430 protein-coding genes, 5 tRNA genes, 1 other RNA gene, 7 pseudogenes and 1 other annotated feature (2 of these 444 only partly in view) are annotated in these 459,763 nt (G+C 55.1%); of the genes and pseudogenes, 266 read left to right on the plus strand and 177 right to left on the minus strand.

What is annotated here, in order from left to right:
- The 3 genes from AC4IBF_RS07825 to AC4IBF_RS07835 all read right to left on the minus strand — a co-directional run.
- Positions 1–236, minus strand: the 5' portion of a protein-coding gene (locus AC4IBF_RS07825) for a substrate-binding domain-containing protein (RefSeq protein WP_248174552.1). Its footprint begins 553 nt before the window's first position; only the first 236 of its 789 coding nucleotides appear in the window; its start codon is at positions 234–236; its stop codon lies beyond the left edge, outside the window.
- Entirely contained in the window at positions 233–1,546 is a 1,314-nt protein-coding gene (locus AC4IBF_RS07830; protein ID WP_127731546.1) for an MFS transporter, read from the minus strand. The genes AC4IBF_RS07825 and AC4IBF_RS07830 overlap by 4 nt, the downstream gene beginning before the upstream one ends.
- 281 nt (positions 1,547–1,827) lie before the next feature.
- Positions 1,828–3,126, minus strand: a complete 1,299-nt coding sequence (locus AC4IBF_RS07835; protein ID WP_491463251.1) for a serine hydrolase domain-containing protein — start codon at positions 3,124–3,126, stop codon at positions 1,828–1,830.
- Between the two features lie 106 nt (positions 3,127–3,232).
- Here AC4IBF_RS07835 and AC4IBF_RS07840 point away from each other — a divergent pair, with 106 nt between their 5' ends.
- Positions 3,233–4,126, plus strand: coding sequence for a LysR family transcriptional regulator (locus tag AC4IBF_RS07840; RefSeq protein WP_136195817.1), 894 nt, complete (start codon positions 3,233–3,235; stop codon positions 4,124–4,126).
- On the opposite strand, the gene fumA is transcribed toward AC4IBF_RS07840, so the two are convergent.
- On the minus strand, positions 4,115–5,764 hold the full coding sequence (fumA, locus tag AC4IBF_RS07845; protein ID WP_491463252.1) for a class I fumarate hydratase FumA: 1,650 nt from the start codon (positions 5,762–5,764) through the stop codon (positions 4,115–4,117). The two genes, AC4IBF_RS07840 and fumA, sit on opposite strands and share 12 nt — an antisense overlap.
- Before the next feature lie 56 nt (positions 5,765–5,820).
- Positions 5,821–7,329 carry an anion permease gene (locus tag AC4IBF_RS07850; RefSeq protein WP_023325580.1) on the minus strand — a complete coding sequence of 503 codons (1,509 nt, stop codon included), beginning with the start codon at positions 7,327–7,329 and terminating at the stop codon, positions 5,821–5,823.
- 609 nt (positions 7,330–7,938) lie between these two features.
- Between AC4IBF_RS07850 and AC4IBF_RS07855 the strand changes: the two genes are divergently transcribed.
- Entirely contained in the window at positions 7,939–10,719 is a 2,781-nt protein-coding gene (locus tag AC4IBF_RS07855) for a flavocytochrome c (protein ID WP_143345278.1), read from the plus strand.
- A 95-nt stretch (positions 10,720–10,814) separates the two neighbouring features.
- Positions 10,815–11,777 carry an FAD:protein FMN transferase gene (locus AC4IBF_RS07860; protein ID WP_136195814.1) on the plus strand — a complete coding sequence of 321 codons (963 nt, stop codon included), beginning with the start codon at positions 10,815–10,817 and terminating at the stop codon, positions 11,775–11,777.
- On the opposite strand, the gene dcuR is transcribed toward AC4IBF_RS07860, so the two are convergent.
- Complete coding sequence (dcuR, locus tag AC4IBF_RS07865) at positions 11,758–12,477, minus strand: two-component system response regulator DcuR (RefSeq protein WP_045908149.1); 720 nt, start codon at positions 12,475–12,477, stop codon at positions 11,758–11,760. The two genes, AC4IBF_RS07860 and dcuR, sit on opposite strands and share 20 nt — an antisense overlap.
- Positions 12,474–14,090 carry a sensor histidine kinase gene (locus AC4IBF_RS07870; RefSeq protein WP_115875739.1) on the minus strand — a complete coding sequence of 539 codons (1,617 nt, stop codon included), beginning with the start codon at positions 14,088–14,090 and terminating at the stop codon, positions 12,474–12,476. Before AC4IBF_RS07870 ends, dcuR begins: the two co-directional genes overlap by 4 nt.
- Before the next feature lie 165 nt (positions 14,091–14,255).
- Between AC4IBF_RS07870 and AC4IBF_RS07875 the strand changes: the two genes are divergently transcribed.
- Complete coding sequence (locus tag AC4IBF_RS07875) at positions 14,256–15,119, plus strand: N-acetylmuramic acid 6-phosphate etherase (RefSeq protein WP_136195812.1); 864 nt, start codon at positions 14,256–14,258, stop codon at positions 15,117–15,119.
- 53 nt (positions 15,120–15,172) lie between these two features.
- Here the strand turns inward: AC4IBF_RS07875 and ompC (AC4IBF_RS07880) are convergent, their stop codons facing one another.
- Positions 15,173–16,279, minus strand: coding sequence for a porin OmpC (gene ompC, locus AC4IBF_RS07880; RefSeq protein WP_136195811.1), 1,107 nt, complete (start codon positions 16,277–16,279; stop codon positions 15,173–15,175).
- A 284-nt stretch (positions 16,280–16,563) separates the two neighbouring features.
- Here ompC (AC4IBF_RS07880) and AC4IBF_RS07885 point away from each other — a divergent pair, with 284 nt between their 5' ends.
- The 3 genes from AC4IBF_RS07885 to AC4IBF_RS07895 all read left to right on the plus strand — a co-directional run bounded on the left by AC4IBF_RS07885 (position 16,564) and on the right by AC4IBF_RS07895 (position 19,214).
- On the plus strand, positions 16,564–17,265 hold the full coding sequence (locus AC4IBF_RS07885) for a phosphohydrolase (protein WP_133294730.1): 702 nt from the start codon (positions 16,564–16,566) through the stop codon (positions 17,263–17,265).
- A 61-nt stretch (positions 17,266–17,326) separates the two neighbouring features.
- On the plus strand, positions 17,327–18,742 hold the full coding sequence (locus tag AC4IBF_RS07890) for a DNA cytosine methyltransferase (RefSeq protein ID WP_136195809.1): 1,416 nt from the start codon (positions 17,327–17,329) through the stop codon (positions 18,740–18,742).
- On the plus strand, positions 18,723–19,214 hold the full coding sequence (locus tag AC4IBF_RS07895) for a very short patch repair endonuclease (RefSeq protein WP_127731524.1): 492 nt from the start codon (positions 18,723–18,725) through the stop codon (positions 19,212–19,214). Before AC4IBF_RS07890 ends, AC4IBF_RS07895 begins: the two co-directional genes overlap by 20 nt.
- Here AC4IBF_RS07895 and yedA read toward each other — a convergent pair.
- Positions 19,186–20,100, minus strand: a complete 915-nt coding sequence (yedA, locus tag AC4IBF_RS07900) for a drug/metabolite exporter YedA (RefSeq protein WP_136195807.1) — start codon at positions 20,098–20,100, stop codon at positions 19,186–19,188. The two genes, AC4IBF_RS07895 and yedA, sit on opposite strands and share 29 nt — an antisense overlap.
- Before the next feature lie 178 nt (positions 20,101–20,278).
- Here yedA and AC4IBF_RS07905 point away from each other — a divergent pair, with 178 nt between their 5' ends.
- The 3 genes from AC4IBF_RS07905 to dgcQ all read left to right on the plus strand — a co-directional run bounded on the left by AC4IBF_RS07905 (position 20,279) and on the right by dgcQ (position 23,225).
- The gene (locus AC4IBF_RS07905; RefSeq protein WP_008500306.1) at positions 20,279–21,190 is read left to right on the plus strand and encodes a DUF808 domain-containing protein; all 912 of its coding nucleotides are present in this window, start codon (positions 20,279–20,281) and stop codon (positions 21,188–21,190) included.
- Between the two features lie 78 nt (positions 21,191–21,268).
- Positions 21,269–21,451: a YodC family protein gene (locus tag AC4IBF_RS07910; RefSeq protein ID WP_008500307.1), complete on the plus strand. Its 183-nt coding sequence runs from the start codon at positions 21,269–21,271 to the stop codon at positions 21,449–21,451.
- Positions 21,452–21,524: 73 nt separating this feature from the next.
- Positions 21,525–23,225: a cellulose biosynthesis regulator diguanylate cyclase DgcQ gene (gene dgcQ / locus AC4IBF_RS07915; protein ID WP_143345277.1), complete on the plus strand. Its 1,701-nt coding sequence runs from the start codon at positions 21,525–21,527 to the stop codon at positions 23,223–23,225.
- Here the strand turns inward: dgcQ and AC4IBF_RS07920 are convergent.
- Both AC4IBF_RS07920 and yodD read right to left on the minus strand, forming a co-directional pair.
- Positions 23,210–24,010 (minus strand): mannosyl-3-phosphoglycerate phosphatase-related protein, encoded by an 801-nt coding sequence (locus tag AC4IBF_RS07920; RefSeq protein WP_133294725.1) that lies wholly within the window; start codon positions 24,008–24,010, stop codon positions 23,210–23,212. The genes dgcQ and AC4IBF_RS07920 overlap by 16 nt on opposite strands.
- 301 nt (positions 24,011–24,311) lie before the next feature.
- The gene (gene yodD / locus AC4IBF_RS07925; RefSeq protein WP_008500310.1) at positions 24,312–24,539 is read right to left on the minus strand and encodes a YodD family peroxide/acid resistance protein; all 228 of its coding nucleotides are present in this window, start codon (positions 24,537–24,539) and stop codon (positions 24,312–24,314) included.
- Positions 24,540–24,675: 136 nt separating this feature from the next.
- Between yodD and dsrB the strand changes: the two genes are divergently transcribed.
- Entirely contained in the window at positions 24,676–24,864 is a 189-nt protein-coding gene (gene dsrB, locus AC4IBF_RS07930) for a protein DsrB (protein WP_008500312.1), read from the plus strand.
- 101 nt (positions 24,865–24,965) lie between these two features.
- On the opposite strand, the gene rcsA is transcribed toward dsrB, so the two are convergent.
- From rcsA to fliF, 14 genes and pseudogenes are all read right to left on the minus strand, one after another.
- Entirely contained in the window at positions 24,966–25,589 is a 624-nt protein-coding gene (gene rcsA, locus AC4IBF_RS07935; RefSeq protein ID WP_008500313.1) for a transcriptional regulator RcsA, read from the minus strand.
- Positions 25,590–25,876: 287 nt separating this feature from the next.
- Positions 25,877–26,669: pseudogene (fliR, locus tag AC4IBF_RS07940) on the minus strand (flagellar biosynthetic protein FliR); the annotation flags it as partial.
- A 7-nt stretch (positions 26,670–26,676) separates the two neighbouring features.
- Entirely contained in the window at positions 26,677–26,946 is a 270-nt protein-coding gene (gene fliQ / locus AC4IBF_RS07945) for a flagellar biosynthesis protein FliQ (RefSeq protein ID WP_008500315.1), read from the minus strand.
- Between the two features lie 9 nt (positions 26,947–26,955).
- Positions 26,956–27,693 carry a flagellar type III secretion system pore protein FliP gene (gene fliP, locus AC4IBF_RS07950; protein WP_023619313.1) on the minus strand — a complete coding sequence of 246 codons (738 nt, stop codon included), beginning with the start codon at positions 27,691–27,693 and terminating at the stop codon, positions 26,956–26,958.
- A complete protein-coding gene (gene fliO, locus AC4IBF_RS07955; RefSeq protein ID WP_032658659.1) occupies positions 27,693–28,067 on the minus strand; it encodes a flagellar biosynthetic protein FliO in 375 nt (124 codons plus the stop codon). The genes fliP and fliO overlap by 1 nt, the downstream gene beginning before the upstream one ends.
- Before the next feature lie 2 nt (positions 28,068–28,069).
- Positions 28,070–28,483, minus strand: a complete 414-nt coding sequence (fliN, locus tag AC4IBF_RS07960; RefSeq protein WP_008500318.1) for a flagellar motor switch protein FliN — start codon at positions 28,481–28,483, stop codon at positions 28,070–28,072.
- Positions 28,480–29,484 (minus strand): flagellar motor switch protein FliM, encoded by a 1,005-nt coding sequence (gene fliM, locus AC4IBF_RS07965; protein WP_008500320.1) that lies wholly within the window; start codon positions 29,482–29,484, stop codon positions 28,480–28,482. Before fliM ends, fliN begins: the two co-directional genes overlap by 4 nt.
- Before the next feature lie 4 nt (positions 29,485–29,488).
- Entirely contained in the window at positions 29,489–29,959 is a 471-nt protein-coding gene (gene fliL, locus AC4IBF_RS07970; protein ID WP_023312306.1) for a flagellar basal body-associated protein FliL, read from the minus strand.
- Positions 29,960–30,065: 106 nt separating this feature from the next.
- Positions 30,066–31,298: a flagellar hook length control protein FliK gene (gene fliK / locus AC4IBF_RS07975; RefSeq protein ID WP_133294724.1), complete on the minus strand. Its 1,233-nt coding sequence runs from the start codon at positions 31,296–31,298 to the stop codon at positions 30,066–30,068.
- Positions 31,295–31,738 carry a flagellar export protein FliJ gene (fliJ, locus tag AC4IBF_RS07980; protein WP_023312304.1) on the minus strand — a complete coding sequence of 148 codons (444 nt, stop codon included), beginning with the start codon at positions 31,736–31,738 and terminating at the stop codon, positions 31,295–31,297. The genes fliK and fliJ overlap by 4 nt, the downstream gene beginning before the upstream one ends.
- 21 nt (positions 31,739–31,759) lie before the next feature.
- Positions 31,760–33,130 carry a flagellar protein export ATPase FliI gene (fliI, locus tag AC4IBF_RS07985; protein ID WP_023336182.1) on the minus strand — a complete coding sequence of 457 codons (1,371 nt, stop codon included), beginning with the start codon at positions 33,128–33,130 and terminating at the stop codon, positions 31,760–31,762.
- Entirely contained in the window at positions 33,130–33,837 is a 708-nt protein-coding gene (gene fliH, locus AC4IBF_RS07990) for a flagellar assembly protein FliH (protein ID WP_111964865.1), read from the minus strand. The genes fliI and fliH overlap by 1 nt, the downstream gene beginning before the upstream one ends.
- The gene (gene fliG / locus AC4IBF_RS07995; protein ID WP_059346984.1) at positions 33,830–34,828 is read right to left on the minus strand and encodes a flagellar motor switch protein FliG; all 999 of its coding nucleotides are present in this window, start codon (positions 34,826–34,828) and stop codon (positions 33,830–33,832) included. Before fliG ends, fliH begins: the two co-directional genes overlap by 8 nt.
- On the minus strand, positions 34,821–36,500 hold the full coding sequence (gene fliF, locus AC4IBF_RS08000) for a flagellar basal-body MS-ring/collar protein FliF (RefSeq protein ID WP_133294723.1): 1,680 nt from the start codon (positions 36,498–36,500) through the stop codon (positions 34,821–34,823). The genes fliG and fliF overlap by 8 nt, the downstream gene beginning before the upstream one ends.
- Before the next feature lie 228 nt (positions 36,501–36,728).
- On the opposite strand from fliF, the gene fliE reads away from it, so the two are divergent.
- Both fliE and yedD read left to right on the plus strand, forming a co-directional pair.
- The gene (fliE, locus tag AC4IBF_RS08005) at positions 36,729–37,043 is read left to right on the plus strand and encodes a flagellar hook-basal body complex protein FliE (RefSeq protein ID WP_008500329.1); all 315 of its coding nucleotides are present in this window, start codon (positions 36,729–36,731) and stop codon (positions 37,041–37,043) included.
- 74 nt (positions 37,044–37,117) lie between these two features.
- Positions 37,118–37,531, plus strand: coding sequence for a lipoprotein YedD (gene yedD, locus AC4IBF_RS08010; RefSeq protein ID WP_115875725.1), 414 nt, complete (start codon positions 37,118–37,120; stop codon positions 37,529–37,531).
- A gap of 102 nt (positions 37,532–37,633) precedes the next feature.
- Here the strand turns inward: yedD and amyA are convergent, their stop codons facing one another.
- From amyA to fliD, 4 genes are read right to left on the minus strand one after another with little or no spacing between them, the layout of a single operon-like run.
- A complete protein-coding gene (amyA, locus tag AC4IBF_RS08015) occupies positions 37,634–39,121 on the minus strand; it encodes an alpha-amylase (protein WP_136195841.1) in 1,488 nt (495 codons plus the stop codon).
- 51 nt (positions 39,122–39,172) lie between these two features.
- Positions 39,173–39,547 (minus strand): flagella biosynthesis regulatory protein FliT, encoded by a 375-nt coding sequence (fliT, locus tag AC4IBF_RS08020; RefSeq protein ID WP_033145899.1) that lies wholly within the window; start codon positions 39,545–39,547, stop codon positions 39,173–39,175.
- Positions 39,548–39,552: 5 nt separating this feature from the next.
- Positions 39,553–39,957, minus strand: coding sequence for a flagellar export chaperone FliS (gene fliS / locus AC4IBF_RS08025; RefSeq protein WP_033145898.1), 405 nt, complete (start codon positions 39,955–39,957; stop codon positions 39,553–39,555).
- Positions 39,958–39,978: 21 nt separating this feature from the next.
- A complete protein-coding gene (gene fliD / locus AC4IBF_RS08030) occupies positions 39,979–41,403 on the minus strand; it encodes a flagellar filament capping protein FliD (protein WP_133294722.1) in 1,425 nt (474 codons plus the stop codon).
- A gap of 401 nt (positions 41,404–41,804) precedes the next feature.
- Between fliD and AC4IBF_RS08035 the strand changes: the two genes are divergently transcribed.
- From AC4IBF_RS08035 to sdiA, 9 genes are all read left to right on the plus strand, one after another.
- Positions 41,805–42,629: a flagellin N-terminal helical domain-containing protein gene (locus AC4IBF_RS08035; RefSeq protein ID WP_088544828.1), complete on the plus strand. Its 825-nt coding sequence runs from the start codon at positions 41,805–41,807 to the stop codon at positions 42,627–42,629.
- Between the two features lie 8 nt (positions 42,630–42,637).
- Positions 42,638–43,897: a flagellin lysine-N-methylase gene (gene fliB / locus AC4IBF_RS08040; RefSeq protein ID WP_491463253.1), complete on the plus strand. Its 1,260-nt coding sequence runs from the start codon at positions 42,638–42,640 to the stop codon at positions 43,895–43,897.
- Positions 43,898–44,026: 129 nt separating this feature from the next.
- Positions 44,027–44,746 carry an RNA polymerase sigma factor FliA gene (locus tag AC4IBF_RS08045; protein WP_014170714.1) on the plus strand — a complete coding sequence of 240 codons (720 nt, stop codon included), beginning with the start codon at positions 44,027–44,029 and terminating at the stop codon, positions 44,744–44,746.
- A 54-nt stretch (positions 44,747–44,800) separates the two neighbouring features.
- Positions 44,801–45,352 carry a flagella biosynthesis regulatory protein FliZ gene (fliZ, locus tag AC4IBF_RS08050; RefSeq protein ID WP_008500339.1) on the plus strand — a complete coding sequence of 184 codons (552 nt, stop codon included), beginning with the start codon at positions 44,801–44,803 and terminating at the stop codon, positions 45,350–45,352.
- Between the two features lie 86 nt (positions 45,353–45,438).
- Positions 45,439–46,239, plus strand: a complete 801-nt coding sequence (gene tcyJ, locus AC4IBF_RS08055; protein WP_111964860.1) for a cystine ABC transporter substrate-binding protein — start codon at positions 45,439–45,441, stop codon at positions 46,237–46,239.
- A 106-nt stretch (positions 46,240–46,345) separates the two neighbouring features.
- Entirely contained in the window at positions 46,346–47,332 is a 987-nt protein-coding gene (gene dcyD, locus AC4IBF_RS08060; RefSeq protein ID WP_133294719.1) for a D-cysteine desulfhydrase, read from the plus strand.
- A gap of 21 nt (positions 47,333–47,353) precedes the next feature.
- Entirely contained in the window at positions 47,354–48,022 is a 669-nt protein-coding gene (tcyL, locus tag AC4IBF_RS08065) for a cystine ABC transporter permease (protein ID WP_028013677.1), read from the plus strand.
- The gene (tcyN, locus tag AC4IBF_RS08070) at positions 48,019–48,771 is read left to right on the plus strand and encodes an L-cystine ABC transporter ATP-binding protein TcyN (RefSeq protein ID WP_008500343.1); all 753 of its coding nucleotides are present in this window, start codon (positions 48,019–48,021) and stop codon (positions 48,769–48,771) included. Before tcyL ends, tcyN begins: the two co-directional genes overlap by 4 nt.
- 221 nt (positions 48,772–48,992) lie before the next feature.
- Complete coding sequence (sdiA, locus tag AC4IBF_RS08075) at positions 48,993–49,715, plus strand: quorum-sensing transcriptional regulator SdiA (protein ID WP_133294718.1); 723 nt, start codon at positions 48,993–48,995, stop codon at positions 49,713–49,715.
- A 66-nt stretch (positions 49,716–49,781) separates the two neighbouring features.
- Here sdiA and AC4IBF_RS08080 read toward each other — a convergent pair whose 3' ends face one another.
- On the minus strand, positions 49,782–50,006 hold the full coding sequence (locus AC4IBF_RS08080; protein WP_008500345.1) for a DUF2594 family protein: 225 nt from the start codon (positions 50,004–50,006) through the stop codon (positions 49,782–49,784).
- A gap of 25 nt (positions 50,007–50,031) precedes the next feature.
- Positions 50,032–50,085 carry a hypothetical protein gene (locus AC4IBF_RS08085; RefSeq protein WP_418885776.1) on the minus strand — a complete coding sequence of 18 codons (54 nt, stop codon included), beginning with the start codon at positions 50,083–50,085 and terminating at the stop codon, positions 50,032–50,034.
- Positions 50,086–50,472: 387 nt separating this feature from the next.
- Between AC4IBF_RS08085 and uvrY the strand changes: the two genes are divergently transcribed.
- The 7 genes from uvrY (at position 50,473) to AC4IBF_RS08120 (ending at position 54,989) form a co-directional block, all read left to right on the plus strand.
- Entirely contained in the window at positions 50,473–51,129 is a 657-nt protein-coding gene (uvrY, locus tag AC4IBF_RS08090; RefSeq protein ID WP_111964857.1) for a UvrY/SirA/GacA family response regulator transcription factor, read from the plus strand.
- Positions 51,126–52,958 carry an excinuclease ABC subunit UvrC gene (gene uvrC, locus AC4IBF_RS08095; RefSeq protein ID WP_133294717.1) on the plus strand — a complete coding sequence of 611 codons (1,833 nt, stop codon included), beginning with the start codon at positions 51,126–51,128 and terminating at the stop codon, positions 52,956–52,958. The genes uvrY and uvrC overlap by 4 nt, the downstream gene beginning before the upstream one ends.
- Positions 52,959–53,014: 56 nt before the next feature.
- On the plus strand, positions 53,015–53,563 hold the full coding sequence (gene pgsA, locus AC4IBF_RS08100) for a CDP-diacylglycerol--glycerol-3-phosphate 3-phosphatidyltransferase (RefSeq protein WP_008500348.1): 549 nt from the start codon (positions 53,015–53,017) through the stop codon (positions 53,561–53,563).
- Between the two features lie 152 nt (positions 53,564–53,715).
- Positions 53,716–53,791 (plus strand) — tRNA-Gly (locus AC4IBF_RS08105).
- A gap of 46 nt (positions 53,792–53,837) precedes the next feature.
- Positions 53,838–53,911: transfer RNA gene (locus AC4IBF_RS08110), tRNA-Cys, on the plus strand.
- An 11-nt stretch (positions 53,912–53,922) separates the two neighbouring features.
- A tRNA-Leu gene (locus tag AC4IBF_RS08115) sits at positions 53,923–54,009 on the plus strand.
- Between the two features lie 302 nt (positions 54,010–54,311).
- The gene (locus tag AC4IBF_RS08120) at positions 54,312–54,989 is read left to right on the plus strand and encodes a DUF2076 domain-containing protein (RefSeq protein ID WP_063618094.1); all 678 of its coding nucleotides are present in this window, start codon (positions 54,312–54,314) and stop codon (positions 54,987–54,989) included.
- 280 nt (positions 54,990–55,269) lie between these two features.
- Here the strand turns inward: AC4IBF_RS08120 and AC4IBF_RS08125 are convergent, their stop codons facing one another.
- From AC4IBF_RS08125 to AC4IBF_RS08145, 5 genes are all read right to left on the minus strand, one after another.
- On the minus strand, positions 55,270–55,986 hold the full coding sequence (locus AC4IBF_RS08125; protein WP_111964853.1) for an ABC transporter ATP-binding protein: 717 nt from the start codon (positions 55,984–55,986) through the stop codon (positions 55,270–55,272).
- Complete coding sequence (locus tag AC4IBF_RS08130; protein WP_136195798.1) at positions 55,983–56,858, minus strand: ATP-binding cassette domain-containing protein; 876 nt, start codon at positions 56,856–56,858, stop codon at positions 55,983–55,985. The genes AC4IBF_RS08125 and AC4IBF_RS08130 overlap by 4 nt, the downstream gene beginning before the upstream one ends.
- A complete protein-coding gene (gene livM / locus AC4IBF_RS08135) occupies positions 56,855–58,129 on the minus strand; it encodes a high-affinity branched-chain amino acid ABC transporter permease LivM (protein WP_149366619.1) in 1,275 nt (424 codons plus the stop codon). The genes AC4IBF_RS08130 and livM overlap by 4 nt, the downstream gene beginning before the upstream one ends.
- Before the next feature lie 11 nt (positions 58,130–58,140).
- Entirely contained in the window at positions 58,141–59,055 is a 915-nt protein-coding gene (locus AC4IBF_RS08140; RefSeq protein ID WP_115875715.1) for an ABC transporter permease subunit, read from the minus strand.
- 99 nt (positions 59,056–59,154) lie between these two features.
- Positions 59,155–60,276 (minus strand): branched-chain amino acid ABC transporter substrate-binding protein, encoded by a 1,122-nt coding sequence (locus tag AC4IBF_RS08145; RefSeq protein WP_023312277.1) that lies wholly within the window; start codon positions 60,274–60,276, stop codon positions 59,155–59,157.
- 425 nt (positions 60,277–60,701) lie between these two features.
- Here AC4IBF_RS08145 and AC4IBF_RS08150 point away from each other — a divergent pair, with 425 nt between their 5' ends.
- The 10 genes from AC4IBF_RS08150 (at position 60,702) to AC4IBF_RS08195 (ending at position 70,885) form a co-directional block, all read left to right on the plus strand.
- The gene (locus AC4IBF_RS08150) at positions 60,702–61,370 is read left to right on the plus strand and encodes a YecA/YgfB family protein (RefSeq protein ID WP_133294712.1); all 669 of its coding nucleotides are present in this window, start codon (positions 60,702–60,704) and stop codon (positions 61,368–61,370) included.
- Positions 61,371–61,747: 377 nt separating this feature from the next.
- A complete protein-coding gene (locus tag AC4IBF_RS08155) occupies positions 61,748–64,258 on the plus strand; it encodes a type VI secretion system Vgr family protein (RefSeq protein ID WP_136195796.1) in 2,511 nt (836 codons plus the stop codon).
- Positions 64,258–66,393 carry a T6SS effector phospholipase Tle3 domain-containing protein gene (locus AC4IBF_RS08160; RefSeq protein ID WP_491463254.1) on the plus strand — a complete coding sequence of 712 codons (2,136 nt, stop codon included), beginning with the start codon at positions 64,258–64,260 and terminating at the stop codon, positions 66,391–66,393. Before AC4IBF_RS08155 ends, AC4IBF_RS08160 begins: the two co-directional genes overlap by 1 nt.
- 9 nt (positions 66,394–66,402) lie before the next feature.
- The gene (locus AC4IBF_RS08165) at positions 66,403–67,098 is read left to right on the plus strand and encodes a T6SS immunity protein Tli3 family protein (RefSeq protein WP_133294709.1); all 696 of its coding nucleotides are present in this window, start codon (positions 66,403–66,405) and stop codon (positions 67,096–67,098) included.
- A 3-nt stretch (positions 67,099–67,101) separates the two neighbouring features.
- Positions 67,102–67,797: a T6SS immunity protein Tli3 family protein gene (locus tag AC4IBF_RS08170; RefSeq protein WP_133294708.1), complete on the plus strand. Its 696-nt coding sequence runs from the start codon at positions 67,102–67,104 to the stop codon at positions 67,795–67,797.
- A 3-nt stretch (positions 67,798–67,800) separates the two neighbouring features.
- Positions 67,801–68,517, plus strand: coding sequence for a T6SS immunity protein Tli3 family protein (locus AC4IBF_RS08175; protein ID WP_143345271.1), 717 nt, complete (start codon positions 67,801–67,803; stop codon positions 68,515–68,517).
- Positions 68,518–68,535: 18 nt separating this feature from the next.
- Positions 68,536–69,240: a YidX family protein gene (locus tag AC4IBF_RS08180; protein ID WP_133294706.1), complete on the plus strand. Its 705-nt coding sequence runs from the start codon at positions 68,536–68,538 to the stop codon at positions 69,238–69,240.
- 13 nt (positions 69,241–69,253) lie between these two features.
- The gene (locus tag AC4IBF_RS08185) at positions 69,254–69,511 is read left to right on the plus strand and encodes a PAAR domain-containing protein (RefSeq protein WP_134866049.1); all 258 of its coding nucleotides are present in this window, start codon (positions 69,254–69,256) and stop codon (positions 69,509–69,511) included.
- Positions 69,511–70,227 (plus strand): hypothetical protein, encoded by a 717-nt coding sequence (locus tag AC4IBF_RS08190; protein WP_491463255.1) that lies wholly within the window; start codon positions 69,511–69,513, stop codon positions 70,225–70,227. The genes AC4IBF_RS08185 and AC4IBF_RS08190 overlap by 1 nt, the downstream gene beginning before the upstream one ends.
- Positions 70,228–70,246: 19 nt before the next feature.
- The gene (locus tag AC4IBF_RS08195) at positions 70,247–70,885 is read left to right on the plus strand and encodes a hypothetical protein (protein ID WP_136195792.1); all 639 of its coding nucleotides are present in this window, start codon (positions 70,247–70,249) and stop codon (positions 70,883–70,885) included.
- Between the two features lie 119 nt (positions 70,886–71,004).
- Here the strand turns inward: AC4IBF_RS08195 and tyrP are convergent, their stop codons facing one another.
- The 3 genes from tyrP to yecR form a co-directional block, all read right to left on the minus strand.
- Positions 71,005–72,216: a tyrosine transporter TyrP gene (tyrP, locus tag AC4IBF_RS08200; protein WP_126330200.1), complete on the minus strand. Its 1,212-nt coding sequence runs from the start codon at positions 72,214–72,216 to the stop codon at positions 71,005–71,007.
- Positions 72,217–72,466: 250 nt separating this feature from the next.
- Positions 72,467–72,964 (minus strand): non-heme ferritin, encoded by a 498-nt coding sequence (ftnA, locus tag AC4IBF_RS08205; RefSeq protein WP_111964846.1) that lies wholly within the window; start codon positions 72,962–72,964, stop codon positions 72,467–72,469.
- Between the two features lie 204 nt (positions 72,965–73,168).
- Positions 73,169–73,507, minus strand: coding sequence for a YecR family lipoprotein (gene yecR / locus AC4IBF_RS08210; protein ID WP_023336145.1), 339 nt, complete (start codon positions 73,505–73,507; stop codon positions 73,169–73,171).
- A 234-nt stretch (positions 73,508–73,741) separates the two neighbouring features.
- On the opposite strand from yecR, the gene azuC reads away from it, so the two are divergent.
- Together azuC and AC4IBF_RS08220 are read left to right on the plus strand one after the other, a co-directional pair.
- A complete protein-coding gene (gene azuC / locus AC4IBF_RS08215; protein ID WP_014884364.1) occupies positions 73,742–73,825 on the plus strand; it encodes a stress response protein AzuC in 84 nt (27 codons plus the stop codon).
- Positions 73,826–73,932: 107 nt separating this feature from the next.
- Entirely contained in the window at positions 73,933–74,184 is a 252-nt protein-coding gene (locus AC4IBF_RS08220; RefSeq protein ID WP_008500405.1) for a DUF2766 family protein, read from the plus strand.
- A gap of 41 nt (positions 74,185–74,225) precedes the next feature.
- On the opposite strand, the gene AC4IBF_RS08225 is transcribed toward AC4IBF_RS08220, so the two are convergent.
- Positions 74,226–75,569 (minus strand): anaerobic C4-dicarboxylate transporter, encoded by a 1,344-nt coding sequence (locus AC4IBF_RS08225; RefSeq protein WP_111964843.1) that lies wholly within the window; start codon positions 75,567–75,569, stop codon positions 74,226–74,228.
- A 591-nt stretch (positions 75,570–76,160) separates the two neighbouring features.
- The gene (locus tag AC4IBF_RS08230; RefSeq protein ID WP_111964842.1) at positions 76,161–76,664 is read right to left on the minus strand and encodes a non-heme ferritin-like protein; all 504 of its coding nucleotides are present in this window, start codon (positions 76,662–76,664) and stop codon (positions 76,161–76,163) included.
- A 786-nt stretch (positions 76,665–77,450) separates the two neighbouring features.
- Here AC4IBF_RS08230 and araF point away from each other — a divergent pair.
- The 5 genes from araF to otsA all read left to right on the plus strand — a co-directional run bounded on the left by araF (position 77,451) and on the right by otsA (position 83,406).
- Complete coding sequence (araF, locus tag AC4IBF_RS08235) at positions 77,451–78,440, plus strand: arabinose ABC transporter substrate-binding protein AraF (protein ID WP_003859687.1); 990 nt, start codon at positions 77,451–77,453, stop codon at positions 78,438–78,440.
- 71 nt (positions 78,441–78,511) lie between these two features.
- Positions 78,512–80,026 carry an L-arabinose ABC transporter ATP-binding protein AraG gene (gene araG / locus AC4IBF_RS08240; RefSeq protein WP_133294704.1) on the plus strand — a complete coding sequence of 505 codons (1,515 nt, stop codon included), beginning with the start codon at positions 78,512–78,514 and terminating at the stop codon, positions 80,024–80,026.
- Between the two features lie 14 nt (positions 80,027–80,040).
- Positions 80,041–81,027: an L-arabinose ABC transporter permease AraH gene (gene araH, locus AC4IBF_RS08245; protein ID WP_023312268.1), complete on the plus strand. Its 987-nt coding sequence runs from the start codon at positions 80,041–80,043 to the stop codon at positions 81,025–81,027.
- Between the two features lie 176 nt (positions 81,028–81,203).
- Positions 81,204–82,007 carry a trehalose-phosphatase gene (gene otsB / locus AC4IBF_RS08250; protein WP_133294703.1) on the plus strand — a complete coding sequence of 268 codons (804 nt, stop codon included), beginning with the start codon at positions 81,204–81,206 and terminating at the stop codon, positions 82,005–82,007.
- A complete protein-coding gene (gene otsA, locus AC4IBF_RS08255; protein ID WP_136195788.1) occupies positions 81,982–83,406 on the plus strand; it encodes an alpha,alpha-trehalose-phosphate synthase in 1,425 nt (474 codons plus the stop codon). Before otsB ends, otsA begins: the two co-directional genes overlap by 26 nt.
- A 15-nt stretch (positions 83,407–83,421) precedes the next feature.
- Here the strand turns inward: otsA and uspC are convergent, their stop codons facing one another.
- Entirely contained in the window at positions 83,422–83,850 is a 429-nt protein-coding gene (gene uspC / locus AC4IBF_RS08260; protein WP_133294702.1) for a universal stress protein UspC, read from the minus strand.
- A gap of 794 nt (positions 83,851–84,644) precedes the next feature.
- On the opposite strand from uspC, the gene flhD reads away from it, so the two are divergent.
- The 6 genes from flhD (at position 84,645) to cheW (ending at position 90,080) form a co-directional block, all read left to right on the plus strand.
- Positions 84,645–84,995 (plus strand): flagellar transcriptional regulator FlhD, encoded by a 351-nt coding sequence (gene flhD, locus AC4IBF_RS08265; protein ID WP_008500415.1) that lies wholly within the window; start codon positions 84,645–84,647, stop codon positions 84,993–84,995.
- Positions 84,996–84,997: 2 nt separating this feature from the next.
- The gene (gene flhC, locus AC4IBF_RS08270; RefSeq protein ID WP_013096051.1) at positions 84,998–85,576 is read left to right on the plus strand and encodes a flagellar transcriptional regulator FlhC; all 579 of its coding nucleotides are present in this window, start codon (positions 84,998–85,000) and stop codon (positions 85,574–85,576) included.
- A 123-nt stretch (positions 85,577–85,699) separates the two neighbouring features.
- Entirely contained in the window at positions 85,700–86,587 is an 888-nt protein-coding gene (gene motA, locus AC4IBF_RS08275; RefSeq protein ID WP_008500417.1) for a flagellar motor stator protein MotA, read from the plus strand.
- The gene (motB, locus tag AC4IBF_RS08280; RefSeq protein ID WP_028018604.1) at positions 86,584–87,513 is read left to right on the plus strand and encodes a flagellar motor protein MotB; all 930 of its coding nucleotides are present in this window, start codon (positions 86,584–86,586) and stop codon (positions 87,511–87,513) included. The genes motA and motB overlap by 4 nt, the downstream gene beginning before the upstream one ends.
- 4 nt (positions 87,514–87,517) lie before the next feature.
- Positions 87,518–89,557: a chemotaxis protein CheA gene (cheA, locus tag AC4IBF_RS08285; protein WP_127731482.1), complete on the plus strand. Its 2,040-nt coding sequence runs from the start codon at positions 87,518–87,520 to the stop codon at positions 89,555–89,557.
- Between the two features lie 19 nt (positions 89,558–89,576).
- The gene (cheW, locus tag AC4IBF_RS08290; protein ID WP_023312262.1) at positions 89,577–90,080 is read left to right on the plus strand and encodes a chemotaxis protein CheW; all 504 of its coding nucleotides are present in this window, start codon (positions 89,577–89,579) and stop codon (positions 90,078–90,080) included.
- 104 nt (positions 90,081–90,184) lie between these two features.
- Here the strand turns inward: cheW and AC4IBF_RS08295 are convergent, their stop codons facing one another.
- Positions 90,185–91,450 carry a dicarboxylate/amino acid:cation symporter gene (locus tag AC4IBF_RS08295; RefSeq protein WP_111964836.1) on the minus strand — a complete coding sequence of 422 codons (1,266 nt, stop codon included), beginning with the start codon at positions 91,448–91,450 and terminating at the stop codon, positions 90,185–90,187.
- Positions 91,451–91,880: 430 nt separating this feature from the next.
- Here AC4IBF_RS08295 and AC4IBF_RS08300 point away from each other — a divergent pair, with 430 nt between their 5' ends.
- The 14 genes from AC4IBF_RS08300 to flhE all read left to right on the plus strand — a co-directional run bounded on the left by AC4IBF_RS08300 (position 91,881) and on the right by flhE (position 107,256).
- Positions 91,881–92,453, plus strand: coding sequence for a Csu type fimbrial protein (locus tag AC4IBF_RS08300; RefSeq protein ID WP_115875706.1), 573 nt, complete (start codon positions 91,881–91,883; stop codon positions 92,451–92,453).
- A gap of 12 nt (positions 92,454–92,465) precedes the next feature.
- Positions 92,466–93,014, plus strand: coding sequence for a Csu type fimbrial protein (locus AC4IBF_RS08305; RefSeq protein ID WP_111964834.1), 549 nt, complete (start codon positions 92,466–92,468; stop codon positions 93,012–93,014).
- 16 nt (positions 93,015–93,030) lie between these two features.
- Positions 93,031–93,786, plus strand: a complete 756-nt coding sequence (locus AC4IBF_RS08310) for a fimbrial biogenesis chaperone (protein ID WP_136195787.1) — start codon at positions 93,031–93,033, stop codon at positions 93,784–93,786.
- Positions 93,762–96,146 carry a fimbria/pilus outer membrane usher protein gene (locus AC4IBF_RS08315; RefSeq protein ID WP_136195786.1) on the plus strand — a complete coding sequence of 795 codons (2,385 nt, stop codon included), beginning with the start codon at positions 93,762–93,764 and terminating at the stop codon, positions 96,144–96,146. The genes AC4IBF_RS08310 and AC4IBF_RS08315 overlap by 25 nt, the downstream gene beginning before the upstream one ends.
- Positions 96,143–97,105 (plus strand): Csu type fimbrial protein, encoded by a 963-nt coding sequence (locus AC4IBF_RS08320; RefSeq protein WP_136195785.1) that lies wholly within the window; start codon positions 96,143–96,145, stop codon positions 97,103–97,105. Before AC4IBF_RS08315 ends, AC4IBF_RS08320 begins: the two co-directional genes overlap by 4 nt.
- Before the next feature lie 84 nt (positions 97,106–97,189).
- The gene (gene tar, locus AC4IBF_RS08325; RefSeq protein ID WP_133294696.1) at positions 97,190–98,857 is read left to right on the plus strand and encodes a methyl-accepting chemotaxis protein II; all 1,668 of its coding nucleotides are present in this window, start codon (positions 97,190–97,192) and stop codon (positions 98,855–98,857) included.
- Positions 98,858–98,901: 44 nt separating this feature from the next.
- Positions 98,902–100,503: a methyl-accepting chemotaxis protein IV gene (gene tap / locus AC4IBF_RS08330; RefSeq protein ID WP_133294695.1), complete on the plus strand. Its 1,602-nt coding sequence runs from the start codon at positions 98,902–98,904 to the stop codon at positions 100,501–100,503.
- Between the two features lie 19 nt (positions 100,504–100,522).
- Entirely contained in the window at positions 100,523–101,389 is an 867-nt protein-coding gene (cheR, locus tag AC4IBF_RS08335) for a protein-glutamate O-methyltransferase CheR (RefSeq protein ID WP_111964829.1), read from the plus strand.
- Positions 101,386–102,435: a protein-glutamate methylesterase/protein-glutamine glutaminase gene (locus tag AC4IBF_RS08340; protein WP_008500430.1), complete on the plus strand. Its 1,050-nt coding sequence runs from the start codon at positions 101,386–101,388 to the stop codon at positions 102,433–102,435. Before cheR ends, AC4IBF_RS08340 begins: the two co-directional genes overlap by 4 nt.
- A gap of 17 nt (positions 102,436–102,452) precedes the next feature.
- Entirely contained in the window at positions 102,453–102,842 is a 390-nt protein-coding gene (gene cheY / locus AC4IBF_RS08345) for a chemotaxis response regulator CheY (protein ID WP_008500431.1), read from the plus strand.
- A gap of 10 nt (positions 102,843–102,852) precedes the next feature.
- Positions 102,853–103,497, plus strand: a complete 645-nt coding sequence (gene cheZ, locus AC4IBF_RS08350) for a protein phosphatase CheZ (RefSeq protein WP_111964828.1) — start codon at positions 102,853–102,855, stop codon at positions 103,495–103,497.
- Positions 103,498–103,644: 147 nt separating this feature from the next.
- Positions 103,645–104,793 (plus strand): flagellar biosynthesis protein FlhB, encoded by a 1,149-nt coding sequence (flhB, locus tag AC4IBF_RS08355; protein ID WP_048992249.1) that lies wholly within the window; start codon positions 103,645–103,647, stop codon positions 104,791–104,793.
- A complete protein-coding gene (gene flhA / locus AC4IBF_RS08360; protein WP_111964827.1) occupies positions 104,786–106,864 on the plus strand; it encodes a flagellar biosynthesis protein FlhA in 2,079 nt (692 codons plus the stop codon). Before flhB ends, flhA begins: the two co-directional genes overlap by 8 nt.
- On the plus strand, positions 106,864–107,256 hold the full coding sequence (flhE, locus tag AC4IBF_RS08365; protein WP_136195783.1) for a flagellar protein FlhE: 393 nt from the start codon (positions 106,864–106,866) through the stop codon (positions 107,254–107,256). Before flhA ends, flhE begins: the two co-directional genes overlap by 1 nt.
- 56 nt (positions 107,257–107,312) lie before the next feature.
- Here the strand turns inward: flhE and argS are convergent, their stop codons facing one another.
- On the minus strand, positions 107,313–109,046 hold the full coding sequence (argS, locus tag AC4IBF_RS08370) for an arginine--tRNA ligase (protein WP_136195782.1): 1,734 nt from the start codon (positions 109,044–109,046) through the stop codon (positions 107,313–107,315).
- A gap of 238 nt (positions 109,047–109,284) precedes the next feature.
- Between argS and AC4IBF_RS08375 the strand changes: the two genes are divergently transcribed.
- Together AC4IBF_RS08375 and cutC are read left to right on the plus strand one after the other, a co-directional pair.
- A complete protein-coding gene (locus AC4IBF_RS08375; protein WP_127731458.1) occupies positions 109,285–109,845 on the plus strand; it encodes a VOC family protein in 561 nt (186 codons plus the stop codon).
- Positions 109,846–109,923: 78 nt separating this feature from the next.
- The gene (gene cutC, locus AC4IBF_RS08380; protein ID WP_111964823.1) at positions 109,924–110,667 is read left to right on the plus strand and encodes a copper homeostasis protein CutC; all 744 of its coding nucleotides are present in this window, start codon (positions 109,924–109,926) and stop codon (positions 110,665–110,667) included.
- Between the two features lie 205 nt (positions 110,668–110,872).
- On the opposite strand, the gene cmoB is transcribed toward cutC, so the two are convergent.
- From cmoB to AC4IBF_RS08405, 5 genes are read right to left on the minus strand one after another with little or no spacing between them, the layout of a single operon-like run.
- On the minus strand, positions 110,873–111,844 hold the full coding sequence (gene cmoB, locus AC4IBF_RS08385; RefSeq protein ID WP_115875692.1) for a tRNA 5-methoxyuridine(34)/uridine 5-oxyacetic acid(34) synthase CmoB: 972 nt from the start codon (positions 111,842–111,844) through the stop codon (positions 110,873–110,875).
- On the minus strand, positions 111,841–112,584 hold the full coding sequence (gene cmoA / locus AC4IBF_RS08390; RefSeq protein ID WP_111964821.1) for a carboxy-S-adenosyl-L-methionine synthase CmoA: 744 nt from the start codon (positions 112,582–112,584) through the stop codon (positions 111,841–111,843). Before cmoA ends, cmoB begins: the two co-directional genes overlap by 4 nt.
- Before the next feature lie 40 nt (positions 112,585–112,624).
- Complete coding sequence (locus AC4IBF_RS08395; RefSeq protein ID WP_021240443.1) at positions 112,625–113,020, minus strand: MAPEG family protein; 396 nt, start codon at positions 113,018–113,020, stop codon at positions 112,625–112,627.
- A 51-nt stretch (positions 113,021–113,071) separates the two neighbouring features.
- Entirely contained in the window at positions 113,072–113,890 is an 819-nt protein-coding gene (locus AC4IBF_RS08400; protein ID WP_136195781.1) for a DUF72 domain-containing protein, read from the minus strand.
- A complete protein-coding gene (locus AC4IBF_RS08405) occupies positions 113,887–114,453 on the minus strand; it encodes a hydrolase (RefSeq protein ID WP_121932053.1) in 567 nt (188 codons plus the stop codon). The genes AC4IBF_RS08400 and AC4IBF_RS08405 overlap by 4 nt, the downstream gene beginning before the upstream one ends.
- Positions 114,454–114,716: 263 nt before the next feature.
- Here AC4IBF_RS08405 and aspS point away from each other — a divergent pair, with 263 nt between their 5' ends.
- The 6 genes from aspS (at position 114,717) to ruvB (ending at position 119,972) form a co-directional block, all read left to right on the plus strand.
- Positions 114,717–116,489, plus strand: coding sequence for an aspartate--tRNA ligase (aspS, locus tag AC4IBF_RS08410; protein ID WP_111964818.1), 1,773 nt, complete (start codon positions 114,717–114,719; stop codon positions 116,487–116,489).
- Between the two features lies 1 nt (position 116,490).
- Positions 116,491–116,934, plus strand: coding sequence for a dihydroneopterin triphosphate diphosphatase (gene nudB, locus AC4IBF_RS08415; protein ID WP_008500446.1), 444 nt, complete (start codon positions 116,491–116,493; stop codon positions 116,932–116,934).
- 27 nt (positions 116,935–116,961) lie between these two features.
- Positions 116,962–117,702: a YebC/PmpR family DNA-binding transcriptional regulator gene (locus AC4IBF_RS08420; RefSeq protein WP_008500447.1), complete on the plus strand. Its 741-nt coding sequence runs from the start codon at positions 116,962–116,964 to the stop codon at positions 117,700–117,702.
- A gap of 34 nt (positions 117,703–117,736) precedes the next feature.
- Positions 117,737–118,258, plus strand: coding sequence for a crossover junction endodeoxyribonuclease RuvC (ruvC, locus tag AC4IBF_RS08425; RefSeq protein ID WP_003859749.1), 522 nt, complete (start codon positions 117,737–117,739; stop codon positions 118,256–118,258).
- 80 nt (positions 118,259–118,338) lie between these two features.
- Positions 118,339–118,953 (plus strand): Holliday junction branch migration protein RuvA, encoded by a 615-nt coding sequence (gene ruvA / locus AC4IBF_RS08430; protein ID WP_023617042.1) that lies wholly within the window; start codon positions 118,339–118,341, stop codon positions 118,951–118,953.
- 8 nt (positions 118,954–118,961) lie between these two features.
- Complete coding sequence (gene ruvB, locus AC4IBF_RS08435; RefSeq protein WP_008500449.1) at positions 118,962–119,972, plus strand: Holliday junction branch migration DNA helicase RuvB; 1,011 nt, start codon at positions 118,962–118,964, stop codon at positions 119,970–119,972.
- A gap of 52 nt (positions 119,973–120,024) precedes the next feature.
- Here the strand turns inward: ruvB and znuB are convergent, their stop codons facing one another.
- Complete coding sequence (gene znuB, locus AC4IBF_RS08440) at positions 120,025–120,810, minus strand: zinc ABC transporter permease subunit ZnuB (RefSeq protein WP_491463256.1); 786 nt, start codon at positions 120,808–120,810, stop codon at positions 120,025–120,027.
- Entirely contained in the window at positions 120,807–121,562 is a 756-nt protein-coding gene (znuC, locus tag AC4IBF_RS08445) for a zinc ABC transporter ATP-binding protein ZnuC (RefSeq protein WP_023312233.1), read from the minus strand. The genes znuB and znuC overlap by 4 nt, the downstream gene beginning before the upstream one ends.
- A gap of 77 nt (positions 121,563–121,639) precedes the next feature.
- Between znuC and znuA the strand changes: the two genes are divergently transcribed.
- The 3 genes from znuA (at position 121,640) to lpxM (ending at position 125,012) form a co-directional block, all read left to right on the plus strand.
- Positions 121,640–122,584 carry a zinc ABC transporter substrate-binding protein ZnuA gene (znuA, locus tag AC4IBF_RS08450; RefSeq protein WP_133295439.1) on the plus strand — a complete coding sequence of 315 codons (945 nt, stop codon included), beginning with the start codon at positions 121,640–121,642 and terminating at the stop codon, positions 122,582–122,584.
- A 15-nt stretch (positions 122,585–122,599) separates the two neighbouring features.
- Entirely contained in the window at positions 122,600–123,919 is a 1,320-nt protein-coding gene (gene mepM / locus AC4IBF_RS08455; protein WP_045326742.1) for a murein DD-endopeptidase MepM, read from the plus strand.
- Between the two features lie 121 nt (positions 123,920–124,040).
- Entirely contained in the window at positions 124,041–125,012 is a 972-nt protein-coding gene (gene lpxM, locus AC4IBF_RS08460) for a lauroyl-Kdo(2)-lipid IV(A) myristoyltransferase (protein ID WP_029741765.1), read from the plus strand.
- Between the two features lie 45 nt (positions 125,013–125,057).
- On the opposite strand, the gene pyk is transcribed toward lpxM, so the two are convergent.
- Positions 125,058–126,500, minus strand: coding sequence for a pyruvate kinase (gene pyk, locus AC4IBF_RS08465; protein ID WP_008500455.1), 1,443 nt, complete (start codon positions 126,498–126,500; stop codon positions 125,058–125,060).
- 140 nt (positions 126,501–126,640) lie between these two features.
- Positions 126,641–127,510 (minus strand): MurR/RpiR family transcriptional regulator, encoded by an 870-nt coding sequence (locus AC4IBF_RS08470; RefSeq protein WP_143345261.1) that lies wholly within the window; start codon positions 127,508–127,510, stop codon positions 126,641–126,643.
- Positions 127,511–127,866: 356 nt separating this feature from the next.
- Here AC4IBF_RS08470 and zwf point away from each other — a divergent pair, with 356 nt between their 5' ends.
- From zwf to kdgA, 3 genes are all read left to right on the plus strand, one after another.
- The gene (gene zwf / locus AC4IBF_RS08475) at positions 127,867–129,342 is read left to right on the plus strand and encodes a glucose-6-phosphate dehydrogenase (protein ID WP_008500457.1); all 1,476 of its coding nucleotides are present in this window, start codon (positions 127,867–127,869) and stop codon (positions 129,340–129,342) included.
- Between the two features lie 233 nt (positions 129,343–129,575).
- Positions 129,576–131,387 carry a phosphogluconate dehydratase gene (gene edd, locus AC4IBF_RS08480; protein ID WP_115875686.1) on the plus strand — a complete coding sequence of 604 codons (1,812 nt, stop codon included), beginning with the start codon at positions 129,576–129,578 and terminating at the stop codon, positions 131,385–131,387.
- A gap of 39 nt (positions 131,388–131,426) precedes the next feature.
- Positions 131,427–132,068 carry a bifunctional 4-hydroxy-2-oxoglutarate aldolase/2-dehydro-3-deoxy-phosphogluconate aldolase gene (kdgA, locus tag AC4IBF_RS08485; RefSeq protein WP_063409039.1) on the plus strand — a complete coding sequence of 214 codons (642 nt, stop codon included), beginning with the start codon at positions 131,427–131,429 and terminating at the stop codon, positions 132,066–132,068.
- A gap of 41 nt (positions 132,069–132,109) precedes the next feature.
- Here kdgA and purT read toward each other — a convergent pair whose 3' ends face one another.
- Positions 132,110–133,288 carry a formate-dependent phosphoribosylglycinamide formyltransferase gene (purT, locus tag AC4IBF_RS08490; protein WP_491463257.1) on the minus strand — a complete coding sequence of 393 codons (1,179 nt, stop codon included), beginning with the start codon at positions 133,286–133,288 and terminating at the stop codon, positions 132,110–132,112.
- A gap of 171 nt (positions 133,289–133,459) precedes the next feature.
- Here purT and AC4IBF_RS08495 point away from each other — a divergent pair, with 171 nt between their 5' ends.
- Together AC4IBF_RS08495 and ptrB are read left to right on the plus strand one after the other, a co-directional pair.
- On the plus strand, positions 133,460–134,107 hold the full coding sequence (locus tag AC4IBF_RS08495) for a tellurite resistance TerB family protein (RefSeq protein ID WP_111964812.1): 648 nt from the start codon (positions 133,460–133,462) through the stop codon (positions 134,105–134,107).
- Between the two features lie 85 nt (positions 134,108–134,192).
- A complete protein-coding gene (gene ptrB / locus AC4IBF_RS08500; RefSeq protein ID WP_248174502.1) occupies positions 134,193–136,253 on the plus strand; it encodes an oligopeptidase B in 2,061 nt (686 codons plus the stop codon).
- Here ptrB and exoX read toward each other — a convergent pair.
- From exoX to AC4IBF_RS08515, 3 genes are all read right to left on the minus strand, one after another.
- Entirely contained in the window at positions 136,250–136,912 is a 663-nt protein-coding gene (gene exoX / locus AC4IBF_RS08505) for an exodeoxyribonuclease X (protein ID WP_491463258.1), read from the minus strand. The genes ptrB and exoX overlap by 4 nt on opposite strands.
- A gap of 24 nt (positions 136,913–136,936) precedes the next feature.
- Positions 136,937–137,587, minus strand: a complete 651-nt coding sequence (locus AC4IBF_RS08510; RefSeq protein ID WP_133294685.1) for a carbon-nitrogen hydrolase family protein — start codon at positions 137,585–137,587, stop codon at positions 136,937–136,939.
- 110 nt (positions 137,588–137,697) lie between these two features.
- Entirely contained in the window at positions 137,698–137,928 is a 231-nt protein-coding gene (locus AC4IBF_RS08515; protein ID WP_008500465.1) for a DNA polymerase III subunit theta, read from the minus strand.
- Positions 137,929–138,065: 137 nt separating this feature from the next.
- On the opposite strand from AC4IBF_RS08515, the gene yobA reads away from it, so the two are divergent.
- From yobA to AC4IBF_RS08530, 3 genes are read left to right on the plus strand one after another with little or no spacing between them, the layout of a single operon-like run.
- Positions 138,066–138,437, plus strand: a complete 372-nt coding sequence (gene yobA / locus AC4IBF_RS08520; protein ID WP_115875680.1) for a CopC domain-containing protein YobA — start codon at positions 138,066–138,068, stop codon at positions 138,435–138,437.
- A 1-nt stretch (position 138,438) separates the two neighbouring features.
- On the plus strand, positions 138,439–139,308 hold the full coding sequence (copD, locus tag AC4IBF_RS08525; protein WP_133294684.1) for a copper homeostasis membrane protein CopD: 870 nt from the start codon (positions 138,439–138,441) through the stop codon (positions 139,306–139,308).
- A gap of 16 nt (positions 139,309–139,324) precedes the next feature.
- Complete coding sequence (locus tag AC4IBF_RS08530) at positions 139,325–139,663, plus strand: YebY family protein (RefSeq protein ID WP_111964807.1); 339 nt, start codon at positions 139,325–139,327, stop codon at positions 139,661–139,663.
- Positions 139,664–140,103: 440 nt separating this feature from the next.
- Here the strand turns inward: AC4IBF_RS08530 and AC4IBF_RS08535 are convergent, their stop codons facing one another.
- Complete coding sequence (locus tag AC4IBF_RS08535) at positions 140,104–141,000, minus strand: glycosyltransferase family 17 protein (RefSeq protein WP_133294683.1); 897 nt, start codon at positions 140,998–141,000, stop codon at positions 140,104–140,106.
- Positions 141,001–141,173: 173 nt separating this feature from the next.
- Complete coding sequence (locus AC4IBF_RS08540; RefSeq protein WP_133294682.1) at positions 141,174–142,115, minus strand: VirK/YbjX family protein; 942 nt, start codon at positions 142,113–142,115, stop codon at positions 141,174–141,176.
- Between the two features lie 166 nt (positions 142,116–142,281).
- On the opposite strand from AC4IBF_RS08540, the gene pphA reads away from it, so the two are divergent.
- A complete protein-coding gene (gene pphA, locus AC4IBF_RS08545; RefSeq protein WP_111964804.1) occupies positions 142,282–142,926 on the plus strand; it encodes a protein-serine/threonine phosphatase in 645 nt (214 codons plus the stop codon).
- Positions 142,927–142,960: 34 nt separating this feature from the next.
- On the opposite strand, the gene AC4IBF_RS08550 is transcribed toward pphA, so the two are convergent.
- The 4 genes from AC4IBF_RS08550 to yebS form a co-directional block, all read right to left on the minus strand.
- Positions 142,961–143,200, minus strand: coding sequence for a YebV family protein (locus tag AC4IBF_RS08550; RefSeq protein WP_008500472.1), 240 nt, complete (start codon positions 143,198–143,200; stop codon positions 142,961–142,963).
- A gap of 107 nt (positions 143,201–143,307) precedes the next feature.
- Positions 143,308–144,705 carry a 16S rRNA (cytosine(1407)-C(5))-methyltransferase RsmF gene (gene rsmF, locus AC4IBF_RS08555; RefSeq protein ID WP_249429551.1) on the minus strand — a complete coding sequence of 466 codons (1,398 nt, stop codon included), beginning with the start codon at positions 144,703–144,705 and terminating at the stop codon, positions 143,308–143,310.
- 122 nt (positions 144,706–144,827) lie between these two features.
- Positions 144,828–147,461, minus strand: a complete 2,634-nt coding sequence (locus AC4IBF_RS08560) for a PqiB family protein (protein ID WP_168708035.1) — start codon at positions 147,459–147,461, stop codon at positions 144,828–144,830.
- Complete coding sequence (gene yebS / locus AC4IBF_RS08565; protein WP_045908227.1) at positions 147,430–148,713, minus strand: membrane integrity lipid transport subunit YebS; 1,284 nt, start codon at positions 148,711–148,713, stop codon at positions 147,430–147,432. Before yebS ends, AC4IBF_RS08560 begins: the two co-directional genes overlap by 32 nt.
- Before the next feature lie 132 nt (positions 148,714–148,845).
- On the opposite strand from yebS, the gene AC4IBF_RS08570 reads away from it, so the two are divergent.
- The 4 genes from AC4IBF_RS08570 to htpX all read left to right on the plus strand — a co-directional run bounded on the left by AC4IBF_RS08570 (position 148,846) and on the right by htpX (position 153,269).
- A complete protein-coding gene (locus tag AC4IBF_RS08570) occupies positions 148,846–149,343 on the plus strand; it encodes a GAF domain-containing protein (protein ID WP_008500476.1) in 498 nt (165 codons plus the stop codon).
- Positions 149,344–149,439: 96 nt separating this feature from the next.
- Positions 149,440–150,126, plus strand: a complete 687-nt coding sequence (proQ, locus tag AC4IBF_RS08575) for an RNA chaperone ProQ (protein ID WP_028018656.1) — start codon at positions 149,440–149,442, stop codon at positions 150,124–150,126.
- Between the two features lie 19 nt (positions 150,127–150,145).
- Positions 150,146–152,194, plus strand: a complete 2,049-nt coding sequence (prc, locus tag AC4IBF_RS08580) for a carboxy terminal-processing peptidase (protein WP_025910096.1) — start codon at positions 150,146–150,148, stop codon at positions 152,192–152,194.
- A 193-nt stretch (positions 152,195–152,387) separates the two neighbouring features.
- Positions 152,388–153,269, plus strand: coding sequence for a protease HtpX (htpX, locus tag AC4IBF_RS08585; RefSeq protein ID WP_014884290.1), 882 nt, complete (start codon positions 152,388–152,390; stop codon positions 153,267–153,269).
- A gap of 50 nt (positions 153,270–153,319) precedes the next feature.
- On the opposite strand, the gene AC4IBF_RS08590 is transcribed toward htpX, so the two are convergent.
- Positions 153,320–154,693, minus strand: coding sequence for an MFS transporter (locus AC4IBF_RS08590; protein ID WP_348942823.1), 1,374 nt, complete (start codon positions 154,691–154,693; stop codon positions 153,320–153,322).
- Positions 154,694–154,872: 179 nt separating this feature from the next.
- Here AC4IBF_RS08590 and kdgR point away from each other — a divergent pair, with 179 nt between their 5' ends.
- The gene (kdgR, locus tag AC4IBF_RS08595; protein WP_136195770.1) at positions 154,873–155,664 is read left to right on the plus strand and encodes a DNA-binding transcriptional regulator KdgR; all 792 of its coding nucleotides are present in this window, start codon (positions 154,873–154,875) and stop codon (positions 155,662–155,664) included.
- A gap of 61 nt (positions 155,665–155,725) precedes the next feature.
- Here the strand turns inward: kdgR and AC4IBF_RS08600 are convergent, their stop codons facing one another.
- Positions 155,726–155,965, minus strand: coding sequence for a YobH family protein (locus tag AC4IBF_RS08600; protein WP_111964799.1), 240 nt, complete (start codon positions 155,963–155,965; stop codon positions 155,726–155,728).
- 161 nt (positions 155,966–156,126) lie between these two features.
- On the opposite strand from AC4IBF_RS08600, the gene mgrB reads away from it, so the two are divergent.
- The 7 genes and pseudogenes from mgrB (at position 156,127) to rlmA (ending at position 161,361) form a co-directional block, all read left to right on the plus strand.
- Complete coding sequence (gene mgrB, locus AC4IBF_RS08605) at positions 156,127–156,270, plus strand: PhoP/PhoQ regulatory lipoprotein MgrB (RefSeq protein WP_013096124.1); 144 nt, start codon at positions 156,127–156,129, stop codon at positions 156,268–156,270.
- A gap of 74 nt (positions 156,271–156,344) precedes the next feature.
- Entirely contained in the window at positions 156,345–156,635 is a 291-nt protein-coding gene (locus AC4IBF_RS08610; RefSeq protein WP_111964798.1) for a YebO family protein, read from the plus strand.
- A 23-nt stretch (positions 156,636–156,658) separates the two neighbouring features.
- Positions 156,659–157,648, plus strand: coding sequence for an MBL fold metallo-hydrolase (locus AC4IBF_RS08615; protein ID WP_136195769.1), 990 nt, complete (start codon positions 156,659–156,661; stop codon positions 157,646–157,648).
- A 526-nt stretch (positions 157,649–158,174) separates the two neighbouring features.
- Positions 158,175–158,319, plus strand: a pseudogene (locus AC4IBF_RS08620) (DUF2627 domain-containing protein).
- Between the two features lie 13 nt (positions 158,320–158,332).
- On the plus strand, positions 158,333–158,542 hold the full coding sequence (gene cspE, locus AC4IBF_RS08625) for a transcription antiterminator/RNA stability regulator CspE (protein WP_001062678.1): 210 nt from the start codon (positions 158,333–158,335) through the stop codon (positions 158,540–158,542).
- A gap of 231 nt (positions 158,543–158,773) precedes the next feature.
- The gene (gene ftsI, locus AC4IBF_RS08630; protein ID WP_136195768.1) at positions 158,774–160,480 is read left to right on the plus strand and encodes a peptidoglycan glycosyltransferase FtsI; all 1,707 of its coding nucleotides are present in this window, start codon (positions 158,774–158,776) and stop codon (positions 160,478–160,480) included.
- A gap of 65 nt (positions 160,481–160,545) precedes the next feature.
- Positions 160,546–161,361: a 23S rRNA (guanine(745)-N(1))-methyltransferase gene (gene rlmA, locus AC4IBF_RS08635; RefSeq protein ID WP_133294675.1), complete on the plus strand. Its 816-nt coding sequence runs from the start codon at positions 160,546–160,548 to the stop codon at positions 161,359–161,361.
- Here the strand turns inward: rlmA and mntP are convergent.
- The 5 genes from mntP to manX form a co-directional block, all read right to left on the minus strand.
- Entirely contained in the window at positions 161,358–161,924 is a 567-nt protein-coding gene (mntP, locus tag AC4IBF_RS08640; protein ID WP_127731419.1) for a manganese efflux pump MntP, read from the minus strand. The genes rlmA and mntP overlap by 4 nt on opposite strands.
- 398 nt (positions 161,925–162,322) lie before the next feature.
- On the minus strand, positions 162,323–162,781 hold the full coding sequence (locus tag AC4IBF_RS08645) for a DUF986 family protein (protein WP_136195767.1): 459 nt from the start codon (positions 162,779–162,781) through the stop codon (positions 162,323–162,325).
- A gap of 55 nt (positions 162,782–162,836) precedes the next feature.
- On the minus strand, positions 162,837–163,688 hold the full coding sequence (locus AC4IBF_RS08650; protein WP_028018668.1) for a PTS mannose transporter subunit IID: 852 nt from the start codon (positions 163,686–163,688) through the stop codon (positions 162,837–162,839).
- Between the two features lie 12 nt (positions 163,689–163,700).
- Positions 163,701–164,501, minus strand: coding sequence for a PTS mannose transporter subunit IIC (gene manY, locus AC4IBF_RS08655; protein ID WP_008500490.1), 801 nt, complete (start codon positions 164,499–164,501; stop codon positions 163,701–163,703).
- 46 nt (positions 164,502–164,547) lie between these two features.
- On the minus strand, positions 164,548–165,513 hold the full coding sequence (gene manX / locus AC4IBF_RS08660; protein ID WP_136195766.1) for a PTS mannose transporter subunit IIAB: 966 nt from the start codon (positions 165,511–165,513) through the stop codon (positions 164,548–164,550).
- A gap of 463 nt (positions 165,514–165,976) precedes the next feature.
- Between manX and yoaE the strand changes: the two genes are divergently transcribed.
- Complete coding sequence (gene yoaE / locus AC4IBF_RS08665; RefSeq protein ID WP_111964792.1) at positions 165,977–167,536, plus strand: CNNM family cation transport protein YoaE; 1,560 nt, start codon at positions 165,977–165,979, stop codon at positions 167,534–167,536.
- 6 nt (positions 167,537–167,542) lie between these two features.
- Here yoaE and AC4IBF_RS08670 read toward each other — a convergent pair whose 3' ends face one another.
- The 4 genes from AC4IBF_RS08670 to pabB form a co-directional block, all read right to left on the minus strand.
- On the minus strand, positions 167,543–169,141 hold the full coding sequence (locus tag AC4IBF_RS08670) for an EAL domain-containing protein (RefSeq protein WP_133294672.1): 1,599 nt from the start codon (positions 169,139–169,141) through the stop codon (positions 167,543–167,545).
- Positions 169,142–169,271: 130 nt separating this feature from the next.
- Positions 169,272–170,636 carry an L-serine ammonia-lyase gene (sdaA, locus tag AC4IBF_RS08675; protein ID WP_023312197.1) on the minus strand — a complete coding sequence of 455 codons (1,365 nt, stop codon included), beginning with the start codon at positions 170,634–170,636 and terminating at the stop codon, positions 169,272–169,274.
- 184 nt (positions 170,637–170,820) lie between these two features.
- Positions 170,821–171,399, minus strand: a complete 579-nt coding sequence (locus tag AC4IBF_RS08680) for a CoA pyrophosphatase (protein ID WP_111964789.1) — start codon at positions 171,397–171,399, stop codon at positions 170,821–170,823.
- A 6-nt stretch (positions 171,400–171,405) separates the two neighbouring features.
- On the minus strand, positions 171,406–172,731 hold the full coding sequence (gene pabB, locus AC4IBF_RS08685) for an aminodeoxychorismate synthase component 1 (protein WP_133294670.1): 1,326 nt from the start codon (positions 172,729–172,731) through the stop codon (positions 171,406–171,408).
- Positions 172,732–172,792: 61 nt separating this feature from the next.
- Between pabB and AC4IBF_RS08690 the strand changes: the two genes are divergently transcribed.
- Entirely contained in the window at positions 172,793–172,975 is a 183-nt protein-coding gene (locus AC4IBF_RS08690; RefSeq protein WP_008500497.1) for a YoaH family protein, read from the plus strand.
- Between the two features lie 6 nt (positions 172,976–172,981).
- Here the strand turns inward: AC4IBF_RS08690 and AC4IBF_RS08695 are convergent, their stop codons facing one another.
- Positions 172,982–173,326, minus strand: coding sequence for a RidA family protein (locus AC4IBF_RS08695; RefSeq protein ID WP_008500498.1), 345 nt, complete (start codon positions 173,324–173,326; stop codon positions 172,982–172,984).
- 133 nt (positions 173,327–173,459) lie between these two features.
- Here AC4IBF_RS08695 and yoaA point away from each other — a divergent pair, with 133 nt between their 5' ends.
- From yoaA to rnd, 5 genes are all read left to right on the plus strand, one after another.
- Positions 173,460–175,370, plus strand: a complete 1,911-nt coding sequence (gene yoaA, locus AC4IBF_RS08700; protein WP_136195765.1) for a DNA repair helicase YoaA — start codon at positions 173,460–173,462, stop codon at positions 175,368–175,370.
- 66 nt (positions 175,371–175,436) lie between these two features.
- A complete protein-coding gene (gene tsaB, locus AC4IBF_RS08705; protein WP_023293934.1) occupies positions 175,437–176,132 on the plus strand; it encodes a tRNA (adenosine(37)-N6)-threonylcarbamoyltransferase complex dimerization subunit type 1 TsaB in 696 nt (231 codons plus the stop codon).
- A gap of 37 nt (positions 176,133–176,169) precedes the next feature.
- A complete protein-coding gene (locus tag AC4IBF_RS08710) occupies positions 176,170–176,751 on the plus strand; it encodes a Slp family lipoprotein (RefSeq protein WP_111964786.1) in 582 nt (193 codons plus the stop codon).
- A gap of 203 nt (positions 176,752–176,954) precedes the next feature.
- Entirely contained in the window at positions 176,955–178,640 is a 1,686-nt protein-coding gene (fadD, locus tag AC4IBF_RS08715; RefSeq protein WP_072253790.1) for a long-chain-fatty-acid--CoA ligase FadD, read from the plus strand.
- 71 nt (positions 178,641–178,711) lie between these two features.
- Positions 178,712–179,839 carry a ribonuclease D gene (rnd, locus tag AC4IBF_RS08720; protein WP_127732801.1) on the plus strand — a complete coding sequence of 376 codons (1,128 nt, stop codon included), beginning with the start codon at positions 178,712–178,714 and terminating at the stop codon, positions 179,837–179,839.
- Positions 179,840–179,913: 74 nt separating this feature from the next.
- Here the strand turns inward: rnd and minE are convergent, their stop codons facing one another.
- From minE to minC, 3 genes are read right to left on the minus strand one after another with little or no spacing between them, the layout of a single operon-like run.
- Complete coding sequence (gene minE / locus AC4IBF_RS08725; RefSeq protein ID WP_008500504.1) at positions 179,914–180,183, minus strand: cell division topological specificity factor MinE; 270 nt, start codon at positions 180,181–180,183, stop codon at positions 179,914–179,916.
- Positions 180,184–180,186: 3 nt separating this feature from the next.
- Entirely contained in the window at positions 180,187–180,999 is an 813-nt protein-coding gene (gene minD, locus AC4IBF_RS08730; RefSeq protein WP_023312187.1) for a septum site-determining protein MinD, read from the minus strand.
- 23 nt (positions 181,000–181,022) lie between these two features.
- Entirely contained in the window at positions 181,023–181,730 is a 708-nt protein-coding gene (gene minC, locus AC4IBF_RS08735) for a septum site-determining protein MinC (protein WP_111964785.1), read from the minus strand.
- A gap of 123 nt (positions 181,731–181,853) precedes the next feature.
- On the opposite strand from minC, the gene AC4IBF_RS08740 reads away from it, so the two are divergent.
- The 3 genes from AC4IBF_RS08740 to ycgN all read left to right on the plus strand — a co-directional run bounded on the left by AC4IBF_RS08740 (position 181,854) and on the right by ycgN (position 183,370).
- Positions 181,854–182,129, plus strand: a complete 276-nt coding sequence (locus AC4IBF_RS08740; protein ID WP_029742143.1) for a YcgL domain-containing protein — start codon at positions 181,854–181,856, stop codon at positions 182,127–182,129.
- Between the two features lie 47 nt (positions 182,130–182,176).
- On the plus strand, positions 182,177–182,836 hold the full coding sequence (locus AC4IBF_RS08745) for a fumarylacetoacetate hydrolase family protein (RefSeq protein WP_024909871.1): 660 nt from the start codon (positions 182,177–182,179) through the stop codon (positions 182,834–182,836).
- Positions 182,837–182,929: 93 nt separating this feature from the next.
- On the plus strand, positions 182,930–183,370 hold the full coding sequence (gene ycgN / locus AC4IBF_RS08750; protein WP_024909872.1) for a cysteine cluster protein YcgN: 441 nt from the start codon (positions 182,930–182,932) through the stop codon (positions 183,368–183,370).
- A gap of 115 nt (positions 183,371–183,485) precedes the next feature.
- Here ycgN and dsbB read toward each other — a convergent pair whose 3' ends face one another.
- Positions 183,486–184,016 carry a disulfide bond formation protein DsbB gene (gene dsbB / locus AC4IBF_RS08755; RefSeq protein ID WP_133294667.1) on the minus strand — a complete coding sequence of 177 codons (531 nt, stop codon included), beginning with the start codon at positions 184,014–184,016 and terminating at the stop codon, positions 183,486–183,488.
- A 143-nt stretch (positions 184,017–184,159) separates the two neighbouring features.
- Positions 184,160–185,698, minus strand: a complete 1,539-nt coding sequence (gene nhaB, locus AC4IBF_RS08760; protein WP_252093126.1) for a Na(+)/H(+) antiporter NhaB — start codon at positions 185,696–185,698, stop codon at positions 184,160–184,162.
- 200 nt (positions 185,699–185,898) lie between these two features.
- Here nhaB and fadR point away from each other — a divergent pair, with 200 nt between their 5' ends.
- Entirely contained in the window at positions 185,899–186,618 is a 720-nt protein-coding gene (gene fadR, locus AC4IBF_RS08765) for a fatty acid metabolism transcriptional regulator FadR (RefSeq protein ID WP_023336056.1), read from the plus strand.
- Positions 186,619–186,662: 44 nt separating this feature from the next.
- On the opposite strand, the gene AC4IBF_RS08770 is transcribed toward fadR, so the two are convergent.
- The gene (locus AC4IBF_RS08770) at positions 186,663–188,195 is read right to left on the minus strand and encodes a SpoVR family protein (RefSeq protein ID WP_023293929.1); all 1,533 of its coding nucleotides are present in this window, start codon (positions 188,193–188,195) and stop codon (positions 186,663–186,665) included.
- A 321-nt stretch (positions 188,196–188,516) separates the two neighbouring features.
- Between AC4IBF_RS08770 and AC4IBF_RS08775 the strand changes: the two genes are divergently transcribed.
- The 3 genes and pseudogenes from AC4IBF_RS08775 to AC4IBF_RS08785 form a co-directional block, all read left to right on the plus strand.
- The gene (locus tag AC4IBF_RS08775; RefSeq protein WP_127731404.1) at positions 188,517–189,815 is read left to right on the plus strand and encodes a D-amino acid dehydrogenase; all 1,299 of its coding nucleotides are present in this window, start codon (positions 188,517–188,519) and stop codon (positions 189,813–189,815) included.
- Between the two features lie 9 nt (positions 189,816–189,824).
- Positions 189,825–190,895, plus strand: coding sequence for a catabolic alanine racemase DadX (dadX, locus tag AC4IBF_RS08780; RefSeq protein WP_127731402.1), 1,071 nt, complete (start codon positions 189,825–189,827; stop codon positions 190,893–190,895).
- Positions 190,856–191,002 (plus strand): annotated as a pseudogene (locus AC4IBF_RS08785) (hypothetical protein); the annotation flags it as partial. The gene dadX and the pseudogene AC4IBF_RS08785, both read left to right, overlap by 40 nt.
- Here AC4IBF_RS08785 and AC4IBF_RS08790 read toward each other — a convergent pair.
- Both AC4IBF_RS08790 and ldcA read right to left on the minus strand, forming a co-directional pair.
- Positions 190,943–192,676, minus strand: a complete 1,734-nt coding sequence (locus AC4IBF_RS08790) for a potassium/proton antiporter (RefSeq protein WP_491463259.1) — start codon at positions 192,674–192,676, stop codon at positions 190,943–190,945. The pseudogene AC4IBF_RS08785 and the gene AC4IBF_RS08790 overlap by 60 nt on opposite strands.
- 97 nt (positions 192,677–192,773) lie before the next feature.
- Positions 192,774–193,688 (minus strand): muramoyltetrapeptide carboxypeptidase, encoded by a 915-nt coding sequence (gene ldcA, locus AC4IBF_RS08795; RefSeq protein ID WP_133294664.1) that lies wholly within the window; start codon positions 193,686–193,688, stop codon positions 192,774–192,776.
- 106 nt (positions 193,689–193,794) lie between these two features.
- Between ldcA and emtA the strand changes: the two genes are divergently transcribed.
- The gene (gene emtA / locus AC4IBF_RS08800) at positions 193,795–194,406 is read left to right on the plus strand and encodes a membrane-bound lytic murein transglycosylase EmtA (RefSeq protein WP_024909815.1); all 612 of its coding nucleotides are present in this window, start codon (positions 193,795–193,797) and stop codon (positions 194,404–194,406) included.
- Between the two features lie 37 nt (positions 194,407–194,443).
- Here the strand turns inward: emtA and ycgR are convergent, their stop codons facing one another.
- Complete coding sequence (gene ycgR, locus AC4IBF_RS08805; protein WP_023312174.1) at positions 194,444–195,175, minus strand: flagellar brake protein YcgR; 732 nt, start codon at positions 195,173–195,175, stop codon at positions 194,444–194,446.
- A 207-nt stretch (positions 195,176–195,382) separates the two neighbouring features.
- Between ycgR and AC4IBF_RS08810 the strand changes: the two genes are divergently transcribed.
- Both AC4IBF_RS08810 and AC4IBF_RS08815 read left to right on the plus strand, forming a co-directional pair.
- Positions 195,383–195,637, plus strand: coding sequence for a GlsB/YeaQ/YmgE family stress response membrane protein (locus AC4IBF_RS08810; RefSeq protein WP_008502662.1), 255 nt, complete (start codon positions 195,383–195,385; stop codon positions 195,635–195,637).
- Positions 195,638–195,749: 112 nt separating this feature from the next.
- Positions 195,750–197,852, plus strand: a complete 2,103-nt coding sequence (locus tag AC4IBF_RS08815; RefSeq protein ID WP_325848371.1) for a TonB-dependent siderophore receptor — start codon at positions 195,750–195,752, stop codon at positions 197,850–197,852.
- Positions 197,853–197,915: 63 nt separating this feature from the next.
- Here AC4IBF_RS08815 and AC4IBF_RS08820 read toward each other — a convergent pair whose 3' ends face one another.
- A complete protein-coding gene (locus tag AC4IBF_RS08820) occupies positions 197,916–199,601 on the minus strand; it encodes an alpha,alpha-trehalase (protein ID WP_491463260.1) in 1,686 nt (561 codons plus the stop codon).
- Between the two features lie 102 nt (positions 199,602–199,703).
- The gene (locus tag AC4IBF_RS08825; RefSeq protein WP_111964777.1) at positions 199,704–200,660 is read right to left on the minus strand and encodes an AraC family transcriptional regulator; all 957 of its coding nucleotides are present in this window, start codon (positions 200,658–200,660) and stop codon (positions 199,704–199,706) included.
- 115 nt (positions 200,661–200,775) lie between these two features.
- Here AC4IBF_RS08825 and AC4IBF_RS08830 point away from each other — a divergent pair, with 115 nt between their 5' ends.
- On the plus strand, positions 200,776–201,963 hold the full coding sequence (locus AC4IBF_RS08830) for an MFS transporter (protein WP_136195759.1): 1,188 nt from the start codon (positions 200,776–200,778) through the stop codon (positions 201,961–201,963).
- A 41-nt stretch (positions 201,964–202,004) separates the two neighbouring features.
- Here the strand turns inward: AC4IBF_RS08830 and gap are convergent, their stop codons facing one another.
- Positions 202,005–203,015 (minus strand): type I glyceraldehyde-3-phosphate dehydrogenase, encoded by a 1,011-nt coding sequence (gap, locus tag AC4IBF_RS08835; RefSeq protein ID WP_491463261.1) that lies wholly within the window; start codon positions 203,013–203,015, stop codon positions 202,005–202,007.
- Positions 203,016–203,093: 78 nt separating this feature from the next.
- Positions 203,094–204,074 (minus strand): GlxA family transcriptional regulator, encoded by a 981-nt coding sequence (locus AC4IBF_RS08840; protein WP_111964774.1) that lies wholly within the window; start codon positions 204,072–204,074, stop codon positions 203,094–203,096.
- Between the two features lie 149 nt (positions 204,075–204,223).
- Here AC4IBF_RS08840 and AC4IBF_RS08845 point away from each other — a divergent pair, with 149 nt between their 5' ends.
- Positions 204,224–205,195: a fatty acid desaturase gene (locus AC4IBF_RS08845; protein WP_288462016.1), complete on the plus strand. Its 972-nt coding sequence runs from the start codon at positions 204,224–204,226 to the stop codon at positions 205,193–205,195.
- Complete coding sequence (locus AC4IBF_RS08850; protein ID WP_325848361.1) at positions 205,188–205,946, plus strand: phosphate/phosphite/phosphonate ABC transporter substrate-binding protein; 759 nt, start codon at positions 205,188–205,190, stop codon at positions 205,944–205,946. Before AC4IBF_RS08845 ends, AC4IBF_RS08850 begins: the two co-directional genes overlap by 8 nt.
- On the opposite strand, the gene AC4IBF_RS08855 is transcribed toward AC4IBF_RS08850, so the two are convergent.
- Together AC4IBF_RS08855 and AC4IBF_RS08860 are read right to left on the minus strand one after the other, a co-directional pair.
- On the minus strand, positions 205,925–206,821 hold the full coding sequence (locus AC4IBF_RS08855) for a LysR family transcriptional regulator (protein WP_302235292.1): 897 nt from the start codon (positions 206,819–206,821) through the stop codon (positions 205,925–205,927). The two genes, AC4IBF_RS08850 and AC4IBF_RS08855, sit on opposite strands and share 22 nt — an antisense overlap.
- Before the next feature lie 22 nt (positions 206,822–206,843).
- Positions 206,844–209,132: an FdhF/YdeP family oxidoreductase gene (locus tag AC4IBF_RS08860; RefSeq protein ID WP_491463262.1), complete on the minus strand. Its 2,289-nt coding sequence runs from the start codon at positions 209,130–209,132 to the stop codon at positions 206,844–206,846.
- Between the two features lie 1,001 nt (positions 209,133–210,133).
- On the opposite strand from AC4IBF_RS08860, the gene AC4IBF_RS08865 reads away from it, so the two are divergent.
- The 40 genes and pseudogenes from AC4IBF_RS08865 to AC4IBF_RS09060 all read left to right on the plus strand — a co-directional run bounded on the left by AC4IBF_RS08865 (position 210,134) and on the right by AC4IBF_RS09060 (position 254,806).
- Entirely contained in the window at positions 210,134–210,628 is a 495-nt protein-coding gene (locus AC4IBF_RS08865; RefSeq protein WP_111964770.1) for an SH3 domain-containing protein, read from the plus strand.
- Positions 210,629–210,651: 23 nt separating this feature from the next.
- Entirely contained in the window at positions 210,652–211,155 is a 504-nt protein-coding gene (tssJ, locus tag AC4IBF_RS08870) for a type VI secretion system lipoprotein TssJ (RefSeq protein WP_063143854.1), read from the plus strand.
- 28 nt (positions 211,156–211,183) lie between these two features.
- Positions 211,184–212,527, plus strand: a complete 1,344-nt coding sequence (gene tssK / locus AC4IBF_RS08875) for a type VI secretion system baseplate subunit TssK (protein WP_111964768.1) — start codon at positions 211,184–211,186, stop codon at positions 212,525–212,527.
- A gap of 17 nt (positions 212,528–212,544) precedes the next feature.
- Complete coding sequence (locus AC4IBF_RS08880; protein WP_115875529.1) at positions 212,545–213,783, plus strand: DotU family type VI secretion system protein; 1,239 nt, start codon at positions 212,545–212,547, stop codon at positions 213,781–213,783.
- 3 nt (positions 213,784–213,786) lie between these two features.
- Entirely contained in the window at positions 213,787–217,407 is a 3,621-nt protein-coding gene (gene tssM / locus AC4IBF_RS08885; protein WP_252093119.1) for a type VI secretion system membrane subunit TssM, read from the plus strand.
- Positions 217,408–217,423: 16 nt separating this feature from the next.
- Positions 217,424–218,140 (plus strand): type VI secretion system-associated protein TagF, encoded by a 717-nt coding sequence (gene tagF, locus AC4IBF_RS08890; RefSeq protein ID WP_029740102.1) that lies wholly within the window; start codon positions 217,424–217,426, stop codon positions 218,138–218,140.
- A gap of 11 nt (positions 218,141–218,151) precedes the next feature.
- On the plus strand, positions 218,152–219,168 hold the full coding sequence (gene tssA, locus AC4IBF_RS08895) for a type VI secretion system protein TssA (protein ID WP_133294652.1): 1,017 nt from the start codon (positions 218,152–218,154) through the stop codon (positions 219,166–219,168).
- Between the two features lie 75 nt (positions 219,169–219,243).
- On the plus strand, positions 219,244–219,768 hold the full coding sequence (tssB, locus tag AC4IBF_RS08900; protein WP_008502644.1) for a type VI secretion system contractile sheath small subunit: 525 nt from the start codon (positions 219,244–219,246) through the stop codon (positions 219,766–219,768).
- A gap of 3 nt (positions 219,769–219,771) precedes the next feature.
- Complete coding sequence (gene tssC, locus AC4IBF_RS08905) at positions 219,772–221,271, plus strand: type VI secretion system contractile sheath large subunit (RefSeq protein ID WP_014884232.1); 1,500 nt, start codon at positions 219,772–219,774, stop codon at positions 221,269–221,271.
- Positions 221,272–221,631: 360 nt separating this feature from the next.
- Entirely contained in the window at positions 221,632–222,114 is a 483-nt protein-coding gene (locus tag AC4IBF_RS08910; RefSeq protein ID WP_008502640.1) for an Hcp family type VI secretion system effector, read from the plus strand.
- A 56-nt stretch (positions 222,115–222,170) separates the two neighbouring features.
- Entirely contained in the window at positions 222,171–222,713 is a 543-nt protein-coding gene (locus tag AC4IBF_RS08915) for a hypothetical protein (RefSeq protein WP_491463263.1), read from the plus strand.
- Positions 222,704–223,111 carry a putative T6SS immunity periplasmic lipoprotein gene (locus AC4IBF_RS08920; protein WP_111964764.1) on the plus strand — a complete coding sequence of 136 codons (408 nt, stop codon included), beginning with the start codon at positions 222,704–222,706 and terminating at the stop codon, positions 223,109–223,111. The genes AC4IBF_RS08915 and AC4IBF_RS08920 overlap by 10 nt, the downstream gene beginning before the upstream one ends.
- Before the next feature lie 81 nt (positions 223,112–223,192).
- Entirely contained in the window at positions 223,193–224,956 is a 1,764-nt protein-coding gene (tagH, locus tag AC4IBF_RS08925; protein ID WP_133294651.1) for a type VI secretion system-associated FHA domain protein TagH, read from the plus strand.
- Complete coding sequence (locus tag AC4IBF_RS08930) at positions 224,953–225,750, plus strand: PP2C family protein-serine/threonine phosphatase (RefSeq protein WP_014884226.1); 798 nt, start codon at positions 224,953–224,955, stop codon at positions 225,748–225,750. Before tagH ends, AC4IBF_RS08930 begins: the two co-directional genes overlap by 4 nt.
- A gap of 16 nt (positions 225,751–225,766) precedes the next feature.
- The gene (locus tag AC4IBF_RS08935; protein ID WP_133294650.1) at positions 225,767–226,765 is read left to right on the plus strand and encodes a hypothetical protein; all 999 of its coding nucleotides are present in this window, start codon (positions 225,767–225,769) and stop codon (positions 226,763–226,765) included.
- A 9-nt stretch (positions 226,766–226,774) separates the two neighbouring features.
- Complete coding sequence (locus AC4IBF_RS08940) at positions 226,775–227,587, plus strand: type VI secretion system accessory protein TagJ (protein WP_136195751.1); 813 nt, start codon at positions 226,775–226,777, stop codon at positions 227,585–227,587.
- Positions 227,580–228,143 (plus strand): type VI secretion system baseplate subunit TssE, encoded by a 564-nt coding sequence (gene tssE / locus AC4IBF_RS08945; RefSeq protein WP_111964760.1) that lies wholly within the window; start codon positions 227,580–227,582, stop codon positions 228,141–228,143. Before AC4IBF_RS08940 ends, tssE begins: the two co-directional genes overlap by 8 nt.
- A gap of 2 nt (positions 228,144–228,145) precedes the next feature.
- Positions 228,146–230,017, plus strand: coding sequence for a type VI secretion system baseplate subunit TssF (gene tssF / locus AC4IBF_RS08950; protein ID WP_325849172.1), 1,872 nt, complete (start codon positions 228,146–228,148; stop codon positions 230,015–230,017).
- The gene (gene tssG, locus AC4IBF_RS08955; protein ID WP_252093116.1) at positions 230,014–231,057 is read left to right on the plus strand and encodes a type VI secretion system baseplate subunit TssG; all 1,044 of its coding nucleotides are present in this window, start codon (positions 230,014–230,016) and stop codon (positions 231,055–231,057) included. The genes tssF and tssG overlap by 4 nt, the downstream gene beginning before the upstream one ends.
- A gap of 38 nt (positions 231,058–231,095) precedes the next feature.
- The gene (gene tssH / locus AC4IBF_RS08960; protein ID WP_133294647.1) at positions 231,096–233,711 is read left to right on the plus strand and encodes a type VI secretion system ATPase TssH; all 2,616 of its coding nucleotides are present in this window, start codon (positions 231,096–231,098) and stop codon (positions 233,709–233,711) included.
- Between the two features lie 24 nt (positions 233,712–233,735).
- Entirely contained in the window at positions 233,736–235,154 is a 1,419-nt protein-coding gene (locus AC4IBF_RS08965) for a serine/threonine protein kinase (RefSeq protein WP_133294646.1), read from the plus strand.
- A gap of 20 nt (positions 235,155–235,174) precedes the next feature.
- Positions 235,175–235,978, plus strand: a complete 804-nt coding sequence (locus AC4IBF_RS08970; RefSeq protein WP_143345239.1) for a DUF8093 domain-containing protein — start codon at positions 235,175–235,177, stop codon at positions 235,976–235,978.
- The gene (locus AC4IBF_RS08975) at positions 235,962–236,414 is read left to right on the plus strand and encodes a hypothetical protein (RefSeq protein ID WP_045404275.1); all 453 of its coding nucleotides are present in this window, start codon (positions 235,962–235,964) and stop codon (positions 236,412–236,414) included. The genes AC4IBF_RS08970 and AC4IBF_RS08975 overlap by 17 nt, the downstream gene beginning before the upstream one ends.
- Positions 236,415–236,485: 71 nt before the next feature.
- On the plus strand, positions 236,486–238,414 hold the full coding sequence (locus AC4IBF_RS08980) for a type VI secretion system Vgr family protein (protein WP_143345238.1): 1,929 nt from the start codon (positions 236,486–236,488) through the stop codon (positions 238,412–238,414).
- An 11-nt stretch (positions 238,415–238,425) separates the two neighbouring features.
- Positions 238,426–239,220 (plus strand): DcrB-related protein, encoded by a 795-nt coding sequence (locus AC4IBF_RS08985; RefSeq protein WP_491463264.1) that lies wholly within the window; start codon positions 238,426–238,428, stop codon positions 239,218–239,220.
- A gap of 2 nt (positions 239,221–239,222) precedes the next feature.
- A pseudogene (locus AC4IBF_RS08990) lies at positions 239,223–240,485 on the plus strand (polymorphic toxin type 46 domain-containing protein).
- The gene (locus tag AC4IBF_RS08995; RefSeq protein ID WP_045404268.1) at positions 240,478–240,825 is read left to right on the plus strand and encodes an immunity protein Tsi6 family protein; all 348 of its coding nucleotides are present in this window, start codon (positions 240,478–240,480) and stop codon (positions 240,823–240,825) included. The pseudogene AC4IBF_RS08990 and the gene AC4IBF_RS08995 overlap by 8 nt, the downstream one beginning before the upstream one ends.
- Before the next feature lie 200 nt (positions 240,826–241,025).
- Positions 241,026–242,096 (plus strand): ADP-ribosylarginine hydrolase Tri1, encoded by a 1,071-nt coding sequence (tri1, locus tag AC4IBF_RS09000; protein WP_133294642.1) that lies wholly within the window; start codon positions 241,026–241,028, stop codon positions 242,094–242,096.
- Positions 242,097–242,176: 80 nt separating this feature from the next.
- Complete coding sequence (locus AC4IBF_RS09005; RefSeq protein WP_133294641.1) at positions 242,177–242,557, plus strand: immunity protein Tsi6 family protein; 381 nt, start codon at positions 242,177–242,179, stop codon at positions 242,555–242,557.
- Positions 242,558–242,594: 37 nt separating this feature from the next.
- Complete coding sequence (tri1, locus tag AC4IBF_RS09010; protein WP_133294640.1) at positions 242,595–243,692, plus strand: ADP-ribosylarginine hydrolase Tri1; 1,098 nt, start codon at positions 242,595–242,597, stop codon at positions 243,690–243,692.
- 16 nt (positions 243,693–243,708) lie between these two features.
- Positions 243,709–244,245 (plus strand): hypothetical protein, encoded by a 537-nt coding sequence (locus tag AC4IBF_RS09015; protein ID WP_133294639.1) that lies wholly within the window; start codon positions 243,709–243,711, stop codon positions 244,243–244,245.
- 63 nt (positions 244,246–244,308) lie between these two features.
- The gene (locus AC4IBF_RS09020; RefSeq protein ID WP_240741463.1) at positions 244,309–244,746 is read left to right on the plus strand and encodes a hypothetical protein; all 438 of its coding nucleotides are present in this window, start codon (positions 244,309–244,311) and stop codon (positions 244,744–244,746) included.
- Positions 244,747–244,805: 59 nt separating this feature from the next.
- Positions 244,806–246,728 (plus strand): type VI secretion system Vgr family protein, encoded by a 1,923-nt coding sequence (locus AC4IBF_RS09025; RefSeq protein WP_491463265.1) that lies wholly within the window; start codon positions 244,806–244,808, stop codon positions 246,726–246,728.
- Positions 246,721–247,218: a hypothetical protein gene (locus AC4IBF_RS09030; protein WP_232057348.1), complete on the plus strand. Its 498-nt coding sequence runs from the start codon at positions 246,721–246,723 to the stop codon at positions 247,216–247,218. Before AC4IBF_RS09025 ends, AC4IBF_RS09030 begins: the two co-directional genes overlap by 8 nt.
- A gap of 75 nt (positions 247,219–247,293) precedes the next feature.
- Entirely contained in the window at positions 247,294–247,809 is a 516-nt protein-coding gene (locus AC4IBF_RS09035; RefSeq protein WP_491463266.1) for a hypothetical protein, read from the plus strand.
- 41 nt (positions 247,810–247,850) lie between these two features.
- A pseudogene (locus AC4IBF_RS09040) lies at positions 247,851–248,750 on the plus strand (Ivy family c-type lysozyme inhibitor).
- A 75-nt stretch (positions 248,751–248,825) separates the two neighbouring features.
- The gene (locus AC4IBF_RS09045; RefSeq protein ID WP_252093100.1) at positions 248,826–249,266 is read left to right on the plus strand and encodes a DcrB-related protein; all 441 of its coding nucleotides are present in this window, start codon (positions 248,826–248,828) and stop codon (positions 249,264–249,266) included.
- Positions 249,267–249,269: 3 nt separating this feature from the next.
- Positions 249,270–253,694, plus strand: a complete 4,425-nt coding sequence (locus AC4IBF_RS09050; RefSeq protein WP_491463267.1) for an RHS repeat-associated core domain-containing protein — start codon at positions 249,270–249,272, stop codon at positions 253,692–253,694.
- An 8-nt stretch (positions 253,695–253,702) separates the two neighbouring features.
- A complete protein-coding gene (locus tag AC4IBF_RS09055; RefSeq protein ID WP_248174446.1) occupies positions 253,703–254,266 on the plus strand; it encodes a hypothetical protein in 564 nt (187 codons plus the stop codon).
- Between the two features lie 96 nt (positions 254,267–254,362).
- Positions 254,363–254,806 (plus strand): hypothetical protein, encoded by a 444-nt coding sequence (locus AC4IBF_RS09060; protein WP_411800867.1) that lies wholly within the window; start codon positions 254,363–254,365, stop codon positions 254,804–254,806.
- A 60-nt stretch (positions 254,807–254,866) separates the two neighbouring features.
- Here AC4IBF_RS09060 and ychF read toward each other — a convergent pair whose 3' ends face one another.
- Positions 254,867–255,961: a redox-regulated ATPase YchF gene (gene ychF, locus AC4IBF_RS09065; protein WP_003856650.1), complete on the minus strand. Its 1,095-nt coding sequence runs from the start codon at positions 255,959–255,961 to the stop codon at positions 254,867–254,869.
- A 126-nt stretch (positions 255,962–256,087) separates the two neighbouring features.
- A complete protein-coding gene (gene pth, locus AC4IBF_RS09070; RefSeq protein WP_133294627.1) occupies positions 256,088–256,672 on the minus strand; it encodes an aminoacyl-tRNA hydrolase in 585 nt (194 codons plus the stop codon).
- A gap of 274 nt (positions 256,673–256,946) precedes the next feature.
- Here pth and ychH point away from each other — a divergent pair, with 274 nt between their 5' ends.
- Both ychH and AC4IBF_RS09080 read left to right on the plus strand, forming a co-directional pair.
- Positions 256,947–257,222, plus strand: a complete 276-nt coding sequence (ychH, locus tag AC4IBF_RS09075; protein ID WP_111965910.1) for a stress-induced protein YchH — start codon at positions 256,947–256,949, stop codon at positions 257,220–257,222.
- Between the two features lie 122 nt (positions 257,223–257,344).
- Positions 257,345–258,403 (plus strand): MerR family transcriptional regulator, encoded by a 1,059-nt coding sequence (locus AC4IBF_RS09080; RefSeq protein ID WP_136194999.1) that lies wholly within the window; start codon positions 257,345–257,347, stop codon positions 258,401–258,403.
- Here AC4IBF_RS09080 and dauA read toward each other — a convergent pair.
- From dauA to lolB, 4 genes are all read right to left on the minus strand, one after another.
- Entirely contained in the window at positions 258,389–260,068 is a 1,680-nt protein-coding gene (gene dauA, locus AC4IBF_RS09085; protein ID WP_252093097.1) for a C4-dicarboxylic acid transporter DauA, read from the minus strand. The genes AC4IBF_RS09080 and dauA overlap by 15 nt on opposite strands.
- A 124-nt stretch (positions 260,069–260,192) precedes the next feature.
- Entirely contained in the window at positions 260,193–261,140 is a 948-nt protein-coding gene (gene prs / locus AC4IBF_RS09090; protein WP_003856663.1) for a ribose-phosphate diphosphokinase, read from the minus strand.
- 125 nt (positions 261,141–261,265) lie between these two features.
- Positions 261,266–262,135, minus strand: a complete 870-nt coding sequence (gene ispE / locus AC4IBF_RS09095; RefSeq protein ID WP_136194997.1) for a 4-(cytidine 5'-diphospho)-2-C-methyl-D-erythritol kinase — start codon at positions 262,133–262,135, stop codon at positions 261,266–261,268.
- Positions 262,132–262,743 carry a lipoprotein insertase outer membrane protein LolB gene (lolB, locus tag AC4IBF_RS09100; RefSeq protein ID WP_047651182.1) on the minus strand — a complete coding sequence of 204 codons (612 nt, stop codon included), beginning with the start codon at positions 262,741–262,743 and terminating at the stop codon, positions 262,132–262,134. The genes ispE and lolB overlap by 4 nt, the downstream gene beginning before the upstream one ends.
- A 201-nt stretch (positions 262,744–262,944) precedes the next feature.
- On the opposite strand from lolB, the gene hemA reads away from it, so the two are divergent.
- From hemA to kdsA, 6 genes are read left to right on the plus strand one after another with little or no spacing between them, the layout of a single operon-like run.
- Positions 262,945–264,201, plus strand: a complete 1,257-nt coding sequence (gene hemA, locus AC4IBF_RS09105; protein WP_024907067.1) for a glutamyl-tRNA reductase — start codon at positions 262,945–262,947, stop codon at positions 264,199–264,201.
- 41 nt (positions 264,202–264,242) lie between these two features.
- Positions 264,243–265,325, plus strand: coding sequence for a peptide chain release factor 1 (gene prfA, locus AC4IBF_RS09110; RefSeq protein WP_252093096.1), 1,083 nt, complete (start codon positions 264,243–264,245; stop codon positions 265,323–265,325).
- The gene (gene prmC / locus AC4IBF_RS09115) at positions 265,325–266,155 is read left to right on the plus strand and encodes a peptide chain release factor N(5)-glutamine methyltransferase (RefSeq protein ID WP_136194995.1); all 831 of its coding nucleotides are present in this window, start codon (positions 265,325–265,327) and stop codon (positions 266,153–266,155) included. Before prfA ends, prmC begins: the two co-directional genes overlap by 1 nt.
- Positions 266,152–266,544 (plus strand): invasion regulator SirB2, encoded by a 393-nt coding sequence (gene sirB2 / locus AC4IBF_RS09120; protein WP_111965916.1) that lies wholly within the window; start codon positions 266,152–266,154, stop codon positions 266,542–266,544. The genes prmC and sirB2 overlap by 4 nt, the downstream gene beginning before the upstream one ends.
- Before the next feature lie 3 nt (positions 266,545–266,547).
- Positions 266,548–267,357, plus strand: coding sequence for an invasion regulator SirB1 (gene sirB1, locus AC4IBF_RS09125; RefSeq protein ID WP_024907069.1), 810 nt, complete (start codon positions 266,548–266,550; stop codon positions 267,355–267,357).
- Positions 267,358–267,393: 36 nt separating this feature from the next.
- Positions 267,394–268,248 carry a 3-deoxy-8-phosphooctulonate synthase gene (gene kdsA / locus AC4IBF_RS09130; RefSeq protein WP_104950756.1) on the plus strand — a complete coding sequence of 285 codons (855 nt, stop codon included), beginning with the start codon at positions 267,394–267,396 and terminating at the stop codon, positions 268,246–268,248.
- A gap of 91 nt (positions 268,249–268,339) precedes the next feature.
- On the opposite strand, the gene chaA is transcribed toward kdsA, so the two are convergent.
- Entirely contained in the window at positions 268,340–269,440 is a 1,101-nt protein-coding gene (gene chaA / locus AC4IBF_RS09135) for a sodium-potassium/proton antiporter ChaA (RefSeq protein WP_039024239.1), read from the minus strand.
- 270 nt (positions 269,441–269,710) lie between these two features.
- On the opposite strand from chaA, the gene chaB reads away from it, so the two are divergent.
- Positions 269,711–269,941 carry a putative cation transport regulator ChaB gene (gene chaB, locus AC4IBF_RS09140; protein ID WP_045908986.1) on the plus strand — a complete coding sequence of 77 codons (231 nt, stop codon included), beginning with the start codon at positions 269,711–269,713 and terminating at the stop codon, positions 269,939–269,941.
- 177 nt (positions 269,942–270,118) lie between these two features.
- Positions 270,119–270,814, plus strand: coding sequence for a gamma-glutamylcyclotransferase (locus tag AC4IBF_RS09145; protein ID WP_061097960.1), 696 nt, complete (start codon positions 270,119–270,121; stop codon positions 270,812–270,814).
- A 30-nt stretch (positions 270,815–270,844) separates the two neighbouring features.
- On the opposite strand, the gene AC4IBF_RS09150 is transcribed toward AC4IBF_RS09145, so the two are convergent.
- The 3 genes from AC4IBF_RS09150 to AC4IBF_RS09160 all read right to left on the minus strand — a co-directional run bounded on the left by AC4IBF_RS09150 (position 270,845) and on the right by AC4IBF_RS09160 (position 273,540).
- Positions 270,845–271,084 carry a DUF1883 domain-containing protein gene (locus AC4IBF_RS09150; protein ID WP_111965917.1) on the minus strand — a complete coding sequence of 80 codons (240 nt, stop codon included), beginning with the start codon at positions 271,082–271,084 and terminating at the stop codon, positions 270,845–270,847.
- A gap of 211 nt (positions 271,085–271,295) precedes the next feature.
- A complete protein-coding gene (locus AC4IBF_RS09155) occupies positions 271,296–273,080 on the minus strand; it encodes a methyl-accepting chemotaxis protein (RefSeq protein WP_133294622.1) in 1,785 nt (594 codons plus the stop codon).
- Positions 273,081–273,186: 106 nt separating this feature from the next.
- On the minus strand, positions 273,187–273,540 hold the full coding sequence (locus tag AC4IBF_RS09160) for a DsrE/DsrF/TusD sulfur relay family protein (protein WP_133294621.1): 354 nt from the start codon (positions 273,538–273,540) through the stop codon (positions 273,187–273,189).
- Between the two features lie 72 nt (positions 273,541–273,612).
- Here AC4IBF_RS09160 and nasR point away from each other — a divergent pair, with 72 nt between their 5' ends.
- The 7 genes from nasR to AC4IBF_RS09195 all read left to right on the plus strand — a co-directional run bounded on the left by nasR (position 273,613) and on the right by AC4IBF_RS09195 (position 285,927).
- A complete protein-coding gene (gene nasR / locus AC4IBF_RS09165; protein WP_133294620.1) occupies positions 273,613–274,797 on the plus strand; it encodes a nitrate regulatory protein NasR in 1,185 nt (394 codons plus the stop codon).
- 227 nt (positions 274,798–275,024) lie between these two features.
- Positions 275,025–276,272, plus strand: a complete 1,248-nt coding sequence (locus tag AC4IBF_RS09170; RefSeq protein WP_252093095.1) for a CmpA/NrtA family ABC transporter substrate-binding protein — start codon at positions 275,025–275,027, stop codon at positions 276,270–276,272.
- A gap of 2 nt (positions 276,273–276,274) precedes the next feature.
- On the plus strand, positions 276,275–277,153 hold the full coding sequence (ntrB, locus tag AC4IBF_RS09175) for a nitrate ABC transporter permease (protein WP_127731329.1): 879 nt from the start codon (positions 276,275–276,277) through the stop codon (positions 277,151–277,153).
- Between the two features lie 9 nt (positions 277,154–277,162).
- On the plus strand, positions 277,163–277,951 hold the full coding sequence (locus tag AC4IBF_RS09180) for an ABC transporter ATP-binding protein (RefSeq protein WP_033145769.1): 789 nt from the start codon (positions 277,163–277,165) through the stop codon (positions 277,949–277,951).
- Between the two features lie 13 nt (positions 277,952–277,964).
- Positions 277,965–281,951 carry a nitrite reductase large subunit NirB gene (gene nirB / locus AC4IBF_RS09185; protein WP_136194990.1) on the plus strand — a complete coding sequence of 1,329 codons (3,987 nt, stop codon included), beginning with the start codon at positions 277,965–277,967 and terminating at the stop codon, positions 281,949–281,951.
- Positions 281,948–284,473: a nitrate reductase gene (locus AC4IBF_RS09190; RefSeq protein ID WP_348942810.1), complete on the plus strand. Its 2,526-nt coding sequence runs from the start codon at positions 281,948–281,950 to the stop codon at positions 284,471–284,473. Before nirB ends, AC4IBF_RS09190 begins: the two co-directional genes overlap by 4 nt.
- Positions 284,474–284,520: 47 nt before the next feature.
- The gene (locus tag AC4IBF_RS09195) at positions 284,521–285,927 is read left to right on the plus strand and encodes a YchO/YchP family invasin (protein ID WP_479974822.1); all 1,407 of its coding nucleotides are present in this window, start codon (positions 284,521–284,523) and stop codon (positions 285,925–285,927) included.
- A 3-nt stretch (positions 285,928–285,930) separates the two neighbouring features.
- On the opposite strand, the gene narL is transcribed toward AC4IBF_RS09195, so the two are convergent.
- Positions 285,931–286,581: a two-component system response regulator NarL gene (gene narL, locus AC4IBF_RS09200; protein WP_008499531.1), complete on the minus strand. Its 651-nt coding sequence runs from the start codon at positions 286,579–286,581 to the stop codon at positions 285,931–285,933.
- Positions 286,574–288,370 carry a nitrate/nitrite two-component system sensor histidine kinase NarX gene (narX, locus tag AC4IBF_RS09205; protein ID WP_111965926.1) on the minus strand — a complete coding sequence of 599 codons (1,797 nt, stop codon included), beginning with the start codon at positions 288,368–288,370 and terminating at the stop codon, positions 286,574–286,576. Before narX ends, narL begins: the two co-directional genes overlap by 8 nt.
- Before the next feature lie 309 nt (positions 288,371–288,679).
- Between narX and AC4IBF_RS09210 the strand changes: the two genes are divergently transcribed.
- From AC4IBF_RS09210 to narI, 5 genes are all read left to right on the plus strand, one after another.
- Positions 288,680–290,077 (plus strand): NarK family nitrate/nitrite MFS transporter, encoded by a 1,398-nt coding sequence (locus AC4IBF_RS09210; RefSeq protein ID WP_048989619.1) that lies wholly within the window; start codon positions 288,680–288,682, stop codon positions 290,075–290,077.
- 381 nt (positions 290,078–290,458) lie between these two features.
- Positions 290,459–294,202: a nitrate reductase subunit alpha gene (locus AC4IBF_RS09215; RefSeq protein ID WP_367896751.1), complete on the plus strand. Its 3,744-nt coding sequence runs from the start codon at positions 290,459–290,461 to the stop codon at positions 294,200–294,202.
- Positions 294,199–295,734, plus strand: coding sequence for a nitrate reductase subunit beta (gene narH, locus AC4IBF_RS09220; protein ID WP_115875464.1), 1,536 nt, complete (start codon positions 294,199–294,201; stop codon positions 295,732–295,734). Before AC4IBF_RS09215 ends, narH begins: the two co-directional genes overlap by 4 nt.
- Positions 295,731–296,441, plus strand: a complete 711-nt coding sequence (gene narJ / locus AC4IBF_RS09225) for a nitrate reductase molybdenum cofactor assembly chaperone (RefSeq protein ID WP_047741766.1) — start codon at positions 295,731–295,733, stop codon at positions 296,439–296,441. Before narH ends, narJ begins: the two co-directional genes overlap by 4 nt.
- Positions 296,441–297,118 (plus strand): respiratory nitrate reductase subunit gamma, encoded by a 678-nt coding sequence (narI, locus tag AC4IBF_RS09230; RefSeq protein ID WP_115875462.1) that lies wholly within the window; start codon positions 296,441–296,443, stop codon positions 297,116–297,118. The genes narJ and narI overlap by 1 nt, the downstream gene beginning before the upstream one ends.
- On the opposite strand, the gene AC4IBF_RS09235 is transcribed toward narI, so the two are convergent.
- A complete protein-coding gene (locus tag AC4IBF_RS09235) occupies positions 297,115–298,011 on the minus strand; it encodes a DMT family transporter (RefSeq protein ID WP_136195016.1) in 897 nt (298 codons plus the stop codon). The two genes, narI and AC4IBF_RS09235, sit on opposite strands and share 4 nt — an antisense overlap.
- 107 nt (positions 298,012–298,118) lie before the next feature.
- Between AC4IBF_RS09235 and AC4IBF_RS09240 the strand changes: the two genes are divergently transcribed.
- On the plus strand, positions 298,119–298,562 hold the full coding sequence (locus tag AC4IBF_RS09240) for an Lrp/AsnC family transcriptional regulator (protein ID WP_115876078.1): 444 nt from the start codon (positions 298,119–298,121) through the stop codon (positions 298,560–298,562).
- 100 nt (positions 298,563–298,662) lie between these two features.
- Here the strand turns inward: AC4IBF_RS09240 and AC4IBF_RS09245 are convergent.
- The 5 genes from AC4IBF_RS09245 to AC4IBF_RS09265 all read right to left on the minus strand — a co-directional run bounded on the left by AC4IBF_RS09245 (position 298,663) and on the right by AC4IBF_RS09265 (position 300,548).
- A non-coding RNA gene (locus AC4IBF_RS09245) (RtT sRNA) lies at positions 298,663–298,793 on the minus strand.
- Positions 298,794–298,837: 44 nt separating this feature from the next.
- A tRNA-Tyr gene (locus AC4IBF_RS09250) sits at positions 298,838–298,922 on the minus strand.
- 35 nt (positions 298,923–298,957) lie between these two features.
- Positions 298,958–299,042, minus strand: a tRNA-Tyr gene (locus tag AC4IBF_RS09255).
- 158 nt (positions 299,043–299,200) lie between these two features.
- Positions 299,201–300,043, minus strand: coding sequence for a formyltetrahydrofolate deformylase (purU, locus tag AC4IBF_RS09260; RefSeq protein ID WP_023312104.1), 843 nt, complete (start codon positions 300,041–300,043; stop codon positions 299,201–299,203).
- Positions 300,044–300,089: 46 nt separating this feature from the next.
- Complete coding sequence (locus AC4IBF_RS09265; protein WP_491463268.1) at positions 300,090–300,548, minus strand: YchJ family protein; 459 nt, start codon at positions 300,546–300,548, stop codon at positions 300,090–300,092.
- A 114-nt stretch (positions 300,549–300,662) separates the two neighbouring features.
- Here AC4IBF_RS09265 and rssA point away from each other — a divergent pair, with 114 nt between their 5' ends.
- The 3 genes from rssA to galU all read left to right on the plus strand — a co-directional run bounded on the left by rssA (position 300,663) and on the right by galU (position 303,779).
- Positions 300,663–301,565, plus strand: coding sequence for a patatin-like phospholipase RssA (gene rssA, locus AC4IBF_RS09270; RefSeq protein WP_133294612.1), 903 nt, complete (start codon positions 300,663–300,665; stop codon positions 301,563–301,565).
- Positions 301,566–301,656: 91 nt separating this feature from the next.
- Positions 301,657–302,670, plus strand: a complete 1,014-nt coding sequence (gene rssB / locus AC4IBF_RS09275; protein ID WP_127731313.1) for a two-component system response regulator RssB — start codon at positions 301,657–301,659, stop codon at positions 302,668–302,670.
- 200 nt (positions 302,671–302,870) lie between these two features.
- A complete protein-coding gene (galU, locus tag AC4IBF_RS09280; protein ID WP_008502780.1) occupies positions 302,871–303,779 on the plus strand; it encodes a UTP--glucose-1-phosphate uridylyltransferase GalU in 909 nt (302 codons plus the stop codon).
- A 202-nt stretch (positions 303,780–303,981) separates the two neighbouring features.
- Here galU and hns read toward each other — a convergent pair whose 3' ends face one another.
- A complete protein-coding gene (gene hns, locus AC4IBF_RS09285) occupies positions 303,982–304,395 on the minus strand; it encodes a histone-like nucleoid-structuring protein H-NS (RefSeq protein WP_008502781.1) in 414 nt (137 codons plus the stop codon).
- Between the two features lie 549 nt (positions 304,396–304,944).
- On the opposite strand from hns, the gene tdk reads away from it, so the two are divergent.
- Positions 304,945–305,559: a thymidine kinase gene (gene tdk / locus AC4IBF_RS09290; protein ID WP_111965933.1), complete on the plus strand. Its 615-nt coding sequence runs from the start codon at positions 304,945–304,947 to the stop codon at positions 305,557–305,559.
- Between the two features lie 68 nt (positions 305,560–305,627).
- Here the strand turns inward: tdk and adhE are convergent, their stop codons facing one another.
- On the minus strand, positions 305,628–308,306 hold the full coding sequence (adhE, locus tag AC4IBF_RS09295) for a bifunctional acetaldehyde-CoA/alcohol dehydrogenase (protein ID WP_059446810.1): 2,679 nt from the start codon (positions 308,304–308,306) through the stop codon (positions 305,628–305,630).
- 478 nt (positions 308,307–308,784) lie between these two features.
- On the opposite strand from adhE, the gene AC4IBF_RS09300 reads away from it, so the two are divergent.
- From AC4IBF_RS09300 to AC4IBF_RS09330, 7 genes are all read left to right on the plus strand, one after another.
- The gene (locus AC4IBF_RS09300; protein WP_008502784.1) at positions 308,785–309,432 is read left to right on the plus strand and encodes a YchE family NAAT transporter; all 648 of its coding nucleotides are present in this window, start codon (positions 308,785–308,787) and stop codon (positions 309,430–309,432) included.
- A gap of 770 nt (positions 309,433–310,202) precedes the next feature.
- Positions 310,203–311,834: an oligopeptide ABC transporter substrate-binding protein OppA gene (gene oppA / locus AC4IBF_RS09305; protein WP_095449162.1), complete on the plus strand. Its 1,632-nt coding sequence runs from the start codon at positions 310,203–310,205 to the stop codon at positions 311,832–311,834.
- 84 nt (positions 311,835–311,918) lie between these two features.
- On the plus strand, positions 311,919–312,839 hold the full coding sequence (oppB, locus tag AC4IBF_RS09310; protein WP_008502786.1) for an oligopeptide ABC transporter permease OppB: 921 nt from the start codon (positions 311,919–311,921) through the stop codon (positions 312,837–312,839).
- 12 nt (positions 312,840–312,851) lie between these two features.
- Complete coding sequence (gene oppC, locus AC4IBF_RS09315) at positions 312,852–313,760, plus strand: oligopeptide ABC transporter permease OppC (protein ID WP_252093091.1); 909 nt, start codon at positions 312,852–312,854, stop codon at positions 313,758–313,760.
- An 11-nt stretch (positions 313,761–313,771) separates the two neighbouring features.
- Complete coding sequence (locus AC4IBF_RS09320) at positions 313,772–314,785, plus strand: ABC transporter ATP-binding protein (RefSeq protein WP_008502788.1); 1,014 nt, start codon at positions 313,772–313,774, stop codon at positions 314,783–314,785.
- Positions 314,782–315,786 (plus strand): murein tripeptide/oligopeptide ABC transporter ATP-binding protein OppF, encoded by a 1,005-nt coding sequence (oppF, locus tag AC4IBF_RS09325; protein WP_045404928.1) that lies wholly within the window; start codon positions 314,782–314,784, stop codon positions 315,784–315,786. Before AC4IBF_RS09320 ends, oppF begins: the two co-directional genes overlap by 4 nt.
- Positions 315,787–315,800: 14 nt before the next feature.
- On the plus strand, positions 315,801–316,670 hold the full coding sequence (locus AC4IBF_RS09330; protein ID WP_172621915.1) for an ion transporter: 870 nt from the start codon (positions 315,801–315,803) through the stop codon (positions 316,668–316,670).
- Between the two features lie 31 nt (positions 316,671–316,701).
- Here the strand turns inward: AC4IBF_RS09330 and AC4IBF_RS09335 are convergent, their stop codons facing one another.
- Positions 316,702–317,031 carry an HI1450 family dsDNA-mimic protein gene (locus AC4IBF_RS09335; RefSeq protein ID WP_006810881.1) on the minus strand — a complete coding sequence of 110 codons (330 nt, stop codon included), beginning with the start codon at positions 317,029–317,031 and terminating at the stop codon, positions 316,702–316,704.
- Between the two features lie 33 nt (positions 317,032–317,064).
- A complete protein-coding gene (gene cls, locus AC4IBF_RS09340; protein WP_008502791.1) occupies positions 317,065–318,525 on the minus strand; it encodes a cardiolipin synthase in 1,461 nt (486 codons plus the stop codon).
- Between the two features lie 144 nt (positions 318,526–318,669).
- On the opposite strand from cls, the gene AC4IBF_RS09345 reads away from it, so the two are divergent.
- The 3 genes from AC4IBF_RS09345 (at position 318,670) to AC4IBF_RS09355 (ending at position 320,637) form a co-directional block, all read left to right on the plus strand.
- Positions 318,670–318,843, plus strand: a complete 174-nt coding sequence (locus tag AC4IBF_RS09345; protein ID WP_086379783.1) for a YciY family protein — start codon at positions 318,670–318,672, stop codon at positions 318,841–318,843.
- A gap of 110 nt (positions 318,844–318,953) precedes the next feature.
- Positions 318,954–319,589, plus strand: a complete 636-nt coding sequence (gene leuE, locus AC4IBF_RS09350) for a leucine efflux protein LeuE (protein ID WP_045404924.1) — start codon at positions 318,954–318,956, stop codon at positions 319,587–319,589.
- Between the two features lie 94 nt (positions 319,590–319,683).
- Positions 319,684–320,637: a bifunctional helix-turn-helix transcriptional regulator/GNAT family N-acetyltransferase gene (locus AC4IBF_RS09355; protein ID WP_136194984.1), complete on the plus strand. Its 954-nt coding sequence runs from the start codon at positions 319,684–319,686 to the stop codon at positions 320,635–320,637.
- 41 nt (positions 320,638–320,678) lie between these two features.
- On the opposite strand, the gene AC4IBF_RS09360 is transcribed toward AC4IBF_RS09355, so the two are convergent.
- On the minus strand, positions 320,679–320,975 hold the full coding sequence (locus AC4IBF_RS09360) for a YciI family protein (protein ID WP_023327637.1): 297 nt from the start codon (positions 320,973–320,975) through the stop codon (positions 320,679–320,681).
- A 220-nt stretch (positions 320,976–321,195) separates the two neighbouring features.
- On the opposite strand from AC4IBF_RS09360, the gene tonB reads away from it, so the two are divergent.
- Positions 321,196–321,918: a TonB system transport protein TonB gene (gene tonB, locus AC4IBF_RS09365; RefSeq protein ID WP_491463269.1), complete on the plus strand. Its 723-nt coding sequence runs from the start codon at positions 321,196–321,198 to the stop codon at positions 321,916–321,918.
- Between the two features lie 38 nt (positions 321,919–321,956).
- On the opposite strand, the gene yciA is transcribed toward tonB, so the two are convergent.
- The 4 genes from yciA to AC4IBF_RS09385 form a co-directional block, all read right to left on the minus strand.
- Complete coding sequence (gene yciA, locus AC4IBF_RS09370) at positions 321,957–322,352, minus strand: acyl-CoA thioester hydrolase YciA (RefSeq protein WP_133294585.1); 396 nt, start codon at positions 322,350–322,352, stop codon at positions 321,957–321,959.
- Between the two features lie 104 nt (positions 322,353–322,456).
- Positions 322,457–322,996: a septation protein A gene (locus tag AC4IBF_RS09375; RefSeq protein WP_025756566.1), complete on the minus strand. Its 540-nt coding sequence runs from the start codon at positions 322,994–322,996 to the stop codon at positions 322,457–322,459.
- A 56-nt stretch (positions 322,997–323,052) separates the two neighbouring features.
- Positions 323,053–323,796 carry a YciC family protein gene (locus AC4IBF_RS09380; protein ID WP_033145752.1) on the minus strand — a complete coding sequence of 248 codons (744 nt, stop codon included), beginning with the start codon at positions 323,794–323,796 and terminating at the stop codon, positions 323,053–323,055.
- A gap of 25 nt (positions 323,797–323,821) precedes the next feature.
- On the minus strand, positions 323,822–324,226 hold the full coding sequence (locus tag AC4IBF_RS09385; protein ID WP_021240310.1) for a YkgJ family cysteine cluster protein: 405 nt from the start codon (positions 324,224–324,226) through the stop codon (positions 323,822–323,824).
- On the opposite strand from AC4IBF_RS09385, the gene AC4IBF_RS09390 reads away from it, so the two are divergent.
- From AC4IBF_RS09390 to AC4IBF_RS09400, 3 genes are all read left to right on the plus strand, one after another.
- Entirely contained in the window at positions 324,119–324,394 is a 276-nt protein-coding gene (locus tag AC4IBF_RS09390; RefSeq protein WP_168707998.1) for a hypothetical protein, read from the plus strand. The two genes, AC4IBF_RS09385 and AC4IBF_RS09390, sit on opposite strands and share 108 nt — an antisense overlap.
- Positions 324,395–324,508: 114 nt before the next feature.
- Positions 324,509–325,141 carry an outer membrane protein OmpW gene (gene ompW / locus AC4IBF_RS09395; RefSeq protein ID WP_133294584.1) on the plus strand — a complete coding sequence of 211 codons (633 nt, stop codon included), beginning with the start codon at positions 324,509–324,511 and terminating at the stop codon, positions 325,139–325,141.
- A 145-nt stretch (positions 325,142–325,286) separates the two neighbouring features.
- Positions 325,287–325,496, plus strand: coding sequence for a hypothetical protein (locus tag AC4IBF_RS09400; protein WP_158285465.1), 210 nt, complete (start codon positions 325,287–325,289; stop codon positions 325,494–325,496).
- A gap of 156 nt (positions 325,497–325,652) precedes the next feature.
- Here the strand turns inward: AC4IBF_RS09400 and yedF are convergent, their stop codons facing one another.
- The 8 genes from yedF to trpL form a co-directional block, all read right to left on the minus strand.
- Complete coding sequence (gene yedF / locus AC4IBF_RS09405) at positions 325,653–325,886, minus strand: sulfurtransferase-like selenium metabolism protein YedF (RefSeq protein WP_003856774.1); 234 nt, start codon at positions 325,884–325,886, stop codon at positions 325,653–325,655.
- The gene (gene yedE / locus AC4IBF_RS09410) at positions 325,883–327,094 is read right to left on the minus strand and encodes a selenium metabolism membrane protein YedE/FdhT (protein ID WP_491463270.1); all 1,212 of its coding nucleotides are present in this window, start codon (positions 327,092–327,094) and stop codon (positions 325,883–325,885) included. Before yedE ends, yedF begins: the two co-directional genes overlap by 4 nt.
- A gap of 181 nt (positions 327,095–327,275) precedes the next feature.
- Positions 327,276–328,085 (minus strand): tryptophan synthase subunit alpha, encoded by an 810-nt coding sequence (gene trpA, locus AC4IBF_RS09415; RefSeq protein ID WP_045334893.1) that lies wholly within the window; start codon positions 328,083–328,085, stop codon positions 327,276–327,278.
- Entirely contained in the window at positions 328,085–329,278 is a 1,194-nt protein-coding gene (trpB, locus tag AC4IBF_RS09420) for a tryptophan synthase subunit beta (protein WP_024907111.1), read from the minus strand. Before trpB ends, trpA begins: the two co-directional genes overlap by 1 nt.
- Before the next feature lie 10 nt (positions 329,279–329,288).
- A complete protein-coding gene (gene trpCF / locus AC4IBF_RS09425) occupies positions 329,289–330,647 on the minus strand; it encodes a bifunctional indole-3-glycerol-phosphate synthase TrpC/phosphoribosylanthranilate isomerase TrpF (RefSeq protein ID WP_143345214.1) in 1,359 nt (452 codons plus the stop codon).
- Between the two features lie 3 nt (positions 330,648–330,650).
- Positions 330,651–332,246, minus strand: a complete 1,596-nt coding sequence (gene trpD, locus AC4IBF_RS09430; protein ID WP_111965943.1) for a bifunctional anthranilate synthase glutamate amidotransferase component TrpG/anthranilate phosphoribosyltransferase TrpD — start codon at positions 332,244–332,246, stop codon at positions 330,651–330,653.
- A complete protein-coding gene (locus AC4IBF_RS09435; RefSeq protein WP_136194979.1) occupies positions 332,246–333,808 on the minus strand; it encodes an anthranilate synthase component 1 in 1,563 nt (520 codons plus the stop codon). Before AC4IBF_RS09435 ends, trpD begins: the two co-directional genes overlap by 1 nt.
- Before the next feature lie 23 nt (positions 333,809–333,831).
- Positions 333,832–333,926 (minus strand) — a sequence feature (Trp leader region).
- Entirely contained in the window at positions 333,903–333,947 is a 45-nt protein-coding gene (gene trpL / locus AC4IBF_RS09440) for a trp operon leader peptide (protein WP_106993556.1), read from the minus strand. Its footprint overlaps the feature before it by 24 nt.
- Before the next feature lie 139 nt (positions 333,948–334,086).
- Between trpL and rnm the strand changes: the two genes are divergently transcribed.
- The 3 genes from rnm to AC4IBF_RS09455 all read left to right on the plus strand — a co-directional run bounded on the left by rnm (position 334,087) and on the right by AC4IBF_RS09455 (position 337,386).
- Positions 334,087–334,968, plus strand: coding sequence for an RNase RNM (gene rnm / locus AC4IBF_RS09445; RefSeq protein WP_039266532.1), 882 nt, complete (start codon positions 334,087–334,089; stop codon positions 334,966–334,968).
- Complete coding sequence (locus tag AC4IBF_RS09450) at positions 334,965–335,585, plus strand: L-threonylcarbamoyladenylate synthase (RefSeq protein ID WP_003856793.1); 621 nt, start codon at positions 334,965–334,967, stop codon at positions 335,583–335,585. Before rnm ends, AC4IBF_RS09450 begins: the two co-directional genes overlap by 4 nt.
- Positions 335,586–335,745: 160 nt before the next feature.
- A complete protein-coding gene (locus AC4IBF_RS09455) occupies positions 335,746–337,386 on the plus strand; it encodes a tyrosine-type recombinase/integrase (protein ID WP_240741434.1) in 1,641 nt (546 codons plus the stop codon).
- A 306-nt stretch (positions 337,387–337,692) separates the two neighbouring features.
- Here AC4IBF_RS09455 and AC4IBF_RS09460 read toward each other — a convergent pair whose 3' ends face one another.
- Positions 337,693–338,826 carry a PAAR domain-containing protein gene (locus AC4IBF_RS09460; RefSeq protein WP_133294578.1) on the minus strand — a complete coding sequence of 378 codons (1,134 nt, stop codon included), beginning with the start codon at positions 338,824–338,826 and terminating at the stop codon, positions 337,693–337,695.
- Positions 338,826–339,299, minus strand: coding sequence for a PAAR domain-containing protein (locus AC4IBF_RS09465; protein WP_133294577.1), 474 nt, complete (start codon positions 339,297–339,299; stop codon positions 338,826–338,828). The genes AC4IBF_RS09460 and AC4IBF_RS09465 overlap by 1 nt, the downstream gene beginning before the upstream one ends.
- Before the next feature lie 372 nt (positions 339,300–339,671).
- On the opposite strand from AC4IBF_RS09465, the gene rluB reads away from it, so the two are divergent.
- The gene (rluB, locus tag AC4IBF_RS09470; RefSeq protein WP_023312076.1) at positions 339,672–340,547 is read left to right on the plus strand and encodes a 23S rRNA pseudouridine(2605) synthase RluB; all 876 of its coding nucleotides are present in this window, start codon (positions 339,672–339,674) and stop codon (positions 340,545–340,547) included.
- A gap of 35 nt (positions 340,548–340,582) precedes the next feature.
- Here the strand turns inward: rluB and cobO are convergent, their stop codons facing one another.
- Positions 340,583–341,173, minus strand: coding sequence for a cob(I)yrinic acid a,c-diamide adenosyltransferase (cobO, locus tag AC4IBF_RS09475; protein WP_045908891.1), 591 nt, complete (start codon positions 341,171–341,173; stop codon positions 340,583–340,585).
- Complete coding sequence (locus AC4IBF_RS09480) at positions 341,170–341,931, minus strand: YciK family oxidoreductase (protein WP_136194978.1); 762 nt, start codon at positions 341,929–341,931, stop codon at positions 341,170–341,172. Before AC4IBF_RS09480 ends, cobO begins: the two co-directional genes overlap by 4 nt.
- 251 nt (positions 341,932–342,182) lie before the next feature.
- Here AC4IBF_RS09480 and sohB point away from each other — a divergent pair, with 251 nt between their 5' ends.
- The gene (gene sohB / locus AC4IBF_RS09485) at positions 342,183–343,229 is read left to right on the plus strand and encodes a protease SohB (protein WP_136194977.1); all 1,047 of its coding nucleotides are present in this window, start codon (positions 342,183–342,185) and stop codon (positions 343,227–343,229) included.
- Between the two features lie 34 nt (positions 343,230–343,263).
- On the opposite strand, the gene AC4IBF_RS09490 is transcribed toward sohB, so the two are convergent.
- Positions 343,264–343,515 (minus strand): YciN family protein, encoded by a 252-nt coding sequence (locus AC4IBF_RS09490; RefSeq protein WP_003856804.1) that lies wholly within the window; start codon positions 343,513–343,515, stop codon positions 343,264–343,266.
- Between the two features lie 399 nt (positions 343,516–343,914).
- On the opposite strand from AC4IBF_RS09490, the gene topA reads away from it, so the two are divergent.
- The 6 genes from topA (at position 343,915) to acnA (ending at position 351,400) form a co-directional block, all read left to right on the plus strand.
- Entirely contained in the window at positions 343,915–346,512 is a 2,598-nt protein-coding gene (gene topA / locus AC4IBF_RS09495; RefSeq protein WP_133294573.1) for a type I DNA topoisomerase, read from the plus strand.
- A 187-nt stretch (positions 346,513–346,699) separates the two neighbouring features.
- Positions 346,700–347,674, plus strand: a complete 975-nt coding sequence (cysB, locus tag AC4IBF_RS09500; protein ID WP_008502814.1) for an HTH-type transcriptional regulator CysB — start codon at positions 346,700–346,702, stop codon at positions 347,672–347,674.
- Positions 347,675–348,012: 338 nt separating this feature from the next.
- On the plus strand, positions 348,013–348,153 hold the full coding sequence (locus tag AC4IBF_RS09505) for a YmiA family putative membrane protein (RefSeq protein ID WP_213327741.1): 141 nt from the start codon (positions 348,013–348,015) through the stop codon (positions 348,151–348,153).
- A gap of 2 nt (positions 348,154–348,155) precedes the next feature.
- On the plus strand, positions 348,156–348,326 hold the full coding sequence (locus tag AC4IBF_RS09510) for a YciX family protein (protein WP_032656727.1): 171 nt from the start codon (positions 348,156–348,158) through the stop codon (positions 348,324–348,326).
- 138 nt (positions 348,327–348,464) lie between these two features.
- Positions 348,465–348,563: a small membrane protein YmiC gene (gene ymiC / locus AC4IBF_RS09515; protein WP_032623144.1), complete on the plus strand. Its 99-nt coding sequence runs from the start codon at positions 348,465–348,467 to the stop codon at positions 348,561–348,563.
- Between the two features lie 161 nt (positions 348,564–348,724).
- The gene (gene acnA, locus AC4IBF_RS09520; RefSeq protein ID WP_348942761.1) at positions 348,725–351,400 is read left to right on the plus strand and encodes an aconitate hydratase AcnA; all 2,676 of its coding nucleotides are present in this window, start codon (positions 348,725–348,727) and stop codon (positions 351,398–351,400) included.
- A 37-nt stretch (positions 351,401–351,437) separates the two neighbouring features.
- Here the strand turns inward: acnA and ribA are convergent, their stop codons facing one another.
- A complete protein-coding gene (ribA, locus tag AC4IBF_RS09525) occupies positions 351,438–352,028 on the minus strand; it encodes a GTP cyclohydrolase II (RefSeq protein WP_008501210.1) in 591 nt (196 codons plus the stop codon).
- Between the two features lie 197 nt (positions 352,029–352,225).
- On the opposite strand from ribA, the gene pgpB reads away from it, so the two are divergent.
- The 5 genes from pgpB to yciH all read left to right on the plus strand — a co-directional run bounded on the left by pgpB (position 352,226) and on the right by yciH (position 355,875).
- Positions 352,226–352,993: a phosphatidylglycerophosphatase B gene (gene pgpB, locus AC4IBF_RS09530; RefSeq protein WP_133294571.1), complete on the plus strand. Its 768-nt coding sequence runs from the start codon at positions 352,226–352,228 to the stop codon at positions 352,991–352,993.
- 148 nt (positions 352,994–353,141) lie between these two features.
- Positions 353,142–353,450 carry a LapA family protein gene (locus tag AC4IBF_RS09535; protein WP_023312067.1) on the plus strand — a complete coding sequence of 103 codons (309 nt, stop codon included), beginning with the start codon at positions 353,142–353,144 and terminating at the stop codon, positions 353,448–353,450.
- A gap of 6 nt (positions 353,451–353,456) precedes the next feature.
- The gene (gene lapB, locus AC4IBF_RS09540) at positions 353,457–354,626 is read left to right on the plus strand and encodes a lipopolysaccharide assembly protein LapB (RefSeq protein ID WP_115875429.1); all 1,170 of its coding nucleotides are present in this window, start codon (positions 353,457–353,459) and stop codon (positions 354,624–354,626) included.
- A 185-nt stretch (positions 354,627–354,811) separates the two neighbouring features.
- The gene (gene pyrF, locus AC4IBF_RS09545) at positions 354,812–355,549 is read left to right on the plus strand and encodes an orotidine-5'-phosphate decarboxylase (RefSeq protein WP_023335943.1); all 738 of its coding nucleotides are present in this window, start codon (positions 354,812–354,814) and stop codon (positions 355,547–355,549) included.
- Positions 355,549–355,875 (plus strand): stress response translation initiation inhibitor YciH, encoded by a 327-nt coding sequence (gene yciH / locus AC4IBF_RS09550; RefSeq protein ID WP_115875427.1) that lies wholly within the window; start codon positions 355,549–355,551, stop codon positions 355,873–355,875. The genes pyrF and yciH overlap by 1 nt, the downstream gene beginning before the upstream one ends.
- Positions 355,876–355,980: 105 nt before the next feature.
- On the opposite strand, the gene osmB is transcribed toward yciH, so the two are convergent.
- From osmB to AC4IBF_RS09565, 3 genes are all read right to left on the minus strand, one after another.
- Complete coding sequence (gene osmB / locus AC4IBF_RS09555) at positions 355,981–356,199, minus strand: osmotically-inducible lipoprotein OsmB (RefSeq protein ID WP_008501216.1); 219 nt, start codon at positions 356,197–356,199, stop codon at positions 355,981–355,983.
- Between the two features lie 263 nt (positions 356,200–356,462).
- Positions 356,463–357,215 (minus strand): DNA-binding transcriptional regulator YciT, encoded by a 753-nt coding sequence (yciT, locus tag AC4IBF_RS09560; protein ID WP_115875425.1) that lies wholly within the window; start codon positions 357,213–357,215, stop codon positions 356,463–356,465.
- A gap of 43 nt (positions 357,216–357,258) precedes the next feature.
- The gene (locus AC4IBF_RS09565; protein WP_111965955.1) at positions 357,259–357,441 is read right to left on the minus strand and encodes a YciZ family protein; all 183 of its coding nucleotides are present in this window, start codon (positions 357,439–357,441) and stop codon (positions 357,259–357,261) included.
- 193 nt (positions 357,442–357,634) lie between these two features.
- Between AC4IBF_RS09565 and AC4IBF_RS09570 the strand changes: the two genes are divergently transcribed.
- Entirely contained in the window at positions 357,635–358,504 is an 870-nt protein-coding gene (locus AC4IBF_RS09570) for a crotonase/enoyl-CoA hydratase family protein (protein ID WP_115875424.1), read from the plus strand.
- Here AC4IBF_RS09570 and pdeR read toward each other — a convergent pair.
- The 7 genes from pdeR to crrC all read right to left on the minus strand — a co-directional run bounded on the left by pdeR (position 358,501) and on the right by crrC (position 369,556).
- The gene (gene pdeR / locus AC4IBF_RS09575) at positions 358,501–360,492 is read right to left on the minus strand and encodes a cyclic di-GMP phosphodiesterase (protein WP_111965957.1); all 1,992 of its coding nucleotides are present in this window, start codon (positions 360,490–360,492) and stop codon (positions 358,501–358,503) included. The two genes, AC4IBF_RS09570 and pdeR, sit on opposite strands and share 4 nt — an antisense overlap.
- A 322-nt stretch (positions 360,493–360,814) precedes the next feature.
- The gene (locus AC4IBF_RS09580) at positions 360,815–362,749 is read right to left on the minus strand and encodes an exoribonuclease II (protein ID WP_143345206.1); all 1,935 of its coding nucleotides are present in this window, start codon (positions 362,747–362,749) and stop codon (positions 360,815–360,817) included.
- 88 nt (positions 362,750–362,837) lie between these two features.
- Entirely contained in the window at positions 362,838–363,824 is a 987-nt protein-coding gene (locus AC4IBF_RS09585; protein ID WP_133294568.1) for a CMD domain-containing protein, read from the minus strand.
- A 151-nt stretch (positions 363,825–363,975) separates the two neighbouring features.
- On the minus strand, positions 363,976–364,764 hold the full coding sequence (gene fabI / locus AC4IBF_RS09590) for an enoyl-ACP reductase FabI (RefSeq protein ID WP_003856831.1): 789 nt from the start codon (positions 364,762–364,764) through the stop codon (positions 363,976–363,978).
- 270 nt (positions 364,765–365,034) lie between these two features.
- Positions 365,035–368,130, minus strand: a complete 3,096-nt coding sequence (locus AC4IBF_RS09595) for a multidrug efflux RND transporter permease subunit (protein ID WP_252093078.1) — start codon at positions 368,128–368,130, stop codon at positions 365,035–365,037.
- Between the two features lie 4 nt (positions 368,131–368,134).
- Positions 368,135–369,046 (minus strand): ABC transporter six-transmembrane domain-containing protein, encoded by a 912-nt coding sequence (locus AC4IBF_RS09600; protein WP_239632638.1) that lies wholly within the window; start codon positions 369,044–369,046, stop codon positions 368,135–368,137.
- A 123-nt stretch (positions 369,047–369,169) separates the two neighbouring features.
- Entirely contained in the window at positions 369,170–369,556 is a 387-nt protein-coding gene (gene crrC / locus AC4IBF_RS09605) for a colistin resistant protein CrrC (RefSeq protein WP_252093077.1), read from the minus strand.
- A 271-nt stretch (positions 369,557–369,827) separates the two neighbouring features.
- Here crrC and AC4IBF_RS09610 point away from each other — a divergent pair, with 271 nt between their 5' ends.
- Positions 369,828–370,532 (plus strand): response regulator, encoded by a 705-nt coding sequence (locus tag AC4IBF_RS09610; protein WP_252093076.1) that lies wholly within the window; start codon positions 369,828–369,830, stop codon positions 370,530–370,532.
- Complete coding sequence (locus AC4IBF_RS09615; RefSeq protein WP_325849238.1) at positions 370,529–371,593, plus strand: ATP-binding protein; 1,065 nt, start codon at positions 370,529–370,531, stop codon at positions 371,591–371,593. The genes AC4IBF_RS09610 and AC4IBF_RS09615 overlap by 4 nt, the downstream gene beginning before the upstream one ends.
- On the opposite strand, the gene AC4IBF_RS09620 is transcribed toward AC4IBF_RS09615, so the two are convergent.
- From AC4IBF_RS09620 to pspF, 7 genes are all read right to left on the minus strand, one after another.
- On the minus strand, positions 371,574–372,515 hold the full coding sequence (locus AC4IBF_RS09620; protein WP_491463271.1) for an ATP-grasp fold amidoligase family protein: 942 nt from the start codon (positions 372,513–372,515) through the stop codon (positions 371,574–371,576). The two genes, AC4IBF_RS09615 and AC4IBF_RS09620, sit on opposite strands and share 20 nt — an antisense overlap.
- A gap of 161 nt (positions 372,516–372,676) precedes the next feature.
- Positions 372,677–373,483 carry a putrescine export ABC transporter ATP-binding protein SapF gene (sapF, locus tag AC4IBF_RS09625; RefSeq protein WP_115875370.1) on the minus strand — a complete coding sequence of 269 codons (807 nt, stop codon included), beginning with the start codon at positions 373,481–373,483 and terminating at the stop codon, positions 372,677–372,679.
- A 1-nt stretch (position 373,484) separates the two neighbouring features.
- On the minus strand, positions 373,485–374,477 hold the full coding sequence (gene sapD / locus AC4IBF_RS09630) for a putrescine export ABC transporter ATP-binding protein SapD (RefSeq protein WP_008501228.1): 993 nt from the start codon (positions 374,475–374,477) through the stop codon (positions 373,485–373,487).
- Positions 374,477–375,367 carry a putrescine export ABC transporter permease SapC gene (sapC, locus tag AC4IBF_RS09635; protein WP_045415694.1) on the minus strand — a complete coding sequence of 297 codons (891 nt, stop codon included), beginning with the start codon at positions 375,365–375,367 and terminating at the stop codon, positions 374,477–374,479. Before sapC ends, sapD begins: the two co-directional genes overlap by 1 nt.
- Positions 375,354–376,319: a putrescine export ABC transporter permease SapB gene (gene sapB / locus AC4IBF_RS09640; RefSeq protein ID WP_069719064.1), complete on the minus strand. Its 966-nt coding sequence runs from the start codon at positions 376,317–376,319 to the stop codon at positions 375,354–375,356. Before sapB ends, sapC begins: the two co-directional genes overlap by 14 nt.
- Positions 376,316–377,956, minus strand: coding sequence for an ABC transporter substrate-binding protein SapA (gene sapA / locus AC4IBF_RS09645; RefSeq protein WP_136194971.1), 1,641 nt, complete (start codon positions 377,954–377,956; stop codon positions 376,316–376,318). Before sapA ends, sapB begins: the two co-directional genes overlap by 4 nt.
- 87 nt (positions 377,957–378,043) lie before the next feature.
- Positions 378,044–379,021, minus strand: a complete 978-nt coding sequence (gene pspF / locus AC4IBF_RS09650) for a phage shock protein operon transcriptional activator (RefSeq protein ID WP_136194970.1) — start codon at positions 379,019–379,021, stop codon at positions 378,044–378,046.
- Positions 379,022–379,187: 166 nt separating this feature from the next.
- On the opposite strand from pspF, the gene pspA reads away from it, so the two are divergent.
- The 15 genes from pspA to AC4IBF_RS09725 all read left to right on the plus strand — a co-directional run bounded on the left by pspA (position 379,188) and on the right by AC4IBF_RS09725 (position 393,623).
- Positions 379,188–379,856: a phage shock protein PspA gene (pspA, locus tag AC4IBF_RS09655; protein WP_029740507.1), complete on the plus strand. Its 669-nt coding sequence runs from the start codon at positions 379,188–379,190 to the stop codon at positions 379,854–379,856.
- Between the two features lie 49 nt (positions 379,857–379,905).
- Entirely contained in the window at positions 379,906–380,130 is a 225-nt protein-coding gene (gene pspB, locus AC4IBF_RS09660) for an envelope stress response membrane protein PspB (protein WP_023312045.1), read from the plus strand.
- Positions 380,130–380,489: an envelope stress response membrane protein PspC gene (pspC, locus tag AC4IBF_RS09665; protein ID WP_252093075.1), complete on the plus strand. Its 360-nt coding sequence runs from the start codon at positions 380,130–380,132 to the stop codon at positions 380,487–380,489. Before pspB ends, pspC begins: the two co-directional genes overlap by 1 nt.
- Before the next feature lie 12 nt (positions 380,490–380,501).
- Positions 380,502–380,726, plus strand: a complete 225-nt coding sequence (pspD, locus tag AC4IBF_RS09670) for a phage shock protein PspD (protein ID WP_023312043.1) — start codon at positions 380,502–380,504, stop codon at positions 380,724–380,726.
- 197 nt (positions 380,727–380,923) lie between these two features.
- On the plus strand, positions 380,924–382,621 hold the full coding sequence (locus AC4IBF_RS09675; protein WP_276533077.1) for a sugar phosphorylase: 1,698 nt from the start codon (positions 380,924–380,926) through the stop codon (positions 382,619–382,621).
- Positions 382,622–382,635: 14 nt separating this feature from the next.
- Complete coding sequence (locus tag AC4IBF_RS09680; protein ID WP_133294559.1) at positions 382,636–383,928, plus strand: ABC transporter substrate-binding protein; 1,293 nt, start codon at positions 382,636–382,638, stop codon at positions 383,926–383,928.
- Between the two features lie 22 nt (positions 383,929–383,950).
- On the plus strand, positions 383,951–384,832 hold the full coding sequence (locus tag AC4IBF_RS09685) for a carbohydrate ABC transporter permease (protein WP_248174390.1): 882 nt from the start codon (positions 383,951–383,953) through the stop codon (positions 384,830–384,832).
- Positions 384,819–385,661, plus strand: coding sequence for a carbohydrate ABC transporter permease (locus AC4IBF_RS09690; protein WP_136194966.1), 843 nt, complete (start codon positions 384,819–384,821; stop codon positions 385,659–385,661). Before AC4IBF_RS09685 ends, AC4IBF_RS09690 begins: the two co-directional genes overlap by 14 nt.
- Positions 385,662–385,689: 28 nt before the next feature.
- On the plus strand, positions 385,690–386,742 hold the full coding sequence (ycjQ, locus tag AC4IBF_RS09695; RefSeq protein WP_115875353.1) for a D-guloside 3-dehydrogenase: 1,053 nt from the start codon (positions 385,690–385,692) through the stop codon (positions 386,740–386,742).
- Positions 386,743–386,759: 17 nt separating this feature from the next.
- Positions 386,760–387,548: a 3-dehydro-D-guloside 4-epimerase gene (gene ycjR, locus AC4IBF_RS09700; protein WP_252093073.1), complete on the plus strand. Its 789-nt coding sequence runs from the start codon at positions 386,760–386,762 to the stop codon at positions 387,546–387,548.
- 11 nt (positions 387,549–387,559) lie between these two features.
- Positions 387,560–388,618, plus strand: coding sequence for a D-glucoside 3-dehydrogenase (gene ycjS, locus AC4IBF_RS09705; protein ID WP_252093072.1), 1,059 nt, complete (start codon positions 387,560–387,562; stop codon positions 388,616–388,618).
- Complete coding sequence (locus AC4IBF_RS09710; protein WP_325849243.1) at positions 388,612–390,891, plus strand: glycoside hydrolase family 65 protein; 2,280 nt, start codon at positions 388,612–388,614, stop codon at positions 390,889–390,891. The genes ycjS and AC4IBF_RS09710 overlap by 7 nt, the downstream gene beginning before the upstream one ends.
- Positions 390,881–391,546, plus strand: coding sequence for a beta-phosphoglucomutase (gene pgmB / locus AC4IBF_RS09715; RefSeq protein WP_252093070.1), 666 nt, complete (start codon positions 390,881–390,883; stop codon positions 391,544–391,546). Before AC4IBF_RS09710 ends, pgmB begins: the two co-directional genes overlap by 11 nt.
- Before the next feature lie 13 nt (positions 391,547–391,559).
- A complete protein-coding gene (locus AC4IBF_RS09720) occupies positions 391,560–392,642 on the plus strand; it encodes an ABC transporter ATP-binding protein (protein ID WP_115875346.1) in 1,083 nt (360 codons plus the stop codon).
- 66 nt (positions 392,643–392,708) lie between these two features.
- On the plus strand, positions 392,709–393,623 hold the full coding sequence (locus tag AC4IBF_RS09725) for an OmpG family monomeric porin (protein WP_252093069.1): 915 nt from the start codon (positions 392,709–392,711) through the stop codon (positions 393,621–393,623).
- Between the two features lie 34 nt (positions 393,624–393,657).
- Here AC4IBF_RS09725 and AC4IBF_RS09730 read toward each other — a convergent pair whose 3' ends face one another.
- The gene (locus AC4IBF_RS09730; protein ID WP_252093068.1) at positions 393,658–394,668 is read right to left on the minus strand and encodes a LacI family DNA-binding transcriptional regulator; all 1,011 of its coding nucleotides are present in this window, start codon (positions 394,666–394,668) and stop codon (positions 393,658–393,660) included.
- A gap of 155 nt (positions 394,669–394,823) precedes the next feature.
- On the opposite strand from AC4IBF_RS09730, the gene AC4IBF_RS09735 reads away from it, so the two are divergent.
- From AC4IBF_RS09735 to tyrR, 3 genes are all read left to right on the plus strand, one after another.
- Complete coding sequence (locus tag AC4IBF_RS09735) at positions 394,824–396,221, plus strand: YcjX family GTP-binding protein (protein ID WP_252093067.1); 1,398 nt, start codon at positions 394,824–394,826, stop codon at positions 396,219–396,221.
- Entirely contained in the window at positions 396,218–397,270 is a 1,053-nt protein-coding gene (locus AC4IBF_RS09740; protein WP_136194958.1) for a YcjF family protein, read from the plus strand. Before AC4IBF_RS09735 ends, AC4IBF_RS09740 begins: the two co-directional genes overlap by 4 nt.
- Before the next feature lie 112 nt (positions 397,271–397,382).
- The gene (tyrR, locus tag AC4IBF_RS09745) at positions 397,383–398,924 is read left to right on the plus strand and encodes a transcriptional regulator TyrR (RefSeq protein ID WP_133294547.1); all 1,542 of its coding nucleotides are present in this window, start codon (positions 397,383–397,385) and stop codon (positions 398,922–398,924) included.
- 37 nt (positions 398,925–398,961) lie between these two features.
- On the opposite strand, the gene AC4IBF_RS09750 is transcribed toward tyrR, so the two are convergent.
- Complete coding sequence (locus AC4IBF_RS09750) at positions 398,962–400,170, minus strand: aldose 1-epimerase family protein (RefSeq protein ID WP_325849247.1); 1,209 nt, start codon at positions 400,168–400,170, stop codon at positions 398,962–398,964.
- Between the two features lie 275 nt (positions 400,171–400,445).
- The gene (tpx, locus tag AC4IBF_RS09755; RefSeq protein WP_023335907.1) at positions 400,446–400,952 is read right to left on the minus strand and encodes a thiol peroxidase; all 507 of its coding nucleotides are present in this window, start codon (positions 400,950–400,952) and stop codon (positions 400,446–400,448) included.
- A gap of 107 nt (positions 400,953–401,059) precedes the next feature.
- On the opposite strand from tpx, the gene ycjG reads away from it, so the two are divergent.
- A complete protein-coding gene (ycjG, locus tag AC4IBF_RS09760; RefSeq protein WP_223537346.1) occupies positions 401,060–402,025 on the plus strand; it encodes an L-Ala-D/L-Glu epimerase in 966 nt (321 codons plus the stop codon).
- Here ycjG and mpaA read toward each other — a convergent pair.
- On the minus strand, positions 402,016–402,729 hold the full coding sequence (gene mpaA, locus AC4IBF_RS09765; protein WP_214575916.1) for a murein tripeptide amidase MpaA: 714 nt from the start codon (positions 402,727–402,729) through the stop codon (positions 402,016–402,018). The two genes, ycjG and mpaA, sit on opposite strands and share 10 nt — an antisense overlap.
- A gap of 185 nt (positions 402,730–402,914) precedes the next feature.
- Between mpaA and AC4IBF_RS09770 the strand changes: the two genes are divergently transcribed.
- The gene (locus AC4IBF_RS09770; protein WP_325848259.1) at positions 402,915–404,531 is read left to right on the plus strand and encodes a peptide ABC transporter substrate-binding protein; all 1,617 of its coding nucleotides are present in this window, start codon (positions 402,915–402,917) and stop codon (positions 404,529–404,531) included.
- A gap of 120 nt (positions 404,532–404,651) precedes the next feature.
- Complete coding sequence (locus AC4IBF_RS09775) at positions 404,652–405,407, plus strand: hypothetical protein (RefSeq protein WP_133294543.1); 756 nt, start codon at positions 404,652–404,654, stop codon at positions 405,405–405,407.
- 98 nt (positions 405,408–405,505) lie between these two features.
- On the opposite strand, the gene AC4IBF_RS09780 is transcribed toward AC4IBF_RS09775, so the two are convergent.
- The 4 genes from AC4IBF_RS09780 to AC4IBF_RS09795 all read right to left on the minus strand — a co-directional run bounded on the left by AC4IBF_RS09780 (position 405,506) and on the right by AC4IBF_RS09795 (position 409,956).
- On the minus strand, positions 405,506–406,069 hold the full coding sequence (locus tag AC4IBF_RS09780) for a DJ-1/PfpI family protein (RefSeq protein WP_127732791.1): 564 nt from the start codon (positions 406,067–406,069) through the stop codon (positions 405,506–405,508).
- A 217-nt stretch (positions 406,070–406,286) separates the two neighbouring features.
- The gene (locus AC4IBF_RS09785; protein WP_115875326.1) at positions 406,287–406,505 is read right to left on the minus strand and encodes an Ecr family regulatory small membrane protein; all 219 of its coding nucleotides are present in this window, start codon (positions 406,503–406,505) and stop codon (positions 406,287–406,289) included.
- Positions 406,502–407,734 carry a sensor domain-containing diguanylate cyclase gene (locus AC4IBF_RS09790; protein ID WP_491463272.1) on the minus strand — a complete coding sequence of 411 codons (1,233 nt, stop codon included), beginning with the start codon at positions 407,732–407,734 and terminating at the stop codon, positions 406,502–406,504. Before AC4IBF_RS09790 ends, AC4IBF_RS09785 begins: the two co-directional genes overlap by 4 nt.
- 92 nt (positions 407,735–407,826) lie before the next feature.
- A complete protein-coding gene (locus tag AC4IBF_RS09795; protein WP_491463273.1) occupies positions 407,827–409,956 on the minus strand; it encodes a putative bifunctional diguanylate cyclase/phosphodiesterase in 2,130 nt (709 codons plus the stop codon).
- 457 nt (positions 409,957–410,413) lie between these two features.
- Between AC4IBF_RS09795 and AC4IBF_RS09800 the strand changes: the two genes are divergently transcribed.
- From AC4IBF_RS09800 to dbpA, 4 genes are all read left to right on the plus strand, one after another.
- Positions 410,414–411,556 (plus strand): methyl-accepting chemotaxis protein, encoded by a 1,143-nt coding sequence (locus AC4IBF_RS09800; RefSeq protein ID WP_115875321.1) that lies wholly within the window; start codon positions 410,414–410,416, stop codon positions 411,554–411,556.
- A 154-nt stretch (positions 411,557–411,710) separates the two neighbouring features.
- On the plus strand, positions 411,711–412,694 hold the full coding sequence (zntB, locus tag AC4IBF_RS09805) for a zinc transporter ZntB (RefSeq protein ID WP_111965070.1): 984 nt from the start codon (positions 411,711–411,713) through the stop codon (positions 412,692–412,694).
- 274 nt (positions 412,695–412,968) lie between these two features.
- Positions 412,969–413,151 carry a proline-rich small protein YnaL gene (ynaL, locus tag AC4IBF_RS09810; RefSeq protein ID WP_115875320.1) on the plus strand — a complete coding sequence of 61 codons (183 nt, stop codon included), beginning with the start codon at positions 412,969–412,971 and terminating at the stop codon, positions 413,149–413,151.
- A gap of 27 nt (positions 413,152–413,178) precedes the next feature.
- The gene (gene dbpA, locus AC4IBF_RS09815; protein WP_136194953.1) at positions 413,179–414,552 is read left to right on the plus strand and encodes an ATP-dependent RNA helicase DbpA; all 1,374 of its coding nucleotides are present in this window, start codon (positions 413,179–413,181) and stop codon (positions 414,550–414,552) included.
- A 42-nt stretch (positions 414,553–414,594) separates the two neighbouring features.
- Here the strand turns inward: dbpA and ttcA are convergent, their stop codons facing one another.
- The 3 genes and pseudogenes from ttcA to AC4IBF_RS09830 all read right to left on the minus strand — a co-directional run bounded on the left by ttcA (position 414,595) and on the right by AC4IBF_RS09830 (position 416,214).
- Positions 414,595–415,530, minus strand: coding sequence for a tRNA 2-thiocytidine(32) synthetase TtcA (gene ttcA / locus AC4IBF_RS09820; RefSeq protein ID WP_127731200.1), 936 nt, complete (start codon positions 415,528–415,530; stop codon positions 414,595–414,597).
- A 35-nt stretch (positions 415,531–415,565) separates the two neighbouring features.
- A pseudogene (locus AC4IBF_RS09825) lies at positions 415,566–415,716 on the minus strand (site-specific integrase); the annotation flags it as partial.
- Positions 415,717–415,803: 87 nt separating this feature from the next.
- The gene (locus AC4IBF_RS09830; protein WP_252093059.1) at positions 415,804–416,214 is read right to left on the minus strand and encodes an ASCH domain-containing protein; all 411 of its coding nucleotides are present in this window, start codon (positions 416,212–416,214) and stop codon (positions 415,804–415,806) included.
- A 680-nt stretch (positions 416,215–416,894) separates the two neighbouring features.
- Between AC4IBF_RS09830 and AC4IBF_RS09835 the strand changes: the two genes are divergently transcribed.
- From AC4IBF_RS09835 to AC4IBF_RS09865, 7 genes and pseudogenes are all read left to right on the plus strand, one after another.
- Positions 416,895–418,418: an EAL domain-containing protein gene (locus AC4IBF_RS09835; protein ID WP_133294539.1), complete on the plus strand. Its 1,524-nt coding sequence runs from the start codon at positions 416,895–416,897 to the stop codon at positions 418,416–418,418.
- Positions 418,419–418,893: 475 nt separating this feature from the next.
- Positions 418,894–419,241 (plus strand): DUF1294 domain-containing protein, encoded by a 348-nt coding sequence (locus tag AC4IBF_RS09840; RefSeq protein WP_127731102.1) that lies wholly within the window; start codon positions 418,894–418,896, stop codon positions 419,239–419,241.
- A 100-nt stretch (positions 419,242–419,341) separates the two neighbouring features.
- The gene (locus tag AC4IBF_RS09845; protein WP_115875309.1) at positions 419,342–419,791 is read left to right on the plus strand and encodes a hypothetical protein; all 450 of its coding nucleotides are present in this window, start codon (positions 419,342–419,344) and stop codon (positions 419,789–419,791) included.
- A 324-nt stretch (positions 419,792–420,115) separates the two neighbouring features.
- Positions 420,116–421,081 (plus strand): annotated as a pseudogene (locus AC4IBF_RS09850) (methyltransferase).
- 90 nt (positions 421,082–421,171) lie between these two features.
- Positions 421,172–421,369, plus strand: a complete 198-nt coding sequence (locus AC4IBF_RS09855; RefSeq protein WP_023312007.1) for a hypothetical protein — start codon at positions 421,172–421,174, stop codon at positions 421,367–421,369.
- 3 nt (positions 421,370–421,372) lie between these two features.
- Positions 421,373–421,795, plus strand: coding sequence for a GFA family protein (locus AC4IBF_RS09860; protein WP_133294537.1), 423 nt, complete (start codon positions 421,373–421,375; stop codon positions 421,793–421,795).
- Between the two features lie 68 nt (positions 421,796–421,863).
- Entirely contained in the window at positions 421,864–421,941 is a 78-nt protein-coding gene (locus tag AC4IBF_RS09865; RefSeq protein ID WP_223239581.1) for a hypothetical protein, read from the plus strand.
- 62 nt (positions 421,942–422,003) lie between these two features.
- Here AC4IBF_RS09865 and AC4IBF_RS09870 read toward each other — a convergent pair whose 3' ends face one another.
- From AC4IBF_RS09870 to nifJ, 3 genes are all read right to left on the minus strand, one after another.
- Positions 422,004–422,186, minus strand: coding sequence for a hypothetical protein (locus AC4IBF_RS09870; RefSeq protein WP_136194949.1), 183 nt, complete (start codon positions 422,184–422,186; stop codon positions 422,004–422,006).
- Between the two features lie 89 nt (positions 422,187–422,275).
- Positions 422,276–423,385, minus strand: a complete 1,110-nt coding sequence (ompC, locus tag AC4IBF_RS09875) for a porin OmpC (RefSeq protein ID WP_252093056.1) — start codon at positions 423,383–423,385, stop codon at positions 422,276–422,278.
- A gap of 387 nt (positions 423,386–423,772) precedes the next feature.
- Positions 423,773–427,297: a pyruvate:ferredoxin (flavodoxin) oxidoreductase gene (gene nifJ / locus AC4IBF_RS09880; protein WP_491463274.1), complete on the minus strand. Its 3,525-nt coding sequence runs from the start codon at positions 427,295–427,297 to the stop codon at positions 423,773–423,775.
- Positions 427,298–427,568: 271 nt separating this feature from the next.
- Here nifJ and AC4IBF_RS09885 point away from each other — a divergent pair, with 271 nt between their 5' ends.
- Positions 427,569–427,835, plus strand: a complete 267-nt coding sequence (locus tag AC4IBF_RS09885) for a putative hemolysin (RefSeq protein WP_115876072.1) — start codon at positions 427,569–427,571, stop codon at positions 427,833–427,835.
- Here AC4IBF_RS09885 and hslJ read toward each other — a convergent pair whose 3' ends face one another.
- The 7 genes from hslJ to AC4IBF_RS09920 all read right to left on the minus strand — a co-directional run bounded on the left by hslJ (position 427,836) and on the right by AC4IBF_RS09920 (position 432,383).
- Positions 427,836–428,273, minus strand: a complete 438-nt coding sequence (hslJ, locus tag AC4IBF_RS09890) for a heat shock protein HslJ (RefSeq protein ID WP_133294534.1) — start codon at positions 428,271–428,273, stop codon at positions 427,836–427,838.
- A 124-nt stretch (positions 428,274–428,397) separates the two neighbouring features.
- Positions 428,398–428,526, minus strand: a complete 129-nt coding sequence (locus tag AC4IBF_RS09895; protein ID WP_008501283.1) for a DUF2474 domain-containing protein — start codon at positions 428,524–428,526, stop codon at positions 428,398–428,400.
- On the minus strand, positions 428,526–429,536 hold the full coding sequence (gene cydB, locus AC4IBF_RS09900) for a cytochrome d ubiquinol oxidase subunit II (RefSeq protein WP_491463275.1): 1,011 nt from the start codon (positions 429,534–429,536) through the stop codon (positions 428,526–428,528). The genes AC4IBF_RS09895 and cydB overlap by 1 nt, the downstream gene beginning before the upstream one ends.
- Positions 429,536–430,936 carry a cytochrome ubiquinol oxidase subunit I gene (locus AC4IBF_RS09905; protein WP_115875297.1) on the minus strand — a complete coding sequence of 467 codons (1,401 nt, stop codon included), beginning with the start codon at positions 430,934–430,936 and terminating at the stop codon, positions 429,536–429,538. The genes cydB and AC4IBF_RS09905 overlap by 1 nt, the downstream gene beginning before the upstream one ends.
- 163 nt (positions 430,937–431,099) lie before the next feature.
- Positions 431,100–431,501, minus strand: a complete 402-nt coding sequence (locus AC4IBF_RS09910) for a hypothetical protein (protein ID WP_133294531.1) — start codon at positions 431,499–431,501, stop codon at positions 431,100–431,102.
- A gap of 109 nt (positions 431,502–431,610) precedes the next feature.
- The gene (locus AC4IBF_RS09915) at positions 431,611–431,895 is read right to left on the minus strand and encodes a polymorphic toxin type 44 domain-containing protein (protein ID WP_491463276.1); all 285 of its coding nucleotides are present in this window, start codon (positions 431,893–431,895) and stop codon (positions 431,611–431,613) included.
- Positions 431,892–432,383, minus strand: a complete 492-nt coding sequence (locus tag AC4IBF_RS09920; RefSeq protein ID WP_491463277.1) for an Hcp family type VI secretion system effector — start codon at positions 432,381–432,383, stop codon at positions 431,892–431,894. The genes AC4IBF_RS09915 and AC4IBF_RS09920 overlap by 4 nt, the downstream gene beginning before the upstream one ends.
- 423 nt (positions 432,384–432,806) lie before the next feature.
- On the opposite strand from AC4IBF_RS09920, the gene ymcF reads away from it, so the two are divergent.
- The 9 genes from ymcF (at position 432,807) to AC4IBF_RS09965 (ending at position 441,325) form a co-directional block, all read left to right on the plus strand.
- A complete protein-coding gene (gene ymcF / locus AC4IBF_RS09925; protein ID WP_028013309.1) occupies positions 432,807–432,995 on the plus strand; it encodes a cold shock small protein YmcF in 189 nt (62 codons plus the stop codon).
- 82 nt (positions 432,996–433,077) lie between these two features.
- A complete protein-coding gene (locus AC4IBF_RS09930) occupies positions 433,078–434,487 on the plus strand; it encodes an aminotransferase-like domain-containing protein (RefSeq protein ID WP_491463278.1) in 1,410 nt (469 codons plus the stop codon).
- Positions 434,488–434,758: 271 nt separating this feature from the next.
- The gene (gene ydcS, locus AC4IBF_RS09935) at positions 434,759–435,904 is read left to right on the plus strand and encodes a putative ABC transporter substrate-binding protein YdcS (protein ID WP_491463279.1); all 1,146 of its coding nucleotides are present in this window, start codon (positions 434,759–434,761) and stop codon (positions 435,902–435,904) included.
- A gap of 17 nt (positions 435,905–435,921) precedes the next feature.
- Positions 435,922–436,935, plus strand: coding sequence for an ABC transporter ATP-binding protein (locus AC4IBF_RS09940; protein ID WP_136194946.1), 1,014 nt, complete (start codon positions 435,922–435,924; stop codon positions 436,933–436,935).
- A 7-nt stretch (positions 436,936–436,942) separates the two neighbouring features.
- Positions 436,943–437,881 carry an ABC transporter permease gene (locus AC4IBF_RS09945; RefSeq protein WP_288461007.1) on the plus strand — a complete coding sequence of 313 codons (939 nt, stop codon included), beginning with the start codon at positions 436,943–436,945 and terminating at the stop codon, positions 437,879–437,881.
- Entirely contained in the window at positions 437,871–438,677 is an 807-nt protein-coding gene (locus tag AC4IBF_RS09950; RefSeq protein WP_029741505.1) for an ABC transporter permease, read from the plus strand. The genes AC4IBF_RS09945 and AC4IBF_RS09950 overlap by 11 nt, the downstream gene beginning before the upstream one ends.
- Positions 438,678–438,701: 24 nt before the next feature.
- Positions 438,702–440,126, plus strand: coding sequence for an aminobutyraldehyde dehydrogenase (patD, locus tag AC4IBF_RS09955; RefSeq protein ID WP_367896729.1), 1,425 nt, complete (start codon positions 438,702–438,704; stop codon positions 440,124–440,126).
- Positions 440,127–440,308: 182 nt separating this feature from the next.
- Complete coding sequence (locus AC4IBF_RS09960; protein ID WP_013096478.1) at positions 440,309–440,482, plus strand: GhoT/OrtT family toxin; 174 nt, start codon at positions 440,309–440,311, stop codon at positions 440,480–440,482.
- A gap of 87 nt (positions 440,483–440,569) precedes the next feature.
- Complete coding sequence (locus tag AC4IBF_RS09965; protein ID WP_325849251.1) at positions 440,570–441,325, plus strand: alpha/beta fold hydrolase; 756 nt, start codon at positions 440,570–440,572, stop codon at positions 441,323–441,325.
- Between the two features lie 71 nt (positions 441,326–441,396).
- On the opposite strand, the gene AC4IBF_RS09970 is transcribed toward AC4IBF_RS09965, so the two are convergent.
- The 3 genes from AC4IBF_RS09970 to AC4IBF_RS09980 are packed head-to-tail and all read right to left on the minus strand — an operon-like array spanning position 441,397 to position 447,903.
- A complete protein-coding gene (locus AC4IBF_RS09970) occupies positions 441,397–443,574 on the minus strand; it encodes a virulence factor SrfC family protein (protein ID WP_491463280.1) in 2,178 nt (725 codons plus the stop codon).
- Entirely contained in the window at positions 443,571–446,552 is a 2,982-nt protein-coding gene (locus AC4IBF_RS09975; protein ID WP_491463281.1) for a virulence factor SrfB, read from the minus strand. Before AC4IBF_RS09975 ends, AC4IBF_RS09970 begins: the two co-directional genes overlap by 4 nt.
- Positions 446,553–446,556: 4 nt before the next feature.
- Positions 446,557–447,903: an SrfA family protein gene (locus tag AC4IBF_RS09980; RefSeq protein ID WP_252093050.1), complete on the minus strand. Its 1,347-nt coding sequence runs from the start codon at positions 447,901–447,903 to the stop codon at positions 446,557–446,559.
- Between the two features lie 283 nt (positions 447,904–448,186).
- Between AC4IBF_RS09980 and AC4IBF_RS09985 the strand changes: the two genes are divergently transcribed.
- Together AC4IBF_RS09985 and AC4IBF_RS09990 are read left to right on the plus strand one after the other, a co-directional pair.
- Entirely contained in the window at positions 448,187–449,785 is a 1,599-nt protein-coding gene (locus tag AC4IBF_RS09985) for an ABC transporter substrate-binding protein (RefSeq protein WP_045908830.1), read from the plus strand.
- A 50-nt stretch (positions 449,786–449,835) separates the two neighbouring features.
- Entirely contained in the window at positions 449,836–450,069 is a 234-nt protein-coding gene (locus AC4IBF_RS09990) for a YdcY family protein (RefSeq protein ID WP_008501298.1), read from the plus strand.
- A gap of 3 nt (positions 450,070–450,072) precedes the next feature.
- Here AC4IBF_RS09990 and AC4IBF_RS09995 read toward each other — a convergent pair whose 3' ends face one another.
- Positions 450,073–450,522, minus strand: a complete 450-nt coding sequence (locus tag AC4IBF_RS09995) for a DMT family transporter (RefSeq protein WP_032656841.1) — start codon at positions 450,520–450,522, stop codon at positions 450,073–450,075.
- Complete coding sequence (locus tag AC4IBF_RS10000) at positions 450,519–451,037, minus strand: GNAT family N-acetyltransferase (protein WP_133294521.1); 519 nt, start codon at positions 451,035–451,037, stop codon at positions 450,519–450,521. The genes AC4IBF_RS09995 and AC4IBF_RS10000 overlap by 4 nt, the downstream gene beginning before the upstream one ends.
- A gap of 148 nt (positions 451,038–451,185) precedes the next feature.
- On the opposite strand from AC4IBF_RS10000, the gene AC4IBF_RS10005 reads away from it, so the two are divergent.
- The 3 genes from AC4IBF_RS10005 to AC4IBF_RS10015 all read left to right on the plus strand — a co-directional run bounded on the left by AC4IBF_RS10005 (position 451,186) and on the right by AC4IBF_RS10015 (position 453,791).
- Positions 451,186–451,761 (plus strand): helix-turn-helix domain-containing protein, encoded by a 576-nt coding sequence (locus tag AC4IBF_RS10005; RefSeq protein WP_008501301.1) that lies wholly within the window; start codon positions 451,186–451,188, stop codon positions 451,759–451,761.
- A 65-nt stretch (positions 451,762–451,826) separates the two neighbouring features.
- The gene (gene curA / locus AC4IBF_RS10010) at positions 451,827–452,867 is read left to right on the plus strand and encodes an NADPH-dependent curcumin/dihydrocurcumin reductase (RefSeq protein WP_133294520.1); all 1,041 of its coding nucleotides are present in this window, start codon (positions 451,827–451,829) and stop codon (positions 452,865–452,867) included.
- Between the two features lie 255 nt (positions 452,868–453,122).
- A complete protein-coding gene (locus AC4IBF_RS10015; protein ID WP_111963665.1) occupies positions 453,123–453,791 on the plus strand; it encodes a GntR family transcriptional regulator in 669 nt (222 codons plus the stop codon).
- A 119-nt stretch (positions 453,792–453,910) separates the two neighbouring features.
- On the opposite strand, the gene pqqU is transcribed toward AC4IBF_RS10015, so the two are convergent.
- Complete coding sequence (pqqU, locus tag AC4IBF_RS10020) at positions 453,911–456,025, minus strand: TonB-dependent receptor PqqU (protein WP_288460978.1); 2,115 nt, start codon at positions 456,023–456,025, stop codon at positions 453,911–453,913.
- A 241-nt stretch (positions 456,026–456,266) separates the two neighbouring features.
- On the opposite strand from pqqU, the gene yncE reads away from it, so the two are divergent.
- Positions 456,267–457,328, plus strand: a complete 1,062-nt coding sequence (gene yncE / locus AC4IBF_RS10025; RefSeq protein WP_288460976.1) for a 7-bladed beta-propeller protein YncE — start codon at positions 456,267–456,269, stop codon at positions 457,326–457,328.
- A gap of 51 nt (positions 457,329–457,379) precedes the next feature.
- On the opposite strand, the gene ansP is transcribed toward yncE, so the two are convergent.
- The gene (gene ansP / locus AC4IBF_RS10030) at positions 457,380–458,876 is read right to left on the minus strand and encodes an L-asparagine permease (protein WP_111963662.1); all 1,497 of its coding nucleotides are present in this window, start codon (positions 458,874–458,876) and stop codon (positions 457,380–457,382) included.
- A gap of 435 nt (positions 458,877–459,311) precedes the next feature.
- Positions 459,312–459,763: the end of a methyl-accepting chemotaxis protein gene (locus tag AC4IBF_RS10035; RefSeq protein WP_133294517.1), read on the minus strand. The gene runs 1,084 nt beyond the window's last position; the window shows 452 of its 1,536 coding nt (coding positions 1,085–1,536); its start codon lies beyond the right edge, outside the window; the stop codon is at positions 459,312–459,314.

Raw genomic sequence — 459,763 nt, forward strand, 5'->3', positions numbered from 1 at the left:
TCGGCCTTCTCGCCGCGCGCCAAGCGGTTTGGGATCGCCTGCGGCGTAGCGCCCATTGAGGGGCCGGGGATGATCACGATTTTATCCCCGGTCTGGCGTTCATATTCCGGAGCCAGTTTTTCAAGGGCGGCTTTGAAGCCACCTGAGATCATGACCTTTACGTCCTGGGCAAAGGCATTGACGCTCAGGAACATCAGCACCAGCGCGCTGGCGGTATAGCGATAAGTGCGTTTCATACTGCCCCCTGTGACTTGACGGTGTTTTGCAGCGATACCGCACGGCGGCGGTAGAGGTAGAGCGTGGCCAGCAGGGCACACACCGCGGCGAAGCTCATCCAGTAGCCAGGCGAAGCTTTGTCACCGGTGTATTCAATCAGCGCGGTGGACATCACCGGGGTAAAGCCGCCAAAGACCGCCGTTGCCAGGCTGTAAGCCAGCGAGAAGCCCGCCACGCGCACTTCGGCAGGCATAATCTCCGTCAGGGCCGGGATCATCGCGCCGTTATAAAGGCCGTAGAGGAAGGAGAGCCACAGCAGCACGCTCAGCATCATGGAGAAGCTGGGGGCGCTCGCCAGCAGCGTCAGGGCCGGGTAGCTGGTCGCCAGCGCCAGCAGGGTCATGGCAATCAGCACCGGCTTGCGGCCGAAACGATCCGACAGGGCACCGCCCACCGGCAGCCAGATGAAGTTAGAAACCGCCACCAGCAGCGTGACCAGCAGGCTGTCCGACGCGCTCAGCATCAGCACCTTTTTACCAAAGGTGGGTGCGTAGACGGTAATCAGATAGAACGCGGTGGTGGTCATCGCCACCATCAGCATGCCCGCGACCACGACCTGCCAGTTGCCAAGCAGCGTTTTAAAGACCTGACGCATCTCCAGATGCTGGCGGCGCGCGCTGAACTCTTCCGTCTCTTCCAGCTTGCGGCGCAGGAAGAAGATAAACGGCACGATTAAACAGCCGAACAGGAACGGGATGCGCCAGCCCCATTCGCGAATGGCGCTCTCCGCCATCAGGGCATTCAGCGCAAAGCCCATCGCCGCGGCGACCATAATGGCGACCTGCTGGCTACCGGACTGCCAGCTGGTGTAAAAACCCTTGCGGCCCGGCGTGGCGATTTCAGCCAGATAGACCGACACGCCTCCAAGCTCCGCGCCGGCGGAAAAGCCCTGCAGCAGACGGCCCGTCAGCACCAGCAGCGGCGCCCACAGACCGATGCTTTGATAAGAGGGGATAAGCACGATCAGGAACGTCCCCGCCGCCATGATGGACAGCGTGACGATCAGCCCCTTTCTGCGCCCCACCTTGTCGATATAGGCGCCAAGCACGATGGCCCCGATGGGACGCATCAAAAAGCCCGCGCCGAAGACCGCGAAGGTCATCATCAGCGACGCAAATTCACTGCTTGCCGGGAAGAACGTGTGGGCGATATAGGTGGCATAGAAGCCGAACAGAAAGAAATCGAATTGCTCAAGAAAGTTGCCGGACGTGACGCGAAGTATGGCGCCCGCCTTCGAACGTACGGTTGCAGGTGAGGTTGAGGAAAACATGGTTATCTCCAGTTTTATTGTTGACGTTTTACGCGTCTGTTTCTGAAAACTGGATCAGGATGAGGAATTAGATAAGCGCAAATGCCGCATCGACTGATGCATTTCTTGCATGAATATAATCCGACGAATAAATACAATTAATGGCAACAATAACTTAACAAGCCGTTGGCTTTTTATTCACCAATATTCTGTAAGTCTCTGATATTGCGATTTTGTGATGTGGCGCAGAGGCGCGTTTCAGAATGAGCCGGGTAACCGCTTCATTACCCGGCGGATGCAATTTAGCGCAGCGCCCTGGCAATCGCGCTAAACATCAGAGAGGCTTCCAGCGGCTGGGCGCTGAAGGACGGTTCCGCCTGCGGCCAGATAGACCACTGGACGATGACCAGATTTTCCTTTGGGTTCACCACGATCATCTGCCCGAAAATGCCCAGCGCCCAGAGCGAACCTTTCAGCGAATCCTGTGCCGTCGGCTCTACGCCCGTGGCGTTGGCGGGCACTTCATTGTTCCACCACTGATAGCCGTACAGCCCCTCGGGATGGGCGTCTGAGACCGAGCCTTTGGCCTTCGTCCAGTCTGACGACTGCCTGATCCAGTTTTCCGGCAGTATGGTCTTACCGTTCGGCAGCGTACCGTTGTTCAGGATAAATTGCCCGAAGCGTCCCCAGTCCTCCAGCGTGGCGTTAAAGCCGTGCGCGCCGACGTCGTGCTGGCCTTTGCTGTAGGCATGCCACACGCCGTCGCTCGCCATGCCGTAAGGCTGCCAGATGCTTTTCTCCAGATAGGCTGCGAGCGTCATGCCGGTGGCCCGCTCCAGCACGTCACCCAGCAGCCAGGCACCGCCCGAAGAGTAAGACCAGTTCTCTCCGGCCGGATGCGCCCTGCGCAGCCCCTTCACCAGCTTGCGCACGCAGTCATAGGTACCCGGCTTCGCCTCGCACTCGGTGAGCTGCGCAAAGTCGGAGTGGGGGTTGGTGTAATCCTCGTTCCAGGCCACGCCGGACGTATGGGTGATCAGCTGTCTGAGCGTCACGCCGTCCCACGCGGTGCCTTTCAGATCGGGTTCATACCGCGTGATCCGATCGTCAAGCGAGTGGATCTTTCCCTCTTTGAGGGCTACGCCCACCAGCGCCGATACCACCGATTTCCCAACCGAGCGCGAGGTCCAGAGCGTCGAGTCGGTATTGCCCTCTCCAAGATACTTCCAGGCGATTTTGCCGTCCTTCAGCACCAGCATGCCGCTGACGTTCTGCCGCTGGAGGTAGTCCTTAAGGCCGTAGCGCCTGCCGTTGACCTGATAGTGTGCGTCCGTGAGCGGCTTGTCCGACATTTCCAGCGGCACGGCGCTACCGTGGCGGAAAACGTCCCCGGCGTAGTTGCGGTAGTCATTGCGAAAGCCCACCACGCGATCGGCCTGACTCCAGGTGAGCATCTTATGGGTGTCAGGCAGGGTGGTGTCGAAGGGGGCAGGGCAAGCGCTGAGGTCGGTGCCTTTACAGGCGGCCACTGCCGCAGGGGAGATCAGGGTGCTGAAGATAAGGCCCGCCAGCAGGGCATGGTTTACTTTTCTGTTTTTCATATCCGTCTCTTACAGGTTAGGAACGGCTTCAGTTTAAAAACCCCGGAGCTATAATAAAAAACGCATAGCGGGGGAAAATCCCCCCAAAAAACAGAGGGAGCGTAGCGTGGCGGGACTGATTTACTCTTTTGCACAGCTCGAGGCATTTACCGCCGTGGCCGAGAACGGGAGCCTGAGTAAAGCCGCGGTGGCGCTGAAGAAGGACCGAACGACGCTTCGCGATCTGGTTGATTTTCTTGAGGATGGGTTGGGCTACGCGCTGTTTATTCGCGACGGCCGCACCCTGCGGCTCACGCCCGAAGGGGAACAGCTTCAGCGCCAGGCGCACCTGCTGATGCGGCAGGTAAAAGCCTTTGAGGCGTTTGCCAGAGAGGTGCCGCACGGTGCCACGCAGGACCTGACGCTGGTCTACGATCCTTTTACGCCCAGAGCCTTTCTGCATGGGGTGATTGCTGAAATGGCGGTACGAAAAATCCGCCTGAGCCTTATCTGTGCCTCGCGGGATGAATCGGAACGGCTGCTGGCGAACAACGACGCGGATCTGGCCATCTGCCAGGCACGCAACCGCAGCGTGGGCAATGATATGGAGTGGCGTGCCCTGGGTGCCATCGATATGGATTTTTATGCCGCCAGCGGGCTGTTTGCTGACCGTTCTTCGCCTCTGTCGCTGCTCGATCTCTCCCTGGTACCTCAGGTCGTCATGCACCCCGCCTCGGACGAGCCGGTGGCGCGCCGCCTGCAGATTTCCGGGCATACCCTCTTTACCAATGAGCCGGAGATGCTGCGCGGTCTGCTGGAGCGCGGCTGCGGCTGGGGATTCTTACCGACGCATTTTCACGCCGGGCAGTGGCAAAACGTAAAAAGGCTGCACACCGAAGTGGGCAGCCAGGGAATTGGTCAGACGATGGTCACCATCTGGAAGCCGGGGAGCGACAAGCGCAGCACAATCGCTGAAACGCTGTCGCTCCTGCCGAACGTATGGAAGCACTCAGCGCTGTGAACAGCCTTTACACTGCTGGTTCTGGATCTGCTGGAAGAAATCGTTGCCTTTGTCATCCACCAGGATAAACGCCGGGAAGTTCTCGACTTCGATTTTCCAGATGGCTTCCATTCCCAGCTCCGGATACGCGACGCACTCCAGGCTCTTAATGCTGTTTTGCGCCAGCACCGCCGCCGGGCCGCCAATGCTGCCCAGGTAGAAGCCGCCGTGCTTATGGCAGGCGTCGGTTACCTGCTGGCTGCGGTTGCCTTTTGCCAGCATGATCATGCTCGCGCCGTGGGACTGCAGCAGGTCCACATATGAATCCATGCGTCCCGCCGTGGTCGGGCCGAGCGAGCCAGACGCGTAGCCTTCCGGCGTTTTGGCCGGGCCCGCGTAGTAGATCGGGTGATCTTTGACGTACTGCGGCAGTTCCTCACCGTTGTCGATTAGCTCTTTCAGCTTCGCGTGGGCGATGTCGCGCGCCACGATGATGGTCCCGTTCAGCGACAGGCGGGTAGAGACCGGGTGTGCGGAAAGCTGCGCCAGGATCTCGTTCATCGGCTTGTTCAGATCGATGCTGACCACGTCGCCTTCACCCTGCTGGCGCAGTGACTCCGGAATGTACTGGCCCGGGTTGTGCTCCAGCTTCTCAATCCAGATCCCGTCGCGGTTAATTTTCGCTTTGATGTTGCGGTCCGCGGAGCAGGAGACGCCCATGCCAATCGGGCAGGACGCGCCGTGGCGCGGCAGGCGGATCACGCGGATGTCGTGGGCGAAGTATTTACCGCCAAACTGCGCGCCGAGGCCGAGGTTCTGTGCTTCCTGCAGCAGCTCTTGTTCGAGCTGAACGTCGCGGAACGCCTGGCCGTGTTCGTTGCCTTCCGTTGGCAGGGCGTCGTAGTAGCGCGTGGAGGCCAGCTTCACGGTTTTCAGCGTGGCTTCCGCCGAGGTTCCGCCGATAACAAAGGCAATGTGGTACGGCGGGCAGGCTGCTGTCCCCAGGGTACGCATCTTCTCAACCAGGTAATTTTTCAGCTTAGCCGGGGTGATCAGCGCTTTGGTTTCCTGGTAGAGATAGGTTTTGTTGGCAGAACCGCCGCCTTTTGCCATGCACAGGAATTTGTATTCGTCGCCGTCCACGCTGTAGAGGTCAATCTGCGCGGGCAGGTTGGTGCCGGTATTCACCTCTTTATACATGTCCAGCGCAGCGTTCTGGGAGTAGCGCAGGTTGTCTTCAATGTAGGTGTTGTAAACCCCCTGGCTCAGCGCCGCTTCGTCACCGCCGCCGGTCCAGACGCGCTGGCCTTTTTTACCCATGACGATCGCCGTGCCGGTATCCTGGCAGGTCGGCAGCACGCCTTTGGCCGCGATCTCAGAGTTACGCAGGAACTGCAGGGCAACGTATTTGTCGTTCTGGCTGGCTTCCGGGTCGTTGAGAATGGCGGCAACCTGCTTCTGATGGGAAGGACGCAGCATAAACGCGGCGTCGTGGAAGGCCTGCTGCGCCAGCAGGGTCAGGGCTTCCGGCTCCACCTTCAGGATTTCCTGGCCTTCGAACTCGGTAACGGAGACGTGCTCTTTGGTCAGCAGGTAGTATTCGGTGTCGTCATGCGAAAGAGGGAAGGGGTTCTGGTAGATAAACGGTTTGTTTGACATAGCGTATTGCTCCACAAAAAATAAAACCGCCGGAGGAGAAGTCCGGCGGTCAGGAATCAGAACATCATGGACATCCACGGATAGCCAATCAGCAGGAGGGCCGCCAGGAAGATGGCACCGAAGATGGTGCCGAGGCGCCAGTAGTCTTTGGTTGGCAGGTAGCCGCTACCGTAGTAGATCGGGCTTGGGCCAGTACCGTACGGGGTGATGATCCCCATCACACCCAGCGAGGTCACCATCAGCAGAACAAACACTTCCATATTCATGCCCGGGATGGTGGAGGCGATGGTCAGCATCGCTGGCAGCAGCGCCGTAGTGTGCGCGGTGGTGCTGGCAAACAGGTAGTGCAGCAGGTAGAACGCCAGCAGCAGGACGATGGTCGCCACGCCCGGAGAGATACCGCTCATCAGCAGACCGCCTTCTTTACCCAGCCAGCTGATAAAGCCGGTAGAGGAGAGACCGTCCGCCAGCGCCACCAGGGTGGCGAACCAGACGAAGGTGTTCCACGCGGCTTTGTTACCGGTGATGTCGTTCCACTCCAGCACGCCGGTCCACAGCATCAGGCCGACGATGAGCAGGGCAGCCATAGCCGGTTCAATCCACGCGGCGGCGAAGATCCACATCAGCAGCGCGCAGCACACGAACACCAGCAGCAGAATTTCATTGCGGGACAGTTTGCCGAGTTTTTCCAGTTCGCGGGTCGCCCACAGCGGCACTTCGTTGTTGACCTTCACTTCAGGCGGGTAGAACCAGTAGGCCAGCAGCGGCATGGTCAGAATCAGCAGAATACCCAGCGGCAGGAAGGCGAGGAACCAGGTGCCCCAGGAGATATCAATCCCAACCGTACTTTTCACCAGCGCCAGGGCCAGCAGGTTTGGCGCGAGGGCGGAGAGGAACATTGAACTTGTGATACAGGCCGCGGTGATCGCCACCCACATCAGGTACGAACCAATCTTACGCGCGCTTGGGTCATTAGGTTTTGAACCGTACAGCGGCGGCAGGTTAGCGATGATCGGGTAGATGGTCCCGCCGCTGCGCGCGGTGTTGGACGGGGTGAACGGCGCCAGCAGCAGGTCAGCAAACGTAATTGCGTAACCGAGCGTCAGGCTGCGACGGCCGAGGTATTTCACCAGAATCAGCGCCAGACGGCGGCCGAAGCGGGTTTTGTCATAGCCTGCGGCGAACATAAAGGCACCGAAAATCAGCCAGACGGTAGAGTTACCAAACCCGCTCACCGCCCACTTAAAGGAGGCGCCTGCCAGCTTGAATTTCGGATCGGCCAGCTGTTCAGGGCTAAACAGCACCCACTGGCTGCACAGGGCAATGGCGACCACGCCGGTCAGACCGATCACCGCACCTGGCAGGGGTTCGAAGATCAAACCGACGATCACGCCGACAAAGATTGCGAAGTAGTGCCACGCGTAAGGAGGCAGTCCTTCCGGTACCGGAACAAACAGCAGCAGTACGGCGACGATGACGGGCAGTGCCATCATCAGCAGACGTTTTGCGTTTCCATTTGATGCCTGGTTCGCCACAGGGGGCGTTACAGCAGTTTTTGTATTCATAGTTTCACGTCTTAAGTTGTCAAAGATTCGGTCGAACTGAAAAACAAAATCACTTTCTTAAGTTTCTTTGCTTTTTTTAGTTATTAAAGGTGCAATTTTGTATTTTCAGTAATAGCAATTTAACGCTTTTGTAGATGCGCTAAATTAAAAATTGATGATGTTTTTATATTGCGCCTTTGGATGCCATAACTATTGATCGCGATCAAAAAAACAGAATTGCAGCGTTATTTTTATGCTTTTATTAATAACCACTCAGGCGTATGTGGGTATTACCTGTTTTATTGGTTTGCTTTATCATTTTCGTAACATTTATGCTTTCTTTGTTTTTTTATATTCTTGTTTTTTATGGTTTTGTATGTGATATGGAAATTGGTTTTACCAATTTTTATTTAACGAATTTTAAATTATTGTGAATGACTAAATTACATTCGCTAACACCAATGTGTTATTTGTGTTATTGCAGGGATTAAATAGTTTATTAACTAACGTAATAACTTTAGAAACTAAAAAAATCATTATATTAATATCATGACATCGGCAAATAACGACGAACAAAAAAATCACTCCGATAACGAATTCTTAATTTTTTAAAAGTTTGGAGTTTCTATTATGAGCACTAACGAACGCATTCTTAGCCCCTTCACATTACCGAATGGCACTGAACTGAAAAACCGTTTGTTAATGGCCCCTATGACCACCTGTACCGGCTATTACGACGGCACCGTTACCAGCGAACTGGTGGAGTACTATCGTGCTCGTTCCGGCAGCATCGGCACCATCATTGTGGAGTGTTGCTTCGTTGACGATCTCGGCCTCGCCTTCCCGGGCGCGATCGGGATTGATAATGACGAGAAAATTGCCGGGCTGGCGAAAATCGCGGAGGCGATTAAATCCAAAGGGTCAAAGGCCCTGCTGCAGATCTACCACGGCGGCCGCATGGTTGACCCGAAACTGATCGGTGGCCGTACGCCGGTTGGCCCAAGCGCTGTTGCCGCGCCGCGTGAGGGCGCAGCAACGCCAGTGGCGCTGACTGGCGAAGAAGTCGAAGGCATGATCGGCAAGTTTGGTGAAGCGGTGCGCCGCGCGATCCAGGCCGGCTTCGACGGCGTGGAAATCCACGGGGCGAACACCTATCTGATTCAGCAGTTCTATTCGCCAAACTCTAACCAGCGTGACGACGAGTGGGGCGGCAGCCGCGATAACCGCGCGAAGTTCCCGCTGGCGGTTCTGGATATCACCCACAAAATGGTGCGCCAGTACGCGGACGACGCCTTTATTATTGGCTATCGCTTCTCCCCTGAAGAGCTTGAAGTGCCGGGCATCCGCTTTGAAGACACCATGTACCTTCTGGAAAAACTGGCGGCGCGCGGCGTGGATTACCTGCACTTCTCCGTCGGCGCGACCCTGCGTCCTTCCATTGTCGACACCCAGGACCCGACGCCGCTTATCGAAAAATACTGCGCGATGCGTTCTGAAACGCTGGCGCAGGTTCCGGTGATGGGCGTGGGCGGCGTAGTGAATGCCGCCGATGCCAATGAAGCGCTTGAACACGGCTACGACCTGATTGCCGTTGGCCGCGCCACCATCGCTTATCCGGACTGGACAGACCGCATCGCGGCCGGCGAAAGCCTTGAGCTGTTTATGGACAGCACCCAGCGCGAGGCGCTGAACATTCCTGAACCGCTGTGGCGCTTCTCGCTGGTGGAAGCGATGATCCGCGACATGAGCATGGGCGAATCAAAATTCAAACCGGGTACCTTTGCTGAGAAAGTGCAGGATGACGCTAACGAACTGGTGATTAACGTCAGCCTGGAAACCGACCGCATTGCGGACATCGAGCTGGCCTCCGGCCCGAGCGAAGACGTTGAGTTCGTCACCAGCTTTGAAGAGATCCGTACCCGCATTCTGGATGCTAATACTCCGCACGTGGATGCCATCACCGGCGCAACCAGCCAGAGTGAAGCGGTGAAGAAAGCGGTCTCTAAAGCGATGCTGAAATCCAGCAAAGCGCTGGCCGCGGAAGAGGGCGTTGACCCGAACGAAACCCGCAGCGTGGACGTGGTGGTTGTCGGCAGCGGCGGCGCCGGGCTGGCGGCGGCGATTCAGGCTCACGACGAAGGCGCGAGCGTGCTGATCGTCGAGAAAATGCCGACCATCGGCGGGAACACCATTAAAGCCTCTGCCGGTATGAACGCTGCCGAAACCCGCTTCCAGCGCGTGAAGGGCATTCAGGACAGCAAAGAGCTGTTCTACCAGGAAAGCCTGAAAGGCGGCGGCAACAAGAACAACCCGGAACTGCTGCGCCGCTTCGTCGAGAACGCGCCGCAGGCGATTGAGTGGCTGGCAACCCGCGGCATCATGCTGAACGACATCACCACCACCGGCGGGATGAGCATTGACCGTACTCACCGTCCAAAAGACGGTTCTGCGGTGGGCGGTTACCTGATTAGCGGCCTGGTGCGTAACGTCAACAAACGCAACATCGAGGTAATGTTGGATACCTCCGTCAGCGACATTATCTTCGAAAACGGTGAAGTCACCGGCGTGCGCCTGACCACCGAAGAGAATGAAACCATCACCGTGGCAGCGAAAAGCGTGATTGTCGCCACAGGCGGCTTCAGCGCCAACAGCCAGATGGTCGTGAAATACCGTCCGGATCTGGAAGGTTTCGTCACCACCAACCACAAAGGGGCGACCGGTGGCGGTATCGCGCTACTTGAGCGCATCGGAGCTGGCACTGTCGATATGGGCGAGATTCAAATTCACCCAACCGTAGAGCAGAAAACCTCGTACCTGATTTCCGAATCCATCCGCGGGGGCGGGGCGATTCTGGTCAATCAGAAAGGGGAACGCTTCTACAACGAAATGTCGACCCGCGATAAAGTCTCGGCGTCAATCATCGCGCTGCCGGAGAAATACGCTTACATCGTCTTTGACGAGCACGTACGCGCCAAAAACAAAGCTGCGGATGAGTACATTGCCAAAGGCTTCGTGACCAGCGCCAGCTCGCCTAAAGCCCTGGCGGAAGCGCTCGGTATGGATCACCACGCTTTCCTGGCGACCCTGGAACGTTACAACGGTTTCGTTGAAAAACAGCACGATGACGACTTTGGTCGTACCACCGCGCTGCGTGCGCCCATCAATGAAGGGCCATTCTACGCCATTCAGATTGCACCGGGCGTGCACCACACCATGGGCGGCGTGACCATCAACACCGAAACCTGCGTGCTGGATAGCAACCACAACGTGCTGCCAGGCGCGTTTGCAGCCGGTGAAGTGGTCGGCGGGATCCACGGTGCTAACCGTATCGGCGGTAACGCGGTGGCAGATATCATTATTTTTGGTACCCTTGCAGGACATCAGGCGGCTCTGCGTTCGAAAAAGATGTAAGGCACCTGCTTCCCAGGCCGGATACGCGCAGCGCTATCCGGCATTTTCCCCGGCGGCGCGGTGCCAGCCGGGGGCTACAGCTGAGGACTCCTGCCATGCCTGATAGCCATCGCGTTTACAGCTACTCCGCCGTCCTGATGGGGTCTCCCATCCTCCTGAAGCTCTTCTCCCATGACGAAGCCCTCGCGTCCCGCGTGTTTCGCCTGATCAAACAGTATGAAGACCTGCTCACCGTCAACCGCGCGCACTCGCAGGTGATGGACATCAACCATGCGGCGGGCCAGCATCCGGTCACCGTCAGTCGGCCGGTGTTTGATCTGATCCGCTGTGCAAAAGCGGCAAGCCTGCTCAAGGACAGCGCCTTTAACCTGGCGATCGGTCCGCTGGTGAAGCGCTGGAAAATTGGCTTTCAGGGGGACAGCGTTCCGCCTGCCGATGAAATCGCCTCGCTGCTGGCGATTACCCGCCCCGAGGATGTCCTCCTTGATGAGGCCAGCAGCAGCGTGTTTCTGACCCGGGCGGGGATGGAGATCGATCTGGGGGCGATTGCCAAAGGCTATATCGCCGACAGGGTGCGGGATTACCTGCATAAAGAGGGCGCGGAACTGGGGCTGATTAACCTCGGCGGAAACATTCAGACCTTAGGCTCCCCGGAAGGGGGCTGGAGCGTTGGGCTGAAAAAACCGTTCGCCGGTGACGCGCTGATCGGCACTATGACCGTAGAGAACCTGTCCGTCGTCACGTCGGGAACTTACGAGCGCTACTTTGAACAAGACGGCAAACGCTATCACCACATTCTCGATCCGCGCACCGGTTACCCGCTCGATAACGAACTGGACAGCGTGACCATCATTTCAAAAGATTCCATCGACGGCGATATCTGGACCACGCTGATGTACGGCATGGGCGTGGAGAAGGGCCGCGCTGCGCTGCGCGCGCGTCCCGACATAGAAGCGATCTTTGTGACCAAAACAAAAGAAGTGGTGTTCTCTTCAGCACACCACTTCCGCTTTACCCTGCTGGATGATACCTACCGCGTTACTGACAGTATTGCTTGAGCAGGCCCGTTTGCTCCGGCTGGAGGCGGTAGCGATACACCGGACGCCCGGTGGCGCCGTAGTGAATGCTGGTGAACAGAATATTGATTTGCGCCAGCCAGATCAGATATTTGCGGCAGGACACGCGGGAAATATTGACCGCGTTTGCCAGATCGTCGGTAGAAAACTCCGTCTCCGGGTGTGCGTCAATCCACTGGCAAATCGTGCGAAGCGTTTGCGGCGTTAACCCTTTCGGCAGCTTTTTGCTGTCCGCCAGTTCCGGTGCCCCGCCGTGGATCAGCCGGTCGACGTCCGCCTGCTCGTAATACTGATGCGACCCCATCAGGCTATGCTTTGCCTTCCAGCCGTTCAGCGCCTCTTCAAAGCGCGGGAACTGGAACGGCTTGATCAAATAATCCACCACGCCGTAGTGAATGGAGGTCTGGATCGTGGCGGCGTCGGCGGCCGAGGTGATCATGATCACGTCGATTGGGCGGCCGGATGCGCGAATGACGGGCAGCAGATCCAGCCCGTTATCCTGCTGCATATAGACATCCAGCAGCACCAGATCGACAGGATGGCTGGGGTCATTAATGATGGCCTCGGCCTGGTTTAGCGTGGAGGCGACGCCACAGCAGGTAAAGCCTTCAACGCGGTTGACGTACAGACGGTTGAGGTCGGCCACCATGGCGTCATCATCGACAATTAACACATTTATCACGCGATTTTCCTCTCGCTATCCCAGGGGATGTGAACAAAAAATTGGGTAAATACGCCGGGCTCAGACTCGACGGAGATATCGCCGCCAAGGTTCTGAATCTGCTGGCGAGCAAGGAACAGCCCAACGCCGCGGTTTTCACCTTTTGTTGAGAAGCCCTTTGTAAAAATAGACTCCAGCTGAGTGGGATCAATGCCGGGGCCATCGTCGCTGACTTCACAGCTGAGCCAGCCGTTCTGATAATGCAGCAGCAGGCCGATCTCGCCCTCCTGCTGTCCTTCCATCGCGTCGAGCGCGTTTTCAATGAGGTTGCCCAGCGCGGTGATCAGCACCGCGACCTGCTCTTCACTTGCGGTATCCGGTATCTGGCTTTCATCCGCCAGCGTCAGGGTGACGCCCGCTTCTTTCGCCCGGTTGATTTTACCCAGCAGGAACCCGGCAACCACCGGGGATTTTACCTTGCTCTGTATCGTACCGATATCCGTCTGGTAATGATGTGCCGTCTGGAGAATGTACTCTTCCAGCTTGTCGTAGCGCTTAATATTCAGCAGGCCGAGTATCACATGCAGTTTATTCATAAACTCGTGGGTGTGGGCGCGCAGGGCATCGACGTAGTTAACCATGCCGTCCAGACGCTGCATCAGCTGGCTGATTTCCGTTTTATCACGAAAGGTGGTGATGGCGCCGATCACCCGATCCTGACTTTTCACGGGGACCATGTTGCACAGCAATAGCCTACCGTTGCAGCTGATCTCCTGATCCTGGCGCGCAACGCCCGTCTTCGAGACGTCACGCAGGCTGGCCAGCAGGGGCGCGCTGGCGTTTTCGGTCTGCTTGCCGGAGGGGAGAAGCAATATTTCTCTGGCGGTCTGGTTGATCATCGTCACGCGCCCGTGAATATCGACGGCCAGAACCCCTTCGCGAAGCGACTGCAGCATTGCCTGACGCTGTTCGAACAGGGCGGAAATTTCGTAAGGTTCGAGCCCGAACAGGATGCGTTTCAGTACCCGCACCAGACCCCAAATTGCCATGGAGCTCATAAAAATACTGAATAAAATGGTCCAGACGGCGTTTAGCCGCCCGCGGGCAATCTGCTCTTCAACCTTATTCAGGGAGATACCGACTACCACCACGCCGATCTGCTCGTGCTGGCCGTCGTAGACGGGCGTAAAAACGCGCAGCGCTTCGGCGAGCGCGCCCCGGTTAACCGATACGTTCTCTTTGCCTTCCAGCGCAGGGGTTAAATCATCGCCGATAAAATGCAGCCCCAGCAGCGCCTCGTTCGGGTGTGAATAGCGGATCCCGCGCATATCGGTGACCACGGTGAACAGCAGATCGTTTCGCTTCGTCACCGCCTGGGCGATAGGCTGAATAATATTCTCCTGCGGTGCCTGCATCAGGCCGCGCTGTATCTCGGGGCTGTCGGCGAGGGTGCGGGCAATGCCGAGCGCAGTGTCTTTAACATCATCGCGGGTCGCCCGAGTGATTTGTACTGAGTAGAGCGCAAAGACCACCAGCAGCACAGAGGCAATAATCGCGCATACCATCAGCGTGACCAGCGTATTGAGTTTCATGGGGCGCTTGCGCGTCGGAAGGAAAGGCTGCAAATCGCTCATCAACACTCCGCGATGATTAAGAAAGGGGGTAATTATCGCCGATGACGCGCTTTTCTTAAAGCCATGTAAAGGCGTGGATTTGGTCCTCTTTTCGTGACCCTCCTCGCAGGTCATCTATATAAAACACTTTATAGTGTATGGGTACTCATAATAAGGAGGCTGTTTATGAGCGTTATGCTTACCGGTTCGGTCAGGGAAAGACGGCACGCCAGCACGATGAATATTGATAGATTGTCCACGCTGGACATGCTGAAAGTCATTCACCAGGATGATGCACTCATTTCTGCTGCTATTACCCCCTGTTTAGATACTATTGCACGCGTGGTAGACAACGCCGCCGCGGCGCTCAGCCACGGCGGTCGCCTGGTCATCGTTGGCGCGGGGCCGTCTGGGCGCGTTGCGCAACAGGTTACCGATGAGTATGCGCCGGGCAAAACCCCGGTGATTGCCGTTACGGCACAAGAAGGGGAAGGGAGCTACGAGCGCGGCGTTGCCGATCTGCAGGCCATTAAGTTTGGTGAACACGATATGATGCTGGCCGTGACCGTCAGCGGAAAAACGCCGTGGGTCTGGGGGGCAATGCGCCATGCATGGTCGCTGGGTTCGCCGGTGGCCATCATTACCGGCGATGCGCAAAGTGAAGCCGCGCATCTGGCGAGCATGGTTATCGCTCCGGATCTGGGTGCCGATGTCGTCGCAGGCTATATCAACACCAAAGCGGGGATTGCGCAGAAAATGATCCTCTCAATGATCGCTACAGGGCTGGCCGTTCGGACCGGACGGGTTTACAGCAACCTGCGCGTGGATCTTGAGGCAAGCAACACCAAATGGGCCGAACGCCAAATCGCCATTGTGATGGAAGCGGGGGGATGCTCCCGGGCGGAGGCTAAAGCCGCGCTGGAGAGCTGTAACCATCACTGTAAAACGGCGGTATTGATGGTGCTCACAGGGCTGGATGCGTGGAAGGCCCATGAACTGCTGGCGCAGAATAACGGGTTTATTCGGGTGGCGCTGCAGGAAGCGCCATAATAAAAATGAAGAAATAAAAAAGGCCGCAATTGCGGCCTTTGGTATTTTGGGGATTAGAACTGATAAACAAGACCGACTGCTACGATGTCATCGGTGCTGATGCCATTCGCGTTGTAGAAATCGTCATCTTCATCCAGCAGGTTGATTTTGTAGTCAACATAGGTGGACATATTTTTGTTGAAATAATAGGTCGCACCCACGTCAGCATATTTCACCAGATCTTTATCACTTCCGTAGAAGGAATTCAGATCCTTACCTTTAGACATCAGGAAAGAGATCGCAGGGCGCAGGCCGAAATCAAACTGATACTGTGCTGTCACTTCAAAGTTCTGAGTTTTATTAGCAACGCCGAAGTCACCGTAAGGCGTCATATTGCGGGTTTCTGCATACATGGTTGCCAGATAGATATCGTTGGCATCGTATTTCAAGCCAACAGTCCAGACGTCAGCCTTGTCACCACCGGCTGTTGTTTTGGTAACCTGGTCGTTGGTACGGTCAGATGAAGCATATGCAGCGGCGGCGTTGAATCCCATACCGAAATCGTAGGAGGTTGAAATACCCCAACCGTCTCCGTTTTCTTTGCGGATATCACGGCCATTGTTGGTACCTTCCTGATCGTTAGAGGCGCTTTCGTTATTGCCTTGATACTGAATAGCGAAATCCAGGCCCTGAGCCAGGCCAAAGAAATCATTATTACGGTAGGTTGCAACACCGTTTGTACGGCCGGTCATAAAGTTATCGGTATAGGTATAGGAATCTCCGCCGAACTCAGGCAGCATATCGGTCCAGCCTTCAACATCGTAAACCACGCCGTAGTTACGACCGTAGTCGAATGAACCGTATTCACCAAATTTCAGACCAGCGAAGCCAAGGCGTGTCCATGACTGATTGCCTGAGTTCTCTGTTTTGTTAGCCTTAATATTATATTCCCACTGGCCATAGCCGCTCAGCAGGTCGTTGATCTGCGTTTCGCCTTTGAAGCCCAGACGAACGTAGCTTACGTCGCCATCTGAACCCGTGTCGTCAGAGAAATAATGCAGACCATCTACTTTACCGTACAGGTCGAGTTTATTGCCATTGCTGTTGTAAACTTCAGCCGCATTTGCTATGCCTGCAATTAATAATGCAGGTGCAATAATTGCCAAAACTTTTCTTTTCATTATATATTCCCTTGAAAGATAATTTATATGAATATATGTAATCACTCTCCGCAATTACAGGGTGGATACTATTCCAGGATGTGTTATTTAGTTCTAAAAACAAATGTAATTAAAACCTTTTAAATATTGCAAAATATTTCATTTGCTCTCTTTATTTTTCCCGTGAATTAGTTGCTTGAATTTATAGGGTGTAATTATTATTAAGTATTTCGAATTTCTATTTTTTAATTGGTTTAATTTGCCTGTGTTATAATTCTTTCTCTTTTAGACGACAGGACATGACGATGGAACTTGCCCGGTGGCAGCAACGATTTGAGCACTGGCTCGAGGAGAATCACAGCACCGACGATACCGCACATGATATTTCGCATTTTCGTCGGGTCTGGATGACGGCGCAAAAAATCATGGTTCACCACATGGTCGAGCCGCTGGTGATTCTGACCGCATGCTATTTTCACGATATTGTCAGCCTGCCGAAAAACCATCCTGAACGCAGCCGGTCGTCACGGCTCGCGGCGCTTAAGACGAGCGACATTCTGCGCCACGACTTCCCGGACTTTCCGCCAGAGCATATTGCCGCCGTCGGGCACGCGATTGAGGCGCACAGCTTCAGCGCCGGGATTGCGCCGCAGATCATGGAGGCCAAAATTGTGCAGGATGCAGACCGGCTGGAAGCGTTAGGCGCTATCGGCCTGGCGCGCGTTTTTGCCGTCTCGGGCGCGCTGGGCGTGTCGCTTTTTGATGCTAACGATCCCTTCGCCGATGCGCGTCCCCTCGACGACCGTGCGTTTGCCCTCGACCATTTTCAGACCAAGCTGCTGCGATTGCCTGATACAATGCAAACGGACATGGGCCGCGAACTGGCACGTCACAATGCCGATTTCCTGATCCAGTTTATGGCGAAACTCAGCGCCGAATTACACGGCGACTGCCTCGGGCTGGATAGCCAGGTGCTGAGCCGTTTCCGTCGCAGTTTGCGCAACTGAACTGTGGTAATCTGTTCCCAGTCTTTATTCTCCGGTTAAAAGAATGCAGGAAAATCGATCAGTGACAGAGCCCGCGCCCGCGCAGGCTGAGAAAACAACGGCAACGGTGCAGGCCTTACTGCGCCAGCTGTTGGATATCTATGATGCTAAAACGCTGGCCAGCCTGCTGGTGGCGCACGGCGAGAGCCACTGGAGCCCGGCGATCCTTAAACGCCTGCTGACCAGCGAGCGAGCAGGGCGTCGCCTGAGTGAAGGCGAGTATCGTTATCTGCAAAATCTGCTTCCGCGTCCTTCTGCCGCGCACCCGAACTATGCCTTCCGCTTTATCGATCTTTTTGCCGGTATCGGCGGCATCCGGCACGGTTTTGAAGCCATCGGCGGACAGTGCGTGTTTACCAGCGAGTGGAACAAACATGCCGTACGAACCTACAAAGCTAACTGGTACTGCGATCCGAACGAGCATCATTTCAACGCGGATATCCGCGATGTGACCCTGAGCCATAAAAGCGGCGTGAGCGATGAACAGGCCGCCGAGCACATTCGTCAGACGATCCCGGCGCATGACGTGCTGCTGGCAGGCTTCCCTTGTCAGCCGTTCTCGCTGGCTGGCGTCTCCAAAAAGAATGCCCTTGGACGGGCCCACGGTTTCGCGTGCGATACGCAGGGAACGCTTTTTTTTGATGTGGCGCGCATTATTGACGCCCGCCGCCCGCCCATCTTTGTGCTGGAAAACGTCAAAAATTTAAAAAGCCACGACGGCGGGAAAACCTTCCGCATTATCATGCAAACCCTGGATGAGCTGGGTTATGACGTGGCCGATTCACAGGACATGGGCGCGGACGATCCTAAAATTATTGATGGGAAACATTTCCTGCCCCAGCATCGCGAACGTATCGTGCTGGTGGGCTTCCGTCGCGATCTCAATCTGAAAGGCGATTTTACCCTGCGGGATATTCCCTCTCTGTATCCCGAGCGGCGTCCCACCGTGGCGGACCTGCTGGAACCGGTCGTCGACGCGAAATTTATCCTGACTCCGGTGCTGTGGAAATACCTCTACCGCTATGCCAAGAAGCACCAGGCGAAAGGCAACGGCTTCGGCTTTGGGATGGTAAACCCTAACGATCCGCACAGCGTCACCCGCACGCTGTCTGCTCGCTACTACAAAGACGGCGCGGAAATCCTGATCGACAGAGGCTGGGACAAAGCGCTGGGTGAAAAAGATTTCGACGATCCGCACAACCAGCGTCACCGTCCGCGACGCTTAACGCCGCGGGAATGCGCCCGGTTGATGGGTTTTGAAACGCCGCAAGGCTACGGTTTCCGCATTCCGGTTTCGGATACCCAGGCGTACCGCCAGTTTGGTAATTCGGTGGTCGTTCCCGCGTTTGCGGCGGTCGCAAAGCTGCTGGCCTCGCGCATCAGGCAGGCGGTGGCGCTCCGCCAGAGTGAGGCCGTCAATGACGGACGTTCACGATAAGGCGACGCGCAGTAAAAACATGCGTGCCATCGGCACGCGTGACACCGCGATTGAAAAGCGCCTGGCCGCGCTGCTGACGCAGGCGGGGTTTGACTTCCGCGTCCAGGATCCCGCCCTGGCGGGGCGTCCCGATTTCGTCATCGACGCCTGGCAGTGCATCATCTTTACTCACGGCTGTTTCTGGCACCATCACGACTGCTACCTGTTTAAAGTCCCCGCGACGCGCACCGATTTCTGGCTGGATAAGATTGCTAAAAACGTCGAGCGCGACGAGCGGGACCTCTCGACGCTTATTGAGCAAGGCTGGCGGGTGCTGATTGTCTGGGAGTGTGCGCTGAGAGGCAGATTAAAGCTGAATGATACCGATCTGACCGAACGGCTTGAAGAGTGGATCTGCGGCGGCGGCCAGACCGCGCAGATCGACACGCAGGGCATTCACCTGCTTACGGTTTCTCCGCCTCGCAAGGCGTGACTACCGGTTTTGCCGGCAGCAAATATTTGCCCAGCGTGACCAGCACGACGGCAAACACAATGATCCCTAATGCAATCCATTCCACTGGCGAGAGCGTTTCTCCCCCCAGACCTGTCCCGAGCAGCACGGCCACGACCGGGTTAACGTAGGCGTAGCTGGTGGCGACAGCCGGAGAGACATTGCGGATCAGGAACATATAGGCGTTAATGGCGATGACAGAGCCGAACAGCGCCAGGTAGCCTACCGCCAGCAAGCCCGACAGCGGCGGCAGGGTTGTCAGCTTTTCTCCCGTAAGCATGGAGGCGAGCAGCAGTACAATCCCGGCGGCAAGCATCTCGATTGCGCCCGCCATCATGCCGGTAGGCAGTTCGATACGCGAACCGTACACGGAACCAAACGCCCAGCTCATCGAGCCAATCAGGATGATGACTGCACCCCACGGATTCCCGCTCAGGTTACCGCCGCTATTCAGCAGAATGATGCCGGCAAGGCCAATCCCAATACCCAGCCACTCCAGCTTGCGGGTGCGGATACCAAAGAGGCGGCTGAAGCACAGGGTAAACAGCGGTACGGTGGCAACGACCACGGCGGCGATCCCGGACGGTACGTTCTGGTGCTCGGCAATCGTCACAAATCCGTTCCCCACAGCCAGCAGCAGCAGGCCGATCAGGGCGGCATTTAGCATCGGACGCAGCGGGGGAAGCTTATGCCCGCGCAGCAGCAGGAAGGCAAGCAGCAGGATGCCCGCCGAGAGAAAACGAATGCCCGCCATCATCAGCGGCGGCCAGCTTTCCACGCCGATGCGAATGACAAAGTAGGTTGACCCCCAGATGATGTACAGCGAAAAGAGTGCCCCGATGAGCGGTAGCAATTGCCGGAAACGCATAATCCCTCACGACGAAATAAAAAGTTCGCTGATAGTAAACGCGAAAACTATCTCGCTGGCGAGCCCTTTAATTGTGTGGCAGATGTGAATTTTTTGTTGACGTAAGGTGCCTGTTTCCGGGTTGGCGCTTTTGCTCCATACTATTCACTTAATTACCAAAAAATGAAGGATTAAGATTTTGGCAGGAAGTAGCTTATTAACATTGCTGGATGATATTGCCACCTTACTGGACGACATTTCAGTGATGGGGAAACTGGCGGCGAAAAAAACCGCAGGCGTGCTGGGCGATGATTTATCGTTGAACGCCCAGCAGGTGAGTGGGGTGAGGGCAAACCGTGAACTGCCGGTGGTGTGGGGCGTGGCGAAAGGCTCTTTCCTGAATAAGGTGATCCTGGTGCCGCTGGCGCTGCTGATCAGCGCCTTTATCCCCTGGGCCATCACGCCGTTGCTGATGATCGGTGGGGCATTTCTCTGCTTCGAGGGTGTGGAGAAGGTGCTCCACTCCTTTAGCGCGCGCAAGCAGAGCGATACGCCGGAGGTACGCCAGCAGCGTCTTGAAGCGCTGGCCGCGCAGGATCCGAAAACCTTCGAGCGTGATAAGGTCAAGGGCGCCATTCGGACCGACTTTATCCTGTCTGCGGAAATCGTCGCGATTACGCTGGGGATTGTCTCTGACGCGCCGCTTCTGAACCAGGTGCTGATCCTCTCCGGCATTGCGATTCTGGTCACCGTGGGCGTGTACGGTCTGGTGGGACTAATCGTCAAGCTGGACGATATTGGCTACTGGCTGGAAGAAAAGTCGAGCGCGGTAGCAAGAGGCATCGGCAAAAGCCTGCTGGTGCTGGCGCCCTGGCTGATGAAGAGTTTGTCGGTGGTGGGCACGCTGGCGATGTTCCTCGTGGGCGGCGGAATTGTGGTTCACGGTATTGCGCCCCTGCACCATGCCATCGAGCATTTCTCCTCCACGCAGGGGGCCGTTATCGCGGCGATTCTGCCCACCCTGCTGAATCTGGTGCTGGGCTTTATCATTGGCGCTATCGTCGTTGCGGCGGTGAAGCTGGTTGAGAAAATTCGCGGCACGTCGCACTAATTGTTACCCGCGGCAGGATGCAAAAAGACCATTCCTCGTCTAAATTGAAACAGTTTCACCCTGATACAGGAGGCAGGTATGGTCTTTTTGGTCAGTGATGAAGTTAAGCCTAAAAAGGGCGGCCCACGTATGATCGTCACCGGGTATTCCAGCGGAATGGTGGAATGCCGGTGGCACGATGGCTATAGCATCAAGCGGGAAGCATTTCGTGAAGATGAGCTTCAGCCGGGTGACGGGCAGCACAAGCGGGACAAGGCTTAATCACATAACGCCCGGCTTTGCCGGGCGTTTTTATCTCAAGTACTGGGTGTTAGGTAGCGATCATGGAGTGTGTGTGCAGCGCGATACCTTTGTTGTAAGACAATCTTTTTTGCAATGGCTGCATAAGCGTAGCAATCCGGGGCGGATTGTTAATCTCTGTTTTATGATCGTTCTGGTATTTTCCACTCTACTTACCTGGCGTGAGGTGGTGGTGCTGGAAGAGGCATACATCTCCAGCCAGCGCAATCATCTGGATACGGTGGCCAGTTCTCTGGACAGGCAGTTACAGAACAGCATCGACAGGCTGCTGTTATTTCGCCAGGGCATGCATGACGCAATCGAGACGCCGCTGGCCTTTGAAGTCTTACAGGATGCGGTGTCACGCTTTAATACCGTCCGCATGCTCCCCACCTGGCAGCTTGCCGTTGATAAAAAACGTACCCTTCCCATTAACGGGGTCTCGGACGCCTTTGTCGAAAAAACCACGCTTCTCAATCGGGACGCTGAACGCATAAGCCATGAAATTTCTGCCGCGCTCGAAGTGGGCTATTTGCTCAGACTGGCGTCGTCGAGAGCGCAAACGGAAGCGCGAGTGATCTACGTCTCCCGCGCCGGATTTTTCCTTTCCACGGATACGCCGGATCGGGCGGGTGATATTACTGCCCGCTATTATAATCTGGTCACGCAGTCCTGGTTTACCCAGCAGTCAGAACGTAACAACCGCGCCCGCGCCGTGCGCTGGTTTATCTCCACGCCTTCATCCTGGACCGGGGATGAACGAACGATCACCGCCAGCGTCCCCATCTATTTCGATCGTTACTGGTACGGCGTCGTGGCGATGGACTTTACATTGAGCACGATGCAGCGTCTGCTGGCCGATGCGACGGAAGATCGAACGGAGGGAGAGTATCAGCTGTACGATACCCGGCTAAATATGATCGCCACCTCAGCCCACGCGGGAAGCCCGGTTAACCATTTTGACGAACGCGAAGCGGCGCAGATTGCCCAGGCGATTGAGCATGATACCGGCGGCGGTATCCGCCTCGGGAGCCGGTTTATTACCTGGGAGCGGCTCGATCACTTCGATGGCGTCGTCCTGCGGATCCACACTCTGCATGAAGGGGTACAGGACGACTTCGGTAGCATCAGTATCGTACTGGCGCTGCTGTGGGCGCTCTTTACCGCCATGCTGTTGATCTCGTGGCTGGTGATCCGCCGGATGGTGAGTAACATGTATACGCTTCAGCACTCCCTCCAGTGGCAGGCCTGGCACGATCCGCTTACGCGACTGAATAATCGCGGCGCGCTGTTCGACCGCGCAAAAATGCTGGCAGAAACCTGTCGCCAGCAGTCGCTGCCGTTCTCGGTGATTCAGATCGATCTCGACCATTTTAAAAACATCAACGACCGCTTCGGCCATCAGGCCGGTGATAAGGTGCTCTCCCACACGGCAGGACTGATTGCCAGCGCGTTACGCAAGAATGATGTGGCAGGGCGTGTGGGCGGGGAAGAGTTTTGCGTCGTCCTGCCGGGGATTGGTCTGGAGGAGGCGAGAGGCGTCGCGGATCGCATTCGTTGCCGAATCAACAGTAAGGAGATTCTGGTGAAGAAGAGCACGACCCTGCGCATCAGCGCGTCGCTGGGGGTCAGCAGCGCGGATGAAGCGGGTAACTACGATTTTGAGCAGCTGCAGTCCGTGGCGGACGTCCGGCTCTATGAGGCCAAGCAGAGCGGGCGTAACCGGGTCATGTGGCGAAATCAGGACAGGAAGTGATCCAGCCCCTCCCGCCAGCCTGCCGGGCCGGGCTGCTGGGTGTGATAAACGCGGGCAGGGTTATCATCCCGTAGCGTGATGCCCTGGCGGTTAATCCCCTTGATGACCACCGCGAAGTCAACGCTGTCGAGCAGCGGCGCATCGTTAGGACCGTCGCCGAGCCCCAGCGTGGTGGGCTCGATCTCGTCCTGCTCGCCATACTGTTCAATCAGCCAGTTCACCGCTACGTCTTTGCCGCAGCGGGCGTCCAGAATATGCCAGAACCGCGCACCCTGCAGGCATTTCAGGCCGATATTCGCCAGTTCCTCTTCAAACTGAACCATTTTCTCGTCGGTATCGCGCCAGATGAGCGTGACGGACGCTTCATGCTTGCGGGCAAGCGACGAACGGTAGCGCGTCAGCCCGGTCCACTCGCTGATAACGTGCTCATCCACATCGTCAAAGGTGGTGAATTTAAAGCCCGTCTGCAGACGAATCTGCTCGATCCGAGGACGAATATCCCGGTGCGTCATCCCTCTGGTCTGGCGCTGAACCTTATCCCAGCGCACGTCAGGCTGAATCACCGCGCCGTTCTCGGCAATAAAAGGCAAGCCTTCAAGCCCAAGATCCTGCTGGATATCCAGCATCTCTGCCGCGGTCTTGCTGCTGCAGAGAATGACCGGAATCTGATTATCCAGCAGTTTGTCCAGCCAGGGCATGGCGGGTTGCCACTCATAGGTATGAATATCCAGCAACGAGCCGTCCAGGTCAGAAAAAATCAGCAAGTTATCCCGCAGTGAAGGCATAGTGGCTCCCGGTAACGGCTGCGTCCTTATCTAAGAAAATTCCTAAAAAATAACCGAATTGTTAACAGGAGAAATGAGAGTATTCCCTGGCAAACCCGCATTCGGCGTATGTTATTGCTCATAGCGAAAAGCATTATGTTAAAAATATTATATTCATCATAAGAATATATGCTTGTCAGACAAATTCGTTGGGGATAGTGTGGCTTGTACATCAGATTTCCTGGTGTAACGAATTTTCAAGTGCTTCTTGCATAAGCAAGTTTTGATCCCGGTCATCCCCATGACCGGGATTTTTTTCGCCCTAACGATTGGCTTCAGACACGCTAAAGTCGTGAATATCGAGCTCGAAGGCCTCCGCCAGCTCACGATAGGTGTGATAATCCCTTCCGTTGACAATGACGCGGTCCGAATTGTCGTCCGACCGGCGGACTTCTGACTCACTGATCTCATTGATGGCGGCCAGCAGGGCATCGACATCCACCTCGACTTCGCGCTTGATGGTGTCGCTGTACTCTTTATCGGTCTTCATTGCGGGACTCCTCTTTCAACCTGCAAACGTGTCCAGGGTTAAGTATAGCCTGTGTATAAAAACGCCATTCACGCCGGACGGCGATGTGTGTTTTTGCGTTTTGTTCTACACTGGCTCAAAACCAGAGGAGGAATGTATGAAGGTCAACGATCGGGTAACCGTTAAAACGGACGGTGGGCCGCGCCGCCCGGGTGTGGTGCTGGCAATTGAAGAGTTTAGTGAAGGGACAATGTACCTGGTATCACTGGAAGACTACCCGCTCGGCATTTGGTTTTTTAACGAACTGGGGCATCCTGACGGTATCTTTGTTGAGAAAGCAGACTAACATGGCGTCGGGGAGCACATCGCGGCCCGACATCCTCTGCAGAAGCAAAAATCTCTGGCCAGGCCAGAGATCAAAGGTAGGGTGCACAGGGTCTTAAGCGACTAACGCATGTTAACGAAAATCCCGTTCGTCACATTATCGGTCAGGCGTACCACATGGTAGATCACTTGCTTATTATGCGTTTTAATTTTCCGTTTAATATTTCCTTTGTGTGACGAAACGGTTTTCGCTTTAATATTCATCTGGTCGGAGATCTGAATAGTTCCTTGTCCCGCCATCCACATTCGCAGCATACTTGATTCAGTCCTGCTTAATGATAGGGTGGGTAAGTTAACCGCTCCTACATTTTTAACTTCTTTATTCAAATAATCACCCAAAATGTCATCCAGCGACTCGGGTTTAATCGATTTAGAACTGATCAATAAATTTTTACGGACCAACAAATACTCATCGAAATGGATATTCGCGATCGCCATAAAAACAATAAACAGGGTTTTTGGATGCTGATTAATGATTTGCTTAATGTGCTGACTGTTGGCTGGATCGTGAATGAAACAGTCCTCATTAATAAACACCACGCCTGGTTTTAGTTCGTCACAAGCGGCTGCGAGTTCGTCAACGGTGTGTGCATCGTTGATGTCTCTCTTTCTTACCCCTCTGCTTGCCAGGTACCCGGTTAACCCTAGCCGGGTGTAGCTGCATAAATCCATAATGATCGTTGACATGGCATACCCTCACTCAATGCGTAACGATAATTCACCATCTGCCTGAGAGCTCAAAACAGCCATACGGGATGGAAAAAAATAATAAACCTGTGAGCATGACAAAGACTTTCAGGCGGACTCACTATCCCGTAAAGTTACGTATAATTTGCCAGGAATCTTCTTAAAGTAAAGTAAATATTAAGTATTGTGAGGTGGTTAGAAACAATTAAACCGCGTCAGATATATCCTGGAAGATGTTTTTCGCATTTTATTTTAGGAATATCCTCAGAAAGACAATAGCAACAGTGAGGGATATTATTTACGTGGCAGCTCGCTGACAATATCCGCTAACAGGTTGAATATCTCGCCGAATAAATGTTCACAGAAGGGAGCGATCAGTGGCATCAGTAATGACATTAATAAAATTCCGACCGTCAGCGTCAGCGGAAAACCAATGACAAACACCGAAAGCTGCGGCGCCATTCGGTTGAGTAAACCTAAAGCCAGGTTGACGGTCAGCAGCAGGGTGATGATAGGTAACGCCAGCATCAGCCCGTTCAGGAAGATCAGCCCCGCCGCTCGGGTGAGCGCCAGGAAAGCGTTGCTGTTCACCGGGTTTTCGCCAATCGGCAGGGTATGGAACGTGTCCACCAGCATGGAGATTAGCCACAGATGGCCGTTGAACGACAGGAACAGCAGCATGGCGAGCAGATCGATAATGCGCGCCAGCACGGGCATGTTGAGATGACTGCCGGGATCGACAAACGTGGCAAAAGATAACCCCATCTGCAGGCCAATCAGTTCCCCCGCGGTACGCACGGCGGCAAAGGCCAGCTGCATGGTAAAGCCGACGGCGACGCCAATCATAACCTGCTGCAAGGCCACCCACACCGCGTTCGCCGAGAAGATCGGAATATCCACGGGGGGCAGAGAGGGCGCGACGATAATGGAGATAATAATCCCCAGTCCCACCTTGACGCGTTTGGGTATCGATTTCTCGCTGAGAATGGGGGCGGTGGAGATCAGCGCCATGATGCGCAGCATCGGCCAGAAGTAGACGCCGAGCCACTGAACCCACTGGTCGCTGGTGAAGTGCAGCATCGTCAGGTCAGCCGATGATATACGGCAGGTTGGTAAACAGGTTGCGCATATAGTCCAGCAACAGGTTCAGCATCCACGGCCCGGCTACGATGATCGCCACGAACACGGCGATGATTTTCGGGATGAATGACAGCGTCATTTCGTTTATCTGGGTGGCGGCCTGCAGAATACTGATAATCAGACCGGTAACCAGCGCGACAAGCAGCAGCGGCGCGGCAACGGCAATCGCGATTTTCATCGCCTCCGTGCCCATCATCATGACCGATTCGGGTGTCATTGCCGTTCCTTAACTGTAGAAACTCTGCGCCAGCGAGCTGACCAGCAGCTGCCAGCCGTCGACCAGTACAAAGAGCATGATCTTAAAGGGCAGGGCAATGGTCGCGGGCGGCACCATCATCATCCCGAGCGCCATCAGGACGCTGGCGATCACCAGATCGATAATCAGGAACGGAATAAAAATGGTAAAGCCAATCTGGAACGCGGTTTTCAGCTCGCTGGTAACATAGGCGGGCAGCAGAATACGCATTGGCACCGCTTCCGGTCCCTGCAGCTCGCCGGTGTTGGACAGGCGGGCGAAAAGGGCCAGGTCGGCTTCGCGCGTCTGGCGCAGCATAAATTCCCGCAGCGGCTGTGCGCCTTTGTCGAGCGCCTCCTGCATGGAGATTTTGTCTTCGCTGAACGGCTGATAGGCGTCGGTATAAATCTTATCGATCACCGGTGACATAATGAAAAAGGTCAAAAACAGCGCCAGCCCGAGCAGAACCTGGTTTGGCGGAGCGGAAGGGGTGCCCAGCGCGTTTCGCAGCAGACCGAAAACGATGATGATGCGGGTGAAGCTGGTCATCATCAGCAGGATGGCCGGAATAAACGTCAGCGAGGTGATGAACACCAGCGTCTGAACGGGAAGTGACCAGCTTTGCCCACCACCCGCGAGAGGGGTTGAGACCAGACCGGGCAGCTGTGCATAGACCGCGGGAGCAAACAGGGCAACGCCCGCAAGCGTCAGGGATAACAAACGGCGCATCAGGATCTCCCGGAACGCTTAAGCAAACTCTTCATGACGGACTGAAAATCCGCAGGGGCCTCTGCGCGCTCGTCCACCACAACAGGAGCGGGCGGCAGCTTGTGTAATACGCTGATGTTTGAGGCCGTTACGCCCAGAACCAGACGCGCATCGTCCACCTCGACGATGACCACGCGTTCGCGTGGACCCAGGGTGGTGCTGGCGCTAACCTTCAGGCCGCGGGCACCGGCGGTTTTACCCGCCAGGCCAAAGCGTTTTGCCAGCCAGGCGGCGATAAGAATAAAGGCAATAATACCGAACAACGCCCCGCTCACCTGGAGCAGAGGTGAGCCGGGAACGGCAGAAGGCTGTGATATTGTTGCCTGGGTTTTCATGCTTAACGGCTCAGACGACGCATACGTTCAGACGGGGTAATGATGTCGGTGATGCGTACGCCGTATTTATCGGCAACCACTACGACTTCACCCTGGGCAATCAGATAGCCGTTGATCAGGATATCCAGCGGCTCACCGGCCAGACCGTCAAGGGCCACCACGGAACCCTGCGTCAGGCGCAGCAGCTCTTTAATGGTCATACGGGTGCGTCCCAGCTCAACGGTCAGCTTAACCGGGATATCCATGATCAGGTCGATGTCCTGCAGCGTGCCGCTGACGTCACCGCCGCCGAGCTGCTGGAATACGGCATCCGCTGCGCTTTTGGCCGGGGTCGCTTTTTGCTCGTTTAACGCGTCAGCCCACAGATCGTCCAGTGCTCCGCTGTTTTCATCGGACGGATTGTTCATGTCACTCATTTGGGCTGTTCCTCATTCAGCGAATTCAAAATCGGGTTGATCAAGTGCTCAACGCGTAACGCATACTGACCGTTAATCGTGCCGTACTGGCTTGTCAGCACGGGGACACCATCCACATGGGCAATAATGCGGTCGGGTTTTTCTATCGGCAAAACATCGCCGGGTTGTAATTTCAGGATCTGAGATAACCGCAGCGGGATATCGGCGAAGCTCGCCACCAGTTCAAGCTGCGAATGCTGGACCTGGCGGACCAGGTTTTCACGCCAGTTCTGGTCTTCGTTGCGGGAGTTCTCCAGCGGCGGGTTAACCAGCAGCTCGCGCAGCGGTTCGATCATGCTGAACGGCAGGCAGATGTTGAACTCGCCGGTCAGGTTACCGATCTCCACGTGGAACGGCGTGTTAACGACGATATCGTTCGGGGAGGTGGTGATATTGGTAAATTTCACCTGCATCTCAGAACGGACGTACTCCACTTCCAGCGGGTTAATCGCTTTCCACGCGTCGCTGTATGATTCCAGCGCCAGCTTCAGCATGCGGTTAATGACGCGCTGTTCGGTGTGGGTGAATTCACGACCTTCTACTTTGGTTGGGAAACGCCCGTCGCCGCCGAACAGGTTATCCACCGCAATGAACACCAGGCTTGGCGAAAACACCACCAGACCGGTGCCGCGCAGCGGCTTCAGATGAATCAGGTTAAGGTTGGTTGGCACCGGCAGGTTGCGGGCAAACTCATGGTACGGCTGAATGCGGATCGCACCGACCGTAATATCCGGGCTACGACGCAGCAGGTTAAACAGCCCCATACGGAACTGACGTGCAAAACGTTCGTTAATGATCTCCAGCGCCTGCAGACGTTCACGTACCACGCGACGCTGGGTATTCGGGTCATAGGGACGAATATCGCTATCGCCGCCAATGCCCGGTTGCGGATCATCACTTTTATCGCTGTCGCCGTTGAGCAGCGCATCGATTTCTGCCTGAGAAAGAATACTGTCGCCCATGTCGTTACCGCAGAATGAATGCTGTATACAGAACGTCAGTGACTTCCTGCTTAGGTTGGCCGTTTACCAGCGGGGTCGCCAGCGTTTGTTTAATAGCGTCGACCAGCTTTTGCTTACCCACATCGGTGGCCAGCGCTGAAGCGTCCTGACGAGAGAACAGCAGCAACAGACGACTACGCACTTCAGGAAGGTAATCGTTCAGACGTGAACGGGTGGCTTCATCTTTCAGGCGCAGCGTAATGCCAACGTAAAGCACACGATCCGCATCACCGAGATTGACGGTGAAGGTATCCAGCGGGAAGAACACTGGAGCCGGCGGAGGAGGTGCTTCAGCTTTGGCCGCAGCGGTGGTCGGTTCCTGCTGCATACGCCAGTAACTATAGCCCGCGGTAGCGCAGGCGGCGAGCGTGATCAACACCAGCAGCGGGATCCAGATGGAACGCTTACTTTTTTTGGTGATAGCGGAGTCAGTCATCTGATACGAGCTTCCTGTTTCGGTACAGCTTAATAAGGTGATTATCCCGTGTCCTGCTGTCGTCAAAGCGTGGAAAAGACGGGGATAATCACGCTACCTCTGGCGTTTAGGCGAAGATGTCTACGGCACTGTTACCGCGCGCTGCGGACTGCAGGGCGGAAGGAACAGGCAGCAACTCATCGCTTTCTTCATTAAAACCGCCGGTGTTGCCGGAACGCGAAGCCTGGTGCTGCTGCTGGGATGAGGACTGCTGCTGCCCGGCGAAGCTCTCGCTGCTGACGCTACTCTGTGCAAGCTGAATGCCGTTTTCCGCCAGTGAGGTCCGCAGTACCGGCAGCGCGGCTTCCAGCGCTGCACGAACATGGCTGTGCGCAGAGACCATCTGCAGCTGGGCCTGGTTGTCATCCAGCTTAAGCGAAATTTGCACCTGACCCAGATCTTCCGGGTGCAGGCGCAGCTCTGCCGTCTGCTGGCCCTGCTTAGTGAACAGGGTGATGTGCTGGCTCAGAGACTGCTGCCACTCGTGGGTTCCCAGAGGCTGGCTTAACACCGGCGCGGTGGCAACGGTAGCGGCCGTCTGGCTGGTCGCATGGCTGGACATAATCGGTGCCAGGGTGGCCGTTGGTGATGATGAGGAGGACGAACTGGCGAGCTCCTGCTTCTCTGCTGCCGCGGCCACGGCCGGTGTAGCAGGCACGTTGCCCGACAGAGCGGGTTCGTTGGTTTTCGCCTGGCTCTGATAAGGCGTAGAACTCTGCGCTTTATCGTGGCTTCCCGCGGACGCGTTCAGGGACGGCTGGCCCACGCCGTTTTGCGAAAGCGTCGCGGAACTCAGCGTTGAGGTGGCGGAAACGCCCTCACTGCCTGCCGCGCGAGAGGCTGTAGTTTGCTGGTGAGGCAGCATCGCCATCAGCGCGCTTAATCCGGCCAGTTCTTCTTCGCTAAGCTCGCTTTTACCGTCATCTTTGCTGTTCGCGGCATTGATCGTCTTCAGCGCGTCGCCCTTAGACAGCGGCACCAGCCCGGAAACCAGCGTATCAAGCGACGTGACGGGCGACGTTTCATCGCCATTCAGCGCCGTCTGGCGCGAGAGCAGGTCGGCAATTTTGGCCTGCAGGGTGGTATCACCTTTTGCGTCCTGGGCCACTTTTGACAGTTTACTGCCGGCGGCTTTCAGGTCAGCCAGGGTCAGCGGCGCATCTTTGCCCTTGCCCGTTGCGTCCGACAGGGCGCCCGCCAGCAGAGAGAGAAAGTCCTGAGCACCGTCGGTGCCTTTCCCTGTTTGCGTGCCGCCTGACAGGTCGCTGTCGCTCATCAGCAGTTGTTGCAGTGTGATCATTCCGGTTTCCTCATTGATGCGCGCTGGGCAAACTCATCCATTTTCTTCTGATCCAGACGGTTTTCCGCCAGGGTCGTTGCCGCGATCTGTCGGTCCTGTAAAGTCTGCCAGGCCTGCAGCCGCTGCTTCTTCTCGCGCCAGAAATTCAGCGCGGTATCGACTTTCTGGGTCCACTGGTTAAGCTGCTGGCGATGCTGATCTATCGCCTTCTCCAGCGTCTGGATAAACTGCTGATAGTTAATCCAGCGCTGGCTTCCAATGCCCTGTGTCATATCGGTATTGAGGTTGGTGCGATATTCATGCTGATAGTCGATTAACATCTTCAACTGTTCTTCAGCCTGCTGGCACCCGCGTCGCATTGCGCCAAGCTGCAATGCGGCATCATCAACTTCTTTCTCAGCCAGATCTTTCAGCGTTGATAACGCGCTGTTTTGCGCCATGACCTTCGCCCTCCACCTGTGTTACACCTGCGGGAAAATCAGCTCCAGTGCCTGAATTGAATCTTCCCAGTCGGCGCGTTCAAAAATGCCTTGTTGCAAAAATGCTTCCAGCTGCGGCCACAGGCTAATCGCCTTGTCGAGCATCGGGTCGCTGCCTTTGGCATACGCCCCCACGCTGACCAGATCGCGGTTGCGCTGGAAGCTGGAAAGCAGTTGTTTGAAGTTACGCACGCGGGCGTAGTGCTTCTCGGTTATCAGCGCCGTCATTGCGCGGCTGATAGAGGCTTCAATATCGATGGCCGGGTAGTGCCCGGCTTCGGCCAGACGACGCGACAGCACAATGTGACCGTCAAGAATTGCGCGCGCGGAGTCGGCAATCGGGTCCTGCTGGTCATCGCCTTCCGTCAGAACCGTGTAGAACGCGGTGATGGAGCCGCCGCCGCTGATGCCGTTCCCCGCGCGTTCCACCAGCGCAGGAAGTTTGGCGAAGACCGAAGGCGGGTAGCCTTTGGTCGCCGGTGGCTCACCGATGGCCAGCGCGATTTCACGCTGCGCCATCGCGTAACGGGTCAGGGAATCCATGATCAGCAGCACGTGCTTGCCGCGGTCACGAAAATCTTCGGCGATGCGGGTGGCGTACGCGGCACCCTGCATACGCAGCAGCGGCGACACGTCCGCCGGCGCGGCAATTACCACCGAGCGGGCACGGCCTTCCGCACCCAGAATGTTTTCAATAAAGTCTTTTACTTCACGACCACGTTCGCCAATCAGCCCCACGACGATCACATCGGCCTGGGTATAGCGCGCCATCATGCCGAGCAGAACGGATTTACCCACGCCAGACCCGGCGAACAGGCCCATACGTTGTCCACGTCCCACGGTGAGCAGGGCGTTAATCGGGCGCACGCCGGTGTCAAGCACATGCTCGATAGGGGTACGCTGCAGGGGGTTGAACGGTTGGGTGATCAGCGCACCGGTTTCGGTGGTGTCCGGGGAGGGCAGGCCGTCGAGCGGTTTACCGCTGCCGTCCAGCACGCGGCCCAGCAGGGCAGGGCCAAGCGGCAGCTGTTTCCCACTTTGCAGCCCATCGCCAGAAATGTTTTTGGCGTAGACGCGCGCGCCGGGCAGAATGCCTTCCACCTCTTCAAGCGGCATCAGGAACAGGCGCTGGCCGTTAAACCCGACCACTTCGCTTTCAACTTCGCGCGTTTCCAGACCGTCCTGACGCTCAATCACGCAGGTCGCGCCCAGCGGCAGCTGCAGGCCGGTGGCTTCGAGAACCAGCCCGGTGGCGCGCGTGAGTCGCCCATAACGACGAACAGATGGCAGTTGCGCCATCTTCGTCTCAAAGTTGTCGAGCGTGGTGAGCCAGCGGGTGAGGCGAGCGGTCATCAGACGACTCCCGGTGCCGCCAGGCGGCACAGTTCCTGCCAGCGGGTAGCAACGCTGGCATCCAGGTCGCCTTCATCGGCAGAGACTTTGCAGCCGCCGTGATGTAACGACGGGTCGCCGCGCAGACGCCAGCCGTGCAGGTTCAGCGTCGCGCCCAGGCTCTCTTCCACGCGCTGCAGATCGTCCGGATGGACGCGCAGCTGAGGTTTCCCGCTGAACAGCGGCTCCTGCTGAAGCAGACCCTGAATTTGTTTGATAAGTGCGGTATTATCCACCACGGGCGTCTGGCCGATCACCTGACGCGCGGCTTCCAGCGCCATCTGCATCAGTCGTGAGGCAATCACGCTGTCCAGCGCGTCAAGAGTGTGCTGGAACTCGCTGACCAGCTGCTGCATGCGGGCATGGATCGGCGCCTGCTGCTGGCGCGCCTGATCGATACCGTGCTCTAACCCTTTCGCCAGACCTTCCTGATATCCCTGCTCGTGGCCTTTCTGCCGGCCTTCGTTCAGACCGGCATTGTAACCCTGCTCGTGCGCCTGCATTTGCAGCTGAGCCAGCATTTGAGCTTGCTGCTCTTCTTCGCTCAGCTCGGGCTGCTCGACGTCCGGGTCAAGCTCCTCGGTCGGTATCACGGCTGGCGTGAACTCGGAGAGGGGAGGAGCCAGATCGTCCGGCGTCCAGCGTTTCCACGGCAGCTCATTAGACATAGGTGTCGTCTCCGCTGCCAATCACCATCTCGCCGGTTTCCGCCAGACGACGAACAATAAGCAGAATGGCTTTCTGTTCGTTTTCCACCTGAGACAGACGAACCGGGCCGCGGTTGGCAAGGTCGTCGCGCAGGATATCGGCCGCGCGCTGAGACATGTTGCGCAGGAACTTCTCGCGCAGCGGCTGCTCGGCGCCTTTGAGGGCGATAAGCAGCGACTCGGAATCCACTTCCTGGAGCAGGCGCTGGATGCTGCGATCGTCCACTTCGACGAGGTTTTCGAACAGGAACATCTCGTCGATGATTTTCTGTGCCAGCTCGCCGTCGAATTCGCGAACCGCCGTAATGACGGCCTCTTCCTGCTGCGTTTTCATCAGGTTGATGATTTCCGCCGCCGTTCTCACGCCGCCCATTTTGCTGCGCTTGAGGTTCTGGCCGTCGAGCAGGTTGTTCAGCACCTCGGTCAGCTCCGCCAGTGCGGCCGGCTGGACGCCGCCGAAGGTGGCGATACGCAGCATCACATCGTGACGCAGACGCTCTTCGAACAGCGCCAGAATATCGGCCGCCTGACCACGTTTGAGGTGGACAAGGATGGTGGCGATAATCTGCGGGTGCTCGTCGCGAATAAGGTCGGCGGCACTCTGCGGTTCCATAAAGTTGAGCGTTTCGATACCGCTTGCGGTATCGCGGGTTTCCAGAATGTCTTCCAGCAGGCTGGAGGCACGCTCTTCGCCCAGCGCCTTGACCAGCACGGAACGGAGGTAGTCGTTGGCGTTGACGTTCAGCGCGGCAAACTGTTCGGCTTCCTGTTCAAACTCTGCCAGCACTTCGGTCAGCTGCTTGTTGGAGATCTGACGCACGTTGGCCATGGCCGCACTGAGAATTTGCACTTCTCGCTGGGAGAGGTGTTTAAACACCTCTGCCGCACGATCTTCGCCAATGGTCATCAGCAGGATGACGCTTTTATCGGTGCCCGTAAGCGTATTACTCATGTTCGTTACCCATCCACTGGCGGATGACCAGCGCCACGACGCGCGGATCGTTATCTGACATTTCGCGAATGCGCTGGCTCATGACCTCAGCGCCCATGCGCTGGTTAGCACGACGCTGCTGCATCTGTTCATCTTTGCTGAGGCGCACTTCAACCGCTTCTTCCGTTTCCTGACGCGCATTCATCTGCTCGCGAGCCGCTTTTTCGGCTTCAGCACGGCGCTGGAGCTGCGGACGAACGCCCTTACGCCACAGCAGCCACGCGACAATCAGCACCAGCAGCCAGCGTCCTGCGGACATCAGCTGATCGATAAACGCCTGCTGTTGCCAGAACGGCAGTTCACCGCCGGTCTCGTCAACCGAGTTGAACGGTGAGTTCACCACGTTGAGGGTATCGCCGCGCTTCTCGGAGTAACCCATCGCTTCGCGGGTCAGGTTTTCAATCTGCTTCATCTGCTCGGCGGTCAACGGCAACGGTTTGCCATCCGCCAGCGTTTTGTAGTTCACCACTACCGCAACGGAAAGACGCTGAATATCGCCCACGTTCAGCTTAGTGTGGCGAATCGTTCTATCCACTTCGTAGTTCGTGGTTTCATTACGGCTGGTGTTTCGTGGGCCGCTGTTATTCGCCGTTGAGGTGGTCTGCTGGTTAGTCTGCTGACCGTTCTGCTGATTAGCCGGCGGCGTAGAGATCGGCGCCGCGTTAGCCGGGGCAGGCTGGTTAGACAGTGCGCCCGGCACGCCGCCCGGGTTTGCACCGCCAATCTGCTCGCTGGTGTTGATCTGGCGCGAACGCATCACCGCCTGAGCCGCATCGCCGTTCGGGCTGTATTGTTCTTCAGTTTGTTCTTTATTCGCGAAGTCGATCTGGGCGGTTACCTGCGCGTGCACGTTGCTGTTGCCCACTACCGGGCCCAGGATCGCTTCGATACGACGCTGGAGACGGCTTTCGACATCGGCGGCATATTTCAGCTGCGCGTCATTCAGATCGCGACCGGCGGTATTGGATTGCGTCAGCAGGTGACCGCTCTGGTCAACCAGCGTCACGTTACCCGGCGGCAGACCGGCCACGGCGCTGGAGACGAGGTGCGTCACCGCGCTGATTTGCCCTTCGTCCAGCGCACGGCCGGGTTCGAGGTTCACGGTCACGGAAGCCGAAGGTGATTTCTGTTCGCGGACAAATAAGGAAGGCTTAGGCATCGCCAGATGCACGCGGGCACTCTTCACCGGGCCTAATGTTTCAATGGTGCGGGCCAGTTCACCTTCCAGCGCGCGCTGGTAGTTCACCTGCTCGCTGAACTGGCTGATACCGAATTTTTCCTGATCCAGCAGCTCAAAGCCCACCGCGCCGCCTTTCGGCAGCCCCTGCTGAGCCAGACGCAGACGCAGTTCGTGCACCTTATCTGCCGGTACCTCAAGCGCACCGCCATTATCGGCAAAGCGATAAGGGATGTTCATCTGGGTAAGCTGGGTGACGATGGCGCCGCCATCCTGATCGGAAAGATTGCTGTAGAGCGTCCGGTAATCAGGGCTTTTCGCCCACAGGACCATCGCTACAAGGATCGCAATTGCGGCAGCGCCTGCCACGATCAACGGGATTTTAGGATTCGCGCGAAGGCGGTTCATCCACTCGAGTGATTTATTCTGCGGCGCTGTCGATGCTGTTGCACTCATTGCGCACCTCTTAAATCCTGGTGGTTTACGTTATTCGTGTAGAGAAACAAAACTGACTCCCGGGTCGGCAAACACGACAAAAGTTCCATATTGATGGCCCTGCCATTATTTGATGATTCGTGATTTTCTATGCGTCAAATAACCTGGTTTTTTCATGCTATTTACCGCCATTATCTTATTGACAAGCTGTTAGTCTTGACCGCGTAAAAAACCATCCAGGGGAGAGTCATGGCTATACAGGGCATTGAAGGGGTAATCAGTCAGCTGCAGGCAACGGCAATGACGGCCCGTAATCAGAATGTGGCAGATCAGCAGCCGAGCATCAGCTTCGCAGGGCAACTGCATGCCGCTCTTGACCGTATCAGTGATACCCAGACCGCTGCGCGCACTCAGGCCGAGAAGTTCACCCTCGGCGAGCCGGGCGTGGCGTTGAATGATGTGATGACCGATTTGCAAAAAGCCTCGGTTTCCCTGCAGATGGGGATCCAGGTGCGTAATAAGCTGGTGTCGGCCTATCAGGAAGTGATGGGGATGCAGGTTTAAGACCTGTCGATCTCCGCTGGCAGCCGCAGCGCTTTAATGCCACAATATTTTTTTCTTCGAATGCAGGAAAGATGATGAAAAAAATAGCAATTGCTGGCGCGCTGCTGGCACTGACCGGGTGCGTTCAGGTCGATAATTATAAAGACGTGATCAAGCATCCTGTCCCGGCGCAGCTGGCGGGATACTGGCAGTCGAAAGGGCCGCAGAGCAACATGGTCAGCCCGAAGGCGATTGCCACGCTGGTGGTGACGGAGGAGGGCGATACGCTGGATTGCCGTCAGTGGCAGCGCGTGATTGCCGTGCCGGGTAAAATCATGCTGCGTTCAGACAGTTATTACAACGTGACGCGTAAGCTGGATATCTATCCGCTGGAGCGCGATGGCTCGACGCTTGAGTACGACGGGCTGGAGCTGCAGAAGGTCGATCGCCCAACGGTTGAGTGTGCCGATTACCTGAGCAAGAATCCGCTGGAGAGTAAGCTGCCCTAAGGGTAAAAGCAAAACGGCAACATCGTTGCCGTTTTTGGTGTTTGCGCCCTCTCCCTGTGGGAGAGGGACGGGGTGAGGGCATCAGGCCGCACGTTTCCCGTTCTACAGCGCTTCCTCTATTACCCACACGCTCACGCTTCCGCCTTTGCATGTAAACGTCCCTTCGCCATCCGCCGCCGTGGTGATGGTTTCTTCGCGATTGCCGAGAAAATCCCGCCACGTTTTGTTGCCGTAGTTTTCTCCAAGACAAATTACTTTTTCACCGTCGTCCCCGTTCGACATCACCACCACGCAGCCGGGATCGTCTTCCGTACCGCTGCGGCTGAAGGCGATGCAGTTTGGATGGTCGAAAAACAGCGTTTGCACGCCGTGGGCAAAACGCTGGCGCGCGAGGATCAGCTCGTGAAGCTGCTCAATGACCGGCATATCAATATGGTACGTTTCACCGTCACCTCCCGCGTCGTCATAGCTGGCGCCGAAGAGATCCGGATAAAAGACGCTGGGCACGCCATTTTCCCGCAGCAGGATCAGCGCGTAGGCCAGCGGCTTAAACCAGGCTTCGACCGGCGCTTCCAGCGCCTGCAGAGGCTGAGTATCGTGGTTCGCGACGAGGGTGACCGCATGAAACGGATCGGCTTCCACCAGGGTACCGGTGAAGATTTGGCTCATGTCGTAATCCCGGCCCTGACGTGACGCCTCGTGGAATTTCATCTGCAGGGGGGCATCAAACAGCATGGTTTTGCCTTCGACCTGGTCAATATAGGCCTGAAGTTTATCCACCTCATGGGACCAGTATTCCGCCACGATAAACAGCGGCTGGTCGGCAACTTCCTGGACGTGCTCAATCCACTCTTTGTAGAACCAGGCGGGAATATGCTTGACGGCGTCCAGACGAAAACCGTCGCAGCGCGTCTGTTCCATGACCCAGCGGGCCCAGTATTTGATCTCCTCGGTCACGGCGTGGTTGCGAAAGTCGATATTTTCGCCCATCAGGTAATCGAAGTTGCCCATCTCATCATCAACCTGATCGTTCCAGCCTTCGCCGGTGTAGTCGTTGACGATTTTAAAGATGCCGTCTTCATCGGGGTTTTCAATGTGGTCGACGCCGCTGAAGCATTTGTAGTCCCAGATAAACTGCGAATACTGCCCGGCGCGGGCAGGGAAGGTGTAGCGGGTCCAGGCTTCACACTCGATGACCTCGTCATCGATTTGCGTGCGGTCCTGCTCGTTCACGCGCTGAACGCGCACGGGCTCTTTTTCATCGGCGCCCATTTTGTGGTTGACCACCACGTCCAGCAGCACGGCAATGTCGTTGCTCTTGAGGGCATCAATGGCCTCCAGCAGCTGTGCTTTGTCGCCGTATTTCGTGGCGATACTGCCTTTCTGGTCAAACTCGCCAAGGTCGAACAGGTCATAGGTGTCATAGCCGACAGAATACCCGCCGGATGCCCCTTTACAGGCGGGCGGCAGCCAGATCATGTTGATGCCGATTTCGTTAAGATTGGGAGCTAACGCCGTGACCTCTCGCCACAATTCACCGCCAGCAGGGTAGTACCAGTGAAAACATTGTAACAGGGTGGGGTTTTTCATCATCCTTGCTCCAGAAGCCATTGGCAGACTTCTGGAGTATGGATGAAGAAATCATAGTTGTGTGTCGCGGGTCAAACTTTCTGGATAAAGAATATTCCCGGACAGCTTTCCATAGGTAGACGTGATGGATTGCTGTTTACCGGTTTGATCAATCAGATTACGCAGTTCGTCCATCCGGACTTTCAGCAGAGCCTTTAGCGCATTCTCATTTTCAAGGATCATTTCCAGCAGCGCACGCGCTTGCTCAACCTGAGCCGGAGGGCATGACATGATGGGTGTTTGCGAAATTTTTTCCACCAGTTGAACGTAATGCATTTCCTGCTCGATAAGCGCATCCCATTGACCAGAATGTGCGAGATTGAGCATAGCAATGCTCTGAGCATGTAACGCCTGCCAGTGGCTAAGCGCTGCGCTGGGATTATTCATCAAAATTATCCTGAAATAGAGGACGCATTGGGGCCGATTTGCTTCCACGCATCCGCAATGTTGTTTAATAAACCCTCGACTTCAACAATTGCGTCTACGTCGTTGCTGACATTCGCCAGTAACAAACGTCGAACCATATATTCGTACAAGGAGGCAAGATTACCGGATAACTCGCTCTCAACCTCCATGTTCAGTCCTGCTTTTAAACCGTTGTCGATGATGTTGATGGCTTTCGTTAACGCTTCGCCTTTCTCACGAATTTGTCCGGCTTCCATGAACAAACGCGCGCGAACAAGGGCGCTATGCGCCCCGTCGAATAACATGACAATCAGCTGGTGTGGACTGGCATTCATGACTGCGCTTTCGACTCCTATCTGCTGATAGGATTGAACACCAGAGGTCTTATACATATCCACTCCTGAAGGCTACGACTACTTTTGTGAGAACTGTTGGGTCAGGTAGTTGGCTGTATTGGTCATTTTGGTGACTAATACGTCCAGACTGGTGAACTGGGTTTTGTAACGCGCCATGGTGGCATCAATAGTGGCTTCCATAGCATCGTAACGCTCACCCAGCGTTTTTAGCGTTTTGTTGATCCCGTCTTTCGCGTTCTGGATCACCCCGGCGCTGCCGGTACTGGTGCTGAGCATGGTGGTCAGCGTGTTGTTCATCTGGGTGGCCATACCGGTTTTCTTTCCGTCACCGACAAAATACTGCTGTACGGCGTTAGGGTTATCGGTCAGCGCTTTTTTCAGCTTATCGGTATCGACTTTCAGGTTACCGACGGTACCGTCAGAACCTTTTACCGGGTCCTGGGTAATTCCCAGCTGGGCCATGATCTGTACCGAGCCGCTCTGCACTTCGGTCAGCAGACCGCGCAGCTGAGACTGGATCCCGCGCACGTTAGCATCACCAACAAGCGCCCCGTTGCTGGCTGACTGGCTGCCGGAGCCAGCATCAACCGGAACATATTTCGTCAGACTGTTAATGGTGGACTGCAGCGAGTTATACGCCGTGACCCAGTCCGTGATTGCTTTCTGGTTAGCATCCGTTGCGCGAGTCACCTCTAATGTTTCATCTGCCTTGCTTTCTGCTTTCAGCGAGAAAGTCACGCCAGGCAGGGCATCGGTAATGGTATTCGACTGGCGCTCGATGGAGATGTTGTTCACTACCACAATCGCGTTCTGCGCATCGGTGTTCACCGTCAGCGCGCCCGTTTTGGTGGCGGAATCGTAGCCAATTGCGCTTTGCAGCTTGGCGTCGCCGGTGACGCTTACCGTCATCGCACCATCCGTACCGGTGGTTTTTGATGACAGCATCAGGCGGTAATCACCGTCTTTCGCTTTAATGACGCTGGCGGTGACGTTGCCGTTCGCTTTATTAATGGCGCTCGCGATCCCGGCCAGAGACGTATCGCCATCCGCCAGGGTGACCTCTAAAGGCGTTTTCGTGCCCGGCTGGGTGATGGTGATTTTACGCGTTGTACCTGTCGTATCGCCCAGCAGATCAGTGTTGTTTGCATAGGAGCCGGTAGTGAGTGCCTGTGCCTTGGCAACCTGGTTGACGTTTACAACAAAGGAACCGACAGATGCGTCAGCCGTTGTCGTGGCGGTAAAGGCCGTATTGGTACTGCTAACGGACGTTGAGTTCCAGGTGGTTGCTTTACCCAGCGCAGCGGTCGCGGTCTGCAGCGATGTCATGGCGCTCTGCAGCTTGCCGTAAGCGCTTAACTGCGCGTTATACGTTGATTGCTGGGAAGTAATCGTCGTCAGCTTGGTTCTTTCTGCTGCATCCAACTGATTATATAAATCCCCGAGTCCTGCAGAACCTATCCCGAGGTTACTGATAGTAGCCATGCATATTTTCCTTAAAATACGAAAGTAGTTCAGGACTCTTATCGGCCTCTCAACGTAAAAGTTTACGATGGTGAGAAAAAAATAATCCAAAGAATAGACGCGTCCTGGCGGGGTAAATGAAAGGATTGCACTTTAGGATCATTATCTGCGCTTTGAAAACACGAATAAGTGTGTGCCTTTTTAGTCATCTCTTTGCGCGTTAAAAAAGCATAAATAATAACGCTCTGTTGGACCTTAATTGATTTTTTAAAAATAAATCTTTTAATAATCAGCTGGTTGTAATTTTTTCAAAATTGATTCTAAAGTCTTTTGGGGACCCGTCGATAACCTTGTTGACGGTGAGAGACGCTGTGAGTGTTAGGCACCGGACCTAAAACCCAATTTTTGAAGGAAAGAAAATTATGGCAGTTATCAATACTAACCTGTTGTCCCTGACCACTCAGAACAACCTGAATAAATCTCAGTCTTCTCTGGGCACTGCTATCGAGCGTCTGTCTTCCGGTCTGCGTATTAACAGCGCGAAAGACGATGCTGCTGGCCAGGCGATTGCAAACCGCATGACCGCTCAGATTAAAGGTATGAACCAGGCTGCGCGTAACGCCAACGACGGTATCTCCATGGCGCAGACTGCTGAAGGCTCTCTGAACGAAATCAACAACAACTTGCAGCGCGTTCGTGAACTGGCTGTTCAGGCAAGCAACGGCACCAACAGCACCTCTGACCTGGCTTCTCTGCAGGATGAAGTTACCGCTCGTCTGGCTGAAATCAACCGTGTTGCGGGCAAAACTGATTTCAACGGCATCAAACTGCTGGACGGTTCTGCTGGTGCAGCTGGCGTGGTTAAAATTCAGGTTGGCGTTAACGATGGCGACACCATCGATCTGGACCTGAGCGGTGCTAAAGCTGACACCACTACCCTGGGCGTGAACGCAATCGACCTGAAAACGATGACCGCTACCGACCTGAGCACCATCGACGCAGCTATCGCTAAAGTTGATAAAGCACGTTCAGGTCTGGGTGCTGTGCAGAACCGCTTCACTTCTGCAATCAACAACCTGAACAACACCTCTAACAACCTGTCTGCTGCTCAGTCCCGTATCCAGGACGCTGACTACGCAACTGAAGTTTCCAACATGTCCCGCGCGCAGATCCTGCAGCAGGCTGGTACTTCTGTTCTGTCTCAGGCAAACCAGGTTCCACAGACCGTTCTGTCTCTGCTGCGTTAATTTTACGCGTGAAACCCCGCTTCGGCGGGGTTTTTTTATCTCTGCTATTTGAGAATCCGCCTGTGAAACAAATCAGTGTCACTCAACCAAAGCTGGTCGCAGATTTTTCATGTGTCGGTGGGGAATGCCGTGAACATTGTTGCCAGGGCTGGACCATCGCGTTTGATAAATCCTCCGTTAATCGCTATCTGAACAGTAAAAATGCCGCGATTCGTCAGACGGCGAAAACGGCGATAAAAGTCACCAAAAAAAACTATGACCACTGGGGGGAAGTGATTTTCCATACGGAAAGTAAAAACTGTCCGTTTATGGATACGGAAAAACTCTGTTCTGTTCATGGCGCCATGGGCGTCCAGGCCTTAAGCCCAACCTGTTCGACATTTCCACGGACAAGCCGGGTCTATAAAACTGAAATCGAAAAATCGCTGAACCTGTCGTGTCCGGAAGTGACCCGACTTCTGTTGAACGATCGGGAGTCTATGTCGTTGATGGAATCTGTCATTGTTCAGCAGGACGTCAATAATGCGCCGATGATTGATTTGAAGGCCAAGGTCATCAATCTCTTCTGCCAGAATATTTTCAGCGTTGAGGGCGTCAGCGTTGAAGAACAGGTTTACGCCGTAGTGAAATTCCTCATGGTGGCGGAAAAGCTCGATAATATCGCAGAGAATATCGGCACGCTCGAAACGGTCTATTTCTCACTGGTTAACGAACTGGTGAGCGGTAAAATCAAAACGGAATTAGGCGGCTTTAATCAGAACTACAGCCTGAAGTTCGCGTTAATTTCGCTCATCCAGAGCTACTTCACGAAGAAAGTAACAGCCCGCGGCGGTGCGGTATTAAACAGTTATTTTACCCAGCTTTATCAACAATTTGAGTCTGCGGGTGACAGCGTGCCGGCAGAGAAGGTCATGGAAAACATCGAGTCCGTCTGGCGCGATGTGGCGGGCAGTTATCTGGCGACCAATGACCATTTATTCAAGAACTTTTTTAAATACAAACTGTGGGAGCAGGGCTTCCCGCAGAACAACGGCCGCAGCATGTTGAATAACCTTTATTTAATCGTTGCGGAGTTCTATTTCCTTAAAACGTTACTTGCCGGTCAGGCACTCGTGGCGGGGAAAATTGAACAAGATAATATCATTGATGTTATTTACAGCTTCCACTCCCTTAGCCAGCATAATCAGGAAGCAGGAAAGCTCTTTCATCAACATATAGATAGCGTCAAACTGGGCGACGATCTTTCATTGTTACAACTGTTAATTTAGGCAGAAAAGTTGCCCCTGTTGTGGGCAACCTCAGAATAACCTCACTTTATCCCCCTTTTTCATCCAATTGAACGCCCTGCAGAATCGGATAATCATGCCGATAACTCAACTAACGCAGGGCTGTTTATCGTGAATTCACTCTATACCGCTGAAGGTGTAATGGATAAACACTCGCTGTGGCAGCGTTATGTCCCGCTGGTGCGTCACGAAGCATTGCGCCTCCAGGTGCGCTTGCCGGCGAGCGTGGAACTCGACGATCTGCTACAGGCGGGCGGTATCGGGTTATTGAATGCAGTTGACCGATACGACGCTCTGCAAGGAACGGCATTTACGACTTACGCAGTTCAGCGTATTCGTGGTGCGATGCTGGACGAGCTGCGCAGCCGCGACTGGGTGCCGCGCAGTGTTCGCCGCAACGCGCGCGAAGTGGCGCATGCGATGGGGCAGCTGGAACAGGAACTGGGACGTAACGCAACGGAAACCGAAGTGGCGGAACGTCTTGGCATTGCTGTTGAAGAGTATCGTCAGATGTTGCTCGATACCAATAATAGCCAACTCTTCTCATATGACGAGTGGCGAGAAGAGCATGGCGATAGCATCGAGCTGGTGACGGACGAGCACCAGCAGGAAAACCCGTTACACCATTTAATGGAAGGGAATTTACGCCAGCGCGTCATGGAGGCTATTGAAGCTCTGCCTGAACGCGAACAGCTGGTATTGACCCTTTATTACCAGGAAGAGCTTAACCTCAAAGAGATTGGCGCTGTTCTGGAGGTGGGAGAGTCGCGGGTGAGCCAGCTGCACAGCCAGGCCATTAAACGCTTACGAACCAAGCTGGGTAAGTTATAGGTGATTGATTCACCTTAAAAATGCCGCACAACGTATTGACAACCAGGAGTTATCATGACGGTGCAGCAATCTAAAAGACGGCCTTTAAGCCGCTACCTGAAAGACTTTAAACACAGCCAGACGCATTGCGCCCACTGTAACAAGTTACTCGATCGTATCACGCTGGTTCGCCGGGGCGAAATCGTCAATAAGATTGCGATTTCGCGTCTCGACACGTTGATGGACGAAGCAGCATGGCTCGAAGAGCAAAAAGAGTGGGTGGCGCTTTGCCGTTTCTGTGGGGATCTCCACTGCAAAGAGCAAAGCGACTTCTTCGATATTATCGGCTTCAAACAGTTCCTGTTTGAACAAACGGAGATGAGCCACGGCACCGTTCGCGAATATGTCGTTCGCCTGCGCCGCCTTGGGCAACATCTGACCGTAAACAATATTTCTCGCGATCTGCTGAAAACCGGTTATCTGGATGAAAATCTTGAGCCGTGGCTGCCTGCGACCAGCACCAACAACTACCGAATTGCGCTGCGCAAGTATGCGCAATACAAGGTACAAATGCCGGGTGCCATAAAGCAGAAAGCCCACGCCGGAACAACTTCTGATATATATTAAAAAAGAATAAGATGTAGCGCAGTCGCCTTTGACGTTGCAGGCGATTTCTCTACACTACGTAAAAATTCCACTATATCGGGGTATTTATGAAATTTGCACTTCTGGGTCGTCAGGCGCTGATGGGTGTTATGGCCGTTGCGCTGGTTGCGGGCATGAGCGTGAAAACGTTCGCCGCAGAAAACCTGCTGAATAAAGTAAAAGAGCGCGGTACGCTGCTGGTCGGGCTGGAAGGAACCTATCCTCCGTTCAGCTTCCAGGGCGATGACGGTAAGCTGACCGGTTTTGAAGTGGAGTTTGCTGAAGAGCTGGCGAAGCACCTCGGCGTGAAAGCGTCCCTGAAACCGACCAAGTGGGACGGTATGCTGGCGTCGCTGGATTCCAAACGTATTGATGTGGTGATCAATCAGGTGACCATTTCTGACGAGCGTAAGAAGAAATATGACTTCTCTACGCCGTACACCGTGTCCGGTATTCAGGCGCTGGTGAAGAAAGGCAACGAAGGCGGGATTAAAACTGCCGCGGACCTGAAAGGGAAGAAAGTCGGTGTCGGTCTGGGTACTAACTATGAAGAGTGGCTGCGCAAGAACGTGCAGGGCGTGGATATCCGCACCTATGATGACGACCCGACGAAATACCAGGATCTGCGCGTGGGCCGTATCGACGCCATTCTGGTTGACCGCCTGGCCGCGCTGGATCTGGTGAAGAAAACCAACAATACCCTGGCGGTAGCGGGTGATGCGTTCTCTCGTCAGGAATCAGGCGTTGCCGTTCGTAAAGGTAACGAAGACCTGGTTAAAGCGATTGATTCAGCGATTGCTGACATGCAAAAAGACGGTAGCCTGAAAGCGCTCTCCGAGAAGTGGTTCGGTGCAGACGTCACGAAATAAGTTTCTGCCGTAAAAAAAGGCGCTTTTAAAAGCGCCTTTTTTATTTCTTTCGCGTCTGCGTGCATAATGAAAAATATCACATTTTGTCAGAGTTACCGGAGAACCCATGTCACTACAGAATTTAACGCGCTTTCCCCGCCTGGAGTTCATCGGCGCGCCGACGCCGCTGGAGTACCTGCCGCGATTTTCTGATTATTTAGGGCGCGATATTTTTATTAAGCGTGATGACGTGACGCCGATGGCGATGGGGGGCAACAAGCTGCGCAAGCTGGAGTTTCTGGCTGCTGACGCCCTGCGCGAAGGCGCGGATACGCTCATTACTGCCGGGGCCATCCAGTCCAACCACGTTCGCCAGACGGCGGCCGTGGCGGCAAAGCTTGGGCTCCACTGCGTGGCATTGCTGGAAAACCCGATTGGCACGCTGGCAGAAAACTATCTCACCAACGGTAACCGTCTGCTGCTGGATCTGTTTAATGTGCAGGTAGAAATGGTGGATGCGTTGACCGATCCGGCCGCCCAGCTCGACGAGCTGGCGACGCGTCTGGAAGCGCAGGGGTTCCGCCCCTACGTTATTCCTGTCGGCGGTTCGAACGCGCTGGGCGCGCTGGGGTATGTGGAAAGTGCGCTGGAAATTGCGCAGCAGTGCGAGGGCGCAGTGAGCCTCTCCTCCGTGGTTGTCGCGTCCGGAAGCGCGGGCACGCATGCCGGGCTGGCGGTGGGGCTCGAACAACTGCTGCCGGACGTCGAGCTTATTGGGGTGACGGTGTCCCGCAGCGTCGCGGATCAAAAGCCAAAAGTGGTTACGCTACAGCAGGCGGTCGCAGAGCAGCTGGAGCTGAAGGCAAAGGCCGATATTCTGCTCTGGGATGACTATTTTGCGCCGGGTTACGGTACGCCTAACGAAGAGGGCATGGAAGCGGTGAAGCTGCTGGCGCGCCTCGAGGGCATACTGCTCGATCCGGTCTATACCGGCAAAGCGATGGCCGGACTGATTGACGGCATTGCGCAGAAACGCTTTAAGGATGAAGGGCCGATTTTATTTGTCCATACCGGCGGGGCGCCTGCTCTGTTTGCCTACCATCCTCATGTCTAAAAATCAGGTCGAAAAATAATAATGCAAGAAAGTATTCAACTGGTTATTGATTCTCTGCCGTTTCTGCTGAAAGGTGCGGTATTTACGTTACAGCTCAGTATCGGCGGGATGTTCTTTGGGCTGGTTCTGGGATTTGTGCTGGCCTTAATGCGCATGTCGCCCATCCTGCCGGTGCGCTGGCTGGCGCGTTTTTATATCTCCGTGTTTCGCGGTACGCCGCTCATCGCCCAGCTCTTTATGATCTACTACGGCTTGCCGCAGTTTGGTATCGAGCTGGATCCGATTCCGGCAGCGATGATTGGTCTGTCTCTCAATACCGCGGCGTACACCTCTGAAACCCTGCGTGCGGCCATCTCCTCCATTGACAAAGGGCAGTGGGAAGCGGCGGCCAGTATCGGGATGACGCCATGGCAGACGCTGCGCCGGGCCATTCTGCCTCAGGCGGCGCGCGTGGCGCTACCGCCGCTCAGCAACAGCTTTATTAGCCTGGTGAAAGATACTTCCCTGGCAGCAACGATTCAGGTTCCGGAACTTTTCCGTCAGGCACAGCTTATTACTTCGCGCACGCTTGAAGTCTTTACCATGTATCTGGCCGCCTCGCTAATTTACTGGGTGATGGCGACGGTACTGTCTGCTCTGCAAAACTACTTCGAAAACCAGCTTAACCGCCAGGAGCGTGATCCAAAATGAGTGCTATCGACGTCAAAAACCTGGTGAAAAAATTCCACGGTCAAACGGTGCTCCACGGGATCGATCTGGAAGTAGAGCAGGGGGAAGTGGTGGCGATTATCGGACCGAGCGGTTCGGGAAAGACGACGCTGCTGCGCAGCATTAACCTGCTTGAACAGCCGGAAGGCGGCACCATCCGGGTAGGCGAGATAACGATTGATACAGGGAAATCAATCAGCCAGCAGAAAGGTTTAATTCGCCGCCTGCGTCAGCATGTCGGTTTCGTTTTCCAGAACTTTAATCTCTTCCCGCACCGAACGGTGCTGGAGAACATTATCGAAGGGCCGGTTATCGTTAAAGGTGAGCCAAAAGAGGAGGCGACGGCGCGCGCGCGCGAACTGCTCGCCAAAGTCGGGCTGGCGGGAAAAGAGACCAGCTATCCGCGCCGTCTGTCGGGCGGCCAACAGCAGCGCGTGGCGATAGCGCGCGCGCTGGCGATGCGTCCTGACGTGATCCTGTTTGATGAACCGACCTCCGCGCTCGATCCTGAACTGGTGGGTGAAGTGCTGAACACCATTCGCCAGCTGGCGCAGGAAAAAAGGACGATGGTGATCGTAACGCATGAAATGAGCTTTGCACGCGATGTTGCTGACAGAGCCATCTTCATGGATCAGGGTCGGATTGTTGAGCAGGGGCCGGCGAAAAGTCTGTTCGCCAATCCTCAACAGCCGCGAACCCGTCAGTTCCTTGAAAAATTCCTCATGCAGTAGCATTTATGCACTAATTTGCTCCAGAAATTTAGGCTGGAGCAAATTATTCTCCCTACGGGCGCCGTCCTTTGATTTTTTATTCCGCCCAGCTCGGATAAACCTTATGAATACTAAAGTTAATTGGGCTATTGCCGATATTTTGCAGTTAGAAAAAAGTTTTATGTGTTAGTTTATATTCACCATAATAATGATTATCTTTTCAGAGGCTTCATTTAGTAAGTATGAAGGATTCAGACTTTTTCAACTGGCGACGGGACTGCTCACTCCGGTTTCAGCAATTGACGAGTACCGATGAGGTATATCAGGAGCTAGAGAGGCAAACTCAGGCGCTGGAATTCGATTATTACGCGCTCTGCGTGCGGCATCCCGTGCCCTTTACGCGCCCTAAAATCTCTTTGCAGACTACTTATCCAAAGCCGTGGATGGCGCAATATCATTCCGCGAACTATTTCGCTATCGATCCGGTTTTAAAAGCGGAAAATTTCATCCAGGGTCATCTACCCTGGACAGACGCATTATTTGCCGAGGCGCAGGAATTATGGCATAGCGCCCAGGACCACGGTTTACGCGCGGGAATAACGCAGTGCCTGATGCTGCCTAACCACGCGCTTGGCTTCCTGTCAGTATCTCGTACGAGTCTTAAGGAAGGGCCATTTGCCCATGAGGAAATAGAACTGCGGTTGCAAATGCTGGTGCAAATGGCTTTAACCTCTCTGACGCGTTTTGAAGATGAGATGGTCATGCCGCCAGAAATGAAATTCAGTAAACGCGAGCGCGAAATTCTGAAATGGACTGCGGAAGGGAAGACGTCAGCGGAAATAGCGATCATTCTCTCTATCTCAGAGAATACCGTTAACTTCCATCAGAAAAATATGCAGAAGAAATTCAATGCGCCTAACAAAACCCAGATTGCGTGTTACGCGGCGGCAACGGGGCTGATCTGACAGGATAATACGTTCTGCGTGACAGACGAGGGAACGGCTGAATGCACTGCATCCAGCCGTTTTTTGTTACTGGCGGTAGGCTTGTTTGATTTGCTTAACGGTGTTAGCAAATACCGCAGATTCAGCCTGGTCTTCCATCTCCGCGATTTGTTTTTCCATTTTAATGATCACACGACCGGCATCAGCCTGGCCCATCGCCTGCAGCATCAACGTTAGCAATGCTTTCAGGCAGTTTACTTCCTGTGCCAGTTCCTGGTTATTCTCCGCAGTGGCAAATTCAGGTGTGCTCATTTATTTTCCTCATTATTAAACGGCGCTAAAGCGCGACGACGAAAGTCAAGGCGGCGGAGTATACCACAAGCTGAAGCAAAAAATGCAGTGGTTGTTTTTTGTACTTTTACGTGGGTGTTTAATTGCGTAAACAGAACGTACCGGTAAACTTAACCGCCGTTAAAGGCTATTAATTGTTTATGCCCGGTTCGCTTGCCGTTAATTATTGTTACAAAAATTTGAGATCTGTTTTTTTGCAGGAAAAGCCTGCAAGTTTTTTGTAACTTTTTGAATACAGATGCTTAAAAAAAGCTGCAAAAGCCCTGACTGCATGGTCTCTCTTTCCACGGACTGTACAGCCTAATTTCCAAAAACGAGAGCAAAATCGAATAGCCGGTTTTTTAACGTTTTAATCTTGTGAGGAAAACCGTTAATATAAACCAAATTATCACTCAGTAGCGTTATCCCTATTCTGGAGACATTTCCTTTGATCAACGTCCTTCTTGTTGATGACCACGAACTGGTGCGCGCAGGGATACGACGCATTCTTGAAGATATTAAAGGTATTAAAGTTGCCGGTGAGGCGTGCTGTGGCGAAGATGCGGTAAAATGGTGCCGCACAAACTCGGCAGATGTGGTACTGATGGATATGAACATGCCCGGTATCGGTGGTCTTGAAGCAACACGCAAAATCGCGCGTACTTTTGTTGATACAAAAGTCATCATGCTGACCGTGCATACCGAAAACCCACTGCCCGCGAAAGTGATGCAGGCGGGCGCCGCGGGCTACCTGAGTAAAGGTGCTGCGCCGCAGGAGGTCGTCAATGCGATCCGTTCCGTGTATGCCGGACAGCGTTACATTGCTTCCGACATCGCACAGCAGATGGCCCTGAGCCAGATCGAGCCCGAGAAAACCGAATCACCGTTTGCCAGTTTGTCCGAGCGTGAATTGCAGATTATGCTGATGATCACTAAAGGTCAGAAGGTGAATGAGATCTCGGAACAGCTGAATCTCAGCCCGAAAACGGTCAACAGCTATCGTTACCGTATGTTCAGTAAACTGAACATTCATGGTGATGTGGAACTGACGCATCTGGCCATCCGGCATGGTTTGTGTAATGCGGAGACGTTGTTAAGTCAGTGAGTGATGTGTTCGATTCAATAACATTTCTGAAAACCGTAACCAGCCAGCCTGGCGTCTATCGCATGTATGACGCTGGCGGTACGGTTATCTACGTGGGGAAGGCAAAAGATCTTAAAAAACGTCTCTCCAGCTATTTTCGCAGCAACCTGGCCTCCCGTAAGACCGAAGCGCTGGTCTCACTCATCCAGAATATTGATGTCACCGTCACGCACACGGAGACAGAAGCGCTGCTGTTAGAGCACAACTATATTAAGCTCTACCAGCCGCGCTATAACGTCCTGTTGCGTGATGATAAATCCTACCCGTTTATTTTTCTGAGCAGCGACACCCATCCGCGCCTCGCCATGCACCGCGGTGCGAAACATGCAAAGGGTGAATATTTCGGGCCGTTCCCTAACGGCTATGCCGTGCGTGAAACGCTGGCGCTGCTGCAAAAAATCTTCCCAATCCGCCAGTGTGAAAACAGCGTTTACCGTAACCGCTCGCGCCCGTGCCTGCAGTACCAAATTGGTCGCTGCTTGGGGCCGTGTGTAGCCGGGCTGGTGAGTGAAGAGGAGTATGCTCAGCAGGTGGAGTATGTGCGCCTGTTCTTAGCAGGAAAAGACGATCAGGTCTTAACGCAGCTTATCGCGCGGATGGAAAAAGCCAGTGCCGCACTCGAGTTCGAAGAGGCCGCACGGATCCGCGACCAAATCCAGGCGGTGCGCAGAGTCACTGAGAAACAGTTTGTCTCGAATACCGGTGACGATCTCGACGTTATCGGCGTAGCCTTTGACGCCGGGATGGCCTGCGTGCACGTGCTGTTTATTCGCCAGGGCAAAGTGCTCGGCAGCCGCAGCTATTTTCCGAAAGTGCCTGGCGGTACCGAACTGGGTGAAGTGGTGGAAACCTTTGTCGGCCAGTTCTATCTGCAGGGGAGCCAGATGCGCACGCTGCCTTCTGAGATCCTGCTCGATTTTAATCTTGACGATAAAACCCTGCTGGGCGAGTCGCTCTCTGAGCTGGCGGGGCGTCGGGTCAATGTACAAACCAAACCGCGCGGCGATCGTGCGCGTTATCTGAAGCTAGCACGCACCAACGCGGCGACGGCGCTCACCACTAAGCTGTCGCAGCAGTCGACGGTGCACCAGCGTTTAACGGCCCTGGCAACGCTGCTGAAGCTGCCGGAAGTGAAACGGATGGAGTGTTTCGACATCAGCCATACGATGGGGGAACAGACGGTGGCGTCCTGCGTGGTGTTCGATGCTAACGGCCCGCTGCGCGCCGAGTATCGTCGCTATAACATCACCGGCATCACGCCGGGCGATGACTATGCGGCGATGAATCAGGTTCTGCGTCGTCGCTATGGTAAAGCCATTGAGGAGAGCAAAATCCCGGATGTGATCCTGATTGACGGTGGGAAAGGACAGCTCGGGCAGGCGAAAGCGGTATTTGAATCGCTTGATGTCAGCTGGGATAAAAAACATCCGCTGCTGCTGGGTGTCGCAAAAGGGGCCGATCGTAAGGCCGGGCTGGAGACACTCTTCTTCGAGCCGGAAGGTGAGGGCTTCAGCCTGCCGCCGGATTCGCCGGCGCTTCACGTCATCCAGCATATTCGCGATGAATCACACGATCATGCCATCAGCGGTCACCGCAAAAAACGGGCGAAGGTGAAAAATACCAGTAGCCTGGAAACGATTGAAGGCGTGGGGCCAAAACGTCGCCAGATGCTGCTGAAATATATGGGCGGATTGCAAGGATTACTCAACGCCAGCATGGAGGAAATTGCAAAAGTGCCGGGTATTTCGCAAGGGCTGGCAGAAAAGATCTACTACTCGTTGAAACATTGAGGGCTCTGTAGCAACATAGAGCTAAATTTTACTGACAACAAATAGTTACCGTCACTATGCAATATAATATCCCTACGTTGCTCACTCTTTTTCGTGTTGTACTCATCCCGTTCTTTGTGCTGGCGTTTTACCTGCCGGTTGTCTGGGCACCCTTTGCGTGCGCATTGATCTTCCTTATCGCAGCGGTAACAGACTGGTTTGATGGCTATCTGGCGCGCCGCTGGAATCAAAGCACCCGTTTCGGCGCCTTCCTCGATCCGGTGGCGGATAAAGTGATGGTCGCGATTGCCATGGTGCTGGTGGCCGAGCACTATCATACCTGGTGGGTGACGCTGCCTGCGGCAACCATGATTGGCCGTGAGATTATTATCTCTGCGCTTCGCGAGTGGATGGCGGAGCTGGGAAAACGCAGCAGCGTGGCGGTCTCGTGGATTGGTAAAGTGAAAACGACGGCGCAGATGGCGGCGCTGGTCTGGATGCTCTGGCGTCCGAACGCCTGGGTTGAGTGGGCGGGAATTGGCCTGCTGTGGGTAGCGGCAGTGCTGACGCTGTGGTCAATGCTGCAATATTTGAACGCTGCCCGAGGGGATTTGCTTGATCAGTGATCGTTTCGCCGTAATTTTCAGCAAACGATCCGGGGATGCAAAAAATAACGTTGACTCATAACGTCATATCAGTAGAATGCAACGCATCGAACGGCGGCACAGTCAGCCGGACGATAATGAAATCAAGTGGTTAGACATTTACTTGATGACATGCGGGAATAGCTCAGTTGGTAGAGCACGACCTTGCCAAGGTCGGGGTCGCGAGTTCGAGTCTCGTTTCCCGCTCCAGATTAAAGACATGCGCAGTAGCGGGTGTCAGTTTGAAAAGTTTTACGGCGCGTTAGCAAAGCGGTTATGTAGCGGATTGCAAATCCGTCTAGTCCGGTTCGACTCCGGAACGCGCCTCCACTTTCTTCCCTGGCCGGATGGTGGAATCGGTAGACACAAGGGATTTAAAATCCCTCGGCGTTCGCGCTGTGTGGGTTCAAGTCCCACTCCGGCTACCATGGGAAACAAAGAATAATCAAAGCAATAAGCAGTGTCGTGAAACCACCGAAAGGTGGTTTTTTTGTGCCCCTGGCTTAGCGCGAAGTGATCATATCTCATCATCATCCCGATCCTGCTGTGCCCAAGGATTTGCTGCCATACCAGAACGTTAAGCCTAACTCCCTAATATCAAGCCCGGGAAGCAGGGCGATTTTCAGCTAACCTGCAACCAATCTTAAACAAACATTTCACTCACCAGACACAGGTTGCCGCCGCTGATAAACTGGTTGGTATCCACCCTGGAGAGCGGAAGGTTATTGTCATGCAATATGAAGAACAGCAGCTTATCAACGGCCTTTTCGAGCGTCTTAAACAGGCCGGACAACAAAACAGCCAACGGGATGCAGATGCAGAGCGTCAGATCGCTGAATTTGTCAGACAGCAGCCTGCGGCCCCCTACTATATGGCGCAGTCGATTTTGATTCAGGAAGCGGCGCTGAAACGCCTGCAGGCCCGGGTTCTGGAGCTTGAAAGCGAATTAGCCGCGCAAAAAAGCAAACCCTCGACGGGCGGCAGCTTCCTCGGCGGCCTGTTTGGTGGCGGGAAAAGTAACCCGCAGCCAGACAACAGCTGGAATGCCCAGCCGCAACAGCCGCCGGCGCAGGATTACTCTCGGGCGCCAGCGTCGGCTACTCGCGGCGGTGGTTTTATGGCTGGCGCGCTCCAGACAGCCGCTGGCGTGGCAGGTGGCATCGCGCTTGCTGAGATGCTTACCAGCATGTTCCATCAGTCGCGGCCGGAAGAGATCGTGAACATCATCGAAGAGCCGACAATGCCCGTCGGTGGTGAACCGTTTGTCGGTAATCAATACGGCGATGTTAATAACGTCTCTGACACCCGTTTCCTCAACCAGAACGATCCGTTCGGCAGTAATAACGACGTCTGGCAGAACGACGATGTAGATGACGACTACAGCAATGACGACGACAGTTTTATTTAACGACGTTATCGTGTGACTACCGAAATGAAGTGAACCCCGAAAGTTGGATATCCTACGATTAGGGGTTTTGCGTTTCCGGGTCAAAAGAATCCTTCGACGCTACCCCTGAAGGCTCATAAATTAGATTCGTTTTACTACTTTCCTTACTAGCAAACCTGTAAGAATTGCCGGAAGCAATCTAAATAAAGAGGCGATATCGACTAAGGTATCCTCCAGTTCTTCTATTCCTTATGTGCCGAAATGGTCCATCACTGTATAAGCGCATTCGGCAGGTATCAAATCACACCCCGCCCAAATACGCCTTCCTCACCTCCTGATTCCCCAGCAGCTCCTCGCCGCTGCCGGTCAACCTGATCTGTCCGTTTACCATCACATACCCGCGGTCAGAGAGCTTCAACGCGTGATGCGCATTCTGCTCCACCAGAAAGATAGTCATGCCGTTACGGGCCAGCTCGCGCAGAGTCTGGAAGATCTGTTTCACCACAATCGGCGCCAGACCGAGGCTCGGTTCATCCAGCAGCAGCAGCTTCGGACGGCTCATCAGCGCCCGGGCGATCGCCAGCATCTGCTGTTCGCCACCGGACATGGTCATCGCGCGCTGCTTGCGCCGCTCTTTCAGGCGAGGGAAAAGGTCAAACATGGTTTGCATATCTTCAGCCGCAAACTGGCTGCCGATGGGGATGGTCCCCATCAGCAGATTCTCTTCAACGGTCATATCCGGAAAAATTCGTCTGCCTTCCGGCGCCTGCGCAATGCCGCCGGACGCGACGTAGTGGGTGGATTTATGGCTGATATCTTCACCGCCGAAAAGGATCTGCCCGCTGCGAATACGCGGCTGGCCAAAGATGGACATCAGCAATGTCGATTTTCCCGCGCCGTTTGCGCCAATCAGCGCCACGGTTTCCCCCTTATTCACCTCGAGGGAGACCTGCTTCAGTGCCTGAATGACGCCGTAAAAGACATCCACTTCGCGAAAAGCCAGCAGCGGTTCGCTCATAGGGAGACCTCGCTTTCATCCGTGCCCAGGTAGGCGGCAATGACCTTTTCATCATGCTGGATCTGCTCGGGTTTCCCCCTGGCAATCACATCGCCGTGGTCGAGCACGATAATGTCGTCCGAAATTTCCATCACCATCCCCATATCATGCTCAATCAGTAATACCGTTATGTCATGATGATCCCGCAGAAAACGAATAATGCTGCTGAGCTTATGCGTTTCAACCGGGTTCAGTCCGGCTGCGGGTTCATCCAGACAGATCATTTCCGGCCCGGTGCACATTGCTCGCGCGATTTCCAGTCGCCGCTGCTGGCCGTAGGACATCTCTCCCGCCAGGCGATTGGCGCACTCCACCAGATCTACCACTTCCAGCCAGTAGAAGGCTCTGTCCAGGGCGTCGCTTTCTGCCTGCCGGTAGGACGGCGTATTCAGGATCCCGGCAAGCAGATTGCGGTTAACGCGCATATGCTGCGCCACCAGCAGGTTTTCCACGACCGACATCTCGCGAAAAAGACGGATATTTTGAAACGTGCGCGCCAGCCCGGCACGGTTGACCAGGTGGGTTCCGCCGAACATTTTGTAGAAAAGACGCTGCCCGAGCTGCGCGGGGTTAATCCAGTCGCCGGGCTGGAATTTTTGCCCGAGGACCTGAATGACGTTGGTCGTTTTATGGCGGGTATTAAACAAAATGTTGCCGCCGGAGGCTCTGTAGAAGCCCGTCAGGCAGTTAAACACGGTGGTTTTTCCCGCCCCGTTTGGCCCAATCAGGGCGGTAATGGAGCCACGCTGCACGTCCAGGTTGACGTCGTTTAGCGCTTTAATCCCGCCGAAGTGCATCATCAGATGTTCAACGCGTAGTATCGTTCCGTTCATGGTGCGACGCCCTTACGCACGGCAAACCCGCTGCGGTTGATGCGGATCAAACCGCGTGGACGCCAGATCATCATCACCACCATCAGCATGCCAAACAGCAGGACGCGGTACTCGGCAAAACTGCGCAGCAGTTCCGGCGTTACCGTGAGCACAAAGGCGGCCAGCACCACGCCAAGCGTAGAGCCCATACCGCCCAGCACCACAATGGCGAGGATCAGTGCCGATTCAAAGAAGGTAAACGAGGTAGGATTCACGAACCCCTGATAGGTGGCGAAGAACACCCCGGCAATGCCCGCGGTCGACGCGCCCAGCGTAAAGGCGGAAAGCTTAACCAGAACATGATTCAGCCCCATTGAGCGGCAGGCAATTTCGTCTTCACGCAGCGCTTCCCACGCCCGACCAATCGGCATTCGCGTCAGGCGGTGCTTAATGTAGAGCACCAGCATCACCACCAGGAACAGCACCGCGTAGATAAAAATAAACTTCATGTTCGGGTTGTAGGTCAGGTGGAAAAATTCGTGGAAGGGCACGCCGCCTTCTTTCGCGCGTCGTCCAAATTCCAGGCCGAAAAAAGTGGGGGGAGGGGCCGACACGCCGTTGGGTCCGCCGGTGAAGGTCAGCCAGTTGTTCAGTATCAGGCGAATAATCTCCCCGAACCCGAGGGTGACGATGGCCAGATAGTCACCGTGCATGCGCAGTACCGGGAAACCGAGCAGGGCGCCTGCGGCGGCGGCCATGATCGCCGCCAGCGGCAGCATGCTCCAGAAGCCTAAGCCGAGATACTGGTACCCCAGCGCCAGACCGTACGCCCCAATCGCGTAGAACGCGACATATCCCAGATCCAGCAGACCGGCCAGACCCACGACGATGTTCAGCCCCAGACCGAGAAGCACGTAGATCAGCCCGAGAATGGCGACGGTCAGCACATATTTAGTGGCAACAAACGGAAAGCAAATCGCAAGAGCAATCACCAGAGGAATAATCCAGCGCATGCGGCTTTTGTATTCCGGTGGACGGACATATACGCCTGCGCTATCGGCTTCGAAGCGTGCCTGGAAACGGGCGCCCGCGGCGGTACCTAAAAAGGCGCTCAACAGAAAACGTCCGAGCATTACGGTGCCAACCATCCAGGCCAGGCGCTGCCCGGCGAAGGTAAAGCTGTACCCGTCCAGCACCACGCCCGCGATGGGACCGAAGATAATCAGCGCAACCAGCCCGGAAAAGATCGCGTCCAGCATGCAGCGTTTAAGTGAAAAGCCGTGTGATGTCATCATTCTCTCCTTCACACCTTGGCCACAACCGGGCGCCCGAGCAGTCCCTGGGGACGGAAAATAAGGATCATGACCAGCAGGCCGAACGAGAAGACGTCTTTATAGTCCGAGTTCACCATGCCCGAGAACTGGGCTTCCGCCACGCCCAGGATAAGGCCACCGAGCATGGCGCCAGGGAGGGAGCCGATGCCGCCGAGTACCGCCGCCGTAAAGGCTTTAATGCCGATCACGAACCCGACGTAGAAATCAAAGGTGCCGTAGTTCATGGTGATCAGTACCCCCGCCAGGCCCGCCATCGCCGCGCCGATAACAAAGACAAGCGAAATAATCCGGTCGGTGTTAATCCCCAGAATGGAGGCCATCTTACGATCCTGCTGGACCGCGCGGCACATTCGCCCCAGCCGGGTACGATTGATTATCCAGGTGAGCACCAGCATGCCGGCAAACGAGGCCAACAGAATAAACACTTTGGTGTAGGTTATCTGCACGAACCCGTCGCCCAGATGCAGGCGAATCACGCCGTCCAGCATGGTCGGCACCCCTTGCTGGCGCGGGCCCTGGCTCAGCTGCGCGTAGTTTTGCAGGATAAGCGACATCCCGATGGCGGAGATCAGCGGCGCCAGGCGCGTGGAGTTACGCAGCGGCTTGTAGGCGATACGCTCGATGGTCCAGCCGTACACCCCGGTGACCACAATCGTGAACACCAGCGTCCCGAGGATCAGCAGCGGGAAGGACTGCAGTCCGAAGAACGAGAGCAGCGCCAGGCCAATGGCGCAGAGATAGGCGGAAATCATATACACTTCGCCGTGGGCGAAATTAATCATGCCGATAATGCCGTACACCATGGTATAGCCGATGGCGATCAGGCCGTAGACGGAACCCAGCGTTAAGCCATTGATTAACTGTTGCAGGAAGAATGTACTCATCTTAGCGCGCTCGTTTTATAGGCCGCGCGAGACGCGCAGCCTGATGTTTATTACGCGCCGACGGGTAGGCCCGCCGACGTTGAGCGTGACTCCGTCCCGTTACTGCACTTCCTTATATTTTCCTTTGTCGTCCCACTGGTAAACAACGTAGTCAGACACTTTCAGATCGCCTTTGCTGTCCCAGGCTTTTTTGCCCATCACCGTGTCGACGGAATTGGCCTTCAGCCACTCGCTGGCTTTGGCAGAGTCCTTGCCGCCGGTGGCCTTGAAGGCCGCGGCAATGGCCTGTACGGAGGCATAGGAGTAAAGGGTGTAACCTTCCGGCTCGAATTTACCGGCGCGGAATTTCTCGATTACCGCTTTACCGTCCGGGATCAGGCGCGGGTCTTTACCGAAGGTCATGTAAATGCCGTTGGTGTACTGCGGGCCGCCCGCCGCGGTCACCATCTCCTCGTTGACGATACAGTCACCGGAGAAGAATTTGGCCTGCACGCCCTGTTCACGCATCTGGCGAACCAGCGGACCGGCTTCCGGGTGACAGCCACCGAAGAATACGACGTCCGGTTTTTGCGCGCCGATCTTGGTGACCAGCGCGTTAAAGTCTTTTTCACCGCGGGATAACCCTTCGTACATCACATCCTGAACCCCGCGTTTCGCCAGCGCCGCTTTGGTGGCGTCAGCCAGACCCTGACCATAGGTGTCTTTGTCGTGAATAATCACCACGCGCTTGGCTTTCAGCTTGTCGATGATGAAGTCGCTGGCAACCTGGCCCTGCTGGTCGTCGCGGCCGCACATGCGGAACATGTCGCTCATACCGCGTTCGGTAATCAGCGGGTTAGTGGAGCCGGGGGTAATCGCAATAATACCTGCGTCGCTATACACCTCGGAGGCGGGCATGGTGGAAGAGGAGCAGAAATGGCCGACCACGGCGTTGACTTTATCCTGGTCAACTAAACGGTTAGCGACGGCCACGGCCTGCTTGGGCTCGCAGGCATCATCCCCCTGAACCAGTTTGATCTTCTCGCCATTAATGCCGCCTGCGGCATTAATGTCTTCAGCGGCCTGCGTTGCGCCGTGCCAGTACTGATCGCCATAGGTGGCATTCGGACCCGTGAACGGCCCGGCCACGCCAATCACAATATCTGCCCGGGCGGAAAACGCCGTCACCAGGCAACCGGCCAACACAAGAGAAAGAGGAGTTCTGATAAATTTCAGCGACATTATTATGTTCCTTAGCAAAGAGGTTTTTGCACCACGGCGTAAACCCGAACGCCCGACGGCGCAGCCAATCCGAAACACGAGCAAGAACAAAATGCACTAAACGAACAAGATACAGACGGCATCCTGCATATTACGGCGAGATTTCCCTGCGCAGAGACGCGCGAAGAACGTTAAGCAAAAACGTTGCCAGAATGGTTAACCCATTGACGGGCATGTGACATGTTTGAGTATAGAGCGCCGCGTTATGCCGCCTTAGGGGAGGAGAAGAAATTACAGCGGAGATCACATATCGTTAACAATAAAGCCCATAAGTTGTGCAAAGGTCACGGTTTGCACGTTTTTGCAGCAATAAAGACCTAAACTTCAGCCCGGAGAGGGGTGAGATATGTGTTAGGATCGTTTCCTTTTTTGCAGGAGTATCAGCGATGACTGAAGGCCCATTGAATGAAAGCGAAATGGCGTGGCTTGAAGAGACGTTAATGTCTTACGGTCATGATGACGCGTCCGTGATTGACGTGTCCGAACTGGACGGCATGCTTACCGCAGTGCTTTCCGGTCCTGTTGTCGTTGAGCCAGATGCCTGGCTGGTGGCGGTGTGGGGGGGCGAGAAGTACATTCCGCGCTGGAAAAACGATCGTGAGATGAACCGTTTTATCGATCTCTGCTTTAAGCACATGAACGATATTGCCGAGCGTCTGAGCGAATACCCGGATCAGTTCGAACCGATGTTTGGCTATAACGATGTGGACGGTGAGAGTTATACCGTGGTGGAAGAGTGGTGCTATGGCTACATGCGCGGTGTGGCTCTGACGGACTGGTCAGCCTTGCCGGAAGCCCTGAAGGCCGATCTTGATGTGATTGCGCTGCACGGGACGGAAGAGAACAGCGACAAGCTGGATGAACTGTCCGAAGAGGAATATATCGCCAGCATCGAGAGCATCCAGCCTGCGGCGCTGCGCCTGTATAATTACTGGGTAAACAACCCGCAGCAGCCGGAAGCGAAGAAGCCGATTGTGAACGGCACGAAGGTCGGGCGTAACGATCCGTGTCCTTGCGGCAGCGGGAAGAAGTTTAAGAGCTGCTGTTTGCACTGAAACATTTTTGTGGCTTTGGTTCGTTCACCTTAAGACCAGTAGAAGGTAATACGTTCTTAACCTGTGAACGATATAAGGGGCCGTCGAGGCCCCTTATATGGCAAGGCGTAGCAGACCGAGAATAAGCTGAATGTCTATTGTTGCTCATCGAATATCTTTGATCTATACACCCCGAAGTGCTTAGTTGTATTCTTGTATTGTCATATATCTTTCTGGTGTTTATCTTTTCATTTAATTCATGAATGTTTATTTTGCGCTTATTTATGCGTTGAATAAATTAAATCCTTTATCCCTTCCTGTGAAATAAGGTTTTAATGTTCGGCCTCCGGGCGTATATTTTGATTAATCTTATCGGTTGTTCAAAAGGATAATTGACGATGGCAGGACAATCAGACACGGTTCAATATCAGGATACACTGAATCGTTATTTACTTTATTTTCCCAGAAATAAAACCGTTTTATCTGATGTTCTCTCGTTTAGCGGGGAAGAAGAACTCAGTAAACCTTACCGTTATACTATTCGCTTTACCAGCTCAACACCGAACATCGCGGTTAAAGACGTCCTTAACCAGATGGCCGAGTTTATTCTGCGTGCCCCGAATCCGAGAGCAGGCTGGCATCATCAGGATCCCTGGCTGCCGGTGCGGCAGATAAATGGCGTAATCACGTCATTTTCCCGTCTGAAGTCGTCCGCCGATGAAACGCTGTATGAATGTGTGCTGGAGCATGAACTGGCCTTGATGGGCCGAAATTACCGTTCGGCCGTGTACATGGACATGACCGTGCCTGAGCTTGTCACGAAGTTAATGAAGGACAGCGGGTATTTTCAGGGTTACAACATCGATTTCGACCAGCTGGGCTTCAGCTATCCGCTGCGGGAAATGGTTATCCAGTGGAAAGAAACCGATCTCCAGTTTATCCGCCGCCTGCTGGCCGAAGTCGGGATCTGGTTTCGCTTTGAAAATCACGACAAGGTACCGGCCGAAACGGTGGTGATTTTTGGCGACGGGGGCCGTCGCTACGTATTCAGCGATAAAAAGCTGCCATACGTTCCTAATTCGGGCATGACCAGTCATGAAGAGTACGTTACCGAGCTTGAAGAGCGCTACCAGCTCATTCCCGAAAACGTGCTGGTCCGCACCTACAACTATCGCGATCCGTTTTCCCCGCAGGCGGATAAAACTCTTACCGACAACGACATTCCTGACGGGATAACCCGCGGCAAACAGTACCACTACGCCGATCATTTTCTGAGTGAAGGCGACTTTTATGGACAGGAGGCGGAAACGGCTACGTTTTACGCGCGCCTGCGCTATGAGCGTCTGCTGAACAATCAGAGCGTGCTGGGGGTGACGACCAGCGATCCGGAACTGCTGCCGGGCGTGATGTTTAACCTGACAGGCGATATTCCTGCCGGGTTTAAGCCTGGATTCGTTGTCACCACGATGACGCTCTCCGGCAGCCGCGCGGAGCACTATCGCGCCGTCCTGAAGGGCATTCCCTATCTGCACGGCTACAGCTACCGTCCGGACTATCTGCCGCGTCCGGTGATAGCCGGAACCGTGCCCGGCCGCGTAGCGGCCATTAATCGCGATCCCACGTATGCCGGAGTCGATGCGCAGGGTCGCTACCGCGTGAAGTTTGATTTTGACCTTGATGAAAAACGTGACGGCTTTGAAAGTGCGCTGATGCGTCTGGGCAGACCGTACGGCGGGGATGTGTTTGGGTTTCACTTCCCGCTGCTGGACGGGACGGAGGTGGCAGTCGCCTTTGAAGGCGGCGACCCGGACAGGCCGTATATCGCGCACGTCATGCATGACGGCAGCCATCCGGATTTGGTCACAAACCGCAACGATACCCGCAACGTGATCCGCACGGCCGCCTCGAACAAAATCCGCCTTGAGGATCGCCGGGGTGAGGAACATATCAAGATTTCCACGGAGCACGGCAAGGGACAGGTCAGCGTCGGCCACCTGGTCGATGCCACGGGGAAAAAACGCGGGCAGGGCGTGGAAGCCCGCACCGATGACTGGATGGCGCTGCGTGCCGCCAAAGGGGTACTCATTACCACAGAGGCCCAGCCCCGCGCGCAGGGCCAACAGCTGGATATGACGGCCGCCATCGCGCAGCTGGAAAAAGCATTGTCGCTGGCGATGACGCTGCAACAAAGCGCCTTAACGGCCGGTGCCGGGAATGTGGATACCGATCAGCAAAACCAGCTGGCCCGGGTGCTGAACCAGCTGACAGGGCCGGGCATTCTGGCGTATGCCGAAAAAGGTGCCGCACACGTCACCCCGCAGAGCCTGCAGCTGTCCGCCGGGAAAGACCTGATCGCGACAGCAGGTCAGGATGCCAGCGTGAACGTGGTGAAAAAATTCTCGCTGACCGTGGGGGAAAAACTCTCGCTGTTCGTCCGCAAGCTCGGCATCCAGATGATTGCCGGTGCCGGGGATATCACGACGCAGGCCCAGCGTGGTGCCATGCACATGCTCTCGCAGAAAGATTTCACGATGGCGAGCACCGCCGGGCAGCTGAACGGCAGTGCCAAACAGGGCATACAGCTGGTCTGTGGCGGCGGCGGGATCCGAGTCAGTCCGAACGGGCTGGTCACCATCTTTTCGCCAACGGGAATCGAACTTAAAGGACCCAACCTGAAGTATGACGGTCCGGAAAGCGCGCAGGTCACGGTCCCGCCGTTCAATAAGGGCGCATTCAAATTCCGCTACCAGCTGCACGCCGGAGATGACCCGGAACAAATTCTCGCAAACAAAAAATTCAGGCTGACCAGCTCGGCCGGAAACGTGGTTGAGGGTGTCACGGACAGCAACGGTCATTCATCGTTACTCGATGCCGATGACCTGGATACCTACAAAATGGAGTTACTGTAATGACGGAAGCGAGGAAAAGCCCGTATGCGCCACGGGTAATATCAGAAGGGGATATTCCTGTACACAGGGATTTGGGGGAAGTTGCTCAGACCTGCCGTGTGGGCGTACCGCGCCCGATGCCGGGGATCGTTATTCTGGTCCACGGCGTGAATGATGTAGGCGAAGCGTACCAGAACCAGGAGAAGGGCATTATCGCGGGCCTGAGTAAACGTCTTGGCCGCACAGACTTTTACACCCATGAATGGGGGGACTACAGAATCACCCGTCCCGGGCGTTCACCGGTTATCCCGTTTTACTGGGGGTATAAGCCTGTTACGCATGACGACTATAAAGCAGATCAGAAGCAGTACCGGGATGAAGTGGGTAAGCTGAAGGACCAGGCTCACCTGCCGTACGATGCCTATCAGGAAGATAATACTGATAAAAAAGCCGATCTGGGTAATGACGGAAAAGGTGCGTTTAAGTACCAGAACGATAACTTTGGTAATGCGCTGGAAGCGAACTTTGCCAAAGGGGGCGGTACCTTCGCGAACGCCACAACCAATATTCCCGACATGCTTGGGCCGGGGGCGGGTGGTGTGGCTCTGGCGGCTGCGGGATTTGCATCACTGCATATGAATGACGGGGATTACACTCACCCTATCTATGAAAACCCCCACCGAATCTATCAGTTTTTTGCTGCCCAGCGCCTCGCTGATTTGATTTTACAAATCCGAACCGAAGAGGCAACTAAACATGATGTTATTAACATCGTGGCGCACAGCCAGGGGACCATCATCACCATGCTGGCAAATATGCTGGTAAAACAGGCAGGACAGAATCCGGTGAACTGCGTCATTCTGAATCATTCCCCTTATTCACTGGAGTCCCGCGTGGCTGAAAATATTCAGCCCGGATACCAACAGACGGATGCCGCCAGACAGAAGACATTCAAAAATTTCTGTAGCCTGATGTATACCCAGTGGAAAGGGGGAGGAAAATTAGACGAGGATGAATTACTGACCCTGGAAGCCTCCTGTACGTTGCGTAAACCTTCAGATAACCCGCTGCGGGGTGATGATCGATATTGTCTGAACAACAACGGCAAAGTGTACAACTACTTCTGCCCGAACGATGGTGTTGTGTCACTTGAGAATGTGCAGGGGTTCGGCTGGGGTGGTATCCCCCAAAAAATAGCCAGTGTTATTCCTAACCTGTTCCAGCGAGTTTTTTATCAGCATGGCGAAGTAGGAAAAGCACCTGACACTAAACCCTTTGCGTTGCCACAACGAAAAGATGGGGATGCAAAATATTCGTTTCTCCCGAATGCCAGCTACCGAGCCCATGACGTAGTGATAAACGGTGAAGAATTGCCAGAGCCCTTTATTTTCAAACTACAGGGTCAGGATAACCATCCTGATAATGACCCTGAAACGAGTGACAAGCCGTATACGTATTATATCGACCCGGATAGCCCAGACGCCTACATATCCTATTCAGCTAAAGCCAGTGCCATTAAGCGCACGGATTCTGCGATGTATATGCTTAACAGTTATCAGCGTATTAGCTGGAAGCCTGGGCATGTTTTAACACCAGATGAGCTGAAGGGGGAAAGCCTTGACCGGGGGCATACCGTTATTCACGGGGAAGTAACTGGTTCAAAAGATTACCCTGTGTTGTCCATTACCTGGCTGAAAACCCGTGAAGAACTTGAAAAAGAATGGAAAAAAGTTGACCCGGTAAGCTACAGCCAGCATTCGTCAATTGTCATGAGCGAGTTTGCACCATCGCACGCGATGGCGTTCGACCTTGCAATTGGTCAGTGTAAGTCGTTTGACTACAAAGCCGGTAAATTCTGGGAAGGGTTGTTACACCGTGCAGACTGGCGTGATCCTCAAAGCGGTAATCAATATGCGAGGGAATATTACAAATCGGGTCGATTGCCAACGGCCTCTACAAAAGATTTTATGAATAAACCCGATGAGGTGCTGCCTGCGGGTGACTTCGGTGTGAAAAATGATTATGCCGGTATCCGGCCGCGATCACGTAACCTGATGGATATTGAGACGGGAACCGCCAGGCCGGAAGATTTCCAGGAAGTAAAATTATTGCAATGGGAAATGCCAAAACCTAAAAGTGACAGCCAGCTGGCTTAAGGATTAGATATGAAAGGATTATGTACAGGCTTGGCGGTCACAGCTATTTTTCTGGCAGCGGCTTGTCAAGCCCAGGAGCCGCCGACGCAGGTGGTTTACCGATTCAGTGACCATCGCTATCTGGAGCTGAAGGGCTGGGACTGCGAAGGTGAACTCTGGTACACCGATACGCAGAGGGCTATACATTCTCAGGTTTATTTTCAGTTTTATCGGATCTTCACGCGTAAATTTATTCATCCTTCAGAAAAATATATGTCTGTACCTATTTGGGGGACAGATGGTTTCAGGGTATCGAAGGACTATGGTCGGACATGGAAACTTGCACAGTTTGTCCCAGGAGAAAATGAACCCAATGGTGATGATAGTGCGCCTTATGAAGATGTTCTCTCTTTCACCGTAGTCAACGATCAGGGTTTTTTGCAGACCAAACACCGGCTGTATATGTCGTCAAAGCCGTTTGATGACCCGCGCATTTTGCCTGGTGGGTCGGGGATTAAATATCGTTTAGACAGCGGTGAAATGGATGAAATTACGCCAGATGCCCCAGGGTGGTCTTGGGGGATGGTTTATTTTACGCAGGAAGGTTTACAAGGAAAGGTTATGCGCCGTGAGGCCAATTATCAGGACCTCCCCGATAAAGTACCGGAAGTAAAAGGCTATACCGGCTGGGACCATATGTGGTGCGATATGGATGCGGGGCGATAAAGCATGAAAGGATTATGCATAGGTCTGACAGCTGCAGCTGTATTTATGGCAGTTGGTTGCCAGGCGAAAGAGCCGCCGACGCAGGTGGTGTACCGGTTCGATGACCATCGTTATCTGGAGCTGAAGGGATGGGACTGCGAGGGTGAACTCTGGTACACGGATACACAGCGGGGTATCCACACGGAGCCAGTCAGCCAGTTTTACCGGATATTTACCAAAAAATATGTGCATCCATCAGAACGTTACATTGCGCTTCCGACCTGGGATGTAAGTGGTTTTCTTGTTTCGAAAGATTACGGTCAGACTTGGCATGATGCACTGTTTTCCCCTGGTGAAAATGATCTTAATGGAATGAATGCCCCACAGCAGGAAGATGTTCTTTCTTTTACCGTCGTCAACGATCAGGGTTTTTTGCAAACGAAACACCGGCTGTATATGTCATCAAAGCCGTTTGATGACCCGCGTATTTTGCCTGGAGGGGCGGGTATTTTTTATAGCCTTGCTAATGGGGAAAAAGACAGTATTACTTCGGAAGCACCAGGATGGGCTTGGGGATTGATTTACTTCACGCGAGAAGGACTTGTTGGAAAAATAATGAGTCATGAAGCCAACTATCAGGATCTTCCTGACAGGGTACCGGAAATAAAGGGTTATACCGGCTGGGACCATATGCGGTGCGATATGGATGCGGGGCGATAAAGCATGAAAGGATTATGCTCAGGTCTGACAGCTGCAGCTGTATTTATAGCAGCGGGTTGCCAGGCGAAAGAGCCGCCGACGCAGGTGGTTTATCGGTTTGACGATCATCGCTATCTGGAGCTGAAAGGCTGGGACTGCGAAGGTGAACTCTGGTACACGGATACGAAGAGAGGTATTCATACCGAACCAGTCAGCCAGTATTACCGATTATTTACCCGCAAATTTATCCATCCGTCAGAACGATATATTGCAATAACAGGCTGGGGCGCTGGTGGGTTTATGGTGTCCAAAGACTACGGACAAACCTGGCATTCTGTAGGTATTGCACCCGGTCACAATGAGCCAAATGGTGATGATGGTCCTCCTTATGAAGACGTTCTTTCTTTCACAGTCGTCAACGATCAGGGTTTTTTACAGACGAAACACCGGCTGTATATGTCGTCAAAACCGTTTGATGACCCGCGTATTCTGCCCGGTGGTCCAGGGATTGAGTATACCGTGGATGATGGTATGGGGAGCAAAGTAAACGGCAAGCTGGAACCTCGATTTCCTGGCCCAGCTTGGGGGCTGGACTACATCACCAAGCAAGGTCTGAAAGAGAATACGGCGCAGTTTAAAACGAACTATCAGGGCCTCCCCGATAAAGTCCCGGAAGTAAAAGGCTACACCGGCTGGGACCATATGCGCTGCGATATAGATGCTGGGCGGAAAAGTTATTAACTTAAAAGGACGTAGGATATGAAATTTATTAAAATATATGACATTAACGTGTTAGCATGTAACATTTTGTTTTTACTGGTGGCTTGCACCAGTTTATCTGGATGTTTGACCTACTCGCTTTCCCAGAAAATTGGTGATGGAAAGGACGTATCAATATCATATAGCAATGATGAAATTATTGGCTTCTCCAAAGGTATTGACAGTAATAAAAAGGAAGGTTGGGTTTTTATTGGTAAAAATTTTGATTATTTACTATCTAGTGGGGGCGATTCAATTGTAAGTCTTCTAAATGATGACTCAATTGATAAAAAAAGCCTTACAGCGCGCGGCGAAGAACAGTTTGTGATTTCACAAAAGGGTAATGCGTTTTCTGGAAGTATCTATATTCTGTATAAAAATGCCCCGTTAATTGATGGCGTCCGTAATTCATTGAAACAGCATGGTTTTATTTGCCATAGCAATAACAATTGTGAGCTAACAGTACGTTTCCTTTCTGGTAGTATTCATAAGAAAAATACCCAACAAGATAATAGCAAAGTATTAATGTTCTATCAGCCAGTCAAAATTGCATTTTACAAGAAAAGTACGTCTACATCCCCAGCTGTCGCTGGTGCGCTCTTATACCCTGTTACTCTTGCTGTGGATATTGTTACATCGCCATTGCAATTAATTAGTTTGCCTCTTGTTGGTATTGCAAGTATGGCATCAATGAAAGCTCACTAAAAGGAATGAAGTGATGAACGGCGTAATTCGACTCAATGACCCGCTGGTAAGCGGCGGGAAAGTGATTAAGGCGTCAGGCGCGCAATTTATGGGCCTGCCTGTGGCTCTGAAAGGCGATGAAGTGACGTGTACGGAGCATAAAGGGACGTTCCCTATTAATGATTGTAACCCAACCTGGACGATGAACGGCCGCGGTGTGGTCGTGGACGGCTGTAAAGCGGCGTGTGGTTGTGCTATCCGGACCACGCTACCTGTTGCGGGGGCTGTGTGATGAACTGGTGGTTGTATCCTGAACAGGACGAATTTAAAGAAGACTACCCCTATCTGGCAGTTTTTATCCTATATGTGATCGTCGTGATTATCGGTATTGCTGTTCGGGCAGTCACCTGGCCGGGTAATAAACATGTTGATCTCGATTTTCTTGCCCAGTCCGTGGTTATTCCGGTTGTTTTTCTGACGGGGTTCGTTCAGATGTGGTCTGTCGTGTATCACGGCATGAGGCACTACATGGAAACGAGGCTGCTGATTGCCGCCCGGCAGGAATACAAGGTTGTCAGCTTTGCCAGGGGGAATATTACCCTTGCTGGCTGGTCCGTACTCACTCCACCAAAGGCAACAAAGGAACTGGCACTGAGAATGCTGAAACTTGAGGGAGAGTTTCCGCTGGCCGCTAAAATGCCGTTGAAAATCGAGCTGGAAGAATCGTTCGATTTCACGAGGGCCGGGCAGGCAGTATCCCGCGTTCTGGAGCCCACGGCAGGGAAACTTTCTCGGTACCAGCAGATTGAAGCGCTGGTGTGGGTTCGGGGCGGGGATGAATCCTGTAGCGATGAACTCCGGCGCGTGCTTGAACGTTCTGCGATCGCGACGAAGAAAATCACTTTTTTACCTGAATGCCCGGACTATACGCAAGTCACGGAATGGATAAATCTGTCGAAAAAGCTACGTCGTTCAACGGCTGCTTATCTGTGTCGATCTGCATTCTGACGAAGAAGCATCTAAACAGATGGAAAATGTTACGGCACTTTTCTTCACGAACGACTACGTCAAAACAGCAGGAGAAAAACCGGTTTATTTTTATCAGCCGATGACGGGTGTCACAGACGTAGAAAGTAAAATGCCCGTTTATCTGAGGACAGAAACCGTCAGCAAGCCTAAGCAACTCTGGTATACCGGGTTATCCCGCACAGAGAAGTATCCGCTGCTGGAAGTGCTGGACGAGAACAAAGCGGTGCCGGACAGGCTGGAGCTTGAGGCTTCGCTCGGTGAGCGCTCTGCCGGTTATCAGTGGCTGATGCTGACGCTGGCCGCTGATGCGATTATGTACGGGCAGGGCGATCAGCTTGTGGCCGCGTCCGCACAGAACCATTTTGCCATGGCCGCGCTATCCTCCCGGTTGACCTGCCAACCCGATTACCCCGAAGAAAAAAGATATACGTTGCCGTGGCAAGCTGGCGGGATTGGCGGTCTGATGTTGTTTTTTGGGCTGATGTTAATCATTGCCAGCGCTGGTGACGACGGTAAAACTCTGTCCGGCTGGTTTATAACGATAATGGCGGTTCTGTTAATAGGTTTATTCCTTGGGATGGGGACATTGTTTACCTTTTATTATGGTGACAAAGCTTATGAGCACATGGGGATGTGATGATGAATGAAGCATTAATTTTAACGACAGCATTCCGGATGGTGATAATCGTAATATAAGGGATTGATTAAAGGGGAATCTCTCCCTAATAAAGCGGAAAGTTTCCCCTTAAACCTTTGTTATCCCACTTCCGGCAGCATCCCGGCTGCAATCAACACCTGCACCAGAATAATCACCACCCCACAGCAAAACACCACGCACAGCAGCGGTTTTCCCCCCGCCACGCGGTAACCCTGCTGCGGATGCTGCTGGCGGCTCTTCCATGCCAGCAGGGAAGGGAGCAGCAGGGCCAGGATAGAGAGCGCCACCCCCGCATAGCCCAGCGCCATCACAAACCCGCGTGGATAAAACAGCGCAAAAGCGAGCGGCGGCAGGAAGGTGATGGCCCCCGTCTGCAACCGTCCGGCCGCGGTATTGCGACGCTGGAACAGGTCGGCCAGGTAATCAAACAGGCCGAGCGCCACGCCCAGGAACGAGGTTGCCAGCGCCAGGTCGGCAAACAGGTGTACCGCAAGCTCCACGTGCGGGGAGGTGACGACTTCGCGCAGCGCCAGCAAAAAACCGTTCAGGCCAGCATGTTGCGCCATCAGCCCAATAAAGGTTGAGGAGTCAATGCTGCCCAGCGTCACCAGCTGCCAGAAAATATAGGCGATCAGCGGAATGGCACTGCCGATAACAAAGACGCGGCGCAGCTTGCGGATATCGCCGTTCATATAGCTGACGATGCTTGGCACGCTGCCGTGGAAGCCAAACGAGGTGAATATGACCGGGATCGCGGAAAGCGCCAGCCCTTTTTCCAGCGGCAGCGTCAGCAGGTTGACCTTATGCACGTGCGGGGCCAGCAGCACCAGCATGATAATCAGGAAGAGAATTTTGGCGCTGAACAGAAAGCGGTTAAACAGATCGACCAGCGATGTCCCCACGCAGACCACGCCGCCGCCGATGAGCGCAAAGAAGATAGCCCCCGTCGCAGGGGTAATGTCAGAGCCAAACCAGTCGTTGACGCTGGAGGCGATGAGTTCCCCGGCGCCGCTGATATAGGCGGCGGTCAGGGCGTACATCAGGAACATCATGCTAAAGCCGGTTATCCACTGGCCGTAGCGTCCCAGATAGCGCGCCGCAAGCGAACCCAGGCCGGTGTCGGCGGGCACGTGCTGGTAAACCTCAAGCAGCAGCAGGGCGGTGTAGCACATCAGCGCCCAAAGCGTGCCCAGCAGCAGCAGGGTCATGCCAAATCCCACGCCCGCGGCCGCCAGGGGCATGGCCAGCATTCCTGCGCCAATTGTCGTTCCGGCGACGATAAAAATACTTCCCAGGGTTCTGTTTTTCACGCTTTCCTCTACAACGCTTCTTAACCGCGACAAATCTGCGGCGCAGAGTAAGGGAAAAGCCGTAACTCGTCAAATCACCGTTACAAGTACTGTAATTAAAAGTTTACGAATTGCGCTGCCGGCAATTCTATGACGTGGGGCGACGCTCAGGCGTAACGTAAACAGGGCGTACAGGGAATAAAATGGGTATTTCGATGCGGGGGAGGGAAGGTAAATTAACGCGGTGCCGGAAACCGGCACCGCGCTGAAATTAATTCTGAGTATCGAGAGTGGAAAGTTCTTTATCAATAAAGTAAAGACCTTCACCGGATTTCCCCACCAGCGATAATTTATCCAGCACGGATTTAAACAGCTTCTCTTCTTCGTGTTGTTCAGCGACGTACCACTGCAGGAAATTAAAGGTTGGATAATCCTGGCTGGTCATCGCAGCATGAACCAATTCGTTAATTTTCTGGGTGATCAGCTGCTCGTGCTCGTAGGTGGCGCGGAACAGTTCATCGAGAGAATTATACTCAGCAAACGGTGAGGCCACGGTGTCAATGCGCGGCAGGCTGCCCGTATCTGTCAGATAATCAAACAGACGCTGCATGTGGGTCATCTCTTCCTGAGCGTGACGACGCAGAAACGCGGCCGCACCTTCGAAGCTGTGGTAGCTGCACCAGGCGCTCATCTGCTGGTAGAGCAGGGATGAAAAAAGCTCAAGATTCATTTGTGCGTTGAGCTTGTCGATCATTTCAGTTTTCAGCATGGTGACGCTCCGGATTATTATTTCTGGTCCACAATGAGCGACACTATAATTTGTTATTTAATTATTTGCAAAACGTAAAATTATTATTTTATTTATTCAAAATACGAATGGGAATAAAACGCATTGGCGATTTTTATAATGTATTAATGAGAATTATTTTTGTTCGTAATGAAATAAACTGCCAGCACACGCTGGCAGCTTCGATTAATACCACGGATTATTTGACTTAGGATTAACGGCGTAACCCATACATTTGTACTGGATAGTCACGCTCTCGTTCAGGCACAGAGAACCGCTTGTCAGGGTACAGGTTTTAATGGGCTGACCATAGGCTGAGGCGGTGGCATACCCCATGCTCTGACACGCTTTTGCCGCCGTGCCGTTATTCACATACTCATCGGAATATGCATTTTGCAGCGCTGCCTGGCCGTAGTCGAGGCGGACGATGCCGTTTGGGGCATCGAGACTACTGACTTCAGCCTGGCGGTTAATACTACACCCCGCGAGCAGCAGGATTGTGCCGGCTACAATGACTCTTTTCATGGTTCGCTCTGAGTGGATGGAAATACGTTATCGTACCCGCAGATGCCCGCTGCAATGCCTGGAATAGCCGGACAATCTGCCCTCACTCTTTGCAACGGGTCCGGGATTAACGCTGTCAGGCCACATGCGGATAAAATTGTGATGCATGTCACAAAAATATTGATTTTTGTGACAGTGGTCATATTATAGGTACATTGACAATAAAGTTGTATAACAAGTTAATGGAGCCTCATCGTGAAACTGCGCAAAATCCTGAAAAGCATGTGGGCCAATTACTGCCGCACGTTCAAAGACGTGCCGCCGGGCGCCATGTTCTGATAAAAAACCTGCTTCGGCAGGTTTTTTTATACCTGCAGGCGTTGAAGGGGAGATGTCAGGGGGCGTGTTTTGCTAATATGGCGGCCTTTAAATAAGGAGAAAGCCCCATGTCACAAAACCTGAGCGCCGATCAGGAACTGGTCTCTGACGTTGTCGCCTGTCAGCTGGTTATCAAACAAATCCTTGATGTTCTGGACGTGATTGCGCCGGTTGAAGTGCGCGAGAAGATGTCTACCCAGCTCAAAAACATCGATTTCGCCAGCCATCCTGCTGCCGCTGATCCGGTAACGCTTCGTGCGATCCAGAAAGCCATCGCGCTGATCGAGCTGCGATTCACGCCGCAGGGTGAATCCCACTAAGCAGGGAAATGGGCGACGGTACGTGTCGCCCTTTGATGCTGTCAGAAGAACGTCTGGACCAGCAGGTAGCTCGCCGCGCACGCGCAGCTCACCCCAATCAGCCCTGGCAAAATGAAGCTGTGGTTGATTATGAATTTCCCGATGCGGGTCGTGCCTGACCGGTCAAAGCCGATGCAGGCCAAATCACTTGGATAGGTTGGCAGCACAAAATAGCCGTATGATGCCGGGAAAAAGGCGATCAGCATTTTCGGGTCGATGCCCAGCATGAGGCCCATAGGCGCAACGGCCGTCAGCGCCGCCGCCTGGCTGTTCACCAGTTTTGACACCAGAAACAGTACAATGGCATACGTCCACGGGTGGCTTTTCACCACGCCTTCCAGCGCCAGCTTTAACTCCTCGAGATGTGCCTGAAAAAAGGTATCGCTCATCCACGCCACGCCGAACACCGAGAAGATCGCGACCATACCGGCTTTGAACACCGCGCCGTTGGAAATGGCCGACGCATTGACCTTGCAGGCCATCAGCATCACCGCGCCCGCAATTAACATCATCATCTGAATGACAAGGTTCATCGACAGCGCCGTCATTTTACCTTTCACTTCAAAGGCAGGGCGCAGTTCAGGGAATGCCCCCAGCAAAACGACCACGGCAATACCGGCAAAGAAAATCCACGTGGACCAGTAGGCCTGTTTAGGAAAACGTTGATTCATTAACGTCTCCGTTCCGCCGTAGATAAATTCTCGCTGCTTAGGATCTTTCAGCTTTTCCTGAAACTCCATGTCGTCTGCCAAATCTTTCCCGCGGCGTAAGCTCCACAGGGCCGCTATGGCCACGCCAAAAAGTGAAGCGGGAACCGAGACGGCAAGTATTTCCAGGATCCCCCACGCGTGGCCGAGCCCATGCTGGGCCGCCAGGATGGAGACCAGCGACACGACGGCAACGGAAACGGGGGAGGCCGTGATCGCCATCTGCGACGCGACCGATGCCACGGCCATAGGGCGCTCCGGGCGGATCCCTTTTTTCAGGGCGATATCCGCAATGATGGGGAACATGGTGTAGACCACATGCCCGGTGCCGCACAGAAAGGTTAGCATCCAGGTGGTGAAAGGGGCGAGCAGGGTGATGTGCTGCGGGTGTTTGCGCAGAAGACGTTCAGCAAACTGCATCATGACGTTGAGACCGCCCGCCGTTTGCAGGGTAGCGGCACAGCCAATCACCGCAAGGATGGTCAGCATAACGTCAACCGGCGGTTTACCCGGCTGCAGACCAAAGACAAAACATAAAATAAAAAGACCAATACCGCTGATTAACCCAAGCCCCATTCCGCCGAAACGCGTACCCGTCAGCAGGCAGAGGAGAATGACAACAAACTCAATGGTGATCATGATGCTCCCTCGTCAATGATTATGTAACTAAATAAATCATCACACGTTGTGTGGTTAATCATTGGGAGCCAGATCTGATTTGTTAAATTTCAGCAAAAGCAGATGGTTGGAGATGGGAAAAGGAATCCTGCCTCAGGTGGGAGGAGGGATCCCCACAAAACAATGCCTGCACGGACGACTCCCTCTCCCTTGAGGGAGAGGGCTGGGGTGAGGGGGAACATACGGCTGTGGTGGTCATTCCGTTCACTTCATGTTCCTTGCTACTCTTTAACGACATGACCGGTGAACGTGCCAGGGCGGCTCAATCGCCGCCGCCCTGGCGACCCGGGCTCCCGGCGGTAAATCGCCGCTTCGCGGTGCCCTCAGCTTATTCCTTCAGGCTATCGGGTCGGGCATGAGCCTGCATCCCTGCAGGCCACACCCTCTCGGCGCATCCCTGCGCCTCGCCCCGGCCTTACGGAAACGCTTCGGCGATTTACAGCCGGACCAGGACATCGCTGTCAGTTATTCACTTGCCTGAAACAAAATTCATCGCTTCAGGTTAATAAATTCTTGGGAAACCCTCAGCCCGGTTGGAGCAGATTAAAAAACTCAGTGGTGCTGCACCGCCACGATGTCGAGCAGATGACGGTCGGTTTGCTCAGGACATAAACCCGCCTGCTGCGCATTATGGATCTCATCCGCCAGCGTCTTCAGCAGAAGGCCATCCTGCTGCTGCTCTTTATCCATATCGCGTAAGAATCTGAGCGTCGTAATGTCCTGCTGCGCTTTGGCTTCATCGGCCAGTTTGCTGAGGGTGCTGCAGCGTTGTTCATACTCTTCAAGCGTTTTCTGAAACAGTTCTTCCAGGCAAGAGTAGTTCTCGTTGATCCCATCAAGAGCTTTAACGACAGGATTTGCCCCTGCGGCTTTCAGGAAGTTAAAGACACGCATCATATGAGTGACGTTACTTTGCGCCTGAGAGCGAAAGAATGTGGCAGATCCCGTGAGGCTATTCTCGGCACACCATGCACTTAAGTGAAGGTGCAGATTCGAGGCGTAGAACTCAAGGTTCATCTGCGCGTTAAGTTTTTGCATCATCGTTTGGGTAGCCATACTCATATCCTTATTGACCGTGGGACGTGATGTCCGTTGCTTAACCTGAGCGCCAGGCAAATATGAAGAAAAGAGCAGAAATACACATTCTGCCGTGACCGAAGTCGACCGAAATACACTTCCTGTGTTCGATATAAATAAGCATACCCTTGTCTTTGGTCTAAGAAAACTCTTAATTAGGCTGTGTTTACCATACATTACAAAGTTTAATATAGTACAGAAATAAAATTAGCTCGCCACGAATGGAGTTTATTTAAGATGCTAATAATTAATGGTTTTTACCGTGAGAGTGCACTGTTACTCTTTCGGAGATATTAAGTTGGAATATTACTCCGTGAAAAACAGAAATACGGTTTAATCGTTTCGAATATATGATGTGTCAATAAAATTGCGCTAAATCAAATTCTGCGGAATAACGTTTTTCAGGTGCATTGTACATTCGTGATGAAAAACATGTTGAACCCGTTTAACGCCAGGTGCCGTTTTGCCCGCTGATGGGCATCAGGGATATCTTGGCTAATCTTATGGATAATTCTGCTTAACCCCCTTCTATTTGTCTGACAAATCCTGTCTTTTTTATGTCATTTTTCGCTGAATTTATGTACGCAATTACTGTAATTCTGCGGTGTGATGGGGCTCTCTTATGGATGATTAATTTCCCGCTAAAACTATCACCAGCAATAACGCTTATGACGAGGTAAGCGCTAATGCCTTGTTTTAAGTCCGATTAAATAAGAAGCACGCACTTATTCCCTACAGAAAAGAATGCTAAAGCTGGAGTTTACCATGCACAAATTTACTAAAGCGCTGGCGGCCATCGGTCTGGCTGCCGTTATGTCACAATCCGCTATCGCTGAGAATTTAAAACTCGGTTTTTTGGTAAAACAGCCCGAAGAGCCCTGGTTCCAGACTGAGTGGAAATTCGCAGATAAAGCCGGGAAAGATTTAGGTTTTGAAGTCATTAAAATCGCCGTGCCTGACGGCGAAAAAACCCTGAACGCCATCGACAGCCTTGCGGCCAGCGGTGCAAAAGGTTTCGTTATCTGTACCCCTGATCCAAAGCTGGGATCGGCGATTGCGGCGAAGGCGCGCGGTTACGACATGAAGGTCATCGCGGTTGACGATCAGTTCGTCAACGCTAAAGGCAAGCCGATGGATACCGTCCCGCTGGTCATGATGGCGGCGACAAAAATCGGCGAACGCCAGGGCCAGGAGCTCTATAAAGAGATGCAAAAGCGCGGCTGGGATGTCAAAGAGACCGCGGTGATGGCTATCACGGCTGACGAGCTGGACACCGCACGTCGTCGTACTACCGGTTCAATGGATGCGCTGAAAGCGGCCGGCTTCCCGGAAAAACAGATCTATAAGGTCCCAACCAAATCCAACGATATCCCAGGCGCTTTCGACGCCGCGAACTCTATGCTCGTCCAGCATCCGGAGGTCAAACACTGGCTGGTGGTCGGTATGAACGACAACACCGTGCTGGGCGGGGTTCGTGCGACGGAAGGCCAGGGCTTCAAAGCGCCTGACGTGATCGGGATTGGCATCAACGGCGTTGACGCCGTCAGCGAACTGTCCAAAGCGCAGGCTACCGGTTTCTACGGTTCTTTGCTGCCAAGCCCGGACGTTCACGGCTACAAATCCAGTGAGATGCTCTACAACTGGGTCACCAAAGGGGCCGAACCGCCGAAATTTACCGAAGTGACCGACGTGGTGCTGATCACCCGCGACAACTTCAAAGAGGAGCTGGCGAAAAAAGGACTGGGCGGTAAGTAATACGCTGTGATTGCGCCCCTCATACATCGTGAGGGGCCAGACGTACACACTACAGGAATCACGGAGACGTTATGCAACAGTCTGATCCGTATCTCTCTTTTCTCGGCATCGGGAAAACCTTCCCCGGTGTGAACGCGCTGACCGATATCAGCTTCGACTGCTATGCCGGCCAGGTTCACGCCCTGATGGGGGAAAACGGCGCGGGTAAATCCACGCTGTTGAAGATCCTCAGCGGCAACTACGCGCCCACGACCGGCACGCTGGCCATTCGCGGCGAAGAGGTGGCGTTTGCCGATACCACGGCGGCGCTCAATGCAGGGGTTGCCATTATCTATCAGGAGCTGCACCTCATCCCTGAGATGACCGTGGCGGAAAATATCTATCTAGGACAGCTCCCGCATAAAGGCGGCGTGGTGAATCGTTCGCTACTTAATTATGAAGCGGGGCTGCAGCTTAAACACCTGGGTCTGGACGTCGATCCCCAGACGCCGCTGAAATATCTCTCCATCGGCCAGTGGCAGATGGTTGAAATTGCCAAGGCGCTGGCGCGTAACGCCAGAATTATTGCCTTCGATGAACCCACTAGTTCGCTCTCTAAGCGTGAAATCGAAAATCTGTTCCGCGTGATCCGCGAATTGCGTCAGGAAGGGCGTACGATCCTGTACGTTTCGCACCGAATGGAAGAGATTTTTGCCCTGAGCGATGCCATCACCGTGTTTAAAGATGGACGCTATGTGCGCACCTTTACCGACATGGCGCAGGTGAACCATGACCAGCTGGTTCAGGCAATGGTCGGACGCGAGCTGGGTGACATCTATCACTGGCAGCCGCGCCAGTACGGTCCGGAACGCCTGCGCCTGGATAGCGTAAAAGCACCGGGCGTCAGAACGCCGATTTCGTTATCGGTTCGCAGCGGCGAAATCGTCGGCCTGTTTGGTCTGGTGGGCGCGGGGCGTAGTGAATTAATGAAAGGCTTGTTCGGCGGCACTCGTATTACCGATGGGCAGGTCTCCATTGACGGCGAGCGGATAGATATTCAGAAACCGGCCCACGCGATCAGGGCGGGCATGATGCTCTGCCCGGAAGACCGTAAAGCAGAGGGGATCATTCCGGTGCATTCGGTACGCGACAACATCAATATTTCCGCTCGCCGCAAGTTTATTCGCGCAGGCTGCCTGATAAACGATAGCTGGGAGTCGAGCAACGCCGACCACCATATTCGCTCGCTGAATATCAAAACGCCGGGTCCGGAACAGCTGATCATGAATCTTTCCGGCGGAAATCAGCAGAAAGCCATTTTAGGCCGCTGGCTGTCAGAGGATATGAAGGTGATTTTGCTGGACGAGCCGACGCGCGGTATCGATGTGGGGGCAAAACACGAGATCTATAACGTGATCTATGAACTGGCAAAACGCGGCGTGGCGGTGCTCTTCGCCTCCAGCGATCTGCCGGAGGTGCTTGGCGTGGCCGACCGCATTGTGGTGATGCGTGAAGGCGAAATTGCCGGTGAATTACTTCATGAACAGGCGAATGAACAACAGGCGTTGAATCTCGCCATGCCTAAAGTCAGCCAGGCTGTCGCCTGAGTAAGGAGTTAATGATGTCCTCTGTTACTACATCCGGGGCGCCGAAATCGAAATCGGCGCTGAGTTTTGGGCGTATCTGGGATCAGTACGGCATGCTTGTGGTCTTTGCCGCGCTGTTCCTCGCCTGCGCGATCTTTGTTCCTAACTTTGCCACCTTCATTAATATGAAGGGGCTGGGGCTGGCTATTTCCATGTCCGGGATGGTGGCCTGCGGTATGCTGTTCTGTCTGGCCTCCGGCGATTTTGACCTGTCGGTGGCGTCGGTGATTGCCTGTGCGGGCGTCACAACGGCCGTGGTGATCAACATGACGGAGAGCCTGTGGATTGGCGTCCTGGCCGGGCTGCTGCTCGGCGTCATCAGCGGTCTGGTGAACGGTTTTGTTATCGCTCGCCTGAAGATTAACGCCCTGATAACCACACTTGCGACAATGCAAATTGTCCGCGGGCTGGCCTATATCATCTCCGACGGTAAAGCCGTGGGGATTGAAGACGAGCGCTTCTTTACCCTGGGTTACGCCAACTGGCTGGGTCTGCCCGCGCCTATCTGGCTGACCGTGGCCTGCCTGATCCTGTTCGGCTTCCTGCTCAACCGAACCACCTTTGGCCGTAACACGCTGGCGATCGGCGGTAATGAAGAGGCGGCACGCCTGGCAGGGGTACCGGTGGTGCGAACCAAGATTATTATCTTTGTGCTCTCAGGGCTGGTTTCTGCCGCCGCGGGGATTATTCTTGCTTCGCGTATGACCAGCGGCCAGCCGATGACCTCTATCGGTTATGAGCTGATCGTCATTTCGGCCTGCGTTTTAGGGGGCGTTTCCCTCAAGGGAGGCATCGGAAAAATCTCATATGTTGTGGCCGGTATCCTGATTTTAGGCACGGTGGAGAACGCCATGAACCTGCTGAATATTTCGCCGTTCTCTCAGTACGTGGTACGTGGCCTGATCCTGCTGGCAGCGGTGATTTTCGACCGTTACAAGCAAAAAGCGAAGCGTACCGTGTAACCCTTTTTTCCGTCTTTTATTGCTCAACTTATAACCATAGTTGACCCCTGAACCGCCCCGCCAGTAAAACTGGCGGGGCGGTTGTCAAATGGCGAGCCACGTCACACTGTCTATACTTACATGGCTATGAAAGAGGTAAAGGCGTTTACCTCTCGTAAACCGTAAGGAGGAAAAGGGTGGCTGACATGTTAACCGCACCGCCTGTACTGCCCGGACATTATGCTTTCTTTTTTGATCTCGACGGCACGCTCGCCGGGATAAAACCGCACCCCGATCAGGTGTCTATTCCGGAGGCGGTGTTACAGGATTTGCATCAGCTCTCGCTCATGAACGAGGGAGCACTGGCATTGATATCAGGGCGCTCAATGGCCGAGCTGGATATGCTCGCCAGTCCTTACCACTTTCCGCTGGCCGGTGTACACGGAGCGGAGCGCCGCGACATCCATGATCACACGCATATCGTTTCACTCCCCGACGCACTCACGCAAACGCTGCATAAGCAGCTCTCTGCAGCGCTGGCCGTACTGCCCGGCACCGAGCTGGAAGCCAAAGGCATGGCCTTTGCCCTGCATTATCGTCAGGCGCCGCAGCACGAAGATGCCGTGCTCGCGCTTGCTCATACGGTTGCGGATGCGCATCCACTGCTGGCGCTGCAGCCGGGCAAATGCGTAGTCGAGTTAAAACCGAAGGGGATTAATAAAGGTTCAGCCATCGCCGCATTTATGGCGGAGGCACCATTTAAGGGCCGGACGCCTGTTTTCTTAGGGGATGACCTGACCGATGAGGCCGGGTTTCGCGTGGTGAATCAGGCCGGAGGTATCGCCGTCAAGGTGGGGCCTGGTGACACCGTTGCCGAATGGCGACTGGCGGATGTCGCCAGCGTCTGGCAGTGGATATCTGACATCGCTAACCAGCAACAACAACAAATAGCGCAAAGCAAAGGGGGAAACCATTATGGGTCGCTTAGTCGTCGTCTCTAACCGAATCGCACCGCCTGATGACAAAAAAGCCAGTGCAGGTGGCCTGGCGGTAGGGGTGTTAGGTGCCTTGAAAGCCGCTGGCGGGCTGTGGTTTGGCTGGAGTGGGGAAATCAGTGAAGAAGAGAAGCCGCTTAAAAAGGTGACGCGCGGAAACATTACGTGGGCTTCATTTGCATTAAAAGAGAAAGACTATGACGAGTATTACTCGCAGTTCTCGAATGCCGTCCTGTGGCCCGCGTTTCACTATCGTCTTGACCTGGTCAAATTTCAGCGTGAATCCTTCGAAGGCTACTCGCGCGTGAATGCACTGCTGGCGGATAAACTGCTGCCATTAATAGAAGAAGACGATATTTTATGGATCCACGATTATCACCTGCTACCCTTCGCGAGAGAGCTGCGAAAGAGGGGGGTGAATAACCGGATTGGCTTCTTCCTGCACATTCCTTTTCCGACGCCGGAAATTTTTACCGCGCTGCCGCCGCATGAAGAGCTGCTGGAGGCGCTGTGTGACTACGATTTGCTTGGCTTCCAGACGGAAAATGACCGCCTGGCATTCCTTGACTCCATCTCAGGGAAAGCCCGTCTGGTGACAAAAGGCGGAAAAACTCACACGGCCTGGGGCAAAACCTTCCACACCGAGGTGTATCCAATAGGAATTGAACCAGACGAGATCGCGGAGCAGGCCTCAGGTCCGCTGCCGCCGAAGCTTGCGCAGCTTAAGAATGAACTTAAGCACGTGAAAAATATCTTCTCGGTTGAGCGCCTTGATTATTCCAAAGGGCTGCCGGAACGCTTCCTGGCGTATGAAACGCTGCTGGATAAATATCCGCAGCACCACGGTAAAATCCGCTATACCCAGATCGCGCCGACGTCGCGCGGTGAGGTTCAGGCCTATCAGGATATTCGCCACCAGCTGGAAACAGAGGCAGGGCGCATAAATGGCCGCTACGGCCAGCTGGGCTGGACGCCGCTCTTTTACCTGAATCAGCACTTTGACCGTAAGATCCTGATGAAGGTTTTCCGCTATGCGGACGTTGGGCTGGTCACGCCGCTGCGCGACGGGATGAACCTTGTGGCGAAAGAGTATGTGGCGGCCCAGGATCCTGCCGACCCGGGGGTTCTGGTGCTTTCCCAGTTTGCCGGGGCTGCAAATGAGCTCACGTCTGCGCTTATTGTTAACCCTTACGACAGGGATGACGTGGCTAACGCGCTGAATCGTGCCCTGACAATGCCGCTCACGGAACGTATTTCCCGCCATGCCGACATGATGGAGACGATCCGGAAGAACGACATTAACCACTGGCAGGCGCGTTTTATTCAGGATCTCCGGGACATCGCTCCGCAAAGCCATGAAGGCGATCTGCAAAAAAAGATCGCGACCTTCCCTAAACTTGCCTGATTTTCCGCTGGGGGGTTAATTCCCCCCAAGCGGCACTAACAGAACATCGACCTGGCTTGATGCGACAATAGATTTCGCCGCGCAGGCTGCGCGCGAAAAAAAGCTGTGGTTATGATTCCCGCAAATCACTAAATCAATATTTTGTTTGTGACACATGTCGAGAATATGGGCGTTAAGCTCCCCGGTCGCAATAATTGTCTCATAAACCGGATATTGTGCCTTTTCCACTAATTCACGCAGAAATTGCTGCGTTTCTTCCTGCAGAACCTCACGAATATCCTCCAGCATGGGGGCAGCCAGCTGATTATACATCTCAGGCTCTGCGGCCAGTGTAATAAGGCTGATGCGGGCATTGTGGGGCCTGGCAATGGAAACGGCTCTGGCGACGAGCTGATGGCTTTCGGGAGAAACTGCTACGGAAACAAGAAGATGGGAGTAACTCATGGCGCACTCCTTAGATGTCTGAAAGACAGCGTTTAACCACCTTTACCGCGAAATCTCCACTTCTGCAAGAGCTGAATGCGACATTAGTGTGAAGCTTATCATAATTATTCATTAATTATTCTTATTAGAAGAATAACTGAAAAATGCGCCTAAATGAAAAAAATTAACAACTTAACGAACATCACACAAATGCATGTTTTCAATGTTTAATCCTTCTTAAGCGTTACAAAGTCATTTCTAATAATTTCAGTGTGAAACAGTGTTTTGAGACTGCCCTCATAACTCTCTGTTTTTTCACGGTAAGAAAAATGTTTTACGCAGAGTCAACTGGCGTGAATGTTTCAGACAGAGGTTCATGACAGAGCAAGCATGTAACGTGCCAGTTCTTTTAAGCCATCTGCATGAGTATTCGTCATTTAAGAATACAAAATAGTTCCAATTGGCTAATAAGTGAGCAAATTACAAGTCATACTGATGGATTTATGGGTCATATTCACTTAAATTGTGTGACGCAGATCACATTTTTTTTAAATTTGAGGGTAGCTGGATTGTATGTGGCAAAACTGACGAGTAGAGTTTGCGTCGAATTAGGAAAAATCTTAGTTATTTGTAAGAAATGATAAATCATGTAAGAGACGCATTCGCGGTTTCTCTCTTACGGTTTCAGTGAATACAAACCTAAATTCAACTATGCATTTAGCCTTTTCTTTTTTATACCGGGTGATTTCCCGGCGACATCACGGGGTGCGGTCTTTCCGCATAAAAATAATAGTTGGTTATTCGGGATGGGAACAATGCATACATCCGAGTTGCTAAAACATATCTATGACATCAATTTGTCGTATTTACTGCTCGCGCAGCGTTTGATTAGTCAGGACAAGGCGTCCGCGATGTTTCGTCTGGGTATTAACGAAGAAATGGCAACCATGCTGGGCGGCTTAACCCTCCCGCAGATGGTTAAACTGGCTGAAACGAATCAACTGGTTTGCCAGTTCCGTTTCGATGATTCACAGACAATAACGCGTCTGACGCAGGAGTCCCGTGTGGACGATCTTCAACAGATCCATACCGGTATTCTTCTCTCCACTCGCTTGCTTAACGAAATCAGCCAGCCTGATGACGTAGCCCGTAAGAAAAGGGCCTAGCAATGAGCGAGAAAAGCATTGTTCAGGAAGCGCGTGACATACAGTTGGCCATGGAGCTGATTACACTGGGTGCTCGTTTACAAATGCTGGAAAGCGAGACTCAGCTGAGCCGTGGTCGTCTCATCAAACTGTACAAAGAGTTACGTGGTAGTCCCCCGCCGAAAGGCATGCTGCCGTTTTCTACCGACTGGTTTATGACGTGGGAGCAGAATATTCACGCTTCCATGTTCTGTAATGCCTGGCAGTATCTTCTCAAAACCGGTTTGTGTAGCGGCGTTGACGCCGTGATCAAAGCATACAAACTTTACCTTGAACAATGCCCACAGCAGGAAGAAGGCCCTCTGCTGGCGCTGACCCGCGCATGGACGCTGGTGCGTTTTGTTGAGAGCGGAATGCTTGAACTGTCGCGCTGCAACTGCTGCGATGGCAATTTTATTACCCATGCTCATCAACCTGCAGGCAGCTTCGCCTGTAGTTTATGTCAGCCTCCATCCCGCGCAGTAAAAAGACGTAAACTTTCCCGGGATGCTGCCGATATTATTCCACAACTGCTGGATGAACAGATCGAACAGGCTGTTTAACCCGAACGTGTGGGAAAGATTCCAGCAGCGGTAAGCAATTACCGCTGCTTTTTTTTACCCCGCAATCGGTCAACGCTGCGAGCTGGACATCCTTGCCATAGTCACTAGCGGAAGGATGATGTCGTGCTTATCTTATTAGGTTACCTGGTAGTTCTCGGTACAGTTTTCGGCGGTTACATGATGACCGGCGGGCACCTTGGAGCACTCTATCAACCGGCTGAACTTATTATCATCGGCGGCGCAGGGGTAGGGGCTTTTATCGTTGGTAACAACGGTAAATCGATTAAGGGCACGCTGAAAGCAATTCCGTTGCTGTTCCGTCGCTCGAAATACACGAAAAGCATGTATATGGATCTGCTGGCACTGCTCTATCGCCTGATGGCGAAGTCGCGTCAGCAGGGCATGTTCTCGCTTGAACGGGATATCGAAAACCCGAAAGAGAGCGAAATTTTTGCCAGCTATCCGCGCATTCTTGCTGACGCCATGATGCTGGATTTCATCGTCGACTATCTGCGACTGATCATCAGCGGCAACATGAATACCTTCGAAATCGAAGCGCTGATGGACGAAGAGATCGAAACCCACGAAAGCGAATCAGAAGTGCCGGCCAATAGCCTGGCGCTGGTCGGCGACTCGCTTCCGGCATTCGGTATCGTTGCAGCGGTGATGGGGGTGGTTCACGCCCTGGCCTCGGCAGACCGTCCGGCAGCCGAGCTCGGTGCGCTGATTGCCCACGCGATGGTGGGAACCTTCCTCGGTATTTTGCTGGCGTACGGCTTCATCTCTCCGCTGGCAAGCGTTCTGCGCCAGAAGAGCGCCGAAACCACCAAAATGATGCAGTGCGTGAAGATTACGCTGCTCTCTAACCTCAACGGTTACGCGCCACCGATCGCGGTTGAGTTTGGCCGTAAAACGCTTTACTCCAGCGAGCGTCCGTCGTTTATCGAGCTTGAAGAACACGTGCGTGCGGTGAAAAACCCAAACCAACAGACGACAACTGAGGACGCATGAAAAACCAGTCCCATCCGATCGTCATCGTAAAAAAACGCAAGCACAAGGGCGGCGGGCATGGCGCACACGGCTCGTGGAAAATTGCGTACGCCGACTTTATGACGGCAATGATGGCGTTCTTTCTGGTGATGTGGCTGATCTCCATCTCCAGCCCAAAAGAACTGATCCAGATTGCCGAATATTTCCGCACGCCGCTGGCAACGGCGGTAGCCGGCGGGCCGCGTATCTCTAACAGCGACAGCCCGATCCCGGGCGGCGGCGATGATTACACCCAGCAGAAGGGTGAGGTGAAAAAAGAGCCGAACATCGACGAGCTGAAAAGAAAGATGGAGCAGGCGCGCCTGAAGAAACTGCGTGGCGATCTCGATCAGCTGATTGAAGCAGATCCGAAACTGCGCGCGCTGCGCCCGCATCTGAAGATCGACCTGGTGCAGGAAGGGCTGCGTATTCAGATTATCGATAGCCAGAACCGCCCCATGTTTAAAACCGGGAGTGCGGAAGTCGAACCGTATATGCGCGACATTCTGCGTGCCATTGCACCGGTGCTGAACGGCATTCCTAACCGAATCAGCCTGTCAGGACACACGGATGATTTCCCGTACGCCAGTGGGGAGAAGGGATACAGCAACTGGGAGCTTTCTGCCGATCGTGCCAACGCCTCGCGTCGCGAGCTGGTGGCAGGTGGGCTTGATGATGGCAAGGTACTGCGCGTAGTCGGCATGGCCGCAACCATGCGCGTTTCCGACCGCGGGCCGGATGATGCCATCAACCGTCGTATCAGTCTTTTAGTGCTGAACCAGCAGGCGGAGCAGGCCATCCTGCATGAAAACGCCGAAAGTCAGAATGAGTCACTGGACGATTTAAAACAGCCTGGGGCCGTTCCTTCGGCTGCCGTTCCAACATCGCCACCAGCCAATCCGAGGTGATAGCGTGAGCATGGATATTAGCGATTTTTACCAGACATTCTTTGATGAAGCCGACGAATTGTTGGCCGATATGGAGCAACACTTGCTCGATTTGGTGCCCGAAGCACCGGACTCCGAGCAGCTCAATGCCATCTTCCGTGCGGCGCACTCGATTAAAGGCGGAGCCGGAACGTTTGGATTTACCATCCTGCAGGAAACGACCCATTTAATGGAAAACCTGCTTGATGAAGCACGACGCGGTGAGATGCAGCTCAATACCGACATTATCAACCTGTTTTTGGAAACCAAAGATATTATGCAGGAACAGCTCGACGCCTATAAAAGTTCGGCAGAGCCTGATGCCGCCAGCTTTGAATATATCTGCAATGCGCTGCGCCAGCTCGCCCTGGAAGCAAAAGGTGAGGTCGCTGCAGCCGTTGTCCCTGCGGCGAAACTGAGCGTTGTCGATGCGGTTGCTGTCGATGAGGCCGCGCCAGCCGCTGCACAGGCGGGAAAACTGCGCGTTGTGCTGTCACGCCTCAAAGAGAATGAAGTTAACCTGCTGGAAGAAGAGCTGGGCAACCTGGCGAAGTTAAGCAACGTGGTAAAAGGCAAAGACAGCCTGGCCGCGACGCTTGATGACGGTATTGGCCAGGACGATATCGTAGCGGTGTTGTGCTTCGTGATTGAAGCTGACCAGATTGCCTTCGAAACCGAAACTGCTGCGGTTGACGCCCCTGCCGCTGCGGAAGAGGTGGCTGTTGTGGCTCAGGCCGCCGCACCGGCTGTGGCACCTGCGGCCCCGGCGCTGAAGGCCGTACCAAAAGAGGCTGCGGCACCCGGTGGACGTGGTGAGAAACCTGCCGCTCGCTCCAGCGAGTCAACCAGTATCCGCGTTGCCGTTGAGAAGGTTGACCAGCTGATTAACCTGGTTGGCGAACTGGTGATCACCCAGTCGATGCTGGCGCAACGTTCTAACGAACTGGATCCGGTCACGCACGGCGACCTGATTACCAGCATGGGTCAGCTGCAGCGTAACGCCCGCGACCTGCAGGAATCGGTCATGTCCATCCGTATGATGCCGATGGAATATGTCTTCAGCCGCTTCCCGCGTCTGGTCCGCGACCTTGCCAGCAAGCTGAACAAACAAATTGAACTGACCCTGATGGGCAGCTCAACCGAACTGGATAAGAGCCTGATCGAGCGCATTATTGACCCGTTAACGCACCTGGTGCGTAACAGCCTCGACCACGGGATCGAACTGCCGGAAAACCGCATTGCCGCCGGTAAATCCCCGGTCGGAAACCTGATCCTCTCTGCGGAACACCAGGGCGGAAACATCTGCATCGAAGTGACCGACGACGGCGCGGGTCTTAACCGCGAGCGCATCCTGGCAAAAGCGATTTCGCAGGGGATGGCGGTCAATGAAAACATGACCGACGAAGAAGTGGGCATGCTGATCTTCGCGCCGGGCTTCTCTACCGCGGAGCAGGTGACCGACGTCTCCGGACGCGGCGTTGGCATGGACGTGGTGAAACGTAACATCCAGGAGATGGGCGGCCACGTTGAGATCCAGTCTAAACAGGGGTCCGGCACCACCATTCGCATCCTGCTGCCGCTGACGCTGGCGATCCTCGACGGGATGTCGGTCAAAGTGGCGGACGAAGTCTTTATCCTGCCGCTGAACGCCGTGATGGAATCCCTGCAGCCGCGTGAAGAAGATCTGCATCCGCTGGCGGGCGGCGAGCGCGTCCTCGAAGTGCGCGGTGAGTACCTGCCGCTGGTGGAACTGTGGAAAGTGTTCGAAGTGGACGGGGCGAAGACCGAGGCCACGCAGGGCATCGTTGTGATCCTGCAAAGCGCGGGCCGCCGCTACGCGCTGCTGGTCGATCAGCTGATTGGTCAGCACCAGGTGGTGGTGAAGAACCTCGAAAGCAACTACCGCAAAGTGCCGGGTATTTCTGCCGCCACCATTCTGGGTGATGGTAGCGTGGCGCTGATCGTCGACGTGTCGGCGCTTCAGGGATTAAATCGTGAACAACGTGTGGCGTACACAGCCGCCTGATTAAGTAGAAGGTAATAACATGACCGGTATGAGTAATGTAACGAAACTGGCGGGCGAGCCATCAGGGCAGGAATTCCTGGTATTCACTTTAGGCGATGAGGAGTACGGCATCGATATCCTTAAAGTGCAGGAAATCCGTGGTTACGACCAGGTTACCCGCATCGCTAACACGCCTGCGTTTATTAAAGGTGTCACCAACCTGCGTGGCGTCATTGTGCCAATCGTGGACCTGCGCGTGAAGTTCAGCCAGGGCGACGTTGACTACGACGACAACACCGTGGTGATCGTTCTGAATCTGGGGCAGCGCGTAGTAGGTATCGTGGTGGATGGCGTATCTGATGTGCTTTCCCTGACCTCTGACCAAATTCGTCCTGCACCGGAGTTTGCGGTCACGCTGTCGACCGAATATCTGACCGGACTGGGCGCGCTCGGCGAGCGTATGCTGATTCTGGTGAACATTGAGAAGCTGCTGAACAGCGATGAGATGGCGCTGCTGGACATCGCCGCGAGTCACGTCGCGTAAGTAAATGCAAAACGGCAACCGAGGTTGCCGTTTTTTGTATTTGCTCCCTCATCCACAGGGTGAGGGCTGGGGTGAAGCCATCAGGCTTCACCCTTTTTTTCACCTTACGCTTCCTGCTTTACCAGCTCAGCTTCAGCGTCCGCTTCCCGCGCACCTTCATTCTGCGACAGCATCGCGGTCGCAATACCATTCCCCAGAACGTTAATTGCGGAACGGCCCATATCCAGGAAGTGGTCGATCCCCATGAGGAGCAGAATACCCGCCACCGGAATATTAAAGCTCGGAATGGTTGCTGCCAGCACCACCAGGGAAGAACGCGGTACGCCTGCAATCCCTTTCGACGCCAGCATCAGAGTCAGCATCAGCACCGTCACTTCAGAGAAGCTGAGGTGAATGTTGTATGCCTGCGCGATAAACATCGAGGCGAATGAGCAGTACACCATCGAACCCACCAGGTTGAAGGAGTAGCCAATCGGCAGAACGAAAGAGGCGATGTTGCGCGAGCAGCCAAAGCGCTCCAGCTGTTCCAGCGTTTTAGGATAGGCGGCTTCAGAGCTGCTGGTGGTAAACGCCACCAGAACAGGGTCTTTCAGCATGCTGACCAGGCGAAACACCTCTTTTTTCAGCACCATGTAACCCACGGCCAGCAGCACCATGCAGGTAAGAAGAATGGCAACATAGTAGCCACCAATAAACGAGGCGTAGTTCAGCAGAATGCCCAGACCCTGCGTGGCAATGACGGAGGAAATCGCCGCGAAAATAGCCAGCGGCGCAACGTACATCACGTAACCTGTTACCTTCAGCATGATATGGGAAACCACATCCAGCGCGGCCACCAGCGGGGCGTTGAATTTCTGTCCCAGCGACGCGCCGCCAATGCCGAAGAACATCGAGAACACCACAATCTGCAGGATCTCATTGTTTGACATCGCCCCTGCGATACTGGTTGGAATGGTGTGCGACAGGAACGCTTTCAGCGTCATGCCTCCAACGGCCAGACCGGTATCTACCGCCTCGGTAGGGATCGTCAGGTTCAGACCGCTCCCCGGATGCTCCAGCGTGACGATAAACAGTCCGACCAGAATAGAGAGCACGGATGAACTGATAAACCACACCATCGCTTTACCGCCGACGCGGCCAATGGTGGAAGTTTCGCCCAGCTTCATAATGCCAACGGTGAGCGTACTAAAGACCAACGGTGCAATGACCATTTTAATCAGACGGAGGAAAATATCGGTCAGAAGGGTAATATTATCCGACCAGGCTTTGATGGCATCCGCAGATGCATACTCATGAATTGCTGCCCCTGAAAGAATACCCGCCAGCATGAATATCACGATGAAGAGTGTGAGTTTGTTTGCACTTGCCACGAAAAAAGACCCTCTATGCGCTTCAGATGTAGCCCGCGTCGATACATATAAATTTTTTATTACGACGCAGGAAATTATTCGGCACATAAATTGACGCAAAGTGTAGGGGGATACAACTCCTTTTTAAGTTTTATTAATTTTGTTGTTAATGTGCAGACGATATATTGTGATCGCCGTCACACTTTAATGGATATATTCTCTTCACATATAATAAAATTGCTGCTTACTTTAATTTAACTCTCTGTTATTTATAGGGAAAATTAGTCAATAAGACATATGGCTTATGCGTTGTATGGCAGGTGGTCGAAGCGATATCCGTAAACTAAATTCTCAATAACCCCCCTCAGAGGAACATTAAGCGGGGCTAACATCTTGAACGACAAAAATAAAACGTGGCAAGGGAACGGAGACGTCTTCTGGAGGGCGGTAAATGAAAAGAAAACTCCTTTTGATCTGCGCAGGCACCTTACTGACTGCGGCAACGGTCCATCAGGCGCTGGCCGTTACCAGCAGCGGCACCATCGGGGCGACGCTGACGCTCACGAATGGTTGTCTGATAAACGGATCGCCCACGCAAAACGGCATTAACTTCGGGACACTGGATTTCGGTACCCATCCCGCAACGTTTTCCACTCTGACCACGCAGCTAACCGGCGCCAGCGGCGGAAACACCTTCACCATTCAATGTACAACCGCCAGCTATACGGTGGCGATCACCGGCAACACCAACTCTACCGCCCCCGGCACCGTTGTCGGCACCCCGGGAACACCTGCGCGCTATCTGGTTAACACCGCCAACGCGGCTCAGGGTGTGGCATACAGCCTGTACAGCGATAGCGGGTTTAACAGCGTGATTGCCAATAACGCCGCGTTGCCGATCGCCTCTACGGCGGGAGGGGTGGACAGTTACACCCTCTACGGACGTATTACCGGCGGCGGTAACAGCGTGACGGTCGTCCCGGGCACCTACACCGACACGATAAACGTCAGCGTCACCTATTAGCCCTGCACCGCCATGAAGGCAACTCTTACTGGTCTGCGCAATCGCGCAGAGGGAATCGTGCAGCCTTTTTTCGCGCTGATCGCCGGATTGCTCATGATGCCCGCAGCGGATGCGGTGACATCCCAGTCCTTTAAGGTCAGCGCGACGATTGTTCCGGGGTGCGCGGTGGCCACCGGTAGCGGAGGGCTTCTCGGTACGCTGGATTTTGGCAGCCATAACGGCGTTGAGAGCGCGCCGGTCAGCACCAGCTTTGTGCCAAACGGGGCGTTGTCTATCGCCTGTACGCCGGGCGTGTCGCTGAGCATGAGCATTAATGGCGGCCAGAATTATTCATCCGTTCGCCGCATGAAGCGGTCCGGTGGAACAGAGCTGGTGCCATACCGGCTCTACAGCAGCAGCTCGCTGGCCGCAAACAGTGAAATTGGCGTCAACCAGGCGATACCGGTGACCTATACCAACAGCAATAACATTGCGCTACCGCTTTTTGGCGTGGCGCTACTGACCGGGTTTAGCCCGGCGGGAACCTATTCCGATCAGCTCACCGTGACCTTGTCATGGTAATAAAGGGAGAGTGTTGATGAAGCCATTTTTCAGACCCGTTTGTCTGGCGGGCGCGTTGGGAATGGCGGTTGCCGGCCAGGCGCAGGCGGCAGCCACCATTCTGCTCTGGCCTATCGACCCGTGGCTTGCTGCGGACGCCAACGCCACTGAACTGTGGATCCAGAACCAGGGAAACAGCGCCACGACGATGCAGGTCCGCATCGTGCGCTGGAAGCAGGAGGACGGACACGAGCGATATACCTCGCAGCAGGACGTGGTCGCCAGCCCGCCCATCGTCACGATTGGCACAGGCAGCAAGCAGCTTATTCGCCTTATCAAACAGGCTGCGGTTCCCGCGGGCGTCGAACAGGCTTACCGGATTATCGTAGATGAAATCCCCCAGCCTGATGCAAAAGCCGAACCCACCATCGGCCTCAAATTGCAGATGCGTTACTCCATCCCTCTGTTCGTGTATGGACAGGGGGTCCGAACCATCAAAGAGGGCGCGCATCACGCGCTGGCGGAAACCCAAAACCTGAGCTGGCGTGTGACGCGCGCGGAGGGGCAGCCTGTGCTGGAGGTCAGAAATCGGGGGGATGTCCATGTCAGGCTGAGCCAGGTGACGCTGGAGCAGGGAGGGCAGAAACGCACGGTAGCGGAAGGACTACTGGGTTACGTCCTCCCGGGCAGCACCCGCAGCTGGCCCATACCCGCTGGCGTTCGTCAGCCAGAGCGGATGAGCGCACAGATTAATGCCAGGGACGCACAATGGCAGTCGACGCCCGTCAACTGAAGCCGGCGATGATGATACTGCTTTGCGTCAGTTCCGCGACCCTGGCCGAGCCCGGCGACGACAGTTTGCCGCCGCCTCCGCAGGCGCAGACGATAAATGATGAAGCGGTTTTCCAGCTTGCCCTCGTGCTGAACCACTACGATACCGGTCTGGTCGTGCCCGTAACGCAGCGTAAAGGCGCTTTCTTTATCTCAAGCGCCGATTTGCTGCGCGCGGGGCTGCCCCCGGCGCATGTTCCTACCGGAGAGGTGAATCTCTCCTCGCTTGCTCAGGTTCGGGTCGAGTATGACAGCGCCGCGCAGCGCCTGCTGCTGACCGTGCCCCGTGACTGGGTGACGGCCCGCGTGACGTCTTTTAGCGGGCAAACGGCGCAGGCCAAACCGCACTTTGGCCGCGGGGCGCTGTTGAATTACGATCTCTACACTAACCACACGGAACATATCGGCGGTCAGGCGTCGCTCTGGCATGAGTTCCGCTACTTCAACGAGAACGGCTCGTTTTCCTCCACCGGTTACGCGCGGGAAAATTTCACCGGTAATGACGGCCAGCAGGAAGGGTATGTCCGCTATGATACGACCCTGCTGTTCACTCACGAAGATGACGCGATGAGCTGGAGCGTCGGGGACGTGATCAGCGATGCCCTGAGCTGGAGCTCCAGCGTGCGGATGGGGGGCGTAAGCGTAGGGCGGGATTTCTCCCTGCGACCTGACCTGGTGACATGGCCGCTGCCCGAGTTCGCAGGGGAAGCCGCGGTTCCCACCTCGGTCGATCTTTTTATCAACGGCTATCGCTCCGGTTCGACCCAGCTTCAGCCCGGCCCCTTCACCCTGACTAATTTACCCTATATCAACGGCGCCGGGGATGCGGTACTCGTCACAACGGATGCGCTGGGACGCCAGGTAAGCACCACGCTCCCGTTTTACGTCACCAGTGACTTACTTAAACAAGGGCTGAGCGACGGCGCAGTGACGCTCGGCAGCCTGCGGCGTAATTACGGTATCAAGAATTTTGACTACGGCTCGGCGGCAGGCAGCGGCTCGTATCGCTACGGGGTGACGGACTGGCTAACGCTGGAAGGGCATGCAGAAGGGGCGCAGGAGCTGGCGCTGGGTGGCGCGGGGACGGTAATAAAACTCGGCCAGTTTGGCGTGGTAAATACCTCTTACTCGCAGAGCCGCATGCGCGGGGATGCGGGCGGGCAAATCAACTGGGGTTACCAGTACAGTACCAGCGAATTTAGCGTCGCCACTCAACACACGCGTCGCAACCGCGGCTTTGGCAATCTGGCCCTCTACGATCAGCCGACGGTATATGACGAAAACGATAAGCCCATCGCCAGCTTCAGCCGTAATACGGACCAGTATTCGCTGACCTTCAATCTGGGGCAGTACGGCAACGTTGGTGCGGCCTGGATCGGCGTGGAGAGTTTTGACAGTCAAAAAACCGAGCTGCTCAATCTCTCCTGGAGCCGCAACCTGTGGGGGGCGAGCAGCATTTACCTGGCCGGCAGCCGGGACCAGCAGCGGGGAGACTGGACGGTCGCGCTGTCGCTGCAGGTGCCGCTGGGGGCACGCGACAGCGCTGCCGTCACCGTTGAAAATACCCCGGATGCCGGCAGTACCCAGCGCATTAACTACAACCACTCTATGCCTTCTGACGGCGGTTTCAGCTGGAACATGGCCTGGGCCAACCAGTCAAGATCCAGCGATTATCAACAGGCTACGCTGGGCTGGCGCAATAACAACATAGAGCTGCAGGGCGGCGGCTATGGCGAAAGGGACACCATGACCTGGTGGGGCGAGGCGATGGGCGCAATTGTGCTGATGGACGGCGAGCTGTTTGCAGCGAATAAGATCAACGATGCATTTGTGGTTATCAGTACCGACGGCCACCCGGATGTGCCCGTCAGCTATGAGAACCAGCCCGTCGGTAAAACCAATAATAACGGCTACCTGCTGATCAGCGGGGTGTCGGCGTATTATCCGGCAAGCTACCGGATTGATACCCTGAATCTGCCGGCGGATACCCGTCTGAAAGAGACCGAACGGCGGATAGCGATCCGCCGCCACAGCGGCTATCTGGTCGATTTCCCGATGGAGCAGGAGCGGGTGGCAAGCGTCATTTTGCATGATGCGCGCGGCCAGGCGCTGCCGGTGGGAAGCCAGGTCCGACGGGTCTCGCGCAGCAATGCGGTGGTGGGGTATGACGGCATCGCATGGCTGGAAAATCTCAGCGATGTGAACCCGCTCGAGGTGACTGCACCTGACGGTAAACGCTGCAAGGCCACCCTAACCGTGGGGGCCAATCCGGAGCACAAGCTAAAAACCTACGGGCCGCTGATTTGTCGGGAGGAGCCATGACGCGCCTGCTGCTGTTGATCCTGCTGCTTTTCTCCGGCGGCGGCTGGGCGGCGTGTACCGTCAGTACGGTTAATGCGTCGTTTGGCAGCGTCACTTCGTTCGCGCTCAGCGGAACCGGGGAAGTTCAAACCACCGGCACGCTGGTGGTGGCCTGCGATGCCGTGTTGAATCTGCTGACCAGCGACTCGGTAACGCTGACCTACACCGCGGCATCGGTTTCGGGCAGCAGCCGGGCCACGATGAAACGCACGGATAATGCGGCCATCACCGACGTGATCCCCACCCGGCTGTGCGGGCTATCGGGGTGCGCGAGCAGCAGCGAGGTACAGATAAGTAAATCGTATACCTGGAGCGGGAATACCCTGCTGGGGTTACTGGGATCAAAGCAGTACAACATTCCGCTTTATTTCCGCACCGTCGCCGGGCAAAACGTGACTGCCGGGCCATATCAGGTGCAGTTAACCTTCAGCGTTAACTACAGCGTCTGCTCCGTGGGCGCGCTCGGCGCTTGCACAATCAATCAGACGGGAACCGCGACAACCACCATCCTGTTAGATATGACCGTCACCAACGACTGCAGCGCCATGACCACGCCGGACGTCAACTTCAACAGCGCGGCGCTGGTGCAAAGTTTCCCTACCGTCTCGCAGGCGATTGCCGTCACCTGTACCAAAGGCAGTACGTATACCATCGGCATTAATAACGGTGCCAACGCGCTGAACAACGTGCGGCGCATGGTGAGCGGCAGTAACGCCATGAGCTACGACATCTATAAGGAAGCCACCGGTAACCGCTGGGGCGGCAGCGGCAGCGAGCGCTGGTCCAGCGCGACGTCGTCGCAGGTAAGTGCCGACGGTTTACTGCGCACCTACAACTACACCGCGAAAGTCCTGACCAGTCAGGCCACGCCTCCTGCCGGAACCTACACCGACACGCTTATTGTCGACGTGGCGTTTTAACCCCGCGCTTTTCCCTTTCGCAAATGTAAAGTTCCTGTGGGCTGTGCCGATAACACCGTTAATAAATCTATGAGAAGGTGTTGTATGTTGAACCGTATCCGCGTTGTCACAATGCTCATGATGGTGCTGGTCATTTTCGCACTTCTTCAGCTCATCTCCGGCGGGCTTTTTTTCTCGTCATTAAAACAGAACCAGGACAGTTTCGCGGCCTCGAACGATCTCCGCCTGCAGCAGAGTGAACTCACGTCGACGTGGGATCTGATGCTGCAAACGCGTATCAACCTGAGCCGCTCGTCCGCGCGCATGATGATGGACCCTAACAATCAGCAGAGCAGCGCGAAAACCGATCTGTTGAAAAATGCCCGTGCCACCCTCGCTGACGCCGCGAAACATTACGACGCCTTCAAAAAGATCGCCCCGCAGCCTGCTATGGAGCAGGTGAGCCAGAACATCGATGAAAAATACAATGCCTACCATACCGGTCTGACAGAGCTCATTCAGTTCCTGGAGAGCGGAAATATGGACGCCTATTTCGCGCAGCCGACGCAGGGGATGCAAAACGCACTCGGCGCGGCGCTGGGGGAATACGCGAAGGCCAGTGGCGATCTCTATCACTCGGCCTTTACGGCAAGTCAGAATGACTACCGCTTTGCGAAATGGCAGATGGCCGTAATGGCGCTGGCGTTGGTCATCGTGCTGGTCGCGGTCTGGTACGGCATTCGCCATATCCTGCTGAATCCTCTTGGGCGCGTCATTGACCACATTCGTGAAATTGCCGGCGGCGATCTGACTAAAACGCTGACCGTTTCGGGGCGCAATGAGATCACCGAGCTGGCAAACAGCGTTGACCATATGCAGCGTTCGTTAATCGAAACCGTCGCCAACGTGCGTAACGGGTCGGAGGCTATCTACACCGGCACCAGCGAAATTGCGATGGGGAATAACGATCTCTCATCCCGTACCGAACAGCAGGCTTCCGCCCTGGAAGAGACGGCCGCCAGCATGGAGCAGCTCACCGCGACCGTGAAGCAGAACGCCGATAACGCCCGCCAGGCGTCTCAGCTGGCAGAAAGCGCCTCCGAGACGGCGCAGCGCGGCGGACGCGTGGTAGATGGCGTAGTGAAAACCATGCACGAAATCGCCGACAGCTCGAAGAAAATCGCCGACATCATCAGCGTCATCGACGGCATTGCTTTCCAGACCAACATTCTGGCGCTGAACGCCGCCGTGGAAGCGGCGCGAGCGGGCGAACAGGGACGCGGTTTTGCCGTGGTGGCCGGGGAAGTGCGCAATCTGGCCAGCCGCAGCGCCAACGCGGCAAAAGAGATCAAGTCGCTGATTGAAGACTCTGTCTCCCGCGTGGATACCGGCTCCGTGCTGGTGGAAAGTGCCGGGGAGACCATGAATGACATCGTGAATGCCGTTACCCGCGTGACGGACATCATGGGGGAAATCGCCTCTGCGTCTGATGAGCAGAGTCGTGGTATCGACCAGGTTGCCCTGGCGGTATCGGAAATGGATCGCGTGACACAGCAAAACGCCGCGCTGGTGCAGGAGTCCGCTGCGGCGGCCGCTGCCCTGGAAGACCAGGCGAGCCGTCTGAAGATGGCCGTCTCGGCGTTTCGTCTCGCTTCACTCGCTGGAAACACGGTCACTCCGCAGGCGACGTACCGCGCGCCAGCCGCTGAACAGGCTGCACTCCGTACGCGTACCGCGACGACCGGACAAGATGAAAACTGGGAAACATTTTGACTGACAATTAAACCGCGGCTGCTTGCCGCTTGATGGGAGCGTGGATGTTAAATCGTATTCGTATCTCGACCACACTGTTTTTGATTCTGATCCTTTGCGGTGTGTTGCAGGTTGGCAGTAACGGGTTGTCTTTTTGGGCGTTTCGCGATGGCTATCAGAATTTGCAGGAAGTTGAGGCGAGTAATCAGCAGCGCTCCGCACTGGCACAAACGCGTGCCGTGCTGTTGCAGGCAAGCACTGCGCTGAACAAGGCGGGAACCTTAACCGCGCTGAGCTATCCGCCGGATGACATTAAAGCGCTGATGGCAACCGCGCGCGACAGCCTGAAACAGGCTGACGCACAGTTTAAAGCCTTTACGGCGCAGGCCGCCGACAGCGAGAAAGAGAAAGCGCTGAAGGCCGCCATGAAGACGAACTTTGAGCAGTGGTACAGCGATCTGGACCACCAGGCGACGTGGCTTGAGAACAACCAGCTGTCGGACTTTATGACCGCACCGGTCCAGGCGTCTCAGGCAGCGTTTGACGGCAGCTTTAACGCCTGGCAGCAGGATATTAACCAGTCTGTACAGCGTGCCGGTGACCAGAGCCGTCAAAGCTATCACATGTCGGGCGTCATCTTCGCCGTGGTGGTGATTCTGGCAGGGTTGCTGACCGGCGGGGCGCTGCTCTGGTCGCGCAGAATGATTGTGCAGCCGCTGGCGATCGTCAGCAGCCATTTCGACAGTATTGCAAAAGGCGACCTGGCGCGTCCGGTGGCGGTGTTCGGCAAGAACGAAATTTCGGCGATCTTTGCCAGCCTGAAGGCGATGCAGGGTTCGCTGCGGGAAACGGTGAGCGACGTGCGGCAGGGCAGTTATGCCATGCACACCGGGATCTCTGAGATTGCGGCGGGTAACAACGATCTGTCGTCCCGCACCGAGCAGCAGGCGGCCTCGCTGGCGCAGACGGCGGCCAGCATGGAGCAGCTGACGGCAACGGTAAGCCAGAACGCCGATAACGCGCGTCAGGCGTCTGACCTGTCAAAACAGGCGGCGATGACGGCGAAGAAAGGCGGTGACCAGGCGTCCCATGTCGCCAGCACCATGCAGGAGATTGCCACCAGCTCGCAGAAAATTGGCGACATCATCAGCGTGATTGACGGTATCGCGTTCCAGACCAACATTCTGGCGCTGAATGCCGCCGTGGAAGCGGCGCGCGCCGGTGAGCAAGGGCGCGGGTTTGCGGTGGTGGCGGGGGAAGTACGTAACCTGGCGAGCCGCAGCGCCAACGCGGCGAAAGAAATCAAGGTCCTGATCGAAGAGTCGGTCTCGCGCGTTCAGCAGGGCTCAACGCTTGTGGATACGGCGGCGAAAACCATGCACGAGATCGTCACCTCCGTGACGCGGGTTAACGACATTATGGGCGAAATTGCCTCGGCGTCGGATGAACAGCGTCGCGGCATTGAGCAGGTTGCCCAGGCGGTCAGCCAGATGGATCAGGTGACGCAACAGAACGCCTCGTTAGTTGAGGAAGCGGCAGCGGCAACCGATCAGCTGGCCAGCCAGGCGGATCGTCTTACCGGACTGGTCGCGGTATTTAATGTGAAAGAGCACGTTGAAGCAGTAACAGAAGTCGGGCGGTCGCAGGCCGTGCCAGTTGTATCCTGAATGTAATTAAGAAGGCGCTATGACATCACCAATGCCCCCTGGGCAAACGTCATTATTGTTGCAGATGACACAGCGCCTCGCGCTGTCCGACGCGCATTTTCGTCGGATATGTCAGTTAATCTACCAGCGTGCGGGGATCGTGCTTGCGGATCATAAGCGGGACATGGTCTACAACCGTCTGGTGCGGCGCTTGCGTACGCTGGGGCTGGATGATTTTGGCCGCTATCTGAGCATGCTCGAGGCGAACCAGAACAGCGCCGAGTGGCAGGCTTTTATTAACTCGTTAACCACCAACCTGACGGCGTTTTTCCGTGAAGCTCACCACTTCCCGGTTCTGGCCGAGCATGCGCGCCGTCGCACCGGGGAGTATCGCGTCTGGAGTGCGGCCGCCTCGACGGGTGAAGAGCCGTACTCGCTGGCGATCACCCTTGCCGATACGCTGGGAATGACGCCGGGACGCTGGAAGGTCTACGCCAGCGATATCGATACTGAAGTGCTGGAGAAGGCGCGTAACGGTGTTTATCGCCAGGATGAACTGAAAACGCTGTCGCCGCAGCAGCTGCAGCGTTATTTCATGCGCGGGACGGGCCCGCATGAAGGCCTGGTGCGCGTACGCCAGGAGCTGGCGAACTGCGTCGAATTCGCGCCCGTTAACCTGCTGGATAAGCAGTACAACGTGCCGGGGCCGTTCGACGCCATTTTTTGCCGTAACGTCATGATCTATTTTGATAAAACGACGCAACAGGACATTCTGCGTCGGTTTGTTCCGTTGCTCAAGCCTGACGGTTTACTGTTTGCCGGGCACTCGGAAAACTTCAGCAACCTCGTGCGTGAGTTTAGCCTGCGTGGGCAAACGGTATATGCGCTGAGTAAGGAAAAAGCATGAGTAAAATCAGGGTGTTGTCTGTCGATGATTCAGCGCTGATGCGTCAGATCATGACTGAAATTATCAATAGCCACAGCGACATGGAGATGGTGGCAACCGCGCCCGATCCGCTGGTAGCGCGGGATTTAATTAAAAAATATAACCCCGATGTGCTAACGCTGGATGTCGAGATGCCGCGCATGGATGGCATCGATTTCCTCGAAAAATTAATGCGGCTGCGGCCTATGCCGGTGGTGATGGTCTCCTCCCTGACCGGGAAAGGATCTGAAATCACCCTGCGCGCGCTGGAGCTGGGGGCTGTGGATTTTGTCACCAAGCCGCAGCTTGGCATTCGCGAAGGGATGCTGGCCTACAGCGAGATGATCGCCGAGAAGATCCGCACCGCTTCGCGTGCGAAGCTTGCCGCCCACACGCCGATGGCCGCGCCGGCGACCCTGAAGGCCGGTCCATTACTCAGCTCGGAAAAACTGCTGGTCATTGGAGCGTCAACCGGAGGAACAGAGGCAATTCGTCATGTACTCCAGCCATTGCCGCTTTCAAGTCCGGGTATTCTGATCACTCAGCATATGCCGCCAGGCTTTACCCGTTCGTTCGCCGAACGCCTGAACAAGCTGTGCCAGATCAGCGTGAAAGAGGCGGAAGACGGCGAGCGCGTGCTCCCGGGGCATGCCTATATCGCGCCGGGCGACAAGCATATGGAGCTGGCGCGCAGCGGCGCTAACTATCAAATCAAAATTCATGACGGACCGCCGGTCAACCGGCACCGTCCGTCGGTGGATGTGCTGTTTCATTCGGTGGCGAAACATGCGGGGCGCAACGCCGTTGGGGTGATCCTGACGGGGATGGGCAACGACGGTGCCGCCGGAATGCTTGCAATGCACCAGGCTGGCGCCTGGACGATTGCGCAGAATGAAGCAAGTTGTGTGGTGTTCGGCATGCCGCGCGAGGCCATCAATATGGGTGGCGTGAGCGAAGTGGTCGATCTTAGCCAGGTAAGCCAGCAGATGCTGGCGAAAATCAGTGCCGGACAGGCAATACGTATTTGACTCAGGAGTATTATTTTATGGCGGATAAAGAGCTTAAGTTTTTGGTTGTGGATGACTTTTCCACCATGCGTCGCATCGTACGCAACCTGCTGAAAGAGCTGGGCTTCAACAACGTTGAAGAAGCAGAAGATGGCGTTGATGCGCTGAACAAACTGCAGGCTGGCGGGTTTGGTTTTGTTATCTCCGACTGGAACATGCCAAACATGGACGGTCTGGAACTGCTGAAAACCATTCGTGCCGATGCGGGAATGGCCTCTATGCCGGTTCTGATGGTCACTGCAGAAGCGAAAAAAGAGAACATCATTGCCGCTGCACAGGCGGGCGCAAGCGGCTATGTGGTGAAGCCATTCACCGCGGCAACCCTGGAAGAGAAGCTCGGTAAGATCTTCGAGAAACTCGGCATGTGAGGTGATGGAAATGTTGCAACCTGCTATGAAACCCGTTGAAGAACACTCGCCGAGCGATATCATCGTCCGCATCGGCAGCCTGACGCGCATGCTGCGTGACAGCCTGCGCGAGCTGGGTCTGGATCAGGCAATTGCCGAAGCGGCGGAAGCGATTCCTGATGCCCGCGATCGTCTGGACTATGTCGTGCAGATGACCGCTCAGGCCGCGGAACGTGCGCTGAACAGCGTTGAAGCATCACAGCCGCACCAGGATGCGATGGAAAAGGGGGCGAAAGCCCTGAGCAAACGCTGGGACGAGTGGTTTGAAAACCCTATCGAGCTGGCTGATGCCCGCGAGCTGGTGACGGATACTCGTCAGTACCTGGGCGATGTGCCGGGCCACACCAGCTTCACCAACGCCCAGCTGCTGGACATCATGATGGCGCAGGATTTCCAGGACCTGACCGGTCAGGTCATCAAGCGCATGATGGATGTTATCCAGGAGATTGAGCGCCAGCTGCTGATGGTTCTGCTGGAGAACATTCCGGAACCAGCAGCCCGTCCAAAACGCGAGAACGAAAGCCTGCTCAATGGTCCGCAGCTCGACGCCACCAAGGCAGGCGTTGTGGCAAGCCAGGATCAGGTAGACGACCTGCTGGACAGCCTCGGCTTCTGATAGTCCTTTCCGCCTCAGGAGGTTACGCCGCCTGAGGCGGTTTGCGACAAAATCACCGAAAAGAGCCCGAATAAACGGGCTTTTCCCGCCATTGGATTTCCGCTGCGCTGGCATGATACCCGTGACGTAATGGGCTGAGCATGCACTGTGGCAGAAGAGAACGACGACAAAACGGAAGCCCCCACACCCCACCGACTAGAAAAGGCGCGTGAGGAAGGGCAAATCCCCCGATCCCGAGAATTGACCTCCCTGCTGATCCTTATCGTAGGCGTGTGCATTATCTGGTGGGGCGGGGAGTCGCTCGCCCGCAAGCTGGCGGGAATGCTGTCAACCGGCTTGCGTTTTGACCACAGCATGGTCAACGATCCGAATCTGATCCTCAGCCAGATTATTCAACTGATTAAAGGGGCCATGGTCGCGCTGTTGCCCCTGATTACCGGGGTCGTGCTGGTCGCGCTGGTCTCGCCGGTGATGCTCGGCGGTCTGGTTTTTAGTGCCAAATCGCTGCAGCCGAAATTTTCCAAACTGAACCCGCTGCCGGGCATTGCGAAAATGTTCTCTGCTCAGACCGGGGCCGAGCTGCTCAAAGCCATTCTCAAATCGGTGCTGATGGGCAGTTCTGCGGGGTTTTACCTCTGGTACCACTGGCCGGAAATGATGCGTCTCATCAGCGAATCGCCTCTCACCGCGATGAGCAACGCGCTGAATCTGGTCGGGCTTTGCGCACTGCTGGTGGTGCTCAGCATTATCCCGATGGTGGGTTTTGACGTGATCTTCCAGCTTTATACCCACTTCAAAAAGCTGCGCATGTCACGTCAGGACATCCGTGACGAATATAAGCAGATGGAAGGTGACCCGCACGTGAAGGGGCGTATCCGCCAGATGCAGCGTGCCGCCGCCCGTCGCCGCATGATGGAAGATGTGCCGAAGGCCGACGTCATCGTCACCAACCCGACGCACTATTCCGTTGCCCTGCGCTATGACGAAAACAAAATGAGCGCGCCGAAAGTGGTGGCGAAAGGGGCAGGGCTGATCGCGCTGCGCATCCGGGAAATCGGCACGGAACACCGCGTGCCGATCCTGGAAGCCCCTCCGCTGGCGCGTGCCCTTTACCGCCATGCGGATATTGGACAACAGATCCCGGGACAACTCTACGCCGCCGTGGCGGAAGTGCTGGCCTGGGTATGGCAGTTGAAGCGCTGGCGTCTGGCCGGCGGTCAACGGCCTGTGAAACCTGAGAACCTTCCGGTGCCTGCCGCGCTGGATTTTATGAACGAGAAGGACACTGATGGCTAATCTGGTGGCAATGTTGCGCCTGCCCGGCAACCTGAAATCGACCCAATGGCAGATCCTGGCCGGGCCGATTCTGATCCTGCTAATTCTGTCGATGATGGTACTGCCGCTTCCGGCGTTCATCCTCGATCTGCTTTTCACTTTCAATATTGCGCTCTCCATTATGGTGCTGCTGGTGGCGATGTTCACCCAGCGTACTCTGGAGTTCGCCGCGTTCCCGACCATTCTGCTGTTTACCACCCTGCTGCGACTGGCGCTGAACGTGGCGTCCACGCGTATCATCCTGATGGAAGGTCACACCGGGGCGGCAGCTGCAGGTAAAGTGGTGGAGGCGTTCGGCCACTTTCTGGTGGGTGGTAATTTCGCTATCGGTATCGTGGTGTTCGTCATCCTCGTGATCATCAACTTTATGGTCATCACCAAAGGTGCAGGGCGTATTGCGGAAGTGGGCGCGCGCTTTGTGCTCGACGGGATGCCGGGCAAGCAGATGGCGATCGACGCCGACCTGAACGCCGGTCTTATCGCCGAAGATGAAGCCAAAAAACGCCGTGCGGAGGTGACGCAGGAGGCGGACTTCTACGGCTCCATGGACGGTGCGAGTAAGTTTGTGCGCGGTGACGCCATCGCGGGCATTCTGATCATGGTGATTAACGTGGTCGGCGGCCTGCTGGTGGGCGTGCTGCAGCATGGGATGGACATGGGCCACGCGGCGGAAAGCTATACGCTGCTGACCATCGGTGACGGTCTGGTCGCGCAGATCCCGGCGCTGGTTATCTCCACTGCGGCGGGTGTGATTGTGACCCGCGTGAGCACCGATCAGGACGTTGGCGAGCAGATGGTGGGCCAGCTGTTCAGCAACCCGCGCGTGATGCTGCTGGCCGCTGCGGTTCTCGGGTTGCTCGGCCTGGTGCCGGGGATGCCAAACCTCGTCTTCCTGCTGTTTACGGCGGGGCTGCTGGGGCTTGCCTGGTGGATGCGTGGCCGTGAAACCAAACCGGCAGCTGAACCTGTTCAGGTCAAAATGCCGGAGAATACCCAGGCCGTCGAAGCGACCTGGAACGACGTTCAGCTGGAAGATTCCCTGGGAATGGAAGTCGGGTATCGCCTGATCCCGATGGTCGATTTCCAGCAGGACGGCGAGCTGCTCGGCCGTATCCGCAGTATCCGTAAAAAATTCGCGCAGGATATGGGCTTCCTGCCGCCGGTGGTACACATCCGCGACAATATGGACCTGCCGCCCGCGCGCTATCGTATCCTGATGAAAGGTGTCGAAATTGGCAGCGGTGATGCCTATCCGGGCCGCTGGCTGGCGATTAACCCCGGCACCGCCGCAGGCACGCTGCCGGGCGAGCAAACTATCGATCCGGCCTTTGGCCTGGCCGCTATCTGGATTGAAAGCGCCCTGAAAGAGCAGGCGCAGATCCAGGGGTATACGGTTGTTGAAGCCAGTACCGTGGTGGCGACCCATCTTAATCACCTGATTGGGCAATTCTCGGCGGAGCTGTTTGGCCGTCAGGAAGCGCAGCAGCTGCTGGACCGCGTCACGCAGGAGATGCCGAAGCTGACGGAAGATCTGGTCCCGGGCGTGCTGACCTTAACCACGCTGCACAAGGTGCTGCAAAACCTGCTCGACGAGAAGGTGCCGATCCGCGATATGCGCACCATTCTGGAAACCCTTGCCGAACACGCGCCGATACAAAGCGATCCGCACGAGCTGACGGCGGTGGTGCGCGTGGCGCTGGGACGCGCCATTACCCAGCAGTGGTTCCCGGGAACCGGGGAAGTGCAGGTGATCGGCCTCGATACGCCGCTTGAGCGTCTGCTGCTGCAGGCTCTGCAGGGCGGAGGCGGTCTGGAGCCGGGCCTGGCGGACCGTCTGCTGGCGCAAACGCAGGAGGCGCTGGCGCGTCAGGAGATGCTCGGCGCGCCGCCGGTGCTGCTGGTGAACCACGCGCTGCGTCCGCTGCTGTCCCGCTTCCTGCGTCGTAGCCTGAACCAGCTGGTCGTGCTGTCGAATCTGGAGCTGTCGGATAACCGTCATATCCGCATGACCGCGACGATTGGAGGAAAATAATGCGTAAATGGCTTTGGATGTTGCTCTTCCCGCTGGCGGCGCAGGCTGCCGGGGGAGGCACCTGGCAGGCGAGCAGCATGGGGGTGATCCTCAGTAACCGCGGTGTTGCTATGTCGTCTAACCCGCTGGCGCCTTCAGAAGAGGTCTCCGGACAGATGGGCCTTGTGGTCTGGAACTACCGGCTGATTGGCCCTACGCCAGCGGGCTTGCGGGTGCGCCTCTGCTCTCAGACGCGCTGTACCGAAATCGACGGCGAAAATGGGACAACGCAGGCGTTCAACGGCGTACCGGCTATTGAACCTTTGCGTTTCATCTGGGAAGTGCCGGGTGGGGGACGTTTGATTCCGGCTCTGAAGGTGCAGAGCAATTCCGTCATCGTGAACTATCGCTGACGGTTGGATTACCAGGACTGCAAAAACAAAACCCGGCGATTGCCGGGTTTTTTGTATTACATGCGTTCTACGGTTTCGATACCCAGGGTATCCAGACCCAGCTTCAGGGTCTTCGCCGTTAGCTGCGCCAGCTTCAGGCGGCTGTTGCGAACCGATTCGTTTTCCGCAGACAGAATAGGGCAGTGCTCGTAGAAGCCGGAGAACAGACCCGCCAGGTCGTACAGGTAAGCACACATTACGTGCGGCGTACCGTCACGCGCGACAACCGTCAGCGTCTCTTCGAACTGCAGCAGACGCGCCGCCAGCTGTGCTTCACGATCTTCAGTGATGGTCACGGTGGCAGTCGCCAGCACGCTTTCGTCGATACTGGCTTTACGGAATACCGAGAGCACGCGGGTGTAGGCGTACTGCATGTATGGCGCCGTGTTACCTTCAAACGCCAGCATGTTATCCCAGTCGAAGATATAGTCGGTGGTACGGTTCTTGGAGAGATCCGCGTATTTCACCGCACCGATACCCACGGCGTTGGCCAGTTTTTCCAGCTCGTCGGCCGGCATGTCCGGGTTCTTCTCGGCCACCAGACGACGGGCGCGTTCCAGCGCTTCGTCCAGCAGGTCTGACAGTTTCACCGTACCGCCCGCGCGGGTTTTGAACGGCTTGCCGTCTTTACCCAGCATCATGCCGAACATGTGGTGTTCCAGCGGAACGCTGTCCGGCACGTAACCGGCTTTACGCACGATGGTCCACGCCTGCATCAGGTGCTGGTGCTGACGGGAGTCTATGTAGTACAGCACGCGGTCGGCATGCAGCGTTTCGTAACGGTATTTCGCGCAGGCAATGTCGGTTGTAGTGTAGAGATAGCCGCCATCCTTTTTCTGGATGATCACGCCCATCGGTTCACCTTCCTTGTTTTTGTACTCATCAAGGAACACAACCGTTGCGCCTTCGCTCTCCACCGCCAGGTTTTTCGCTTTCAGGTCAGCCACAATGCCGGGCAGCATTGGGTTGTACAGGCTTTCACCCATTACGTCATCGCGGGTCAGGGTGACGTTCAGACGGTTATAGGTCAGCTGGTTCTGGGACATGGTGATGTCAACCAGCTTGCGCCACATTTCGAGGAAGTATTGATCGCCGCCCTGCAGTTTAACCACGTAACTACGCGCACGTTCGGCAAAAGCTTCGTCTTCGTCGTAGTGTTTTTTGGCTTCGCGATAGAACCCTTCCAGGTCCGCCAGCGCCATTTCACCCGCGTTTTCCTGCTGCTGTTTTTCCAGGTAAGCGATCAGCATGCCGAACTGGGTGCCCCAGTCGCCCACGTGGTTCGCGCGGATCACCTTGTGACCGAGGAACTCGAGCGTGCGCACTGCGGCATCACCGATGATGGTGGAGCGCAGGTGGCCAACGTGCATCTCTTTCGCCACGTTCGGCGCAGAATAGTCGATCACGACGGTCTGCGCTTCCGGCTGGGACACTCCCAGACGATCGGATTTCAGCGCCGCGTCAACGTGGCTTGCCAGGAAAGCAGGCTCAAGGAAGATGTTGATAAAGCCCGGACCGGCGATTTCGGTTTTGCTGGCAATGCCGGAAAGATCCAGATGCGTCAGTACCTGCTCAGCGAGCTGTCGCGGCGGCATGCCCAGTTTTTTAGCCACTGCCATCACGCCATTAGCCTGATAGTCGCCAAACTGTACTTTTGCTGACTGACGAACCTGCGGTTCGCAATCCGCAGGGGCACCTGCGGCAATCAGTGCCTGACTGACTTTTTCGGAGAGAAGAGCCTGAATATTCACCTGGATACCTTACGTTTTTGATGCGGGCTTACAACCGCCCGCGCCAGTTAAAGAATTTAGGGCGGGAGTATACTGCAAATGCCTTCTGACGTCAGCAGTGCGGGGCTGAAGATTGCTCAGAATCCAGGCAGTGAAGGTGTGCATAATCATGCAGTCGCAAAAAGCCGGTTTCTGAGGTTGGTCAAAACAGGGCAACAGAGTAAATTAGCGGCTTTGCGACATGAAAAGAGAATGACTTATGGCGAACTGGCAATCCATTGACGAACTGCATGATATTTCCGCAGATTTACCGCGCTTCACCCAGGCGTTCACAGAACTTGCCACCCGTCTGGGTCTGGATATTGCGCCGCTTGAGGCCGATCATATCTCTTTGCGCTGTCATCAGAATGCCACCGCCGAGCGCTGGCGTCGCGGGTTCGAACAGTGCGGCGAGTTACTGTCCGAGAATATCATTAATGGCCGCCCCATTTGCCTGTTCAAACTGCATGAGCCGGTGAACGTGGCGCACTGGCAGTTCAGCGTGGTTGAACTGCCGTGGCCGGGCGAGAAACGCTATCCGCACGAAGGCTGGGAACATATCGAGATTGTCCTGCCGGGTGAGCCGGAGACGTTAAACGCGCGCGCGCTGGCCCTGTTAGCGGACGAAGGCTTAAGCCAGCCGGGAATTTTTGTGAAGACCAGTTCTCCCAAAGGCGAGCGCGAGCGGTTACCTAACCCGACGCTGGCCGTTACTGACGGACAGGTTACGGTGAAGTTTCATCCGTGGACCATTGAGCAGATCGTTGCCAGTGAAGCATAAGAGATGTGAGTTCACGCCGGGACCGAAAACGAACGGCGTGTCATGATGTTTCGCTTAGTGGAATTTCAGGAGGATTAAATGGCGCTGCTGGAGATTTGTTGTTACAGCGTGGAGTGTGCCGTGACCGCGCAAAAGCACGGGGCTGACCGCATTGAACTGTGCGCGGCACCCAAGGAGGGCGGGTTGACGCCGTCTTACGGCGTGTTGAAGTCAGCCCGTCAGGCCGTCACTATTCCCGTTCACCCAATTATTCGTCCGCGCGGCGGTGATTTTTGTTACACGGCGGGCGAGTTCAGTGCCATGCTTGATGATATCGCCCTCGTTCGGGACCTGGGGTTTCCAGGGCTGGTGACCGGGCTGCTGGATGAAGACGGCAATATCGATATACCGCGTATGCGTCAGATTATGAGCGCCGCGCAGGGGATGGCCGTCACTTTTCATCGCGCATTTGATATGTGTAAAGATCCGCTTCAGGCCTTTGAAACGCTTGGAGAACTTGGCGTGGCGCGCATCCTGACATCGGGTCAGCAGGCGTCAGCTGAAAAAGGACTGCAATTAATTACGGAACTAAAAGCACATTCTGGTGTTCCAATAATAATGGCGGGTGCGGGAGTCCGCGCCAGCAATCTGGAACGGTTTTTAAACGCCGGGGTAGAAGAGCTGCACAGCTCCGCGGGGAAATGGATACCTTCGCCCATGCGTTATCGCAATACAGGATTGTCAATGTCGACGGATGCTGAAGCGGATGAGTATTCACGCTATGGCGTAGAGGGAGAGTCGGTTGCGGAAATGAAGTCGCTGATTGAGCGCCATCACGTGTAGCAACGTACCGATTTTTACCGCGCATCATGTCGCCCAATATGATGCTTGCTTGTACCAGGCCCCTGCCAATTACACAGGGGCCTTTTTTTCTCCTTCATATTTCAAGCCGCAGCTGCGTTGGCTGCCTCGCTGCAACTTGAACTATTTCGGAGAAAACGTGCTACGAGTAGGCCGGGTAAGGCGCAGCCGCCACCCGACTAAAAGACTACGGCTTAGTCGCTATTAACACCGCACGCATCGGGGCCGGATAGCCTTCGATGGTTTTGCTGTGATCGGTTGGGTCGAGGAATTGCTCCAGCGATTCGGTGATCATCCAGTCGGTGCGGCGCTGCTCTTCGATTGAGGTCACGCTGACATCGGCAATCCGCACATCCACAAACCCGCATTTCTCCAGCCAGTTCTTTAGCGCCAGCGCGGAAGGGATGAAGTAAACGTTGCGCATCTGCGCGTAGCGATCGCCCGGCACCAGAACGGCGTGTTCATCGCCTTCAATAACCAGCGTTTCGAGCACCAGCTCGCCGCCGCTGACCAGCTGATCTTTCAATTGCCACAGATGTTCAAGCGGGGAGCGGCGGTGATAAAGCACGCCCATGGAGAACACGGTATCAAACGCTTTCAGAGCTGGCAGCTGCTCAATGCCCAGCGGCAGCAGGTGCGCGCGCTGATCGTTACCCAGCAGCTTACGTACCGCTTCAAACTGGCACAGGAACAGCTGCATCGGGTCAATACCTACCGCCAGATGCGCGCCCGCGCCAATCATGCGCCACATGTGGTAACCGCTGCCGCAGCCCACGTCCAGAATGGTGCGCCCGGTCAGGTCGGAAAGGTGGGGCAGGACGCGATCCCATTTCCAGTCCGAGCGCCATTCGGTATTGATGTTCACGCCGTAAAGTGAAAACGGCCCTTTGCGCCACGGCATCAGGTTACGCATCAGCGTTTCGATGCGGTTGATCTGACCTGCCGGAAGCGGTTCTTCACTCTCTGCGGTGACGCTGTGCAGAAGGTCCAGACGATGCGGGGTCAGTTCGGGCAGAAACTCCACTGCATTTGACCACTGCTTTAACAGGCCGTGCTGCTGGTCCCGCTGCCAGGCGGCAATCTGCGCGGGCAAGGTTTCCAGCCAGTGGGAGAGCTGGTTTTTGGCAATCAGCTGATAGAAGTTACTGAACTCGATCATGCCGGTTTCCCCGCTTTCAGCGCTACCAGCGAACCAAAGTTAAAGCACTGGAACCACAGTTCGCTGTGCTCAAAACCGGCTTTGCTCAGACGCGCTTTATGGGTTTCTACGGAATCCGTCAGCATCACGTTTTCGAGCATGCTGCGCTTCTGGCTGATCTCCAGCTCGCTGTAGCCGTTCGCCCGTTTGAAATCGTGGTGCATATTGAACAGCAGCTCGCCAACCTCGGCATCTTCGAAGCTGAATTTCTCAGAGAGCACCAGCGCGCCGCCAGGATTCAGCCCCTGATAAATTTTGTCCAGCAGCAGCTGGCGGTCTTCCGGTACCAGGAACTGAAGCGTGAAATTCAGCACCACCATAGACGCGTTATTGATCTCAATCTCGCGGATATCACCTTCCACCACGTCTACCGGAACAGGAGCTTTGTACGCGTCAATATGGCGACGGCAGCGCTCAACCATGGCCGGGGAGTTATCGACGGCAATAATGCGGCAGCCTTCGTGGTGAACGTTACGACGAACCGACAGCGTTGCCGCGCCGAGCGAGCAGCCCAGGTCATAGACCTGCGTGCCGGGTTGAACGAAGCGCTCAGCCAGCATGCCGATCATAGAGATAATATTGGAATAACCGGGAACAGAGCGCTGGATCATATCCGGGAAGACTTCGGCTACCCGTTCATCGAAGGTCCAGTCGCCCAGGCTGGCGATAGGCGCGGAAAAAAGCGTGTCGCGATCTGACATAACGTAAAAATCCGGGAAAAATAAAGTGGCGTATTGTGCGCTAATGGAGGGAGAAAACCAACTCCCACGGCATATACCACAGGTTAGCCAGCACCATCAGCAAAAGTGAACACCAGGTTGCACTCATGCCGGAACGACGCCAGCGGATTAAGCGATGGTGAAAGCCGTAATAATGCATCAGGCGGCCAGCAATAAGCAGCAGGCCACAGATGTGCACCATCCAGGTTTCTGCGCCATTCATCTCCATAAACAGCAGCAGGATTAGGGCTGCGGGGATGTATTCAACCGCGTTGCCATGAATGCGGATAGCGCTTTGTAGCTCTGAAAACCCGCCGTCACCGTAGGAGACGCGGTAGAGCGTTCTGAGGCGCACAACATCAAATGAAAACTTAATCAGCAGTAATGCACCTAACACCGCATACAGCGCGCTGACCATACAAACTCCCTGTTTTTGGCAGATGGCACTTCACTATGATAGGGGGTGATATCAAAAAAGAGAAGATTGTTGTGGGATGGAAGGGGCGCTTCCCACGGACGGCACCGCAGCCTGCAAGGCCTGCCATAGAGCATCGACCAGTTCGGGGGCCTGGGCAATATCCGGCGTGTGCAAAAAGAGATACGGCGTGGTGGTGTGTTCCCACGATGCCAGTTTTTCCAGCCAGGCGGTGAACAGCGCCTGGTTTTGCTGCATGTTATCGCTGCCGATAAACCTGACCATTGGGTTATGTGCGGTCACGATGGCGTGAACCGGTACTTTCGGTTTTTTACGCTGAGCTTCAACGATGGCTTCGCTATGCGGGATAGCGCTGTGCACCGGACGGCTGTCGAGGATCACCCGGTTAACGGAACGCTCAAGCAGGCCGCGATTGAGCGCTTTTTCCGCTTCGCCCTTAGCAAAAAACTCAGGATGCCTGACTTCAACGCCGTAGGTAAACTCCCGGGGCAGGGCGTCCAGAAACGTCCACAGCGCGGGCAGGTCGCGCGGGCCAAAGACGGCCGGAAGCTGCAGCCAGTACTGGCCGATGCGGTTTGCCAGCGGTGACATGCGCGCGAAAAATTCTTCGGTCAAATCGCCGCAGTTGCGCAGCGCGGCCTGGTGAGAAATGGTCGCCGGAAACTTGAAGCAGAAGCGGAAGTCGTCGGTCGTTTGTTCCCGCCAGCGTGCAACAATCTCGGCTTTCGGAAGCGCATACAGGGTGGTGTTACCCTCGACACAGTTGAAGTGCCGGGCATATTCCTCAAGGCCGGTGATGCCAAGGCGCACCCATTTCGGGTGCGACCACTGGGGTAAACCGACATACATCATAGCGCGCTGACAATCTCATCCGTGCTGCGCACGCGGCCGATGCGCGGGAAGATGTGGGTCATGCTGCCCTGATGCTGTTCCGCGGAGGCCGCGCTGCAGGCATCTTCGGCAATCACCAGATTAAACCCCAGCTCCCACGCGTTGCGGGCAGTCGACTCCACGCCGATGTTGGTGGAAATACCGCACAGGATAATGGTGTCAATGCCGCGACGGCGGAGCTGCAGTTCAAGATCGGTGCCGTAGAATGCACCCCACTGACGTTTGGTCACTTCAATATCGCTGTCGCGTTTACCCAGTGAGGCCGGGTACGTCCACCAGTTTTCCGGCAGGGCGCGTGCAGGAGCCTGGGCATCAACGGGCTGTTTTAACGCTTCGGCGTAATCAGCAGACCAGCCGACGCGCACCATGACAACCGGGGCACCGCTGGCACGACAGGTTTCCGCCAGGCGAGCGGCGCGGCTGACTACATCGTCCGCGGTATGCGGGCCGCCGGCGAAGGGCAAAATGCCTTCCTGTAAATCAATCACGACAAGCGCGGTTTTACTGGCATCAAGTGTTAACATCGTTACTCCCGTTAAATGAATCACTTCCGGACACCATACGACGTGATGGCCTGTTCCTGGGCGGATAATTTTGTTAATTTTTGTGAGAATGCGCAATAAGAGTGCAGCAAACGACCGCCAGGCCGTGGTTCGCTCTTATCGTCCGGCGGAATTTCCAGTATAATAGCCGCCTTTTTTCATCCAGTTGTGACATACAGAAAGCTGCGACATAGTAGCCTGCATACCAGGCGACATTTAGCCTGCGGCTAATTAAGGGATATCTCATGCGTACAGAATATTGCGGGCAGCTGCGTCAGTCCCACGTCGGACAGCAGGTCACCCTGTGTGGTTGGGTCAATCGTCGTCGTGATCTTGGTAGCCTTATCTTCATCGATATGCGCGACCGCGAAGGTATCGTTCAGGTGTTCTTCGATCCGGATCGCGCTGATGCGTTGAAGCTGGCCTCTGAGCTGCGTAATGAGTTCTGCATTCAGGTCACCGGCACCGTGCGTGCGCGTGACGAGAAAAACGTTAACGCCGACATGGCGACGGGTGCCATTGAAGTGCTGGCGTCCGATCTGACGATCATTAACCGTGCTGAAGCGCTGCCGCTGGACTCCAACCACGTCAACACTGAAGAAGCGCGTCTGAAATACCGCTACCTGGATCTGCGTCGCCCGGAAATGGCTCAGCGCCTGAAAACCCGTGCGAAAATCACCAGCCTGGTGCGTCGCTTTATGGATGACCACGGTTTCCTTGATATCGAAACCCCGATGCTGACCAAAGCCACGCCGGAAGGCGCGCGCGATTACCTGGTCCCATCCCGCGTTCATAAAGGCAAATTCTACGCGCTGCCGCAGTCTCCACAGCTGTTCAAACAGCTGCTGATGATGTCCGGCTTCGATCGCTACTATCAGATCGTGAAATGCTTCCGCGACGAAGACCTGCGTGCTGACCGCCAGCCTGAATTTACCCAGATCGATGTGGAAACCTCCTTCATGACCGCTGAGCAGGTGCGTGAAGTGATGGAAGCCCTGGTGCGTAGCCTGTGGAACGACGTTAAAGGCGTTGAGCTGGGCGATTTCCCAATCATGACCTTCGCGGAAGCCGAGCGTCGTTATGGCTCTGACAAACCAGACCTGCGTAACCCGATGGAGCTGGTGGACGTTGCAGACCTGGTGAAAGCCGTTGAGTTTGCCGTCTTCTCCGGCCCGGCTAACGATCCGAAAGGTCGCGTGGCGGCCCTGCGCGTACCGGGTGGTGCAGCACTGAGCCGTAAGCAGATCGACGATTACGGCAACTTCATCAAGATCTACGGCGCTAAAGGTCTGGCCTATATTAAAGTGACCGAGCGTGCGAAAGGTCTGGAAGGTATCACCAGCCCGGTCGCGAAATTCCTGAACGCGGACATCGTGGAAGCGATCCTTGAGCGCACCGGCGCGCAGGACGGCGACATGATCTTCTTCGGCGCAGATAACAAGAAAGTTGTTGCGGATGCGATGGGCGCGCTGCGTCTGAAGCTCGGCAAAGACCTGAACCTGACCGACGAGAGCAAATGGGCGCCGCTGTGGGTTATCGACTTCCCAATGTTTGAAGACGACGGTGAAGGCGGCCTGACCGCGATGCACCACCCGTTCACCTCGCCAAAAGAGATGACGGCGGCAGAGCTGAAAGCGGCACCGGAAGAGGCCGTCGCCAACGCCTACGATATGGTCATTAACGGCTACGAAGTGGGCGGCGGTTCCGTGCGTATTCACAGCGGTGAAATGCAGCAGACCGTGTTCGGCATCCTGGGCATCAACGAGCAGGAGCAGCGCGAGAAATTCGGCTTCCTGCTGGACGCGCTGAAATACGGTACGCCTCCGCACGCGGGTCTGGCCTTTGGTCTTGACCGTCTGACCATGCTGCTGACCGGCACCGATAACATCCGTGATGTTATCGCCTTCCCGAAAACCACTGCCGCAGCGTGTCTGATGACCGAAGCGCCAAGCTTTGCCAACCCGGCCGCACTGGCTGAGCTGGGCATTGAGGTGGTGAAGAAGGAAGAGAAAAACTGATATGACATATAAGCTCCCCGTTTCGGTCCTGGTGGTCATTTATGCAGAAGACACGAAGCGGGTGCTGATGTTGCAGCGGCGTGATGACCCTGAATTCTGGCAGTCGGTTACCGGCAGTCTGGAAGAGGGGGAGACCGCGCCGCAGGCCGCCGCGCGTGAAGTAAAGGAAGAGGTCGCCATTGACGTTGCCCGCGAGCAACTGACCCTGAAGGACTGTCAGCGCACGGTGGAGTTCGAAATTTTTAGCCATTTACGTCATCGCTACGCGCCGGGTACCGAGCGCAATACGGAATCGTGGTTCTGTCTCGCGCTCCCCCATGAACGGGAGATCGTGTTTACCGAACACCTGACCTACCGCTGGGTGAATGCGGCGGATGCTGCCGCGCTGACCAAGTCGTGGAGCAACCGGCAGGCGATTGAAGAATTTGTAATTAACGCTGCCTGAAAAGGCGCGCTCTTTGAGGATATTTTTATGGCAGGTCATAGTAAGTGGGCCAACACCAAACACCGCAAAGCGGCACAGGATGCCAAGCGCGGTAAGATCTTTACCAAAATCATTCGCGAGCTGGTGACGGCAGCGCGTCTGGGCGGCGGCGACCCGGCGTCTAACCCGCGTCTGCGCGCGGCGGTTGATAAAGCGCTGTCCAACAACATGACGCGTGACACCCTGAACCGTGCAATCGCACGTGGCGTGGGCGGTGACGAAGACGCGAACATGGAAACCATCATTTATGAAGGTTACGGTCCTGGCGGTACGGCGGTGATGGTTGAGTGCCTGTCCGACAACCGTAACCGTACCGTTGCGGAAGTGCGCCACGCGTTCACCAAAACCGGTGGCAACCTGGGCACTGACGGTTCCGTTGCGTACCTGTTCAGCAAAAAAGGCGTCATCTCTTTCGAGAAAGGCGACGAAGATGCGATCATGGAAGCGGCGCTGGAAGCCGGTGCGGAAGACGTAGTGACCTTCGACGACGGTGCTATCGACGTTTATACCGCATGGGAAGAGATGGGTGCCGTGCGCGACGCGCTGGAAGCGGCAGGCCTGAAAGCGGACAACGCTGAAGTCTCCATGATCCCGTCCACCAAAGCGGACATGGATGCGGAAACCGCACCAAAACTGCTGCGTCTGATCGACATGCTCGAAGACTGTGACGACGTGCAGGAAGTGTACCACAACGGTGAAATCTCTGATGAGGTTGCAGCGACTCTCTGATGAGAGCGTATAAATCCGTTACAGGAGACGCGTGATGTCGATTATTCTCGGGATTGACCCAGGCTCACGCGTCACCGGTTATGGCGTTATCCGTCAGGTGGGACGCCAGTTAACCTACCTGGGCAGCGGCTGTATCCGCACCAAAGTTGACGATCTGCCGTCGCGCCTGAAGCTCATTTATGCGGGCGTATCGGAGATCATCACCCAGTTTCAGCCGGACTATTTCGCCATCGAGCAGGTCTTCATGGCGAAAAACGCCGATTCGGCGCTGAAGCTCGGCCAGGCTCGTGGCGTTGCCATTGTCGCTGCCGTGAACCAGGATTTGCCGGTATTTGAATACGCGGCGCGTCAGGTTAAGCAGACGGTGGTGGGTATTGGTAGCGCGGAGAAAAGTCAGGTGCAGCACATGGTGCGTACCCTGCTGAAGCTCCCTGCGAACCCGCAGGCCGATGCCGCGGATGCGCTGGCGATTGCGATTACCCACTGTCACGTGAGCCAGAACGCGATGCAAATGAGCGAGTCGCGGCTCAATCTGGCGCGAGGCAGGTTACGATAATGACAAATCAGGCTGGATGTTTATCCAGCCTTTTTTTATTATGTCGGCAGTTAATTTCTTCCAGAACGCAGGAGCGTCACGTGATAGGCAGACTCAGAGGCATCATCATTGAAAAACAACCCCCGTTAGTGCTGCTGGAAGTGGGTGGCGTGGGCTATGAAGTCCATATGCCGATGACCTGCTTCTACGAGCTGCCGGACGCGGGCAAAGAGGCGATTGTCTTTACTCAGTTTGTGGTGCGTGAAGATGCTCAGCTGCTGTACGGCTTCAACAACAAGCAGGAACGCACGCTGTTCCGCGAGCTGATTAAAACCAACGGCGTCGGGCCGAAACTGGCGCTGGCGATCTTATCCGGCATGTCTGCACCACAGTTTGTGAATGCTGTTGAGCGCGAAGATCCTGCGGCGCTGATTAAGCTTCCGGGCATCGGTAAGAAAACGGCAGAGCGTCTGATTGTCGAGATGAAAGACCGCTTTAAAGGCCTGCATGGCGATCTCTTCACGCCGGCGGCCGATCTGGTACTGACCTCTCCAGGTGCGCCTGCGACGGATGATGATGCCGAGCAGGAAGCGGTTGCCGCGCTGGTGGCGCTGGGCTATAAACCTCAGGAGGCCAGCCGTATGGTGAGCAAAATTGCCAAACCGGACGCCAGCAGTGAAACCCTGATTCGTGAAGCGCTGCGCGCTGCATTGTGAGGTAAAGGATGATAGAAGCAGACCGCCTGGTTTCGGCAGGCACTGTTCAGGCAGAGGATGTGGTGGATCGCGCGATTCGCCCAAAACTGCTTGATGAGTACATTGGCCAGCCGCAGGTTCGTTCCCAGATGGAGATTTTCATCCAGGCGGCAAAACTGCGCGGCGATGCGCTCGATCACCTGCTGATTTTTGGCCCTCCCGGTTTAGGCAAAACCACGCTGGCGAATATCGTCGCCAATGAGATGGGCGTTAACCTGCGCACCACCTCCGGCCCGGTGCTGGAGAAGGCGGGCGATCTCGCTGCGATGCTGACCAACCTCGAACCACATGACGTGCTGTTTATCGATGAGATCCACCGTCTCTCACCGGTGGTAGAAGAGGTGCTCTATCCGGCGATGGAAGATTACCAGCTGGATATCATGATCGGCGAAGGTCCGGCCGCGCGCTCCATCAAAATCGATCTGCCGCCGTTTACCCTGATTGGCGCAACGACGCGAGCCGGGTCGTTGACCTCTCCACTGCGCGACCGTTTCGGGATCGTGCAGCGTCTGGAATTTTATCAGGTTGCCGATCTCCAGCACATCGTTGGCCGCAGCGCCCGCTATATGGGGCTGGAAATGAGCGAAGAGGGCGCGTTTGAAGTGGCGAAGCGTTCCCGCGGTACGCCGCGTATCGCCAACCGCCTGCTGCGCCGCGTGCGTGACTTTGCAGAGGTAAAGCACAACGGTTCGATTTCCGCCGAGATTGCCGCCCAGGCGCTGGACATGCTGAACGTCGATGCCGAAGGTTTTGATTACATGGACCGCAAGCTGCTGCTGGCGGTGCTGGACAAGTTCTTTGGTGGCCCGGTCGGGCTGGATAACCTGGCGGCGGCTATTGGTGAAGAGCGTGAGACGATTGAAGATGTGCTGGAGCCGTATCTGATTCAGCAGGGCTTCCTGCAGCGCACCCCGCGTGGACGTATGGCGACGGTGCGGGCGTGGAATCATTTCGGTATTACGCCACCGGCAATGCCGTAAGCAGCGATAATTTGTAGCCCCGGTAAGCGAAGCGTCACCGGGGACATACCCACTACTGTGCGGTCTTCTTCATCATACTGAAGATAAACAGCACCGCAGCACTCAGCACCACGGACGGCCCAGCAGGCGTGTCATAGAACGCCGAGAAGGTGAGTCCACCCGTTACCGCAATCATCCCGACGATCACGGCTACGCCGGCCATCTGCTCAGGCGTACGGGCAAAACGACGCGCCGTAGCGGCAGGGATGATCAGCAGCGACGTAATAATCAGCGCGCCGACAAACTTCATCGCTACGCCAATGGTTAACGCCGTCACCAGCATCAGCAGCAGCTTAACGCGCTGCAGCTTCACGCCGTCGACAAACGCCAGGTCCGGGCTGACGGTCATGGCCAGTAAATTCCGCCACTGCCAGAACAGAATAGCGAGCACCACCAGCACGCCAATGGCTATAGCGATGAGATCCTCCGGCGTCACGGCCAGCAGGTCACCGAACAGGTAGGCCATCAGATCCACGCGGATGTTCGACATCAGGCTGACCACCACCAGGCCCAGCGACAGGGCGCTGTGCGCCATGATGCCAAGCAGGGTATCGATGGCGAGGTGAGGGCGTTTTTCCAGCCAGACCAGACCGGCCGCCAGCAGCAGCGTGACCACAATCACCGCGTAGAACGGGTTGACGTTCAGCAGCAGACCAAAAGCCACGCCCAGCAGGGACGCATGCGCCAGGGTATCACCGAAGTAAGACATTCTGCGCCATACCACAAACGAGCCGAGCGGGCCCGCGGCGCAGGCAAGCATAATCCCGGCCAGCCAGCCGGGCAGTAACAGTTCAATCATGAGTGTCCATTTCCCCGACGCAGTACGATTCGTCCCTGTAAATCATGGCGATGATTATGATGATGACGATAAATGCCAAGCTGCTCGGCGCCACGAGGGCCGAACATGGAGATAAACTCCGGATGCATGGAGACGACTTCAGGCGTACCGGAGCAGCAGATATGGTGGTTGAGGCACAGCACTTCGTCGGTTTTTGCCATTACCAGATGGAGATCATGGGAGACCATCAGCACTGCGCAATCGAGCTCGCGACGTAGCTGGTCGATCAAATCATAAAGCGCAACCTGACCATTCACATCCACACCCTGAGTCGGCTCATCCAGTACCAGAAGCTGCGGGCTGCTTAGCAGCGCGCGGGCAAGTAAAACACGCTGAGTTTCACCGCCGGACAGTTTTTGCAGCGGCGCATCGACAAGATGGCCCGCCTGCACGCGTTTCAGTGCCGGGAGAATATCGGCTTTACGCGTGCCGGGGCGCAGACGCAGGAAACGGCTGACCGTCAGCGGCAGCGTGGCGTCGAGATGAAGTTTTTGCGGCACATAGCCAATACGCAATTTTTCCTCACGCTTAATCACGCCTTCATCGGGTGCGACCAAACCCAGCACCACGCGTACCAGGGTGGATTTACCTGCGCCATTGGGGCCGAGAAGCGTCAGAATTTTGCCGGGCTTCAGATCCAGCGACACGTCAGAGAGGACGCGGCGCTGGCCAAATGAGACCGAAATATTTTCAAGAGAAACCAATGTCGTCATGTCATTTTAAGCTTGAAGAAGTCAACGAATGTTATAATATCACACTCCACGCATTCACTACGATGATTAGTCGCATTATGTTACATAAAAATACGCTTCTTTTCGCAGCATTATCTGCTGCCCTTTGGGGGACAACCGCACAAGATGTTAACGCTGCGGTTGTCGCTTCGCTTAAGCCACTTGGATTCATCGCGTCCGCCATTGCAGACGGCGTAACGGAGACCCAGGTTCTGCTCCCTGATGGTGCATCTGAGCATGACTATTCCCTGCGCCCGTCAGATGTAAAACGCTTGCAAAACGCGGACTTAGTCGTCTGGATTGGTCCTGAAATGGAAGCGTTCATGCAGAAGTCAGCAAAACAGGTGGCGGGTGAAAAACAGGTCGCGATTGCCGACCTCCCCGGCGTGAAACCGTTGCTCATGAAAGGGGCGGATGACGACGGCGACGAACATGACCACAATGCTGCAGACGGTGAAAAAGGTGATGGAGATCACCATCACGGCGAGTACAACATGCATCTTTGGTTATCCCCAGAGATAGCGCGGCTTTCAGCGGTTGCAATCCATGACAAATTAGTGGAACTTATGCCGCAAAGTCGAGCCAAACTAGACGCCAACCTGAAGGATTTTGAGGCACAATTAGCCGCAACCGATAAGCAGGTGGGTAATGAGCTCGCACCGTTGAAAGGAAAAGGGTATTTCGTGTTTCATGACGCCTACGGCTATTACGAAAAACACTACGGTTTGACCCCGCTGGGCCACTTCACCGTCAACCCTGAAATTCAGCCTGGTGCGCAGCGTTTACATGAAATCAGAACACAGCTGGTTGAGCAGAAAGCGACATGCGTTTTTGCTGAGCCACAGTTCAGGCCAGCGGTCGTAGAAGCCGTGGCCAGGGGAACATCCGTGCGCATGGGAACCCTTGACCCGCTAGGTACGAATATCCAGTTGAGCAAAGCGAGCTATTCGCAGTTCCTCAGCCAACTGGCGAACCAGTATGCGAGCTGCCTGAAAGGAGAATAACGAGGAAGTGAATACGTGCAACAGATAGCCCGCTCTGTCGCCCTGGCATTTAACAATCTGCCTCGACCCCACCGCGTTATGCTGGGGTCGCTTACAGTACTCACCTTAGCGGTCGCCGTCTGGCGGCCCTATGTGTACCACCCGAGTTCTGCCCCTATCATCAAAACCATTGAGCTTGAAAAGAGCGAAATCCGTTCTTTGCTGCCTGAAGCCAGTGAGCCTATCGACCAGGCGGCTCAGGAAGATGAAGCTATCCCGCAGGATGAACTGGACGATAAAACCGAGAACGAAGCGGGTATCCACGAATATGTAGTGTCTACCGGTGACACGCTGAGCAGCGTGCTGAACCAGTACGGCATCGACATGGGCAATATCAGCCAGCTGGCGGCTGCGGATAAAGATCTTCGTAATCTGAAAATCGGACAGCAGCTCTCCTGGACATTAACGGCGGATGGCGATCTCCAGCGTCTGACCTGGGAAATGTCCCGCCGCGAAACCCGCACCTACGATCGCACTGCAAACGGTTTCAAGATGACCAGCGAAATGCAGAAGGGTGACTGGGTTAACAGCGTTCTGAAAGGCACCGTGGGCGCGAGCTTTGTCTCCAGCGCGCGCGATGCAGGCTTGACCAGCGCTGAAATCAGTTCGGTGATCAAAGCCATGCAGTGGCAGATGGATTTCCGCAAGCTGAAGAAGGGCGATGAGTTCTCCGTCCTGATGTCACGCGAGATGCTGGACGGCAAGCGCGAGCAAAGCCAGCTGCTGGGCGTCCGACTGCGCTCTGAAGGTAAAGATTATTACGCGATTCGTGCCGAAGACGGTAAGTTCTACGATCGCAGCGGTACGGGCCTTGCGAAAGGCTTCCTGCGCTTCCCGACGGCAAAACAGTTTCGCGTTTCCTCTAACTTTAACCCGCGTCGTCTGAACCCGGTAACCGGGCGCGTCGCGCCGCACCGTGGCGTTGACTTTGCCATGCCGCAGGGTACGCCGGTACTGGCGGTAGGGGATGGAGAAGTGGTGGTGGCCAAGCGTAGCGGTGCCGCCGGATATTATGTCGCGGTACGTCATGGTCGTACTTATACGACCCGCTACATGCACCTGCGCAAGCTGCTGGTCAAACCGGGCCAGAAGGTGAAGCGTGGTGACCGTATCGCGATTTCCGGCAATACCGGACGCTCTACCGGCCCGCATCTGCACTATGAAGTGTGGATCAACCAACAGGCCGTGAACCCGCTGACGGCGAAACTGCCGCGCACCGAAGGCCTGACAGGTAAAGATCGTACTGATTATCTGGCGCAGGTGAAAGAGGTGATACCGCAGCTGAGCTTGAACTAAGCCCTCTGTTTTTGTTAAAAAAGCCGGCGCACACTGACGCCGGCTTTTTCTTTTGTGCGGGGACGACTGCCTCGCTACACTATCTGAATAAAATTTTGCTTCATCAGACCCTGGATCCAGCATGGAAACCAAAAAAAACAATATTGAATACATTCCTGAGTTTGAAAAATCCTTTCGCCATCCGCGCAACTGGGGCGCCTGGCTTGGTGTTTACGCCTTTGCGGGGATGGCGTTGCTGCCGGCTTCCGTCCGAGACCCAGTTCTGGGGAAAATTGGCCGTCTGGCCGGGCGTTTAGGCAAGAGCGCTCGCCGCCGCGCGCAGATTAATCTCTACTACTGTTTTCCTGAGAAAAGCGACGCCGAACGTGAGGCAATTATTGATGAGATGTATACCACTGCCCCGCAGGCAATGGCGATGATGGCGGAACTGGCGCTGAAAGGGCCGGATAAAATCGTCGATCGCGTTGACTGGAAAGGGCTGGACATCATCGAGGAGATGCGCCGCAATGACGAGAAAGTCATTTTCCTTGTCCCCCACGGCTGGGGCGTTGATATTCCGGCGATGCTCATGGCGTCTCAGGGCCAGAAAATGGCGGCGATGTTCCATAACCAGGGAAATAAAATCTACGATTTTGTCTGGAACACGGTGCGTCGTCGTTTTGGCGGACGTTTGCATGCGCGTAACGATGGCATTAAGCCCTTCATTCAGTCGGTACGTCAGGGGTACTGGGGCTACTATCTGCCGGATCAGGACCACGGCCCAGAGCACAGCGAGTTTGTCGATTTCTTTGCGACCTATAAAGCGACGCTCCCCGCGATTGGTCGACTGATGAAAGTCTGTCGTGCCCGCGTGATCCCGCTATTCCCGGTCTATGACGGCAAAACGCATCGCCTGAGTATTGAGGTCCGTCCGCCGATGGACGATCTGCTCACCGCGGACGACCACACCATCGCGCGTCGAATGAACGAAGAGGTGGAGATCCTGGTGGGGCCGCATGCCGAACAGTACACGTGGATTTTGAAGCTGCTTAAAACGCGTAAACCGGGTGAAACAGAGCCCTACAAACGCAAAGAGCTTTATCCGAGGAAATAAAAAAAGCCCTCTCCAGACGGAGAGGGCTTTTTAACACAAACGTTATTACTCGACGGTCATAACGCGCGTGGTGTTGGTTGAGCCGATGGTGCTCATCACATCGCCCTGGGTCACGATAACGATATCACCGGACACCAGATAGCCTTTGTCGCGCAGCAGGTTTACGGCATCGTGCGCTGCAGCTACGCCATCATTAGTGCTGTCGAAGTGAACCGGCGTCACGCCGCGGTACAACGCCGTCAGGTTCAGGGTACGTTCGTGACGGGACATGGCGAAAATTGGCAGGCCAGAGCTGATACGAGAGGTCATCAGCGCGGTGCGGCCAGATTCGGTCATGGTGATGATCGCGGTAACGCCCTTCAGGTGGTTTGCCGCGTACATCGCAGACATCGCAATCGCTTCTTCCACGTTGTCGAACTGCACGTCCAGACGATGTTTAGAGACGTTGATGCTTGGGATCTTTTCAGCGCCCAGGCAGACGCGCGCCATGGCGGCCACGGTTTCTGCCGGATACTGGCCCGCAGCGGTTTCCGCAGAGAGCATCACCGCATCCGTACCGTCCAGCACGGCGTTGGCCACGTCCATAACTTCCGCACGGGTTGGCATTGGGTTGGTGATCATCGATTCCATCATCTGAGTGGCGGTGATCACCGCGCGGTTCAGCTGACGTGCGCGACGAATCAGCGCTTTCTGGATACCGACCAGCTCAGGGTCGCCGATTTCCACGCCCAGGTCACCACGCGCAACCATGACAACGTCAGAGGCGAGGATCACATCGTCCATGGCATCCTGATCGCAAACGGCCTCCGCGCGTTCAACTTTAGCGACGATTTTAGCATCGCAGCCTGCATCACGTGCCAGGCGACGCGCATAGTTAAGATCTTCGCCACAGCGCGGGAAGGAGACGGCCAGGTAGTCAACGCCGATCAGCGCGGCAGTTACGATGTCCGCTTTGTCTTTATCGGTAAGCGCTTCTGCTGAGAGGCCGCCACCCAGTTTGTTGATGCCTTTATTGTTGGAGAGCGGGCCGCCAACGGTGACTTCGGTGAACACTTTCATGCCCTGAACTTCCAGCACTTTCAGCTGTACGCGACCGTCGTCGAGCAGCAGGATATCGCCAGGCACCACGTCAGCCGGCAGGCCTTTATAGTCGATACCAACTTTCTCTTTATCGCCTTCGCCTTTGCCCAGGTTGGCATCAAGCAGGAATTTGTCGCCGATATTGAGGAAAACTTTACCCTCTTTAAAGGTCGATACACGGATTTTTGGACCCTGCAAATCGCCGAGGATAGCAACATGACGGCCCAGTTTTGCTGCAATTTCACGCACTTTATCGGCACGTAATTTATGGTCTTCTGGCGTACCGTGAGAGAAGTTCATACGTACCACGTTGGCACCGGCGGCGATAATTTTTTCGAGATTATTATCGCGATCGGTGGCCGGGCCTAAGGTGGTTACGATCTTGGTTCTGCGAAGCCTTCTGGACATGTAATACTCCGTTGACTGAAACAACTTTGGTGTTGCGTGAACATTGAATCGGCCTTCATCTGCTGCAAGGCAGCGGCGAGGGGACCGAATGCCGTAAATCGTTACATCGTCATTATTCGTGACGTATTCGTTATCAACTATCAGGGAACATCGCTCTTTATAAGCAATTCTTTATCAAAACGCGATTCCTTCAGCGCTTCCTTGACCCGCTTCAAGTTATCCCGGAATTTTGCCCCGCGACGTAGGGTAAAACCGGTCGCAAGCACGTCAATCACGGTGAGCTGGGCCAGTCGGGAGACCATCGGCATATAAATGTCTGTGTCTTCCGGCACGTCGAGGGTGATTGCCAGCGTTGCCTCACGCGCCAGCGGCGTGCCGGCTGTAGTGAGGGCAATCACCATGGCATCGTTTTCACGGGCCAGCTGCGCCAGCTCTACCTGACTTTTGGTGCGGCCGGTATGCGAAATCAGTACCACGACGTCATCTTCACTGCAATTCATACAGCTCATGCGTTGCAGCACAATGTCATCGGAATAAATAACCGGAACGTTAAAGCGGAAAAATTTATTCATGGCGTCATGCGCGACGGCCGCCGACGACCCGAGCCCAAAGAACGCAATTCGCTTGGCCTGGGTGAGTAAATCCACCGCGCGATTCACGGAGCTCATGTCCAGAGACTGACGGACGTGGTCAAGCGAAGCCATGGCCGACTCAAAAATTTTCGTGGTATAGGCATCAACGCTGTCGTCTTCATCCACATTACGATTAACATAAGGGGTGCCGTTAGCCAGACTTTGTGCCAGATGCAGTTTAAAATCAGGAAAGCCGCGCGTTTCCAGACTGCGGCAAAAGCGATTGACCGTGGGTTCGCTAACACCCGCTTCCTGTGCCAGAGCGGCGATGCTTGAATGAATCGTCTGAGCGGGGGAGGCCATAATGACCTCGGCCACTTTACGCTCGGATTTGCTAAGGTGTTCCAGTTGAAACTGGATTTTTTCCAGCATGTTCATGTTAACAGGACGCTCATGGGTGTAAACGATTTCATAAATTGATGAAATCGAGATTCGATTTAGCCGATATTACCCTTGTGGCTTCCATTAAGGGTAACAATAGACAAGATAATGTTGTTGTTTTTTTTCATTACTTGATCGGTGTCGGGTTTTGCTATGACCCTGTTGCGCAAAGAAACGACGGTTGTTGCGTCATTAAGCCGTCGAAATCATCCGAAGGGTGAAAAATCGCGGTATCGCGCGCGACGATAAGCGCAAATGGTTTCGGGAATGACGTAAAAGCAGTACAGTGCATTGTAATAAAATTACAACGATACCTGGCAGAAGCACCAGGTGATCCAACTGAGGAGAATGACATGGCGGTAACGCAAACAGCCCAGGCATGTGACCTGGTCATTTTCGGCGCGAAAGGCGATCTTGCACGCCGAAAATTGCTGCCTTCCCTGTATCAACTGGAGAAAGCGGGCCAAATTCATCCGGATACCCGTATCCTGGGTGTAGGGCGCGCCGACTGGGACAAGGACGCTTATACCAAAGTCGTCCGCGAGGCGCTCGAAACTTTCATGAAAGAAAAAATTGATGAAAGTTTGTGGGATACCCTGAGTGGACGCCTCGATTTCTGCAACCTGGACGTGAATGACGTCAGCGCATTCGCCCGCCTGGGCGCGATGCTGGATCAGAAAAACCGTGTCACCATTAACTATTTCGCCATGCCGCCAAGCACCTTCGGCGCCATTTGCAAAGGTCTGGGCGAAGCCAAACTGAACGCCAAACCGGCGCGCGTCGTGATGGAGAAGCCGCTGGGTACGTCGCTGGCAACCTCGCGCGAAATCAACGACCAGGTGGGCGAGTTCTTTGAAGAATGCCAGGTCTACCGTATCGACCACTACCTCGGTAAAGAGACGGTTCTGAACCTGCTGGCGCTGCGTTTCGCTAACTCCCTGTTTGTGAATAACTGGGACAACCGCACTATCGACCACGTGGAAATCACCGTGGCGGAAGAGGTGGGGATTGAAGGCCGCTGGGGTTACTTTGACCAGGCCGGTCAGATGCGCGACATGATCCAGAACCACCTGCTGCAGATTCTGTGCATGATTGCCATGTCTCCTCCGTCTGACCTGACGGCTGACAGCATCCGCGACGCCAAAGTGAAAGTGCTGAAGTCGCTGCGCCGCATCGACCGCTCCAACGTGCGCGAGAAGACCGTTCGCGGCCAGTACACCGCCGGGTTTGCGCAAGGCAAAAAAGTGCCAGGCTACCTGGAAGAAGAGGGCGCGAACAAGTCCAGCAACACCGAGACGTTCGTGGCGATCCGCGTGGATATCGACGACTGGCGCTGGGCGGGTGTTCCGTTCTACCTGCGCACCGGTAAGCGTCTGCCGGCCAAATGTTCCGAAGTGGTTGTCTACTTTAAGAACCCGGAATTGAACCTGTTCAAAGAGTCCTGGCAGGAACTGCCGCAAAATAAACTGACCATTCGTCTGCAGCCGGACGAGGGCGTGGATATCCAGATCCTGAACAAAGTACCGGGCCTGGATCATAAACACAACCTGCAGACCACCAAGCTGGATCTGAGCTATTCCGAAACTTTCAACCAGACGCACCTGGCCGATGCTTACGAGCGTCTGCTGCTGGAAACCATGCGCGGTATTCAGGCGCTGTTCGTGCGCCGTGATGAAGTGGAAGAAGCATGGAAATGGGTCGACTCCATCACCGAAGCCTGGGCTGCCGATCAGGATGCGCCAAAACCGTATCAGGCGGGCACCTGGGGACCTGTCGCGTCGGTGGCGATGATCACCCGCGATGGCCGCTCCTGGAACGAGTTTGAGTAAGATAATCCGCTAGCCCGAAAGTGTTATTTTACCGGTAACATGATCTAACACAGCTAGTGGCACAATTTTCAACTTTTAAGCTCCGCGTGGATTCACCCGCGGAGCTTTTTTTATTACACTGCCGGAAGTGATTTTGCCCCTGAGCTCCGGACAGCAAGCGTTTCAGCGTTGTTAACAACTGCCAGCGACTTTGTAAACTCCCGAGCCCGGACAGATAAATGAGAGGAGCTTTTATGAATCCGACATTGTTACGCGTAACACAGCGCATTATTGAGCGCTCGAAAGAGACCCGTTCGGCCTACCTCGCCCGGATTGAGCAGGCAAAGAGCAACACCGTCCACCGATCTCAGCTGGCCTGCGGTAACCTGGCGCACGGCTTCGCCGCCTGCCAGCCTGACGATAAAGCGTCGCTGAAAAGCATGTTGCGTAACAATATCGCCATCATTACCGCTTATAACGATATGCTCTCCGCGCACCAGCCCTATGAGGTTTACCCGGATATCATCCGTAAAGCGCTGCACAGCGTGAATGCGGTGGGCCAGGTCGCGGGTGGGGTACCCGCCATGTGCGACGGCGTAACGCAGGGTCAGGACGGTATGGAGCTCTCCCTGCTGAGCCGCGAAGTGATTGCCATGTCCGCGGCGGTGGGTCTTTCACACAACATGTTTGATGGCGCGCTCTATCTCGGCGTGTGCGACAAGATTGTCCCGGGTCTGGTGATGGCGGCGCTGTCGTTTGGGCATCTGCCTGCTATCTTCGTGCCGTCCGGTCCAATGGCAAGCGGCCTGCCGAACAAAGAAAAAGTGCGTATCCGCCAGCTGTACGCGGAAGGGAAAGCAGACCGTCAGGCGCTGCTGGAGGCGGAAGCCGCGTCCTATCATGCGCCGGGGACCTGTACGTTCTACGGTACGGCTAACACTAACCAGATGGTGGTGGAGTTTATGGGGATGCAGCTTCCGGGCTCGTCCTTTATCCAGCCGGATGCGCCGCTGCGCAAGGCGCTGACCGAGGCCGCGGCCCGTCAGGTTACGCGTCTGACCGGAAACGGCAACGAATGGATGCCGATGGGTAAAATGGTCGATGAAAAAGTCATCGTCAACGGGATTGTCGCGCTGCTGGCAACCGGGGGGTCAACCAACCACACCATGCACCTGGTGGCTATGGCGCGTGCGGCGGGCATTCTGATTAACTGGGATGACTTCTCCGAGATCTCTTCCGTGGTGCCGCTGATGGCACGCCTGTACCCGAATGGTCCGGCGGATATTAACCACTTCCAGGCCGCGGGCGGCGTACCGCTGCTGATGCGCGAGCTGCTGAAGGGCGGTCTGCTGCATGAAGACGTGAATACCGTGGCTGGCTTTGGCCTGCAGCGCTACACCCAGGAGCCGTGGCTGAACAACGGCGAGCTGGACTGGCGTGATGGGGCGAGCGCGTCTCTTGATGCGCAGGTGATTGCCACTATCGACAAACCTTTCTCTCCTCACGGTGGCACCAAAGTGCTGAGCGGCAACCTCGGTCGCGCGGTGATGAAAACCTCTGCAGTACCGGAAGAGAACCAGATTATCGAAGCGCCGGCGGTGGTGTTTGAAAGCCAGCACGACGTATTACCTGCCTTTGACGCCGGCCTGCTTGATAAAGACTGCGTGGTGGTGGTGCGTCACCAGGGGCCTAAAGCTAACGGGATGCCAGAATTACATAAACTTATGCCACCACTTGGTGTATTATTGGACCGCCGTTTCAAAATTGCGTTAGTAACCGATGGACGCCTCTCTGGGGCATCCGGTAAAGTGCCTTCAGCCATCCACGTGACGCCTGAAGCTTACGACGGCGGTTTACTGGCGAAAGTACGTGACGGTGACACGATCCGCGTGAACGGTCAGACAGGTGAGTTAACCCTGCTGGTCGATGACGCCGAGCTGGCGGCACGTCAGCCCCATATTCCTGACCTAAGCGCATCGCGCGTGGGGACCGGACGCGAAATGTTCAGCGCGCTGCGTGAGAAACTCTCCGGTGCGGAGCAGGGCGCTACCTGTATTACGTTTTAAGACGACTTGATTTTAACGATCTGGCGAGAGAAAACTCTGATGAAAAACTGGAAAACAAGTGCAGAATCAATCCTGACCACTGGCCCTGTCGTGCCGGTTATCGTGGTAAACAAGCTGGAGCACGCTGTACCGATGGCGAAAGCGCTGGTTGCGGGTGGCGTTCGCGTTCTGGAAGTGACCCTGCGCACCGCCTGCGCGATGGATGCCATTCGCGCGATTGCCAAAGAAGTGCCGGACGCCATCATCGGTGCGGGTACCGTGACGAACGCAAAACAGCTGGCTGAAGTGACCGAAGCGGGCGCACAGTTTGCCATCAGCCCGGGTCTGACCGAGTCGCTGCTGAAAGCCGCGACCGAAGGCACTATTCCACTGATCCCGGGTATCAGCACCGTCTCTGAACTGATGCTGGGCATGGACTACGGTCTGAAAGAGTTTAAATTCTTCCCGGCTGAAGCGAACGGCGGCACCAAAGCGCTGCAGGCGATTGCGGGTCCATTCTCTCAGGTACGCTTCTGCCCGACGGGCGGCATCTCTCCTGCCAACTACCGTGACTACCTGGCACTGAAAAGCGTCCTGTGCATCGGTGGCTCATGGCTGGTTCCGGCGGATGCGCTGGAAGCGGGCGACTGGGATCGCATCACAAAACTTGCTCGCGAAGCGGTGGAAGGCGCGAAGCAGTAAGTCTCTCGTCGCATGAAAAACGGGCCTTACGGCCCGTTTTTTTATCCCGTTACCTTAACGCTTGCTGCGGCCGCTTTGGCTCTCGCCACGGCGTCGTCAACGTTATCCCCGGTGGCTAACGCCACGCCAAGACGCCGGGTTCCGTCAATCTCCGGCTTGCCGAACAAACGTACCTGCAACCCGGCACCCACCGCCCCGTCGACATTATCAAACGTGACGTTCTGGCTGGTTAGCTGCGGCAGGATCACCGCCGAGGCGGCCGGGCCGTACTGACGGATACCGCCGACGGGCAGGCCGAGGAAGGCTCGCACGTGCAGGGCGAATTCGGAGAGATCCTGCGAAATCAGCGTCACCATGCCGGTGTCATGCGGGCGAGGGGAAACTTCGCTGAAAACCACCTCGTCGCCGCACACAAACAGCTCCACGCCAAACAGGCCATAGCCGCCCAGCGCCAGGACGGTTTTACGGGCGATCTCCTGAGCACGTTCCAGCGCCAGGGCGCTCAGATGCTGCGGCTGCCAGGATTCGCGATAATCGCCATCTTCCTGGCGGTGGCCTATCGGGTCGCAGAAATGGACGCCGTCAACGGCGCTGACGGTCAGCAGGGTGATCTCGAAATCAAACTTCACGACGCCTTCGACGATGACGCGACCGGCGCCGGCGCGGCCGCCCTGCTGGGCGTACTCCCACGCCTTGTCCAGCGTGCTGCTGTCGCGAATAAAGCTCTGTCCTTTACCGGAGGAGCTCATCACCGGCTTAACGATGCACGGGTAGCCAATCTCGTCTACAGCCTGCAGGAATGCAGCCTTATCGCCAGCAAAACGATAGCTCGACGTGGGCAATCCCAGCTCTTCTGCCGCCAGGCGACGAATGCCTTCGCGGTTCATGGTCAGCTTTGCGGCTTTCGCGCAGGGCACCACGAGCTGGCCTTCCTGCTCAAGCGCGATCAGCGTATCGGTGGCAATGGCTTCAATTTCCGGCACGACAAAATCAGGTTTCTCGCGCGTAATCAGCTCGAGAAGGGCATCGCCATCCAGCATGTTAATCACATAAGAACGATGGGCGACGTGCATGGCTGGCGCGTCGGCGTAACGATCCACGGCAATCACTTCAACGCCTAAACGCTGGCACTCAATGGCGACTTCTTTGCCCAGCTCGCCCGATCCCAACAGCATCACTCGCGTCGCCGCAGGTCGCAGCGCGGTTCCTAAACGAATCATAACAATCCCCCTGAAAAAGTTGCGGGCAGTATAAACGAAAACGTTTGCGTCTGTCTTGTACACGGCCAGGTGAGGGGAGAAGAAATTTGCGCTTCTTTAGCCCGTCCAGACATTTCCTGACGCCTGCTCGCTTACGCTGTGGATCATGTTCACCGTTAAGTGAGGGAAATCATGTCTGGCTGGCTAAATCAATTGCAATCCCTGTTAGGGCAGAAAACATCGTCTGGCGAGCGGGACCTGAGCAAACTGCTGGTACCCGGGGCGCTAGGCGGACTGGCAGGCCTGCTGGTCGCGAATAAATCCTCGCGCAAGCTGCTGGCAAAGTACGGGACAGGCGCACTGCTGGCCGGTGGGGGCGCCATTGCGGGTACCGTCCTATGGAACAAATACAAGGACAGGGTTAGGACCGCGCACAGTGATGAACCACACTACGGCGAGCACACCTCGCCGCTGGATCTGCGTACCGAACGGCTGATCCTGGCGCTGGTCTTTGCCGCGAAAAGTGACGGACATATCGACGATAAGGAACGACTGGCGATCGAGCAGCAGCTGCGTGAAGCCGGCGTTGAAGAGAAGGGCAGAACGCTGGTGGCGCAGGCCATCGAACAGCCTCTGGAGCCGCAGCGTCTGGCACAAAGCGTGAAAAATGAGGAAGAGGCGCTTGAACTCTATTTCCTCAGCTGTGCCGCCATCGATATCGATCACTTTATGGAGCGGAGCTACCTTAACGCCCTGGGCGATGCGTTAAAGATCCCACAAGACGTGCGCGAAGGCATTGAGCGGGATATCCGGGAACAAAAACAGGCGTTACAGGGATAGTTCTCGCCGTTGCGACCCTGTTTCGCTTGCATCATGCGTGGGTTTTGCCAACCTTATAGGGTGTAAAACGAAAAAGAATGATGACATGCCACCGAAAGCCCGACGTATACCTTATGCGATCACCACGCATGGCGATACGCGTATAGACAACTATTACTGGCTACGGGACGATTCGCGCTCCCAGCCAGAGGTGCTCGACTACCTGCACGAGGAAAACGACTATGGCCGCAAGGTCATGTCCAGCCAGCAGACGCTTCAGGACCAGCTGCTGAATGAAATGGTGCAGCGTATTCCGCAGCGCGATATCTCCGCGCCCTGGACCAAAAACGGCTATCGCTATCGCCATATTTACGAGCCCGGAAATGAGTATCCCATCTACCAGCGTCAGTCGGTGTTAAGCGCCGAATGGGACGAGTGGGATATTCTGCTGGATGCCAACCAGCGCGCTGCCCACAGCGAGTTTTATACCCTGGGCGGCATGTCCATTTCGCCTGACAATGCGGTGATGGCGCTTGCGGAGGATTATCTCTCCCGCCGTCAGTACGGCCTGCGGTTTCGCAATCTGGAGAGCGGCAACTGGTATCCGGAAATGCTGGAAAATGTGTCCCCGGATTTTGTCTGGGCGAATGATTCCGAGACGGTTTACTACGTCAAAAAGCACGCCTCGACGCTACTGCCTTATCAGGTATGGCGGCATACCGTGGGAACGGACTCCGCTGACGACGAGCTGGTTTATGAAGAGAAAGACGAAACGTTCTATGTCAGCCTGCATAAAACCTCCTCGCGCCACTATGTGATTATCTTCCTTGCCAGCGCGACGACGTCGGAAGTTCTGCTGCTGGATGCCGAACTGCCTGACGCCCAGCCGCTCTGTTTCCTGCCGCGCCGCAAGGATCACGAGTACAGCCTGGATCACTTCCAGCATAGCTTTTATCTGCGCTCCAATCGTGAGGGCAAAAACTTTGGTCTCTATAAAACCAAAGTGCGCGATGAACGCAAGTGGGAGGTGCTTATCCCCGCGCGTGATCAGGTGATGCTGGAAGGGTTCACCCTGTTTACCGACTGGCTGGTAGTGGAAGAGCGCCAGCGCGGGCTGACCAGTATCCGGCAAATCAACCGCAAAACGCGGGAAGTGGTCGGGATTGCGTTCGACGACCCGGCCTATGTGACGTGGATTGGATTCAATCCCGAACCCGAATCATCGCGGTTGCGCTACGGCTACTCATCCATGACCACACCGGACACCCTGTTTGAGCTGGACATGGATACCGGGCAGCGCCAGGTGATTAAACAGACCGAGGTAAAAGGTTTTGAGTCTGAAAACTACCGCAGCGAGCACCTCTGGGTCACCGCCCGGGATGGCGTTGAGGTCCCCGTCTCGCTCGTCTATCACCAAGCCCATTTTCAGAAAGGCAAAAACCCGATCCTGGTTTACGGCTACGGTTCGTATGGCTCAAGCATGGACGCCGATTTCAGCAGCAGCCGATTAAGCCTGCTCGATCGCGGTTTTGTTTTCGCCATAGCCCATATTCGCGGCGGCGGTGAGCTGGGCCAGCACTGGTATGAAGACGGGAAATTCCTGAAAAAGAAAAACACCTTCAATGATTATCTCGACGTCTGCGATGCGCTGATTGAGCAGGGCTATGGCGATCCGCAACTCTGCTTTGGCATGGGCGGCAGCGCGGGCGGCATGCTGATGGGGGCGGTTATCAACCAGCGTCCCGACCGCTTTAAGGGGATTGTCGCGCAGGTACCGTTTGTCGATGTGGTCACGACCATGCTCGATGAATCAATCCCTCTTACCACCGGGGAGTTTGAAGAGTGGGGAAATCCGCAGGATGAGATGTACTACCGCTATATGAAAGAGTACAGCCCGTACGACAACGTGGAGGCGAAAGCCTACCCGCACATGCTGGTCACCACCGGTTTGCATGATTCTCAGGTGCAGTACTGGGAGCCGGCAAAATGGGTGGCAAAGCTGCGGGAGCTGAAAACCGATGACAATCTGCTGCTGCTGTGTACCGATATGGACTCCGGACACGGCGGGAAATCGGGACGATTTAAATCGTACGAAGGGGTTGCCCTGGAATATGCCTTCCTGATTGGCCTGGCGCAGGACACGCTGCCAGGCCGTGCGGAGGGTTAAGCGTCGCCCAGATAATGTTTCAGCGTTAAGCGCAGTTCCGGACTCATTCTGTCGAGGTTGTTATACAGCCAGCGCAAATAGCCCGGGTCTTTATCCGCTACCTCAGACACCGGCTTCCCGCGATATTTACCAAAGGTAAATGTGGTCAGTAACGCGGGGCGTCCGGTGATCGTCGCCATATCATCCGGTGTCCAGCCTGAGATATTCATAATATCAATCAGTAACGCGGCGGTGATATAGCAGTCATACAGGGCGCGGTGATGGTGAAGCCCCTCAGGGGGACGAACGCTGAGCTTGCGGGACTTGTACAGCGCCATATTGCTGTATTTAATGCCCGGCCAGAGACGACGCGCCAGCTTCATTGTGCAAATCCATTCGCCCGGCATTTCAGGTAGCACCCGGCGGTCAAAGCTGGCGTTATGCGCGACGTACCACGGGCTACCGTAGTAGTGCGGAATGATCTCTTCAATCCAGGGCTTATCCGCCACCATCGATTCTGTAATGCGATGGATAGCCATCGCCTGGGGGCTGATGGGGCGATCGGGACGCACCAGATGGCTCATTGGGTTGACGATTTTACCATCAACCACGTCGACAGAGGCCACTTCCACTATTCCGCCCTGAAGATCGCAAGTTTCGGTATCGATGACGCGCAGCATTGAAAACTCCTGAGCTTAAAACGCCTAGCCTAAAGGAATGATATCGCCTTGCCAACCCTCTCCGCCGAGCGTGCCGGTCACCAGAAGCTCGCCCTTATCCGCGCGGACGATCAGCTGGCCTTTATCATCCCATAGCGCGCTGCCGCCGCAGGCATTCGCCATTAGCACCGCAATAGCATATTTATGCGCGAAGCGCTGCAGGTTACTGATGGACTGCCGCCAGCGATTATCCCCCACCGACTGGCAGCTGGTAACAAGCGTTGCTCTGGGATCGAGATTGGGAGAGTCGGGATGTGCATCAATGATGCTAAGGTGCTTGTCCCCCGGCACCAGGCTGGCTCCGCGCCCTTGCGGATAGCGCAAAATGCGATGGCAAGCAGGCGAAAACAGCACAAGACCTTTCTGTCTCTGCCCATCCTGAACCAGGGGGAGTCCCGCAATAACGGTAATCTGGTAAAAATGTGCCGCGTTAAGCAGCGGCTCCAGCTGCGCGTCATCGGGTGGGGGAGGTAGCGTCGGCGCGCCAGAGCCCGTTAAGGAGAGTTCAGGGAAGACCAGCAGATCGCACCCCTGCCGTGCGGCTTCGGCGATGAAGCGCAGGTGGTGCGTAACATGGTCATTCACACTCTGATGCAGCCCGCCATACTGGGCTGCCGCTATGTTCCAATGTGACATCGTGACTTCCTTATACACTGAGTCGCAGGGATTTAAGAATACACCTAAATTTATCAGGGTTTTCTTATCCTGCCAGATTCCGCGTAAGGAAGTGTAACGACTCGTTAAGCTTATTTAACTTTAGGTTCGTACGGTAAACGGGAGAGGTTAACCGAGGCGAGACGGTGGGCGATTAATCTTTCGCGAAACCAGTCGCGCAGATGGGCGGGTTGTTCCCGTTCAACGACTTCAGCCACGACAGGCATGTTGTAACGCTCTTTGAACGCGACGCCAGCGGCAGCGAGATCGACATTCACTTTATCCATCTCGTCCTGCGGAAGGGCGGCCAGATTGATCTTCATTACCTTCTCCTTTTTCTGCGGCGGCAACGTTACCGCGATTGCACGACGATGACAAGCGGAGGCAGGATGATCCTCGACTCGTTTATTATACAGCGTTATTCTTTAGCATACAGACATAACAAAAAGGAATGATTGCGATGGGTTTCTCCGCCTCCCGCGCGGTATGCGCACTGGTTTTTGTGGCCTCGACAATGATGGCGCCCTCCGCGCTGGCACATGCACATCTTAAACAGCAGAGCCCGGCAGCGGACAGCGTGGTGAGCGCTCCGCAGGCACTTACGCTGAATTTTTCAGAAGGCATCGAACCGGGGTTTAGCGGTGTGGTGGTAACGGATGCGCAAAAGCAGGTCATCAAAACGGGAACCGCCACGCGCGACGAAAAGAACAAGGCGCAACTCACCGTTCCGCTGGAACAAACGCTGACGTCAGGAACGTACCAGGTAGACTGGCATGTCGTCTCCGTAGACGGCCATAAAACCAAAGGCAGCTATCACTTTAGCGTGAAATAGCATGCTGGCGCTGTGTTATATCGGGTTGCGCTTTATCCATTTCGGGGCGCTGATGCTTGTTTTTGGCAACGCGCTTTACAGCGTCTGGTTTGCGCCTTCCTCTCTCCACCGCCTGATGTCCCGGCGATTTCAGCTGCAGCAGAAAGTGGCGGCCTTAATGAGCCTGGCGGCAGCGCTCCTGATGTTTATGCTTCAGGGCGGACTGATGGGTAACGGCTGGGGAGATGTGTTTGCCCCGCAGGTCTGGTACGGCGTAATGAGGACGCAGTTTGGCGGCGTCTGGCTGTGGCAAATCATACTCGCTGCGACCACGGTCGGCGCAGCATGGCTCGCACCGCTGAAAGGTTCGCGGCTGCTGCTGCTTACGATGGGCCAGCTTATTCTGCTGGCTGGGGTAGGGCACGCGGCAATGAACGACGGTCCGATGGGGGCGTTGCAGCGTCTTAATTATGCTTTTCACCTGATCTGCGCCGCAACCTGGCTTGGCGGATTACTGCCTCTGCTGTTCTGCATGCGCCTGGCTAAAGGACGCTGGCAGAATGCCGCCATTTATACCATGATGCGCTTTTCGCGCGTGGGCCATTACGCCGTCACGGGCGTGCTGCTCAGCGGAGCGATCAATGCGCTCATGATACTGGGTGTCCATATTCCCTGGCAGGCTGGTTACGTACAGTTTTTGTTGTTCAAATGTGCGCTGGTGGCGTTGATGGTGGTAATTGCGCTGGCAAATCGGTATTTTCTGGTGCCACGGTTTCGTCCGGAGAGCGGGCGAGCACAACAGATTTTTATCAGGATGACGCAGGCAGAAGTGGTGCTGGGAGCGCTGGTGCTGGCAACGGTCAGTCTGTTCGCCACCTGGGAACCCTTCTGATAAGGTTAAATATCATATGAAAAAGACAGTACTTTCTCTCATCTTGCTGGCCTGTACGGGGAGCGCGCTTGCCGCACCGCAGGTTATCACCGTCAGCCGTTTTGAAGTGGGTAAGGACAAATGGGCTTTCAATCGCGAAGAGGTGATGCTGACCTGCCGTCCGGGCCATGCGCTGTATGCGATCAACCCGAGCACGCTGGTGCAATATCCGCTGAATGATATCGCAGAGCAGCAGGTAGCCAGCGGAAAGAGCAGCGGACAGCCGATTAGCATTATTCAGATCGATGACCCGTCGCATCCGGGACAAAAAATGAGTCTGGCACCGTTTATCGAGCGCGCCGACAAGCTCTGCTAACGTTCGGGTTTCCAATAAAAAACCGCAGATGCTTGCGAAAGCACTGCGGTTTTTCACATTTAATGATGCTCTGGCGCTTTTTTTCCGACCGCTTTAGCTGTGGACTGGAAAACCTGGCGTCGTCATCTATTCTTAAAAGGCAAGGCGACTTAGCCTGCATTAATGCCAACTTTTAGCGCACGGCTCTCTCCCAAGAGCCATTTCCCTGGACCGAATACAGGAATCGTATTCGGTCTCTTTTTATCTGTATGTTTTTTAAAGCATTTTTCGGTGCTGACTCGACATCATCCGAAACTTTCTCGAACTTTCCATATCCTGTCTAAACCATAACATACTCAGGACCGCGTGCGTCCAGGGTTTTTTGGGATCTTTGTTAAAATTTTGTGGCCGAGCGACCGCTGAGCAAACGCCTCCTGACGTTCGAAAGGGCAACCCTTAAGTTAAATAATGAACGCGCTGAATTTGTCTTTGTGTTGGACAATGTACTCAGGGAAGTTTTCAACCGTTAGCTCTTGCCTGATTAACGTCCTGTCCCGCCCCCAGATATCTTCCGCGTTTTTAATGACCTTCATGATGTGTTCCGGGTTGTTAAACTCAGGGAGATCGTATTCAGTATGGGAAATGGTCGACATTTTTTCTGAGATGCGCTCGGGTGTCATCACCCATGAGAAATGCCACCCACCATTTTCAATGATGCGGTTGTTAATCTTGAACCAGTTCCACTTTAGCCAGGACCAGTTTTTAACACTTCGGGTGCGTTTAAGATTCCTGAATGATTCAGGTTCACCGCCAAAGAAGTTAACGAGATTTTTATACTGGGTGGCTCTCGGTAATTTACATTTTCTTGGCGTGTTATCTGTATTAAAAACCTGCAGGTTAAACTGATAATTATAAAAATTCTGATAAATAGTAGTGCAGAGCTTTTTGGGGTTTATCGATGCTACTACCTGAGGTGAAAATATCTCGTCCACATCGGAAACTAAAATCAAATCATCATCGCTGGCATGGGACAAACCCTGCATGATGGCATTCCTCTGCGCGGCTTCATTTGCCCACGCATCCACTACCATTCCCTCTGGCAAACCCGGGATCACCTCTCGGGCCGGATGTGATTCTTCAGCGGCTTTCGTAATCGGTTCTTTATCATGCACAACGTAGATAATTTTATCTTTAAACTGACGGTATTTATTAATGTCAAAATGCAGCTGCCTCTTTTTACCGGTAAAGGTATGCGTTGACTCAACGATAACGAAGCGATCGACAACGTCCGCTAGCGTGTTCAGCCTGATTTCGAGAAGCATATCTTCGTCGTAATATAAGAAGCAGTCATAGATCATTACCGAAGTCCCTCATTTTTGCGCCCACATTGCGCTTTTTCCAACGCATTCGCCGGTATCATTTCGCGCAATGCTAACTGAGCGCACTCGCCCTGCGCAATAGTACACTGCTTTATTATTCATCCTATAAATAGATTGCATCCACTATGCAGTGAGCGAAGACGCCAGCCAGGCTAAAAGTGGGACTTAACGGATACCTCTATTTCATCAAGCAGCTCAAAGCGGCGGCGGTATTCGGCACGTTTTTTACTGGCGATCTCTTCAAGCGATTTACGCTCCATCTGTAGCGGCAGCTGCCAGCAGAAGGCCGAGAGCTTTTTACCGTCCAGCGATGCCCAAAATTCATCGTAGCTGGCATGGAAATGGCGACCTTTGCTCAGGCGATACCGCAACGCGCGGAAAACGTGACCCTCATCGCTGACGGCAAAAATCGCCCGGACGGATGACTGCGCAGCCAGCTGGAAGAGGACTTCCATCAACACCCGTTTGGGGAAAAGACCATGACAGGCGCGGGTGGCCTGTTTAATGACGTCTCGCGATACGCAGCGGCGGGGTCCCTGAAGCCCGCCAATCACCATGACTTGCTGACCATTGCTGCGCGCGACGCTAAAGGTCAGGCTGGCCAGCAGCGTGTCCTCGTTGTCGCGTAGCCACAGCGTGCTTTCGCCTTCGCGCTCGGCTTTCCCCGCAGAGGAAGCATTGACCGTATAGGTTACACCGTCTTTTGCATGGAACTGCGCAACGGCTTGTTCCTGCGGGCTGGTCAGGGCCTGGGCGAGACCGCTCTCTTTCAGGCTGTCAATCCAGTAATAATGGTTAACGATAGCGTCGGCGCGATCGTTAGCCGTCAGGCCGCGCATCAGGTACTGCCGGTGGGTCTTGCTCGGCAATGTAATTTGAGAGGCCAGCAGCCTGTCAAAATCGTCGCGACCCGAAAGGGTTTCCAGCATGCGATGTGTAGAAGACCAGAACACCAGCGAACGTAACAGGAACTTCAGGCGATATTCGCGTTTGCGCCAGATCGGCCCCGGAACGCGTTTGCCGTTCACCAGCTCGGAAATAATATTTGTGCGATGCGGATAGAAAACATCGTTATGCAGGTGCGTATTAGACACGTGAAGACCCCTCTTTTTTTCTGCCCTTATTCTAAAGAGCCAGGAAAAGGGGATTAATAGCGCGAGGATCTTTATTTCTGTTTGGTTTACCGTTTGTTTGATTTCGTGATGACCACGCCTGTCCGTCGACTTTTCTGCGGCAGCTATACTGTTTAAAGGAGGTGCTATGTATCAGCGAATTGAAGGTGGAATGTGGCGTCACGTCTGGGTTGTCAGCGATATACACGGTTGCTACCAGTGGCTTATGGATGAACTTAAACGCCGTCATTTTAATCCGTATGAGGATTTACTTATTTCTGTCGGGGATATGATCGATCGTGGCCCTGATAGCGTTAAATGCCTGCAGTTAATTAATGAAAAATGGTTTCGTGCCGTGCGGGGAAACCATGAGCAAATGGCGCTCGACGGTCTGGATAATAACGATTTTTCTCTCTGGATGATGAATGGCGGAATGTGGTTTTCGCATCTTGAACGCGATCGGCAACAGCTTGCACTGTCGTTGCTTGACGCCTGTCGCGACTTACCGCATATCATCGAGATAACCTGTGCGAACGGTCTTAATGTGATTGCCCATGCTGATTATCCGGCCGCGGAATACCGCTGGCAAAAACCTGTCAGTGACCAGCGCGTCTTATGGAACCGCGATCGGTTGATGGGGTTTATGGTGGGTAAAGGAGAGGGCATCAGCGGCGCGGATCATTTCTGGTTCGGACATACGCCCGTCGACAGAAGGTATGATTTTGACAATCTCCACTACATTGATACGGGTGCCGTATTTGACGGTTACTTTACGCTGGCTCAGCTGCAGTAATAAATAACCCGCCTTCGGGCGGGTTCTCTTTAGGTCAGGCAAGACGCATGACCCAGGCATCGGTTTTACTGTCGTAATGCTCACGGTAAAGGACTGAATGTTCGCCATCAAGTATTGCCGGGACGCTGGTGTCTGCATCCCATGCATCAAGCTGCATGCACAAATCCGGGTCGGATTTGCAGGGAATACTTAACGTTCGATCGCCTTGTGCTTCGCCGCGCAGCTCTGCGTCGTCGATCTCAAAAGCGCCAATACGCACGCTGGTTTTCGTCATAGTGCTCTCCGGGTCGGTTGTCAAAAATCTGGTATGACCAGTGTGGCCACCCATTTTTGATCGTAGACAAAGAGAGCAAAATCGCCAGTAAAAAAATGCGCTTTTTATCAATCCGTGCGATCGTTACCGGTAAACAGCCGACCGTCCCGAACCAGCTCGCGTGGATAGCTGTTTTTCAGCCTTGAGCCGACCTTTTTTGCCAGGCCCAGCGGGTATCCCTGATACGTTACAATCACTTCATCGCCTGATGGCGTGCTCTCCGGATAGACATCGCGACCACGGTACCACTCTTCGGCTTCCTGATGCGTCAGGGCAAAGGTATTGTCGCGTCCGGCAAGGGCGATTACGGCCTCATGCTGCCAGCGATACCCTTTATTATGCACTTCCGCCAGGCGGATCCCGATTCGGGAAAAACGGACCTTTCCGATGAGCGGCTCGATCTGTGCCGGGAACAGCCATATCTCTTTATCACGCATCCAGGGGCGCAGGCTCTCATCCCAGACCAGTCCCGCTTTTTTAGCGGCGGCTTCAAGCTGTGCGGTTTCTCGACCTTTAAGGGGGGAAAACGGGAAGTTACCGACCTTGAATTTAGGTGCGGGCAGGGGAGCCACCACCTGCGTTTTACGCAGACGCGCCACAAAGAACCCTTCGCAGTCGTAAATCTGCGGGAAAACATGGAGGAACCCCTCCGGGGTGACAGCCTCCTGTGCTGAGGCGAACAGATCGTCGAGCGGCAGAAACTCGACCGCATCCGGATATTGCGCTTGCAGCCACAGGCAGACATCTTCGTTCTCATCGCGGTTTAAGGTGCACGTCGAATAAACCAGCGTGCCGCCGGGGCGCAGGGCATGGAATGCGCTGTCGATCAGCTCTCGCTGCGTGGCCGCGATCTCAAGGTTGCTCTCAACTGACCAGTTTTTTAACGCATCGGGATCTTTACGCACCACCCCTTCGCCTGAGCAGGGGGCGTCCAGCAGAATGGCGTCGAAGACTTCCGGCAGGGCGGCGCCAAACACGCGTCCGTCGAAATGCGTCAGGGCAACATTATGAATACCGCAGCGGCTGATGTTGGCATGCAACACCTTCACGCGGCTGGCGGAAAACTCGTTGGCGAGGATCGCCCCTTGATTACCCATACGGGCGGCAATTTGGGTGGTTTTTGAGCCGGGCGCGGCGGCAACATCCATTACGCGCTCTGGCGAATTGCCATCGGCAAACAGGGCGGCAACCGGCAGCATCGAGCTGGCTTCCTGAATATAGAACAGACCGCTCAGATGTTCAGCGGTACTGCCCAGCGGCAGTGAAGCTTCGTCATCGCGTTCTATCCAGAACCCCTCAGCGCACCACGGTACCGGCGTAAGCTGCCAGCCGTACGGAGCGACCAGCGCCAGAAAATCATCGACGCTGATTTTCAGCGTGTTGACGCGAATACTCCGGCGTAACGGACGCTGGCAGGCGGCGATAAAATCGTCTAACGACAGGTGAGAAGGAAGCGCCTCGCGCATCTGCGCCAGGAATTGTTCGGGAAGAAATACGGAGTTTTGAGCCACGGGCACACCACAGGGAAAAATTCAGGTGCGCAGTGTAGCATAAAGGCTCCGGTGCGTTGACACCGGAGCCTGTCAGATTAACGCGGCAGGGCGGTTCCCCATTCGCGCCACTCTTTTGGTTCGCTCTCGAGCAGCAGGAAGTGTTTACCCGGCTGCGCTTTTGGCGCCAGCGGCGTTCCCGGCGGCGTGGCAAACGCGATACCGCCGCGAATGAACTGGTTGAAGGTGCCGGTTTTCACCACGCCTCCCGTCAGGCCAAAGTCCAGCGAATAGCCGGATGCCAGCCAGAATACCGAGTTATTTCGAACCAGGTGCTGGTAACGTTCGCTAATACGTAATGCCACCATCACGCGGTCGGAGAGCGTACCGAGCGTCAGGCCCGTGACCGTACCCACTTCAATACCGCGGAATAGTACCGGAGTGCCGATGTTCAGCGAGCCCGCTTCCGGCACTTCCACCACGATGCTCAGGCCGCCAAGGTAGCGCGAGTCGGTGATCGTGGCTTCCTGCAGCTCGAAATCACGGCGGGCATTGCCCTGGCCTGGCTCAACGTTGATGTACGGCTGCAAAATGGTGTCGAGGTGCTCAACGCCAGCGGCCGAGATCTGCGGCGTGACCACCGAGAAGCGCGAGCCGGTGCGGGCGAAGGTCTGCACATATTCCGGGTAGAGCACGGCAGTGGCCTGCACCTCGTTGCGCGAGGTGATCAGCGTCAGCTTCTGGATCTGCCCGATATCAATGCCCAGATAGCGGATTGGCATGCCTTCCGCAAGCTTGCCGGCATCAAAGGCGTGCAGGGTAATCTGCCCACCCACCGCGCGGGCGGCGGTCTCGGATGGGAAGAGAATACGCTTATCGCCTTTACGCAGATTCGCGCCCGCACCGCTGAGGTTATCGAAGCTAATCGCCCCCCGCAGCGCGCGTGACAGCGGAGAGGCCTGTACGGTTAGCCCGTTACCGTTAAGCTGAACTTTCGCGCCGCCTTCGGCCCAGAAGACGCTGTTTGGCGTCAGCAGCTTGCGGTACTCCGGCTTGATATGCAGTTCGATATCGAACGCGTCCGCACGGGGTCGAACGGTGATCACTTCCCCGACTTCAAACTTGCGATACAGCACCACGGAACCCGCCTGTACGTCCGGCAGCGTCTCGGCGCTTAAGGTCAGCGTGGTGGTAGGAAGATCGCTCAGGCTGTTTTCAACCGCTTTCTCCAGGTTGGCATACAGCGGATAGCTGTCGCGCACGGGGCCTTTATTCCCCGGCAAAATGCGGATACCGCCGTTAACCCATTCGCTGGCGCTGGCGCCGAGGAACTCCACGCCGTCCAGACCCACCTTCACGTCGACGCGACTGTTCACCACGAATTTGCTATCGCCATGCACCAGGTCGCTGTATTGCGGATCGATGGCGACCGAGAAAGTCACGCCATTCGCGGAGAGCTTACGCTCCAGCACCTGACCAACCTGCACGCCGTGTAAAATTAACGGCTGTCCGGCTTCGATACCGTAACTTTCTGGCGCATTCAGCGTGACCGTCACTACGCCCGGCTTTTGCAGCAGGGCTTTATCAGCCGGCGCAATCACGAAGCTATTGCGGGGTTCACCTTCGCCAGGGATGAGCTCAAACGTATTGCCGGTCAACAGCGTGCTGAGGCTGGCATCGTTCAGAGAGAGCTTTGGACTGCGCATTTCGATGCGCGTTTTCTCGCGCAGGAGATCGACCACGCTCGGGTCGACCGTCATTTCGCCGGTGACCGAGCCGCCCGGGTTGAGCGTCATTTTGGTGAGCTGACCAACCTGCAATCCCTGATACATCAGCGGTGTTGAACCCGCTTTTAGCCCTTTAGCATCGGGCAGGGCGAGTTTGACGATCACGCCGCGCTGGCTGTGCGCCAGGTCAGCGTACAATCCAAATGAATCATCAGCGGTGGCAGGGCTTGAGTTTTCCGGGGAGTCAAAGGCAATGGCACCATTAACCAGCGCGGCCAGACTCTCCAGCTTCACTTTCGCACCGCTCAGGCTGAGGTCCGCGTCCACCCCGGACACGTTCCAGAAGCGGCTGCCTTTTTTCACCAGATTGGTGAAGCGACGCTCGATCAGCACGTCAATGGTGACGCCCTGTTTATTTGGGTTGATCGCGTAATCGTACACACGGCCAACCGGGATTTTGCGGAAATAGACCAGTGAGCCACTGTTCAGAGAACCGAGATCCGGCGCCTGCAGATGGATCATTAAATCGCCGTTATTGAGGCGGTACTTCGGCTGTGTATCCAGGGCAACAAAGTGATCCTGCGGCTCTCCTTTACCCGGCATCATGCCAATATAGTTACCGCCCACGAGCGCATCCAGCCCGGACACACCGGCCAGAGAGGCTTTTGGCGTCACCAGCCAGAACTGCGTTTCACTGCGCAGGGCATCCTGCATGTCAGATTTAATACTGACCCGCACCTGAATCTTGTTCAGCCCTTTTCCAAGAGAGATGTCCTGAACCGTACCCACTTCAACCCCCTGGAAGCGAACGGGCGTTCGCCCGGCGACGATGCCGTCGGCGGTCTGGAAATCAATGGTGACGGTGCTACCGCGATCTTCATAGCTCGTCCAGATAAGCCAGCCTGCAATCATCAGGGCGATGACGGGCAGCAACCAGAATGGCGAAATGCGGCGTTTTGTTTTAATTCTCGCTTCAGTCGGCGAAGCGGGGGTTTCCTGACTCATGTGCATCCCAAAGTAAGCGGCTATCCAGCCATTCCACAGCAAGAATAGTCAATATCACCGCAGAGCCGAAATAAAAAGCCGCGGGTCCCATTGTAAAAGCAAGTAACTGGTCGCGATTGATGAGAGACATCATCAGCGAAATTACGAACAAATCTAACATTGACCAGCGGCCAATCCAGGTGACGAATCGCAGAAGCAGAATGCGGGTTCGTAAGCCTTGTTCACACTTTAAGTGAATGCTGATGAGCAGGGTAATCATCACCACCACTTTGGTAAAGGGAACCAGAATACTGGCAATAAAAACGATCGCCGCCACCCCGACATTGCTGTGCGCAAGGGAGATAATCCCGGAGAGGATAGTATCCTCCTGACGTCCGCCATTCACGTAAATGATGGAAATAGGCAGCATATTGGCGGGGATCAGAAACACCAGGGAGGCGATCAGCGCCGCCCAGCATTTTTGCAGGCTGTTGTTTCGACGCAGCCTTAATGGAATGTGGCACCGCGGGCAGCGTCCGCGCGGGTCGGGTAACCCGGTATAGTGGCAACCCAGACAGACGCGCAGATTTTCATCGGGACGGGTGGCGGGGCGCTGCGGGTAAAATCGCTCCCAGAGCTGCTCAACGTTCAGGTGTATCAGCGTCAGAATGCTCAGCAATACCAGACAGATGAAGGCAAAGAGTCCGATGCCGGGCTGCAAAAAGGCATAGTCCTGTACCTTTATTGACGCAACGCCCACGCCGACCAGATAAATATCCAGCATCACCCACTCTTTGAGTTTATCCAGCATCAGCAGCACCGGGCGAAGGTTCATGCCGAGAATATTGCCAAACCAAAGATAGGCAATGGCGGCGACCAGCACCAGCGGCGCACCAACGGTGCAGAACAGCACCATGGCGGCGGTGATGGGATCGCCCTGACGGGTCATCTGCCAGATACCCTGCAGCACGTTGGCGTCAATGCGCACGCCAAGCAGGTAGAGTTTCAGCAGCGGTTCGCTCCAGGCGAAGGGCATCAACAGCAGCATGGTGACGGCCATGGCGGCGAGGCGGGTCAACGACCAGTCGCGACCATCGCGAATTTTAGCGTCGCAGCGAGGACAAAAGGCACTTTGGTGCGATTTCATCTTCGGCAACATAAAAAGCGTATCGCACTGGGGGCAACGCTGATAATGTGCACGAGGCAAAGCTTCGCTTACCGTATGGACAGTTATCTTTCTCGTCGGCGTAATTTTGGTTGTTTTTAAGGCCATCAGCTGCGCACAAATAAGTATTGTTGAAAGTTATAATAACTCATGAACGGATTCATCTTGAGCATGAGCGCATTTAATGCTTATTTTAATAGGCTATGCGGTAAATTTGTAAGACAACTAAGTGATTGAATAATGAACAAAACAGAATTCTACGCGGATCTGAACCGCGATTTTAAGGCATTGATGGCGGGTGAGACCAGCTTCTTAGCCACTCTGGCAAATACTAGCGCATTGCTGTTTGAACGTCTCTCTGACGTAAACTGGGCCGGCTTTTACCTTCTGGAAGGTGAAACGCTGGTGCTCGGTCCTTTCCAGGGCAAACTGGCCTGCGTGCGTATTCCGGTAGGGCGTGGCGTATGCGGCACGGCGGTGGCAGAGAATCAGGTCCAGCGTGTGGAAGATGTCCATGCGTTTGACGGACACATTGCCTGTGATGCTGCCAGTAATTCTGAAATCGTTTTGCCGCTGGTGGTCAAAAATCAGATTATTGGCGTTCTGGATATCGACAGTACGGTCTTCAGTCGCTTTACAACCGAGGACGAACAGGGGCTGCGCGAGCTGGTGGCGAATCTGGAAAACGTACTCGCTGCAACCGATTATCAAAAATTCTTTGCGAGCGTCGCAGGATAATCAACGGATAACGTAGCATTTACTGATAGCGTCATTATAATGACGCCTGTTCATGCCTGCGCTTGTTGGCAACGTCCGTTGTAATCAGGAAATTTCATGGAAAATCAACCTAAGTTGAATAGCAGTAAAGAAGTTATCGCATTTCTGGCCGAGCGTTTCCCGCAGTGCTTCAGCGCGGAAGGTGAAGCTCGTCCCCTGAAAGTCGGTATTTTTCAGGATCTGGTGGCGCGTGTTGAAGGGGAAATGAACCTCAGCAAAACTCAGCTGCGTTCCGCCTTACGTCTTTATACTTCGAGCTGGCGTTACCTGTACGGTATCAAACCAGGCGCTACCCGCGTGGACCTCGACGGCAACCCTTGCGGTGAGCTGGACGAGCAGCACGTTGAGCACGCGCGCAAGCAGCTTGAAGAAGCCAAAGCACGCGTTCAGGCACAACGTGCAGAACAGCAGGCGAAAAAACGCGAAGCCGCCGCGGCAAACGGCCAGGAAGAAGCGCCTCGTCGTGAGCGTAAACCACGCCCTGCGCCGCGCCGTAACGATAATAACGATCGCAAACCGCGTGCAGACAAACCAGCAGCAAAAGCCCCGCGTGCCCCTCGTGAAGAGCCGCGCCATACGCCGGTTTCTGACATTAACGCTCTGAGCGTGGGTCAGGCGCTGAAGGTAAAAGCGGGTAACAATGCTATGGACGCCACCGTACTGGAAATCACCAAAGATGGCGTTCGTGTACAGCTGACTTCTGGTATGTCAATGATTGTACGCGCAGAACACTTGTTGTTCTGAAACGGAGGCCAAGCCTGGCATGAACACTTTTTTTAAGCTCACCGCGCTGGCGGGTCTGTTTGCTATAACAGGTCACGCTTTTGCAGTGGACGATATCACGCGTGTTGATCAAATTCCGGTACTCAAGGAAGAGACGCAGCACGCGACGGTGAGCGAGCGCGTGACCTCACGTTTTACCCGCTCGCACTATCGTCAGTTCGATCTCGATCAGGCCTTTTCGGCCAAAATCTTTGACCGCTATCTGAACTTGCTGGATTACAGCCATAACGTTTTGCTCGCCAGCGATGTCGAGCAGTTCGCTAAGCGCAAATCCGAGGTGGGTGACGAGTTGCGTTCAGGCAAGCTGGATCTGTTCTACGATCTCTATAACCTGTCGCAAAAGCGTCGTTTTGAACGCTATCAGTACGCGCTTAAAGTGCTGGAACGTCCAATGGACTTCACCGGCAACGACACCTTTAATCTGGATCGCAGTAAAGCGCCCTGGCCAAAAGATGAAGCCGAGCTGAATGCGCTTTGGGACGGCAAAGTTAAATACGACGAACTGAGCCTCAAGCTGACCGGCAAAGACGAAAAAGAGATCCGTGACACGCTGACGCGTCGTTATAAATTTGCTATTCGTCGTCTGGCGCAGACCAACAGCGAGGATGTTTTCTCACTCGCGATGACCGCCTTCGCGCACGAAATCGATCCGCACACCAACTACCTCTCTCCGCGCAACACTGAGCAGTTCAATACCGAAATGAGCCTGTCTCTGGAAGGTATCGGCGCGGTACTGCAGATGGACGATGATTACACGGTGATCAATTCAATGGTCGCGGGTGGCCCGGCATCCAAAAGCAAGGCGATTAGCGTAGGCGATCGCATTGTGGGTGTTGGACAAACCGGCCAGAACATGGTCGATGTGATCGGCTGGCGTCTCGATGACGTAGTTGCGCTGATCAAAGGTCCGAAAGGCAGCAAGGTACGTCTGGAAATTCTGCCTGCCGGTAAAGGCACCAAAACCCGTATTGTTACCCTGACCCGCGAGCGTATCCGTCTGGAAGACCGCGCGGTGAAAATGTCGGTGAAAACCGTGGGTAAAGAGAAGGTAGGTGTCCTGGATATTCCTGGCTTCTACGTGGGGCTGACTGACGATGTGAAAGTTCAGCTGCAGAAGCTTGAAAAGCAGAACGTTAGCAGCATCATCATCGACTTGCGTAGTAACGGCGGCGGTGCGCTGACGGAAGCGGTTTCACTCTCTGGCCTGTTCATCCCATCTGGCCCGGTGGTTCAGGTGCGCGATAACAACGGTAAAGTGCGCGAAGATGCCGACAACGACGGTGTGGTCTACTACAAAGGCCCGCTGGTGGTCCTGGTTGACCGCTTCAGCGCTTCCGCGTCTGAGATCTTTGCCGCTGCAATGCAGGACTATGGCCGCGCGCTGATCGTCGGTGAGCCAACCTTCGGGAAAGGCACCGTTCAGCAGTACCGCTCTCTGAATCGTATTTACGATCAGATGCTGCGTCCGGAATGGCCTGCGCTGGGCTCGGTTCAGTACACCATTCAGAAATTCTACCGCGTGAACGGCGGCAGTACGCAGCGTAAGGGCGTCACGCCGGACATCATCATGCCGACTGGCACCCAGGAGACGGAAACCGGCGAGAAGTTTGAAGATAACGCGTTGCCGTGGGACAGCATCAATGCCGCGACTTACGTGAAGGCGGGTGATATGACCCAGTTTGGCCCTGAACTGCTGAAAGCGCATAACGACCGCATCGCGAAGGATCCGGAATTCCAGTACATCATGAAGGATATTGCACGATTCAATGCCCTGAAAGATAAGCGGAATATTGTTTCTCTGAATTACGCACAGCGTGAGAAAGAGAACAACGAAGACGACGCAACTCGCCTGGCGCGTATCAACGATCGCTTCAAGCGCGAAGGTAAGCCTCTTCTCAAGAAACTGGACGATCTGCCAAAAGATTACCAGGAGCCGGATCCGTATCTGGACGAGACGGTGCATATCGCTCTCGACCTGGCGAATCAGGAAAAAGAGAAACCTGCCGTACAGCCCGCTCCGGCAAAATAACCTCCTGACAGGCACAAGAAATTGTGCCTGTTTCTTTTTGTTCTGCATCCTTCCGTCAGTCAGATTTCCAATTGTGTAAAGTTGTGTCTTTCTGGTGACTTACGCCCGTTTGATGCTTGAAAATAGCCGCAATACCCATACGATGTGGGTAATCGCATAGTGCGTTTTGTTAAACTGAGGTAAAAAGAAAATTATGATGCGAATCGCGCTCTTCCTGCTCACCAACCTGGCGGTTATGGTGGTTTTCGGGCTCGTGCTAAGCCTGACAGGAATTCAGTCGAGCAGCGTTCAGGGTCTGTTGATTATGGCGCTGCTGTTTGGTTTTGGTGGCTCGTTCATCTCCCTGCTGATGTCGAAGTGGATGGCACTGAAATCGGTGGGTGGTGAGGTTATTGAACAGCCGCGTAACGATATGGAACAGTGGCTAATGAATACGGTGGCTCAGCAATCCCGTCAGGCAGGGATCGCCATGCCGCAGGTGGCGATTTACCATGCCCCGGACATTAACGCTTTCGCCACGGGCGCCCGTCGTGATGCGTCGCTGGTGGCCGTCAGCACCGGATTGCTGCAGAACATGAGCCGTGACGAAGCCGAAGCGGTTATTGCCCACGAAATCAGCCATATCGCCAACGGTGACATGGTGACCATGACCCTGATTCAGGGCGTGGTAAACACCTTCGTGATCTTCATCTCCCGTATTCTGGCGCAGATCGCGGCAGGCTTTATGGGCGGAAACCGTGACGAAGGTGAAGAGAGCAACGGCAACCCGCTGATCTACTTCGCCGTTTCGATGGTTCTGGAGCTGGTATTCGGTATTCTGGCCAGCATCATCACCATGTGGTTCTCCCGCCACCGTGAATTCCACGCGGATGCCGGCTCGGCGAAGCTGGTTGGTCGTGAGAAGATGATTGCCGCGCTGCAGCGCCTGAAAACCAGCTATGAGCCGCAGGAAGCGAACAGCATGATGGCCTTCTGCATTAACGGTAAGTCCAAATCGCTGAGCGAGCTGTTTATGTCTCACCCGCCGCTGGATAAACGTATTGAAGCGCTGCGCAGTGGGGAATACCTGAAGTAAGGCAAAGAACCCTACTAAGCCGGGCAGGAGAACACTCCGCCCGGCTTTTTTTATGCCTGAACTCTGGGCTGGGTCACACGCAGGCCGCTGACGACCGCCGCGAGCGAGGCAAGGGCTCCCGCGGAGAGAAGCGCAACATGGTTGCCGTTTTGCCCGGCGAGGTTAAACATCAGGGCGACCAGCGCTGCGCCGCTGCTTTGTCCCAGAATGCGCGCGGTTCCCAGCATGCCGCTGGCACCTCCGCTGCGATGGCGCGGCGCGGAGGTGATGATGGTGTGATTGTTAGGGGACTGGAACAGGCCAAACCCTGCGCCGCACAGGATCATGCGCCAGATGATGTCCAGATCGGTTGGCGATGACGGTAGCAGAGCCAGCGCGAAAAGGCCTGTCGCCATCACCGCAAGCCCCAATGCTCCCAGTAAACCGGCATGGACGCGTTCAATGAGGTAACCTGCCAGCGGCGCCATCACCATTGTCGCCAGCGGCCAGGGGGTTAACAGCAGGCCGGTCTCCACTTCTGAACGGCCTACCACGCTCTGCAAAAAGAAGGGCAGAGAAACCAGGGCCAGCATCTGGGCGCAGAAGGAGCAGACGGACGTGCAAATGGAGAGGGAAAAGAGGGGGATACGCAGCAGGTCAACGGGCAGTAAAGGCACAGGGAGAGTGAGCTGGCGGCGAACAAACAAGAAGCCGATCGCCAGCAGGGCGATAAGCTCCACACCGGTAAGCATCAGGGACTGTCCCTGCGCAAAGCCGCTCAGCGCCGTAATCAGCAGGCCAAAGGTCAGGGCATTCATCACCGCACTCGCCACGTCGAAGCGCGGCATGGTGCTTTTGGGACCGTTAGCGGGTAGAAAGCGCAGGGCAAAGAAGATGGCGACAATACCCAGCGGCACGTTAATAGCGAACAGCCATTGCCATGACGCAACGGAAAGGATCGCCGCCGCAATGGTTGGTCCGGCGGCAGAAGAGACGGCGACTATAAAAGAATTTATCCCCATGCCGCGCCCCAGATGGCGTTGCGGATAAATTAAGCGGATCAACGCCGTGTTTACGCTCATGAGCGCCGCGCCGCCAAAACCTTGCGCAATGCGGGCAAGCGTCAGGGTATGCAGTGAATCCGAAAGGGCGCATAGCAAGGACGTGAAGGTGAAAACCACCAGACCGCACTGATACACCCGACGGTAACCGAACATATCGCCCAGGAAAGAGAACGAGAGCAGGGAAACCACGATCGCAATCTGGTAGGCATTAACTATCCATATCGAACTGGCGGGAGAGGCGTGCAGGTCGCTGGCGATGGTTGGCAAGGCAACGTTCGCGATTGCGCCGTCAAGGACGGCCATTGAGATACCGATAATGATGGTGGCTATCGCGCCATACCGCAGGGGTAAAGGCAGGCCATCGGAAAGGGTCTTTTCCATTAAGATTAAAAAAGCTCAGCGTGAAATTATTCTCAGGATAACTATTTTAGCATTGTTACAGCCGCGATATGTCGCAGATTTGTAACGAAGTAAACGCGGATTGATTGCAGGTGACATGACGGGAACTTATAATAAAAACCGGTTCTGATTTTTATAAAACACTCTCTATGAGGTGGTAAATGGCTATTGCGGATTTGGATAAACAGCCAGATTCTGTTTCTTCCGTGCTGAAGGTGTTTGGCATCTTACAGGCGCTGGGAGAAGAGCGTGAAATAGGTATTACAGAGTTGTCGCAGCGCGTGATGATGTCTAAAAGCACCGTATATCGCTTTTTGCAAACCATGAAGTCGCTGGGCTATGTCGCCCAGGAAGGCGAATCTGAAAAATATTCTCTGACGCTGAAGCTGTTTGAACTGGGTGCCCGCGCGCTACAAAATGTTGACCTGATCCGCAGCGCTGATATTCAGATGCGCGAAATCTCTCGTCTGACTAAAGAGACCATCCATCTCGGTGCGCTGGATGAAGACAGTATTGTTTACATCCATAAAATCGACTCCATGTACAATCTGCGCATGTATTCGCGCATTGGTCGTCGCAACCCGCTCTACAGTACCGCAATTGGTAAGGTTCTGCTGGCGTGGCGCGATCGTGAGGAAGTGAAGCAGATCCTCGAAGGCGTTGAATACAAGCAAAGTACCTCACGAACCATTACCAGCACAGACGCACTGTTAACGGTGCTGGATCACGTACGCCAGCAGGGGTATGGCGAAGATAATGAAGAGCAGGAAGAGGGGCTGCGCTGCATAGGCGTTCCGGTGTTTGACCGCTTTGGCGTGGTGATTGCGGGCTTAAGTATCTCCTTCCCAACCTTACGCTTCTCTGAAGAGCGTTTGCATGAGTATGTGGCTATTCTGCACACTGCCGCACGTAAAATTTCTGCACAGATGGGATATCACGAATACCCGTTTTAATCCCTCTTCGTAAAAAACGCCGCATCTGATGCGGCGTTTTTTTGCGTCATAATCAGACTGATTAGCCATTATCAATCACGACGGATGTTTTACGCAGTACAGGGCAGTGGGTTAAGCCAACGATCCCGCTGTCAGTATGCAGATACTGGGCTGTGCTCATTCCTTGTGCTGTTAAATATTTACACTGAATGCCTAACCCGGCTGCGTTTTCGGTGCTCCCCACGAGCACGCCATAGCCCGATAACAGAAGGCCAATCCAGACAAGGGCGAGTACAATAATTGTTCGAACAATAAAGCGCATCATTACCTCTTTTATCGTTGTTATCGTAATGCTAGCGTAATGTGTTTACGTGATGAAACAAGTGCATGATTCTGAAAAAAAGCGTGATAGAGGCACAGTTAGTCCTTGTTTAAGATAAGCGTGATAACCTCGCTACATCAGGTTTTAAGACGGAGTGTGGAGTGAAAAAAATACGCTGGGTGATTCTGGTTATCGTGCTGATAGCGTGCGTGGTGTTATGGACGCAGACGATCAATGTGATGTGCGATCAGGATGTACAGTTTTTTAGCGGCGTTTGCGCAATCAACAAGTTTATTCCGTGGTAAGAGACATTTTTTCTCAACGTGATTTCCTTCCTTCGCGCCAGTGGTAAAATAGACGTTTTTATTGAGGTGGTGAAATGGGTGAGTTACTGAATTCAGGGCTGCTGAATATAGCATCCCTGATGATTTCTTTGGTTGTTCTGCTCGTGGGTCTGGTCATTTGGTTTTTCGTGAACCGAGCCAGCTCCCGGACTAACGAGCAGATCGAACTGCTGGAAGCGCTGCTCGATCAGCAAAAACGTCAGAATGCGCTGCTACGCCGTCTGTGTGAGGCTAACGAACCGGAAGAGAAAGACGCGCCGAAAGACGCGGTCGTCGAAGAAAACAAAGACGAAGATGACTTTATCCGCCTGGTGGCTGAGCGTTAATCTTTTTGTCCTGGGAGGTGGCTGTGGTCTGGAAAAACCCCTGGTATGACCCCTCCCTGAAACATCATACCCCGAACGGTTTTCGTAATACCCTCCCTGTCGGACATCAACCCGGCGACATTGACCGTTGGCGTAAAGCGCGTAAAGAGGCCGGTTTACCGAAACCACCTGCGCTGGGTTATGAAGATTTTATCCAACATTGGTGGCAACCTGTAGAGCTCACGCAACCTCATGGAGATGGGGTATGGTGGCTCGGACACGCGAGCGTGTTGCTGCAGCTGGACGGTAATATTATCCTTACCGATCCGGTATTTTCACGGCGCGCTTCTCCGCTCCCTTTCCTGGGACCACAGCGCAAAACGCCTCCCGTACTGTCTGTCGAGCAACTTCATCAGCTTGATGCGGTCGTCATCTCCCATAATCATTACGATCATCTTGATGACGCGACCATTCGCCGAATTCTCAAGCGCTTTCCCGACGTTAGTGTTTTTGTTCCCCTGGGTCTGGCCGACTGGTTTCGTCGTCGGGGAGCAAAACGCGTAGTTGAGCTTGACTGGTGGCAGAGTTTCACCTGGCAGGGGATGACGCTGACCGCCGTACCGGCACAGCACTGGAGCATGCGCACGCCATGGAACCGCAATCGTTCCTTGTGGTGCGGCTGGGTGATGGAAGGACGGCATCACCGTTTCTGGTTCAGCGGTGATACCGGCTATTCACCTGAGCTGCTGTTGATTCCTGAACGCCTGGGCCAGATAGATGCTGCCGCCTTACCGATTGGTGCCTATGCCCCACGATGGTTCATGGCTGTCCATCATATGGATCCGCAATCTGCGGTGGCATTGTGGCAGCAGCTGGGCTGTCCACTGACGTTTCCCATCCACTGGGGCGTATTTGAACTGGCAGATGAAGCGCTAGATGAACCTGTGCAGGAGTTAACTAACGCGCTCGATAATTTAGCACCAGTTAATCATTCTTTCAGGATACTGAAAATTGGTGAATATTTATCCTTATAAACGAAGCGTTAAATTGTTGCATATATTCTTGATGTAAACGCTCGCAGGAATGTTTTATTTTTATCGAAACGTTTTGCTTGCCTTCTTTTGATGCAGAGTCATAAAAATTTCATTATTTTGGTGCATAACGCTGTTTTATTAACTGGTGCATTTTAATACAGACGGAAGTGGTTTTTTAACAGTGTTTTTTCTCTGAAACAATTTGGTCGCGTTACAATGATTTAAGCATAAGTTTTCACAAATTGTTCTAACTCAATCAAGACGTAAGATTTCTTTTCCCGGTTGCTGGACGGTTCGTAATGATTGAGCTATGTTAAAAAAGTCTTAGATTACAGCGGTTGTGCAAGCAATGCTGGGTCTTTGTTACGCAGCAGGGCTGTCTGTACATGATGCGCATAATTGTGCAAAACCTGACAGGCACTGTTCGAATTTGTGCGGCGGATCGAGACATGTTTAAAAATGGCTTGCCATATTAAACATAGTGTGTGATAACACGTTTTGGGTCAAACGAGGTACAGTTCTGTTTATGTGTGGCATTTTCAGTAAAGAAGTCCTGAGTAAACACGTTGTCGTTGAATACCGCTTCTCTGCCGAACCTTATATTAGTGCCTCATGCAGTAATGTCTCAGTTTTATCTCAGTTAATGCCTGCGGGCTAAGAAAACACTCTAAGGAATTTTGCAAAATGGCAAAGATTAAAGGTCAAGTTAAGTGGTTCAACGAGTCTAAAGGTTTTGGTTTCATTACTCCTGCTGACGGCAGCAAAGACGTGTTCGTACACTTCTCTGCAATCCAGGGTAACGGCTTCAAAACTCTGGCTGAAGGCCAGAACGTTGAGTTCGAAATTCAGGACGGCCAGAAAGGCCCAGCTGCAGTTAACGTAACTGCTATCTGATCGAACCGCTGCTGACTGAAGCGCTTAGCACTTCACTCTCAGACATAAAGCCTCGCATACCGCGGGGCTTTTTTATGTCCCTTATCTTTCAAAATATTACCATTCGCGGTCTTGTTAGTAACTTGTTGCAAAGCTGCGAGGTTAGTAGCACTGTTTTGCCACCCATAACGCATCTTTTCCCGTTAAATCAGGGCGTTGTTTTACAGTCCTGGGGTTCAGGTGAAGAAGAAAATGATTACGACCGCTGGCAATTTCACGCCGGCGCGTTTTGCACTGCTCTGCTTAGCGATTTTTTGTAGTCTGGCTTTTTTGCTGGGCCGTGTTGCCTGGCTGCAAATCATCAAGCCTGACAATCTGGTAAAGCAGGAAGATATGCGATCCCTCCGCCAGCTGACGATTGATGCGCCGCGCGGCATGATAATGGATCGCGCAGGTCGACCCCTGGCGGTGAGCGTGCCTGTCCAGGCCGTTTGGGCCGATCCTAAAACGGTGCTGGCAAAAGGAGGCGTTGGCGTTGATGAACGCTGGCAGGCGTTGGCAAATGCGCTGCATCTCTCCCTGGGCACACTCTCGGCGCGAATTAACGCCAACCCGCAGGGGCGTTTTATTTATCTTGCCCGCCAGGTCGATCCCGCACAGGCAAAGTGGATCGATAAGCTGAATCTGCCCGGCATCAATTTACGCGATGAATCCCGCCGTTTTTATCCTGCAGGCCATGTGGCAGCGAACCTGATTGGCTTCACCAATATTGACGGGCAGGGCATTGAAGGCATGGAAAAAAGCTTTAACGCGCAGCTGACCGGCAAGGCCGGAGTTCGGCAGGTAAGGGAAGATCGCTACGGTCGCGTGGTTGAAAACCTGACGGAAGTGGCACCCTCGCCAGCGCATAACATTCAGTTGAGTATTGACGAGCGGCTGCAGACCATTACTGAAGATGCGCTTGATAATGCCGTGGCCTGGAATAAGGCCGAGTCGGGTGCTTCGGTGCTCATTAATATCCCAACCGGGGAAATACTCGCGATGGCGAGCTATCCGGATTTCAATCCCAATAATCGGGAAGGTGCGACGATAAATGATTTTCGCAACCGCGCGATCAGCGATACGTTCGAGCCCGGTTCGACCGTCAAGCCGCTGGTGCTGATGACGGCCCTGCAGCAGGGTCTGGTTCAGCCCGACAGCGTGATTGACACTCATCCGTATACCCTGGACGGGCATCGTATCCGCGATGTGGGCTATTATCCTGAACTGACGATGACCGGGATCCTGCAAAAATCGAGCGACACCGGCGTGTCCCGACTTTCGCTGGCGATGCCTGTCCAGCACCTTATTGATACCTATCGAAACTTTGGTTTTGGTACGAATACGGGGCTTGGCTTAACGGGGGAGAGCGCGGGGCTGCTGCCCCAGCGTAAATACTGGAGCCAGCTCGACCGGGCGACCTTTGCCTTCGGCTACGGGTTGATGGTAACGCCGCTCCAGCTGGCTCACGTCTACGCCACGATTGGCGGCTTCGGGCTCGAGCGACCTCTTTCGATTACGCGTATCGATCCACCCGTTATCGGGCACCGCGTCATGCCGGAAGAGATTGCGCACGAGGTGGAGCACATGATGGAGAGCGTCGCGCTGCCCGGCGGCGGGGGCGTGAAGGCGGCCGTTCGTGATTACCGGGTGGCGGTGAAAACCGGTACGGCGAAGAAAATTGACGATAGCGGGAAGTACGTCGATAAATACGTCGCCTATACTGCCGGCGTTGCGCCTGCCAGCGATCCGCGATTTGCCCTGGTGGTGGTCATTAACGATCCGCAAAATGGCGCCTACTACGGCGGGGCCGTCTCCGCGCCTGTCTTCAGTGAAATTATGGGTAACGTGCTGCGTCTGGAAAATGTGAAACCTGACGGGCTACCGGCGGGTTCCGATCACCTAATCGTTATGCGTTAACCGGGCGTTTATAACCAGGGCGAATAGCGGTACACTTCGCCCTTTGATTATGCTCCGGAGTCACCATGTCCTTCAGCTGTCCTCTTTGCCACGCGCCCCTGACGCACTCAGATAAAAGTTATACCTGTCCGCAGGGGCATCAGTTTGATATGGCAAAAGAAGGCTATGTGAATCTTTTGCCGGTGCAGCATAAGCGTTCCCGCGATCCAGGCGACAGTGCAGAGATGATGCAGGCGCGTCGCGCGTTTCTTGATGCCGGGCACTATCTGCCGCTGCGGGAGGCCGTCGCGCATATGGTGAATGACATACTGCCTGCTTCAGCCACCGCCGTGCTGGATATCGGCTGTGGGGAAGGGTACTACACCGCACGATTTGCAGAGGTTGCCCGTGATAAGGGTCTAAACACATTCGGTCTGGACGTGTCGAAAGTGGCCATTCGTGCGGCGGCAAAGCGTTACGCGGAAGTGATGTTCTGCGTGGCATCCAGCCACCGACTGCCGTTTGATGATGCCAGCATGGATGCTGTTATCCGCATTTACGCGCCCTGCAAAGCGGAAGAACTGGCTCGCGTGGTGAAACCGGGCGGATGGGTTATCACCGTGACGCCGGGCCCGCGCCATCTGATGGAGCTGAAAGGTCTGATCTACGACGAAGTACGTCTGCATGCCCCTCATTCTGAACAGCTGGCCGGTTTTAGCCTGAAGCAGGAGCAAACCGTGGCGTATGATATGTCGCTCACAGGGGAAGAGGCCACCGCGTTGCTGCAGATGACGCCGTTCGCATGGCGGGCAAAACCGGAAGTATGGGGAACGTTAGCTGCACACACAATATTTCACTGCCAGACGGATTTCAGCATCCACGTCTGGCAGCGCGAAGATTAACCGGCGAAGTGTGCCCAGAGGATCTGGGCACCAATGCCAATGAGCACAATCCCGCCCAGGATCTCTGCGCGTTTACCCAACAACGGGCCGATAAACCGTCCGACCATCATGCCCAGCGTGGACATAATCAGGGTTGCACAGCCAATGGCCAGCGCGGTGGCGATAATATTGACCTGCAGGAATGCCAGACCGACACCGACGGCCATCGCATCAAGGCTGGTGGCAATTGCCGTGGTGACCAGTAGCCAGAATCCGTGGCGCTGCTGCGGCTCCTCGTCATCTTCATCACCGCCGCGAAAACCTTCAATGACCATTCGGCCTCCGAGGAACACCAGCAGGACGAAGGCAATCCAGTGGTTCCACTCCAGCACGAACTGGCTGGCGAGCATGCCAAGTCCCCAGCCGATAAGCGGGGTCAGCGTTTCGATCGCACCAAAAATCAGGCCGGTACGCAGGGCTTCTGAGAATTTAGGTTTGTGAAGCGTGGCGCCTTTTCCGATGGATGCAGCAAATGCGTCCATGGACATGCCAAAAGCGAGGAGGATCGTAGCGGAGATATTCATAACAGCGTCCAGACCGGGGATATCCATATGACACATCACTGCCCCCAGTAAACAGCAGTTGATGTATCTATGGTCTCGCCTGATCCCAATGCACATAAGATGTGCAGTAAGCGATCCGTACGCGCCACGTTTTTCAACGAGTATGTTGACACGTACATTTCCTGTAAACAGGAAATCGGCTACTCCCCAACGACGGGCGCAACCTTAACATATTTTGAGAATATAAAACAACAATGAGGAGGCATTATTTAAAACGTTTGTTGATAACGATTTTCATTTGTCTTTAAGCGTGAAGATATCGTTAACAAATAGAGATCAAATTAACGAATGGGATATAGCAACGGCTATATTTCTTGCACAAGACAAACGCAGAATATAGCCGTTGCTATATATCTAAGCTATTGAGTTTTCAGGAGTAAATTGTATATCTTTTCCAGATCGTCAATATTCTTCACCCGAATAAGCAGGCGGCGTTGTTCTAATTGCATCACCAGCACGCCGTCTTCCGACAAATTCATCTCTTTAATACGGTTATATTCTATCCATACATTGGCGAAGAAAAATCCGCGTGATTTAAAAATGATTTTCGGCGTACGGATCCAGAACAGATAAACAGCCATTAATGCCAGCGCACATAATAACCATGTGGTTAATATTGCACCATGGCTGGTGAAGTTATTGTAAATAAGAATAACGATGAGACCCGCGAAGATAAACGCATCCACGCGCCCGCGTCGCAGAAGGGGAAGGGAGAGCAGCGTCTCGCCGTGACGGCGCGGCATGATGAACTCGTCATAGATCGCGTAAGCCAGAAGGGCAGCAATAAATAGAACCAGTACGATGTCCGTGACAGTCATTCATCCTCCAGATAAAAAAAACCGGGGGCAAGCCCCCGGCCAATAGCGTTGAAACTTAGAGACCCAGCAGGCCGACAGCGTAGCCCGCGATACCGATGATGAAGAAGCCAACGATAATCCACAGCGGGTTCACTTTCTTACGCAGCAGCCACATGCAGGCGAAGGTTAACAGCAGCGGCACCAGGCCCGGCATCAGCTGATCCAGAATCGTCTGCACGGTGGTGACGCGGGTCTGACCATCCTGACCGGTGATGGTCGATACCACCAGCGGGATGTTCACGTGCGTCCACTTGTTAACCAGTGCTCCCATGACAAACAGGCCCAGGATTGACGCCCCCTCAGTCAGTTTCTGCAGGAAGCCGCCGCCCATGTCCTTAACGATGTCCACCCCTTTACGGTAGCCGTAGGCCACACCGTAGTAACGGGTCAGCAGACGCACGGCGTTAAACAGGATGAAGAACAGCAGTGGGCCAAGCAGGCTGCCGCTCATCGCGATACCTGCCCCCAGCGCTGCGAAGACCGGACGCACGGTACCCCAGAAGATAGGGTCACCGACACCGGCCAGCGGACCCATCAGGCCGACTTTAATACCGTTGATGGCACCATCGTCGATCTCTGCGCCGTTTGCACGCTGTTCTTCCATCGCCAGCGTTACGCCCAGAACCGGAGCCGCAACGTAAGGATGAGTGTTAAAGAATTCCAGGTGACGCTTGATCGCCTGACGGCGCGCTTCGTTGTTTTCCGGATACAGGCGTTTGATCGCCGGAACCATGGAGAAGCAGAAGCCGAGCGCCTGCATACGTTCGAAGTTCCATGAACCCTGAAACAGGTTAGAACGGATGAACACGCCACGAATATCACCCGGAGTGAGTTTTTTCTCGGTGGTAGTTTTTGTCATATCAACCATTTCGCTCACCTGTTAGTCCAGTTCGTTATCGAGATCGTTGTTACCAGCAGCCTGCGCTGGGGCACCCGCGACGCGGTTATATTTCGGGCTGAGCTGGATGTAGAGAATCGCCATTACCGCACCAATAACACCCAGTGCAACCAGGTTGAAGTTGGTGAAGGCAGCGGTCACGAAGCCGAGGTAGAAGAACGGCATCAGGTAGCCTGCCCGCATCATGTTGATGACCATCGCATAACCGACGACCACGATCATACCGCCCGCGATATTCAGACCGCCGGTGACCACTTCAGGAATGGCGTTCAGCATGCTCTGCACTTCGCTGGTACCGACAGAGATCGCCACGATAACCGCCGGGATCGCGATACGCATCGCCTGCAGGAACAGGGATGAAACGTGGATCCACGACAGTGCCGTGAGGTTGCCGTTTTCGGCCGCCTTATCCGCCGCGTGCTGGAAGGCAACGGTGATAGTACGAACGATGATAGTCAGCACCTGGCCTGCGGCTGCCAGCGGGATCGCCAGGGCGATACCTGCACCGATACTCTGGTGACCGGCAATAACCAGAACGGTAGAAATGATAGAGGCCAGCGCGGCATCGGGCGCAACTGCCGCGCCGATGTTCATCCAGCCCAGGGCGATCATTTCCAGGGTACCACCGATGATGATACCGGTTTTCATGTCACCCAGAACGGCCCCAATCAGCGTACAGGCTACCAGAGGGCGGTGGAACTGAAATTCATCAAGTACGGATTCCATACCCGCAATACATGCGACGACGAACACCAGCACAATCTGAAGAGTGGTAATCTCCATTGCACTTCTCCTATTACATAAACTTTATATGAGAACCGGCGGGGGCTTATTTCCCAACTTTGCCGATCAAATCCATCATTTTCAGTTTTTGATCCGTGGAAACCTTACGGGCTTCCAGTTCAATACCGCGCGCATTCAGCTTGTTGAATGCCTCGATATCTTTCGCATCGACTGAAATGGCGTTGTTGACCTGCGTTTTGCCCTGACGGAATGCCATACCACCAATGTTCACGGAGGTGATTTTCACGCCGCCTTCAACAATGCGCTCAACGTCTGTCGGGTTAGTGAACAGGAGCATCACGCGTTCGCCCGCGTATTTCGGGTTGTTGTAAACGCGAATCATCTTGGCGACATCCACGACGTGCGCGGTAACGCCAGGAGGAGCAACCTGAGTCAGAAGGGTTTTACGTACGGTATCGGCGGCCACTTCGTCGCTGACCACGATGATGCGTCGAACGTTGGTCTCTTTGGTCCAGCGCGTGGCAACCTGACCGTGGATTAAGCGGTCATCAATACGCGCAAGGCCGATCACCATGTAATCGTTCGGGCCCATTGGTTTTGCCGGTGCAGCTGCTTTTGGTGCCGCAGCAGGCGCAGGGGCAGGTTTTTCAACCGGCTGTGCTTTCAGGGCTTTTACCCCTTCGCGACCGGTTTCAACGGCCAGCGCAACCAGCTCATCGAAGGACGGATTGTCGTCTCGCGCCATGAGGGTTTCCACCAGCATGGGAATATTGACCCCGGCGACAACTTCATAGTGCTCTTTATCGACGACAATGCGGCTGGCGGCATTGAACGGGCTGCCGCCCCATGTATCAACGAGAAACAGCACGCCTTTGCTGGTATCCAGCTTCGCGAGCTGAGCGTTGTACTTCTCTATCAGCGTCTCGGCGTTTTCACCGGGAACGAAATCGATCCAGCCGACGTTTTCCTGCTCGCCCAACAGCATCTCTGCCGTTTTGAGTAGCTGCTCAGCAGCCCAACCATGTGTGCCTATGACAATAGCAATGGTCACTTGCTACCTCCTTTTATTATCATTAATACGCCTGCCAGGCAGCCGTACTGAGAATCGTATTGGCGAACCGAATCGATTCAGATAAGGGTTAGAGTTCAAAAAAACTAAGACTTCCGCGAATTATTTTAGATAGTGAAAAAATAATTTATGTGATGAAGATCCGTAATTTAGCCTCGCGTTAGAGATTTATCCGTAGAGTAAAGCCGCTGTGTTACAGAACTTTGCAAAGGAACGTAAATCTTTGCTAAAAACACATTGTCTCTGATATGTTTAGCCTCCGTTTAATTGTTCAGGAGTATAGGGCTACAGCCCACTATATGGACCGTCACCGACGTCAGTCATCTGCCAGGCCATTTCGCGCCTTATTCACCGGCGATCCTCGCCACGTATCGACTCTGTCTACCTCTGTTTTGCCCACGTTGAGTGGGGCACCGTTTCGTCATTCCTTTAGCAGGAGCTTGTCATGGAATTCTTAATGGACCCGTCAATCTGGGTGGGATTGCTCACGCTGGTAGTGCTCGAGATTGTTCTCGGCATTGATAACCTGGTGTTTATCGCCATCCTTGCGGACAAACTGCCGCCAAAACAGCGTGATAAAGCGCGTCTGATTGGTCTCTCGCTGGCGCTGGTCATGCGACTGGGACTGCTCTCCGTCATCTCCTGGATGGTCACGTTGACCAAACCGCTGTTCTCCGTCATGGATTACACCTTCTCAGGGCGTGATTTAATCATGCTGATCGGGGGGATATTCCTGCTTTTCAAAGCGACGACGGAGCTACACGAGCGGCTGGAAAACCGTCAGCACGATGATGGGCACGGTAAAGGTTATGCCAGCTTCTGGGTGGTAGTGCTGCAGATTGTGGTGCTTGATGCCGTCTTCTCGCTGGATGCGGTGATCACGGCGGTCGGCATGGTGAATCATCTGCCGGTAATGATGGCGGCTGTCGTCATTGCGATGGCGGTCATGCTGCTGGCCTCAAAGCCTCTGACGCGCTTCGTCAACCAGCATCCGACGGTGGTCGTGCTGTGTCTGAGCTTCCTGCTGATGATCGGTCTGAGCCTGGTGGCGGAAGGTTTTGGCTTCCATATTCCAAAAGGCTACCTGTACGCCGCGATTGGCTTCTCGATCCTGATCGAGCTGTTCAACCAGATTGCGCGTCGTAACTTTATTAAGCAGCAGTCAAATCAGCCGCTGCGCGCCCGTACCGCAGATGCCATTCTGCGCCTGATGGGCGGTCGCCGTCAGGTGAACGTTCAGTCTGATTCCGAAAACCACAACCCGGTTCCGGTGCCTGAAGGGGCGTTTGTAGAACAGGAACGCTACATGATTAACGGCGTGCTCTCTCTGGCCTCCCGCTCGCTGCGCGGCATCATGACGCCGCGCGGTGAAATCAGCTGGGTCGATGCTAACCTGAGCGTGGATGAAATTCGCCAGCAGCTGCTCTCTTCACCGCACAGCCTGTTCCCGGTTTGTCGCGGCGAGCTGGATGAGATCATCGGCGTCGTGCGGGCGAAAGAGATGCTGGTGGCCCTGGAAGAGGGCGTCAACGTGGAAGCCGTTGCTGCCGCATCGCCTGCGATTGTCGTACCGGAAACGCTGGATCCGATCAACCTTCTCGGGGTGCTGCGCCGCGCTCGCGGTAGCTTTGTTATCGTCACCAACGAGTTTGGCGTGGTGCAGGGGCTGGTCACGCCGCTGGACGTGCTGGAAGCGATTGCCGGTGAATTCCCGGATGAAGACGAAACGCCAGAGATCGTTGCCGACGGTGAAGGCTGGCTGGTTAAAGGTACCACCGACCTGCACGCGCTCTCGCATACGCTGGGGCTGGAAAACGTCATCAACGATGAAGAAGACATCGCGACCGTTGCCGGTCTGGTTATCGCGGTTAACGGGCAAATCCCGCGCGTCGGAGATGTGATCGAGCTTTCGCCGCTGCACATTACGATCGTTGAAGCCAACGACTATCGCGTTGATATGGTGCGTATTGTTAAAGAACAATCTGCCCACGACGAAGATGAGTAAGCCGGCTTAGCGCAGCGGCATTAAGGGCACGATGTGCCCGTTATGATGCGCTGGCGGGGACGCGCTTCCCGCCAGCCACTTAGGAAAATCCCGTAGCGGCATCGGCCGCGCATAGAAAAAGCCCTGCAGAACAGGCACGCCATGGCGGCGCAAATAGCGCGCCTGCTCCTCTGTCTCGACCCCTTCAGCAACCAGTTCAATATTCAGCCGCTGGCCCAGCGCAATAATCATATCCGTCACCGTTGAATTCACGGCGTCTGTACCAATGGCGGTGGTGAAGGACTGGTCAATTTTCAGCACGTCCGGGTGCAGCTTTTCAAGCCAGGAGAGAGAGCTGTTGCCGGTGCCAAAATCGTCGATAGCGAGCTTCACCCCTTTGCGATGCAGTTCGCGCACGATGCGATAATCCGCATCCAGCAGCGCATCCCGTTCCGTTAGCTCAATCACCAGCTGCTGGCGCGGACTGGCGCTGAACCATAGACGGTTCAGGTCCTGTATCAACACCGCGTTACGGAAATGGCTGGCAGCGACGTTAAGGCCGATGTGAAAACCGGCGCTGGCGGGAAAGTAGCCTATCTGGCGCACCGTTTCGGCGATCACATAGCGGGTCAGGGGGACAATCAGGTTATGTTCTTCTGCCAGAGGAATAAACACTTCCGGAGAGATCCATCCCTGACGCGGATTATTCCAGCGCAGCAGGATCTCCACGCCAGTGCACGCCTGGGTACGGGCATTCACCAGCGGCTGGCAGAAAAGCTCAAATTCCCGGCCCGCAATCCCCATATCGATCTCCCACGTGAAGCTCATCCGGTTTGCCGTTGCCAGCCAGGCGAGATAGCCCAGCAGCAGGCTCAGCATAAGCCCGAGAGGCAGCTGGGCTGGCAGGCTTTTTAAGGCTAACTCTCCAGGGCCTGGCCCGCTGACCGTAATGGTGAAAGGATTTCGGGTTGATGATTGCTGGAAAAGCGAGCCTTCCTTATCAAACGTCAGGCTGTCGCTGACGCGTTGTCCATAGCGCAGAAAGCGATCGCCTACGGTCAGCGCCACGTCATTGATGAGCGGGCGCTGGGGCTCCAGAATCATTTTGGCGATCAGATCGATATTAATGATCTCGATGACGCCTGCTTCACCGTCCTGAGAAACAGGATACCACTGGATCAATATCGGGCTACCCTTAAGCAGCCACTGGTCGCTCGATAAAATCAGCTTCGCTGTGCTGGCGGGTAATTCTTTCAGGAAGTCGCGAACGGGCACATTGCGGCTGCCGAAAATACTCGAGCAGTACAGAATACCGTCTTTAATCAGGGCGATGGAGCGTACCGTCTGCAAAATGGCTGCCTGCTTTCGCAGCGCGAGGTGCGCCTGCGGGCAGGGCTGCCCCACCAGGGGCTGCAGCACGCTGCGGCGGTTCTCTAAAGAAAGCAGGACGTTATCAAGGGCGCGAACGGTGTGGCTGGTAAAATCGAGGATCCGCTGTTGGTTAACATTGCGCTGCGAAATAAAGCGAATGCCTAACGTCAGGATGAGCGTGAGGAGCGCAACCGTGACACAGACGATAACGCGTTTTCGGCGATAGTTTTTAATGATCGTTTGTGCAGTTTGCATGAACGGTCGCCTGATAAGCCACCAGCCACAAAAGCCGGACGCAACAGTGAAAGTGTAGTGGGGAAAGCAGAAGGAGACGAGAAAGAAGAGGGAAATTCGCCCATCCGTTGCAGATGGGCGAAAAGCAGTATTAGTCGCACTGCACCTTAATGGCCAGGCCACCACGGGACGTCTCGCGGTATTTCGCGTTCATGTCTTTACCGGTTTCGTACATGGTTTCAATCACCTTATCCAGCGATACGCGAGGTTCGCTGGTACGGCGCATCGCCATACGTGAGGCGTTGATGGCTTTCACCGAGGCAATCGCGTTACGCTCGATGCACGGCACCTGCACCTGGCCCGCGACCGGATCGCAGGTCAGACCGAGGTTATGCTCCATACCGATTTCAGCCGCCACGCAGACCTGCTCAGGGCTTGCGCCCAGCAGCTCTGCCAGGCCCGCCGCCGCCATGGAGCAGGCAACGCCAACTTCACCCTGACATCCTACTTCAGCACCGGAGATGGATGCATTCATTTTGTACAGCGCACCGATGGCACCTGCCGCCAGGAAATAGCGGATGTAGATATCAGGCGTCACGGGCTCAATAAAGTGATCGTAATACGCCAGCACTGCCGGAACGATACCGCACGCGCCGTTAGTTGGCGCCGTCACGACGCGTCCACCGGCGGCGTTTTCTTCGTTAACCGCCAGGGCAAACATGTTTACCCAGTCGACCACGTTCATCGGGTCGTTGGAAAACTTGTCCGTGGTCACCAGCATACGGCGCAGGGCGGAGGCACGACGCGGCACGCGCAGTGGACCCGGCAGAACGCCTTCGGTGTTCATCCCGCGATCGATACAGGCGCGCATGGTTTGCCAGACGTTGGCAAAATAGTCTTCAATCTCTTTCTTGCTGTGCAGGGCCAGTTCGTTCTGCATCACCATGCCGGACAGTGAAAGACCGGTCTCTTTGCAGTAGCCCAGCATCTCGGTAGCCGATTTGAACGGGTACGGTACGCTGACGTCGCCGACGCTATCTTTGCCAAAATGCTCTTCATCCACGATGAAGCCACCGCCGATGGAGTAGTACGTTTTGCTGTAAATCTCTTTTTCACCGCTGTAAGCGTGAATGGTCATGCCGTTTTCATGCAGCGGCAGGTTGTCGCTACGGAAACGCATGCCGTCATCCTGCGGGAAATCGACTTCCTGCTGGCCGTTTGCCAGCAGCAGGCGGCCGCGTGTTTCCACGTCGCGGATGAATGCCGGGATGGCATCAATATCAACGGTATCCGGCATATTGCCTGCCAGACCCATAATAATGGCGATATCGGTGTGGTGGCCTTTACCCGTTAATGACAGCGAGCCGTAAACATCCACGGCGACACGGGTAACGCTTTCCAGTAATCCTTTTTCGACCAGATCATCGACGAACTGTTTACCGGCCTTCATCGGGCCAACAGTATGGGAAGACGAAGGGCCAATTCCCACTTTGAACATGTCGAATATACTAATCACTTTCACACTCCTGACAGGGTTACCGGGGTTCCAGTAACGATGTTATAACTGCGCATAGTGTAAGAGGGAACACCGACCTCGGCTTAACTATTCACATGAATTAAACTAATGGTTGACGATGGGTTTTGCTAATAGCGCGACGCGGATCGCAAACCTGCGAAAAAGGATGGAATGTAAAGTATAGTCAAGGCTTCAGGCCGATTTGCAACGCCAGTTCACGAATAATGCCCGCCGTCATGCCCCAGACAAAATAATGCTGATACCAGGACAACCAGACCCGATGGTCATGCCCTCGTCGATGAATATCCAGCGGATGATAACGGCTTAGCCGGAGCGCCTCTTCAAGCGGCATTTCAAACACTGCAGAGACTTCATCGACGCTGGCGTGATACTGTAGGTCCGGCGGGATAATACCTACCACCGGCGTGACCTGAAAACCGGTGACGCTATCTACGGGCGGCAGCACGCCAATGACCTCCACCGTCTCAGGCGGAATGGCAACTTCTTCCTGCGCTTCACGCAGCGCGGCGGCAATCAGCGAGGCGTCGGAGCTGTCTACTGCGCCACCCGGAAAGGCGACCTGACCCGCGTGCTTGCGTAAATGGGGAGAACGCTGGGTGAGCAGCAGGCCCGGCTGCGCGCGACGCACGACCGGGATCAGCACGGCCGCCTGACGCTGATTCAGCGCCTCGCGGTTGACCTGTGGTCTTAGTAGCTGAAATCGAGATAAAAAATCATCCAGCGTCAGGTTCTCTTTTTCCACCCGTGATTACTCCAGTTGTTTCAGGATACGGTTAACTTTATCAAAGGTTTCCTGATATTCCGCGTCGACCTGGCTGTCGGCAACAATACCGCCCCCGGCCGAACAGTAAAGGTTTCCGTCGCAGGCCGTCAGCGTGCGAATGGTAATGCTGGTATCCATGGTGCCGCACAGGCTGATATAGCCGATGCTGCCGCACCAGGCGTTGCGGCGGTGCGGCTCCAGCTCATCAATGATCTCCATCGCCCGCACCTTTGGCGCGCCGGTGATGGAGCCGCCCGGAAACGCGGCGCGGAGCAGATCGCAGGCGGTGCGAGAGGCGGGCAGACGCGCGGTTATGGTGCTGACCAGATGATGCACTGCCGGGAAAGGCTCGACGACAAACAGTTCCGGCACGCGCACGCTGCCCGGTTCGGCGACACGGCCGATGTCGTTACGCATCAGGTCCACAATCATCAGGTTCTCGGCGCGGTCTTTCGGCGAGGCGGCAAGTTTTTCCGCCTGCTGGCGATCGGCGTCGGGATCGGCAAGACGCGGCAAGGTGCCTTTAATAGGACGGGTTTGAATCGTGCCCTCGGCCAGATGAATAAATCGCTCGGGTGACAGACTGAGTATTGCACCCTGTTCCAGACGCACAAACGCGCTAAACGGCGCCTTGTTGCTGGCATTAAGACGGGTAAACGCCTGCCACTCGTCTCCCTGATACGTCGCCTGGAAACGCTGGGCGAGGTTAACCTGATAGCAGTCACCGCTTTGCAGGTACGCCTGAACGCGAGCGAATTTTTCGGCATACTCCGCTGCACTCATATTTGAGCGCCAGCCGGAGGTCAATGTGAACGTCTGTGCCGGTGCAGGCTGCTGCGATTCAAGCCACGCCAGACGCGCCTTCACGTCATGATGGCTCAGCAGGGAAACCGTTTTTTTCTGGTGATCGACAATTAACGCCCAGTCGTACAGCCCCACGGCCATGTCGGGCAGGGAAATATCAGCCTGCGCATGCTCGGGCAGCGCTTCGAAACGGCGACCCAGATCGTAGCCAAACAGGCCCAGCGCGCCTCCCTGAAAAGGGAAGTCCGGGTTCGGCGCGGCTGATAAGCCCAGCGCGTTAATGGCTTGCTGAAGCTGCGCCAGCGGATCGCCAGTTAAGGACAGGTCATCGGTTGTCAGCGTCTTTAGCGGATCGGCCACCAGAATGTCGAAGCGGCTGTAGGGGTGGTCCGCATGACCGGAGTGCAGCAGCATCGCAAACGGAAGATGGCTCAGGCGGGCAAACCAGTATTCAGCGGCGTCTGTTCGCCAGGGCAGGGTAATAACAGTGGGGAAGCGCATGTTCATGTGTGGCATACTACCGGGCAGCGTGAAATAATTAGCGCGAATAATTTAGCAGGAGTTGACGATGTTTGCAGGTTTACCTTCTCTGAGCCATGAACAGCAGCAGAAAGCGGTTGAGCGAATTCAGGAACTGATGTCCCAGGGGATGAGCAGCGGACAGGCGATTTCCCAGGTGGCGGAAGAACTGCGCGCCACGCATACCGGCGAGCGGATCGTGGCGCGTTTCGAGGATGAAGATGAAGAGTAATCGTGCTTAAACCGCCGCGATAATCTTAATCTCTACCTTGTATTCCGGCTTCATCAGCGTGGCCTGTACGGTGCAGCGTACAGGCGCGTGACCCGCCACAACCCACGCATCCCAGGCTTTGTTCATTGCCGCGAAATCATCTTTGTTTGCCAGGAAAATCGTCGCATCCAGAATGCGGGATTTGTCGCTGCCCTGTTTTTCCAGCACCGCATCAATCTGCGCCAGAGTGTTAGCCGTTTGCTCGAACGCATCCGCATCCAGGTTAGCCGGTACGCCGGTGTAGTAGAGCGTCTGGTTATGGATAACCACATCAGACCAGCGGGCTTCGGCATCAATGCGCACAATTGTCATAAACGTTTCCTCGTTATTTTTCGTCGTCAGGCGGCAAGACTGCCATATTGTTCTCGTGTCGTCACTATTTGGGGTGGCACAGGAGAGGATGGGCTGACATAATCCCTGTGCAAAAATACAGTGAGAGAGCACCGTGGCAGACGATTTTTCCCCTGAAGGTCAATTAGCGCAGGCTATTCCCGGCTTCAAACCCCGTGAACCTCAGCGCCAGATGGCGCATGCCGTTGCACGCGCCATTGATAAGACTCAGCCGCTGGTGGTCGAAGCCGGAACCGGCACGGGTAAAACGTATGCTTACCTTGCTCCGGCGCTGCGGGCCAAAAAAAAGGTGATCATTTCCACCGGATCGAAGGCGCTGCAGGATCAGCTCTACAGCCGCGATTTGCCCACGGTGGCCAAGGCGCTGAAATACAAAGGCCGTTTAGCCCTGCTGAAGGGACGCTCTAATTATCTCTGCCTGGAACGTCTTGAGCAGCAGGCGCTGGCGGGCGGCGACCTGCCGGTGCAAACCCTGAGCGACGTCATTATTCTTCGCGCCTGGGCGAACCAGACGGAAGAGGGCGATATCAGCACCTGCGCGAGCGTGCCGGAAGATTCCCCGGCCTGGCCGCTGGTGACCAGCACTAACGACAACTGTCTCGGCAGCGACTGTCCGCTGTATAAAGACTGCTTCGTGGTGAAAGCGCGCAAAACGGCGATGGATGCGGATGTGGTGGTAGTGAACCACCATCTGTTCCTCGCGGATATGGTCGTCAAGGATAGCGGTTTCGGCGAGCTGATTCCGGAGGCGGACGTGATGATCTTCGACGAGGCCCACCAGCTTCCGGATATCGCCAGCCAGTACTTTGGTCAGTCGCTTTCCAGCCGCCAGCTGCAGGATCTGGCGAAAGATTTCACCATTGCCTACCGGACCGAACTCAAAGATACCCAGCAGCTGCAGAAGTGCGCCGACCGTCTGGCGCAGAGCGCGCAGGATTTCCGTTTACAGCTCGGCGAGCCGGGCTATCGCGGCAACCTGCGCGAGCTGCTGGCGGACAAAGACATCCAGCGCGCGCTGCTGCTGCTCGATGATGCCCTTGAACTCTGCTACGACGTGGCGAAACTGTCGCTTGGACGTTCCGCCCTGCTGGACGCGGCCTTCGAGCGCGCCACGCTGTATCGCGGGCGGCTCAAACGGCTTAAAGAGATCAATCAGCCGGGGTACAGCTACTGGTATGAATGCACTTCGCGGCATTTCACACTGGCGCTCACGCCGCTGACGGTGGCGGATAAATTTAAAGAGGTGATGGCGCAAAAGCCGGGAAGCTGGATCTTCACCTCGGCAACCCTGTCGGTGAATGACGATCTGCATCACTTCACCGAGCGTCTCGGCATTGAGCAGGCGGAATCCTTGCTCCTGCCCAGCCCGTTCGATTACGAAAAGCAGGCGCTGCTCTGTGTTCCCCGTAATCTGCCGCTGCCGAACCAGCCGGGTGCGGCGCGCCATCTGGCCGCGATGTTAAAACCGATGATCGAGGCCAACAACGGCCGCTGTTTTATGCTCTGCACCTCTCACGCTATGATGCGCGACCTCGCCGAGCAGTTCCGCGCCAACATGACGCTGCCGGTGCTGCTGCAGGGCGAAACCAGCAAAGGTCAGCTGCTCCAGCAGTTTGTCAGCGCCGGAAATGCCCTGCTGGTAGCCACCAGCAGCTTCTGGGAAGGGGTGGACGTGCGCGGCGATACGCTCTCGCTCGTGATCATTGATAAGCTTCCGTTTACCTCCCCGGACGATCCGCTGCTCAAGGCGAGGATGGAAGACTGCCGCCTGCGCGGCGGCGATCCGTTTGATGAGGTTCAGCTCCCGGATGCGGTCATTACCCTTAAGCAAGGGGTAGGGCGCCTAATCCGTGACGTCACCGATCGGGGCGTGCTGGTCATTTGCGATAACCGGCTGGTGATGCGTCCTTACGGGGCAACCTTCCTTGCAAGCCTGCCGCCCGCGCCGCGGACGCGGGACATAAAACGCGCGGTGCGTTTCCTGGCAAATCCAACGGCGGAGTAATTTACCCCGGAGTGTGCTAAGATGCGCGCCATTTTGTGACTGACCCTTGCGAGAGCGCGACGACTGATGCGAATTCTGGCTATTGATACCGCGACAGAGGCTTGCTCTGTCGCTCTGTTGAACGACGGTGCTGTTTCTGCCCATTTCGAAGAGTGCCCCCGGGAACACACCCAACGCATTCTGCCCCTGGTAAAAGCCATTTTAACCCAGGGCAACACCTCTTTAACCGACCTCGACGCGCTGGCCTTTGGCCGTGGCCCCGGAAGCTTTACGGGCGTACGTATCGGGATTGGCATTGCGCAGGGGCTGGCGCTGGGCGCCGAACTGCCGATGATCGGCGTCTCTACCCTCGCCACCATGGCGCAGGGAGCATGGCGCATGACCGGGGCAACGCGCGTGCTGGCCGCGATTGATGCCCGCATGGGCGAAGTTTACTGGGCCGAATACACCCGCGACGAGCAGGGCGTGTGGCACGGTGAAGAGACGGAAGCCGTGCTTAAGCCGGAAGCGGTCACTGAACGACTGAAGCAGCTGTCAGGCGAGTGGGCAACCGTCGGCACCGGCTGGCCAGCGTGGCCTGAGATGGCGAACGACACCGGGTTGACGCTGGTGGACGGCAACATGCTTCTGCCGGCTGCGGAAGATATGCTTCCGATTGCCAGCCAGCTGCTCGCAGCAGGCAAAACCGTGGCCGTTGAACACGCGGAGCCGGTTTATTTGCGAAACACCGTTGCGTGGAAGAAACTTCCGGGCCGCGAGTGAATCTCAGTAACAGGAACTGAGAAAAAGGAGTCGCATCATGGCGGTCCAGACTAAAGTAGTACGCCTTATTATGGCAGGCGCAGTTGCCATAGCACTGAGCGGATGCGTTTCCGTTCCTGATGCGATTAAGGGCACCAGCCCGACGCCACAGCAGGATCTGGTTCGGGTGATGAATGCCCCTGAGCTGTACGTCGGCCAGGAAGCGCGCTTTGGCGGTAAGGTGATAGACGTACAAAACCAGCAGGGGAAAACCCGCCTGGAGATCGCAACCGTTCCGCTGGACAGCGGCGCGCGGCCTGTACTGGGCGAGGCCTCTCGCGGGCGTATCTACGCGGACGTGAGTGGTTTCCTCGATCCGGTCGATTTTCGCGGACAGCTAGTGACCGTTGTCGGGCCGATTACCGGCGCCGTACAGGGCAAAATCGGCAGCACGCCGTATAAATTTATGACCATGCAGGTCAACGGATATAAGCGCTGGCGGTTAGCACAGCAGGTGATCATGCCGCCTCAGCCGATCGATCCGTGGATGTGGGGTCCGCATCCTTATCGTTACGGCTACCCGGGCTGGGGCTGGTATAACCCGGGACCTGCACAGGTACAGACGATCGTTACTGAGTAACTTACTGTTATTGTTAGAAAAGAGACAGCGGCTCAGCCGCTGTCTCTGTTTTTTTACGGATAAAACGAAAAAAAAGAGTGACGCGCTTCGCAACCTTAAATCTGAACAATTAATAAACTGGTACGCTGAGTTAATATAATGTTAACAAACTGTTTATTATCGGGGTTGTGATGACGACGAACACTCATTTCAGAGGTGATGCATTGAAGAAGGTTTGGCTTAACCGTTATCCCGCAGATGTTCCTGCTGAGATCAATCCTGACCGTTATCAATCCCTGGTGGAATTATTTGAACACTCGGTAAGGCGCTACGCGGACCAGCCCGCATTCGTGAATATGGGCGAGGTGATGACGTTCCGTAAGCTGGAGGAGCGCAGCCGGGCGTTTGCGGCGTATCTTCAGGAAGGGCTGGGGCTGCAAAAAGGGGACCGCGTCGCGCTGATGATGCCAAACCTGCTGCAATACCCGGTGGCGCTGTTCGGTATCCTGCGTGCCGGGATGATTGTCGTCAACGTCAACCCGCTGTACACCCCGCGCGAGCTGGAGCATCAGCTTAACGACAGCGGCGCGGTCGCGATTGTCATTGTGTCCAACTTTGCCCATACGCTGGAAAAAGTGGTCGACAAAACCCAGGTGAAACACGTCATCCTGACGCGCATGGGGGACCAGCTCTCTACCGCCAAAGGCACGCTGGTTAACTTTGTCGTCAAATACGTCAAGCGTCTGGTGCCAAAATATCACCTGCCGGACGCTATCTCCTTCCGCAGGGCGCTGCATGCGGGCTATCGGATGCAGTACGTCAAGCCGGAAGTGGTCTCAGAAGATCTCGCCTTCCTGCAGTATACCGGCGGTACCACCGGCGTGGCGAAAGGCGCTATGTTGACCCACCGCAACATGCTGGCGAACCTTGAGCAGGTCAACGCAACCTACGGGCCGCTGCTGCATCCCGGCAAAGAGCTGGTCATTACGGCGCTGCCGCTGTACCACATTTTCGCACTGACCATGAACTGCCTGCTGTTTATTGAGCTCGGCGGTCAAAACGTGCTGATCACCAACCCGCGCGATATCCCGGGACTGGTGAAAGAGCTGGCAAAATACCCGTTCACCGCCATGACCGGGGTAAATACCCTTTTCAACGCGCTGCTTAATAACAAAGAGTTCCAGCAGCTGGACTTCTCCACGCTGCACCTCTCTGCGGGCGGCGGCATGCCGGTCCAGCAGGCGGTTGCCGAGCGCTGGGTGAAGCTCACCGGTCAGTATCTGCTGGAGGGCTATGGCCTGACGGAATGCGCGCCGCTGGTCAGCGTTAACCCGCATGATATCGACTATCACAGCGGAAGCATTGGTCTGCCCGTTCCTTCCACTGAAGCGAAACTGGTCGATGATAACGATAATGAAGTTGCGCCGGGTGAGCCGGGTGAGCTGTGCGTCAAAGGTCCGCAGGTGATGCTGGGCTACTGGCAGCGTCCCGACGCGACCGACGAAATCATCAAAGACGGCTGGCTGCATACCGGTGACATCGCGGTGATGGATGAGGAAGGCTTCCTGCGTATTGTCGATCGCAAGAAAGATATGATTCTGGTCTCCGGCTTCAACGTCTATCCGAATGAGATCGAAGACGTGGTTATGCAGCACAGCGGCGTACTCGAAGTGGCAGCAGTAGGGGTGCCTTCCGGCAGCAGCGGTGAAGCGGTGAAGATATTTGTGGTCAAGAAAGATCCTTCTCTCACCGAGGAAGCGCTGATAACGTTTTGTCGTCGTCAGCTGACGGGCTATAAAGTGCCGAAGCTGGTGGAATTCCGCGACGAGTTGCCGAAATCCAACGTCGGGAAGATATTACGACGAGAATTACGTGACGAAGCCCGTGCCAAAGTAGACAATAAGGCCTGAGCTTCACGCTAATCGCCCAGACGCCGGTTAAGCCGGCGTTTTTTATGGGCGCAAACAAAAGAGAATCCGTTTTGAATTACCAGATGATCACGACTAACGACGAGCTGGCTTCGCTGTGCGAAGTGACGCGCGACTTTCCTGCCATTGCCCTGGATACCGAGTTTGTCCGTACCCGAACCTATTATCCGCAGCTGGGTTTGATTCAGATGTACGACGGTAAACACGTGTCGCTGATCGACCCTCTCGGCATTACCGACTGGACGCCGATGCGTGACCTGCTGCTCGATACCGCCGTGACGAAATACCTGCACGCGGGCAGTGAAGATCTGGAAGTCTTTCTGAACACCTTTGGCATCATGCCTCAGCCGCTGATTGATACGCAGATCCTCGCGGCGTTCAGCGGTCGTCCGCTGTCGTGGGGTTTTGCCGCCATGGTGGAGGAGTATACGGGCCTGACGCTGGATAAGAGTGAATCCCGCACCGACTGGCTGGCGCGTCCGCTAACCGCACGCCAGCTGGAATATGCGGCGGCAGACGTGTTTTACCTGCTGCCGATCGCCGGACAGCTGATGAAAGAGGCGGAAGCCTCCGGATGGCTCGCTGCTGCGCTGGACGAGTGCCGAATGACCCAGCAGCGCCGTCAGGAAGTGGTGGATCCGAAAGAGGCATGGCGCGATATCAGCAACGCCTGGCAGCTGCGAACGCGTCAGCTGGCATGCCTGCAGCTGCTGGCAGACTGGCGCTTGCGTAAAGCACGCGAGCGCGACCTGGCCGTTAACTTCGTCGTCCGTGAAGAGCATCTCTGGGCGGTGGCGCGCTATATGCCGGGCAGCCTCGGCGAGCTTGACAGCATTGGGCTTTCGGGCAGCGAGATCCGTTTCCACGGTAAAACCCTGCTGGCGCTGGTCGCAAAAGCGCAGGAGCTGCCGGAAGATGCGCTGCCGGAACCGCTGCTGAACCTGATGGACATGCCGGGCTATCGCAAGGCTTTCAAGGACATCAAAGCGCTGGTGCAGGCAGTTGCAACCGAAAGCAAACTGAGCGCGGAACTGCTCGCCTCACGTCGTCAGATTAACCAGCTGCTGAACTGGCACTGGAAGCTGAAGCCGCAGAATGGCGTGCCGGAAATGATGGCGGGATGGCGCGGGGAATTGATGGCCGATCGCCTGAATACGCTGCTGGAAGGCTATCCGCGATAAAAAATATGCCGGGTGATAAACCCGGCATATTCCCCCGGTGGCGCTGCGCTTACCGGGGCTATGAAATCACAAACCTACGGACGCGACTCTTCCGCTTCCGGGAGCGTCACGTTCAGCTCCAGAATCGAAATATCCCCGTCTTTTTGTTCCAGCTGCACCGTCACCATCTCCGGGTCAATCTGCACGTACTTACAGATCACTTCCAGGATGTCCTTGCGCAGCTGCGGCAGGTAGTGAGGCTCGGCGTCGCTACGACGACGCTCCGCAACGATAATTTGCAGACGTTCTTTTGCGATGTTGGCGGTGTTCTTTTTCCGCGAGAGAAAAAAGTCCAGTAATGCCATAACTTATCCTCCGAACAGGCGTTTGAGGAAACCTTTCTTCTCTTCTTCAATGAAGCGGAAAGGACGTTCTTCTCCCAGCAGACGGTCAACGGTATCGGCGTAAGCTTTACCTGCATCTGCCATTGTATCAAGGATCACTGGCTCGCCCTGGTTAGAGGCGCGTAACACGGACTGATCTTCCGGGATAACGCCGACCAGCTTAATGCGCAGGATCTCAAGCACGTCTTCCATGCTCAGCATGTCACCTTTGTTCACGCGGCCCGGATTGTAGCGGGTGAGCAGCAGGTGTTCTTTAATCGGGTCTTCGCCATTTTCCGCACGACGGGATTTAGAGGCGAGGATCCCCAGAATGCGGTCTGAGTCACGCACGGATGAAACTTCAGGGTTGGTGGTGATGATCGCTTCATCAGCGAAGTAGAGCGCCATCAGGGCACCGGTTTCGATGCCGGCAGGGGAGTCGCAGACAATGAAGTCGAAATCCATTTTTTTCAGATCGTCGAGCACCTTTTCCACCCCTTCACGGGTCAGGGCGTCTTTGTCACGCGTCTGAGATGCCGGGAGAATGTAGAGGTTCTCGGTGCGCTTGTCTTTAATCATCGCCTGGTTCAGCGTGGCATCGCCCTGAATGACGTTCACGAAGTCATACACGACGCGACGCTCACATCCCATGATGAGGTCGAGGTTACGCAGACCGATATCGAAGTCGATAACGATGGTTTTCTTTCCCTTCTGGGCCAAACCAGTAGCGATGGCCGCGCTGGAGGTGGTCTTGCCAACGCCTCCTTTACCCGAAGTAACAACAATAATGCGTGCCATAGAAATTCCTTGTTAAAAAGGGATCAATTCAACGGTTGAACGGTCAACGCGTCGTCTGCCAGAAGCAGGCGAGCCGCTTTGCCATAAAATTCGGCTGGGATCTTGTCGCTCAGCCAATATTCACCTGCGATGGACACCAGTTCCGCCGTCAGGTGAGTACAAAATATTTGCGCATCTCGATCGCCACTTGCACCTGCGAGCGCACGTCCACGCATCATACCGTATACGTGAATATTGCCATCTGCAATCAGCTCAGCGCCAGCACTGACGTGGCTTGTAACAATCAGATCACAGTTTGGTGCATAAATGCGCTGACCGGAACGAACCGGCACATCAATCATTCGCGTTTTTGTGACGGTAGTAACGTTTTGCACCGCAGGAGGGGGTGTTTCGACGGCAACGGGGGCCGCACGCGAGGCTTTTTCTTTGCCCTCATTCAGAAGGGGCAGCCCCGCACGCTCAATTTCCGCTTTCAGCTCAGAATCTTTGCAGCCGCTGATGCCCACGATACGCAGTCCGGTGGAGGAGACGGCCTGCTGGAGAAGTTTCCAGTTTACCGGCGCCTCAAGACCGCTGACGTTGATCACAACAGGGGCGTGCTTCAGAAAGGCGGGAGCCTGGGCGATTTTGTCTTCTAACGCCTGACGAATAACCTCGGGTTTTGCATCATGCAAATGTACCACTGATAAGGTGAAGCTACTGCCTTTAAGCTCGATGGGCGTGTTTGACATCCTGGCCTTACTCAATTTGCTATTAACCGCAACCACTCGCTGCGATATTCCGAAGAGTATCAGGCATGTTATAGTCAGGAGTATATTGAGGCAAGCAACCACCCATTAATTCAGAGTAAAAACATGTTTTGTGTGATCTACAGAAGTACAAGCCGTGACCAGACCTATCTTTATGTCGAAAAGAAAGACGATTTTTCACGCGTGCCTGAAGAATTAATGAAGAACTTTGGCCGACCACAGCTGGCTATGCTGCTGCCGCTTGATGGTCGTAAGAAACTGATTAATGCCGATCTGGATAAAGTGAAAACGGCCTTAGCCGAGCAGGGCTATTATTTACAGCTTCCACCGCCACCCGAGAATTTATTAAAACAGCATCTTGAGGCGAACGGTAAAAAATAGCCTCAACTGTTTTTGCGCACAACACATCAACCGTTTAGGGGTCGACCATGTATCAACATCATAACTGGCAAGGTGCATTACTGGATTATCCCGTCAGCAAAGTGGTTTGCGTAGGCAGCAACTATGCAAAACATATTCAGGAGATGGGCAGCGCGACGCCAGAAGAGCCGGTTCTGTTTATTAAGCCTGAAACGGCGCTTTGCGATATCCGCCAGCCGCTGGCGCTGCCGCAGGGGCTCGGCTCGGTGCATCACGAAGTGGAACTTGCCGTGCTGATTGGTGCAACGCTTCGCCAGGCCTCAGAAGAACATGTTCAGAAAGCGATTGCCGGATACGGCGTGGCGCTGGACCTGACCCTGCGTGACGTGCAGGGAAAAATGAAGAAAGCAGGGCAGCCGTGGGAAAAAGCCAAAGGGTTTGATAATTCCTGCCCGATCTCGGCGTTTGTGCCGGTGAGCGAATTTACCGGCGATCCGCAGGATACCCCACTCAGCCTGAAGGTTAACGGCGAGATCCGCCAGCAGGGCACCACGGCAGACATGATCCATAAGATTGTGCCGCTGATCGCCTACATGAGCCGCTTCTTTACCCTGAAACCGGGTGATGTGATCCTGACCGGCACGCCGGAAGGCGTTGGCCCGCTCGTGAGCGGTGACGAGCTGGAGGTCGGTTTTAACGGTCTGTCGCTGAAAACCCGCGTGCTGTAATCCCATCTTGCCGCCTGAAGAGGGCGGCAAAACTTGCAACAACGTGCCAGACTCGTTATAAGGTGCGCTTTCTTTTGACGTGTGGACATCCTGATGAACGACATCCCTTTCTGGCAAAGCAAAACTCTCGACGACATGACTGACGCGGAATGGGAATCATTGTGCGACGGCTGCGGGCAGTGCTGCCTGCACAAGCTGATGGATGAAGATACGGATGAAATCTACTTCACCAACGTTGCCTGCAAGCAGCTAAACATTAAAACCTGCCAGTGCCGCAACTATGAGCGCCGGTTTGAATTTGAGCCGGACTGCATAAAGTTAACCCGGGATAATCTGCCGACGTTTGAATGGCTGCCGCATACCTGCGCGTATCGCCTGCTGGCGGAAGGGAAAGGTCTGCCTGACTGGCATCCGTTGTTAACCGGTTCAAAAGCGGCGATGCACGGCGAGCGTATCTCTGTGCGCCACATTGCGGTGAAAGAGTCCGAGGTGCGGGACTGGGAAGATCACATCATGAATCACCCGACCCGTTGAGATTAAAAAACCCGCCGAAGCGGGTTTTTTATTATGCGCGGTTGTGTCGGGTGGCGCTGCGCTTACCCGACCTACAAAACCGTAGGCCCGCGCAAGCGAAGTGCCGCCGGGCAACTTAGCGCCCAAAGAGATCGCGTTTCTTCGGTTTGAACGGCTGAGCGATCAGCACCAGCAGCGCCACGATGAAGTAGGCGGCAAAAATGCCTACCAGCCACTGCGGCATCTCCAGCATCAGGAATTCCCACTGACGAACGGAGCAGTCACCGGATGCGACAAACACCTGCGGCAGCCATTTATCCAGCGGCAGCCAGCTCGGGAAGCGGGCGGCAAAATCGCAGGTCATAAACGGTGACGGATGCAGCTGCATCATGGTGTGCTGCCAGGAGAGTTCAATCCCTTTCCAGGCGCTGTAGAGCCAGATCGCAATAGCGGCATAGCGAAGCGGCGATTTCGGCGCAATTGCGCCCACCAGGCCCGCCCCCATAATGCCGAACAGCGCGCAGCGTTCGTAAATACAAAGCACGCAAGGTTTCAGTCCCATTACGTGCTGGAACCACAGCGCGACCATTTCCAGCGCAAAGGCGGTCAGGGCCATTAACAACCACGCTCCGCGACCGCGGGAGCACTGGTTTAAAAATCTCAACATAATCATTTCCCTGGAACATGCTTAGAAAGCGCAGTGTAAACGAATTCGTTTTTCACGCCACCTGTACCTGGCGAAATAAAACGTAATTGGATGTTTATCGTGCGAAAAGGCAAACGGGCAGCGAACTGCCCGAGATGCATAGTTTACTGCGCCGCAAGTATACCCGCTTGTATCAACCATTGCGTACAGGGAATGAGGGTAATTTTGACGCAAAGCAATCCCACGATCGTGAGCACCAGCGTGTAGGGCAGCGCCATCCACACCATCCGGCCATAAGAAAGACGTATGAGCGGCGCGAGAGCGGAGGTCAGCAGGAACAGGAAGGCGGCCTGGCCGTTTGGCGTCGCCACCGACGGAAGGTTGGTGCCGGTATTGATCGCCACGGCCAGTAGCTCAAACTGTCTGGCGCTGATAACGCCTTGCTCCATAGCGGCTTTGGCCTCGTTGATGTAGACCGTCCCGACAAAGACGTTATCTGAGATTGACGAGAGCAGGCCGTTAAACAGGTAAAACAGCGACAGCTGAGCATCCGGTGACGCCTGTAATACAAAGGCAATAATCGGCGCGAAGAGATGCTGGTCGATAATCACCGCCACGACCGCAAAGAACACCGCCAGCAGGGCGGTAAACGGCAGGGCTTCGGTAAACGCTTTACCGATGGCATGTTCGTCCGTCACGCCGGTAAAGGTGGTGGCGAGAATAATGACTGACAGGCCTATCAGCCCCACTTCGGCAAGATGAAGCGCCAGCGCGGCGATAAGCCAGACGCCGATGATCCCCTGAGCAATCAGGCGCAGCGTCTCCTGGCGGGTCCGCTGGCGTCGGCTCTGCAGATCGAATTTATGCAGTTCCTGACGTACCGGCTCCGGGAGTTGGGCCCCATAGCCAAAGAGGCGAAATTTTTCCACCAGCAGACAGGTCGCCAGGCCGCAGATAAGCACCGGTACGCTGACCGGGGCCATTCTCAGGAAGAAATCACCGAAGTGCCAGCCCGCCGCTTTGGCAATGATCAGGTTTTGCGGCTCGCCCACCATGGTCATTACGCCGCCCAGCGCGGTACCGACCCCAGCGTGCATCATCAGGCTGCGCAGAAACGCGCGGAACTGTTCCAGCACGTCACGGTTATGCGCATCGACGTGACTGTCATCCTGCAAATCTTCACCCGGACGAGAGGAGGCCACGCGGTGATAAATACCGTAAAACCCAACCGCGACGCTTATCACCACCGCGACGACCGTCAGCGCGTCCAGGAAGGCCGACAGGAAGGCGGCGGCAAGGCAAAACGCCAGCGAGAGGAACATTTTTGACGGAATGCTGAGCAGCAGGCGCGTGAAGATAAACAGCAGGAGCTGTTTCATGAAGTAGATGCCCGCCACCATAAACATCAGCAGCAGAAGCACTTCGAGATTTGACGCCAGCTCTGCTTTGACATGTTCGGCGCTGGTCATGCCGATGACGACGGCTTCAAACGCCAGCAATCCGCCCGGCAGCAGGGGATAACATTTTAGCGCCATGGCCAGGGTGAAGATAAACTCTGCCACCAGCAGCCAGCCGGCGATAAAGGGATTCACACTAAAAATGATGGGATTAACGACCAGGAAAACCAGCAGTATCAGCTTATACCAGTCAGGAGACTGACCTAAAAAATTGCGCCACAGCGCGCGCCCAAAAGAAATTTCCACAACAGACGTCCTTCCCGTCAAGTAAGACAAAACATCAGTATACGCAAAAAATGCGGCCTGGAGGCGGATGAGGCGGCATTGTAAATTTCACAAAAATGAAACGGCGATCCCTCTTTTCTCTCTTTGCCGCGCTACCTGCCACTGGCTGCCTCTGGTATGATGAGTCCAATTTGCTAAAGCTGTGTAATGGAAATCTCACTATGGTCATTAAGGCGCAGAGCCCGGCGGGTTTCGCGGAAGAGTACATCATTGAAAGCATCTGGAATAATCGTTTCCCTGCGGGGTCCATTCTTCCGGCTGAACGCGAACTCTCTGAACTGATTGGCGTCACTCGCACCACGCTGCGTGAAGTGCTTCAGCGGCTGGCGCGCGATGGCTGGTTGACGATCCAGCATGGTAAGCCTACGAAAGTAAACAACTTCTGGGAAACATCCGGGTTAAACATTCTTGAAACGCTGGCGCGTCTCGACCATGAAAGCGTGCCGCAGCTCATTGATAATCTGCTCTCCGTTCGCACCAACATCGCGACGATCTTTATTCGTACAGCTTTCCGTCAGCATCCGGAAGACGCCCTTGCGGTGCTGGCCAGCGCGAACGAGGTGGAAGATCATGCCGATGCCTTTGCCACCCTCGATTACAACGTGTTTCGCGGCCTGGCGTTTGCCTCCGGCAACCCGGTTTACGGCCTGATCCTCAACGGTATGAAAGGGCTCTATACCCGCATTGGCCGCCACTACTTTGCCAATCCGGAAGCCCGCAGCCTGGCGCTGGGCTTCTACCATAAGCTGAGCAAGCTCTGTACCGAAGGCCTGCACGATCAGGTTTATGAGACGGTGCGCCGCTACGGTCACGATTCCGGTGAAATCTGGCACCGTATGCAGAAAACGCTGCCGGGTGATTTAGCGATTCAGACCCGCTAAAAGAAAAACCTCTCGTATGAGAGGTTTTTTTTCGTCGGGTGGCGCTACAGCGTATTCAACCGCGCCGGGCAACGTTCCAGCAGCTCGACGCTGCCGTCTTCATTCTGTTGCTCCAGCTGCACGTCAAATCCCCACAGGCGATGCACATGCTTCAGCACCTCTTTACGCCCTTTATCCAGCGGCGCGCGATTGTGCGGGATATAGCGCAACGTCAGGGAGCGGTCACCGCGCAAATCGACGTTCCATACCTGAATATTCGGTTCAAGGTTGCTCAGGTTGTACTGGGAGGAAAGGCGAGAGCGGATCTCACGGTATCCCTCTTCGTTATGGATTGCTGAAATCTCCAGATAGTTGTTGCGGTCATCGTCCAGCACGGTGAAGAAGCGGAAGTCACGCATGATCTTCGGCGACATAAACTGGCTGATGAAGCTCTCATCCTTAAAGTCGCGCATCGCAAAGTGCAGCGTTTCCAGCCAGTCTGACCCGGCGATATCCGGGAACCAGTACTTGTCTTCTTCCGTCGGCGACTGGCAGATACGCTTAATGTCCTGGAACATGGCAAAGCCAAGGGCATACGGGTTAATGCCGCTGTACCACGGGCTGTTGTAGGGCGGCTGGAACACCACGTTAGTATGGCTGTGGAGGAACTCCATCATGAACCGCTCGGTGACTTTCCCCTCGTCGTACAGATGGTTGAGGATAGTGTAGTGCCAGAAGGTCGCCCAGCCTTCGTTCATCACCTGCGTCTGCTTTTGCGGGTAAAAATACTGGCTCACCTTGCGCACGATACGCAGGATCTCACGCTGCCACGGCTCTAGCAGCGGGGCGTTCTTCTCCATAAAATAGAGCAGGTTTTCCTGCGGCTCGGACGGATAACGACGCGCTTCGGCGATCGTTTTTTCCTCCTCACGCTTCGGCAGGGTGCGCCACAGCATGTTCACCTGGCTTTGCAGATACTCTTCGCGGCTTTTCTGCCGGGCTTTCTCCTCCTGCAGGGAGATTTTCTGCGGACGTTTGTAGCGGTCCACGCCGTAGTTCATCAGCGCGTGGCAGGAGTCGAGCAGTTTTTCCACTTCGTCCACGCCGTAGCGCTCTTCGCAGTCGGTAATGTATTTACGGGCGAAGATCAGGTAATCGACGATGGAGCTGGCATCCGTCCAGCTGCGGAACAGATAGTTATTCTTGAAAAAGGAGTTGTGCCCGTAGCAGGCGTGCGCCATCACCAGCGCCTGCATGGTGATGGTGTTCTCTTCCATTAAATAGGCGATACACGGATTGGAGTTGATGACGATCTCATACGCCAGACCCTGCTGCCCGTGCTTATACAGCCGCTCCGTTTCAATGAATTTCTTACCAAAAGACCAGTGCGGATAGTTAATCGGCATCCCGACGCTGGAGTAGGCGTCCATCATTTGTTCGGACGTAATGACTTCAATCTGATGGGGATAGGTATCCAGGCGGTACAGTTTTGCGACCCGGTCGATCTCGGCGAGGTAAACATCCAGCAGCTCGAAGGTCCAGTCGGGTCCATCGCTCAGACGTGTGTTGTCCTTGTTCAGGGAATCAATAGTAGCCATTAGCGCGCCCTCGTTGTGGGTGCTCTCTCTGTCTGGAGAGCCTCCTTTCAAGCATAGATCAACGTGTTAAAAAGCGTGCTGGGGCAGAAATTTTTTCTTTGCGATTTCGCGTTTTTGATACGGCAAAAAAACGGTGTCCATCAGCATTTTATGCTGGTTAAAAATAACGCGCAGCAGGAGATCCCAAATTAGCACTATCCCCTGATGCTGGGGGATGTGTGAGGTAAGTCACCATAAAAAAGTCGTATGTTGAATAATATTTTCAACTAGGTTATCAATCTGTAATTAGAAGATTGTTCTTTTACACATAATGGAGTGGCTATGCGTGTTGTCATACTGGGAAGTGGTGTCGTTGGGGTAACCAGCGCCTGGTATTTAAGTCAGGCGGGACATGACGTCACCGTTATCGATCGTGAGTCCGGTCCTGCGCTTGAAACCAGCGCGGCGAACGCCGGGCAAATCTCTCCGGGGTATGCGGCACCGTGGGCAGCGCCGGGCGTTCCGCTGAAGGCGATTAAATGGATGTTCCAGCGCCACGCGCCGCTGGCCATCAGCCTTGACGGCACGCAGTTCCAGCTCAAGTGGATGTGGCAGATGCTGCGCAACTGTGACACCCGCCACTACATGGAGAACAAAGGGCGCATGGTGCGCCTGGCGGAATACAGCCGCGACTGCCTGAAAGCGCTGCGCGCGTCGACGGGTATTGAGTATGAAGGCCGCCAGGGCGGGACGCTGCAGCTGTTCCGCACCGAGCAGCAGTACGAAAATGCCACCCGCGATATCGCCGTGCTGGAAGATGCCGGTGTACCTTACCAGCTGCTGGAAGCCAGCCAGCTAGGCCAGGTTGAACCGGCGCTGGCGGAAGTTGCGCATAAGCTGACGGGCGGCCTGCGCCTGCCGAATGACGAAACCGGCGACTGCCAGCTCTTTACGCAGCGTCTGGCGCAAATGTGCGAACAGGCGGGGGTGAAATTCCGCTTTAACACCTCTGTCGACAAGCTGCTGTCGGAAGGGGAAAAAATTTACGGCGTGAAGTGCGGCGAGGAGGTGATCAAAGCCGATGCCTACGTGATGGCGTTTGGTTCGTACTCCACCGCCATGCTGAAAGGTATTCTCGATATTCCGGTCTACCCGCTGAAGGGCTACTCGCTGACCATTCCGGTAAAAGAAGAGAGCGGCGCTCCGGTGTCGACCATTCTGGATGAAACCTACAAAATCGCCATTACCCGCTTCGATAACCGCATCCGCGTAGGCGGCATGGCGGAGATCGTCGGCTTCAACACCGAGCTGCTGAAACCGCGTCGGGAAACGCTGGAGATGGTCGTGGGCGATCTCTTCCCGCGAGGAGGTTTTGTTGAGCAGGCGACGTTCTGGACCGGCCTGCGTCCGATGACCCCGGACGGCACGCCGATCGTGGGGCGCACGCCGTTCAAAAACCTGTGGACCAATACCGGACACGGCACGCTTGGCTGGACGATGGCCTGCGGATCGGGCCAGCTGCTGAGCGACCTGATTTCCGGGCGCACGCCGGCCATTCCGTTTGACGATTTAAGCGCCGCGCGCTATCAATCGGGGTTTACGCCGTCGCGTCCACAGCACCTGCACGGCGCGCATAGCTAAGGAGTTGTCATGTCCCGTCCTGTTCTGGCCCAGCTGAACCTGCAGGCCCTGAAGGATAATCTGCAAATTGTTCGCCGGGCGGCGCCTGGTTCGCGCGTCTGGTCTGTGGTGAAAGCGAATGCCTACGGCCACGGTATTGACCGTATCTGGAGCGCCCTGAGCGCCACCGATGGCTTTGCGCTCCTGAATCTGGAAGAGGCCATTCTGCTGCGCGAGCGCGGCTGGAAAGGGCCGATACTGCTTCTGGAGGGCTTCTTCCACGCGGACGATCTGCCGCTGCTGGATAAATATCGGCTGACCACCAGCGTTCACAGCAACTGGCAGATTAAGGCGATTCAGGATGCGAAACTCCACGCGCCGCTGGATATTTACCTCAAGGTGAACAGCGGCATGAACCGCCTGGGCTTCCAGCCTGAGCGCGTGCATACGGTCTGGCAGCAGCTGCGCGCCATGAAAAACGTGGGCGAAATGACGCTGATGGCCCATTTTGCCGACGCGGAAAAACCGGACGGCATTGCCGATGCCATGGTCCGCATTGAGCAGGCGGCAGAAGGGCTGGACTGCCCGCGCTCGCTGTCAAATTCGGCGGCCACGCTCTGGCATCCTGAGGCGCACTACAACTGGGTGCGTCCGGGGATCGTTCTTTACGGTGCGTCACCCTCGGGCCAGTGGCAGGACATCGCCAACAGCGGCCTGAAGCCGGTGATGACCCTGCGCAGCGAAATCATTGGCGTGCAAACCCTGAAGGCCGGCGACACGGTGGGCTACGGCAGCCGCTACCGGGCAAAGGGCGAACAGCGGATTGGCATCGTGGCGGGCGGCTATGCCGACGGCTACCCGCGCATCGCGCCGACCGGCACGCCTGTCTGGGTCGATGGGGTTCGCACGGGAACGGTGGGCACCATATCAATGGATATGCTGGCCGTTGACCTGACGCCATGCCCGCAGGCGGGCATCGGTTCACCGGTCGAGCTGTGGGGTAACGAAATCAAGATTGATGACGTTGCTGCCGCTGCGGGCACGGTGGGGTATGAACTGATGTGTGCCCTGGCTCCGCGAGTGCCGGTTGTGACGGTGTAACGAGTATTAGTGCCGGGTGGCGCAAGCGCCACCCGGCAAAAAAACCGCTACTCCGCTTCATCTTCCATCGGCCTGACGCCGACTTTCCTGACCGCGTTATCTTCTTTCTCCGCAACCGTCCAAATCATCCCGGCGAACTCCACCTGGTCGCCGACAACAGGGGCCGCCCCCAGCAGTTGCTGAATGATTTCCCCCAGCGTTTGCTGCTTGTCGCGGTACTCCAGCCCTTCATCCAGGCCGTAAATCAGCGCCACATCGGCAAATTTAGCGCTGGCTTCCAGAATAAAATCGCCGAAGAAACGCTGATCCAGCGCCACCGGAGGCGACTGGCTAAACAGTTTGCCCAGCGCGGGCAGGTCGCGCTCGCGGCCAATCACGCAGAGAATATCCCCTTCGCGCAGGCGGGTGCTGCCTGTAGGGTGCAGCAGGACATTATCGCGGAACAGGGCGGCAATGCGCGTTTCAGTCGGCATGTGCAAATCGCGCAGCGAGGCCCCCACGCACCATTTGTCAGCGCTCAGCTGATAGACAAACTGTTCCCAAGGATTCTCTGGGTGAATATCGAGCCCCACGCGAGAGACCGGCCAGCCCACGGGAGGCACCACGACTTTGGCTTTCTTCGCCGCCCACCCGAGGGACGTTCCCTGGAACAGCAGCGAAATCAGCACCACGAAGAACGCCACGTTAAAGAACAGCCGGGCGTTATCCAGACCGGCCATCATCGGAAAGACCGCAAGAATAATCGGTACCGCGCCGCGCAGGCCCACCCAGCTGATAAAGACCCGCTCGCGCAGGTTGAAGCCGCGAAACGGCAGCAGTCCTGCAAATACCGACAGCGGACGGGCGAAGAAGATCATCCACGCGGACAGCAGCAGCGCCGGAACGGCGATCGGCAGCAGGTCCGAAGGCGTAACCAGCAGGCCCAGCACCAGGAACATGCCAATTTGTGCCAGCCAGGCCAGGCCGTCGAAGTTCTGCAAAATGGCATGACGGTTACGGATCGGTCGGTTGCCCATCAGGAAACCGCAGAGATAGACGGCGAGAATGCCGCTGCCGTCCAGCGCGGTGGTAACGGCAAAAATAAGAATGCCGCCGCTCAGCGCCAGCAGGGGGTAAAGCCCCGCGGGCAGGGAGATGCGGTTGATCATTTGCTGTAAGAGGTATCCCCCCGCCAGGCCAATAACAATCCCCAGCCCGAACTGCTGCAGGATATGCCAGACGAACATCCAGCTCAGGCCCGTCTCGTGCTGCCGAATCATCTCAATCAGCGTGATGGTGAGAAACACCGCCATCGGATCGTTACTGCCGGATTCAATTTCAAGCGTGGAGCCGACGCGTTCGTTAAGCCCTTTTCCGCCGAGCAGGGAAAACACCGCTGCCGCATCGGTTGAGCCAACAATCGCGCCAATCAGCAAACCTTCCATGATGTTGAGATGGAAAAGCCATGCGGCCATCATTCCGGTGAGGCCTGAGGTAATCAACACGCCAACCGTCGCGAGCGACAGCGCGGGCCCTAAGGCCACGCGGAAGGAGCTTGCCTGGGTGCGCATCCCGCCGTCCAGCAGGATCACCGCCAGCGCGAGGTTACTCACCATGTAGGCGAAAGGGTAGTTATCGAATGGGATACCACCAATACCATCAATGCCGGCCAGCATGCCGATGGCGAGGAAAATGACAAGAATAGGTATGCCGAGACGCGATGAAAATGAACTTAATAAAATACTGCTGGTTACAAGGACCGAACCCAGAATGAAAAGGCTGATTATCGCTGCGGCATCCAATGTTCTCTTACTCCCACCTCAATGTTAACGCTGTTACTAAAACCCTAACATATTAACGACGGCAACAGCGTTTTATTAAGGGGGTATAACGGCTTTTTTATGCCTTTATGACAGGATGGCCGCTGATGGTCAGCCGACTGCCTGAATCATTGTGGATCAGGGAGGCGTGCGCACCCAGCGCCAGGGTCACGGTTTGCTGCTCATGACCAAAATCCAGACCGGTGATGACCGGAACATCCAGCCGCGAGCGAATGAACTCAACCATGGTTTCCAGGGAGTAACCCGCGTCATAGTCATTCGGGGCAGAGCCGCTGAAGCTGCCCAGCACAATTGCGGACTGGCGCTCAAGAATACCGGCATGATAGAGCTGCAACAGCATGCGCTCGACGCGGAACGGATGTTCGTTGATATCTTCCAGCACCAGAATGCCGTCCTCGATTTGCGGCATCCACGGCGTGCCGATAAGCGAGACCAGCATCGCCAGGTTACCGCCCCAGAGCTGACCTTCACATTCCCAGTGCGGTCCATTGCCTTGCCACTCCACGCTGTAGGTGGAATTGCGCAGCGCGCGCCAGAAGTGTTCCACGGTAAACGCATCCAGCTCCGGTGCGCCGAAGTTACCGGCCAGCATTGGGCCGCTGAAGGTGATAATGTCATGCAGCGCCAGCAGCCCAAGCTGGATGACGGTGAAATCGCTGTGGCCGCAGATCAGCAGCGGATCCTGCTGCTGACGCTGTGCCAGCCCCTGCCAGTCAATGCTCTCCAGTAACCGGCTCGCACCATATCCGCCGCGCACCGCCAGCACAATCCGGTTTTCGCCCGTCAGGCTCACCAGACTATTGATATCATTCAGCCGCTGCGCTTCGGTACCGGCAAAACGCTGCTGGCGGCGGGGGATAATTGTCTGATTTTCTACCTGGTGGCCCGACTCCAGTAAACGCTGAACGCCCCGCTGCGCCGCGTCCTGGTTAATGCAGTAGCCCGACGGCGCGATGAGATGAAACTGAGACATGGCAAATCCTTGCTGAATGAGAAACTAATTGTCTATATCATGCCGCTTATTCGCCGCCTGCTTCAAGAGCGGCGCACCGCAATGACCGGCTATAAGGATAGATGACGTGAAATTGAGATGGTTTGCTTTTTTGATTGTGTTGCTCGCTGGCTGTAGTTCAAAACATGATTATCAAAACCCGCCCTGGAACCCGGAAGTGCCGGTGAAGCGGGCCATGCAGTGGATGCCGATCAGTGAGCAAGCCGGGAAGGCCTGGGGCGTCAGTCCGCGCCTCATCACGGCGATCATCGCGGTGGAGTCAGGCGGTAATCCCACCCTCGTCAGCAAATCCAACGCGGTGGGCCTGATGCAGCTTAAAGCGTCAACGGCGGGGAAAGAAGTTTACCGCTATATGGGCTGGAGCGGCCAGCCGTCGACTAGCGAGCTGAAGAACCCGGAACGCAACATTTCAATGGGCACGGCCTATCTGAGCATCATGGAGCATGGCGTGCTGAAGGGCATTAAGGATCCGGAGGTGATGCAGTACGCGCTGGTGGTGTCTTACGTTAACGGTGCCGGCGCGTTGCTCAGAACCTTCTCTTCTGACCGCAAAGAGGCGATTGAAGAGATTAACGGCATGGACAAAGACGAATTCTTTGAACACGTGGCGAAAAATCATCCGGCACCACAGGCGCCTCGTTATATCTGGAAAGTACAGAAAGCGATGGATGCCATGTAATGCCGCAGACGGGCGGCGGTCACGCTGCCCGATTTCTTCACAGGACTTTATTTGCGCGTTCCCGCGCCTCCCGCTCCAGGGAATAGATAATACGCTGAAGCTCACGCTCTGCGCCTGGCCCGACGTTCAGGAAGCGGAAGCTCAGACGCGGCGTGGTGATGGTTTCGTTTTTGCTGTCCACGACGGTGCGGTCGCTGATGGCAATCAGCTGCGCATCGAAATAGAAGCGACCCCAGCCACCCATATCCAGTTCAATTTGCGTAAACCGCATGCCCTCTACCAGCCCGTCGGGTTTCGGCGTATCCATCAGTGCGCCCATGCCGCCAAGCGACAGATCGAAGAGGCGAAAGCGGATCTCTTTTTTGTCCGGCATTTTGGCCTTACAAAAATAGGCGGGATGGAGCGGGGCGCTGATGCGGAAATATTCACGACGTTGAACAAACCAGAGATTGGTCGGAAGGGGGGTCACAAAAGCCGGAAGTCCCTGGTATTCGCTGAGTTCCAGTCGCGACAGGACAAACTCCACTTTGGCCCCCTGCGTTTCGGCCATCACCGCGATGTTCTCCGCTTTCAGCGCCGCGCGGTTTTCGTACTCCTGACTGCCTAGATCAATCACCAGCCGATCCTGCGAGGCGTCAAGGATCTTGCTGATGAACTGATTATTCGACCAGCTGATGCGCAGCGGCACTTCACCTTTTTGCAGGTCGCGTAATACCCCTAATACAGCCAGCGGATTTTGCTTGAGGAACTGCTCACTGTAATGACTCACGCCGGATGGCTCCTTGATTGATGACAGACTGTCTTAGCGTTATCGGCAATCTGCAATGAAACTTAATACAAACCGGTGAGTTTTTTTGCCTGTTTAACCAAAGATAAGTCGGTGAGATGAAAATGGTTTTCCGGCGATGACCTATACTTAAGTTAGCTGTGCAGAAGGTTTTCTGCGCATGCGTTAAACCTGCAAGAGGGCATCGCTATGGGTATCATCGCCTGGATTATCTTTGGTCTTATTGCTGGCGCTATCGCTAAACTGATCATGCCGGGAAACGATGGCGGCGGTTTTATTTTGACCTGTGTACTCGGGGTCGTTGGTGCGGTTGTGGGCGGCTGGCTGGCGACGATGTTTGGTTTTGGAGGCAACATAAGTGGTTTCGACCTGCACAGTTTTCTGGTCGCTGTCGTGGGTGCCATTGTGGTGCTGGGCATATTCAGGTTACTGCGACGAGCATAAATTCACATAAACGGCTCTCTGAGGAGGGCCGTTTTTTTGCCTGCGTATTGATTTGTTAATCTAAATGATAATAATTGTCGTTCCGTATTGCATCTAACAACAAGACGACATTATGAATACCTCACGTTTTACGCTATGCGCCCTGGCAGGCGCCGTCACGCTCGCACTGCATGTTCCGGCATTCGCCGAAGAATCCACTATCGTCGTCACCGGCTCAGAGCAGGGCAGCGCGCTGCCGGCCTGGACGAACAGCGCCACGAAATCGGCCGTTGCCGAAAGTAAAACGCCGCAGGTCATCACGACCGTCTCTGCGCCGGAAATTGAAAAGCGTCATGCTAATTCCGTGAATGAAATCCTGCGCTATGCTCCGGGCGTTTCAACCGAGGTGCGGGGGAATACGTCGTACATGAGCGAATATAAAATTCGTGGCTTTACCGTCGACCAGGAGTTCTACAACGGGCTGCAGCTGCCCTATAACGTTACCGGCAATACCAAAGCGCGAATCGATCCGCTGTTGATTGACAGCGTTGATATCCTGAAAGGCCCCTCATCGGTACTTTACGGCGGCGGTTCACCGGGCGGGCTGGTGAATATTCAAAGCAAAAAACCGCAGCGTGAAGCCCGAACCGAAATCGGCGTTAACACCGGAAACCGTAATCTGAAAGAGGGCTATCTCGATTCAACCGGGCAGGTTGCCGACAGCAACTGGAACTACCGTCTGCTGGGCAAAGCCACGGAAAACGACGATCAGCCGCACTCCACCCGGTATGAAAACTACCTGGTTGCCCCGTCCGTTGCCTGGCAACCCGACAGCAAAACCCGCCTTACCCTGGACGCGCTGGCGCAAAACACCCCGAGCCTGACGCCGTCTAACCCGCTGCCGCTCGCCTACCTGCGCTCGAAATACGCGGGCAAGCGCGACTACGCCGGTGATGAGTGGAGCGGGTTTAAGCAGCGTCAGTGGATGCTGGGCTACAGCTTTGAACATGAATTTGACAGCGGCTGGGGCTTTAATCAGAAGGCGCGCTATTTTGATGTCGATACCCATCAGCGCAGCGTGTATGCAACGGGGACGGGAAGCGAGGTCTATCAGCTCAACCGCTTTGCCTACACCACGGATGAAGATCTGCAGAGCTTCAACATTGACAACCAGGTGACCAAAACCGTTGCGCTGGGCGAGTGGAAACACCACCTGCTGGCCGGGTTTGACTACCAGAAGCTGAACTCCCACTTCCACTACCGCTACGCGTCGGCCACGCCGGGTATCGATATGCGGCATCCTGACTATTCGCAAATCCAGGAAAGCGCGCTGGGGCTCTATACCGCCCAGAAAAACCGCCTCAGCTATCAGCAAAACGGTTACTACCTGCAGGATCAGGTAGAGTTTGGCGGTCTCAACCTGCTGGGCAGCCTGCGCTACGATGATTACCGCTCCGTCACCACCAACTACCTGCAAAACGGTGATAAGGCCTGGGTGTCGCAGGATCGCGTCACCAAACGCCTGGGCGCGCTTTACGCCTTCGATAGCGGGATTTCGCCGTTTATCAGCTATTCCGAAGGTTTTGCGCCGGTGTCGCCGCAGGGCACGCTCGTGGCGAAAGACGTTAAGCCAACCACCAGCAGGCAGGTGGAAGGCGGGGTAAAATATCTGCTGGCCGACTACGCTACCACCTTTACCGCCTCGGTGTTTAACATCCGTCAGAAAAATGTCGTCACCTCCGATCCGGGCTTCCTGAACTATCGTCAGACCGGGGAAGTGGAATCTAAAGGGGCAGAGCTCTCCGCCATTAGCCGTCCGACGGACAACCTGACGCTGATTGCCAACTATGCGTACACCCACGCGATCAACAGGGAAGATGACAAGTACAAAGGTAAACGTCCGACGCAGGTCCCGGAGAATGCCTTTAACCTCTGGGGGGATTACACCTTTGAGAGCACCGCGCTGAAAGGGCTGATGCTGGGCGCAGGCGCACGCTACACCGGGCCAATGGAGATCTCTCCGGCTAACGATACGGGTAAGCTGGGCGGCACCACCCAGTACGATCTGGCGGCTTCATATCGGATGGGCGAGATCCTGCCTTCCCTGGCAGGGCTGACGCTTAAGGCCAGCGCGCAGAACATCACCAACAAAGAGACGCTGACCTGCTACGATGCGACCAACTGCTGGATTGGGCGTGACAGGACGTATCAGCTAGGGGCGAGTTACAGCTTCTAGGTAACTCCCTGTGAGTTCAAAATGTAGGCCGGGTAAGGCGTAGCCGCACCCGGCATTACTCCCTTACTGCGCCGTCGCTTTTACCGGCGCAGCCTCATCATTCGCCGCAGGCCGATTCTCCGGCACGCTGTCGCAAGGTTTCTCTTTCGGGCAGACCCGATCCAGCATTTTCAGCGTCACGCCGTTGCTCCAGCCGAAGCCGTCCTGCAGCGGATACTCGCCGCCGCCGCCGCCCGTACCGGTGGTCGACACGTCATACTTCTCAACCAGTTTCTTTTCCCGGTCATAAGTATGCTGAACGTTCTTCAGGAAGCGCCAGGTCACGTCCATCGAGACCTTCTCTTGCCCGTAATTCTGCAGCCCTTCCGCAGCCACCCATTGCAGGGGGGCCCAGCCGTTTGGCGCATCCCACTGCTGGCCGCTGTTTACGGTGGTGGTCGCTATCCCGCCCGGTTTCAACAGGCGCGACGAGGTTGCCGCGGCGACTTTATCGGCACGATCCTGCGCCGCCGCCTTCACGTAAAGCGGGAACAGGGCTGCGGCGGTGAGCTGATTGCGTACCTTCTTGCTCTTCAGATCGTAATCCGCGTACCAGCCCTCTTTATCATTCCACAGGTGGCTCTCGATGGATTTCTGACGCGCCGTAGCCAGCGCTTCGTATTTACTTGCGCTGGCGGCGTCACCGCTCTCCTGGCTTGCCCGCGCCAGCAGTTTTTCCATCTTAAACATCAGGGCGTTGAGATCCACGGGAACAATGCTGGTGGTCCGGATGGTGCCGAGCTTTTGCGGGTCGTCCATCCAGCGGGAGCTAAAGTCCCAGCCCGAGGCCGCGGCGGAACGTAAATCACGATAGATCTCGGTCGCGGGTCGGTTAGGGTTACTTTTGGCAGTATTCACATCGTCAAGCCAGGACTCCGGACGCGGGGTATCGCGGTCGTCCCAGTAGCGGTTGAGGACAGCGCCGTCGTCCAGCTTCACCACGCGCTTGTTGGCCTGGCCCGGCTGAAGGGCATTAACGCCGTCCATCCAGTAGGCATACTCTTTTTCCATCTGCGGACGATACTTCTTCAGCGCATCGCTGTCGTGCGTTGCCAGCAGTTCCACCATCAGCGAGAAGAACGGCGGTTGGGATCGGCTCAGGTAATAGCTGCGGTTGCCGTTGGGAATGTGGCCGAAGGTGTCAATCTCATAGGCAAAGTTATCCACCATGTCGCTGATTTTGTCCCAATGATCGCTCTCTGCCAGGCCCAGCATGGTGAAATAGCTGTCCCAGTAGTAAACCTCGCGGAAACGTCCGCCGGGCACAACGTAAGGTTTCGGTAACGGCAGAAGGGAATCCCATTTGTTGCTGGCTTTACCGGTGGTGCGCGTCAGCACGGGCCAGAGATCGTCAATGTGCTCACGTAAACTTTGTCCAGCAGGCGGAACATATTTTTCCCCTTCCGCAGGGAGCGTAAAGTTCATCTCGACAAAGTGGCGTAAGTCAAAGCTGGACTGCGTGTGCTGCATCCGGTAGTCCGCCAGAATCATCAGCGGGTCGCTTTTGGGGACGGCATCAGCAAAGGTTTTCTGATCGGGAAACAGTTTGGCGCTCTGCACATCGTTAAACAGAGGGCCCAGCAAAATATCGGGTGAGGTTGTCTGGGCTGCGGGGCTATCGTCGGCATATCCCAGTGTCGTTACGCCGAGCAGCGCGCCGCCTAACGCAAGGGGCAAAAACGCGGGGCGTAGTGTACGAGGTCTTATCATCAGTTCGTCTCCTGTCTTCACTAAACAGCGTGACCGCTGTTGTCAATCACCTGAAAACCTTAGACGAATATTGCCCGCTTCGCGTTAAATATTGCCGGTCTTTCAGACCTCTTCCGCGGTCTGGCTGGCTTCCCGCAGCGTGCCCGGCGCATGTCCAATAATGCGCTTGAATGCCCGGCTGAAGGCCGCCAGGGAGCCGTATCCCAGCCGCAGCGCGACGGTTTCAATGGGTTGATTTTCATGCCGAATGTACTGAATCGCCAGCCGCATTCTCAGCTCGCTGAGATATTTTGCCGGAGTGGTTCCCGTCGCGGCCAGAAACCGTTCGGCGAACACGGAGCGGGACGTGCCCGCTTCTTTTGCCAGATCCGCGACGCTCCAGTTCAGGCCTGGCTGCTGGTGCATGGCGTAAATGGCCCGGCTCAGGCGCGGGTCGCGCAGAACCTGCACCCAGCCGGTGGCTTTACCGCAGCCGCCTTCAACCCAGCCGCGCACGATTAATGCCGCCACCACGTCGGCAAGGCGCGCAAGGATCCCGGCATACCCGGCCTGACGCGCCGCGGATTCCCGCTCCATCGCCGCCAGCAGCGGATGAATTTCCGGCCAGGTGGACATCAGCCGGCTGACCATCATCACTTCCGGCATCGCTTTGATCAGCGGCTGCATCCCGCCCAGCTCAAAATCCATGCACCCGCTAAAGATGAGGGTATTCTCGCTTTCCGGGCAGGGCTCGCAGGTGATAGCACACACCGAGCTGCAGATAGGCTCGCTCGGGAAGGCGTTGATGGGCGTAATGGTGGCCTGCTCGTCAGAGAGCAGGGCGTGGGAATTCCCGCCGGGAATAAAGAGGGCGTCGCCACCGCTCAGTTCGAACGTTGCACCGCTCTCCATGCGCAGCAGGGCGCTACCGTGGCTCACAAAATGAAACTGTGCCCGGCCGGGCGCCTGATGAAAAGCGACGCCAAACGGCGCGCTGGCCTGGATCCGCCGGTATTTCACGCCTGACAGACGCATGCCGCGTAAAAGTTCGCTGATCAGATCGGGTGACTGTACGGTCATGGCACAACTCCGGACGAATAATCAATAAGTGGAGATTATATGTCATAGATCGTCCAGGGTGAACCTTCTATTCTTTTGCGACAGTAGTCACATTTTTATAACGGGAGATCAACAGATGAGTTCATGTGTCGCGGCGAGCGAGGCGGTAGCGCCTGCAAAACCCGCCTGGCGGGCCGTCTATTCACTGGGGCTGGGAGTATTTGGTTTGATTACGGCAGAATTTCTGCCGGCGAGTTTGTTAACGCCCATGGCCGCGAGCCTGGGCGTGACCGAGGGAATGGCCGGACAGGCCGTCACCGCCACCGCGCTGGTGGCGCTGGTCACCGGGTTGCTGATTACGCCTGCCACCAAAAGTATTGACCGCCGCTGGGTGCTGATGTTTTTCTCGGTGCTGCAAATTATCTCCAGCCTGCTGGTGGCCTTTGCGCCCAACCTGCACGTCCTGCTGATGGGGCGTCTGCTGCTGGGGGTAGCCATTGGGGGATTCTGGGCGATGTCGACGGCGACTACGATGCGTCTGGTTCCGGCAGATAAAGTGCCGAAAGCGCTGGCGGTGATCTTCTCCAGCGTATCAATTGCCACGGTGGTCGCGGCGCCGCTCGGCAGCTATCTGGGCAGCCTGATCGGCTGGCGCAACGTCTTTATACTCTGCATTCTGCCGAGCATGCTGGCGCTGCTGTGGCAGCTCTGGGTGCTGCCGTCCATGAAGCCGGAGAGCAGCGGCAGCCTGAGTACGCTGTTCCGCGTGCTGCGTCGTCCGGGAATGATCGGCGGCATGCTGGCGACCATTCTGATCTTCAGCGGCCATTTCGCCTTCTTTACCTACCTGCGTCCGTTCCTGGAGACGGTGGGGCAGGCGAGCGTGGAGGCCATTTCGCTGATCCTGCTGGGCTTTGGTATCGCCAACTTTGTGGGCACTTCTGTTGCAGGGCATCTGCTGGCACGCAATCTGCGCCTGACGCTGGCGCTGGTACCGTTTGCGATGGGCGTTCTCGCGCTCATGATGGTCGCCTTTGGTCATCTGGCGATGCTGGACGGGCTGCTGGTCGCGCTGTGGGGCTTTGCATTTGGTCTGGTTCCGGTGGGCTGGTCAACCTGGCTTGCCACTACCGTTCCGGATGAAGCCGAAAGTGCAGGAGGGCTGCTGGTGGCCTCAATTCAACTGGCAATCAGTGCCGGTGCGGCCGGGGGCGGGGCGGTCTTTGACCTCAACGGTGCCAGCGGCGTGTTCGCGGGAAGCGGTTTCCTGTTAGTAACGGCGATGGTGATTGTGTTTATGGGCGTGAAAGTGAAAGCGGATTGAATTATTTGCCGGGTGGGCGCATGCGCCACCCGGCATCAGGCTTACAGCCCTTTCTTATCCATCAGCACCGCCAGATCCACCAGGCGGTTAGAGAAGCCCCACTCGTTGTCATACCACGCCAGGATCTTTACCATGTTCCCGCCAATCACAAGCGTTGAAAGCCCGTCGATAATTGAGGAGCGTGGGTCGCCCTGGTAGTCGCTGGAAACTAGCGGTTCATCGCTATAGCCCAGAATGCCTTTAAGAGGCCCGCTGGCGGCCGCGTTGCGGAACGCGTCATTCACCTCTTCGGCGGTTACGTGACGGCTCAGCGTTACCGTTAAATCCACAATCGACACCACCGGCACCGGCACGCGCAGGGAGTACCCGGTCAGTTTGCCGTCAAGGGAAGGGATCACTTTCCCCAGCGCTTTCGCCGCACCGCTTGAATAAGGCACAATCGACAGCGCCGCCGCGCGTGCGCCGCGCAGATCTTTTTCCGGCTGATCGTGCAGCGCCTGGCTGTTGGTGTAGGCGTGCGTCGTGTTCATCAGGCCATGCTCAATCCCGAACTGCTGGTGCAGCACCTGAGCGGCCGGCGCCAGACCGTTCGTGGTGCAGCTCCCGTTGCTTACCACCGCGTGTTTGGCGGGATCGTACTGCTCATGGTTGACGCCCATCACAATCGTCAGATCATCGTTTTTCGCGGGAGCGGAAATGATCACGCGCTTAGCGCCGCCGTGGGTGATATGCACCGCCGCTTTCTCTCGCTCGGTAAAGAAGCCGGTGGCCTCAATCACCACGTCTACTCCAGCTTCACGCCACGGGATATTCGCCGGATCGCGTTCGCTAAATACGGCGATCCGCTGGCCGTCTACCTGCAGCGCGCCGTCACCCGCTTCAACGGGCGCGGGCAGCGTGCCCAGAAGGGAATCATGCTTCAGCAGATGGGCGAGGGTTTTGCTGTCCGTCAGATCGTTAATGGCCACAATCTGCAGAGCCGGGTTGCCCAGCGCCGCGCGCAGGAAATTACGTCCGATACGGCCGAAACCGTTAATACCGACCTTAACCATGGTGCACTCCTTATCTCTGTTGTCTGGAGTCACTGTAGGCGTCGGGCCGGTTGGCGTAAACGACAAAAAAGGATCAGATTACGCCATCTTGCGGCAGTGGAAGCGCTGGCGGTACTCGCCGGGCGTGAGGTGAAGCTGTTTCTCAAAGATGCGGCGCAAGTTAATGCTGGTGCCAAACCCGCTTTGCTCGGCAACGCGCTCAAGGGAGTCATGGGTCTGCTCAAGCAGCTGACGGGCCGCGGCCAGGCGCGCTTCGGTCACATAGCGGGCGGGAGAGACTCCCGCGTCGCGGGTAAACACGCGGGTGAAATTACGCGGGCTCATTGCCGCTTTCTCGGCCAGATTTTCCACGCACAGATCGGCGGTGAGGTTCTGCAGGATCCAGGTTTGCAGTTCGCTTATCGGACCGGATGTGCCGGGCTGCTGAAGGCTGTAGCGGCTGAACTGCAGCTGCCCGCCGGGACGGCGCAGGTACATCACCATATCCTGCGCGACGTCGCGGGCGAGGGTAAATCCGTAATCGTCCTCTACAAGCGCCAGGGTCAGATCGAACCCGGAACTGACGCCGCCGGAGGTCCAGATGGGGCCGTCCTGAATGTACAGCGGGCCGCCTTCGACCCGGATTGACGGGTACTGTGTCTGCATTGTCTCCAGCAGCCGCCAGTGGGTGGTCGCGCGGCGACCGTCCAGCAGGCCGGTCTGGGCCAGCAGCATCGCGCCGCCGCAGATAGAGGCTACCCGCCGGGCGTGCGGCGCAGCGAGGTGCAGCCAGTCAACCACCGCCGTGCTCTCCTGCTCGTTCATGCCGCGCCCGGTGATGATAATGGTATCCAGCGGTTCACGCGGATCCAGCTCCGGCAGGCGATAGTCCGCCAGCAAATTCAGGCCGGACTGGCCGTGGATCACCTGGTGAGGCTGCGTGGTGGCGATGATAATCCGGTAGCGGGGCTGCGCAAGCCCTTCCGGATGCAGCCGGTTGGCCTGCATCAGAATGTCGGCGATACCGGCGGCTTCAAACAGCATGCCGCCGTCGGGAACAATAATCAGGATCTTTTTCATGTCCTGAAAAGTACCTTTATTGCAGAATAAGTCAAGGAGCGCATGACCCCCACGTTTCTGGCAAAGCAAAGCGATTAATGTTCTTTGTTATTTCAGGCGTTTTCCCCGATCGTCAGAGAATTATCTCTGGCGAAACGGCGTCTGAAGGAATGAGTCAACGAAGCTCCCTCTATTTACATCCGCAACAACGCGAACAAATCCGCCACCACGCATCGGGTTTTTTATGGCGAAGCGAGCTGCCCACGTGGCTGCTGATTATCACTATTTATGCAGGCTGGTTTACCACGCTGGCGTTCTGGCAAACGCTGGGCCTGCTGCCCGCCACGCTGCTGCTCATCGGGTTTACCGCCTGGTACATGTCGCTGCAGCATGAGCTGATCCACGGGCATCCCACCCGTTTTGCCTGGCTGAACCAGCTGTTTGGCACGCTCCCGCTGGCGGTCTGGTATCCGTACGGCCTGTACCGGGACTCCCATCTCGCCCATCATCGGCACCATAGCCTGACCCATCCGGTGGATGATCCGGAGTCGTACTATTTTACCGACGAGAGCTGGGCGCGCTTTTCTCCCTGGCAGAAACGGCTTATCAGGGCCCGGAATACCTTTGCCGGACGGCTGATGCTGGCACCGCTGCTGGATATCCTTCAGACGCTGGGCAGCGCCGCGGCGGCATTTCGTCACCTTCACCTGCGCGCAATGACGATGTGGCTGGTGCACGCTTTGCTGCTGGTGGTGCTCTTCGCCTGGATGACGCACGTCGGTTTTTCTCCCTTCTGGTTCGTGCTGGCAGTCAGCTATCCGGCGCTGGCGCTGACCAAGGTCCGATCGTTTTTCGAACATCGCGCGGCGGACGATCCGCTGGCGCGCTCCGTCATTAACGAGGCCGGGCTATTCTGGCGGGTACTGTTTTTGAATCTCAACTACCATTCAGTACATCACGATCTGCCGGGCGTACCCTGGTACGGGCTGAAGGCGATCTACCAGCAAAACCGGGAGGCGTACCGGCAGCGAAACCACGGTTTTCTCGTCAGAGGCTATGGTGAATGGCTGCGTCAGTTCTGGGGCAGGCCCGTTGACGTCACCGTTCACCCAGGAAAACAACAGGGGGAAGGGTATGAGTAACCTGCTGGCGTTTCCCATGTATGCTGTGGATCGCGCCGACACCCTTGCGCTCTGGCTGGCGGTAAAAGGACTGCTGGCTGCGCGCGGTGTGTCCGTCGATCGCGATCCCGGCTGGCCGGAGTCCGATCTGCTGACCCACTGGCGACAGCCTGCGCTTGTCCTCAGCCAGACCTGCGGTTATCCGCTGGTTACCCAGCTTCCGGACGTGCAGGTGGTCGGCTGTTTTCACTACGTGGCACCTGGCTGCGAAGGGATCCAGTACCGCAGCTTTCTGGTGGTGCGCGAGGAGGATCGCCATCTCACGCTGGCGGATTTTCGCGGATGTCGTGCGGTCTGTAATTCTCCGGATTCGCAGTCCGGCTACAATGCGCTGCGAAAAATAGTCGCTCCCCTGGTGAGCAACAGTCCATTTTTCGCGCAAACGTCCTTCAGCGGCAGCCATCGCCAGTCGCTGATCGATGTCAAACGCGGGGCAGGGGATATCGCGGCCATCGACTGCGTGACATGGGCGTTACTGCAGCGTCACGAGCCGGAAAGACTGACGGGGCTGGCGGTGATTGACCATACCCCTCTGACGCCGGGGCTGCCGCTCATTACCTCGCCCCACGCCTCGCCTGAGACCCTGAACGCCCTTCGCGATGCGCTCCGCGCGCTGGTGAGTTTGCCGGAATATCGGGCCGTGCGCGGCGCGGTGCTGATTGACGGTTTTAGCGTGGTGACGCGCCAGGCCTACGCCTCATTGTTGGCGTGATAAATCTCCTGCGCGTCGGTAAAACAGCGCAGCGCCAGCGAGGAGACGGGCTTCTGCCTGCGCATAATCAGGCCGACAGGGGCCTCAATATTCGCGTCGGCGATGGGGACAATCCTGAAATTACTGTTCAGATCTTCCAGACCGTTATTCAGCGGCATCACGGCGCAGCATACGCCGCTTTGCACCGCCTGGATGATCTGAAACGTGGAGTCGCTCTCGAAAACGGACGCCGGTTCGATGCCTGCAGACTTAAAGCTGGCCTCCATATGCGCCCGGTAATGCATCCCTTTAGTCAGAAACCCCAGCGGAAAATCTGTCAGATCGCGCCAGGTCAACGTCTCCTGGCCGAGCTGGAAATGGCGGACGTCGTGCAGCAGGCCCATCTTGGTTTTGGGTAGCTGGATAATATCGAACAGGCTGGTGTCGAAGCTGTTGAGGTAGCAAATTCCCAGCTCAAGCTGATTGCGGCTGACGCCGTCGGCAATCTGTGCGGAGGACATGGAATAGAGGCTGTAGGTCAGCTCCGGATATTTTTGGGTCAGCAGGCGAATAAAGATCATCGGATCCACGCTCGCCAGCGGCACCATCCCGAGACGTAGTTCGCCCACCACCTGGCCTTTGCACAGCGCCGCTTCCGCCTGCAGCCCGTCGTGCGCGGCCAGCAGCGCGCGTGCCCACGCGAGTATGCGTTCACCCTCCGGCGTAAACCCTTCAAAGCGCTGTCCTCGAACAATCAGCACCAGCCCCAGCTCCTCTTCCAGGCTGCGGATGCGCATGGAGAGGGTCGGCTGGGTGATGTTGCACTGCGAGGCCGCCTTGCCAAAATGGCGGGTCTCGTCGAGCGCGATTAAATATTTTAACTGTTTAATATCCATCTTTTTCTCTGCGCGAACTACCTTACAGCATGCGGATCTCTTTAGAGCGCAGGGTGATGCGAACCGGAACGGATTTATACGACGGCGTACCGCTGTCCTTATCCAGATAATCCAGCGGTACCAGCACGTTGGCCTCCGGATAATAGGCGCCGACGGTCCCCGGCGCGATGTTGTACGCCACCACGGTAATGTCTTTCAGACGCTGAACGCTGCCGGGGAGGGCGGTTTCGATATCCACGCGGTCGCCATGTTCCAGCCCTGACTGCGCCATGTCGTCCTCGTTCATGAACAACACGTCGCGGCGGCCAAATACGCCACGGTAGCGGTCGTCAAGGGCGTAAATGGTGGTGTTGTACTGGTCGTGGCTGCGCAGCGTGATTAGCCGCATAACATGCTCACCTTCGCCGCTGGCGTTTTCGTGAACACCGTCGAACACCGAGAACATCGCTTTTCCCGTCGCCGTTGGCCAGATGCGTTGCGTGGGCGGCAGCGGCATACGGAAGCCACCGGGAACGCGGATCCGCGCATTGTAGTTCTCAAAGCCCGGGATGGTCTGCTCGATCAGATCGCGGATGCGGTCGTAATCCTCAATCAGCATCAGCCAGTCCACGCGGGTTTCCGGCAGTGTGGCTTTCGCCATGCCGGCGACGATAGCCGGTTCCGAACGGAGTAACGGTGAGGCGGGTTTCAGCTTGCCGGATGAGGCATGGACCATCGACATCGAGTCTTCGACGGTAATGGACTGACGACCGGTAGCCTGAACATCCAGCTCGGTACGGCCAAGACACGGGAAAATAAAGGTCTCTTTGCCCACCAGCAGATGGGTACGGTTCAGCTTGGTGCCGACGTGCACGCTCAAGTCCAGGTTACCCATCGCCGGAAAACCACGTTCGTGATCGGGCATCGCCACCGCAAAATTACCCCCGAGGCAGATGAGCGCCTTCGCGCGGCCGTCGATCATCGCCTGCGTGGCCTGCACCGCATCGTGTCCATGGTGAGACGGCGGCTCAAAGCCGAAAACGTCCTTCAGACGGTTCAGGAAGGCCGGCGTGGGTTTCTCGCTAATCCCGACGGTACGGTTCCCCTGAACGTTTGAATGACCGCGCAGGGGGCATATTCCCGCACCGGGCTTGCCGATATTCCCCCGTAGCAGCAGCAGATCAGCGATCAGGCGGACGTTGGCCGTGCCTTTATTGTGCTGGGTAATGCCCATCCCGTAGGTGATGATGGTGGCATTCGATTTCGCATAGGCCTCGGCTACCGTTTTGAGGGCCGCCTGACTGAGACCTGACTCCCGCTCGATCTCGTCCCAGCGGGTCTGTGCGATATCGGCGGTGAAATCTTCAATGCCCTGGGTATGTTCGGCGATAAACGCGCGATCGAGCACGTCGCCGCGTTCGGCCTCCATTTCAAGCAGGTGTTTAGCTATGCCTTTCAGCGCGGCGGCGTCGCCCCCGGCCTTTACCTGGAAGTAGGTTGAGGCAATATCCGTAGAGCCGTAAGTTGCCATTTCAATCACGCTTTGCGGATCGGCGAAACGTTCGAGGGCGCGCTCGCGCAGCGGGTTAAAGACGATAATCGGCACGTTGCGGCGGGCCAGCTCATGGAGGGTGCCCATCATTCGCGGATGGTTCGTGCCGGGGTTGTGACCGATGGAGATAACCAGCTCGGTCTTGTCGAAATCATCCAGCGAGACGGTGCCTTTCCCGATGCCAATCGAACGCGGCAAACCGACGCTGGTGGCCTCGTGACACATATTAGAGCAGTCGGGGAAATTGTTGGTGCCGTATTCGCGAGCGAACAGCTGGAACAGATACGCCGCTTCGTTAGAGGCCCGTCCGGAGGTATAGAACTCAACCTGGTCCGGTTCAAGCCCGCGCAGCACTTCGCCGATGCGTTCAAACGCCTCGTCCCAGGCGACGGGCCGGAAGGTATCGGTTGCCCGGTCATAGCGCAGGGGATGCGTGAGTCGACCGTAACCTTCCAGCTCAAAGTCCGATTTTGCCAGCAGCGAGGAGACGCTGTTTTCGGCCAGAAACGCGGGGGTAACGCGTTTGCTGGTGGCTTCCCAGGTCACCGCTTTGGCGCCGTTCTCGCAGAACTGGAAGGTCGATTTGTGTTCTTTATCCGGCCACGCGCAGCCCGGGCAGTCAAAGCCGTCAGGCTGGTTGGTGCGCAGCAGCGTCGCGGGGGCATCAAGGGTATCCATTTGGGTACGTACTGCAATGGCCGTCGCTTTCAATGCGCCCCAGCCGCCGGCAGGACCGTCATAGTGTCTGATACCCGGCACCGAGCGTCTTTTCTTGTTCATACCCACTCCTGATTTGTTCGGTCACACAACGTCTGAACCCCTAAAAGCGCTGCAAAGAACGATAGGCGAAAGCAATGACGACCGGATGGCGACGCGCGTACGGTACGAAAAGATGCTTTAACTTAAATTCTTTTTATTACAGTTGTTTATAGGGTCTGGTGTTGAAATATTTAAAGAAATTATAACGATTTTTTATCATTTTAATAATAAATCTTATCTATCGCATGGTAAGCAAGATAGATGGGGCGAGCAGGAGAGGATGTAGCACCAATAAAGTTTCGAATGAAGCCTTTGAGCGGTGACAATAAAAAACATTCACAGCTGGCGGGCTATCGCGAGCATTTTCGGCTGCTATAAGGTCAGGAAGGTTAACTCAGGCTTAATGATTAATGGATAAAATTTAGGCCTGACGGGATAATTGCCATAACGAGAAATATAAAGTTATTTTTAGGCGTGAAATTAACGCCCTGCAACATAAGTGAAATAGTCACATTCAAGTCTTAGAGTCCGATCGATATTAAAGATACTCTGTTAGTGCAACAAATAATTCATCGTTGATATATTCTGCTGACCTCATCAATACGCAAATTCTACTAATTATGGTAGTGGCGATAATAGCAGTATTGCGTTAATGAAAGTATTTCTCTTTTGTGTTTTTGGTATATAAAACATTAAGTTGCAGTGTATTTTGGTAGGGAAATAAGAGAGTTTGGGCTATGTCGGGTGTTTTCATAGGATTAATCCTATAATTTTCCGACTGCTTCATTTAGCAACAGTTACGCAACGGTAAATATTGAATTGAGGCAAAGCTCATGTAAACTTGCTTACCGTTTGTCAAAATATGTCAGGAAGACGCTGGGCCTTATTCTGAAGGGCTCGTGCGGTAGCTATGCCCTTAAAATAGTAACGCCCCGAAAATATCCTGGCTATTTTAACAATAGCACTTAAGTCAAACTTCACCCCCTTATCTTCATCATCGAAATATCGCTACGGAAAAGCATATGAAAATGCGCGTACTGTTTTCACTTCTGTTTGTAATGGCGGTGGCGGGCTGTAAAGCGCCGCAGAAACCTGTGATCAACGACGATACTATCGAGACCAGTCAGGTCAACGGCGTCACCTTAACCCACCGTCACGCTGTTACCCCGCCGGCGGAGTTCACGCCGGTCAACGAGCCGTATCGTGCTATGTATCCGGCCTCTCTGATGAGCCGCCCTGACTTCGGCGGTAAAGTTATCCGCACTCTTGATACCGGAAAAACGTACGTGGTGCTGGGTCAGGTTGAACACTACTGGATGGCGCTTGCCGATGAAGGTAACGAGCAGCTGATTGGTTACGTCCCGATGCGCGCCGTGATCAAGGCCGACCTGTACGACGCCGCCGTGCGTAAACAGGCTATTCGTCCGAAGACGCGTAAAAAAGCGACCTGTGTCGATGTCGATGGCAACAGCAAAGCCTGCAAAGACAGCGCTAACGGTACCTGGATCCTGAACTAAACGGCTTTAATGAGCGCATTTTTATGAATAATAAAAATTTTCATAAGCTGTGGTTATTCTTTTACGCGGTGGTTTTCGCCCTGGTCAGTGGTTGTACGTCGTCTTCACACAGCGACCCCTCCCGCTACAATCTGCAGTTTCAGGCTCATCCACAAATCAATGAATCTGCGCCGCTTAAGGTCCGGGTGCTGTTGCTGAAATCCGATGCGGATTTCATGTCAAGCGACTTTTACTCCCTGCAGAACAACGCGTCAGCCACGCTTGGCGCGAATCTGCTGAACAGCGACGTGTTTTTCCTGATGCCGGGACAGCTGTCCAAAACCCTCAGCGGGCAAAGCTCTCCGGAGGCCCGCTACATCGGCGTGATGGCGGAGTATCAGGTGCTGGATGGCAAAAAATGGCGCGTTTCACTTCCTCTGCCCGTGCCTGGCGAAAATCATATCTACCAGTTCTGGAAATGGTCCGCAGATGAACTCCAGGCCAACGTTTTTCTCGACGTGAACGGCATTCGGGTCATCAGCCAGTAACGCGCTTCAAAACAGGAAATACATCATCATGACGAAAGCAGAAAAGGTTGTCTGGACCGAAGGCATGTTCCTGCGTCCACACCATTTTCAGCGGACTGAAAGCTATCTGCTCAACCATGTTCGTGAATGGGGCGCGCTGCAGCGATCGTATCTCTGGGGCTTTCTTGACGTTGAACTGGATGAAGCGATGCTTCGTCAGGGATGCATAGCCCTGAGCTACTGCAGTGGGTTGCTGCCGGACGGCACCTTTTTCCAGGTCCGTAACGGGCGCAACGGCCCTGTACCGCTGAAAATTCCTGACAATCTCACTAACGAAAAGGTGGTGCTCGCGCTGCCGGTTCGTCGTGGCGAGAGAGAAGAGGTGATCTTTAGCGAAGAGGCAGCCTCGCTGGCGCGCTTTATCGCTTTCGAGCAAGAGGTGGAAGACGACAACGCCATGTCGGTGGGAGATGCCACCGTTCAGTTTGGCCGCCTGCGTCTGACCCTGATGCTGGAAAAAGACCTCACGGCAGAATGGACCGCCATCGGCGTGGCGTTTGTGACGGAGAAACGTAACGACAACCACGTGCGGCTCGACAACAGCTACATCCCGCCGATGCTCAATGCCAACAACAGCCCGCAGATCTACAGCATGATCAACGATCTGCACGGCTTGCTGGTACAGCGCAGCCAGCAAATTGGCGGTCGTTTGCGCCAGCCCGGTCGCTTTAATACCTCTGAACTGATTGAGTTCACGCTGCTGTCGCTGGTTAACCGTCATCTGGGCGAGGTGTCTCATTTAAAAACCCTCCCGCTGCTGCATCCGGAAACGCTCTGGCGCAGCTGGCTGCCGTTTGCGACCGAACTTGCCACCTGGACGTCGCAGCGGACCGCCGAAAGCGTGCTGCCGATTTACGATCATGACGATCTGGCAAACTGCTTCAGCAAGCTGATGCTGATGCTGCGTCAGGGGCTGTCGCTGGTGATGGAAGACCACGCGATTCAGATCCCGCTTAACGAGCGCTCTCACGGCCTCAACATCGCCACGGTGCCTGAAACCAGCATGGTGCGTGAGTTCGGCTTCGTGCTGGCGGTAAAAGCCAACGTGCCGGGCGAACACCTGCAAACCCATTTCCCGGCGCAGATGAAGGTCGCACCGGTGTCGAAAATCCGCGATCTGGTTCAGCTTCAGCTGCCGGGTATTATGCTGCGGGCCATGCCGGTCGCGCCGCCGCAGATCCCGTGGCATGCCGGCTACAGCTACTTCGAGCTCGAGAAGGGCAGCGAGCTGTGGCACGAGATGGATAAGTCCGGCGCATTCGCCCTGCACCTTGCAGGGGAGTTCCCGGGGCTGGATATGGAGTTTTGGGCCATCCGTAGCCCGACAGAATAATAAAGCGAGCGCTTAATATGCAGGAACGACAGGACACCGGCAGCGATGCCGCGTTTACCGGGGCCAGTAGCAACAATCAGCTGGTGGCGGCCGCCAATCCGCTGCTCAATGCGATTCCGCAGATCCGTCATTCGGTCTCCCATGACGATCAGGTGGCGTTACGCCAGCGCCTGATCGATGAAATTCGCCGTTTTGAAGTCCGCTGCCAGCAGGCAGGGCTCCCCTACGAAGTGATCGTCGGGGCACGTTACTGCCTGTGTACGGCGCTCGACGAGGCCGCCGCGCTCACCCCCTGGGGCAGCAGCGGCGTCTGGTCCAGCAACGGTCTGCTGGTGACGTTCCATAACGAAACCTGGGGCGGCGAGAAGTTCTTCCAGCTGCTGGCGCGCCTGTCGCAGAACCCGCGCGAGCACATTCTGCTGCTGGAGATGATCAACTACTGCCTGCTGCTGGGCTTCGAGGGACGCTATCGGGTTCTGGATAACGGCCGCACCCAGCTTGAGACCATCAAGCAGCGGCTGTGGCAGATGATCCGCGGCGTGCGCGGCAGCTATCCGCCGCCGCTTTCTCCCCATCCGGAAGATCGTCCCGTGCTGCGTAAGCTCTGGCGGCCGATGGTTCCTCTGTGGGCCTGCGTGGCGCTGGCCGGGTTTATCGCCTGTCTCTTCTATATCGTGCTTAACTGGCGTCTTGGCGACAGCACCAACCCGGTGCTGGCGAAGATTTACCAGTCCCAGCTGCCGGAAACCACTATTCAGCAACCGGCCCGTCAGCTACCGGCGGTGCTTAACCTTCGCGGCTTCCTGAAACCGGAGATCGAGGCTGGCCTCGTCGCGGTGAAAGACGAAGCGGATCGCAGCGTCGTTATCCTGAAAGGCGACGGGCTGTTTGCCTCTGCCTCGACCGTCGTGCGCGACCGCTATGAACCGGTCATCAGCCGCATTGCGCAGGCGATGAATAACGTCAGCGGCAAAATTCTGGTGGTGGGCTACAGCGACAACGTGCCGATCCGCAGCGCGCGCTTTGCCTCCAACTATGAACTCTCTCTGGAACGCGCCCGCTCGGTACAAAAAATGCTGCAGGGAAGCCTCTCTCAGCCTGGCCGCGTGAAAGCGGAAGGGCGGGGCGAGATTAACCCGGTGGCGCCAAACACGACGCCTGAAAACCGCGCCCGAAACCGCCGTGTGGAAATTACTCTGCTGGTGTCGCCTGAAAACACTCAGGCCGAGCTGAACGGATTGCCGCAAGGAAACTAAGGAATGCTGACTACACTTCTTTCCATTTTGACCAACCGCATTCTGTGGAGCTTCCTCGGCGTAACGGCGCTGGCGGCGGTGATCTGGATGATTGGCCCTCTGCTGTCCATCGTGGACACCCGACCGCTCGAATCCGAACAGAACCGCATCATCAGTATCGCCGTGGTCTACCTGCTGTGGGCGCAGGGCCATATTCTGCCGCGCCTTTATAATGCCTGGCTGAACCGCAAGCTGATGGACAAGCTCAAGGAGAACACCGCCAGCCAGGAAGCGGCGGATCCGCAGAAGCGACTGAACAGCGAGGAGCAGATCCTCGCCAGCCGCTTTGATGAAGCCGCGCAGATGCTTAAAAAAGCGCACTTCAGCAAAGCGGGCCAGGGCGCCCAGTGGACGCAGCGCTTCAGCACGCAATATCTCTATCAGCTGCCGTGGTACGTCATTATCGGCGCGCCGGGATCCGGTAAAACCACGGCGCTGGTCAACTCCGGGCTGCAGTTCCCGCTGGCCGACCGCTTCGGTAAGACCGCGCTGCGGGGTATTGGCGGCACGCGTAACTGCGACTGGTGGTTCACCAACGAGGCCGTGCTGCTGGACACCGCGGGTCGTTATACCACCCAGGAGAGCGAGCAGGCGCAGGATGCCGGTGAGTGGCTGCAGTTCATGGGGTTACTGCGCAAGTACCGTCGCCGCCAGCCGATTAACGGCGTCATCGTCACGATCAGCATTTCGGACCTGCTGACCCAGTCTGCCGAGGCGTCCCGCCAGCAGGCGGTGAACCTGCGCCAGCGCCTGTCCGAGCTGCATGAACAGCTGGGTATCCGCTTCCCGGTCTACGTGTTGGTGACCAAGGCCGACCTGCTTAAAGGCTTCCGCGCCTGGTTTGCCGACTACGATAAAGCGCAGCGCGACCAGATCTGGGGCTTTACGCTGCCGTGGGAGCAAACCAAACACGCCGATTACGACCTGATGGGCAACTTCCAGCAGGAGTTTTCTCTGCTGCAGCAGCGCCTCGATGCCGGGCTGCCGGAAACCATGCTGAAAGAGCATGACGCGAAAACCCGCGCAGAAGCGTATCTCTTCCCGCAGGAGTTCGCCGCGCTGCGTCCGCTGCTGGCGGACTACCTGAGCACCGTCTTCGCCCGCTCCAACTTCGAAACCGAGTTCTCTCCGCGCGGGATCTACTTCGCCAGCGGGACGCAGGAAGGCATGCCGTTCGACCGCGTGATGGGCGAACTGAACCGCGCGCTGTCGCTGCCGGAAGGGGGAGAGGCGGATAACTGGGATTCAGTCAGCAAAGAAGCGCCAATCCCGGGCGCAAAAGGCCAGAGTTTCTTCATTAAGAACCTGCTGCAAAACGTCATCTTCCAGGAAGCCGGGATCGCAGGCGAAAACCGCTGGTGGGAGCTGCGCAACCGGGCGGTGATATGGTCCGGCTACGCGGCGCTGCTGGCCCTGCTGGTGATCCTGGGCGGTCTGTGGCTGACCAGCTATGCCAAAAACAAGGCCTACCTGGAAGAGGTGGATGCGAAGGTGCCGCTGCTGGACCAGCAGAGCAAAGCCTTACAGAACCAGACCCAGCGTGACCTGTTCGATCTGCTGCCGCTGCTGAACGGTCTGGTTGACCTGCCGAAAAGCGACGCGTTTGATGTCAACGATCCGCCGGTATCCCGCCGTATGGGACTCTATCGCGGGGATGACGTCAGCGACGCCTCGCAGTCGCTGTATCAGAAAGCGCTGGATCAGATGCTGCTCCCTGCCGTTGCCATGCACATCACCACCTGGCTTCGTAACGACAACGGCAGCGATGTGGAATACAGCTATGAAGCGCTGAAAGCCTATCAGATGCTCTATCAGCCAAAGCACTACGACGGTAAATTCCTGCATTCGTGGGTGATGCTCAACCTGCAGCGGAATCTGCCGCAGAACGTCACGAAGGCGCAGCTGCAGCAGCTTGAATGGCACCTGACGCAGCTGCTGGAGCCGAAAATTCAGGCCTCGCCGTACGCGCAGGACGAATCGCTGGTTGCCCGCGAAAGGGCGATGATCGGCCAGCAGCCGCTCTCCACGCGGGTGTACGGTCGTCTCAAGCGCCTGCTGGAGCATGATGAAAACCTGAAGCCGGTTTCCCTTTCCGACCTGGGCGGGCCGCAGAGCGAGCTGGTATTTTCCCGCAAAAGCGGCAAGCCGGTCAGCGAAGGCGTACCGGGGCTCTATACGCCGGACGGCTACTGGAAAAGCTTTAACGGCCAGATTGACAGCGTAACCACCGCTCTGCACGAGGACGACGCCTGGGTGCTGGGGGCCGCGACGGCGCAGGAGGATAAACAGCAGATCGACAACGCCGTGCGCCAGCTCTACATGCGCGACTTTATCGCAAACTGGGATCGCTTCCTCGCCGACATTCAGCTGAACAACAGCGCCGATCTTTCCCAGCGCATCAACACCGCGCGCCTGCTCTCCGGCGCCAATTCGCCGCTGCGCCGTCTGGTGCAGAACCTGAGCCAGGTCCTGACGCTCTCCCGCGATACGCCAGCGCCGGAAGATGCGGGTAAAGCGCAGGCGCAAAGCAACCGCGCCACCCGCACGCTGGAAGCGCTGTTCAGTAATAATGACAATGCGCCGACGCAGGCCGCCGCGGTTACCCAGGCGCCGGAGCAGCTGGTGACCGACCACTACGCGCCGATGATTGAGCTGGCCCAGCCGCTGGAGAAGGGCGGGAAGACCATCGTGTTTGACGATTTTCTCAAGCAGGTGGATGAGCTGTATCGCTACCTGACCGCCGTTCAGGATGCGGCCAACAGCGGCATGCCGGCGCCGGGCGGGGAGGCGATCAGCCGCCTGCAGGCCAGCGCCGGTCGTCTGCCGGGCGGGCTGCAAACCATGTTCAGCAACATGGCTGTGGGCGCCAGCAGCGATACCCAGCGTCGTGACCTGGAAAACGTACGGAAGCGGATTAACGTTGAAGTGGGCGGTTTTTGCCGCCAGGCAATTGCCGGTCGCTACCCGCTGGTGCGCAGCGCCAGCACCGAGGTCACCCCTGACGATCTCGCGCGCATGTTTGCACCGGGGACCGGGCTGATGGATACCTTCTTTCGCGATAACCTGACCAGCAAAGTGGACACCACCCAGGCAAACTGGCGCTTTATGCCGGGCATCGACGGTAAAACGCTGCCGGGCAGTGAAGGGCTCCTGAGACCGTTCCAGCAGGCCCAGTCGATTCGCGACGCCTTCTTTGCTAACGGCGCAACCACGCCGTCCTTTAAGGTGACGGTTCGCACCGTGCGAATGGATAACTCCATTCTGAACCTGACGCTGGACGTTGACGGCCAGCTGCTGCGCTACAGCCACGGCCCGCAGGCCGTGCAGATCATGAACTGGCCGGGGCCGGGCGGCACCAACCAGGTGCGCATGCAGCTGGGGCTGACGAACGGCAGCACGGCGACGCTGGTGACCAACGGTTCCTGGGCGCTGAACCGCTTCTTTGATAAAGCGAGCACCAGCCCGGGGGCGGGTAGCCTGAGCCGTCAGGCCACCTTCAACGTCGACGGACATCAGGTCACGCTGGAGTTTGCGCCAAACAGCATTCGTAACCCGTTCCAGCTTCCCCGTTTCTCATGCCCATAACCGCAAGGACAGCCGTATGACGAATACCCCTGCGATGAACCGCTACAGCTGGTATGGCAAGTTACCCAGCGCCGGAGATTTTTTGCAGCGTCGCTTTCCTGACACTTTACAGCGCCAGTGGTCACACTGGTTCCAGGTCGGCCTGCTGGCCTGGCAGCAGGAAGAGCAGCGCAGCGGCGAGCGCCAGTTTCAGAAAGCGCCAGTCTGGAATTTTGTGGTACCGCCCATGCTGGGCAGCCAGATGATCCAGATGGGCTGTCTGCTGCCCGGCCGCGACAGCGTTGGCCGACAGTATCCTGTTTGCCTTCAGCTGAGCTTCGCGCCGTCCGAATGGTCGACCAGCCTGCTCAGCCAGGCCGAAAGCTGGTATCAGCAGATTGGGCGCCTGGGGCTGCACGCGGTGCGCAACAGTTTTTCCGCCTCGCAGCTCGACGAAATGCTGATGACCATTCCGGCGCCGCAGCCGGTCGAGCCGCAAAAGCGTTCCGACATACTTGATGTGATTGGCTATGACGAGGACGGCCAGAGCACGCTGGGCTGGCCTCAGGCGGCTGAATGTTTTGATCCTCTGCGTCAGACCAGCTACTGGTGGACCAACCGCTGCGACGGCTACCCGCTGTACACCCACGTGCACAGCGGTAACTTTACCGGGCAGCTTTTCACCCTGCTGTTCGACCCGGCAGGGGGCGCTCGTCCGGGCCGTCACGGTCTCTATCCGCCTATGTTTGAATAAGCAGGGATCTCATGAATATCGAAGAATTTCTCGCGCCAATAAGTCCCGAAAAACCCTGTGGCGAAAACCTGGAGTACGACGCCGACTTCCAGAGCATGAATCAGGCAAGTCTTGGGAAAGCGGAACAGCAGTTTGGCGACACCATTATTCCGGCAGAACCAGCTGACTGGAACACGGTGGAAAAATACGCCACCAGCCTGCTGACCCGCACCAAGGATCTTCGCGTCCTGCTGGCGTTAACCCATGCCTGGACCCGCCGTCGCGGGCTTGCGGGCTACGCGGACGGATTACTGCTGGTGCAGGAGGCGATCGCCCGTTACTGGGAGACGCTCTATCCGCTGCTGGAAGAGTATGGCGAAACCGACCCGTTCTACCGCATTAACGCCCTGGCAGGGCTGAGCGATAAGTCCGACCTCACCATCGCCGTGCGTAACGCCTCGCTGCTGCGTTCAAACGGCGATGAAATTTCGCTCCGGGATGCTCAGGCCCTGCTGGACGGCAGTAAAACCGAATGCCCGGACTATCCCGGCGGGCGTCCGCGGCTGATTGACGAGCTGGCCCGCGGCGACCAGCCGGGGACCGCAGCGGTTATCGTCATCAACGAACGGCTGCTGGCCATTCGCGAGCTGCTCACCGGGCATCTCGGTGAAAGCGGCGTGCCCGAGATGGAGCAGCTGCTTAAAACCGTCGGACTGGTAGCAAGCGCGTGTCAGGTAACCGACATCAGCAAGCTGCTGCCGAACCGTGAGGCGCATGCAGAACCACAGGCAGAGCAGCCGTCGTCGGCAGCGCAGCCCGCTCAGCCGGTCACCGACTGGCGCAGCGTGCAGGTCACCAGCCGCGCCGACGCGCAGCTGATGCTGGAAAAAGCAAAACAGTATTTTGCGCAGTACGAACCGAGCCACCCCGCACCGCTGATGATTGAACGGGTGCAGCGGCTGTCAGAACTCAACTTTATGGACATTATTCGCGACCTGGCGCCAGACGGCGTTAACCAACTTGAAAACATCTTTGGGCGCCGCGAATAACGCGTCCAGGCATTATGACGACAGGCATGGAGCCTGCCGTTTCACCTTCACCGCGCATCTTTGATGGAGAACATCATGGCAATGAGTAACAGTGGGCAGAAATTCATCGCACGTAACCGTGCCCCCCGCGTGCAGATCGAGTACGACGTAGAGATCTACGGTGCAGAACGTAAGATTCAGCTGCCGTTTGTGATGGGCGTCATGGCCGATCTGGTCGGCAAACCGGTTGAAAACCTGCCGGCCGTCGACGAGCGTAAATTCCTCGAAATCGACATCGACAACTTTGACGAACGCATGAAGGCGCTTAAGCCGCGCGTGGCGTTCCAGGTGGATAACACCCTGACCGGCGAAGGTAAGCTCAACGTAGATCTTACCTTCGACAGCATGGACGACTTCCTGCCGGATGCGGTGGCCCGCAAGGTTGAGCCGCTGAACAAGCTGCTGGAAGCGCGTACCCAGCTTTCCAACCTGCTGACCTATATGGACGGTAAAAACGGTGCGGAAGAGCTGATCGCAAAAATTCTGCAGGATCCGACGCTGCTCAAATCCCTGAGCCAGTTGCCGAAAAATGACGAAAGCGCGAAAGGTAGCGAGGAATAATCGATGAGCAACCAGACTCAACAACACGAGCAGCAGGCGGGTCAGGCGTTCAGCCAGGATGAATTCAGCGCGCTGCTGAACAAAGAGTTCCGCCCGAAAACCGACCAGGCGCGTTCCGCTGTAGAAAGCGCGGTCAAAACCCTGGCGCAGCAGGCGCTGGAAAATACCGTCACCTTCTCGAACGATACCTACCGTACCATTCAGAACCTGATTGCCGGTATCGACGAGCAGCTTTCGCAGCAGGTAAACCAGATCATTCACCACGAAGAGTTTCAGAAGCTGGAGAGCGCCTGGCGCGGTCTGAGCTACCTGGTGAACAACACTGAAACTGACGAGATGCTGAAGATCCGCTTTATGAGCATCTCCAAGCAGGAGCTGGGCCGCACCCTGAAGCGCTTCAAGGGCGTGGGCTGGGACCAGAGCCCGATCTTCAAAAAAATCTACGAGCAGGAGTACGGTCAGTTCGGCGGCGAGCCGTTTGGCTGCATCGTCGGCGACTATTACTTCGACCACAGCCCGCAGGACGTTGAGCTGCTGGGGGAAATGGCGCGCATCGGCTCTGCGGCGCACTGTCCGTTTATCACCGGTACCGCACCGGGCGTGATGCAGATGGAGTCCTGGCAGGAGCTGGCTAACCCGCGCGACCTGACCAAGATCTTCCAGAACACCGAATACGCCGCCTGGCGTTCGCTGCGTGAATCCGAAGATGCCCGCTATCTGGGTCTGGTGATGCCGCGCTTCCTGTCGCGCCTGCCGTACGGCATTCGCACCAACCCGGTCGACAGCTTTGACTTTGAAGAGCAGACCGACGGCGCGAACCACAACAGCTACTCGTGGGCGAACGCCGCGTATGCGATGGCCGCCAACATCAACCGCTCCTTCAAAGAGTACGGCTGGTGCACCTCGATTCGCGGCGTGGAGTCCGGCGGGGCGGTGGAAAACCTGCCGTGCCACACCTTCCCGAGCGATGACGGCGGTGTGGACATGAAGTGCCCGACCGAGATCGCCATCAGCGATCGTCGTGAAGCTGAGCTTGCGAAAAACGGCTTTATGCCGCTGGTTCACCGCAAAAACTCCGACTTTGCTGCCTTCATCGGCGCGCAGTCCCTGCAGAAACCGGCCGAGTACCACGACCCGGATGCCACCGCCAACGCGCGTCTGGCCTCTCGTCTGCCGTACCTGTTCGCCTGCTGCCGCTTTGCCCACTACCTGAAGTGCATCGTGCGCGACAAAATCGGCTCCTTCCGCGAGCGCGAAGAGATGGAGCGCTGGCTGAACGACTGGGTGATGAACTACGTCGACGGTGACCCGGCTAACTCCTCCCAGGAGACCAAGTCCCGTAAACCGCTGGCGGCTGCGGAAGTGCAGGTGCAGGAGATTGAGGACAACCCGGGATACTACGCCGCGAAGTTCTTCCTGCGCCCACACTACCAGCTGGAAGGTCTGACCGTTTCTCTGCGTCTGGTATCTAAACTGCCGTCGCTGAAGACGAAAGACGCGTAAGAGCAACATGCGTTTTGTGAGTTTCTCCCGGCGGCGCCACGCTTGCACGGGCCTACGATGAAACGTGCAACCCATTGATATTTTTTCTCAATGTAGGCCGGGTAAGCACAGCGCCACCCGGCAAGAAAGACGGCTAAGTTGTTAATGCCGTCCTTAACAAGTTCCAGAATAACGCACGGTAATAATGACTTCACATTCGTTCCGTTATTGCGGGGGAATGTAAGACTGTCAAATGACACGGGTCATTTGATATGAGGCAGAGGTAAAATATGGACGGTTTTATTCAGCCCCATGCTTTCCTGTTTGCCATATAAGTGCTTTTTCGAAAGCAATATTGTTCATCCACGAAGAGTAGATATTATGGCTATTGATATGTTTCTGAAGGTCGAGGGTGTTACGGGCGAATCTAAAGATTCTAACCACACCGGCTGGACTGATATTACCTCCTTCTCCTGGGGTGCTTCCCAGCCAGGTAATATGAGCGTTGGCGGTGGCGGCGGTGCTGGTAAAGTTAACTTTAACGACCTGCACGTTAACGCGCTGATCGACAAATCCACCACCGCTATCCTGAAACACTGCGCCAGCGGTAAACACCTGACCAAAGTTGAGCTGTCCGTCTGTAAAGCCGGCGGCCAGCAGGTGGAATACTCCCGCATCACGCTGGAAGATGTGCTGGTCACCTCTGTTCAGTACACCGGTGCAGACAACGGCGATACCGTTGGTGTGACCTATGCGTTCCAGGCTGCGAAAGTGAAACAGCAGTACTGGGAGCAGACCACGTCTGGTGGTAAGGGTGCTGAAAGCAGCGCTGGCTGGAACATCAAAGAAAACAAAGAAGCGTAATTGCGTATGTGGCCGGGGAGTTTCCCCGGTCATTATCAACCGGGAAGGAAGATAGCATGGCAAGTTTGCAGGAAGGAGGCGCCCGTCCTCTCACCATTGGCGAAATAGCGCTGGCGCGCTCGGTTTTTGGTGACGCAATAAAGTATTCAGAAGTAAAAGTCCATAATAAAAGCTATTTGCCGTTTAATATGCAGTCGACAGATGTCGCGATGACCCCCAATGGTGAGCTCTATTTTCGCGAGCCGCATTATCGGGATGACTTTTCAATAGAGGTTCCGCGATATAAACACTGGTTTATTCACGAAATGGTGCATGTATTGCAGCATCAGATTGGAATGAATGTTCGAACCCGAGGCGCATTCAGTTGGGCAGCAAGTTATAATTATTCTCTGCCCCCCGATAAAAAACTATCGGACTTTGGTATGGAGCAGCAGGCTTCTATCATTTCGGATTTTTATTATTTGATAAATTACGGCCTGGATGATTTCCGAAACATTGCTGGGTTTGAGGGAATAATCGGCCCCGACCTGAAGGATAAATACCTGCAGGTATTATCGTTGTTTATTCAAAATCCTAAAGACCGGCGGGTATGGTTATGAAACAGTTACTCAGTGTTGTAGCAATCGCATTAACGGTGAGTGCATGTGTATCTCATCCTGCACAATATCAGTCGCTTTCGGTTACGCTAAAGAACAACGAACCCTGCTTTGCTATTCCCGCTAACTCCGGGTTAGACGCGCCTGTCACCAGCCATTCGCCCACCATAATGAAACGCGCGGGAAATGAGTGGAAAGCGGTATCGCCGCCGTCAACGTTTAGCCCTGAAGTGACGTTAACGACCCAACAGTGTCACCAGTGGCAGGGGATTGCGTGGCAAGCCGGAGAATATGATGTTGCTCTGAAAGTGTCAGGGAAAAACGATTCTGTTCGCTATGCTGCCCGCTTCACCTTACAGGAAGGTCCTTCAGGCCAGTTTAAGCTTACGCAGACTGAATAGAATGTGTTAACCCCAAACGCCGCCGTTCTCGCCCCGAGAGCGGCAGCGTTTGAGCGCTAATCATACCAGCAGGAATACGCCATGCGATTCACGATTATTTCTACAAAACCCGGTCATCAGCCGCCGCAAAGCAGCTGTGATTTTTACGCCCCGGGCGGCACCATTGGGCGCGGTACGGATAACAATCTGGTGTTGCCGGACAATGACCGCACCATCTCTCGTCTGCAGGCCATTGTTCACGTTGACGCCCAGGGCGAATGCCGCGTGACCAACCGTGGCAGCGTCACCCGCGTGGTATTAAATGACATTCCGCTGGAGCGAGGGCGTCAGGTTGAGCTGCAGGATGGCGACATTCTCGGTATTGATGACTACCGTATCGAAGTCACCGAACTGATCCACGATACGCAGCCAGTGAGCCGTATGGCCGCCAGCATGCATCAGCAGGCGCGTCCGGCAGCCGCGTCCGCGCCCGCTCCGCAACCGAAGCCGGCGAGCACCGCACCGCGCGGGAAGGCCGAGCCGACCGCCGTGCCAACGGAAATCTGGGATAGCCTGATGCAGGAGTTCTCCATCTCCGACAGCATCTCCAGCAACCGTACAAAACCGCAGCCAGCTGCATCGCACGATCCATTCTCCCAGCCAGCGGCCCCGGAGCGTAACGCTGAAGATCCGCTGGCGATGTTCAACGACAGCGATCCAAGGCTTGAGCGTAAGAACGTTGACCCGGACACGCTGTTCAGCGACGAAGCGTTGTTCAAAAAAGAGAGTATTTTTGACGACGTCACCCCGTCAACGCTGGTGCCGCCGGGCGAGACGAGCCCCGTTAAGCCAGAAGACGAGGCGACGGATGAGCTCGATCCGCTGGCCCTGTTTGGCGGCAAGGCCAGCGCGCCAGCCGCGCGTAATGACGACCCGCTCGGGCTGATGGGCGGCGCGCCGTTAACCCATCCGGATGACATAGTCGACGAAAAGCCTGCGCCAGTGCCGGAGCCTGAGCAGGAAGAGGACGTGCTGGCCGATTCTCCGCTGTTCGCCCCTGAGCCGCAGGAAGAACCGCGCGCTGAAGAAGAGCCCGCGCGACCGGATTACGCAGGCTTCACCATGCCTACGCCGCAGGCCGTTGCGCGCAGCAGCGCCCAGGCCCCTAAGGGCCGTCTTCGCATCGACCCGGTCAATAACGCCGCCGCCCCAGCCGCCACGGCAAACAGCGGTGAGAAGGGCGAAGTGCTGCAGGGCGAGCTTCTGGAGGCGCTGCTGGAAGGCATGGGGCTGAGCGAAATGCAGCCCGTTCCGCAGTTTGACCGTGAAAATATGCGTCAGCTGGGACAGATCCTCGGTATGTTCTCTCAGGGGACCGTGGCGCTGCTCTCCTCGCGCTCCATCCTCAAGCGCGGCGTAAAAGCCGATATGACCATGGTGCTGGACGATGCCAACAACCCGTTCAAGCTGTTGCCGACCGGCAAAACCGTGCTGATCCAGATGTTCGGCACCCCGATGCCGGGCTTTATGCCGCCGACCAAATCCGTGCGCGACGCGCTGATCGATCTGCAGGCGCACCAGCTGGGTATGATCTCCGGCATCCGCGCCATCATTGCCGCGATGCTGCAGTCCTTTAACCCGGAGCAGCTGGAAGAGCAGGCGAAGCAGAACGGCATGACCTCACGTCTGGCGCTGCCGGGCAGCCGCAAAGCCGCCCTGTGGGACTATTTTGTTCGCAGCTATGGCGAGACGGCGGGCGAGATTGAGGATGACTTCCACACCCTGTTCGGCGAGGCCTTCCTTCATGCGTACGACATGGAGGTGAATCAGTACAAAGACTCACAGAGCGGATCGGAAGACAAATGAATATCGCAACGGCTTCTCTCTCCCGCCAGGGGACGCGCGCCAGCAACCAGGATCAGACGGGAGAAACCATAGGGGAACGTTCAGCCTGCTTTGTCGTCTGCGACGGCATCGCGGGCCTGCCGGGCGGTGAGGTAGCTGCAGAGCTGGCACGCAACAGCATTATCTCCCGCTTCGATGGCGACAAACATCTTAATGCGCAGCACATCCGCGACTACGTGCAGACGGCGAACCGCACCATCCTCAGCGAGCAGCAGGCCGTTCAGGACTATCGCCGGATGGGCACGACGCTGGTCAGTCTGTTCATTGACCGTGATTACGGCCTGGCCTACTGGGCGCATGCCGGAGACAGCCGCCTGTACCTGTTCCGCCGGGGATGGCTGTGGCATGTGACCACCGACCACAGCCTGGTGCAGCAGATGAAAGATGCCGGACACCAGACCGACAACCTGAACAGCAACCTGCTCTATCTGGCGCTCGGGATTGAAAACGGCGGGCCGGAAGCGAGCTACAGCGATGTGGTGCAGGTTGAAGACGGCGATGCATTCTTACTCTGCACCGACGGGTTCTGGCACGGCGTCAGCGAAGAGCAAATGAAGCAGTCGCTGCACATGGTGAATACGCCGCAGGAGTGGCTCACCTTAATGAACCAAATCATTCAAAAGAATGGCGAGCAGGAGGGGAATGCTCAGGATAACTATACTGCCCTGGCGGTATGGATGGGCAACCCTCAGGACACCACTTTGCTGCACACCCTCTCTGACGCAGCACAATTTCTTCCCTGCGGAACTGATTAGACACACAAGGAACGATATGAAACTTTGGCTATCGGGTTTGGCACTTCTGGCGGTCACCTCCACCGCGCAGGCTGAAAATTTCCGCATCGTGCAGTCTCCTGCGCAGAAGCTGGATATCTGGATCGACAACATCAAAGACAACACGCCGCAGAGCTGGTGTAAGCCTGAGGTGGCGCTGCGCATTGTGGCGAACGGCAAGAAAGACGTCTCCGTGCTGGAGAACTTTGTACCGCGTCTTGGCTCACTGCTGGAACACCAGTGCAGCAAAGTGAATAAACTCAGCTGGACGCTCAACGATCCGGCAGGTACCACGCTGGCGCAGGGCACCGCAGGCAAAGCGCAGGACTGGGCGCTGGTGGTGAAACAGGAGCAGGCCACGCCTGCCGCAACCGTCACCGCTGCCACAGCCAGCGGCACGTTAATGCCGCCAGATCAAAATGTGGCTTCCCGCACCGTTGCCGCCGACCGTACGCCGTGGCAGGAGTTTACGCTTCAGGACGGCTGCCACCTGCGCACCTTCTGGGAAGGGGGCGCCTCTGCTCCGGCGCTCTTTATTCCGGATTCTGACACCACCCGCTGCGGCAACGGCAGTTGGCTGAGCGGACACACCGTAGTTTCGCAGTCCCGCAACGGCGGACAGAAAGAGATGGCGGTGACGTACATCCACGGTTTCCCGGTGACCGGCCTAAATCAAAGCGCCGACCCGGAAAACGCGCTGATCACCTCCGTCAACAAAGAGCGCATGGTATTCAGCACCCCAAACAGCGACCAGAGCTGGATGATCCTGCCTTACGATAACAGCCTGAACAGCTGGAAGAGCAACGGCACCGTAGCGGTGGAGATTTCCCGTGAAATCGCCAGCGATGACGCAAAACTGCAGGCGCGTATCGCGGCGGTGAAAAAAACGTGGAGCGCCTGGGTCGCACCGGGTACTCCGCTGAATATCGTTCTGATTGACACCCTGCGTCCTCAGCTGCGCGATCCGGCCGTCGGCGCATGGCGCGCGGCGAATTAAGGAATGGCTATGAATACGCTTTATCAACACCTGGCGGGCGAGTCGCTCAACGATGCGCTGGCGCGTCTGGAAGCTGAAATCAAAGCCCGTCCGGCGGATGCCGACCTTCGCGCTGCGTTTGTGCAGTTTTTAACCCTCAGCGGCAACTGGACGCGGGCTCTTACCCAGCTGAAAAGCTGGCTGGCGCTGAAGCCTCAGGCGAAACCTACCGTCACGCTGCTGGAGCAGTCCATTCAGGGCGAGCAGCAGCGCGCGCAGGTGATGGCGGGACAGGCGCGTCCGGCCATGCCTGAAACCCAGTGGCCGTGGCTGACTACTCTTGCCGCGGCGCTGAGCGAGGACGGCGAGCGCGCGCATGCGCTGCGTCTTGAAGCCCTTGAACAGGCGCAGGCCACTGCGGGTCACATCACCCTCGAAAACGAGGAGACGCAGGCTTTTGACTGGCTGATGGACGGCGATGCCCGTCTCGGCCCGGTCTGCGAAACCATAGTGAACGGCCGCTATTTCTGGCTGCCGTTTAACGCTATCGCGGAGATCCGTTTCCAGGCGCCTGCCAGCGTCACCGATCTGGTCTGGCGTCACGCGCTTGTGCGCCTGACCGACGGTACGGAGCAGGTGTGTCAGATCCCGGCGCGTTATCCTTTTGCTGCCGATGCCGCTGATGCGGTCAAATTAGGCCGCACCACCGAATGGCAGGCGCTCGACGAAGACGGTACCCTTTACGAAGGCAGGGGCCAGAAAGCCTGGCTGAGCGAGCAAAGCGAAAGCCCGCTGCTGTCCTTGAGCCTCGTGACGTTTGCGACGGATGGAGCCGATGAGTAATCCCGCTGGCGAAGGCGATCTGCTGCGCAGCGGCTGGCAAGCCCGCAGCAAGCAGGAGAAGGTGGGGGCGCGCGACAAAATGCAGCCCTCGCTGCTCGATCGCCTTACCGATGACGACCCGGAAAAAAAGCGCGAGTCGGCCAACAGCAATCTGATCACCCACGCCGCCCTGCGCCGCAACGTCCTGCGCGATCTGCAGTGGCTGTTTAACACCATCAACCACGATGCCTCCGGCGATTTGAGCGCCTTGCCGCACGTGAACCGCTCGGTGGTCAACTTCGGCGTCGCGCCGCTGGCCGGGAAAAGAATGTCGGACATCGAATGGCACGATATTCAGCGCAAGCTCACCGAGGCCATCATTAATTTTGAGCCGCGCATTTTGCCGCAGGGGCTGCAGGTTCGCTGCGTGTCGGATACCTCCTCGCTGGATCTGCACAACGTGCTCTCCATCGAGATCAAAGGGCGTTTATGGTGCGTGCCGTACCCGCTGGAGTTTCTGTTTCGTACCGATGTCGATCTGGAAAACGGCCATTTTGAACTGAAGGATGCGGGGTAATCATGGAAAGTAAACTGCTCGAATATTACAACCGCGAGCTGGCCTATCTGCGCGAAATGGGGGCCGAGTTTGCCGAACGCTACCCTAAAGTCGCCGGACGGCTGGGCATGCGCGGCATCGAAGTGGCGGACCCGTATACCGAACGTCTGATGGAGGGCTTCGCCTTCCTGACTTCCCGCGTGCAGATGAAAATGGACGCGGAGTTTCCGCGCTTCTCCCAGCGTCTGCTGGAGATGATCGCGCCTAACTATCTCGCGCCCACGCCGTCGATGGCGATTGCGGAGATTGAGCCCGACAGCAGCCGGGGCGACCTGAGCAAAGGCTTTATTGTCCCGCGTGGCACCATGATGGACAGCCTGGCGCTGAAAAAAACCGGCGTGACCTGCAGCTATACCACGGCGCACGAGGTCAACCTGCTGCCGCTGAAAATCGATAAGGTTGAACTGGGCGGCGTCCCCGCCGATCTGCCGCTGGCGCAGCTGGGACTGAGCCAGCGGGGGATCGGCAGCGCCCTGCGGATCCGCATTGCCTGCGACGGCCCGCAAAACCTCGGGCACCTGGATTTCGACCGCCTGGAATTTTTCCTCGGCGGTCCGGACATTGAAGCGCTGAAGCTGCTGGAGCTGGTGATGGAGCACCACGCCGGGATCGTCTGTCAGACGGTCAGTCCGCAGCCGCAGCGACAGCTGCTGGCGTCAGATGCGCTGCGCCAGGAGGGCTTTGAGCCTGACCAGGCGCTGCTGCCGGACGATCTGCGCAACTTTGACGGCTATCGCCTGCTGCAGGAGTACTTTGCGTTTCCGGCCCGCTTCCGCTTCATCAGCCTGAGCGGTCTGAGCACGCTGATCCAGCGCTGTGAAGGCGAAAAAGCCTTCGACATCTTCATTCTGCTGGATAAGTCAGATGAACAGCTGGAGCGCGTGGTCGATGCCAGCCATCTGGCGCTGCACTGTACGCCGGTCATCAACCTGTTTCCCAAGGTCGCGGCGCGTCAGAAGCTGAATGACTGCCAGCATGAATACCATCTGGTGGTCGATAACATTCGTCCGCTGGATTATGAAATTTACACGGTCAAAAAAATTTATGGCAGCGCGGACGGCCAGCGCGATGACCAGACGTTTCGTCCATTCTGGAGCACCTGGAGCGGCGATGCGGGCAACTACGGGGCCTATTTTTCGCTGCGACGCGAGCAGCGCGTGCTGTCCGAGCACGCCCTGCGCTACGGCACCCGTACCGGCTATATCGGCTCGGAGGTGTTTGTTTCACTGGTGGATGAACAGCATGCCCCCTGGCAGGAGAACCTGCGCTATATCTCTGCCGAGGTGCTCTGCACCAGCCGCGACCTGCCGCTGATGCTGCAGCAGGAACTCGGGCAGTTCATTGTGGCGGACTCCATGCCGGTGAAATCCCTCACCCTGCGTAAAGGGCCGACGCCGCCGCGTCCGGCGCTGGCGGAAGGGTTCAGCACCTGGCGGCTTATCAGCCAGCTGCAGATGAACTACCTCAGCCTGATGGACAGCGAAAACGAAGAGGGGGCGGCCGCGCTGCGCCAGCTGTTAGGGCTTTATGCCAACCTGGCCGAAACGCCCGTTGCGCGTCAGGTGGAGGGGGTGCGCCACTGCGTGCTGGAGCCGGTTCACCGCCGCGTGCCTGAACCCGGCCCGGTCGTGTTCGCCCGCGGGATCGGCATTACCCTGACGGTGGATGAGCGAGCCTTTTCCGGGGCCAGCCCGTGGCTCTTCGGTAGCGTGATGGAGCGCCTCTTTGCCCGCCTGGTGTCTATCAACAGCTTTACGGAGTTCACCCTGAAAAGTCAGCAGCGCGGCGAGATTGGCTACTGGGCGCCGCGCATGGGTAAAAGGGCGCTGATATGAGTGACGCTGCCACTGCACCGCTGCGCGTGCATCGCCTGACCAGGCTGCCGGACGCGTTCTGGCACGGCGTCCGTGAGACGCCCTGGCGCTACGATCTGTTTCAGCTGTTAAGGCGCATTGATGCCCAGGGCGGCGAGCGCTACCCGCTGGGACGCGCGCCGCTGCCGAAATTTGAACCGCTGCGCATCGGCCAGCAGCCGTCGATGAGCTTTGCGCCGTCGACGCTGGCCCACGTACGTCAGCGGGAAGAGAGCGGGCTGCACGAGGTGTCTATCCTCAGCTTCGGCCTGTTTGGCCCGAACGGCCCGCTCCCGGTCCATATGACCGAGTACGCCCGCGAGCGTATTTATCATCATCAGGACACCAGCCTCAGCGCGTTTGCCGATCTGTTCCATCACCGTCTTGCGCTGCTGTTTTACCGCGCCTGGGCGGATGCGCAGCCTACCGTCTCCCTGGATCGTGCTGATAACAAGCGCTTTGAGGGCTATCTGGCGTCGCTGATTGGCATGGGCCAGCCGGGGCAGATGAACAAAGGCAGCCTGAGCTCGCACGCGCGCTTTACCCACGCCGGGCACCTGACCCGCCACGGGCGGGATCCCGAGGGGCTGGAGAAGATCCTGCGCGGCTATTTTAAGGCGCCGGTCAAACTGGTTAGCAACGTGCCGCAGTGGATGCCCCTCTCCACGCGCGAGCAGGCGCAGCTGGGAGCAGGACGCCGCATGCCGCGCATGGGTGAATCGGCCTTTCTCGGCGTCGCCGTCCGCGACGTGCAGCATAAGTTTCGCATCGAGATTGGCCCGCTGAGCGCGGAGGAGTACAACCGCTTTCTGCCGGGTGAAGCGTGGGTCACCGAGCTGCGCGACTGGGTGCGTCAGTACGCTGGGGTAGAATTTGAATGGGAAACGCGGGTGATCCTGCGCGAAGACGCGGTGCAGGGCACCACGCTCGGCAGTCATGGGCGATTAGGCTATAACACCTGGCTGGGCATTCAGCCGCAGCCTGTCCCGCGCGGCGATCTGGTGTATCGCGCAGAGCGGTAATCCTTCCGTATACCGAATCATTGTTAATGGAAACTAACATGTCAGAAATTAGCCGTGCCGTGCTTTTCGGCAAACTGGATACGCTGTTATTTACCTCTCTGGAAAGCGCCACTGCGTTCTGCAAGCTGCGCGGCAACCCGTACGTGGAGCTGGTGCACTGGCTGCATCAGCTGATGCAGCAGCAGGATGGCGATCTGCAGCAGGTCATCCGCCACTTTGCCCTCGACGAACAGCAGCTGACGCGCGATATCGTGGCCGCGCTGGATGTCCTTCCGCGTGGCGCCAGTTCAGTTTCCGATCTCTCCGAACATATCGACAGCGCCGTGGAGCGCGCCTGGGTCTTCGGCTCGCTGAAGTTTGGCGTCAGCCGCATTCGCGGCGGCCATTTGCTGATCGGCATGCTGAAAACCTGGAACCTGGCCAACGTGCTGAAAAGCATTTCGGCGCAATTTACCCGCCTTAACGTCGAGGTGCTGATTGAGCAGTTCGATACCATCTGCGCCAACAGCAAAGAGACGCAGCAGGCCGCTGCCGCCGTCGACGCACCGGCGGGTGCGGTACCGGCTGCACAGGGGACGCTGGCCCAGTATGGCCAGGACCTGACCGCCCGCGCCCGGGAAGGGAAGATTGACCCGGTTGTCGGGCGCGACGAGGAGATCCGCCAGATGGTGGATATCCTGATGCGTCGCCGTCAGAACAACCCGCTGCTGACCGGGGAAGCAGGGGTCGGCAAAACCGCCGTTGTTGAAGGGCTGGCGCTGCGCATCGCCGACGGCGACGTCCCGGAGCCGCTGCAAAATATTCAGCTGTGGCTGCTGGATATCGGCATGCTGCAGGCGGGCGCAGGCATGAAAGGCGAGTTTGAAGCCCGTCTGCAGGCGCTCATTAACGAAGTCCAGTCCAGCGCCACGCCGATTATTCTGTTTATCGATGAGATACACACCCTGATTGGCGCAGGCGGCCAGCAGGGGACCGGCGATGCGGCGAACCTGCTGAAGCCAGCCCTGGCTCGCGGCCAGCTGCGCACCATCGGCGCAACTACTTGGGCAGAATATAAAAAGTACATTGAGAAAGATCCGGCGCTGACCCGTCGTTTCCAGACGGTGCAGGTGCACGAGCCGGATGAAGCGAAAGCTATTCTGATGCTGCGCAGCACCGTGTCGCCGCTGGAGACGCACCATCAGGTCCTGCTGCTCGACGAGGCGGTCAGCGCGGCGGTGAAGCTGTCGCATCGTTACATCCCGGCGCGTCAGCTGCCGGACAAAGCCGTTGCGCTGCTCGACACCGCCTGCGCCCGCGTCGCGGTCAGCCAGAGCGCGCCACCTGGGCAGCTCGAAGACTGCCTGCGCCACCTTGCCGCGCTGGACGTGGAAATTGAGATTGCTGAACGCGAAGCGCGCGTGGGGGCCGGCGACGCCGAGCGCGTGACGACGTTACGCGCAGAACGCGACGCGTATGAAACAAAACGCGAAGCCCTGGCCCTGCGCTGGGAAGAAGAACGCAGCCTGGTGCAGGAAATTATTCGCCTGCGCGCGGCGCTGTTCGCGGCGGGTGATGAAGATAGCGCCGATCTGCGCAGCCAGCTGGCGGAGCAGCAGCAGGCGCTGAACGCCCTTCAGGGCGATGAACCGCTGCTGTTTGCGGCTGTAGATGAAAACGTGGTCGCCGCGGTGGTCTCCGACTGGACCGGGATCCCGCTGGGCCGGATGGTGAAAAACGAGATCGACGCGGTGCTTAACCTGGCAGACACGCTCAACCAGCGCGTTATCGGCCAGCGTCACGGTCTGGATCTCATTGCCCGCCGCGTGAAAACCTCGCGGGCGAAGCTGGACGATCCCAACAAGCCGGTGGGCGTTTTTATGCTCTGCGGACCGTCCGGGGTCGGTAAAACTGAAACCGCGCTTGCGCTCGCCGAATCCCTTTACGGCGGCGAGCAGAACGTCATCACCATCAACATGAGTGAGTTTCAGGAAGCGCACACCGTTTCCACCTTAAAAGGTGCGCCTCCGGGGTACGTAGGGTATGGTGAAGGCGGCGTGTTAACCGAGGCCGTGCGCCGCCGTCCTTACAGCGTGGTGCTGCTGGACGAAATTGAAAAAGCGCACCCGGACGTCCACGAGATCTTTTTCCAGGTGTTTGATAAAGGCTGGATGGAAGACGGCGAGGGACGCCACATCGATTTCCGCAATACCATTATTATTCTGACGTCCAACGTCGGCACCGAGCTGATTAGCGCCATGTGCGCCGATCCGGACCTGATGCCGGAGCCTGAGGCGTTAAGCGGCGCGCTGCGCCAGCCGCTGCTGGAGGTCTTCCCTCCGGCGCTGCTGGGCCGCCTGCTGGTAGTGCCTTACTACCCGCTCAGCGACGAGATGCTGGGGCAGATTGTTCGCCTGCAGCTCAAGCGCATTCAGCGTCGTCTGGAAGAGAATCACAGCATAATTTCTGAGTTTGACGACAGCGTGGTGGAACAGATCGTTCAGCGCTGTACCGAGGTGGAGTCCGGGGGACGCATGGTGGACGCTATTCTGACCAACACTCTGCTGCCTCAGATGAGCCAGATCTTACTTACCGCCAGCCGCAGCGACGAGCAGTACCGACGTCTGCACGTCACCTGCGAGCAGGGCGAGTTTCACTGTCAGTTTGCCGCGTAATAATCATCAAGAGAACTGTAAAAGATGACGGATAATGATAACAATCGGACTGTCCCAAACGCGCTCCCGGTCGGGTACCGCTTCAACGAGTTTGAAATCAAAGAGGTGATCGGCGGCGGGGGTTTTGGCATCGTCTATCGCGCGTGGGATCACCAGCTCGAACGCACTATCGCTATCAAAGAATTTATGCCTTCCTCGCTCGCCGTGCGCGGCGACGACATGACCCTGGTGCTGCGCAGCGAGCGCTTTGGCAAAGCGTTTTCCGCAGGCCTGAACAGCTTCATTCAGGAAGCCCGTCTGCTGGCGCGCTTTAACCACCCGAACCTGCTGCACGTCCTGCGCTTCTGGGTGCAAAACGACACGGCCTACATGGGGACGCTGTTTTACAGCGGCACCACGCTTTCGCGCCTGCGCGAACAAAAGCCGGAGCTGATTAACGAAGCCTGGATCCGCCGCACGCTGCCGATGCTGTTTGGCGCGATCAAGACTATCCACAACGAAGGCTACCTGCACCGCGACATCTCTCTGGATAACATTCAGATCCAGGATAACGGCCTGCCGGTGCTGCTTGATTTCGGCTCCGCGCGCCGCACCATCGGTAATCTCTCCGACGAAACGGAAACCATGCTGCGCCCGGGCTTTGCCCCGATTGAGCAGTACACCGACGACAACGAAAGCGAGCAGGGCCCGTGGACGGACATTTACGCCCTCGGCGCGGTGCTGCGTACGCTGATTGTGGGTTCTCCGCCGCCGGTCAGCGTGGTGCGCTCTATTCAGGATACCTGCAAACCGCTGGTGGAAATCATGCCGCAGGGCTATTCCATTCCGCTGCTGCAGGCCATTGACCGTGCGCTGGCGCTGCACATGGAGGATCGTCCGCAGTCAATCGACGAGTTCGCCGCGCTGATAGAGATGCCGGTCGCCGGGATCAACGACGTGCTGACGGCGAAAAAGCCCGGCACGATGCTGGTTCCGGTTGAAGACGAGAAACCGGCTTCGCTGCTCGACTGGCGCCGCTACAAGATCCCGGGCATGGTTGCCGCAGGCGTGCTGGTAGGGGTTATCGCCGGGGCGATGCTGTTCAGCGGCGGTAACGATGCCCCTGAGCAGGCTGCACAGACACCGGGCGAGACGCGTCCAACCGAAACCGTCGCAAACGCGCCAGACGTGAAGCCGGAAACGGCGAAGGTGAGCGAGCAGGCGACGGCACAGCAGACGCCACCGCCTGTCGAGAGCCCGATTGCGTTGGTCTATATCCGCATCCTTGATGGCGAAACGCTGAAAGTGAACGGCGAGCAAAAAGCGCTCCGTCCAGCGACCAACGGTTATGCGTCGCTCAAGCTGCCGGCCGGTGAGGTGAAGATTGAACTGCAGGGCAACGGAAGAACGCGTGGCCAGACGCTGGATATCACCAGGCCGGGCACCTGGCTGGTGAATCCGTAGAAATATAAACAGGAGAAACTATGGAAGTGTACGATCTTCGAAGCCAGAGGCTTCATCCAAAGGAATTCGAAAAGATTGTCTCTCCTGTTTATGCGCGGAGCGACGTAGGACGTGAATTTGTTGTGGTGCGCGGTGCTTTAAATCCATTTCACAGCATTGATGGTTTAACGTTGCGACGTCGCTTCGAATTTAATCCTAATGCCGTGTTTGATCCTCTCTACGCACAAAATCTTAGTAAAATTGAACGGTTAATTGACTCAGGAGAAGTAGTTTTAACAGACCACCGTCAACGGACAAAAGCCATATATCCCTTTTCCATCTCTGAGTCAGGAGAGTTGTTTTGTGTAGATGAGAAGATGTACAGCTCAGCTTTCGTGAGTTACATCCTCGAACGTTACCGAAACAATGTCGCTCTATTTGGAAAACCAGCCCCAACGCGTGATTCATTTATTCCATCGACCGCTTACTACGGACCGGGTTACTGGAAAACTGTGGAAGATGATTATCATGGCACAAAAAATGTTGTGATCATGGCGATTAATCGCCTGACGAGCATGGGGGACGAGGGACGGGTGTTTGGATCGGACGGTAAAGATTACATGAATACGTCGCGCGATAAAATCCAGCGCTGGACAGCACTACCCGCAGACCTGGACGGAGTATCACGCGCGTTGATATCTGAAAAATCTGTAATTAGACGATTCGGAGAACAACGATCCATTTATCAGAAATACCTTGAGAGCGATGATGCCTGGGCAGTAAGTGGTAAATCATGGCAATGGATACCTGGAGTCAGAGAAGAGGATTATGAATTTAAAAAGTAAATTATGGTATTTCTGGGGATGTATGGATGTACTGGCTATCTTGCTTTACGCTATAAATTCACTTCGCCAGGACAGGATCCCCTTCATTTCAGATATCATCGCGTTCACAGGGAACTCAGATGTCATTTCAGGAGGCGGTTACAGCTTTATCGTAACCCTCTTTTTTATATTTGATTTGCTTTTGTTGCTTTCTCTTTTTGCTTCGGCCTGGATGTTTTTTAAGAGAAAAAATGTTGCGATTAAGTTTGCCCTTATTCAGGAAGTCTTTCGTCTCATTTCATTCAGATGTTCGGTTTCTCTTTTCCCACTTCTGATAAGTGTGTTTGGTATTTCAAATGTGTGGGTGAATTTAGGGTTGTTTGTTATATCGGAGTTTCTGAAGATATATTCTCTCATTTACGTAATGGGCAAAAGAGAAAAAACTCATTCACTTTGATATATAAATGACGCTCATGCATAGATGCGAACCTCTTTTCTGAATCGCATAAGCTAGATGGAATAAAGATTATGCTCAACCGAATTACCGTTCAGCTCCCGGTGGAGGGGCTTCTGTTCTGGAAACTGACGGGCCGCGAGGCGATGTCCGAGTCGTTCGCGCTGACGCTGACCGTGCTCGGCACGGACGCGCGCATCGACCGCAGCAAGCTGCTGGGCCAGCCGGTCACGGTGACCATCCCGACGCAGAACCTGCTGACGTCCCGCTATGTTAACGGCAAAATTACCCGCGTGGCGGTCAGCGCCGTTGAGCTGACGGGCACCCGCTATGCGGTGTACCAGCTGACGGTGGAGCCGGACCTGTGGCCGATGAAGCGCGACCGTAACCTGCGTATTTTCCAGGGCCAGACGGTGCCGCAGATTGTGAAAACCCTGCTGGGTGAGCATCAGGTCAACGTTGAGGATAAACTCACCGGCAGCTACCGGGTGTGGGACTACTGCGTGCAGTATCAGGAGTCGAGCCTGGACTTCATCAGCCGCCTGATGGAGCTGGAGGGGATTGCCTATCACTTCCGCCATGAGGCGGACAAACACACCCTGGTGCTGACCGATGCCGCCACGCAGCATCAGCCGTTCAGCGGCTATGAGGTTATTCCTTACCACCAGACGCCGTCAGGCGGCAGTACGGATGAAGAGGGCATCAGCCAGTGGGCGCTGGAGGACAGCGTGACGCCGGGGATTTACAGCCTCGACGACTATGACTTCCGCAAGCCGAACGCGTGGCTGTTCCAGGCCCAGCAGAACCCGGCATCGCCGAAGCCGGGCAGCATCGACGTGTACGACTGGCCGGGGCGCTTTGTGGACAAAGGGCACGGGGAGTTCTATGCCCGCATTCGTCAGGAGCGCTGGCAGGTGGAGCATCAGCAGATTCAGGCCACCGCCACGGCGGCGGGGATTGCGCCAGGGCACACCTTCACGTTAACCAACGCGCCGTTCTTCAGCGACAACGGTGAGTATCTGGTCACGGCGGCGGGTTACCACCTCGAAGAGAACCGCTACGCCAGCGGCGAGGGTGAAACTATTCACCGCACCGATTTCACGGTGATCCCGTCGGCGGTGGTGTACCGTCCGGCGCAGACCACGGCGTGGCCGCGCACCTACGGCCCGCAGACCGCAAAAGTGGTGGGGCCGAACGGCGAGAGCATCTGGACGGACAAATACGGCCGCGTAAAGGTGAAGTTCCACTGGGACCGCCTGGCGAAGGGCGATGACACCAGCTCCTGCTGGGTGCGCGTGTCGAGCGCGTGGGCGGGCCAGGGCTACGGCGGGGTGCAGATCCCGCGCGTCGGCGATGAGGTGGTGGTGGACTTTATCAACGGCGACCCGGACCGGCCGATTATTACCGGTCGCGTGTACAACGACGCGAGCATGCCGCCGTGGGCGCTGCCTGCCGCTGCGACGCAGATGGGCTTTATGAGCCGCACGAAAGACGGTTCCGTGGACAACGCCAACGCCCTGCGCTTTGAGGACAAGGCGGGCGCAGAGCAGGTGTGGATCCAGGCCGAGCGGAATCTGGATATTAACGTCAAAAACGACGAGTCGCATTCTACTGAAAAAAATCGCACTCAGTTTGTTGGCGAAGATGAAACCTTACGGGTAGCGAAAAATCAGAAATCAGGGATTAAAGGCGATGTGATATGCCTGACGGGTAACAGTCGAAACGATAAAGTGGTTAACAATTTTATCCTTTCCGCAGGTAATACACTGAGACTTGAATGTGGTGAAAGTGCTATCGAGCTATCAAAAGACGGCAGCGTTAATATCATTGGGAATAATTTTAACTTTACTGCAAAAGAGAATGCGCAAATTAATACGCTTTCCGGCGAATTACATTTGAACCCTGATGATGGACAAAATGTCATCGATCCGCCTGGCGCATCCCTTCAGGGTGAAATCCAGCAGGAAGTGGATAGTTTTTTTGTTATTAATGGCAATAAATAAGAGTAACCCGAATGGCTGAATATATTCTTCAGGAAGCATCCCTTGCCTTACCCGATGTTTTTAAAGACAGAACCATGAATTTATTTACCCTGAGTGATAACGGAGCCAGCGAGTTTACTTTTGTTGTTTCTCGTGCGAGTGCTAAAAACGAAGATAAAGTCCATGATGCGGCAACCCGTTTGGTACGTGAACTGGAAATTACGGTGCCCGACTTTCGTCTCGAATCCTCGCAGATGACCTCTGTTGATGGTCTCCCGGCGGTTGAGCTTTTTTATCAATTCAAAAATGATAATGCGATCATTTTCCAGAGGCAGACCGTTATTTTGCTCGGTGACCATCCTGGCGGCCAAAAGATGGTGTGTTATATCGGTACTTGCCCGGGCGAGTTTAGCGATTATTATCATAATCAATATCAGGAAATTATCCGCAGTATTAAGTTCCACAAACCGGCTCAGACTGAAACTAGAGAAATGCTCGCTGCCGACAGCCAGGGGCCATTTTTTGCGCTTGATAGTGAGAGTAAGGAATTGAGTGTCTTTGAAAACATTCAGGAACTGTATGGACATCTTTCGCTTCAGCGGGCGAAAGAGGGGCAATATTTGCTTTTTGAAAAACAGGGTAAACCACTCAGTATTGCACCCGTTCCGGACAGCCAACCCCTTCGTTACGCGCTCTGGACGACTTTCGCAGACAAATCACATCACCTACTTTCACAGCTTTCCGTATGCCGCCAGGTCTCTGGTTCTGACCAACTTAATACACCCGATCGGATACGTGGGTATCTGATGGCACAGCGAGCCGAATAGTTATGTCCGAATGTCTGGCCGCTCGCGTAGATGATGAGATTGCTCATACAGCCTCAAAAGGCTGGATGATCGCAGGATTGGTTGGTGGGGCAATTCTGGGCGCAGCTGCCGTTGTCGTCACAGGAGGGACCGCGTTGGTTGCTGTTTCTGCCGTTGCGGCTGGGGCATGTGCTGCGGGTGGGTTGGGTGAGCTCCTCGGCAGTATGTCATGGGCTCCACGCCATACCACCGGTACGCTAAAAGAAGGTTCACCCAATGTCTTTATCAACAGCTGAAAGGCTATCCGCGCTCATCTGTCAGCCGGAGAGTGTGATGAGCACAGCGGTAGCCTGCAACGGGTTGCGGAAGGTTCGATAAAAGTTTACATCAATAACTTTCCCGCCTCTCGCACAGGCGATAAGTTGACTTGCAGCGCCGAGATTAGTCAGGGATCGCGTAATGTTATTATCGGTGGAAGCAAGGTTCAGACCGATGAAATAAGTCCTGAAATCCCGGAATGGGTTAACTGGACGATGCTCGCCGTTGGTGCCGGAGCCATGGCGGTGCTGGCCAGTCCGGCAATCGCACTTCTGAGTACCCTCGGTGCGATGGGCGGTGGCACTGTGGGTAGCTACGCGGGTGGAATGCTGTTTGGCGAAGGCAGCGACGGTCAGAAATGGGGGATGCTGATTGGCTCTGTTATCGGCGGCGGGGCTGGCATGAAGGGAGGGGCAAGGTTTGATGCGTGGCGGGCTGGTAAGCCTGTTCTCGAACCGGTTAAGCCAAATATTTCGGCCCGAAGAGCTGAACTTAATGAAAAATTTGGACGCACGGGCGATCTCAATAGAGATATTACAGCCAGAGGAAATAAAGAGCTGGCAAGAAACTGGCTCGAATCTAAGGGCTTCACTCCGCAACAGATTCGTGACTTTGATAATGGCATTGACTATACAAATAGAGTGAGTGTTGAAACAATAAACAGAAATAAAACACTCTATCAAAACCAAGTGCCAGGAGGACGACAGGGAAACTGGTATGCTCTTCGAGAAGATGTTGAGCCAACAGAGTTGGGTATCAATCCAAAAGGTACTATTTATGGCACTGATCAAGTTGTTGATAAAGTAGCAAAACCGTATGTTTCACAACAAAAAGTTGAAATGTTACGTAGTACTTCTTTGCCCGCACTTGATACTTGGTCAGTGAAAGATGTACCCTATCAGACAAAAGGTGGGGCAATACAGATGCTTTCAAGCGAAAAGGATATATTTAAGGTGGCTCATGAATAAAGAAAATTACACCGCGCTAGATTATATAAATGATGCTATTGATGCAATTAATAATCGATTAGAACAAAATCCTACATTTTCTTTATATGTTATGGCGAAAAATCAGTTGGATTATATTAAATCTATTCTAACTGGTGCTGAAAAAGATAAAAGTAAATTACACACATTGAATCTTGGAGTGCTTGCGTCTAAAGAGTTTGATACTACCGATGCCGAACTTGCTCAGCATTTGTCCAATGCTAATTATATAGCCTCGCAGATGGGGCAAGGATTGAAGGTTATTCTTCCCCATGAGCAAGACGTAGAGTACCTGAAAAGGCAAAAAAGATATCGTAAGTGATAGGCAGTTTTTTTTATTTTTAAATGTGATTGTCCGGTATCGTTAACACTTTTTTGCTGTAACTATCATATACACTTGATTGCTATCTCCATTTTTTAATGTAATTAAGTCTTCTGTTTCACGGAAAAAAAGAGAGAATGATAGATTATAATCTGTCATGCGCAGTTTCCCTGGTTTAATCCTTTTATAAAGAATGCATAATGGAAGATCTTCACAGTGAAGACTCGGTAATCAATCGTTATGCCGATCGTTATCGTAGCTACATGCCAATTAATATCCGTAATGGAAGAAGAAACACTAGTCTTGATGCGTCGAATTCATCTCACTCATGGGATGCAACATTACCTTTAACCATAACTGAAGATGTTTCACGTGATAAGGCACTTGGATCGCTGGTCGGTTTGGCAGCCGGGGACGCCGTCGGCACCACTCTTGAGTTTAAGAAAAGAGACAGTGAACATGTAGAGGATATGATTGGTGGCGGGCCTTTTCAATTAAAACCTGGTGAATGGACAGATGATACGTCCATGGCATTATGTCTGGCAGAGACTTATCTTTCAGAAAAAAGAATGCATACCGATGTGCTTAGAAAATATCTCTTGAAATGGTATCTTAACGGAGATAATAGCAGTAATGGTCGGTGCTTCGATATCGGGAATACGACGCGATTCGCGCTTGAACAGTATATGCGTGTCGGACCTTCCTGGTATGGCAATACAGAGAAACACACTGCTGGTAATGCTGGGGTTATTCGTCAAGCCCCGGTATCTATCTTTCGTCGAAAATCGCTGCGTGCGATTTACTTCGAATCCCAGGCTCAGAGTAGAGCAACGCATGGCGCGGTAGAATCAATTAACGCATGCCAATTTCTCGGATTGGTATTGCACTATTTAATTAACGGTTATCAAAAAGAAGAAGCTTTTTCGCCTCATATTTTCCCACTGTGCGCGCGTGTAATGATCATAAACGCGGGTGAGTATAAGCAAAAAACTCGCGATCAGATTCGTTCAAGTGGTTATGTTATCGATACGCTTGAGGCCGCGATGTGGTCCGTATGGAATACTGACAACTTCCGGGATGCGATTCTGCTGGCTGCCAATCTTGCCGATGATGCTGACAGCGTTGCGGCGACGGCGGGACAAATAGCGGGAGCATTATATGGTTATTCCGGTATCCCGCAGGGGTGGAAAGATAAACTCGTGCAACACGAACGTATCGCCACAATGGCAGGTGAGTTATTCGATAGAGCACCTGAGGATAATTTTTTATAGTTAGAATTAATAGGGGGAAGCGAGGTGATAAAACAACTCGCACTAAGGTGTCGTATTTCAATTTAACTGAATCTACTGCAATGAATGAAATGACAACCTTTGGTTATGTTGATAAAGCATTAACTTTAGCACAAAAGAGATATGCAGACGTCACGAATCGTAATTCTCACGCCCCGATTTTACAAATGTACGACTCTATTGTACAACAATTAATATTTTTACGGGACTTAATCGAAGGCAAGGAAAAGGATAAAGCAAAGTTATGGAAAATGACTTTCGGTATGTTTGCAGCGAAGGAGTTTGATAATTCTGATGAGTTGTTTTTCGAAAGGTTGTCGGATGCCTGGTTTATTGTGGATCAAATACGTCGAGGGTTAAAGGTTAGACTACCGCACGAGGTTGACGCCAATTACACAATAAAACAACAAAACCTAAAGATGAAATATCCTGATGAGTTTTAGGTTACGATATTGAATGTAACTATATTTTAGGTGATGGATGATAGATTTACATACCAATTTGCATGCCCTGATAAAATATGTGGATAAATATCGCGAATACTTACCGATTAGCAATCCTTCCGTCCAGCGGAGGCTGCAGTATATTTATGATAATAAACCCTTAGAATCATCCTCGAATAGTGATGTACAAAAACAATGGGACTTAACGCCATCATGTAACATCTCACTAGCGGAATCGCGAGACCGTGCTGTCGGTGCGCTTATAGGTCTTGCTGTTGGAGATGCTGTAGGTACGACGCTCGAATTTTTACCTCGTGACAAAGCACATGTCAAAGATATGATAGGTGGTGGGCCATTTCGACTCCGCGCAGGTGAATGGACGGATGATACATCCATGGCATTATGTCTTGCGGAAACGCTTCTTGAGAAAGGTGATGCTGATACTATATGCTTCAGGAATAAACTTCTGGAATGGTATCAGCATGGTTATAATAGTTCAAATGGCGTCTGTTTTGATATAGGAAATACAACTCGGTTTGCTTTAGAGCAATATTTAACTGTTGGTCCCGGGTGGAACGGTAATACAGCACCAGAAACTGCAGGTAATGCTTCCATCATCAGGCAAGCACCTGTCTCTATTTTTTTTAGAAAGTCATTAAGTAAAGCGTTTTATGAGGCTAAAAAACAAAGTATAGCAACGCATGGAGCCGCGGAAGCAATAAATAGCACACAGTATTTAAGTTATTTGCTCGTGCATATGATTAACGGTAGCAATAAAGATTTTGTTTTTTCTCCGCACGTCATGCCGCTACAGCCACGTGTAATGATTATCAACGCGGGTGAATATAAGCAAAAAACTCGCGATCAGATTCGTTCAAGTGGTTATGTAATCGATACGCTTGAGGCCGCGATGTGGTCCGTATGGAATACTGATAATTTCCGGGATGCGATTCTGCTGGCTGCCAATCTTGCCGATGACGCTGACAGCGTTGCGGCCACGGCGGGACAAATAGCTGGGGCATTATATGGGTGCTCCGGTATTCCGAAGGAGTGGAAAAACAAACTCGTTCAATACGAACGGATTGCTACAATGGCAGGTGAATTGTTCGATAGAGCTCCTGAATACATCGCTTAGAAATTGTTCATCATCTATGGCACGGAAGGATATCCGTGTCATAAATCTGAAGAAAAGTAGTGGCTGTTTTTTACTCTGGCAAAAAGCATGGATAAAAGATGAAATAATGAAATGGACTGGCTTTATAATTTTTATACTCATCGCCTTAGTCTATATCTGGAACGGGAAAGATCTTTACACCCTAAAAGAGTGGCGAGACTTTCGAATTAAATTCATTTCAGTGTTGGTTGGTGCGCTTGCATTGACACTCATTTTAATTGGCGTATCAAAATTAACCCCGTTACTGGACAGAGAAAGCGCGCGGGCGATAGCATTAATATTACCGGCATCCCTGGTGGCAATGTTACTGTCGAAATTTTTTGTTGTGATGTTGAATGCTATTTTCGAGAGTATTATGCGATTTCATAAACGGTATAATACCAAAGAAATGTATTTAAAACTATCGTCTCTGTCTGCCCGGTATGGGGCCAAATTACACCTGGTAGCAAAATGTCTCGCCTCGTTAGGCTGTATCTTGATGCTCTATGGCATCTGGTTTGGCAGTACAGGCTGATATAAAGAGGTTAGTTAGATGCCAGCAATGCCAGGATATGAAAATAAGTAAATGCGGGATATTATGATGCATTTGTTTTTCTTTTTTATTTTTATGATTTGGACGCTAGCACTTATCTGGAATGGAAAGGATTTGTTCAACAAAAAACAATGGTTCCTTGCTGGTGTGATGTTCGTTCTGGTGCTAGCGGTTACGGTTGTTATTGGCTTTACATTGAAATGGCTCGCGCTGTCAATGTCATTATTCTCCGTCGCAACGGCGAAACACTATTCGATTATCTTTTCCATGTCTTTCCTGTGCGTATGGGGACTAAAAGTTACCGTTGTGCTGCTCTGTACGATCTTTTCCGGGATTACAGGAGGGCACAAAAAATACAATGCTGAAAATTATGAAGCAATATCGTCTATAACACGCGTTGTTGCGCCTTGCTTACTTATCGTTGCTAAAAGCGTAGTTTCCCTGGGTAGCGTCCTTATGTTTTCAGGTTTATGGCTTAAATAAGCACGATTTAAAAAATATCTCAATGAACACCGAGATTAGTCCATAGTGGAATAAAGATTATGCTCAACCGAATTACCGTTCAGCTCCCGGTGGAGGGGCTTCTGTTCTGGAAACTGACGGGCCGCGAGGCGATGTCCGAGTCGTTCGCGCTGACGCTGACCGTGCTCGGCACGGACGCGCGCATCGACCGCAGCAAGCTGCTGGGCCAGCCGGTCACGGTGGCTATCCCGACGCAGAACCTGCTGACGTCCCGCTATGTTAACGGCAAAATTACCCGCGTGGCGGTCAGCGCCGTTGAGCTGACGGGCACCCGCTATGCGGTGTACCAGCTGACGGTGGAGCCGGACCTGTGGCCGATGAAGCGCGACCGTAACCTGCGTATTTTCCAGGGCCAGACGGTGCCGCAGATTGTGAAAACCCTGCTGGGTGAGCATCAGGTTAACGTTGAGGATAAACTCACCGGCAGCTACCGGGTGTGGGACTACTGCGTGCAGTATCAGGAGTCGAGCCTGGACTTCATCAGCCGCCTGATGGAGCTGGAGGGGATTGCCTATCACTTCCGCCATGAGGCGGACAAACACACCCTGGTGCTGACCGATGCCGCCACGCAGCATCAGCCGTTCAGCGGCTATGAGGTTATTCCTTACCACCAGACGCCGTCAGGCGGCAGTACGGATGAAGAGGGCATCAGCCAGTGGGCGCTGGAGGACAGCGTGACGCCGGGGATTTACAGCCTCGACGACTATGACTTCCGCAAGCCGAACGCGTGGCTGTTCCAGGCCCAGCAGAACCCGGCATCGCCGAAGCCGGGCAGCATCGACGTGTACGACTGGCCGGGGCGCTTTGTGGACAAAGGGCACGGGGAGTTCTATGCCCGCATTCGTCAGGAGCGCTGGCAGGTGGAGCATCAGCAGATTCAGGCCACCGCCACGGCGGCGGGGATTGCGCCAGGGCACACCTTCACGTTAACCAACGCGCCGTTCTTCAGCGACAACGGTGAGTATCTGGTCACGGCGGCGGGCTATCACTTTGAAGAGAACCGTTACGCCAGCGGCGAGGGGGAGACCATTCACCGCACCGATTTCACGGTGATCCCGTCGGCGGTGGTGTACCGTCCGGCGCAGACCACGGCGTGGCCGCGCACCTACGGCCCGCAGACCGCAAAAGTGGTGGGGCCGAACGGCGAGAGCATCTGGACGGACAAATACGGCCGCGTAAAGGTGAAGTTCCACTGGGACCGCCTGGCGAAGGGCGATGACACCAGCTCCTGCTGGGTGCGCGTGTCGAGCGCGTGGGCGGGCCAGGGCTACGGCGGGGTGCAGATCCCGCGCGTCGGCGATGAGGTGGTGGTGGACTTTATCAACGGCGACCCGGACCGGCCGATTATTACCGGTCGCGTGTACAACGACGCGAGCATGCCGCCGTGGGCGCTGCCTGCCGCGGCGACGCAGATGGGTTTTATGAGCCGCACGAAAGACGGTTCCGTGGACAACGCCAACGCCCTGCGCTTTGAGGATAAAGCGGGTGCAGAGCAGGTGTGGATCCAGGCCGAGCGTAACATGGACACCAGCGTTAAAAATGATGAAACGCACAGCGTCGGCGGCGAGCGCAGCCATTACGTGAAGAAAAATGAACTGCATCGCGTGGAAGCGAATCAGACTCAGGCCGTGAAAGGTGGCACCGAGATCCTGACGGGGAAAGGCAAGCTGGATGCGGCGGTGGAGCAGTACGTCATTGCTTCCGGGACGAAGCTGCGGCTGGTCTCCGGTGAGAGTGCCATTGAGCTGAATGCTAACGGCAAGATTAACCTGATCGGTAAAGAATTTAACTTCTTCGTGGAAGGGGATGGGTATATCACCACTGGCGGTAAGCTGCATCTGAATACCTCTGGTACAAAACCGGGCACCACGGCACCGGGATCGGGGCATAAAGGGGATATTGATGCGGCGGTGCAGGCGAAATTTACGGCCAAAGATGAGTAAAGCAGGTGCGGTGCTTATCGCGTTACTAACGACGGGAATGGCTGGAGGTGATGCACAGAAAAAGGATCTTTGGATGTTTATTTCCGGGATGAGTGCATCGCTTAAGACGTTATCCGTTACAACCCTTAGTAACGCGCCGTTATCGTTTAAGATGACCAGGCAAAATGAATATATCAATTTCTACAATGCCGACGATATCAAACTCGCTGATGGAACGAACATAACCGCAATTGGGTTACGTTTAAGCAAACAAAACGACGGCATGGCGCCTTTACTGAATTTTTCACCTTCCTCAGGTCAATGCATAACGCTTGATACCGTTAAAAAGCGCTATCCGCAGCTGAGGTTAACTGATTATCCGCGCGGCCGTTCGGAGAACGAAGTGACCAGCTATACAGCCCGAAAAGATATGAATGGACAAAAAGTGAGCTTCAGCTTCACCGTGAAAAATCCTCACTGTCTGGGTTCAGTCGTCATTAGCGCCGACTAAGAAATACTGCACTCATGTCCTGACGGTTTCTTCAGGGGGATAATGGCCATACACATTTAATAAATGACGATTAACGTGAAAAAACATACGCCAATATTTCTTTGTTCGGTCCTGATGTTTAGCTGTCCTGGCAGCAATGTGGTTTTCGCTCAAGGTAAGCCATCCATTCTGACTAAACAGGATTTTTCAGTACAGATCAAAGACCTGCCTGTCGCCTTGGGCGACAGATGGACGCCTGATATTGCCCGTAAAATTGGCGTGCCGGTGGAAGGTAGTTTTACCGGTGAGGTTCCTTTTGATGGAGTCCAATATAAATTCTTTCAGCATCAAAACGCTGGAGTAGAGATATTCACTTCCAATCTCTGGTGGGATAAAGCTGAACGAAGCGTTGATGATTATATCGTGTCGCAGATTACGCTTACTGCCGAAGAATTCGCAACGCCGCGTGGTGTCCATGTGGGTTCAACGAGAAAGGAACTGAACAGCGCATACGGTACCGGTCAGGTCGACAATGATGCGGGGGAGCAGTGGATTACCTACGAATTGGATAAAGAATTGCTCTCTTTTGAGATAAAGGCGGCAACGTTATAAAAATAACGATGAATTACAAAAATGATTCTCAAGAATAATTTATGACCAAAAAATATCTGGCAGTCGTATTGTTCACGGCTTTATTGACAGGCGTCGTTGAAACGTCATCGGCACTTGAATTATCGCAATATAATAAGCTCGATACGGTAGGTCGCATCCTTAACGACAGTGAAGTGACAGACAATCTCAGGACGCTGCTGGGAAATCACTACCAAACCTTTATTGATAACTTTGACGTCTTCGGCGAACCGCATACCACCACAGGTGGAGGATTGTTTGTTGAAGGCTGGCTAAAAGATCTTTATCTGGAGAACGCGTCAGCGCTGGTTATCAATCCTGACGGCAAAATCTTTGCGGCCTGGGTGGTTTCGGAGTCGGACGTAATCCATTACCAATCCTCTGATAATAGCCCGGGTATTAATGTTGATATCCAGCAATGGGCCGCCAGGTTCAATACGATGCAGTTTGCAACGAACAGCCAGTCGAGACCTGCGTTTGACGGGGTTTGGGCAGGCGGCGCAGGCGGACGGGCTGTTCTGGAAATAAAGGGGAGTGAAATGGAATGGCGTCTGGTAACGCCTCCTCAAAAAGGAAATGATTATGCTCCACAGCGCTAGCGCTATACGTTACGTAAAGCCGCTTCGGTTCATCACGCTGAAACCCGAAAACTGGATACCGAAAAGTTCGCTATTTCGCTGAAAAACAGGTGCGGTCATTTTGAGAGCGAATGTGACGAGATGCTCTATCTCGGCGTGCGAAAAAGCGATAACAGTACGATCTCCTTAAAGGGAAAAACGTTGCACGATTCCGCAGGTAAAATAATCGGTTCAACGTACAAGAATGGCGAGATCGTTTATACCGTGACGTATGAGCCCGCGAAATTGGTTGTCAGCAAAGGCAGCCAGGTTTTAGTCGAACAGTCAGGTCAATGGCGTAAATAATAAAACAGCCAGCCAAAGGGCCAGCATGGATTGGCCTTTTTGTTTCTCACAATATTAATCATCCCGAGTTCACTTATGAAATACACCCTCCAGGAAGGTTCGTTTTCCCTTTTTCCTGCTGCCTGGCAGGATAACAGCATGAACATTATTCGCGATGACGAAAGCGGGCTGTCCGTGGTGGTCAGCCGTGGCGTGATCCCCAATGGCAGCGACTATGAACAAGAGTTCCACCGCCAGTGGGATGTACTGCGACCTCAGATGGGTGAGATCGCCCAGAGCGAATTTAGGAACGTAAAGGCCGGGCCTGACGGCAACATTAACGGGCTGGAAGTTGAGACCACGTTTGACCGTAACGGGCAGCGCCTGTGGCAAAAACAGCTGGCCGTGCAGACGCCGGGCAAACCGGTATTGATGATTTTTACCCTCTCGGCACTCAGAGCCTTTACCGAAGAGGACGAGGTGCGCTGGAGCGCGCTTAAGCAGAGTCTGACGCTAAACGACAACCGGAATGTGTAAGGCATGAGCGATAACAACGCGGCCCGTAAGGGCGACGAGATTATTCACTCCAGCATTTTTGCTGACATCACCAGCATTGTGGCGGAAGGTGCCGCCTATGCGGTGATCGGCGCGGCGGTAGGCGCAGCAGCAACCGTAGCGGCGCCATTGCTGGGGGCCGGGGCAGCAGCTGCAGGCGTGGCAGCAATTGGATCCAGCTGTCTGTTAAGCGGCATCATTGGCGGCGTGCTGGCGAACGTCGCGGGGATCACCGACGATATCAGCAACGCCGCTGAGGGGTTAGGTAATGCGCTTTTCCCGCCGTCGCCTGCGGGTAAAATCACGACCGGTTCCAGTAACGTTCTCACCAACGCAATCCCCGCCGCACGCGCGGCAGGCACGCTGACGCCCGCAGATACTCCTTCACCTGAGCCGCAGTCGCCGGGCAGCTTTGCCGATTACGCGGGCATGCTGCTTTCCGCCGCCGGACAGTTTGGCAGCGAAATGTGGCAGCCGAGTGTCGCCTCTGCCGCTGCCGGAACCTCGCCGCTGGAAGAAGACAAGGTGGCGTGCGAAAAGCACTCCGGGCCGCAGTATCTGGCGGAAGGCTCTAAAAGCGTCTTCATCAACGGGCAGCCCGCGGTGCGTGCGAAAGATCGCACCACCTGCGAAGGTACCGTGTCCGACGATGTTTCCCCGAACGTAATCATCGGCGGGGATACGCTCACGGTTCGCGATATCAAAAGCGGTAAAACGCCGGGTCTGGCGCTGGGGATGATTGCGCTCTCCCTGCTGCGCGGGCGTCCGGGCAAGATCCTGAAAAACATGCCCTGCGCGCTGGCCGCGGCCGGCGGCGGGATGCTGGCCGATATGGCGGTCAACGCCGTGTTTGGCTCCTCGCACCCGGTCCACGCCGCCACCGGCGTGAAGGTGCTGAACGACGACGATGAGCTCGACTTCTCGCTGCCGGGGCGCTTCCCGCTTCGCTGGCAGCGCAGCTACAACAGCCTGACTACCCGCGAAGGGCTGTTCGGCCTGGGCTGGGCAACGACCTTTGACAGCTATCTCTCGCTGGAAGATAACAATGCGACCTGGTTCGATGAAACCGGGCGCGAGCTGAGCTTCGAGCTGCCGCCGGTCGACCGGGCATTTTACAGCATCAGCGAAGGCATTATTATCCGCCGCAACGAGAGCGGCGACGTGGCGATTGCCGACGATGACGGCGCGGTGTGGCGTCTGTATAAACCAACCCGGGCGAACCCCTCCATCCTGCGTCTGGCCTCCCTCAGCGACGAATACGGCAACGCGCTGCTGACGGAGTGGGACGAGCACGGCAGGCTGACTGGTATTCATGACGAGCCGCGGGCAATCGACGTCACCCTGCGCTATGAAGATGAACGTTTCCCGCAGCGCGTGACCGCAGCCAGCCATTTCGACGGCAACCAGACCTGGCCGCTGATGCAGTGGGGCTACGACGCGCGCGGCCAGCTGGCGAGCGCGACGGATGCCTCAGGCGTGGTGACGCGTGAATACCGCTACAACGACCACGGCCTGATGGTCTGGCACCGGATGCCGGGCGGTCTGGAGAGCGAATACCGGTGGCAAAAATTCGACCACTGGCGCGTGGTGGAAAACCGTACCAGCACCGGCGACGGGTGCCGCTTTAGCTACGATTTAGCCGCCGGGCTGACGACCGTCGAGCACTACGACGGTCAGACGCGCCGCCACTACTGGAACGCGCAGAATCTTATTGTCCGCTACGTTGACGAGCGCGGTGAAAACTGGCGCTACGAGTGGGACGAAAACGAGCTTCTCACGCGTCGCATCGATCCGCTCGGCAACGCCGTTACCTTCGTCTACGACGAGATGGGCAACCGGGTGCAGGAGACCGATGCCGACGGCAATACCCGCACCACCACCTGGCTGGAGCACCGCGCGCTTCCTGCGGCCATTATTGAAGCCGACGGCAGCGCCACCCGGTTCTGGTACGACGAACATCACGGGCTCAAGCGCGTGGTAGACCCGATGGGGCAGACGACGCAGCTGCGCCGGGACGAGTTTGGCCAGGTCGTGGAAGAGGTCGATGCCGCTGGGAACAGCCGTTACCAGGAGTACAACGAGGCCGGGCAGATCGTACGTTCGACCGACTGTTCCGGGCGTATTACCCGCTATCGCTATCACCCGCTGGGCTGGCTGGAGGCTGAGACTGGCGCCGACGGGGAAGAGACGCGCTACCGCTACGACGCCGCAGGGCGTCCGGTGCAGCTCGATCGCCCGGAAGGCTGGACTGAATCGCTCAAATGGAACGAACGTGGCCTGCCGGTGAAGCACGCGGGCGCCGACGGGAAAGAGAGCGAGTTCAGATACGACGAGGCGGGGCGCTTAACCGCCACCCGTAATACGCAGGGGGAAGAGGTGCGCCGCCGCTGGGACAGCCGCGGGCGTCTGATTGCCCTGGAAAACGAGAACGGCGAAGCGTATCAGTTTCGCTGGGGGCCAGATTCGCTGCTGCTGGAAGAGGTGGGGCTCGATGGCGTGGCCTCGCAGTATCGCTACGACGCATGCGGGCGCACGATAGCGCGCACCTTTGCCGCCGGTCATCCGGAGGCCATCACCCACGTCTTCGCCTGGAGCGCGAGCGGCCAGCTGGTCGCCCGCACCACGCCGGAGGGGCAGACCCGCTACCATTACACGCCGTCCGGGCTATTAAGCCGGATTGGGCTGCATCCTGCACTTGCAGCCGACGCGTGGACCACCGAGGCAGAGCAGGAGCTTGCCTTTGAGTATGACGCGCTCGGTCGCGTGACGCGCGAAGCGGGCGAGCACGGCGAGCTGGCGTGGGAGTATGACACGCTGGGCAACCGCACCTCCGTCACGCTGCCCGATGGTCGCGAGCTCAAGCAGTTTTACTACGGCAGCGGGCATCTGCTCAGCATTGCTCTCGATAAGCTGTCGGTCTCCGACTTTACCCGCGACGAACTCCACCGGGAGACCGGCCGCACCCAGGGGCTGCTGACCACCCGCAGCGAATACGATCGTCTTGGCCGACTGCATCGCCGGGACGTCTTTACCGGCAATGCCCAGCGTCCGTCGCCGCGCCGCTGGTCCCGCCGCTGGGACTACGACTATCGCAATAACCTGGTGCGGGAAGAGCGGGACGATAACCCGTTCAACTGGTACCGCTGGCAGTACGACAGCGCCGGGCGCCTGCTCGTTCAGGACGGCACGCTGCCCGGCCAGGAGCAGTGGCGCTGGGATGCTGCCGGTAACCCGCTGGAAGGATCTGCTGAGAAGGTCACGCACAACCGCCTGACTCAGCTGAACGGCATTCGCTGGCGGTATGATATCCACGGCCGCACCGTGGAGAAGGATAACGGCCAGACGCGCTGGCACTACCGCTACGACGGCGAACATCGCCTGACGGAAGTCATCAGCCAGCCGCGGGATCGCAACAAACCGCAGACGCAGGTCAGCTTCCGCTACGATCCGCTCGGGCGACGCATCAGTAAAACGCGACGCCAGATGCTGGGCGGACAGCCAACCGGCAAGCCGGTCACCACCCGGTTTGTCTGGGAAGGGTTCCGTCTGCTGCAGGAGGTGCACGGGGATGTGCCGCTGACCTACGTCTACAGCGATCAGGACAGCTACGATCCGCTGGCGCGTATTGATGGCGTTAATGCTCCGGAGATCTTCTGGTTCCACTGCCAGCCGAACGGCACGCCGGAGCGGATGACGGATATCGAAGGGCAGGTGCGCTGGGAAGGGGTGAACAGCGCCTGGGGCAAGCTGCTGCGGGAAAGCGAGTCGCAGGTATCAGGATATTCTCAGAACCTGCGCATGCAGGGGCAATACCTGGACCGTGAGACAGGGCTGCACTACAATCTGTTCCGGTATTACGACCCGGACTGCGGGCGGTTTACGCAGCAGGACCCGATAGGGCTGGCGGGGGGGATAAACCTTTACCAGTATGCGCCCAATGCGCTGGGGTGGGTGGATCCGTGGGGGTTAACTCCTGAAGATCTGATTCGCTACCGCCCACACGATTCTCTTTCTGCTCAAAACGGAGCTAGAAGCTCTGCTATCTCTAGGGCATGGGTACAAGAAAAAGCCTTATTGCAGGATGGTGGGGCTGGCACCAGGAATTGGACAGCGCAAGAGAGAGATTTAATATTGAAGACTCCGAACAAGAGTCTTACCTCCGTGATGTCACGGGCAGGCTATACTGGGCATCATATCAACTCGGTAGAAGGCAATGGTACACTTGGTTCTAAATGGCAAGGTGATCCGAGGAATATTGTTTTCTTGAAAAATCATAACCATCCCGACAAGTTCAATGAGCATGTCCATGGTGATCAAGGACATAGAGGGAATACTAAAAACTCGACGCGCGGACGCTTAATTGATAGAGAAAGAACACTAAAATCCAGACAACGATGTAAGCAATTATAGGGGGAAAGATGAACATAAAAAATGCAGTCCAAGACTTTGTTAGCAAATTCAAAATGAATGATTTAAATATGGGAGAGATAGACTATACAGACGATGAAAATGAAACTTCTTTTCCAGTGAATTTAAATGGCGAAATTCGTTTTTTTTATAGCCATTTGATTTTAAATGACCACCCAACATTTGATGGTACTTTCTTTATACAGATTGTTGAGCCCCAAGAGCTTAATGAAATGTTATCAGGCTGGCGAGTTCAAAATGACCCGACCTGGCGCGATGAATATATAATCTTTGCTGAAAGAAATGGAGATGTTCTTTTTTGTGATACCCAAAATATTACATCTCCTGTATATGGTAGTATTCAAAAAAGAAATTTCATTATTTCCAATTCGTTAGCCGACTTTTTGGATGCTTTTTGTTCTGCCATTGAGATAGAACAAAGTAAATATGATGGTGATGCTACAGATGATGATTTTAATTTCAGAGAGGACTTTCTGGAAGATATCGATTTAATGCTAAAAAGCAAGCTTAAGGATGTTGAGGCAAAAGCTTTTAAATATTTCTTTTTTGGTTAGTTAACAATAAAAACTTACTCTTTTAGAGACCTCCATGCTTCTGAAGGCATTTATTGCTTATATCCCTTTTATATAGGCAAGGAGGTCTCTTTTCGAATGATAATGAATAAATATATGAAAAATGTATGCTATAAATTCGATGAAAAAAGAGTTACATCTCTTGTAGAAAAAGGAAACGAGTTTCACGACAACCAAAAATACGCCGAAGCTTTAGAGCAATACCAAAAAGCCTGGCAAGCTCTTCCTGAGCCAAAGTTTGAATCGGAATTTGCTAACTGGATCGCTGCGTGCATGTACAGCGCTTACTTTGATCTTGAGGATTACGATGAGGCGAAGAAATGGGGAGAGACGACTTTGCGCACACGTGGATCGGATATAGACACCGCACCATCAATCGACCTCGGCATGGTCTGTTACGAGTTGAATCAATTCGATGAAGCGTATAAATATTTCAACGATGCTTATAACTACGGCAAAGAGCGTGCGTTTCAGGATAGACCTAAAAAATACCTTGAGTTCTATCTGCACAAGAAGGCGTAAAATCGGTAATTTATGAAAAAAAATCCACGCCAAAGCGTGGATTTTTTCATTCAAAACCAATCAAACGTTAAACAGGAAGTTCATCACATCGCCATCTTTAACGATGTAATCTTTCCCTTCCGCACGCATCTTGCCTGCTTCTTTCGCGCCTTGCTCACCCTTGTAGGTAATAAAGTCTTCAAACGCGATAGTCTGCGCACGAATAAAGCCTTTCTCGAAGTCGGTGTGGATCTTACCGGCCGCCTGAGGCGCGGTCGCACCTACAGGGATCGTCCACGCACGCACTTCTTTCACGCCAGCGGTGAAGTAGGTCTGTAGATTCAGCAGCTCATAGCCTGCGCGAATTACGCGGTTCAGGCCCGGCTCTTCCAGACCCAGCTCGGCCATGAACTCTTCACGGTCGGCATCGTCCAGCTCGGCGATGTCGGATTCAACGGCAGCGCACACGGCAACAACCACAGAACCTTCCGCCGCGGCGATTTCACGCACTTTGTCGAGGTAAGGGTTGTTCTCGAAACCGTCTTCGTTAACGTTGGCGATGTACATGGTTGGCTTCAGGGTCAGGAAGCTCAGGTATTTGATCGCCGCTTTGTCTTCGTCAGTCAGGTTTTTCAGCGCGCGCAGCATGCCGGCGTTTTCCAGCTGTGGCAGACATTTTTCCAGCGCAGCCAGTTCCGCTTTCGCGTCCTTGTCGCCGCCTTTGGCTTTCTTCTGCACGCGGTGAATCGCGCGTTCGCAGGTGTCGAGGTCAGAGAGCGCCAGCTCGGTGTTGATAACGTCGATGTCGTCAGCCGGATCCACTTTGTTGTTTACGTGGATGATGTTGTCGTTCTCGAAGCAGCGCACAACGTGGCCGATCGCTTCGGTTTCACGAATATTGGTCAGGAACTGGTTGCCCAGGCCTTCACCTTTGGATGCGCCTTTTACCAGGCCCGCGATGTCCACGAATTCCATGGTGGTTGGCAGAATGCGCTGCGGCTTCACGATTTCCGCGAGCTGGTCCAGACGCGGGTCCGGCATTGGCACAACGCCGGTGTTAGGTTCGATGGTACAGAACGGGAAGTTCGCCGCTTCGATACCCGCTTTGGTAAGCGCGTTAAACAGGGTGGATTTGCCCACGTTTGGCAGACCGACGATACCGCATTTGAATCCCATTTCTAAATCACCTTAATATCTTGATAATCAATCCGTTAACGATAACCGATTGATGAAAAGTAAATAACTACGCCTATTATACACGTAACCCGCATGACGCGCGGTAAAAAAGCCGTATCGGGCGGATTATTGCGCTTTAAAAGCGTGCAGGCGGTTTGTCGCTTTGGTTAAGCCATCTTGCAGCCAGATTTCAGTGCAGCGCGCCGCTTCGTCTACCGCCTCGTCAATCAGTTTCTGTTCGGAAACCGGGGGCTTACCGAGCACGAAACCGACAACTTTGTTTTTATCGCCCGGATGGCCGATTCCCACGCGCAAACGGTGGAAATTCGGGTTATTGCCCAGCTTGCTGATGATGTCTTTAAGACCGTTGTGGCCGCCGTGGCCGCCGCCAAGCTTGAATTTCGCCACGCCAGGGGGGAGATCCAGCTCATCGTGGGCGACCAGAATTTCATCCGGATTGATGCGATAAAACGTTGCCATCGCCGCCACGGCTTTACCGCTCAGGTTCATAAACGTGGTGGGTACCAGCAGGCGAACGTCCGCGCCTGCAAGGTTGATACGTGAGGTATACCCGAAGAATTTAGGTTCTTCACGCAGGGGCGCACGTGACCGCTCGGCCAGCAAATCGACGTACCATGCACCGGCATTATGGCGGGTAGCCGCATATTCTGCGCCCGGGTTGGCGAGGCCGACAATCAGTTTAATCGTCACGATTCAATTCCTAATGGGTTCCAGATCTGGCGCGTAGTTTACTGTCTGGCGCGCCGCTTGACAAAATTCTGCGATCTTCTCGGCGAAATACGAATAATTTCTGATTTGAACAATTAGAATTTCAAGCTGTTCAAAGTCTTATTTGTAAACTTTTGTTTGGGAGTTATCTGTAATTGTGATCATTCACGCAACTCATAAAAGGGGCGTTGTCTATACTTTACACACAAGGATTAGGGGCTTTTCCCATGACAACCCAAAGTTCCGGAGGTGACACATGAAACGCAAAAACGCTTCGTTACTCGGTAACGTGCTGATGGGGTTGGGGCTGTTCGTGATGGTAGGCGGCGTGGGTTATTCCATTTTGAACCAGTTGCCGCAGCTTGATCTCCCGCAATACTTCGCCCATGGCGCGATACTGAGCATCTTCCTCGGTGCGGTATTGTGGCTCGCCGGGGCACGCATGAGCGGACATGAGGAAGTGTGCGATAAATACTGGTGGGTGCGCCACTACGACAAACGCTGTCGTCGCGACCAGCATAAGCACAGCTAGTGCTGCGATAAAGAACACCGAAACGGCTCCCGAGGGAGTCGTTTTTTTTTTGCATCAGGGGTTGACCCTCACGTAACGTAAGGCTCCAGAGTGGCGCCACTGGCAAAGAAAAAGGAGCAGTTATGTTGATTCAGGTGGGTGAGCTGGCGAAACGTGCCGGGATCACCGTGCGGACATTGCACCACTATGAGCAAACAGGGTTGTTGCTGCCTTCTGCCAGAAGCGCGGCAGGTTACCGGCTTTACAACCTGGCGGATGTCCAGCGTCTGCACATGATCCAGGCGCTGGCAAAAGCGGGGCTGGAACTTGCTGAAATCAGGGATTTCCTGGAGCAGGAGTCGCTGTCGTTAACCGAGTTACTCGATGCGCAAATCACGCTGCTGGATAAACAGCTGCGCAGCATACATACGCTGCGCGACCGGCTGGTGGAGCTGCGAGCCGGGCTTCTCGACGATGCGACGCCTGATCTGGAATCCTGGCTACAGACTCTGGAGTTAATGAATATGTACGATCGCTGGTTTAGCAAAGAAGAGTTACAGCAGCTGCCGTTTGCGGTGCAGAAGGATGCGCTGGCGGCTATCTGGTCAGGGCTGGTTGCAGAGGCCAACACGCTGCTGGAACACGGTATACCCGCTACGGACGCGCGGGCGATGGATCTGGCGACGCGCTGGATGGAACGCCTGGAGCAGGACACGGCGGGCAAGCCGGAGTTTCTCACCCGGCTGAACGAGATGCACAGCGTTGAACCGCAGATGCAGGCGCAGACCGGCATCACGCCGGAGATGACCGATTACATTACGCGGGCGTTTGCCGAGTCGAAGCTGATTATCTGGGAGAAATATCTTTCTGCCGAGGAGATGGCCTTTACCCGGAAGCACTATTTTGACCGTATGATGGAGTGGCCGCCGCTGGTGGCGAAACTGCATCAGGCGCAGCGGGAAAATATCGATCCTGCCTCGGAGGAGGCGCAAAAGCTGGCTGAAAACTGGCTGGCATTGTTCCAGTCCTACGCGGGCACCAGCCCGGAAACTCAGCAAAAGTTTCGCGCCGCCATGCAGCAGGAGCCGCACCTGATGAAAGGAACCTGGATGACGCCTACCGTGCTTGCATGGCTCCAGCAGGCGATCGGAGTGATGATGCAGAGACGTTTCTCTGCATCAGATAACTCACATATCCGCTAGCGCGGCTTCACGGTTAGGATAGAAGGAGAGTCGGCCAGGGATAGGCTGGACACCCGCACGCGCCATGGTGCGCAGGGGCTGGAACTCCAGATTACTCACCCGCAGCTCGCAGCCTTCCGGCAGACGTGTCACAAAGCGCTGGAAGGCATCCAGACCGCCGGCATCCAGCACCGGTACGGCATCCCATTTCAGCACCACAACCCGTTTGCCCGCGATGCGGGACTCAAGATCGCTGAACAGACCTTCCGCCGCGGCGAAGAACAGCGGGCCAATCACGCGCAGCACCAGCACATCGTCAGGCACCTCGACGTTAACCGTGGAAAGGCGCGTCATCTGCGCGATACGGCGCATAAACAGCAGAGAAGCCAGCACGATCCCGACGCTGATGGCGATAACCATATCGAACAGCACGGTCAGCGACATGCAGATCAGCATCACGATTATGTCGTCTTTCGGCGCGCGACGCAGAAGGTTCACCACCTTATGCGCCTCACTCATGTTCCAGGCCACCATCAGCAGCAGGGCGGCCATGGCGGAAAGCGGTAGCCAGGAGAGCAGCGGGGCGAGGATCAGCAGGGCAAGGATCACCAGCACGGAGTGGATAACCGCCGAAACAGGTGACGTTGCACCCGCGCGCACGTTGGCCGCAGAGCGGGCGATGGCTGCCGTTGCGGTAATACCGCCAAAGAACGGCGCGACGAGGTTCCCCAAACCCTGACCGACCAGTTCGCTGTTAGCTTTGTGCTTGGTGCCGGTCATGCCGTCCAGAACGACGGCGCAGAGCAGGGATTCAATCGCTCCCAGCATCGCCATCGAGAACGCAGCGGGAAGCAGGGCGCGCAGGGAATCCCAGCTTAGGGTAAAGCTGGAGCCGGGCATGTCCCACGGCAGCACCAGCTGCGGTAGCAGTTGCGGAATGCCGCTACCCTGTGAACCGTCCGCCAGAACATAGTGGAACTGCGAGCCGATAGTCGCGACGTGACCACCGAACATATTGACGATGGCCATCACCGCGCAGCCCAGCAGCAGCGCGGGCAGGTGACCCGGCAGACGGATCCCCAGACGAGGCCAGACGATCAGCGTGCCCAGCGTCACAATCCCGATGGCGGCGTCGCCCAGGTTAGCAGTCGGCAGCGCCATAAACAGCGCCCCCACTTTTTGCAGGTAGTGCTCCGGTACGTGGGGCATCTGCAGGCCGAGGAAATCCTTAATCTGCATGGTTCCGATGGTGATACCAATCCCCGAGGTAAACCCCAGCGTCACGGAAAGGGGAATGTACTCTATCAGGCGACCAAAGCGAGCCAGGCCAAACAGAATCAAAAAGACGCCGGACATCAGGGTGGCGACCAGCAGGCCTGCCAGACCAAACTGCTGCGAAACCGGGTAGAGGATCACCACAAAGGCGGCAGTCGGGCCGGATACGCTGAAGCGCGAGCCGCCCGTCAGGGCAATGACGATCCCGGCAACGGCCGAGGTGTACAGACCGTACTGCGGCGCAACGCCGCTGCCAATTGCCAGCGCCATCGCCAGCGGGATGGCGATAATGCCGACGGTGATCCCGGCAATCAGGTCACGGACAAAGCGTGACGAGGTGTACTTCTCTTTCCAGCAGGCGTCGATGAGGGCGCGAAAGGGCAGAACATGTGAGGAGGCTACGTTTTTCACAATTATCTATCATCCGTATGCGCATCATCTGTCATATGAATGGCAGGTGAAGGAGGCATTAATCATACAAATAAAACCCGGAGACAAAAAAACCCGCCGCAGCGGGTTTTTAGGCCGTGTTCGATTAGTGTTCGAACATTGCAGAGATGGATTCTTCGTTGCTGATACGACGAATCGCTTCGGCCAGCATCCCGGACAGGGTCAGGGTACGCACGTTTGGCAGTGCCTTGATCTCGTCGCTCAGTGGGATGGTATCGCATACTACAACTTCGTCAATGACGGAGTTGCGCAGGTTGTTTACCGCATTACCGGAGAAGATCGGGTGAGTCGCGTACGCGAACACGCGCTTGGCACCACGCTCTTTCAGCGCTTCAGCTGCTTTACACAGCGTACCGCCGGTATCGATCATGTCGTCGACCAGCACGCAGTCGCGGCCAGCCACGTCACCGATGATGTGCATCACCTGAGAAACGTTAGCGCGCGGACGACGTTTGTCGATGATCGCCATGTCGGTATCATTCAGCAGCTTAGCGATAGCACGGGCACGTACCACGCCGCCGATGTCCGGAGAAACCACGATTGGGTTATCCAGGTTCAGCTGCAGCATGTCTTCCAGCAGGATTGGGCTGCCGAATACGTTATCAACCGGGACGTCGAAGAAGCCCTGGATCTGCTCAGCGTGCAGGTCAACGGTCAGTACGCGGTCAACGCCGACGCTTGACAGGAAGTCAGCGACAACTTTAGCGGTAATTGGCACACGCGCGGAACGGACGCGACGGTCCTGACGTGCATAGCCGAAGTAAGGGATTACAGCAGTGATACGGCCTGCGGAAGCGCGACGCAGAGCGTCGACCATAACAACCAGTTCCATCAGGTTGTCGTTCGTTGGAGCACAGGTGGACTGGATGATGAAAATATCACCACCGCGTACATTTTCGTTAATTTGTACGCTGACTTCGCCGTCGCTAAAGCGACCTACGGCGGCGTCGCCGAGGGAAGTGTACAGGCGGTTGGCAATACGTTGTGCTAGTTCCGGGGTGGCGTTACCAGCAAAAAGCTTCATATCAGGCACGAGAAGAACCTCAGGCATGCGTCCAGTGGTGGATAGCGTTCGCCGTAAACTGTGCGGGCCAGGCAAAGGCTATCCAGGCGGTGTATTAAAGAGCGCGATGCAACGTCTGGAACAGGGTGACGTTGTCACCGAAACTCAGTCTGCGCCAGAATGGCCTGCTGTAGGGGGGAGGTGTTCATCCCACGTGCTACAAAACCATGCAGCCAAACCGGCGCTTGCTCAAGCACCTGACGAGCGGCGGATTCGGTGTCAAATTCAGCAAAGACACAGGCTCCTGTACCAGTCAGGCGCGACGGCGCGTATTCTAACAGCCAGGAAAGCACCGCATCAACCTCGCGAAAACGTTTTCTTGCGATATCCTCGCAATCGTTGCTGAATTCACAATTTAATAACGTTTCTATTGACCGAACCGGGGTATTCCTTTTCAGGTCAGGATCTTTAAAGATGACCGGGGTCGGAATGCTTACGCCAGGATGGGCAACCAGGTACCATTTTTCCGGCGGTTCTACAGGGGAGAGGATTTCCCCCACGCCCTCGGCAAAGGCCGCATGACCGCGCACAAACACCGGGACATCAGCCCCCAGCGTCAAGCCCTGTGCTGCCAGTTCATCCTTCGACAGCCCGCAGCCCCAGAGATGGTTCAGCGCAACCAGCACGGTGGCGGCGTTGGATGAGCCACCGCCCAGACCGCCGCCCATCGGCAGACGTTTCTCGATACGAATATCCGCGCCGCTTCCCGCAGGCAGGCGACCCGATTCCGCTGCGGCTTTCATCAGCAGACGCGCTGCGCGCACAATCAGGTTGTCCTCATGCGCTACGCCCTCGACCGGGGTCAGGAGGCAAATCTGCCCGTCCTGGCGCTGTTCAATGGAGATCGTGTCGCCATAGTCAATAAACTGAAACAGCGTCTGCAGCGTGTGATAGCCATCAGCGCGCTGGCCGGTAATGTATAAAAACAGGTTTAGCTTTGCCGGAGAGGGCCATTGGGTCATCATTTAACGATCCAGTTGTCCATTTTCAGCTTAATGCGCTGGCTTCCCTGAGTCAGTTCCATATTCGATGGCAGCGACGGTTTACTCTTACTGTCATAGGCGCTGTACACCACTTTCCAGGTTTTGCCGTTCTGGGTGTAGTTCACCTGGCTCAGACGGTACTGGTCGTCCAGGGTGTAGTCGGTGGCGTCACCCGGCAGGCCCAGGATCCACTGGCGCAGGCTGTTGAGCGGGATAGGCATCCCGGTCAGCTTGCCAATCATCTCTTCGGCATCGGTCGCGGTATAGTGCTGGCCTTTGTTATCGGTGATCTGCGCTTCGCCAGGTTTGGCGATAAGCTCCAGCTCGGTGCTGCCCAGCGGGTTCAGCAGCAGCAGGCGGTAGTTGTCCTGCCCCGTCTGCTGCCAGAAGAAGCGGGCATAAACCTTTTGTTCGTCAGAGAGATAAGCGAAAGCGCCGCGGGTCTGGTACTGGTTCAAATTACGGACGTCCTGCTGGTGCTGACGCCACTGCGGTGAATCAGGGCTTTTGCCCGGGCCTTTTGGTTGGGTGACGGTACAGGCGGTCAGAACCAGTGCTGCCAGCGGCAGCAGGCGAATCAGTCGGGTCATAATGAGGACAAATCCTTGAGATACGTTGCAGTTATGACTGTTAATGCTAGCGTCGAAGGGGGCTACCGTCTACGTTCAAATTATCTCAAAGCGCTGTGTAACCTATTACTCCGAAAGGGGGCTGTCTCTTTTATTGATCTCGCGCATCCTGTATGATGCGTTCTGCTAACCTTATTAACGCTGGTACTACTCCCGCTCAACATGACCCTATTAGCACTCGGTATCAACCACAAAACAGCCCCGGTTTCGCTGCGAGAACGCGTAACGTTTTCGCCGGATACGCTTGACCTGGCGCTGGACAGCCTGCTTGCACAGCCGATGGTGCAGGGTGGCGTGGTGCTCTCGACGTGCAACCGTACCGAGCTCTATTTAAGCGTGGAAGAGCAGGACAACCTGCACGAAGCGCTGATCCGCTGGCTATGCGACTACCACAATCTCAACGAAGACGAGCTGCGTAACAGCCTGTACTGGCATCAGGACAACGATGCCGTCAGCCATCTGATGCGCGTGGCCAGCGGTCTGGATTCGCTGGTGCTGGGCGAGCCGCAAATTCTCGGTCAGGTGAAAAAAGCGTTTGCCGATTCACAAAAAGGGCATCTGAAGGCCAGCGAGCTGGAGCGCATGTTCCAGAAGTCGTTCTCCGTGGCGAAGCGTGTGCGAACCGAAACCGACATTGGTGCCAGTGCGGTTTCCGTTGCTTTCGCGGCCTGCACCCTTGCGCGCCAAATCTTTGAATCCCTTTCTACCGTCACCGTGATGCTGGTGGGCGCGGGCGAAACCATCGAACTTGTGGCGCGCCATCTGCGCGAGCATAAAGTGAAAAAGATGATCATCGCTAACCGCACCCGCGAACGCGCGCAGGTGCTGGCGGATGAAGTGGGGGCAGAGGTGGTTGCCCTGAGCGACATCGATGAACGCCTGAAAGAGGCGGACATTATCATCAGCTCTACCGCCAGCCCGCTGCCGATTATCGGAAAAGGGATGGTGGAGCGTGCGCTGAAGTCCCGTCGTAATCAGCCGATGCTGCTGGTGGATATCGCCGTCCCGCGCGATGTTGAGCCGGAAGTGGGCAAGCTGCCTAACGCCTACCTCTACAGCGTGGATGACCTGCAAAGCATCATTTCGCACAACCTTGCCCAGCGTAAAGCGGCGGCGGTTCAGGCGGAAACCATCGTTGAGCAGGAAACCAGTGAGTTTATGGCCTGGCTGCGCGCGCAAAGCGTCAGCGAGACCATCCGCGAGTATCGCGGACAGGCGGAGCAGGTGCGTGACGACCTGACTGCCAAAGCGTTAGCGGCCCTTGAACAGGGCGGTGACGCGCACGCAATTATGCAGGATCTGGCGTGGAAACTGACCAACCGCCTTATCCATGCTCCAACCAAATCTCTTCAGCAGGCCGCCCGTGACGGGGATGATGAACGCCTGACTATTCTGCGCAACAGCCTCGGGCTGGAATAGCGCCTTATACCCATTTTCTAAGACAAGGTGCACTTACGCCTATGAAGCCTTCTATCGTCGCTAAACTGGAAGCTCTGCACGAGCGCCATGAAGAAGTACAGGCGCTGCTCGGGGATGCCGGGACCATTGCGGACCAGGAACGTTTTCGCGCGCTTTCACGTGAATACGCGCAGTTAAGTGATGTTTCTAAATGCTTTACCGACTGGCGACAGGTTCAGGAAGATATCGAAACCGCGCAGATGATGCTCGACGATCCTGAAATGCGCGAGATGGCGCAGGAAGAGCTGCAGGATGCGAAAGCGCGTTCTGAAGAGATGGAGCAGCAGCTTCAGGTACTTCTCCTGCCGAAAGATCCGGACGATGAGCGTAACGCCTTTGTGGAAGTTCGCGCCGGTACCGGCGGTGACGAAGCGGCGCTGTTTGCCGGGGATCTGTTCCGCATGTACAGCCGCTACGCCGAGTCGCGTCGCTGGCGCGTGGAGATCATGAGCGCCAACGAAGGCGAACACGGTGGCTATAAAGAGGTTATCGCCAAGATCAGCGGCGACGGCGTGTATGGACGTCTCAAGTTTGAATCCGGCGGTCACCGCGTGCAGCGCGTACCGGCCACCGAATCTCAGGGCCGCATTCACACCTCTGCCTGTACGGTGGCGGTGATGCCGGAGCTGCCGGAAGCGGAACTGCCGGACATCAATCCGGCGGACCTGCGTATTGATACTTTCCGCTCCTCTGGCGCGGGCGGTCAGCACGTTAACACCACCGATTCCGCCATTCGTATTACCCACCTGCCAACCGGTATAGTTGTCGAATGTCAGGACGAGCGTTCCCAGCATAAAAACAAAGCCAAAGCGTTGTCGGTGCTGGGCTCGCGTATCCACGCGGCCGAAATGGCGAAACGCCAGCAGGCGGAAGCATCCACGCGTCGTAACCTGCTGGGCAGCGGCGATCGCAGCGACCGAAACCGCACCTACAACTTCCCGCAGGGGCGCGTAACCGACCACCGCATCAACCTGACGCTGTACCGTCTGGACGAGGTGATGGAAGGCAAGCTGGACATGCTTATTGAGCCTATCGTGCAGGAATACCAGGCCGACCAGCTGGCGGCACTGTCCGAGCAGGAATAATGGATTTTCAGCGCTGGTTACGTGAGGCTGCCGGTGAGCTTTCCGAAAGTGAAAGCCCTAAACGCGATGCCGAAATTTTGCTTGAGCATGTGACGGGTAAAGCCCGCACGTACCTGCTGGCCTTCGGCGAAACTGAACTGACCGCGGAACAGGAAGCACAGCTCGCCGCGCTGCTTGCCCGCCGTAAAACCGGCGAGCCGGTGGCGCACCTTGTCGGCGAGCGCGAGTTCTGGTCGTTACCGCTGTACGTTTCGGCGGCAACGCTGATCCCGCGTCCGGACACCGAGTGTCTGGTTGAACAGGCGCTGGCGCGTTTATCTGCGGAGGCCTGCAGCATTCTCGATCTCGGTACCGGTACCGGGGCCATCGCGCTGGCGCTCGCCAGCGAGCGGCCGGACTGCACCGTTACGGCGGTGGACGTGATGCCTGATGCGGTCACGCTGGCGCAGCGTAACGTGGAACGAATCGGGCTCAGTAACGTGACGGTGCTGCAAAGCAGCTGGTTTGCCGCGCTTGAGAATCGTTCATTTGCGATGATTGTCAGCAATCCTCCCTACATCGACGAACATGATCCGCACCTTGCGCAGGGAGATGTTCGCTTTGAACCGCTCACGGCACTGGTTGCTGCCAACGCGGGATTAGCCGATCTTGATCACATTGTGACAACGTCACGAAAACATTTACTTCCCGGTGGCTGGCTGCTCGTGGAGCATGGCTGGACGCAGGGGGAAGCCGTGCGAGCGCTGTTTATGCAAGCAGGCTACGCCGCTGTTGAAACCTGCCGCGACTACGGCGGCAACGAGCGCCTGACGCTGGGGCAGTGGTTATGAGCCTGTTTACCGTACTTATTACCGTCCACTTGATTTCCGTTGCGCTGACCATCACCTTTTTCATCGTCCGTTACTGGTGGCGCTACAGCAACAATCCGCTGATGGATGCCCGCTGGGTGCGTATCGCGCCACACTGTATCGACACGGTGTTGCTCCTTTCCGGTGCCGGGCTTATGTGGAAGACCGGCTATCTGCCATTTACTGATAAAGGCGCATGGCTGACTGAAAAGCTGTTTGGCGTTATCATCTACATCGTTTTGGGTTTTATCGCGCTTGGGCGTCGTCGTCCGCGCAGCCAGCAGGTCGGGTTTATCGCCTTTCTGCTGGGTCTGGTGGTGCTGTACATCATCATTAAACTCGCCACCACAAGAATACCGTTACTGGGGTAAGTCATGAGGTCCTTAGCCGATTTCGAATTTAATAAAGTGCCGCTTTGCGATGGCATGATCCTGATTTCAGAGATGATTCGCGACGATTTTACGTCGCAGTTTGTCTACGATGAGCTGGAGAATCTGGTCAGCCTGGCGCGTGAAGAGATTAATCAGGCTCGCCCGCAAGACTGGCAATTAGAGAAGCTGCTGGAGCTTTTCTACGGCGAATGGGGTTTCTGCGACACGCGGGGCGTGTATCGCCTGTCTGACGCATTATGGCTGGACCAGGTCTTAAAAAATCGTCAGGGCAGCGCCGTGGCGCTGGGCTCTATTTTGCTATGGGTCGCGCACCGTCTGGATATTCCGCTGGTCCCGGTCATTTTCCCGACGCAGATGATCCTGCGTGCTGAGTGGCTGGACGGCGAAATGTGGCTCATTAATCCTTTCAACGGCGACACGCTGGATGAACATACGCTGGACGTATGGCTGAAAGGCAATATTAGCCCGGTGGCTGAACTCTTCAACGAAGATCTCGACGAGGCGGATAACGCAGAGGTCATTCGTAAGCTGCTGGACACGCTAAAGTCCGCGTTAATGGAAGAGCGTCAGATGGAGCTGGCGTTGCGCGCCAGTGAAGTACTGCTGCAGTTCAACCCGGAAGATCCGTACGAAATCCGCGACAGAGGGCTGATTTATGCCCAGCTCGACTGCGAGCACGTGGCGCTGAACGATCTGAGCTATTTCGTCGAGCAGTGCCCGGAAGACCCCATTAGCGAAATGATTCGTGCGCAGATCAACGCGATCTCGCACAAACAAATTACACTGCATTAATCTTAATTCCGATTCATACCTGAATAAGGCGATCCTATGAAACAAAAAGTGGTTAGCATTGGTGATATCAAGGTAGCAAACGATCTGCCGTTCGTACTGTTTGGCGGCATGAACGTGCTGGAATCCCGCGATCTCGCCATGCGTATCTGCGAACACTACGTTACCGTGACCCAGAAGCTGGGCATCCCGTACGTGTTTAAAGCCTCTTTTGACAAAGCCAACCGCTCCTCCATCAACTCTTACCGTGGCCCGGGCCTGGAAGAGGGTATGAAAATTTTCCAGGAGCTGAAGCAGACCTTTGGCGTGAAAGTGATCACCGACGTGCATGAAGCCTCCCAGGCGCAGCCGGTGGCAGACGTGGTGGACGTGATTCAGCTCCCGGCATTCCTGGCTCGCCAGACCGACCTGGTGGCCGCGATGGCGAAAACCGGTGCCGTGATCAACGTGAAAAAACCACAGTTCGTCAGCCCGGGCCAGATGGGTAACATCGTCGATAAGTTTATCGAAGGTGGTAACGATCAGGTCATCCTGTGCGACCGTGGTGCAAACTTCGGTTACGACAACCTGGTCGTGGATATGCTGGGCTTCAGCGTAATGAAGAACGTCTCTAACCAGTCTCCGGTGATTTTCGACGTGACCCATGCTCTGCAGTGCCGCGACCCGTTTGGCGCCGCGTCCGGCGGCCGCCGTGCTCAGGTGACCGAACTTGCGCGCGCCGGTATGGCAACCGGTCTGGCTGGCCTGTTCATTGAAGCGCACCCGGATCCGGATAACGCAAAATGCGACGGTCCATCCGCGCTGCCGCTGGATAAGCTTGAGCCGTTCCTGAAACAGATCAAAGCGATTGACGATCTGGTGAAGAGCTTCGACGAGCTGGATACCAGCAAATAATAAAAAAACCCGCTTCGGCGGGTTTTTTTATGCCTCCCTCTCCGCCAGGGAGAGGGTTGGGGTGGGGGCATCAGCCCGCACCGGCCCATTCTTACGCAAATATCGTCATCAGATACGCAACAAACAACGCCATATGCGCCGCTCCGTTCAGCACGTTGGTGCGCCCGGTGGAGAACGAAATCTGGCACAGCAGCAATGATGCTACCATCACGATCATCTCCGGCGCACCCAGCGCAAACTGCAGCTCGTTACCGGTCATAAAGGCAATCAGCGTCACCACCGGTACGGTGAGTGAAATCGTCGCCAGCACGGAGCCGAAGAACAGGTTCATTGCGCGCTGCACCTGATTATTCAACACCGCTTTCAGCGCGCCCAGCCCTTCAGGGGACAGGATCAGCAGCGCCACCAGGAAGCCGGTAAACGCCACCGGCGCGTTCAGCTCGGTTAACAGCGTCTCCAGCGGGTTAGCGTTCATCTTTGTAACGGCAATCACCGCAATCAGATGCACGATCAGCCAAACCGTATGCCACGCGCTGCTGTGGGCCGACGGCTTACCGTGGTGCGGATCATCGTCGTCGCCGTCGTCTTCATGCTCATACACAAACAGGCTCTGGTGCGTTTTGGTCTGAATCAACAGGAACACGCCGTACATGGCGGCGGAAATCAGCGCGACCAGCAGCGCCTGACCGGTGGAGAAGTTTGCACCCGGCAGCGCCATCGGGAAGACCAGCACGATAATGGCAAGCGGGAAGAGGGCAATCAGATACTGTTTGATGCCAAACAGGTTCATATACTGGGTCGCGAATTTACGCCCACCCAACAGCAGAGAGAAGCCCACCAGACCACCCGTCACAATCATAATGATCGAGTAAAGCGTATCGCGCATCAGCGTCGGCGCGGCATCGCCGGTCGCCATGAGCGCGGAAATCAGGCTAACTTCGAGAATAACAACGGAAAGGCTGAGAATTAAAGAACCATACGGCTCGCCCAGACGGTGGGCCAGGACGTCCGCATGGCGAACGACGCTAAATGCGCTGGTTAAGATGCCGACCAGGGCAAGAATATTGATACCAACCACCACTGGCAGTGACTGACTGCTTCCCCAGAAGAGCAGCACAGCCAGTGCCAGAACCGGGAAAATGAGTGACGTCTCCTTGTGGCGGGTCTTTACCGCCTCGTGTGTTGCTGTCATGTGCTTCTCCATCAATGCAGGTGCTTGTAATTATAGATAGATTTTTGAGGGCATTAAATTAACAGATCTCTGTTAAATACCCTTAATTTTTTACTTAATTTTACCCTTTTTCATAAATTTAACGCCTGACTCCTGTAATTGACAGCTTTCACATAATATTTATTAAACAACAACTAATTACATGTAATGTTAATCCATAAATTAAGGCCGGGTGGCACGCTGGCATATCGTCGTCCACACTTATCTCTTTAAGTAAAAGAGAGGTGAGTGATGCCATATAAAACGAAACGCGAATTACCCGATAACGTGCAAAACGTGCTGCCCGCTCACGCGCAGGATATCTATAAAGAGGCGTTTAACAGTGCCTGGGATCAATACAAAGACAAGGAAGATCGCCGGGATGATGCCAGCCGTGAAGAGACGGCCCACAAAGTCGCCTGGGCCGCCGTAAAACATGAATATGAAAAAGGAGACGACGATAAATGGCATAAAAAGAAATAGCCGTGAAATAATTCGCTACCTTCATTTTGACTTTTCAGGCGGTTGAACTGCCGTTGTATTGCAACTGGTCCGCTAATTGCTTATCGTTATTCAACTGCTGGCAAAATGACCAGCACCTAAGGCCGGGAAGGCGAATTACAGATGTCGCAAGGAAGCATGCAGTGGCGGAGGTGGAAAGTGTTAACGCGTGATTTCTTAATGAAGGCAGATTGTAAGACGGCATTTGGTGCTATTGAGGAATCGCTTCTCTGGTCAGCTGAACAACGTGCGGCGTCGCTCGCTGCCACGCTTGCCTGCCGCCCGGATGATGGCCCGGTATGGATTTTTGGCTACGGTTCCCTGATGTGGAACCCGGCGCTCGAATTTGTCGAATCGGCAACGGGAACGCTGCCTGGCTGGCACCGCGCATTTTGCCTGCGTCTGACGGCCGGACGCGGCAGCGCGTGCCAGCCCGGGCGCATGCTTGCACTGAAAGAGGGCGGGCGCACCACTGGCGTGGCGTATCGCCTGCCGGATGCCACGCTGGAAGAGGAGCTTACGCTGCTCTGGAAGCGCGAGATGATCACCGGCTGCTACATGCCAAGCTGGTGCAAGCTGGAACTGGACGACGGACGCACCGTCAATGCGCTGGTGTTTATCATGGACCCGCGCCATCCGCTGTATGAAGCGGATACCCGCACGCAGGTGATTGCTCCGTTAATAGCCGCTGCCAGCGGACCGCTGGGTACCAACGCGCAGTATCTCTTCTCCCTCGATCAGGAGTTGACCCGCCTCGGCATGCAGGACGATTGTCTGAATGAGCTGGTGGTGAAGGTGAAGGCGTTGCTGGAAGGGAACCCGCTCAACGGCACGCTGCGACCGGGTTTTGCCTGATATTACGCCCGGCTTGCCGGGCGTTTAATATTATGCTGCCACGTAGCTGATGGAATGCTCCAGAGACTGACTGTGGCTGTCAATCAGCACATCCCATGTGCCGGTGTAGGGCACTGTAAGCCAGGCCTTATCATCCTGTACGGTGAGAATATCCGCCTGGGACTGTTTTTGTGCTTTCGAACTCATCAGATGAATACGACAGCGTTCTGAGCAACGCACCACCACCGTATCCCCGCCAAACAGCTTCAAACTTGTTTTTACCAGTGCCATTTTTTACCCCGTAGTCTTAAACAACGCTCTCCCTGCAGCCATATCCGAGCGTGATGTTGTTCACAATTCACTCATGGCATAACACCAAAGGGGAGGGGGTGGGATGCTGATTTTGATCAAAAAATGGCATAACGATTAAACAAAAATGACAAAATTCCTCAAAATTTCAGCTGGCGCGCGTTTTACCCGCTAAACGCGCGCCGCCAGAAAATTAAATGCGGAAATGACCGGCTGTTTCAGCAAGGTCGCCCGCCTGGCTCTGCAGGGCACCCGCAGCGGCGGCGGATTCCACGACCAGCTCGGCGTTCTGCTGAACCATTCTGTCGAGATGGGTCACCGCGTGGTTGATCTCATGAATCCCTTTCATCTGCTCGCTGGTGGCGATGGAAATTTCGCGCATAATGCCGGAGACGCTGCCGATGCTGGAGCGGATCTCGTCCATGCTTTCCCCGGCCAGGTGCACGTAGCGGGAGCCGGTGGCCACGCTGTCGGTGGTGGAATCGATCAGCGATTTGATCTCTTTCGCCGCCTGGGCGCTGCGGCTCGCCAGGTTACGCACTTCGCCCGCCACCACGGCAAACCCGCGTCCCTGCTCACCCGCACGCGCCGCCTCGACGGAGGCGTTCAGCGCCAGAATGTTGGTCTGGAAAGCAATGCCGTCAATCACGCTGGTGATATCGCCAATTTTAGCCGACGCGACTTCGATGGACTGCATGGTGCTGATCGCCTGGGATACCACCTCGCCGCCGCGCGCAGCGGCCGCTGAGGCTTTGCTCGCCTGGTCATTCGCTTCTGCCGCCGATTCGTTCGACTGGGTCACGGAGGCGGTGATCTGCTCCACGGCGCTGGCCGTCTCGCGCAGGCTGGATGCGGCCTGCTCGGTACGTCCGGAAAGATCCTGGTTACCCGCCGCAATCTCCTGAGCGGCGTTTTTCACCGACTCGCTGGCATCACGGAGCTGCACCATCACCACCGACAGCTTATCGCTGAAGGCGTTAAAGGCCTGCGCAATCTGCGCAACCTCGTCCTCGCCGTTGTCCGGCAGGCGCTGGGACAGATCGTTAGTCCCGTTAGCAATGTTGTGCATCGCGTCGCGAATGTCTGACAAACGCTTGAGCAGGCGGGCAATCAGGAAATGCACAATGGCCGCGCTCAGCAGTGCCAGGATCACCAGCGAAATCGCCGAGGCTTTAAGCAGGGAACGCATGCCGGAGGTGGCATCACCGTTGTCGAGCGCGACGACTAACAGCCAGTTTGTACCCGGCACGGCTGTCGCCACGAAGGTTTTTTCAGCGTCGTTCAGCGTTCCGTCGACGAGGTTACCGCTTTTCAGTGCAGCAAAATCAATGCCTTTGATCGTCTCAGCGAATGGTTTAAGCGTGAGCGCCGGATCGTTAGCGGCAATCACGCTGCCGTCACTGTTCAGAAGCAACCCGCTGCTGGCCGGTGTTGGATGGATCCCGCGCACGTTAGCCACCACGCTGTCCATCGCCACATCGCCCGCCACCACCGCTTTCAGCGTACCATTCTCTTTTACCGGCACGGCGAAGGTTACCACCAGTTTGCCGGTCCCCGCGTCAACGTAGGGCGCGGTGACGACCGGACCGTCCGTGCTGACCACCTGCTGATACCACGGGCGGATAGTCGGGTCATAGTCTGCCGGGACACCCGCCGGTTCAGAGAATTTCGCCGTTTTGCTGGCGTAGCCAACATAAACGTTGGTGAAGCCACCCGCCTGCGCAAGCTGTTTAAACACCGGAACCGGATCGTCACTCAGCGCAACGGTCTGCGCTGAGGCGATCACCGCCATCTTGCTTTTTACCCAGTCGGCAATCGCCATGTTATGGCTGGCGCTGGTGCTGGTCAGAATATCGCGCTGGGACTGCTGGTTATCCTGGCGCGTGACCTGGAAGTTAATAACGGTATTAAGGAGAAGTGCGACGACCAGACAGCCTGCCGTCGTCGCGATGATGCGTGCACGAATCGATCTGAACATAAGTGAAATACCTGCTGTGTTGTTTCCATGCCTATCGGCATCCCCGCAGGTAAACTTGATGCTGAAACCGCGTCCATAAGAAAATAATATTTTTACGGGTTTATTATTAAAAAGTTAATACTTTATCCGCGGACAGCGTCCAGTCGGCCAGCTCAACCAGCGTACCAATCTCTACGCCATCAATCAGCGGCAGACCGGTAATACCGCGGCCATCGGTACAGGTCTTGCACAGCTTCACCGGCACGTTTTGCGCGGTCAGGATCTCCAGCATCTGCTGAATGTTATAGCCCTCGGCCGGTTTTTGTCCCTTCAGCCCCGCGGTGACCGCGTCCGACATTAAAAAGAGTCGTAACGCGAGGTCACTCTCTTTTTCACGCAGCGCAATCGCCAGGCGCAGGCTATTAAAAAGGGATTCGCTGCCGTAGGCCGCACCGTTGGCGACGATCACAATCTTTTGCATGTTGACTCCTGTTCTTATAAAGGCACGAATATTGCTTAGCTTTCCCGAGTTTCGCTGTTCCGGAGAGAAAGCATGACATTAATGGCTGGCATTTCGCCAGGCGCTGCCGAATGGCTCGAGCGCGCAAAGATGATGCGCCGGGAGCAGCTCAGCAAGCTGGCACAGCTTGGCGAGCTTGTGCACGGCATTAGCCAACTGGTGCACATGTTACAGTGCGAGCGTGGGGCGTCCAACGTCTGGCTCTGCTCACAGGGTAAGCTTTACGCCCCCGAATGCAAAGCCAGCCGGGCGCTGGTGGATGAAAACCTCGCTGCACTTTATGTGATTCTTGAAAAACAGTCGCCGATCCCGGGAAGTACGGTCTGTGAACGCATCGGCGGCGCGCTCCTGAGCCTGGATATGCTTCCCGCGCTGCGCGAAGGAGTTATTCAGCAAACGGTAACGGCACCGCAGGCGATGGAACACTACTCCCGCATGCTTCGCCATCTGCTCAGTATCGTACCGCAGCTTAATGACAGCATTGACGATCCGCAAATAGCCGGGCGTTTTGTCGCCCTGTATAGCCTGATGCAGGGGAAAGAGCTGGCGGGACAGGAGCGGGCGCTGGGGGCGATTGGCTTCACGCAGGGTTTTTTCGATGATGTGACTCGCCAGAGGCTGGTTGACCGCATCGACGGGCAGCAGGCCTGCTTTGAAATCTTTCTCTCGCACAGCCACGCTGAGGTACAGGCCACCTTTGCCTTAAACTGCCAGCCCGATCGTGAAACGGAACAGCTACGAAGGGTGGCCTGCACCCGCCAGCCCGCCGCCGATAACGGCCATACCGCACTGGCCTGGTTTGCGCTGCAAACCGCGCGCCTTGAGCATCTGCGCGCGCTGGAGGAGACGCTCATCGCCGATCTGATGACGGCGGTGGACGAGCGTATTTACCGTAACGATGAGTACGTGCCTCCCGCCGATGAGCAGGACGATCCGCTGATACAGTACCCGGAAAAACCGTTGCTCACCCTGGTACGCCAGCAGGCGCGTGAGATAGAACAGCTCTCGCGCCAGCTTGCGTCGCTGCGCGATACGCTTGAAGAGCGCAAAGTCATAGATAAAGCGAAAAGCGTTTTGATGACCCACCAGAATATGAGTGAGGAACAGGCCTGGACGGCGCTGCGCAAAATGGCGATGGATAAGAACCAAAGGATGGTGGATATCGCCCGCGCGCTGCTCATGGTGAAGAATTTGTGGCAGGTAATACCAAAGGAGTAGCTGCACGGTTAGCGGGCATTTTGTGCCTGATTGAGGTGCGTAAACCTGAGGGTAAAGCGGGATACACCGCGAAAACCGCGTGTTAAAACCTGGCATTCGCTTTGCATGATCAGATTAACCATTTTTGACGATGCGCCAACGGCGGTGCATTCGTCTTCGGGATAAAGGCGTCCACTGGTGCTTCGGCATCGTGGGCGCTTTTTTTTGGTTTTTATTCAGGAGTGGTCATGGCGGATTTGTCGAGACGGCGTTTTTTGCAGGCCAGCATGCTGGCGAGTGGCGCAATGCTGTTACCGGGTATCATGCAGGCCGCATGGGCGGCAGGCTCGGATAAACCGGAGCAGGAAACAGTGCGCATCGGGTTTATCCCGCTGACAGACTGCGCGCCCGTGGTTATCGCGGCGCTGAAAGGCTTTGATAAAAAATACGGCATTACCATCGTGCCCACCAAAGAGGCGAGCTGGGCGGCGGTGCGCGACAAGCTGGTGGCGGGCGAGCTTGATGCCGCGCACATTCTCTACGGCCTGCTGTACGGCCTGGAGCTGGGCATTGCCGGTAAGCCGCAGCAGATGGCAAACCTGATGACGCTTAATCAGAACGGCCAGGCGATTACGCTTTCCAGCGATCTGGCGGAGAAGGGCGTTCGAGACCTTGACGGGCTGAAAAAGCTAATTGGTCAGCAGGCGCCCGGCACCTACACCTTCGCGCACACCTTCCCGACCGGGACGCACGCCATGTGGCTCTACTACTGGCTGGCCAGCGCGGGCATTAACCCCTTTGACGACGTGCGCACGGTGGTGGTGCCGCCGCCGCAGATGGTGATGAACATGCGCATTGGCAACATGGTCGGCTTTTGCGTCGGCGAGCCGTGGAACGCGCGGGCGATTAACGACCGCATCGGCTTTACCGCCGCGACGTCACAGTCTGTCTGGGCCGACCATCCGGAAAAAATCCTCGGCACGCGTCGCGACTGGGTGGAGAAAAACCCGCACACCGCGCGGGCGCTGGTCAGCGCGGTCCTGGAGGCCGCACGCTGGATCGAAGCCTCCCCGGAAAACAAGCGCGAGACCGCGCGGATCCTCTCCCACCGGGCGTGGCTCAACTGCAAGGAACAGTTTCTCACCGGGCGAATGCTCGGCGAGTACGACAACGGCCTGGGCCAGCGCTGGCAGGACGCGCACCCGATCCGTTTCTTCAACGAGGGGGCCGTCAGCTACCCATATCTCTCCGACGGTATGTGGTTCTTAACCCAGTTCCGCCGCTGGGGCTTGCTCAAATCCGCGCCGGACTACGCGGCTATTGCACAGCGCATTAACCAGACCGCTGTCTGGCAGGATGCCGCCACGGCGGTGGGGGGCATCACCACACCGACTTCACCATTACGCAGCAGCACATTGATGGACGGCACCGTCTGGAACGGTACCGACCCGGAAGGATACGCCAGCCGTTTCGCCATTCATCGTAAAGGGGCCTGATTATGCAGCATCTGCAAAAGACGAAATCACCAGATACGCCAGAGAGTGGGGAGGTGATTGTCCTCCCTCCGGTGCAGGTTCGCCGCCGTACGCCGACGTTTGCGCGTCGGATTAACGCGATCATTCAACGCATCATTCCGGCATTAATCGGTCTGGGACTGCTGGTCGTGCTGTGGCAGCTGGCGGCGATTAACAGCAAAGGTTTCCCGACGCCGCTCAGCACGCTTGATTCCGCCATTACTCTGTTTGCCGATCCGTTTTATCGCGACGGGCCTAACGATATGGGCATCGGCTGGAACGTGCTCGCTTCATTACAGCGCGTGGCGGTGGGCTTTGGCCTGGCCGCGTTCGCCGGGATCCCGCTCGGCTTCCTGATTGGCCGCTTCACCTTTTTTTCGCGCATGTTCGGCCCGCTGATCGCGCTGTTACGCCCGGTTAGCCCGCTGGCCTGGCTGCCCATCGGCCTGCTGCTGTTCCAGAAAGCGGAGCCCGCGTCGAGCTGGACCATTTTTATCTGCTCTATCTGGCCGATGGTGATCAACACCGCCGAAGGCGTGCGCCGCATTCCGCAGGACTACCTCAACGTTGCCCGGGTGCTGCAGCTTTCCGAGTGGACCATCCTGCGCCGCATTCTCTTCCCGGCGGTGCTGCCCGCGGTGCTGACCGGGGTGCGCCTCTCCATCGGCATCGCCTGGCTGGTGATTGTCGCCGCCGAGATGCTGACCGGAGGGCTGGGGATCGGCTTCTGGATCTGGAACGAGTGGAACAACCTCAACGTCGAAAACATTCTCATCGCCATCGTCATCATTGGCGTGGTCGGGCTGCTGCTGGAGCAGGGGCTGATGCTGATCGCCCGGCGCTTTAGCTGGCAGGAAAAATAAGGAGCGAACATGAAACCATTAATTCAGGTCCAGGCCGTGAGCCAGCGTTTTTCCACCGCCAGCGGCGAGTTTCTGGCGCTGCAGAACGTCTCTTTTGATATCCACGAGGGCGAAACCGTGAGCCTGATTGGGCACTCTGGCTGCGGCAAATCGACGCTGCTGAACCTCATCGCCGGTATTACCCTGCCGACCGAAGGTGGGCTGATTTGTGACAACCGCGAAATCGCCGGGCCGGGGCCGGAGCGCGCGGTGGTGTTCCAGAACCACTCGCTGCTGCCGTGGCTCACCTGCTTCGACAACGTGGCCCTGGCGGTAGATCACGTGTTTCGCCACAGCATGAGCAAGGCTGAGCGCCGGGAGTGGATTGAACACAATCTCGACCGCGTGCAGATGGGGCACGCTCTGCACAAGCGTCCGGGGGAGATCTCCGGCGGCATGAAGCAGCGCGTCGGTATTGCCCGCGCGCTGGCGATGAAGCCGAAAGTGCTGCTGATGGATGAACCCTTCGGCGCGCTCGATGCGCTGACGCGCGCTCATCTGCAGGACTCGGTAATGCAGATCCAGCAGGCGCTGAACACCACCATCGTGCTCATTACCCACGACGTGGACGAGGCGGTGCTGCTCTCCGATCGCGTGCTGATGATGACCAACGGCCCGGCGGCGACCGTCGGGGAGATCCTGCGCGTCGATCTGCCGCGCCCGCGCAACCGGGTGCAGCTGGCGGACGACAGCCGCTATCACCACATGCGCCAGCAGATCCTTCATTTCCTCTATGAAAAGCAGCCAAAAGCGGCGTAGCGAGGGGGCTTTGATGCGACTGGTCATTATCGGAAATGGCATGGCGGCTACGCGGCTGATTGCCTCGCTCACCGGGCGTGCTGCAGGTCGTTTCGCTATCACCGTCATCGGTGACGAGCCGGAACATGCCTATAACCGCATCCAGCTTTCGCCGGTGCTGGGCGGTGAAAAGCAGGCTGCAGACATCTGTCTTCAGGATGACGACTGGTACCAGGCGCGCGGCGTGACGTTGCTGCGGGGCGAAAAGGCGATCGCCGTAAACGTGGACACGCGGGAAGTGCAAACCGCCGCCCGCACGCTGGACTGGGATGCGCTGGTGTTTGCCACCGGATCAACGCCCTTTATTCCGCCAATCCCCGGCTGCGATGCGCCGCATGTGTTCACGTTCCGTACCCTGGCAGATACCCGGGCCATTCAGGCGATCGTCGGTCCTGCGGTGGTGCTGGGCGGCGGCGTGCTCGGGGTTGAGGCGGCAGCAGCGCTGGCGCGTTCAGGTGACGAGGTCACGCTTGTTCATCGCGGTCCGTGGCTGATGGAGCAGCAGCTGGATCGGCAGGCGGGAATGCTGCTGGAAGAGGCGCTGGCGGCGCGGGGCGTGCGCTGTGAGCTCGTCTCTGGCATCGCAGCGGTGAACGGAGATAGCGTGACGCTGCTTAACGGACGCAGTATCGCCGCCGCGCGCGTGGTGCTAGCGACCGGCGTGCAGCCCAGCGTCGCGCTGGCGCAGGCCAGCGGCATTCGCTGCGCGCGCGGCATCGTGGTGGATCACCAGATGCAAACCTCCGAGCCGGACGTCTACGCCATTGGCGAGTGCTGCGAAATTGACGGCCAGACGTTTGGCCTGGTCGCCCCCTGTCTGGCGCAGGCGGATATCCTTGCCGCGCGGCTGGCGGGGGACGTCACCGCGCCGTTTGTCCTGACTGACAACGGCGTACGCCTCAAGGTGACCGGCGTGGAGCTGTTCAGCCTCGGTCGCGCGGCAGAGCGGGAGGGCGACGTGGTCTGGAGCGCATGGGATCCGCTGACCCGTCACTATCGCCGTTTACTGATCAATCAGAGGGCGCTGGCTGGCGTACTGCTGATGGGCGACTGCCGCAGCGCGGCAACATTTACCGATTTACTGGCAACGGCTGCGCCCGCCCACGCGGACTGGCTGTTCGATCGTTTCACTACGCAACCGCAGGTTGCAGGACACAATGCTATGACAAAACCTACTCTGGTGGTGGTTGGGCACGGTATGGTCGGCCATCATTTCCTCGAAGACTGCGTTAACCGCAATCTGCATCAGCAGTATCAGATCGTTGTCTTTGGCGAGGAGCGCTATGCCGCCTATGACCGCGTGCATCTGTCGGAATATTTTGGCGGCCGCAGCGCGGCGTCGCTTTCGCTGGTGGAGGGGGATTTCTTTGCCGACAACGGCATTGAGCTTCGCCTGTCGCAGCAGGTCGTCGCTATCGATCGCGACGCGCGCGTGGTGCGTACCGCCAGCGGGCACGAAACCCACTGGGACAAGCTGGTACTGGCGACCGGATCATACCCGTTCGTGCCGCCCGTGCCGGGCAACGATTTGCCGGGCTGTTTTGTCTACCGCACCCTTGACGACCTGGACAACATTGCGGCGCACGCGGCGGGCTCGCGCCGCGGCGTGGTGATTGGCGGCGGCCTGCTCGGGCTGGAGGCGGCGAATGCCCTGAAGCAGCTCGGGCTGGAAACCCACGTGGTGGAATTTGCGCCTAACCTGATGGCGGTCCAGCTCGACAACGACGGCGCGATGATGCTGCGCAAGAAAATTGAGGCGCTGGGCGTCGGCGTTCACACCAGTAAAGCGACAACGGAGATCGCCACGGCGGACGGCGGGCTGGTGCTGCGCTTTGCCGATGGCGAACAGCTTGAAACGGACATGGTGGTCTTTTCTGCCGGCATTCGTCCCCAGGACGCGCTGGCGCGCAGCAGCGGGCTGGCTATCGGCGAACGCGGCGGGATTTGCATTGACGACGGTTGCCAGACCTCCGATCCGGACGTGCTGGCCATCGGCGAATGCGCGCTGTGGGAAGGGAAAATCTTCGGTCTGGTCGCGCCCGGCTATCAGATGGCGCGGGTGGCCGCCGCCGCGCTGGCGGGTGAGGATAAAACCTTCGCCGGCGCGGATATGAGCACTAAGCTCAAGCTGCTCGGCGTGGACGTCGCCTCGTTCGGCGACGCTCACGGGCGCACGCCGGGGGCGCTGAGCTATCAGTGGACGCACGGTCCGCAGCAAATCTACAAGAAAATCGTGGTCAGCCACGACGGCAAAACGCTGCTCGGTGGCGTGCTGGTGGGTGACGCCAGCGAATACGCCACGCTGGTGCAGATGATGCTTAACGGGATAGCCCTGCCAAAAGAGCCGGAAACGCTGATTTTACCCGCGTCGTCAGGCAGCGCGCCGAAAGCGCTCGGCGTGGCGGCGCTGCCGGAAAGCGCGCAAATCTGTTCATGTCATAACGTCAGCAAGGGCGATATCTGCCGGGCGGTGAGCGCGGGCGCGACGGATATCGGCGCCGTTAAGCAGTGCACCAAAGCGGCGACCGGCTGCGGGGGATGTAGCGCGCTGGTGAAGCAGGTGATGGAGTTCCAGCTGGCTGAGCAGGGCGTGGAGGTGAAAAAGGACATCTGCGAGCACTTCCCGTACTCGCGCCAGGAGATTTACCACCTCGTGCGCGTCAACCATATTCGCACCTTTGACCAGCTTATCAGCCGCTACGGACAGGGACACGGGTGCGAAATTTGTAAGCCGCTGGTGGGGTCAGTGCTTGCCTCGTGCTGGAACGAGTATCTGCTGAAACCGGCACACCTGCCGCTGCAGGACACCAATGACCGCTACTTCGCCAATATCCAGAAAGACGGTACCTACTCTATCGTGCCGCGCATGCCGGCGGGGGAAGTGACCGCGGACGGGCTGATCGCCATCGGGCAGATTGCGAAACGCTACAGCCTGTACAGCAAAATTACCGGCGGGCAGCGTATCGACCTTTTCGGCGCCACTCTTGAACAGCTGCCTATGATCTGGCAGGCGCTGGTCGAGGCCGGGTTTGAAACCGGGCACGCTTACGGGAAATCCCTGCGCACGGTGAAATCCTGCGTCGGTTCAACCTGGTGCCGCTACGGGGTGCAGGACTCCACCGGCCTCGCGGTCAGGCTTGAGCACCGCTACAAGGGGCTGCGCGCGCCGCACAAAATCAAAATGGCGGTCTCCGGCTGCACCCGCGAGTGCGCGGAGGCGCAGAGCAAAGACGTTGGGGTGATTGCCACCGATAAAGGCTGGAACCTCTATCTCTGCGGCAACGGCGGGATGAAGCCGCGCCATGCGGATCTCTTCGCCAGCGATCTGGATGACGAAACGTTAATCCGCACCGTCGACCGCTTCCTGATGTTCTACATCCGCACGGCGGAACGCCTGCAGCGCACCAGCACCTGGATGGATAACCTGGAAGGCGGTCTCGACTACCTGCGGGAGGTGATCCTCAACGACAGCCTGGGTATCGCCCACGAGCTGGAGCAGGAGATGGCCCGGGTGGTGGAAACCTATCAGTGCGAATGGCAAACAACGCTTAACGATCCCAACCGGCTGGCGCTGTTCCGCACGACGGTGAACGACACCGCGCCGGATGAAAGCAAGCGCTGGCAGGAAATTTGCGGCATCGACGATATCCCCGAGCAGGCGGGCATCGGCGCGCGGCTTGGACGTAAGCCGATTGCGCTCTTCCGTTTTGGCAAAACCGTTTACGCCCTCGACGATCGGGAACCGGGCGGTAATGCTAACGTGCTTTCACGCGGCATTCTTGGCGATGCAGCGGGCGAGCCGGTGGTGATTTCACCGCTGTATAAGCAGCGCATTCGCCTGCGCGACGGCTGTCAGGTAGAGAACGGCGAACCCGCGGTGCGCGCCTGGCCGGTGAAAATTGAAAACGGCAAGGTATGGGTTGGCAGCGACGCCCTGGTAATGCGTGCGGAGGCTTCATGACGGAAACCCGGACAACGTGCCCCTACTGCGGGGTCGGCTGTGGCGTAGTTGCCAGCGTGGAAGGTGAAGCGGTCAGCGTTCGGGGAGATGAAACCCATCCTGCGAACCTGGGACGTCTGTGCGTGAAAGGATCGGCCCTGGGGGAAACGACGGGGTTACAGGGGCGATTGCTGCGCCCCGCTGTTGACGGACTTGAGGTGGACTGGGCGCAGGCGCTGAACGCGGCGGGGGAGCGTCTGCGGGAGATTATCGACACATGGGGACCGCAGGCGGTGGCGTTTTACGCCTCCGGACAATTGCTTACCGAGGACTACTACGCCGCCAACAAGCTGATGAAAGGATTTATCGGTGCGGCAAACATCGATACTAACTCCCGGCTCTGTATGTCCTCGGCGGTGGTGGGCTACAAGCGCGCCTTTGGCGAAGACGTGGTGCCGTGCAGCTATGAGGATGTGGAAAACAGCGATCTGGTGGTGCTGGTGGGTTCAAACGCGGCCTGGACGCATCCGGTGCTGTATCAGCGGCTGGTGCAAGCAAAGTACAGCAATCCGCAGATGAAGGTGGTGGTAATCGATCCCCGCAGAACCGCCACCTGTGATATTGCTGACCTGCATCTGGCGCTCGCCCCCGGCAGCGACGCCGGGCTGTTTGTCGGTCTGCTTAATGTGATTCAGGGAACGGATGAGTGGCCCGTTGAGCGCGTGGCGGCGTTTTGCGATCTTCCGTCAGAAGACATTGGTACCTTTTACGACTGGTTTATCACCGCGCCTCGCGCAATTACGCTCTACACCATGGGTATCAACCAGTCCGCCAGCGGCAGCGACAAGTGTAACGCTATTATTAACGTTCATCTTGCCAGCGGGAAGTTCAACCGTCCGGGCTGCGGCCCGTTTTCGCTGACCGGACAGCCAAACGCGATGGGCGGAAGGGAGGTGGGCGGACTGGCGAACCAGCTGGCGGCACACATGAACTTTGAGCCGGACGATCTTTCGCGGGTGGCGCGTTTCTGGGGAACGGAACGGCTGGCGCAGACGCCGGGGCTGATGGCGGTGGAGCTGTTTGACGCCATTGCCCGCGGTGAGGTGAAGGCGGTGTGGATTATGGGCACCAACCCCGCCGTGTCGCTGCCGGACAGCCACGCGGTGTGTCAGGCGCTGGCGGGTTGCCCGCTGGTGATGGTCTCTGAGGTGATGAACGATACCGACACCAGCCGGCTCGCCCATATCCGTTTTCCGGCTTTGAGCTGGGGAGAAAAGGACGGGACGGTGACCAATTCCGAGCGGCGCATTTCGCGCCAGCGCGCGTTTCTGCCTGCGCCGGGCGAGGCGAAGCCGGACTGGTGGATCGTCGCGCAGGTAGCGAAGCGGCTGGGCTACGGCGAGGCCTTTGCCTGGCAACATCCGCACGAGATTTTTTGCGAACATGCGGCGCTGACGGCCTTTGAAAATGACGGCGCGCGGGCATTGAATCTTCATGACCTGGCTGCGCTAACCCGTGAGGAGTGGGATCAGCTTGAGCCTTATCAGTGGCCGACGGGGGATTTCCCGCGCCGAAACATTGTTCCCGTTAACCCTCTGTCGCACAGTGCGACTGTCAGCGCGTTGTACCCGCTGATTCTTAACTCGGGGCGCATCCGCGATCAGTGGCATACCATGACCCGAACGGGATACGTAGCCAGACTGATGCAGCATATCGCCGAACCGTTTGTTGAGGTTTGCCCCGCAGACGCCGTTCGGCTTTCCCTGTGCGACGGCCAGCTGGCGCGAATTAGCTCGCCGCGCGGCGTGATGGTCGTCAGAGTACGAATCAATGACGGGATACGGGAAGGCGAGGCGTTTGCCCCGATGCACTGGAACGCTGAGTTTGCCCGCCAGGGAAAGGTGAATGCGCTGGTGGAAGGGCGCTGCGATCCGGTTTCGGGCCAGCCGGAGAGTAAACAAACCGCGGTCAGAATTCTGCCGTGGCAGCCTGCCTGGCAGGGGGAACTCTATGCCAGGGAATGGCCGGAAATGCCTTCTTCGGTTTACTGGTGGCGCAAAGCCTCACGTCTGACGGTGGCGTGCGATAAACCTTTGCTGTCGTGGGTAATGGAATACGCCGGCGTCCGGGGCTGGCAGCTGCAGGTTGCCCAAACCGGCGAACGCAGCAGCGTGCTGGCCTGGCATGAAGGCCAGCTGATGCTGGGCTTCTGGGAGGGCACTGCGTTACCGGCGCTGGCGCATACGGTGATTGAGGCCGCTTTTCAATCCCCACCCGTGCTGGCCTCAGAACGCCACGCCCTGTTGAACGGACAGAGCGTCGGGAAGGAAGCGGATCCGGGACGCATCATCTGCAGCTGTTTCAGCGTCGGGGAGAATGCGATACGGGAGGCGATCGTCGGAGGGTGTGATTCCGTCAACGCGCTGGGGGCGAAGCTGCGCTGTGGTACGAACTGTGGTTCCTGCGTGCCGGAGCTGAAAGGGCTGTTTCAGGATAATCCTGAAATGTCCGTCAGGACTGCATTTCAGGGCTTATCGCGTTAACATAATAAGAGTTTATTCATAAACACAGGTTCTTATTGACGACGTTGATGGCTGTATCGTCCCGCATTCGTTTGCTGTTTTTACTCCCCCTTCTTACGGTCGGAGCCGTTCACGGTGCGCCGAATTCCTTTATCCAGCAGGCACAAAATCCCTTTGATAATGACGGGGATAATCTGCCCGACCTCGGCATGGCGGCGCCAACCGGCGAGGGGGAGAAGCATCTGGCCGAAATGGCGAAAGCCTTTGGTGAAGCCAGCATGACCGACAATGGACTGACGACCGGCGAGCAGGCGCGTCAGTTCGCGTTTGGCCAGGTGCGCGACGCGGTAAGCGGCGAAGTGAACCAGCAGATTGAATCCTGGCTTTCGCCTTGGGGGAACGCCAGCGTGAACTTGCTGGTGGATAACGACGGCAAATTTAACGGCAGCAGCGGGAACTGGTTTATCCCGTGGAACGATAACAACCGTTATCTGAGCTGGAGCCAGCTTGGCCTGACCCAGCAGACGGATGGCCTGGTGAGTAACGCTGGAATCGGCCAGCGCTGGGTCGCCGGGAAATGGCTGCTGGGTTACAACACCTTTTACGATAACCTGCTGGATGAAAACCTGCAGCGTGCAGGGCTGGGCGCGGAAGTGTGGGGGGAAAATCTGCGCCTGTCAGCCAACTATTATCAGCCCTTTGCCGGCTGGCGCGATCGCTCTGACCTCCAGGAGCAGCGCATGGCGCGCGGCTATGACGTCACCGCTAAAGCCTGGCTGCCGTGGTTCCATCACCTGAACACCAGCATCAGCTTCGAGCAATATTTTGGCGATAACGTCGATCTCTTCAACAGCGGAACCGGCTACCACAATCCGGTAGCGGTGAATCTGGGGCTTAACTACACCCCCGTCCCGCTGGTCACGTTGACTGCCGGGCACAAGCAGGGCGAAAGCGGCGAGAGCCAGAATAACCTCGGGCTGAAGCTCAACTATCGCTTTGGCGTGCCGCTGGTGAAACAGCTTTCCGCCGGTGAAGTCGCCGCCACGCGATCCCTGCGCGGAAGCCGCTACGACTCGCCGGAGCGCAATAGCCTGCCGGTGATGGAGTTCCGTCAGCGCAAAACGCTGTCCGTGTGGCTGGCAACGCCTCCGTGGGATCTGAAAGGGGGCGAGACCGTCATGCTGAAGCTCCAGGTCCGCAGCACGCACGGCATTCGTCAGATCCACTGGCAGGGGGATACGCAGGCATTGAGCCTGACGTCACCGGCGAAAAGCAACAGCACAGACGGCTGGAGCGTGATTATGCCTGCCTGGGATGACAGCGAAGGGGCGACAAACCGCTGGCACCTGTCGGCGGTGGTGGAAGATGAGAAAGGCCAGCGCGTCTCGTCCAATGAGATCGCGCTTGCGGTGGTGCAGCCGCTGGTCGCATTGCCTGACGACGATCCGCGCTGGAAGCTGCTGCCGGATGAGTAGCCCTTAAAAAATGCGTTCCTGATGCACCCACACCGCGGCTTCGACGCGGGATTTAAGCTTCATTTTCTTCAGCATATGCTTCACGTGCACTTTGACCGTACTTTCCGTGATGTCCAGGCGGCGGGCGATCATTTTGTTCGGCAGCCCCTGGGCAATGAGCTTGAGAATGTCGCGCTCGCGCGGCGTTAGCTGGCTGACGTCGCGGTCAGAGGTGGCGCGGTTGGCGCGCAGGCTGGCGGCCAGCACCGGCGTTAAGGCTTCGCTGAGAACCATCTCGCCCGCCGCAGCCTGCTGCAGCGCCTTAAGCAAGTCTTCCGGCTCCATGTCTTTGAGCAGATAACCATCCGCCCCGCGCTTCAGCGCCGTGACCACATCCTCTTCATGGTTCGAGACGCTAAAGACGACGATGCGCCCGGAAAGCGATTTTTCCCGCAGCTTGTCGAGGGTCTCCAGACCGTTCATGCCGGGCATATTCAGATCGAGCAGGATCAGATCGGGATCGAGGGATTCGGCAAGCTCAATGCCCTGTTCGCCGTTGCTGGCTTCGCCAACCACGGTGATATCGGGTGCCATGCTGACCAGCTGTTTTACGCCAGTACGCAGCATCGGATGGTCGTCGATCAACAGGATGGATGCCGGTTCCTGATTAGTCATGGGTTTCTCCTTGAGCAGTTGTAAGCGGTTTCTCGGGAATAAAGGTGACGACAACTTCCGTGCCGCCCGTCTCTCTCCGGCGAACCTGGCAATCACCGCGCAGGCTTTGGGCGCGGTCTCGCATAATAATTAAACCATAGTGGTTAGTGCGTTCGGCATTTTCCGGCACGCCGCGGCCGTTGTCGTGAACCGTAAGCTTCACCTGGTTGTTGTGCTGGCTGACGGTGACCGTTACCGCCGTCGCGCCGGAGTGCTTGAGCACGTTGCTCAGCGCTTCACGGGCGATCTGCAGTAAATGTATGGCCTGATGGGAGGGGACAAACCGCGGCGGCAGCTGGTAGTCAAGCTTCACCGGGAACCCCAGCCGGGCGCTAAATTCGTGACAGCTGGCCTCCAGCGCCGGGCGCAGGCCCGGCTCGGTCAGCTGCAGGCGGAAGGTGGTCAGCAGCTCGCGAAGCTGCACCCAGGAGGTGTTCAGCTCGTTGCGGATCTGGCTAAGCAGCTGCTTATTGCTTTCCGGCATCTCTGCATCCTGCATCTGCAGGCAGCTCACCTGCATTTTCATACAGGAGAGCGACTGGGCGATCGAGTCGTGAAGCTCGCGGGCGATGGTCGCGCGCTCTTCCATGACGATCAGCTGCTGCTGCTTTTCCTGATGCCTGTCGAGCGCCAGCGTGGCCGTTAGCTGTTCGACCAGCGTATCAACCAGCTGCTGCTGGTCGTGGCTCAGATGACGCCCGGCTGGCAGCGTTGCCAGTAGAATACCGTACTGGGTGTGGCTGTCGGTCAGGCGCCACTTCAGGGTGGTGCCGCCGGACGTCAGCGGCGGCAGGCCGCGAGGGCAAAGATGGCAGCCTTTGTCATCGCACGACATATCCGACTGGCAGGTAAATTCCTGATGGTTATCTTCGTCTTCCACGTCGTAGACGCGCAGCTCAAGGTCGTGCAGCAGGGTCAGATTTTGCAGGCCGTTCAGCACCGGAGAGAGGCGCTCGCATAGCGGCACCTGCATGTGCAGACGGCGGTTGGCTTGCCACAGGAAGGAGAGGATCTCGTTTTTCTGCTCCAGTCCCGCCGTTTTTTCCTGAACGCGCTGTTCCAGTACCGCGTAGCTCTCGGAGAGCTCTGCCGACATGGTGTTGAGCGCCTGGCCAAGCATGGCCATCTCGTTGCGCCCGCTGATGTGCGTGCGCTGGGTAAAATCGCGTGCGGTCACCGCGCGGGCCATCGCCAGCAGCTGTTTCCACGGGTTCAGCAGCCGCGCGCGGAGCCAGACGATGGTGAAGATCAGCAGCAGCCCCATAAACAGCGCCATTGCGCGGTGCACCATCACCACCCGGTCGATGCGTAATTCGGTCGTCTGGTCAAAAGCGGAGACCAGCGCATCAATACGTGAGACGAACCCCGCAACGTCCTGCGCAACGGTTTCCGTGCTGCGAGCCTGTTTCAGCCCGGGCTGCAGCTGGGTGTGCCAGTAACCCTGAAGGGCGTTAAGCTGGGACTGCTGACCGGCGCGGATGGCGGCGTTTTCCAGCTCGGGGCTGAAGACCGTGCGCTCCATTTCATCAATCAGAGGCCGATCGTCCTGCGTCAGGGGGACCGACGCCAGCAGGCGATAACTCTGCATGCGTAGCGAGCCTGCCTCGTTGATGGCATGCGCATTACCCTGTACTCCCTGTACCAGCCAGCCGGAGATCGCCATGCCGGTCACGCCGATGGCGGTGGACAGCAAAACAATCAGGGCTAGCTGATTCACGAGCGTCAGCGGAGATAAACATCTTTTTAACATAGAGGTGGCGTGCTCCTGACGTGGCCTGCTTGCAGGAATGGCGCTATTCTGGTGCATACCCTGGAGTATACCCATACCAATAAAGGATTACCCCTAAATTGCCAACGGAGTAGGGGGAAGGAGGTGGGAGTAGCCAGGAACCGTCAGTGCCGTGAAAAACCACGTCTTTTTTACCGAATTAGCCTACTCACTAAGGGTGAGACCTTATTTTGCGCCGCAAATCCTCCCACTTTTCCTTTGATTTATATCAACTTACCGCCGCCCTAAAACCCTAATGTTTGCAGCATCATTCGAGAATCAGAGGTGTCTATGAGTCACTCATCCGCTCCCGAAAGGGAAAATGGTGCCGTTATTACAGACTGGCGTCCAGAGGATCCGGCGTTCTGGCAACAGCGCGGCCATCGTGTAGCAAGCCGGAATCTTTGGATTTCCGTGCCGTGTTTGTTATTGGCGTTTTGCGTATGGATGTTGTTTAGCGCGGTGGCGGTAAACCTGCCGAAAGTGGGTTTTACGTTTACGACCGATCAGCTGTTTATGCTGACCGCGCTGCCGTCGCTGTCAGGCGCGCTGCTGCGTGTGCCTTACGCGTTTATGGTGCCGGTCTTTGGCGGCCGTCGCTGGACGGCATTCAGTACGGGCATCATGATCGTCCCCTGCGTCTGGCTCGGCTTCGCGGTGCAGGATACCTCTACGCCGTTCAGCGTGTTCGTGATTATCTCCCTGCTGTGCGGTTTTGCGGGTGCGAACTTCGCCTCCAGCATGGCAAACATCAGCTTCTTCTTCCCGAAAGCGAAGCAGGGCGGCGCGCTGGGTATTAACGGCGGTCTGGGCAATATGGGCGTGAGCGTGATGCAGCTGATTGCCCCGCTGGCGATCTCTGTTTCTATTTTTGCGGCCTTTGGCGGCGGTGGCGTTGAGCAGGCGGATGGTTCTTCCCTCTATCTGCAGAACGCCGCCTGGATCTGGGTACCTTTCCTGGTGGTCTTCACCCTCGCAGCCTGGTTCTTTATGAACGACCTGTCCGCGTCGAAGGCGTCGCTGAGCGAACAGCTGCCGGTGCTGAAGCGTGGACACCTCTGGGTGATGGCGCTGCTGTATCTGGCCACCTTCGGTTCGTTTATCGGCTTCTCGGCGGGCTTCGCAATGCTATCGAAAACGCAGTTCCCGGAGATTCAGATCCTGCACTTTGCCTTCTTCGGGCCGTTTATTGGTGCCCTTGCACGTTCGCTGGGCGGCATGGTCTCTGACCGCCTGGGCGGTACCCGCGTGACGCTGGTTAACTTCGTGGTGATGGCGGTCTTCTGCGCGCTGCTGTTCCTCACGCTGCCGGCCGACGGGCAGGGCGGTAACTTCATCGCCTTCTTCGGTGTGTTTATGGTGCTGTTCCTGACGGCTGGGCTGGGGAGTGCGTCCACCTTCCAGATGATCTCCGTGATCTTCCGTAAGCTGACGATGGATCGCGTGAAGGCGCAGGGCGGGAGCGAAGAGCAGGCAATGCGCGAAGCGGCGACGGATACGGCTGCGGCGCTGGGCTTTATCTCAGCCATCGGCGCGATTGGCGGCTTCTTTATCCCGAAAGCGTTCGGTATCTCTTTGGATCTGACCGGCTCTCCGGCTGGCGCCATGAAAGTTTTCCTCGTCTTCTATATCGCCTGCGTTGTGATTACGTGGCTGGTATATGGCCGAAATACCAAGAAAAATAAGTAAGTGTGATTATCCGTTTACGCGGCCTTCGGGCCGCGTTTTTTTTTGCCTGAATAATAGTTACAACATACTTACGGCTTTTACGGCGGACGCCTGCGGTGACACTGCGATCGCCATCGCTTTGCAGGTGGGTCTACCCCTTAATACCTGAGATGTTAAATTTCGACTGGCTTTTTGTACGATGAAATAAAATTAACCTTGTATTTCATATTGATATGGATTTTTTGAAGATACCGCTTTGGTGGTATTCGGTGTAACCCCTCGCCTGAGAGTCCCTCCTCGTCTTGATCGTTATCAATTCTCCCCCTCTTTCAGGGCGTTACCTTCGCTGCAAATCAGCAATGTCGATTTAGAGAGCCACAGGCTCCATACAGGAGATACCCGATGAGCAAATTTTTGGACCGGTTTCGCTACTTCAAACAGAAGGGTGAAACTTTTGCCGATGGGCACGGCCAGGTTCTGGATACCAACCGGGACTGGGAAGACGGTTACCGTCAGCGCTGGCAGCATGACAAAGTCGTCCGTTCGACCCACGGCGTGAACTGTACTGGCTCATGCAGCTGGAAGATTTTCGTTAAAAATGGTCTGGTGACCTGGGAAATGCAGCAGACCGACTATCCGCGCACCCGCCCGGATATGCCAAACCATGAACCGCGCGGCTGCCCGCGTGGCGCCAGCTACTCCTGGTATCTCTACAGCGCTAACCGTCTGAAATATCCGCTGATGCGCAAGCGTCTGATGAAAATGTGGCGTGAAGCGAAAGCGCAGCACAGCGATCCGGTTGATGCCTGGGCCTCCATCATTGAAGACGCGGATAAAGCGAAAAGCTTCAAGCAGGCTCGCGGCCGCGGCGGCTTTGTGCGTTCCTCATGGAAAGAAGTGAACGAGCTGATTGCCGCCTCCAACGTCTACACCGTGAAAACCTACGGTCCTGACCGCGTGGCGGGCTTCTCGCCAATCCCGGCGATGTCGATGGTCTCTTACGCTTCCGGCGCGCGCTATCTGTCACTTATCGGCGGTACCTGCCTGAGCTTCTACGACTGGTACTGCGACCTGCCGCCAGCGTCTCCGCAGACCTGGGGCGAACAGACCGACGTGCCGGAGTCCGCCGACTGGTACAACTCCAGCTACATCATCGCCTGGGGCTCTAACGTGCCGCAGACGCGTACGCCGGATGCGCACTTCTTTACCGAAGTCCGTTACAAAGGCACTAAAACCGTGGCGGTAACCCCTGACTACGCGGAAATCGCCAAGCTCTGCGATCTGTGGCTGGCACCGAAACAGGGTACCGATGCCGCGATGGCGATGGCGATGGGCCACGTCATGCTGCGCGAATTCCATCTTGATAAGCCAAGCCAGTACTTCACCGACTACGTCCGCCGCTACACCGACATGCCAATGCTGGTCATGCTGGAAGAGCGTGACGGCTACTATGCCGCAGGGCGTACGCTGCGTGCTGCCGATCTGGTGGACGCGCTGGGTCAGGAAAATAACCCAGAGTGGAAAACCGTTGCCTATAACAGCAACGGCGAGCTGGTGGCGCCAAACGGCTCTATCGGCTTCCGCTGGGGCGAGAAGGGCAAGTGGAACCTTGAGCAACGTAACGGCACCACCGGCGAAGAGACTGAGCTGCGCCTCAGCATGCTGGGTAGCCAGGACGAGATCGCCGAGGTCGGGTTCCCGTACTTCGGCGGCGAAGGTTCCGAGCACTTCAACAAGGTTGAACTGAAAAACGTACTGATGCACAAGCTGCCGGTGAAACGCCTGCAGCTTGCCGACGGCTCTACCGCGCTGGTCACCACCGTCTATGACCTGACCATGGCGAACTACGGTCTGGAGCGCGGCCTGGGCGATGAAAACTGCGCAACCGGCTATGACGACGTGAAGGCCTACACCCCGGCCTGGGCGGAACAGATCACCGGAGTTCCTCGCGCGCACATTACCCGTATCGCACGCGAGTTCGCAGAAAACGCGGACAAAACGCACGGCCGTTCGATGATCATCGTCGGTGCCGGTCTGAACCACTGGTATCACCTCGATATGAACTACCGTGGCCTGATCAACATGCTGATCTTCTGCGGCTGCGTCGGTCAGAGCGGCGGCGGCTGGGCGCACTACGTTGGCCAGGAGAAACTGCGTCCGCAGACTGGCTGGCAGCCGCTGGCGTTTGCCCTCGACTGGCAGCGTCCTGCACGCCACATGAACAGCACCTCTTACTTCTATAACCACTCCAGCCAGTGGCGCTACGAGACGGTCACCGCGCAGGAACTGCTCTCGCCGATGGCGGATAAATCCCGCTACAGCGGCCACCTTATTGACTTCAACGTGCGTGCTGAACGCATGGGCTGGCTGCCGTCGGCACCGCAGCTGGGCACTAACCCGCTGCGCATTGCGGAAGCGGCGAAGCAGGCGGGTATGTCACCGGTGGATTACACCGTGCAATCGCTGAAGGATGGCTCAATCCGCTTCGCGGCGGAACAGCCGGAGAACGGTAAAAACCACCCGCGCAACCTGTTCATCTGGCGCTCCAACCTGCTGGGCTCGTCCGGTAAAGGCCACGAGTACATGCTGAAGTACCTGCTCGGTACTGAAAACGGTATCCAGGGGAAAGATCTCGGCAAGCAGGGCGGCGTGAAGCCGGAAGAGGTGGAGTGGAAAGACAACGGTCTCGACGGCAAGCTGGATCTGGTGGTGACCCTCGACTTCCGTCTGTCCAGCACCTGCCTGTACTCCGACATCGTGCTGCCAACCGCGACCTGGTACGAAAAAGACGACATGAATACCTCGGATATGCATCCGTTTATTCATCCGCTGTCTGCCGCCGTTGACCCGGCGTGGGAATCGAAAAGCGACTGGGAGATCTACAAAGACATCGCGAAGAAATTCTCCGAAGTCTGCGTAGGTCACCTGGGCAAAGAGACCGACGTGGTGACGCTGCCAATCCAGCACGACTCTGCCGCCGAACTGGCGCAGCCGCTGGACGTGAAGGACTGGAAAAAAGGCGAATGCGACCTGATCCCGGGCGTGACCGCGCCGCACATTATTCCGGTTGAACGTGACTACCCGGCAACGTACGAGCGCTTTACCTCTATCGGCCCACTGATGGAGAAAATCGGTAACGGCGGGAAAGGGATCGCCTGGAACACCCAGAGCGAAATGGACCTGCTGCGCAAGCTCAACTACACCAAAGCGGACGGCCCGGCGAAAGGCCAGCCAATGCTCAATACGGCAATTGATGCGGCGGAGATGATCCTGACCCTGGCACCGGAAACCAACGGCCACGTTGCCGTGAAGGCCTGGGCGGCACTGAGCGAGTTCACCGGTCGCGACCATACGCACCTGGCGACGAATAAAGAGGAAGAGAAAATCCGCTTCCGCGATATTCAGGCCCAGCCGCGCAAGATTATCTCCAGCCCGACCTGGTCAGGCCTGGAAGATGAGCACGTGTCCTATAACGCGGGTTATACCAACGTTCACGAGCTGATCCCATGGCGCACCCTGTCAGGCCGTCAGTCGCTGTATCAGGATCACCAGTGGATGCGCGACTTCGGTGAAAGCCTGCTGGTTTACCGCCCGCCAATCGACACCCGCTCCGTGAAAGCGGTGATGGGCGCGAAATCGAACGGTAACCCTGAGAAGGCGCTGAACTTCCTGACGCCGCATCAGAAGTGGGGTATCCACTCCACCTACAGCGACAACCTGCTGATGCTGACCCTGTCGCGCGGCGGTCCGATTGTCTGGATGAGCGAAACGGACGCCAAAGACCTGGGTATTGAAGATAACGACTGGATCGAAGTGTTCAACAGCAACGGTGCCCTGACGGCGCGTGCGGTGGTGAGCCAGCGCGTACCGGCCGGGATGACCATGATGTACCACGCGCAGGAACGTATCGTTAACCTGCCGGGGTCAGAAATTACCGAGCAGCGCGGCGGGATCCACAACTCCGTGACCCGCATTACGCCTAAGCCGACCCACATGATCGGTGGTTATGCACAGCTGGCCTACGGCTTTAACTACTACGGCACCGTAGGATCGAACCGCGATGAGTTCGTGGTGGTACGTAAGATGAAGAACATTAACTGGTTAGACGGCGAAGGTAATGACCAGGTACAGGAGAGCGTAAAATGAAAATTCGTTCACAAGTCGGCATGGTGCTGAATCTGGATAAATGCATCGGCTGCCATACCTGCTCGGTCACCTGTAAAAACGTCTGGACCAGCCGCGAAGGTATGGAATACGCCTGGTTCAACAACGTGGAAAGTAAACCGGGCACCGGCTTCCCGACCGACTGGGAAAACCAGGAGAAGTGGAAGGGCGGCTGGATCCGTAAAATCAACGGCAAGCTGCAGCCGCGCATGGGCAACCGCGCTTGGCTTCTGGGAAAAATCTTCGCCAACCCGCACCTGCCGGGCATCGACGATTACTACGAGCCGTTTGATTACGACTACCAGAACCTGCACAACGCGCCGGAAAGCAAACACCAGCCGATTGCCCGTCCTCGCTCGCTGATCACCGGTCAGCGCATGGACAAGATCACCAGCGGTCCAAACTGGGAAGAGATTCTGGGCGGCGAGTTCGAGAAACGCGCCAAAGACCAGAACTTCGAGAATATGCAGAAGGCGATGTACGGCCAGTTCGAAAACACCTTCATGATGTATCTGCCGCGCCTGTGCGAGCACTGCCTCAACCCGGCGTGCGTGGCGACCTGCCCGAGCGGCGCGATCTACAAGCGTGAAGAAGACGGTATCGTGCTGATCGACCAGGACAAGTGTCGCGGCTGGCGTATGTGCATCACCGGCTGCCCGTACAAAAAGATCTACTTCAACTGGAAGAGCGGCAAGTCAGAGAAGTGCATCTTCTGCTACCCGCGTATTGAAGCCGGGATGCCAACCGTCTGTTCCGAAAGCTGCGTAGGCCGTATTCGCTACCTCGGCGTGCTGCTGTACGACGCGGACGCGATTGAAAACGCCGCGAGCACCGAGAACGAGAAAGATCTGTATCAGCGTCAGCTGGACGTGTTCCTCGATCCGAACGATCCGAAGGTCATTGAGCAGGCCCTGAAGGACGGCATTCCGCAGAGCGTGATTGACGCGGCGCAGCAGTCTCCGGTGTACAAAATGGCGATGGACTGGAAGCTGGCCCTGCCGCTGCATCCGGAATACCGCACCTTGCCGATGGTCTGGTACGTGCCGCCGCTGTCGCCGATTCAGTCTGCGGCTGACGCGGGCGAACTGGGCAGTAACGGCATTCTGCCGGACGTGGAAAGCCTGCGTATCCCGGTTCAGTACCTGGCCAACCTGCTGACCGCCGGTGATACCCAGCCGGTACTGCTGGCGCTGAAGCGTATGCTGGCAATGCGCCACTTCAAGCGTGCCGAAACCGTGGATGGCGTAACCGATACCCGCGCGCTGGAAGAGGTCGGCCTGACCGAAGCGCAGGCGCAGGAGATGTACCGCTATCTGGCGATTGCCAACTACGAAGACCGTTTCGTGGTGCCGAGCAGCCACCGAGAGCTGGCCCGCGAAGCCTTCCCGGAAAAAAATGGCTGTGGCTTTACATTTGGCGACGGTTGCCACGGGTCAGACAGTAAATTCAACCTGTTCAACAGCCGCCGCATCGACGCCATGGATGTGACCAGTAAAACGGAGCCGCACTCATGATTGAACTTGTCATTGTTTCGCGTCTGCTCGAGTACCCGGATGCTGCGCTTGCGCAGCATCAGCAGGAGCTCTTTGACGCGCTCGCGTCATCTGAAAACCTGGATAAAGACGATGCCCAGCGGCTTGGCGTTTTCCTCCGCGATCTGCTGGCGCGCGACCTTCTGGATGCCCAGGCGGACTACAGCCAGCTGTTTGATCGGGGGCGCGCAACCTCGTTGCTGCTGTTTGAACACGTTCACGGTGAATCCCGCGACCGCGGTCAGGCGATGGTGGACCTGATGGCCCAGTACGAACAGCACGGCCTGCAGCTCGACAGCCGCGAGCTGCCGGACCATCTGCCGCTCTATCTGGAGTATCTGGCGCAGCTGCCGAAAGAGGAGGCGCTGGGTGGTCTGCAGGACATCGCGCCGATCCTGGCGCTGCTCGGCGCGCGCCTTCAGCAGCGCGAGAGCCGCTATGCGGTGCTGTTCGATCTGCTGGTGAAGCTGGCCAACGCCTCGGTCGACAGTGAAAAAGTGGCGGAGAAAATCGCGGATGAAGCACGGGACGATACTCCACAAGCGCTGGATGCGGTCTGGGAAGAAGAGCAGGTGAAATTCTTTGCTGACCAGAACTGCGGCGAGTCTGAAATCTCCGCCCACCAGCGTCGCTTTGCCGGCGCGGTTGCCCCGCAATATTTGAATATCTCTAACGGAGGACGGCACTAATGCACTTCCTGAATATGTTCTTCTTTGACATTTACCCGTATATCGCGGGCACCGTGTTCCTGGTGGGAAGCTGGCTGCGCTACGACTACGGCCAGTACACCTGGCGTGCGGCCTCCAGCCAGATGCTGGATCGTAAAGGGATGCATGTGGGCTCTAACCTGTTCCACATCGGTATTCTGGGCATTTTTGCCGGTCACTTCCTGGGGATGCTGACGCCGCACTGGATGTATGAAGCATGGCTACCGATTGAGGTGAAGCAGAAGATGGCGATGATCGCCGGCGGTGCCTGCGGGGTGATGACCTTAGTCGGTGGCCTGCTGCTGCTGAAACGTCGCCTGTTCAGCCCGCGCGTCCGTGCGACCACGACCGCCGCGGATATTCTGATCCTCTCCCTGCTGATGGTGCAGTGTGCGCTGGGCCTGCTGACCATTCCGTTCTCGGCACAGCATATGGACGGCAGCGAAATGATGAAGCTGGTCGGCTGGGCGCAGTCCGTGGTGACCTTCCACGGCGGAGCGTCTGAGCACCTGGACGGCGTGGCGTTTATCTTCCGCGTTCACCTGGTGCTGGGAATGACGCTGTTTGTGCTGTTCCCGTTCTCCCGCCTGGTCCACATCTGGAGCGCGCCGGTAGAGTACCTGACGCGCAAATACCAGATTGTGCGCGCCCGTCGCTAATTCGCCGTTTTGATGCCAACCCCGCACTCGCGGGGTTTTTTTTCGCCCCAGCCCAGGTTGTTGCCCGCTGCAGCAAAAAGGATCAGCGCGCCGCCCGCCAGCTGCGTCAGGTTCAGCGAGTGTCCGAACACCAGATTATCGACAACGATCGCCACCACCGGATAGATAAACGACAGGGAGCCGGTAATGGGCGTAGGCAGCTTCTGGATCGCGCTGTAGAGCAACTGGTACATAATGCCGGTATGGACGATGCCCAGCGTCAGCAGGGTAGGCCAGGGAAAATCACCTGAAAATGACGGCATGCTGGCAAACGGCAAAAGCATCACGACGCCCGTCAGCACCTGGATAAAGGCAATATGCTGCGGCGCGATTGTTTTCAGCTTGCGCGCAATGATTGCCGTCAGCGCGTAGAAGAAGGCCGCGGCCATTGCCAGGCCGATTCCGGCGAGCCATTCACTGCCATGCGCGCCGGTCAGCTCGCTGGAGAGCAAGATCACCACGCCGCCAAAGGCGAGGAACAACCAGCCCCATTTCACCAGGCTGACGCGCTCGCCTAAAAACATCCCCATCAGGACCAGCATAAACGGCTGGGTGTTATAGACCACGGTCGAAAGACCAATCGAGATCCGTTCATAGGCCGCGAAGAGCAGCAGCCAGTTCACCACGAGCGCTACGCCGCCGAGCATAGCCAGCATCAGCGAGGTGCGGGTGAGGGGGCTAAAGGGCTTTTGACTCACCCGGATAAAAATAAAAAGCGCCATTGCCCCGATAAGACAGCGCCAGAACACCACTTCCGTCACCGGCAGGCCGCTGAGCAAAACAAACGCACCGATAGAGCCGGAAATTAACATCGCCAGGCTCATTTGCCAGACGCCTTTATGTAAATCACGCATCATCCACCTCCTGAGTAATGACGTTATTGTCGAAAATCGCTGTCGGGTTTTACAGGGATGAGATAAGGTGAAATGCAGTAATGGCTTTTTAAAATTAGGTGAAAGCGATGGATTACCTTCTTGATGATATCGACCGACAAATTTTAGCCTGCCTGGTTGAGGATGCGCGCATGTCGTTGAAGGTGCTCAGCGGCCGCATCGGTCTGACGTCTCCCAGCACGGCAGAACGTCTTAAAAGGCTGGAAGAGCGCGGTGTGATTGAGGGTTATGGTGCACGGGTGAACCTGGCGGCGCTGGGGTATACGCTGCAGGCGCTGGTACGGGTTCGCCCCTTACCGGGTCTGTTGCATAAGGTGGATAAGTACATTCAGGCGATGCCGGAGTGTATTGAGAGCGACAAGGTGACCGGGGAAGATTGTTTTGTGATTAGGCTGGTGGTGAGGTCAATCGAACAGCTTGATGCGCTGCTGGATGGGCTGGCGGAACATGCCCAGTGTAATACGTCGATTGTGAAAAGTTCACCGGTCAGGCGTCGTTTGCCGCCGATGTAGCCCTTTTTCGCCGGGTGGCGGCTGCGCCTTACCCGGCCTACAGAGGCGGATTCGGTTGAGTGTTTGGTTTTAATATGACTTGGGATGTTGCTGGAAGTGATGGTGGTGGGGGAAGGATTACTCGGCGCGTTGCGCCTCGCCCTTCGGGTCGTTGCCTGCGGCAACGCTTTCTCGCTGCGCTCGAATCGAACCTTAGTCGAAGCTTCTCATCCTTCCCCTTGCGGAAATACATGATGCACGGTGCGAGCAGAATGTTAAGTGTCGTTTGAAAGTGATGGTGGTGGGGGAAGGATTCGAACCTTCGAAGTCGATGACGGCAGATTTACAGTCTGCTCCCTTTGGCCGCTCGGGAACCCCACCAGGGGTAATTCAAATTTTGAGGTCGTGCTGAGAGATGGTGGTGGGGGAAGGATTCGAACCTTCGAAGTCGATGACGGCAGATTTACAGTCTGCTCCCTTTGGCCGCTCGGGAACCCCACCACGGGGTAATGCTTTTTTACTGGCCTGCTTCCTGCTGGAAGCGGGGCGCATCATATCAAATGAGACGCCCCTGTAAAGCATTCCTTTAGGGAAATGAAGCTGTTTGCCTGCTTTTTATCCGTAAAGGCGCAAAGCTAATCAATTCATTTTCCGAAAGATTAAAGAATGATGGTTCTGTTGCCGTAAACGAAGACACGCTGGGCCAGCACCTGATACAGCGCGCGGCTTAACACATTCTTCTCAACGTCACGCCCTGCACGCATCATGTCCTCAGCGGTGTAAGTGTGATCCACATGAATCACGTCCTGCATGATGATGGGACCTTCGTCCAGGTTGTCATTCACGTAGTGGGCTGTCGCGCCAATAATCTTAACGCCACGCTCGTACGCCTGGTGGTATGGACGCGCACCAATAAAGGCCGGCAGGAACGAGTGGTGAATGTTGATGATCTTGTTCGGGAAACGCGCCACGAAAGATGGCGTTAACACGCGCATGTATTTCGCCAGCACCACATAGTCCGGGTTATGCGCTTCAATGGCCTGGGCCATCAAATCGTCGTGTTCTTCACGCGTATGGCCTTCGTGGCTGACCAGCTCGAACGGAATATCAAAGCGTTCGACCAGCGTGCGCAGCGTCTCGTGGTTGCCAATAACGGCAGCAATTTCGACGTCCAGACCGCCGTAGTTTGCTTTCATCAGCAGGTCGCCAAGACAGTGTGCTTCTTTGGTCACCAGGATCACGATGCGGCGTCGACCGGCTGGAGTCAGTTCGCGCACGGAACCCTCCGGAAGCGCGCTGTCCAGATCGGCCAGCAGAGTGGTGTCGTTGAAAATACCTTCCAGTTCGGTACGCATAAAGAAGCGGCCGGTACGGTGGTCAACGAACTCGTTGTTCTGCACGATATTCAGTTCATGTTTATAGCAAATGTTGGTAATTCGTGCGATCAGCCCTTTTTGATCGGGACAGATGGTGCGCAGAACTTTACGTTGTAATGATTGCATCGCCGGGAAATCCTGTTTGTATTTGCGAAGTCTGGGTTGTCAGGCATTACTGCCCGCAACACTTTTTGAATTTTTTACCTGAACCACACGGGCAGGGATCGTTACGACCAAACTGTGGGCGCGTTCCGTCAATATAATACCACTGCCCGCTTTCCTTTAAGAACCGGGAACGTTCGATAATGGCCCCCGGTTTATTATTCTCGTTAAAACGGGCTACAAAGCTGACGTAACCTTCATCAACATGACTGCCAGTTGAGGATTCATAGACGGTGAGGCCGAGCCACTGCGTGTTCGCGAAGCCGGCTTCGATGTCCTTTCTGAATTCGGCAGCGTGGCAGGAGGGATGCCAGGTTTTAATCAGGTAGTCTGCGTCTTTGATCACAAAAGCGGTGTAACGTGAACGCATGAGGTGTGACGGGCCTGGTGCAACCTGATCGCCAGACAGATATCGCTGGCAACATAGGCTATACTCCAGAGCGCTACCACAAGGGCAGAGTTGAGACACGATTCTCTTCCTGGAACAAAAAATAAAGGCGTAAAACGCTTCGGGTAGCACTATGTTAACTGAGCTGTTGCGTTGACGCTATGTCAGGAATCCAGGGGAAGTAAAACAGGGCTAATGAGAAAGGTTAAAATTGGACTGGCGCTGGGCTCAGGTGCAGCCCGGGGATGGTCACACATCGGCGTGATTAATGCCTTAAACAAGATGGGCATTGACGTAGATATTGTCGCAGGATGTTCAATCGGATCGCTTGTCGGATCCGCTTACGCGTGCGGAAAGCTTACGGAACTCGAGACTTGGGTGCGTTCCTTCAGCTACTGGGACGTGCTGCGTCTGATGGACCTCTCCTGGCAGCGTGGTGGACTGTTGCGCGGCGAACGCGTTTTTAACCAGTTCCGCCAGGTTATGCCTCTTGAAGACTTCACTGATTGTCAGATGCCTTTCGGCGCCGTCGCGACGAACCTCAGTACAGGACGCGAACTTTGGCTAACCGAAGGGGATATCCATCTTGCCGTGCGCGCCTCCTGCAGTATGCCGGGGCTCATGGCGCCTGTCCCACACAACGGTTACTGGCTTGTCGATGGCGGCGTCGTTAACCCGGTTCCCATCTCTCTGACCCGTGCAATGGGGGCGGATATCGTAATTGCCGTCGATCTGCAGCACGATGCCCACCTGATGCAACAGGATCTCATGCCGGTCAATCTGCAGAGAGAAGATGCTGAGGGCGAGAAACTTGCCTGGCACGAGCGCCTGCGCGGCAGAATCGGGCGTATGGCCGCGCGACGCTCGGTTACCGCGCCGACGGCGATAGAAATCATGACCACGTCAATACAGGTACTCGAGAATCGCCTTAAACGTAACCGTATGGCAGGCGACCCTCCGGATATCCTTATTCAGCCGTACTGTCCGCAAATCTCTACTCTTGATTTCCATCGGGCTGAGGCCGCCATCGCAGCGGGCTCGTTAGCCGTCGAAAAGAAAATAGACGAATTGTTGCCTTTTGTGCAGACCGCACGTTAAGCACCTTTTTTTGACTACTTCAGCAAAATCTGACAGGCGATAGTGCCGATCGCATGCCACTATTTAGTTACTGTCAGCCAGGGGAGGAACCATGACGCAGCCATTGGCCGGAAAACACATTTTGATTGTTGAAGACGAGCCCGTTTTCCGATCGCTACTGGATTCGTGGTTATCCTCGCTGGGCGCAATGACGTCACTGGCAGAAGATGGCATCGACGCCCTGGAAAAAATGATCGGCATTACGCCCGATTTGATGATTTGCGACATAGCGATGCCGCGCATGAATGGACTGAAGCTGGTTGAACATCTGCGTAACGAAGGTAACCAGACGCCGATTCTGGTGATCTCGGCCACAGAGAATATGGCGGATATTGCCAAAGCATTACGTCTTGGCGTCCAGGATATTCTGCTTAAACCGGTCAAGGATCTGAACCGGCTGCGTGAAACGGTCCTGGCGTGCCTTTATCCCAATATGTTTAATTCCCGGGTAGAGGAAGAGGAACGTCTTTTCCAGGACTGGGATGCCCTGGTGAGTAATCCGCCTGCTGCGGCGAAACTATTGCAAGAGCTCCAGCCGCCTGTACAGCAAACTATTTCACACTGTCGCGTAAATTATCGCCAGCTGGTGGCGGCTGACCAGCCCGGACTGGTGCTGGATATCGCACCTTTATCTGATACCGACCTTGCGTTTTATTCTCTGGATGTCACCCGGGCAGGGGATAACGGTGTATTAGCCGCGTTACTTCTTCGCGCGCTATTTAATGGTTTGTTGCAGGAACAGTTATCGCATCAGGGACAACGGCTACCGGAGTTAGGCAGTTTACTCAAACAAGTAAACCAGCTTTTTCGTCAGGCCAATTTACCCGGACAGTTCCCGCTGCTGGTCGGCTATTACCACAGCGGTTTAAAAAATCTGATCCTCGTCTCAGCAGGTCTCAACGCTTCACTGAATACCGGTGAACATCATATTCAGGTGAGTAACGGCGTGCCGCTTGGGACATTGGGAACGGCTTATCTTAATCAAATTAGCCACCGCTGTTCCTCCTGGCAGTGCCAAATTTGGGGCGCCGGGGGACGGCTACGCTTAATGTTGTCCACGGAATAAGCAATTGGATCTTAATTTTAAGATTGCTTTACCTGTGTTTTACGGGGAGTGCTACTATCGCTGCCCAGATTCATGCGTATTTGTCCTAATTGATCGGCAACGCGTTCTTTTCAGACCCGGACTGCGGGGCGAGGCTGATATACTCAACGCGTTATTTATTGCATAAAAGTTCAAAACTTGAACAGCTCAGGAGAATTTGAATGGCTGCCCTAAATTCGAAAGTCAGAAAGGCCGTTATCCCGGTAGCGGGATTGGGGACCAGGATGTTACCAGCAACTAAGGCGATTCCTAAAGAGATGCTGCCTCTGGTTGATAAGCCATTAATCCAGTATGTCGTTAATGAATGTATCGCAGCCGGCATCACTGAAATTGTGCTGGTTACGCATTCATCTAAAAACTCTATCGAAAACCATTTCGATACAAGCTTTGAACTTGAAGCCATGCTGGAAAAGCGTGTTAAGCGTCAGCTCTTAGAAGAAGTTCAATCTATTTGCCCTCCACACGTCACCATTATGCAGGTTCGTCAGGGCCTGGCTAAAGGTCTGGGCCACGCTGTTATGTGCGCGCATCCTGTTGTAGGTGATGAGCCTGTAGCGGTAATTCTGCCTGACGTAATTCTGGACGAATACGAATCCGATCTTTCTCAGGATAACCTGGCCGAAATGATCAAACGTTTCGACGAAACCGGCAGTAGCCAGATTATGGTTGAGCCTGTTGAAGACGTAACGGCATACGGTGTGGTTGACTGCAAAGGCGTTAACCTTGAGCCGGGCGAAAGTGTGCCAATGGTTGGTGTCGTAGAGAAGCCTAAAGCCGACGTAGCGCCTTCAAACCTTGCCGTTGTAGGTCGCTATGTCCTGAGTGCTGAAATCTGGCCTCTGCTGGCTAAAACGCCTCCAGGCGCGGGTGATGAGATCCAGCTGACGGATGCCATCGATATGCTGATCGAGAAAGAGACCGTTGAGGCCTACCATATGAAAGGTAAGAGCCATGACTGCGGTAATAAGCTCGGTTATATGCAGGCATTTGTTGAATATGGTATCCGCCACAATACCCTTGGTGAAGAATTTAAAACCTGGCTCAAAGAGAGCGTAGGTATTAAGAAATAAGCCACGGTTGTAAATGTTCGAAACCGGTGAGGCATTGCCCACCGGTTTTTTTATGCCCATAACACTCCCAAAAACCTGTCTGAAAGTACAGTCGATGAAATTGCTAAATAATGCTTTATGACAGAGTGTAAGAGGATGTATGCGACAAATTTAGGTTAAAAAAAATCCCGCAATATGCGGGATTTTTCTGAATATGGCTCGATTAATCCTTGATCAGGAAGTCGTCCAGCTGTTTACCCTGCTCATCCATCGCTTTCTTGATTACAGCAGGAGTACGACCCTGGCCAGTCCAGGTTTTAGTTTCGCCGTTCTCGTCAACGTAGCTATATTTAGCAGGACGTGCCGCACGCTTGGCTTTAGTACCGGTTTTAGCGGCAGCCATGCTGTTCAGCAATTCATTTGGATCGATACCATCAGCAATCAGCATTTCACGATATTGCTGCAGTTTACGAGTACGCTCTTCGATTTCAGCCGCAGCAGCGCTTTCTTCTTCACGACGTTCATTAACTACAACTTCTAATTTTTCCAGCATTTCTTCAAGCGTTTCGAGGGTGCATTCTCTTGCCTGCGCACGAAGAGTACGGATGTTGTTCAGAATTTTAAGTGCTTCGCTCATTGTAGTAATCTCAAACTTATAATGGGGGGTGGTTTGTTGACCTAATAATAGAGCCATAAATTCAGTTGTGCAATAGCCAGGAATGTAAGGAATTCAAAAAATACTAAATAAAGGCGCTATTATTAATTACGCTAACTTAAATTTCATCACCCGGCAGTCTCGGTTGTTATCACCGGAAGCTGCTTAACCCGGTCGATTGTGTCTTTTTTTTGTGACATTTCCCGCAGGAATTATAGTTGCGGCGGAGAAATATCAGCCTTTTGTATTAGTTCCCCTCCGTGATGTTAAGACTGAAATAGTTAATAAATAGTGAATTTTAATGAACGGGGATTCCACTATAAAAAGCAGTGTTATGTTTTGCTGAACATATAACATATTGGCCGAGGAGAGGGCGTTTACTACATGTTTTAACGGGTTATTTTCATGAAAAGAAGGTTGTAAACTCCGCGCTGAAACGCTTCCCCTGTGTGCTACATCGCTGATGACCAGACAAAATATGGTACAATGACTCATCGGGAATATTACACATTGATTAGGGTTTTACGGCCAATGGCACAACTTTATTTCTACTATTCGGCAATGAATGCCGGGAAATCCACCGCGTTGCTGCAATCCTCGTACAATTACCAGGAGCGCGGGATGCGTACCGTTGTTTATACGGCTGAAATTGACGATCGCTTTGGCGCAGGTAAGGTGAGCTCAAGAATAGGACTCTCGTCGCCTGCGAGGCTTTTTAACCCGAAAACCGATCTGTTTGAAGACATTCATGCAGAACATGCTGCGCAGCCGATTCACTGTGTCTTGGTCGATGAGAGCCAGTTTCTGACGCGTGAACAGGTATATGCCCTGTCAGAAGTGGTCGATGAGCTTGATATCCCCGTTCTTTGTTACGGTCTGCGCACGGATTTTCGCGGTGAGCTCTTTGCCGGGAGTCAGTATTTGCTTGCTTGGTCGGATAAACTTGTTGAATTGAAAACAATCTGCTTCTGCGGTCGCAAAGCCAGTATGGTGCTTCGTCTTGACCAGGCCGGTAAACCTTATGCAGATGGTGAGCAGGTGGTGATAGGCGGTAATGAACGCTATGTTTCGGTCTGCCGTAAGCATTATAAAGAAGCGTTGTCTGTAGGCTCGCTGACGGCGATTCAGCACGACAACAGAAAATAATGTCAGTCTTGTTATTCAGACATAAAAAAACCCGCCAATAAGGCGGGTTTTTCATCTGCTGCTGTCAATTAAGCGCTTTTCTTCGCTTTCTTGTCAGCTTTGATGACAGGAACTTCTGTTTTCACAGCGGCAACATCACCTTCTTTGAACTCACGACCATAGTAGGTATCCAGCAGAATCTGTTTCAGCTCGGAGATCAGTGGGTAGCGCGGGTTAGCACCAGTACACTGGTCATCGAAGGCATCTTCAGACAGCTTATCTACATGAGCGAGGAAGTCAGCTTCCTGAACGCCTGCTTCACGGATAGATTTAGGAATACCCAGCTCAGCTTTCAGGCTTTCCAGCCATGCCAGCAGTTTCTCAATCTTCGCAGCAGTACGGTCGCCCGGTGCGCTCAGACCAAGGTGGTCAGCGATTTCAGCATAGCGACGACGTGCTTGTGGACGGTCGTACTGGCTGAAAGCAGTCTGTTTAGTTGGGTTGTCGTTAGCGTTATAACGGATAACGTTGCTGATCAACAGGGCGTTCGCCAGACCGTGAGGAATGTGGAACTGTGAGCCCAGTTTGTGCGCCATTGAGTGGCAAACACCCAGGAAGGCGTTGGCAAACGCGATACCTGCGATGGTTGCTGCACTGTGAACGCGTTCACGTGCTACCGGGTTTTTAGACCCTTCATTGTAGGACGCTGGCAGGTTTTCTTTCAGCAGTTTCAGAGCCTGCAGAGCCTGACCGTCAGAGAACTCAGATGCCAGTACAGAAACGTAGGCTTCCAGGGCGTGAGTTACCGCATCCAGACCACCGAACGCACACAGTGACTTAGGCATTTCCATGACCAGGTTTGCATCAACGATAGCCATGTCTGGGGTCAGCGCGTAGTCAGCCAGCGGGTATTTCTGACCTGTCGCATCGTCTGTTACTACCGCAAATGGTGTAACTTCTGAACCGGTACCGGAAGTAGTGGTTACCGCGATCATTTTGGCTTTTACGCCCATTTTCGGGAACTTGTAGATACGTTTACGGATATCCATAAAGCGCAGCGCCAGTTCTTCGAAGTGGGTTTCAGGGTGCTCGTACATGACCCACATGATTTTCGCGGCATCCATTGGGGAACCACCGCCCAGTGCGATAATCACATCTGGTTTGAAGGAGTTAGCCAGCTCAGCACCTTTACGTACAACGCTCAGGGTAGGGTCAGCTTCAACTTCAAAGAACACTTCAGTTTCAACGCCAGCCGCTTTCAGCACAGAGGTGATCTGGTCAGCGTAGCCGTTGTTGAACAGGAAACGGTCAGTCACGATGAGCGCACGTTTGTGGCCATCAGTAATCACTTCATCCAGCGCGATTGGCAGTGAGCCACGGCGGAAGTAGATAGATTTCGGAAGTTTGTGCCACAACATGTTTTCAGCTCGCTTAGCAACGGTTTTCTTGTTGATCAGGTGTTTTGGACCAACGTTTTCAGAGATGGAGTTACCACCCCAGGAACCACAACCCAGAGTCAGGGAAGGTGCGAGTTTGAAGTTGTAAAGGTCACCGATACCACCCTGGGAAGCAGGGGTGTTGATCAGGATACGCGCAGTTTTCATCATCTGACCGAAGTGAGCGACGCGTTCTGGCTGGTTATCCTGGTCGGTGTACAGGCAAGACGTGTGACCGATACCGCCCATGGCAACCAGCTTCTCAGCTTTCTCTACCGCGTCTTCGAAATCTTTCGCACGGTACATGGCAAGCGTAGGAGACAGTTTTTCGTGTGCAAACGGCTCGCTCTCGTCGACAACTTTCACTTCACCGATCAGGATTTTGGTTGTAGCCGGGACGGTAAAGCCTGCAAGTTCAGCGATTTTGTACGCTGGCTGACCCACGATAGCGGCGTTCAGCGCGCCATTTTTCAGGATAATGTCCTGAACTGCTTTCAGCTCTTTGCCCTGCAGCAGGTAGCCGCCGTGGCTGGCGAAACGTTCACGAACGGCGTCGTAAACAGAGTCTACGACAACAACAGACTGTTCAGATGCACAGATAACGCCGTTATCGAAGGTTTTAGACATCAGTACAGACGCAACGGCACGTTTGATGTCAGCGGTTTCGTCGATAACAACAGGTGTGTTACCGGCGCCAACACCGATCGCTGGTTTACCGGAGCTGTATGCGGCTTTAACCATGCCAGGACCACCGGTCGCCAGGATCAGGTTAATGTCCGGGTGATGCATCAGCGCATTGGAGAGCTCAACGGAAGGTTGGTCGATCCAGCCAATCAGATCTTTTGGTGCACCAGCAGCGATCGCCGCCTGAAGGACGATATCCGCAGCTTTGTTAGTCGCATCTTTCGCACGTGGATGTGGAGAGAAGATGATTGCGTTACGGGTCTTCAGGCTAATCAGTGATTTGAAGATAGCAGTAGACGTTGGGTTAGTGGTCGGAACGATACCGCAGATGATGCCGATAGGTTCAGCGATGGTGATGGTACCGAAGGTGTCGTCTTCGGACAGCACGCCACAGGTTTTCTCATCTTTATAGGCGTTGTAGATATACTCGGAAGCGAAGTGGTTTTTAATCACTTTATCTTCCACGATACCCATGCCGGATTCGGCAACGGCCATTTTAGCGAGAGGGATTCGAGCATCTGCAGCAGCCAGTGCGGCCGCGCGGAAGATTTTATCAACCTGTTCTTGGGTGAAATTGGCATATTCACGCTGGGCTTTTTTAACGCGCTCGACGAGGGCGTTCAGTTCAGCGATATTAGTAACAGCCATAATGCTCTCCTGATAATGTTTAAACTCTTTTAGTAAACCAGCGCTCGATACGTCACACAGTATAGACAGAGCCGATACGACTTGCGTAACACAAAGTAAAACAAAGAGTTACTTTCTGCGTCAGCACACTAATTTACTAAAAGAGCCTTACCTTAGCATCATCCCTTTTTGTCAGGTGACCTCCCTGGGGGTGTAACCAAGATTACTCACTTCTGAGTACTGAAATCATGATCTGTGTCAATTTTTCCCCAAGCTGATACCTTTCAGCAGGGTTATTTCTTTGAGATTTTTCCAGTGTTAAATAATTAAGTAAGTATTGGAAGCAGCACTATCATTGATTATACATCTGTTTAACATCCTGAAATGATAACGTTTTGGTACAGATTTCAAGTGAAGTATGCTGATAAAAAGGGTATCTTCAGCGCGATTTCTCACGACAAATTGTCAGTCCCGGGCATGTGTATAAGCGGAGCAAAACGTGATCCAAACGCTCTTTGATTTTCCAACGTATTTTAAATTTTTTATTGGTTTGTTTGCCCTGGTCAACCCGGTGGGGATCATTCCAGTCTTCATTAGTATGACGAGTTACCAGACGGCGGCGGCCAGGAACAAGACCAACCTTACCGCTAACCTGTCGGTCGCTATCATATTGTTGACCTCCCTTTTTCTCGGAGACACGATTCTTCAGCTGTTCGGGATTTCAATTGATTCTTTCCGCATTGCGGGTGGGATCCTGGTCGTGACCATCGCTATGTCCATGATCAGCGGTAAGCTGGGCGAGGATAAACAGAACAAGCAGGAGAAGTCAGAAACCGCCATCCGCGAAAGTATTGGCGTGGTGCCACTGGCCTTACCGCTCATGGCTGGCCCTGGCGCCATCAGTTCAACCATTGTCTGGGGCACGCGTTACCATAGCCTGATGCACCTGATTGGTTTTTCCGTCGCCATTGCTATTTTTGCGCTCTGCTGTTGGGGAGTGTTCCGCATGGCACCCTGGCTTGTACGCCTGTTGGGGCAGACGGGAATTAACGTCATAACGCGTATCATGGGCCTGCTGTTGATGGCGTTAGGGATTGAATTTATCGTGACGGGAATTAAAAGCATTTTCCCCGGTTTGCTGCACTGATATTTCGTATGAAAGAACGGAGCAACGGCTCCGTTTTTTTACGTCATTATCAGTAAATCCTATAACTAAAGTTGAAATGCTCACATATCATAATAAATTCTACTAATAATGTTCATTACTTGTATTTCAATAAGTTATTAATCCCCTTAAAACCCGCCTGCACAGAAAATCTTCGATCGCTCTGTTATTTTACTCACATGATACTCTGGGGCTTGCTGAGAGATAACCGAAATGATATTAGTAATTTCAACATTCCCCTAGATGAATGTGCTAAATAATAACCAGTTGTTAAATTTTTGTACAAAATCACTCGATGATAGCGCAGCGACGCGCTTGTAGAGATAATTTTCTCTATCCTATTGAATATCATGTTTTTTTAGTGATGTTCGATATCCGGCAAGGCTGCCCTCAACGATACGGTACTCACCGTAAAAGAGAATTGCTTAACAAATTTGCAAAATGTATTGGCGCGCGTTTACGCCATTTGATACTTTCCGGCCTAATATTTTGCAGCATAAAACAAGCAGATGAGAATTATTTTCATATGGTTCTCTTCTCAGATATCCATCGCAGGTCTCAAACAGGGGAGGCCTGTTAAGAATCGACGCAAGACGGCCATACGAGCGGTCAGTAATAAAAAAGTCGGTGATAGCAAGCAGTAAAAGAAGAACCTGACAGCAGCAAAAAAAACTCCTGCGCTGTACAGGCCCCAACAGGGGATTACACAGCTGGCGAAGGCCAGTCATTATAATGAGTGGAGTACCAACACAATGTCCATCATCACAAAAAAAAATCTGGTAGCGGCGGGGATTTTAACTGCGCTAATCGCGGGCAACGCTGCAATGGCTGCGGACGTTCCTGCAGGTGTTCAACTGGCTGAGAAACAGACGCTGGTGCGTAACAACGGTGCGGAAGTTCAGTCTCTTGATCCGCACAAAATTGAAGGTGTTCCTGAGTCTAACGTTAACCGCGACCTGTTCGAAGGCCTGCTGGTAACAGACGTAGACGGCCACCCGGCGCCGGGTGTAGCAGAAAAATGGGAAAACAAAGATTTCAAAGTCTGGACCTTCCATCTGCGTAAAGATGCGAAATGGTCCGACGGTACACCGGTCACAGCCGAAGATTTCGTTTATAGCTGGCAGCGTCTGGCGAATCCAACCACCGCCTCTCCGTATGCGAGCTACCTGCAATATGGCCACATTGCCAATATTGATGACATCATCGCGGGCAAAAAACCTGTTACCGACCTGGGCGTAAAAGCGATCGATGCCAATACCTTTGAAGTGACGTTGAGCGAACCTGTTCCGTACTTCTATAAGCTGCTGGTTCACCCGTCCGTCTCTCCGGTACCAAAATCCGCCGTGGAAAAATTTGGTGAAAAATGGACCCAGCCTGCCAATATCGTGACCAACGGTGCCTATAAGCTGAAAGACTGGGTGGTCAACGAGCGTATGGTGCTTGAGCGTAACCCGCAATACTGGGACAACGCTAAAACCGTTATTAATCAGGTGACCTACCTGCCAATTTCGTCCGAAGTGACTGACGTTAACCGCTACCGCAGCGGTGAAATCGACATGACCTATAACAACATGCCGATTGAGCTGTTCCAGAAACTGAAGAAAGAGATCCCTAAAGAAGTTCACGTCGATCCGTACCTGTGCACCTATTACTATGAAATCAACAACCAGAAAGCACCGTTTACCGACGTACGTGTTCGTACCGCGCTGAAGCTGGCACTGGATCGCGATATCATCGTCAACAAAGTGAAAAACCAGGGCGATCTGCCGGCGTACAGCTATACCCCTCCATACACCGATGGCGCAAAACTGACCGAGCCAGAGTGGTTCAAACAGACTCAGGAACAGCGTAACGCGGAAGCGAAGAAACTGCTGGCCGAAGCGGGCTACACCGCAGATAAGCCGCTAACCTTCAGCCTCTTGTACAACACCTCCGATCTGCACAAAAAACTGGCTATCGCCGTCGCCTCGATCTGGAAAAAGAACCTGGGCGCGAACGTGAAGCTGGAGAACCAGGAGTGGAAGACCTTCCTCGACAGCCGTCATCAGGGCACCTTTGACGTGGCGCGTGCTGGCTGGTGTGCGGACTATAACGAACCGACCTCCTTCCTGAACACCATGCTGAGTGACAGCTCAAACAACACCGCGCACTATAAGAGCCCGGCGTTTGACAAGCTGATCGCCGACACGCTGAAAACCACTGACGAAGCACAGCGTACTGAACTGTACTCTAAAGCCGAGCAGCAGCTGGATAAAGATTCCGCGATCGTTCCGGTTTACTACTACGTTAACGCCCGTCTGGTGAAACCCTGGGTAGGTGGATATACCGGTAAAGACCCGATGGATAATATCTACGTTAAAAACTTGTATATTATCAAGCATTAATGGCAATGAGTGGGGCGGGCATGCTCGCCCCACGGTGTCTAACCAACGTCACATAATATAGGCACACGCCAGAAGGTACGGGCAATGTTGAAATTTATCCTACGTCGCTGTCTTGAAGCGATTCCAACGCTATTTATTCTCATCACGATTTCCTTCTTCATGATGCGTCTTGCGCCGGGCAGTCCATTTACCGGTGAGCGTACGCTGCCGCCTGAAGTCATGGCGAATATCGAAGCGAAATACCACTTGAACGATCCTATCTCCACCCAGTACTTCAATTACCTGAAGCAGCTGGCCCACGGTGATTTTGGACCGTCATTTAAATATAAAGACTATTCCGTTAACGACCTGGTGGCCTCCAGCTTCCCGGTTTCGGCGAAATTGGGTGCTGCGGCATTCATTCTGGCGATCGTTTTCGGGGTCACCGCAGGCGTTATCGCCGCGCTCAGACAAAATACCAAATGGGATTATGCCGTAATGGGGGTGGCGATGACCGGGGTAGTCATACCCAGCTTCGTTGTTGCGCCATTACTGGTGATGATATTTGCCATTACGCTGAAGTGGCTGCCTGGCGGCGGCTGGAACGGCGGGGCATTGAAGTTCATGATATTGCCGATGGTGGCATTATCTCTGGCGTACATCGCCAGTATCGCGCGTATCACCCGTGGTTCAATGATCGAAGTGCTGCACTCGAACTTCATTCGTACCGCGCGTGCTAAAGGGCTGCCGATGCGTCGGATTATCTTCCGCCACGCGCTTAAGCCGGCACTGTTGCCCGTGCTCTCCTACATGGGACCGGCATTCGTCGGGATCATTACCGGCTCGATGGTTATCGAAACAATTTACGGCCTGCCGGGCATCGGCCAGCTGTTTGTTAACGGCGCGCTTAACCGCGACTATTCGCTGGTACTGAGCCTGACTATTCTCGTCGGTGCGCTGACCATTCTCTTTAACGCTATCGTTGATGTCCTGTACGCCGTCATCGACCCGAAAATCCGTTACTAACTGGAGCACGCCATGATGTTGAGTAAGAAAAACAGCGAGGCGCTGGAAAACTTCAGTGAAAAACTGGAAGTGGAAGGTCGTAGCCTCTGGCAGGACGCGCGCCGTCGCTTTATGCACAACCGCGCGGCGGTTGCGAGTCTGGTGGTTCTGGTGATCATCGCGCTGTTTGTGATCCTGGCGCCGATGCTGTCGCAATTTACCTATTTCGACACCGACTGGGGCATGATGTCCAGCGCGCCGGATATGGAATCAGGCCACTATTTTGGCACGGATTCATCCGGACGCGATCTGCTGGTGCGTGTCGCTATCGGTGGCCGTATCTCTCTGATGGTCGGTATTGCTGCCGCTCTGGTGGCGGTGATCGTGGGGACGCTCTATGGCTCTCTGTCCGGCTACCTTGGCGGCAAAGTGGACTCGGTGATGATGCGTCTGCTTGAAATCCTTAACTCCTTCCCGTTTATGTTCTTCGTCATCCTGCTGGTGACCTTCTTTGGTCAGAATATCCTGCTGATCTTCGTGGCCATCGGGATGGTGTCATGGCTGGATATGGCGCGTATTGTTCGCGGCCAGACGCTGAGCCTCAAACGCAAAGAGTTTATCGAAGCCGCGCAGGTCGGCGGTGTCTCTACCGGCAATATCGTGGTTCGCCATATCGTTCCTAACGTGCTGGGCGTGGTGGTGGTCTATGCCTCGCTGCTGGTGCCAAGCATGATCCTGTTTGAATCTTTCCTGAGCTTCCTGGGTCTCGGTACACAAGAGCCGCTGAGCAGCTGGGGCGCGCTGCTGAGCGATGGCGCAAACTCAATGGAAGTGTCTCCGTGGCTGCTGCTTTATCCGGCGGGTTTCCTGGTCGTTACCCTGTTTTGTTTTAACTTTATCGGCGATGGCCTGCGTGATGCCCTCGACCCGAAAGACCGTTAAGGAGCGCCGTCATGACAATTATTGAAACGGCAACCGCGCCACAGGCGCAGCAGCGGAGCGACCTTCTGCTGGACGTAAAAGATCTTCGCGTCACCTTTAAGACTCCGGACGGGGATGTCACCGCCGTGAACGATCTCAACTTCAACCTGCGCGCGGGTGAAACGCTCGGCATCGTCGGTGAATCCGGTTCCGGGAAATCTCAGACCGCCTTTGCGTTAATGGGCCTGCTGGCTGCTAACGGCGTGATTGGGGGCTCCGCGAAATTTAACGGTCGTGAAATCCTTAACCTGCCGGAGCAAGAGCTGAACAAGCTGCGCGCCGAACAGATCTCGATGATTTTCCAGGATCCGATGACTTCTCTGAACCCGTACATGCGCGTTGGTGAGCAGCTGATGGAAGTCCTGATGCTGCACAAAGGTCTGGGCAAAGCCGAAGCCTTTGAAGAGTCGGTCAAAATGCTCGATGCGGTGAAAATGCCGGAGGCACGCAAGCGCATGCGCATGTTCCCGCACGAGTTCTCTGGCGGTATGCGTCAGCGCGTGATGATTGCGATGGCGCTGCTCTGCCGGCCTAAGCTGCTGATTGCCGATGAACCTACTACCGCGCTGGACGTTACCGTTCAGGCGCAAATCATGACCCTGTTGAACGAGCTGAAGCGTGAGTTCAACACGGCGATTATCATGATTACCCACGACCTGGGCGTGGTGGCGGGCATCTGTGACAAAGTGCTGGTAATGTACGCCGGGCGAACGATGGAATATGGCAAAGCGCGCGATGTCTTCTATCAGCCAGCTCACCCGTACTCCATTGGCCTGCTGAACGCGGTGCCGCGTCTTGATGCGGAAGGGGAATCCCTGCTCACCATTCCTGGCAACCCGCCAAACCTGCTGCGCCTGCCGAAAGGCTGTCCGTTCCAGCCGCGCTGCCCGCACGCGATGGAAATCTGCAACAGCGCTCCGCCGCTGGAAGAGTTTGCACCAGGCCGTCTGCGCGCCTGCTTTAAGCCGCAGGAGGAACTGGTATGAACGCATTAGATGAAAAACGCAACGTGCTGCTCGAAATTGCTGACCTTAAGGTGCATTTCGACATTAAAGACGGAAAACAGTGGTTCTGGCAGCCGTCGAAGACCCTGAAAGCGGTGGATGGCGTTACGCTGCGCCTGTACGAAGGGGAAACCCTGGGCGTGGTCGGAGAGTCCGGCTGCGGTAAATCGACCTTTGCGCGCGCCATTATCGGTCTGGTAAAAGCGACCGACGGCAAAGTGGCCTGGCTGGGTAAAGATCTGCTGGGCATGAAACCCGACGAGTGGCGCGAGGTGCGCAGCGATATCCAGATGATTTTCCAGGATCCGCTGGCGTCGTTAAACCCGCGTATGACCATCGGCGAGATTATTGCCGAGCCGCTGCGGACCTATCATCCGAAGATGTCTCGTCAGGAAGTGCGCGATCGCGTTAAGGCGATGATGATGAAAGTCGGCCTGTTGCCTAACCTCATCAACCGCTACCCGCACGAATTCTCCGGCGGCCAGTGCCAGCGTATTGGTATCGCCCGTGCGCTGATCCTCGAGCCGAAGCTGATTATCTGCGACGAGCCGGTTTCCGCGCTGGACGTGTCCATTCAGGCACAGGTGGTTAACCTGCTGCAGAAGCTGCAGCGTGAAATGGGGCTGTCGCTGATCTTCATCGCGCATGACCTGGCCGTAGTGAAACACATTTCAGACCGCGTGCTGGTGATGTATCTGGGTCACGCCGTGGAGCTGGGTACCTATGACGAGGTGTACCACAATCCGCTGCACCCTTACACCAAAGCGCTGATGTCCGCTGTGCCAATCCCCGATCCGGATCTGGAAAAGAATAAGACCATCCAGCTGCTGGAAGGTGAATTGCCCTCACCGATTAACCCGCCGTCGGGCTGCGTCTTCCGCACGCGCTGCCCAATGGCCGGGCCGGAATGCGCGAAAACGCGTCCGGTTCTGGAAGGCAGTTTCCGACATGCGGTTTCCTGCCTGAAAGTAGACCCGTTATAATCGCAAGGGCTGACATGATGTCAGCCCTTATTTTTTGCGAGGTAATCGTGTCGCGTTTATTCACGTCAGCCCGTCGGCGGCTTTATCATTTTTTATTCGATCCTGAAACGGTATCCGGACGACGCTTCGAAGGTCTTTGCGGTTTATTTGCGCTTCTCAGCGTGGTCGTCATCTTTATTGAATCGGGTGCCGGGACGCAATATCACCTGACGTTTGACGAATGGCACATCTTTGTCTGGCTTGAGCTGGCGATTACCCTGGTTTTTACCGCTGAATATCTCCTCCGGGTAATAGCCTGGCCCAACCCGGCCCGATATGTTTTCAGCTTCTGGGGATTTATTGATTTAGCCACCATTCTGCCGCTCTACGTCATGTGGCTGTGGCCGGAAATCAGCCTGAGCTATGTCTTTGCCTGGCGAGCGATGCGCGTTATTCGCGTATTACGTATTCTGAAATTACTGCGTTTTATGCCCTCATTACGCGTGTTCTGGAGTGCAATCGTCAGCGCACGGCATCAGCTCATTCTGTTCTACTCGTTTATCGCCATCGTCATGATTGTTTTTGGCGCGCTGATGTATTTAATAGAAGGACCCAAATATGGCTTTACGACGCTCAATGCCTCCGTCTACTGGGCGATTGTGACCGTCACGACCGTGGGTTATGGTGATATTACTCCCCACACGCCGCTGGGCCGCATTGTGGCGTCAGTGCTGATTTTGATTGGCTATTCGGTGATTGCCATTCCGACTGGACTTATTACCACACACATGAGCAGCGCGTTTCAGAGCCGCAAGCAGCAGCGCAAGTGTCCTCATTGCCAGCAGGGTGAACATGAACACGACGCGCGGTTTTGTCATCGCTGTGGCAATAAATTGCCGGAGTAAATAAAAAAGGCTGCAATCGCAGCCTTTTTTATTATTCGCGCCAGAGTATATGGCACAGCTTATGGTCTTTCTCTCGACACAGCAGGACGCGAGCGAAAATATCGTTAATTTCACCACCGTCTTCATCTGCCAGCCCAATTACCACTTCGGCAAAAAAGTCAGGGTTCAGGTCGAAATCCACATGCTCAGCCCAGTCTTCTGAAGGGTCAAACAGCTCGGCACCGCCGCGCTCTTCGAACTGCAGATTAAAAAGGATCACGTCTGCGGGATCGAGGTTATCAACCGCCAGTTCGAGAAAAATGTCATAGGCCTGCTCGAGCGTTTCGTCTTCGGTCAGGCGATTGTTCAGATCCATTTCCATGATGACTACCTGTTTAACATCGTTGGGCACGTTTTACAGCAACGGACTAAAGAAGTAAAACAGTCGTTCGGCAATTCTCTGCCACAGCGGACGTTTTACCCACAGTCTGGCATCCAGCAGACGCGAGCGGGAGATATAATCATCCTGCACCGCCGCGAGATCGCCGCCAAAGCCGGCATCATCAATGACCAGCGTGATTTCAAAGTTGAGCCACAGGCTGCGCATATCCAGGTTGACCGTGCCCACCAGGCTCAGCTCACCGTCGACGAGCACGCTCTTGGTGTGGAGCAATCCGCCTTCAAACTGGTAAATTTTCACCCCGGCGGCCAGCAGTTCGCTAAAGAATGCCCGGCTGGCCCAGCCCACCAGGAGAGAGTCATTTTTGCGCGGCAAAATGATGCTCACATCGACACCGCGCTGCGCGGCTGTACAGATGGCGTGCAGGAGGTCGTCGCTGGGGACAAAGTAGGGCGTCGTCATGATCAGATATTCACGCGCCGAGTAGGTTGCCGTCAGCAGCGCCTGATGGATCAAGTCCTCCGGGAAGCCCGGCCCGGAAGCAATGGTATGAATGGTATGACCGCTGGCCTCCTCAAACGGCATAATATTGCCGTCCGGCGGCGGCGGCAGGATACGCTTGCCGGTTTCAATCTCCCAGTCGCAGGAATAAACGATGCCCATCGAGGTGGCAATCGGCCCCTCCATTCGCGCCATCAAATCAACCCATTGACCTACTCCTGAGTCCTGTTTGAAGAAGCGCGGGTCGACCATGTTCATGCTGCCGGTGTAGGCAATATAGTTATCGATCATGATCATTTTGCGATGCTGGCGGAGATCCATCCGGCGCAGAAACACGCGCAGGAGATTCACCTTCAGCGCTTCAACCACTTCGATCCCGGCATTACGCATCATGCCCGCCCAGGGGCTACGGAAAAATGCCACGCTACCCGCGGAGTCAAGCATCAGGCGGCAATGAATGCCGCGCCGCGCGGCGGCCATCAGCGACTCAGCGACCTGGTCAGCCATCCCGCCGGGCTGCCAGATATAAAAAACCATCTCGATATTATGACGAGCCAGCTGAATATCGCGGATTAACGCCTGCATGACGTCGTCAGACGAGGTCAGCAGCTGCAGTTGATTGCCCTTAACGCCGCCAATCCCCTGGCGGCGCTCGCACAGCTTAAACAGTGAGGAGGCGACGCTGCTGTTCTCCTCGGCAAAAATATGTTTGCAGGCTTTAAGATCGTTCAGCCACTTCGCGGTGGAGGGCCACATGGCACGGGCGCGCTCGGCACGGCGTTTACCAAGATGAAGCTCACCAAAAGAGAGATAGGCAATAATTCCCACCAGCGGGAGGATGTAAATGATCAGAAGCCAGGCCATGGCAGAGGGTACGGCTCTGCGCTTCATCAGGATGCGTAATGTCACACCCGCGATTAACAGCCAGTATCCCAGAATGACCAGCCAACTCACCACGGTGTAGAAGGTTGTCATAGGTAAAAAAATCCTTTTGAAAGCGTATTGTTATGAGTGTACGCATCAGGATTCATCTGGCAAATAAAAACGCCAGGTAAAAGCGCTGGTTTGCTGCCGGGTTGGGTTTATAATGGCGGCTCAGTTAGTTTAAGAGTTGTAGACATGAAGCGCAGTAGAACAGAAGTAGGGCGCTGGCGCATGTTGCGACAGGTGAGTCGTCGCAAGGCTCGTTGGCTGGAAGCACAATCCCGCCGCAATATGCGTATTCACGCCATCAGAAAATGTGGATTGACGCGGCACCGCAATGCGTTGCTGTTCGCAGTCCAGGATATCTGAGAAACATGAGGGCACCGTAACTGGTGCCCGCTGATTTTATAGCGTCTGATTTTTTGGGGATAGCGTATTTGCAGCGTTGTTCCTGTTGTGTTTAGCAAAAGGAGGGAGAAGTGTTTGCGGAGTTTGGCGTACTGAATTTCTGGACGTATGTTGTTGGCGCATTTTTTATCGTTCTGGTGCCAGGACCGAATACCCTGTTCGTGCTAAAAACCGGGATCGGTCACGGTGTTAAAAAAGGGTATCTCGCCGCTACGGGCGTATTTATTGGCGATGCGGTGCTGATGTTTCTCGCATGGGCGGGCGTCGCGGCATTAATCCAGACCACGCCGGTACTGTTTAATATCGTGCGCTATCTCGGGGCTTTCTATCTGCTCTGGCTGGGGGGCAAAATGCTCTGGTCAGTGGTAAACCGTCAAAAAAACGCGCATGAGAGCGGCCCCGAACCTGCCAGTATGATCATGAAACGTTCCCTGGTGTTAAGCCTGACCAACCCCAAAGCGATTCTGTTCTACGTATCGTTCTTCGTTCAGTTCATTGACGTGAATGCGAAGAGTACCGGCACTTCTTTCCTGATCCTCGCGACTACGCTGGAGTTGATAAGCTTTATGTACATGAGCTTCCTGATCTTCTCCGGCGCGTTTGTCACGCGTTATCTGAAAACAAAAAAGAAACTGGCAAAGCTGGGGAACGGGCTAATAGGGCTGCTGTTTGTCGGGTTTGCGGCGAGATTAGCGTCGCTGCATTGATGATTTGAAAGGCTCCTGCGGGAGCCTTTTTTATTCTGTTTGACAATCCCTCACCATTTAGTTGTATAGTACAACTAAATGGTGAGGACATAACATGCACAGCGAAACCCCGGTAGTCAGTGTTATTCGACGTTCCTCGCGCCTGATGGTGCGAGAGTTAGGTTTTATGGGGTCTACCCTGGCCTCAACGAATTACTCGCCTTCGGCCGTCCATACTCTGGTCGAAATTGCTCTGCGTAAGGAGATGACGGCGAGTCAGCTGGTGCAACTGCTGGGCCTGGAAAAGTCCAGCGTCAGCCGGATGCTGGCTCGCCTGATTGCCGCGGGCGAACTTGAGGAGGTCATTTCTACTGAGGATGCGAGAGCAAAGAGCCTCAGGCTGACCGCGAAAGGTCACGAGACGGTCAGCAAAATTAATGCCTTCAGCAACGAGCGCGTGGTCACAGCAATAAAGGGTCTTGCTCCAGCGCAGCAGCAGACCATTTCTGAGGGGCTCTCCCTTTATGCCAACGCGCTGCTGGCATGCCGTGAGGGGGGTAACGATATGCAGCCCGACGAGTTGAAGATAGTGCAGGGGTACATCCCCGGCATGATTGGCCGTATTGCGGAGATGCATGGCAGTTATTATTCGCGGGAGCATAACTTTGGTCGCTTCTTCGAGGCCAAAGTGGCTTCAGGGCTGGCCGAGTTCAGTGAAAGACTGGAGAAGCCCTGTAACCAGATTTGGCTGGCAGTACTCAACGACAAAATTGTCGGCTCGGTGGCGATCGATGGCGAGGAATTGGCTCCGGGTGAAGCCCATCTTCGCTGGTTTATTCTTGATGATGGCTGTCGGGGACACGGCGTGGGGAAAAAACTGCTGAATGAAGCGATGCGGTTCTGCGACAGGGCCGGTTTTTCTGCTGTGCACCTCTGGACATTCAATAAGCTGACCGCCGCCCGGCGTCTGTACGAGTCGTTTGGGTTTACGCTGGTAAAGGAGTGGGAAGGCGAGCAGTGGGGGAGCCTGATTACAGAACAGCAGTTTACCCGGTACAGTGACGCGTAATCGCCACCATAAAAAAGGCTCCTTTCGGAGCCGCTTCGGTATCAGAACACTTTTTTATACGGTCTCACCGTCACTTTTGCATACACACCCGCTGCAACGTACGGGTCTGCGTCAGCCCAGGCCTGAGCGGCTTCCTGGGATTCAAATTCAGCAATAACCGTGGAGCCGGCAAAACCGGCAGCACCCGGATCGTTGCTGTCGACTGCGGGCATGGGGCCAGCGGTCAGTAATCGGCCTTCATCCTGGAGCAGCTGCAAACGTGCCAGATGCGCAGGGCGCACAGACTGGCGTTTTTCGAGCGAATCAGCAACATCTTCAGAGTAAATTACGTAAAACACGGCGAAGCTCCTTAACCGGTAAAAGTGTCAGTTACGTTATGTGAAAGGGCAAACGACTGCAATGTAAAATAAAAACAATGTTAATACCCTGATCTGACTGCGCCTTTTTTGGCCTCTCAGGCGCTAAAGTTGCCCCAGAACAAAGTGTCTTATTGAATATGATTGCTATTTGCATTTAAAATCATGGTTCGGTTTTTTAACGTTGATGAATATGACTTCGATGACCCTTGATTTAACTCGCCGCTTTCCCTGGCCGACGCTGCTTTCTGTCGTGATTCACGGTGCTGTTGTGGCGGGTTTGCTGTATACCTCGGTTCATCAGGTTATTGAAATGCCCGCGCCCGCGCAGCCGATTTCGGTGACGATGGTCTCGCCAGCGGACCTCGAACCGCCGCAGGTTGCCCCTCCACCACCACAGCCGGTGGCTGAACCTGAGCCAGAACCCGAGCCCGTTCCGGAGCCACCGAAGGAAGCTCCGGTGGTGATCCACAAGCCTGAACCGAAGCCAAAACCTAAGCCGAAGCCAAAGCCGGTGAAGAAGGTGGAGGAGCGTCCGAAACGTGAGGAACGTCCGGTTGAACCGCGTGCGACCCAGCCGGTTGAAAATACAGCGCCTTCACGTCCGGTGATGAACAATACGGCAACGACATCAAAGCCAACGGTGAGTGCGCCAGCGGGCCCGCGTGCCGTAAGCCGCAACCAGCCTCAGTATCCGGCGCGAGCTCAGGCTTTGCGTATTGAAGGCCGCGTGAGGGTGAAATTTGACGTGACTGCGGATGGCCGAGTGGATAACGTGGAAATCTTGTCCGCTCAGCCTTCTAATATGTTTGAGCGCGAAGTGAAATCTGCAATGCGCAGATGGCGTTATGAGCCAGGCAAGCCGGGCAGCGGATTGATTGTGAATATCGTTTTCCGCCTGAACGGCGGGGCGCAGATGGAATAAAAAAAGCCTCCGAAAGGAGGCTTTTTTTTGCCTGTCGATCAGGCCTGCGGAAGTTGACGAGGTTTACCCTCGCTGTCCACTGCGACATAAATAAACAGGGCCTCAGTGGCCTTATAACGCTGCCCAATCGGCTCAGAAGAGACTTTCTTAACCCACACTTCGATGTTAATTGAAATAGAGGTATTGCCGCGTTTGATGCAGCGCGCATAGCAGCAAACCACATCACCTACCGCAACCGGGCGCAGGAAGGTCATGCCGTCCACTCGCACAGTCACCACGCGCCCGTGGGCGATCTCTTTTGCCAGAATTGCGCCGCCCATATCCATCTGCGACATCAGCCAGCCGCCAAAAATATCGCCATTGGCATTGGTGTCAGCGGGCATTGCCAGTGTGCGTAAAACCAGTTCGCCCTGCGGGGCGTTAGTTGTTGTCATTGTTTTAACTCGTAACGGAAGACTTCAGGCGGGATGCTACTATGATTTTACAGCAGAGAGAATAGACCAGAACGCCTGTCGCTGACGTTCTGGTCAGTCATTAATCAGTGCTTGTCGTCCTGCGGCATGTGGCGATAAATGTATACGCCGCTTAACAGCGTGAAGATAAGGGTCAGTGCGGTCAGGCCGAAGACCTTAAAGTTGACCCAAATATTCTGCGGCAGCCAGAAAGCAATATAGATGTTAGCGAGACCGCAGAGAATAAAGAAGACCGCCCACGCGATATTCAGACGGGACCAGACTTCCTGAGGCAGCGTCAGCTCTTTGCCCAGCATGCGTTGGATCAGCGGTTTTTTCATCACCCACTGGCTGATTAATAATGCGCCCGCAAACAGGGCGTAAATCACGGTCACTTTCCACTTGATAAATTCATCGTTATGGAAGAACAGAGTCAGTCCGCCGAATACGGCGACCAAGACGAAGGTGACCAGCGCCATTTTTTCGACTTTACGGTAGCGAACCCAGCTATAGATCAGGACCACAGCCGTTGCAACGATCAGCGCAGTGGTCGCGGCATAAATATCGTACAGCTTATAAAAAGCAAAAAAGACCACGAGCGGTAAAAAATCAAGAAACTGCTTCATTCTGTGATTCCATCTTCTGAGCGGGGCGGGAGGCAGCGATGCCACCCGCCTCAGGATTACTGACGAATTAACATATACAGGCGGAACAGATAGACCAGCAGCACCGCTGAAATCAGATTGCTCAGCGTATTCGCCACTACCGCGCCAACGTTCGGCGTTAATACCGCAAAATTCGGCGCAAACAACAGCAGGAGCGTTTTGGCGAGCAGCCAGCCGATCACGGCAGGCGCCACCAGACGCATATTAGCCCATGCCAGTCGGATGCTGCTGCGCATCGCGGTAAAAATACCCATCTTATCCTGCACGACCATCACAGGCGCAAACGAGAGCACGATAGCCAGCAGTACGCCCGGCACCACGACCAGCATTATCCCCATCTGCACCAGCAGGGTGGTCAAAAAGATCAGGATAAACAGCTTAGGTAAGACCGGCGCGCTGGCACCAATCGCCCGTAAGGCGCTGACCCGGTGACCCGCCGATACCAGCTGAATCATCAGCAAAACGCCGCCCGCCAGAACTGCATTACCAATCAGGCCCGAGAAGGTGGACGCGGCAGAGGCGCGCAGCAGGATTTGCTGCTGTTCCGGCGTCATGTTTTGCACCAGCTCAAACAACCCCACGCTACCCGCAAGATGGTCGCCCTGGCTCAGGCTGGCAATCTGTTCTTCACTCGGTGAAAACGCATGACCCAGCACCACCGTGATAAAGGCGCAAAGCAACGCGATCAGTAAAAAGGTTATGAACTGATTGCGGAAAAAGTTTCCCGTGTCACGGTAGACAGACTTCGCCGTGATAGACATGCACTCTCCTTGAGTATTGCAGGTGTTAATTAGCCGGCAATTGTACACCGGATGCACCTGCTGTGGCAGCATCAAGGCTTGTATGGAAAAGCATATCTTTGTAAAGCGGCGGTAATCCCACGCGTGCGCGTGCGCGATTGCAGGCTTCGTTGACCTGGCCATCTTCCCCCGACATGGCAAATTCCCGGCACGGGCTGGGGCGATCCTCATAGATGGAACATCGGGTAGAGACCCCAGGCTCACCCTGTAGCGCCACACAGCGAGCCTGCTTTTGGTTCGTGCCGCTCATGCAGCGCAGAAAGGGGGTTAACGGCTCGGTGAGATGAACCGGAACGGTACCGCCGCCATCGCTGGCTTCGGCCCAGTAGAAAGAGACTCGAAAATACGCACAACAGGCTCCGCACGTCATGCACGGGTTGATATCACTCATGGCACACCTGCAAAAGAAGAACGCATCAAATCAATTTGTGAGAGCGATAAATTATCCAGCCGCCAGAGGAAGAGCAAGAGGGGGGAAAGGGAAAATTTTGTAACCGTGAAATGCCAAAAATTGACATGGAAACAACTTATCGCTTTTGAACGCGCCACAAAAAATTAACCCAGATCAATGAATGTTAAGTTACTGGTTTTAATGTGATCTGTGGCAGATCACTTATTACCCTTTTGTGAGTATATTCTCATCCGCGATTAAAACCACAACGATGGAGCGGATATGAAAAAATTAGCGGTGGCAGCCCTTGTATTAAGCAGTCTCTCTGGCGGCGCGTACGCGCATGAAGCAGGCGAATTCTTTATTCGTGCCGGTTCGGCTACGGTTCGCCCAACTGAAGGATCGGATAACGTGCTGGGTATGGGCGGTTTTAACGTCAGTAATAACACCCAGTTAGGGTTAACGTTCACCTATATGGCGACGGAAAACGTTGGTGTTGAGCTTCTTGCTGCAACGCCGTTCCGTCATCGCGTGGGTCTGGGCGCAACCGGTGATATTGCAACGGTTCACCATTTACCGCCAACGCTGATGGCGCAATGGTACTTTGGCGACTCAAGCAACAAGGTGCGCCCTTATATTGGCGCTGGTGTGAACTACACCACCTTCTTTGACGAGAAGTTTAACGATACCGGTAAAGAGGCCGGTCTGACTGACCTTAGCCTGAAAGATTCGTGGGGCATGGCGGGGCAGGTCGGTCTGGATTACCTGATTAACCGCGACTGGTTAATTAACGCCTCCGTCTGGTATATGGATATTGATACGGACGTACGCTTCAAGGCGGGCGGTCAGCAGCAAAGCATCAACACGCGACTGGATCCGTGGGTGTTTATGTTCTCTGCGGGTTATCGTTTCTGATCCCCCGTCAAACTGGCCACAGGGTGGCCAGTTTGCTTTGCTCACTTCAAAACGACGGATAAACCGGCCGCTCATCAAGCTTTACGCAGTGCCTCAGGATCGTTTCCCCATCATATAAATAGCTGAAAGCGTCGCTGGACAGGGAATGGAAGAGAATATCGCCATTGGCAAACGGGATAATTTCGGTATCACCCGCACGTTTATGTCCCGCGCCGGTTTCAAAATGGCCGCGCCACCGTTCCTGGGTATGGTCATAGACGTGCAGAATAACCTCGACAAGTCCTCTTTGCGGACAATCAAGGCGCAGGAAGGTGGAAGAGAAATTCAGGGACAGCGCATGGAAGGGAATCAATAAGGCGAAAACCAGTAAAGCTCGTAAATACATCAAATCGCGAAAACCTCCTTCAAAAGGGAAATGAGATTTTACTTAAGTCAAAAATCGCGTTTTTGCCGTGGATCAAGATGTCTTATAATTCAATACGATAAAGGCCCCTGGTGAGGCCCTTAGCGATCATTTTTGAATCAGATAGCGAATGGTTGGGCCATCCTGCTGGATATCCAGCACCGTATAACCGTGGTTTTTTGCATCCAGCGGTATGTTGTTGATGGACTGCGGGCAGTCGCTCACCACCTCCAGAATTTCCCCTTTCTTTAGCTGCGGTAGCGCTTCAAGCGTAGCCACCGCCGGATATGGACAGGGCTCGCCAACCATATCCAGACGATAATCAGGCACGATCTCTTTCATGCAGCATTCTCCTGCGTTTCTGTTTTAACGCTCGCACGGCGGAAGAAACGTTTCTCCTGTGCGACGACCAGTAAAAAAGCAACCAACAGCAGGGCGTAGGTGACCAGAAGGCCGCCGAGAGGCCCAAAGGTGTTCAGCAGGTTGACCTTGTCCCAACTTGTGGCAAGCGCCGGGGACAAATCGTCCCAGAAGTACGCCAGGACCGTCGAGCCAATCACATTTCCAATACCCACCCACCAGTAGTGCACCTGACCTTCGACGGCACGGTACATCCAGCCGGTTTCACACCCGCCGGCCAGCACGATCCCGAAGCCGAACAGCAGGCCGCCAATGACCGCGTTAGGACCGGCCCACATGATTTTCGGTTCGACGCCCAGTTGAACATAGCTGAAGATGCCGATGGCGCTGACCGCCATCCCGGCGATAATCGCCTTCGCCATCATCGTGCGGCCGGTGATCCACATATCGCGAAACGCGGAGGTGAAGCAGATCTGCGCGCGTTCAATGAGCAGACCAAAACCCACGCCGAACAGCATCGCCAGACCGAGTTTGGGCTGGTTCAGAGCTGTACACAGCGCCCATGCCACCATAGCGAAAAAGACCAGCATTCCGAGACGGAAACGGCGGCGTGCCTGAGAGGGCTTCTGGGTTAACGGAGACGCTGCGCTGACTTTGGTCATTTTCACTGGAATGCGAAACAGCGGCAGCAGGGTAAATTTTGCGCCAAAGTAAGAGCCGATGGCCGTGGCGACGGCAAAGAACCAGGCGTGAAGCGAAAACTGAGGAATCCCCGTAAAGAAAGCGGCCAGGTTACAGCCCATCGCCAGACGGGCGCCAAACCCGGCAATGATACCGCCGACAACTGCCTGAAGAATGCGGATCCGGCTTTTGGGCATACGCAACTTAACGTTGTTTGCCCACAGCGCCGCCGCGAAGCAGCCGCCGAACATGCCGATGATCATCATCCCGTCGATGCGGTTAAGCGGCGTGCCGTCCAGATGGATGAGTTTAAAGTAACCCCACTCTTCGGTATGCACGCCAGCGAGCTGCAGCAATTGACCACCCCAGCGGGTGAACTCGCCGGTCACGGCCCAGAAGGTGCCGGTAATGCCGAAATAGTAGGTAGAGAGAATGCCAGCCGCGATAACAGCCGGAACGGGTGACCAGAACTTAACCAGGTAAGTCTGTTTGAAGGATTGCCATGACATGAATAAGCCTCTGAACTCAGAAGGATTAAAGATAAAAAAGAGTCCAGATCATACGCTTACATAACAGTTTGAAAAGCCATTCACACCGAAAATATCGAAAGGATCAATTTTGACGTAATCCTTTGTTGATGGCGGGGAAGAAAGGGTAACCGTCTGGCAGGGGTGCCAGACGGTGGAGGGGTCAGGCTTTACGCGTCGCCGCCTTCATGGCAGTCACAAACGCTTTCAGCTCGGCCAGCATCTGCTCGGGTTTATCCACGTTCTTCTCGATGATCTTCACAATTGCAGAGCCGGAGATGGCACCCGCAGCCTTCGCGTCAATCGCCGCTGTGACCTGATCCGGAGAAGAGATCCCGAAGCCCTGCAGCGGCGGCGCGGCATGGTACTCGGCCAGCTTTTCCACAAGATGATGCAGCGGCAGGGCGGCTTTATTCTCGGCACCGGTCACGCCTGCGCGGGAGAGCAGGTAGGTGTATCCGCGCCCGTAAGAGGCTATCTGGCGCAGCAGTGTGTCATCCGCGTTCGGCGGGCAGATGAAAATCGGGGCGACGTTGTGACGCATCGCAGCCTGGCGGAACGGCGCGGACTCCTCGACCGGCACGTCGGCGACCAGAACGGAGTCGACGCCTACGCGTGCGCACTCGGCGTAAAACTCATCGATACCGCGGTTGAACACCAGGTTGGCGTACATAAGCAGGCCAATGGGAATGGTCGGATGCTTCTGGCGAATTGCCGCCAGCATCTCAAAGCACTGGGTTGGCGTCACACCAGAGGCAAACGCGCGCAGCGTCGCATTCTGAATGGTTGGGCCATCCGCCAGCGGGTCAGAGAACGGGATCCCCAGCTCCAGCGCGTCGGCACCGGCCTCAATCAGGGTGTCGATAATCTTCAGCGACTGTTCCGGGCCCGGGTCGCCCAGGGTGACGAAGGGAACGAACGCGCCTTCCTGGCGGGATTTCAGTTCTGCAAATACGTTATCGTAGCGTTCCATCAGATTTCCCCTCGTGCTTTCAGAATATCGTGAACGGTGAAGATATCTTTGTCACCGCGTCCGGAAAGGTTTACCACCAGCAGCTGTTCTTTTTCCGGATTGTCTTTCATCATTTTCAGCGCATGGGCCAGAGCGTGTGAAGACTCCAGCGCCGGGATGATCCCTTCGCTGCGGCACAGCGTTTTGAACGCTTCCAGCGCTTCGTCATCGGTAATGGAGACATAGTCCGCGCGACCCGTACTGTTCAGATAGGCGTGCTGCGGCCCGACGGAAGGGAAGTCGAGGCCGGCAGAGATAGAGTAAGACTCTTCAATCTGGCCCTCATCGGTCTGCATCATCGGGGATTTCATGCCGAAGTAGATCCCCACGCGGCCATGCTTCAGCGGCGCGCCGTGTTCACCTGATTCAATGCCGTGACCGGCAGGCTCAACGCCAATCAGACCCACGCTGGTGTCGTCGATAAAGTCTGCGAACATGCCGATGGCGTTTGACCCGCCGCCGACGCAGGCGATCACCGCATCCGGCAGGCGACCCTCTTTTTCAAGGATCTGCGCTTTGGTCTCTTCCCCGATCATGCGCTGGAATTCGCGCACGATGGTCGGGAACGGGTGCGGGCCCGCCGCGGTTCCGAGCATATAGTGCGCGGTTTCATAGCTGCCGGACCAGTCGCGCAGCGCTTCGTTACAGGCATCCTTCAGCGTCGCGGAGCCGCTGTGCACCGGGATCACTTCCGCACCCATCAGGCGCATACGGAAGACGTTCGGAGACTGACGCTCAACGTCTTTCGCCCCCATATAGATGCGGCATTTCAGGCCGAGCAGGGCGCTGGCGAGCGCCGAGGCCACGCCGTGCTGGCCTGCGCCGGTTTCGGCGATGATTTCGGTTTTGCCCATACGCTTCGCAAGCAGCGCCTGGCCCAGCACCTGATTAGTTTTATGCGCGCCGCCGTGCAGCAGGTCTTCACGCTTAAGATACAGCGTGGTTTTCGTGCCTTCCGTCAGGTTGCGGCATTTGGTCAGGGCCGTTGGGCGGCCGGCATAGTTTTTCAGCAGGTCGGTAAATTCAGCCTGAAATGCCGGATCCTTCTGTGCGCTCACAAACGCTTCTTCCAGCTGGCGCAGCGCGGGCATCAGGATTTGCGGGACGTACATCCCGCCGAACTCACCAAAATACGGGTTAAGTAATGTCGTCATCTTCTCTTCCTTAATATGCACGCAGAGTTTTAAAAACCGAGGCCAGCTTGCTGGCATCTTTGATACCCGGTTGGGACTCTACGCCTGAATTGAAATCGAGGCCTGCGCAGCCGGTTTTCGCGGCTTCTACGCAGTTGTCCGGGCTTAATCCGCCCGCCAGCAGGACGTTGTCCAGCTTTTCGCCGTTCAACAGAGACCAGTCAAAACGCTGGCCGCTTCCGCCCTGGCCGTTATCGAGAACGTATTTATCCACGTGGTTCAGGTTACGCGGGGGCAACGTATCGCTAACGCTTTGCGCTTTCCAGATTTGCACCTGCGGCGCCAGCGTGTCGCGCAGGGCATCGACATAGGCCTGATCTTCATCGCCGTGCAGCTGCACCGCGCTCAGGGATAACGCGTCGGCTTTTTCAACCACCTCGGCGATATCCGCATTGCGGAACACGCCAACATAGCTGAGCGGTGCCGCGGCGATGATCTTACGCGCCTGCTCTTCGCTAACCGCGCGAGGAGAGGAATCCACAAAAATCAGCCCGCCATAAATCGCTCCGGCTTCATACGCGGCCTGGGCGTCCTGTTCGCGAGTTAAGCCGCAGACTTTGTTTTCACCCAGCAGCACGCGACGCACTGCCGCATTGAGATCGTCATGTTCCATCATGGCGGAGCCAATCAGGAAACCGTTGGCGAAGTGGCTCAGCTCGCGCACCTGGGCGTAGCTGTTAATGCCGGATTCGCTGATCACCGTGACGCCAGCGCCCAGACGCGGCGCCAGCTGGCGCGTGCGGTTCAGGTCAATAGACAGGTCACGCAGATCGCGGTTGTTAATGCCGACCACTTTGGCTTCCAGCGCAATCGCGCGCTCCAGCTCCTCTTCGTTGCTCACTTCGGTCAGCACGCCCATTTTCAGGCTGTGCGCGACGGCAGAGAGCTGGCGGTACTGCTCGTCGTCAAGCACCGAGAGCATCAGCAGGCAGGCGTCGGCCTGGTAAAAGCGCGCCAGCCAAATCTGATAAGGGTCGATAATAAAGTCTTTGCACAGGATCGGCTGCGGCGCGATGCCGCTGACGATCGGCAGAAAATCGAAGCTGCCCTGAAAATATTTCTCATCCGTCAGCACGGAGATGGCTGAGGCATGATGCTTATAAATACCGGCAATGCGCGCCGGGTCGAAATCGTCACGGATAACGCCTTTGGACGGGGACGCTTTTTTGCACTCAAGAATAAACGCGGTGCGCGCACCCTGCAGGGCGTCATAGAAACGACGGCTGCTAGGGACGACATCGTTCTGAAAACTGGCAAGCGGCTGCTGTTGCTTGCGGGCTTCCACCCAGATGGCCTTATCGGCAACGATTTTCGCTAAAACGGTCTGCATTCTTTACCCTCTTGCCGCAAGTGCGGTAACGCGATCGTAAGCTGCACCGGAGCGCAGTACATCCAGAACTTTTTGAACGTTGGCCTTCAGGTCTTCCTCACCGTGCAAACGCATCAGCATGGCGACGTTGGCGGCAACGGCGGCCTCATGAGCGACCTCTCCCTTACCTTGTAATAAGCGCGTCAGAATGTCACGGTTTTCTTCCGGGGTACCGCCTGCCAGCGCTTCCTGGTGATACGGAGTTAAACCAAAGTCATCGGCTTCGAGCTGGTAGCTCAGGATTTCACCGTCGCGCAGTTCGGCCACCAGCGTCGGCGCATGCAGTGACACTTCGTCCATTCCGCCGCTGTGCACCACGGCGGCACGCTGGTAACCCAGCACGCGCAGCGTCTCGGCAATCGGCAGGACCAGCTCCGGGCTGTAGACACCGATCAGCGCCAGCGGCGGGTGCGCCGGGTTGATCAGCGGGCCGAGCACGTTAAACAGCGTGCGGGTTTTAAGCTGCTGACGAACCGGCATCGCGTGGCGGAAACCGGTGTGATACTTCGGCGCAAACAGGAAGCAGACGCCCAGGTCATCCAGCGCTTCACGGGAACGTTCGGCGTTCATATCGAGATTAATGCCGAATGCGGCGAGCAGATCGGAAGAACCTGACCGGCTGGACACGCTGCGGTTACCGTGCTTCGCGACCTTTAAACCACACGCTGCCGCTACGAAGGCGCTGGCGGTTGAAATATTGATACTGTTGCTGCCATCACCGCCGGTACCGACGATATCGGCAAACTGATAGTCCGGGCGCGGGAACGGGGCGGCATTTTCCAGCAGGGCCGTAGCGGCACCGGCGATCTCCTGCGGGCTTTCGCCGCGGACCTTCATGCTCACCAGCGCGGCCGCCAGCTGTTCCGGCTTCAGCTCACCGCGAACCACGGCGGAGAAGAGCTGGTGGCTCTCCTGCTGGCTCAGGGTCTGCGCCTGGTACAGTTTTTCCAGAATCGGCTGCAGGGTGTTGGTCTGCTCCAGCTTCTGTAACGCCCAGTCGAGCGTCTGTTCCAGCAGGCGAGCACCGTGAGAGGTCAGGATGGATTCCGGATGGAACTGCATCCCGCAGACGCGATCCGCGTCGTGACGCACCGCCATCACCATCCCTTCAAACGAGGCGTTGATCGTCAGCCCGGCGGGAATGTTGCTGCCGACCAGCGAGTGGTAGCGCGCGACCGGGAGCGGATTCGGCAGCCCGGCAAACATTGCCTGGCCGTCATGTTCAATGCTGGACGCTTTACCGTGCAGGATCTCTCCCGCCTGGCCAACGTAGCCGCCGTAGGCTTCAACAATCGCCTGATGGCCGAGGCAGATGCCGATAATCGGCAGCTTGCCGCGCATACGGGTCAGCAGCTCCGGCATACAGCCCGCTTCGCTCGGTGCGCCAGGCCCAGGAGAGAGCATCAGCACCGGGTTTTGCATGGTTGCCAGACGGTCAATCAAAGTCTGGGCCGGCACGTGGTTGCGATAGATAACGACGTTATGGCCATTCGCACGCAGCTGATCTGCCAGGTTGTAGGTAAAGGAATCGATATTATCGAGCAGCAGAATGTCAGCCATTAGAAAATCTCCTGTGCATGGTGTGCGGTAGCAATGGCGCGAAGGACCGCTCGGGCTTTACTGCGCGTTTCGTCAGCTTCAGACTGCGGAACGGAATCAAGAACAATCCCGGCTCCCGCCTGGACGGTGGCAATGCCGTCTTCTACATAGGCGGAGCGGATCACGATGCAGGTATCGAGGTCGCCGTGGGCGGTGAAGTAACCCACCGCGCCGCCGTAGCTGCCGCGACGACGCCCTTCGGCGGCGGCAATCAGCTGCATGGCGCGCACTTTCGGCGCGCCGCTCAGGGTGCCCATATTCATGCAGGCGCGGTAGGCGTGCAGGACGTCGAGGTCGTGGCGCAGCTCACCGACCACGCGGGAAACCAGGTGCATCACGAACGAATAGCGGTCAACTTTGGTCAGGTCCGCCACGTAGCGGCTGCCCGGGGTGCAAATGCGTGCCAGGTCGTTACGCGCCAGGTCAACCAGCATAAGATGCTCGGAGAGCTCTTTGTGGTCGGTACGCATTTCCAGCTCGATGCGGCTGTCGAGATCGCGATCCAGCGAGCCATCGGCGCGTCGTCCGCGCGGACGGGTTCCGGCGATCGGGTAAATTTCAATCTGGCGGCTGGTGGCGTCGTACTTCAGCGAGCTTTCCGGCGAGGCGCCGAACAGCGTGAATTCGTTGTCCTGCATAAAGAACATGTACGGGCTCGGGTTGCTCTTTTTCAGCACGTCGTAGGCTGCCAGCGGAGACGGGCAGGGCAGCGAGAAGCGGCGGGACGGTACAACCTGGAAAATTTCCCCGGCGCGAATCGCTTTTTGCATCTGGCGAACCACGGCGCCGTACTGATCGTCGGTCTGGTTCACATCGCAGGTCATTTTTTCCACTCGCTGCACCGGAAGCGCAGGCGGCGCTTCCGTCATCTGCTGCTGAAGCTGCGCGATGCGATGCTCAAGACGGTTTTTCTCAGCGGTCGAAGGCGTGAACAGGCTGGCCTGAATGCGGGTGTATTGTTTCTGATGGTCGATCACCAGCAGGGTTTCGGCCAGATAGAAACAATAGTCCGGGCAGCGATTGCCCTGCTCGGTTTCCGGTAAATCTTCAAAGCCAGCGACCAGATCGTAGGCAAACAGCCCGCCAAAGAACATCGCTTCACGCTCATCGTGTGGAACGGTGACCAGGTTCTGCAGCAGGCGGAAGGCATCAAAGACGGAAAGGGAGCACAGGCGCGCGTCTTCATCCAGCAGCTGGCTAACCGGCGGGAAATGCAGAATACGCATTTCTGGATGACGTTCGTTTTCAATGCCTGACGGCAGGGCGGCATCCAGCAGCGGCAGCAGCGATGCGCCATTGTCTGACAAAGCCTTAATTGTGACAGTGTCACCTAGAGCGGTAATGCGCAACGCGCTGTCGACCAGCAGCAGGCTCTTGAGATCGTCCTTGCTGTCGATGTCCGCAGATTCCAGCAGCAGCGTTGCCGGGCGTGCCCCGCACACCTGATGAAACAGCGCGGTCGGGTTGTGGCGGTAGGCCGCCTCGCAGGTCAGCAGTTCGAGATGAGGTTTGGCTGTTTGCATTATATTGTTCTCATTTTCTGTTCAAAAAAAAGCCCGCTTGGAAGCGGGCTGGGTATCTGTTTGCATTTCGCAGACGCGTGACACTGCCCGAAGATCAGGAAGTACGCCACCAACCGTGCAGAGTGAAATGCGCTGTCATTTTCAGATACCTTTCTCGTGTGAACTTGCGTACTAGTTAACTAGTTCGATGGCGTGTTGTCAACCCTTGATTTCAGAATTTCACGTTAAGTCGGTATCATGGCGGTTTCGGATGTCTTCAACCTGTTATGGGAAGTGCTTTGAGCGATACCACCTACGCGATTATTTATGATTTACACAGCCATACTCAGGCCTCTGATGGCCTGCTGACACCCGAAGCCCTGGTTCATCGTGCCGTTGAAATGCGCATCGGCACGCTGGCGATAACCGATCACGATACGACGGATGCCATTCCGGCAGCGCGCGCCGAGATTGCCCGCTGCGGGCTGGCACTCAATCTGGTGTCCGGCGTCGAGATTTCGACCGTCTGGGAAAACCATGAGATTCATATCGTTGGCCTGAACATCGATATAGACCATCCGGCACTTATTGAGTTTTTGCAAGAACAAAAAACGCGCCGCAACCAGCGCGCAGAGATGATCGGCGAGCGTCTGGAAAAGGCACATATTCCTGGCGCGCTGGAAGGTGCGCAAAAGCTGGCGAACGGCGGGGCGGTTACGCGCGGTCATTTCGCCCGTTTTCTGGTAGAGGCGGGTAAAGCCACGACGATGGCGGATGTCTTTAAAAAGTATCTGGCGCGCGGGAAAACCGGATACGTTCCGCCACAGTGGTGTACAATAAAACAAGCTATTGATGTGATTCATCATTCTGGCGGTAAGGCCGTGCTGGCCCATCCGGGGCGGTATAATCTTTCTGCTAAATGGCTGAAAAGGCTGCTGGCGCACTTTGCCGAAAACGGTGGTGAGGCGATGGAAGTCGCCCAGTGTCAGCAGGCGCCCAACGAGCGCGCGCAGCTCGCGACCTATGCCCGACAGTACGGCCTGCTTGGGTCACAGGGTTCTGATTTCCATCAGCCCTGCGCCTGGATCGAACTGGGGCGCAAGCTCTGGCTGCCCGCTGGCGTTGAGCCGGTCTGGCAGCTCTGGGAACAGCCGCAGCAATTTGAAGAGAGGGAAGTATGAGTCAGTTTTTCTATATCCATCCGGATAACCCGCAGCCACGCCTGATTAACCAGGCCGTGGAGATCGTCCGCAAAGGCGGCGTGATTGTCTACCCGACCGATTCCGGCTACGCGCTGGGCTGCAAAATTGAAGATAAAGGGGCGATGGAACGCATTTGCCGTATTCGCCAGCTGCCGGACGGCCATAACTTTACCCTGATGTGCCGCGATCTTTCTGAGCTGTCGACCTATGCTTATGTCGATAACGTGGCGTTTCGCCTGATTAAGAACAACACGCCGGGCAACTACACCTTCATCCTGAAAGGGACCAAAGAAGTGCCGCGTCGTCTGCTGCAGGAAAAACGTAAAACCATCGGCATGCGCGTGCCGTCGAACCCGATTGCGCAGGCGCTGCTGGAAACCCTCGGTGAACCAATGCTCTCTACCTCGCTGATGCTGCCAGGCAGCGAGTTTACCGAGTCCGATCCGGAAGAGATCAAAGATCGTCTGGAGAAGGTGGTCGAGCTGATTATTCACGGCGGTTATCTCGGCCAGCAGCCGACCACCGTGGTCGACTTAACCGAAGATGCACCGGAAGTGATTCGAGAAGGCGTGGGTGACGTAAAGCCTTTCTTGTAATGGTATAAGCAGATATACTACGCGGCCATCAAAGCAGGGCTCGGCCCTCTTTTGACCTGATTCGACGCCTGTGAAGGCGCTAAATTTCCATGTTAAATCAAAGCGTTGGCGTTAACCTTATGATATGTAAAACAAAAGGGTCAACGCAATGAGGAACAGAGTGTACAACAGACATCCTCGATTCACGACGAAGCGCGGTAACGTCTACTACATCAACTTTCGACTTCCCGACGGAACATTTTTCCGTCGTAGCCTCGGCACAGATTCATTGCAAGCGGTCGAGGTTACAATGTCACGTCTAAGTGCTTACATCCCCCTTGTTCAAAATTGTTCGCTGTCCGTCGAACAGTTCAAAATGCACATTGACGGTTTCAGAGAGGCCACTCAGCGCGATTTCGATACTTATCTGTTGGATTGGTTGCGGATGGGCGTTGATGAGGCTAAACGAATGCCTGAACTTGGACGGCTCCAGCGCCAGATTGATTCTGATGCTGCGATCTCTCCGACTACCAGTGTGACTGAGGCGAAAGGCCGCGCGGATGTTCATCTGAATAGGGTGTACAGCGGCGATGATTCAACAGCGCGAATGCTACTTGCCACTTTGTTTAAGAAGAAGGTTTCCTTTGACCAAAGTGATGTAGAACAGGCTTACGAGGTGGCGGGGCAGATTGATTTACATCAGGCTATGCTCCAGCAAGCCTACGATGCTTTCTATTCTGGTGATCTTGTTCGATATCGCACTTTGGTCGATGAGATGCAATCTAAGCTAACAGAAGCCGAACGGTTGAAGAATCCAGTAACTAAACAGGTTGTAGTGCCAACTGTTGAGCCTGAAAGTAACGCTACGCCTCTGCTCTCTGTTGCATGGAAAATGTTTACCACTGAGAAAGGAAAGGGCTGGGCGGCGACTGTCGCCAACGAAAACCAGCGTTTCTATGATGTGTTGATGCATGTTATCGGTGATCTTCCTGTCGGAGCGATCACGAAGCAGCACCTACGGCAAACTATTACCGTTATTGAAAATCTTCCTCGTCGAAATAGAAAGCCTTACTGCGAAATGACGCTTATAGAGTGCATTGATTTTGATGTGCCGGAAGAGGATTTGATGAGCAGCGCCAACGTCAAAAAGCATCTCAAGATTTACTCCTCATTCTTCAAAGACTTCCTGAAAGATGAAAAGGACAATTTAGAGAAAGCCCCGACAGAAGGTATCAAATACGAGGTAACGGAAAACAAGGGCGGCTCTTACTCTAAACCTGAGATGCAGCGCCTTGTAAAGCATCTGAACACTTGCGCCGATTGGCGACGTGATTATTTTCTGACTCTGATATATACCGGAGCACGCCGGGGCGAAATCGCTGCTATCCGCAAAGAGCACATTCGAAAAGATGAGGAAACGCGGCGCAGGTATATTTTCATTGACGGCGGCAAAACTGATCAGGCTGTACGGCAGATACCACTAAACGCAGTCTTAGAAAAGTTACTTTTAGCGCGTATTAAATCGCTCAAATCTTCCGATCCTGTTTTCGGTGATTTGCCGACCTATGAACAGATCGGGCTTGAATGGAACAGCATTATGGCTCATTGCAACATACAAAAGTTTAATGAGTTTGGACAGAAGAGGGTGATCCATGCTCTTCGTCACACTTTCATTTCAGAGGCAATGACAAAAGTCTTGCCCGTAATGGTGCAGTTCTGCGTCGGACACTCCAGAACTCAATCGTTAGGTATCACCGCAAGGTACACGCATAGGCCACCGTTGAGAGACTTACTTCAGGTGGTTGATTGCATAAGTTGGTAAAACTACCTCACCAACGGGAAATAAGGCTGGTGGAGTCCAGCCTTTGGCGGTCATCTCACCTTTTTGAAGATAAGTAGGATCAGAGGTACACTGATCACGAAACCATAAATTGCTGCATCAAAAACACCGCTTGTAGCTTGACCAAGTGAATCAACCGCTTGGTAATACTCTTTCAATGGAACAGGATTTGAGACAAGAGTCTGATTTTCAGAGAAAACCGCGAATGCTTGCGAGGCTACAAACAGTCCGAGGAAGTAACCTACGCTGACAATGCAAATCCCTCCCCATCGGAGAATGGTTTTAGTCCTATTCGTCAACGTCATAAGATCCACCTAATACACCGCCAAAAGTACCGCTGGAATACTGTGATAATGAATCGCCTGTAGCCGCTGCTTCGGCTGCAATGTGCTGAACTTTACCCTTTGGCGACTCTTGGTATCGCGGCAAATTATCCTTGTTGGGATACATTTTTTTAAACTCGCCTGTCATTTCAACAACTGTCATTGATGAGAAGTCAGAACTTTTTGACTCAAGATAACGTTGCAATGAGACAGGGATTGTGAAATCTTCTTCGGATTCTATAGGAATCTGCGTCGTAGTAGATGTGTAGTTGTGCTCGAATACCCTTGAACCAGCAAACTTAATCCCTTCGACAGAGTGAGTGGTACAGTTGTTTCCTGTTACATCGTACTCATCAATTGTGCGGCCTCTGCGTTGGGTTGTTTCTTTCATTTCCGATGTGCGAATCGCTGGTTCACCCTTATTCCAAAGATCTTCAAAGAACTGCCTTGTTTTCGTCGGATCAGCATCATCTATTCGAAACGCTCTTGCGCCCATCCGGTACAACTCTGCTCTATAGTAAACCCTCGCATCTTCACCTTGCAGAAAGTTTAAAATTCCATCACCAGTTAAATTCCCTGGGCCCGTTCTGCCGTAGCGACCATAGGTATAGAGATAAATCGAATTGTCTTGATGTACGGAAACGAACGCATGTCCTGCGTCCGTGGTTTCAGTCCAGAGGTAAACGCCGTTCAATAGCGGGTTATTTTCTGGCTTGCAGGTGTCAGCAAAGTTATCAGTTTTAGGATCTGCAATAGGCCCCGGAAGCACAGGCATCGCGACGAGATGAGATAGATCGATGTGCGTTACTGTTGGTTCTCCACCAAGCTCATAATCATCATCCCAGTTTGATGGAACAAATTTCGATTTGCATGGGCAGGAGCTAAAGCTGTGTAGCGTTCCGGCTATCCTTTTACCATGTATGTCGTCTTCAAGCCCGCCGCAAATACGGTAATATCCAGGATGTTTGCCGCAGGTCACTTTATGACCTTCGCAAGCCATGTCTTTATCGAAAAACTGATGATCGGTACATCCTTCAAGGATTTTTCCGCCGCAAACAGTCTTATCACCTCTAAACAGAAAGTAACCTTTGACTCCCATTAGTGCTTACTCTCTGGCATGGTCAGGAATCCTTCCGGGAGTGTGTCACCTTCACGGAATACCAGCCTGCTTCTGGATTGTGGTGTTGAGATTATTTCGTCGCCATTATCAAGCATACTGCCAACGAGTGCAGCGGATGCGCCCTGCATGATTCGGGCCTTGCCAGCACCGGAAATAATAGTGGCCTCGCTGCCATCAGCATATACAACCTTGTCACCAACCCGAGCAACTTGTAGCCCTCCTGTAGTCGCACTGCCTGAAGCGTGGCGAATGACCCCGCCGCGACGGGTCAGACTTCCAACGACTGCAAACCGGAAAATGTGAGCTAACGGGCGGCTTAAATACTGTTCATTTATTTCTTCAAGTTCTTTCCGGGTTTTGTCGTCGCAAAGTGACAAAAGCTCCTCGTCATAGGGTGGCTGTGAAGAGGATTCCCGGAGTTCAGGCATGATCTCGTTGGTGTATTGCTGCATAAGTCCCTCTACTTGTTATGGAAACAATCATCGTGGTCATTTTACAAACAATAACCACATGCGCAACAAGTATTAGACTTAAGTGAAACTGAAATTCGTTACAAGCAGTAAAGAGGGAGTTGATCCTCCTCGAATGTCCTGGTGTATTTGCACTGTTCGGACGGTCTGATCGTGACGGTTACGCCCCTTTTTTTGTTTAAAACTTAATCATAGGCAAAGTTTTAAGTGGTGAACACGCTGTACAACAAAGTAGGTTACAACGTGGTGAACATCGCGTATAATGGCATTCAGTAAAATATGCTAACGCATTGATTTATATAGATTTGTTAGTGCCTGTTCGACGCCTGTGAAGGCGACACCTGAGGAAGCTCAATGAGCGAGAAGTTACAGAAAGTGCTGGCGCGTGCCGGCCACGGTTCACGCCGTGAAATCGAAGCCATTATTGAAGCGGGCCGCGTGAGTGTGGACGGTAAAATCGCCACGCTGGGTGACCGCGTAGAAATCGTACCGGGGCTGAAGATCCGTATCGACGGTCATCTTATCTCCGTGAAAGAGTCCGCTGAGCAGATCTGCCGCGTGCTGGCTTATTATAAGCCGGAAGGCGAGCTGTGTACCCGCAATGACCCGGAAGGTCGCCCGACGGTGTTTGACCGTCTGCCTAAACTGCGTGGCGCTCGCTGGATTGCCGTTGGTCGTCTGGACGTGAATACCTGCGGTCTACTGCTGTTTACCACCGATGGTGAACTGGCAAACCGTCTGATGCATCCAAGCCGTGAAGTGGAACGTGAATACGCGGTGCGCGTGTTCGGCCAGGTTGATGAGAATAAACTGCGCGATCTCTCGCGTGGCGTTCAGCTGGAAGACGGTCCTGCGGCGTTCAAAACCATCAAGTTTACCGGTGGGGAAGGCATTAACCAGTGGTACAACGTGACCCTGACCGAAGGCCGCAACCGCGAAGTGCGTCGTCTCTGGGAAGCGGTAGGCGTGCAGGTTAGCCGCCTGATCCGCGTCCGCTACGGCGACATCCTGCTGCCGAAAGGTTTGCCGCGTGGGGGTTATACCGAACTGGATCTGACCCAAACCAACTACCTGCGCGAGCTGGTCGGCCTGACGCCGGAAACCACCTCTAAAGTGGCGGTGGAGAAAGATCGTCGCCGCATGAAGGCGAACCAGATTCGCCGTGCGGTGAAGCGTCACAGCCAGGTGAGCAGCAGCCGCCGCTCCGGCAGCCGTAATAACAACGGTTAACGTAAAAGCCCGGTGAAGTCACCGGGCTTTTTTCTTTAGTAATCAATCCCAATTTGCGCTTTGATGCCCGCATCAAACGCATGTTTAACCGGACGCAGCTCGCTGACGGTATCTGCCAGCTCCAGAATATCCCGATGACACCCGCGGCCCGTGATGATGACCGTCTGATGGGCGGGACGGTCTTTCAGTGCATTAAGCACGTCTTCCAGCGGCAAATAGTCGTAGGCGACCATATAGGTGATCTCATCCAGCAGAACCATATTGAGTGAAGGATCGGCCAGCATTCTTTTAGCGTGCTCCCAGACGGCCAGACAGGCGGCGGTGTCGGTTTCACGATTCTGGGTGTCCCACGTAAATCCGGTCGCCATCACCTGAAACTCAACCCCGTGGGGCTCAAGCAGATTACGCTCGCCGTTAGGCCACTCACCTTTAATAAACTGGATAACGCCGACCTTCTGCCCGTGGCCGACGGCGCGGGTAGCGGTGCCAAACGCGGCGGTGGTTTTGCCTTTGCCGTTGCCGGTAAAGACGATGACGATCCCTCGCTCGTCCTGTGCTGCCGCGACGCGCGCATCGACCTGTTCTTTCAGACGCTGCTGGCGCTGCTGATGACGTTCTTCACTCATTGCGAAATTCCTGGTTTACGGCCCGGCTGGGCGTCGAAGGTCATCCCGGTTTTGCGGCGGCTGTCGTCGCCCATCAGCCAGAGATAGAGCGGCATAATGTCTGCCGGGGTTTTCAGCTTCTGCGGATCTTCGCTCGGGAACGCGCTGGCGCGCATTTTGGTGCGCGTACCGCCCGGGTTAATGCAGTTTACGCGCAGATGGCGACTTTGATACTCCTCCGCCAGTACCTGCATCATGCCTTCGGTCGCGAATTTGGATACGGCATAGGCTCCCCAGTTTGCACGTCCTTCACGACCAACGCTGGAAGAGGTAAAGACCAGAGACCCTGACTCGGATTTGAGTAATAAAGGAAGCAATGCCTGCGTAAGGAAAAACGTGCCGTTGACGTTGACCTGCATCACCTGCTGCCAGATATCAGGATCCTGTTCATCCATCGGACGCACTTCACCTAACAAGCCGGCGTTATGAAGTACGCCGTCGAGTCTCGGATAGTGAGCGCTAATGCGCAGGGCTAATTCCTGGCACACTGCGGGCGTGCAGGTCAGTAAATCGAGGGTATACCACGGGGCTGGCGTACCAGATACCGACTCAATCTCCTGAGCGACGCTTTTCAGTTTTTCTTCGTTGCGCCCAATCAGAATGACGTTCGCGCCATATTCGGCGTATGTCAGGGCCGCCTCGCGACCAATCCCGTCGCTGGCACCGGTGACAAGAATAATCCGGTTTTGCAGCAGATTTTTTTGCGGTTGATAATGCACGGTGACTCCTCAGGCGACCGGTAACGCAATGGCGCCTTTATGATGACTTTTCGGCTTTATGCCCGAATTCGCCTGATAATTCAATCAGTCTACAGGACGCATTACAGTAAAATTAACAATTTGCAAATATTTAAAGACCAGCCCGGGGATTCCTGAAGGCGGCTCGCAGAGGTAATGTCACGAGCGAGACGCATGGGCAGGGCTGTTGTACACTGCCGTGAAAGATTCGTGGTTAAATCAAGGTGGAACGCGTGGAATTACTTTCTCAATATGGGTTGTTTTTGGCCAAAATCGCGACGGTGGTGGTTGCCATTGCGGTAGTTGCCGTTCTGATTGTCAACCTGACGCAGCGCAAGCGTCAGCGTGGGGAGTTACGCATCACCCGCCTGAGCGAGCAGTATAAAGAGATGCAGGATGATATGTCTCTGGCGCTGCTTGATAGTCATCAACAGAAACTCTGGCTGAAAGCGCAGAAGAAAAAGCATAAACAGGAAGCTAAAGCGGCAAAAGCAAAAGCAAAACTCAATGCGCCGCAGGATAAGGCCACGCCACGGGTCTATGTGCTCGATTTTAAAGGCAGTATGGATGCGCATGAGGTTTCTTCTCTGCGGGAGGAGGTAACTGCCGTTCTGGCCGTGGCGACACCGCAGGATCAGGTTGTCGTGCGCCTTGAAAGCCCGGGCGGGGTGGTTCACGGTTACGGGCTGGCCGCCTCACAGCTGCAGCGCCTGCGTGAAAAACAGATCCCGCTGACCGTGGCCGTGGATAAAGTGGCAGCGAGCGGTGGCTACATGATGGCCTGCGTGGCGGACAAAATTGTTGCCGCGCCGTTCTCAATTATTGGCTCGATCGGCGTGGTTGCGCAGATCCCGAACTTTAACCGCTTCCTGAAAAATAAAGAGATTGATATCGAACTTCACACGGCGGGTCAGTACAAACGCACCCTGACGCTGCTGGGGGAAAACACGGAGGAAGGGCGTCAAAAATTCCGTGAGGATCTCAACGAAACGCATCATCTCTTTAAAGATTTTGTGCACCGTATGCGCCCGACGCTGGACATTGAGCTGGTCGCGACGGGTGAGCACTGGTACGGCGTTCAGGCGCAGGAGAAAGGGCTGGTAGATGAAGTCGGAACCAGCGACGATCTGCTGCTCAACCTGATGGAAGGTAGGGAACTGGTAGGCGTCCGCTTTGCTCAGCGCAAGCGACTGATGGACCGCTTTACCAACAGTGCGGCAGAAAGTGCTGACCGCCTGCTGCTGCGCTGGCTACAGCGCGGACAAAAACCGCTGTTGTAAACAAAAACGCGAGGCACATGCCTCGCGTTTTGCGTTAATCGACCAGGTGATATTTCTCTGAAAGCGTATGCGCCAGATATTTAAACATGTTAAACACGGCGGTGCTTTTCGGGGTCGGCAACCCCTGTTCGTCAAGGAAGTATTCGCCGCTGAAAACCAGCACCCCATTACGCTGTTCTACGCCGGTGGCTTCAATACCCGCCAGCGTATCTTCATGGTCACGGATAAGCTTGTTTGCTTCGATAAGCAGAGAGGCTCGGTCAATAGGTTGGGTCGTATTCTGCATAATCCACTCCTTAAACAGTGACAATAGTCTACGCCGGGGGCGCTTTGGGGGCAAATTTCCCCTGTAATGTGAGGGGATAAGCTGCAGGGGCCTGGCTGGCGGGATTTGCTTTTGCATGCTAATAAAGTTGCGTAACGAATTTTATCAGGTAGAGTGTGCGCTTTCGTCATTCTGGCAACAGAATTGCTTGACATTCAACCGGGAATTCGTCACGAATTACACGAGATGTGAGAAAAATACCCGAGAACTCAATCACCTGGGCGTCTTTTCTTTAACGCCCGGTAAGACAAAGGGGTTGATATCTCCTGACGCAGTCGCAATATCATTGGCTCGTCGTCAGCGGAAGGGAAATCAACGTGCGGCGTATTCCTGGAAGAATTAAATTAGGTAAAGGTGAATATGGGTAAAGCTCTCGTCATCGTTGAGTCCCCGGCAAAAGCCAAAACGATCAATAAGTATCTGGGTAATGACTACGTGGTTAAGTCCAGCGTTGGTCATATCCGCGATTTGCCGACCAGTGGCTCAGCCAGCAAAAAGAGCGCAGACTCTACCTCCACCAAAGGGGCTAAAAAGCCTAAAAAGGATGAACGTAGCGCGCTTGTCAACCGCATGGGTGTTAACCCATGGCATAACTGGGATGCACAATATGAAGTGCTTCCAGGGAAAGAAAAAGTCGTTAACGAGCTGAAGCAGCTTGCTGAAAAAGCAGACCACATCTATCTCGCAACCGACCTTGACCGCGAAGGGGAAGCCATTGCGTGGCACCTGCGGGAAGTGATTGGTGGTGATGACAAACGCTACAGCCGTGTAGTGTTTAACGAAATTACGAAGAATGCGATTCGTCAGGCGTTTGAGAAGCCGGGCGAACTGAATATTGACCGTGTAAACGCCCAGCAGGCACGTCGCTTTATGGACCGCGTTGTGGGCTACATGGTTTCTCCACTGCTGTGGAAGAAGATTGCCCGTGGCCTGTCCGCAGGGCGTGTGCAATCCGTCGCCGTGCGTCTGGTCGTTGAGCGTGAGCGCGAGATTAAAGCCTTCGTCCCGGAAGAGTTCTGGGAAGTTGACGCCAATGTGACCACGCCGGGCGGTGACGCTCTGCCGCTGCAGGTCAGCCATCAGAACGATAAGCCTTTCCGTCCAGAAAACCGCGACCAGACTATGGCCGCCGTGGCGCTGCTTGAAAAGGCACGCTATCAGGTGCTGGAACGTGAAGACAAACCGACCAGCAGTAAGCCTGGTGCGCCGTTTATCACCTCCACCCTGCAACAGGCTGCAAGCACGCGTCTGGGTTATGGCGTGAAGAAGACCATGATGATGGCCCAGCGTCTGTATGAAGCGGGCTACATCACCTACATGCGTACCGACTCGACCAACCTAAGCCAGGACGCGGTCAATATGGTGCGTGGCTACATCAGCGACAACTTCGGTAAGAAATACCTGCCGGAAAGCGCTAACCAGTTTGCCAGCAAAGAGAACTCTCAGGAAGCGCACGAAGCGATTCGTCCTTCTGATGTCTCTGTCCTGGCTGAATCGCTGAAGGATATGGAAGCCGACGCGCAGAAGCTGTATCAGCTGATCTGGCGCCAGTTCGTGGCGTGCCAGATGACGCCAGCGCAGTACGATTCCACCACGCTGACCGTAGGCGCGGGTGAGTTCCGTCTTAAAGCTCGCGGTCGTATCCTGCGTTTTGACGGCTGGACGAAAGTGATGCCTGCGCTGCGTAAAGGCGATGAAGACCGAACGCTGCCGGCGGTGAACAAAGGGGATGAACTCTCGCTGGTTGACCTCGTGCCAGCCCAGCACTTCACCAAGCCGCCTGCGCGCTTCAGTGAAGCGTCCCTGGTGAAAGAGCTGGAAAAACGCGGTATTGGTCGTCCTTCGACCTACGCGTCCATCATCTCGACGATTCAGGACCGTGGCTACGTGCGCGTTGAAAACCGCCGTTTCTATGCGGAAAAAATGGGTGAGATCGTCACCGACCGTCTGGAAGCTAACTTCCGCGAGTTGATGAACTACGATTTCACCGCGCAAATGGAAGACAGCCTCGACCAGGTTGCCAGCCATCAGGCGGAATGGAAAAAGGTACTCGACAGCTTCTTCAGCGACTTCACCGACCAGCTTGAAAAAGCGGAGAAAGATCCTGAAGAGGGCGGCATGCTGCCTAACCAGATGGTTCTGACCAGCATCGACTGTCCAACCTGTGGTCGCAAGATGGGGATCCGTACTGCCACGACGGGCGTATTCCTTGGCTGCTCCGGCTATGCGCTGTCGCCAAAAGAGCGCTGCAAAACCACCATCAACCTGGTGCCAGAGAACGAAGTTCTCAACGTGCTGGAAGGTGACGATGCGGAAACTAACGCGCTGCGTGCCAAACGCCGCTGCAAGAAATGCGGCACGGCAATGGACAGCTACCTGATCGATCCAAAACGTAAGCTGCACGTCTGCGGTAATAACCCAACGTGTGACGGGTATGAGATCGAAGAGGGTGAGTTCCGCATTAAGGGCTATGACGGCCCGATTGTGGAGTGTGAGAAGTGCGGTTCTGAAATGCACCTGAAAATGGGGCGTTTCGGTAAGTACATGGCGTGTACTAACGACGAGTGTAAAAACACGCGCAAAATTCTGCGTAACGGTGAAGTGGCTCCGCCGAAGGAAGATCCGGTTCCGCTGCCAGAGCTGCCGTGCGAGAAATCCGACGCGTACTTCGTGCTGCGCGACGGCGCTGCGGGTGTCTTCCTCGCCGCCAACACCTTCCCGAAATCGCGTGAAACGCGCGCGCCGCTGGTGGAAGAGCTGCATCGCTTCCGCGATCGTCTGCCTGAGAAACTGCGTTATCTGGCCGATGCGCCACAGCAGGATCCGGAAGGCAACAAAACCGTGGTGCGGTTTAGCCGTAAAACCAAGCAGCAGTATGTTGCGGCCGAGAAAGAGGGTAAAGCGACGGGATGGTCAGCTTTCTTTGTCGATGGCAAATGGGTTGAAGGCAAGAAATAATCTTCCCTTACCGTAACTTACCTGTAAAAGGGCCGGATTTCCGGCCCTTTTTTATTGCCTTGTTATTATTTTTTGTTCCGTACTATACAGTCAGGCTATAAATGATATAGTGGTTATAGTTAACCTGTTTCTTATTATTAAATCGTCTTAAGCGATTGACCGCATGCGCTAAATCGGATGGTCTGGCATGAAATTACAGCAGCTTCGTTATATCGTTGAGGTGGTGAATCATAACCTTAACGTCTCTTCTACCGCCGAGGGGTTGTATACCTCGCAACCGGGCATCAGCAAACAAGTTCGTATGCTGGAGGATGAACTAGGTATCCAGATATTTGCCCGCAGCGGTAAGCATCTTACCCAGGTGACGCCTGCGGGGCAGGAAATCATCCGCATTGCGCGGGAAGTCCTCTCTAAAGTCGATGCGATTAAGTCTGTGGCGGGGGAGCATACCTGGCCTGATAAAGGCTCGCTGTATATTGCCACGACGCATACTCAGGCGCGCTATGCGTTACCCGGCGTCATCAAAGGCTTTATAGAGCGTTATCCTCGCGTCTCTTTGCATATGCACCAGGGGTCGCCAACGCAAATCGCTGAAGCCGTTTCCAAGGGGAATGCAGACTTTGCCATCGCCACCGAAGCGCTTCACCTCTATGACGATCTGGTGATGCTCCCGTGCTACCACTGGAACCGTTCTATCGTGGTGACCCCCGATCACCCACTGGCAGGTAAAGGGTCGGTCACTATCGAAGAGCTGGCCCAATATCCCCTGGTAACGTATACGTTTGGCTTTACCGGACGCTCCGAGCTTGATACGGCCTTTAACCGGGCAGGGTTAACGCCGCGAATTGTCTTTACCGCGACGGATGCCGACGTGATTAAGACCTATGTGCGGCTTGGTCTGGGGGTGGGTGTTATTGCCAGCATGGCGGTGGACCCGGTGTCAGACCCTGACCTGGTGCGTCTTGATGCGCACGATGTTTTCAGTCATAGCACCACTAAGATTGGCTTCCGTCGTAGCACCTTCCTGCGCAGCTATATGTATGATTTTATTCAGCGCTTTGCCCCTCATTTAACGCGTGACGTTGTTGATACCGCCGTTGCATTACGCTCAAATGAAGATATTGAAGAGATGTTTAAAGACATCAAACTCCCCGAAAAATAATCACACCCGGTATCTTTCCCTAAGGGAAAGATACCGAAATAACGCCTCAAAGCTAAATTAGAATTATCATCATCTACGTATCCCCTGTCATATAATGTCATTATCCATTTAGTCAGTAAGGTTATAATGTCGTGAATTGGCGACAAAAGTAGAAACTAATTTACGCCTTCGCAAATTTTTCTTTTCAATTATTTATTTCTGGTCAAAAGAATGAATATTTCATACCTTCCGGTGCGTAAATTCACTGGCTTTTCGGCTAAAGTTTCTTTAGGATTTATCTCAACAGATGATTAATTGTACCAATTGTTTGGTCCTAAATGATAAGCGATGTCGATTGTATGAGGTTAGCAATGCCTTCAGGAAGTGAAGAACCGCAAAGGGATCCTGCGCTCAAGCGTAAAGCCTGGCTGGCGGTCTTTCTCGTCTCTACCCTGTTTTGGGTGGTGGTTGCTCTCCTGGCCTGGAAATATTGGGGTTGAATATGGCAGTGACGGTACGTACAGAAACGGTAAAACAGATGTGTCAGCATCGTGACAACGGCCACAGAGGGCGTAAAGCACCTGCGACTGTTGTACCCGCGTCCTGGAAACTGACGCCGCAGCAGCAAGCGTTTATTGATGTGTTCGCAGAAGACGAACCCAAAAAACAATAATTTAGTTTATTGCGTAATGATGCAAATAGTCTGAATATCGACTCTGCACTTTTGTACTCTTTAATAAATACACATCAGCAATATAGCACTGAGGACAAACCTCGGAACTTTTTATAAATAATGCCTGGTGTCCCTATGATGAATAACATGACGTCTCACAAATACTGGTCATGGATCGGCGTTTTTACCGTGTCGATTCTGTTCTGGAGTCAGCTCATCTGGTTGGCCCTCCACTAAATTGTAAAACCTCGCTACGGCGGGGTTTTTTGTTTTCCCGTTCGGGACCAATCCTAAATTTATCAATTTGGGTTGTTATCAAAACGTTACGACATCTTTGTGTTATCTTTAATTACGGCCCTGATGATTGTCGGGGCATCTCTGTGATTAAGGAGGAGCTTATGTCGTTAACCCTACGCGAAGCCAGTAAGGACACATTACAGGCAGAAAATAAAACCTGGCATTACTACAGCCTGCCGCTGGCTGCCAGAACGCTTGGGGACATTTCGCGTTTACCCAAGTCATTGAAAGTTTTACTGGAAAATCTTTTGCGCTGGCAGGACGGTGACTCTGTCACCCTCGATGATATCAAGGCGCTGGCAGGGTGGCTTGAAAATGCCCATGCCGACAGAGAAATCGCCTATCGCCCGGCCAGGGTGCTGATGCAGGACTTTACCGGTGTCCCTGCCGTCGTTGATTTAGCCGCGATGCGCGAGGCCGTTAAGCGTCTCGGCGGAGATACCGCAAAAGTGAATCCGCTTTCCCCTGTTGACCTTGTCATTGACCACTCCGTAACCGTTGACCGCTTTGGCGATGATGACGCCTTTGGCGAGAACGTGCGTCTCGAGATGGAACGTAACCACGAGCGGTATGTATTCCTGAAGTGGGGACAGCAGGCGTTCAGCCGGTTTAGCGTGGTCCCGCCGGGTACCGGTATTTGTCACCAGGTTAACCTTGAATATCTGGGGAAAGCCGTCTGGAGTGAGTTGCAGGATAAAGAGTGGGTCGCCTATCCGGACACGCTGGTGGGCACGGACTCCCATACCACTATGATTAACGGTCTGGGCGTGTTGGGCTGGGGCGTCGGCGGTATCGAAGCAGAAGCGGCCATGCTCGGCCAGCCGGTGTCCATGCTTATTCCTGACGTGGTGGGCTTCAAGCTTACCGGTAAGCTGTCTGAAGGCATTACTGCCACCGATCTGGTGCTCACCGTCACTCAGATGCTGCGTAAGCATGGTGTGGTGGGCAAGTTTGTCGAATTCTACGGTGATGGTCTGGATTCGCTGCCGCTGGCCGACCGTGCCACCATTGCCAATATGGCGCCGGAATACGGTGCAACCTGTGGCTTTTTCCCCATTGATGATGTCACGCTGGAATACATGCGCCTTAGCGGGCGCAGCGAAGAGCAGGTCGCGCTGGTGGAGGCCTATACCAAAGCGCAGGGCATGTGGCGAAACCCGGGTGATGAACCGGTCTTCACCAGTACGCTAGAACTCGATATGGGAAGCGTCGAGGCGAGCCTCGCCGGGCCGAAACGTCCGCAGGATCGGGTTGCGCTGAGTGACGTGCCAAAAGCCTTTGCCGCCAGCAATGCGCTGGAGGTGAACGTGGCGCAGAAAGACCATCGCCCCGTAGACTATGTTCTGAACGGACATCAGTATCAGCTCCCGGATGGCGCGGTAGTTATTGCAGCCATTACCTCTTGCACCAACACTTCGAACCCAAGCGTGTTAATGGCGGCTGGTTTGTTGGCTAAAAAGGCGGTAGAGCTTGGGCTAAAACCTCAGCCATGGGTCAAGGCCTCGCTGGCACCGGGTTCCAAAGTGGTATCGGATTACCTGGCGCAGGCCAAACTGACGCCGTACCTTGACGAACTGGGCTTTAACCTCGTGGGCTACGGCTGTACGACCTGTATTGGTAACTCCGGCCCGCTGCCTGAACCCATTGAAACGGCGATCAAGCAGGGTGACCTGACGGTAGGCGCGGTCCTGTCCGGTAACCGAAACTTTGAAGGGCGTATTCACCCGCTGGTGAAAACCAACTGGCTCGCCTCGCCGCCGCTGGTTGTGGCATATGCCCTGGCAGGGAACATGAATATCAACCTGGCGACCGATCCGATTGGTCACGATCGCAAGAATGACCCTGTCTACCTGAAAGATATTTGGCCATCATCGCGTGAAATCGCGCTGGCCGTTGAGAAGGTTTCTACCGAGATGTTCCGTAAAGAATACGCGGAAGTCTTTGAAGGCACGCCGGAATGGAAAGCCATCAACATTGCAGGTTCGGATACCTATGGCTGGCAGGATGACTCGACCTATATTCGTCTGTCGCCATTCTTTGATGAGATGCTGGCCGAGCCGGCACCGCTTAAGGATATCCACGGCGCGCGCATCCTGGCGATGCTGGGAGATTCCGTCACGACGGACCATATCTCTCCTGCGGGGAGTATCAAAGCCGATAGCCCGGCGGGCCGTTACCTGCAGAGCCGGGGCGTCGAGCGTCGCGATTTTAACTCCTACGGATCGCGTCGCGGCAACCATGAGGTGATGATGCGCGGGACCTTTGCCAACATCCGCATTCGTAACGAAATGGTACCTGGCGTGGAAGGGGGCATGACCCGTCATCTGCCGGGGACGGAAGTCGTGTCGATTTATGATGCGGCGGTCAAATATCAGCAGGAAGGTACGCCGCTGGCGGTGATCGCCGGGAAAGAGTACGGTTCCGGCTCCAGCCGCGACTGGGCGGCGAAAGGTCCGCGTCTGCTTGGCGTTCGCGTGGTCATCGCCGAATCGTTCGAACGTATTCACCGTTCGAATCTGATCGGTATGGGGATCCTGCCGCTTGAGTTCCCGCAGGGCGTGACGCGTAAAACGCTGGGCCTGACCGGGGAAGAGCTGATTGAGATTAGCGGTCTGCAAAGCCTGCAGCCGGGTAAAACGGTGCCGGTGAAGTTAACCCGTGCAGACGGGAAAACCGAGGTGCTGAATTGCCGGTGCCGTATAGATACGGCAACCGAGCTGACCTATTACCAGAACGACGGCATTTTACATTATGTGATTCGTAAGATGCTGGATTGATGATACGAGCCCGGCACGCGTGCCGGGCTTTTTAGCATCACTCTTTCAGCAGATGGCCCATTTTGGCTGCTTTGGTATCAAGGTAGTGGGCGTTTTTCGGGTTACGGCCGACAATCAGCGGTACACGCTCGACGATGTTGATCCCCGCTTCGGTCAGGATCTCCACTTTTTTCGGGTTATTGGTCAGCAGGCGAACTTCGTCCACGCCCAGCAGCTTGAACATATCGGCGCACAAGGTGAAGTCGCGTTCGTCAGCGGCAAAGCCGAGCTGATGGTTTGCTTCAACCGTATCGTAGCCCTGATCCTGAAGCGCGTAGGCGCGAATTTTATTTAGCAGGCCTATATTACGACCTTCCTGACGGTGATAAAGCAGCACGCCGCGGCCTTCTTCTGCAATATGAGACAGGGCGGCTTCCAGCTGGAAACCACAATCACAGCGCAGGCTGAACAGCGCGTCGCCGGTGAGACACTCTGAATGGACGCGGGACAGAACCGGCGTCTGCCCTGAAATGTCGCCATACACCAGCGCGACATGATCCTGTCCGGTTGCCAGTTCTTCAAAACCCACCATCAGGAAATCGCCCCAGGGGGTTGGCAGTTTGGCTTCTGCCACACGTTTAAGCTGCATGTGATTCTCCAGAGTAGGCTGACACGTTTCGTGCGTTTGCCCTGTTTTGCTTTCTGTATCAGTTCATTTTGCCACAAGCTCAGCAGGTTCGCCTAATGGGCACCATGCTATATGAACGTTAAACGCACGATCCGACATATCCACCCAAAGGATTAATTTCAGTTATGATTGTGACGCTTAGCGAAAAAGGAGAAGACATGCTTTCAATCGCCAGACGTACGGCAGCAGGTGCGGCCATTTTACTGATTATGCCTCTGACCGTATGGCTTTCAGGCTGGATGTGGCAGCCCGGGCATAATGCCATGTGGCTGAAAACCTTATACTGGATAACGGAAACGGTCACCCAGCCATGGGGAATAATTACCCACGTACTCCTGTGCGCCTGGTTTCTGTGGTGCCTGCGCTTTCGCCTGCGTGCGGCACTGATGCTCTTTGCTATCCTCGGTGGCGCTATCATTGTCGGTCAGGGGGTGAAGTCCTGGGTGAAAGATCGCGTTCAGGAGCCGCGTCCTTTTGTCGTCTGGCTGGAAAAAACCCATCATGTTCCGGTGGATGAGTTCTACAATTTAAAGCGTAAAGATCGTGGCGCGCTGGTAAAAGAACAGCTTGCGGAACAGCAGGATATCCCGAAATTCTTGCGTAAACACTGGCAGAAAGAGACGGGGTTCGCGTTTCCTTCGGGTCACACCATGTTTGCGGCCAGCTGGGCGTTGCTGGGGGTTGGGCTGCTTTGGCCTAGGCGTCGAACGATTACGATCGCGATTTTACTGGTCTGGGCGACGGGGGTTATGGGAAGCCGCTTGCTGCTGGGGATGCACTGGCCGCGCGACCTGGTCGTCGCCACGCTCATCTCATGGTTGCTGATCGTGCTGGCGACCTGGCTCACTGAACGATTCTGCGGCCCGCTAACGCCACCGCCAGAAGAGAAAGCAGAAATAGCCGAAAGGGACCAAACCGACGCCTGACGGTTGATATTCCGTATTTTGCCCATAGATCCATGACCTGCGCGTCACTTTTTCCGTTTCGCGCTCGTCGCTAAAATGGTAGTTTATAAGGCTGATTGCGGTGAATTGAACACACTTTATTCGCTTGAACCACATAACGGGAAGTAATGTGAAATATTTACTCATTTTCTTACTGGTATTGGCGATTTTTGTCATTTCAGTCACGTTGGGTGCACAAAACGATCAGCAGGTGACGTTTAACTATCTGCTGGCTCAGGGTGAGTATCGCGTCTCGAGCCTGCTGGCGGTCTTATTTGCTGCCGGCTTTGCCATTGGCTGGCTGGTTTGCGGTCTGTTCTGGCTGAAAGTCCGTGTTTCGCTTGCGCGCGCTGAACGTAAAATTAAGCGACTTGAAAATAACATTGCCCCTGCGTCTGACATCCCGGAAAGCTCTGGCGTGCCGGTCGTGAAGGAATAATCGACTATGCTGGAGTTGTTGTTTCTGCTTTTGCCTGTAGCCGCAGCCTATGGCTGGTATATGGGCCGCAGAAGTGCGCAACAAACAAAACAGGATGAGGCCAATCGGCTCTCCCGCGACTACGTTGCGGGGGTAAACTTCCTCCTGAGCAATCAGCAGGACAAAGCGGTAGACCTGTTCCTCGATATGCTGAAAGAGGATACCGGGACGGTTGAAGCGCATCTCACCCTTGGAAACCTGTTCCGCTCGCGCGGCGAGGTTGACCGCGCCATTCGTATTCACCAGACGCTGATGGAAAGCGCCTCTCTGACCTACGATCAACGTCTACTTGCAGTGCAACAGCTGGGGCGGGATTACATGGCCGCGGGGTTGTACGATCGTGCTGAAGATATGTTCTCCCAGCTGGTGGATGAAACAGAGTTCCGCATCGGCGCGCTGCAGCAGCTCCTGCAGATTTATCAGGCCACCAGCGACTGGCAGAAAGCCATTGATACGGCTGAACGTCTGGTGAAGCTGGGGAAAGATAAGCAGCGCGTTGAGATAGCCCATTTCTACTGTGAGCTTGCGCTTCAGCAGATGGGCAATGACGACATGGACAAAGCCATGGCGTTACTGAAGAAAGGTGCCGCCGCGGACCGCAACAGCGCGCGAATCTCCATCATGATGGGGCGCGTCTTTATGGCGAATGGCGACTACGCCAAAGCCGTTGAAAGCCTGCTGCGGGTGATCGACCAGGACAAAGAGCTGGTCAGTGAAACGCTGGAAATGCTGCAAACCTGCTATCAGCAGCTGGATAAGCAGGAAGAGTGGGTAGCATTCCTGCGTCGCTGCGTGGAAGAGAACACCGGCGCCACCGCTGAACTGATGCTCTCAGACGTCGTTGAGAAGTATGAGGGAAGCGACACCGCGCAGGTTTACATTACGCGTCAGCTGCAGCGTCATCCGACCATGCGGGTCTTCCATAAGCTGATGGATTACCACCTTAACGACGCGGAAGAAGGGCGCGCCAAAGAGAGCCTGATGGTGCTGCGCGACATGGTTGGCGAGCAGGTGCGCAGCAAGCCACGCTATCGTTGTCAGAAGTGTGGTTTTACCGCGTATACGCTCTACTGGCACTGTCCTTCCTGCCGCGCCTGGTCCACTATCAAGCCAATCCGTGGCCTGGACGGGCAGTAATTTTTTAAAAGCCTTTATTTTAGTTACAACATACTGGTGGCTTTTAACGCTTTCTCAACACCGTGCGGTTTGCTGGCCTGTCAGGGAAATAAATGGATTCTGTCAATTTGCGACGACGGCAGGTAGAATGCTGGCCGTTTATCTGTTCCGCGCCGCTGCGCGCCCATAGACGAAAAGGGCTGGTCATGACGTCTGTTACATCCTCCACTTCCCGAGTAATTACGGATTCTCCTGTTGTTGTTGCGCTTGATTACAATAAGCGTGACGCTGCACTGGCGTTTGTCGACGGCATTGACCCTCGCGACTGCCGTCTGAAAGTTGGCAAAGAGATGTTCACGCTGTTTGGACCGCAAATCGTTCGCGATCTGCAGCAGCGCGGCTTTGACGTTTTCCTCGATCTGAAATTCCATGATATCCCGAATACCACGGCGCACGCCGTTGCCGCAGCCGCAGAGTTGGGCGTATGGATGGTTAATGTCCACGCGTCGGGTGGGGCAAGAATGATGACCGCTGCCCGTGAGGCGCTCCTGCCGTTCGGTAAAGATGCACCGTTGCTGATTGCGGTCACCGTGCTGACCAGTATGGACGAAAATGATTTACGCGACCTGGGTGTGACGTTGTCACCCGCGGAGCATGCCGAACGTCTCGCGCGTCTGACTCAGCATTGCGGCCTGGATGGCGTCGTCTGCTCCGCGCAGGAAGCGGTACGTTTCAAATCAGCGCTGGGCAAGGATTTTAAACTCGTCACGCCGGGTATCCGTCCTGCAGGCAGCGACGTGGGCGATCAGCGCCGCATTATGACGCCTGAGCAGGCGCTGGCTGCAGGCGTTGACTACATGGTCATTGGGCGTCCGGTGACGCAGTCTGCAAACCCGGCTGAGACGCTTAAGGCTATTAACGCATCGCTGAAGAAGGGGGCGTAATGACCGATTCCAACAGCCGCCTGGTCTATTCAACCGATAGCGGGCGTATTGACGAACCGAAAGCGAAAGTGGAACGTCCAAAGGGGGACGGCATTGTTCGGATCCAGCGCCAGACCAGTGGACGAAAAGGAAAAGGGGTTTGTCTTATCTCCGGCATTGACCTTGATGATGCTGAACTGACAGCGCTGGCAGCCGAACTGAAAAAGAAATGTGGCTGCGGCGGTGCCGTGAAAGACGGCATTATTGAAATCCAGGGTGATAAACGTGATTTAATTAAATCTCTGCTGGAAGCCAAAGGTATGAAAGTCAAACTGGCAGGCGGCTAAAATAAATGAGCCACGGCAAATGCCGTGGCTCGTGTTATATACGTGCGTATGTCAGACCTGAAATGCGTTTAAATATCGCATTACCGGGGAAGGCTTGGATAATTATTATTTGCCAACCTGGTGACCGATAATACCACCGACAGCAGCGCCACCTAATGTACCCAGCGTACTACCATCCGTTAATACTGCACCACCGAGAGCACCGGCACCGGCACCAATAGCGGTGTTACGGTCGCGTTTAGACCAGTTAGAGCACGCGCTCAGGGACATTGCTACAGTGATTGCCAGAACAGCGGCGGCTAATTTTTTGCTGGTTAAGGTCATAATACTTTCTCCTGAATTATCGATTCACGGAAAGATGTACGCATTAAGTATAGACGAACCGAATACTTAATTCTTTTTCCCGTGAAAGCTGGTCGCGCAGGCGTTACTTCATCACGCAGGTGATAGTCACTTCCTGTTATATCGCTAACAGTAATTTTACGACTTTAATGCAGGTTAAACAGGTAAAAACTCTTAAAGCAGGGTTAAGAATCATCTCAGAGAAAGAAAGGCGTATGCGCCCGAAGTTCGGGCGCGGAGGGGAGTCAGGCGCTGGTTTTAATAATATTGACGATCAGACCACTGTCTTCCAGTTTATTACGGTGCGCGTCGCTCAACCGCTCGTCGGTAATCACACGGCTAAAGCGTGAAACGGGGCCCATCGTGTAAGGGTGAACGGCGCCAAATTTAGAGCTGTCTGTGAGCACAATGGCTTCACACTCTTTTTCCAGCACGGCATTCACCACGTCGGAGCGCATCATATCCCGGCCGGTAAAACCTGTCTCCGGCTGCCAGCCGTCAATCCCAATAAAGGCCTTGCTGAAATGAACCTGCTGGACGTACTGACGGGTCAGCGGGCCTACCATGCTTTCGCTTTTTTTTTGGTAAATTCCGCCGAGCAGTATCACCTCGCAGCGCGTCTCTTTGAGCAAATGCGCGATATAGCTGCTGACGGTGATGATGGTCACGTCTTTTTGATCGGCAAGCGTGCGCGCCAGAAGGGCATTACTGCTGCCGTTTTCAATAAAGACGGTCTCGCCGTTGTTCACCAGGGACGCGGCAAATTCAGCCAGTTCACGTTTGAGCGCGTAGTTGTTCATCATGCGCGTCTCAACGTCATCACTGTCCAGAGGGACAGCATATCCGTGCGCGCGACGCAGGTAGCTCTGTTTTTCCAGCAGATTAAGATCCTGACGGATGGTGACTTCAGAAACGCCAGTGGTTTTAGCGAGATCGACTACGCTTACGCGTCCCTGATCGATGACCATCTGCAAAATGAGTTGTTGTCGGGAATTCATAGCATCCATTTAATAAAGCAAAACGAGGTCGGAGACGGTGGGGTTAAACTTCCCACGGCGCTTTTGGCTGTCCGTTTTCAGGCGTATTGTCAGCGCCATTCTGAGCGAGAAGTTCAGACTTCAGGATCTCGAGATTACGGATAGCAGAGTGATAATCGCCTGCCACCAGGATATCCAGCACGGTATCAATTCGTTGTGCTACAGCTTGTGCGTCAATAGTCGACATAATCTCACTCCAGGCGCGAAAAGTTAATATTTTCAATGATGCAGAAATTAGGGTCAAAAGAGAAGGGAAAAAATGCAATAACTAAATTACATAAACGTAAGTGATAAATTTATTCCCCCTCATGTAGCAGGCTTAATGAGTGGATTAGTCTAAAACTGCGCGCAACGCGCTTTTTTATAAGAGGAATTAGACTATGACAGTTATCAATCAGCCTACCTGTACACTGTTTACCGACACTGAACGGTTCACGCAGCTGTCGGGTTATTACGAGGCGGAGCGTCACACCGTCTGGATGATGCTGCGGGCTCAGCCGCGACCTTGCTTTAACCATGCGTTAATTGAGGAGATCATGAACTTTTCATGGCTGGTTCGCCAGTCTGGCTTTGCGGTTGATTTTTGGGTAACCGGATCGCTGGTTCCGGAGATGTACAATGTGGGCGGTGACTTACAGTTCTTCGTCGAGTGCATTCAGAACGGACGTCGGGAAGCGTTGCGGGCGTACGCGCGCGCCTGCGTTGATTGCGTCCATGCGGCCTCACGAGGGTTTGATACGGGAGCCATCACTCTGGCAATGGTCGAGGGCAGTGCGTTAGGAGGTGGTTTTGAGGCCGCTCTGGCGCACCATTTCGTCCTGGCTCAGCGCGATGCCCGTTTAGGTTTCCCGGAGATAGCCTTCAACCTGTTTCCGGGTATGGGAGGATATTCCCTGGTTGCACGCCGTTCAGGCATGAAGCTGGCGGAGGAACTCATCTACAAAGGGGAATCCCATACGGCTGAATGGTACGAGCAGCACGGGCTGGTGGAAGTCCTGTTTGAACCCGGACAAAGCTATGTCTCCACCCGAACCTTCATCGATACGCTCCGGCCAAAACTGAACGGCGTAAGGGCGATGCTGCGCGCCCGTACCCGCGTTCTGCAATTGCCCCGCAGTGAACTGATGGACATCACGGAAGACTGGGTGGATGCTGCTTTCTGCCTGGAGCCGAAAGATATCGCCTACATGGAGCGCCTGGTCACGCTGCAAAACCGCCATCACGCGGCGGGTCTGCGTAAAGCCAGTTAACGTTGATTTCGCGCTTGATATCGTTTTAGCCACCGCTCGAATGCGGCAGCGGGCATCGGCTTAGCAAACAGAAAACCCTGCCGCTCGTTGACGCCGTTCTTGGTCAGAAAGGCGTCTTCTTTTGCATTTTCCACACCTTCGGCAATTACCTGCAGATTTAACGCCTGCGCCACGGCGACAATAGCGCGCACCAGTGACTGGGAAATAGACTGCTTATGAATGTCCCTGACAAAGGATTGATCGAGTTTAATGGCGTCGATAGGGAAGCGGGCGAGCTGCGAAAGAGAAGAGTAGCCGGTGCCAAAATCATCCAGATGAATTTGCGCCCCGAGTCTGCTGAACTGCTGGATCACGGACAGCGCCAGCTCTTCGTTCTCGATAAGACAGCTTTCGGTCAACTCAACGTCGACAGGGCAGTATTCAAAATTCAGATCCTTCAGCGCCTGCTTTAAGTCGCTGAAGATAGTCTGGTCGGCCAGCTGTCGTGCAGAGACGTTCACCGCCACGCGCAGGTTAATTCCCTTATCGCGCCATTTTGCCACCTGGCGAACCACATCAAGCATCACCCAGCGGCCCAGCGGCACAATCAGCCCCGACTCCTCGGCATAAGAGATAAACTCCAGCGGCGGGATCAGGCCGCGTTCTGGTGATTGCCAGCGGACCAGTGCTTCAAGGCTTCTGACTTCCCCACGCCAGGTTATTTTGGGCTGATAGTGGATTAGAAGCTGATCGTTATCCAGTGCTTTACGCAGGTTGGTATCCAGCCAGAGATACTCAAATACGCGCTGGTTCATCTCGGGTGAGAAGACGCAGAACTTGCCCCGGCCGTTCTCTTTGGCGGTGTACATGGCGGTATCGGCGTTACGAATGACGCTTTCCCGGTCGCTACCATGCTGCGGGGCGAGGGCGATACCCAGAGAGCAGCCGGTATAAATCTCAATCAGACCGATTCGGAACGGCTGGCGCAGACGGGTTAAAATGCGCGACGCCATCGCCTCCAGAGAGCCCTGTGAGGTATTGGTGGCCATGACGATAAACTCATCACCGCCCAGTCGCGCCAGCACCTGTTCCTCATCCAGACAGCTCAAAATGGCGAGGGCGACAGCCTGTAACAGCTGATCGCCAAACATATGCCCGTAAGCGTCGTTGACCTTTTTAAAGTTATCCAGATCGAGATACACCACGCCTACCTGCGTGTCGCCGCGGTTGACGATGGCGTCAGAAATCAGATCGTGGATCGCATTGCGGTTTGGCAAGCCGGTGATGGTATCGGTATTGGCCAGCACGCGCAGCCGCTCCTGAGCGCGGCGTTCCTCGGTAATATCTGTCCCGGAACAGATAAGGAAAATTTCATTTTTACCGCTGCCGCTGTGAACGAATTTGTTTCTGAACAGAAACAGCCGCTGCCCTTTACGCGTTTTGATCCAGCGTTCGACTTCGTAGGAGCTGCCGTTGCGAAAAAAACCGGTAATATTGCGCTTTGAAGCGGCCGCTTCGCTGCGGCTCATAAACAGCTTAAACACGTTCTGGCCAATCACTTCTTGCTCTTTCAGGCCGGTATACTCTTCGCTAAGCCGGTTAAAACGCTGGATATTGCCGTGCCGATCGAGAATAACAATGACGGAGTTGGCCTCAGAGACAACCTGTTCCGCAAAAGAGAGCCCTTGAGCCAGATCGCGCGCCACGGAGGGCGTATCGTTCCAGGCGGAAGCGGTTCCGGCCCACTCGTTACGGGTAATTTTGCGGCCCACAAGATGCACCGGGACATCTTCTCCGTACAGGGAGAGCGACATGGAAATGCTGGAGGTAATAACGGTTAAATGACGGATGAGATCGGCCTGTTCATCGTCCAGCGCCACGACCTGAGTGACATCGGCATTTTCGCTGGTGGAAAGGTGCAGAGCGTTGCTGTCAGCTGATAAGCGCCACCACGGGCTGTGAGTCCCCATGTAGCGAAACAGCAAATTCTGCTCCAGATCGTCCATCATGTTTTCTCCCGCAGCTGTTCATTAGCGCACAAATTATTCATTTGTTGTCGACTTTTCCGTTGAGAAACAGCGGCAAAACCGAAGTGAACCTGTTGTTTTTCCCTGCTTTCTTATAATAAAACGAGTCAGGTTAAAAAGGATACTGAGCGTATAAAAATTCATGCAACCGAATATAACAACACTCTTTTACTGTAGATAATTATGGCGGTTTTAGGCGAAGGGATACTGAAAATAGTAAGGAAAAATAATGATTTTGTGGCGAGGATTAAAATAAAAATTGTCGGCCCTTCCGAAACGAAAAGACCGACAATGTAAGCGGTTATCAGGCGACAGGACGCGCGATAATACTGCGGGTTTCCATGCGAACTTCGGCGATATTAACGTCAATCACGTCGGTGACTTTGTAAACTGTTTCACCTTTAATTTGCACGGTACCGTTTTCCTGACTACAGACCATTTCGTCGCGAACCGCATGCAGGAATGGCGCAGGAATAAACGCGACAGCGCCGTTATCGACCAGACGGACGCGCATACCCCCGCGGCTGATATCGATGATCTCTGCGGCAAAATGGGTATCCGTACCTGCTTTATCCTGCAGGAAGCGTGCGTACAGCCAGTCCCCGACGTCACGTTCCGCCATGCGGTTCAGACGGCGACGATCGGCCATCTGCTGCGTGGTGTCCTCCTCAGGACGGGCAATGGTTTCACCTTTGATAATCGCTTTCAGCAGACGGTGGTTAACCATATCGCCATACTTACGGATCGGCGATGTCCAGGTGGCGTAAGCTTCAAGGCCAAGACCAAAGTGCGGCCCAGGCTCGGTGCTGATTTCAGCGAAGGACTGGAAGCGACGAATGCGGCTGTCCAGGAAACCTGACGGCTGCGCGTCCAGTTCGCGGCGAAGCTTGCAGAAGCCCGGCAGCGTGAGCACTTCTTCCGGATCAACGTGCACATCGTGATTCTTCAGCAGGGCCGCCAGCGCTTCGGTATTCGCCGGGTCAAACCCGGTGTGAACGTTGTAAATGCCAAAGCCCAGTTTGTCGCGCAGCACGCGTGCGGCACAGATGTTGGCGGAAATCATCGCCTCTTCAACGATGCGGTTTGCAATGCGTCGCGGTTCGGCCACGATGTCCAGCACTTCGCCTTTCTCGCCCAGAACAAAGCGATAATCCGGGCGGTCTTTGAACACCAGCGCGTGAGTTTTACGCCACTCGCCGCGGTTCAGGCAGATGCGATGCAGGAGACGGATCTGCGCGGCAATGGCGTCGGAATCAGGTTTCCAGCTACCGGTATTTTCCAGCCAGTCGGAGACGTTATCGTAGGCCAGCTTGGCTTTCGACTCGATAGTGGCGGCGAAGAACTCGATATCGTCTTCAATCGCGCCATCTGCGGCGATAGTCATGCGGCAGGCAAGGACCGGGCGCACTTCATTTGGACGCAGCGAGCAGAGATCGTCTGACAATTCGCGCGGCAGCATCGGAATATTGAAGCCCGGCAGGTAGTTGGTGAACGCACGGATTTTCGCCGCGTCATCCAGCTTGCTGCCCTCGGCAATCCATGCGGTGGGATCGGCAATGGCAACGGTCAGATGCAGTTTGCCGTCGGCGCTCTCTTCAGCGTACAGCGCGTCATCCATATCTTCTGTGCTCGCGCTGTCGATGGTGACAAACTCCAGCGCGGTGAGATCGCGACGGGTCAGACCCTCATCCTGCATCTCGGTCGCTACGCCGTTCGGCGCTTCTTTTTCAAGATTATGGCGTGCCAGCGTGACCCACCATGGCACGAAATGGTCGGCGCCAAAGGTGATGAACTGGGTCAGTTCAGCATAAAAACCGCGATCGCCTTTCAGAGGATGACGGCGCATTTCTGCTACGGCCCAGTCACCTTCTTTAAAATCATGCTCAACGCCACGGGCGGCGCGGCAGGGAATAGCATCTTTCAGCAGGGGATGATCCGGCACGATAGAAAGACGATCGTCTTTTCTCTGTACCTTACCCACAAAACGGGTCAGGAACGGTTCGATCAGTTCTTCCGGCTCGGCAGACTCGCGGTCCTTCTCGGTATGAATGACGGCCATGACGCGATCGCCATGCATCACTTTCTTCATCTGCGGAGGCGGAATGAAGTAGCTTTTCTGCGCGTCAACCTCAAGGAAGCCAAAGCCCTTTTCCGTGGCTTTTACGACCCCTTCTGCACGCGGCGTCTGGGAATGCAGTTGCTGTTTAAGCTGCGCTAGCAGCGGGTTGTCCTGAAACATAATGTTCTATTTTCGTAGCCATTGAGCGGCTGACAGTTTTACGCGATTCTCACTGTCTCAGCAAGCGGTCTTTGGGTAATGAGTGTGGTTATTCCTCTTTACCAAACGCGACTTTCAGACGATTAAGCCAGCCATCAAACGCACTCCGGGTAAGCAGCGTGATGGCTTGTTCGCCCGTGAGCCCTTGATCCGTGATCGGGGTAAACTGCGCGGCGCTGAAGCGGTCCGGAGAGCGTGTCAGCAGTTCGAGCGCCGCTGAAAGTTCGGTGGAAGTCAGTGGGATCTCTTCGCGAGTGTTTAACAGGATTTCGCCGGTCAGATCGAGCAGCGTCGGCTCATGACAAAGAACCGGCGTCAACGCCTCAAGCGCGGGTTCAGCCTGCCAGCGGGACAAGGACTCAAGCTGATGCGCATTCGCATAGCGCAGCTCAACGACAGGTAAAAGCGGCGTCCACGCATCGTGGCTAGCGGGGAGCGTGTGCGGCTGAATATGATGTCCCGGCAACCAGCGAACAGGATGTCCCAGCAGGGCCTGAAAAATTGCGACCACGCGCGCCTGAAAACCGATAAAGCCGATAATCTGGTTAATTACCACGATGTCGTACGTGGACAGGCCCACCTCGTCAAGCTGGTTGCGGGCTTTATCATCGATCACATCAGGAGAGCTGGAAAGCTGGCGGGCATACTGCGTAATTTGCGCCAGACGTCGGTTGCTTTCGCGCGAGGAGTCCGGGCCGGGAAGCGGAGCGAGGAGGGCGGCATAGTGGTTACAGAGCCGCTGAACGCCGCAGGCCTGTGCGACCGTTAGCGCGGTACTGAGCCGATCGTAGGCGCTGAGCGTATGCAGGCGGTTCACGGGAATCGAGAGCGGAAACAGCTGGTGGCATAAGGCTCTGGCAGGAGCAAGCCAGCCAGAACAGGCGGCGACAATCTCATCAGGCAAGGCTAAATCGAGCAAAAAACGATCGTCGACGTTAGCGGCTTCGGGCACCAGGGGCAGAACATCAGTCTGCGCGTGGTTTGACTGGGTCTCGTGATACCAGTGGCCTTTGCCGGAAAAACGGCGTTGTTCCATGTGCGTTCCTTGATCTCAAAATGGCGATCAATATCCTGGCGTAAGGCAGATAAAGGGAAAAATATTGTTAGGTGATAACAAATAGCAGAACGGAATAACGAAGGGAGGGGAGGGGGGAAACTCTCTTCCCGTGCGGGAAGAGAGTCACAGCTTATTTAATTTCCAGCTCGTTCATTGCAGCGATGTTGAAGCCGCCGTCAACGTGAACCACTTCGCCGGAGATACCCGCGGAAAGGTCAGAGCACAGGAATGCTGCAGAGTTACCCACATCTTCAATGGTAACGGTACGACGAATCGGGGTAACCGCTTCGCAGTGAGCCAGCATTTTACGGAAATCTTTAATACCGGAAGCCGCCAGGGTGCGGATAGGACCTGCAGAGATGGCGTTAACGCGCACGCCTTCAGGACCCATTGCGTTCGCCATGTAGCGTACGTTGGCTTCCAGAGAGGCTTTCGCCAGGCCCATAACGTTGTAGTTAGGGATAGCACGCTCAGCGCCCAGGTAGGACAGAGTCAGCAGGGCTGCGCCCGGGTTCAGCATCGCGCGGCAGGATTTCGCCATCGCAACGAAGCTGTAGGAGCTGATGTCGTGAGCGATTTTAAAGCCATCACGGGTAACTGCGTTTACGTAGTCGCCGTCCAGCTGGTCGCCAGGAGCGAAGCCGATGGAGTGAACGAAACCGTCGAATTTCGGCCATGCTTTTGCCAGTTCAGCAAACATCCCGTCGATGCTTTCGTCTTGTGCAACGTCGCATTCCAGCACGATGCTGGAACCCAGCTGCGCGGCAAACTCTTCAACACGGCCTTTCAGCTTGTCGTTCTGATAGGTGAACGCCAGTTCAGCGCCTTCGCGATGCATTGCCTGTGCGATGCCGTATGCGATGGACAGTTTGCTGGCAACGCCAGTCACCAGAATGCGCTTACCGGAAAGAAAACCCATAGCTTTAATCCTTATATTCATTGCTAATTTTGCCTTGTAATTCATAGTGTTACAGGCAGTATTTCAAAATCATTCGAAATTAGCTCGAAATTATAGCCCACTCACAGCCCCTTGTGTCACGATATTTCTCGCTGTTCTCCGAAGACGCCTGCTCCGAAGAATGCGCCGCGGACTCGCGGGGGCTCAAAATTTCAGCATTCGTCCAGTATACCACCCGGCAACAGCTTCGCCTCATCCAACCAGCGAGGAAGCGCGATCCCGCAAGGGTATTCACGCTTTTCTGATGTTGTCGATGAAACGCACAATAACGATAAAGAAAACCGGTACGAAGAAGATTGCGAGAAGCGTGCCGCTAATCATGCCGCCAAAGACTCCGGTACCGATGGCATGCTGCGTACTGTCGCTCGCACCGCTGGCCAGCATCAACGGAACAACCCCCAGAGTGAAGGCTAACGATGTCATCAGAATGGGGCGCAGGCGCTGGCTGGCGGCATGAACGGTTGCCGCCAGCAGGGGCTGCCCCTGACTATGGAGCTGCCTGGCAAATTCGACAATCAGAATGGCGTTCTTGGCCGACAGGCCGATGAGCGTAATCAGGCCCACCTTGAAGAAAACGTCATTCGTCATGCCGGCGACAGACACCGCTACTACCGCGCCGATAAGACCCAGTGGAACGACCAGCATGACCGCGAATGGGATAGACCAGCTCTCATACAGCGCGGCGAGCACCATAAATACGACCAGTATCGACAGGACGATAAGGCCCGGAAGCTGAGATTCCGATTTTATCTCCTGTAGCGAACTCCCGGCCCACTCGCCAGCCATACCCTGAGGCAGGCTCCTGGATAAGCCTTCCATGACCTTCATTGCGGTGCCGCTGGACTCTCCCGACGCCGCATTGCCGGTAATGCGAATAGCAGAATATCCCTGATAACGCGTCAACTGCTGCGGCGCAACGTTCCAGGAAAGCGTGGCAAATGTAGATACCGGCACCATCTGACCCATCCGGTTTTTTACTGATAATTTCAGTATCTGCTCAGGCTGCATTCGGTAGGGCGCATCGGCCTGAATAATCACCTGTTGAACGCGGCCGCTGTTCGTATAGTCATTGACGTAATTTGAGCCCAGGGTGACGGAGAGCGTCTGGTTGATTTCATCAAATGAAACGCCCATCGCTTCTGCCTTTTCTCTGTCCACCTGTAGCGCAAGGCTTGTACCTTCCGGAAGACCGTCTATATACACGTCACTCAGTTCAGGACGCTGATTGGCCTGCAGGACCAGCGCATCGGCAGCTCGCTTTAAAGCCTCGTAGCCGAGTCCCGCTCTGTCCTGCACGTACCAGGTAAAGCCCGACGAGGTGCCCATATCCGAAATGGCCGGCGGGAGCAGGCTCATCGTGACGGCATCAGAGACGTTCACCATGCTGGCCTGTATATGGTCGGCTTCATCCTGGGCCGTCGAACCCTGCCGATATTTCCAGTCCTTCAGCGTGGTGAAGGCCATAGCCGAATTCGGTCCTGAACCTGAAAATCCAAACCCCAGGATCATAATGTTGCTTTCAATATCCGGCCGGGCCGCAATTTCCCCTTCAAATTTTTTAACCACGTGCAGGGTACGCTGCATGGTGGCATCAGAAGGCAGCTGGATTGAAGACATAAAATAGCCCTGATCTTCGTCCGGCAGAAAGGACGACGGTAAGGAAGACATCCCCAAAAACAGCGCAGCACATAGCGCAACGTACAGGAGCAGCATACGTCCAGTTCGCTTCAGAACGGCACCCAGCCCGGCTTCGTAACAGGCGGTAAGCGAGCGGAAGCGCGCGTTAAACCCGACCGCGAACCGTCCGCCTCCGCTCTTTCCTGCCTTATGCGGCTTGAGTAACGTTGCGCACAGGGCAGGCGTCAGCGTCAGGGCAAGAAACGCGGACAGCAGTATGGAGACCGCCATGGAAATACAAAATTGTCGGTAGATAATCCCGACGGATCCTTCAGCAAACCCCATGGGGATAAAGACGGCGGTCAGCACCAGCGTGATGCCAATAATCGCCGGGGTGATTTCCTGCATGGCTTGCCGCGTGGCGTCACGCGGGGACAGGCTTTTTTCCTCCATCAGCCGTTCGACGTTTTCTACGACCACAATGGCATCATCAACGATAATCCCTATCGCCAGCACCATGCCGAACATCGTCAGAATATTGATGGAGTAGCCGCTCAACAGCATCACGGTGAAGGTGCCAAGAAGGGCGACGGGAGCAACAATCGCCGGGATAAGCGTACAGCGTATCTTGTGCAGAAACAGCAGCATAACCAGGAAGACCAGGACCATCGCTTCCACAAATGTCTGAACAACCTTCATGATAGAAAGTTTCACAAACGGCGCGGTATCGAAGGGGATCGTAAACGCCATTCCTTCGGGTAACACCCGGGAAAGTTCGTCGATGCGAGCCCGTACGCCGGAAGCCGTACTCATTGCGTTGGCGCCAGGCGAGAGCTGGATTGCCGCCGCCGTTGCGGGCACGCCATTTTCGCGGATACCAAAAGCGTAGCTTTGCAGACCAGATTCAATCCGCGCAATGTCGGACAGTTTCAGGCGGGCGCCGGATGCGTCAGATTTCAGGGTGATATTCCTGAACGCCTCTACCGAGGAGAGCTGTCCCTTCACCGTGATGGGATACGTTACCCCTTGTCCTTCAGATGCTGGCTCATCTCCCGTTTTACCGGGCGAAACGAGGGCATTCTGCTGGCCAACAGCGGTAAGCACATCGCTCACCGAAAGGCCGTAGGTGTGGAGCTTCATCGGATCCAACCAGATTCGTAGCGCTTTTTCGCCGCCAAACAGCTGAACTTTCCCTACGCCGGGCACGCGACGAAGCTCGTCACTGACGTTTCGGGCAAAATAGTCGCTTAAGTCGGCTTCCTCAAATTGACCTGTCGTGGACTTAAGCCCCACCATCATCAGAAAACCCGAATTAGCGGCCTCGACGTTAATCCCGTTTTGCCTTACCGCCTGAGGTAGACGAGGCTCGACGATCTTAATCTGATTTTGCAGATCCATCTGCGCCAGCTTGATGTCCGTGCCCGGTTTAAACGTGACGGTAATCGATGCCGAACCGGTTGTGTCACTGGATGATTCAAAGTAGAGCAAATTATCTACGCCAGAGATTTCGCGCTCGATTAACGATACCACCGACGTGTTCATGATATCGGGACTGGCCCCCGGATAACTGACGGAAATAATGATTCCAGGCGGTGCTACCGCCGGATACTGCGCAACCGGTAAACGGGGAATAGACAGGAGTCCTGCCAGAACGATAAAAAGCGCTACTACCCAGGCGAAAACGGGGCGTTCAATAAAAAAATGCGGCATTAAATTAACGTCCGGTTACGTGAATTTCATCATCAGTGGATACGCGCTTGCCGATATCCCTGAGCTGCGAAAATTTCTCAAGAAGCTGCGGCGCGTCATCGAGGCTCGTTGCGAACATCCACATATAGGTCATCACCGAGTAAATATGTCCGGCGGTGATGCCGGTTGAGCGCGTCATCCAGACGATGGTCAGCGTAAAAAGCGCGGCAACAAGCACGCCAACCCACAAATAGCCCCACGCCTCGCGGTCAGATAATGCGATACGTAAACGCGCCAGCGTGGAGTAATGTCGGTGAAGCGTGGCCGTGCCCGCCTTATGGACATAATCCACTTCTTTTTCCAGCCGATTATTCAGGCGCATGAACAGCCATTCATTTTTACGGGCATATTCTGAGACAAATCCGAGCAGGATAAATACAATCGCAAAGCACATGACGCCGGCCCAAAATTCAATAAACAACAACATGATTGCGGCACCAAAAAGTGAGCTCAGCGAGGTAATCAGCAGGGGAAGGTGCATTTCAAAGAAATCCACATATTCGCGCGAGAGCGTTACCCTGGCGGCGATCGCCGAATGGTTAAGCTGGTATTTGCGCTGTGCCAGGACGACGGAAACCGCGAGTCCGGCATAAATGCGTGCAAACGTGCGCGTGTCTACGCTTCGTCTGGCCGCACCGATGAACCACATGCAAAGCACCATCAGGCCATACAGCGCGGCGTTAAGCGTTTCACCGGCGAGGATGGCATTTATCGCGATGCCAGCCAGAACGGGATAAAGTAAAAACGTCACGTTTTCGGCCACCACCAGGAAGAAAGTGACAGCCAGTTTTTTTCGGTGCCGTATCGCGAGTTTTTTAAGCGAGCGCATCATACCGGCAGGTTCAGAAGAACGAAAATTATTATTACGGTTCATCATTATGGGTAAGTCATGTCAGACTTTTCAGTGAGTTATTTTTGTGTGAAAGAGTGAGGTAGAGATTCTACCGCGCGCCTGTTTAGCGGACATGGGCGGTTTATGGAGGACGTGTGGAGCAGCGGCTCAAATCATTCTCATAATGAGGTACAGCGGTGCTCCGCCAAAAAAAATGATCAAATAACACTCGTAGTAAAAGATCAGATCTTCGATATCGGGCATCGCGTTTAACAGTACGGTGAACGTAATAATGAGATAGACAAAAATCATCATCAGCCAGAAGGCGACGACGAGTAGCTCAGTCAACGCGCCGGCTTTATTTTGGATCATCAGAGAGACCACTGAAAATGCGATGCAGCCATAGATAATGGGTGAAGAGAGCAGCGTCGAGGCGACTTTTTCATCCATTCTGTGCACCAGTACCAGCCAGGTATAAAGTAATCCCCACGACAGCAGCAGGAACAGGGAATATATACCCAGTTTTTTAGGAGAGAAATATTTAGAAAGTTCCATGTTCATTATTTCAGCCAACTTCATAAAATCTTGAAGAAACAGTGGTAATTTGCAACGCGCAATGCACAAAGGACTATGCCTCAATAGCGATTATGCGCGGACATTGTCGAGTCTTTATTGACTGAATGTGTAGGCTGTGTGGAGAAATAACCGGGCATTTAAATCAACCTGGAAATTTTCGTGACCACGGCACTTTTTCGCGGAGGCCGTGTCTTATTGTGCTAAAGATATCTGATAGCGTGCTCAAAGGGATTTCACCCACGGAGATAAAATGCACAAAAATACGCTGATCCTTATTGTTGAAGATGAAGACGAAATCGCCGATATACTGATGAGCTACTTAGAGCGTTCGGGAATGAAAACGCTCAGAGCCAGGCAGGGCGAGCAGGCCATAACGCTCAATCGCCTCCATAAACCGGATCTCATATTGCTGGACATTCACCTGCCCGTATGTGACGGCTGGAGCGTACTTACCACGCTTCGTCAGGAAAGCGCTGTCCCCGTCATTATGGTTTCCGCTCTCGATCAGGATGTCGATAAGCTCATGGGGCTGAGGCTGGGCGCGGATGATTACGTGATCAAACCCTTCAACCCTTCTGAAGTCGTCGCCCGGGTTGAGGCGGTGCTGCGCAGGACAAAACCCGCGCTTCAGCAGGCGGGTTCCCAGCCGCTCAGAACGCCATTTATTACGGTCTACCCGGATGACTTCTACGTGGAAGTCACCGTGGGGGCAGAGGTTGTCTCCCCGGTATTAACGACGACTGAATTTAAATTGCTCACATACCTGGTGAGATATCCGCGAAAGGTCTGCTCACGCGAAGAGCTACTCAACGCGTGTCTGCCGGAAGGGGATACGCTCGACAGAACGGTCGACAGCCATATGAGCAAGTTGCGTAAAAAACTGGAACTTGCTGGCCTTTATGGCGTTCCCGAGAGCATACGAGGCCTGGGTTACCGGCTTGGGGAAAAGAAATGAACAAAGAGTCTGTCCTGAGTCGTCAGATCTTAACCTATATGCTGTTGCTGACGTTTACGATAATTGCCATCGCCATACTGGGCTCCTGGTTTTTTTACTCCTTTATTCTGGATCACCTCCCGGGCGGTCCTGCTGCGGGCGATGACGAGCAGATGACGATGTGGGACTGGGTGTGGATTGGGACCGCGACGACGATCAGTCTGATTATCGCACTCTTTTTCACGGTCAAACTTTCATCGCGAATACTCACCCCGCTAAACGCGGTAGCATCCAGCCTGAAAAAGATTTCACAGGGCGATCTTGACGCACGGGCATTCTGCGCCAGCTCCCGGCTGGGTGAGATCAATCACCTGGTGACGGATTTCAATGAAATGGCGGAAAAATTACAGACGCTGGATATACAGAGGAAATCCTGGAATGCTGCGATTGCGCACGAGCTGAGAACCCCGGTCACGATCTTACGTGGACGGCTTCAGGGGCTGGTTGACGGTGTTTTTACCCCGGACCCGGTTCTGTTTAATAACCTTCTCAAACAGACGGAAGGGTTAACCCGTCTGATTGAAGATCTCCGGGTTATCAGTTCGGATGGCGGGGCGGGATACTCGTTATGCCAGTCCAGAACGGATCTTAAAGGGGAAATACAGAATGCGCTCGATACCTTCATGCCCGAGTTCAACCGTAAGGCATTTACCATCAAAACAGAACTGAGGGATCAGCAATGCGTATTCGATCCATTACGCATCAATCAGTGTCTGACCGTTTTGTTTGATAATGCCTTACACTATTCAACCTCGCGCACACTCATCGTGAAAAATGGCGTTTCTGATAAAGGCAATTATATCCTTATTCAGGACGGGGGACCTGGTATTCCAGGGGAGTTTCATGATTTCTTATTTCAGCCCTTTCAGCGCGATAATGGTGCCAGAGAGTTGAACCCGGAAGGCTGTGGTTTGGGCTTGTCGGTGGTAAAAGCCATCATGCTGGCGCATGGTGGCGATGTTACCTATACCTTATCGAAGCAAAACCACTCTTTATTTAAACTCACCTGGCCCGACTCGTGAGTGTGAGCGGCAGGTCAAATGTGCCTGCCGGCGATAAATGCCATATTTTTCCTAGCTTAGCATCCCATTCCTGCGGGGTAATCGTCAGTTTACCGCGTCTCGGGCTTAAGGTTATTTCACTGAAATAGATTTCATCTTTTTTTAGCATAAGGTCAACGCGGCAGTAGTCAATGCCATCCGCCAGCTCCTGGGATGCCAGCAACGCCTCTCGGAACAAGACCGGTTCGCCCGGCGCTAACGGTGTATTCGGATATTCCATCTGGAAGGGTTGTAAGTTCCAGTGCCTGTCGTAAACGTTGATAAAACCCTGGCCGTTATTATCCGTAAAATCCGCTTCAACATAGTGCGCAACGCCATGAAAGCAATGGATCCTCAGCATTTCCGGCGTTGTGTTTTTGTCAGCATCATCGAAGAGATCGACAAACGGCTCGCAGAGTATACTGGGCGTAATATTTTTGTACTGCCATTCGCGCGTGGTGTAGTAGAGATTTTTCTTTAACGCGAGACTCAGTTTTTTACACGCATCCCTGACGTTAAATTGCGCTTTGTTTGAACATATTATTGTGCTGCCGCTGTCATGATTGCACTTAAGGACGAATTTGTCAGGGAGTACTGAAAAATCAATCTGCGACGCCCGGGTATAAACGCCAATTAATGGCACCGTTTTCACGCGCGTTGTTCTGGAGGAAACGTAGGCCCGAACGGCGAGTTTATCGGCAAGCATGGTGTAGAAGTTATTATGGTCATAGACCAGACGATGGCATATTTTTTCACTCAGCGTAGTGGGGGATTTAATGTCGGGGCTTTTCCCGGATATTTTCTTTAGCCTGATAGTATGAAAGTGCAGATCCGACATTAAAAAAGAACGGCATTTTCTGATGAGATACTCGGTATATTTTAGAACATAGGTAGTGGTGTTCATTTCTTCTCCTCCGTAATGTCCCGGTATTCTGGAGAAGAACTGTTGATTGATATTGCATAAAATATGGAGCAGGGATGGAGACGAAAGAGTAAAGGATTAAATAGCGAATGAAGTCTATTTAATCCCTAATTTAGTGGGGCGATTTTTGTTTGCCGTCGCGCTTAGCGGTCCTTTCTCCATGCATCGGCGGTCAATGCTTCACCAAAGTGACCCGCAATCAGTCGTTTCGTCAGCTCATGAAGCGGGGAGGCCATCACATCCGCGGTGCTGCCGCGCTCAACCACTTCACCCTGGTGCATGACCATCACCTGATCGCTGATATGTTTCATCATTCCCAGATGCTGGGTGACGTAGATATACGAGATCCCCTGTTTTTCCTGCAATTCCAGCATCAGGTTAATCAGCTGCGAGCGCATCGACATATCCAGCGAGGCAAGCGCTTCATCCGCAACGATCACTTTTGGCCGCAAAATCAACGCACGCGCCAGACCCAGGCGCTGTTTCTGACCGGGTGCCAGCATGTGCGGGTAGTAGCTTTCGTGGTCCGGTAACAGCCCAACCATACGCAGGGTTTCGAATACGCGCTTACGTCGTGCCTCCGGCTCCAGGTCAGTGTTCAGACGCAGCGGAAAATCGAGGATCTGCGAAATGCGCTGGCGTGGGTTAAGCGAGGTAGACGGATCCTGAAAGATCATGCGGATGCGCTGGCTGCGGAAAGAGTAATCGCCGAAGGTCAGAGGATGATCGTCAATCAACACTTCGCCTGCAGTCGGTTCAACCATGCCGGCGAGCATTTTCGCCAGGGTGGATTTCCCGGAACCGTTCTCGCCGATGATCGCCAGGGTCTGTTTTTCACGCAGCGTAAAGCTCAGCGGCTTCACCGCGTCGACGGTTTGACGATGAAACAGCCCCGTGCGGTAGCGAAAGGTCTTACTCAGGTTGCGCACTTCCAGCAAGGTTTCGACCATTTCACTCTCTCTCCATGTTCAGCGGGAAATGACAGGCGTAAAGATGATTTTTTGCCCCGGTCAGGCGTGGCGTCTCGATACATTTACGCTGTGCATAAGGGCAACGCGGCCCCAGACGACAGCCTATCGGCAAAGATTCCAGCAGTGGAATCGCCCCGGGCAGGGTATTCAGGCGGCTTTTATGCGGCATGGCGCTGCCAAAATCCGGAATGGCGCGGATAAGCGCCTGCGTATACGGGTGGTGCGGCGCGGTGATCAGATCTTCACTCGGCGCGGTTTCGACCGTTTGCCCGCAGTACATCACGTCAATTTTATCCGCCCATTTGCTGAGCATTTGCAGGTCATGGCTGATCAGCAAAATGGTGGTGTTGTTGTTCTGGTTGAGACGCGACAGCAGGCGGAAAATTTGCGCCTGCGTGGTGGGTTCCATCGCGTTCGTTGGTTCATCCGCAATCAGCAGGCGCGGCTGATTGGCCAGCGCGATGGCAATCATCACTTTCTGACATTCGCCGTCGGTCAGCTCGTAAGGGAAGCTGCGCATCGCATCTTTGTGGTCTTTGATCCCGACGCGGTGTAAAAGCTCGATGGCGCGACGCTTGCGCCAGCCAACGCGTTGCCACCAGCGGCCTTTGTAGGTCCAGCCGGGAATGTTCTGCATCAGCTGTTTACCCACGCGTTCGGAAGGGTCGAGACAGGACTGCGGCTCCTGGAAAATCATCGAGACGTTGTGCCCGACCAACTTACGCCGCTCGCGGGGGGAGAGGCGCAGCAGGTCGATATCATCAAACCGCATACGGTCTGCGGTCACGCGCCAGTTGTCTTTCGCCACGCCGCAGATAGCTTTGGCAATCAGGCTTTTTCCTGAGCCGGATTCCCCCACCAGCCCGCGAATTTCACCCTCCGCGAGGGTGATACTGATGCGATCGACGGCTTTAACCCAGCCTTCACCGGTTTTGAATTCAATGGTGAGGTTGCGGATATCAAGAAGCGGCATTATTGCACCCCCGCGTTAATTGCACGGCGAATACCGTCGCCCAGCAGGTTGATCAGCAGCACGCTCACCATGATGGCCGCACCCGGCAGCATAACCGTCCACGGCGCCACGTAAATTAACTCCAGCGCGTCGCCAAGCATCGCCCCCCATTCGGGCGACGGCAGCTGCGCGCCGAGGTCAAGGAAGCCGAGCGCCGCGATGTCCAGGATCGCCATCGACAGGGCGCGGGTGATCTCAGTGACCAGCCCGGCGGCGATGTTGGGCAGTACGGCAAACCACAGAATGTTGAAGGTTGTCGCGCCGTCCAGACGCGCGGCGACGACATACTCTTTTTCCAGCTCGTCATGCACCATGCTGTAAACCGAGCGCACGATGCGGGGCAGGATAGCCAGCCAGACGGCGAACATGGCATGCGACAGGTGCGGACCGGCAAAGGCAACAACAACGATCGCCAGCAGCAGGGACGGAATTGACAGCAGCGTATCCAGAATGTGATTAAGCACCGCCGAACGGAGACCATGCGTGGAGCCCGCAAAAATACCGAGCGCCAGCCCGCAGATCGTTGCCGCGAGCGTCACCACAAATGCGCCGCCGACCGTCGGGGCCGCACCGCTCAGCAGGCGGCTCAACACGTCACGTCCGAGATCGTCCGTTCCCAGGAAGAAAGATACTTCGCCGTAGCGCGACCAGGACGGCGGCAGCAGCTGATAGCCGAGGAACTGCTGGTCAATGCCATACGGCGCAAACCACGAGCCAAAGACGCACAGCAATACCAGACCGGCGCAGCCATAAAGGCCGATCATTGCCGTGGTGTCACCATAGAATTTACGCCACACGGTACGCAGCACGCCGGGCGTGCGCTTTTCACTGTATACGTTATCGTAAGGCATACCATTCCTTATGCTTCAATGGGTTAGCCATGGCACCCAGAATATCGGACAACACGTTAACAATAATGACCAGCGAACCAATCACCATCACACCCGCAGAAATAGCGGCATAATCCTGCTGGCGAATGGCGTTAATCAGCCATCGCCCCAGGCCTGGCCAGCTAAAGACCATCTCGGTGATCATGGCCAGCGTCAGCATGGTGGAAAATTGTAATCCCAGGCGCGGAATAACCGGCGGCAGCGCGTTGTGCAGGACGTTGCGGCGCAGGATGGTCAGGCGCGACAGTCCGCGCGTGGCGGCGGCTTTGACATAGTTCTGGTCAAACACCTCGATGGTGCTCAGGCGCATCAGGCGGATCACTTCGGTTGTTGGCGCAACCGCCAGCGTCAGCACCGGCAATACCATATGGCGCAGGGCGCTGACGATCATCTCGTGGCGCCATACGGAATCGGACAGCCACGCATCGATGATGGCAAAGCCCGTCACTGTTTTAACCGTATACAGCAGGTCAAAACGACCCGAAACCGGCAGCCAGCCCATCGTCAGCGAGAAGAAAAGCGTCAGCAGCAGCGCCAGCCAAAAGACCGGGATGGAGAAGCCGAGCAGGGCGAGGGCGCTGATAAACTTATCCTGCCATTTGTTGCGATAAATCCCGGCCAGCATGCCTACGGGGATCCCGACCATCAGGGCAAAACCGAAGGCCAGAATGCACAGCTCCATCGTGGCCGGGAAAACCTCTTTCAGCTGATCGGAAATAAGCTGCCCGTTAATGCTGGATACGCCGAAATCCCAGTGCAGCAGCCCGTTAAACCAGAACAGCCAGGCATCCCACAGCGACGACCCCTGGAGCGGGGCGTGGGGCGTGAAATAGCTCAGGCTGAAGCCGACAAAGTTCAGGAAAAAGAGCGTCACCAGCAGCAAAAGGAGACGACGCAAGGTAAAAATAATCATGGTTTTTTCACCTCTTGGTCTTTTTCACGCGATACGCCGGCGAACGAGGCGTTGCCGAACGGGCTCAGCACCAGGCCCTTAATATCATAACGATAGGCCTGAAGACGCAGGGAAGAAGCCAGCGGCAGCACCGGCAGTTCCTGGGCCAGGATCTTCTGCGCTTCATCATAGGCGTCGATGCGCGAGGCCAGCTGTTGGGAAGACAGCGCTTTTTGCAGCACGGCGTCAAACTCCCGGTTACACCAGTGGGCGTAGTTGGTCTGCGAGTTTATCGCCGCACAGCTCAGCAGCGGCCGGAAGAAGCTGTCCGGGTCATTACTGTCGGTAGCCCAGCCGGTCAGGGTTAAATCATGATTCATGTCCATCAGGCGCGCCTCCTGGAAACGGCCCTCAACCGGTACGATGATCACTTTGACGCCCACCTGCGCCATATCCGCCTGCAGCAGTTCGGCAGTCTTGAGCGGGCTCGGGTTCCACGCCTGGGAACTGGTTGGCACCCAAAGCTGCAGCGTCAGGTTTTCCGCCCCCAGCGCTTTCAGCTGTTCACGCGCTTTTGCCGGATTGTATTCCGTAATTTTAGCCTCACCGTCGTAGGCCCACGAGGCGCGCGGTAAAATTGAGGCGGCGGTTTCCGCCGTGCCGTAGTAGATCGACTGCATCAGGCGCTGGTTGTTAATCGCCAGCGCCAGAGCGTGTCGAACGGCAGGGTTATTCAACGGCGGCTTATCCGTGTTAAAGGCCAGATAAGCGATATTCATGCCGGGACGTAACGTCAGGCGCAGGCGCGGATCGTCGCGCAAAATCGTGAGCTGGCTGGCCGCGGGCCAGGCAAGCACGTCGCATTCCCCGGTGAGCAGTTTCGACAGACGCCCCGTCCCGCCAGAACCCAAATCGACCACCACCTGCGGCATCAGCGGCGTACCGCGCCAGAAGTGTTCATGGCGTTGCAGACGAATATATTGACCGGCGCGGTATTCGGTCAGCTGGAACGGACCGGTGCCGACCGGCTGGCGATCGAGCAGTTCCTGACGATCTTTTTTCGTCAACTGAGCCGCGTATTCGGCCGACATGACGGATGCATAGTGGGTCGCCAGGTGCCAGAGGAAGGAGGCATCCGGGCGCGTCAGCGTGAATTCAACCGTGCGGTTGTCCAGCTTACGCACGCTTTTCACGGTGTCGGCAAACTGCAGGCTGTCAAAATAGGGGAAGTTGCTGCCGTTAACGTTATGCCACGGGTGGTTGCGGTTGAAGATACGCTGGAAGGTAAAGACCACGTCATCCGCATTCAGCTTGCGCGAGGGGGTAAACCACGGCGTGCGCTGGAACGCGACATCATCGCGCAGGTGAAAACGGTAGGTTGCGCCGTTATCCAGCACTTCCCAGCTTTCCGCAAGCTCGGGCACCAGACGGTAGGTGTACGGGTCGACGTCAAGCAGACGATCGTAAAGCTGCGCGGCAAGGGTATCCACGATCAGGCCGCTGCCCGCTTTTTGCGGGTTGAAGGTATCCACCTGGCCGCTTACGCAATAGACGAAGCCGCTGTCACGAATGTCAGGCTGCGGCGTTTGCCCGGGCGCGGCAAAGGCCAGGCTGCTAAACAGACCAAGTGCAAAAAAGGACGATAAAACCAGACGCATAATTTTTAAGGTTTTTAGGTTCGATCTGCAAAGTGTATCGCACTTACGCCTGCTTCGTAAAAATGTCTATGGTAAGTGCTGATATTGTCAGCGCATTTGATGCTTTTTAAGCAATGCCCTTAACTGATGGTAGGTCAGACCCAGCAGTTCAGCCGCCCGTTTCTGGTTATATTTCGCCGTCTTAAGGCTGTGCTCCAGCAGCTGTTTCTCCTGTTCGTGCTGGAACTGGCGTAAATCGAGAGGCAGAGAGGGGAGATCGCCTGAAGACGCTGGTGCCGGCAGCGGAGTCGCGCTGCGCTGAAAAGGGTCGATAATGATGTTGTCCAGCTCGGTCTCGCTGCTGCCGTGGCGATAGACGGAACGCTCCACGACGTTTTTTAGCTCGCGGATATTTCCCGGCCAGTGGTAAGCCAGCAGCGTCTCCCGAGCATAATCGCTGAAGCCGGGGAAGAGCGGCAGTCCGAGCTCGCGGCACATCTGAATCGCAAACTGGTCTGCCAGCAGCATGATGTCGCTTTTGCGCTCGCGCAGCGGAGGAAGCTGAACGACGTCAAAGGCCAGGCGGTCAAGCAGGTCGGCGCGGAATTTCTCCTCCGCCACCATCTCCGGCAGGTTGGCGTTAGTGGCGCACACCAGGCGCACGTTCACCTGCAGCGGCTGGCTACCGCCGACGCGCTCCAGCTCGCCGTACTCAATCACGCGCAGCAGTTTTTCCTGCACCAGCATGGGCGCGGTTGCCAGTTCATCCAGAAACAGCGTACCGCCGTCGGCGCGCTCAAAGCGTCCTGGATGGCGTTTCTGGGCACCGGTAAACGCACCCGCTTCATGGCCGAAGAGCTCGGTGTCGAGCAGGTTTTCATTCAGCGCCGCGCAGTTCAGGGAAATGAAGGGGCCGTCCCAGCGCCCGGATAAATAGTGCAGACGGTTGGCGATGAGTTCCTTACCCGTACCGCGCTCGCCGATGATTAGCACCGGTTTGTTAAGCGGCGCCAGGCGAGAGACCTGTTCCAGCACTTCGAGAAAGCTATTTGCTTCGCCGAGTAAATTGTCTTTGTATCCAGGCATGATGAAATTAACCACTCCTTAGCGATATTCACCAAGAAAGAGTAAACCTTCATTGCATGAAAATCAATCAGGCTCAGTGAAATCAATAAGATAAAAAGTTGGCATGATGTTTGTATTATCAGTACAGCAGGGCATAGCCCGATAACAGAACTATGAGGATTTGATTATGGGTATTTTTTCTCGTTTTGCCGACATCGTGAACGCCAACATCAACTCACTGCTTGAGAAAGCGGAAGATCCGCAGAAGCTGGTGCGTCTGATGATTCAGGAGATGGAAGACACGCTGGTTGAAGTGCGTTCAACCTCCGCCCGCGCGCTGGCGGAGAAAAAACAGCTTACGCGTCGCATTGAACAGGCTACCGCTCAGCTGAACGAATGGCAGGAAAAAGCGGAACTTGCGCTGCGCAAAGATAAAGAAGATCTGGCCCGTGCGGCGCTGATCGAAAAACAGAAGCTGGCCGATATGGTCGCGACGCTCGAGCATGAAGTGACGCTGGTGGACGACACGCTCACCCGTATGAAGAAAGAGATTGGTGAGCTTGAAAACAAACTGAGCGAAACCCGCGCGCGTCAGCAGGCGCTGACCCTGCGTCACCAGGCGGCAAGCTCCTCCCGCGACGTGCGTCGTCAGCTGGACAGCGGTAAGCTCGATGAAGCGATGGCGCGTTTTGAATCGTTTGAACGTCGTATCGACCACATGGAAGCGGAAGCCGAAAGCCATGGCATCGGCAAGCAGAAGTCGCTGGATCAACAGTTCGCCGACCTGAAGGCTGATGATGAAATCAGCGAGCAGCTGGCGGCACTGAAAGCCAAAATGAAGCAAGACAACCAATAATAATTCCTGCGGCACCTGAGCGTGCCGCATCATAAGACAAGGAGTACACATGAGCGCGCTTTTTCTGGCCATTCCCCTGACAATTTTCGTGCTGTTCGTTTTGCCGATTTGGCTATGGCTGCACTACAGCAACCGTTCTTCTCGGGGCGAACTCTCCCAGAGTGAACAACAGCGTCTGGTACAGCTCTCCGATGAGGCGAACAAAATGCGCGAACGCATTCAGGCGCTGGAAGCCATCCTGGATGCTGAACATCCAAACTGGAGGGACCGTTAATGTCTGGACTGAATCTGAACAAAAAGCTGTGGCGAATTCCACAGCAGGGCATGGTGCGCGGCGTCTGTGCCGGGCTGGCTCATTATCTTGACGTCCCGGTTAAGCTGGTACGCGTGGTGACGGTGCTGTCGATCTTCTTTGGTCTGGCATTTATCACCCTGGTAGCTTATATCGTGCTGTCGTTTGTTCTTGACCCGATGCCGGAAGGAGAGCTGGCTGCGGAGGGAGCCCCGACCAGCAGCGATCTTCTCAATGCCGTTGATGAGCAACTCGCCGCCAGTGAGAAGCGGCTACGGGAAATGGAACGCTATGTCACCTCGGATACGTTTACGCTGAGAAGTCGCTTTCGTCAGCTTTAAGAGAGAGATGAGATGAAACAACACTGGCAACAGGCCGGTCAGAAGGTAAAACCCGGCCTGAAAATCGCAGGTAAACTGGTCCTGCTGACCGCGTTACGGTTCGGCCCGGCAGGTGTGGCAGGTTGGGCAATTAAATCCGTTGCCCGCAAGCCGGTCAGAATGGTGCTGGCCGTGGCGCTCGAACCGCTGTTGCAAAAGGTGGCAAAACGGCTTTCTCGCCGCTACTTATCCCAATAATTCCCGTTGGCGTTAGCCCTTTCCCTGACGGGGGAGGGACTGGCGACGGTTAACCGCATTTCCTCTTTTCCCCGTTCTTTCTTTGCGGCAGCTCACAATATTGCGCTGAGCTGCTTTGCAATCACCTTTTTCTCCTTTCTGGTCCGTTGACAGATATTTTTCATGGGAGTAGATTGCCACTCCGTGGGACCGCTACCATGGAAAATGAAATGGATACAAAAATTAAAGAGATCATTAATTTTGTTTACGGAGAAACGTTTTCTGAAGCCCATCTTAATGTGCTTCTGGAAAATATTGAAAAGGCCGCTTCTGTTATTACGGAAAAACGTAAAACGGGTTGGGATGAAAAAGACGTTGTCCTGATCACCTATGCCGATCAGTTTTCAGCGAAAGGGGAGAAGGCGCTGCCTGTTTTTACACGTTTTTATAACAGGTGGCTTTCTCATTCTTTTTCTCATGTCCATCTCTTGCCTTTTTATCCATGGTCTTCGGACGACGGGTTTTCTGTTATTGATTATCATGAGGTTGCACCGGAAACCGGAACGTGGCGAGACGTTGCCGAATTAAAAAAGTCAGCCAGTTTAATGTTTGATTTCGTCTGTAACCATATGTCAGCCAAAAGTAAATGGTTCGCTAATTACCTGAAGCAAATTCCTGGGTATAGCGATTTCTTTATTTCTGTCGATCCTGAAACAGATTTATCCGCGGTGACGCGTCCGCGTGCTTTACCGCTTCTTACGCCTTTCACGCTGCATGACGGCAGCGTGCGACACCTGTGGACCACCTTCAGCGAGGACCAGGTTGATCTCAACTTCGCCTCCCCGCAGGTACTGATTGCGATGGTGGACGTGCTGCTGCATTACCTAATTGAAGGGGCGCGATACATTCGTCTGGATGCTGTGGGCTTCATGTGGAAAATACCCGGAACAACCTGCATCCATCTTAAGCAAACCCATCAGCTCATCCAGCTTTTCCGCGCCATTACCGAGGCTGTCGCCCCGGGCACGGTGCTTATCACCGAGACGAATGTTCCGCATAAAGATAACGTTGCTTACTTCGGTGACGGTGAAAATGAAGCGCAGATGGTTTATCAATTCTCTTTGCCGCCGCTGGTGCTGCACGCGGTGCATTCTCAGGACGTCCGTACGCTGAGCCAGTGGGCGACGTCGCTGACGTTGCCTTCTACGAAAACGACCTGGTTTAACTTCCTGGCCTCGCATGACGGGATTGGTCTGAATCCGTTACGCGGAATTTTACCCGAGTCGGAAATCCTCTCGCTTGTGGAAAAACTTCAGGCTGAAGGTGCGTTGGTTAACTGGAAAAATAACCCGGATGGCACACGAAGCCCGTATGAAATTAATGTGACCTATCTGGATGCTTTGAGTACGCGAGAAAGTCATGATAGCGAACGCATTGCCCGGTTTATTCTGGCGCATGCCGTCCTCTTAAGCTTCCCCGGCGTGCCTGCTGTTTATATCCAGAGTATTCTCGGCTCCCGTAATGATTATACAGGTGTTAAACGCCTGGGATATAACCGTGCGATAAATCGCGAGAAATATACCGCAGGACAAATTGATAGTGCGCTTGAAGATAAAAGCAGTCTGCGTTATCAGGTCTATTGTGCGTTAAGCCAGTTAATCGCGCTGCGACGTGCGGAAAAAGCATTCCACCCTGACAGTCAGGCTTATTTTAGTGCGTCAGGTGAACATGTTTTAAAAATCGTTCGCGTGGCGGATTGTGGCGAGAAAATAACGGCGCTGTTTAATTTCAGTGATGGCATTCAAACGGTGGGTTCCGATATTCAATCCGGAACGGATTTGATTTCAGGAGAAGTTATTACAGATAAAACGCTGACCCTACATCCATGGCAGGTGTTGTGGATTAAAGAAAACTAAAAAGGACCTTAAAAATGAAAATGCCCAGAATTGTGCTGATTTCAGCACTGGTTTCGTGCGCTTTGTTATCAGGCTGTAAGGATGACAAAAAGTCCGCTGTCACTATTGAGTTTATGCACTCATCAGTCGAGCAGGAGCGTCAGGCGGTTATCACGAAGCTGATCGAAAAGTTCGAGAAAGAGAATCCTGGCATCACGGTAAAACAGGTACCGGTGGAAGAGGATGCCTACAATACCAAGGTGATTACGCTGGCGAGAACCGGCGCGCTGCCTGAAGTGATTGAGGTCAGCCATGACTACGCAAAAGTAATGGACAAGGAACAGCTGCTGGATCGCAAAGCTATCGGCGAAGCCATTAAAGCGGTGGGCGAAAACACTTTCTATGACGGCATCTTGCGTGTTGTTCGTACGGAAGACGGTTCAGCCTGGACGGGCGTGCCGGTCAGCGCCTGGCTTTCCGGCGTCTGGTATCACAAAGATGTGCTGGCCGCGGCGGGCATTCAGGAGCCACATAACTGGGAACAGCTACTGCAAGCCAGCCAGCGCCTTAACGACCCGGCTAAAAAGCATTACGGCATCGCGCTGCCGACAGCTGAAAGCGTGATGACCGAGCAGTCGTTCTCTCAGTTTGCGCTTTCCGGCGGCGCAAACGTGTTTGATGCCAAAGGGAACGTCGATATCGATACCCCGGAAATGGCAAAAGCCCTGGCGTTTTATAAAGCGCTGGCCGCGACCACCATGCCGGGTTCAAACGATGTCATGGAGATCAAAGACGCCTTCATGAACGGTTCAGCGCCTATGGCGGTTTACTCCACCTACATCCTGCCTGCCGTCTACAAGGACGGAAACCCCTCTAACCTGGGCTTCGTTGTCCCGACTGAAAAGTCATCGGCGGTGTACGGCATGATCACCTCCCTGACGATCACCACCGGACAAACTGAAGAGGAGACCGAAGCGGCCGAGAAGTTTGTGACCTGGATGGAACAGGCTCAAAACGCGACGGACTGGGTCATGATGTCGCCTGGCGCGGCACTGCCGGTGAACAAGCTAGTGGTGGGCACCGATGCCTGGAAAAACAACGACGTGATTAAAGCGTTTGGGCAACTGCCTTATGAACTGATTGCGCAGTTCCCGAACGTGCAGGTATTTGGCGCGGTTGGGGATAAAAACTTCACCCGCATGGGCGATGTAACGGGCTCCGGCATTATCAGTTCCATGGTGCATAACGTCACGGTGGGGCAGAAGGACCTTAATACAACGTTAAGCAGCAGCCAGAAGCGACTGACTGATCTTATTTCACAACGATAGGAGCGCTCTGCGGAAGGAAATTATGAAGACGTTGTTTTCTGGTCGTTCAGATATGCCTTTCGCCATGCTGCTGTTGGCCCCCAGCCTGATTTTGCTGGTGGGCCTGGTGGCCTGGCCAATGATTTCCAATATTGAAATCAGTTTCTTACGACTGCCGCTTAACCCGCGCATTAGCGCTGTGTTTGTCGGGCTGGATAATTACATTCGCATCCTCAGCGATGCCGCCTTCTGGCACTCGCTGTGGATGACGTTCTGGTACACCGCGCTAGTCGTGCTCGGCAGTACCGGGCTGGGGCTTGCCGTCGCCATCTTCTTTAACCGGGAGTTTCGTCTGCGGAAAACGGCACGTTCACTGGTGATTTTATCCTACGTCACCCCGTCCATTTCGCTGGTGTTTGCATGGAAATACATGTTCAACAACGGCTACGGCATCGTGAACTATCTGGGCGTTGACCTGCTGCATCTTTATGACCAGACGCCCCTGTGGTTCGACAATCCTGGCAGCAGTTTTGTACTGGTGGTGCTGTTCGCCATCTGGCGTTACTTCCCGTACGCGTTTATCTCATTCCTGGCGATTTTACAGACCATTGATAAATCCCTGTATGAAGCGGCGGAAATGGACGGCGCGAATGCCTGGCAGCGTTTTCGAATCGTTACGCTGCCCGCGATTATGCCGGTGCTGGCAACGGTGGTGACGCTCCGCACTATCTGGATGTTCTACATGTTTGCGGATGTCTACCTGTTGACTACTAAGGTCGATATTTTGGGCGTCTACCTCTACAAAACCGCATTCGCTTTCAATGACCTGGGTAAAGCTGCGGCGATCTCCGTCGTGCTGTTCGTGATCATCTTCGCGGTGATTCTGCTGACCAGAAAAAGGGTAAACCTCAATGGCAACAAATAAACGCGTACTGAGCCGTATTGGTTTTTATCTGGGGCTGGCGGTGTTTCTGGTTATCACGCTGTTCCCGTTCTTCGTGATGCTAATGACGTCGTTTAAGAGTGCGAAAGAGGCAATCTCGCTCCATCCGACCATTCTGCCCCAGGAGTGGACGCTGCAGCATTACATCGACATCTTTAACCCGCTGATCTTCCCGTTTGTGGATTACTTCAAAAACAGCATGGTGGTATCGCTGACCTCCTCGGTGATTGCCGTATTTCTCGGCACGCTGGGCGCTTATGCCTTGTCCAAACTGCGTTTTAAAGGACGCACGACGATCAATGCAAGCTTCTACACCGTCTATATGTTCTCCGGGATCTTGCTGGTGGTGCCGCTGTTCAAAATCATCACTGCCCTCGGGATCTACGACACCGAGCTGGCGCTGATCGTCACCATGGTGACCCAGACATTGCCGACAGCGGTGTTCATGCTGCGCAGCTATTTCGACACCATCCCGGACGAAATCGAAGAAGCCGCGATGATGGACGGCCTCAACCGCCTGCAAATCATCTTTCGCATCACCGTCCCGCTTGCGATCTCAGGGCTCGTATCGGTGTTTGTCTACTGCTTTATGGTGGCGTGGAACGACTACCTGTTTGCGTCAATTTTCCTGTCCAGCTCTGGCAATTTCACCTTGCCGGTCGGGCTGAATACGCTCTTTAGCACGCCAGATTATATCTGGGGTCGCATGATGGCGGCATCGCTGGTGACGGCGCTTCCGGTGGTCATCATGTACGCCCTGTCTGAACGGTTTATTAAAAGTGGTTTGACCGCCGGTGGCGTGAAGGGCTGAGGCGGCCAATATTAACAAGGAGTCAGTCATGAAAAAATTAGTTGCGACAGCGCCACGCGTGGCGGCGCTGGTGGAATATGAAGATCGTCCGGTTGCAGTCCATGAAGTAAAAATTCGCGCCCGTTTTGGCGCGCCGAAACACGGTACAGAAGTGGTGGATTTCCGCGCCGCCAGCCCGTTTATTGATGAAGAATTCAACGCAGAGTGGCAGATGTTCACGCCGCGTGAAGAGGGCGCAGCGCGCGGTATTGAGTTCGGTAAGTTCCAGCTGGGTAACATGGTTGTTGGCGACATTATTGAATGCGGTGCGGACGTGACGGATTACCAGATCGGCGATCTTGTCTGCTGCTACGGCCCGTTGCAGGAAACGGTCATCGTCAACGCGGTGAACAACTATAAGCTGCGTAAAATGCCGCAGGGCGCGTCCTGGAAGAACGCCGTCTGCTACGATCCGGCGCAGTTCGCCATGAGCGGCGTGCGTGATGCCAACGTCCGCGTGGGCGACTTTGTCGTCGTGGTCGGTCTGGGAGCAATCGGGCAGATTGCGATTCAGCTGGCTAAAAAAGCCGGTGCGTCAGTGGTTATCGGCGTTGATCCAATCGAACACCGCTGCGAGATCGCCCGTCGTCACGGCGCGGACCACTGCCTGAACCCAATCGGCACCGATGTCGGCCTGGAAATCAAAAAGCTGACCGGCAAGCAGGGCGCGGACGTGATCATCGAAACCAGTGGTTTTGCCGATGCGCTGCAGTCCGCGCTGCGCGGGCTCGCCTACGGCGGCACCATCTCCTACGTAGCCTTCGCGAAACCGTTCGCTGAAGGCTTTAACCTCGGCCGTGAAGCGCATTTCAATAATGCGAAGATTGTCTTCTCCCGCGCCTGCAGCGAACCAAACCCGGACTATCCGCGCTGGAGCCGCAAGCGTATCGAAGAGACCTGCTGGGAACTGCTGATGAACGGTTATCTCAATTGTGAAGATCTGATCGACCCGGTCGTGACCTTCACCACCAGCGCTGAAAGCTACATGAAATATGTGGACCAGCATCCGGAACTGAGCATCAAAATGGGCGTCACTTTTTAAGCTAAGGAGAGCAAATCATGAAAATCGCAACACAGAACCAGGGCTTTTTCCCGGTCAATATCATGGAGAAATTCGAGTACATCAAAGCGATGGGTTTTGATGGCTACGAAATTGACGGCAAGCTGCTGGTGGAAAACCTCGCCGAGGTGAAAGCGGCCATCAAAGCCACTGGTCTGCCAGTGACGACGGCCTGCGGTGGATACGATGGCTGGATCGGTGACTTTATCGAAGAGCGTCGTCTGAACGGTTTAGCCCAGATTGAACGCATTCTGGAAGCCCTGGCCGAAGTGGGCGGCAAGGGCATTATTGTGCCTGCAGCCTGGGGAATGTTTACCTTCCGTTTGCCGCCAATGACCTCTCCACGCAGCCTTGAAGGCGACCGCAAAGCGGTGAGTGCTTCGCTGCGCTGGCTGGATGAGGTGGCAGCGCGCACCGGAACCACCGTCTATCTGGAGCCGCTGAACCGCTATCAGGATCATATGATTAATACCCTGGCAGACGCGCGTCGATACATCGAAGAGAACGGCCTGAAGCATGTGCAGATCATCGGCGATTTCTATCATATGAACATCGAAGAAGACTCGCTGACGGATGCGCTGCATCGGAACCGCGATCTGCTTGGCCATGTGCACATCGCCGATAATCACCGCTACCAGCCGGGCAGCGGCAGCCTCGATTTTGCCAGCCTGTTCGATCAGCTGCGTGCGGATAACTATCAGGGTTACGTGGTATATGAGTGCCGTGTTCGCGCCGATGATCCGGCTCAGGCATACCGGGATTCGCTCACTTATCTGCGTAAATGCTAAGGATGACGAGCGTGATGAGTGCTTCTACACCTTCGCCTCTGCGCGTCGCCATCATTGGCGCCGGGCAGGTCGCGGATAAAGTGCACGCCTCGTATTACGCCACGCGCAGTGATGTTCAGATGGTGGCTGTCATGGACAGCCACCCTGAACAGGCTCGGGCGTTTGCGGAACGTCATGGTATTCCCTCGGCATGGAAGGATGCGCGAGAAATGCTCGAGGCGGTTAAGCCGGATGCGGTGAGCGTCTGTTCGCCTAACCGGTTTCATTTCGAGCACGTCATGGCAGCGCTGGAAGCAGGCTGCCATGTGATGTGTGAAAAACCGCCTGCTATGACGCCGCAGGAGGCCGATCGGATGCGCCTGGCTGCGCGCAAGGCAGGAAAAGTGCTGGCGTATGATTTTCACCATCGTTTTGCCCTGGATACTCAGCTGCTGCGCGATGCGGTAATGAACGGAACGCTCGGAGAAATTTACTTCACGTCAGCGCAGGCGCTGCGTCGCTGCGGTGTGCCAGGGTGGGGCGTTTTTACCAATAAATCGCTACAGGGCGGTGGTCCGCTGATTGATATCGGCATCCATATGCTTGATGCCGCAATGTATGTTCTGGGGTTCCCGGCGGTAAAACGGGTGACCGCGCATAGCTATCAGAGGCTGGGCAACCGTAAAAGCAGCGGTCAGTTTGGCGCATGGGATCCCACGCAGTTTACCGTGGAAGATGCTCTGTTTGGCACGATTGAATTTTGCAACGGCGGCATTCTGCGTCTGGACACGTCGTTTGCGCTCAATATCCGCGAGCAATCGATCATGAACGTCGCATTCTGTGGAGAAAAGGCGGGTGCCACGCTGTTCCCGGCGCACATCTACAACGACGAAGCTGGTGTTTTACACACTCTTACCCAGCGCGAAGAGGCTGACGACCAACGCCACCTGCGCAGTATGGATGCCTTCGTGCGCCATGTGCAGGGAGAGCCCGTCATGATCGCTGATGCGGAGCAGGGGCTGATTATCCAGCAGCTTGTCGCCGCGCTGTATGAATCAGCAGAAACAGGGGGAAGCGTGACGTTATGCTAAACGTGTCTGTATTAACCGACCCGGGCTTTTGTCCGCACAGTCTGAATAAATACGCCTCCATCATGGCCTGCGGTAATGGCTACATGGGGATCCGCGCTGCGCATGAAGAGGATTACACCCAGCAAACCCGAGGCATGTATCTTGCGGGTCTGTATCATCGTGCTGGTCGCAACGAGACCACTGAGCTGGTCAATTTGCCCGATATCACCGGTATTGAGGTTGAGCTGGACGGGGTAAATTTTACCCTTCTGTCGGGGGACATTCTCGAGTGGCAGCGCGAGCTGGCGTTTGCTAATGGCGAACTTCGTCGCAGCGTCATCTGGCGCTCGCCCGACGGGAAACGCTATCGACTGGAGAGTCGCCGTTTTGTCTCTCTGGATCAGCTGCCGCTGGTGGCCATGCAGCTTGCGATCACCCCGCTTGATGCTGCCTCACAGGTGGTGATGAAAACCGGCATTGATGCGACACAAACCAATACCGGCCGGCAGCATCTGGATGAAATTTCCGTCAGGGTGTTCGACCAGCACTATATGCAGGGCGTGTATGAAACGCAGAACCGGGCGTCGGAAGTTGTTGTTTCGGCGTTTTGTCAGCTCTCTGCGAAGAGCGACAGCTGCTTCACCGCCAAAAATCGTCGGGTCTCTGCGCACTATTGCCTGACGATACCGCAAGGTGACACTGTCACTCTGGATAAGATTGTCTGGGTTGCCCATCGCAGCGATAAAGCCCTTTCGCAGGAGTCGTTCGCGCGAAGGGCGCTGGCGGATCTCAAGGTTTGTGCGGCAAGGGGGTATGCCTCGCTGCTGGAGAGTTCATCCTGCGCATGGGAAGACGTATGGCGTAACGCCCGGGTGGAAGTGGCTTCTGCTGCTCCTGACGATCAGATGGCGCTGGACTATGCCGTCTGGCATCTGACCACCATGACGCCCGCCCATGATGATCGAAGCAGCATTGCCGCTAAGGGATTGACCGGCGAGGGGTATAAAGGACACGTCTTCTGGGATACCGAAATATTCCTGCTGCCTTTCCATCTTTTCACCCGTCCTCAGGTGGCCCGCAATCTTCTGCGCTATCGCTGGCTTAACCTGGCCGGGGCCCGGGAAAAAGCCCGCCGCAACGGCTGGCCGGGCGCACTTTTCCCGTGGGAGAGCGCCTCGAGCGGCAAAGAGGAAACGCCGGAGTTCGCGGCTATCAACATCCGAACCGGCATGCGCCAGAAGGTGGCCTCCGCGCTGGCAGAACACCACATCGTGGCGGACATTGCCTGGGCCGTCGTCGCTTACTGGCAGGCGACACACGATGATGCCTTTATGCGAAATGAAGGCCTGACGCTGCTGATGGAAACTGCTGCGTTCTGGATGGGCCGCGCCACGGAAATCAATGGTCGCCTCGAAATCCATGACGTCATCGGACCTGACGAATATACCGAGCATGTGAATAACAACGCGTATACCAACTATCTGGCCTGGCACAACGTCGCCTGCGCTCGCCGGTTTATGGCGCAGTTTGGGCGTGAAGATGCGCGTTTTACGGAGAATGCCACGCGGTTCCTGACGCGCTTATGGCTGCCGGAGGCCAATTCAGACGGTGTGATCCCGCAGGATGATACCTTCATGGCGAAACCAGCCATTGATCTCAGCCGCTATAAAGCAAAAGCAGGGAAGCAGACCATTCTGCTCGATTACTCCCGCGCGGAAGTAAACGACATGCAGATCCTGAAGCAGGCTGATGTGGTAATGCTTACCTACCTCTTGCCGGAGCGGTTTACCCCACAGCAATGTGCCGCCAATCTGGCTTTCTACGAGCCCCGCACGATCCATGACTCTTCGCTGAGTAAGGCCATACACGGCATTGTGACCGCCCGCTGTGGTGACACCGAAGGTGCATACGCCTTCTGGCGTGATGGCGTCGCCATTGACCTTGGGGACGATCCACACAGCTGCGATGACGGTATTCATGCCGCAGCGACCGGCGCTATCTGGTCCGGCGTCATTCAGGGATTTGCAGGTATGCAGATTGTGGAAGGGGAGCTACACCTTGCGCCCAGCCTGCCTGCCCACTGGCGAAGGCTTGCTTTCCCCCTGCGCTGGCGGAACGCAACGCTGCACTTCACCTATGAAAATGAGGTGTTAACCATTGAAACGACGACACCTGTCACTCTGACGCTGTGGGGCAAGACGCTACGCGTATCGGTGCGCAAGGTATGCGCTTATAAGGATTTTCTTGCACCTGTAAATGGGACCGCTACCACGGAGGGGCGCCATGACGCTTAAGGCTGTTGTATTCGATCTGGACGGTGTTATCACCAATACCGCACACCTCCATTTTCTGGCCTGGCGTGCAGTGGCTGACGAAATCGGCATCACCTTCGACGAAGTGTTTAATGAACAGCTGAAGGGAATTAGCCGCATGGATTCCCTTCAGCGCATCCTGAAGCATGGCGGGAAAGAGGGGATGTTTAGCGATGAGCAGTGCCTCGCGCTGGCGACGAAAAAAAACGCGCTTTATGTCCAGTCTCTGGCGTCGCTGACGGAAGATTCACTGCTTCCGGGTATTCGTGACGTGCTGACGGATATACGTAAAGCGAACGTCAAAACTGGACTCGCCTCCGTTTCCCTGAATGCCCCTGGGATCCTGCACGCGCTGGGCATTTATCAGGCCTTCGATTATTGCGCCGATGCTTCCCGTATTCGCCGCTCAAAGCCAGATCCGGAGATCTTCCTTGCAGCCTGTGCTGGCCTGAATGTGCGTCCTGAAGAGGCCATGGGCATCGAAGATGCACCTGCAGGCGTAGCGGCGATCAACGCGGCGGGCATGCTGTCGGTTGGGGTGGGTTCTGGCCTGAACCATGCGGGACTACAGCTTCATTCAACGCGGGAACTGACCTGGAAATGCCTTACCGAGTTTTGGGCATCCCGGACGTATTGATAAGGAATTAACAATGGCTCAACTGTCTCTGAAAAACATTCAGAAAATCTATGATAACCAGGTCCACGTGGTTAAGGATTTCAATCTCGAAATCGAAGACAAGGAGTTCATCGTCTTCGTCGGGCCTTCAGGCTGCGGTAAATCCACGACGCTGCGCATGATCGCCGGTCTGGAGGAGATCTCCGCTGGCGAACTGGTGATTGACGGCGTTTGTATGAACGATGTGCCCGCCAAGTCACGCGATATCGCCATGGTATTCCAGAACTATGCGCTTTATCCGCATATGACGGTCTACGACAACATGGCGTTCGGCCTGAAGATGCAAAAAATTGCGCCTGCGGTTATCGAAGAGCGCGTTAACTGGGCGGCACAGATCCTCGGATTACGTGAATACCTAAAGCGTAAACCCGGCGCGCTGTCCGGCGGCCAGCGCCAGCGCGTGGCGTTAGGCAGGGCGATCGTACGTGAGGCGGGCGTGTTCCTGATGGATGAACCGCTCTCAAACCTCGATGCCAAGCTTCGCGTGCAGATGCGGGCTGAAATTAGCAAGCTGCATCAGAAGCTTAACACCACCATGATTTACGTGACCCACGATCAGACGGAAGCCATGACGATGGCGACCCGCATCGTGATCTTAAAAGACGGCATTATTCAGCAGGTCGGTGCACCTAAGCAGGTTTACAACGAACCGGCAAACATGTTTGTCGCAGGGTTTATTGGATCGCCAGCCATGAACTTCATTCGCGGTGCTATCGACGACCGCTATTTCGTTACGGAAACGCTGCGTCTGGCGATCCCGGAAGACAAGCTCGCTTCACTGAATGCCGCAGGGTATCAGCGCAAAGCCGTGGTCTTTGGGATCCGCCCGGAAGATATTCTCACTCTGCAGAGCAGCGGTAAAAATATCGAGGCGAAAGTCAGCGTAGCCGAACTGACCGGCGCGGAGTTCATGCTCTACGCCACCGTTGGCGGTCATGAGCTGGTTGTTCGTGCTGGCGCTGCGAATGATTATGCCGCTGGGGATAATATCGGCATCCAGTTCGATATGAATAAGTGCCATTTCTTCGACGCTGAAACCGAAGCGGCTATTAGATAAGAAAGGTGTTCGCCGGAAATACCCATTTCCGGTTTTTTTGTTTGTTACTTATAAAGGGAATATTTGATGGGTACTCTACTAAAAAGTGCTGCGCTCGTGCTGTGCGCAGGGGTTAGCTGCGCACACGCAACAGAAAGCGCTAAAAAGTGGGAATTTAATATTGGCGCGATGTATGAAATAGAAAACGTCGAAGGCCAGGGGGAGGATAAAGACGGGTTATATGAACCTTCCGTGTGGTTTAATGCGACCTGGGATGCCTGGACTATTTCGCTGGCGATGTATCAGGAAGGGCCGGTTGATTATAGCAGCATGACCCGTGGCACCTATTTCGATCGTCCTGAATTTGAATTACGCTATCGCTTTATCGGAACAGATGATTTTACGTTCGGTCTGACCGGAGGCTTCCGTAATTATGGCTACCACTTTAAAGATGAACACGGCGCCAGAGACGGCAGCGCTAATATGCAGCGCTACAAAATTCAGCCTGACTGGGATATAAAATTAACCGACGACTGGCGTTTTGGCGGCTGGTTTGCCATGTATCAGTTTGCTAACGATCTGGAAAAAACCGGCTATTCAGACAGCCGCGTCGAAACCGAAACGGGCTTTACCTGGACCATTAACGACACCTTTGCTGCTAAAGTGAATTACTATTTAGAACGCGGGTTCAACATGGACGGTTCCCGCAATAACGGAGAATTCTCCACCCAGGAAATTCGTGCCTATCTGCCAATTTCGTTAGGCCAGACCACCTTAACGCCTTACACACGACTGGGGCTCGATCGCTGGTCGAACTGGGACTGGCGGGACGATCCCGAGCGTGAAGGACATAATTTCAACCGCCTGGGTATGCAGTACGCCTATAACTTCAATAACGGTTTATCCATGACGCTTGAATACGCCTATGAATGGGAAAACCATGACGAGGGTAAAAACGACCGCTTCCACTATGCGGGCGTTGGCGTAAATTACGCTTTCTGATCGTGTTTATTCCAGGGGCTAACTGCCCCTGGTTTTAGCGCAGCGAGGCCGCCAGTATAAAATGGGTATCAACCAGCACTTTTTGCGGGGCGGGATGACCTGCAATACGCCTGAAAAGTAGATCGCAGCTCTCTTCCCCCAGCTTTCTGGTGGGGATATCAAACCCGCCAGGTGCGGGCGTTAAAATGAGAGACAGCATCGGGTCACTGTATCCGGCTATCACCACCTGCTCTGGAATCATCAGATTCAACTCATCCGCCGCACGATAGAGGCTGAGTAACTTCATGCTGTCGGTAGCGAATACCGCATCGGGCGGCGTGGATGAAGACAACAGCTCCAGAGCCGCAGTAAGCGCACTCTCATGGCTATAACCGCCATCCCTGATCCAGTCCGGGTTGAGGGCAATATGGTGCTTTTCCAGACTGGCTTTATAGCCCGCAAGACGATCGATCGAAACATGATAATCAAGCGGGGCATGCAGACAGGCAATTTTACGGCGTCCGTTTTTAATAAAGGTTTCGGTCAGCGTGGCGCTGTCATGGAAATTATCCGTGTCGACGGAATAAATATTCTGAAACTCACCTTCGACTTTGCCGATAACTACTACCGGTACGCCATACGCATCCAGCGTGGTGAAAAAGGATTCATTTGCCGGTGAGCTCAGCATAATGATCCCTTTGATCATCTTCTGTTTTATTTTATTCACGCATTTCAGCAGATCGTCTTCGCTGCTTTTTGACGTTTGTAAAATAACGTCAAATCCTTCTTCTTCCGCTTTTGCCGTAATGGCATGCAGGACATCTGAGAAAAAAGGATTTCCGGCAGTGGTTTTGGTTGAACGGGTCGAAATAACCATAATGGCATCGAAGCCTGAAGAGGTCAGGGCGCGGGCCAGTTTGTTGGGCTGATAATTTAATTCGTCAATCGCCTTCAGCACTTTTTCACGCGCTTCGGGAGAAATATTCGTTTGTTTATTCAGAACGCGGGAAACGGTTGATTTCGATACGCCCGCAACCCGTGCGATATCATAGATGGTGGGTGACATACACCTTACTCACTCCGGACTGACAGCAATGCCGTTCATCTTACTGGAGAGAAAACGGCAATAGCAATAAATAAGAATTGATAATCAACGATCTGCCCCCATTTATTGTATTCTGAAGCCATGCATTCAAGGCTTCCAGGCAACGAAGGACGGCGATGAAGCGACTTAAAAACGAAATCAATTCACTGGTGAACCGTGGCGTTGACCGCCATGTGCGTCTGGCCGTGACGGGGCTTAGCCGCAGCGGTAAGACGGCGTTTATCACCGCGATGGTAAACCAGCTCCTGAACCTGCACGCCGGCGCGCGTCTGCCGCTGCTCAGCGCGGTGCGGGAAGAACGTCTGCTGGGCGTGAAGCGCGTCCCTCAGCGCGATTTTGGTATTCCTCGTTTTACTTATGACGAAGGGCTGGCGCAGCTGTATGGCGATCCGCCCGCGTGGCCGACCCCGACGCGAGGGGTCAGTGAAATTCGTCTTGCGCTGCGTTTTCGCTCGAATGAATCCCTGATGCGCCACTTCAAGGATACCTCCACGTTGTACCTTGAAATCGTCGATTATCCCGGCGAATGGCTGCTCGACCTGCCGATGCTGGCGCAGGATTACATCAGCTGGTCCCGCCAGATGACGGGCTTGTTGCAGGGGCAGCGCGCCGGGTGGTCGGCCAAATGGCGACAGCTTTGCGAAGGACTGGACCCGCTTGCGCCAGCAGATGAAAACCGTCTTGCGGCCATTGCCGACGCCTGGACGGCGTATTTGCACCAGTGTAAACAGGAAGGATTGCACTTCATTCAGCCGGGTCGCTTTGTTCTGCCGGGTGATTTAGCGGGCGCACCTGCGCTTCAGTTCTTCCCCTGGCCGGATGTGGATGGGGTGGGTGAGTCGAAGCTGGCGCAGGCCGACAGGCACACTAACGCCGGGATGCTGCGCGAGCGTTACAATTACTACTGTGAAAAAGTGGTCAAGGGATTCTATAAAAACCACTTCTTGCGATTTGATCGTCAGATTGTGCTGGTGGATTGCCTGCAGCCTCTCAACAGCGGGCCGCAGGCCTTCAACGATATGCGCCTGGCGCTGACGCAGCTGATGCAAAGTTTTCACTATGGGCAGCGGACGCTGTTCCGTCGTCTTTTCTCACCGGTGATCGACAAACTGCTCTTTGCGGCCACGAAGGCCGATCACGTCACGGTCGACCAGCATGCCAATATGGTATCGCTGCTGCAGCAGCTGGTGCAGGACGCCTGGCAAAACGCCGCCTTCGAAGGGATCGGCATGGATTGCCTTGGGCTCGCGTCCGTGCAGGCGACACAAAGCGGGCTGATTGATCTTAACGGCGAGAAAATACCGGCATTACGCGGGAACCGGCTCAGCGACGGTGAACCGCTTACCGTCTATCCGGGCGAAGTGCCTGCGCGGCTGCCGGGTCAGGCCTTCTGGCAGAACCAGGGCTTCCAGTTTGAAGCCTTCCGCCCGCAGGCAATGAGTGTCGACAGGCCTTTACCACACATCCGTCTGGATGCGGCGCTGGAGTTTTTGATTGGAGATAAATTGCGATGACGGAACCGTTAAAACCGCGCATAGACTTTACCGGAACGCTTGAGCACGACCCTCAGGAGGCGTTCAAAACCGCGCAGACGTTCAGCGGCACGCAGGCCGATAACTTTTCCCCGGCCCTGACAGAGGAGCCCGCCGTTGAGGAAGGTCCGGCAGAGGCGGTTGTGGAAGCCGCTCTGCGTCCAAAACGAAGCCTGTGGCGCAGGATGGTCACCGCCGGTCTGGCGCTGTTTGGCGTAAGCGTGGTTGGGCAGGGCGTGCAGTGGACGATGAATGCCTGGCAAACTCAGGACTGGGTCGCGCTCGGCGGATGTGCCGCAGGCGCGCTGATTGTGGGGGCGGGCATCGGGTCGGTTACCACCGAGTGGCGTCGGCTCTGGCGTTTGCGCCAGCGCGCGCACGAGCGTGATGAAGCGCGGGATCTGCTCCACAGTCACGGCACCGGCAAAGGCCGTGCCTTCTGTGAAAAGCTGGCCAGCCAGGCCGGAATCGATCAGTCGCACCCGGCGCTTCAGCGCTGGTACGCCGCCATCCATGAGACCCAGAACGATCGGGAAGTGGTGACGCTCTACTCCCACATGGTTCAGCCGGTGCTGGATGCCCAGGCGCGGCGCGAGATTAGCCGTTCTGCGGCAGAATCCACCCTGATGATTGCCGTCAGCCCGCTGGCGCTGGTTGATATGGCCTTCATCGCCTGGCGTAATCTGCGCCTGATCAACCGTATCGCGAACCTTTACGGCATAGAGCTGGGTTACTACAGTCGGCTCAGGCTGTTTAAGCTGGTCCTGCTCAATATCGCGTTTGCCGGGGCGAGTGAGCTGGTGCGCGAAGTGGGAATGGACTGGATGTCGCAGGATCTGGCGGCGCGTCTTTCTGCTCGTGCCGCCCAGGGGATTGGCGCAGGATTATTGACGGCGCGTTTGGGGATTAAAGCGATGGAGGTCTGCCGTCCGCTACCCTGGATTGACGGCGATAAGCCGCGACTGGGGGATTTCAGGCGCGAGCTGATCGGCCAGCTCAAAGAGACGCTCAATAAAAAACCGGCTCCATGAGGTTTTGTTCACTAATCGTCCTGGCTGTCAATATTTGTTGACAGCCATCTTCCCGATCACCGTGTTCTGACATATCATTTTACTGTTACTGGCTTAAAACGGTGAATTTCCCATGCGTCTTGAAGTCTTCTGTGAAGACCGTCTCGGTCTGACCCGCGAATTACTCGATCTTCTTGTTTTACGTAGCATTGATTTACGTGGCATTGAGATCGATCCTGTCGGGCGAATTTACCTCAATTTTGCCGAAATTGAATTTAATACATTCAGCAGCCTGATGGCGGAAATCCGCCGTATCGCTGGCGTTACGGATGTACGCACCATTCCCTGGATGCCTTCTGAACGTGAGCACCTGGCGCTGAGCGCGCTGCTGGAGGCCATGCCTGAACCGTTCCTCTCCCTGGATTTGAAAAGCAAAGTTGAGCGCGTTAACCACGCGAGCTGCCAGCTTTTCGCGCAGAGCCAGGAGAAGCTCAGCAATCATAACGCCGCGCAGCTGATCCCCGGCTTTAACTTCCAGCGCTGGCTGGACAGCAATCCGCAGAACACGCTTAGCGAGCATGTGGTGATTAACGGGCAGAATTTCCTGATGGAGATCACGCCGGTCTATCTGAAAGGGGAAGGGAACACTCGCATGCTCACCGGGGCGGTGATCATGCTGCGCTCGACGCTACGCATGGGTCGCCAGCTGCAAAACCTCTCCAGTCAGGACGTTGGCGCGTTCAGCCAGATTATTGCCGTCAGCCCGAAAATGCGTCATGTGGTTGATCAGGCGCGTAAGCTCGCAAGCCTGACCGCGCCGCTGCTGATAACCGGGGACACCGGCACAGGGAAAGACCTCCTGGCTCATGCGGTGCATCTGGCGAGTCCGCGCGCGGCTAAGCCTTATCTGGCACTTAACTGCGCCTCTATTCCGGAAGATGCCGTTGAAAGCGAGCTGTTTGGTCACGCGCCGGAAGGTAAGAAAGGGTTCTTCGAGCAGGCTAACGGCGGCTCCGTGCTGCTGGACGAAATTGGCGAAATGTCGCCACGTATGCAGGCTAAGCTGCTGCGCTTCCTGAACGACGGAACCTTCCGCCGCGTCGGTGAGGATCACGAAGTGCATGTGGACGTGCGCGTCATTTGCGCCACCCAGAAAAACCTGGTTGAACTGGTGCAAAAGGGGATCTTCCGCGAGGATCTCTATTACCGCCTCAACGTCCTGACGCTGAACATTCCGCCGCTGCGCGATTGTCCGCAGGACATCATGCCGCTAACGGAGCTGTTCGTCGCCCGCTTTGCCGACGAGCAGGGTGTGCCGCGTCCGAAGCTGTCAGCCGATCTTGGCACGGTGCTCATGCGCTACGGCTGGCCGGGCAATATTCGTCAGCTCAAAAACGCCGTTTATCGCGCGCTGACCCAGCTTGAAGGGTATGAACTGCGCCCGCAGGATATCCTGTTGCCGGATTACGACGCCGGAACGGTATCGGTAGGGGAAGAGGCGATGGAAGGTTCGCTGGATGATATTACCAGCCGTTTTGAACGCTCAGTGCTGACGCAGCTGTACCGCAGCTATCCCAGCACCCGCAAGCTGGCAAAACGCCTTGGTGTCTCGCACACCGCGATCGCGAACAAGCTGCGTGAGTACGGTTTGAATCATAAGAAAGGTGACGAATAACAAAAAAGCCTCTGCAAAGAGGCTTTTTACTTTACGTTTATTCCTTCGCCATCGGCGTGTTAACGATTTCTGTTTTTGTCTCGCCCTGAATCGACGCAATCCTGCTTTCAACCTCTTTCACCTGCTGCGGGCTGTGGAGCAGGGTGTAGGTCAGATCAAACTGCGCGCTGGCACCGGGCTGCAGCTGCTTAACCCGCTTCTGCTCGCGTTCAATCGTGACGGGGTAGGCGTAGCTGGTGCCCGGTTCGATGCCCGTGACGTAGCCCTGCTTCAGCGTGTCGGTGTTTTTCCATAAGGTCAGCACGGGCAGCTGGCGGGTATCAAACTGGATTGACGCGCCTTTATCACCGGCTTTATTGACCACCGCCGCGAGCGTTTCGTGGTTATTGTCTGCCAGCGGTTTAATATTAAAGACCATCTCATCAAAGCCTTTTGTCGGCCCGGCATAGGTTTGCCAGTCGTTAACCCCCGCTTTGGCGTAGTCATTGAACGGGCTCACGCTCGCCGCAGGCGCAAGGAAACGGGCGCCTTCCTCTAGGATCGGCGTGCCGAAGTTGCTGTGATAGATGATTTGATAATCATGAGGGTAATCGGCATGGTTTGTCAGAACATCGTGCAGGCTGAACCGGTTGGTTCCGGGAACGTAGCGCAGTTCGGTCATGGTTTGCAGATCCGATTTTTTAAACGTGCTCTCTTTGATCAAACCGCGAACGCGGATCTCATGCGGGGCGGCATCCGCGATTTCAACCTCGACCTGCGAAACAGGGGTATTACCGGCCCTGCCGTGCAGGGTGTAAATTTGCCCGTCCGCGGTGACCGGGTGCCCGGTCCACTCATAGCCACAGCGCACCATCATTTCGTTGAAACCATCCAGCCAGCCGAGACCGTTGCGGCTTTCAAGATTGATATAAGCCGGGTTAACAACCTCTTTAACGGGCGAATTCCACCCCAGTCGGGTGCCAAAGCCTTCTACATGCAGAAGGTTCATCCCGCGGGTCGGGCTCAGGGTAATTGTCAGGCCATCTTTGCTGCTAATTATGATGACTTTGCTGCCTTCCTGTTTACCACCGTGTAAGACTTTTTGCTCAATGCTGAACGTCCGATCTTTAACTTTCAGCTCATCACTGGAAATCTTCCAGTTTCCTTTCTCTACGCTGCTTTCAGCGCTTGTCAGCACCCAGGTTTTAGCCGCTGCATGGCCAGAAATCAGTACCGCAAGGAGCGTAAAAGCGAATTTAATCTTCATATATTATCCTTTTTGCTGAAACGATTATTTTCTTTCGTAAGCAAATCTAATGTTTAGGCAGAAAGGGAAATGTGATGTGCTTCACTGGGGATGAAAATAGGGAAATTTAACGATTATTATGCGTTCTTGATCACGCTTATGTTACATGTTCTCTAAGTTATTGCATGATTAATGTGATTTTTGTGCATTTATGCTTTAACGATTCAGCTTTAGCGCAATAAAAAACCCCGCCGCGGCGAGGTTGAGAATAAGTTGTATAGAATGCTAAGTACTTATTATGCTTTCAGCACGTCCAGCGCGGCAGTGTAATCCGGCTCGGTGGTAATTTCGTTAACCAGTTCGCTGAAGACAACGGTGTCGTTTTCATCCAGAACCAGTACGGCACGTGCTGCCAGACCTTTCAGTGGGCCTTCCGCGATGCTGACGCCGTATTTCTCGAGGAAATCTGCGCTGCGCAGGGTGGAGAGGGTAATAACGTTGCTCAGGCCTTCAGCACCGCAGAAACGGGACTGGGCAAACGGCAGGTCAGCGGAAATGCACAGCACAACGGTGTTGTCCATTTCAGTCGCCAGCTGGTTGAATTTACGCACGGACGCGGCACAAACGCCGGTATCAATGCTTGGGAAAATGTTCAGTACTTTGCGTTTACCCGCAAACTGAGCCAGTGTGACGTCAGACAGATCTTTAGCCACCAGAGTAAAAGCCTGCGCTTTGCTGCCAGCCTGCGGAATGGAACCTGCAACAGCAACCGGGTTGCCCTGGAAATGAACGAGTTGTGACATAGATATCTTCCTGTTTACATATAGTTAACGTCGGGGCTAGTGTATGCCATCAGCGGATAACACGGCAAACCAAATTTTTCGCCTTTCCGGGCCGCAAGGAGTCAGTGATGAGAAGCGTTAAGGTCTATGAAGAAGCCTGGCCATTGCATACCCCCTTTGTGATCTCCCGCGGCAGCCGAAGTGAAGCCAGCGTGGTCGTAGTCGAAATCGAAGAAGAGGGGTTTAAAGGCGTTGGGGAATGTACGCCTTACCCTCGCTACGGAGAAAGTGTCGCGTCGGTGATGGCGCATATCATGACCCTGGTGCCTGAGCTGCAAAAAGGGCTCACGCGCGAGGCGTTACAGCAGCGTTTACCCGGCGGGGCAGCGCGCAATGCCATCGACTGTGCGCTCTGGAGCCTTGAGGCCGCCAAGCAGCAGCAATCGCTGACGTCCTTGCTGGGTGAATCGCTGCCGGAGTCCATCGTGACGGCGCAAACGGTCGTGATTGGTGAGCCGGAGCAGATGGCCGCCAGCGCAAAAGCGCTCTATGACGCCGGGGCCACGCTGTTAAAAGTGAAGCTCGACGATCGCCTGATCAGCGAGCGGATGGTTGCCATTCGCTCGGCGGTTCCCTCGGCCACGCTGATTGTTGACGCCAACGAGTCGTGGCATCCCGAGGGGCTTGCCGCCCGATGCCAGCTGCTGGCTGACCTGGGCGTGGCGATGCTGGAGCAGCCTCTGCCAGCGAAGGATGATGCGGCGCTGAAGAATTTTATCCATCCGCTGCCCGTCTGTGCGGATGAAAGCTGTCATACCCGCGAGAATTTGAGCGCGCTTAAGGGCTGCTATGAGATGGTCAATATCAAGCTCGACAAGACCGGCGGGCTGACAGAGGCGCTGGCCCTGGCGGCGGAAGCGCAGGCGCAGGGCTTTTCCCTGATGCTGGGATGCATGCTCTGCACATCACGGGCGATCGGCGCGGCGCTGCCGCTGGTCAATCAGGTCCGTTTCGCCGATCTGGACGGCCCGACGTGGCTGGCGGTTGACGTTTCACCGGCGCTTAATTTTACCAGCGGCGTGCTTCATCTCTGAGGCTGCCAGCGCAGAAGCTCCATCATCGCGTTTAAGTATTTTTCGCTGGCTTCGTCGGAGGAAATCGGCGGGAATTCAGCGGTGATGCAGGGCAGGCTCAAATCGGCGCACCAGCTACCGAACGATCCGGGTGTTTCATAGCCCACGCTGGTGACAAGCGGCAGGGCGAAAGCCTGCGCCAGCCACGCGCCCAGGTCGGAATGACGCGGATCTTCAATGCAGGCCAGCGGATCGTGGAAGGAGACAACCCAGGCGGGGTGGATCTTATGGATAAGCTGGCACAGCGCCTGCGTTTCCGGCTCGGAGCCGGGCTTGTCTCCCGTCAGCAGCACCACGTCCCGCTCCTCGGCGGAACTGTTCCAGCGATAAACCGTTTCGCCGGCGCGCCAGTTTGCCGCCGGGAAATTACGGTTCAGGTCAACGCCCCTCGCATTCGCCCGTAATCCCAGCTGACAGCCGTCCGGATTGACGGCAAGAATCACGTGGTGACGTCGCAATGAAGGCGTCAGCGTCCGCAGCGCGCAGGAAAGCGTGACGATGGACGAGTTCTCATCTCCGTGCGTGCCGGCAATGATCAAACCGCTGTTGCGATCGGCATCGGGCGCCGGGAACCAGATCAGCGATGCGCCTAAAAATGAGCGGCCATATTGCTCAGCGCCCGGCGGAAAGGCCCCGCGCTCCGCTCGTGGTCGGGTGATTGCCATACGAAATCCTGATAAAGAAGTCTCTACTGGCAGTGTTGTGCAAAACCCGCTGTTAATCAAATAGTTTCCGTAACGCTTGAGAATTGCCTCAAATCACTATTCAGGCGTAAGGTATTTGCATTTCTCTGTTTCGAAACAAATAATTACGCATCTGCTTGTTACCTGAATTCATTAAAGGGGATCTTATGAAGCATCCTGTTTCGCGTCTTTGCGCTGCACTGTACCTGTGCGGACTCTCTACACTCTCGTACGCTGCTGATGTGCCCCAGGGCACGGTACTGGCGCAAAAACAGGAGCTGGTCAGGCATATTAAAGACGAGCCGGCTTCGCTCGATCCGGCAAAAGCGGTGGGATTACCCGAGATTCAGGTGATTCGCGATCTTTTCGAAGGGCTGGTGAATCAGAACGAGAAAGGGGAGCTGACCCCGGGCGTGGCGACGCGCTGGCAGAGCAACGATAACCGTATCTGGACGTTTACCCTGCGCGATAACGCGAAATGGTCTGACGGTACGCCCGTCACCGCGCAGGATTTTGTCTACAGCTGGCAGCGTCTGGTTGACCCGAAAACCACGTCTCCGTTTGCCTGGTTTGCGGCGCTGGCAGGCATCAACAACGCGCAGGCCATTATTGATGGCAAAGCGGCGCCAGCTACCCTGGGAGTGACGGCGGTGGATGCCAGAACCTTACGCGTCCAGCTGGACAAACCGCTCCCGTGGTTTAGCAACCTGACGGCGAACTTCGCCTTCTATCCGGTGCAAAAAGCGAACGTTGAAAGCGGTAAGGAGTGGACGCGTCCGGGCGCTCTGGTAGGTAACGGCGCCTACGTCCTGAACGACCGCGTGGTGAATGAAAAACTGGTTGTCGTTCCGAATACGCACTACTGGGACAACGCGAAAACCGTCCTGCAAAAAGTGACCTTTATTCCGATTAATCAGGAATCGTCCGCCACTAAGCGCTATCTGGCAGGGGATATCGATATCACCGAATCGTTCCCGAAAAACATGTATCAGAAGCTCCTGAAGGACATTCCGGGACAGGTTTATACGCCGCCCCAGCTCGGGACCTATTACTATGCGTTTAACACGCAAAAGGGCCCGACGGCCGATGCCCGGGTGCGTCTTGCGCTGAGTATGACTATCGATCGCCGCATTATGGCAGAGAAGGTGTTAGGTACCGGCGAGAAGCCGGCCTGGCATTTCACCCCTGACGTGACGGCGGGTTTCACCCCTGACCCTTCACCGTTCGAGCAGATGTCGCAGCAGGAGCTGAACGCTCAGGCGAAAACCTTGCTCCAGGCCGCAGGCTACGGTCCTCAGCGTCCGCTGAAGCTGAACCTGCTGTACAACACGTCGGAAAACCACCAGAAGATCGCCATTGCGGTGGCGTCCATGTGGAAGAAAAATCTTGGTGTGGATGTCAAACTGCAAAACCAGGAGTGGAAAACCTATATCGACAGCCGCAACACCGGCAATTTTGATGTGATCCGCGCGTCATGGGTAGGTGATTACAACGAGCCTTCGACCTTCCTGTCCCTGCTGACCTCAACCCACAGCGGCAATATCTCGCGTTATAACGATCCGGCCTACGATAAAATTATTCACCAGGCGACGCTGGAAACCACGGCGAAAGCGCGTAATACGGACTACAACATGGCGGAGAAAATCCTTATGGAGAAAGCACCTATCGCGCCAATTTATCAGTACACCAACGGTCGCCTGATTAAGCCCTGGGTGAAAGGATATCCGATTAATAACCCGGAAGACGTGGCGTATAGCCGGACCATGTATATTGAGAAGCACTGACGAGCCCGGATTATGTGGTAACTGTCGTTAATGAGAGTACATTAAGAACTGGCGCATTTAGCGCCAGTTTCTTTATTCCAGAAAAGATGTCTGTTTTACATATAATCGCAGGGATAAATTATGACGGAAGAAAAGAAAGATAAACCCTCTTTTCCGGCAGGCTTAGGCATTATGGATAAAATCTGGGAATGGCAGTGGATTATACGCTTTATTTATATTGTCCTTTTCGCCGATCTGGCGCTGCTGGCTTACAGCGGACAGGGGATTTTGACCTGGCCCATACAGGCCATTAGCTGGACCGAACACCTTGGTTTCTTCTGCGTCGCGCTGGCGGCTCTGGGGCTGATAGCCACAACCCTCATGCCCTTTGTCGCCAGTCTCTTCAGGCAAGTGCTGAATGAGATCATATACAGCAGCATCTTTCCGGATATTCTTCGCCCGCAGAGCGATTACGAGAGATACCCGGGTAAGGTACCCTCAAGAGAAGTCCTTGATTTAGCACTGGAAGAGAACAATCAGTTTTTACTTAATTACTATGAAAAACATGATTCCGCCTGGCGCAGTAAATTCACTGAAAGATTCAAAGTTGGCGATTTACTTTTTGGTATCCTGTTTTTTATGATACTTGATTACCATCCGCACTGGTTCAGTCACGCTCAGCATTCCTTAGCCAGCGATCTTTTTAATCTGGGTGGTGATGAGGGTTTTGTTATATTTTATATCGTCCTTATCATTGTATTTAGCGCCCTGATGAATGTCTGGTTCGGCAAATGGGACTGGGGAAATATTTATTATCCACCGCTGTATCGTAAAAAAGAAGAAGCTCGAAGAAAGGAGCGAGAGAGAGAAGCGCAATGGCGTCGCCAGAATGAGTAAATAATTCCCTGCTAACCAGTGCTCCATACATACTATTTTTTTGGCTTTGTCTGAGATATCGCTCCCGCCCATGCGGAGCTGGCGGGAGCAGAGGTGGGCTATTCTAACAACTCACTAAACTTCGCCAGCCACTGCGGATGCGCAGGCCAGGCGGGAGCCGTCACCAGGTTGCCGTCTACATGGGCCTGATCGATGCCGATAGTGGCGTAGTGTCCACCCGCGAGACGTACTTCAGGTGCGCAGGCCGGGTAGGCGCTACAGGTTCGTCCTTTCAGAATGCCCGCGGCAGCAAGCAGCTGCGGGCCGTGGCACACCGCAGCAATCGGCTTACGCGCGGCGTCAAATGCCTGTACCAGCTTTAACACGTCCTCATTTAGCCGCAGATACTCGGGGGCTCTCCCGCCGGGGATGAGCAGCGCGTCGTAATCCTGCTCCTTTACGGTTGAAAAATCGGCGTTGAGGGTAAAGCGGTGACCGGGTTTTTCGCTGTAGGTCTGGGCACCGTCAAAATCATGGATTGCCGTCATGATGTAGTCGCCTTTCGGTTTGTCGGGGCAGACCGCATCAACCTGATGGCCAATCATCTGCAAAGCCTGAAAAGGCACCATGGTTTCGTAATCTTCGGCGTAATCGCCAACCAGCATCAGGATCTTCTTGCTCATCATTCCTCACCTTTTTCAATAAAGATGATTAAGATATAGCCTGGCATGGCTGAATTGCCGGAAATAAAAAAGCCCGTCAGAGCACGGGCAACATAAGCAAATGAATAAATGATTCGTTATCAACGTTGTTGGATGATAACGCCGTATATTTTACGCGGCAGTAAGACAAGCAGATACCTGACATATTCGGTAGGTGAAACAAGCGATTAAACGTGCGTTACAGTGCGTCGAAGGTCGGGTAAAGGCTATTTTCAAGGAATTCTACGAGATACCAGATCTCACCGCTAAAAATAAACCAGAAGCCAAATATAATAAGGAGCAAAATAATAAAGGTGAGTATTATTTCAGTTTTTCCCATTGCTGCTTTTACCCACCTGAAGCTAATTGATTCGAGGTGGGCATTGTAGCGGGGCTTTTCCGGATACTCCAGTTTCATGCAGCAAGGACTTTATTGCGTCCGTCATTTTTAGCGCGATACAGGGCATCGTCCACACGCTTAAACAGCTCGTCAATACTCTCTCCCTGATTGTGCCGCGCCACCCCAATGCTGACGGTAAACCGCGGCAAGCCCGGAATCGTGATGCGTGCAACGGCTGCACGGATTAACTCGGCAATCTGCAGGGCGGTATCGAGAGAGGTACGCGGCAGCAGGATAACGAACTCTTCGCCACCCCAGCGGAACACCATGTCGCCCTCCCGACTACAGGCTTCCAGCGTTCGGGAAAGGGCGATTAGAACCTCATCGCCTTTCAGATGACCGAACAGGTCATTAATGTTTTTGAAATGGTCGGTATCCACCAGCAGCAGGCTAAATTGCTGCTGCGCAGGAAGTTTATTCCGGTTGCTTTGATCGGTAATTGCGTAGAACTGGCGCCGGTTGAGTAGTCCCGTCATGGAGTCACGTAACGCGGCATGTTCCAGCTCCTGCTCCAGCCTTTTTTGCTCGGTGATATCGTGGATGATGCACAGCATCAGCTTGTCGCCGTAAATCTCAATGGGCCCGGCATACGTCTGAACGTGGCGGGTGGTTCCATCGGCAAGGCGGTGAATAAAATTGAGCGGCTTATGACCACCGGGCAGCGCTGCAATCGCAGTCATAATGGGCATCACATCTCGCCCCAGCGTATTGATTTCCCAGGTATGCTTACTGCACATGTCATCATGTGAGTAACCATAAAAATTGAGTGCGGCCAGATTTGCATCGACGATTTGCCCGTCGCGGGCCGGATCGATTAACAGCATCGGGGCGCTGTTGGTCAGAAAAAAGCGCGCATAGAAACCCTGTTTTTTCCGTCGATAGGTGGCGGAACGGCTTGCCTTCAATCCTGAGAACATTTGTTGGGAGATGCCTTCGAAAACAATCACATCTCCCCAGGGAGCGTAGTGGGCGAGCGAGAGCCGACAGCTTAACGGCGTGTCCTGTCCATCCCGGCTAGCCGTCCAGATTTCGACGATCTCCTGCTCTGTTTTCAGTTCAGGTACATACATCGTCAGGAGGGGTTGCGCCCTGGCTGAATAGATCCCTTTGCGCAGGTCCTCGAGGGTTTTATCCCCCATGAGCTGCCTTGCTGCCACATTCGCAAAAATGATCTTTTCCGACACGGGTGAAACGAGCCACACGGGTGTTTTAATTACATTCAACGCATCAAAACAAGGTTGCGACATAGGCGTTTCCTGTTCATCGACAACATGTGCCTGACAATCATGTCAGAATTGACTCGCGTGTACTCCTTTGAAACATACTCCACTTAACCCCGTCAGGCATGATTTTTTTGTGAAATAAATGCGGGGTCCGTTTGAATTTTATTAGTGGGGATAATCTGTTTGTCTGAGTTTATCTGCAGCAGTAGCCACGGTACCTGTTCGGCAGGTAAGGGCCGGGAGAAAAGATACCCCTGCAGGTAATCGCAGCCGAGACGGGTGAGAACCGTCTCCTGTTCTTCCGTCTCGATCCCTTCTGCCACCACATTCATCTCCATGGTCCGGGCGATACTGATTATGGTCTCGACCAGCTTGTAGCTTTTTTCATTTCCCAGCATCGATGTGACAAAGCTTCTGTCGATCTTGAGTTCTTTTGCGGGAAGCACGCTAAGCATCAGCAGGTTGGAATAGCCCGTACCAAAATCATCAATCGAGACGACGATCCCCGCATGATTAAACGCGTTAAGCAACTCAATGCTGCGGTCGAGATTTTTAAGCGCGGTGCTTTCCGTTACCTCCAGGATCAGTCGGGACGGAGGCAGGTTATATTTTTCCAGCATCGACGAGATGATCTGGAAAATGTCCGGCTGTTCGAACTGAACGGGGGATAGGTTGAGCGACAACGTCCACTGGCTGAACCCTTGTTCAGTCCAGAAATGAAGCTGTCGGCATGCCGCTTCAATGGCCCAGTTACCTACCGGAATAATTAAGCCTGTTTGTTCCAGCGAGGGGATAAACAGATTGGGCAATACAACGCCTTGCTCTGGATGTCGCCAGCGCAGAAGGGCTTCAAAACCATGAATCGTTTTCTCTCCCGCATGCCAGGTTGGCTGATACCATAGTTCAAACTGATCCCGTTCAAGCGCCTGCGAGAGTTCCTGCAGAAAGCCGGGTTTCGCCGGGATCGCTGTTGACATCTCGGCCCGGTAAATCGCCCAGCCGTTACGGCCATCTTCCTTGACGCGGTGTAAAGCTGCATCCGCCTTGAGTTTCAGCTCATGCAGCGTTTCGCCATCCTGAGGATAGAGGCTGACGCCCGCGCTGATCGTCGTGCTTAACGTATGTCCGCATATCGACAGAGGGCGTCGTACATCTTCGAGCAACGCGGTGAGCAGGGCGCTGAGCTTGTCGTCATCACATTCAGGCACCAGCAGGATAAAGGCGTCTCCTCCCAGTCTTGCCAGGGTCATCTCACGCGTGAGCCTTGCCGTGATGCGCTGCGCGACAGCGATCAATAGCTCATCACCAACGCTGTGACCCCACGTATCGTTAACGCGTTTGAAGTGATCGACGTTCAGGAAAATAACCGCAAATGGCTTCTTGCTCAGCAGCGCGCTGCGCAGACAGTCCTGCATGCGGAGATCCATCTGGTGACGGTTTGCGAGCCCGGTGAGCGCATCAAAACGCGCCTGCAGCTCTAGCTGACGGTTGAGCTGCTGCAAATTATCCGTCAGCCGGCCGGTGCGCCGGTGAGAATCGATAAGTGAAATGATTAACATAACGCCGAGCAGGCAGAGCGTGGTGACTGAAACCCAGATGGATAAACCCAGCTCGCCGATCCCTCCGGGGACGGCATGCGACATTTCCTGAAACTGCGCGGCGCTCATGCCGGTATAATGCATCGCACAAATCGCGGCAGCCATGACGAAGGCTGCGATAATGCGATCGATAAAGACGCCTTTATGTTTATCGCGCAGTCGGAAAGCCAGCCACAGCGCCGTACCTGAGGCAACAACGGCAATGACCACTGATAACCCCACAATGCGTCGATCCCAGATGATGCTGCCATCCGACATCAGGGCTGCCATACCGATATAGTGCATAGACACCACGCCAGCGCTCAGGAGCGTCGTGGCAAAGATCAGTCGAAAAGGGGAAAGTTTTTTACCCGTGACGGCAATATTAAGCGCCGTTGTCGACGCAATCACCGCGACGCCCAGTGACGCAAGGGTTAACCAGAGGTCGTAGCTCATCATCATGGGCATTTGCATCGACAGCATGCCGATAAAGTGCATCGACCAGATGCCAATACCCAGCGTGACCCCACCGGCAATCCGCCAGAAGAGTGCAGCCTTTCGGCTGGAGAGAGGGATCTTTCCGGCGCTGTCCAGCGCCACAAATGAGGCAATAAACGCCACCAGATAAGAGATAGCGATTAACACAGGGTCCCACGATATATTGAGCATTATGCAATCCCACGCCTGAGAGGGTTACCGATTTCGCCTGCCGGGTACATCTTTATCGGGCAACGAACATGCGCATTCAAACCATATTAGTTATTTATCGTGAATAATGACCAGTCATATTAATACTCTAAAACTCATCAAGAATATAAAATATATTCTTTTTGTTAATGTATTAAGCATTGCTAAACAAGAACGAATAACAGTAGCAAAGCTCCTTAAATATAAGTGCGATCGTATCGTCTCACCGCGGGCGATACTATCGCTTAACATGGCTGGAAACCAGTATTGCAGCATGCTGAGTAGAACATTTTTACTAATACGCTCTTTTAATCTGACTTAAGGTAAATCTCAGGATGCTAACGGCGAAACAAAAAACAAGCGTTGTTTGCGATGAAAAACTTCTGGGCCAATGCTATAAGTCTAAGTGCCGACTTAAATATAAAACGTGGGTATTATCATGCTAAAAAATATTAGTGTCAGGACCTTTATTATCGGGTTCCTTTTATCTCTTTTTTTGGTAAGTGCAGGTGTCGTTGTTCTATTTTCCAGCAATCCCTCTCTCTTTATTTCGCTTAATGCCATCAATTTCGTTGCACTATTTTTGCTCTGGGTCTACATGACGAAGTATCTTGTGACGCCGATCAATACGGTGAAGAAAAGTATTGAAGAGGTGACAGCAGGCAACCTTGGTGTATCTATCCCTGAATTTGGCAATAACTGTGCGGGCCGACTCATCCCCGGGATCAATAGCCTTTCCGGTAATATTGCGACGCTTGTACGTGAGATCAGGGCGTCATCGCAAACCGCCATGACCTTATCGGATCAACTCTCGCAACGTAGCGCTCAGCTTTCGGTGAAAACCGAGCAGCAGTCTGCATCATTAGTGCAAACCGCAGCCAGCATGGAGCAAATGGCCGCGAGCACCAAAAACAATGCCGATAACACGCGTCTGGCGAGCGAGCAGGCAAATGTGGCGACGCTGCAGGCGCGCAAAGGCGGTGAGCTGATGGGACAGGTCGCCAGCAATATGCAGTCCATTACCGAATGTGCGCAGCAGATGACGGAGATTATTTCGCTCATTGACGGCATTGCGTTCCAGACGAATATTCTTGCGCTCAACGCGGCCGTTGAGGCGGCAAGGGCGGGCGATCATGGCAAGGGTTTTTCTGTGGTTGCGGAAGAGGTAAGAAACCTGGCACACCGCAGCGCAGAGGCCGCGAAGAATATCAAAACGCTGATTGAAGTCACCAGCAGTAACGTCACGCAGGGAGCCAGCGTTGTGTCACAGGCAGAGAAAAATATGCATGAAATCGTAACGGGTTCAGGGAATGTCAGCCGCTTAATGGACGAAATTTCCGCGTCGACGTCTGAGCAGGAGAAAGGTATTTCTCAGATCACGCTGGCGCTATCTGAGCTGGAGCGGGTCACGCAAAGTAACGTGGCAATGGCAGAGGAACTCAACGGCTCCTCTGATGTACTGCGTAATCAGGTGATTGAGCTGCAGGCCAGAACGCGCAATTTCAGACTTGACCAGAACCCTTCTTCCTCATTACCTGGCGGCTCGCCATCCTTCCTCCACCGGCCAGAACACTCTCTCTGATTAAACCTCAAAGCCTGGCGTGCCAGGCTTTTTTTTGCCTCTTGCCAGCATGTTCATTTCCTGAGCGATTTCAGCGCGATGGAAAACATAGTTGTTGATTAAGCCCTGATGGAGGCTAGACTGACACCGAAAGAGCTAAAAAGGCGGAGGCGCTGTGGAAAGCATTAAAGGATCTGAACTTAACGTTCCTGACGCAGTTTTTGCGTGGGTGCTGGATGGTCGCGGCGGTGCGCGACCGCTGGAAGATAATGATGCGATCGATAGCGCGCATCCCTGCTGGTTACATTTGAACTACACCCACACGGACAGCGCTGACTGGCTGGCCTCGACTCCGCTCTTGCCTAATAACGTGCGCGATGCGCTGGCGGGGGAAAGCCTGCGGCCCCGCGTGAGCCGAATGGGTGACGGGACGCTGATCACCCTACGCTGCATTAACGGCAGCACGGATGAACGCCCGGATCAGCTGGTTGCGATGCGTGTCTACATGGACGATGGGCTGATTGTGTCTACCCGGCAGCGAAAAGTTCTGGCGCTGGATGACATCGTCAACGATCTGAAAGAGGGCACCGGGCCAACCGACTGCGGCAGCTGGCTGGTGGACGTGTGCGACGCGCTTACCGATCACGCGAGTGAGTTCATCGAAGAGCTGCACGACAAAATCATCGACCTGGAAGATAACCTTCTCGATCAGCAGATCCCGCCGCGCGGTTTTCTGGCCTTGCTTCGTAAGCAGCTGATTGTGATGCGCCGCTATATGACGCCGCAGCGCGACGTTTATGCGCGTCTTGCCAGCGAAAGGCTCGCCTGGATGAATGACGATCAGCGACGCAGAATGCAGGATATTGCCGACAGGCTGGGCCGCGGGCTGGATGAAATAGATTCCTGTATTGCCAGAACGGCGGTGATGGCGGACGAAATCGCGCAGGTAATGCAGGAATCTCTGGCGAGAAGAACCTATACGATGTCCCTGATGGCGATGGTGTTTTTACCGAGCACGTTTCTGACCGGGTTGTTTGGCGTCAACCTGGGCGGTATTCCGGGGGGCGCTTATCGCTACGGCTTTACGGCCTTTTGCGTGATGTTAGTTGTTTTGATTGGGGGTGTTGCATGGTGGTTGCATCGTAGTAAATGGCTGTAAATTTACGCTTTTTTTCCTCTTTTTCCGGGATTAAAACGCTCTTTTAATTGAGCGAAGTCAATAAACATCTACCCCGTAAGGTGCAATATTACTCCCGCAGGTGAATGCAACGTCAAGCGATGGGCGTTGCGCTCCATATTGTCTTACTTCCTTTTTTGAATTACTGCATAGCACAATTGATTCGTACGACGCCGACTTCATAGTCGGCTTTTTTTTGCCTCCTGATTCTCAGCGTCTACCCTAAAAGGGATGACAGCCAATTCTGGAGGGAATGATGAGCATCCTTTACGCTCTGCTACTGCAACATTCACGTCAATCCGATCCCATCCCCACCGATCCGGTGCCCATGCCCGATCCCATACCGCGTCCGCAGCCAATGCCCGACCCGCCGCCCGATGAAGAACCGATTAAATTGTCGCATCGGACCGCGAGATCTGCGAGGATACGCGCCATCTGACCGCTAAGATCACCACGAGAGACAATTGTGACCGCTTTTTCTACCCTGAATGTCCTGCCCGACGCCCAACTCGCTAACCTCAACGAGTTGGGATATCTCACGATGACGCCTGTTCAGGCGGCCGCGTTGCCCGCCATCCTCGAGGGCCGTGACGTACGCGTACAGGCGAAAACGGGCAGCGGGAAAACGGCGGCATTTGGCCTTGGCCTGTTGCAGCATATCGATGCGGCGCTTTTTCAGACCCAGTCTCTGGTACTGTGCCCGACCCGCGAACTGGCAGACCAGGTCGCGGGTGAACTGCGTCGCCTGGCGCGTTTCCTGCCCAACACCAAGATTTTAACCCTCTGTGGCGGACAGCCGTTCGGCGCCCAGCGTGATTCACTCCAGCATGCGCCGCACATTATTGTCGCCACGCCCGGACGCCTGCTGGATCACCTGCAAAAAGGCACCGTCTCGCTGGATGCGTTACAAACGCTGGTCATGGATGAGGCCGATCGGATGCTGGATATGGGCTTCAGCGATGCGATTGACGAGGTGATCCGTTTCGCACCGTCCGATCGTCAGACGCTGCTGTTCTCTGCGACCTGGCCCGAAGCCATCGCCGCCATCAGTGGTCGCGTGCAGAAAAATCCACTCACCATTGAAATCGACAGCGTTGATGCGCTGCCCGCCATCGAGCAGCAGTTCTTTGAAACCTCTCAGCAGGGTAAAATCCCGCTCCTGCAGAAATTGCTGAGCCAGCATCAGCCTGGGTCCTGCGTGGTGTTCTGTAATACCAAAAAAGACTGTCAGGCGGTCTGTGATGCTCTGAATGCCGCCGGTCAGAGCGCATTGTCGCTGCATGGCGATCTGGAACAGCGCGATCGCGATCAGACGCTGGTTCGTTTCGCTAACGGCAGCGCCCGAGTTCTTGTCGCAACCGACGTCGCTGCACGCGGTCTGGATATCAAATCGCTTGAGCTGGTGGTGAACTTTGAGCTGGCATGGGATCCTGAAGTACACGTGCACCGTATTGGCCGTACCGCGCGCGCGGGAAACAGCGGACTGGCCATCAGCTTCTGCGCACCTGAAGAGGCGCAGCGCGCCAATATTCTTTCTGAGATGCTGCAGATTAAGCTGAACTGGGTGAATGCACCGGCCGGCGTTAGCCTTGTGCCGCTGGAGGCTGAAATGGCGACGCTGTGCATTGATGGCGGTAAAAAAGCTAAGATGCGTCCAGGTGACGTATTAGGCGCGCTGACCGGGGATGTGGGGCTGGACGGGGCGGATATCGGTAAGATTGCGGTCCATCCGGCGCATGTCTATGTCGCGGTTCGCCAGAAGGTTGCCCATAAGGCATGGAAGCAGCTGCAAAACGGGAAAATTAAGGGTAAAACCTGTCGCGTACGTCTGCTGAAATAAAGAATGAAGCGTCTCAGACGGTTTTTCTGAGACGCTAATCGTTTACTTCACTTCAAGCACGTTCAGACGCAGCTCTTCAAACTGACTGTCATCTTCTTCCGGCTGCCAGCCCGCTGGCTGCATGGGAATATCTTCCCGATCGAACGCCAGGTCCCCGCCATTCACAACTTCTGACTCGTGGTTGATGCCTTTAAAGTCGAACAGCTCCACATCCGCGAGATGGGAAGGGACGACATTCTGCATCGCGCTGAACATGGTTTCGATACGACCCGGATAACGCTTATCCCAGTCGCGCAGCATGTCGCCAATTACCTGACGCTGCAGGTTCGGCTGAGAGCCGCACAGGTTACATGGAATGATCGGGAACGCTTTCGCCTGAGAAAAACGCTCAATGTCTTTTTCGCGGCAGTAGGCGAGAGGGCGGATCACAATGTGCTTGCCGTCATCGCTCATCAGCTTAGGCGGCATGCCTTTCATCTTGCCGCCGTAGAACATGTTCAGGAACAGCGTTTGCAGGATATCGTCGCGGTGATGGCCCAGCGCAATTTTGGTCGCGCCCAGCTCCGTCGCGGTACGATACAGAATGCCGCGGCGCAGGCGAGAGCAGAGTGAGCAGGTGGTTTTCCCCTCCGGGATTTTCTCTTTCACAATGCCGTAGGTATTCTCTTCGACGATTTTGTACTCAACGCCCAGCTTTTCGAGGTATTCCGGCAGAATGTGCTCCGGGAAACCCGGCTGTTTCTGGTCAAGGTTGACCGCCACCAGGGAAAAATTCACTGGCGCACTTTGCTGGAGATTACGCAGGATCTCCAGCATGGTATAGCTGTCTTTACCCCCTGACAGGCAAACCATGATGCGGTCGCCTTCTTCAATCATGTTGAAGTCTGCAATGGCTTCGCCCACGTTACGGCGCAGTCGCTTTTGCAGTTTGTTGAGGTTGTATTGCTCTTTTTTGTTAATCTCTTGATTCTCTTGCATTGAGTACTACCTTCGGAGCCAGCAGGGGCAAACATTGTATGCCGCGTATGGTACGGATTCCGGCGACGAATACCAGCACGTTTTACAGCTCATTAAATCCGGAGCCGATACGCGAAAAGCGTAGCAGGCTTTCTGTGTGCCCCTGCGCATTCTGGGCATAAAAACAAATCGCAGGTTTTGATGCTCCCATGAGGACCAGCGCGAGGAGAACTTACGTTGTCTTTTACCGGAACGAATTCAGCGAAGGTACCATCCTGGCCACTTAATCTCCGCTTACAGCACATCAACCAATTCAAATTCTTCTGCGATCAGTTCCATATCTTCAGAAAAATGACCTTCGCAGACGAAAAATCGCTGATGCTCTTTCTGCCAGTATTCATGGCTTAAATCACCTTCACCCTCTTTGCGAGCGAATTCTTCAGTAACATCGCAAAAACGCACCAGCCGCTGTGAAACCAGCCTGATCACACAGACCGGGACGTTTTGTCCATCAAGGATTATGTTGTAGCTACCCACCCGCGGTGCAGACACATCCTGCGAGTACGAGGCAAAAGATCCGCAGGTGGCCGTTTTGATTCCTTTTTTAATCAGGTCCGCAAGCTTGCTCGCCAGTTCCGGGCTGTCACCCATTTGCCAGGCCGCTGCGCCTGGGTACTTCGTTTTTAATTCCTCAACCTTAACCATTCAAAATCCTTCTTAACATTTGACTAAAAGAAACGAAGTAGCGTTTTTAGCATAACCCCCCTCGATATTAGAAGCGTATTCGGCTTCCCTTCCACCTTTTTGCTCTGGTGGGTACGAAAACAAAGCGTTGCGCGTATTGCCCGACTAAATATAACCTTATGGGGTTATCTGTGTGGTGAATCTGCTGTCTTCAGCCAGGCGCGTGGCTTTGTATATCATTAACGTGTCACCAGGATGCAATCATCACCATGCTTTATCTTATAACTTTATCCCATTGGAAGGGGGCACGTGTTCAAATTTAATTCATCACTATTGGCGGTTTTGCTGTTATCAGGCTGTAGCTCCGATCTTGTTCTCAATCCACCTACGCAACCCGAATACAAGTCAATGCCAGAAATTACGCAGTCTGTGACGCCAACGCAACAGCGTGCCATCATGGCTGGCGAGCGACCTGACTGGTCAGAAAGAACCCCGATCAATACAATAAAGCGGTACTAATAAACACTTATCCACCAGGGCTGCCGTTCGGCGGCCCTTTGTTTCCACTCCATCTGGCTTGCGAGAAAATTTCTGACGCCTGATATGGTATTTATTTCTTTATCAACCATGCTTAAGACGAAGATAATTCAATCACTTCAGGATCGCTGAAGCGGCAACTTTACTCAAATCGAGAACCCTAAATGCGCCATGCATCTATTCCCTTAGCTGCAGCCACGACAATGTTTTTGCTCGGCGTTTTTATCATCAATTTACAGGTTTGGTATTCTGCACGTGCTGACAGCCTGGCAGAGGCGCGCTACGTCGTACGGAACATGAACGTTATTCTTAAAGAAGCCCGTCATGCGACTCAGATGGCAATGCAACTTGCCGAGAATGAGTGTGATGCAGAAGGGCAATATCGGCTGGGTACCGAGGCAGCATTACAGCCTCACCTGAGAACGATCATTATTCTGAAAAATAACGCGGTCTGGTGCTCCTCATTACCGGGAAACCGCGTATTGTTGGTCAATAGCTCAGTGCTGCCTGAGTCATCATTGCTCCTGGTTCCTTCGGGGAGTACCGTCAACGGTCTTCCGGTTCTCTTATACCAGACAACCCACGCCGGAAGCCGAATCATCGTTAGTATAAGTGATAGCCATATCCGGGATGCGCTGGATATGCCATTAAACGGCGTTGAATATTCTCTAAGAGTAGGCAATACCCTTTTAGGCCTGACAGGCGATGTGACTACGGTAGACCATACGAAGAAAGAGGTATTAACGGTCAAGGCCTCAGCTTTTCCTTTCTCGGTACAATTTAATTCTCCACCTCTTTTTAGTATTAAGAGATTACTCAATCGAGCCGGAGGCGTAGTGTTATTCCTGCTGATAATATCGTCTCTTTCTGCTTATATTCTTCAGCGATATCTTTCTAAGGATGTTTCACCGGAAGAGTCACTGCGTACCGCCATATACAGAAATGAAATTATTCCGTATTACCAGCCCGTAGTCAGCGGCAAAGAGGGGGCGCTACGAGGTGTGGAAGTGCTGGCCAGATGGAAGCATCCACAGTCAGGGTTTATTTCTCCGGCTTCATTTATTCCTCTCGCGGAGAAATCAGGCTTAATCATTCCCTTAACTCAGAGCTTAATGCGTCAGGTTGCATCGCATATGAATTCGATCTCTACGTTGCTGCCAGAAGGGTTCCACGTCGGTATTAACTTCAGCGCGTCCCATATCGTTGCGTCCACCTTCGTTGAAGAGTGTCTCCATTACAAGCAAAGCTTTACTCGACAGGATCTTAACCTGGTCATTGAGGTGACCGAGCGTGAACCTCTCGATATCGATGACCATCTCGTTAAGACCCTCAATGCGCTACATGAGATTGGATTTGCCATTGCTCTTGATGATTTTGGTACGGGGTATTCTGGTCTGTCCTACCTGCAGGATCTGCATATCGATTACATTAAAATCGACCAAAGCTTTGTTGCCAGGGTTAATGCCAGTGAGGACTCAACCGTTATACTGGATTCGGTACTGGAACTGGCAAAAAAATTATCAATCAGTATTGTGGCGGAAGGTGTTGAAACACAAGAGCAACTTGATTATCTCACCCATAACCACATCAAGTTCTTACAAGGTTTCTTCTTCTACAAACCCACGCCGTTTAAGGAACTGGTAAAAGTCCTTCTGTCGAAACCAAAAGTGAAGATAATGGTGGAATGAGGTTTATCACATCGGAAAAATGGGGGGACATCACCCCCCTAAAGGAATGCAGATATTATTTTTTAACTACGGTGATATTTTGTTATTCATTGACCATCTGGTCAAATTAATTGTGTTCAACTGTAATGCTAAACGCTGGGCATGACACGACGCGGCTAAAAATTATCTGCTTGTTTTATAAATTGATCTCCATCAATATTTCTTACCCGTCTGTTTACACAGCCACTGCATTCGTTTTTATTTTGTTAAAGGGATGCACGCACAATGTGTTTTTGCAGTGAGCCGTTTCAGAATATTTTTTTAAGAAAAATATGTAAACTGCACGATTATAATGAAAGGATGCTTTACTGATTAATGCAGTTTAAATGTTAATCAGTAAAGCGCCAGGCATTCACCCTGTTTTAAAGAAGTAAACTTTACCTGTTTTGGGTATCATATGCCGTCGAAAACCGTTTAACAGCCTGTGACCAGAACAATGACTCTCAATCGCTTTTGCTATGTACTACTGATTTTCGCTGCTATTGCTAGCCTGTTGACTCCGAATCCGTTGGTAATCTGGTTTCTGCTGATCAATCTGCTGACAATAGTCATGTATGGCGCCGATAAAATGGCGGCGCGGAAGGGGATGCGCAGGGTGCCGGAAGCTACTTTGCTGGTATTTGGCGTAACAGGTGGCTGGCCTGGCGCCATTGTGGGGCAACAGCTCTTTCGCCATAAAACCCAAAAGCAGCCTTTCAAAACGTACTTTTTCATCAGCGTCGTGGTCAGCATCGCCATGATGGCGGTGGTTTACCATTTATCTTCTTATTCTTCTTTGTATTAATCCCTCCGTTACTGCCAATAGTAGTAGGGCTTTTCTTAAGGGGTTGCTGTTTTTTGCACAATCTGAATAATACGTGCAACAACACGGACGACAACATCCCATGAAAATAGAATCTCTTATACTGGCAGTGCTGGTGGTCTTTTCTGCGCCTTCCTGGTCTGCTTTTCAGGAGCGGGAATATAATACCTGGTATATGAAAAATGCCGTCCTTTATGATATGACACAGACCTCGGAAGGTTTCCCGGTCATGGTGAGTGTTTCTCAGCCAGGGAGGAAATCCGCTAACTTGCTGGTGTCATTTATTACTGAAGGCCGTTGTGGTGAAAACAACCAGTCGCTAAATGTTAATGGTAAGGAGCTGCCCGCAAAATATTATTGTGTTGAGGTAGGGCAAAATAGAATTGAACATTTTTCTGTGGTTGATGCGGACAGCGTCAATGGAATGGTGACGCATTTAAAATCAGATTTCACTATTCTGTTGCAAAACAATATCAAGGTTTGGGCTGCAAATATCAAAACGCCAAAGTATGGGCTGACGCCGAGATTCTAAATAGAGAATGCCTGTGTTGTCACAGGATTTTTTGGATGTAAGACAATCATTTATAAAGTAATAGTTTCTGCGCATTACTAATCAAAATGAAGGGTAAGTGGCCCTGTTTTTTTACGTGTTTAAATGTACTGTATGCAAACCAATACGAAACAGCAGAAGTAAACCTTGCTGAAATTATGGATAAAGCTCACTGCCAGACTTACGCTTGTTAGCAACTTTTTAGTTGTTCAACACATCTTTATTGGTAAGGAGCAGAAAATGTCACAACGTAATAGTCTGGATTTACTAAGCCGTAAAGAAGGAATGTGTTTGTTAGAGCAAAGCATGGGTTTTGTCTGGCAGGCAGCACTTCGGGCTGTCGCGGTATTAGGGGTCGCAGATCGTCTGGTTGAAGGAAAAAAAACCGTTACGCAACTGGCGGAGGAGCTTAATGTCGATGGCGACTATCTTCATCGGATCATGCGCTTATTGTCCTCTCGTGGAGTTTTCAACGAATTATCTGACGCTGAATACAGCCTTAGCCAATCAGCACAATTCCTCTGTTCTGAGCATGAATTTTCCTTGCGTGCAGCAGTGCTCATGCTGACAGACCAGACATTCTGGCAGCCAGCGGCAAAAATGGATGAGATATTGCAAGGCAAACCTGTCTTTAATGAATTGTTTGGCAAGCCTTTTTACGAATACTGGCAGCATGACGATAGTGGGGCTGACAGCAACATCTTTCATGCGGGTATGGCCTCTATGTCATCCGTGGAAAATGAAGCCATCGCAGATAGCTATTCGTTCCCGCAAAACGCCGTGGTTGCCGATATCGCCGGTGGGCTGGGTAACTTATTGCTGGCTGTTTTACGTCGAAATCCGACCCTGAAGGGGATCCTTTTCGATCAAAAAGATGTGCTTGAGCGAAATCGACTGCACCTGTTAAATGATAATCGTCGATGGTAGACCGTTAATGGGAGCTTTTTTGAAGCCTGTCCTGTAGCGGACATTTACCTGCTTAAGTATATTTTGATGGACTGGCCTGATGAAAAGGCCATTCAGATACTTCAATGCTGCAGAAATGCTATGAAAGAAAACTCCAGGCTATTAATTTTTGAGCCACTTATTAAAAAAGAAAATAATGAACAGGGACGATTTGAAATTGATCTTCTTTTGTTAACAAGCTTTGATGGAGGACGGGCAAGAACAGAGTCTGAGTATCAGACCTTGTTTGAAAAGACTCGTCTGAAGCTAAACAAAATAATAGACACCCGTTCGTATCTGTCGATTTTAGAAGTCGTACCTGTTTGAACTGTTTAAATATTATTCACAGATCATGTGTCTGGCATTCCGTTTTACCATATTCCTGCTACCCTTGTTTGTTGTACCAGGAGCATGAATATGAAAAACAAAGATGAACAAACCGGATTAGTGGGGCTGGCGATTGGGGCCGCCGTTATTGGGCTGGTTTCAGCGCAAAAACCGATCCATCGCAACAGTATAGTGGATGAACTGGTCAGACTCGGCAGGCAAAAAGGCGATGGTGTAGAAGACGAGGTTTTCGTTAAAGCGGCCGAGCTCGTGAGAAAAGGGGTATAGCCCATGGCTGAAAGACGAAATGCGAAGTGCCACTGCGGCGCGGTGGCATTCACCGTTGAACTTACTGATGGCCTCAACACCGCGCGGCGCTGCAGCTGTTCCTTTTGTCGAATGCGAGGCGCTGTCGTCGTTTCTGCGCCGCTGTCTGGGATTACGGTGACCAAAGGTGAGGATAAGCTCACCGAGTACCGCTTTAACACGGGAACGGCACGGCATTTCTTCTGCTCGGTGTGCGGGATTTACACGTTCCATCAGCGGCGTTCTAACCCAAACGAATATGGTGTGAATGTCGCCTGTTTTGAAGACGTTTCACCATTTGATTTTCCAGAGGTGAAGGTGATGGACGGGGTTAACCATCCCATGGATGGAGAAAGTGGCGTATTTGGCTATCTCACTTTTCGCGAGAAAGGTGAACAGCAGGCATGATTGCCGCCTGGCCACTCTTTAATCAGCCTGGCTATAGTGGAGAATGGTTATCTGATACAGGAGAAACTATGCTTTGTGTTGAAAAAGACGATCCGCGTGAGGCCCCTGAATCAGGCGATAAAAAGCCTCAACCTGTGAAAAAATAACGCGACCTATGCGTATATCCGCCACCGGCACTGCTGGTGGCTTTTTGTTTCCAGGGAAACGGTCAACTGCCATCCAGATGGTTTAACAGCGCGCCGAGATGCCCGACAATATCACCAAAATCAAAAATTAACGCCATCCACACCAATGCTAAAAGGGTAAGAACGGCAAGAGATACACGACCGAACAACGCTGTTATCCTTAATGGAAAAGGGCTATCTCCGTAGTCTAACCAGCTTTCTTTCAACTTTCCCTCAACCAATCCCTTTCTGACACTATCTCTTGTGACTTACTTCAAAAACAAGCGAGCCCGCACCATGATGCGGGCTCTGACAATCAGAACTGGTAAACCAGACCTAACGCTACGACGTCATCCGTGCCGATGCCGTTGTTTTTGTAGAAGCTGTCATCTTCATCCAACAGGTTAATTTTGTAATCAACGTAGGTGGACATGTTTTTATTGAAGTAATAGGTCGCGCCTACGTCAGCGTATTTAACCAGATCCCGATCGCCCTGACCGTTGCCCAGATCCTTACCTTTCGACTGCAGGTAGGAAAGGGACGGACGCAGGCCAAAGTCGAACTGGTACTGGGCGGTCACTTCAAAGTTCTGGGTTTTATTCGCAACGGAATCGGTTTTATCACCATACGGGGTCATATTGCGGGTTTCAGAGTACATTGCCGCCAGATAGATGTTATTGGCGTCATATTTCAGACCCGCAGTCCACGCATCCGCTTTGTCACCGCCCGCTGTGGTATTCATGACCTGTTCGTTGGTACGGTCTGAAGAGGTGTACGCCGCACCTGCAGTAATGCCCATGCCGAAGTCATAGGTGGTAGAGATACCGAAGCCGTCGCCGTTCTCGTGACGCGTGTCGCGACCGTTGTTGGTGCCTTCCTGGTTGTTGCTGGCGTCTTCATTCTTGCCCTGATACTGCAGCGCAAAGTTCAGGCCCTGCACCAGACCATAGAAGTCGGTGTTACGGTAGGTTGCCACACCGTTGGCGCGGCTGGTCATAAAGTTGTCGGCTATAGAGTAGGAGTCGCCGCCGAACTCAGGCAGCATATCGGTCCAGCCTTCCACATCGTACAGCACGCCGTAGTTACGACCGTAATCGAAGGAGCCGTAGTCACCCACTTTGACGCCCGCGAAGGCCAGACGCGTCCAGGACTGATTATCAGACCCTTCGGTGTTATTTGCCTGAATGTTGTATTCCCACTGCGCGTAGCCGGTCATCATGTCGTTGATTTGGGTTTCGCCTTTGAAGCCCAGACGCATGTAGGTTTGATCCCCGTCAGCGCCTTTAGCGTCGGAGAAATAGTGCAGACCATCTACTTTTCCGTACAGATCTAATTTGTTGCCGTCTTTATTATAAATCTCTGCTGCATGAGTTGCGCCAGCCATTAACAGAGCCGGAATCATCAGGGCCAGTACTTTTCTTTGCATTTTGATATTCCATTGTGGTTGTTTTTATTTAATTAACTGTTGAACTTTCAGAATGAGAAAGTTGTCTTATGCTAAATCACTCCGCTGCGAGAGTAATAAAATATAATTGTTACGAACTAAGTAAAATCTAAACCGAATAAATCAACCGAAACGGTCATTGACTTGATGAATGATTTAAAGTTAAGCATATTAAATTGAAATTATTAATCGGGCGTTAATTAAGGTAACCTTGATGCGTTATATGCCTTTAAGATCATTCATCCATAATTAACATGAATACTATTAAGTAAACAAAATAGATATTCATTGATTATATGGATTCGCCCGGTGTGAATGCGCCGGGCTTTTTTATGGCAAAAATATGCCCGGACAAGCCGGGCAGAGGTACTAGTCGCTGGTCGGTTTTTCGGCTTTACCCGCCATTTGCGCCAGGAAGTCATAACGTTTTTGCAGATCGGCCGCGGCGTCTTTCCAGAGCTGTTCGGCCACTTCCGGCTGCTGCGCGTTAAGGCGACGGAAGCGCTGTTCCTGCATTAAGGTCTCGGCCAGGGCATCTGACGGCGGACGCGAATCCAGTGCCAGCGGTAATTTACCCTCATCAGCACGACGCGGGTCGAACCGGTACAGCGGCCAGAAGCCCGTCGCGGTCAGCTGGCGCATCTGGTCGTGGCTGAGCGCCAGATCGTAGCCATGCTCTTCGCAAGGGCTGTATGCAATGATCAGCGATGGGCCAGGATACGCTTCCGCTTCCTGAATCGCTTTTACCGTCTGGTTAAGCTGGGCACCCAGCGAGATTTGCGCGACGTAAACGTGACCGTACATCATCATGCTTACACCGATATCTTTGCGCGCCTTGCGTTTGCCGTGTTCGCCGAATTTCGTCACAGCGCCTAACGGTGTCGCTTTCGATGCCTGACCGCCGGTGTTGGAATAACACTGCGTATCCAGAACCAGGATATTGACGTTTTCGGTCAGGCTCAGCACGTGATCCAGCCCGCCAAAGCCGATGTCGTAAGCCCAGCCGTCACCGCCAATCAGCCAGATCGATTTTTCGACCAGCGCGTCCGCGTCGGTCAGCAGCTGCTCAGCTCCCGCCACGCCCTGAAGCGCCTGACGCAGCTCGGCGACTTGCTCACGACGTTCATCTGGCGTTGCATCCGCATGAAGCGCGTCATTGAGCCCGGCAGGGAGCTGCCCGGCAAACTGCTCCAGCAGGCGCATCACGCGTGCGCGGTGCTGATCAACGGTCAGGCGGAAGCCCAGACCAAATTCGGCGTTGTCCTCGAACAGCGAGTTTGCCCATGCCGGACCGCGACCGTTGGCATCGGTGGTGTAGGGCGTGGAGGGCAGGTTACCGCCATAAATAGACGAACAGCCGGTTGCGTTGGCAATCAGCATCCTGTCACCGTACAGCTGGGTAAGCAGCTTGATATACGGCGTTTCACCGCAGCCTGAACAGGCGCCGGAGTATTCAAACAGCGGCGTGATCAGCTGCGAAGTGCGAATATCAATACGTTCCAGTTTGCTGCGGTCGATTTCCGGCAGATTCAGGAAGAAGTCGTAATTAATTTTCTCCTCTTCAACGTGCTCCAGACGCGACATCATATTGATGGCTTTGATCTCCGGATCCTGCCTGTCTTTCGCCGGACAGACCTCGACGCACAGGTTACAGCCGGTGCAATCTTCCGGCGCGACCTGCAGAACGTATTTCTGTCCGCGCATATCGCGGGATTTCACATCCAGTGAATGCAGGCTCGCAGGCGCGGATTCCATCTCTTCCGGTGAAACCACTTTGGCACGAATGGCAGAGTGCGGGCAGGCCGCAACGCAGTGGTTGCACTGGGTACACAGCTCTTCTTTCCAGATAGGGATCGCTTCGGCGATGTTACGTTTTTCCCAGCGCGTGGTGCCCATCGGCCAGGTGCCATCCGGCGGCAGCGCAGAGACGGGCAGGGCATCACCCAGACCGGCCAGCATCGCCGCCGTCACGGTCTTAACGAAATCAGGCGCCGCATCGGACACCACCGGAGGGCGGTTCGGGCTTGCGGCATTGACCGGCTGCAGCGCTACCTCATACAGCGACTCGCGCGCCAGCGCCAGCGCCTGCCAGTTACGCTCGACTAATTCCTGTCCTTTGCTGCTGTAGCTTTTGGCAATCGCGCCCTGCAGTTCCGCCAGCGCGCTGTCGCCCGGCAGGATGTTCGTCAGATGGAAGAAGGCCATCTGCATAACGGTATTGATGCGCGCGGCCAGGCCACATTCGCGGGCAATTTTCGCCGCGTTCACCACAAAGAAACGGGCTTTTTTCTGGTTCAGCACCGCCTGCACTTCCCGCGGCAGGCGAGACCAGACTTCATCCACGCTGTATGGCGTATTCAGGAGGAAAATACCGCCAGGCTTCAGGCGCTCGGCCATCTGGTATTTATCGATAAACTGCAGCTGGTGACAGCCAACAAAATCAGCCTGAGAAATAAGATACGCAGAGCGGATGGGCTGTTCGCTCACGCGCAGGTGGGAAACGGTCAGGCCGCCTGCCTTTTTGGAGTCGTAAACGAAGTACCCCTGGGCATACCACGGCGTGGAGTTACCGATGATTTTGATGTTGTTTTTGGTCGCGGAGACGCTGCCGTCGCTGCCCAGACCATAGAACAGCGCCTCAAGTTTGGCGGTCGAGGGCAGGGTGTTTTCCGGCAGCGACAGGGACAGATTCGTCACATCATCATAAATACCGACGGTAAAGCGCGGCTTGGGCTTCGCTTCGCTAAGTTCGTTGAATACCGCCAGCACGCAGTCCGGCCCAAATTCCTTGGACGATAACCCATAGCGACCTCCGATCACGCGCGGCAGCGTTTCACGTTCGCCCTGATTAAAGGCTTCTGCCAGGGCCGTCATCACATCCAGATACAGCGGTTCCGCCTGCGCGCCCGGCTCTTTAGTGCGATCGAGCACCGCCACAGCGCGCGCGCTTTCAGGCAGAGCCGAAAGCAGATGTTTGGCCGAGAACGGGCGATAGAGCCGCACCTTAAGCACGCCAACTTTTTCGCCGCGCGTCAGCAGTTCATCAACAACTTCCTCGCAGGTGCCAATGGCCGACCCCATCAGCACAATGACCCGTTCCGCCTGCGGATGGCCGTAGTACTCAAAAGGTTTATATTCCCGACCGGTCGCGGCGGCAAAGTCATTCATAGCCTGTTCAACATGGTCGTAAACCGCGTTGTACCACGGGTTCGTGGCCTCACGGGACTGGAAATAGGTATCCGGGTTTGCCGATGTGCCACGAATAACCGGGTGTTCCGGATTAAGGGCCCGGGCACGGTGCGCGTCAATGTCCGCCTGCGGGAGCAGATTCAGGATTGTCTCGTCAGCCAGCGGGACGATTTTGTTAATTTCGTGAGAGGTTCGGAAACCATCAAAGAAGTGAATAAACGGCACGCGGCTTTTGAGCGTGGCGATATGCGAAATCAAGGCAAAGTCCTGGGCTTCCTGAACGCTGCTGGCGCACAGCATCGCGCAGCCGGTCTGACGTACCGCCATCACGTCAGAGTGATCGCCAAAGATAGAGAGCGCGTGAGTGGCAACGGTACGCGCCGCAACGTGCAGAACGAAGGGGGTCAGTTGACCGGCGAGTTTGTAAAGAGTAGGGATCATTAACAGCAATCCCTGAGATGAGGTAAACGACGTGGAAAGCGCGCCGGTTTGCAGCGCGCCGTGCACCGTGGCAATCGCACCGGCTTCAGACTGCATTTCTACCACTCTCGGGACATCGCCCCAGACGTTTTTTAACCCGTTACCAGCCCAGGCATCCGCCTGCTCGGCCATGGTAGAACTTGGCGTAATCGGGTAGATGGCGATAACTTCACTGGTGCGAAACGCGACTGAGGCAACTGCACCATTACCGTCAATAGTTTGCATAGGACAACACCCTTACATTGCGCAAAAAATAGGGGTCTGTATTACGGCAACAAACCCTGAATATTATCTGTGTATTCTAGCAAACGGGGGATTTTACGATTTTCGCTTTTGTGTCCTTGGTATTCTCGCCATCAATGAGTAGATCAAACTTTTGGCGAAAAAATTGCGAGAAATTGTTTCCGGAGCGCATAAATACGCACTTTCGCTCTCGACGACATGGGCTGTGATGCCTATTATGCATAGGTTTCGCATCATTTATGGGGGAGAAAGCATGCGCTCAGCGTTTTTGGTAGGGTGTGCCGCATTATTGTTGTCGGCATGTAGCAGTGAACCCGTTCAGCAGGCAACGGCAGCCCACGTGGCGCCGGGAATGAAAGCGGCGATGTCCAGCGCTGGTCAGGCTAACTGCGCAATGATTGGCGGTTCGCTGTCTGTCGCTCGCCAGCTTGATGGTTCTGCTATTGGGATGTGCGCCTTGCCAAACGGCAAACGCTGTAGCGAACAGTCGCTTGCCGTTGGAAGCTGCGGTAACTACTGATTATTCTACACGCTTAAACATCAGCGTTTTATCGGCTGTCGCCAGCGTTAACTGGTCCTCAGTCAGGTCGACCTGCGCCCCTTTGCGCAGCATGTCGCCGATGGCCTGATCCAGCTCATTCAGCTGCGGTTCAGTACAAAGCTTGCGCGTCATGGCCAGCGTTTTAACCTTAAGCTCGCCTTCGGACAATTTCCCCTGTCCGTTGAAACGGTTACACATCTGGCCGGAAACGCTGATGTTATTCACCAGGCTGATATCAGGCAGCGCGCTAAAACTGAGCTCAGGTTGCGTTGTCGCGGTCTTCACGGCCTTACCGTTCACGTTTTCCAGCACGAAGCGGTGATTCTGAAGTTGCTCCGGCTGAACGGAGGCTTTACCCGGATTAACGCAGCCGGTAAGAACAAGACTGATAACACTTAACGCGATGAGCTTTTTCATTTTTCTTCTCAAACTATAAACACTGTGAATCTTTTTCCAGTGTAACGATACGCTGCCATGCGTTAATGGGGTTTATCTGAAAGTGCGGGGGAACAGGGCAACGCAGCGGTTGCCCGGAATGATGTTAATGCGATTTAAACCCTGCAGCCGTCATCAGCATACGGAAGAGCATGCTGACAGCAGCCAGTGCCAGTACGCTGCCGCCCCAGATAATGGCCAGCCACAGTAATCTTTTCCAGACCGGTTGTTGCATCAGTGATAACCCTCCCCATGCTGAACTTTTCCGCGAAATACGTAGTAACTCCAGAAGGTGTAGACCAGAATAACGGGAATGATCAACAGCGCGCCGACCAGCATAAAGCCCTGGCTTTGCGTCGGTGCGGCGGCCTGCCAAAGGGTGATCGACGGTGGAATAATATGCGGCCAGATGCTGATCCCAAGCCCGCTAAAGCCGAGGAATACCAGCCCCAATGTCAGAATAAACGGACGGCTATGGCTGGCGGGATTATTCAGGCAGCGCCACTGGTACAGGCTAAAAATCACCACCAGAGCAGGAACCGGCAGCAGATAAAACAGATTCGGCAGCGTAAACCAGCGCGCGGCGATGGCCGGTTGTGCCAGCGGCGTCCAGAGGCTAATGGCGGCAATAAACGCCAGCAGCACGATTAACAGCGTTTTCGATACCTCGCGCATCCGCTGCTGCAGCGCGTTTTCGCTTTTCATCACCAGCCAGGTCGAGCCTAACAGCGCATAGGCCACCACCAGCCCGGCGCCGCAAAACAGGTTAAACGCGGTAAAACAGTCAAAGGGGCCGCCGGTATAGGCCCGGCCGGTGACGGTAAAGCCGTTAATGACGGCGCCCACCGTCACGCCCTGGGTAAACGTCGCCAGAATGGAACCACCTATAAACGCCTTATCCCAGAACGGACGGTGCGCCGGGGTGGCCTTAAAACGAAATTCAAATGCCACCCCGCGGAAAATAAGTCCGATCAGCATTAACGTCAGTGGAATGGTGAGGGCATCCACGATCACCGCGTAGGCAAGTGGGAATGCGCCAAACAGCGCAGCGCCGCCAAGCACCAGCCAGGTTTCATTTCCGTCCCAGACCGGCGCGACGCTGTTGACCATTACGTCGCGATCGTCGGCGTTCTGCGTTGCCGGGAACAGAATGCCAATCCCCAGATCAAAACCGTCCATGACGATATACATCAGCGTGGCGAAAACGATGATCACAAACCAGATAATGGAAAGATCGATACCCATTATGGCTGCTCCTTATGTTCAGTTGTGACGGCAGAAAGCGGGCGCGCCGGACGTCCGTCGGACTCGGTGGCGAAAGATTCATGCGGCTGCGGGCCTTTTCGGATGAGGCGCACCATATAGCTGTAACCCACGCCGAATACCGAGGTATAGACGACGAAGAAGGCCAGCAGGCTCACGCTCATGTGCAAATCACCATGGGCAGAAACCGCATCCTTCGTTCGCTGGAGCCCATAGACCACCCAAGGCTGGCGGCCCACTTCGGTGGTGATCCACCCGGCCAGAATGGCAATCAGCCCCGATGGCCCCATCAACAGCGCAAACCACAGGAAGGGGCGCGACGAATAAACGCGCTTTTTATATCGCAGCCAGAGTGCCGTTACCCCAAGAAGCAGCATCAGCATGCCCAGACCCGCCATAATGCGGAACGACCAGAAGACGATGGTGGAATTCGGGCGGTCTTCCTTTGGAAACTCTTTCAGCGCCGGAACCTGTTTATCTAGGCTGTGCGTCAGGATGAGACTCCCCAGCGCCGGGATCTCCAGCCCAAAGCGGGTGCGCTCCTGCTCCATATCCGGCCAGCCAAACAGCAGCAGCGGGGTAGGCTCACCCGGCGGATTTTCCCAGTGTCCTTCAATCGCGGCTATCTTGGCGGGCTGGTGCTTTAAGGTGTTCAACCCGTGCATATCGCCAACCATGGCCTGGATGGGGGCGACAATCAGCGTCATCCACAGCGCCATCGAAAACATCGCCCGGATGGCGGGGGTATTATTCCCGCGCAGCAGATGCCATGCCGCGGATGCGCCCACAAACAGGGCGCTGCTCAGGAACGCGGCTATCGACATATGCAGCAGGCGGTAAGGGAAGGAGGGGTTAAACACCACGGCGAACCAGTCCACCGGCACCACCTGACCGTTGACGATCTCATAGCCCTGCGGGGTCTGCATCCAGCTGTTTGAAGAGAGGATCCAGAAGGTAGAGATAATGGTCCCCAGCGCCACCATGCAGGTGGAGAAGAAGTGCAGACCCGGTCCGACCTTGTTCCAGCCGAACAGCATTACGCCGAGGAACCCGGCTTCGAGGAAGAAGGCGGTAAGCACTTCATAGGTCAGAAGCGGGCCGGTAATACTGCCCGCAAACTGCGAAAAGCCGCTCCAGTTGGTGCCAAACTGGTAGGCCATCACCAGCCCGGAGACCACGCCCATGCCAAAGTTGACGGCAAAAATCTTCGACCAGAAATGGTACAGCGAGCGCCAGACCGGATTTTTTGTTTTCAGCCACAGCCCTTCGAGCACGGCAAGGTAGCTTGCGAGACCAATGGTAATGGCCGGGAAAATAATGTGAAAGGATACGGTAAAGGCAAACTGTATCCGCGCAAGGTGAAACGCATCCAAACCAAACATGCAAAACTCCGCGATGTAATTATGTCGATGCCATTCTAAGCCGCGTCTGGGGGAGGGGGCAGAAACAGACCAAGCTTATTTTGCTATAACAGTTTTCGCGCTTTTGAACATCCAGTAAGCACCTTTACTGATGTGACGAATAATAAATGAGCTGCCATAGCCATCAATATGGTGATGCATTCAGAAGGATATTGGCAAGTTTAGACGTATTATGGAAAGAGTATACGTCACCTCGAACACGCAGATATACACCATCGTCTTTAACATCGATTTTCACCGCAGGATCGTTAGTCACCATGAATGGCGTGGCCTGATCGATATGCGTTAAAAAATCTTCTTCGCTTCTTTTTGCATCTAATAAATAGTAATGATAGGTAAAGGATGTCATGGCTCCTCCATTAGCTTGTGTGACGTACAAAACAGCCCACTTATTAACGTTCACTTTTGAATGTAATTCTTGTTCGACAGGGAAGTTGGTGAAAAATAAAACCCATCCTGCGTAGGCGAGTGCGAAAAATACAGGTGCGAGTATATAGCGTTTTTTAAAACCCCGTTCTTGCTGCATAGTCTATTCCGCATTTTATCCAGAGTTGATCATTCGGGTCATCCCCAAAAGGAGGGGAACCATACCAGTGTCCATCATTTGAGTTGCCATTCCCTGACTTTGACTGCGCCTAGCCTGCAGCACGTAAAAGAATGGAGGCAGATATTCCAGCCGCAGTACCAACTGCACCATAGTGAAAATTACCAAAATTCTCGTATTGGCGGACTATTCTTGTTTTATAATCCCATGGGCCATGTAACCTGACCTGTTGGTAAAACCACTCATATGTTAGTGCTGATGGGCCTCGATGAAATCTTGCCAGCATCATATTATTTATAATATTAACGCCTGGCGGAGAGAAAGATGAAATATCATAAGGTGGATGAGGAGATACCGCTAAAGTTGGGTACCTCATGCTTGCGGTCTCTCATTCCAGTTGTCGGTAAACATAATGTTACCGTCACAGTGTTTCCAGGTGATTTTTTCATATCGAAATTCTACGCACTCGAGGTGATTATGTTTTTCCTTTGTGGGATCTTTTGTGTCATGCATCATTGGTGAGACACCGACGATTTTCACGCCTTCAAGAAACATGTTGAAGTATTCTTCTTCTTGCCCCGCATCATTAATCTTGTACCATCTAAACTCAGCCGATTTAAGAGTTTGACCGGTTGCAACTGCCTTATAAAGATACGGTGACGATGAATCAAAGTCTTTTTGTATGATTATGGATGAATGTTTGCGGGTACCGGTGATTTTTCCCGTAAGACCATCTGTAGGCAGACTGAGATTGTGGGAAAAACCATTAACTTTTATGCTTCCTTCCCGATTCTGTATATCAACCGCACCCTTAATATCCGCTCCGCCATCGTCTTTTATCCATAAATATGCTGGGATTGCCATGTAAAGCTCCTTTCTCATTAAGTCAATGGTATTTGTGAGTAATTTAATACTCCAGAACGGGCAAGCCAATTAGGCAAAAAATGGCATTTAAATTATTTATATTTCATGGGGTTATGTACTTGGTTGTAGCTATAGGCTTAATCAATATCCCACTGTAATGTGAGCATCACAGTTCAAAACTGTATTTTTATGCATTTTACACATAAAACAGCTTGCTTTGTCGTCAACGCCGTGCGTTAATGGTCTTCTGGTTTTGAGTCCAAATAAATATCTGACGTAGTTTTATAAAGCAGTTCTCATCACGTTGTGCCTCTCCGCAGCCTCTCTTGGGTCTTTATCTACATTCCGATTCGTTTTGTTTAAAACCATTATGCCCAATCGGCCCATTAGTAATTTACGTTTTTACGTTTACAGGAGAATCTTATGACTTCTTATATTCATTTCCGCTGCCCATGCTGTCATGGCTCGCAGTACCGTACCTCAGTCTTTGATGTGTCTGAGAAAAACCCACTCGGCGCGAAATGCATCTTTTGCAAATCGTCGATGATAACGCTCGATCACCTGGCCGCTGCGCGTCAGGCGCAAAGCCACGTTACCGAGTACCGTAAGTAATTCATTTCCCGAACTATAACAGTTAGCTAAATCTTCTCTTTTTCTCCTGCTGATATACACTGTCAGCCACAAGGAGAATCTGATGAAAAAATACCAGCGTCTGGCGCAACAAATTATCTCGCAGATAGAGCTCGGCGTATGGCTGCCGGGCGATAAGCTGCCTTCTTTGCGAGAGCAGGTGGCGAGCAGCGGCATGAGTTTTATGACCGTTGGCCACGCGTATCAGATGCTGGAAAGTCAGGGGCGCATTGTCGCCAGACCGCAGTCGGGCTATTACGTTGCCTCGCGCCCGACCGCACATCAGCCTGCTCCACCTGCCCAGGTGATGCGTGACGAAGTCGTGGATATTAACACCTACATCTTCGACGTCTTACAGGCCAGCCGCGACCCGTCCGTTGTCCCTTTTGCCTCCGCCTTTCCCGACCCACGGCTTTTCCCGCTGCAGCAGCTCAACCGCTCGCTGGCGAACGTCAGCAAAACCGCGATGGCGATGAGCGTGATTGAGAACCTGCCGCCGGGTAATGTCGATCTCCGCCACGCCATTGCCCGCCGTTACGCGCAGCAGGGGATGAACATCTCCCCGGAAGAGATCGTGATCACCGCAGGCGCGCTCGAGGCGCTGAATCTCAGCCTGCAGGCGGTGACCGAGCCGGGCGACTGGGTGATAGTCGAAAACCCCTGTTTCTACGGCGCGCTGCAGGCGCTCGAACGCCTGAAGCTTAAAGCGTTGTCGATTGCGACGGACGTCCGCGAAGGGATTGACCTGAATGCCCTTGAACAGGCGCTGAAGGAGTATCCGGTTAAAGCCTGCTGGATAATGACCAACAGTCAGAACCCGCTTGGCTTCACGCTGAGCGCGGAAAAAAAAGCGCAGCTTGTCGCCCTGTTAACGCAGCACAACGTTCCTCTGATTGAAGACGACGTCTACAGCGAGCTCTATTTTGGGCGCGAAAAACCGCTTCCGGCTAAAGCATGGGATCGTCAGGATATGACGCTGCACTGCTCGTCCTTTTCAAAATGTCTGGTGGCCGGTTTTCGCATCGGCTGGGTTGCGGCAGGAAAACACGCGCGACGTATTCAGCAGCTGCAGCTGATGAGCACGCTCTCCACAAGCTCACCTGTGCAGCTGGCGCTGGTTGATTACCTGGCGACGAAACGCTACGACGCCCATCTGCGCCGCCTGCGGCGTACGCTCGCCGAGCGAAAGCAGCAGGCCTGGCAGTCCCTTTTGCGCCATATGCCTGCCGGCGTCAAAATCCATCATAACGACAGCGGCTACTTTTTATGGCTGGAGCTTCCGGCGCATCTGGACGCGGGGCTGTTGAGCGAAAAAGCCTTAACGCACCACATCAGCATTGCCCCCGGAAAGATGTTTTCCACCTCCGACGCATGGACGCCGTTCTTCCGGTTTAATACGTCGTGGGCCTGGGGAGAGCGAGAAGAGCAGGCGGTCATTCAGTTAGGCAAATTAATTAGCACGATGCTTGAATAATCTTTTTTTCGTTTTTTAAATATTCATTTCTTATCCTGATGACGGCACTGTGAATATTTCGCGGTGCCCTGTCATAGGAAATCTGCATACCGTCTCTCGCGGCTAACTCCTTGTCTATAATCCAGTTAACGGGGAATGCGCCCTCGGTCACACCTTGATGAAATTTCCTGAAGCCGAACGGTGCGGCGCATTCGCGCGGTCTACGTTTAATAAGGGAGATATTTTTACGGCACGGCTGCCGCTAAATTTCATTGCGACAGGAGTAACCCTTATGAGCAAAAAATTTGCCCGCAGCAGCCTGTGCGCGCTCGGCATGACTATCATGACAGCGCAAGCCGCAGAACCACCAAAGGTCATCGGCGACGGGGAAGGTCGACTGGATATTATCGCCTGGCCGGGATACATCGAACGCGGACAGACGGACAAAAACTACGACTGGGTCACCCAGTTTGAAAAAGAGACCGGGTGTGCGGTGAACGTCAAAACGGCGGCCACGTCGGATGAAATGGTCAGCCTGATGGCGAAAGGGGGATATGACCTGGTCACCGCATCAGGTGACGCTTCCCTGCGCCTGATCATGGGCAAACGCGTCCAGCCGATTAACCCCGACCTTATCCCCAACTGGAAAACCCTCGACGGACGTATTGTGAAAGGGGAATGGTTTAACGTCGGCGGGAAAGTCTACGGCACGCCGTACCAGTGGGGGCCAAACCTGCTGATGTACAACACCAAAACCTTCCCGACGCCGCCTGACAGCTGGAGCGTGGTCTTTACAAAACAGGATCTGCCGGACGGGAAAACCAATCAGGGACGCGTGCAGGCGTATGACGGCCCGATTTACATCGCGGATGCCGCGCTGTTCGTCAAAGCCACGCAGCCGCAGCTGGGTATCAAAGACCCGTACCAGCTTACCGAAGCACAGTATGCTGCCGTGCTTAAGGTGCTTCGCGACCAGCATGCTCTGATTCACCGCTACTGGCACGACACCACCGTCCAGATGAGCGATTTCAAAAACGAGGGCGTCGTGGCCTCCAGCGCCTGGCCATATCAGGCGAATGCCCTGAAGGCGGAGAACCAGCCTATTGCAACCGTCTTCCCGAAAGAGGGGGTGACCGGCTGGGCGGATACCACCATGCTGCACGCGCAGGCAAAACACCCGATGTGCGCCTACAAGTGGATGAACTGGTCGCTGACGCCGAAAGTGCAGGGCGATCTGGCAGCATGGTTTGGCTCCCTGCCCGTGGTGCCGGAAGGGTGTAAAGCCAGCACGCTGCTGGGCGATAAAGGCTGTGAAACAAACGGTTATAACGAGTTCGACAAAATCATGTTCTGGAAAACCCCCATCGCCGAAGGCGGCAAATTTGTACCTTACAGCCGCTGGACGCAGGATTACATCGCCATCATGGGCGGTCGTTAATTGCCCGGGAGCAGAACATGACGTACGCGGTAGAGTTTAACAATGTTTCCCGTCTGTACGGCGACGTACGGGCGGTGGATGGGGTCACCATTGCGATTCGTGACGGAGAGTTTTTCTCCATGCTGGGGCCTTCGGGCTCCGGCAAAACCACCTGCCTGCGCCTGATTGCCGGTTTTGAACAGCTGTCAGGCGGGACGATCTCTATCTTCGGCAAAGAGGCGAGCGAACTGCCTCCCTGGGAGCGGGATGTAAACACCGTCTTTCAGGATTACGCGCTGTTCCCGCATATGTCGATCCTCGACAATGTCGCCTACGGGCTGATGGTCAAAGGCATCGACAAGAAAAAACGCCATGCGCGGGCCCGTGATGCCCTCGAAAAAGTGGGCCTGAGTTTTGCCGTTGCCCGCAAACCTTCGCAACTTTCCGGCGGCCAGCGGCAGCGTGTCGCCATCGCCCGCGCGCTGGTCAATGAGCCGCGCGTCCTGCTGCTGGACGAGCCCCTGGGCGCGCTCGATCTCAAACTGCGTGAACAGATGCAGTTCGAGTTGAAGAAGCTTCAGCAGGAACTCGGCATCACCTTCATTTTTGTCACCCACGATCAGGGCGAGGCCCTTTCAATGTCAGACCGGGTGGCGGTGTTTAATAACGGGCGCATCGAGCAGGTGGACACCCCGCGCGATCTCTACATGCGTCCGCGCACGCCGTTTGTCGCGAGTTTTGTGGGCACTTCCAACGTCTTTGATGCCGGACTAGCGCAGAAAATTTGCGGTATGGAAGGTAGCTATTCCCTGCGTCCGGAACATATTCGTCTTAACGAGGGCGGAGACGTTCAGGTTCAGGGCATCGTGCAGGCCGTTCAGTATCAGGGGGCGGCCACGCGGCTGGAGCTGAAGCTTGCCGATGGCGCCAAACTGCTGGTGAGCCAGGCCAATCTCAGTGAAACCTCGCCGCTGAGCGGCATTGCGCCGGGGCAGGCGGTGATGGCGTCATGGTCACGCGAGGCGATGATTCGCCTGCACGAGGAGAGGTGAAATGTCTATGAGTGTCGCGCATCCTTCCGCCTCGCACGGCCGCTTCAGCCGCATGACGGCGCTGTTCTGGCGAAAACCGTCGCTCGGCCTGTTCCTGCTTCTGCTCGCGCCGCTCATGTGGTTTGGCATCGTCTATTTAGGATCGTTGCTGACGCTGCTGTGGCAAGGTTTCTACACCTTTGACGATTTCACCATGGCGGTCACGCCGGATCTGACGCTGGCGAACATTCAGGCGCTTTTCAACCCGGCTAACTACGACATCATCCTGCGAACCTTAACGATGGCGATTGCGGTGACGATTGCCAGCGCTATTCTCGCATTCCCGATGGCCTGGTACATGGCGCGATACACCCGCGGCAAGTGGAAGGCTTTCTTCTATATCGCCGTGATGCTGCCAATGTGGGCGAGCTATATCGTCAAAGCCTACGCCTGGACGCTGCTGCTGGCGAAGGACGGCGTGGCGCAATGGTTTCTCAACCATATGGGGCTGGAACCGATCCTGACTTCACTCCTTACGCTCCCGGCGATTGGCGGCAACACCTTATCCACCTCCGGGCTGGGACGGTTTCTGGTCTTCGTTTACATCTGGCTGCCGTTTATGATCCTGCCTGTCCAGGCGGCGCTGGAACGCCTGCCGGCCTCGCTGCTGCAGGCCTCGGCCGACCTCGGCGCGCGCCCGCGCCAGACCTTTCGCTACGTCGTTCTGCCGCTGGCCATTCCGGGCATTGCGGCGGGGTCCATTTTCACCTTCTCCCTGACGCTGGGGGATTTCATCGTTCCGCAGCTGGTGGGGCCGCCGGGCTACTTCATCGGTAACATGGTCTACTCGCAGCAGGGTGCCATTGGCAATATGCCCATGGCCGCCGCGTTCACGCTGGTACCCATCGTGCTTATTTCTCTTTATCTGGCGTTCGTGAAACGTCTGGGAGCATTCGATGCACTCTGAACGCGCACCGCTGTTCCTCAAAGTGGCAGCGTGGGGAGGCGTCATCTTCCTGCACTTCCCGCTGCTGATTATCGCAACCTATGCCTTTAACACCGAAGACGCTGCCTTTAGCTTTCCGCCGCAGGGGCTGACGCTGAAGTGGTTTAGCGTGGCGGCGGGGCGCGGCGATATTATCGAATCCGTGACGTTGTCACTTCAGATTGCCGCGCTCTCCACCGCGATAGCCCTTGTGCTTGGCACGCTTGCTGCAGCGGCGCTGTGGCGAAGCGAGTTTTTTGGCAAGAATGCGATCTCTCTGCTGCTGCTGTTACCGATTGCGTTACCGGGCATCATCACCGGCCTGGCGCTGCTGACGGCCTTCAAAACGATCGACCTTGAGCCGGGCTTTTTCACCATCGTGGTGGGACACGCCACCTTTTGCGTGGTGGTGGTGTTTAACAACGTAATTGCCCGGTTCAGGCGCACCTCCTGGAGCCTGGTGGAAGCGTCGATGGATCTCGGGGCCGACGGATGGCAAACCTTCCGCTATGTGGTGCTGCCCAATCTGGGTTCAGCGCTGCTGGCCGGGGGTATGCTGGCGTTTGCCCTGTCGTTTGACGAGATAATCGTCACAACATTTACGGCGGGACACGAGCGCACGTTACCGCTGTGGTTGCTCAACCAGCTCGGGCGTCCGCGCGACGTGCCGGTCACCAACGTCGTGGCTCTGCTGGTGATGCTGGTGACAACTATCCCCATTCTGGGAGCCTGGTGGCTAACCCGCGACGGCGAAAACATTGCCGGCAGCGGGAAATAACAGTGAATTCAACAGGAAAATGCTATGCAAAAACATCTGCTGATAAACGGTGAACTGGTTGCCGGAGAGGGTGAGAAACAGCCGGTTTATAACCCGGCCACCGGAGAGGTGCTGCTGGAGATTGCTGAGGCGTCAGCGGCCCAGGTCGACGCGGCGGTTCAGGCGGCCGACCGTGCTTTTGTGGCGTGGGGACAAACGACGCCGAAAACCCGCGCCGAGAGCCTGCTGAAGCTGGCGGATGCGATTGAAGCCCACGGCGAGGAGTTTGCCCGGCTCGAATCCCTCAACTGCGGTAAGCCGCTGCACTGCGCGCTGGGTGATGAAATTCCGGCGGTGGTTGACGTTTTCCGTTTCTTTGCCGGGGCCGCCCGCTGCCTTAACGGGCTGGCCGCCGGAGAGTACCTTGACGGCCATACGTCGATGATCCGCCGCGACCCGGTGGGCGTGGTTGCCTCTATTGCACCGTGGAACTACCCGCTGATGATGGCAGCCTGGAAACTGGCACCCGCGCTGGCGGCAGGGAACTGCGTGGTGATTAAGCCCTCTGAGATTACGCCCCTGACCGCGCTTAAGCTGGCAGAGCTGGCAAAAGATATCTTCCCGGCGGGCGTTCTTAACGTGCTGTTTGGTCGGGGCAAAACGGTCGGCGATCCGCTTACCGGACATGAAAAAGTCCGTATGGTCTCGCTGACCGGTTCAATTGCTACCGGGGAACATATCATCGGCCATACGGCGTCCTCCATTAAACGCACCCACATGGAGCTGGGCGGTAAAGCGCCGGTGATCGTGTTTGATGATGCCGACCTGGATGCGGTCATCGAAGGGGTGAGGACGTTTGGCTTCTACAACGCCGGGCAGGACTGTACCGCCGCCTGTCGTATCTACGCGCAAAAGGGCATTTACGCCGCGCTGGTGGAAAAACTGGGTGCCGCGGTTGCTAGCCTGAAAATGGGCGCACCCGAGGACGAATCAACCGAGCTGGGGCCGCTGAGTTCGGCGGCGCATTTATCCCGCGTGTGCAAAGCGGTGGATGAAGCCAAAGCCCTGAGCCACATCACCGTCGTGACCGGGGGCAGCAAAAAAGAGGGGGCGGGCTACTACTTCCAGCCAACCCTGCTGGCGGGGGCCAAACAGGAAGATGCCATTGTGCAGCGCGAGGTGTTTGGCCCGGTGGTGAGCGTCACCGAATTTGATGATGAGGCGCAGGTGTTGGCCTGGGCGAACGACTCGCAATACGGCCTGGCGTCTTCGGTCTGGACCAAAGACGTGGGCCGCGCCCATCGCCTGAGCGCGCGCCTGCAGTATGGCTGCACCTGGGTGAATACCCATTTTATGCTGGTGAGCGAAATGCCGCACGGCGGCATGAAACTATCGGGCTACGGGAAGGATATGTCGGTCTACGGGCTTGAGGATTATACGGTCGTGCGGCATGTCATGATAAAACACTAATCCTCCCAGCCTGGCCGCATGCGCGGCCAGGCGTTCTCCTTGCCCGCCACACGTGTTACGAAAGATACTCAATTGTTATTAGCCGTAATTTTTAAGTGGTTATTCTGTAACGAAAAAACTTGATCTGTGTCAACATATGACGCATATTGCGTGCGGTTATTTTTTCGGCTCTGGTATACAGAATGACGTTGTATCAAAAGATGTTGGTTTTTTACGCAATCATGGCTTCCATCTGCGCATTAATCACCTGGTTCCTCTCTAAAGACCGCAAACGTATCCGCCTGCTCAGCGCTTTTCTGGTGGGGTCAACCTGGCCAATGAGCTTTCCCGTTGCGCTGCTGGTCTCGCTTTTCTGAAGCACGCTTCCAGTTTTAAAAGATGAACATAGCATTCCTGATGTGGTAACTGTATAAATACACAGTGCATCATAAAAAGGAGTGCTTATGAACAGTTTTTACTCGCAGCAGGCCGGTTGCACCGTGCGCTGGCATGACCTGCCCGGCACCGGCGATCCCGTGGTGTTTATTCACGGGCTGGGCTGCGCCTCTTCCTACGAATATCCCCGCGTCGTACATGACCCGCTGTTTGGCGCGCGCAGAGCGATTCTCATCGACTTGCCCGGCAGCGGCTACAGCGATAAGCCTGAGCACTACAGCTATAAAACCACTGACCAGGCGCACGTTGTCGCGGAACTGATTGACCATCTTGAGCTGGATTCCTTCTGGTTATACGGCCACAGCATGGGCGGCAGTATCGCTATCGAAACGGCGGGGCTGCTGGGGTCGCGCGTGAAGGGACTGATGGTGTCAGAGCCCAATTTCCACGCGGGTGGGGGCATGTTCAGCCGGACTATTGCAGCGCAAACCGAGCTACAGTTTCTGGAGCAGGGTTATGACGCCATGCTTAGCGCAGAAAAAACGGCGTGGGCCGGGTGCCTGCAGAGTAATGCGCCGTATGCCGTCTGGCGGGGCGCATCGAGCCTGGTGGCGGGCGTTGAGCCCGAGTGGGAAGCGCTGTTCCTGTCACTCCCTTGCCCGGTAACGTTGATTTTTGGCGAGCTCTCTCTGCCGGATGACGATGTGGATAATCTGAAGCAAAAGGGCGTTGAGGTAAAAATTATCCCTGCGGCGGGGCACTCGATGTCGTGGGAAAACCCCTCTGCGCTGGCGCGGGCCTTAGCCGAATGTATGACGATGTGATTATTGTGCGATTTATCATCGTTGCTAAATGTAGGCCGGGTAAGCGCAGCGCCACCCGGCAAGAAGGGCGGCTACTTTATTAAATCCCGTAGTGCCTGACGTGCGTCAGGCTGAACATCATGCGGGTGCTGGTAATCAATGTTCTCTATCGCGCGGCTATAGAGTGCGACCAGCCAGTCGTAAACGTACGCGGTGGCCGCATGTACAGGCTGTTCTCCCAGGCGCGTCAAACGAGGCTCGGCGCTGCTGACCACCGGCGTGACGAAGATGGCCTGGCCCTTGCGGATGCGGCTTGCCGGACGCGTCGCCACGGGCGTCTGGTCGTAACCCAGCCAGCCAACGAAATTGCCCATCACGGCATGCAGCTGTGCCGCGCTACTTTTATCCGCTTCGACAATGCGCTGAAGCTGTTGAGGCAGATCCAGCCGGTAGCTGGTGACGACCAGCACATCCGCGATTTGCTGTAACACCTCAGGATCCAGCCCAAGACGGGCGGCGGTCGCCTCGTTGCGGCTCCACTGGCGCAGATGATTTATCCAGACTCGGTGCGCGAGACGCGCTTTGTCTTTTGTCTGGAACAGGCCAGTGCTTTCCTGGGCGTTCTCGGCAAACAGGTCAATGGTATCCGTAAATAGCCCGTTAACCTGCTCCTCGCGAGGCTGCTGAACGGCGAGCAGCGTTTCAAAGGCTTTCAGAGGCGGCAGCATGCCTTCAAGCAGTTCGCCGTGGCGGGCGGCGCTGCTTTGCAGCATGCGCACCATGTTTTCCGCCTGAGCGCGTCTTATCCCCGGTTCTTCAACCAGCGGTGCCAGATAGCTTTGCATCAGCGCCGACAGCTCCTGACGCAGCGCGTTTTTCAGCGTGCCGAGACGCTGCTGTCGCTGCGCGGGTAACGTGGCCTGAGACAGCCATTCGATGACGCGCTGCATGCTGTGGCTGTCCAGCGCCTGCAGCGTGCCCCAGCGTAAACCCGGCTTTCCGAGCAGATGCTGTACGGCTTCATCGAGATTCTGCCGGGTAGTAAAGCGGGCGTCATGCGGGGTGATCGCCCACACCAGCCCCGGCAGGGCAGATTCTTCAGCAGGCTGCGTCTCCTTCACCCAGTTCATTAACACTTTTGCTTTTTTGGCCGTCTGTTCGTGCTGTGCCGTCGCGTTGCAAATCACCAGCACATCCGGCTGAAGCTGTTGACGGTAATGTTCAAGAAGCCACTGGGATTTTGCCTGGCGTAGCGGATCGGCACGGTTATCTTCAAAAACCGGAATATCAATAATATCGACGTTATCCAGAGCCCCGTTCTCAACCGGCAGCACCAGCTCGCGGGTCAGGAATGCCAGCACGTCGACCGGGATGCTGATGGCGTTAAGCATTTCACCGCTATTCAGCGGATGAAGCAGCGTCTCCTGCGCGCCCTGAAGGTCTAACGCGCCGTCGTGCGTCAGGAACCCTTCACCCGGCAGCCCAAAGCTGTCCACCAGCAGGCTAAGCGGGGCAGCAAGATCGCCGGCATGGCTGGTCTGGTGCAGCACATGGGCCAGTTTTAACCACTGCTGGGTCAACTCCTGCTGCTCGCCCCAGAGCAGCGACCAGACGCTGGCTCGCGTGCTGAGATCGAGAGAAGGTACCAGTTGGGCAAACTCATGCCACAGGGCATCATCAATTTGCTGCTTAGCTGCGGGAACCGTGCTTTGCCAGAAGCGGGCAATCGTCCCCACTTCCTGAGCCGTGATGCCGGGCACGCTCTGCGGCTGGCGCAGCCCGCGCCACTTCTCCAGACGTGTCTCAATGACCGCTTTATCCACCGCGCGCATCTGTGGATGGAGGGTCGTACGGGCAATAAAAAGCTGTACCAGCTCGGCCTCGGTGACAAGACTCAGACGCAGCGGGAACGCCTCATCCGCCACCTCCGTGTTTTCACGGGTAAAGCGGACGGCCATGTTGGTCAGGGCATGTCCCGGATTGATATGCGAAAAATAGTCAAAGGTGCGCTGGCCCGGCGTCACGTTCAGGCGTCCATTACCGCTGCCGCAAAGAGACAACAGCAGGTGCGCTTTCGCGCTCTGCGAATGGCCGTAAAGCCCAACGCTGCTCTGGCGGGTCATGGCGCGTTCAATGACCTGCTCCCGGGCCTGCGCCGCGTTGATGCGGGCAAGCAGGGCGTCGGCATCGTTATCCAGCACAGGGGCGTTCAGGCGCGTCTCATTAATCCACCCAATTAAGGCCTGAGTGGTGGTCGTCGTCGCTGTCATTTCAGGTATACGCTCCCGCTGTCGATCCAGTAGTGGCTACCGCTGTGTCGGCGATCGGCCAAAGTATTCAATTTGAAGGTTAATGCGTCAGACGCAACAGGCGTGCCGTCCTGCAGCCAGGCATCGCTCAGCTCGAAGGCCTCCGGCCCCTCCTGCTTGCTGCCGCCGCAGAGCCTGAGCCGCACGTTAAGCACGCCGTCACCGGCAATGGCTTTCGCCAGTTCAGCCGAGTTGATGCTGAGCGTGTAGAGCGGCGTGGCGGGCCAGCGCGCGTTCGCCAACTGGCGGAAGCCGAGAGTCACGTTACCGCGCAGCGGGAAGTGCAGACGCGCGTCAAGCTTCGCGCCGGGTTTATCCAGATCGATATCCTGGTACCAGACGTTTTCCTCGCGCAGGGTATTGACGGTGTTATCCAGCACGCCCAGATAGCGCACGGTGGAATACGCGCCAATGTCCGCGGCTTTAAAGTTGAAGCGCGGCAGGCGCAGGTCAAGCGCCAGGCTGCAGAGCATGGCCCCGACGGCGGCTGTCGATTTCGGGTTGCCAATGCGCCCCTGCTGGCTGAACGGATACCACTCATGTACCTGGTATTTATCCAGCCAGACGATACGGTTGACCGGCACCGGCTGCAGATGTCGAATGAGCGCCTGCACGCCGGGCAGGCAGCCGGGGCGTCCGGTGATCAGCAGAATATCGCAGCTGTAATGTGAAATCGCCTCACACACCGCGTGCAGCGGGGAGGCCAGCGTAAACTGCCCGGCCAGCATCGCATCCTGCATTTCGCGGAAGCTGACGTGCAGCGGCACGGCGAACAGGTCGAAAGCGTCAGAGCACGCAGGCAGGGCATGATCGATCGCCTGCTGCAGATAGTTCATCACGTTGCGCGTCGGCTTCTGCGGCAGGAGATCGCCAAAGGTGGCATGCAGACCGGCCAGCGGATCGTCAACGTCGCTCGATTCCCACGCGGCAAGAATGGCATGGCCAATCGGCATAAAGAGCTGCAGCGCCGTCTGCTGGCGGAGTACGGCCTGGGTATCAATACGCCCGGAGTCGCCGAACAGCGAGGCCATCAGCAGCGAGGCATCAGCAATACCGGATTTCTGCAGCTGCGTTTGCAGCGCGGGCAACACGTAGCGCTGAATCACGTCCAGAAGCGTATCGTCGCCCGCGACCTTAAATCCTTCACGGAACAGCAGCTGAGGGGTGATTTTGACGTTATTGCCGGAACCGTCGTCCAGCTGATAATGGGTGATCGCCATATCCGTTGTGCCGCCGCCGATGTCGATGGACGCTACGCGCAGCGCGCGGCCCGGCTGGCTACCCGGCTCAGGTTCGCGGTCCGGACGAGCAAGAGAGGCGAAGAAGGCTTCGGTCTGGCCGCCAAAGCGGGAGATGGCTTCGTTATACAGCCAGACCAGCTGACCGCAGCTGGCTTCATCCCACTCCATCTGGATTTCAGGTACCGGCACCACGCTTTTTTCCTGCTGTTTGCGGGTGACAAAATCCTCATCCTGCGGGTGCCATCCCATCGCTTTCCAGACGATGGCGATGGCTTCAAACATGCGGCGACGGAAGATCTCGCGCTCCTGCTTTGGCATGGCGGAGGGCAGAGTCAGGATCAGCGTGCGCAGCTGGCGCGGCGACGCCGGGAATCCCAGACGTAAGCGCGTGGCGACGCTGTTGATCTGCCCCAGCGCCTGCGCCAGCAGCTCGCACAGCATGTGGGTCATCAGCGTACTGCGGCTGTACTGCGGCGAGAAGACCGGCAGCCGCTCGTCCTGCGGCAGCGTGAAGAGCGGCTCGCCGTCATCGTTCATCAGGTTCATCAGCGGAAACGCGGTGGCAAGCGGTTCACGCTGGGTCTTGCTGTTCATCTGGCTAAAGCGCCAGTCCTGCACGACCGGCGTTTCATCCCACAGGTAGCGACGCGGGCTCGAGATGCCGCTGTTGCCTTCGGTCCCCAGGCGCTGCATCGCCAGCTTGCGGGCTTCATCACCCACGCGAACAATGGACGGCCAGACAAAGGCATCTTCGCGACCGCTTTCAACCGAGAAGTGCTGCTTGCCAAAACGCGCTTCCGAAAACTCGAGACGGCTGGTGAACAGCGGCGCATTCAGGAACTGCGGCTCGCTTAGCGAGCGAACCTGCAGCTCGGCGGTCTGGCGCAGGCCATCGTTGGCATCGCCGTGGTCTTCAATAATGACGCCACAGGTGTGGGTATTGCCCACGTCGAGGATCAGATCGACCGGAATGGCAGGCGTGCTGAGCGTATGGGTTACAAATTTCACTTCCGGCACGGTGAGCTGTTCACCGAGCATGGTCATCAGGTTGAGCCAGTGGGCCTGATATTCAAAACCGCGCATCGCCTGCTGGAGATCGCGTTCTGAGCGGTTTTCAACGCCGTCGGCATACTGGGTAAATGCCTCGCGCAGCCAGCCGTCAATCCACGTCTGGTCGAGGAAGCTTTCAACCTCCTTGTCTCGCCAGGCCAGCGCGAAACGGGTCCCGTTCAGAATATCGTTTTCGACCGGGGAAAGGGCGGACGTGGCGTGGTCAGCAATCTGGCTGTCAAGGGCGAGAGTGACGCGGTGCGTATTGCCCGCCGTGTCGGGTGTATCCAGCCTGCGCACCTGAACGCGCGCCCAGTTATCCGGCCCCTCAACGAAGGTTCGCGGCGGGTTGAAGCGCAGGAACGGAACCGGAAGCCAGACGCCGTCCAGCACCGCCAGGGACTGATGCAGCGGGATGGTGGTTTCCGGCTTAACCACTTCAGGCTGCCCGCCGTTCGTTCCCGGCAGGGTATAGCGCCCGTTAACAAGGTCGAAATCGAGTCGCAAAAGCGGGCCGTTCGCGGTTTTACGTACGAAGCGCCCGTTGCTGGCGGTGTCCTGCGGCGTCAGACCGAAATCAAGGAACTGCACGCCGCTGTTGGCAATAAGCGTGACGCTTTGTTTATAGTCGCAAAGATTTACCAGCATAGAATCAGGCACCTGCTTTCTTGAACGTCAGTGGAACGACGGTATTGGCATCATAACGGGCGCGACATTCTGCGATATCGCTGGCGCCTGCTTTACAGGCAACTTCCGGCATCGGGTAGCGGGAACCGTCGGTGCAGCGGGCAGTACCGCGACTTTTAATCATCAGCTCGCCGTTGCTGTGCAGCCCGGAGAAGACCTCCGCGCGGCAGACGACGTTGTCGCCATGGACAACCCGGGCGAAGCCTTTATTGTTCTGGATCAGATAGCGCATTGACGGCGGTTTGCCGGTGACCGGATCTTTCACGTCGAGAACCGCACGCCAGGTACCGTTCAGGAAACGCGTCGATCCCGCTTTCACCTGATTCGCTTCCATCACCATGGCATCTTTCGGGATGGCGACAATCACCACCGGGGCAGGCTGTGGCGCAGGCGCCGGAGCAGGCTCTTTTTCTTTGTTCGCCAGCACCTCTGCCTGATGCAGCGGCAGTTTCATCGCCAGCGGCTCAACCGCTTTGATCGGCTTTGGCGCAATCTCGACGGGTTCTGGTGCGGGCGCCGGTGCGGGCTCAGCGGAAGGCGACTGTTTTGGCCACAGCAGCGGTGCGGCAATGGCGGCAACGATCACGGCAGCAACCGGCAGCGTCCACAGGGGAACACGACGTTTTTTCGCGACGATCGGCACAGCTAGTTCCTGAGCGGGTTGCGCAACCGCCGGGGCTGGCTTTGGCTCATACAAATCTTCCGGCGTGATGCGCACCACCGTGGAAGGGGCGATCAGCGGCTCGTCGGCGTGTTCAAATGCTACAACCGGTTCTGGCTCAGGCTCGGGCTCAGGATCTTCAATCACAACGGGGGCAGGCTCAGGGACCAGCGATTCTCGCAGGCAGTCGAGAACATCGTCGCGCGCATTTTCGTTCAGGTTTACAAAGCCCCAGAAGCTGATGACAGGCTTTCCGTCCACCAGGAAGAGGAAGTTTTCACCCGGGAACTGAAACGCCTTTGACAGCAGAGAGCCAAAAAGCTGCTGCGCGGTTTTGGGGGACTGGAGGCATTTCTTGCTTAACGACTCGACGCTGGCGAGCGTGTTTTCCAGATAGCGCAGGGCGCGATAGCGGTCATCTTCATCTGCCGCTTTCCAGCTGGTTACGCTCCCTTCAACGGGAGAATACCAGTCCACGCGGTCACCGCTGTCGTTGACCTGAGGGATCGCCAGACAGTCGACGATGGCCTGTTGTTTGCGCAACCGGAGCGCTTCCCGGATTTGTAACGCTGATTCAAAAACGGCTTGTCCGCCGCCGCCAACGGCCTGAAAGTCATCCAGGTTACCGCTGCGTAAAAGAGTTTTTGCCACGATTTGATCCCATATACTTCTTCACACCGTTACTTTAACGAAATGAGGAAGCAACCAAACGGGGGAAGAGACGCTAAAAGGGCCGATTTCTTGCGGCATAGAAAGTGACGGTTGTGCTTGACGAATAATGGCACTTAAGGCAAATCATCTTTTTGGGCACTGGCGGTTAAAACAGCAAAAAACGCGGCTTTAGAATAACCTGATAGTGTTTCGTTATTTGCCAGGTCAAAACGCCTGTGCTGTTATTACTGTCCTATATAATAAAACTGTCAGGGTTATAACCATGTCTACAGGGAAAACACTGCTCGCCCTTGCGCTGAGCGCGCTGTTACCAGCCGGTGCCGCATGGGCGGCAAACAACGACACCCTTATTTACTGTTCTGAAGCGTCCCCCGAGTCCTTCAACCCGCAAATCGCCAGCTCTGGCCCGTCTTTTGTGGCCAGTTCTCAGGTACTGTACAACCGCCTGATCAATTTCGACCCGGTGAAAAACACCCCTGTGCCGTCGCTGGCAGAGTCCTGGACAATCTCGCCGGACGGCAAGACTTATACCTTTGCCTTGCGCAAAGGGGTGAAGTTCAACAGCAATAAATATTTCAAACCGACGCGCGACTTTAACGCCGATGACGTTATTTTCTCGGTCATGCGTCAGAAAGACCCTAAACACCCGTACCACAACGTGTCGCAGGGCAACTACGAATACTTTAACGATGTGGGTCTCGATAAGCTGATCCAGGACGTTAAAAAGGTCGACGATTATCACGTTCAGTTCACCCTCAGCGAACCCAACGCCGCGTTTCTGGCCGACTGGGGGATGGATTTCGCCTCCATTCTCTCCGCCGAATACGCCGACGCGATGCTGAAAAAAGGCACGCCTGAGAACGTGGACACCTGGCCGATTGGTACCGGGCCTTACGTGCTGCAGCAGTACAAAGTGGATTCGCTGATCCGCTACGTCGCAAACCCGAACTACTGGGAAGGCGAAGTGCCGACGAAGCATCTCATCTTCTCCATTACGCCAAACGTGGAAACCCGCCTGGCGAAGCTGCAGACCAACGAGTGCCAGATTATTCCTGCGCCATCCCCGGTTCAGTTTGACGCCATTAAGAACAACAAAGACCTGACGCTGCACTCGGTCGATGCGCTGAACGTCGGCTATCTGGCGTTCAACACAGAGAAAAAACCGTTCGATAACGTGCTGGTGCGTCAGGCGCTTAACTACGCGACCGACAAGAAGGCCATCGTTAATGCGGTCTTTATGGGATCGGGCACGGTGGCAAAATCGCCGATCCCGCCAAATATGCTGGGCTTCAATAAAGACCTGAAGGACTACAGCTACGATCCTGAAAAAGCGAAAGCCCTGCTGAAGCAGGCGGGTCTGGAGAAGGGCGCGGAAGTCACGCTGTGGTCAATGCCGGTTCAGCGTCCGTATAACCCGAACTCGCGCCGTATCGCAGAGATGATCCAGAGCGACTGGGCAAAAGTCGGCGTTAAAGCCAAAATTGTCTCCTACGAGTGGGGCGAATATCTCTCCGGAATGCGTAAAGGCGAACATGACTCCGCGCTTTTTGGCTGGATGTCCGATAACGGCGACCCGGACAACTTCGCCGATGTGCTGCTGGGCTGCAACAGCATTAAAACCGGCTCAAACGCCGCGCGCTGGTGCGATAAGGGGTATGATGCGCTGGTGCAAAAAGCGAAGCTGACCAGCAGCCCGGCCGAGCGCGCGAAACTCTACGGCCAGGCGCAGGAGATCTTCTACCAACAGGCGCCGTGGATCGCACTGGCAAACGGGAAAACGTTCTACGCGACCCGCAGCAACGTGACCGGATACAGCGTGAGCCTGATGGGCAGCGATTTCTCTAAGGCAAAGCTGAACTGATCGTTTGCCCGGTGGCGCTGCGCTTACCGGGCACATAACAAGGAGTGACAATGTCACATTTAAATGAAGTTATCGCCCGCGTCGATGCCGCCATCGAAGAGAGCGTGATTACCCACATGAACGAGCTGCTGATCGAATTAAGCGATGATGCTGAGCTCAGTCGTGAAGATCGCTATACCCAGCAGCAGCGTCTGCGCACCGCGATTTCGCACCACGGTAAGCAGCATAAAGAGGAGATGGACGCGCGTGAGGAACAGCTGACGAAAGGCGGCACCATACTGTAACGTTCAAAACTGGCGTCGCGCCACCAGCCATGCCCCGACCACCAGCATCACCGCACCGCACACCGGGCCAATCAGGGCGCGCAGCGGAATGCCATTGCTCCTCAGCACGTCCATCACCAGCCCGCCAATCAGCTGGCTTGCTACCAGGACGGCGATGGTCGTTGCCGCGCCAACGTTCTGATATCCGCTGATGCTGGCAAACACGAAAAACGAACCCAGCAGCCCCGGGATAAGCGTCCACCAGCGAACCGTTGCGGCCAGCTCGCTGAACCCGGCGACGCCCTGTTTCAGCAGCAGAATGCTGACAAACAGTACAATGCCGACCAGGGAGTTCAGCAGCATCGCGATGAGAATGGTGGAGGAGGACTGGGTGATACGCACCATCAAGGTGTTTTGCACCACCAGACCAATTCCCGCCGCCACCAGAAACGCCAGCGTCAGTGACTGATTCATGGGATAGCGTCCGGATCGCTGCGCTCGTCCAGCTGCAGCTGCATAAAGGTTAAGTCCAGCCAGCGGCCAAACTTGGTTCCCACCTGCGGCATCTGCCCCGTGGTGACAAAACCAAGCGTTTCGTGGAGGTGAATCGAGGCATGGTTTTGCGCTTCAATCCCGGCCACCATCACGTGTTTACCGATGGCGCGGGCCTCGTTTATCAGCGCGATCATCAGCGTGCGGCCAATGCCTTTTCCCTGATGTTCCGGGTGGACGTAGACCGAGTGCTCAACCGTATGACGAAAACCGTCGAAGGCGCGCCAGTCGCCGAAAGAGGCGTAGCCGGTAATCACGCCGTCCTCTTCGCTTACCAGAACCGGGTAACCCGCGAGAGTGCGTGCCTCAAACCAGGCGATTCGGTTATCGGTATCGACGGTTTTATCGTTCCAGATCGCGGCAGTATGCAGCACCGCGTGGTTGTAAATCTCTCCTATCGCAGCGCAGTCTTCTTTGCAGGCATGACGAACGATCATGATTAAACCTCTGTGTGTTGTTCACTATAGTGTTACGCTTTGGCTACGATATTACACAATCGTATAGCTCGAACGCTACGGCATAAGCCATATTTTTTTGTTATCAAAAGCCCATTGAAATGCTCTTCATTCACTATAGTATGACGTCATGAACACCATAACAGACACGATGAATCAACGGATTAGCGCAAGAATTCGCCTGGAGCGTGAGTCTCGCGGATGGTCCCTGAGCGAGCTGGCCGACCGGGCAGGCGTCTCCCGCGCCATGATCCACAAGATTGAACGCGGGGACAGTAGCCCGACGGCCACCTTGCTTGCCCGCCTGTCAGGCGCGTTTGGCATCAGCATGTCCACGCTGATTGCCCGGGCCGAGATGCAGGAAGGCAAGCTGCTGCGCCTTGCAAACCAGCCCGTCTGGCGCGATCCGCAGACGCACTACCTGCGCCGTCATGTTTCTCCCCGCACCGATCTGCCCATCGACCTTGTTCAGGTTGAACTGCCTGCGGGCAGCGATGTTCCGATGCCTGCCTCTTCTTACGCGCTGGCGCGTCAGCTTATCTGGCTGCAGTCCGGTGAGCTGGTGTTTCAGGAGGGCGACACTCGCCACGAAATGCACGCCGGCGACTGTCTCGAACTGGGGCCGCCAAATGACTGCCGGTTCATCAACGAAACGAATGAAACCTGCATCTATCTGGTTGTACGGCTTAACCAGTCCGGCTCGTAATGCTAATGCGATAACGCCGATCGTGAGCCAGGCTGTAATAACATTTGTACCAGAAGGAGATCCTGATGAATCAATCTGTTTCGCAAAATCGCCGCTGGGTGCTGGCCTCTCGTCCTCAGGGCGCGCCGGTGGCGGAAAATTTTCGTCTGGAAACGCAGCCTGTTCCAGCCCCTGTTGAGGGGCAGCTTTTGCTTCGTACCGTCTGGCTGTCGCTGGACCCGTACATGCGGGGGCGCATGAGCGATGCGCCATCCTATTCACCGCCGGTTGAGCTGGGTGCGGTGATGGTGGGGGGAACGGTCAGCCGGGTTGAGCAGTCAAATCATCCCGATTTCAAACCGGGTGAATGGGTGCTGGGCTACAGCGGCTGGCAGGAGTATGACCTCTCGGACGGCAGCGGCCTTGTGAAGCTGGGCGAAAATCCGTCTCATCCTTCCTGGTCGCTGGGGATACTGGGTATGCCGGGCTTTACCGCCTATATGGGGCTGCTGGATATCGGGCAACCGAAAGCCGGTGAAACGCTGGTGGTGGCTGCGGCAACCGGTCCGGTTGGCGCGACCGTCGGGCAGATCGGCAAAATCAAGGGTTGTCGGGTGGTTGGTGTGGCCGGTGGCGCAGAGAAATGCCGCCATGCCGTTGAGGTTCTCGGGTTTGACCTGTGTCTGGATCATCACGCGGCCGATTTTGCCGACCAACTGAAGCACGCCTGCCCGAAAGGAATTGATGTCTATTATGAAAACGTTGGCGGAAAAGTATTTGACGCCGTGCTGCCGTTACTCAATACCTCCGCGCGCGTGCCGGTATGCGGTCTGGTAAGCGGCTACAATGCGACGGGATTGCCCGAGGGGCCGGATCGCCTGCCGCTCCTGATGGCGACCATCCTGAAGAAACGCATTCGTATGCAGGGCTTTATCATCGGACAGGATTACGGGCACCGCATTAAGGAGTTCCAGGAAGAGATGGGGCGCTGGGTGCAGGAGGGGAAAATCCACTATCGCGAACAGGTAACGGACGGGCTGGAGAACGCCCCCGAGGCGCTGATTGGCCTGCTGGAAGGACGAAACTTCGGCAAAGTCGTGATTCGCGTCGCGAGTGACAATAAATAAACAGCAATATGGCGGGGTTTCCCGCCATATTTATTTGTGAAGATACGATATATTGTCTTTAATTACTGGACATAGCTTTTCGCGCCATCATCCCGGATGAGCCCGAAAACGATAAAAAAACAAAATTTGCTTTTTTTGCTGTTTTTACGTATCTCCCACCACCAGGCATGACGATACAGGATATATCGGACCAGCGCCGTTTTATTAAAACTGGCGTTTAAAAATAGCATTAAGTTTTAGCTACAGGAATTCCACATGCTTGATTTGGATCACTTAGAAAAAGCCCAAAGGGTCAGTCTTACTATGCAAGTTGAACTCAGTTTGAAAGGAGCGTTAATTACAGGCTCACTCAAACCTGGGGCACGACTGATTACGAAAGAAATTGCCGATAAATTAGGAACCAGTATTACCCCTGTTCGCGAGGCGCTTTTGCGCCTGGTGTCATCAGGGGCATTACACGCTACGCCCGCGCAGGCATTTCTGGTTCCGGAGGTTACGCTGGAGCGCTATAACGAGATTAACGCCATAAGAAAACAGCTTGAGCCAATGGCGGTCGCCGCAGCCTGTCGGAATATGTCTGATAGCAAACTGGAGGCGTTGCGCAAATTGTCGGAGGCCTTCCATGAGGCCATGCGCAACGGGAATGTCCAGCAGGCGTTGCATGCGAATCGCGTCTTCCGGTTTACGCTGTATCAGTATGCGGAAATGCCTACGCTTAATGCATTAATTGAGCAGCTCTGGGTGCGCATCGGGCCCTGTATGAACTATCTGCATCAGGAGCTTAACGATATCAAAGCCTCGACATATCACTATGACGAACTCCTTTCCGCCCTTGAGAGAAGAGATGTTGTTGCCTGCCAGAAGGCGATTGATAAGGTGATTGATGAAGCGAATTTGCTTTTACAGCGACAATATTTTAACTAAGAGATTATTTAGCAGGGCGACTATATTTCGCACCTAATTATTTATCCGGTGAATAACTCCTGATGGTTTATTGCCATCAGGAGCGTTATTTCATTAATCAAATAAACTTTTCTTTTAGCTTACTCGAAGCGATAAGAGACCGACAGCCCGACCCCGTAGTTACGGCCAGGTGCAGGCTCGTAATAACGACCGTTAGACTCGTTGACAATAACCGAGCCCGCGTACTCTTTATCGAACAGGTTATCGACGCGGCCAAAGACGTCCATGCCCCAGCTGCCGTAGTTGAATTTGTACCCTGTGTTCAGCCCGACCACCGTATACGACGGCGCTTTCGCCGTATTCTCGTCGTCGGCCATGATATCGCTCATGTAACGCACGTCCGTGCCCGCGTACCAGCCTTCCTCCGGCTGCCAGCCAAACGAAGCGAAACCCATATTGCGGGCAATACCCGGCATCCGGTTACCGTTACAGTCTGCGTCGCTGCAGACGTTAGTCCGGTAGGTGGCATCCAGATACGTCCACGCCATCTTCAGCTTCCAGTTCTCAGCAAACTGCTGATCGAGGGAAACTTCCACACCCTGACGACGGGTTTTCCCGGCATTTTTATAGGTTGTGCGGCCGCCTGAACTGGAGTCCACCACGATCTCGTCATCCGTATCGGTGCGGAACAGCGCCGCCGTCAGCAGGCCGTTGCCGATTCGGGTTTTGCTGCCCACTTCATACGTATTGTTGGTGGACGGCTGCAGCCCAATGTTGAGGCCTCCCTGGTTATCGGCGCGATAGGAGAGCTCGTTGATGGTTGGCGTTTCGAACCCACGCCCTGCGGCAGCGTAGAGGTTCCATGCGTCCGTCACCGCATACTTCACGGAACCGGCCGGAAGCCATTTGTGATAGCTCGCGTCACCGCTGTCATCACCGTTGCCCGGCGTAACGTAATGGTCGTTGGAATCAAACCAGACCGAACTGTAGCGCACCCCCGCATCAACAGAGAGTTTCTGCGTCAGCTGCCAGCTCGTTTGCAGGTAAGGGTCAACGTTCCACATCAGGTTACGTTCGTTTCGACGCTTATCACCCTTCACGCCGTAGTCCGGCACGCCGTTGCTCATCACGAAGTTCTCATAGCCGCGACGATCTTCACTCAGGTTTTCGTAGTTCAGACCGGTGGTAAAAGTCACCGGCACCAGCAGCTCGCCGCGATGCGTCCAGCGGGTATCCACGCCCTGATAGTGGCGCTGCATATCAATCACACCGCCGGAATGGGAGGCTTTTAGCTGCGGCTGATACGGAATCGACTGGTACTGCGTCATTTCACGCTCGCCGGCGTACATCATCACGCTCAGGTCGTCCTGAGCGCTGAGCTGGCGATCGTAGCGCATACCGGCCTGGGTCTGCTTGATGGTCTTGCGGGTGTTGTACTGGTCGCCGCGCGGAGACTGACGCGGATTGTTCTGCCACTCCTGATAGCTCAGCCCGCCCGGATCGTTGGCCTTCATGTCCACGCTGTTGAAAATCAGCGTCAGCTTGCTGACGTCGTCAATGCGCACGCCCAGTTTGGCGTTAGCGAGGTTTTTCCGCGCGCCGCTGTGGTCGCGGTAGCCTTTGGTGGTGAAACGGGTGGTGGAAACTGTGTAATCCACATCGCCCGCGTGGGTGCCATCACCCATCGCGCCGGTGGCTTTCATGCCGTAGCGCCAGGTACCGTAGCTGCCGTAATAGCTGCTGGCTTCAATGGTCGGCGGCTGCTTACCGGTCTGGGTGTTGATGTTAATCACGCCGCCGGAGGCGTTGCCGTACAGGGCTGAGAAGGGGCCGCGCAGCACTTCAACGCTCTCCACGCTGGAAAGATCGATGTTGGAGGTCTGGCCCTGACCGTCCGGCATGGTGGCAGGGATACCGTCGACATACATACGGATACCGCGCACGCCAAACGTTGATCGGGCACCAAATCCGCGCATCGAAAGCTGGAGATCCTGGGCGTAGTTTTGACGGTTCTGAATTTGCAGCCCGGGTACGCTGCCAAGGGATTCAGACAGGTTAATGCGGGGCGCGGCCTGGCGCAGATCGTCGCCATTGACGACGCTGACCGCGGCCGGTGTATCGAGTTCCGATACGGTTTGCGGCGTGGCGCTGACGATCATGGTTTGTTCTTCCGCGCTCATTGCGGTGAGCGGCGTAAAAATAACAGGAACCAGCAGCAGCGGGAGAGAAGCCTTACGGGCAGAAATGATTTTCATGAATAAAACCGGTTGTGGTATGTAAACGAACCAAATGGAACATGTCCATATATGTTAAAGGTTTTGTAAAAGTTTTGAAAACTATAACCGCACATTGCGTTAATGGAAGGCGAAGCGGGAAAGAAAAACTCCACATTTAACACATTAATGATTACTATTCTCATTATCAAAAGGCAATGCCATGACGTTGTCTGCCGGAAGTGATGTCAGCCCAACCCCACTTTTCAGAAAAGGAATTGTTATGTCTTTACGTCATCTGTGCTCACCGCGTCTGAGCCTGTCACTGCTGTCTGCCACTTTACTGCTTGCCGGGACGTTCCAGGTGCATGCCGCCGAAGAGGTGCTGCGTAAAGCGGTGGGCAAAGGGGCGTATGAAATGGCGGTCAGCCAGCAGGAGAATGCGCTGTGGGTGGCGACCTCGCAAAGCCGTAAAACCGATAAGGGCGGAGTTGTCTACCGTCTTGATCCGGTCACGCTGGACGTGACGCAGGCGATCCATAGCGATCTCAAGCCCTTTGGTGCCACCATTGACAATGCGACCCAAACGCTGTGGTTCGGCAATACGATCAACGGCGCGGTAACCGCGATTGATGCTAAAACGGGTGACGTAAAAGGGCGGCTGGTGCTGGACGGGCGTCAACGCAGCGAAACCGTCAAACCGCTGCAGCCGCGCCAGCTGGTGGCGGACGACGCGAGCAACACCATTTACATCACCGGTGTCGGTAAAGAGAGCGTGATTTGGGTGGTGGATGGCGCCACGCTGAAGCTAAAAGAGACCATTGCCAATACGGGCACCTACAGCACCGGCCTGGCGCTGGATGGGCAGGCGAAACGTCTGTACACCACGAATGCGGACGGCGAGCTGTTAACCATTGATACGGCCACGAACAAAATCCTGAGCCGTAAAAAAGTGCAGGATGACGGGAAAGAGCACTTCTATCTGAACCTGAGCCTCGACACAGCCGGTCAGCGTGCGTTCCTGACTGATTCAAAGCAGCCGGAAGTGCTGGTGGTGAGCCTGAAAGACGGCAGCGTGATCGCGAAAATCGCCGCGCCGGAATCCCTGGCGGTCCTGTTTAACCCGGCCCGCAATGAAGCCTATGTGACGCACCGTGAAGCCGGCAAGGTGAGCGTGATAGATGCGAAAACGTATAAGGTGACTAAAACGTTCGACACGCCGGTCTACCCGAACAGCCTGGCGCTCTCTGCGGATGGCAAAACCCTGTACGTGACGGTGAAGCAAAAATCCACCCGCCAGCAGGAAGCCACCCAGCCTGACGATGTCATTCGTATCGCGCTGTAAGATAAAAAAAGGGAAGGCATTTGCCTTCCCTTTTTAATGCTTACCGGATGCTTAACGCGAGGTTTCTTCCACCAGCGGCGCGTCGTGTTTTTCATCATCAGGATGAACCGGCGCGGTGCTGTGAATTTCATGAACGCGTTTACGCACGCCGAACCAGCCCGCAATAAGCAGCACGGCCAGCAGCGGAATGGTCGCGATGGTGTAGGTGCCGTTCGGGTAGTCGAACGCCATCAGCACCAGCACGCTGAACAGGAAGAGCAGGGTGAGCCAGGAGGTCACCGGCGCGCCAGGCAGCTTAAAGCTGACGTCAGCGGCTTTGCCTTCTTTAATCGCTTTACGCAGACGCATCTGGCAGACCACGATAAAGCCCCAGGACGCGATAATCCCGAGTGCCGCCACGTTCAGAACGATTTCGAATACCTGAGACGGTACCAGATAGTTCAGGAATACGCCGAATACGTACACTACCAGCGTCGCCAGAATACCGGCGTACGGCACGTGCTGCTTGCTCATCTTCGACATGAATTTCGGCGCAGAACCGCCCATGGACATGGAGCGCAGGATACGGCCGGTAGAGTAAAGACCGGAGTTCAGGCTGGAGAGCGCTGCGGTCAGGACCACGATGTTCATGATGCTGCCAACGTAAGGCACGCCCAGCTTAGAGAAGAAGGTCACGAACGGACTCTGACCCGCCTGATAGGCAGTCCACGGGAGCAGCAGAACCAGCAGCACCACGGAGCCGACGTAGAACAGACCGATACGCCAGATCACGCTATTAATGGCTTTTGGCACCATGGTCTGCGGGTCTTTACATTCCCCTGCTGCGGTGCCCACCAGCTCGATGGAGGCGAAGGCGAACACGACGCCCTGAACCAGCACCAGCGCAGGCAGCAGACCGTGCGGGAAGAATCCACCGTTATCGGTTATCAGGTGGAAGCCGGTGGCATTGCCGTCCAGCGGCTTGCCGCTGCCGAGGAAGACGGTACCCACGACCAGGAACACCACGATGGCCAGTACTTTTACCAGCGCAAACCAGAACTCCATCTCCGCGAACCACTTCACGCCGATCATGTTCATGGTGCCGACAATCGCCAGCGCGCCAAGCGCAAAGACCCACTGCGGCACATCGCCAAACGCGCCCCAGTAGTGCATATACAGCGCTACGGCGGTGATATCGACGATACCGGTCATTGCCCAGTTGACGAAGTACATCCAGCCCGCAACGTAAGCGGCTTTTTCACCGAGGAATTCACGGGCATAAGAGACGAAGCTGCCGCTGGAAGGGCGATGCAGTACCAGTTCGCCCAGCGCGCGTAGAATGAAGAAAGAGAAGATCCCGCACACCAGATAGACCAGGGCGAGAGCCGGGCCAGCCATCTGCAGGCGTGCACCAGCACCTAAAAACAGACCCGTTCCGATAGCGCCGCCGATGGCGATCATTTGAACCTGACGGTTGCCCATCGCTTTGTGGTAGCCCTCTTCGTGGGAGTTCAACCAGCGACGTTTAGCAGCGTGATGATCGGCTGCGCTTTTATTGCTTGTTTTCATTGAGTTACCTGTTTGCCTGTCTGAACCATTATCGTGATAGTCCTGCCTGGCAGAGAGCAATACAAACGATTGCTTCTGCGCAAACACATGTCGCCTTCCCAGTCATTCTGCGTATGGATAAGGCGAAACATGGCGAGGCATCCTACCTGCAATTCATAAGCGACGCAAAATATAACCGTGCCGAAAGTGATGCACGTCGAAGGAAATCGTGTGGTCAGAGCAGACGGGGATCACAACACGCTGAATCGTGATGAGTTTTTAGTCAAAACAATCGCGAGGTTGATTATTTAATCATCAGAATATCTTAATTATTACCAGATGGTATAAATTGGGGTTACCTCAGAGCACCCGCCGTTAACATGAAACGGTAACAGGCGGGTGACGGATCTGCGATAACGCACAAAAATAATCTCAGGCTTCACAGACCCCGAACGGCTAACCGCCAAAAACGGCAATCGCCTGCTTAAGGCGCGTCGTGCGCTCCGTCAGGTGATTCGCGGCGTGAGTGACGTTATCCACCATCCCCGTATTGTTGTGGGTCATTGCGCCGATACGGGAGATGGATGCGTTGATGAGCGTCAGCGCCTGGGTTTGCTCCTGCGTGGCGTGGCCGATCTCCTTAATCAGGGAGGAGACCCGCAGCACGTTGTCGATCATAACCGTCAGCTGCGTTTCGGTCTGTTCCACTTTCTGCACGCCAGCGTTGACGCTGGCGACGTTTTTCTCGATCAGCGCTTTGATCTCTTTCGCCGCCGTCGCGGAGTGCTGCGCAAGATTGCGCACCTCAGCCGCCACCACGGCAAAACCGCGCCCGGCTTCACCCGCACGCGCCGCTTCAACGGCAGCGTTCAGCGCAAGAATGTTGGTCTGGAAGGCAATGCGATCGA

The organism is Enterobacter sp. Taxon_8 (assembly GCF_058354585.1).

Coding starts and splice junctions, on each gene's coding strand:
- AC4IBF_RS07830 (WP_127731546.1), bottom strand. CDS start 1,546: ATGTTTTCCTCAACCTCACCTGCAACCGTACGTTCGAAGGCGGGCGCC.
- AC4IBF_RS07835 (WP_491463251.1), bottom strand. CDS start 3,126: ATGAAAAACAGAAAAGTAAACCATGCCCTGCTGGCGGGCCTTATCTTC.
- fumA (WP_491463252.1), bottom strand. CDS start 5,764: ATGTCAAACAAACCGTTTATCTACCAGAACCCCTTCCCTCTTTCGCAT.
- AC4IBF_RS07850 (WP_023325580.1), bottom strand. CDS start 7,329: ATGAATACAAAAACTGCTGTAACGCCCCCTGTGGCGAACCAGGCATCA.
- AC4IBF_RS07855 (WP_143345278.1), top strand. CDS start 7,939: ATGAGCACTAACGAACGCATTCTTAGCCCCTTCACATTACCGAATGGC.
- AC4IBF_RS07860 (WP_136195814.1), top strand. CDS start 10,815: ATGCCTGATAGCCATCGCGTTTACAGCTACTCCGCCGTCCTGATGGGG.
- AC4IBF_RS07870 (WP_115875739.1), bottom strand. CDS start 14,090: ATGAGCGATTTGCAGCCTTTCCTTCCGACGCGCAAGCGCCCCATGAAA.
- AC4IBF_RS07875 (WP_136195812.1), top strand. CDS start 14,256: ATGAGCGTTATGCTTACCGGTTCGGTCAGGGAAAGACGGCACGCCAGC.
- ompC (WP_136195811.1), bottom strand. CDS start 16,279: ATGAAAAGAAAAGTTTTGGCAATTATTGCACCTGCATTATTAATTGCA.
- AC4IBF_RS07885 (WP_133294730.1), top strand. CDS start 16,564: ATGGAACTTGCCCGGTGGCAGCAACGATTTGAGCACTGGCTCGAGGAG.
- AC4IBF_RS07895 (WP_127731524.1), top strand. CDS start 18,723: ATGACGGACGTTCACGATAAGGCGACGCGCAGTAAAAACATGCGTGCC.
- yedA (WP_136195807.1), bottom strand. CDS start 20,100: ATGCGTTTCCGGCAATTGCTACCGCTCATCGGGGCACTCTTTTCGCTG.
- AC4IBF_RS07910 (WP_008500307.1), top strand. CDS start 21,269: ATGGTCTTTTTGGTCAGTGATGAAGTTAAGCCTAAAAAGGGCGGCCCA.
- AC4IBF_RS07920 (WP_133294725.1), bottom strand. CDS start 24,010: ATGCCTTCACTGCGGGATAACTTGCTGATTTTTTCTGACCTGGACGGC.
- yodD (WP_008500310.1), bottom strand. CDS start 24,539: ATGAAGACCGATAAAGAGTACAGCGACACCATCAAGCGCGAAGTCGAG.
- dsrB (WP_008500312.1), top strand. CDS start 24,676: ATGAAGGTCAACGATCGGGTAACCGTTAAAACGGACGGTGGGCCGCGC.
- rcsA (WP_008500313.1), bottom strand. CDS start 25,589: ATGTCAACGATCATTATGGATTTATGCAGCTACACCCGGCTAGGGTTA.
- fliQ (WP_008500315.1), bottom strand. CDS start 26,946: ATGACACCCGAATCGGTCATGATGATGGGCACGGAGGCGATGAAAATC.
- fliP (WP_023619313.1), bottom strand. CDS start 27,693: ATGCGCCGTTTGTTATCCCTGACGCTTGCGGGCGTTGCCCTGTTTGCT.
- fliO (WP_032658659.1), bottom strand. CDS start 28,067: ATGAAAACCCAGGCAACAATATCACAGCCTTCTGCCGTTCCCGGCTCA.
- fliN (WP_008500318.1), bottom strand. CDS start 28,483: ATGAGTGACATGAACAATCCGTCCGATGAAAACAGCGGAGCACTGGAC.
- fliM (WP_008500320.1), bottom strand. CDS start 29,484: ATGGGCGACAGTATTCTTTCTCAGGCAGAAATCGATGCGCTGCTCAAC.
- fliL (WP_023312306.1), bottom strand. CDS start 29,959: ATGACTGACTCCGCTATCACCAAAAAAAGTAAGCGTTCCATCTGGATC.
- fliK (WP_133294724.1), bottom strand. CDS start 31,298: ATGATCACACTGCAACAACTGCTGATGAGCGACAGCGACCTGTCAGGC.
- fliJ (WP_023312304.1), bottom strand. CDS start 31,738: ATGGCGCAAAACAGCGCGTTATCAACGCTGAAAGATCTGGCTGAGAAA.
- fliI (WP_023336182.1), bottom strand. CDS start 33,130: ATGACCGCTCGCCTCACCCGCTGGCTCACCACGCTCGACAACTTTGAG.
- fliH (WP_111964865.1), bottom strand. CDS start 33,837: ATGTCTAATGAGCTGCCGTGGAAACGCTGGACGCCGGACGATCTGGCT.
- fliG (WP_059346984.1), bottom strand. CDS start 34,828: ATGAGTAATACGCTTACGGGCACCGATAAAAGCGTCATCCTGCTGATG.
- fliF (WP_133294723.1), bottom strand. CDS start 36,500: ATGAGTGCAACAGCATCGACAGCGCCGCAGAATAAATCACTCGAGTGG.
- fliE (WP_008500329.1), top strand. CDS start 36,729: ATGGCTATACAGGGCATTGAAGGGGTAATCAGTCAGCTGCAGGCAACG.
- yedD (WP_115875725.1), top strand. CDS start 37,118: ATGAAAAAAATAGCAATTGCTGGCGCGCTGCTGGCACTGACCGGGTGC.
- amyA (WP_136195841.1), bottom strand. CDS start 39,121: ATGAAAAACCCCACCCTGTTACAATGTTTTCACTGGTACTACCCTGCT.
- fliT (WP_033145899.1), bottom strand. CDS start 39,547: ATGAATAATCCCAGCGCAGCGCTTAGCCACTGGCAGGCGTTACATGCT.
- fliS (WP_033145898.1), bottom strand. CDS start 39,957: ATGTATAAGACCTCTGGTGTTCAATCCTATCAGCAGATAGGAGTCGAA.
- fliD (WP_133294722.1), bottom strand. CDS start 41,403: ATGGCTACTATCAGTAACCTCGGGATAGGTTCTGCAGGACTCGGGGAT.
- AC4IBF_RS08035 (WP_088544828.1), top strand. CDS start 41,805: ATGGCAGTTATCAATACTAACCTGTTGTCCCTGACCACTCAGAACAAC.
- fliZ (WP_008500339.1), top strand. CDS start 44,801: ATGACGGTGCAGCAATCTAAAAGACGGCCTTTAAGCCGCTACCTGAAA.
- tcyJ (WP_111964860.1), top strand. CDS start 45,439: ATGAAATTTGCACTTCTGGGTCGTCAGGCGCTGATGGGTGTTATGGCC.
- dcyD (WP_133294719.1), top strand. CDS start 46,346: ATGTCACTACAGAATTTAACGCGCTTTCCCCGCCTGGAGTTCATCGGC.
- tcyL (WP_028013677.1), top strand. CDS start 47,354: ATGCAAGAAAGTATTCAACTGGTTATTGATTCTCTGCCGTTTCTGCTG.
- tcyN (WP_008500343.1), top strand. CDS start 48,019: ATGAGTGCTATCGACGTCAAAAACCTGGTGAAAAAATTCCACGGTCAA.
- sdiA (WP_133294718.1), top strand. CDS start 48,993: ATGAAGGATTCAGACTTTTTCAACTGGCGACGGGACTGCTCACTCCGG.
- AC4IBF_RS08080 (WP_008500345.1), bottom strand. CDS start 50,006: ATGAGCACACCTGAATTTGCCACTGCGGAGAATAACCAGGAACTGGCA.
- pgsA (WP_008500348.1), top strand. CDS start 53,015: ATGCAATATAATATCCCTACGTTGCTCACTCTTTTTCGTGTTGTACTC.
- AC4IBF_RS08120 (WP_063618094.1), top strand. CDS start 54,312: ATGCAATATGAAGAACAGCAGCTTATCAACGGCCTTTTCGAGCGTCTT.
- AC4IBF_RS08125 (WP_111964853.1), bottom strand. CDS start 55,986: ATGAGCGAACCGCTGCTGGCTTTTCGCGAAGTGGATGTCTTTTACGGC.
- AC4IBF_RS08130 (WP_136195798.1), bottom strand. CDS start 56,858: ATGAACGGAACGATACTACGCGTTGAACATCTGATGATGCACTTCGGC.
- livM (WP_149366619.1), bottom strand. CDS start 58,129: ATGACATCACACGGCTTTTCACTTAAACGCTGCATGCTGGACGCGATC.
- AC4IBF_RS08140 (WP_115875715.1), bottom strand. CDS start 59,055: ATGAGTACATTCTTCCTGCAACAGTTAATCAATGGCTTAACGCTGGGT.
- AC4IBF_RS08145 (WP_023312277.1), bottom strand. CDS start 60,276: ATGTCGCTGAAATTTATCAGAACTCCTCTTTCTCTTGTGTTGGCCGGT.
- AC4IBF_RS08150 (WP_133294712.1), top strand. CDS start 60,702: ATGACTGAAGGCCCATTGAATGAAAGCGAAATGGCGTGGCTTGAAGAG.
- AC4IBF_RS08155 (WP_136195796.1), top strand. CDS start 61,748: ATGGCAGGACAATCAGACACGGTTCAATATCAGGATACACTGAATCGT.
- AC4IBF_RS08160 (WP_491463254.1), top strand. CDS start 64,258: ATGACGGAAGCGAGGAAAAGCCCGTATGCGCCACGGGTAATATCAGAA.
- AC4IBF_RS08165 (WP_133294709.1), top strand. CDS start 66,403: ATGAAAGGATTATGTACAGGCTTGGCGGTCACAGCTATTTTTCTGGCA.
- AC4IBF_RS08170 (WP_133294708.1), top strand. CDS start 67,102: ATGAAAGGATTATGCATAGGTCTGACAGCTGCAGCTGTATTTATGGCA.
- AC4IBF_RS08175 (WP_143345271.1), top strand. CDS start 67,801: ATGAAAGGATTATGCTCAGGTCTGACAGCTGCAGCTGTATTTATAGCA.
- AC4IBF_RS08180 (WP_133294706.1), top strand. CDS start 68,536: ATGAAATTTATTAAAATATATGACATTAACGTGTTAGCATGTAACATT.
- AC4IBF_RS08185 (WP_134866049.1), top strand. CDS start 69,254: ATGAACGGCGTAATTCGACTCAATGACCCGCTGGTAAGCGGCGGGAAA.
- AC4IBF_RS08190 (WP_491463255.1), top strand. CDS start 69,511: ATGAACTGGTGGTTGTATCCTGAACAGGACGAATTTAAAGAAGACTAC.
- AC4IBF_RS08195 (WP_136195792.1), top strand. CDS start 70,247: ATGGAAAATGTTACGGCACTTTTCTTCACGAACGACTACGTCAAAACA.
- ftnA (WP_111964846.1), bottom strand. CDS start 72,964: ATGCTGAAAACTGAAATGATCGACAAGCTCAACGCACAAATGAATCTT.
- yecR (WP_023336145.1), bottom strand. CDS start 73,507: ATGAAAAGAGTCATTGTAGCCGGCACAATCCTGCTGCTCGCGGGGTGT.
- AC4IBF_RS08220 (WP_008500405.1), top strand. CDS start 73,933: ATGTCACAAAACCTGAGCGCCGATCAGGAACTGGTCTCTGACGTTGTC.
- AC4IBF_RS08225 (WP_111964843.1), bottom strand. CDS start 75,569: ATGATCACCATTGAGTTTGTTGTCATTCTCCTCTGCCTGCTGACGGGT.
- AC4IBF_RS08230 (WP_111964842.1), bottom strand. CDS start 76,664: ATGGCTACCCAAACGATGATGCAAAAACTTAACGCGCAGATGAACCTT.
- araF (WP_003859687.1), top strand. CDS start 77,451: ATGCACAAATTTACTAAAGCGCTGGCGGCCATCGGTCTGGCTGCCGTT.
- araG (WP_133294704.1), top strand. CDS start 78,512: ATGCAACAGTCTGATCCGTATCTCTCTTTTCTCGGCATCGGGAAAACC.
- araH (WP_023312268.1), top strand. CDS start 80,041: ATGTCCTCTGTTACTACATCCGGGGCGCCGAAATCGAAATCGGCGCTG.
- otsA (WP_136195788.1), top strand. CDS start 81,982: ATGGGTCGCTTAGTCGTCGTCTCTAACCGAATCGCACCGCCTGATGAC.
- uspC (WP_133294702.1), bottom strand. CDS start 83,850: ATGAGTTACTCCCATCTTCTTGTTTCCGTAGCAGTTTCTCCCGAAAGC.
- flhD (WP_008500415.1), top strand. CDS start 84,645: ATGCATACATCCGAGTTGCTAAAACATATCTATGACATCAATTTGTCG.
- flhC (WP_013096051.1), top strand. CDS start 84,998: ATGAGCGAGAAAAGCATTGTTCAGGAAGCGCGTGACATACAGTTGGCC.
- motB (WP_028018604.1), top strand. CDS start 86,584: ATGAAAAACCAGTCCCATCCGATCGTCATCGTAAAAAAACGCAAGCAC.
- cheW (WP_023312262.1), top strand. CDS start 89,577: ATGACCGGTATGAGTAATGTAACGAAACTGGCGGGCGAGCCATCAGGG.
- AC4IBF_RS08300 (WP_115875706.1), top strand. CDS start 91,881: ATGAAAAGAAAACTCCTTTTGATCTGCGCAGGCACCTTACTGACTGCG.
- AC4IBF_RS08305 (WP_111964834.1), top strand. CDS start 92,466: ATGAAGGCAACTCTTACTGGTCTGCGCAATCGCGCAGAGGGAATCGTG.
- AC4IBF_RS08310 (WP_136195787.1), top strand. CDS start 93,031: ATGAAGCCATTTTTCAGACCCGTTTGTCTGGCGGGCGCGTTGGGAATG.
- AC4IBF_RS08315 (WP_136195786.1), top strand. CDS start 93,762: ATGGCAGTCGACGCCCGTCAACTGAAGCCGGCGATGATGATACTGCTT.
- AC4IBF_RS08320 (WP_136195785.1), top strand. CDS start 96,143: ATGACGCGCCTGCTGCTGTTGATCCTGCTGCTTTTCTCCGGCGGCGGC.
- tar (WP_133294696.1), top strand. CDS start 97,190: ATGTTGAACCGTATCCGCGTTGTCACAATGCTCATGATGGTGCTGGTC.
- tap (WP_133294695.1), top strand. CDS start 98,902: ATGTTAAATCGTATTCGTATCTCGACCACACTGTTTTTGATTCTGATC.
- cheR (WP_111964829.1), top strand. CDS start 100,523: ATGACATCACCAATGCCCCCTGGGCAAACGTCATTATTGTTGCAGATG.
- AC4IBF_RS08340 (WP_008500430.1), top strand. CDS start 101,386: ATGAGTAAAATCAGGGTGTTGTCTGTCGATGATTCAGCGCTGATGCGT.
- cheY (WP_008500431.1), top strand. CDS start 102,453: ATGGCGGATAAAGAGCTTAAGTTTTTGGTTGTGGATGACTTTTCCACC.
- cheZ (WP_111964828.1), top strand. CDS start 102,853: ATGTTGCAACCTGCTATGAAACCCGTTGAAGAACACTCGCCGAGCGAT.
- flhA (WP_111964827.1), top strand. CDS start 104,786: ATGGCTAATCTGGTGGCAATGTTGCGCCTGCCCGGCAACCTGAAATCG.
- flhE (WP_136195783.1), top strand. CDS start 106,864: ATGCGTAAATGGCTTTGGATGTTGCTCTTCCCGCTGGCGGCGCAGGCT.
- AC4IBF_RS08375 (WP_127731458.1), top strand. CDS start 109,285: ATGGCGAACTGGCAATCCATTGACGAACTGCATGATATTTCCGCAGAT.
- cutC (WP_111964823.1), top strand. CDS start 109,924: ATGGCGCTGCTGGAGATTTGTTGTTACAGCGTGGAGTGTGCCGTGACC.
- cmoB (WP_115875692.1), bottom strand. CDS start 111,844: ATGATCGAGTTCAGTAACTTCTATCAGCTGATTGCCAAAAACCAGCTC.
- cmoA (WP_111964821.1), bottom strand. CDS start 112,584: ATGTCAGATCGCGACACGCTTTTTTCCGCGCCTATCGCCAGCCTGGGC.
- AC4IBF_RS08395 (WP_021240443.1), bottom strand. CDS start 113,020: ATGGTCAGCGCGCTGTATGCGGTGTTAGGTGCATTACTGCTGATTAAG.
- AC4IBF_RS08400 (WP_136195781.1), bottom strand. CDS start 113,890: ATGATGTATGTCGGTTTACCCCAGTGGTCGCACCCGAAATGGGTGCGC.
- AC4IBF_RS08405 (WP_121932053.1), bottom strand. CDS start 114,453: ATGTTAACACTTGATGCCAGTAAAACCGCGCTTGTCGTGATTGATTTA.
- aspS (WP_111964818.1), top strand. CDS start 114,717: ATGCGTACAGAATATTGCGGGCAGCTGCGTCAGTCCCACGTCGGACAG.
- nudB (WP_008500446.1), top strand. CDS start 116,491: ATGACATATAAGCTCCCCGTTTCGGTCCTGGTGGTCATTTATGCAGAA.
- AC4IBF_RS08420 (WP_008500447.1), top strand. CDS start 116,962: ATGGCAGGTCATAGTAAGTGGGCCAACACCAAACACCGCAAAGCGGCA.
- ruvC (WP_003859749.1), top strand. CDS start 117,737: ATGTCGATTATTCTCGGGATTGACCCAGGCTCACGCGTCACCGGTTAT.
- ruvB (WP_008500449.1), top strand. CDS start 118,962: ATGATAGAAGCAGACCGCCTGGTTTCGGCAGGCACTGTTCAGGCAGAG.
- znuB (WP_491463256.1), bottom strand. CDS start 120,810: ATGATTGAACTGTTACTGCCCGGCTGGCTGGCCGGGATTATGCTTGCC.
- znuC (WP_023312233.1), bottom strand. CDS start 121,562: ATGACGACATTGGTTTCTCTTGAAAATATTTCGGTCTCATTTGGCCAG.
- znuA (WP_133295439.1), top strand. CDS start 121,640: ATGTTACATAAAAATACGCTTCTTTTCGCAGCATTATCTGCTGCCCTT.
- lpxM (WP_029741765.1), top strand. CDS start 124,041: ATGGAAACCAAAAAAAACAATATTGAATACATTCCTGAGTTTGAAAAA.
- pyk (WP_008500455.1), bottom strand. CDS start 126,500: ATGTCCAGAAGGCTTCGCAGAACCAAGATCGTAACCACCTTAGGCCCG.
- AC4IBF_RS08470 (WP_143345261.1), bottom strand. CDS start 127,510: ATGAACATGCTGGAAAAAATCCAGTTTCAACTGGAACACCTTAGCAAA.
- zwf (WP_008500457.1), top strand. CDS start 127,867: ATGGCGGTAACGCAAACAGCCCAGGCATGTGACCTGGTCATTTTCGGC.
- edd (WP_115875686.1), top strand. CDS start 129,576: ATGAATCCGACATTGTTACGCGTAACACAGCGCATTATTGAGCGCTCG.
- kdgA (WP_063409039.1), top strand. CDS start 131,427: ATGAAAAACTGGAAAACAAGTGCAGAATCAATCCTGACCACTGGCCCT.
- purT (WP_491463257.1), bottom strand. CDS start 133,288: ATGATTCGTTTAGGAACCGCGCTGCGACCTGCGGCGACGCGAGTGATG.
- AC4IBF_RS08495 (WP_111964812.1), top strand. CDS start 133,460: ATGTCTGGCTGGCTAAATCAATTGCAATCCCTGTTAGGGCAGAAAACA.
- ptrB (WP_248174502.1), top strand. CDS start 134,193: ATGCCACCGAAAGCCCGACGTATACCTTATGCGATCACCACGCATGGC.
- exoX (WP_491463258.1), bottom strand. CDS start 136,912: ATGCTGCGCGTCATCGATACCGAAACTTGCGATCTTCAGGGCGGAATA.
- AC4IBF_RS08510 (WP_133294685.1), bottom strand. CDS start 137,587: ATGTCACATTGGAACATAGCGGCAGCCCAGTATGGCGGGCTGCATCAG.
- AC4IBF_RS08515 (WP_008500465.1), bottom strand. CDS start 137,928: ATGAAGATCAATCTGGCCGCCCTTCCGCAGGACGAGATGGATAAAGTG.
- yobA (WP_115875680.1), top strand. CDS start 138,066: ATGGGTTTCTCCGCCTCCCGCGCGGTATGCGCACTGGTTTTTGTGGCC.
- copD (WP_133294684.1), top strand. CDS start 138,439: ATGCTGGCGCTGTGTTATATCGGGTTGCGCTTTATCCATTTCGGGGCG.
- AC4IBF_RS08530 (WP_111964807.1), top strand. CDS start 139,325: ATGAAAAAGACAGTACTTTCTCTCATCTTGCTGGCCTGTACGGGGAGC.
- AC4IBF_RS08535 (WP_133294683.1), bottom strand. CDS start 141,000: ATGATCTATGACTGCTTCTTATATTACGACGAAGATATGCTTCTCGAA.
- pphA (WP_111964804.1), top strand. CDS start 142,282: ATGTATCAGCGAATTGAAGGTGGAATGTGGCGTCACGTCTGGGTTGTC.
- AC4IBF_RS08550 (WP_008500472.1), bottom strand. CDS start 143,200: ATGACGAAAACCAGCGTGCGTATTGGCGCTTTTGAGATCGACGACGCA.
- rsmF (WP_249429551.1), bottom strand. CDS start 144,705: ATGCGCGAGGCGCTTCCTTCTCACCTGTCGTTAGACGATTTTATCGCC.
- AC4IBF_RS08560 (WP_168708035.1), bottom strand. CDS start 147,461: ATGAGTCAGGAAACCCCCGCTTCGCCGACTGAAGCGAGAATTAAAACA.
- yebS (WP_045908227.1), bottom strand. CDS start 148,713: ATGGCCTTAAAAACAACCAAAATTACGCCGACGAGAAAGATAACTGTC.
- AC4IBF_RS08570 (WP_008500476.1), top strand. CDS start 148,846: ATGAACAAAACAGAATTCTACGCGGATCTGAACCGCGATTTTAAGGCA.
- proQ (WP_028018656.1), top strand. CDS start 149,440: ATGGAAAATCAACCTAAGTTGAATAGCAGTAAAGAAGTTATCGCATTT.
- prc (WP_025910096.1), top strand. CDS start 150,146: ATGAACACTTTTTTTAAGCTCACCGCGCTGGCGGGTCTGTTTGCTATA.
- htpX (WP_014884290.1), top strand. CDS start 152,388: ATGATGCGAATCGCGCTCTTCCTGCTCACCAACCTGGCGGTTATGGTG.
- AC4IBF_RS08590 (WP_348942823.1), bottom strand. CDS start 154,693: ATGGAAAAGACCCTTTCCGATGGCCTGCCTTTACCCCTGCGGTATGGC.
- kdgR (WP_136195770.1), top strand. CDS start 154,873: ATGGCTATTGCGGATTTGGATAAACAGCCAGATTCTGTTTCTTCCGTG.
- AC4IBF_RS08600 (WP_111964799.1), bottom strand. CDS start 155,965: ATGCGCTTTATTGTTCGAACAATTATTGTACTCGCCCTTGTCTGGATT.
- AC4IBF_RS08610 (WP_111964798.1), top strand. CDS start 156,345: ATGGGTGAGTTACTGAATTCAGGGCTGCTGAATATAGCATCCCTGATG.
- cspE (WP_001062678.1), top strand. CDS start 158,333: ATGGCAAAGATTAAAGGTCAAGTTAAGTGGTTCAACGAGTCTAAAGGT.
- ftsI (WP_136195768.1), top strand. CDS start 158,774: ATGATTACGACCGCTGGCAATTTCACGCCGGCGCGTTTTGCACTGCTC.
- rlmA (WP_133294675.1), top strand. CDS start 160,546: ATGTCCTTCAGCTGTCCTCTTTGCCACGCGCCCCTGACGCACTCAGAT.
- mntP (WP_127731419.1), bottom strand. CDS start 161,924: ATGAATATCTCCGCTACGATCCTCCTCGCTTTTGGCATGTCCATGGAC.
- AC4IBF_RS08645 (WP_136195767.1), bottom strand. CDS start 162,781: ATGACTGTCACGGACATCGTACTGGTTCTATTTATTGCTGCCCTTCTG.
- AC4IBF_RS08650 (WP_028018668.1), bottom strand. CDS start 163,688: ATGGTTGATATGACAAAAACTACCACCGAGAAAAAACTCACTCCGGGT.
- manY (WP_008500490.1), bottom strand. CDS start 164,501: ATGGAGATTACCACTCTTCAGATTGTGCTGGTGTTCGTCGTCGCATGT.
- yoaE (WP_111964792.1), top strand. CDS start 165,977: ATGGAATTCTTAATGGACCCGTCAATCTGGGTGGGATTGCTCACGCTG.
- AC4IBF_RS08670 (WP_133294672.1), bottom strand. CDS start 169,141: ATGCAAACTGCACAAACGATCATTAAAAACTATCGCCGAAAACGCGTT.
- pabB (WP_133294670.1), bottom strand. CDS start 172,731: ATGAACATGCGCTTCCCCACTGTTATTACCCTGCCCTGGCGAACAGAC.
- AC4IBF_RS08690 (WP_008500497.1), top strand. CDS start 172,793: ATGTTTGCAGGTTTACCTTCTCTGAGCCATGAACAGCAGCAGAAAGCG.
- AC4IBF_RS08695 (WP_008500498.1), bottom strand. CDS start 173,326: ATGACAATTGTGCGCATTGATGCCGAAGCCCGCTGGTCTGATGTGGTT.
- tsaB (WP_023293934.1), top strand. CDS start 175,437: ATGCGAATTCTGGCTATTGATACCGCGACAGAGGCTTGCTCTGTCGCT.
- AC4IBF_RS08710 (WP_111964786.1), top strand. CDS start 176,170: ATGGCGGTCCAGACTAAAGTAGTACGCCTTATTATGGCAGGCGCAGTT.
- minE (WP_008500504.1), bottom strand. CDS start 180,183: ATGGCATTACTGGACTTTTTTCTCTCGCGGAAAAAGAACACCGCCAAC.
- minD (WP_023312187.1), bottom strand. CDS start 180,999: ATGGCACGCATTATTGTTGTTACTTCGGGTAAAGGAGGCGTTGGCAAG.
- minC (WP_111964785.1), bottom strand. CDS start 181,730: ATGTCAAACACGCCCATCGAGCTTAAAGGCAGTAGCTTCACCTTATCA.
- AC4IBF_RS08740 (WP_029742143.1), top strand. CDS start 181,854: ATGTTTTGTGTGATCTACAGAAGTACAAGCCGTGACCAGACCTATCTT.
- AC4IBF_RS08745 (WP_024909871.1), top strand. CDS start 182,177: ATGTATCAACATCATAACTGGCAAGGTGCATTACTGGATTATCCCGTC.
- ycgN (WP_024909872.1), top strand. CDS start 182,930: ATGAACGACATCCCTTTCTGGCAAAGCAAAACTCTCGACGACATGACT.
- dsbB (WP_133294667.1), bottom strand. CDS start 184,016: ATGTTGAGATTTTTAAACCAGTGCTCCCGCGGTCGCGGAGCGTGGTTG.
- fadR (WP_023336056.1), top strand. CDS start 185,899: ATGGTCATTAAGGCGCAGAGCCCGGCGGGTTTCGCGGAAGAGTACATC.
- AC4IBF_RS08770 (WP_023293929.1), bottom strand. CDS start 188,195: ATGGCTACTATTGATTCCCTGAACAAGGACAACACACGTCTGAGCGAT.
- AC4IBF_RS08775 (WP_127731404.1), top strand. CDS start 188,517: ATGCGTGTTGTCATACTGGGAAGTGGTGTCGTTGGGGTAACCAGCGCC.
- dadX (WP_127731402.1), top strand. CDS start 189,825: ATGTCCCGTCCTGTTCTGGCCCAGCTGAACCTGCAGGCCCTGAAGGAT.
- ldcA (WP_133294664.1), bottom strand. CDS start 193,688: ATGTCTCAGTTTCATCTCATCGCGCCGTCGGGCTACTGCATTAACCAG.
- AC4IBF_RS08810 (WP_008502662.1), top strand. CDS start 195,383: ATGGGTATCATCGCCTGGATTATCTTTGGTCTTATTGCTGGCGCTATC.
- AC4IBF_RS08815 (WP_325848371.1), top strand. CDS start 195,750: ATGAATACCTCACGTTTTACGCTATGCGCCCTGGCAGGCGCCGTCACG.
- AC4IBF_RS08820 (WP_491463260.1), bottom strand. CDS start 199,601: ATGATAAGACCTCGTACACTACGCCCCGCGTTTTTGCCCCTTGCGTTA.
- AC4IBF_RS08825 (WP_111964777.1), bottom strand. CDS start 200,660: ATGACCGTACAGTCACCCGATCTGATCAGCGAACTTTTACGCGGCATG.
- AC4IBF_RS08830 (WP_136195759.1), top strand. CDS start 200,776: ATGAGTTCATGTGTCGCGGCGAGCGAGGCGGTAGCGCCTGCAAAACCC.
- gap (WP_491463261.1), bottom strand. CDS start 203,015: ATGGTTAAGGTCGGTATTAACGGTTTCGGCCGTATCGGACGTAATTTC.
- AC4IBF_RS08840 (WP_111964774.1), bottom strand. CDS start 204,074: ATGAAAAAGATCCTGATTATTGTTCCCGACGGCGGCATGCTGTTTGAA.
- AC4IBF_RS08845 (WP_288462016.1), top strand. CDS start 204,224: ATGAGTCAACGAAGCTCCCTCTATTTACATCCGCAACAACGCGAACAA.
- AC4IBF_RS08850 (WP_325848361.1), top strand. CDS start 205,188: ATGAGTAACCTGCTGGCGTTTCCCATGTATGCTGTGGATCGCGCCGAC.
- AC4IBF_RS08855 (WP_302235292.1), bottom strand. CDS start 206,821: ATGGATATTAAACAGTTAAAATATTTAATCGCGCTCGACGAGACCCGC.
- AC4IBF_RS08860 (WP_491463262.1), bottom strand. CDS start 209,132: ATGAACAAGAAAAGACGCTCGGTGCCGGGTATCAGACACTATGACGGT.
- AC4IBF_RS08865 (WP_111964770.1), top strand. CDS start 210,134: ATGAAAATGCGCGTACTGTTTTCACTTCTGTTTGTAATGGCGGTGGCG.
- tssJ (WP_063143854.1), top strand. CDS start 210,652: ATGAATAATAAAAATTTTCATAAGCTGTGGTTATTCTTTTACGCGGTG.
- tssK (WP_111964768.1), top strand. CDS start 211,184: ATGACGAAAGCAGAAAAGGTTGTCTGGACCGAAGGCATGTTCCTGCGT.
- AC4IBF_RS08880 (WP_115875529.1), top strand. CDS start 212,545: ATGCAGGAACGACAGGACACCGGCAGCGATGCCGCGTTTACCGGGGCC.
- tssM (WP_252093119.1), top strand. CDS start 213,787: ATGCTGACTACACTTCTTTCCATTTTGACCAACCGCATTCTGTGGAGC.
- tagF (WP_029740102.1), top strand. CDS start 217,424: ATGACGAATACCCCTGCGATGAACCGCTACAGCTGGTATGGCAAGTTA.
- tssA (WP_133294652.1), top strand. CDS start 218,152: ATGAATATCGAAGAATTTCTCGCGCCAATAAGTCCCGAAAAACCCTGT.
- tssB (WP_008502644.1), top strand. CDS start 219,244: ATGGCAATGAGTAACAGTGGGCAGAAATTCATCGCACGTAACCGTGCC.
- tssC (WP_014884232.1), top strand. CDS start 219,772: ATGAGCAACCAGACTCAACAACACGAGCAGCAGGCGGGTCAGGCGTTC.
- AC4IBF_RS08910 (WP_008502640.1), top strand. CDS start 221,632: ATGGCTATTGATATGTTTCTGAAGGTCGAGGGTGTTACGGGCGAATCT.
- AC4IBF_RS08915 (WP_491463263.1), top strand. CDS start 222,171: ATGGCAAGTTTGCAGGAAGGAGGCGCCCGTCCTCTCACCATTGGCGAA.
- AC4IBF_RS08920 (WP_111964764.1), top strand. CDS start 222,704: ATGGTTATGAAACAGTTACTCAGTGTTGTAGCAATCGCATTAACGGTG.
- tagH (WP_133294651.1), top strand. CDS start 223,193: ATGCGATTCACGATTATTTCTACAAAACCCGGTCATCAGCCGCCGCAA.
- AC4IBF_RS08930 (WP_014884226.1), top strand. CDS start 224,953: ATGAATATCGCAACGGCTTCTCTCTCCCGCCAGGGGACGCGCGCCAGC.
- AC4IBF_RS08935 (WP_133294650.1), top strand. CDS start 225,767: ATGAAACTTTGGCTATCGGGTTTGGCACTTCTGGCGGTCACCTCCACC.
- AC4IBF_RS08940 (WP_136195751.1), top strand. CDS start 226,775: ATGAATACGCTTTATCAACACCTGGCGGGCGAGTCGCTCAACGATGCG.
- tssE (WP_111964760.1), top strand. CDS start 227,580: ATGAGTAATCCCGCTGGCGAAGGCGATCTGCTGCGCAGCGGCTGGCAA.
- tssF (WP_325849172.1), top strand. CDS start 228,146: ATGGAAAGTAAACTGCTCGAATATTACAACCGCGAGCTGGCCTATCTG.
- tssG (WP_252093116.1), top strand. CDS start 230,014: ATGAGTGACGCTGCCACTGCACCGCTGCGCGTGCATCGCCTGACCAGG.
- tssH (WP_133294647.1), top strand. CDS start 231,096: ATGTCAGAAATTAGCCGTGCCGTGCTTTTCGGCAAACTGGATACGCTG.
- AC4IBF_RS08965 (WP_133294646.1), top strand. CDS start 233,736: ATGACGGATAATGATAACAATCGGACTGTCCCAAACGCGCTCCCGGTC.
- AC4IBF_RS08970 (WP_143345239.1), top strand. CDS start 235,175: ATGGAAGTGTACGATCTTCGAAGCCAGAGGCTTCATCCAAAGGAATTC.
- AC4IBF_RS08975 (WP_045404275.1), top strand. CDS start 235,962: ATGAATTTAAAAAGTAAATTATGGTATTTCTGGGGATGTATGGATGTA.
- AC4IBF_RS08980 (WP_143345238.1), top strand. CDS start 236,486: ATGCTCAACCGAATTACCGTTCAGCTCCCGGTGGAGGGGCTTCTGTTC.
- AC4IBF_RS08985 (WP_491463264.1), top strand. CDS start 238,426: ATGGCTGAATATATTCTTCAGGAAGCATCCCTTGCCTTACCCGATGTT.
- AC4IBF_RS08995 (WP_045404268.1), top strand. CDS start 240,478: ATGAATAAAGAAAATTACACCGCGCTAGATTATATAAATGATGCTATT.
- tri1 (WP_133294642.1), top strand. CDS start 241,026: ATGGAAGATCTTCACAGTGAAGACTCGGTAATCAATCGTTATGCCGAT.
- AC4IBF_RS09005 (WP_133294641.1), top strand. CDS start 242,177: ATGAATGAAATGACAACCTTTGGTTATGTTGATAAAGCATTAACTTTA.
- tri1 (WP_133294640.1), top strand. CDS start 242,595: ATGATAGATTTACATACCAATTTGCATGCCCTGATAAAATATGTGGAT.
- AC4IBF_RS09015 (WP_133294639.1), top strand. CDS start 243,709: ATGGCACGGAAGGATATCCGTGTCATAAATCTGAAGAAAAGTAGTGGC.
- AC4IBF_RS09020 (WP_240741463.1), top strand. CDS start 244,309: ATGATGCATTTGTTTTTCTTTTTTATTTTTATGATTTGGACGCTAGCA.
- AC4IBF_RS09025 (WP_491463265.1), top strand. CDS start 244,806: ATGCTCAACCGAATTACCGTTCAGCTCCCGGTGGAGGGGCTTCTGTTC.
- AC4IBF_RS09030 (WP_232057348.1), top strand. CDS start 246,721: ATGAGTAAAGCAGGTGCGGTGCTTATCGCGTTACTAACGACGGGAATG.
- AC4IBF_RS09045 (WP_252093100.1), top strand. CDS start 248,826: ATGAAATACACCCTCCAGGAAGGTTCGTTTTCCCTTTTTCCTGCTGCC.
- AC4IBF_RS09050 (WP_491463267.1), top strand. CDS start 249,270: ATGAGCGATAACAACGCGGCCCGTAAGGGCGACGAGATTATTCACTCC.
- AC4IBF_RS09055 (WP_248174446.1), top strand. CDS start 253,703: ATGAACATAAAAAATGCAGTCCAAGACTTTGTTAGCAAATTCAAAATG.
- AC4IBF_RS09060 (WP_411800867.1), top strand. CDS start 254,363: ATGATAATGAATAAATATATGAAAAATGTATGCTATAAATTCGATGAA.
- ychF (WP_003856650.1), bottom strand. CDS start 255,961: ATGGGATTCAAATGCGGTATCGTCGGTCTGCCAAACGTGGGCAAATCC.
- ychH (WP_111965910.1), top strand. CDS start 256,947: ATGAAACGCAAAAACGCTTCGTTACTCGGTAACGTGCTGATGGGGTTG.
- AC4IBF_RS09080 (WP_136194999.1), top strand. CDS start 257,345: ATGTTGATTCAGGTGGGTGAGCTGGCGAAACGTGCCGGGATCACCGTG.
- ispE (WP_136194997.1), bottom strand. CDS start 262,135: ATGATGACCCAATGGCCCTCTCCGGCAAAGCTAAACCTGTTTTTATAC.
- lolB (WP_047651182.1), bottom strand. CDS start 262,743: ATGACCCGACTGATTCGCCTGCTGCCGCTGGCAGCACTGGTTCTGACC.
- hemA (WP_024907067.1), top strand. CDS start 262,945: ATGACCCTATTAGCACTCGGTATCAACCACAAAACAGCCCCGGTTTCG.
- prfA (WP_252093096.1), top strand. CDS start 264,243: ATGAAGCCTTCTATCGTCGCTAAACTGGAAGCTCTGCACGAGCGCCAT.
- prmC (WP_136194995.1), top strand. CDS start 265,325: ATGGATTTTCAGCGCTGGTTACGTGAGGCTGCCGGTGAGCTTTCCGAA.
- sirB2 (WP_111965916.1), top strand. CDS start 266,152: ATGAGCCTGTTTACCGTACTTATTACCGTCCACTTGATTTCCGTTGCG.
- sirB1 (WP_024907069.1), top strand. CDS start 266,548: ATGAGGTCCTTAGCCGATTTCGAATTTAATAAAGTGCCGCTTTGCGAT.
- kdsA (WP_104950756.1), top strand. CDS start 267,394: ATGAAACAAAAAGTGGTTAGCATTGGTGATATCAAGGTAGCAAACGAT.
- chaA (WP_039024239.1), bottom strand. CDS start 269,440: ATGACAGCAACACACGAGGCGGTAAAGACCCGCCACAAGGAGACGTCA.
- chaB (WP_045908986.1), top strand. CDS start 269,711: ATGCCATATAAAACGAAACGCGAATTACCCGATAACGTGCAAAACGTG.
- AC4IBF_RS09150 (WP_111965917.1), bottom strand. CDS start 271,084: ATGGCACTGGTAAAAACAAGTTTGAAGCTGTTTGGCGGGGATACGGTG.
- AC4IBF_RS09155 (WP_133294622.1), bottom strand. CDS start 273,080: ATGTTCAGATCGATTCGTGCACGCATCATCGCGACGACGGCAGGCTGT.
- AC4IBF_RS09160 (WP_133294621.1), bottom strand. CDS start 273,540: ATGCAAAAGATTGTGATCGTCGCCAACGGTGCGGCCTACGGCAGCGAA.
- nasR (WP_133294620.1), top strand. CDS start 273,613: ATGACATTAATGGCTGGCATTTCGCCAGGCGCTGCCGAATGGCTCGAG.
- AC4IBF_RS09170 (WP_252093095.1), top strand. CDS start 275,025: ATGGCGGATTTGTCGAGACGGCGTTTTTTGCAGGCCAGCATGCTGGCG.
- ntrB (WP_127731329.1), top strand. CDS start 276,275: ATGCAGCATCTGCAAAAGACGAAATCACCAGATACGCCAGAGAGTGGG.
- AC4IBF_RS09180 (WP_033145769.1), top strand. CDS start 277,163: ATGAAACCATTAATTCAGGTCCAGGCCGTGAGCCAGCGTTTTTCCACC.
- nirB (WP_136194990.1), top strand. CDS start 277,965: ATGCGACTGGTCATTATCGGAAATGGCATGGCGGCTACGCGGCTGATT.
- AC4IBF_RS09190 (WP_348942810.1), top strand. CDS start 281,948: ATGACGGAAACCCGGACAACGTGCCCCTACTGCGGGGTCGGCTGTGGC.
- AC4IBF_RS09195 (WP_479974822.1), top strand. CDS start 284,521: ATGGCTGTATCGTCCCGCATTCGTTTGCTGTTTTTACTCCCCCTTCTT.
- narL (WP_008499531.1), bottom strand. CDS start 286,581: ATGACTAATCAGGAACCGGCATCCATCCTGTTGATCGACGACCATCCG.
- narX (WP_111965926.1), bottom strand. CDS start 288,370: ATGTTAAAAAGATGTTTATCTCCGCTGACGCTCGTGAATCAGCTAGCC.
- AC4IBF_RS09210 (WP_048989619.1), top strand. CDS start 288,680: ATGAGTCACTCATCCGCTCCCGAAAGGGAAAATGGTGCCGTTATTACA.
- AC4IBF_RS09215 (WP_367896751.1), top strand. CDS start 290,459: ATGAGCAAATTTTTGGACCGGTTTCGCTACTTCAAACAGAAGGGTGAA.
- narH (WP_115875464.1), top strand. CDS start 294,199: ATGAAAATTCGTTCACAAGTCGGCATGGTGCTGAATCTGGATAAATGC.
- narJ (WP_047741766.1), top strand. CDS start 295,731: ATGATTGAACTTGTCATTGTTTCGCGTCTGCTCGAGTACCCGGATGCT.
- narI (WP_115875462.1), top strand. CDS start 296,441: ATGCACTTCCTGAATATGTTCTTCTTTGACATTTACCCGTATATCGCG.
- AC4IBF_RS09235 (WP_136195016.1), bottom strand. CDS start 298,011: ATGCGTGATTTACATAAAGGCGTCTGGCAAATGAGCCTGGCGATGTTA.
- AC4IBF_RS09240 (WP_115876078.1), top strand. CDS start 298,119: ATGGATTACCTTCTTGATGATATCGACCGACAAATTTTAGCCTGCCTG.
- purU (WP_023312104.1), bottom strand. CDS start 300,043: ATGCAATCATTACAACGTAAAGTTCTGCGCACCATCTGTCCCGATCAA.
- rssA (WP_133294612.1), top strand. CDS start 300,663: ATGAGAAAGGTTAAAATTGGACTGGCGCTGGGCTCAGGTGCAGCCCGG.
- rssB (WP_127731313.1), top strand. CDS start 301,657: ATGACGCAGCCATTGGCCGGAAAACACATTTTGATTGTTGAAGACGAG.
- galU (WP_008502780.1), top strand. CDS start 302,871: ATGGCTGCCCTAAATTCGAAAGTCAGAAAGGCCGTTATCCCGGTAGCG.
- hns (WP_008502781.1), bottom strand. CDS start 304,395: ATGAGCGAAGCACTTAAAATTCTGAACAACATCCGTACTCTTCGTGCG.
- tdk (WP_111965933.1), top strand. CDS start 304,945: ATGGCACAACTTTATTTCTACTATTCGGCAATGAATGCCGGGAAATCC.
- adhE (WP_059446810.1), bottom strand. CDS start 308,306: ATGGCTGTTACTAATATCGCTGAACTGAACGCCCTCGTCGAGCGCGTT.
- oppA (WP_095449162.1), top strand. CDS start 310,203: ATGTCCATCATCACAAAAAAAAATCTGGTAGCGGCGGGGATTTTAACT.
- oppB (WP_008502786.1), top strand. CDS start 311,919: ATGTTGAAATTTATCCTACGTCGCTGTCTTGAAGCGATTCCAACGCTA.
- oppC (WP_252093091.1), top strand. CDS start 312,852: ATGATGTTGAGTAAGAAAAACAGCGAGGCGCTGGAAAACTTCAGTGAA.
- AC4IBF_RS09320 (WP_008502788.1), top strand. CDS start 313,772: ATGACAATTATTGAAACGGCAACCGCGCCACAGGCGCAGCAGCGGAGC.
- oppF (WP_045404928.1), top strand. CDS start 314,782: ATGAACGCATTAGATGAAAAACGCAACGTGCTGCTCGAAATTGCTGAC.
- AC4IBF_RS09330 (WP_172621915.1), top strand. CDS start 315,801: ATGATGTCAGCCCTTATTTTTTGCGAGGTAATCGTGTCGCGTTTATTC.
- AC4IBF_RS09335 (WP_006810881.1), bottom strand. CDS start 317,031: ATGGAAATGGATCTGAACAATCGCCTGACCGAAGACGAAACGCTCGAG.
- cls (WP_008502791.1), bottom strand. CDS start 318,525: ATGACAACCTTCTACACCGTGGTGAGTTGGCTGGTCATTCTGGGATAC.
- AC4IBF_RS09345 (WP_086379783.1), top strand. CDS start 318,670: ATGAAGCGCAGTAGAACAGAAGTAGGGCGCTGGCGCATGTTGCGACAG.
- AC4IBF_RS09355 (WP_136194984.1), top strand. CDS start 319,684: ATGCACAGCGAAACCCCGGTAGTCAGTGTTATTCGACGTTCCTCGCGC.
- tonB (WP_491463269.1), top strand. CDS start 321,196: ATGACCCTTGATTTAACTCGCCGCTTTCCCTGGCCGACGCTGCTTTCT.
- yciA (WP_133294585.1), bottom strand. CDS start 322,352: ATGACAACAACTAACGCCCCGCAGGGCGAACTGGTTTTACGCACACTG.
- AC4IBF_RS09375 (WP_025756566.1), bottom strand. CDS start 322,996: ATGAAGCAGTTTCTTGATTTTTTACCGCTCGTGGTCTTTTTTGCTTTT.
- AC4IBF_RS09380 (WP_033145752.1), bottom strand. CDS start 323,796: ATGTCTATCACGGCGAAGTCTGTCTACCGTGACACGGGAAACTTTTTC.
- AC4IBF_RS09390 (WP_168707998.1), top strand. CDS start 324,119: ATGAACCGGAACGGTACCGCCGCCATCGCTGGCTTCGGCCCAGTAGAA.
- AC4IBF_RS09385 (WP_021240310.1), bottom strand. CDS start 324,226: ATGAGTGATATCAACCCGTGCATGACGTGCGGAGCCTGTTGTGCGTAT.
- ompW (WP_133294584.1), top strand. CDS start 324,509: ATGAAAAAATTAGCGGTGGCAGCCCTTGTATTAAGCAGTCTCTCTGGC.
- AC4IBF_RS09400 (WP_158285465.1), top strand. CDS start 325,287: ATGGAAGAGAATATCGCCATTGGCAAACGGGATAATTTCGGTATCACC.
- yedF (WP_003856774.1), bottom strand. CDS start 325,886: ATGAAAGAGATCGTGCCTGATTATCGTCTGGATATGGTTGGCGAGCCC.
- yedE (WP_491463270.1), bottom strand. CDS start 327,094: ATGTCATGGCAATCCTTCAAACAGACTTACCTGGTTAAGTTCTGGTCA.
- trpA (WP_045334893.1), bottom strand. CDS start 328,085: ATGGAACGCTACGATAACGTATTTGCAGAACTGAAATCCCGCCAGGAA.
- trpB (WP_024907111.1), bottom strand. CDS start 329,278: ATGACGACATTACTTAACCCGTATTTTGGTGAGTTCGGCGGGATGTAC.
- trpCF (WP_143345214.1), bottom strand. CDS start 330,647: ATGCAGACCGTTTTAGCGAAAATCGTTGCCGATAAGGCCATCTGGGTG.
- trpD (WP_111965943.1), bottom strand. CDS start 332,246: ATGGCTGACATTCTGCTGCTCGATAATATCGATTCCTTTACCTACAAC.
- AC4IBF_RS09435 (WP_136194979.1), bottom strand. CDS start 333,808: ATGCAAACAGCCAAACCTCATCTCGAACTGCTGACCTGCGAGGCGGCC.
- AC4IBF_RS09450 (WP_003856793.1), top strand. CDS start 334,965: ATGAGTCAGTTTTTCTATATCCATCCGGATAACCCGCAGCCACGCCTG.
- AC4IBF_RS09460 (WP_133294578.1), bottom strand. CDS start 338,826: ATGGGAGTCAAAGGTTACTTTCTGTTTAGAGGTGATAAGACTGTTTGC.
- AC4IBF_RS09465 (WP_133294577.1), bottom strand. CDS start 339,299: ATGCAGCAATACACCAACGAGATCATGCCTGAACTCCGGGAATCCTCT.
- rluB (WP_023312076.1), top strand. CDS start 339,672: ATGAGCGAGAAGTTACAGAAAGTGCTGGCGCGTGCCGGCCACGGTTCA.
- cobO (WP_045908891.1), bottom strand. CDS start 341,173: ATGAGTGAAGAACGTCATCAGCAGCGCCAGCAGCGTCTGAAAGAACAG.
- AC4IBF_RS09490 (WP_003856804.1), bottom strand. CDS start 343,515: ATGCAGAATACGACCCAACCTATTGACCGAGCCTCTCTGCTTATCGAA.
- topA (WP_133294573.1), top strand. CDS start 343,915: ATGGGTAAAGCTCTCGTCATCGTTGAGTCCCCGGCAAAAGCCAAAACG.
- cysB (WP_008502814.1), top strand. CDS start 346,700: ATGAAATTACAGCAGCTTCGTTATATCGTTGAGGTGGTGAATCATAAC.
- AC4IBF_RS09505 (WP_213327741.1), top strand. CDS start 348,013: ATGAGGTTAGCAATGCCTTCAGGAAGTGAAGAACCGCAAAGGGATCCT.
- AC4IBF_RS09510 (WP_032656727.1), top strand. CDS start 348,156: ATGGCAGTGACGGTACGTACAGAAACGGTAAAACAGATGTGTCAGCAT.
- ymiC (WP_032623144.1), top strand. CDS start 348,465: ATGAATAACATGACGTCTCACAAATACTGGTCATGGATCGGCGTTTTT.
- acnA (WP_348942761.1), top strand. CDS start 348,725: ATGTCGTTAACCCTACGCGAAGCCAGTAAGGACACATTACAGGCAGAA.
- ribA (WP_008501210.1), bottom strand. CDS start 352,028: ATGCAGCTTAAACGTGTGGCAGAAGCCAAACTGCCAACCCCCTGGGGC.
- pgpB (WP_133294571.1), top strand. CDS start 352,226: ATGCTTTCAATCGCCAGACGTACGGCAGCAGGTGCGGCCATTTTACTG.
- lapB (WP_115875429.1), top strand. CDS start 353,457: ATGCTGGAGTTGTTGTTTCTGCTTTTGCCTGTAGCCGCAGCCTATGGC.
- pyrF (WP_023335943.1), top strand. CDS start 354,812: ATGACGTCTGTTACATCCTCCACTTCCCGAGTAATTACGGATTCTCCT.
- yciH (WP_115875427.1), top strand. CDS start 355,549: ATGACCGATTCCAACAGCCGCCTGGTCTATTCAACCGATAGCGGGCGT.
- osmB (WP_008501216.1), bottom strand. CDS start 356,199: ATGACCTTAACCAGCAAAAAATTAGCCGCCGCTGTTCTGGCAATCACT.
- yciT (WP_115875425.1), bottom strand. CDS start 357,215: ATGAATTCCCGACAACAACTCATTTTGCAGATGGTCATCGATCAGGGA.
- AC4IBF_RS09565 (WP_111965955.1), bottom strand. CDS start 357,441: ATGTCGACTATTGACGCACAAGCTGTAGCACAACGAATTGATACCGTG.
- AC4IBF_RS09570 (WP_115875424.1), top strand. CDS start 357,635: ATGACAGTTATCAATCAGCCTACCTGTACACTGTTTACCGACACTGAA.
- pdeR (WP_111965957.1), bottom strand. CDS start 360,492: ATGATGGACGATCTGGAGCAGAATTTGCTGTTTCGCTACATGGGGACT.
- AC4IBF_RS09580 (WP_143345206.1), bottom strand. CDS start 362,749: ATGTTTCAGGACAACCCGCTGCTAGCGCAGCTTAAACAGCAACTGCAT.
- AC4IBF_RS09585 (WP_133294568.1), bottom strand. CDS start 363,824: ATGGAACAACGCCGTTTTTCCGGCAAAGGCCACTGGTATCACGAGACC.
- fabI (WP_003856831.1), bottom strand. CDS start 364,764: ATGGGTTTTCTTTCCGGTAAGCGCATTCTGGTGACTGGCGTTGCCAGC.
- AC4IBF_RS09595 (WP_252093078.1), bottom strand. CDS start 368,130: ATGCCGCATTTTTTTATTGAACGCCCCGTTTTCGCCTGGGTAGTAGCG.
- AC4IBF_RS09600 (WP_239632638.1), bottom strand. CDS start 369,046: ATGATGAACCGTAATAATAATTTTCGTTCTTCTGAACCTGCCGGTATG.
- crrC (WP_252093077.1), bottom strand. CDS start 369,556: ATGGAACTTTCTAAATATTTCTCTCCTAAAAAACTGGGTATATATTCC.
- AC4IBF_RS09610 (WP_252093076.1), top strand. CDS start 369,828: ATGCACAAAAATACGCTGATCCTTATTGTTGAAGATGAAGACGAAATC.
- AC4IBF_RS09615 (WP_325849238.1), top strand. CDS start 370,529: ATGAACAAAGAGTCTGTCCTGAGTCGTCAGATCTTAACCTATATGCTG.
- AC4IBF_RS09620 (WP_491463271.1), bottom strand. CDS start 372,515: ATGAACACCACTACCTATGTTCTAAAATATACCGAGTATCTCATCAGA.
- sapF (WP_115875370.1), bottom strand. CDS start 373,483: ATGGTCGAAACCTTGCTGGAAGTGCGCAACCTGAGTAAGACCTTTCGC.
- sapD (WP_008501228.1), bottom strand. CDS start 374,477: ATGCCGCTTCTTGATATCCGCAACCTCACCATTGAATTCAAAACCGGT.
- sapC (WP_045415694.1), bottom strand. CDS start 375,367: ATGCCTTACGATAACGTATACAGTGAAAAGCGCACGCCCGGCGTGCTG.
- sapB (WP_069719064.1), bottom strand. CDS start 376,319: ATGATTATTTTTACCTTGCGTCGTCTCCTTTTGCTGCTGGTGACGCTC.
- sapA (WP_136194971.1), bottom strand. CDS start 377,956: ATGCGTCTGGTTTTATCGTCCTTTTTTGCACTTGGTCTGTTTAGCAGC.
- pspF (WP_136194970.1), bottom strand. CDS start 379,021: ATGCCTGGATACAAAGACAATTTACTCGGCGAAGCAAATAGCTTTCTC.
- pspA (WP_029740507.1), top strand. CDS start 379,188: ATGGGTATTTTTTCTCGTTTTGCCGACATCGTGAACGCCAACATCAAC.
- pspB (WP_023312045.1), top strand. CDS start 379,906: ATGAGCGCGCTTTTTCTGGCCATTCCCCTGACAATTTTCGTGCTGTTC.
- pspC (WP_252093075.1), top strand. CDS start 380,130: ATGTCTGGACTGAATCTGAACAAAAAGCTGTGGCGAATTCCACAGCAG.
- pspD (WP_023312043.1), top strand. CDS start 380,502: ATGAAACAACACTGGCAACAGGCCGGTCAGAAGGTAAAACCCGGCCTG.
- AC4IBF_RS09675 (WP_276533077.1), top strand. CDS start 380,924: ATGGAAAATGAAATGGATACAAAAATTAAAGAGATCATTAATTTTGTT.
- AC4IBF_RS09680 (WP_133294559.1), top strand. CDS start 382,636: ATGAAAATGCCCAGAATTGTGCTGATTTCAGCACTGGTTTCGTGCGCT.
- AC4IBF_RS09685 (WP_248174390.1), top strand. CDS start 383,951: ATGAAGACGTTGTTTTCTGGTCGTTCAGATATGCCTTTCGCCATGCTG.
- AC4IBF_RS09690 (WP_136194966.1), top strand. CDS start 384,819: ATGGCAACAAATAAACGCGTACTGAGCCGTATTGGTTTTTATCTGGGG.
- ycjQ (WP_115875353.1), top strand. CDS start 385,690: ATGAAAAAATTAGTTGCGACAGCGCCACGCGTGGCGGCGCTGGTGGAA.
- ycjR (WP_252093073.1), top strand. CDS start 386,760: ATGAAAATCGCAACACAGAACCAGGGCTTTTTCCCGGTCAATATCATG.
- AC4IBF_RS09710 (WP_325849243.1), top strand. CDS start 388,612: ATGCTAAACGTGTCTGTATTAACCGACCCGGGCTTTTGTCCGCACAGT.
- pgmB (WP_252093070.1), top strand. CDS start 390,881: ATGACGCTTAAGGCTGTTGTATTCGATCTGGACGGTGTTATCACCAAT.
- AC4IBF_RS09720 (WP_115875346.1), top strand. CDS start 391,560: ATGGCTCAACTGTCTCTGAAAAACATTCAGAAAATCTATGATAACCAG.
- AC4IBF_RS09725 (WP_252093069.1), top strand. CDS start 392,709: ATGGGTACTCTACTAAAAAGTGCTGCGCTCGTGCTGTGCGCAGGGGTT.
- AC4IBF_RS09730 (WP_252093068.1), bottom strand. CDS start 394,668: ATGTCACCCACCATCTATGATATCGCACGGGTTGCGGGCGTATCGAAA.
- AC4IBF_RS09735 (WP_252093067.1), top strand. CDS start 394,824: ATGAAGCGACTTAAAAACGAAATCAATTCACTGGTGAACCGTGGCGTT.
- AC4IBF_RS09740 (WP_136194958.1), top strand. CDS start 396,218: ATGACGGAACCGTTAAAACCGCGCATAGACTTTACCGGAACGCTTGAG.
- tyrR (WP_133294547.1), top strand. CDS start 397,383: ATGCGTCTTGAAGTCTTCTGTGAAGACCGTCTCGGTCTGACCCGCGAA.
- AC4IBF_RS09750 (WP_325849247.1), bottom strand. CDS start 400,170: ATGAAGATTAAATTCGCTTTTACGCTCCTTGCGGTACTGATTTCTGGC.
- tpx (WP_023335907.1), bottom strand. CDS start 400,952: ATGTCACAACTCGTTCATTTCCAGGGCAACCCGGTTGCTGTTGCAGGT.
- ycjG (WP_223537346.1), top strand. CDS start 401,060: ATGAGAAGCGTTAAGGTCTATGAAGAAGCCTGGCCATTGCATACCCCC.
- mpaA (WP_214575916.1), bottom strand. CDS start 402,729: ATGGCAATCACCCGACCACGAGCGGAGCGCGGGGCCTTTCCGCCGGGC.
- AC4IBF_RS09770 (WP_325848259.1), top strand. CDS start 402,915: ATGAAGCATCCTGTTTCGCGTCTTTGCGCTGCACTGTACCTGTGCGGA.
- AC4IBF_RS09775 (WP_133294543.1), top strand. CDS start 404,652: ATGACGGAAGAAAAGAAAGATAAACCCTCTTTTCCGGCAGGCTTAGGC.
- AC4IBF_RS09780 (WP_127732791.1), bottom strand. CDS start 406,069: ATGAGCAAGAAGATCCTGATGCTGGTTGGCGATTACGCCGAAGATTAC.
- AC4IBF_RS09785 (WP_115875326.1), bottom strand. CDS start 406,505: ATGAAACTGGAGTATCCGGAAAAGCCCCGCTACAATGCCCACCTCGAA.
- AC4IBF_RS09790 (WP_491463272.1), bottom strand. CDS start 407,734: ATGTCGCAACCTTGTTTTGATGCGTTGAATGTAATTAAAACACCCGTG.
- AC4IBF_RS09795 (WP_491463273.1), bottom strand. CDS start 409,956: ATGCTCAATATATCGTGGGACCCTGTGTTAATCGCTATCTCTTATCTG.
- AC4IBF_RS09800 (WP_115875321.1), top strand. CDS start 410,414: ATGCTAAAAAATATTAGTGTCAGGACCTTTATTATCGGGTTCCTTTTA.
- ynaL (WP_115875320.1), top strand. CDS start 412,969: ATGAGCATCCTTTACGCTCTGCTACTGCAACATTCACGTCAATCCGAT.
- ttcA (WP_127731200.1), bottom strand. CDS start 415,530: ATGCAAGAGAATCAAGAGATTAACAAAAAAGAGCAATACAACCTCAAC.
- AC4IBF_RS09830 (WP_252093059.1), bottom strand. CDS start 416,214: ATGGTTAAGGTTGAGGAATTAAAAACGAAGTACCCAGGCGCAGCGGCC.
- AC4IBF_RS09835 (WP_133294539.1), top strand. CDS start 416,895: ATGCGCCATGCATCTATTCCCTTAGCTGCAGCCACGACAATGTTTTTG.
- AC4IBF_RS09840 (WP_127731102.1), top strand. CDS start 418,894: ATGACTCTCAATCGCTTTTGCTATGTACTACTGATTTTCGCTGCTATT.
- AC4IBF_RS09845 (WP_115875309.1), top strand. CDS start 419,342: ATGAAAATAGAATCTCTTATACTGGCAGTGCTGGTGGTCTTTTCTGCG.
- AC4IBF_RS09855 (WP_023312007.1), top strand. CDS start 421,172: ATGAAAAACAAAGATGAACAAACCGGATTAGTGGGGCTGGCGATTGGG.
- AC4IBF_RS09860 (WP_133294537.1), top strand. CDS start 421,373: ATGGCTGAAAGACGAAATGCGAAGTGCCACTGCGGCGCGGTGGCATTC.
- AC4IBF_RS09865 (WP_223239581.1), top strand. CDS start 421,864: ATGCTTTGTGTTGAAAAAGACGATCCGCGTGAGGCCCCTGAATCAGGC.
- ompC (WP_252093056.1), bottom strand. CDS start 423,385: ATGCAAAGAAAAGTACTGGCCCTGATGATTCCGGCTCTGTTAATGGCT.
- nifJ (WP_491463274.1), bottom strand. CDS start 427,297: ATGCAAACTATTGACGGTAATGGTGCAGTTGCCTCAGTCGCGTTTCGC.
- AC4IBF_RS09885 (WP_115876072.1), top strand. CDS start 427,569: ATGCGCTCAGCGTTTTTGGTAGGGTGTGCCGCATTATTGTTGTCGGCA.
- hslJ (WP_133294534.1), bottom strand. CDS start 428,273: ATGAAAAAGCTCATCGCGTTAAGTGTTATCAGTCTTGTTCTTACCGGC.
- AC4IBF_RS09895 (WP_008501283.1), bottom strand. CDS start 428,526: ATGCAACAACCGGTCTGGAAAAGATTACTGTGGCTGGCCATTATCTGG.
- cydB (WP_491463275.1), bottom strand. CDS start 429,536: ATGGGTATCGATCTTTCCATTATCTGGTTTGTGATCATCGTTTTCGCC.
- AC4IBF_RS09905 (WP_115875297.1), bottom strand. CDS start 430,936: ATGTTTGGTTTGGATGCGTTTCACCTTGCGCGGATACAGTTTGCCTTT.
- AC4IBF_RS09910 (WP_133294531.1), bottom strand. CDS start 431,501: ATGCAGCAAGAACGGGGTTTTAAAAAACGCTATATACTCGCACCTGTA.
- AC4IBF_RS09915 (WP_491463276.1), bottom strand. CDS start 431,895: ATGAGGTACCCAACTTTAGCGGTATCTCCTCATCCACCTTATGATATT.
- AC4IBF_RS09920 (WP_491463277.1), bottom strand. CDS start 432,383: ATGGCAATCCCAGCATATTTATGGATAAAAGACGATGGCGGAGCGGAT.
- ymcF (WP_028013309.1), top strand. CDS start 432,807: ATGACTTCTTATATTCATTTCCGCTGCCCATGCTGTCATGGCTCGCAG.
- AC4IBF_RS09930 (WP_491463278.1), top strand. CDS start 433,078: ATGAAAAAATACCAGCGTCTGGCGCAACAAATTATCTCGCAGATAGAG.
- ydcS (WP_491463279.1), top strand. CDS start 434,759: ATGAGCAAAAAATTTGCCCGCAGCAGCCTGTGCGCGCTCGGCATGACT.
- AC4IBF_RS09940 (WP_136194946.1), top strand. CDS start 435,922: ATGACGTACGCGGTAGAGTTTAACAATGTTTCCCGTCTGTACGGCGAC.
- AC4IBF_RS09945 (WP_288461007.1), top strand. CDS start 436,943: ATGAGTGTCGCGCATCCTTCCGCCTCGCACGGCCGCTTCAGCCGCATG.
- AC4IBF_RS09950 (WP_029741505.1), top strand. CDS start 437,871: ATGCACTCTGAACGCGCACCGCTGTTCCTCAAAGTGGCAGCGTGGGGA.
- patD (WP_367896729.1), top strand. CDS start 438,702: ATGCAAAAACATCTGCTGATAAACGGTGAACTGGTTGCCGGAGAGGGT.
- AC4IBF_RS09960 (WP_013096478.1), top strand. CDS start 440,309: ATGACGTTGTATCAAAAGATGTTGGTTTTTTACGCAATCATGGCTTCC.
- AC4IBF_RS09965 (WP_325849251.1), top strand. CDS start 440,570: ATGAACAGTTTTTACTCGCAGCAGGCCGGTTGCACCGTGCGCTGGCAT.
- AC4IBF_RS09970 (WP_491463280.1), bottom strand. CDS start 443,574: ATGACAGCGACGACGACCACCACTCAGGCCTTAATTGGGTGGATTAAT.
- AC4IBF_RS09975 (WP_491463281.1), bottom strand. CDS start 446,552: ATGCTGGTAAATCTTTGCGACTATAAACAAAGCGTCACGCTTATTGCC.
- AC4IBF_RS09985 (WP_045908830.1), top strand. CDS start 448,187: ATGTCTACAGGGAAAACACTGCTCGCCCTTGCGCTGAGCGCGCTGTTA.
- AC4IBF_RS09990 (WP_008501298.1), top strand. CDS start 449,836: ATGTCACATTTAAATGAAGTTATCGCCCGCGTCGATGCCGCCATCGAA.
- AC4IBF_RS09995 (WP_032656841.1), bottom strand. CDS start 450,522: ATGAATCAGTCACTGACGCTGGCGTTTCTGGTGGCGGCGGGAATTGGT.
- AC4IBF_RS10000 (WP_133294521.1), bottom strand. CDS start 451,037: ATGATCGTTCGTCATGCCTGCAAAGAAGACTGCGCTGCGATAGGAGAG.
- AC4IBF_RS10005 (WP_008501301.1), top strand. CDS start 451,186: ATGAACACCATAACAGACACGATGAATCAACGGATTAGCGCAAGAATT.
- curA (WP_133294520.1), top strand. CDS start 451,827: ATGAATCAATCTGTTTCGCAAAATCGCCGCTGGGTGCTGGCCTCTCGT.
- AC4IBF_RS10015 (WP_111963665.1), top strand. CDS start 453,123: ATGCTTGATTTGGATCACTTAGAAAAAGCCCAAAGGGTCAGTCTTACT.
- pqqU (WP_288460978.1), bottom strand. CDS start 456,025: ATGAAAATCATTTCTGCCCGTAAGGCTTCTCTCCCGCTGCTGCTGGTT.
- yncE (WP_288460976.1), top strand. CDS start 456,267: ATGTCTTTACGTCATCTGTGCTCACCGCGTCTGAGCCTGTCACTGCTG.
- ansP (WP_111963662.1), bottom strand. CDS start 458,876: ATGAAAACAAGCAATAAAAGCGCAGCCGATCATCACGCTGCTAAACGT.